Source organism: Sulfurospirillum halorespirans DSM 13726 (genome assembly GCF_001723605.1).
In the GTDB taxonomy this organism is placed as follows: domain Bacteria; phylum Campylobacterota; class Campylobacteria; order Campylobacterales; family Sulfurospirillaceae; genus Sulfurospirillum; species Sulfurospirillum halorespirans.
In genome coordinates, this window is record NZ_CP017111.1 from 1093160 (window position 1) to 1550699 (window position 457540).

Below are 457540 nucleotides of genomic sequence, written 5' to 3' on the forward strand. Positions count from 1 at the left end.
AATATCTGATAAAGAAATATACTATATATTAACATCCGTCAACTATATTGAACAAATTTTTTTAGATTTTCTAAGTTATAAAAATATAAATTTAAGTGATTAGAATTAAATTCTTAACCTTTACATGTAAAGCCAAAAAATGAAGTAATTGCATCAAAAAATAGTCTATACATTTTAATTTCAACCTATTTTAACTATGATTCTACCCATAGAACGCAAAAAGGATTTCCCACGATCTCGAAGGAAGAACAAACCAGAATCACCACTGTTGTTGTCAGAGTTGCGGCGATGCTTCTTGAGTACGGTGCTGAGAGCCGTTTGATAGAGCAACTTTCCTCTCGTTTGGGCATTGCGCTTGGGTGTACGTCCATTGAGATTTCGCTGATTCCCTCTGCTATTGTTTTGACCACACTCATTGGCGACTCTTCGGTTACGACGACGAGACGCGCACATGAACAGCCGATCAATATGTCCATTGTGCATCAAATTGTCGCTATTTGCATTGCGGCGGAGCAAAATCCTCGTAACATTATGATGGTTGAGCGCTCCCTTGCCAACATCCACGCCAATCCTTATCCTGCATGGTTGATTGTGCCCATTATCGGGCTTTCATGTGCGGCGTTTAGCCATTTACAAGGGGCGGACTGGCCGGGATTTTGGATCACATTTTTGGCGGCATCGGTGGGCATGATGGTGCGAAGAGAACTCTCCTCTCGCAAGTACTCTTTACTGATCGTGTTTGCCTTTACCGCGTTTGTCTGCACCCTGATCGGCAGTCTTGCTTTTTACCATGATCTTAGCAGCACGGGGCGCATTGTGCTCTCCTCCAGTGTCTTACTCCTTGTCCCAGGATTTCCTTATATCAACTCCATGCTGGACGCATTTAAGGGCTACATCAGTATGGGTTGGGGGCGCTGGACGCAAGCGACGCTTTTGACACTGATGTCTTCCCTTGGTATTATGCTCGCCATGGGGCTTTTGGACATAAAAGGATGGTAATGATGGAATGGGTGAGTCTTTTATTGGACGCTTTGTGGGCGGCGATTCCTGCTGTGGGATTTGGAATGATTTTCAATGTCCCGCGCTCTGCGCTGCCATTGTGTGCTTTGGGAGGTGCGCTGACGTATGGTCTTCGAGAAGTCTTGTTGCACCACCATTTTTCCATCGAACTCTCAACGTTTATCGCCGCGACAGCCATTGGCATTATCGGTGTATTTTGGTCACGCCGTTATGTGATGCCCAGACCCGTTTACACGGTTCCCTCCATCATTCCGATGATCCCTGGAACGTACGCATATGAGATGATGATAAGCCTTGTGAGCATGAACACGGATGGCGTCACCGATGCGCTGCTTTCAAGTTTCATCGAAAATGGACTGCACGCAGTCAGCATTTTATTTGCGATTGCCTTTGGTTTGGTGTTGCCTTCGATGTATTATACTAAGCGTAAGCAGCCGATTATTTAGGGGTTTGGTGTTTACATGTAAAAGCTAAAAAACGAGATAAACGCAGTCTATTCTGTCACGATAAATCCCCCTTTTTTGCCTCTGTGTTTATGTTATAATTTACAAAACTTCAAAGGAATGGCAATGTCGTATTGGAAATGGGAGCCTGCTTTTTCGGTAGGAATCGCTGTGATTGACGATCAGCATAAACGCATCATTGCATATATTAATGAACTCGGTACGATTTCAATCTATCACGATAAAGAAAAGGTGCGTACGGTGCTTTTAGCATTGATGGATTATACGGTGTCTCATCTTGCCTTTGAAGAGCGTTTGATGGAAGAAGCGGGGTATCCTAAACTGGAAGCCCATAAGCAGATTCATCTCTCTTTTATTGAGCGCATTCATTTCTTTCAAGAACGCTATGAGAACGGTGAAGATATTTCAAAACAGCTGATGACGGAACTTCAAATGTGGCTTATCAATCATATTCAAAACGACGATACAGACTATAAAGAGGTCGTTCAAGCGATGCTTCACAAAAAAGAAGGTCAAATGAACGATGGATGGCTCACAACGTTGATCGATAAATTTTTTAAATAACCACACGTTTAATGTTTACATGTAAGAAAAAACGCTCCTCGTTTTGAAGAGCGTTTTGTGTGTTTATTTATGCGTTAAAACACGAGTAGCGTTGAGGACAGCAATGAGTGCAACGCCCACATCGCCAAAGACGGCTTCCCACATCGTGGCAATTCCCATCGCTCCCATGATCAAAATAATCCCTTTAACACCCAGTGCAAAGATGATATTTTGCCAGACGATGGCGTGGGTTTTATGGGCGATTTTAAGCGCGGTGGCGACTTTACTGATCTCGTCGGTCATGATGACAATGTCAGCCGCTTCAATCGCCGCGTCTGAGCCAACCCCGCCCATCGCGATGCCGATGTCTGCGCGTGCGAGTACGGGTGCATCGTTGATGCCATCTCCCACAAAGACGGTTTTGCCTTTGCCACTTTTGCGCGCCATGATCTCTTCAAGCTTTTCGACTTTTTGATGCGGTAAAAGTTCCGCCTCAACGTGGGTGATGCCTAGCTCAAGAGCGACCTTTTCAGCGGTTGCTTTAGTGTCCCCTGTGAGCATCACGATGTCTTTGATACCCAGCGCATGGAGTGCTAAAATGGCTTGTTTGCTATCCACTTTTGGTGTATCGGCGATGATGAGGTAGCCTGCTAAGACGCCCTCCACCACGACATAAACGACGGTGTCGGGCGTGTCGAGTCGCTCATGAGTGATGGTATGCTCAAGGAGGAGTTTATCGTTGCCTGCCAGAACGGTTTTGCCTTCAATGGTCGCTTTGACACCATAGCCTGCAAGCTCTTCATAGTTGCTCACAACCGCTTCCAACGGCTCTATGTACGCGCGTTTGATGGAGAGTGCGATGGGATGGCTTGAGTGCATCTCAGCTAGTGCGGCAAGGCGCAAGACATCCACTTCACTGTAACCGTGTAGCGCGGTGATAGATGTCACACTGAAAAATCCTTTGGTAAGCGTACCTGTCTTGTCCAAAACAACCGTATCAACACTATTAAGCGCTTCAAGGAAGTTGCCACCTTTGACCAAAATGCCGTTTTTAGACGCACCACCGATGCCTCCAAAAAAGCTCAGCGGAATGGAAACGACCAGTGCGCACGGGCATGAGACAACAAGGAAAACTAAGGATCGTCTAAACCAGTCGCTTAAAAGCGCGTCTTGCATCAAAAGCGGTGGCACAAATGCGAGTAGGGCGGCGGAGATGACGACAATGGGCGTATAGTATTTGGCAAATGTGGTGATAAATTGCTCTGTTTTGGCTTTTTTAGCGCCTGCATTTTGCACAAGGTCTAAGATTTTCGAGACGGTAGATTCAGAAAAAAGTTTAGTCGTTTCGATGATAATCACACCCGTTTTATTGATGGTTCCAGAGAGCACATCGTGTCCTACCGCAACCTCTTTTGGCAACGATTCGCCCGTAAGTGCAGAAGTATCGAGTGTTGAGCGTCCTTCGATGATGATGCCATCCAATGGGATTTTCTCCCCCGGTCTGACGATAATGCGACTGCCCAGTGTAACATCACTTGGGTTTACTTTTTGCTCGCCAATTTCACTTTGCAGGTTCGCAAAATCGGGTCGGATGTCCATCAGTTTCGTGATGGATTTGCGAGAGCGATCTACGGCTAAGTCTTGGAAAAATTCACCGATGCGGAAGAAAAGCATTACCGCAACGCCCTCAGGATACTCGCCGATGCTAAACGCTCCGACGGTGGCAAGTCCCATCAAAAAGTTTTCATCGAAAACATGCCCTTTGAAAAGGTTGGTGACCGCCATGTAGAGAATTTCTCCACCGACGAGGAAAAAGCTGATCAGATAGGTCCAAAACATGAGAGGATTGCTCTCATCCATCACAATAGCGGAGACGAAGAGCACCGCGCCGATGCAAAAGGTGAAGAAATGCCACGATTTGAACATCTCCATCGCGCTAGAATCGCCTAAACCGTGATGGTGTTCATGTTCGTGGTGCGCGTGGGCATCTGGCACAATGGGTTGGCATCTACTGCAACAACTTCCCGTTGTCGCGTCGCATGTTTGGGGTGCGGTCTCATGAAATTGCATACTCAAATCCTCGTGGTTCTAAAATGTGTTCTAAGCCTTGGTTAAAAATAGTTTTAATGTGTTCGTCATCGAGTGAATAAAAGACGACTTTTCCCTCTTTGCGATGCTTGACAAGCCTCGCTTGACGCAAAACACGAAGCTGGTGAGAGATGGCGGATTGGGTCATGTGTAGGAGTTCTGCGATGTCGCAAACACACATCTCTGCTTCAAAAAGCGCTGAGATGATCTTCACGCGCGTCGTGTCGCCAAAGACTTTAAAGAGTTCGGCAAGGTCGTAAAGCTTCTCCTCTTGAGGCATCTTTTTTCTGACCATTTCGATGACATTTTCATGCACAATGTCGCAACTGCAAAATTCATCGCTCATCGGTTCCTCCTCTAAAATGATGTACAAATGCTCATATGAACAATTGCTCATATATTAAAACAACTCAAATTAGAGAAAGCTTAAAATGATAGGCAAACTCAAAAAGTTTTTACATGTAAAGAAAAGGGGAGAGGGCACAAGCTAAAATAAAAGCCCCTAATTTCTTTTTTAACCTAATATATGTTATGTTTTTACTTAAATTAAATAATAATTTAGATTGATAAATAAAGAGGCTTATATGGCTAGAGGATTTCTTGGTACTATTATCAAAGTATCTAAAGCAATAGATGCAGCTAATAAAAGAGCTGCAAGAGAAGCACAAAAACGACATAATCAAGCATTACGAATACAAAAAGCTACTGAAAGAGAGTATTTTTCTGAACTTAAAAAGCAACAACAAGAGAACGACAGACGATTTAAAGAAGAGCAACTATTAGAAAAAAAACTTAGTAAAGCTGAAGAAGTACGCCGAAAAGAACAATTCAATAATCATATACAAAAATCAAAAGAAAATTATAATAATAGATGCGATACCCGCCAATCACTTCGTGAATCCTACATTAGAAAAATACTCAAATAAGGTTTTCAATGACACCAGAATTATTTATATTCCTAGCAGTAGTTATTTTTGGACTCTATCTTATGTATACAAGACACAAAGAGCGTTTAGAGAGAACAAAGAACAATGTTAATTCTTTAGATGAGCTCAGAGATCAAATAAAGATTGCAAAAGATGACTTCAACAATTTAAAAGCTTCAATACAACAAAAAAGAGATGAAAAACTGGACATAGAAAATATTTTATTATCTATTGAAGGGAAAATAAAGATTGCTAAGGAAGAGTTCGATGCTTTAGATTCTAAAACAAAAGAGCTTCAAAAAATACAAAAAGAAGCAGATAAAACAGTTGCTTTACTTGAAAAAGCAAAATTTGAAATTCCAGAAAAACAGCTTCAAATAGATGAGTTATCTAGCGAATTGCATGATCTTCAAAGTAAATTAGATTTGTATTCAAGAGTGGATGAGTTCGTAGAATTTGGACATTTTAAGATGCCTGCTTATTTATACGAAACATCATATCGATTTGCAGAAGAGATAAAAATTGTGAGAGATCAACAGAAAAAAATACTTGATAATGGTGATGCTATTACATGCCCAGCAAAAAATATTGTTACAACTTATAGTAGTCTAAGTGATAGCATACTCAAAAATGCTTCTAAACTCATGCTACGCATCTTTAATATAGAGTGTGATTTTCTTATTGGAAATGTAACTCCTGCAAGTTATACTAGAACACTTGAACGTATAGAAAAATTAGCGAATGATATTGAAAGGCTATCGTTGACTTTAGAATGTGGTTTCAATATAAATTATATAAAACTAAAATTTGATGAATGTACTTTGCAATATCAATATAAACTCAAAAAACAAGAAGAGCAAGAAGAACAAAAAGCCATTAAAGAGCAAATGAGAGAAGAGCAAAAAGCAATACAAGAATATGAAAGAGCTATAAGAGACGCGGAAAAAGAAGAAAAACTTTATGAGAATTTATTAGAAAAAGCTAAATTAGAATTGGCAAAAGCTTCAGAAAGTGAAAAAGCCATTATGAGTGCAAGAGTTGCTCAGCTAGAGGCAGATTTAGCAGAAGCACTTGCAAAAAGTGAACGTGCAAAAAGCATGGCAGAACAAACTAGAAAAGGTTATATCTACGTGATAAGCAATATTGGCTCTTTTGGAGAAGATGTTTACAAAATAGGTATGACTAGACGGCTAGATCCAATGGATCGTGTCAGAGAACTTGGTGATGCTTCTGTACCGTTTCCATTTGATGTTCATGCTATGATATATTATGAAGATGCGCCAAAATTAGAAAATCAACTGCACAAAGAGTTTAATAATAACCGTGTAAATGCTGTAAATTTACGCAAAGAGTTTTTTAGAGTAGAGCTTGATAAAGTAAGAAATACAGTAGAAAAATTAACTAATAATGAAGCTGATTTTAAAATGACAGTTTTGGCTGAACAATATAATGAAACATTGAGACTGCTTAGCTAAGAAGAGATAATTTACTTCAAAGAAGTCTTTAGAAGGTAGTAAAGTAGTAAAAGTGACGAGGCTACTTTACTGAAATTTAGAAATAAATCTTTTACATGTAAAGACAAAGTAGCCTAGTTCTCCACTTTTTCTCTCAGGTATTGACTCTATTATTAAGCCCTAAAATAGGGCTTAATTGAATTACGCTAGAAAACAAGGGGCAGAGCTAAATTTTTAACTTTTACATGTAAAAAATTTAAATAAACTTTTGCACAAAATTGACTGTAAATAGCCTGCTACATTATTCCTAAAAAGTTTTACATGTAAAGAAAAAAGAAGAAAAAAGTTGAAAGATTTGCCTCTTTTGCAAGGAGAATCCAAAAATTGCTCCAATGAAACTAAGTTGGCAATTTTTGGATTGAGTGAAAGGATATTTATGGCTAAACTGTCTTCAATTAACCATAAAGGAGATCAGATGAGTTTTATCAACAATGATCGTTTAGCCACAGCCGATGATGCTGTTTTTAGGATTCTTCACAATGAGTTTGAGAGGCAAGCCACGCATCTTGAGATGATCGCGAGTGAGAATTTTACCTCGCGTGCGGTTATGGAAGCAACGGGAAGCATTTTTACCAATAAATATGCCGAGGGTTATCCACAAAAGCGGTATTACAACGGTTGTGAATGTGCCGATGAGATCGAGCAACTTGCCATTGACAGGCTCTGTGAGATTTTTGGATGCACCTATGCCAATGTTCAACCTCACTCGGGTAGCCAAGCCAATGGTGCGGTGTATGCGGCACTTTTGAATGCAAACGATAAATTATTGGGTATGGATTTACAGCAAGGCGGTCACTTAACGCACGGTGCGAAAGTGAGTTTTTCGGGTAAAAATTATCAATCGTTTAGCTATGGCGTGGATGCAAATGGTTATATTGATTATGCCAAGGTTCTGGAGATTGCGAAGATCGTTAAACCTAAGATGATCGTCTGCGGTGCTTCGGCGTATGCGCGTGAGCTTGATTTTGCTAAGTTTCGAGAGATTGCGGACGCGGTGGGTGCGATCTTATTTGCCGACATCGCGCACATTGCAGGACTTGTTGCCGCGGGTGAGCATAGGAGCCCGTTTCCTTACGCGCATGTGGTGACGTCTACGACGCATAAAACATTGCGTGGTCCTAGAGGCGGTGTTATTATGACAAACGATGAAGCACTGGTAAAGAAGATCAATTCTGCCGTTTTCCCTGCATTGCAAGGCGGTCCATTGTTACATGTAATTGCTGCAAAAGCAGTGGCATTTGGTGAAGTTTTAAAGCCAGAGTGGAAAGAGTATGCGAAACAAGTCAAACGTAATGCCAGCGTTTTGGGCGAGGTTATGCTTGAGAGAGGCTTTGATTTGGTCAGTGGTGGAACCGATAACCATCTGATTTTGGTATCATTACTGAACAAAGATTATTCTGGCGAAGAGGCGAGCACCGCTTTGGAAAATGCAGGTATAACCGTGAATAAAAACAGTGTTCCAGGCGATACCAGAAGTGCGAAATTAACCTCAGGTATTCGCATTGGTTCTGCTGCATTAACGACACTGGGTATGAAAGAAAAAGAGTTTGAGTTGATCGCGCATCGTATTTGTGATGTTTTGAAAAATATTCACGATTTAGCGTTACATGTAAAGATAAAAAAAGAGCTAGTGGTACTTTTGCAAAACTTCCAAGTGTACAAAAGTGCGACGTATTAAATGAAAAAATGACGAAGGAGGGGTGAAATGAGAGAGATGGAAGTGTTGCATACCAATTATCAGCTGATTGAAAAAGCGATCAAGTACATTGATGCACATTTTAAAGAACAGCCCTCCATTGATGTGATTGCCAGCAGTATCGGCATGAGCAAATACCATTTTATCAGGGTCTTTAAAGAGTATGTGGGCGTGACACCCAAACAGTTTTTGCACTCGGTGACGCTCAATTACGCCAAAGAGCATATTAAAGAGTCCAAGTCTATTTTAGATAGTACACTGGACATTGGGCTCTCGAGTGTCAGCAGGCTGCATGAACTCTTTGTCAATTTGATCGGTGTGACACCCAAAGAATGGCGCGAAAAGGGCAGGGATGTCATCATCACGTATGGTTTTGGCATCACGCCGTTTGGTGAAGCACTGATCGCTTACACCGATAAAGGCATCTGCTATTTAGGGTTTATTGACCAAAATAAAGAAGCGATTTTTACACGGTTTAAGGAGCTTTGGGAAAATGCCAATCTGATCCATGATGATCTCAAAGCGCAGACCTATTTGGAAAATATTTTCATCAACAATCAAAAATACAATCTTTTGGTCAAAGGCACCAACCTTCAGATCAATGTCTGGAAAGCACTTCTCAATCTTCCCAATGGAGCCGTGACGACGTACCAAGACATTGCCAATTTCATTGAACAGCCTAAAGCCGTACGAGCCGTTGCCAGTGCCATCGGGAAAAATCACATCGGCTATCTCATTCCGTGTCACCGTGTCATTGCCAAAAGTGGTGCGATGAGTGGGTACAGTTGGGGCATTGAGCGTAAAAAAATCCTGATTGCGTATGAATCCGCTTACAAAGAAAATGTCACGCAGTTTAGAACAGCCAGAGCAGAAGATATATCCGATATATGCGAACTCCATCACCAGTTTTTCCCCCACGAACAGGAGTCTCTATCAAAGGATCAAACTCAAAGGAATACACTGCTGAAGATCATTCAAGATGCAACTGTGGGCGATGTATTCGTTGCATTGTACGAAAATAAAATCATAGGGATGGCAAGTGTTTTCTATACACTCTCGATGGCATGTGGAGGAAAAATGGCGATCGTGGAAGAGGTGATGGTGGATGAACGGTACCACGAGGGTGACATCGAATCCTCTTTTGTGAACCATATTCTTTCTTTGTGCAAAGAAAAAGGATGTCAAAAAATCACCTTGCTTGCAGATAAAAACAACCTGCACTCGCACATCGTGTACGAAAAAATGGGATTTAAAAAATCCACGATTACGCCGTTTCATAAGGACGGGTAACTTCACAGAACACAGGGTTTCTTAAACGTTTTCATACCTACTAAGCCGTAAAATAAGATAAAATTTTACAAAGTATGGACAATGAGAATCACATGATGACGACACTAACCTTACCCAATTATCTTCTTCATAACCCCACATTGTATGAATGTATTTTCGATCACACGTTTATTACCTCCAAATCGGTTCTGTACAAGCAAGGAAAATTATCTGTGCGTATTGGTATGCACATGGTTATTTTACTGTTAGAGGGGCAAAAAATCGTGCATTTACCCAAGGGTGATCTTTTGGTGGATGCCAGTGAAATTATTTATACGGCGCAAGGGAATTATTTTATGACAGAGATTGTTGGTGCCCAGAACCGCTATCAATCTATTTTAATATGTTTTGATGACCAATTTGTTTTGAATTTTATTCAAAAGTATGCTATTTCTTTTGATAAAAAAGAGAGGAGTAACCCCATTGCTATCGTGAAAAAAAGTCCTTTCTTACACTCCTGTGTCGAGACCATTAATGCTTTTTATACGGAGAAACGCGACAACACGCTCTCTCTTATAAAGCTAAAGACGGAAGAGCTTTTTTTGTATTCACTTTGGGCGGATCAAAAAGGTTTTTTAGCCTTTTTAAAATGTATCGTTGAGACAGAATCTTCACGCATCAAATACATTCTCGAATCTAACACCGATGTGATTCAGACTCCTAAAGATATGGGTGATCTTACGCGTCTTAATGAGCGGTTGCTTCGAAAAGAGATGGCAAGGCTGTATCACATGACGCCAAAAAAATGGCTGGATCATGTCAGGCTACAAAAAGCTCAACTACTTCTAAAAAATACAGACGATTCTATCTCACAGATCGCAACAACCTGTGGATACGCAAATGTATCGTGGTTTATTACACAATTTAAAAAACACTATAACGCAACTCCTTTTTTATACCGTCAAGAAAACTTGCATCAATAGCCTTTTTTCTTGTACCTTTCTTTTTTTTCAAGCGTTAAAATGATGCTATTGAATTAAAGGAGATTGTTATGAAATCAGAGCGTTATACCAAAGGTTGGGAAAAACTAAAAGAGGTTGATGGGGAAGCTGGCGAAAAAGTGATAGAGGCACTTAAAGATGTCGCTCCTGATTTGGCGCGTTATACCATAGAGTATCCTTTTGGGGATATTTATTCACGCGAAGGTTTGAGTCTTAGAGATAGAGAAATAGCCACTATCGCCGCTTTGATCGCACTTGGTAATGCCAGTTCTCAGTTAAAAGTGCATATTAAAGCAGGACTCAATGTAGGACTGAGCCAAAAAGAGATTACCGAGATTATTATTCAGATGTCAGTCTATGCGGGTTTTCCTGCGGCGTTGAATGGAGCCTTTGCTGCAAAAGAGGTCTTTGCAGGGGATCAAAAAGATGAAAAATAAAAAAATCATCTTAGCCTCAATGCTCGCTTGCAACGTCTTATGGGCAGAGAGCGACATACTCAAAGTATTTGATGGCGTGAGTACTCCTGTGGGTATGGCGTTTAATCACAACAATGAACTGATCGTTGCCGAATGGTCTGCTAGTAGGGTTAGCGTGTTTGGCAAAGAGGGTCATAAAAGAGTGTTGAGTGATCAAATCAAGAGCCCATCAGGAATCGCAGTGGACAAGGAGGATAACGTGTATGTTGCGTCGTATTCGACCGATACACTCTACAAAATAGAACCCAATGGAAACGTATCGATTATTGCGGATGAATTAGCCACGCCAGCAGGGGTCAGTATCGATCAAAATGGCAATATCATGGTTGCGAGCAAGGCGTCAAACGCCATTATCTTCATCGATCAAAAAGGCACTAAAAGCAACCTTTTTAAAGATTTGCAGACACCTGTGGGAATCGTAGCATTAGAGCATGGTTATGCCATATCCAATATCAACGGTGATGTCTCACTGTATGACAAAGAAAAACGAAAAACGGGTTCATATAAAGGGTTTAAAAGCCCTGCTGTTGGGATCGTGGGAAGTCAAGAGGGTAATGTCTATGCCGTGGATTATGGTGGAAATGACGTGGTCGAGATACAAAAAAATGGTAACGCTAGGGTGCTCGCAAGCTCCCTAAGCTCACCCGTAGGTGTTGCTATCAATCCCCAAGGCGAACTCTTTATCGGCACATGGGGAGATAGCGCGATTTATAAACTAACGATTAAGTAGGGCTTTACATGTAAAGCGTTACGCGGCGAGTTTTAACCGCTCTTTTTTCTCTTCCAGTTCGATAGTTACGCTCTCTTGGTGCAAAAACTTGGAGAGGAGTTTGGTGAGGGTATGTGAAATCCCAAACAGCTCTTCGGCAACACTGGCGACGGCTTGTCCATTGCCACGGTTGGTTACGCTGAGTGCCAAAGTCTCTTGCATTTGTGCTATCAGGGTGTTGACGTTGTTGGACACGGTGTGTGAGAGACTGACGGCTTTGTTGGCAACGCTGAGAGAATGGGTGATCTCTTGTTGCGTGTCGGTTGCAATTTTCCCGAGTGACGCCATGCGCACACTGGTGTCTTCCATCAAACTTGCCACATGGTTGAGCCGTTTGGTGTTGCTACCTACGCCTCCAATGATCTGCTTGACGATCCCATCGATGCTTCCTAAACTCTCTTGGGTTCTCTCCGCCAATTTTCGTACTTCATCCGCAACCACGGCAAAACCGAGCCCATGCTCACCCGCACGTGCCGCTTCAATGGCAGCATTGAGGGCTAAAAGGTTGGTTTGGTCTGCGATCTCATCGATGAGGTTAAAGACATTTTTCATCTCATCCACGCGTTTGGTCAGCTCTATCATTTGTTGATTGACCGCATGTTGCTCTTTTTTGCTCTCTTGCACATCGTTGTGAAGGGCTTCAAGGTCTTGCATAAAATGACCCATAACGCCCATATTTTGCTTGAGCACATCTCTGGTTTGCACGCTCACTCCTTCGGATTCACTGAGCGTTTGTTTCAGTGAAGAGATAGGCTTTTGCATCGTTTCGATGTTGCTCTCTTGCGCATGAATCGTTCCTAAAAGGGTTTGTGAGGTTGTTTGCAAGCTTTGCGCGGAGTGATGAGCATCGTTTGAAATGGTCGCTATGCGTGAAATCGTCTGTGCAACGTTGGTAAAGACGGTGTCAATGGTACGCGTGATGCCATCGAGCTCATCTTTGGTATTTTCACCGACTTTTTTGAGTTTATGACGAAAATCGATATGATGCGGGGCGAAAATTACCTTTTGTAAAAAGGCATAAATCTGCACCGTTTCAAGCACCACCAAGCGAATCATCAACGATAAAAAGAGCAACGTCGCTATAAAAAGCAGCGAAGCGACACAGAGATAAAACGTGTTGTTTTCGTTGGATTGATGCAAGGAGGTAAGCACGAGATGATTGTGCTCTAGTGTGTTTGAATCGCGCGTCAGATTGGTATTGAGATGGGTCAGATTGGTATTGACCTTTGCCATGGTTGTTTCAGTTTTTTGGTTAAACGCTAACGCCTCTTCGATAATTTTTCCTGTAATATCTTCGATCACCAACGCGATGTCTCGCACACCATCTTCACTCGGTTCTCTGCGCATGCGCTCTGCTAAAATGGTAAATTGCCCAGCATAAGGGGCGATGAACGGGTGTTTCCCCGCACTGCTGTTTTGCCACGCGATAAGATCATCCAAAAGTCGTTCGAGTTTTCGTTGTTGGGAAGGTTTGAAATTAAGCGTGGTGAGTTCATTGCGAATATTCCGCAAATTGGCAAGATCGCTGTACCAAATGCCCACTTCTTTGGCTTGATGTTCTAAGGAACTAAACTCTGTGATGGTGCGCGAATTGGCATTCGTTGTCTCTTGAAGGTTGCTTTTGAGGATTTCGCTCTGTTCTATCTGCGCATGAAAAAAGTCTTGATTTTGAAAATAACCAACACCATAAAGGATGCCCATAATCACAAAGGCAACAAACAGTGTCAAAAATCCTAGATAAAAACGATGCGCAATGCTCAGTTGTTTGATAAGGGTACTTACAAATTGCGGCATAAAAGGCTCCACTATAAAAAATTTAGTATGAAGTGTACGATAAGTTGATTGCAAAAGGATTACTAAAGTTTTGGATAAAAAACATGCAAACATTGTAATGATCTTGGAATATTTTAAGCGTATAATGTCACACAGCTTTTTAAGGGGGAATTATGTCATTTAAAGGAAAAATCATCGGAACACTCTGCGTTTTGATGTTTTTAAGTCTCAGTATTTTTAGCTTTATCAGCTATTTTGATACGAAAAAAAACAGCGTTATTCAAACGGAAAATAGTTTAAAAATGGCATCACGTGCGCTGAGCGATTATATTGATGTTTGGCTTACTGGTAAAAAAAGTGGCATCGAAAGCAGTGCGAGGTATCTTACCAACGTTCAGTCCATGGAAAAACCAGAGATCATCGCTATTTTGCAAGAGACTACCAAAACACTCGGAGGGTTTGATACCACCGTTGGGCTGGAAGATGGCAGTGCGATCACCGGCACAGGAACGCCGTTGTCGGCTGGGTATGATCCTCGTGTAAGAGGCTGGTATAAAACCATCAAAGCTTCAGGAAAAGTCGGTGTCACCGATGCTTACATCGATGCAACAACTAATAAATTGATCGTTTCGATTATGGCTCCGATCATGAAAGAGGGCAAATTTTTAGGCGGTGTGATTTTAGATATTGCGCTGGATACACTCACTAAAGCGACCGCCGATGTCAATTTTAATGGCGGCTATGGGATGCTTTTTGATACTGCAGGCATTGTGATCGCTCACCCCAATAAAGAGATGTACGGAAAAGAGCTTTCAAACTTTTTACCTGAACTGACCAATCAAATCAAAGGCAAAAGCGATGGTTTGGTCGAGTATCAGTTCAATAATGAGAGTAAAATTTTTGCGTTTAAAGTTTCCAAAGAGAGCGGCTGGACCCCTGGCATCACCTTCGATAAAGAGGTTGCGTATGCCTTTTTAAAGACCCAAATGAGCGAGTTGTTTTTGGCGGGTATCGTCATGCTTATTATCTCCATTAGCATCATGATCTTCCTCATTAAAGCCTTGTTAAAACCACTTGATAATCTCAACCGTGTTGTCAAAGAGCTTTCCAGTAATGAGGGCGATCTTAGACACCGTCTTGCAACAACCTCCAATGATGAGTTTGCGCAAGTCTCGGGCAATATCAACAAATTCATCGAGAAACTGCATGAGATTGTTAAAAGTTCCAAAATCATCAGCAATGAAAATGCGTCGATCTCCGAAGAGCTTTCACGCACCGCTTCTGAGGTTGTCCGCAATGTGGACAGTGAGTCTCGCATCATGAACACGACCAAAGAAGAGGGAATCGCCTTAGTAAAAAGTCTTGAAACCTCAGTGGTCAAAGCCAAAGGCTCCCAAGAAGCACTGAGTCGTACACAACATGACATCGTCGAAGTCAAAAGCAAAGTTGAACAACTGGAATCCACGATGCAAGCAACCGCGATTAAAGAGCAGAGTTTAGCCCAAAGACTTGATAATGTCAGTCACAATGCTAATGAAGTCAAAGATGTGCTCGGCGTCATTCGTGATATCGCCGATCAAACGAACCTTTTAGCACTTAATGCGGCGATAGAAGCAGCGCGTGCGGGAGAGCACGGACGTGGTTTTGCTGTCGTTGCCGATGAAGTACGAAAACTAGCCGAACGTACCCAAAAAGGATTGGTTGAGATCGATGCGACGATCAATGTCGTCGTACAATCCATCATGGATGCCAATAATGACATCACGCAAAATGTCCAAGAGGTGCAAGCCTTAGCATCCATTACGGCGGATCTTCAAAAGGGGATGAACAATGTGGCGAACATCATTCATTCCACGATTGATGAAAGTCATTACACCGTAAGTGATTTCATCGATACTTCGACTAAAATTAAAAAAATCGTAGATGCGATTGAGCAAATTGATGGTATTTCTAAAGAGAACGTTGGAAGCATCGACAATGTCTCTCAGGCAAGTGAGCATTTGCATGTCATGACGGAAAATCTCAACAACGAACTGGGAAAATTTAAGTCCTAACCGCACGTTTTTCCCTAAATTGCCCATGCTGCGTTACATTGCGTGGGCAATTTAAGCTTTGAGTCTGTAAAATCTTTGTTAAAAAAAAACAGAGAGTATTCATGCTAAACAAAGAACTCCTCAAAGGACTCTATGTCCTCACCGACGCAACCCTAACGCCAGATGAAATCATGCTTGAACAAGTAGAACGTGTTTTAAAAAGCGGTGTTCGCGTTATCCAGTACCGCGACAAATATACGAGCAGTGAAGAGGCTGAGAAGCAGTGTATCAGACTTCAAGCCTTGTGCGATGTGTATGAAGCCATTTTTATCATCGATGATCGCTTGGATATTGCGTATCGCATCCATGCCGATGGTTTACATGTAGGCGAAGATGATGTGAGTTATGAAGAGGCGCGCGCCCTACTAGGGGATGATAAAATCATCGGCGTATCCTGTTATGGCGACATCGAACGCGCGAAAAAATACGCAAATCTAGGAGCCGACTATGTCGCGTTTGGCTCCTTTTTTCCTTCTCCAACCAAACCCCATGCCAAAATCGTAGACCCTGAAATTTTAAAACAAGCTAAAGAGCAACTCAGTGTGCCTATTTGTGCCATCGGGGGCATTACGGAAGAAACTATAGAGCTGCTTTCATGCTACGACATTGCGATGTACTCGCTTATTAGTGCGGTGTATAAAGACGATGCAATCGAGGAAAATTTAGAAAGATTACACGCTAAAATTTAGGAGCGGGCATGGTTTTAGAAAAGTTTGATGTCTCCATCACCAATGCGAGTAAAGGAATGGCGCTGATGCTGATTTTGTGGCATCATCTTTTCTATGAAAAGCCTGAAATGGGCTTTATTGTCTTTCAAACAGCGCTTCTTGCCAAAGTTTGTGTGGGCATTTATGTGGTGCTTAGCGGGTATGGTTTGGCAGAGTCGGTTAAGAAAAAAGGGCTGGAACTTGGCGTTTTTTACAAGCGACGTTTGCTAAAACTGTACATGAATTATTGGTTGATCGCACTTATTTTTGTGCCGATTGGCGTATGGTTTATGGAGCGATCGCTTTCAAGTGTGTATGGCGAGCATGTTTTTCAAGGCTTTATGCTTCAAATGCTAGGCATCCATATGTTCACGTGGGTCGGTTATGGTTATAACGCGACATGGTGGTTTATGAGCCTGATCATCGTGCTGTACGCTATTTTCCCCTTGGTGAATCTCTTAACGAAAAAATACCATCTTTGGTTTTTAGCCTTTTGTGCGTGGCTTCTCTTTTTTCCGATTCCCTTGGTCAATGACTGGATCTTCCCCTTTGCCGTGGGCGTGTACCTTTCGCAAAAAGATGGCTTTATCAAACTGCTCATTTGGCTCGATAAGCAAGGCAAAGCACGCTTTATCACGCTTACGATTTTAACCGTGTGCGTGGCGTGGTACAGGCAAAATGGCTGGCTTTTTGACAGTGTCCGTGCCGATACGTTTTTTGCGATTTTACTGATTCTTTGGACAACGGAACTGGTTGTTTTTTCACCCTTGGCAAAAAAAGCGTTTGAGTTTGTGGGCGTGCATTCGTTTAATATCTTCTTATTTCACACGTTCATTTATTACTATTATTTTCCTGATTTTATCTACAGTTTTCACTATCCTGTGATGATTTTTGCAATACTTTTGGGGGGTTGTTTGGTGGTCTCCGTAGGAATCGAGAGCTTTAAGAAGAAAATTGGATTTGATAAATTGATCTAAAAATAGCTTCCAAACCCACTTGTTTTACGGGTTTGGAAACTTTACATGTAAAGCGTCTAAATCAGTGCTGATTTTTGCACAAACTTTTCACTTAAGTGGTTGAACTCAGCGCTCTCCACCCATGTTTCGGGTGCGCTTACATACTCGACGATATTTTCCAAAAGCACATAATGGGCATGCTCTTCTTCGGCAATGCGTAAAAATGCCTTTTTTTGTTCACCATCTTCAATCATCAACGCTTTTTCAGTGTAGAATTTGTAACTGCTCTCTTCAGAGCGCAAAGCATTTTTGTAGAGATTGACGTGATCTTCGGTAAAACAGGGTACTTGATTTGATTTTTGCATCTTTTCAAAGATGTTTTTGGTGTATTTAAACAGATCGACACTGGGAACCGTTGGAATGGCTCTGTTTTGGTTCATATGTTCAAAAATATGGTAGTGTTTGACCTCTTCTTCAGCGAGCATCGTCCATATAGACTTTAAGCCTGCATCATCGGTTTTCGTCGCGAGCTCTCGGTAGTAGCGCTCACCATCTTTCTCAGCTTTCATTGCATATTCATAAACGTTCATCGTACACCCCTTTTGTGATAGTTTGATAAAGTAAATCTCTACCCATTTTATAAGAAATCTATGATAAAAGTCTGATAAAGAATCAAGCTTAATTCATTATCAGTAATAAAACCATAAAAAAGTGAAAACTAGAACCACCCAAGACGAAAAAATGCCAAATAGCGTGGTTAAGATAGAGCTTTCTCCAGACATAAAAAATAACACCAACGGTGTACGTAACGCCACCTGCGATGAGGAGTGCAAGTGTCAGGGTATCTAGATTGACGATCAGTGTTTTGAACACACCTACCACCATCCATCCCATTAAAATATACAAGATGACGGCAGGGCGATGAAAACGGTGGGGGAAAAAAAGATTGAGGCTGACCCCAATGGCTGCAATCGCCCAAGCAATGCCAAAAAGCACCCATCCCGTAACGCCTTGAATGCCTAGCAAGCTAATCGGTGTGTAGGTTCCTGCAATGAGAATGTAAATGGCACAATGGTCAATTTGTTGTAAAATAGATTTTGTTTTAGGTGCGCAAATAGCGTGGTAAAGGGTAGAGGCTCCATACATAAAAATCAAAGAGAGTCCAAAAACAACAGCACTCGCGATCTTCGCACCATCACCACTTTGCCCTGCAAAAACGCACAAAATGCTCAGTGCACTTACACTCAGTAAGAGCCCAAGTCCATGGATGCTACTGTGCCAAATCTCTTCACTTAAAGAGTAGTCGTGTGATGTTTCGATGGTATCTCCTTTCAAAATTTTTTACAAGAGATAGATTTTATTATACTGCGATTTTGCCGATTTAGGTCTTATACGCTATTTGGGGGCAAAAAGCTATGTACATCGAATCATCATCACTCACATTACAGTCAAATCATGAGGAGCTGGAAAACAGTACAGCTTATAGGCGCACAACCGACACAGACGTGCAGACACTCACGCGTATCAGCGAAGCAGAAACGCTCAAACTTCAAGCAACAGGAAGTGTCACGACACAAGAAGGTGATGTGCTGGATATTACCTTGCAGAGTGCTTTGGCGCGTTATGATCGTTATGAGACATTTACATCCCAGTCTATTGCTTCTTTGATGGATCCTTTGGTGATCAATCTGAGTGGCGGACTCGCCGACGTCGACGCATCGAAAAACTTTTTGTTTGATCTAAACAGCGATGGCTCAGCAGATGAAATGTCGCTGCTGGGGCAAAATAACGGGTTTTTAGCGCTCGATAAAAACGAAAATGGCATCATTGATGATGGCAGTGAACTCTTTGGCACGCAAAGTGGCGATGGGTTTGCGGATTTAGCGCAGTACGATGATGATGGCAATGGTTGGATTGATGAGAACGATAGCATTTTTTCCAAGCTGAAAATTTGGCAAAAAAGTGCCTTGGAAGACAACCTGATCTCCCTAAGCCAAGCCCAAGTGGGAGCGCTTTTGCTGGAGAGTGTGGACTCTTCGTTTAGCTACAAAAAGGGTGCCGATACCAATGCGCTGCTTCAAGAAAGCAGTGTCGTCCTCTTTGAAAATGGCAGAGCAGGGTGGGTGTCGCATGTGGATTTTGCGATCACTTCGACGCAAGAAGAAAGTGCTCAAACAAGCACTCCAAGTCTCTCCGCCAGTACGAGTAGCGTTTTAAGTGCATCGCTTGGGAAAATAAAACAATCTTCCTCCACGGAAGATCTTAACGAAAGTCTGCTCTCTTCGCTTAAAAGTAAACTCAAAGCTTTAAACAGTAAGCTTGGGAAGACACATGATTCAAGTGAAAAAAGTGGCATTATCATGCAAATCCTCAAAATCTCCATGCAAATTGCGCAACTGGGTGGTTAACCTAAAGCTTTAGGCGGTACAATTTTACATCTTTACATGTAAAAGGAGATTGCGATGCTTGAGCTTCAAACCATTGTAATGTTTGTAACCGCTTCAACGCTTTTGGCACTTGCCCCCGGACCTGACATCCTCTTTGTTTTAACCCAATCCATGAGTAAGGGAAGTCGCTCTGGCATCGTCATAGCCTTAGGACTTTGCAGTGGGCTTATTTTTCATACAACCGCCGTTGCTTTGGGTGTTGCGGTCATTTTTCAAACCTCGGCTTTAGCCTTTAGTCTTCTCAAATTCGTGGGAGCTGCGTATCTTTTGTACCTTGCATTTATGGCATTTAAAGACGCCAGTAAGAGTAAACTGGAATCTTCCAAAAGCCGCCTCAGTCTCATTTCACTTTACAAACGTGGCATTTTGATGAACATCACCAACCCAAAAGTGTCCATCTTTTTTCTAGCGTTTTTACCCCAATTCACCAACCCTGAAGTGGGCAATGTCACAGGACAAATTTTCACATTGGGAGCTTTGTTTATGCTCTGTGCTTTTGTCGTTTTTACGCTGATTTCGCTTCTAGCAGGACGTGTGGGCGCATGGTTTTCAAAAACCAAAAACGGCGAGAAAATCCTTAACCGCGTTTCTGGGACCATCTTTGCAGCGTTGGCTGTTAAATTAGCCTTTACATCCAAATAGGGCTTACACGATGAAAAAAAGTCAACTCTTAGCCGTCATTCTTGCGCTCTTTGCAGGAGTGTTACTTATTGAAATCATTTTACAAAATATGCTAGGCTCGTAAAAAATATCATACGTTTGTGTGACATAGTTGTTACGATATAATGAAAAATTTAGAATAATGGAGCATCAATGAAAATAGGTCTATTTATCCCCTGTTTTATGAACGAGTTATACCCTGAAGCCTCCATGGCAACACTCAAAGTGCTAGAGAATTTGGGGTTAGATGTGGAGTATCCGCTGGAACAAACCTGTTGCGGACAAGCCCAAGCTAACACGGGTTGTGCGAAAGAGACCGCCGTTTTAGCAGAGCGCTTCTTAAAAATCTTCAAAGACTATGACTACATCGTAGCCCCTAGTGGAAGCTGTGTGAGCATGGTGCGTCATAACTATGCCCAGTTTTTAGAAGGACGTGAAGGGTTTGAGCGTATGCGTTCACATACTTATGAACTCATCGAGTTTTTGCATGATGTGATCAAACCAACTTCGATGAATGCGACGTTTGCACACAAAGTGGGCATTCACAACAGCTGTCATGCGCACAGAGAACTGGGCTTAGCGAGCATGAGTGAAAAAAATGTACCCGAATTTTCCAAAATCAAAAATTTGCTCGACAAAGTAGGCGGCATCAGTTACTCAGAACTCACCCGCAAAGATGAGTGCTGTGGTTTTGGTGGAACCTTTGCCGTTTCAGAAGAGGCGATGAGCGTAGCGATGGGACGCGCACGACTGCAAGATCATCTCGATGCTGGCAGTGAGTACATCACTGCTGTGGATATGTCCTGTTTGATGCACATGCAAGGCGTGATTGACCGTGAAAAGATGCCCCTTAAAACGATTTATATCGCCCAAATTTTAGCAGGAGACCTCCAATGAGCCACAACCATTCAGAACTTGCCGATAAATTTGCAAGCAACGTAGAGCGTATGAAATGGCACGACAAAGCATTGTGGTTTGTCCGTGTTAAACGCGACACACAAGCCAAAAGTTTAGACGAATGGGAAGAGCTTCGCAACACCGCCGATAAGATCAAATCGCACACGCTCTCTCATTTGGATGAATATCTTGAACAGTTTGAAAAAAATGCTTTGGCACGAGGCATTCGTGTGCATTGGGCGAAAGATGCGAAAGAGCACAACGAGATCGTTTTAGATTTACTCCGTTCTCACAACGCCAAAATGATCGTGAAAAGCAAATCCATGCTCACCGAAGAGTGTCATCTGAATCCTTACTTGGAAGAACACGGCATTGAAGTGGTTGATACCGACCTTGGGGAACGCATCGTACAACTTCGCCAAGAGCCACCTTCACACATCGTTCTTCCTGCGATTCACCTCAAAAAAGAGGACGTTGGAACAACCTTTGAGAAGTTTTTAAACACCCAAAAAGGCAATGCCGATCCAACCTACCTCACACGTGCCGCACGGGCGCATTTGCGTGAAAAATTTGTGAGTGCGGACGCGGCAATGACCGGTGTGAACTTCGCCATCGCTGAAACAGGTGGCATCGTGGTCTGTACCAATGAGGGCAATGCCGATTTGGGTGCTAGTTTGCCAAAGCTTCATATCGCGTGTATGGGCATTGAGAAAATCATCCCTCGCCTCAAAGATCTCAGCATCTTTACGCGCCTTTTGGCACGAAGTGCAACAGGTCAACCTGTGACAACCTACACATCACATTACCATGGTGCCGTGGAAGGTGGCGAGATGCACGTGGTTATCGTGGACAATGGCAGGAGCAAAATCCTTGCCGATAAACGTTACGTCAAATCGCTTCAGTGTATTCGTTGTGGGGCGTGTTTGAACACCTGCCCGATTTACCGCAGAAGCGGTGGGTACAGTTACGGTTACGTCATCCCAGGACCCATTGGTTCAACGCTGGCACCGAGTCGAGATCTGAAAAAATACTACAGCTTGCCATTTGCCTGCTCGCTCTGTTTTTCATGCTCAAATATCTGTCCTGTCAAAGTAGACTTGGCAGAACAGCTCTACTTAAAACGCCAAGACGTGGTGGATGCTGGGTATCTAAGCCCAATAAAACTGAATGCACTGAAAATGGCAACATGGTTGATGTGCCGTCCAAAATTGATGGATTTTGCAGGATTGATGGCACGCAAAATGGTTCCCATTTTGCCTCGCGTACTGCTGTATTCAAAATTCAACCTCTGGGGAAAAAATAGAGAGTTACCGCCATTCCCTAAAAACAGTTTTAAAGAACTTTACAAAGCAAAAAAGGGTATCAAATGAGTTCACGCGAAGCCATTTTAAAAGCAATCAAAGAGGCAAAACCTCATAACAGCGAAAGTGCACTGCCTGAGGTGAATATTCTTCATACGACCTATGAGGATTTGGATACGAAGTTTGCCACAACGCTCGCAGGTGTGGGTGGAAATGCCATTCATTTGGACTCTTTAACAGCAGTTGATAGCTACATTAAAGAGCATTATAAAGAAGCAACGGTCATTGTCTCAACCGTGGAAGGTTTACATGTAAACACGAAAGAGCTAGGTGCAACGGACGATCCGCATACGCTTAAAGATGTGGATTTGGCGATCATCAAAGGCGAATTTGCCGTGGCTGAAAACGGCGCCGTGTGGATCAAAGAGGCAGATGCAAGGCACCGAGCTCTTTATTTTATCACTCAAAAATTGATGATTATCGTCCCAAAAGGCGAAATTGTCCACAGCATGCACGAAGCGTATACGAGGGTGCATTTTGGTGATAAAGACGTCTTTGGTCTTTTCATCAGTGGCCCATCCAAAACCGCTGACATCGAGCAGTCTTTGGTCATCGGAGCGCATGGTGCGACTGAGGCGTGCGTGGTGTTTATTTAATTTTGATACGCTTAAGGGCAAAGCCCCCAGAGTTACGCTAGGCGCTGTGCTGCTGAAGCTTGCCCCTTTGGGGCAGAATGTGTATCGGTATTTGGGCTTTACATGTAAAGCCTAAAGCAATCTCTCTTTGGCTCTAAAACGTGGCAGTTGCGAGACGATAATGCCTCCAAAAATGACAAAGCTTGCCATCATCTCTGTTTGGCTGAGTACTTCACCTAAGAAAATGTAGGCAAGTAGAACCGTGAAAACGGGGATGAGATTGACAAAGACGGAGGCGCGTGAGGCTTCGATGCGACTGAGTGCGAGGTTGAACATGCCGTATCCTCCCAGCGTCACGATGACGCCCAAATAACACAACCATCCGAGCGCTTCCCATGAGAGATTGATCGGCACACCCCATGATTCCCAAACGGCTAATGGAAAGAAGAAGAGCGTTCCGACAAACGCTTGAACAGCGGTCAGGAAGAGGGCGGAGAATCGTTGGCTGAGGTAACGCACCGAGATGGCGTACCATGTTCCGCAGACCATCGCGCAAAATTCTAAGAAATTTCCTAAAAGGGGATTGCTCGCGTGTTCACTGCTTTGTGCGCCAAGGCTCAGCCAAACAGCTCCTGCTACGGCTAAAATGGAGCCTACGACGATGCGTTTGCTCAGGTACTCTTTGAGCACAAAACTTGCCGCGATTGCTGTCATGAGTGGCATCATAGAGGTGATCATGCCTGCTTGGGAGGCGGTGGTGAGTTGCAAGGCTTTGGCTTCAAAAATGAAGTAGAGACAAGGTTCAAAAAACGTCAAGAGTAAGATGTACTTCACATCTCTTTTTGTAAATTCAAGTTTGGAAAATTGCTTGATAAAATAGACAAAACAGAGGCTCGCAATTACCATACGACCGAACATTGCGCTCATGGGTCCAAGGATGCCAAGGACGGCTTTGAGGGCAATAAAAGAGCTTGCCCAGGTGAGCATAGCGATAAGTAAAAATACAATGCCTATCAAATCGATGCGTTCTTGCTTCATTCCGTAATCTCTTTATGAAAAATTGTGTGCCATTGTATCTTTTGTTTGCTAAAACGAGTGGTATAGTGTACAATGAAGCCATGGAACTCTTTAACGTACGCAATCTCATTCTTATCATTCTGCTTATCGTTGGCATCAACTATTACAGGAGCACGCAAGAGATCAATGCTCAAAGCCTCTCGTTGCCGCTTGATACCAAAATCCTTGCCTTTGGCGATAGCCTTACCTACGGTTATGGTGTCACGCGTGATAAAAATTACCCAACGGTTTTAGGCGATCTTTTACATGTAAACGTTATCAATGAAGGGGTGAATGGAGAGCTTAGCGAGCAAGGTCTCGCACGACTCGCCTCTGTTTTAGCACGCCACAAGCCTGACATCTTGGTGTTGTGTCATGGAGGGAATGATATTTTACGCAAAAAAGATTTGACGCAAACCCAAAATAATCTTTCTCAAATGGTTAAAATGGCAAAAGAGAAGGGCGTTTATGTTCTTTTAGTGGGCGTGCCGACCTTTGACATCTTAACGTTTAACGTGCCTTCGTTTTACTATGAAGTCGCGAAAGAAAATGGCATCGAGATAGAAGATAGCAGTCTTAAAAAGATCATGGACGGTGAAAATCTCAAATCCGACCAAGTCCATCCCAATGCTGAAGGCTACGAGCTAATGGCGAAAAACATCGCTAAAATACTCAGCGAAGAGTACCACCCATCAGCGAAATCGTTTTAAAATCCCTTTTAAATACTCCTCTGCCAATGTTACGATCTCCTCATCTGTAAGGGTGATCGGCTCGGTTTGAGAGGGGATGTTATTGAGAAGTACCGCCATTTGGGTACAAGTTTTAAACAGCTCTTCAGGACTCATCGAGATCATTACATGTAAAACATCGTTGGGAAGATTTCTGGGTTCAAGTTGGTGCAGGGCGGTAAGATTGGCTAAAAAAGTTTCGATCGTCGGATGCAAAAGTCTTTCCTTATTTTTTGTGTGCAATTATGCCACATTCTTCGTTGATCTTTCCACTTATTCTTTACATGTAAGCATTTTTTGGCTCGCTTAGCGTTACAATCAAAGCTACTCACCTTAAGGGGCTTGGCATGAGCATGCACGATTTAGAGGCGTTTTTGCGCTCCATTCATCCATTTCAACTGCTTTCAAAAGCCGAGATGGCTAAAGCCATTGGTGCGATGAACATTGCCTACTACAAAAAAGAGACCCTGCTTCTCTCACCTTCAAAACCTGCTGAGTTTTTGTACATCATCATCAAAGGTGAAGTGGGCGAGTTTCATGAAGAGGAGCTCCTTAAAGTCTACAGCAAATCCAACTCGTTTGACGCGGACGCGCTCATCTACGCCAAAAGCGAAAACAGTTTTAAAGTGCTCGAAGAGCTCATCTGTTACGAGCTTAAAAAAGAGGATTTTCTCTCTCTTTTGGACTCCAATAAAACGTTTAAAGCCTACTTCATTCAAGACCTTGCCAATAAAATTCAATCTGCCAAAGCCAAAGAGTACACGACAGAGCTTTCAGGCTTTATGATGGCGCGCGTGCAGGACAGCTATTTGCATGAGCCGACTATCGTTGAGAAGGAGTGTTCCATCATGGAAGCACTGCGCCAAATGGAGGCAAAAAAGAGCAGTTGTATCATCGTACGAAGTGGCGAAGGGTACGAGTATGGCATCGTCACCGACAGTGTCGTGCGCCGCCATGTGCTCTTTAACGAATACGATAAACACGCCGCCATCGGTCCCATAGCGCTTCATCCCATCATCACCATCGAGGCGGATGACTACCTTTTTAACGCGCTTCTCTCTTTTACAAAGCACTCCATCAAACGTATTGTTGTGACGCGCGATGGCGAGATTATCGGCATTTTAGAGCAACTCGACCTTCTCAGCTACTTTGCCAATCACACCTATCTGGTCGCTGTTCAGATTCGCAAAGCGACCACGATTGACGAGCTCAAACAAGCCAGCAGTGATCTCATTAGCATCGTGCACAAGTTACATGTAAAAGGCACAAAGGTTGATTATATTGCAAAATTGATCTCGGAAATTAACGAGAAAATCTATGAAAAACTCTACGCGATGATCGTCCCAGAGGAGCTTGCTACCAAAGCATGTTTGATCGTCATGGGCAGTGAAGGGCGCAAAGAACAGCTGCTCAAAACCGACCAAGACAATGCGCTTATCATCGATGATGCCATGGATGAAAGCCTGTACATTCCTTACATGCAACGCTTCACGGCAACGCTCATCGCCTTTGGTTTTCCGCGCTGTGAGGGAAACATCATGGTTTCAAATCCCTATTGGTGTAAGCATAAAAGCGCTTACCATAAGGAGATCGTGCGGTGGTTTGATGCTCCTAGCATGGAAGATGTGATGAACCTTGCGATCTTTTTTGACGCGATTCCTGTGGCGGGAAATGCGTCGATGTTGCGCAGTCTCAAAGCAGAAGTCTTTGAGTACGTCGAAGAGCAGAGTCCTTTTTTAGCCAACTTTGCCAAAGCTGCAACGGCGTTTGAAACGCCCATCGGCATTTTCACCAATTTGATCGCGCAGAACAATAAAATCGATGTCAAAAAAGGGGGCATTTTCCCCATCGTTCAAGGCATCCGAGCTCTCGCGTTGGAGCATAAAATTGAGCCGACCGACACGGTAACGCGCATCAAAAAGCTTGCCAAACTCGACATCATCGACGCCGATTTTGCAGGTGCTCTCATCGAAGCGCTCGATACCCTGCTGAATTTACGCCTCAAAGAGCGCTTGGCACGTGGCGAAGAAAAAGGACTCGATAACTTCGTGAACATCGAAAATCTCAACCAATTAGAGCTAGAACTGCTCAAAGACAGCTTCAAAATCGTCAATAAATTTAAGAAATTTTTGACGCACCATTTTAAACTCTCGATGGTCATCTAAGATGTTGAGCTCTTTTTTTGCCAAACGAAACGCTAAAAAACTCAAAGACGAGCAGTACCGTTTTTTATTTGAAGAAGCGCCCGAAGATGAAGTCGTGGTGTTCGACACCGAAACGACAGGGCTAAGCCCCAAAAACGACGAGATTCTCTCCATCGGCGCGGTGAAAATCAAAGGCAATAAAATCCTGATGTCCGAAAAGTTTGAGCTCTTCATCAAACCCAGCCGCGAGATCACGGAGAAGAGCATCAAAATCCATCAAATTCGCAATGTCGACTTGCAAAATGGCATCGCCCCACACGAAGCGATTGTCCAGTTTTTGCACTTCATCGGCTCACGCCCACTGGTCGGCTACTACCTTGAGTTTGACATCAAAATGATGAACACCTACGTCAAACCCTGGCTTGGCATCAACCTCCCCAATCCCCAAATCGAAGTGTCAGGACTCTACCACGATAAAAAAATTAAGTTCATTCCCGATGGCGTGATAGACCTGCGTTTTGATGTGATGATGAAAGAGTTGGGCTTGCCAATCTTCGGGAAGCATGACGCGCTGAATGACGCGGTGATGACGGCGATGATGTATATTAAATTGCAGAATGTTGAGAGGGTGTAGAGAAGCTTTTTTGCTTTACATGTAAACGCTATCTACAATTCTATCTTGATAATTTTCTATTATGTTAAATTTGAAAGCCAATTAGCCGTTCTTTGCATTAAATTCTTACATTCACCTGTGTATCCAAATATCAGTGTTTTCAAAAACTGATAGATGAAATAACAAATATAAAGAGCAAGAGCTAAAAGACTTCCTTCAAAAACCCAAATAAAATAAGATGGAAAAGCCAGTAATTTTGCTAAACCATAAACAAAGCTATTAAGGATCATTAAACCAATGAGTAGCCAACATACGAATCGTAATTCACACTTTAAAAATAACCACATTTAAATCCTCCATTTTAAGATTTTTATTTGGCTTTACATGTATATATTGAATTGTAGTTAGTCGTGACTTAAAAGATAATAGACCACGAGAGGAAAACTCCCCTCATGGCAAACGTTTAACGCGCTAAATGCACCGCTTTTATCATGTTAGTCAGTGCAGCTTTAGTCTCACTCCAGCCTCTGGTTTTAAGCCCGCAATCGGGGTTGATCCAGAGTTGCTCTTTGGGGAGCACTTGCAAGAACGCTTTGATCTGCTCGCTCATCTCTTCCACGCTGGGTACGCGCGGCGAATGGATGTCGTAGACGCCTGGTCCTATTTGCGCTTTGTAGTTTGCTTTTTGGAAAACTTTGAGCAGTTTATTGCCACTGCGTGAGGTCTCGATAGTGATGACATCGGCGTCCATTCGCTCTATCGTGTCGATGATGTCGTTGAAGTTGCTGTAACACATGTGTGTGTGAATTTGGGTTTGATCCCATGCGGTACCCACGGAAGCTTTAAAGCTCTCGACCGCCCATTTTTCATACGCTTTGATCTTCTCCGCGCGTAATGGATAACCCTCTTTGAACGCCGCTTCATCGACTTGGATGATCTTGATGTCATGACGTTGAAGCTCATCGACCTCTTCAGCGATGGCGGTGGCGACTTCGTAGGCGACCTCACTTTTAGGAATGTCATCGCGCACAAACGACCAGTTCAGAATCGTCACAGGTCCTGTAAGCATGCCCTTCATTGGCTTGTCGGTTAAACTTTGCGCGTAAACCGTCCAGTCAACGCTGAGGGGTTGTTTGCGACTCACGTGTCCGTATAAAAGCGGTGGCTTAACGCAACGGCTTCCGTAGCTTTGCACCCAACCATTTTGGCTGAATGCAAAACCCTCTAGCAGTTCGCCAAAATACTCAACCATATCGTTACGCTCGAATTCGCCATGTACCAAAACATCCAGCCCTAATTCTTCTTGGAACTCAACGCACTCTTTGATGGACGCTTTCAACGAAGTTTCATAAGCTTCTCGTGTAATCTCACCTTTTTTATAAGCATTGCGAACCGCTCGGGTCTCTTTGGTTTGCGGAAATGAGCCGATGGTGGTGGTCGGGAAAAGTGGCAAATTCAGCGCTTTTTGTTGCAAAGCAAAACGGGTGGCATACGCTGATCTGGTATAGAAAATGCCACTGCTTTTAACCGACGGTGCTTTTTGAGTGCATGCGCTTATCTCAGGTTTTTCTCTTTTCTCCCAAAGCGTGTTGATCTGCTCTAACTCTTCGAGTTTTTCAAGTGCAAAACTCAGGCGACTTTTGACTTCGGGTGCCAATTTTTCTTCAAACTTAGTTGAAAAAGGTACATGTAAAAGCGAGCATGAGGTGGAGAGGATGATGTTTTTTGCATCCACTTTTTCGCTTATTTTCTCTAGCAATGCGTACGTTTTGAAAGCATCGTTTTTCCACACATTGCGTCCATCGATGAGCCCAGCGATAAGCATTTTATCGTTTACATGTAAAAGCGCTTCAAGGTTCTCTTCGCCATAGACAAAATCAAGCCCTATCGCCCAAATAGGGCAATTTCCCAAGATTTCCACTGCTTCATTGGCTCGATCAAAGTACGTTATAACCGCGATCTTAAGATGGCGACTTACCGTTCCTAAACGCTCATACGCGATTCTAAGAAGGCTTAAAAATTTTGGCTCCAATGTTTTGGCAAAGAGTGGTTCATCGAACTGAACGATAATGTTTTCACCCAAACTTGAAATGGCTTGGAGCACTTTAGCGTACGCTTCCACGACATCATCAAAGAAGCCAAACAGATCACTTCCATCAACGGGGTTACAAAGCGCTAAAAAAGTCAATGGTCCAATAAGATTGATCTTAGGATCGATCCCAAGCGCTTTGGCTTCAATGTACTCATCGACGATTTTGGAAATGTCGACTTTGAACGCCATGTGTGCGTGAATCTCAGGAACGATGTAATGGTAATTGGTGTTAAACCACTTGGTCATCTCCATGGCGGAACGTTGCGCATCGCCCCTTGCCATCGCAAAATAGCGTTCGGTTTTATCTTCGATGCCTTGGAAGCGAGGAGGGATGGCGCCAAGCATTACCGCCGTGTCGAGCATTGTGTCGTACAGACTAAAGTCATTGCACGAAATAAAATCAACATGACGCTCTTTTTGGTAGTTCCAATGGCGCTCTCTGAGCGTTTTTGCAACTCTTTTTACCGTTTCAAAATCAGAATTCCCCGCCCAATACGCCTCTAGCGCAAATTTGAGCTCACGTTTTTCCCCAATGCGAGGAAAGCCCGTAACGTAGGTTTGTGACATAGTTATTTTCCTTAGTATCTTTACACCTCAAAAAAGCACTGCTTTTTGAGAAAATTAAGCCAGCTTCAATGCGTGGCAAAGCTCGTTGTTTAATGGTTGAAAGAAAGGAAAAAGTGGCGGATGGATGCCTGTTCGGCGGAAGCTAAAGTAGCGGCAATGGCAGTTGCATTTACGTCTTTTTTTGGCACGTTTGATGGCGGAGTGGGCGCGCTTTGCGAACAGTCGACTGCATTTACAAAGACGAGGGCGATACGTTGAGACAAATCCAAGAAGGGCAGAAGCGAGTGGCGGCGGATCGTCTTCAATCTCTTCAGGAGCGCAGGTATCAGCAAAGAGTCGAGCGGTGTGCAATAGGCGTGCGTGTTGGCGTTTGGTTTTGTATTCGATGGTCGAAGCTTGAATGGAAGCGAGCCTAAAGTAGCCCTTTTTGCCAAAGCCCAGAGGCAGTCTCACGTGATCCACGTCCTTGTACTATGATGGCGGCATTATAGCATAATAGACTTCTTGCATAATCTAATGCAATGGCATTGTTCTCACAAGAGACAATAGCGAGGCACATTTTTGAGTCATAGCTAAAGCTATGGCGATGAAATGTAACGAAGGCTAGTGTTTCTTGTGAGAACAACCCTACGGGCAAGTGTGAAAAGAAAATTCTAACTTCGTTAAAAAATCTCACCTTGCAATAAGCAAGGCTTCAATTTTTTGCCTTGTTATAACTTCTTTTGACACTTGTGCCACTGCATTAGGTTATGCAAGAAGTCTAATAGTTTACATGTAAAAACTATTTACCAAAGTTAGGTAAAATAATACAACGAATTTTTCAAGGAGCATGTCCATGGAAGTGGTAAAAACCGTTGTATTATTGACCTTAATGAGCGTGTTGTTTGTCTGGGTTGGTGGCATGATGGGTGGAACGCAGGGGATGATGATCGCGCTTGTATTGGCAGGTGTGATGAACTTTGTGAGCTATTTTTACTCCGACACATTGGTGCTTCGTCACTACAATGCGGTGCCTGTAACACGTGAAGCTGCCAATGGACTTTACATCATCGTTGAGCGTTTAAGTCAAAAAGCCAATCTGCCTCTGCCTCAAATCTACATCATCCCTGATTCCGTTCCAAATGCCTTTGCAACAGGGCGCAATCCCTCGCATGCGGCCGTTGCCGTTACCGAAGGGCTTTTGCAACTTTTGGACGATGAAGAAGTCGAAGCCGTTTTAGCGCATGAGCTGAGTCACGTGAGACATTACGATATTTTAGTCGGAACCATTGCGGCGACTATCGCAGGCGCCATTGGCGTGATTGCCAATATGATGCAATTTGGCGCGATGTTTGGAGGGAGCAGGGAAAACAGACCCAATCCTATCGTGATGATTGCTCTTGCGATCATCTTACCACTTGCTGCTGCGGTCATTCAGATGGCAATCAGTCGCAACCGTGAATACATGGCAGATGAAGGCTCGGCGCGCTTGACAGCGCATCCTGAGTGGTTGCAAAGTGCGCTTGCAAAGCTTTCAAGCTACAACGCGCAAGGGATGGTGCATGAGGCAACGCCTGAGAGTGCACATATGTTTATCATCAACCCTTTTGCGGGTAAACATATCTCCTTTGCGTCACTTTTTTCGACGCATCCGTCCACGGAAGATCGGATTGCAAGGTTAGAAGAGTTAAAATTCGAGATAAAATAATTTACATGTAAAGGTTGAAAATGAAAAAATCACTGAGTGAAATTCCAAGTACACCGCTTCAAGCAGGCGAGGGTGCGAGTATGCAGATGCTCATCTCTCCAGAAATTGCACCTCATTTTGCGATGCGCAAATTTGTCATTAAAAAAGAGGGACACATGCCCTTTCATACCAATACGGTCGAGCATGAGCAGTATATTTTAAAAGGCAAAGCGCGCGTTCAATTGGGTGACGAGAGTTTTATCGCAGTCAAAGATGACATCATCTTTGTTCCAGCGGGTGTTCCGCATTCATACCAAGTGATCGGCGATGAAGATTATGAATTTTTATGTTTAGTTCCCAATCACGAGGATACGATTGAGATGGTGAAAGCCACACCACGCGTAGAGTGTGGTTGTTAAGTAAGAAGCCTTTTTAAGGCTTCTTACGCACGGCGTAGTTGTCCTAAATAAGCATACCCTTCTTCCCATGACCCAATGTCACTAAAGCTGTTGATATGACCTTTATCGCCGACATTGACCAACGCACTTCCCCATGCTTTGGCTAAGCCTTGCGCATAACTAAGACTCGCGTAAGGATCGTTGGTGCTGGCAATGATGATACTTGGAAAATCAAACAAGCCCATTGGTGTGGTTTCAAATCCTTCGACATTGCTTGGAAAAACGTCTGAGTTTGGATCGGGTGGGGCGACAAGAAGCGCTCCTTTGATGGACGAGTGCATTTTTTGCGCGTCCCAATGGGCGATCACTAAGCATGCAAGGCTGTGCGCAACAAGGACAACCTCTTCGCCTGCTTGGGCGACTTCTTCTTCAAGTTTTTCGATCCACTCTTTGCAAATGGGATGATCCCAATCCCTTTGAATTACACGTTTAAAGTCAGGATTTTCTCTCTCCCAAAACGTTTGCCAATGCTCGTCCCCTGAGCCTTGATACCCTGGTAATATAAGCACAGATGTTGCCATAAATCCCTCATTTGATCAAATTAAAGAACTATTGTAGTCTAGCCTCACTTAATTAAGAGCGAGTAGGCTATGATAATGGCAAAAAATAAGGAGTTTTCATGCGCATTTTTGCTCAACAAACGGCGATGTTACTCGTGGATGTTCAAGAGCGTCTTTTTGGGCATATTGAGGGGCACGATGAACTTGAAAAGCATCTGTTGGTACTGCTTCAAGGGCTTCAAAGCTTAGACATTCCCATTGTCTGCAATCAGCAATACACCAAAGGATTGGGTGAGACGATACAGAGTATTCGCTTACTTTTAGGCGACGTTGAGATTTATGAAAAACGTACCTTTAGCTGTTGCCAAAATCCAGACGTGATGGAAGCGCTTAAAGCCTTACATGTAAAGCGTGTCATCGTCGCAGGCGTGGAGAGCCATGTGTGCATTTTGCAAAGCGTGTTGGATCTGTTAGACGCAGGATTTGAAGTCATCGTCTGTGCCGATGCTCTCGGTTCGCGCAAAGCAAAAGACCATGAACTGGCACTCTTACGAATGACTCAAGAAGGAGCACGTGTTGGCTCAGTGGAATCACTGCTGTTTGAGCTTTTACGCAGTGCCGATCATGCGCAGTTTAAGACGATTAGCAACTTAGTCAAAGCGCTCTAAACGTTTTACATGTAAAGAAGTTTAGGACTTCTTTACATAGTATGAGAGACGATGGTCGGTGTGTTTTGTAAAATAATTATTGTCAGGAATGATGTCCGCATGCCCTAAAAAGAGCTTGCCTTCAGGTTTGAGAAGCGTGGCAAAACGCTCGATGGTTTTGAGGCGAAAATCGTCATCAAAGTAGATCAGCATATTACGTGAAAAGATGATGTCAAATTTCCCTAAAGAGAGAAATTCGTGCTCAAAGATATTGACTTTAGTGAACGAAACAGAGCTGAAATACTCTTTTTTAACACTAAAATAGCGCTCTTCTTGTGTGAAAAATTTCTCTTTCAAGCGTGCTTCTAATTTATGCAAAGAGCGCTCGGAGAAGAGCCCTTTTTGCGCTTTTTCGATCGCTTCAGAGTTGATGTCAATGCCCGTGATGCTAAAATCTCTTGGCTCTCGTTTACGCTCTTGCATCATCATGGAAAGAGAATATACCTCTTCTCCCGAAGCGCAAGGAGCGCAGAGAATCTTGACATTGGGAATGGCAAGGGCAAAATTAACTGCCATGTCGAGTTGTGCCTCTTCACGGTAGAAGTAGGTTTCATTGACCGTCACAAGATCGATCAAATCTTGCCTAAGGCCTTTATCGCTTTGCAACGCTTCAAAGAGTTTACGAAAACTGTAAATCTCTTTGCGTTCGCAAAAAAGGCGAAGTTTGGTTTCGATGACGCTGTTTTTCGCAAACAGATCCACACCAATCTCACGTTTGATGTAATGCAGTAGATCGTGGAGTCCAAAGGTATTGAACTCTTTTGGGGCTGAAACTTCGTGTTTCTGTGCAATTTCAGGCTCTTTTTTCTTGTTAAAAAACCACATCAAGACGCTCCAAAGGTTTTAATAATTTGTACGATTTCATCCAAGGCAAACGAAGTGATATTAGGATTAATCTCCACCGCGCGCTTTGGCATGCCATAAACTATAGCACTTTTTTCACTCTCTGCGATACATTGTGCGCCATGTTTTTGCAATTCGCTCAGTCCATTGGCACCATCGTGCCCAATTCCCGTAAGCAGCACCGCTAAAATCTCAGCGTGACCAATGCACTCAACTGCCGAAGAGAAGAGCGAATCAATGCTTGGATTGTACGGGGTTTCACCCTCATCCATGGGCTCAATGCGCGTGCAATCGGCTTGCTTTAGACGGCAATTTTGAGGACAGATGTAGACATGCGACGCGTGCAAGTTCATTCGCGCATCCACAGCATGGACGGGCAGGTGTAACTCATTTTGAAATTGACTGATAAAGCTTGGAATAAAGGTTGCATTCATGTGTTGCGCAATAATAATTGACCCATTGTACGTTGCAGGAATCACCGATAAAATCTTTTTTAAATGACCAGGGCCTCCGGTGGAGGCTCCGATCAACACAATTTTAGGTTTCATTGATCTCCACGTTTAGTGTCATCAATCATCCAGTAAAGGTTCATACGAACCCCTGCGCCACTGGCACCAAACTGGTTGTATCCCCACGCTTTTTCAATGTAAGCAGGTCCTGCGATGTCAAGATGAAGCCATTTGTCTTTATGTGCTTCTTCGATGAAATTATCTAAAAACAGACCCGCGGTGATAGCGCCACCGTAGCGACTGGAGCTAATGTTGGACATGTCAGCAACCGAGCTTTTGAGAAGCTTTTTAAGGTATTTGTTAAACGGAAGGGAACCACTTAGTTCGCCACTCGCCGTTGAGGCTTTGAGCATCGAGTGTTTTAGCTCACTGCTATGCCCCATAATGCCTGTGGTAAACTCACCCAATGCCACCACGCACGCACCTGTGAGCGTTGCCATATCGACCAAAAGATCGGGGCCAAGCTCTTGGGCATAACATAAGCAATCCGCGAGCACCAAACGTCCCTCAGCATCGGTGTTACGTACTTCGATGGTTTTACCGTTTTTTGCCACTAAAACATCATCGGGTTTATAGGCATTGCCTCCGATCATATTTTCCGTTGCGCCAATGATCGCATGAATTTCATACGGAAGCGCTAAGGTTGCTGCACCTTTTAAGATCGCCATAACCGCAGCAGCGCCACTTTTATCGGCTTTCATCGTGACCATATGTTCACTCGGTTTGAGGCTCAGTCCACCGCTATCATACGTTAATCCTTTGCCCACATAGACCAGACGTTTTTTAGCATTTTCAGGTTTGTAGGTCAGATGAATTAAGCGAGGCGGATGCACGCTTGCACGGTTGACGGCAAGGAACGCATTCATGCCTTGCTCTTTTAAAAAGGTCTCATCCATCACTTTACATGTAACGTTGGGAATCGAGGCCAAGGTTTGTGCAACATCGGCAAGAGCGATGGGTGTCATCTCTTCAGGGGTTGCGTTGACGATGGCTTTGGCAAAGTTGGTCGCTTCTGCAATCGCAGTGGCGACACGAAGCGCCTCAGTCGCTGTTTGCATGGAAACATCCACGCGACTGTAATCTTCCAAGCAGATGATAATTTTTTCGATCGAAGAAGACTCTTTTTTACTTTTGTAGGTATCAAACGTGTAGCTTCCAAGGATAAACCCTTCCACCAACGCTTTGATATTTAAGCCTGGGCAATCGTTCGAATAAGTTCCAATGCAGAGGCTTCTCAGTTTCGTTTTTTTGAGCGCGTCCAACGCTTTCGCCGCGGCGAGACGAATCTCATCGGCATCGAGTGAGTCGCATCCGACGTAGAGTGTTTTACTCTCTGCCACAAAAAGGCTCTCTTCACTCTCTCCTTTAAAGCCTAAAAGTGTTAGAGTCTCTTTATCGCTGATGGACGCGTGGTCTAAATTTTTATCGATAACAAGGACGATTTTGGCGTCGGCTTGTGTTTCACTGATTTTCTGATTGTTGAGGTGTATTTGCATGTTTTTCCTTAAATGTCTTGTCGGTAACTTTGTGAAAATAGTACGAGATTCCTCCACCAATAATAGCTGCTAGTGGAAGCGCAAAATACCAATGCTCTTTTGCCCAGTGAATAACGATGAGAATTTCCTGACCAAAGTACCATGTCGGTACAATGGTGAGGGCTGCCCAAAACCACGCTGAGATGAGATTGATACAGGCGAACATCTTTCCGCTGTAGCGGGTGAGTCCTATGGAGATAGGAATAACGGTGCGAAGACCGTAGAGATAGCGTTGAATAAAGATAATCGGCCAGCCGTATCGTTTGAGTAAAAGATGCGCAAGAGCAAGTTTACGGCGTTGTCCGCGAAGTTTTTTATAGACGAATTTTTTATTGAAACGACCGATGTAAAAATAGACTTGATCGCCTGCAAAACCACCCAGCCCTGCGACGAAAATCGCAAGAAAAAGATTCATATCGCCTGTGTGGGTGAGAAGCCCTGCCATCACCAGACCCATCTCGCCCTCTAACATTCCCCAGAAGAAGAGAATGATATAGCCGTACTCTTTCATCAAATAGAGAAATTTATTCTCCAACCCTTCCACGGGTGCCATGTACAAAACATAGCCTAGAACAGAGAGAATAACGATCATAAAAAGAGCGAAAAGTTTGCCTGAGTGTTTGTTCATAAAGTCACTCATGCCCTTATCCTATGTTCAAAATAGATTTTGCTTGTACCATATCTTTATCCCCACGACCGGAGAGATTAACGATAATAATTTTATTTTTGATCTCATCTTTAGGGATTTTTTTAAGATACGCAATCGCATGCGCACTTTCAAATGCAGGGATAATGCCCTCTTTACGGCTCAACCAAACAAACGCATCGAGTGCTTCTTGATCGGTGATATTATCGTATTTTGCAACACCTAGCTCTTTAAGATACGCATGTTCAGGGCCAATGCCTGGGTAATCCAGACCTGCGGAGATGGAGTGCGCTTCGAGTATTTGCCCATCGTCATCTTGAAGCAGGTAACTCATCTGCCCGTGAAGTACACCGGGGCTTCCTTTGGCAAGTGAACAGCCGTGTTTGTCGGTATCAATGCCATGACCTCCTGCTTCGATGCCCACACACTGAACACCCTCATCGCCTAAGAAGTGGCTAAAAATACCCATAGCATTACTGCCACCACCGATACACGCCACGACCATATCAGGCAGGCGTTTCTCTTTGACCAAAATTTGCGCTTTGGCTTCATAGCCGATGATCGCTTGAAAATCACGCACCATCATAGGATACGGATGTGGCCCTGCAACGGTACCAATGATGTAAAATGTGTCACGCGCATGCGTTACCCAGTAGCGAATCGCTTCGTTCATTGCATCTTTTAAGGTTTTACTGCCACTTTTAACGGCATGTACTTTCGCTCCCAAAAGTTTCATACGAAAGACATTGAGTTCTTGGCGCTCGACATCTTTTTCACCCATAAAAACTTCACATTCAAGACCTAGCAAAGCGGCAACGGTTGCCGTAGCCACGCCGTGTTGCCCTGCACCCGTTTCTGCAATGACACGTTTTTTACCCATCTTTTTAGCAATCAAGCCTTGCACAATCGTGTTGTTGATCTTGTGCGCACCCGTGTGGTTGAGGTCTTCTCGTTTGAGATAGATTTTAGCACCCAACTCTTGGGAGATATTTTTAGCATAATAAAGCGCTGAAGGACGTCCAACATAATCTTTCATGTGATGATCGACTTCGCTCCAGAAATTTTCATTGAAACGAAGGCTCTGATACTCTTTTTCAAGCTCTAAAAGAACAGGCATCAATGTTTCAGGAACATAGCGCCCTCCAAAAATGCCAAAGTGTCCGTTGTGATCAGGGTCAAATTTAGAAGCTCTTGGAATGTACATTAAAACACCTCTAAAACAGAGTAAACGGAGGTTGTTTTTTTGATGTCAAGATCGCCTTGTAAAAACGTAAGGTTGATCACAAAACAGGCTTCAATACACTCAGCACCTGCTTTGTTGATAAGATTGACCGCAGCAGTGGCTGTGCCTCCTGTGGCGATAAGATCATCGATTAAAAGAACTTTGGGTTTTGCTTTTCCCGCACCCGTAAACGCATCAATGTGGATGGAGACAGCATCGACGCCGTATTCGAGTGAGTATTTTTCGCTGATGGTCGTGTAGGGAAGTTTACCGGGTTTTCGAATCGGGACAAAACGTGTTCTAAGACGCGCTGCAAGTGCCGATCCAAAGATAAATCCACGGCTTTCAATGCCTGCAATGTAGTCAATTTCTCTGTTTTCGTAGCGCTCAACCAAATGATCCATCAAAAGATGAAACGCTTTTGCATCGCCTAAAAGCGTGGTAATGTCTTTGAACTTAATGCCCGGTTTTTGAAAATCTTCGATCTCACGAATCGAATTTGAAAGATACGTTTTATCCGCTTCACTTAAATGACTCATAGAAACCCTTTTTCATTTTTAGTATATACGATTTGTAGGCAAAGCCTAAAAAACTTGCCTTATTGAGGCAGAAATAATGTTTACATGTAAACGGAAAAAACAACTCAACCCTAAATTCATTACAAGAGTGCCTCGATCTTTCCTTCGAGCTCTTTAATGTGTTGACGGAGTTTATCGCCTTCCATTCGGTATTGGCTGTTACGGGTACGAAGGGATTTGAGGTCGTTTTTGACCTTTTTGAGCTCATCGCTTAAAATATCAATATTGCCCAAAGAGCGTTGTAACTGGACTTGATATTTGCGGATGACCACTTCGGCATCGTTGAGGGTTTGTTTGACGACAATATTACTACGCTTCTCTTTGCGAAGCAGCGTTTTGAAGTAAAACACCATAATCAACAAATAGACACACGCGGAAAAAAGTACCGTTGCTATAACCCAATCAAGTGCCATGGCTACAGCTCTAACTTTTCAACACGCATCGCATGTCTTCCGCCCTCAAATGAGGTAGCACACCATGCGTTGAGCATCGACTCAATGACACCGAGTCCCACAACACGTTGTCCAAAGCAGAGCACGTTGGCATCGTTGTGCGCGCGTGCCATCTGTGCTGTGTACGCATCATGACACAAGGCGGCTCGAATACCCACATGTTTGTTGGCTGCCAAACTCATACCAATGCCTGAACCACAGATCAAAATACCCTGTGTTTCACTGTTTTTGAGCACTTCAAGACTAAGGGCATGTGCGAAATCAGGGTAATCGACACGTTCTGTGTTAAAAGGTCCAAGATCAATGACTTCGTGCCCCATGCCTTGGAGCATCTCAATGACATCTTGTTTGATGGCAATGCCTGCATGATCGGTTGCAATAAAAAACTTCAAGAAAGTGTCCTTCTGTAAGGGAATAAGGACGATTATATCACAAGCATTATTATAAATTCCAAAAACAGGTCTCTTAGAAAAGACCTGTTAATACAACCATCCAATAACGTAGCGAATAGGCAGAAAAAAGTAGTGTGAAAGCGGTGTGGCAATGAAGAGAATCAAGATCACCATACCATAACGCTCCATGGATTCATACAAGCGAACCAAAGCCGTCCATCCCATAATCAGACCCAAATAAGTAAGGGCGTGAGAACCATCGAGAGGTGGAATCGGGTAGAGGTTGAAAATGCCTAAAACGACATTGTAAATCATGGATTGGATGAGGAAAAAGATGAGAAAGACTTCGATAAAACTATTGGCTTCCCTAAGATCTGGTAAAAAGCTTAAAATGCCTGAGCACACAAGGGCGAGGGTAAAGTTGTAGGCAATGCCTGCAAGTGAGACGTGAATTGCCGCTTTGTACCCACCATTGCGAACAACCGTAGGAATAAAAATCGGCACCGGCTTCGCCCAGCCAAACATAAACGGAGCGCCACTGAAAAAAAGCACCGCAGGCACGATGATGGTTCCTACAAGATCGACATGAACGATGGGGTTAATGCTCAATCGTCCTTGGTTTTTAGCCGTGGTGTCACCATAACGATACGCTACATATCCGTGCATGATCTCATGCCCAATAATTGCGATCATTAGGGCGAGAATCGTTGCTGTGATCTCAATAATTTTAAGCTCTTCCATTAGAAAAAGCTCTCATCGTACTGCATCGTCTCAATAAAACGACCGATGCGGTTCCATCTGATTTTATACTCATCATCCCATGAAAAATAGATAAACCAAGGTTTTCCAACGATGAGTTTGTACGGCACACTGCCCCAAAAACGGCTGTCATTGGAGTGATCGCGGTTATCACCCATCATAAAGTAGTTGTCTTTTTCCACTTTCGTATAAAAAGCGTTAAAGCCATACCCTGAGAGACTTGGAAGCTCTTGCACTTGGGCAGGTTTCATCGCCAACTGATTGGCGCTTAAATGCAGGGTCATTTGTTGAAAAAGATTGATGGCATCATCGTAGTGAATGCCATGAAATTTTTCAATGTAAGGGTTATTGACCCAAAGTTTGCCTGCAATCGTTTTAATTTTTTCCGCAGGATAGTTGGCTTTGATGTATTCATCACCCTCACTAAAATGGATGTAAAGATTTTTCTCTTGGAAAAGAATTTCATCATTTTCTGTGGCAACACATCGTTTGACATAATGCACTTTTTCATCTTTGGGGTAGCGAAACACAACGATGTCACCACGCTGTGGTCGATCACCTTCGATGATGTGTCCATTGCCTTTTAGATCAGGAAAAACAGGGATTTCAAGCCACGGAAGGTGCGGTGTTGCGACGCCATAAGAGAATTTTTTGACAAAGAGATGATCTCCTATGAGCAATGTTTTGATCATCGAACCACTGGGAATCACAAAAGCTTGTGCGACAAAAAAGATGACAAAAAGGACAATAACAATCGTACCCGTCCAGCTGTTGGAGAAGGTATAAAAACGGTTGAGAAATTTTTTCATGAGTTTCCTAAAATTATAAACGCTGAGTAGCAGCTTTAATGGTATTTTCGAGTAGCATCGCAATGGTCATAGGTCCCACACCGCCTGGAACGGGTGTAATGTAAGAGCATTTGGGTGCGACATTTTCATAATCCACATCGCCGACCAATCGTCCTTCTTGCGTTTTATTGATCCCGATGTCAATGACAATCGCACCCTCTTTGACCATATCTGCGGTAATAAGATTTTGCTTGCCCACACCCACGATCACAAGGTCTGCTTTTTGAGTATGCGCTTTGAGATCTTTGGTGAAGATATGGCAGATGTCAACGGTAGCACCTGCATTTAAAAGCAGGTTCATCATCGGTTTTCCGACGATATTACTCGCACCCACGACACAGGCATCTAACCCTTTTGGGTCGATGTTGTAGTGCGCCAAAAGACGCATAACACCCAGTGGCGTGCAAGGAACAAAACTGTCCAGTCCTGCGACTAAACGACCCACATTGAAAGGGTGAAAACCATCGACATCTTTTTTAGGGTCAATCGCCTCGATAATTTTCGTCGTATCCACATGTTTTGGAAGCGGAAGTTGCACCAAAACGCCATCGATGTTTGGGTTATTGTTAATCATCATAATGGTTTCTAAAATCTTCTCTTGCGAAATGGTCGTTGGCATTTTGTGAATGATAGAGTAAACACCCGCAGCATCACACGCTTTTTCTTTCATTTTAACGTACGTTTGACTCGCAGCATCATCACCGACTAAAATCACGGCAAGGCCTGGTGTGATGCCTTTAAGATTGAGTGTATCACTCTTTGTTTTGAGTTCAATTTTGATTTGATCTGACAGTGCTTTTCCATCGAGGATTTGCATCAAAACATCCTTTTAGTTCATTTTTGGTACTATACCTAATTACGAATAAAGAGAGGATAAAGCAGTTTTGACGCGATTTTGGCTTACATGTAACGTGGTACTACTCCTAGCAATAACACCACTGTTTAGCGAAGATTTTATCACCAAAATGGAGTATGCAAAAATGCTCTATTCCAATCCTAGAGGCATTGGCTGTAACAAGTGCCATGGCGAAAAAGGTGAGGGTTCTGTGATCGCGCAATACCAAAACAGAGGCAAAACCATTGTCCTCGAAGCTCCCAATCTTACGACCGTTTCCAAAGAGCGATTTTTCCAAGCGCTCACAAGCCAGCATAAAGTGATGCCAACCTACTTTTTAACATGGCAAGAGATCGACAGTTTGTACTACTTCGTCTCAAGCGAAGTGAAAAAGTAGTTTGTTTAAAAACTTTCAGTAAAATAATAAAAAATGAATTAAGGATGTATAACAATGCACTATGATAAAAGCATTAAAGCGTATGAAAAAGCTCAAAATGTGATCCCTGGTGGTGTTGATTCTCCTGTACGAGCGTTTAAAAGTGTGGGTGGAACACCGTTGTTTATCAAAAAAGGCGAGGGCGCTTATCTGATCGATCTGGACAATAATCGCTATGTCGATTACGTTCAAAGTTGGGGTCCATTGATCTTTGGACATGCCAATAAAACCATCGAAAAAGCGGTCATCAAAGCAGTGAAAAAAGGACTGAGCTTTGGCGCTCCAACCAAAGCCGAAACCAAGCTTGCAAGCCTTATCTGTTCGCTCTTTCCTGAGATGGACAAAGTCCGTTTTGTGAGCAGTGGAACTGAGGCGGTTATGAGTGCGATTCGTCTTGCGCGAGGCTTTACATGTAAAGATGACATTATCAAATTTGAAGGGTGTTACCATGGACACAGCGACTCGCTTTTAGTCCAAGCAGGAAGTGGTGCCGTGACCTTTGGATGTCCTAGTTCTCCAGGTGTGCCTGCGGATCTTACGAAGCATACGTTACTTGCCAAATACAATGACATCAAAAGTGTTAAAGAGTGTTTTAAAAACTCTAAAAATATCGCGTGTATCATCATCGAGCCGATTGCGGGCAATATGGGTTTTGTCCCTGCCGATCCAAAATTTTTGCAAGAGCTCAGAACGCTATGTGACAAACACGGAGCTTTGCTTATTTTTGATGAGGTTATGAGCGGATTTAGAGCAAGCCTTAAAGGGGCGCAAGGCATTTATGAAACCGTGCCAGACTTAGTGACGTTTGGAAAAGTCATCGGTGGCGGTATGCCTGTGGGTGCCTTTGGTGGACGCGCTGAAATTATGGATAACCTCTCCCCTGATGGTCCTGTGTACCAAGCAGGTACACTCAGTGGCAATCCTGTGGCGATGGCGGCAGGACTGGCTTCTTTGGAGCAAATATTCAAAGATGAAACCTTACATGTAAGATTGGAAAAGAAAGCAAAAAGGCTTGTTGAAGGGCTCAAAGATGCGGCAGAAGTATCGGGGATTACGCTTCAAGTGAATGCCATTGGTTCGATGTTTGGCTTCTTCTTTAACGATAAACCTGTGAAAAATTTTGACGATGCGCTGAAGAGCAATACGCAGTGTTTTGCCGCCTTTCATCAAGGTATGCTGAGAGAGGGTTTTTACTTTGCCTGCTCGCAGTTTGAAACAGGCTTTATTTCCGATGCCATGAGCGATGCGATGATCGAAGAGACCATTGAAGCAGCGATTAAAGTTTTTGAAGAGATTGCATGAGCGAAGAGAAAAAACCAAAATACGGCAAACTGATCGAAGGGGCGGAACAGCTCTCTTTGGGTATTTCCATTGTGGTAGCTGTGCTCATCGGTATTGGTGTGGGAATGCTCATGAGCAATTGGTTCAACACACCGTGGCTTTTATGGGTCGGCGTTTCATGGGGTATTGGTGGCGCGATCCTCAATGTCTATAAAGCGTATAAAAAAAATGTGGCGTCACTGGATGAACTCAAAGATGCTGTGCGCTATAAAAAATACCAACAACCTAAAGACGATGATGAAGATGACGACGACAAGTAGGCTTGTGCGCTTTTACCTTTTCGGCGATGTTTTGGTCGTTCTTCTCTCCTTATTTCAAGGCGGCGATTGGCTTTTAAACACGCAAATGGCGTTTGTATGCTCACTACTGATCACATTGGCATCGTTTCGCTCGTACCATACGTTTGTAACACGTCGTGTCGATGCAGGACTGATTCCTGATGATAAATTTGATAAATTCTATGAAGACGATAAAGAAGAGGATGATGATGAGCAAGAGAGCGTTGCACCAAGCGTCGCTAAAGTAGGCTTTAAACAGAGTTTTCACAATCTCGCTTTAAGCTATAAAAGTGCACTTTCGCTGTATCGTATCTTCTCGTATGGCGTGCTGTTTTTAGCAGTACTTTTTTTAATTCGCCACGATACGTTGGACGCAGTGGCATTTTTTGTGGGCTTAAGTGTGGTTCCACTCTCAAGCTTTTTATCTGTTTTGTTTGTAAAAAAGGGTTTTGAATGAAACGAATGAGTAATGAAGAGGCGTTAAAGCTGATCCGTGAGGCAGACCTCAATACGCTAGGAGCGATGGCGTTGAAGCGAAAAATGGAGCTTCATCCTGAAAATATCACCACCTTTGTGGTCGATCGCAACATCAACTACACCAATGTCTGTTGGGTTGATTGTAAATTTTGCGCATTTTACCGCCATCATAAAGAAGATGAAGCCTATGTGCTCTCTTACGAGGAGATCGGTCAAAAGATCGAAGAGTTGATAGAAATCGGAGGAACGCAGATCCTTTTCCAAGGCGGTGTGCATCCAAAGCTCAAAATCGAATGGTATGAGGAGTTGGTCGAATGGATTAGTACCAATTATCCGTCTATTACGATTCATGGATTTTCAGCCATTGAGATTGATTACATCGCTAAAATCTCGAAGATTAGCTACCAAGAGGTGTTGTTACGTCTTCAGAAAAAAGGGCTTTACAGCATCCCAGGAGCAGGAGCTGAAATTTTAAGTGATCGTGTTCGTGACATTATCGCTCCTAAAAAATTAGGGACTGAAGAGTGGCTTGGAGTACACAGAGCCGCACATAAAATCGGTATGCGTTCCACTGCGACGATGATGTTTGGAACGTTGGAAAGCGATGAAGAGATCATTGAGCATTGGGAAAAAATCAGAGAGCTGCAAGATGAAACAGGTGGTTTTAGAGCGTTCATCATGTGGAGTTTTCAAAGCGATCACACGAAGCTCAAAGAAGAACACCCTGAGATCAAAAAGCAGTCCTCGAACCGTTATCTTAGGCTTTTAGCGGTGAGTCGTTTGTACTTGGATAATTTTAAAAATATCCAAAGTTCATGGGTCACGCAAGGCAGTTACATCGGTCAGCTTGCCCTTATGTTTGGCGCGAACGATCTAGGCAGTACGATGATGGAAGAAAATGTGGTCAAAGCTGCAGGGGCGGCGAACCGCATGAATCAAACCGAGATGATCAAACTCATCAAAGACATCGGCTCCATTCCTGCCAAACGCGATACCTCGTACACGGTTTTGGAGCAGTTCGCATGAAAAAAATGTTTTTAGTTACGATAATGATTTTGTTACAAGGAGTATTAGTGGCGCAAGAAGTCAGTCAAATCAATGTAAATGGTGTAGAAATTCCTGTGGTCTTTGAAAAAGATGCCTCACTGCCAATCACTTCAGTACAGCTTGTGGTCAAAAATGCAGGTAGTATGGAAGATGGTGCCAATGAGGGCATCGCGAAGTTCTTAGCGGGCATGTTAGGCGAAGGAACCAAAGAGATGGGAGCAACGGCATTTGCAGAAGAGCTTGAATTTCGAGCGATTTCATTGGGCGCTCACACAGGCATTGAAACGCTTGTATTTGAAGTCTCAGCGCTTAAAGAGCAGTTTCCCTACGCGCTTGGGATGCTTCAAAAACTCCTTAAAAGCCCCAATTTCAGCAAAGGAAGCTTCGATAAAATCAAGCTTTTAACATTGGGAATGCTCTCCAATAAAGAGAGTGATTTTGACTACATCGCCAACCTTAACCTTCAAAAACTCATTTTTGAAAACACGCCGTTTGCGCATGCGTACAGTGGCGATGTAAAAAGCATCAAAGCACTGAAACTCAAAGATGTTGAGACATTTTACAAAGAGCGTATTAATTTAGAGAGCCTGATTATCGTCGCAGGTGGCGACATTGAACTGGATGAACTTAAAAAATTGTTGTTGCCTGTCCTTTCGGAGATTAAGCATGGAAAACGCCGTGATATGGCGTACTTTGATGCCAATAAAAACGCGAAAGAGCTTGTTGTTCACAAAGAGAGTGAGCAGGCGTACATCTATTTTGGAGCACCATTCTACATGAAAAGTGGCGATCCTGAGGCGTACAAAGCGAAAGTGGCGAGCTTCATTTTAGGCGAAAGTGGTTTTGGAAGTCGTTTGATGGAAGAGGTGCGTGTGAAACGAGGATTGGCGTATTCGAGTTACAGCAGAAACAGCATTGGCAAATCCAGCAGTAGTTTTACAGGGCATCTTCAAACGAAAAATGAGAACTTGGAAGAGGCTAAAAAAGTCGTTGCCGCTGAGATCAAGCGTTTTGTGGACGAGGGCGTGAGCGAAGATGAATTGGCACAAGCCAAACGCTTTTTACTAGGAAGTGAACCGCTTCGCAACGAGACCCTTTCGCAACGCCTTTCGCGTGCATTTTTTGAGTACTACAGTGGATTTGAGTTGGGACACTCTAAAAAGCAGTTAGAAAAAATTGAGGCGTTGAGCCTTGAGGATCTTAACAGCTTCATTAAAAAACACGATGAGATCACAGCCCTTAGCTTTTCGGTAGTCACGAAACGTGAAAAACCTTGATCTTGACCCGATCGACAAAGAACGCTTTAAAAAAATAGGGGTAGGAACGCTTTTAGACTTAGCGCTCCTTCTGCCGCATTCGTATGAAAACACCACCCTCTCGCCATCACCGCTTTTGGAACAGATCAACACCTTACATGTAAAGGTGATTTCACTCAAACAAAGCCCCAAAGTCTTTCAAATCGTCTTTGATGTGGAGGCGTGGAATGCGCATCTTGATGGGGTCATTTTTGCCGCAAAACCGTACCATAAAGCACTGTTTAAAGTAGGGAATGAATGTTACATCCACGGAAAAGTCAGTTATAACAATGGGCGTTTGCAGATGGTGCAACCCAAAATCGTCACAGCGATCAACACGCTCATTCCTAAATACAAAACTCCACTTCAAAACAAAACCGTCATAGAGTTAATGACACGCTTTCTTAGCCTTGAAGCACTCTTAAACGAAGGCTTACATGTAAGCGAAGCTCAGACACTTTTAAGCTTGCATCGACCAAACGCCAAAGAGGCAAGTGCGTTCAGCAGCTTTGGTTACTCGGAATCCATCCTAAAAGTGCTCAAATTTGTCGAGATTCATAACTACTTGAAAAAACTCTCAGGCAAAAAAGTGACGTTTCCCTCCTGTGCCAAACTGGATGGTGATGAAGCACCTTTTATCGCTTCGCTTTCCTTTATATTGACCGCCGATCAGCAAAAAGTTATTGGTGAAATCAAGCGTGATTTTTTAAGTGACAATGCCGCAAAGCGCGTCATCATGGGTGATGTAGGCTGTGGTAAAACGATGGTTATTTTAGCGTCTGTGATGATGAGTTACCCTAAAAAAGCCATTTTGATGGCGCCGACGACCGTCCTTGCCAATCAACTTTTTGAAGAAGCGGTGAAGTTTTTACCTTTACATGTAAAGACACTTTTGATCACCCAAGAGGCTGACAGCAAAGAAAATTTGGCTGATTTTGACTTCATCATCGGCACACATGCTTTGTTGTATCGTGAACTTCCAACCTGTGCGCTTGTCATGGTGGATGAACAGCACCGTTTTGGTACGAAACAGCGCGCACTTCTTTCTGCTTTGGTTTCAAAACAGGCGTGGCATCCGCACTATTTGCAGTTTTCTGCCACGCCGATTCCAAGAACGCTCAGCATGATTCAGTCTTCGTTGGTCGATTTATCCTTCATAAAAATGCTCCCTTTTCCCAAAGATATTACGACCAAAGTGATTGCCAAAAAAGATTTTAAAGCGTTGGTGGAGCATTTACGCGCTGAAATTGCCAAAAAACATCAATGCATCATCGTTTATCCACTCGTTGAAGAGAGTGAGATGGTAAATTATCAGTCCATCGATGAAGGGCGTGGCTTTTGGGAAAAGAACTTTGAAAAAGTCTATGTGACGTATGGCAAAGATAAAAACAAAGAAGAGATCCTCAAAACCTTCAAAGAAGAGGGAAATCTGCTCATTTCGACCACGGTTGTTGAAGTGGGCATTTCACTTCCAAATCTCTCGACGATCGTCATCGTAGGCGCAGAACGTCTTGGGCTTGCCAGCTTGCATCAACTTCGTGGGCGCGTGAGTCGCAATGGTCTAAAAGGCTACTGTTTCCTCTACACCAACCTTGCTAAAAGCGAAAGGCTTGAGAAGTTTTCTCAAACACTCGATGGCTTTGAGATCGCTGAGCTAGATTTGGCGTACCGCCAAGGTGGCGATGTGGTGGAAGGGAGTATTCAAAGTGGCAAGAAATTGGTTTGGTTTGATATGGTTGGAGATGAAGAGATTTTAAAAGAGGCAAAAGCTAGAATTGAGGCGTAGGCAAGAAGGTTTTGCCTTCTTGCGTTCTAAAAGATTAATACAACCCGAATCTTCCATCGGTTTTTTTATACATCACGCGGAATTTATCTTCCATATCATGGAAAACGATGAATTGTTTATCACTTGCTTTGAGCTCATTCATCGCATCTTCGACTTCGACAGGTTTGTAGCTATCAAGGCGAATTGGCACGATCTCATCGTCGCTTCCTTCACTGTTCTCTTCGATAACAACGAGTTCTTCAGCTTTGTAATTGGTAATTTTATCATGGTGACGACGTAAGACTTTTTTTGCTCTCTCGATGGCGAGATCAACCGCGGCATAGACATCTTTGTCTTTTTGTTGAATGACAACGGTGTTTTTATGCGCCATGTTAATCGCAAACTCGACATTGAAGCCTTTTTTGCCGTTTTTTTCATCGGCTGAAATCACAGTACGCACAGAGATAATGTCCAAATTGTATTTGCCAAGAGCATCAACGGCTCCATTCACATAAGCCTTAATGGGCTCCGTCAAATCAAATTGTTTACCTACGATACTGGTGTTCATCTTGTCTCCTTTTCCTTCCCTCTTTCAAGGGTTTATAAAGTCAGTATAACAAATAAAACCTTAAATGAAAAGGAGAATTTTGGGCTTGTTTTACGGCTTTTGGATGGTACGGCGATGAAGGCGAATGGGCTCTGTGGAGATGTTATTGTCGGTCACGGTTGAAACAATGGTGTCGATGATGACGGTGACATTGGAGTCCGTTGTACTAATATTAGATTCGCTGAATTTTTGACATTTAGCATTGCCAACGGGTAATCCCGTTCCGATGTAGTGCATGGATATATTGATGTCAAAGATCGCAGTAGCACTAGTGCTAGGAATGTATTGCGCATTGATGGTATTTAAACAATTATCGTTTGTGGCAATGTCATGTGCTGAGATAGCCAGTAAAGCATACTCTGTACTGCTTCGTAGTAAAAGTTCTGCTTGTTCTCTCAAATAAGTATCGCTGGTTTGTTTAACACTCAGTGCCGAAATAGAGAGTGCTAATGCGCTTAATGATGCGATGAGTATCATAAAAATAATGGCGGTAAGAAGAGAAAATCCTTTACGCATCAGTACACAACCTTTTCTTTACAAATGGCAATTCGATCACCTGTTCCTGTTTCATTATTGTCATGTAAACAGAGTTTTAGGCGAATGACGGTGTCATCTTGTTTAAATTGAAAAAGACTCACATGTTCTGCCAGTACAGAATTGCCTATGCCATTACTACCATAATTCTGACCTAGCCATGGCTGATAGTTATAACGAAGCGTTAAATTAAAATCGGTTGAGTTAAAACTACTCGGGACGATAGCATAGGCAGAATGGGCTAAAACATAATGCTCATAAATATCATTGGGAATATCAGCAGCATCAATGGTTAAAATATCATCTGTATTTCGTGTTACTTTAACGGTAGCTGAACCATCTGCATTGTTTGGATTTCCCCAACCAAAGTCAGTAGCATTGTAAGCTGTTTCAAAGATAAGCGCTGCCTCTTTCCCTGCTGTTAAATCAATAGCACTATTGGTTAATGCACTCATCGTAGCAGCAGTAGAAGAGAGATTGCTATCGGGAGTTTTAAGTGTATGGGGTGTTTTATCGGTACTAGCATGGTTCAAATCAATCAGTCCACTCCACCCTGGAGGTGTATCTAAAAGGCTTTCATTGCTGTAGCCAATCCACTCGATAATAGAATAGCTATTGTCACTATTTGCAAGTGCAGTAAAACTTGTATCCGCTTTTCGGGCTATAGTGCTATCTTTAATACGGTACTGCAATCGTTTGGCAATCTGTTCTAAAACAATCTCCGTTTGTGATTCTAATTGATTGATAGTTCGTGAACGTAAGTAATTATTGTAGAGTGAAAGAATGATCTCCGAGCCAATGCTTGCCACAATGCCTAAAACAACGATGACCATCACAAGCTCTATCATTGTAAATGCTTTTTTCTTCATTGCCATGTCTTTTTAATCACTTTACTTTGCCCAATATTGGATGAGAAAGCATACATAAATATGGGTTTTTCAATACCATTGGCCGTTGCTGTTACTTTGATCATTTTTATATTGGTACTATTGGTTGTACTGTTAGAGGGATTGAATGTAAAGGTTATATCCTTACTTGAAGCATAATTTCCATTTGAAAGAGTGTCTTTTATATAGTTAACGGTAGTGTTCAGTTCTACATTGAAAATAAAATCATCGAGTGCTGTTACCGTTTTTATTTCGCTATCTACGTCAAAATCATCAATATCACCCTCTAGTATTGTTGCATTAGCTACACCAAAATTAGCTTTTGTCGTAGAAACATTTAAATCATCCCATAGTCGTCTTCGACCATCGGCTAATACATGCCCTTTGCGTCTTATAGTGCTTGTATTAAAATCAGTGTCAGTATCAGCAGATGTGGGTACATTTAAAACGCGTTCAATATCAGCTGTTGCATCATAGGTATTTTGATCCCATTGGTAAGATAAGATGTAAGAGAGCTTTGTTCTAATAGACAATATAACCTCTTGACGCAAAGCAAAGCTATTGCTATTTTGCACTTGAGTTAAAACAAGGGGCAAGCTCATTACCACAATGCCCATAATGACAATTGCAAAGACAAGTTCTATCATTGACATCGCTTTTTTCATTTTACCAGTTCATCTTTCGGTTGGTACGATTAAGATCATTCGTGTTTGTAAAGGCTCCTGTTGTATGAGAAGTCTCATTCCTCTCAACATTTCCTGCACCTGACCAATTTCCTGCACGTGTAAATTCTACAGTAAAGTCATTGGTGGTAGCTGTATTGCTGTATTGATTGTAACGTAACCATGATGATGGATTCATTTGAATAATATCTGTATAAGGGGCATTGGTATTTGTAAGCCTATGAGTATTATCCATACCCGTACCAGCATTGATGGTACTTACGGTTGCATTTGCAATAGTTGTTGCTTTTGATCCTGTTGTTGCAGAAGTGAAAGCGGTAACATTTCCATCGGCGATTACATGTAAAGGATTTTGGTACCAATAGAGCGATAATGGACTTTGTGTACCTGTAACACCAAGAGCTGTCTTATTGCAATCTTTACAATAAACTTCATAGCGAATCGTTGTATCGATTGGACTTGGAGCGCGATAATCCGTGGAATAGACGCGACCGTAGTAAAAAAGAGAGCTTTGATTAATATCCTTGGTTCCTGTAACAGTATCCTCATCTGTTACATTAATATCGCGAAGATTTAGTTTGAAAGGATTGACTACTTTAGTATTATCCCGATCAAAATTGAGTTTTATCTTCATTGTCCCTGTACCATTATTATCAATTCCAAAAATAGTTTTATCAACGTTACTAATATTTAAATTTGTGTTAATAAGTGAGCTATCTGCTTTAAGAGTATTTGTCTCAAAAAAATTGATTTTAGTCAGCGAATTTGCAGGAGAAATAGCAAGTGCATCATATGAAATATTGTAGTCTGTTATTTTAGCATAACATAGACTATTATAACTAGATGTCGTTGCATTATTTTCTGTTTTTGCCGTTATATTGACATCTAATACTGCTGACATAGTAAAATCACTTGAAAGATAAGTAAAATTAGTATCGTGATTTGATACGGTTCCTATTAAATTAAAATGATGAGGAATAAATTTAAATTGCTTTGTTCCCTTGATAAGACATCCCACAGGTGTACTACTTGTACTATCACTATTTAATGTACAGCCACCAGATACTTGATCTGTACTTGTCCAATCACCGTCTGAAATAGTAAAATTAATATCCATAACATCATTATACGTAAATGTCGATAATGTTGAACGTCCTTCATTAAATGTAAGAGATTCTGTTTGAATAGTATTAACTGGGCACGTTGTCATGGAAGGATTTGCAACTTTTAATACACTGGTATTTAATGTTGCAGTACCAAGTGTTGTATTGTACCCACTTACATTTCCATCAGAAAGTGTTGATGTAGCATTAATATCCAAAGTGTAATTTTTACCTGCCAATAGTTTATTGGGATTAGAATCATTTATATTGATAGAAAATGATTTTGGTCGTATGGCAAATGTATCGGAATAAGATAACATAGACGCATCACTAGGGTTACTGATAATAAACTGCATTTGCTTTGCTGCACTACTTGTAGTAACATCAAAACATGTTATTGAACTAGCTGCAGGTATAGCTAAATTGTGGGCAACTCGTTGATTAAATCCACTGTTATCTGTTAAATTAACATCAACAGTGACAGAAGAGCTAAGAGGTGATGCGCTATTATTAGCACTTGTCCCAGCTAAAACGCAATAGCGTTTGTTTAGTGGTGCAATTTGAGTTTTGAGATTATTATTGAGCCATTTTGTTGACCACGAAGCGGTAGAGCTGTCCTCTGTTACCCTAAATGCACCCGATAATGTTGGAACATAAGCGGAACAATTTCCTCGAACGACCAAATCATCTATTTCATGGGCATTACACCCATCACCTGTTCCTGCAGTGAGTGCAAAGCGGACATAATCAGGCGTTGCAGATTGGTTATAAATCGCTAATTTTGCATCAAATTTATTAATAATAGTTTGGTAACCATTCCCATCGTTAATATCACGCTCAAGTTTAATAAAAAGATGGCTCGTGTCTCTTGCATCAACAGTCATTTGGAATTTGTCACCTGGAAGTTTATCAGGATTTGTAATATCAATTATTGGTGCTATTGTAGGAGAAACTGGATATGCTTCTTGTAAAAAATTGTATCCGGACGTTCCTGAGCCTCCACCCCTAATGACAGCAGCATTAATACGAGAACCTGGTCCTCCAATCCTGCCTTCTGTGGGATTAGAAAAATTTCCAAATTCATCTAATCCAAGCCCTAACCATCCACCTTGAAAACCATTTATGCCAGTTTTTTGTGCGTACCCCATGGATCCACCATATGCTCCAGGTGTTGGACTGGCTCCTATTGACGAGTCATATAAAACAGCAACAATTCCATCAGCACCATAATCTCCTATTCCTTTTGCAGGAGTCGATTCTTCAAAACATCCTCCATAAGCATAGTGTTTAAATTCGATTATAATGAGATTCTCTTTAGATGGAAATTCATAATCTTTTGTTACCGCCGTAGAAATCTTGTATTTACCAGGGGTTAATTTCAAATGTCCTTGGTTGATTTGAGGTGTAAAACCTCCACTACTATACAGTGTTCTCCATTTTGAATCTAGTGTTGTATCAAAATTATCGGAGTAACAAAGAGGTGCGGATGTTTGTTCTAGTATTTGAACAATGGCAGATGCGTTGGTTCCTAACGCAATTGAGCCTGAGGGTTGTGGATTTTTTAGAATAACTGAAAAATTTTCTGTTATCTCAATAGGTTGATCATGGATAATATACATAGGAAGGGAGACACTCGTCTCTCCTGCAGGAATAGTTATTGTTCCACTTTGTGAGATATAATCAGTACCACTGTTTGTCGTCCCTATCGCTGTACCATCTTGTGTTGCAAATTCGACAGTAATGTTATCGTCAACTGCCTTAGAAAGAATAACAGTCATAAGCATTGTGCTAGAAGAGTTAAAAGGAAGGCTTGTATCTTCTGCTGTTTGATAGAGACTTTGCTGAAATTCTATTGTTGGTGGATTGTCATCATTTAGAATAATACCTGTTGCCGTTGTCGTGCTTATAGTCGCGCCAGAAGGGTTGGAAAGTGTAACGTAAAAGGTTTCATCTGATTCAATGGCTGTATCCCCCATAATAGGGATAGAAATGGTCTGTGTTGTTACTCCACCTGAAGTAAACGTCAATGGTTCCGTTTTAGCAGTATAATCGCTTCCTGCCGTTGCCGTACCATTTGAAGTGGTATAGTTGACAGTTGCAGTAGCACTTTGAGACAGTGTTACTGTAAAATTCATATAAGAAGTTCCACTATTGCCTTCGTTTTGTGAAGCATTTGCAATGGAAAGAGTTGGAGGTGTTGGAACAAAACTTAGTCCCAGACTGTAATTTGGTGTTCCATTCCTTCTTTGAATTCGTACATAGACTGTTTGTCCAGCAGTAATACTGAGGCTATTACTATAGCTGGATCCATTATTTAAAACTCTTGTAATTGTACTTAAGCAAGAAACACCTGCTTGAATACGTAAATCAGTATTTGCTGTTGATGTATAATTAATAGTTAATGTGCCAGTTTGTGGAATTGTGAAATAGTAGTAGTCATCATCTCCACTTTGGACTGTGCCTGTTTCTGTGCGACTGTAACTTCCTGTTTGATTGTGCATTTCACTAATAAGTTCTGCTTGAGTACAGTTGTCATTATTTTCCGTATCAGCAAACGCAGTGAAAGGAATGAAAAAAAGAAAAATATAAAAAAGAAATAAGCTGTTTTTCATACATTACCTCTAAAATATCTTTACATGTAAAAGCCAAAAACGCATAAAACGCGTCACGTTCTACTCAGATTTCTCTTTATTCAAAAACAGTGAAATACTCTCCATAAGCCCAAAATCAGGATGTTGATTGGCGTCTAGTACGACTTGTGCTAGGCTTTGGTTGTCGACATTGAAGACGAGTGGGGCGATGAAGTTAATCGTTGAGGTTTCGATTGGTGTGGCGATAATCATAATGTTTAAGATAAGAATGTTCGATTTTTCGTTGATCTCTAGCAGGGTTCTAAAGTATTCGGGGATTTCAAATTCGTAAGGGCGGAGCATAAAAGGGTTAATAAGTGTAAAGGTAGTCGGATCGGATTTTGAGATAAATTTGACGAAAAACTCATCAATTTTTTCCAGTTCTACCTCTTTGATGGTTTCAAATCCAGGGATCGGCGCTTTCACAGAGAAGATCATACTATTCCTTTTTAAAAAACAAATATTTCATCTATTGTATCATTTTGTATGTTAAATAAGGCAAGCGGCGCAAAAGAAATCGACTTCAAAGCGAAAAAATCTCGTTTTATTTTAAGATAACAAAAAAGAAGATACAATAGGTTTTTTTAACACAAAGGATAGAGTGAATGAAGATAGCAAATGTTCTTATTGTGGCGTCATTGGTGGCTTTTATGAGCGGTTGTGCCTCTAAAGATAAAGAGGTTTTCAATATGCCAGCAACCTATTGGTATGAAGAGATCGCAAAAGAGATCAAGAACCAAGATTTGGAAAAAGCAGACTCGCTTTACACCTCATTGGCCAGTGAGCATATCGAATCCCCACTTTTACCTGAAGCGATGACGATGCTAGCCAACGCGCACATTCAAGATGAAGAGTATGTTTTGGCAAATTTTTATCTGGATGAGTACCTCAAACGTTATGGTAGCAAAGCCAATGCGGATCATGTTCGTTACATGAAAATCAAAGCAAATTACGAAGCATTTCCAAACCCAAATCGTAATCAACAGTTGCTGATCGACACCATTACGCAAACCAAAGATTTTATTGCGCGTTATCCAAATTCCAAATTTCGCCCTCTAGCGGAGACGGTTTTGGTGCGTTTGGAGCTGGGTGAGTATCTTTTAGATACGAACATCAAAGATCTTTACGAGAGAGTGGACAAGCCAGAAGCTGCAAAATCGTATGAAGAAAAACTGAACAAATCTTCATTGGGTGGCGCTAAAAGTATAGAACCTGCGATACCATGGTACCGTTCTTGGTTTGAAAAACAGTAGTTCTTAAAACTTTTTATTTACTTCTTTACTATACAATCTAATTATCGCATAAGGGCTTAGCTCTTATGCCCTTACATGTAAACTATTATAAAACACACATAACGGAGATTGAGCGATGAAACTCAGCGACTATACCGCGTTTCCTGCAGACATACCCATTGTCGTAGAAGACAATCTATTTTTATACCCTTTTATGATTTCCCCTCTTTTTTTAACGGATGAAGAGAACATTCGTGCGGCGAACGATGCTCTGGATCACAACTCGTTAGTCATGGTCTGTACCGCCAAAGTTGGCAGTGAACACGGACGCGATTTTAATGCTATTTACCCAGCAGGTGTTATCGGTTCTATCATGCGTAAGGTTGACCTTCCTGATGGACGCGTTAAGATTCTTTTTCAAGGAATGCAAAAAGGAAGAATTTTAAAAGAGCTCACGAGCACGCCACTTCGCGCAACGATAGAGTTGATTCCAACACATCGCTCAGAAGCAATGAAAGTAGACGCAACCTTGGCTGTTTTACGCGAAAAAGTTTCTCTTCTTGGATCACTCGGCGGTCAATTTCCCCCTGATCTTATTAAAACCATTGAAGATAACAGCGACATTCACCGCATCACCGATCTTGTCGCGAGTAGCATGAAACTCAAAAAAGAGCAAGCCTATAAGCTTTTTGTCGAAGAAGATGATGAGACAAGACTTCTCCAACTGATTGATTATGTGATCGAAGAGATTGAGTCAAGTCGTCTTAAAAAAGAGATCAAAACAAAAGTGCATTCACAGATTGAAAAAGTGAATAAAGAGTATTTTTTAAAAGAGCAACTGAAGCAGATTCAAAAAGAGCTAGGAACGGACAACCAACGCGAAGAAGAGATCGAAGAGTACCGTAAAAAGCTCGAAGCGAAAAAAGAGTACATGGAAGAGGATGCGTACAAAGAGATCAAAAAACAGATCGATAAACTTTCGCGCATGCACCCAGATTCTGCGGATGCTAATCTCATTCAAAGCTATCTTGACTGGGTCATTGAGATTCCGTTTGGCAAAGCAGCTAAGAAAAATCTTGACGTCTTAGAGGTTAAATCACAACTCGATAAAGACCATTATTCGCTTGAAAAACCCAAAGAGCGCATCGAAGAGTTTTTTGCCGTGCGTGAATTGCTCGCAAAACGTGGCATTGCTGAAAAAAATGCCAATGGGGCAATCTTATGTTTTGCAGGCCCTCCAGGTGTGGGTAAGACTTCTTTAGCAAACTCGATAGCCAAGGCTTTGAAACGCAAATTAGTGCGTATTGCACTGGGTGGACTCGAAGATGTCAATGAGCTAAGAGGTCACAGACGTACCTACATTGGTGCGATGCCCGGGCGCATTGTGCAAGGTATCATCGAGGCCGAAGAGATGAACCCTGTGGTTGTTTTAGATGAGATCGACAAGGTCGCACGAAGCTTCAGAGGCGATCCAACGGCAGTGCTTTTAGAAGTGCTTGACCCTGAGCAAAATAACAAGTTTAGAGACTATTATCTCAACTTCAACATTGATCTTAGCAAAGTGATTTTCATCGCGACAGCCAATGAAGTAGGCTCGATCCCAGCACCGCTTCGCGATCGTATGGAGTTTATTTTTGTCAATTCCTATACGCCACAAGAGAAGTATGAGATCGCTAAAAAATACCTCATTCCCCAAGAGCTTAAAAAACATGGTTTAAAAAACAATGAGATTAATATCTCTAAGCCTACGTTGCAGCTCATTATCGCGAACTATACCCGTGAATCAGGCGTTAGAAATTTACGTCGAAGAATTGCCGATATTTTGCGAAAAGTAGCCAAACAGCTTTTGACAAATCCAGCAATTGATAAAGTGAGCATTACCAACAGCAATTTAAAAGATTACCTGCCAAAAACCGTCTTTGAAATCGACGAGGTCGATAAAGAGAACAGTGTTGGCATCGTCAATGGGCTTGCGTGGACGAGTGTCGGTGGCGATGTGCTCAAAGTGGAAGCGATTCGTATTCAAGGTAAGGGTGGCATTCAGATCACAGGTTCACTCGGTGATGTGATGAAAGAGTCTGCCAAAATTGCTCTGAGTGTGGTCAAAGTTTTGATCGATAACGGCAAGATTGATGTACCACTTTCCATCATTCCCACCACAGGAATGGATAAAGAAGAGAATGCCAAACAGGTAGAACCTAGCGATGTTTACAGACGTTTTGATCTGCACATTCACGTACCTGAGGGCGCTACTCCTAAAGATGGTCCAAGTGCGGGTGTGACGATGGCAACGGCGATTGCTTCGATTTTGAGTAATAAAAAAGTAAAAAGTGATCTTGCTATGACGGGTGAATTGACCTTAACAGGAAAAGTATTGCCAATTGGGGGATTGAAAGAAAAACTGATAGCAGCGTATAAAGCGAAGATTAAAACTGCACTCATTCCTAAGAAAAACTATGAGAGAGATCTCGATGAGATTCCTGATGAAGTCAAAGAGAAGATGAAAATCATCCCAGTATCTCGTGTGGAAGAAGTGTTGGAGTATGCGTTAGTGAAGTAGAGAAGAAGAAGCTAGATGGGAGACCATCTAGCTTTACATGTAAGACTTATTGTTGAAGTTGTTCGAAAGGCACAGCAACGACTTTTTGAGTGTCGATGATGTAAGGAATAACTGCTGTAGCACGAGCGCGTTTGATCGCTAGTTCTACCATCTCTTGATGTCTTTTGCAGTTACCTGTCAAACGACGTGGCATAATTTTGTATCTCTCGGAGAGAGAATGTCTCAAAATTTTTGCATCTTTATAGTCAATGTATTCTACTTTTGCTTCACAGTATTTGCAGTATTTGCGTGCAAATTTTCTTTTCTCTGCCATTTTTTATCCTTTTATGTGCTAAAACGGTATTTCGTCATCGTTAATATCGATGTCCGGAATCTCATGACCACTGTATTCAGGAGTCGTCTGTTTTGGATAGGCTGCAGGTTTTTGTGCGTTAGCATTGTTGTAGCCAACATTCGGTGTTCCTGTTGGTTCACCATAACTTCCACCCTCAACGCCACCACTCTCTTGTCCACCGCGTGAGTCAATCATCTGGAGTGTTTCAACGGTAATAGAGTGCTTTGAGCGCTTTACACCTTGTTGGTCGGTCCATTGATCGAGCTTTAAACGACCTTCTACCAATACTTTTTTGCCACGGCTAAGGTATTGGTTAGCGATTTCTGCAGTACGTCCAAAAAAAGTGATGTCGATAAAGCAAACCTCTTCGCCTTGGCTTCCATCTTGCTTTTTGAAGCGACGATTGGTCGCAAGTCCAGTGGTACAAACCGCACCACCACTAGGGAGGTAACGAAGCTCGCAGTCACGTGTGAGGTTTCCAAGCATAACGACTCTATTGAACATCATGGCTCCTTAATTAAGCTTCAGTTGTAACAGTTTCTTCTACGATCTCTTTAGATTCGACAACCGCAGGAGCTGGTGCATCACTTTTTTTAGTGATTTTTTCAACTTGTTTGTTCCAAAATCTAAGCTCTTTTTGATTTTCAAATTTAACAGTCATAAAGCGAATAAACTCTTCAGTAATTCTGATAAGTCTCTCAACTTCAGCAATAGCAGGTGTTGGGGAAGTAAAGTAGAATACTACATACGTTCCACGCTCAAATTTATCGATTTGATACGCAAGTTTACGTGTACCCATCTCAAGTGTTGCAGCGATCACTGCACCGTTTTTCTCTAAAATTTCTTTTAGATAGTTTAGTTTTGCTTGTAGTTCTTCTACGGTTAATGTAGGTTTTACTACAACAAGCAACTCATAATGTCGCATCGTTTCTCCTTCTGGATTTCACCCAAATAGTGTGTATTTGAGTAAGGATTTTTAGAATAGGCGTGGATTATACTACAAATAACTTTGAAGTTTTATTAAGCTTGAAAGTAAGTAACTGCTCTTTTCAAGGTTGCCCACTTTTTTCAAGCGGTACTCCGCATCGATGAGTTGGGCGCAAAGCTTCTGATAGGTTGCAAGATCGATCTTAATTGAGTGCTGGGAGCGTTGCGCCGCAAGCTGTGGTGGAAGAGGGTACCCAAGAATGGCTTTGGCATCGAACGCGCCATGCAGTTTAATGTAGGCATGAAATAAAAAGAGTTGTGAAACGTGCGCTTGAATCGCGTTAATAATGCGAATTTCTTCAACGCCATCGCCTTCAACGAGACGTTCAAACTCCTCTTTAATGTCTTTTTTCTCCAATAGTTTCGTGATGAAATGATCCATGGAAACAGAACCGAGTCCATAAACCAAGGTATTAATATCGTTGATGCCAATCTCACGACCGAGCACCAAAAGCTTTTCGCATTCATTGACACACAAGGAAAGATCTTCAGAGTGGATCATGTAGAGATGTTGCAATGCGTAGCGGTCAATGGAGAGTCCAACCGCATTGGCGTGGTTTTGAAGTAACTGCATTGCTTCGTTAAAATCAGCTTTAAAGAGACGGACAAAGGCACCGTCATTTTGTTTTTCAAAAATTTTTGTCAGAGGTGTTGCTTTCTTATCTTCGCCAAAATACTGGTAGATAAAATAGCTTGAATCGTTTTTAGCGCAGAGACTCACAAGGGTTTCAACCTCTTTGGAAGGAATCGTTTTATCGGTTTTAACAATTAAGATATTGCGATCACCAAAGAGCGAAGATTGGGAGAGAAAATTCTTAGCGGATGTGAAGTTGTATTCATCAAAATACATCATTACTTTCTCTTCACTCGCTGCTTGTAACAGTGTGAGAAGTTGGTGGGCAAGGGCGTTATTTTGATAGGCACAGGCACCGTAAAAAAGCGTTGATTTGGGGGCTTTGTTGGCTTTTAAAACGCCTTCAAATTCTCTTTTATACATCAAAACTCCTGGTCACTCTGGCATAAATTCGAGCGGTTGCGATATTGCTCTCGACAATTTTAACTTCAATGCGTTGCAGTAAATGCACATCATTGTCGAGTAAAAAGATGCGCGCACCTTTGAGTTCATCGTCCAGTTTGGCAATCGGATTTTGTTCGGTTTCGACGACAATCGCTTTGAAATTATCGCCTACATGTAAAGCCATATAGCGTGCAAATTTGCGGTCCATATAATCCCACGCCACTTTGTCACTTTCACGTTCCAGCGCACTGATTTGTTCACACAATGGCGCAATGTCTTTGAGTAAAAAGGTCAGCTTTTTTTCGTCATTTGCCATTTTTGCTTTTAAAAGACGGTGCAAGGTGAGGTCACTGTAACGACGAATGGGGGAGGTGAAATGGGTGTAGATGTCAAATCCAAGTCCAAAATGTCCCTTGTTTTCAGGCTCGTAAATCGCCTTTTTTTGGCTTTTGATGATGAGTTTATCGACCTCTTCACGAAGGTCTAATACATCGGCTTTGGCTTGAATGCCTTGAATCATTTTAGGAAGGTCGCTACTCAGTTTAGCATTGATGCCAATCAGTGCGAGGTCATTCAAAAGCATCTCCATGCGCTCGTACGAAGGGCTTTCATGGGTTCTAAAGATACCAAAACCCAGTTTTTTAGCCGCCGCTTTATTGGCTAAGAGCATACAATCTTCAATCAAACCGTGCGAAGGCGTCTCCTCTTCTACGGTGGTGGAGATTAAGTTTTGGTCTGCATCAACTCTCATTCGCACTTCGGAAGAGCGAAACGAAAAGGCATTTTCAAGCCTCATGTCACGTAGTTTTTGTGTCAGTGAATGTAAGGTCAAGAGGTACGCTAAGATTGTTTGATCGGCTGCATCTGCATCGTCGGTTTTTCCTTGCAAGAAAAGATCAATTTTCTCGTAGGTGTAGCGCTTTGTGGAGTGGATGATGCTCTCAAAAAGCTCCTCTTTGATCGGTTTACATGTAAGCGGATCGAGGGTGATTTTGAAGGTGTAAGCAAGGCGGTCGACATTGGGTTTGAGGGAGCAGATATTTTCACTTAATGAGCGTGGAAGCATGGGGATCGATTTATGGGGAAAATAGATCGAAAAGCCGCGCTCAATCGCCTCTTTATCAATCGCTCCCATCGCATAAACGTATTCGCTGACATCGGCAATCGCCACGTAAAGGATGTAGTTTTTGACATCAAAATAGATCGCATCATCAAAATCTTTGGCATCCACGGGATCAATCGTACAAAAAGGTAAATTCGTGAGGTCAACACGATGCGGATAGTACGCCTTATCCACAAAATCGCCATGACTTTTAGCCTCGGTTTCGGCCTCTTTAGTGAAAAATTCTTTTTTATCAAACAGTGCCAAAGAGATTTTCTCATCGACCAAGGGATCATCCAGCACCCCTAAAACCTCTTCGATGGCATTGGTGATATTATCGATCTTTAAAACACTTCCCAATGGAAGTTGCTTGAGCGATTTTTGACTCGCGGTGATCTCAAAGATGGATGCGTTTTTGACATTAACGCCAATGACTTTGCCTTTGCTCATTTTGGTGTAAACGATGCTTTTGGCAAAAGCGCGCTGGGCGATGTAGACAACGACGGCTTTGGCACGTCCGCCTCGTTTATTGGTGACACGCTTGGCAACCACCAAGTCACCTCGCATCGCACCATGCAGTCCTGAAGCTTCGACAATAAGGTCTTTGGAACGTGTTGGCTCTAGCGCGCTTAAATAGCCTGTTCCGCTAAACGAAACGTCCATTTTACCCACGACATGGGAAGGCTCAAGCTCAAAAAGACCATTGTGTGCGACAAGGGCTCGAAGTTGGATCAAGGTTTGAAAATGGGGGAGAAAAGGGGCTGGCACATCAGCTTGTGCTACCCCTTCTTTAAGGCTTGAAAGAAAGTTTTTCACTGTTTAAATTGCTCTACGGTTTGTAAAAATGGCTCAGCATCAAGTCCGTATGATTCTAAAAGCGTGAGTGCGTGTTTGATGGAAGGCTCATCGAGTTGTCCGAAGATATTGATGCTGTTTCTGACCACATTCAGTGCTTCAGAGAACGTACGGATGTGCTCTTGAGCTTCCTGTGGGTCATTGCAAAACTTGATCGATTCGACCAGTTCACTCTCTAAATTCCACTGCTCAAAAATCTTTGCAGTGATCTCTTCGTTGGAAAAACCGACATACTCTTTTTCGAGTACGGAGAGTTCTTGAGGTGTTTTCATCGAATCAAGCGCCGTTTTAAAGGCACTCTCTTTTTGTTGTTCAATGAGCTCGTGCGCGATGATGATTTTGCCAACTTCCATCATAAAAGCAGCAGGTTGAAGCACATCAAGCATTGCTTTGTTGACTTTGGAATACCATTTGAACATGAAGGTGCTTTGAAGCGTGCTGATCTCTAAAAACGTTGTGTTGGAGAGATGATACGGGGAGAGATCGATTTTGATATTTTGTTTGATAGCACTTGAAAGCGCAAAACCACGCACGGTTGCCATGCCAAAAAGCGATACCGCATGGGCGATATTTTTAATCTCTCTGCTAAAGCCGTAAAGAGGAGAATTAGAAGATTTTAAGATATTGGCTGTGAGCATCGGATCGCTTTCAACGACTTTGACAAGATCCGCTAAAGAACTATTTTTATCGACGCAAATACGCTGAATCTTCAAAACCGTATCGTCAAGAGGCGGAAGTGCTTTGATTTTTTTTAAAATATTTTCGTCCATAAAGGGTTCCTATTTCGAGTGATTTGTTTATAGCCAAATTTTATCTCTTGTTGGTTTATAGTTTCCTTTGCCCGTTTACATGTAACGTTTTTAAGTAACGTTGCTGTAAAATACCGACATTTAATATTACATGTAAGGATTGACAAATGGCAATAACCGTCTTTTATGACAAAGATTGTGATTTAAGCATTATTCGCTCAAAAAAAGTAGCGATGATCGGTTTTGGTTCCCAAGGACATGCGCACGCAGAAAACCTTCGTGATAGCGGTGTAGAAGTCGTTGTAGGTCTTAGAAAAGAGGGTAGTTCATGGGCAAAAGCAGAAGCAAAAGGGTTTAAAGTTTTAAGCGTTGGCGAAGCTACCAAATATGCGGATGTTATTATGATCTTATTGCCAGATGAGATGCAAGGCGATGTCTTTGCTGCTGAAATTAAACCAAACCTAAGTGCGGGTAAAGCGATTGCATTTGGACATGGTTTTAACATCCATTACGGTCAAATCGTTACGCCAAAAGGCATTGACTGCATCATGATCGCTCCAAAAGCGCCAGGGCACACCGTACGAAGTGAGTTTGTAAACGGCGGAGGCATTCCCGATCTTATCGCGGTCGATCAAGATGCAACAGGCAATGCAAAAGCATTAGCACTGAGTTATGCTTCAGCCATTGGTGGTGGACGTACAGGAATTATTGAGACAACGTTCAAAGATGAAACGGAGACCGATCTTTTCGGTGAGCAAGCGGTTCTTTGTGGTGGCGCAACAGCCCTTGTAGAAGCGGGTTTCCAAACATTGGTTGAAGCGGGTTATGAGCCTGAGATGGCATACTTTGAGTGTTTGCATGAGCTTAAACTTATTGTTGATTTGATGTACCAAGGCGGTATCGCTGATATGCGTTATTCTATCTCTAACACCGCAGAGTATGGTGATTATGTGAGTGGAAAACGTGTCATTAACGCTGAGTCAAAAGCGGCGATGAAAGAGATTTTGGCTGAAATCCAAGATGGTCGTTTTGCCAAAGATTTTATTTTAGAGCGCAAAGCGGGTTACACGCGCATGAACGCAGAACGTGCTAAAACGGAGAGAAGTTTACTAAATCAAACGGGTGAGAAACTTCGTTCAATGATGCCTTGGATCACTTCTAAAAAAATCATCAACAAAGACAAAAACTAATGGGTATAGTTATTACCGTAACGTCCGGTAAAGGTGGGGTGGGTAAATCCACCACCACTGCTAATCTAGCCGTAGGACTTGCAAATTTAGGCAAAAAAGTGGTTGCGATTGACTTTGACATAGGGCTTAGAAATCTCGACATGATCTTAGGACTTGAAAATCGCATCGTGTATGATGTGGTCGATGTAATGGAAGGTCGTTGTAACCTTGCACAAGCGCTGATCAACGATAAAAAATCCAAATCACTTTACTTCTTACCTGCGAGTCAAACCAAAGATAAAGATATTTTGAATAAAGATAAAGTCAAAGCGTTGATCGAAAACCTCAAAGAGAGTTTTGATTTCGTGATGATTGACTCACCTGCGGGAATTGAGAGCGGGTTTGAACACTCTATTTTCCTAGCAGACCGCGCGTTGATCGTCTCTACGCCTGATGTGAGTTCTGTTCGTGATGCGGATCGTGTGATTGGCATTATTGATGCTAAAAGCGAGCGTGCTAAAAATGGCTTGGAAGTCGAAAAACACATCATCATCAACCGAATCAAACCCGAGATGGTCGATGCAGGCAACATGCTCAGCGTTGACGATGTTTTAAGTATTCTTGCTCTTCCACTGATTGGTATTGTGCCTGATGATGAAGATATTATCACCTCCACTAACACAGGCTCACCGATTGTCAACAAAGATAAATCACTTTCAGCCGAAGCGTACCGCAATATCGCGCGTCGTATTTTAGGCGAAGAGGTCGAATTTTTAGATATTCGTGTGAAGAAAGGACTGATGGCAACCTTGAAAGGAATGTTCAAATGAGTTTCTTTGACACTCTTTTTGGTCGTTCTAAACCTACCGCAGATGTGGCAAAAAATCGTCTGAAAATCATGCTTGCCCATGAGAGAGCCAGTTGTAAATTGCCTTATATGGATGATTTGCGCAATGATCTCATTGCCGTCATTCGCAAGTATACCAAAGTTGAAGATGTAAAAATTACCTCTCAAACGAATCAAAATATTGAGTTATTAGAAGTCGAAGTCATTCTTGGAAAGTAAGTGTATTGATGGTAAAAAAGATTAAAGAAAAACGCCCAAAAAAAGAGACGCCTTCGTTGAATGAGATCAAATCAGCTAAGCTTAAAAAGTACAGCCTTATCTTAATGCTCATTTTAACCCTCAGCATGATTGCTTTTGGAACCTATTTGTATATGACGACCTCGTATCAGCATTACAAAATAGTGCAAAAAGATCAAAAAGCGTCTAGCGATGCGTTAATGCAGAAGATGAAGCAGATGCTTGATGAGGAAAAAGCGCGTCAAGCGACACTGCCACCTCCTCCTTCTCCTGTGGCTGAAACCAATGTCTCAACCGTTGTTGAAAACAATCAAAGCAGTGAAAAACCTCTTGAAAACAATGAGACGCATGTCGTCCAACAGACTCCTGAAGAGGAGAGCAAAGCGCAGGAACGCTCCGAAGTACATGACTATGAGCGCAGTCTCAAAGAGAGTGGCAAACCTGCTCGTCCTCATGACATTGTGCGTAAAAAATATCCCGAAGGTACAACGCCTAGGCTTGCCATTATCATCGATGATGTCTCGTTTCCTTGGCAAACGCGTTCGATAAAAGAGATTCCTTACAAAGTAACGCCTTCGTTTTTTCCACCCACCAAAGGGCATCCTGAAACGGTACGCATGTCACATGAGTTTCCGTTTGCGATGATTCATCTTCCGATGGAGTCGAAAAACTACTCGTCACCTGAACCTGAAACGCTCAATATTGTCGATTCGAGCGAGGTGATCGAAAAGCGCATCAAACGCATCAAAGAGTGGTTCCCTCAAATTATCTATTACAATAACCATACGGGTGGATCGTATACAGCGGATTATAACGCGATGGATCGTTTGGTAAAAGTGCTCAAAGAAAATGGGCTCATTTTTGTCGATAGCCGTACCGTTGGCAACTCGAAAGCGCCTGAAATTACGAAAAAATACGGGATGTTTCTCTACTCGCGTGATGTCTTTTTGGACAATTCACTCGATAAAAACTTGATTCGCATTCAGCTCAAAGAGGCTGTAACGAAGGCTAAGAAATTTGGTTATGCCATTGCCATTGGGCATCCACACAAAAATACCTTAGAGGTTCTTAGGGATTCCAAAGATCTTTTAAACGGTGTGGAAATGGTCTATCTGAAAGATTTGTAATGATTCAAACGATAGACTTTCACGTCCCTGAATTGGAGATGATGAAAGTCTATCCCAATCCTCTTTTCGCTCTGGGCAATCTTGCCCTTCTCAAACGCCCTAAAATCTCCATCGTTGGCACACGCCACCCCATTACGTACACAAAAATTTACACCCAAGAACTGGCTCAAAAACTCTCCAATGCGGGTGTCTGCATCGTGAGCGGAGGTGCGCAAGGGGTTGATGGTATCGCGCACCAAGCAGCAGGCATTTCCAATACCATTATGGTCGCAGGAACGGGGTTAGATATTCGCTACCCTGCTTTACATGTAAAGCTGATTGAAGGTATCGAAAAAGAGGGGTTGGTGCTCAGTCAATTTGAAGCAGGACAGCCTTCAATGAAGTGGAATTTTCCGCTGCGCAACGAATTAGTCGTCGCCCTTGGTGAGGTACTGATTGTTACCCAAGCCGATCTTAAAAGTGGCACGATGCACAGCATCGAATTTGCGCTTAAAATGCAAAAGCCCATTTATGTCCTTCCGCACCGTTTGGGTGAGAGCGAAGGAACGAATTGGCTTTTGAAACAAAACTTAGCGACGCCACTGCATGACGTGGACTCGTTTGTTGCACAGTTTGGGCAGAGTGATCTTACATGTAAGGATGAATTTTTAAATTATTGCTCTACGCAACCGCTCTACCATGAAGCCGTGGAAAAATACGCGGATAAAGTATTTGAATATGAATGTTTAGGTAAAATTAGGGTTGAAAATGGGCGCATCAAGCGCGCGTAAAGGAAGAGCATGGGTTTTGAATGGATTGTGGCTTTTTTAGTGCTAGGATTGGTCGTTGGGTTTATGGCGGGGCTTTTAGGAATTGGCGGAGGTGGCATTATGGTGCCTATGCTGACGTCGATTTTCTTGGCACAAGGCGTTCCTGTGGAGCAAGTGGTGCATATGGCACTTGGAACCTCGATGGCTTCCATCATCTTTACCTCGTTTGCGAGTATGCGCGCACACCATAAAAAAGGTGCGGTGATGTGGAATGTGGTCAAATACATGGCAGGCGGCGTCGTCATTGGAACCTTTGCAGCAACGTTCTTAGCCACCTACATGAAATCCGTGCAATTGGCGATCTTCTTTGCCATCTTTATGGCGTATGTTTCGATTCAAATGGCGATCGATAAAAAACCCAAACCGAGTCGCGAACTCTCCACGCCTCCATCGCTTTTTGGCGCAGGTTCGTTTATCGGCATCATTTCTGCATTGGTCTCCATCGGTGGAGGATCTCTCACTGTGCCCTATCTTGTGTGGCAAAATGTGGATCTTAAACGTGCGATTGCGACCTCTGCGGCGATTGGATTTCCTCTCTCCATCGCAGGAACTGTGGGCTACGTTCTCAATGGCATGCTACACGCTGAAGCAGGGTCTGATATGATGTTAGGGTTTGTCTATCTTCCAGCCGTTGTGCTGATCTCCCTCGTCAGTTACTTTACCGCTCCGTTGGGGGCGAAAATGGCGCATACCCTTCCTGTTGGCAAGCTCAAAAAGATTTTTGCGTTGCTTTTAATGCTTCTAAGCATCAAGATGCTCAGCTCCGTCATTTAGCGTTACATGTAAAAGGGTTAAGATGGCATTGGAAAAAGTCAAAGCTTATTTTAGAACGCAGGGGATGGAAGAGCGCGTCATTGAGTTTCAAGCATCCAGTGCAACGGTTGAACTTGCCGCTATGGCATTGTGTTGTGCGCCTGAGCGTATTGCTAAAAGTCTCTCGTTTTATGCAGAAGAAGGTGCTATACTCATCGTGGTTGCAGGCGATGCAAAAGTGGATAATCAAAAATTTAAAGAGCAGTTTAACCTCAAAGCCAAGATGCTTAAAGCAGAAGATGTTGAGCCCCTTATCGGGCATGGCATCGGGGGCGTGTGCCCTTTTGGGGTTAATGAAAAAGTACATGTTTATCTCGATATTTCGCTCAAACGCTTTGATATGGTCTATCCTGCCGCAGGAAGTTCTAACAGTGCAATTGCATTAGATTTAGAAGCTTTAGAAGTGCATTCCAAAGCCTTGAGCTGGGTGGATGTCTGTAAAAACTGGCAGAATTAGCCTTATATGTAACAAAGGAAAGATAATGCAAAGAAGAGGTTGTTTATGGGCTCTTCTCGTGCCATCATTGCTCTTATGCGCTACGACACGCGATCTTTTTGAAGAGAGCAAACCTGCGATGGTGAGCACCTGTATGGAGCGCGTTGAGATTAATAATAGTCTCACGCCTGTTGATCTGTTTAAATCCAGTGCGATCTGTGTTGAAGAAAAAAAATACGCTGAGGCGGTTGATCTTTATCTGGTCGCTACGGCGTACGGCTATTTTGACAGTGCCCGTGTGATTGATAAAAGTACAAGAGACACGCTAGAATCGCTCAAAACAGAGAATTTTGGCCCCCTTGATGCGAGTAAACGCAACCAATTTGCCGAAGCCTTGCGCGCTAGATTGGACGATATGAAATCCAGCTGTCGATTTTTAGAACAACTAGGAAGTCCCTCATACTACCCCAAATACATGGTTCAAAACGGTGTCACACGCGGCGATGGACTTATCTTAAATTATGATGCGAAAGCATTGTGGCAAGAGACACGGAGCGATTATTTGAGATGCCCGTAAAATAGAATAACAAGGCGATTTTATGTATGCAACGTCTTCATATGATATTTTTTTGAGATTTCACCGTAAATTATGGGATATGCTCTTTGTGGGATTTTTTTGTATAACACTTTCCTATGCTGACACGACAAATAATGATTGGGTGAGAGTGTATGACGGTAAAATTGCAGAAATTTATCTTCAAAGTGACACGACAATGGATTCAACTCCCATTTCTTTAGATAAAGTCATTATTGCTATCAGTGCTGATCCAAAAGAGAAAGAGTATGTTGATAGAAACAGTCCGTTGATTCTTGTAGAATATATGACAGGCAAACGAAGCAAAGCTGGGTGTATTTATACTCCAAATGGATTAGATATCTTCAAAAATTTTGTAGGTTTTGCCTCAGATGAATGTAAAAAAATACAAGGATTAGAAAAGGTTCAAACAGCATTCAATAAATGCAATGAAAAACATTATGATGCTTTTTTTGTGTCATTTGACCTTTCTCAAACACGATGCTTAAATGGACTCGATGGAGACGATGACGTACATCGTGAAAATCTCTCTATTAAACCTTCTCATAAAGATGACTATGTTATTGCAACATGGTCTAGTTTTGATAGTAACTATAAAAAAATCCCATCTTCTGAGTTTAAAAATTATTATAGAGCTGAACGTGGTTTTATTCGTAACTATTATAATACATACCAGAATAAAATTTTTGGGGGAGAAGATTATGGTCAGCCTTTTGGATGCTTTACAAAAGAGGTACCTAAAAACTATGCTTATGACAGTTCATTTTATGTTGAGATGAATGACCCTTATGATCATGTGGCATTATGGCAAAAGCAATATCTCATTAAAACAAAGGGTTTTTATGATAGCGACCTTTGGTGGGCATGGCGAGTGATAGATGAACCCATTAGCATTGGAATAAATCTCAATGATGGAACGGCACTTTTAAAAGGAGTGAGTAGTATTTTAAGAGTGCGCTATGTTGATGGAGAGACAAAAGCACCTGAATCTATCGTAAAAGTTAAAGAACCAAGTGAGATACGAGCTTACTTTAATAAGCATGGCGGATTGCAAAATTGCACAGGAGAAGACATAGCAGCTTGTGGGAGTTGTAGTCTTGATTATGTCCCTAAATACCCAGAAAGCGAAAAATTAACACGAGAAGATTTTTATAAAACGATTATTGAAGCTACTGATAAAATCATTCAAGAATTCTTTGAGCAAGGAGATAAATAATGGCACTCATTTATCTTCCTAATCCTTTACATGTAAAGCACTAAAGATAACGTTTTGCTAGACCACCCAGAGAGGTCTCTTTGTACTTCGTGTTCATATCTTTTCCCGTTTCGACCATCGTTTGGATGATCTCATCGAAGCTTACTTTATGCGCTCCATCGGTGTAGGAGGTGTACTCCGCCGCGTCAATGGCGCGGATCGCCGCAACCGCGTTGCGCTCGATGCAGGGTACTTGCACGTAGCCAGCGATGGGATCGCACGTCATGCCAAGGTGATGCTCTAGCCCCATCTCCGCGGCATAATCAATCTGTTGCAAATTGCCGCCAAAGAGGTACGATGCCATGCCTGCTGCCATCGAACACGCTACGCCTACTTCGCCTTGACAACCTACTTCTGCGCCTGAAATGGAGCCATTAAACTTCACGATATTTCCCAAAAGCCCTGCAACGGCAAGGGCGCGTAGACAATCGGTTTGATCTAAATTGTACAGCTCTTTGAGATAACGAAGCACGGCTGGAACGACGCCACAGGCACCGCACGTCGGTGCAGTCACGACGATGTTGCCCGAAGCGTTCTCTTCGCTCGTGGCAAGGGCATAGGCGAAGATGATCCCATGCGCTCGTTTTTCTTCTTTGCGCGCTTTGGCAAAGAACTTGGAGGCTTTCCTTGGGTATTGGAGGATGCCTGGCAGGACGCCTGATTGTTTTAAGCCTCGATCGATCGTGGTTTGCATACTCGCCCACACTTCGGCAAGATACTCCCAGATCGCTTCACCTTCGTACGTTTCGACGTATTGCCACAGCTCTTTGTGCTCATCATGGCACCACTGCATAATGGCATTAAACGATGTGAGCGGATAGATCGAAGGCTCAGAGATAGGATTTTCACCTGCTTCTTTAAGCGCGCTACCGCCTACACTGTAGACTTCCCACGAGCCTAAAAGTTCTTGTTTATCATTGAAGGCTTCAAACAACATGCCATTGGAGTGAAAGGGTTTTGTGATGTCGGGGCGAAAGAGGATTTCAACACCTACTGAGGCGAGGGCTTGATGCAGGGCGTCGTCGGTTAAGTGACCTTTGCCTGTTGCGGCGAGTGAGCCAAAAAGGGTTACGCGGTATAACGAAGCGTTAGGAAAGCGTTTTTTAAAGATCGTCCCCGCATTAAAAGGTCCCATCGTGTGGCTTGAAGAGGGTCCATGACCTATACAGTAAAATGTTCTAAGTGATTGCATGACACACCTTTTGGCACGAAAAATTGTGGTGGATTATAGCACAGAATACGCTTTACATGTAAAGAGAAAAAGAGCGCTTTAAATCAATCTTGGATAGAATAAATGAATTCCAACAAATGAGTTTTATGTGAAAAAAATGGCAAGTATTGATATTGGGTTAAAGCGTATTGGTGTAGCACTTTGTTTGAGCTTAGGCATCGTATCCCCGCAAGAGGCGATACTGCGTAAAAACCGTGACCAAGCTGCACACGATGTCGATGCTTTTTTAAATGAGTGGAACATCGAGCTTTTGGTTGTGGGGCTTCCCAAAGGTGGCAGTAGCAGTGACGAGATGGAGAGGCGCATCAAACATTTTGTGAGTTTGCTAAAATTTAGCGGCGAAGTTGTCTATCAAGATGAGTATGGTTCTAGCAATGAAGCCAAAGAGATGATGCAAGGCGTTGTGCGTCAAAAGCGCGATGGGCGCATCGACTCGATGGCGGCTAAAGTGATTTTGGAGCGCTACTTGGACGCGTTAAAGGCAAGCCATGGTTGAGCTTGAAGTCGCCGAAATTATCGGTACCATTGCATTTGCGCTGAGTGGTTTTTACGTGGCGGTCAAGGAAAAACTTGATCTTTTGGGCATTTTTATCGCTTCGTTTTTAACGGCACTTGGCGGTGGATTGGTGCGTGATATGCTGTGTGATCGTGCTCCGTACACCTTTACGCATCTCATGCCTTCTATTTTGGTGATTGCTGTGATTCTTTTGAGCACGCTTCTAAAACTTCACCTAAAAGGGGAGATAGAGAAAAAGTTTTATTTTATTATCAGCGATACATTGGGGCTGGTTTCATTTTCGATTTCAGGGGCACTCATTGCTCTGCAAGTGGAGTTTAACTTTTTTGGTGTCGTGCTGATGGCGCTCGTAACCGCCGTGGGTGGTGGTGTCATAAGGGACATCTTGCTCAACCGCGTACCATTGCTTTTGATCAGTGAATTTTACGGCACCGTTTCGCTGTTAGTCGGGGCGATTTTATTTATCTTTGCGCAGTTTGACATCAGCGGCTATTTGCCTGTGATGGTTGTTTTTGCCTTTGGCGTGGCGTTACGGTTGTTGGCGTATTACAAACAGTGGCATTTGCCAAAAATTGGGTAAGGTTTTTTTCGCTATAATGGCGTTTTTTTAGAGGAGTAGATCATGGATTTTGAAACAATGGATAAAGAGTATGTGTTGCAGACGTATGCGCGAAACTATGTCAATTTTAAACACGGCATCAACGCAACCCTTTTTGATGATAAAGGAAGAGATTATATCGATTTTACGAGCGGTATAGGTGTGGTGAGTGTGGGGCATGGCAATCAACGACTTGCCGATGCGATCAGTGATCAAGCACGCCATATTATCCATACATCCAATCTTTACATGATTGAACCCCAAGCGAAGCTCGCTAAAAAAATCTGTGAACTTACAGGCTATGATGTGGGCGTTTTCTTTGGAAACTCAGGCGCTGAAGCGAATGAAGGTGCCATTAAACTCGCACGAAAGTATGGTGAGAAAAAATTTGCCAATAAAAAATACAAAGTCTTAACCCTAGAGCATTCGTTTCATGGACGTACCATAACAACGGTGAAAGCCACAGGTCAAGAGAGTTTTCATAAAACGGCTTTTGCTCCGTACCCAGCGGGATTTTCATACACAAAAGAGATCGCAGATCTTTACAATGCGATTGATGATGAGACGGTTGCTGTCATGATCGAACTCGTGCAAGGCGAGGGTGGCGTTAAGGCGTTTCCTAAAAAAGATATTCAAGATTTGGCAAAATTTTTAAAAGAGAAAGAGATTTTGCTTATCATCGACGAAGTCCAAAGCGGCGTCTTTAGAAGCGGTGAATTTTTAGCCACAAGTCTGTATGAAATTGAGCCAGACATCATCACGCTTGCCAAAGGATTAGCCGGTGGTGTGCCTATTGGCGCGGTGATTAGCAAGCACAAAGACATTTTTGAAGCAGGCGATCACGGCAGTACATTTGGCGGAAATTTCCTCTCCACACGCGCAGGACTCGAAGCACTGGCGATTTTGGAAGAGTACAAACAAAGTGGGATGCTGGATGAAGCGCTCATCTATTTTGATGCAAAACTCAAAGTTACATGTAAAGCGTTTCCGACACTTTTTGAGAGTGTTGAGGGACTTGGTTTGATGCGTGGCATTAAGTGTCAAAGTGGCGATATTTTGGCAAGTGTCATCAAAAAAGCGTTTGAGCAGGGCGTGTTGGTTCTCAAAGCGGGCAAAAATACGCTTCGATTCTTACCTCCACTCACGATCTCAAAAGAGGAGATCGATGAGGGCTTTAAACGTTTAGCGAGTGCGTGTAGCACGCTTTTATAAAAGAGAAACGTGAACTTTAGCGCCTACATGCAAGCGTGGCTTTACGGCGAGCAGGGCTACTACAGCAATGTGCGTACCATCGGAAAAGAGGGTGACTTTTACACCGCTGTGAGTACGAGCATGTTCTTTGGTGGAACGATTGCCAAGCGGCTGATTTCAACGATTGAGAGCGGGTTTTTAAGCCCTGCTTGCAGTGTCGTTGAGATCGGCGCGCACAAAGGCTATTTACTTGCCGATATGATCCAATTTATCTACACCCTCAAACCCGAACTGCTTCAAACCCTAACCTTTGTCATTGTCGAGCCCTTTGCTGCGAATCAAACGATGCAAAAAGCCTACTTTGAAGAGGCGTTTGGCGATGCTATAAAGCTTTTACATGTAAAGAGTTTGGAAGCATTTACATGTAAAGAGGCGTTCTTTGTGGCAAATGAGATTTTTGATGCGTTTTCCTGTGAGCTGATCAAAGACGATCAGATGCTTTTCGTTGAAAATGGAAAAGCTTTTTTTGAAACGATGGATGATTTTACATGTAAAAAAGCCAAAGCGTATGGTATTACCAAAGGGGAACTCTGTTTGGGGTATGAGCCTTTTGCAGAGGCAATGGCGCGATGTTCTGAGCGTTTTGAATTTATCACGTTTGATTATGGCGATAAAGAGGCACGAAATGATTTTTCACTGCGTGTGTATGCCTCTCATCAGGTCTATCCTTTTTTCGCACTGAGCGATTTGGTGGAAGAGAAACTGCGTGAAAAAAGCGATTTTAATGCCTTTTTTGCGCACTCCGACATCACCTATGATGTCAACTTTAGCCATCTTTTTTTAGCATTTGAAAAAAGTGGCATTCGCGTGCATGAACACGCTACGCAGGTAAAAGCCTTGGTCGATTTTGGCTTAGTGGAGCTTTTAAAACTGTTTGCCAAAAACGTTTCGAAAAAGCAGTACGAGCGTGAGATGAATAAAATTAAAACCTTGATCGATCCTTCGTTTATGGGAGAGCGGTTTAAAATGGCATGTTTTCGCAAAGGAGAAGTGGGATGCAGTTGATTATTAACGGTGAAAAAAAAGAGAGTGGGGCAAAGAGCATTCAAGCGCTTTTGGATGAACTGGGAATTGAGAGCAAAGTGATGGCGGCGGCGGTGAATATGAACGTCGTCAAAAAAGAGCTGTGGGAAAGTTACGAACTGAACGAAAATGACAAAGTTGAATTTTTACAGTTTGTCGGTGGTGGCGCTTAGTGGGAGAGTTTTTTGGAGTTTTTTTTGCCTTCAATGACCGCTACTGCAATCGCAAAACCGTTGTCGTGAGTAATGGAAAGCGAGAGATCGGTGATGGCATACGCTTCGATGAGATGCGCTGAGAGCGTGAAAAAAGGTGCATTTTTAGCATCTTTGTAGAGTTTAATATCCATAAAGCCGCACTGTGCACTGATGCCGATGCCAAGCGCTTTGGAAACCGCCTCTTTGGCTGCGTAAAATCCAGCCGCTGTTGCATCACTTTTTGCTAAGAGTATCTCTTCAGGGGATAAAAATTTAACAAGCGCCTTGTCTCCAAAGCGCTTTTTGAGTTTGGTGATTCGCTCAACACTAACGAGGTCTACGCCAATCATTGAACCACGAAGTCGGTAAAGTAAATATTTTTAACTTGTCCATCGGAAAGATTTTCATTGATCTTATCAAGAACCTCTTCTTTGAGCTTATCTTTGCCCTTTAAGGTACTGATCTCTTCAAAGGTTTTAGAAGAGAAGGTACGAATGATGATGTCACGAATCAACGATTTTTTATGATCCATCTCAGGTTGCAGTTTTGCATCACTGAGTTCCAAATCAACAGCAACTTTTAAAAAACGGTTACCGCTTTCGCTAAGTAAGTTTACAACAAATTGCGCCATCGGGTACATTGGACCAATCGTTAAATGATCGGTTGATTTTTTGCTACTGCTTTTTTTCTTCTCAACTTTTGCATCTTGAGAAGAGGGTATTGAGGCTGCTACTTCGTCATCGTTGTTTCCTAAGAGGAAAAATGCCGCTGCACCGCCACCAATGAGAAGAACAACTAAAAGAACAACGACAATGATAAGCACCATATTGCTTTTAGATTTTTTTTCAACTGCTCCATCGCCATCTTCAGGTTTTTTAGCCATTCGTTATCCTTTTACATGTAAATATACTTTGCCTGTATATCGTTTGATTTCGTGAAAAATTTACATCCATTCGATTAATTTCGAAACTTCATCAATATTATAACACTTGAGCCCCTCAATTGTCTCCAAGGGAAGGGACGGAACGACCGCTTTTTCAAACTGTTGCGACTTCGCCTCTTTGAGTCTCAGGTCAAGGTTGAAGATGTCGCGCACATCCCCAATCAATGAGACTTCACCGATAAAAACGGTATCTTTGCTAATCGGTCGGTTACGGTACGAGCTAATGATCGCCGCGATGATAGCAAGATCCGCCGATGTTTCGCTGATTTTGATACCTCCCGCAATGTTGATATAGACATCGTACTGGTTAAAAGGAAGGTCAAGTTTGCGCTCCAACAGAGCTAAAAGCATCGTAAGGCGGTTGAGCTCATAGCCTGTGGCACTGCGCTTAGGGTTGGGATAGCCACTGTCACTGACCAGTGCTTGCACTTCCAAAACGATTGGACGGCTTCCTTCCATCAAAACGGTGATAGCAGAGCCCGCTTGTGCTTTGCCCCGGGTAAAAAACTTCTTGGAGATGTCTTTTGCACTGACTAAACCCGCTTTGGTCATCTCAAAAATGCCCACTTCGCTGGTTGTTCCAAAACGGTTTTTAAATCCACGAAGCAGACGAAGTTCTCGTGAAGAATCCCCTTCAAAATAAAGAACCGTATCGACCATGTGTTCAAGCACGCGAGGCCCTGCGATGGAGCCTTCTTTGGTGATGTGCCCGATGATAAAAATAGCGATATTTTTATCTTTCCCGTAACGCATCAGCTCAAAGGTGATCTCACGCACCTGCGAAACACTTCCGGGAGCCGAAGCCACTTTTTCGCTGTAAATCGTTTGAATGGAGTCGATAATGAGCACTTCAAAAGCGTGCGTTTCGAGCTCTTTAAAAATCGTGTCAAGCCTGATTTCGGAGAGTAAATAAAGATTGGGGTAGTTGCTATCCACGCGGTTCGCACGTAGTTTGATCTGACTTGAAGACTCTTCGCCACTGACGTAGAGAACTTTTTTTCCCTCTTTGGCAAGATTGCCTGCGATCTTTAGCAGTAGGGTCGATTTACCTACCCCTGGGCTTCCACCAATCAGTGTCAAACTTCCTTGAACGATGCCTCCACCAAGCACTAAATCAAGTTCGCGGTCACCCGAGCTGTAACGCTCAACCTGCTCAAAACTGACTTCTGTGATCGGAATGGCACTACTTTGGGTGTGGGTCGTTGGCTTGGAGTTGATCTCTTTAAGGACTTCTATCTGCTTTTCACTGAGTTCAATGTACTCATCCCATGCACCACAATTGGGACATTTTCCAAGCCATTTGGCACTTTGGTGACCACAGGCTTGGCACTCGAAAAGGATCTGTTTTTTAGCCATGAGTTTGCGTGAAAATGGAGTCTAAAATGGTGTCGATGTAATCATCTGAATTAAACGGAATCAGATCATCTTTTCCCTCACCCACGCCCACATAAATGATAGGAAGCTCTAACGCTTTGGCGATGCCAAACAGTGAACCACCTTTTGCGGTACCATCAAGCTTAGTGATGATAATCGCATCGATGCTGATCATCTCATGAAAGGCTTTGGCTTGGTTAATCGCAGACGTACCTTGCGTGCCATCTAAAATGAGAATTTTACGGTGTGGGGCTCCGCTGAGCGCTTTATCGCAGATACGCACGATTTTTTTGAGCTCATTGGCAAGGTTGACTTGGTTGTGCAGGCGTCCTGCGGTATCGATGATGACGTGATCGATTTTTTTAGCTATGGCAGAGCTAATCGTATCGTACGCTACAGCGGAAGGATCGTGCCCTTGTTGGGTGTAGATGATGCCCACATCAATCTTTTCTGCCCAGCTTTTGAGCTGTTCAATCGCTGCGGCTCTAAACGTGTCAGCAGCACCCAAAAGCACGCTTTGGTTCTCTTTTTTGTAGTTGTGCGCGAGCTTGGCAATCGTCGTCGTTTTTCCTGCACCATTCACGCCAATGACGAGTTCTACAAAAGGATTTTGTTCTGTTTGAGCAGATGTTGTGTCGTATTTAAAATAGGCTTTTAGAACACGTTTGACATCGTCACGTACTACGAATTGAGAAGGCGGAAGATAGTAGATGATCTCTTCAACCAGTTCATAAGGAATGTCGGATTCGATTAAGATCTCTTCTAAAAGTGTTTTGTCGATTTTTTCGACTTTTTCAGGCAATATCTCTTTGATCGCACCGAGTGTTTTATCGAGTCCTTTTTTAATAAAGCTAAACATTAGAGCACTTTTTTGATGTCAGCGTCAATCATCTCTTCAGGAATCGCCCCTACGTAATGGGTTGAGTATTTGCCATTCTTGTCATACAAGAACATAAGGGGAATGTTTTTAACACCACCCGCACTTTGTGCCAGTTTAAAGTTTTCAATACTATTGGTGATAATGTAATTAATATTGTTGTATTTGATAAAGCTATTGATCTCTTCATTGGATTTATTCTCTTCTAAAAGAACACTTATGATGACAAAATTGTCTTTATATTTCTCTTGAAGGCTATTCAGATGGGGAATTTCAGCCTTACACGGAGGGCACCATGTGGTAAAAAAGTTGACTAAAACGACTTTATTCTCAAATCCAGCAAAACTAAATCCTTTATCAACTGACGTAACAACAATCTCTTTGCCAGAAACATCTTGCAGTACAATTTTTTCACTTTTAGTCTCTTTATTAGCGTTAGAAGCGTTAGTGTCCGCTTTCTTTTTTTCAGAAGAACACCCATTAAAAAAGAGCATAGAAGATGCGATAAACAGAGCAAACCAAAATTTCATTATGATCCTTTTAATGCAGAGTGTGTATGAAACTCTGCTTGATACGCTTTCTAAGCAAAGCCTAAAAAGCTACGTTAGCCACTGGGGCGCTTAAGCTTGCCTCAAATGAGACAGAGACTTCTTGCAAAACGGCACGAAGTCTATTATAATGGCTATGATTGTATAAAAACATGCCTTAAAGTGACAACAATGCAAAAAATTAAGTTCGAGACCAAGTCGGATTTTCGCTCCTTCGCGCGGGCAAAACTAAACTTCGTTCACAATGCTTATAAACGTGATAAAATCATTGAAAAACAGATTTTGGAGATGGTCTATCGCCTTAAAGCACGCTCTATTTTACTCTATGTCTCATTGCCTATAGAAGCCAGTACACGGGGCGTTATCGCTACATGTAGACGAAGAAAATGTAACGTTTATGTTCCGTTTATGGAAGGTATTAGTTTCAAGATGGTAAAATGGAGATTGCCTTCAAGTAAGAAAACATTTAACATCGAAGAGCCTAAAAACTCGTTTGCTGTTAAACCAAAAATTGATTTTGCGATAGTGCCTGTCATAGGGGTTGATGGGGCATTCAAACGAATTGGTTTTGGTAAAGGGATGTACGATCGTTTTTTTGCATCGCTTGAGCCTAAACCTCCAATAGCATTTGTTCAAAGGGAGTTTTGTATGACACAAAGCCTAATATGCGAACCACATGATATTGCAGCAGATATTTATTTAACCCCCTATAAAACTATTATTCAAAGAGGGACAAATGGTCTTAGAGTCATTAGCGGTCGGCGGCGCTGCATTAGCAAGCGGCGTTGTAGGATTTTTCATCGCCAAAAAGATGGAAGCTGCCAATTATGAAATACATGTTGCCCAAGCAAGGGCCAAAGCCATTGAACACGAAGCGGAACTCATCCTTAGTAGCAGTAACATTAAGGTTAAAGAGGCTGAACTAGAGGCGAAACGCAAATACGAAGATCGTACGATCACGCTTAAAAAAGAGCACTCTGAAAAAATGTTAGAGCTGGATAAAAAAGAGCGTGGCTACAAAGAAGAGCTTCGAAAAATAACCAAAGATCGTGAAGATCTTCAACTCTTTCAAAACAATGCCAATGCGCTTTTTGATGAGGGAGCGCAGCTCAAAGAGGAGTACACCACGAAAGTGAATGAAGCACTTTTAGTGTTGGAACGCTCGTCTGGGCTCACACAAAATGAAGCCAAAGAGATCGTTTTAGCCAAAGTTGAAGAGCAATCTCGCGCCGAGATCGCCCATACGGTGAGACGTCTCGAAGAAGAGGCGAAACAAGATATAAAACGTCGTGTTAACTACATCTTAGCGCAAGCAACGACCCGTTTTGCAGGGGAATTTGCGGCTGAGCGTCTGATTAACGTGGTCAATATTAAAGATGACGAACTCAAAGGGCGCATTATTGGTAAAGAGGGTCGTAATATCAAAACCCTTGAGATGCTTTTAGGCGTTGACATCATCATCGATGATACGCCAAATGCGATCATCTTGAGTAGCTTTAACCTCTACAGACGCGCGATTGCGACCAAAGTGATTGAGCTGTTGGTTCAAGACGGACGTATTCAGCCTGCGCGAATTGAGGGTATTTATGAGAAAGTCAAAGATGAATTTGACCAAAGTTTGACTGAAGAGGGCGAGAATATCGTCATTGATCTAGGTCTTACAAAAGTGCATCCAGAGCTTGTGAAACTGATCGGGCGTCTTAAATTTAGAGCCAGTTACGGTCAAAATGCCCTTGGTCATTCCCTTGAAGTGGCGCATTTGGCAGGTATTATCGCGGCTGAAACGGGTGGCGATGTTCTATTAGCGCGTCGTGCAGGAATTCTTCACGACATCGGTAAAGCCTTGACACATGAGACAGCAGGTAGCCACGTTGATTTGGGTGCTGAGATTTGTCGTCGTTATAAAGAGCACGATGTGGTCATCAATGCTATCTTTGCGCACCACGGACATGAAGAGCCAACTTCGGTTGAATCCGCAGCCGTATGTGCCGCCGATACGCTCTCAGCGGCGCGTCCAGGAGCCAGAAGAGAAGTGCTTGAGAGCTTCTTGAAGCGTGTTCAAGACATTGAAGAGATTGCGAAAAGTAAACCGGGTATTAAACAAGTGTACGCAATCAATGCGGGTCGTGAAATTCGTGTCATTGCCAATGCCAAGTTGATCAATGATGACGAAGCCGTTTTACTTGCCAAAGAGATTGCGCAAGAGATTGAGAGCAAAGTTCAGTATCCTGGTGAGATTAAAGTCAATGTCATCAGGGAAATTCGCGCCATCGACTTCGCACGCTAGAGCTTTTTACATGTAGAGGTGTAAAGCCTCTGCATGACTGCTTTTGAATGGAACACTATGCAAAAACACTACACGTTCAAAACCCTTTTTCACGAAGTCAAACAGTATAAAAAAGAGCTGATTTTAGCCAATGTGGTCGCTTTTTTAGCCGTGCTGGTAAGTACACCAGTACCTCTTTTGATGCCAATGTTGGTGGATGAAGTTTTACTTGGTAAAAAAGGATTTGTGACACATGTTGTTGATGGGTTTTTCGGTTTTCCAAACCCTGCTTATGTTTACATCGTTACTGTCTTAGCCGTTGTTGTGACGCTGAGATTTCTTTTTTTTCTTTTGAACTATCTGCAAACGAAACTCTTTACGATTGTCTCTAAGAACATCGCTTTTAAAATACGCACCAATGTTTTAGGTCATCTCAGTCATGTTGCGATGAACCAATTTGAATTTTTTGGCTCAGGGAAAGCAGCATCATTGCTCGTTACCGATGTTGAAACAATCGATAATTTCTTGGGTGTTTTTGTCAGCCGTCTCATTATCTCTGTACTGACCATTTTGGGTGTGGGGGCAGTTTTGCTGATGATTCATTGGCAATTGGGGTTTTTTATCTTGGTGTTGAACCCAGTGGTCATCCTTTTTACCACCAAACTCGCCAAAAAAGTGGCAAAGCTCAAAAAAGAGCAAAACAAAGCGTTTGAACTTTTCCAAGATACGCTCTCTGAAACGCTTGATATGTTCGTGCAAATTCGTGCAACCAACAAAGAGAGGCTTTTTTTTGATAAAGTCGAAGCGCATGCAGAAGCGATCAAAGAGAGTTCTATTATTTATGGCTATAAAAGTGATGGGGCGAACCGCCTCTCTTTTCTTATCTTTCTCTCAGGTTTTGAGCTTTTTCGAGCGGCGAGTATTTTTGTGGTGGCGTATACGGAGCTAAGCATTGGTTCCATGCTCGCCATTTTTGGGTATTTATGGGTGATGATGGGACCGATTCAAGACATTTTAAACATCCAATACGCATACCATAATGCAGGCAAATCCCTAACCCGTATCAACGAGATTTTAGAGCTCAAAGCAGAAGAGCGAGGCTTACATGTAAAGAATCCTTTTGTGAAAAATAGCACCAATGCGATTGAACTTAAAGGGGTAAGTTTTAGTTATGATGGTGGCAAGCAAATCCTTGAAAGCATTGATCTTACCATTCCAAAAGGGTCAAAAATCGCTATAATAGGCGCAAGTGGAAGTGGCAAAACCACACTGGCGCATCTGCTGGTTGGGCTGTATCCTTTGGATGAGGGCGATATTTTCTTTGATGGCATTTCGGTTAAAGAGATAGGGCTTGATGTGGTGCGTGAACATCTCTTCTTGGTGCTTCAAAACCCACAACTTTTTAATGCAACACTGGCTCAAAACTTAATGATGGATGAAAAAACCGATAAAGCCTTAGTGCATCAAGCACTTCAAATCGCCCAGTTGGAGAGTTTTGTGGATGAGTTGCCTGATGGACTGCAAACCCAAATAGGTAAGCATGGTATTAAGCTCTCAGGTGGGCAACGTCAGCGTCTAAGCATCGCTCGCATGGTGCTCCAAAATCCCAATGTGGTTATTTTAGATGAATCCACGTCGGCGCTGGATGTGCATACGGAGATGAAGCTTTTTGATGCACTTGAAAATTACCTTGTGGGCAAAACGACGATCATCATCGCCCACAGGCTGAGTACGATTAAAAAAGCGGATTTTATCTATGTGATGGATAAAGGACGCATTGTAGAATCAGGTACCCATGAAGCGTTGATGCGCCAAGAGGGCGCATTTTACGAATACGTTATACAAAATAGAAGGAGTAAAGATAATGAAAAAAATATGGTTTAGTCTTATGATAGGTCTTTTAATGACCACAACACTCTTTGCATCAGCAGAAGAAAAATTGCTAGATTCATCCAATGCGCTTAAAAATATGATACGTGATTCTAAAATTAAGATTCCACAAAAGGTGCTTGAGCGTGCCCAAGCCATTGCCATTTTCCCAGGAACGATTGAGATTAGCATGTTTCTAGGCGGTAAAACGGGCAACGGTGTGATGGTTGTGCGCAAAAGTGATGGTTCATGGAGCTATCCGTTCTTTGTCAAACTTGGAGGTGCAGGTCTTGGCTTTCAGCTGGGCGTTGAGAAGAAAGATATTTTGATGGTTTTCCAAAGCAAAGACAGTGTCAAAAAACTGATGAACAACAAAATCACCCTAGGGGCGGATGCTTCCGTTGCAGCAGGTCCTGCGGGAGAGAGTGCGAGTCGAGGAAGTGAAGCTGACTTTAAATCGGAGATCTATACCTATACTAAAACAGAAGGCGCTTTTGTGGGTGTTTCCATTGATGGTTCTGTCATGAACCATGACTATGACCAAAATATTGAGCTGTATGGCAATAACATCACCCCTGAGCAAATTGTAGAATCTGATGGTTTGGTCTCTTCGTATGCGGTTGAGGATTTCCTCAAATCCATACAAAAGCTTACAAACTAAGGATTGGTGTGGAAGATATTTTAAGTTCCCTCTCGACGTATGGATACATCATCCTTTTTCTCTACTCTTTTGGTGGCGGCATGGTCGCCATCATTGCCGCAGGTGTGCTCTGCTATGCTGGTAAGATGGATCTGAGCACGTCCATCGCAGTAGCAGCGTTGGCAAATGTTATTGGTAGCTCTTTTTTATTTTACATGGGACGCTACAACAAAAAAGCATTAATGCCGTACTTCAAAGATCATAAACGCAAATTAGCCCTAAGCCATATTTTGATGAAAAAGTATGGTGACAAGATCATTTTTATTCAGAAATTCATCTATGGGCTGAAAACCTTGGTACCGATGACCATTGGTTTGACCAAGTATCCCCAAACAAAATTTCACATCCTCAACACCCTATCTGCGTGCGTTTGGGCGTTGGTTTTAGGGGTAGGTAGTTACATGGCAGGTGAGCTTTTGATGCGCATTGCCGCCTATTTTTCGGACAATGCCTTTTTAGCACCTTTGATTTTACTCTCCATCATTGGGCTTATCTGGTTTTACTTCCAATCAGCCACAAAAAAGAGGCGTTAAATCGTACTACCACTTCTAAGCGTTCCTATCGCTCTTTGAGATAGGAATGCTTCTCTTAAAATATCTTATTGCTTAAAACAAGCATCTTTTGCTCAAAACGGTTCATAAACTCATTGTAGGCTTTGCGTGAGTGACTGATCGTACAGATTAAACTTTTCATTGAAGGCTCCTCTGTTATAAAATTTTCACTATTGTATACAAAATGAAAAATATGCTACAATAATATTTCAAAATGAAATATTGGAGGACAAAATGCCAAATATTTTAGCAGTTTTACATAAAGTGAAGGATATTCTCTCCCAAGAGTTGGGTGAACGTAAAGTATTTGACAAGGATGTGGCGGAAGCTTTGGGGATCAATCAGCTAACCCTTGCGACGATGAAAAATCGTGCCAAAATTCCCTATAAAGAGATTCTTGAATTTTGTGCGAAACGTAAAATCTCCATTAACTGGCTTTTGTTTGACCAAGTAGTCGAGAGTTTGCAAGCAGAGACCGATAAATTTGCACGTGTGCATTATTTTAGAGATATTTACGCTTCAGCAGGTGGTGGAGCGCTGAATGAAGACGAAGAGGGCGAGATGATGTACCTTGATGAGGAGATCGTTGAAAAGCTCGGAGGACTTGGGATGATTAAGCACATTCAAGCCATCAATGTTTTGGGCGATTCGATGGAGCCAACACTCTTTAGCGGGGATGTGGTGTTCATCAACAAAGAGTATACCAACGCTTTAAAATCAGGTATTTACGTGGTCTCTACGCCTGTGGGATTGTTTATCAAACGCCTTCAACTCCACGCCAATGGCACCGTCGCTTTGGTGTCAGATAACGAAGCGTATGCCCCAGAACTCATCAACGCAGAAGATGTTCAAGTACTTGGCAAAGTGGTTGGAAAGCTCTCTTCTAATATTTAACCCTAGAAGCGCGTAAAGATGCTTACGCGCTCAAACTCTATTTTTGCCTTGACCAATACCCTGCAAGTAAAGCCCCAGAGATGTTGTGCCAAACACTGAAAATGGCTCCTGGAAGTGCGCTCAGCGGTGTGAAATATTTCATAGCGAGTGCGACTGCTAAACCCGAGTTTTGCATGCCTACTTCAATCGCGATTGTTTTGCAAATCGTATGAGAGTACCCAAACCATTTTGCAACATAGTAGCCACTCGCCAATCCTGAGAGATTATGAAGCATGATGCCAAGAACCGTTAAAAAGGCAATATTGGCGATGCGTCCTTGGTTGAGTGCGACAACAATCGCAATAATAAACACAATTGCAATCATTGAAAACGTTGCTAAGTAAGGCTCATAACGTTTAATCGTTGTCTGTAAAAAATAGTTCACAACCACGCCCAAAACAACAGGTGCAAGGACAATTTGTGCGATGCTTAAGAGCATATCTGTCGCAGGAACAGGAACGCTTTGCCCTACATAGAGCAGTGTTAAAAAAGGTGTGGCGACCACGGAAAGCAAGGTTGATGTGAGTGTCATGGTAATGGAAAGTGCGACATCGCCTTTGGCAAGATAGGTCATAACATTTGAAGCCGTGCCTCCTGAAACAGCACCTACAAGAACCATTCCCACCATCAGTTCGGTTGAAAAATAAAATGCTTTTGAGATCAAAAGTGCCGCAAGTGGCATAATGAAAAATTGCAACGCTACGGTTAAAAGAATCGCTTTAGGCGCCTTTAGGACACGTGCAAAATCTTCTAAACGAAGGGTCACACCCATAAAAAACATAATCGCAATCAGCAAGGGTGTAATAGAGCCTTTCATCGGTACGAAAAGCGTTGGCATGTTATACGCTAGCAGTGAAAAAAGAATAGCCCAAAGAGGGAAGAGTGCATTGAGACGATGAATCATAACAATCCTTCTTAAAAAGATGAAGGGATGATTATAACAAAGAAGAGGGGGAATTATGCTAAAGCGGAGCGCAAAAAAGTGTTTACATGTAAAGCGTTACCACTTTACATGTAAGATGAAAATTAAAGTGTTTCTTTGATCTCGATGGTGATCATTGCATCGTTTTGTGCGATGCTATCAAGCACTTTAAAGCTCTCTTTATCCTCTTTTGCGATGGCACCAAAAACGGTGTGAACGCCATCTAAATGAGGACAATCCACAAAGCAGATGAAGAACTGACTTCCACCTGTGTTTGCCCCTGCATGTGCCATTGAAAGAGATCCTCGTTTATGTTTGCTTTTTTGACCTTTGCATTCGCATGCGATGTTCCAACCAGGACCGCCTGTTCCGCGACCGCTTGGACAACCGCCTTGTGCCATAAAGTTTTTGATGACACGGTGGAAAATAAGTCCATCGTAGAATTTGTCATTGGCAAGTGTTGCAAAGTTTGCAACCGCGATAGGAGTCTCTTCAGGATTGAGCTTGATGATAATATCGCCTTTTTCCATCTTGATAATAGCGTATTGAAAAGCAGCCAATTGCTCTTTTGTGTAGTCATAGGTTTTGAGTGCGCTCATTGTTTGAAGCCTTTATGATTAAGTTAGATGTGGATTATAACAAGCGATTCCTATAAGCTCTATTAACTCAGTTTTTTAGCAGGAATGTTGCGGTAAACCAGCACGTTTGAAGGATAGAGTGGATTTTCCAATGGAGGCTCCAAGCGGATGATGCGCTGTAGTATATCGAGTTTGTGGCTCTCTTTCGCAAATTCGACTAAGAGTTTGTCGCCTTTGAAAAAGTGCAAATAAGTAACAAACGATTTTTCCCAATCAATGGCGTTATCCATCTCTTGGTGCGCATCTTTAAAGTGAGCAATGTAGATTTTTTTCATGATATTGGCACTGTTTTGTTTACATGTAACAATACGCACATAAGGCTCAATATGGCTCAAAACGCTCTCATACTCTTTGGCATCAATGAGCGCCATCTGTTCATTAAAAAATCTCTGCTTCATCCCTTCAAGTTCGTTCACAAGCGCGTAGTGACTTTGCAGCTGATAGTGATCTTGCAGTTGCACCGCTTCAAAGAGCAGATTTTTCGCTACGTACTCCTCTAAAAGAAGCAGGGCTTTGGAGACCTCTTTGAGTCTATTGGCTTGGTTTTGGTAGGGTCTAAATGGGTGTAAAAGCTCAGCAAGCAAGGACGCTTGATGGTAGTTTTTTGCTTCAAGCAATTTAAGCGCCTCATTTTGGATACGCTCTCCTATTTGAAGCACTTTTTGGTAGAGTGGTGTGGATTCTAAAAAGGTATTTTGTGCCACGAGACGGAAATAAAAGTGGAAGTTTTTCTCTTTAACCGCTGTTTCTGCCATGGTAAACGTGCCTGAGCGTTTGAGCATATTTTCAATGAGTAGCTTCTTCTCTTCCACCTCTAAAAAAGCATGCAAACTCTCCTTAGCCGCCTCTTTGTTCATCAACGGTTCGCGTGAGAGTAAAATTTGCGCTTGTTGAAGGTTTTTATTCCATAAGGCTTCAACATGTGCAAAGAGAGAACTTTTTCGTAGCTCTGGTTTACGAGCAACCAGATCGTACGCAGGAGCATAGCTCATGCTTCGCACAAAGCGTTGCAGTGCGATGAGATGGGGCAGAAGTGTTTCAAGTTCGCTAAATTCGAGTTTGCATTTGGGATGAAACATAAAAGGTTCCGCTTTTTTTTGCGCTTGTTCAATGTCGCTTCGTGAGAGCAGGTTCATGATGGTCTCTTTCTCTTCTTGCCAGTATTCGTAAATCTTTTTGGTCTCACGGTGCGACATCAAAAAGATGTTTTTTTGAAAAATAAGACACGCCTCTTTGATCTGCTTAAGGGTAATGTGCGCGATAAATTGCTCTTCAAGTTCACGGTGGTTGTAAAAAATAAGCTCACCCGTTTTAAATCCCATAATAAAATACTTTTGCGTTCGGCACAGTACCGTAACGCCATGGTAGGGGAGTTTGACTTGGTAGAGACTATCAAGCGTTTTGACATAGACCGCAAACAGAGTGGACTCACGTGTGCCTATGTAAATAAATTTTTTACTGTGTGAGAGCACCATCGTGGAGGGCCAGATATTTTGATCGAGCTCTCTTTGTTTCGTTACTTCGCCTTTAAAAAGATCAATGGTGATGATTTTGCCATTTCGGGTAATAGCAATAAGTGTTTGCTCATCCACAAAGAGCATCATTTCAACCACAGCATCGATTTTTTGATTAAAAAGCGTGCTAAAACTATTCATTTTATAAACAACCAAGTCGCGTGAAAACGAGGCATATGCTCCAAGATGGTAGGTATCCGAGACGGCTACTGCGGTGATGGCATCAGAAGATGGTGGCAGTTCTGCTTGGATGGTACCATCTTCTGCGCTGATAATGTAACTGCGCCCGCGCTCATTTCCCGTGATCAGATAGGTGTCATTTTCACTAAAAGCGGCTTTGGTGATACTTTCAGTTTGGTTGTAGTGAAACGTTGTGATGGGCACAATTTTAGCGTGTGTGTCGATGACGTGCTCAAGTCCTTGGTCTGCAAAGGCGAGGTAGGCTAGATGTTTCCCTACGGCAAAAGGACGCTTGTAGTAATCAAAAGGGGTGTTTTCATGACGGGTTAACAGAGGGGTGCTTTTAATGATTTTAAGTTCATTGAGATCAATTTTGTGTAAATGGCATTGATGGTCGATGATTTGCAGTGTGGATTCATCCACCACGCATGCGCTAGAGATCGCGCTATGAAACGTTATCTCTCTTGAACTTGGCAACATAACTCAAACTCCTCTTGTTTGACGATGCAGATGAGATAGCGGTTTGGTTCATACGGGCTGATTTTGACCAAAATTTCAAGCATATGCGTGATGGATTTGAGAACGCCTTTAAAGGTAATATCGCCCTCATAGGACCAATTGCCTTTGATCGCTTCGATCGAGTCAAAATATTCCATCTCTTCAAAATCCACCACCTCTTTGAGTGTGAGGGCTTCTTGTGTGAGTTTGAGTAGTAAATGCTCATCACTGTGGTTATTGACAAGTGTTTCAAAGAGTTTATTGTAGGAATGAAATATCATATCATTGCTCATTAGTGCGCACGGGAAGGGAATCTGCTTTAAAAAAGACGCTTCATTAAGGCTCAGTGCCAAAGAGAGATTTTCACTGTTTTGCTGTTCACGCAGCGCGTGCAGTTTCGTCAAGTCTTGACAAATACTGATGAACTCACTGATCTCTCCCTCCGTGTTCACGATAGGTACAACGGTGGTGTAGTGATAAAGCATTCTAAGGTCTTTGGTTTGGTTGATGATAAGTCCTTGCCATGTCTTTTTAGCTAAAATCGTCTGCCAAAGCTCTTCGTACACCGCTTTTGAGGTGGAGGGATGGCTGATAAGATGGTGCGTTTTCCCAATCAGCTCTTCTTTGCTGTACCCTGTTGTTTTACAGAAATTTTCATTGACATCGGTAAAAATGCCGTTTTTATCGGTGAGTGAAACCATGGTTGCTTTATCAAGTGCTTCTTTGTACGCTTTGAGTGTTGCACTTTGTGCACTCAAGGAGTCTGCTTGGAGATGGGTAAAGTGTTTGAGTTTTTCATGGGCAATCTCTAAATCTTGCTTGTACTGCACCAGTGCTTTTTCGTAGTAAATACGCTCCATAATCGTGTATAAAACCTTTAAAATTTGATCACTCTGCAGAGGTTTTGTAATGTAATATTGAATGCCAAGGTTGATCAATTTGATGAGGTATTCGCTCTCATTGTGCGCAGAAGTGACCAAGATAGGCTGTTTGGGATAGCGCTCTTTAATGGCTTCAATCATCTCAATCCCATCCATAATGGGCATGCGAATATCGGTAATGACGAGATGATAGTCGTTTTGTGCGAGCTTTTCGAGTCCCTCTTGACCATTGGGCGCTAGATCGACACGTTTGAAAATATCACTCAGAAAAAGGCTTACCTCTTCACGCAACGCAAGGTCATCTTCGACATACAATACGTTTAACTCTTTACTCCAAGCGATCAGTTGGTCGATCGAATTTTCCATAATCACGCTCCCATGGATTTTATCGTTTCATTATATACTCTAAGCGTTGTATTTGGGTTATATTTTTCGCTATACTTAGTACAATGTGTGGTAACGCGGGCAAATCTACTCATTAAGGAAAGACACAATGCGAGAAACGTTAACGTTACTCCTTGTCGAAGACGACCTCTCTTTAAGCGAAGAGTTAGGCATTTTTTTATCGGATTTTTTTGATACGATCGATTCGTGTGGCTCTGCTGAAGATGCGTATGAAAAATACCTGAAAACTTCGTATGACCTTGTCATTACAGACATCCAACTTCCTCACCAAAATGGTCTTGGCTTGGTTGAAAAGATCAAGAAAAAAAATCCTTCGCAAATGGTTATTGTCATCTCGGCGTACAAAGAGGTTGACTATTTTCTCAAAAGCATCAACCTTGGCATCTACAGTTTTCTCACCAAACCGTTTGACTCACAACTGCTGATTAACACGATGATCAAAGCAACCACGCAGTTAGAACAGCAAAAAGGCAAAATGGATAGTTCACTCGTTATTCTGCATCCGGGCATCTCGTTTGATCTTAAAACCAAAACCTTACATGTAAACCAAATGCCACAAGAATTAACCGCCAAAGAGGAGCTTTTACTGTTTGTTTTGGTGAAAAATGCCAACGCATTTGTTCGTAATGAACAGCTCTCTCAAGAAATATGGCAGAGCGATGAGGTCAATAACTCAACGCTTCGAGCCCTTGTGAAACGCGTGCGAGACAAGCTGGGGTATGATGAGTGCATCATCAACCTCAAACATCGAGGCTATAAACTCTCTACGCATCCTTCATAGGAAGTTGCAGTGGAGCGTTGAAAAAGTAGCCTTGTGAGTAGTCAATTCCCAATTTTTTGACCGTCTCAAACTCTGCTTCGTTGGAGACATACTCTGCAATAACCTGCATTCCGATCTTTTTTGCCATGGACGCGATGGACTCGACAATGTCTTGATTGCGAAGGTTGGTGTCAATGCCTTTGATGAATTGCCCATCGATTTTAAGAAAATCCACACCAACGTTTTCCAAGCGATTAAAATTAGAGCGATCGCTTCCAAAATCATCAAGGGCAAGTAGATAGCCCATCTTCTTGAGCACATGCAAGTTTTGAAGCGGTCCACGGTTAATATCGCTGATGATGATGTCTTCTAAGATCTCAAATGTGACCAAGGCTGGGTCGATGCGGTGGAGTTTTTGTTTGGTCTCTAAAAAGTCGATAAAGGTTTGATTGAGCAGATCTTCATTGGTAATGTTCAGCGAAAAGGCGACGTTTTGACCTGCAAAAATTTTAAACGATTTGTTGATCATGATGCGGGTAAGATTGCTCATCAGTCCGCTGCGTCTGGCAGCTTCAAGAAAATGTGCAGGTGAGATGATCTCGCCATCGTCTTCAATACGCGCTAAACATTCGTACTTGACCACGCTCAAACTTTGGTTATCAACGATGGGTTGAAAGTAGGGCACGACGCGGTCTTCTTCGAGGGCTAGACGAAACTTTTGTATCCAAGAGGTTTCGATTTTGGCACGTTTGAGAAAAACATCTTGGGTGTTGTAGATGTTGTATTGGTTCGGCACACCTCGCATACGCGCTTCACGAAGGGCAATACGTGCATTGGGAAGCAGTGAAGAGGGTGCATTCGCCGTTGCAATGCCGCAGGAGAGCGTAATATAGATAGGTTTTTCTTCGTATTCTCCAATGGGTGTTTCTCTGAAAAAGGCTTGGATTTGGATGGCGACAAATTCGGGATTGATGATTTGTGGATCAAAGATAATGACAAATTCATCGGAATTGTAGCGGTAGAGATGCACCTCTTTGGAGAGGTTGTATTGTAAATATTCGCCGACTTTAAACAGCGCTTCATCGGCAAACTCAGCCCCATAGGTTTGGTTGATAAAGCTGAAATTATCGATGTTGTAGAGCATAATGGTGAGTTGATGATTTTGCGGAAAGTTGTCTAAAAAATTGTAAAGCATGGTCGCATTTTGAAGTTTGGTGACCGTGTCTATGGTCAAAAAGTCATGCACGATTTGAGAATTTTGCGCCAGTTGCTCACTCTGTTCTTCGAGTTTTTGCTCTAATGTGGCTTGGAGTGAAGCTTTCTCAAGGCGCTCTTTGACAAGCGATGCCACTTTGTAGAGTGTTTCGATGAGCTGATCAAAGTCGATTGGTTTTAAGATGTAACCACTCACATTGTTGCGAATGCTCTCTAAAAAATACTCGGTTTCATTGTGCGCCGAAACCACGATAATGGGCTGTTTGGGGTTGATTGATTGAACGTGTTTAATGAGATCCATGCCGTTCATGTGCGGCATATTGAGATCTGTGATGAGAATGTCGTACCCATACGGGTGTTCTTTGTAGATTTTAAGCGCTTCCGCACCATCGCTTGCTTCATCGATTTCACTGAAAAGATCGTGCAACAATGAGACGGTATTTTCACGCAGTATCAGGTCATCTTCAGCATATAAAACACGCAATTTTGAGGTGAGATTGACCAGATCGGTCAGACTAATTTGCACGGTGTTCTCCACGAATCTTAATAATAAATTTAGCGCCATGCAATTGGTTTTCTACATGTAAAGAGCCATGGCAATGCTCTTGTACAATGGTTTTAGACATATACAGTCCAAGTCCCGTGCCATTACGCTCTGCTTTGGTCGAAAAATAGGGGTCAAAAATTTTAGGAAGAATGGCATCGGGGATGCCTCCTGCATTATCCTCTATCTCGATGACAAAAAAGGCGTTATCTTCGTACGCATTGATCCATATAGTACCATTTTCTAGCTTTTTTTCAAGGATGGCATCTTGCGCATTTTTCAAAATATTGATGAGCACTTGCATCATTTGCGTCTCATAGGTGATGAGTGAATTGGAGGACGTATTGTTTACATGTAACGTGATTTGATGCACCGATAAACTCTTTCCAATGAGCCCAAGTGCACGGTCGATAATCCTCTGGAGTGAGCTTTGTTCTTGCTGTTGTTCGGGTCTGAAAAAGTTTTTAAAATCATCAATAGTCGTTGTTAAAAACTGGATATAGGTCTCAATTTTACCAATGGCTCCTAGTAAAAATTCCTCTTGATCGGCTCTTCCTTGTTCGGTTTTAAGATCAAACTTTTTCAGGCTTTGTTTGAGCTTGATGCTAGCCGTCACGGCTGAAATGGAGCCAAGTGGCTGACGCCATTGATGTGCGATCATGCTGATCATCTCCCCCATTTGCGCTAAACGTGATTGATACAGCATCATTTTTTGCGTCTCCATGTGCTCAACCACACCCTCTTTGATCCTCTTATCCATCGAGTCGTACAGCTCTTGGAGCTCTTGACTCATCGCGGTGAAATTGTCCAGAAGCGTGTTGATCTCGACAATGTTGGAGCGATTGATTTTAGTCACTGTGAGTTTGTCTTTAAAGGTTTTGGTCGCTTCAATGAGCTCTTGCAAAGGGTTGAGGATATGGTTTGAAAATGTTTTGGCACGCGCTAAAAGGATGCCAAGAAAAATGAGGTAAAAAAGTACCATAAAGCCTAGTGCAAGGTAGCCGATAACGTTTGTTTTCGCTTTGAGTTGGGTGCTGTTTTTAAGCAAAGAGTCTTTGTCGAGCAAAAGGACAAATCTCCAGCGTGTCTGCGCAATGGTATTTTGCGTGATGATAAAATCACCCTGAGTGTGTTGCAGCTCTAGTATGGCTCTGTTTTCTTGAATCATACGAGAAAGCGCCATTGCAAGAGGGTTTGTGGTGTTGGTGAAAAGATTGAAATCGCGAGGCTTCGTGATGGTCGCTTCAATGGGCGCATCATAGGTGTGTGTTTTGAGCTCTTTAATCCCAAGATGCGCTTCCAAAGCTTCGCTCATCGCAAGAATATTGCCGTGTTCATCGACGAGCATGCTCATGGAGCGGTAAGGCAGTTGAAGCGAAAGCATGGTTTTTATGAGATGTTCTATCGTCACATCAATGCCCACAACGCCTTCTAAAAAATCACCTTTGTACACAGGCGCAATCGCACTGATCATCCATCCAGCCCCTGCTGGGTCTAAGTAAGCATCGGTCCAGACCACATTTTTGTCTGGATTGTGCGCCGCATCGGCAAGGTAGTAAAAATTATACGTGGGAATGGCGATGTCATGGGCGTATTGAGCTAGCGCATTGGGCATGAAAGGGCAGAGCCTGTTCATGGAGTCATAGCTGTTAAAATAGACCTGCGCGATGTTGGCATTGCTCTGCAAGATGGCTGTGTAAAAGGGGTCGAGCGTCTCCGTGGCGATGGCTTTTTCCAAGCGATTTGGGCTCTGTTTTTGCGCGTTTGAGAAAAAAAGTGAACAGCTCTCTGGTGTTTTTTGTGTATTGAAGAGAACGCCAGAGTTTGTTTGTGCGTAAGTGCTATCTTTGGTGTTTACATGTAAAGGGTTAAAGGTGGCAAAAAAGTGCTCATGCTCTTTTTGAAAAAGCCGTGTTAAGCTTGAGAGCGTTTTAAATTCGTTATTGACGATGGTGGCTGAGCGGTTGCTAAGCTCTTTAATATGCACTTTGCTCTCTTCAATCAGCGCCGTTTTCGTGGTTGCATTGACATACGCATTGCTCCAAAAATAAGCCACTAAAAGCATCATTTCTATGAGTAAAAGCGGGAAAATGATGGAGCGTAAGTACTCTTTTTTGACCAAGCGTGCAAGGGTGTTTTGAACCATAGGTTAACCTTCTTGAAGTTTGATGGTAAATTTGGCACCCATTGAAGTATTGGAAGCGAGGATTTCTCCGCCACAATGCTCTTCAATAATTGTTTTTGACATGTAAAGCCCAAGCCCTGTGCCATTTTTTTCCGATTTGGTCGAAAAATAGGGCTCAAAAATGTGAGGCAATACCGATTCAGGAATGCCTCCAGCGTTATCTTCGATGCTGATGATTTGCCAACTGCCTTCATTTTCAATCGTAATCAGAATCTGTGCGCGCTTAATTTCACGCTCTTTGATGACATCTTCTGCATTTTTTAAAATGTTCAAAATGACTTGCGTCACTTCGTTGGCATAGGTAAAAAGCTCGTGGTTTGAGCGCGTTTCAACGTTGATGGTGATGCCGTTGATCTCCAGCGCTTTGCCGATGATCTCCAGTGTTCGGTTCACCAGTTGCGCAAGGGTCACACTCTCTTTTTGTTTATTCGGTTTGAAGAAGTTTCGAAAATCATCGATGGTATGGGTGAGAAACTGCACATACGATTCGATTTTGCTCATCGCTTCGCCTAAAAAAAGCTTGCTCGTTTCAATGCCCTCAGGCGTGGTGTAGTCAAAACGGTTGAGCGAAGTTTTGAGTTTGATGGACGCCGCAACCGCGGAGATGGAGCCTAGAGGTTGGCGCCATTGATGCGCGATCATGCTGATCATCTCTCCCATTTGTGCCAAGCGAGATTGCTGCAAAATGTGCTGATCTTTTTCTCTGTTTTTAAGTACTTCTTCTTCGACGCGACGCTCCAGTGTTTGGTTGATTTCGATGAGTTCGAGATGGTTTTTACACGCATGGACGGCATTTTCCAGTTTGGATTCAAACGAAGCGATGATGGCTTTGATGAGTTCGATTTCTGTCTCAGAAGCTTGAAATATAAGCCCAATCCAATCCTCTCCTACCTTTACATGTAAAAGATGTTTGCCACTGGACTGATCAAAATAAATGGATTGCAGTGGCGCCGCAAAAGAGGGGGTTACAAAGAGCGCTTGATACGCCTTTTTGCCGTTGAGGCAGAGCTGTTTGTACGTGTGTGTTTTGGTGTCATACGTCCAATAAATAGAGGCAAGGGCGCCCATTTTTCGTGAAAAAACCTTTAAAAAATGCTCCATCATCTCTCGAAGTTGAAGCGACGTTCCTATGGCACTGACACATTCAAAGGTGATGAGAAGTTGTTCATTGAGTTGTTGCATCAAAATCTCCTAGGATACCCATTGAATAGAAGGATTATGTGGATGATTCGCTAAGCTGTAAGATACCATAAAGAAGCTGATACACACAATAATGATGACGTTTAGAGAGTGCCGACAACGCAGGTGTTGTTGTAAAACTCAATGCCTTCTTGGTTGGCATTGGCAATTTCACCCAGACTTAAAACGCCCCAAAGAACGGTTTGGGAAGGGTAAACGCTTGCAATCGCCCGTACTTCTTTGGGAAAAGCGGTATCGAGTAAGAAAAAGCGCGAAATACAATCCACCACCAATGCCGACTGGATGGTCTTTTCTTCCATATTGGCACGTGAAATTTCAGCCGCTTCTTTGGCTGCTTCAATGAGCTCTCCTTCTTCGCCTTTGAGAATGGACAAAACAGAATTCACATCGAGTTTCCCCACCAAAACAATGGTATTGCCATCGGTTGTCACAGGTTCTCGTACGAGAAAATCTTTGTTGTAACGCACAATGCCAAGAGGGTAGCGCTGCGAAATTTTGAAAAAGGGTGTGGTGTCAAAACGCAAGTCGCTGTCTTTTTCAACCGCTTCTTTGTAGAGCGTAAATGCGTCTTTGTAGTTGATCTTTTCCAAAACATTGCCTTTGCACGACGTAGCGATAAACGGGCCTAACAGAGGTTTCCACCCATGTTTTACACCTACACCAATGGTATGCGGTGAGGTGATGATAATCGCCGCATTCATGTAAAAACGGTACGTATCAAAAATAACAGGCTCTTGAATGAGATTGGTTTTGCCCGCTCCGCCTCCGATAAGTTTTGTTTTCTCTGGTAAAAGTGAATAAAACTCTTCTAAAAAGTCATCAATTTGCGTTGAAAAACCATCGACAATGGCAAAGATAGCGCTGGTGTTAGGGTCGGTGCGAAGTTGTTGAGGATTGTCCATATCGATGATCTGCATCGAAGACGTTGCGCTAAGTTTTGCGGCAATAATGCCTTGCGCATAGGTTTTGCCTTTAAAAATAACCCTTGGGAAAATAGCACCACTGAACGTCACGCCCTCTTTTTGCAAGATCTCCAAAAAAGGAGTCTCCTCCGCAATCAGCAGGACATACGTGCCTTTTTTTAGCTTTACATGTAAGTCCTCAATGCGCTCAAAAAAAGAGATACATTCAAACATCGCGTGCTCCAAAAGTTTTCTTAGAGGCATTGTATACTCCAAGTGTTATAAACGCGTTGCAAAATCTTTACATGTAAATATTTAGTGCTTTGTTAAAGACGCACACATCGCTTTTGAAGCTTCAATGAGTACCGAAGGTGAAAGGCAGAGTTGTACACCCCGAAGCCCTGCACTGACGTAGATTTTTTCATGTTCGTGAATGCTTTCATCGATAAATGTCGCGTAATGTTTTTTCATAGCAAGTGGTGAACACCCACCGCGAATGTACCCCGTAAGCGCTAAAAGCTCTTTCACCGCCACAAGTTCGCACCGCTTAGCCTGCGCCACCTTCGCCAAAGCTTTCAGATCGATCTCATCAGCCGCAGGAATGCACGCCACCACAATACGCTTAGCATCATCGCGCGCAACCAACGTTTTAAACACACACGAAGCATCCACCCCAAGCGATGCCGCCGCATGTGTCGCACTTAAGTCCTCTTCATCCACCTCGTATGAAGTCATTTCATAAGGCAGTTTTAACGTATCCAAAAACCGCGCCGCATTGGTTTTTTTTAGGCTCATTTTTCCACCTTTTTATAGCTTGTTTTTACGCCCAAAAGGTTGACTTCGATGGTTTTATCGCCTGTAATGTAAAAGATAATCCCTGTGTCTGTTGCCACATCAATAACCTGGATCTTTGTCTCATCGATGTCGTATTTGACCATCGTGGAAATGCCAAGTGCTTGAAATTTATCTTTGGCAAATTCGATGTCGCCTATGGGTAAGAAAACATTTTTGCCTTGCGGACGCCATTTGCCGATGAGTGGATTGGGCGTTTCATGAAGGATTATGGCTAAAATGACGATGCCAAGCACGATCGTTGCGAGAGCTATCATTATTTTTGGATGGTGTTTTGGATTCCAGTCTCGCTCTTGCATACAGTGGCGCATTTTTTTCAAAGCGGATTCTCTTGAAGCGTTGTTCTGAGGCGTTGTTTGCGATGCTTCTTGGGCATTAAGATGGTCGATAAACTGCTCTTCTTCTTCCATTTGACGAAAAAACTCATCTTCATCTGCTTGATTTAAAGGATCTTTGAGAACTCTTTTTTTGTTTTTCAACAGTTTGTCTGGATCCATGTAATCCAGTGTATCATCGGGTTTTATTTCAAAAAATTTCTTAAATTTAGAAAACATCGTCTGCCTTATGTATTAATCTTTGGTCTTAAAAAGTATAGCACTTGAAACTTTTAATGCTGATGAGAGGGGCTAAAATACTTACATGTAAAGCAAAAGCGTAAGTTTTTTTCAAAATGCTATAATGACACACTTGTAACACACTATCCTAAGGTCCTCAATGCTTCCAAATGCGGTAAACCCCAAAAAAACGACCAAGTCTTTAAAACCAAAAACAACGGCTAAAAAAGTAGCGTCAAAAGCACGAAAAACAGATGCCAAGAAAGTTCCAAAACGCCCATCGTTGCTTTTAAATCTTTTGGCGAGTTGTGTGGTACTTCTTTTCATAGGGTTTGGCATAAAATACGTGATAGATCATACGATCAACTACAACCCACTGCTGGGAAAGTGGCGTGCACAAACGGTTTTGGGCATCATGGAGATAGAGTTTGATCGCAGCAGTATCTCCTCTTTTGGCACTAAAAATCCTGTGACATACGATATTTTGGAAGATAAAGTCATCGTCATTGACGATACCATCAAAGTCGGAAATACCTATAAAATTGTCGATGAAAACACCATTTCTACGGAAGCTGGTGGTTTTAAAACCGTGTATAAAAAAGTAAAGTAAGGCAATAAATCAGTTGAAAAACGTAAGGTATAACAATGCATCATAAAGAACATAATACACTTGATCTACTCGAACAATTCACCCACAACACACAAACTTCTAGCAACAAGAGCGACGATAATGAAAATAGGATGTTTAAAGAGTTGGGGCAATTGATGTCAAAATCCGATAAAAAGGGCAGTAATAGCATTTTTGGAATTCCCAATTTCATCTGGTATATCATCATGCTGGGCATGTTTGGCTATCTCATCAAAGAGATATTTTTTCTCAACGAAATCAATGACGTCTCGACCGCTGTGTCCACCATCAATCAAAGTGTCACCAAAGAAATAACCGAAATCCAAAACAGCGCACATAAAGCTTTGGAAAATGCGAATGCTAAAAAAGAGGGACGATAAAATAGATAGAATTTTTATAAAAAGCTATCAATTGTCGTTGTGATTTTTTCAAATGAAATGGATTCACTTGCAAGAGCAAGAGGATGAATCATCCCCGATTGGTCTAAAATTAAGTTTGGAAAGCGTGAAATCCCTATTTTTTTGGTTGTATTAAATTCAACATCAGTGCTTATAATATTAAAAATATCAACAAAAGCATCGTAGGATAGATGATGCGCTTCGCAGATATTTTTGTAAAACTCTATATGGGTAGTATCTCCACCTTGTTCAAAAAACTTTTCTTGAATCGATGTGAAAAAGTGAAGTAATGTATGATCATTGTGATCTTTTTGAAGCAACATTATCCTCGCTGCAGCGACCGCACGACACGCAGGTTCTGTATCATTTTTGACGACAGAAGTCCTAAAGATGCTTTTTTTGAAACTCGTTTGTTTCAAATACCCCATGAGAATTGAAAAAGGAATATTTTTATCAGAGCAATAGTGTTGTATTTTATGCGTGATGGATCTGTTTATCCAGCAAGAAGAGGACAATGGATTTCCTATGAAGACGATTATTGTGTTCTTATGGGTAATGTGTGTGTCATAGCTTGTGCGGGTGCAAGATGTCGTGTTGCGCTCTGTAAACATTGCTACTCCTTGTTTATAAATAATAAAACAATAGTCTATAGTAGCATGAGCCAGAGTGAAAATAAAGTACGAGCAGTCGTATTTCTGTACAAAAATACGGAATTATCTAAAGTTTTATATTAAGTCTGTATTGTTTTAGGCTCATTTTGTAGTATTGTCGAAAAAAGCGAGAACAGGTGGTTTGGGTATTGAAGTTGAGTGTAGATGTTATCTGCTTGATGCTGTAATCTGTATACGTCAGAAGATAAACCATCTCTTTAATGATTCGTACATGTATAAAGTAAAGTGCGCTTTTTTGTGTTGTTACTTTGACCGTTTCACTTAAATGCTTAGAGGTAATATTGAGCATATCGGCATACCCTTTGACACTTTTTTGGGTTATAAAGTGTTTTTCAATGAGTTCTAAATAATGGCTAGTAATCTGCTCAGCTCTTGTATGCGCTTGTACGTTTACGTGTTGGTTGAGTAGTTTGCCACGCTTTAAAATATAGAGCATTTCTAAGATGTAGAGTCTAACCATCTCCTTATAATCGCTATTTTCACTTTTCGTTTCAAGATGAATATGTTCATACAATGTTTTTACTTGTGTGAACATATTGGAAGGAAGCAGTATAGGATTGATACTGTGTTCATGAAAGGTTATAAGGTCTTGAATAGCTTTATTGTCATGTTGATGTGAGAATAGAACGTTTTTATTGAACAGGAGGATATAGTATTCTGATTTTTCAGCATACGTCTCAAACGAAAAGATGGAACCGGGGAGAATTAATTGCAGAGAGCTTTTAGAAATGTCAAATGTATATTGATTAACACTGTTTTTAGCTTTCCCATCAAGGCATAAAAATAATGCAAAAAAATCAAACCGTATCGGAAAACCTTTTTTCCCTTGAATATCATTATGCAACATAACAATATCTTTAGGAGAAAAATTGTCTGCTAGAACATCCATGCCAAATGTAGGATTTTTTTTGTGAAAACCTTCATAGACTTTAAGGACTTGCTCCATTGTTAGTAATGAATGGGTCGAGGTATTCATCTTTTTTATCCAACTCTTTTGATTGAAACTAACATGATTTTAATAGAAAATACTTTAAATGTTTGTATGTTGAAAAAGTTTCTGGAAGTTTAAAGGATGAATGATGCTTTGATTGAAGAAAGAACGGTGGATGGGGATACAACACTCAGAAATTTATAAGTTTGAAGCTAAATCTTCAAACCAAAGCAGTCAAAATTCAGAGGTGGTTTAAGTTTCAATTCGCAACTTTTTTACATTAAAAACTGACGACTTCTGCGCTTCGCTTGACATTCAATAGTAAAGATAGAAAAAATTGTCAAGAACTAATTTAAAAGCCTTTGTTAAATTTATTAAAGATTTGTGAATTTAGATCGAGACTTTATTTGCTTTTTCTTGATAGTAGCGTTAGCAACTTTTTGTAAAAAAGCCTTTTTCCCTTGGAGTTTCAAGTCATTCATAGGCTGATAATCGTTCGTATCAATACTATCTTCTAAGGTTTTAAAAAGAGTTATTTCTTCTTTTGAATAGAGGCTTTTATTTGGCATAGTGAAATCCATGTAAAGTAAAAAAAGAGCTTTGCATGGCTCTAAAATTATTGAATATATTGATTGTAGAAATCTGATGAAGAGATAGTATCAATATCAGAGTTTTGAAAGCCTTTTTTATCATTTGTAATAATAAGCCTTGCTTTCTTTTCCTTTGCACAAAAATACTGAACAGCATCTTCAAAATCTTTAAAATCAGAGTTTATAGCATCTCTTAATATTTTTTCATTTACTGATACAATTGTATATTCATCTAAAAAAGTATTAATATATTCTTTGAGTTTTTTAGGCTCAATTCCTTTTCTAGCAAAATAATGTATATTAACTATTGATATGTCATTGAGAATAATTTCAAAATTTTTTTCACTAAGAAAAAATAGAACACTTTTTGCAATTCCATTGTCTCTATTTAAAATAGAATCTAAAAAAATATTAGTATCAATATAGATTTTTGCATTCATGCTTTTAATTAGCCTTACTACTAAAATATTCTTCTTTAGCTTGGTTAATACCTAAATTCATTTTAGATGGGTCAAGTAAGCTATGAAGTCCTTCCATTGCATTTTTTAGTTTTTGAGCCTTAGTAGTATTTTTAGATTTCGCACTTCTAAGGAGTTCATCTAAATCACTTGAAATTGCTTGATGTTTTCTAAAATTATTTACACTATTTTGTGATATTTCTACTTTGAAATGAAATTTTTTCATTGCTAAATCCAAGAATTCTTGAATTTTACTTTTGTCATCAGAGTCAATGTATATTGTTGTCATAGATAACCCTTTTTATAATATAAACTAAGCTCATTTTAACGAAATTATCACAAAAAGCAAATTTCCTTTTTGAATTACTTGAATCAGTGAAAAATTAATGTTTATAGCTTATTTGTAGTTCTGTATTATAACAACTAATTACTGAAAAATCTGATTTATCAATGTGTATAAAAATTTTGATTTATTGTCTGAATTATTATAAAAAAGTTTCCATCTGAAAAAAAAGGTGATTTTTCAAGGCTTTCAACTGCACGTAAAATAAAACGAGATCTCCTAAAATCTCTTGAACGTGGGTATTTTGTTCGAATTATAAAAGAGTTAGTACCTCAAAAAGTTTTTAAGCAATCAACAATCTATGGCTTTGGAGCATAAAATGCAATTAATTCTTTCCCTATGTTCAGGCATCGGCTTACTAGATCGTGCATTCAAAGAAGCAGGTTTCTGCGTTGTCAGTGAAGGTGACATCATTCTGGGCAATCATCATGATATTCGTTTATTCAAAGGTATAAAAGGGAAAATTTATGGCGTTATCGGTGGAACTCCTTGCCCTGATTTTTCTCCTCTCAAACGTGACCGCCCTGTATTAAAAGATTTATACGGTTATGAAATGCTTTTGGAATTTAAAAGGATAGTTTTAGAGTGTGACCCCTCCTGGTTTCTTTTAGAAAATGTTGCAGGTGTACCTAACGTTAAAATAGACGGATATTCTCATCAACGAATTGACATTAACCAATCTTGGTATGAAAATGTGACTCGGCTGCGTCATATTCAATTCGGTCATAAAGAGAATAAATACTTACAAATTGAAAGAAAAAATGTGACTGATCAATCACAGAAATTAGAATCATGTGCCTTAGCTAATGATAGCCGTTCCTTTAGAGAGCTTTGCAGATTGCAAGGCTTAGAAGATGACTTCGACTTAAAAAGTTTTAACGTGCAAGGTAAAAAACGTGCAGTTGGTAATGGTGTACCTCTTTCAATCGGTCGAGTATTAGCAAAAGCTGTGACTGATCTGGATGAAAAAATCTGTGTATGTGGTTGTGGTCGTATTGTGACCCATCGAGGTGGTTATTATGACTATTCATGCCGTAAACGAGCCCAAAGAAATAAAAATAAATTTGCTGTGACTGATCAACAACAAATAGGTGCATAAATGACACTTCAAAACTTCTATGATGAATTTTTTGAGTTAACTGTACCCATTCAATCCGAAAAGACGGTGTTAACAAAAAGAGCTTTTTTCAAAAATCGAATCTTGCCTTCTTTGGGTGAAATGGAAATGGGAGAGGTTAAATACATTCATATTCAAAAATTTGTCAATGATCTTTTGGGAGTAGGGTTAAAACCAAAAACAGTTAAAAATATCATTAGTGGTCTTTCTACCTTGTATCGTTATGCAGAAAAACATGAGATTGTAATGGCTAATCCTTGCCAGTATGCAGAGCTCCCACAATTCGATAATAAAAGAGATTTTGAATATTCTAAAGAGGTTCAGGTCGAATTCGTTAAATCTGCGTTGACGTATCGTGAACCAATGATGCGAGATATTTTCCTATTTTTGTTCCATGGTCGAAGAAAAGGAGAGGTCTTAAATCTTACTTGGGATATGGTGGACTTTGATCAAAGGCTCTATAAAATCCCTGCAATGATCAACAAGGCACGTAAAAATATGAGCTATAAAATGACTGATATTCTCTATGATCGTCTTATGTTCCATTATCTGCATGAGTGTATTAATCAGAATACACGCTTTCCAAGAGGTTATGTGTTCGTAAATCCTGAAACACGTACAAAATATTCCTATTTGAAAAAAGCATGGGAGCGGTTTTTAGAGTCCAATGATCTTCCCAAAATTAGACTTCATGACATACGCCATCTAATAGGTACGTATTCGATCAATATTTTAGAGTTACCGATTGAAAAAATAAGTCATACTCTTGGTCATACGAACGTAGCAACGACAGAGAAATACGTTACGATAAAACCTGAAACGAGTAAACAAGTGATTGATAAGATCTTTGCGAGTGTTGAAAGTGTTTGAAAAGTTTGATTCGAAGAAAAAAGGGTGGATGGGGATATAGGATTCGAACCTATGAATACCACGACCAAAACGTGGTGCCTTACCGCTTGGCGAATCCCCAAGAAGAACATCATTTTAAAAACTGGTTGCGGGAGCCGGACTTGAACCAGCGACCTTCGGGTTATGAGCCCGACGAGCTACCAACTGCTCTATCCCGCGATATTATAAATCAAAGGGAAGTGAACCCTGATAACTGGAGCGAAACCAGCTTATCTCAGCGCTTGGCGATATTCAACCAAGTCGTTAATTGAGGTGAAATTATAGTCATTTTTAATTTGTTTGTCAAGGGTAATTTACTATAATCATTTAAAATTAGTTTTGGAGCGAAAATGCCTATTCAAAGAGTCAAACAAGCGATAGAAGATATCAAGCATGGCAAGATGGTAATGATGGTCGATGATGAGGACCGAGAAAATGAGGGAGACCTTGTTTACGCCGCAACGTTCTCTACTCCTGAAAAAGTTAACTTTATGGCTTCGGAAGCCAAAGGTTTGATCTGTGTTTCATTAAACGAAGAGATCGCTAAGCGTCTTGAGTTGAATCCGATGGTGAAAAACAACGACTCACAGCATGAAACAGCCTTTACGGTTTCTGTGGATGCGCGTGTCTGTTCTACGGGTATTTCAGCGTATGAGCGTGACATCACGATCAAAATCCTTGCCGATGCGCTCAGCCAACCTTCCGAGCTTGTCAAACCAGGGCATATCTTCCCGCTAATAGCCCGTAAAGGTGGAACGTTGGTTCGCACAGGGCATACAGAGGGTTCGGTTGATCTTTGTCGTTTAGCAGGGCTTCGTGAGGTTTCAGTGATCTGTGAAGTGATGAAAGAAGATGGGCACATGGCGCGTCGCGATGATTTGGATATTTTTTGCAAAAAACATGGCATTAACATCGTCTATATCTCGGACATCGTCGCGTACCGTATGCAGTCTGAGTCCTTGGTGCGTGAAGTGTTTTCATCCAATGTCGAATTTTTTGGAGCGCATACACGCAAGATCGACATGGTTGATCATGAAGGGAACCATCACATCGTTTATGCGTTTGGCGAGATCGGCAAAACCAGTGCAGTGAAGTTTCACCATATTTTACCCGACAACGAGCTTTTGGCGCATGAGAAAAAATACCAAGGCATTTTAAAAGCGATTGAGTATCTTAAAACACACAATGGCGTTTTCATCTTTGTCGACAGCGAATACACCACCAACCCAGAGCTGAGAGAGTTTGGCATTGGGGCGCAGATTCTTCAAAAACTGGGCATTGAAAATATTGATTTGATTTCGATTACGTCACGTAAAGATTATGTAGGGCTTGCCGGTTTTGGGCTCAATATTAACCAAGAAATTATTCTGTAAATCTTTACATGTAAAGGGGTGTGAATGGACTTTTTTCTTCTTTCGTCACTGGTTCTTTTAGCGGTCACTGCGATTATGGTGACCATTTCCAAGCATATGGGACTTGGCTACATCTTGGGATTGCTGATCGCTGGAATTATCGTAGGGCCTCATACACCAGGACCTATTGTGACGAGCGAAGTGGAGTCTATGCGCCATTTTACGGAGTTTGGTGTGGTGCTCTTGCTCTTTGTGATTGGGCTGGAAATGCAACCTGCAAAGCTCTGGTCGATGCGCAAAGAGGTTTTTGGCTTGGGTTCGCTTCAAGTCATTGTCTCTGGTCTTGTGCTTGGATTTTACATGAATTTTTTTGTGGAAAGTTTAGGGGTTGCTATGCTTTTAGGCTTTACCCTAGCACTCTCTTCGACCGCATTTGTTATGCAGATTTTGCAAGAAAAAGGTAAGCTCAACACGGAACACGGTAAAAATGCGTTTGCAATTTTGCTCCTTCAAGACTTAGCGGTTGTTCCTCTTTTGGCGATGCTTCCACTGCTCTCACCCCAACCGCAAACTTCAGAAACTTCTTGGCTTGAGTCGTGCATCAACGTTGTCGCGATGGTGGCACTTTTGATTGTGTTTGGGCGTTACATCATTCCTAAAGCACTGGATAAAGTGGCTAAACAACGCAACAAAGACGCTTTTTTACTGGTAACGATGCTGAGCGTGGTGCTCTCTGCGTACCTCATGGATCATGCAGGGCTTTCGATGGCATTGGGCGCTTTTTTGATGGGCATGTTTCTTTCCACATCACGCTATAGTTTTCAGATCGAATCAAGCCTTGAGCCGTTTAAAGGTATCTTGATGAGTCTTTTCTTCATTGCTGTGGGTATGTCGATAGACTTTAAAGCGATTATGAGCGATCCTTGGGTTTTTAGTGGGCATGTTGTGGCGATTTTAGTGCTGAAAGCTTTGGTTATTTTTGCCTTGATGCTTGCGTTTGGTGCCACGAAAAGTGGTGCGATTAAACTTGCCTTTTTGCTCAACCAAAGTGGTGAGTTTGGCTTTGTTCTCTTTGGTGCGGCAAAGGCGCTTAGCATCATCGACGATCAGCTTTTTGTGATAGGCATCGGCGTTATTTCCATCAGTATGCTTCTCACGCCTGCACTCTACTCGTTTGGGTGTTCACTGGCGAATCGCTTGGCGAAAGTCTCTCAGTTTTCCTACTTTAACACTGAAAATGCGAGTATGGAACAAAAAGTAGTGATCGCAGGTTTTGGAAGTACGGGAAAAGTGATTGCGCGGATGCTTAAAAGCAGTTCGATTCCTTTTATCGTGTTTGACATCAACACACACGAAGTTGCCTTGGGGCGAAAAGAGGGCTTACCCGTCTTTTTTGGCGACATTACCGATCTCAAACTGCTGAGTACCATCAAACTCGATCAAGCTTCGATGATCATTGTCTCCATCGACCATAGTCTCAATGCGATCAAAGTCGTGAAGCACATCAAAGAGAACTATCCGCACATTAAGATTTTGGCACGCGCCCTTGACATCAAAGCAATGGATAAAATGCTTGCCGCTGGTGCGAGTTGGGTCATTGCCGAGACGTTGGAAAGTAGCATTCGCACAGGCTCGGAGGCGCTGAGTCAAATGGGCGTGCCAACCGATGAGATCGCTAGCTTACTTGAGGCGTTTCGCAAAAATGAGTATGAGCTCATTCGTGAGTTGACCAAAGAGTAAAGTGTTACATGTAAATCGTTTCCATGGTATGGGTTTCTGCTTGAAAAAGGAGCTCTTCAATCATTTTTTGAAGAATCATAATCTCCTCCAGTTGGGTCTGTAAAATCGCACGGTATTCGTCATTGGGGCGCTGTTTTCGCAGGGCTACTTCGATCTCACCTCTCATGATGGTGAGAGGTGTTCGCAGTTCATGCGAGGCATTTGTGTTAAACTCTTTGACCCCTCGAAACGCTTTTTCAAGGCGGTCTAACACCTCATTAAACGCAAGGGCAAGATGGTTGATTTCATCATTAAAAGGTCTTTGCTCGATGCGCTTGGAGAGGTCTTTGGGCGTAATCGCTTTGATCTCATGAAGCATGGCTTGAATGGGTTGAAAGTATTTGTGAATCAAAACATAACCTCCCATACTCGAAAAAATCAAAATAAACGGGTTCAGTAACCACAATGTCCCAAGAAAATGCTCGATGGCTTCATGCGCTTCTAGCGTTACATAGGTTCTTTCATGTAATGTGTGTTCCACATTGATATAGAGGGCATAGTTAAACCCTGCTAAAATCAGTGTTTGAATCGCTAAAAACCATAAAAGCAATTTCACTTTAATGCTCAGCATGTTCTCCCTTTGTCAGTTTTAAGATGACCACTTCGCTAGGCGTCCGAAACCGAAAATCAAAGCCCCAACTGCCATACCCCGTCGTCACACATATCTGCGTTTTGTTCTTTACATGTAAGCCTTGAAGGTAGGGCTGAAAAAGCCTCACGATGTACCCAAACGGATAAATTTGCCCACCATGCGTATGACCGCTCAGTTGCAAATCGATAGCAAACGTCTGTGTCAAACGAATATCTTTAGGCTGATGGGCGAGTAAGATGGAAGGAATCTTCGCATCCAGCTCACTAAACAGCTTCTTTGGATCTCGTTTGATGCCAAAATAGCGACTAAACGCATCGCTTAGCCCGACCAGTTGAAGTGCTTCATCACCACGTTTGAGGGTAATGAAACGGTTGTCTAAAAGCGTAAATCCAAGCATCTCAATTTCACGTGCCAACTCTTTACATGTAAACAAAAGATCGTGGTTGCCACTGACAAAATAGACAGGGTGTTTGATGTGACTTAGGCGCTCAAGTTGGGCACGTATGCGTGCAGGATTGGTATCGAACAGATCGCCTGTGAGTGCAACCATGTCGATCTCCAGTTCATTGATTTTATCGACCAACTCTTCAAGCGCATACAAGGGCGTTTTAGCGTTTACATGTAAATCGCTCAGATGCACGATGGTAAAGTTTTCAAAAGAGGAGGGTAGGTTTTTGATGTCAACCCTCAAACTTTTAAAATTCACCCTCGCATACGCTTTTTCAAACAGCATGCTGTTTTTAATTTTTTGCCAAAGCAAGATCATAAGAGATAACGACTTCATCACGCACGCTTAAAAAAAGAAGGGTCGGAGGCTCGATGCCAAATTCACTCATCTTGATGCTAAAGTTTCCTTTGAGTTTAACAAGATCACTTTGATCGGTAATGTCGGCTTTAGTATTGATCTCTTTGGTCTGTTTATTGAGGGTGAGAGCACCGATAAGATGGTAGCCATCTGCCTCTTTACTGACCTCTTTGAGTTTGAAAACCGTGCTTGGATGTTCTTTTACATGTAACGTCTCATACATGCTCTCATCGCGCGATCCATTCTCACTTTTGAGCGTTAAAAGATCGATGGAGATGTCACCTTTGAGGGATTCTACGGCGTCATCCATGGTAAGTTTTGTAACGACATGCGTGCTTTTAGGCGCGATATTGCTATCACCAAATATTTCCGTTTGAGCGCCAATGAAGCCCTCTTTAAAACTAAGCTCTTTGGCATAAGCGGCACCACAAAGTAGGGATGCGGTAAGCAAAGAGAGAGCGATTTTACTAAACATTGTTAATCCTTTTTTGAGAAGTTTGATAGATAAAGCTATAGATTTCTGCGCACAAAAGGACGCAGATAAAGATAACGCCAACATAGGTGTAGCCGCCAAGCGCGCTAAGGAGCCCACCTCCTCCTGCGATCCAACCGGTAAATACCATGATAACACCAAGCAATCTTAAATTGCCAAGCTTTGAGAGTCGTTTGAGAATGACAAAGTTGTAGTACGAGATCACAAACGGATAGATCATACTTAACAGCACCGCTTCACGTGCCGCGTAGAGCATGTAACTGAGCGCAAATAAAAGCACGATGATAAACGAGTGATGCTCCCTTAGCGTGTCACGAAGCAGATAGGCTGAGCCCATTCCTACCAAGTGAAAGACTAAGATGATGTGCCACGTCTCTGCTCTCCAGATGGAGATGTCGCTCGTGCGTGAGAGCGTTTCAAACAGATTGGAATCCAAATACGCCCAAATGGACATCGATAAAACCGCGTAAATGCTTAGTCGCTCAAGCGCAATCTCTTGCTCAAGATCTGGCAAACGGTGGATAAAAAAGCTACATGTAAAGGCAATTAAAGAGAGCGCAATGGCAAGATTGCCCCGTAAAATGGGTTCATACGTAAAGAGTGCCGTCGCAAGTGCGTAGGTTATACCAAGGGCTATGGCAATTTCAGTGTAGCGACCTTTGGTAAATTTAATCAAAAGCGGTGCGCTCATACCCAAACTGACGCCAAGAGCGCCCAAAACCACAAGGTTTAACGAAGGGTAAAAGAGTGAGCAGAGCGCTTGAAGCCCCACAAAAAAGATAATTTTTTTCTGGTCGGTATTGAGCCAGCCAAACGAACGGTACACCAGCAAACTTCCCAGAACACCGCCTAATGGAAGGGTAAAGAAGGCTTGGATGTCAGAGTGAAACACTTCAATAATCCCTGTTTGTGCGATGAGCAAGTAGTAGCAAAACTCACTCGCAACAAAGAGTGTAAAAAGGGCATTAAACATAAAGTCTCCTTTCAAATTTTGATGCAAACATAATATATACAGAGGCAAAAACAAGGTCATACACAGCGATAAGCATCGCTTCAACACCCAACTGGTGTGAAAGATAAAGCGATAAAAACATAGCAGAGACGACGATGCGATTAAACGCGCTTATTTTGGCGAGCATAGGCGCATATAAGGGCTGAAGCAAACCAAAAAGATGCAAAATGCCTGTCGTTGTCATAAACGCAAAGACGATATATTCGTACTTCCCTTCAAAGCCAAATCCTAAAAGTGGGTAGAGCGTCGCGGCAAAGGCAAACAAAAAGATGCCACCCAGTGCATCAGAGAGAAAACCTGTGAGATGATAGAGTCTAAGAGAATCCAGTTTCTCAACATTGAGCCCAAGTTGTGGGTAGAAAAAGCCTGTCGTTACGAGGATAATGAAGAGTCCACAGAGCATTCGAATCGTCCATAAAAGATGAATATCTGCTTGAATAAAGCCCGCTTCCATTAGTCCTGCCATCGAAAGTGCGATAAGCATCAGCGTAAAACCAAGTGTGTAAAAAAAGCTAAATGAAAGCTGGTTAAGTTTTTTAAGGTAAGGCGAAACGACTGCCATCGCCATAAAAAAGATGCCCACACCCATGGCGATATGTGCGTGTGCAACGATCAGGTCATTGCGGTGAAATAACCAGCGAATGGAAGGGATAAACAAGATGTTTCCCTCGATGTCCACAAACAAAAACGAGTAGACCGAGATGGTCAAAAATGGGTTGTTCTTAAAGGTGATGTTAGCATCTCTCAGCCATTTGATAAGCAAAGGCACAAAACAAAGCGTTAGGTACTGAAAAAACCACTCTTGATTGTAGCTAAGATCACCGATAAAAATGCGGTGCGCAACCGAAGCAATGTAGCCAACCAATGGAATAATCCACATTGCGTGATACTTCGCAACAAACGTCTCTTTGGCATGCAGTTTGATAAGAAGGTAAAAAATAGGAATCAGGGTAAAACTCATTCCAAGTGTATTGTCTCCATGAGGACCGACAATGGTTTTCTCCACTTGCCCGATGACAGGGTTCATCAGCACCAAAAGTGCAATGGGTGAGGCGATAACAAGGTATAAAGAGACTTTGATCCACAAGGGAATGACCTTGTACGCTTTGATGTAGTCATAGAGTGCTAAGATGTAAAAAACACCCGAAAAAGCAAGAATGAAGTTGAGCTCATACGCAAAGTCGTAAAAAACGAGTCCACGGTGCACACCTAAAAGAAGGCTGATAGTCATAAAGACCAAAAAGATGCACCAAAGGGTAAAGTAGATTTTGAGCTTTTCAAGCCCTTTTTCACTGTGGACGTTCTCTTTTTCCATCAAAACAAACGGCAAAAATGAGAGCATCAATGGCACAAAACCATAGAGCATCAACGAGACATGCGCACTTCGAGCATTGACCGCTGAGAGTGTGGAAGAGGGTAGAAAGTAGCCCAAAAGGTTGAGCGAATACTCAAATCCAAAGGCTAAGCCAAGCACGAAAAAGAGTGAGCCTATCGCAAAGGCTTTTTGTATAAAACTAGAGAATTTTTCCATCTGTTACCTCGATAATTTTGTCTGTATACGCCGATACATTGCGGTCGTGCGTCGCGATGATAATGGTCGTGCCACTTTGGGAGAGCGATTTGAATAGCTCATAGATATTTTGCGAATTGTGTGAGTCTAAGTTGCCTGTGGGCTCATCGGCGAAGATGATTTTGGGTGCGTTCACAAGAGCCCTCACGATGGCGGCACGTTGACGTTGTCCGCCTGAAATCTCATCAGGGTATTTGTCTTTGATCGCTTCGATACCACATTGCTCAAAAAGCGTGTCGATGTAGGGGCTTTTTTTGTCGATGGCGGCAAGTTTAATGTTTTCCAAAACCGTTAAATACCCGATGAGGTAGTGAAACTGAAAGATAAACCCAATCTCTTTTTGACGAAATGCGTCGATGTCTTTGATCTGTGCGTAGGCTTTGCCCTCAAAGAAGAGTTCGCCAAGGGTAGGACGAAGCAGTGAGGAGAGAATGGAAAGCAGGGTTGATTTACCACCGCCGCTTTCTCCAACAATGGCGATAAATTCACCTTTCTTTGCCGTAAAATCAACGTTGTCTAAAGCAAGATCGTGTTTGTAGTAGTGCGTAATGCCACGTGCTTCGAGTATCATAATGCACCCCTTTGAATGAGGATGATCGGATCGATCTTTGAAGCGCTATACGCTGGAAGCAGTGCGCCTAAAAGCGCCATGAAAAGGGAGAAACCAAAGACAGTAACAATCGTCTCGAAGCTAAGCTCACCGTTCACATAGCCTTGAAACTTCTCAATGTGCGCGATCATAAACAGAAGTGCTTTGGAGAAAAGAAGAGCCGAGATAAAGCCAACGCAGGTGATGACAAATGTCTCACCAACCACCATCGTTATGATGAAATTGGACGACTTACCGATGGCTCTTAAAATGCCAAACTCGCTGCGACGTTCGTTAATCGTGATGCTGATAAGACTCGCAATTCCAAGAAGTCCCATCAAAAACGCCACCGCGCTGATGACATTGGAAGAGGTTTCAATGATCTTAAATTGATTGTAATTGTCCACAAATTCATGCGTGGTTTTTGCTTCAATGTCAGAGCTAAGCGCGTTGATGTGCTCTATCATCGCGTTTGCTTCATCACCTCGCTCCATGCTCACCAGCAAGATGGACGCCTCTTTGTTGAAAATGGCACTCGCATCTTCACGGTTCAAAACCGCTCCACCATCTTCAAAGCCAATACCGTTTTCAAAGATGCCAGAAACGGCGAACGTTTTATTGGAGATCGAGACGGATTTAGGCGCATGCAGACGTGCATTGATGTTTTTACCAAGGATGACTTCACCCTTTTTTGGGTAAGTGCCCTCAGTGAGCGCATAGGTTTTAAAGCGGTTTTCACTTACCCCGTAAATCGCAGCGATGGGAAGTTCGTTAATCGGCGAAGCGCCTAGGATAAGCGCGTAGACCTCTTTCACCCCTGCAATCATTTTGATTTTATCGGCAAGAGACGCGTTGACATCGCTGAAAAAGGTATCGGCGATTTTGGCTTGCGTGACGATAATGTCGCCCTCGGTTTTGAGCATCGTGGAGTACATGCCGATGATGCCGCGTGAAATCGAGGTGATCATAAAGATCGCCATGATCGCAACAGTGATGCTCGTATAAATGAGAAACGTTTTAAAGCGGTTGCGATTCAGCGCTTTAAAGAAAAGTGAAATCAATCGAATTCCTTTTGTGTTATATTTTGATGACAATTTTAAATGATCAAAATGAATGGAGTATGAATTTTCTTTACATGTAAAACATTTAAAAGCTAGTTTGACGTACAATGAGGTACAAATGAGATGAAGGCACGCTATGAAAATTATTGTTTTAGATACCGAAACAACGGGAATGTTAGAGAAAGATCGCATCTGCCAGCTTAGTTTTTTAGTCTTAAATGAGGAGTTTGAGATCGAAGAGGTTTATAACGATCTGAGCATGCCACCCCTTCCTATCTCTTACGAAGCGATGGCGATCCACCACATCACGCCTGAAATGCTTGAAGGTGAGCCCGCGTGCGTGCAAACCAAAGCGTATAAAAGACTGTGTGAGCTGAACGCAGTTTCCAACATCCTCGTTATTCAAAATGCCGCGTTTGACCTTGGAATGCTCGCCAAAGAGGGCTTTACCTCGCAGATGAATCTCATCGACACCTTCCGTGTTTTGCGTGCTCTTTACCCCAACGATGGCTCGTTTAGCTTGCAATTTAAACGCTACCAATGGGGACTCTACAAAGAAGAAGAGGGCATCGCCAAAAAGCTTAACATCACCATCAAAGCACACGACGCACTAGGCGATGTCATCGTACTCAAACACCTCTTTGAGCGACTGTGCGAAGATCATTCTATGCCAAAAATGATCCTGCTCTGCTCCGAGCCCATCATCCTCAGCCACATTCCCTACGGCAAGAACAGAGGCAAAAAGTTCGTCGATATCGCAAAGAGCGACCGCCAAGACCTCCACTATATGCTAAGTTCCAACGGACTCGACGAGGACATGAAAGCCTCCATACTCCACGCGCTAGAGAGCACCAAAGAGAGCGTGACCCTAACCATCGGCTTTGGCAAATACGCAGGCAAAACCCCGCTTGAAGTTTTAGAGCTTGATCGTAACTATCTTGTGTGGATGGTCAATAAGATGGATAATTTGAGTAGCGAACTGAAAGAGGCGATAGAGAAGGTGTTGGTTTCGTATCCGTAGATTTACATGTAAAGATTTTTAGACGTCTAGCTCTCGGATACTCCTCTATTTTGATAAATCTCTGTAGAGAAAAAGTATTAATTGGGTAATCAAGTTTAAAAAATGTTTAGTTATAATTTAATAATAAATAAATATTATGGAATCAAAATGAATAGTATAGAAAGTGTAAAGTTATTTGAAAAGTTAAAAAATAAAGATACACAATTTGCTTCGAAAGTCTTAGAAACCTCAAATCTAATTGAAGAATTAATCAATAAAAAAACTACTATTAACTTTCCAAACTATACAAACCATGACATTAACCACTCTATAAATATTATGAATACAATGTATGAATTGATACAATCTAACATTGATGATTTTAACCAACTAGAACTTGCTTTAATGATTTATGCATCACTTTTTCACGATATTGGAATGTCTCTTGGTGATGACGAAATTTCAAAGATTAAAGATAGTACATCTAAGTATTTATACAGCCAAAGTTTTGAACAAATAAAAAAGAATTCTACCAATGAAGAATTGGCACTTCAAGAGGTAATCCGAACTCAGCATGGAAAGATAGCCAATGATTTGGTTACGAACAAATATAAAGAGTATTTTCTACTTCCAAATACATCAATATCTTTTGCTCAAGATTTAGGTTTGATTTGTCAAAGTCATACAGAAAGGGAACGGTATTTAAGTAAATTACATGTAGATAGTTTAAAAGGAGAGTATTCGTACAACCCTCAATTTATAGCAATACTTTTGCGAGTAGCAGATATACTAGATATTGACTCTACTAGAACACCACTTGAACTTTATAAGAGTATGGACTTAAACGAATATAGTAACGAAGAGTGGTTGAAAAATCTTACTATTGAAAACACAAAAAAGATATTTGTAAAAAATGATTTAAAAATAGTCAGACTTGATGGTAATGTTAAAGATATTAAAGTACACAGAAAACTTTTAAACTATATTGAATGGATTGAAAATGAGTTAAGACTTGCAGTGGAGAAAACAGCAGATATGCAAGAAAAATATAGATTGCATCTCAACACAAAAGTTCAGAACAACATTCAACCTATTGGTTATACTATTCCTGATTTAAAATTAAATATGGACTATAAAGCAGTAACAAAGTTGCTCATGGGTGAGTCTGTATATGGGAGTAAAGCGTTAGGTTTGAGAGAACTTTTGCAAAACTCCATAGATGCATGTATGGTAAAAAAAGAGAAGCTACAGAGTGATTATAAACCTACGATAGAGATAAATATTTTTAAAGATAAAAATCAAGTTATTGTCAAAGATAATGGAATGGGTATGAATGAAAATATCATCAAAAAATATTTTCTCAATGTAGGAAAATCTTACTATAAATCATCAGATTTTTTAAACTATGAACATACTTACAATCCCATTGGAAATTTTGGCATAGGTTTTTTATCTTGTTTTATGCTCTCTTCCCATGTTAAAGTTATGACAAAATATCATGGTGATAAATATATGTATCGTATTGATTTAGAACAGGAGAGTGAGTATATATCTTTTTCACAAGATGAAGATTATACAGTAGAGTCGGGAACACAAATTATACTTAATTATGAATCACTTGTTAAAGCAATGGAGTTTAAAGAAGATGATTTTGAAAGATTATTATTAGATTTTATAACCGATAATATTTTGATTGAAGAGTTTGAAATAAAAATAAATGGTATAACAATAAAACAAAAAAATACTATTAAAACCAGTGAGCACATAATCAATATAAATAAATATGCTAAAAACCTATATGGAAGGGAGTGTTCAAAATTCTGTGTCAGCATCCAGTAGCTCCTAAAATTGTATCATAAATTTAAAGCGTGATTGAGTCTGCCCTCGAAATAAATCGAGAGTTGTGAGAGGGTTAGACTCCAGTTTCGTATAGGCATTGTCCATTTTTTCTCTGCATTTTTAATACCCATAAAAAGAAGTTTGAGTAAACTATCATCATTAGGAAAAGCACCTTTGGTCTTTGTCAATGTTCTAAACTGGCGATGTACCGATTCAATGATATTAGTGGTATAAATAACCCGTCTAATATCTTCAGGATACTGAAAGTACAGTGAGAGATTATCCCATTTGTTACGCCAAGATTGAAACACAATAGGATACTTTTTACCCCATTTTTCTTCTAGTTTATCCAGTTCATTTTCAGCCTCTTCTTTACTGAAAGCTTGATAAACAGATTTGAGTTCACTGGCAAATTGTTTTTGATTGGAAGAACCTATAAATCTGAGGGAATTACGTATTTGATGGACAATGCAGAGTTGTACCTCTGTGTCGGGAAAAACGGAAGTAATCGCTTCAGGGAATCCTTTGAGTCCATCGACTGAGGCAATCAGTATATCTTTAACGCCACGATTTTGCAGATCGGTGAGTACTTGCAACCAAAACTTTGCTCCTTCACTTTCACCTAAGTAAAGCCCTAACACTTCTTTTTTACCATCCGTTTTAACACCAAGAACGGTGTAAAATGCTTTAGAGATATAACGTCCTTCATCTTTGACTTTATAGTGAATGGCATCTAAGAAGATAAAGGGATAGAGTTCTTCCAAGGGACGAACGCGCCACTCTTGTAACATAGGTAGGATTTTATCCGTTACAGCGCTTATGGTGGCTTTAGAGAAGCCGACACCGTATATCTCTTCAATATGGTCTGCTATTTGACTATAACTGTTTCCAAGAGCATACAGTGAGAGTATCTTTTGCTCAATTTGATCCGACATATAGGTCTGATTCTTCTTTACGATTTGGGGCTCAAATGTACCTGCTCGATCTCGGGGGACATCCAGTTCAAAACTGCCTACTTCACTCTTCATTGTTTTAGAGCTAGTACCATTTTTACGGTTTTTTGCTAAATCTTGTGTGAGATGTGATTCTATCTCTGCTTGGAGCGCTGCTTCTGTCAGTTGCTTGATTAGTGGAGCAAGTGCTCCATCTTTTCCACCAAGGGCTTTGCCCTCACGAATCTGTTGTAATATTGCCTCTGTGTCTATCTGAAATTCCATCGTTCAATCCTTTTGTATTTGAAATACTACCAGATTGACACAGATTTTCTAACGCTCCCCTTTTAAACACTTCAACCAAACTGTTCAAAAATGCTTTTACATGTAAATCATTTTCTATCTCAATGCGTTCTTTGACTTCATGAGTAGTGATGCGTAAAGATTCGACACATTCATCGTAAAGTACTAGAGTTTCATTAGGACTTAGCTCACAACTCTCTTTGCCAAAACGGAGTAGAAATGCTTTGCTCCACCATTTTTTACTTCCCAAAAGATGCAAAGCTGGGATGTCTTTTTGGATGTATAGTGTGGTGCAGACGACATCGTACGCAGGTGCAAGCCAGATGTTGTGGATGTTTTCATAGAGCACGCCAAAGTTTTTGAGGTGCGCATCACCATTTTGCACGAGTGTGTTAATGACCATCATCTTGAAAAAGTCTCGTAAAGCCTTTTTCTTGTGTTTGGGCGAGACAAAGGTTTTGATGCTTTTGGCAACATATTCGTAAGAGCCTTCGTATTTTTCATCGGCTTGACGTGCTTGAAGAACACACATATCTTCAAAGCCTAGATAGCTTCCATCGTCTTTGATGTCAAAACGTTTCATGATGAAGAGCTTGTTGTCATCGGAGAGGTAAAACTCAGGGACTTCTATGCCTGCACATTTTACGACTTTCATGCAGTAAAATTCGTTAAGTGCTAAGTGTGGGTACTCATCTCCCCATGACTTGACGATGTACTCTTGTAGTGGTAAAGTTACTTTGTCGCGCACTTTGGCTAAGACTTTGGGCTGTACACCACTGATAGGAGAGCCCAGTGCAAAACGGGTTACAAGTTCATCAAAGAGCATTTCACTTTTAGGATGCAAGAGTGCATCCAAACTGAGGGTTGCTTCTTCTTGCGTGGTTTCAGCTTCGTATGTAAGTCTGCCTCTAATGCTGTGTGCCATGAGCTGAAGCAGTCCGAAGTCATCGGTTTTGGTTATTTTTGAGAAATGTTTTTTGATGATGGAAAGCAGATACCCCTCAGGCAAGTGCATCTCAAAGATTGGGTGGAGTTTGGGGTTCGCATAACTTTTGGATCTCACAGGCATACTAAGCGATACAAAAGCATTTTGATTGTCGGTTGTGTAGTCAAAGATGTATTCGTTATTTTCAAGAAGTATGCTTCCCACTTTTTCAGTAGAAACCTTTACATGTAAACTATCTTTCATCTCTTAACTCCTCAAACGTAGGGAAGGGCGATTTCTCTTTACATGTAAGCTCATAACCTAAGTAGTCAAGTATTTGGAGTATTTTTTTGATGCCAACATCGGAGCTTGTGCCATTTTCAAGGGAGCTGATGGTGGCTCGTGAGATACTAAGATCACGAGAGAGTTGTTCTTGCGACACTTTTTTCTCTTTACGAAGTTGTGCCATGTGCGCTCCAAACTCTTTTAAATCCATAACAATTCCTTGACTAATATTTTAGTCATTTTATAATATTAAGGCATAAATGTCAAATATATTGTGCAAATTGTAAAAAGAGAAATGGAGAAAATTGAAGGAAAGTAGTTTACATGTAAAGCCAAAAGCCAAGCTTTGCACTTTACATGTAAAGCTTATTTTGTCTCTTCACCCTTAGTAGCAGTGACAGGTTTTTTGGCAGGTTTGGCGATGATCTCAACGTAGCATTCGCTCCATTTTGCGCTGTGTGCTTTGTCTATTTCTTCGCCAAGATCGGCTTGGTGAATGGCTTGTGCGTTTTCACTGGTTTCGCCGAATTTGCAGTCAAAATCCCAGAAATGGAATCCTTCAGGTGTTTTTTTAGCGCGTTCACGTTTGATGTATTTTCGGATTTCATGTTTGATGGACTCTACGAGTCGGTCACTATTTTTATTCTCAACTTGGAGGTGAAATATCTTTTTCAAGGCTTGCCTTTTAGGTTTTTATTGATGTGCGATATTGTACTTTATTTCACCTTTGAGCGTCACTTTATTTGAACTCTGCCTTATAGGCTTTCTCCAAAATATTCATAAATGAGGCTGGGTCCATATAGCCTGTGTAGCCTTCGATGATGGTGTGGCGCGATGGCGAGAGGATGGCGTTGGCAGGGACGTATTTTGTGTGCAAATCTTGAGGGAGTGCGGGATCATCTTGGTCGATGGAGACGAAAACGAACTTTTGGTCTATCTGTTTTTTGTAGGTTGCATTGTTGAAAATTTCGCGTTGCATTCGGCGACAATAAGGGCAGTCATCCCGTACAATGTTGACAAGAATCAGCTTTTTTTCGCGAAGTGCTTTGGCACTCTCTTCTTCTAAAAAGCTCGCATGCAGTGCTGACATACCAAGAAATACTACCAAAAAAGCTTTGAGGAGCGTGCGCATGGTGTTTTACCTTTGGAATAATTTTCTAAAACTCTAACACATGTGAATGGTCTTGTTGCTTAAAATAACGCTCTTTAAAGTGTGACTATGCTAAATTACTCCCAATTTTCAATACTAAGGAAGAAGCGATTATGGCAAATCTTCGTGAAATTTACCAACTTGGATCGGATGTGATACGAAGCGTTGCGGAAAAAGTAAGCGATGTTCATGCCGCGGATATTCAAAGTCTGATTGACGATATGATCTTTACATGTAAAGAGTCAAAAGGTGTCGGAATTGCAGCCCCTCAGGTAAATTGCTCTCAAGCGATCATCATCATTGCCTCCTATCCAAACGAGCGCTATCCGCATGCGCCGATGATGGAGCCCACGGCACTCATCAATCCGAAGATCATCTCTCATTCGTCATCGATGCTCAAAGATTGGGAAGGGTGTTTGAGTCTGCCAGGCATCAGAGCACAAGTGCCACGTTACCGTGAAATTGAGGTTTCGTATACCGACAGAGAAGGCAATGAACATACCGTCATGTATCGCGATTTTGTTGCGCGGATTTTTCAGCATGAGCATGACCATCTGGTCGGAAAAGTCTTTTTAGACCGCATAGAGTCGACATTCGATGTTGTGATGGAAAAGGAGTATCAACGCCTAATGAGCGATGAAAAAGGAGAAAGAAGTTGAAAACACGAATCTATTACGACGATACCGATGCAGGTGGTGTGGTGTACCATGCCAATTACCTGAAATTTTGCGAGCGCGCGAGGAGCGATCTTTTTTATGAAAAAGGGAAAAGTCCTGCTGTGAATGGTGGGCATTTTGTGGTGACGCATCTTGAAGCGGATTTTATAAAGTCGGCAAAATTGGGTGATGTGATCGAAGTGAAAACCAAGCTGTTACTCCTGAAAAATGCTTCGCTTATTTTGCAACAAGAGGTATGGAGAGAGGAGGTCAAACTCTTTGCAATGACTTCCACTCTTGCGTATGTTAAAGAGGGGAAGCCATGCAAAATTGATGAAGAGACAAAAGCCTTTTTTAGAGAATTTTTCATTTAATTTCCGCGAATAAACTCATTGCGACCGGGTTGGTAGAGTGAGGTGTTATAGACCACTTGGTTGCCGGTGATGGTTTCTTTGAATGTGCGTTGAATGGTTCCATTGAAAAACTGCTGACACAGATAATCAGCGCCAATGGACGTTGAGTAATTGACCCAGTCATAGACGATGTCATGTCCAAACATCGTGTTGATCTCTTCGAGAGCTGCGGGTGCTTTTTGTATGGAGTTGGCGATGTACATTTGATCACGATCTTCATACTGCGTCAGTGTTAAAAGCAGTGGATTGTAATTGACTTGGGTTGAAAGAAGCATGTAAGGATGAATGTCATTGGAGCGAAGTTGCGATGCAATGAGGCTTGAGGTTACGAGCTGTGTATTGAGATAAAGCGATGCGTTATTGAGGGAGCCATTGCCTTTAAACATCTGCCTAAAATTCGCTTTGGGGCTCTCTACGCGTTTTTCATACACAACGCGATTGCTGTTCTTCTTCACTAAAGCATTGAGTTGGTAACTCAGACCACTGCCATCTTCAAAGGTGCCGACTCTCTCATTGGCTTTTCCTGCCAAAAGGGCGATTTGCTGGTCATAATCAATCCCACCAAAAATAATGTTAGCCCCAGAACTTCGCACATTGGAGCTGTGCAGTGTGGGGATAAAAACAAGGGTATCTGTGACACGACTGGCGATAATATTGGCGCCTTCGGCAGTGACAGGTGCAATGATGTAGTGGTATCCGCCTGCTTGAATGTCAGAAAGCGCTTTGGCGATCGACTCTTCTTTTTCATCGCCTGAGTTAAAGACGTTCAGATCAAAGTAGTAGTTTTTATACAAAAGATAAGAAATAACGGAGTTTACAGAGGTAATCGCATATTTTTTAATGGTTTTTTGAGGTACTAAAACAGCGATCTTAATCATCGTGCTATCATCATTAAGTGGTTTTGGCATTGGTGCTGCGATGACAGGCTCAAAAGGTTGATCGGATGTCGGCTCAACGCTGGTACTCGGTGTGGGTGTCGCCATGGCAAGTGTTGTGGAGCTAATCGTTGAGTCAATCACAATGGGAGCAGAAGGCGGTAAGGTTTCCGATGGGGGTATTTCAGAACCTGGATAGGTTGCGGTGCTTTTTTGATTGATTGCTACGCCTTTTTTTGCGTTGGAAGAGATATTGTACGTTGTTGGTTTGTAGGGTACAGGTGCTTGGTTTGTGGCGGTACAACCTGCAAAAAGAAATAAACTGAGGGTGAGGGGCAACCAAAGTTTCATAACATGCTCCTTATTTTTAACATATCTGCAAAAACCTCTTTTTTGCTACTGGGGTTTCGCAGTAAAAAACTGGGATGGAACGTTGGGATCAATTTGGCTTCACCAAAATTGAGCACCGATCCTCTTATTTTATCAATAGGTGTATCATATTCTCCTGTGAGATGATGAAAACTGGTCGATCCAAGGGCGACAATAATTTTGGGTCGAATGGTTTGGATCTGTTGCATCAGATAAGGTTTGCAACACGCAACTTCTTCGGGTGTCGGAACGCGATTGTCAGGTGTTTTACACTTTAAAATCGTGGTCACATAGACCTCTTCTTTAGGAATCAACAAGACATTTTCGATCATCTTTGCTAGCAGTTCACCACTTTTTCCTGTGAACAGTGTGCCTGTTTCATCTTCACTGACACCAGGACTATCCCCGATGAACATCACCTTGGCGTGCAGATTTCCTGCGCCAAAAATGACATTTTTACGACTTTTAGCAAGGGCACAGAGATGACACCCTGCAACGCTACTTTTAAGCTCTTCTAAGTTGTTCGAGAGGGTGGGCTGTTTGCTCAAAGAGAGTGGTCTATACTCTTGGAAGAATTCAAATCCCATGGCTCGGTACTGGTATAAAAGTTTTAAAAGTCGTATTTTTTCAATTTGAGTCATTCTTATATGGTAGCCAAGCGGGAGTTAAAATATCCTTATTCAACGTCGCAGTACTCTAATGAGGGGATACTAGGCTTTTTCAGGTCATGGTTGTTGGCGATAAAAAGCGTTTTAAGGTGGGTGAGGTTTTGGATGGAGTTTGGAAGGGAACTGAGGAGGTTTTCTTCAACATCGAGCTCATAAAGACTGACCAGATTGCCGATGCACTCTGGAAGCGTGCTAAGGCGGTTGGCACTTAGGTCTAAGGAGGTGAGTTTTGCAAGCGTGCACAGTGCGGCTGGAACCTGTTCAAGTAGGTTGTTTTCCAGTGAGAGAATTTGCAAATCTTCTAATTTGGAGAGATCAAAGTCGATGGAAGAGAGATGATTGGATGCAAGGTTGAGTTTGACCAGCATATCGTGCGCTTCTAGGGAAGGAAGGTTTTTTAAAAGATTGCCCTCCAAGATGAGCGTTTCAAGCTCTTTTATCTCACCGAGTGACTCGGGTAAGGTGGTCAGTTTATTGAACGAAAGATCTAAAAAATAGAGCGATTGCATGGAACCAAAGACTTCAGGTAAACGCTCAAAATAGTTGGTATCTAAGCTTACATGTAAAAGTTTTTTGAGGTTTTTAAACGCTAGATCAAGGTGGCTCAGACGGTTCACGGCAAGGGTCAGTCGGGTGAGATTTGTGAGATCATAAAAGCTTTGAGGAAGCGTGTTAAGTTGATTGCCATTGAGATTTAAAATCACCAAAGAACGAAGCGCTCCAAAATTTTCAGGAAGACTTTCCAACAGGTTATTTTCACACTGTAAATTGCGAAGATTTTTAAGCGAGCAAATGCTTTTTGGAAGCTCTCTTAAGCGGTTACCTGATATTTTAAGTACACTAAGGTTTTGCAATGCTCCGATGCTCTCAGGTAGGCTTTTAAGCTTTTTACGATTCAAATCAAGTGTGGTTAAATTTTCCAGTTTGGAGAGTTCACGAGGAAGCGTATGTTCCAATCCTTGGGACTTAATCCACTGTGCAAAATCGCGAATCTGCTCATTCATCACTCTTTCCTTGCTCAAATCGGCTGTTTTTCTGATCGATCAAAAAGGCAATCTCTTCGTAATCAATTTCACCAAATTCTACCATATTAAACAGTGCCATCAAAGGACGTCTGCAACACGTCTGGTTACATTCAGTGACCAGTTTTTTAGCTTTTTTGTAGGGTAGGGTGGTGGATTTGAAAATATCAATAGCATCTTGAATGGTTTTTTGTCCACATTCACAGATGATTTTTGAGGCATACTCTTGCATAAGTTTATCCCGCTTTTGAAGCGATATAGAGCGCTTTTAGCTCCTTCTTGTTAAGAACTTTTTTACGATTTGTGACCATTTCACGCACTTGGGGAAGCATTTTATTGATGACTTCGTTTTCAGGCTCATAACCCATGGCGCGTAGATGAAAGAGAAGCGTTGAACTGCCTGAATGCTTGCCTATCGGATAACTTCGTGTCATCCCCACACTTTGTGGGGTAAAGGCTTCGTAGGCTTTTTCATGCTTAATCATACCATTGACATGGATGCCAGATTCATGCGAAAAGATGTTTTTACCCACAATTGGCATCGCCGCAGAGATGCTTTGATTTGAGGCTTTTTCGACCAGTTGAACCACATGCTTCAGTGCGTCTGGATTGATGATGCGCTCTTCGCCAAAGAGGTGAGCAAGGCTCATCAACACTTGCTCGAAACTCGCATTACCAGCGCGTTCACCCAGTCCAATGACGGTGGTGTTGACGCTCATAGCGCCCGCTTCGAGTCCACTGATGGCATTCGCCGTTGCCATACCAAAGTCATTGTGCGTATGCATCTCGATCTCTAAAAGGTTAAGGCTCGTGAGGTAGGAGATGTGCTCATAAATTTGATGCGGACGCATGATGCCCACGGTGTCGCAGTAACGAAAACGGTTGGCTCCAACACTTTTACCTAGCTCCATCACCTCTTTTAAAAATCCGAGATCGGCTCTGGAACTATCTTCGCCACCAATGCAGGCAAAAATACCCTCTTGGCGGCTTACATGTAAAACCTCTTCGAGATTTTTTAAGAGCCGTGCTTTGTCGCCTCGAAATTTGGCTTCGATGAGAATGTCCGATACGGGAATAGAGAGATCAACGGCTTTTAAACCACACGAGAGTGAAGCTTCAAGGTCACACATCGTGGCACGATTCCAACTCATAATGCGAAGAGGCAGATCAAGGGCTAATATCTCTTTAATATCGGCTTGCTCTTTCGCCCCCATCGCAGGAATACCCACTTCAAGCTCGTCCGCACCTGCTAGATAAAGTGCGGAAGCAATGGCGATTTTCTCTTCGGTATTAAACGCAACATATGGCGCTTGCTCACCATCTCTGAGTGTGGTATCGTTGATAATCATCGTGTGTTCCTTTGCTTCTTATGAAGCGGTGAAAAAGTGTTTACGCACACCTTTTAGAACAGAAATCTCAATAGGCTCATCCGCAAAACTCTCATCACAGGTAAGATGAATGCTCTCCAACTCTTTTTGTGGGCATTCGCCAATTTTTTGAGTTAAGAGAAGATGGCAATCGGAAAGGGCATTTTTTATCTCTTCGATAGGATACGTTCCATTGCAGTTCTCTTTGCCCATACAGTACGAGTTTTCTACTTTACGGTGCATGATAAATTTGATCGCTTTATCGCCCGCTTCGTAGATCAAAAATTCTTTAGCACTGCCGAAGTGGTCATTAATCAGTCCATTTCCCCTCGTTGTCACAGCTACAAGCATTGTGTTTCCATTAGAGCTGAGTTCGTCTTTGTTCGTCGCTTCTTCTTGATTGATTTTGCCGTTCGCTGCTCGAAGCGCTCTTCGCCATGTCTCGATGTTTTCATGGGTTTTCATACGTTGGTTCAGGTCGTAGTGGTGCGCAAGCTCTTCAAAGCTTTTGTCAACAAAGCTCTCTTTGAAAAATTCATCACTGCGATCTTCACCCAAAAGCCCAACAGCGTCGGCGCGGCATTGTCGACAGTGGCGCATCAATTTGACATTGACATCGCATGCTTCTTGTGCCTTCATGAGCTGTTTATGACTCGCACTTGGAACGCCGTCCAGTCCAAATTGGGTTCCGTATTCTGGTTTTGAGATAATCGGCATGACGTTTTGAATGAAAACACCTAGTTCTTTGACTTTTCGCGCGACAAAGGGAAGGTGCTCGTCATTGATGCCAGGGATTAAGACCGAGTTGACTTTGACAAGAATGCCTCGCTCAACCAGCATTTGAATACCAAGAAGTTGTTTTTCAAGCAACAATTTCGCCCCCTCAACTCCACGGTGTTTTTTATGTTCGTAAAAAACCCATGGATAGATTTTAGAGCCGATTTCGCCGCTCTCATCAACAGAGTTCAGTGTCACCGTCACATGCTCAATGTTGTACTTGGCAATCTCATCAATATGTTTATGAATCATCAAACCATTCGTTGAAAGACAAAGTTTGATGTCAGGAGCATATTTTTTAAGCAATGAGAAAGTCTCAAAGGTTTGCTTAGGATTGGCAAGTCCATCGCCGGGTCCTGCGATGCCTACAACGCTGAGTTGTTGGATCAGACCGCCTACATGTAAAACCTTTTTCACCGCCTCTTCAGGGGTGAGTTTATAGCTCGTAACGCCTGGGCGACTCTCGTTGGAGCAGTCGTACTTGCGGTTGCAGTAGTTGCACTGAATGTTACATGCAGGGGCTACTGCCACATGGATACGCGCATAATGTTGGTGGGCATCTTGAGAGTAACATGGGTGGTTGTTAATCTTTTGCATGATGCTGGCATGAAGTTCATTTTGGGTGTTGGTGGATGATGAACAAGAACAACTCATGTGCGATCCTTTAGAATTTCTTTACCCTAAAGTTTGCACAAAGTGTTCCTTAGATTAGATGGACTAGTCTTTGAGTTCCTGATAAATCGTATAAATTTTGTCGATATTTTTGTCAAAAAGGGCAATGAGCGTAGGGTCGAAATGCGTTCCACTGTGCTGTTGCAAGTGTTGATGTGCCGTTTCAAAACTCCATGGCACTTTATACGGACGTGTTGAAATGAGTGCATCAAAAACGTCAGCAATCGCAACAATGCGCCCAAAAATAGAGATATTTTCACCTTTTTTACCGTGAGGATAGCCTGTACCATCCCATTTTTCATGATGTTCCAATGCAATCAGTGCTGCAGCTTTGAGGTACTCGTTCTCCTCATCAAACAACAGATCGTGACCCAATTTAGTATGGGTTTTCATGGTTTCAAACTCTTCAGGTGTGAGTTTGTCTTGTTTGAGTAAGATTTTATCGGCAATACCAATTTTTCCTGCATCGTGCATGGGAGCAGCGAGTTCAATTTTGCTAATCTCATCTCTGCTTAAGCCATACTGCTCCGCTAAAAGCGCACTGTAAAGTCCAACACGTTTGGTATGTTTTGAAGTCTCTTGGTCTTTAAATTCCGCAGCGGAAGCGAGTTTATTGATGATTTTGGTTTGAGTGTCACGCAATCTATCGTACAAAATGGCATTTTCAATCGCAGAAGCCGCATAGTTTGAGATCAGCAGTAAAAGCTCTGCATCCACGTTCGTGAAGATACTCACCTTTTTATTGAGGGCTTGGAAAACGCCAATGATCTGGTCTTGATTGTCTAAGAGAGGAACAGAGAGAATCGTATGTGTCAAATAGCCTGTGGCTTTATCAATCTCGGGGTTAAAGCGGTAATCATTGTAAGCATCCACAACAATTTGTGTCTCTTTGGACAGTGCTGCATAGCCTGCCACACCTCTTTGCGTGCTAAAGTGAATAGGATGGACTTCATGGGCAACTTTTGACCAGAGCTCATCCTTTTCTTTATTGTAGACAAAAATGGAGCAACGATCTGCTTGTAAAATCTCTTTCGCAAAATGTGCCATGGACTCTAACACATCATCTAAACTTTTGGTTTTGTTGATAACTTTACCAAATTCCATTAAAATTGAAAGCTGTTTTTCCGCTGAGTTCATAATTTTCTCTTTGGTCGTAAATGATATGCGCGCATTATAACAAAGTTTTAAAATGATATTTGCAAAATCATGTGCTTTATGTATAATACAAAATAATATAATGCTTGGAGTGTTTCTCAAAATGCAAAAGAAAATTAAAGTTCTCTTAATAGAAGATGACTACGATGCGGCAGGTCAAGTCGCGCAGTATTTAGAGAGTGTAGGGTTTGAAATTGATATTTCTGAAACTGCCATTGATGGGCTTTTAAAGCTTTCTGCACAGCAGTATGATATTTTATTGTTGGACTTAAGCCTTCCTGATTTTAGCGGTTTTGAAGTGATTAAACAGATCAACAACCAAAGCAGTATTCCTATCATTGTCTTAAGCTGTCACTCCAATCTTGAAGCAAAAGTTCAAGCCTTTCGTTTTGGTGTGGATGATTATTTGTGTAAGCCTTTTATGCTTGAAGAGTTGGAAGTTCGCATGTGGGCAATTTTAAAACGCTGTTCGATGATTAAAATGGAATTTAATAAAAACAATCTTGCCATTGATTACAACAACCAAACCATTCTACTCAATCAAAAACCCGTTTCGCTTACAGCAATTGAGTACAAAATCCTTTCTTTCCTCATAGAGAACAAAAATAGGGTGGTTTATCGCAATGTTTTAGCGATTCATCTCTCATCTTTGAGCTCACCGCAATCTTTAAATTACCATATTCAAAATATTCGTAAAAAGCTAGGCGACGACCCAAAGAAGCCACGTTATATTATGACGGAGTATGGAACAGGGTATCGTTTAGTGTTATAAAAGTGTTACATTTCTTAGAATCCTCATAATAAACGAATAATGAACCATATTTTTGAGATATAATCCATCTATTGATCCAAAAAATAAGGCATATGATGGATACATCAGCGATGGAGCGTCTCAAATCTCGTTGTAAAGAGATACGAATTTTATACATTGAAGACGATGAGGTTACGAGAAAATATACGCATTCAATTTTAAGTGAATTTTTTGACTCCATTGATGTTGCTAGTGATGGGCAACATGCGTATGATCTCTTTATTGATGCAGAACTTGCTATTCCAGCCTTAGGGCTCTCGTGTGAGTCTCAATCGAGGCGTTATAATTTGGTGATTACCGACATTAAAATGCCCAAATTTGATGGCATTGCCTTGATTGCTAAAATTCGTAAAATCTGCAAAGAGACGGCGATTATTGTCACATCGGCACACAATGATGTGGAGTATTTGATTGAGACGATTCGTTTGGGCGTGGATGGGTACATCTTAAAACCGATCGAATTTGACCAGTTGTTTGACTCACTTGCCTCAACGGTTGAGACGATTTTACTTAAAGAAGAGCGACGCGCTTATACAAGTTCACTCAAGCAGACCATCGTGCTGCAACAATCGGCTCTTGAAGAGCAACTCCATACGGATGCGTTGACCAAACTCTCCAATAAAAATACACTGGATAGCATTTTAAGTCACATTCAACCTGTTGAAGTTCCCTCTTTGTTTCTGATCAATATCGATCGGTTTAAAAATTACAACAAACTCTATGGTATTGAAGTAGGCAATCAGATTCTCAAAGAGTTTGCTCATCACCTCAAAGAGGTCGCTACATCGATGTGTTACAGTGTTTTTCGTGTCTCTTCCAATGAGTTTGCGATGCTGCATCTTGATACCGAGCTCAATCCTGAAAAAATTTACGAAGATATTAACCAAACACTCGAGCTTCTCAATGGCATCGCGATCAAAGTCGAAGGGCTGAATGAGAAGATTTTGATCCATATCTCTATGGGGGTCACTTTTGATCAAGAAAATCTTTTCAATAAAGCGTTCACCGCGCTTGATTTTGCCAAACAATCGGGAAAATCGTTTGTGGTCTACACCAGCAATTTAGATGAAACAGAATCCCTTGCCAATGATTTTTACTGGCAAGATGTGATTGCCGATACGCTGGATAAAGACAATGTGGTTCCTTTTTTCCAACCCATCTGCAACAAAGAGGGTGAAATTATTAAGTATGAAGCGCTGATTCGCATCAAAACGAAGGATAAATTGGAGCAAGAACAATATGTCTCTCCGTACTATTTTTTAGACATTGCGCGTCGCACCAGGCAGTACGATAGTCTGAGCCATAAGATGATCGAAAAAGTGTTGGAGTTGATGGTAACGCATCCCACCGTTACTTTTTCCATTAACATCAGTTTTCGCGACATGCTCAATAAAGAGATTCGCGACCTTTTACGTTCAAAAATGGAGGCATTTCGCGCTCAAAATCAAGCGATTAATCTTGTCTTTGAAGTGGTTGAGAGTGAAAAAACGACCGATTTGAACACGGTAAAAAACTTTTTAAAATACATCAAATACGAAGAGGCACCCATCGCTATTGATGATTTTGGTACAGGGTATTCTAATTTTTCACATGTCATGCAGCTGGATCCTGCGTACATTAAAATTGATGGTAGCCTGATCCAAGAGATCGATACGAGCGAGAAGACGCGTCTTCTTGTCCAAGGGATTATTTCGTTTGCAAAAGCGTTACATGTAAAGACGATTGCAGAGTACGTGCACAGCCAAACGATCTTTGATCAACTGGTGGAGATGGGAGTTGACGAGTTTCAAGGCTACTACATTGGCGAGCCTTGGTTGGAGCTACCATGTCGTCCTTAACACTCTTTGCAACTGTTTTTCTCATTGGGTTTATCCTTCTTGTGGGTATCTTATGGATTTATCTGCTCTTGCAGCAGAAGCGAAAATTTAAGCAGCTGATCGATTTTGCCATTGAAGGTATGGTCGTCTCCCATAAAGGGTGTGTGATTGAGATTAATGTGCAAGCGTTGAAAATTTTTGGTGGAACCGATAAAGAAGAGATTTTAGGAAGACCGCTGATTGATTTCATCGCTCCTGAGTCAAAAGCGCTGATACAAGAACAGTCAACAAAACGTCATACGGAGATGTATGAGTGCATGCTTTTACGCAAAGATGGCACAGTTTTTCCAGGTTTGGTGCGAGGCTCCATTGTCAAAGGGTTTGGAAAGACGGTACGGATCTCGGCGATCATTGATCTTACCGAGCTTAAAGAGGCGCAGTACGCACTGCAAGCACTCAATGAAAACTTAGAGATGCAAGTCAAAGTCCAAATCGAAAAAAATCGCCAGCAAGAGATGATGCTCTTTCAGCAATCACGTCATGCCCAAATGGGCGAAATGATCAGCATGATTGCGCACCAATGGAGACAACCTCTGAATGTTCTCTCTCTTTTAGCGCAAAACATTGTCTTTAAGTACAAACTTCAAAAATTAGACGAGCGTATTATGGATGAATTTAAAGAGGACTCGATGCGCCAGATTGTGCAGATGTCTAAAACAATTGATGATTTTAGAGACTTTTTTAAACCCGACAAGTCGATCAAAGTATTTGACATAAAGCAGCAACTCTCCAATGCCGTGGAGATGGTCAAACCCATTGTTGCCGCACATGGAATCGAAATTGGCTTTGAAAGCGAAGAGGGGCTGAAAATCGAGAGCTATCCCAATGAATTTGGGCAGTCCATTATTAATATCCTCAACAACGCCAAAGATGTACTTTTAGAGAGTTGCGGAGAGTTTTCCAAACGGATCACAGTTCGTGCAAAACGAGGTGAGGCGGGGAAGATTATGATCACCATCGAAGACAATGGTGGGGGCATCGATGCGTTTGTGATGCCTTACATTTTTGAGCCCTATTTTTCAACCAAAGGGGCAAAACATGGAACAGGACTGGGGCTTTACATGAGCAAAATTATCCTTGAAGAGCACATGCATGGTCACATCAGCGTTGAAAATACCGAGACAGGTGCAAAATTTGAGATTGTATTGCAAGGATTGATGTAATGGATTTAGCGCTACTTAAAAATGTTCGTCCGTTGATTATTGAAGATGAAAAAGATATTTTAGACTCGTTTTTTACACTGTTTGATACGATTTTTGATGAATTTTACACCGCACGCAATGGCGAAGAGGGGCTGTACCGATTTTACAAAAATACCCCCGATGTGATTATTACCGATCTGCAAATGCCTTTTATGGGTGGCTTTCGCATGATGGAGCGCATTCGCATGGAAAATGCAGAGATTCCCATTATTATCACTTCCGCGCACAGTGAAGAAGAACACCTTGCCCGTGCCAAAGCGCTTAGGGTCGATGACTATCTTCGCAAACCTTTCGATATTGATGAACTCTTTGAAAAGATTTATACCTGCTGCATTGTCAAAAATGGCTCAGGCAAGATCAATTTCGACCATTTTACCCTGTAAAATCTCAGCAAACTCTACCCCAAATTCATAGCACGTTTCAAGCTCTGCGACGCTGGGAATCAGTTTGATTTTCAGAGGTGTGAGTGGCGGTACACGAAGTTTTAGCGATTTTAGACGCACCAAGATATGATCGACCGCTTCGCCACTCCATCCGTACGAACCAAAAGCCCCTGCACATTTGCCTTGTTTGTCTAAAAACATAAGACATGAAAGTAAGTCCCATACAGGCTTTGGCGCATCGGCATTGATCGTGGGTGTGCCGATTAAAAAGCCATCGCTCTCTTCCAAAATTGCCATCATATTTTGCTCTTCAATGGAGGCAAGATCGTACATATTGGCAACCACGCCTTCGACACTCTCGCACCCCTCAAAAATAGCTTGCGCCATCTCTTGCGTGTTTTTATAGCTGGTGAGGTAGAAAATAGAGAGAATTTTTTTACCTGCTTTGTACTTTTCGACTTTATGACTCCACTGATGATACGACTCGATGTACTGCTGTGGATTTTCACGCAAAATTGGCCCATGAAGCGGCGCAATCAGTGCTATGTCAAAACGTTCATACAGTTTCAGCGCACTTCTGACATAGCTTTGGAAAGGTCGCATAATGTGGTCGTAGTAGTATTGAAACGCGTAGGAAAAGTCACCTACTTTGTCGTTAAAAAGACGTTTGTCGTAGTAGTGGGCGCCAAAAACATCGCCACTAAAAAGGAGTTTATCTTCATGCACATAACTGCTCATTGTCTCTGGCCAGTGCAGATAGGGTGTCGTCAAAAAGGTAATCGTTTTGTCGCCCAACGTGAGCTGTTTGTTGGTCCAAATGGTTTCAAAAGTGATCTCAACACTGCCTGCAAGCGCTTTGAGCATCGTCGTGGCTTGGGGCGAAATGAGCACTTTGGCATGTGGGGCTCGTCGTATAAGCTCAGGCAGAGCACCAGAATGGTCAGGCTCGATGTGGTGGATAATGACGTATTTGATCTCATCGTACGAACACAAAGCCTCTACATGGTGAAAGAAATCGTCTTGAAACTCTTTTTTAACCGTATCGACGATGATGACACCTTCAGTCGTTTTGATGAGATAGGCGTTATAACTTGAACCATTGGCGGTTTTCATGACAATGTCAAAGGTACGAATATCGGGGTCAAATACACCTATAAAATAGATGTCCTTAGCTAGGGTTATGGGAAGATGCGGCATGGAGAAACCTTTGCATCCAAAGAGGCGGATTGCTGTTTTTTAATGTCAAAAGCGTGGTTAAAAGGGTGTCAATGCGCTCGTTTTCTTTCTCAGACTTCAGCACAAAAATGCCTGATCCCTTGACCATGAGCGATGCGCGAGGTCCGATGTGCGAAGCGCACAGAATGTTAGCATCTTCTAGGCATTCGATTTTGTAGGCGAGTTTATCGCCTTCTTCTGCGTGCTCATTAGGGGATTCGAGTGCTCTTAGAAACACAAAAGAGTCCTCTTTGAGTTCGTAGAGGTAAAAGCATTTACACCAACCAAAATGGTCATTGACATGAAGGTTATCGGTCGATGCAAATGCTATTTTCATCACATTTTCCTTACGCGTTTACAGGGGCATGCGCTTGGCGATCAGCGATAGAGACAGCTTCACGGTAAGGTTTTGGAGAGATCTCAGGAAACATAATGCCGTTTTTCTTGTGTTCACGGATATTGTAAAGACCGCTCTCGTGACCTGCAACATAATACGCATTGTACTCAGGCGTATACGGCAAATCCCAAACGATAGCGCCCTCGGTGGGACAGGCGTCTGCGCATTTTGGTGTCGTACCATCCGAACACTCGATACATTTTTCAGGTTTAACATAGGTTGTGTCACCATTGATCGGTGAATCGCTTGCACTCACGATTGCCGTTGCAGGACACTCGTCGATACAACTGTCGCAATTGATACATACGTCCGTAATTTTTACTGCCATGGTAGATCCTTTTAATGGGAATGGATTAGTAACTCAAAAAAGCCTTGCTGAAAAGTACCCACGATGCAAAATGGGCTTTATCGCACCGTGAGTGTTGAGTAAGGGTTTTTAAAGGTACACGCCTCTATTTATGCAAGAGGTGTTCCATTTGAGAATCTTTTGATTATCTATTGAGATTTGCTCATCCATTAGCCGTTTGAGAACACGATAAGGTAACGGAATGAATTGTGCAAATCTACCATTATGGTAAATAGAAAACTGATCAAGGATTTGTTAAACGAGAGTGCTTGTTCTCATAACAAAACCAAAAAAAGTAGCTGTGATAAACCGAAACCTGGAGCGACGAGCGGAGGGTGTGCGTTTGAGGGAGCGCAAATATCACTTTTTCCTTATGCGGATGCTGTGCATTTGGTGCATGGCCCCGACACTTGTCTTGGCGCTTCGTGGGAGACTCGAGCTACGCTTACAAGCTATGAAGGTGAAAATAACACGCCATTAGGCTACTGCACCAATGTCAGCACGCAAGACATCATCTTTGGTGGTGACAAGAAGCTGGCAGACGCTCTGGCGTACATCGTGGAGCACAAAAATCCTAAGGCGATTTTTGTCTATGAAACCTGTGTCACAGCGATGATTGGGGACAACATAGACTTTACATGTAAAACCGCCGAAGAGTTGTTTCACATTCCTATCGTGCCTGTGCATGCACCTGGTTTTGTGGGCAGTAAAAACTTAGGCTCTCGTCTTGCAGGCGAAGCGGTTTTAGACGCGCTTGTGGGTACACGTGAGCCTGAAAGCATTCATCCTTTTGGCATTAACTTGATCGGTGATTATAACGTGACAGGCGATATGTGGCAGTACAAGCCCATACTTGAACGTATCGGCATCAAAGTCATCTCCTCGCTTTCGGGCGATGGCAGAATCGAGCAGATACAAATGGCGCACACCGCGAAGCTCAATGTCATTGTCTGTGCGAAGTCCCTCGTTACCTTGTGTCGTAAAATGCAAGAGCGCTACAATATCCCTTATGTCAGCGTCTCATTCTACGGTAAACGTGACACTTCCAATGCGATTCGCTCCATCGTGAACGCGTTTGGTGATGCAGAACTCATAGCTAAAGCTGAAGTAATTATCGCCGAAGAAGAGGCGAAATTGGCGGAGCGTTTGAAGCCGTACCATCTGATGCTTAAAGGCAAAAAAGCCATTTTAAATACGGGTGGGAACAAGTCATGGTCGATCGCCTCAGCGCTCCAAGACATCGGCATCGAAGTGGTCGCAACCTGTGTGCAAAAAGCTACGGAAGAAGATGTGGCGATAGCGAGTGAATATGTGCCCATCGTCTTTAAAAACCCAGGCGTTGAACAGCCTAAACTCATTGATGAGCATAAAGTAGACATCTTGCTTGCAGGTGGGCGTAGTCTTTACACGGCGATTAAAAAGCGCATTGCCTTTGTCGATGTCAATCAAGAGAAAAAAGTAAGTTACGGCGCGTACGGCGGGCTTGAAAATTTGGCGAGCGACGTCTGTTCTGCATTGGCAAATCCTGTCTTTAAACTGGTTGGAAAGGCTGCACCATGGGAGTTAGTATGAATTTAAAAGAGCTCAAAACAACGAGCCTAAAACCTTTACATGTAAACCCTCTCAAGCTCTCACAGCCGATGGGCGCGACACTGGCGTTTTTGGGCATTAAAAACTGTATGCCTCTGATGCACGGTGCGCAAGGGTGCGCTTCGTTTACGAAGGTACTTTTTACAAGGCACTTTAACGATCCTATCGCCATTCAAACCACCGCGGTCAATGACATTACCGCTGTCATTGATGGAGGCGACAAGGGCATCTCCGAAGCGGTTGAAAACATCACCAAAAAAGTAACGCCTGATTTGGTCGGACTTTTTACAACGGGTATGACCGAAACCAAAGGCGATGACATCAAAGGTGCGACACTTCTTTTAAAAGAGAAGCAAAAAATGGTCTATGTGCATACACCTGATTTTGAAGGGGGACTGGAGAGCGGTTGGAGTTTGAGTGTGCAAAACATCATCACGCAACTGATCGAGCCAACCACGCACGTACGAAAAGATAAAGTGCTCCTCATTCCCAATGTCAATTTTAGCCCCATCGAAGTGGAAAAACTCAAAGAAGCGTTAGAGCTTTTGGACTTGGTGGTCTTTGCACTCCCCGATCTCAGTGATTCGCTCGATGGTCACTTGGGTGTCAAACAAGGCGCGCTCAGTAGTGGGGGCATTAGCGTTTCGGACATCGAAAAACTAGGCAACGCGGGGGCTGTGATCACCATTGGGCGGTCGGTTAAAAAATGCGGCGAGCTCTTTTATGAGAAATTTCCTCAAAGCACGCATCTGCATTTTGATAGTCTCATAGGACTAGAAGCCACAGATGATTTCTATGCCAAAGTGTTTGAATTTTTACAGTGTAAAAGTGTTCCAAGTGTCGTCAAACGATGGCGCGCGCGTCTGCAAGATGTGCTTTTAGATACCCATTTTACTCTTGGAAAAGCCAAGATTCTCATTGCCGATGAACCTGATAGTGCGTATGCGATGTCTAAAGCGCTCAGAGAAGCAGGAAGTACGTGTGAGGCGTACATCGCGCAACGCAGTGAGATCCAAGAAGCCTTTACATGTAAGATGCAAATCGGCGATTTTGAAGAGGTTGAAAAGCGGTTACCCGAGATGGATATGCTCATCGCCAACTACCACGGTGAACGCTTAGCCCATAAGCATCACAAAGCGCTTCTGATTCGAGGCTTTCCCAATTACGAGCAAGTGGGCATCGGACTTCGTTACAACATTTTGTATGAGGGCAGTTGCGCCTTTTTGTGTGAGGTGAACAATCTTTTAGCCCATCATTAAACGAGTGATGATAGTATTAGCTCATTAAAAAAATGAGGACACGCTATGAATCCCATTGAAACAATTTTGCAAAAGCAAAAAGTGCTCATCATCGACGGTGCGTTTGGCACGGAGTTGGAGCGCAAAGGTTACGATATTAATGACTCCCTTTGGTCGGCTAAATTTCTGATGGAAAAACCTGAAGCGATTGCTGCGGTGCATTTGGATTATTTGAATGCTGGCAGTGATTGCATTACAACGGCGAGTTACCAAGCGAGTTTTGAAGGGTTTATGAAGCGTGGGATGAGCGAGCAAGAAGCCAAAGCACTGATTCAATCTTCGATCACTATTGCGCAAAGCGTGCGCGATACGTTTTGGGAAAACGAGCAAAACCATCTCAAACGACACAAACCTTTGGTCGCCGCTTCGGTAGGACCGTATGGCGCGTATCTTGCCGATGGATCAGAGTTTCGGGGAAATTATGGGCTGAATGCGGAAGCGCTGATGGACTTTCACCGCAAACGCCTCGCTACCCTTATCGAAGCCAAACCTGATCTTTTAGCGTGTGAGACGATTCCATGCTTGATTGAAGCGCAAGCGCTTTGCAGGCTTTTAGAAGCGTTTCCCGAAATGAATGCTTGGGTGAGTTTTAGCGCCAAAGACGGGAAACACATCAACAGCGGAGAGTCCATACGCGAATGCGCGGCATTTCTTGAGACGCAAAAACAGATCGTTGCGATTGGCATCAACTGCACCGCTCCTCAACATATCGAATCACTGATCGACGAGATTAAAGCGGTTTCTTCAAAGCCTATTATCGTCTATCCCAACGGTGGATCGACCTACAACGCGCTGACCAAAACGTGGGACGGACTTTCAAAAAGTTCATCATACGGGAAAATGGCGTATACATGGTACCAAAAAGGGGCGCGCATCATCGGAGGCTGTTGTCAAACGACACCTGAGGACATTGCTCAAATTGCACAGTGGGTGAGAGCTTAGGGCGGAGTGTTTCTTTTCTTTACATGTAAGATTAAAAATGCACCAAAAATGTTTTTTCTGATAACCGTTTACATTTGGCGAGTAGAATGGGTTTACATGTAAACTAATTCAAGGAGCATACCATGGCAGAAACGAAAGTCTATCAGATGTATATCAATGGTGCGTTTATCGCTTCCAAAGAGACGATTCCCGTTATGAATCCTTCGACCAAAGAGGTGATTTCGTATATTCCAAAAGGCAGCGCAAGCGATGTTGATGCGGCCGTGGAATCTGCTCAAATTGCACAGCACTCATGGGAAAAACTCCCTGCGATTGAGCGTGCTGGGTATTTGAAAAAGATTGCGCAAAAGATTAGAGACAATGCTGAAATGCTCGCTCGAACGATCACGGAAGAGCAGGGCAAAGTCTTAGGACTTGCAACGGTTGAGGTGAATTTTACAGCCGATTATATTGATTATATGGCTGAGTGGGCGAGGCGGTATGAGGGTGAGATCATCCAAAGTGATCGTCCTAATGAAAACATCTTTTTATTCAAACTTCCCATCGGTGTGGCAGCAGGCATTTTGCCGTGGAACTTTCCGTTCTTTTTGATCGCACGTAAACTCGCTCCCGCACTCATTACGGGCAATACGATTGTCATCAAACCCAGTTCTGATACGCCCAATAATGCGTTTGAATTTGCAAAATTGGTCGATCAAATCGGACTTCCTAAAGGCGTTTTTAACCTTGTTTCGGGTTCTGGCTCACTAGTCGGGCATGCACTTGCAGGGCATGAAAAAGTGGGCATCGTGAGCTTCACAGGCAGTGTGGACGCGGGTGTGAAAATCATGGAAGCCGCGGCCAAAAATGTCACGAAAGTTTCGTTAGAACTCGGTGGAAAAGCGCCTGCGATTGTGATGGGCGATGCGGACATCAATTTAGCGGTGGAAGCGATCAAAAACTCGCGCGTCATTAACAACGGACAAGTCTGCAACTGCGCTGAGCGGGTTTATGTGCATAAAAGCATTGCGCAAGAGTTTTCCGAAAAAATTACCAAAGCGATGGCGGCAACGACCTATGGCAATCCTTTAACCGAGAAAGCCGATATGGGACCGCTTATCAATGAAGCAGCCATTACGCATGTGCAAGCGTTGGTGGATAGTGCCATCAAAGCAGGGGCAAAGCTCACGACGGGTGGTAAACGCGCCTCTCGCAGTGATGGTTTCTACTACGAACCAACGGTTTTGGTCGATGTTAAACAAGAGATGGGTGTGATTCAAGAGGAGATTTTTGGGCCTGTGCTTCCGATTATGAGCTTTGATACACTGGATGAAGTGATTGGCTTAGCCAATGATTGCCAGTACGGTTTGACCTCGTCGATTTACACGCAAAATCTCGATGTCGCGATGCGTGCGTGCAAAGAGATCAAATTTGGAGAGACCTACATCAATCGTGAGAATTTTGAAGCGATGCAAGGATTTCATGCAGGATGGCGAAAATCTGGCATTGGTGGAGCCGATGGAAAACACGGACTTGAAGAGTTCTTACAAACCAAAGTCGTTTACCTGCAATACAACCTCAATAAGCAATAAATGCTTTTTACATGTAAGGATTTTTCCTTACATGTAAACGCTTTTAGGCTTTAAATTTGAGGAAGTTTGGTCTCTTCAACGTGTGGAGATTGAGACTGCGAAATGCTCAAACAACTCTCTTTATCAATACTTTTAATGTGCACATCCTGTTGTGGAAAGGGAATTTCGATGCCATGCGCGTTGAGCGTGTTGTAGATAATAATTAAAAATCTGGACATGGTTTTACTCGGTGCCAAAATTTCTTCACCGTGAATCCACACTTGCAGTATAAAATCAACACTACTGCTTCCCATGCCCGACATAATGACGTTGGTGAATTTATCGTGTGCCTCGATAATATCGGCATACCCACTGTTGACAACGGCTTCTTTAATCACCGCAATCACGTGCTCAGGCTTATTGCCATAGGCAACACCAAAAGGAATATCAAACCGTTTTATTTTATCGTGCATCGTCCAGTTAATCACATTGTTTTCGATAAAGTTGCGATTGGGAACGATGACGTCGATATTTCCATTGGTATTAAGGGTTGTGGAACGCATACGAATATCGGTGACATGACCATGCACGGTTCCAGAGAGCTCCACAAAATCACCAATTTTAATACTGCGCTCAAACATCAAGATGATGCCTGAAACAAGGTTGGAGACGATATTTTGCAGACCAAAACCGATACCCACAGAAAGGGCACCTGCCACAAGTGCGATCGAAGAGAGGTCGATGCCTAAGACATTTAAGGCGATAAAAAAAGCCGTTAAAAGTATGACGTAGTAGCCAATATTGGCTAAAATCGTACGGGTTGCCAAGTTGATTGATTTGCTATTGTTGGCAATTCGTTTAATGCTGGTTTTATAAAAACCACCCCCAAAACCGCCAATGATAAAAATAAAGAAGGCTAAGATCAGTTTCAATGCTGTGATCGGCGTACCATTCGTTGTAAAAATAGGCTCGGTAAGTATGCCCCATGTGGATTTTAAAATATTTTTGAACTCTTGGGTTGTAGATCCTGCTAAGGTGTCGAGCGTACCAAAATATTTTTTCTCCATCGCATGTAACAGTGACGCCATCGATTCGTTAATACCGTCTGTTTTATCTAAGAGCGCTCCTTCATCAAGGATGCTTTTTTCTAAGGCAAACGCCTTCTCATTTTTGGATTTTAAGGCATTGGAAAACTCTAAAAACAAAGAGGTAATCGTTGCTCTTAATGCTTTTGTGTAGGCTTCTTCTTTTGCCGTGATGGTTGCAGCCGAAACACCTCGATCGAGGTTGTCTCCTAAAAGTTCAAAACGCTCTTTCTTCACTAAAAAATTATCGACGGTGGTGCGTAATTTTAAAGCCTCTTCGCGATTCGTGGCTGTTTTTTTGACCTGATTTTCGGGATCAAAGGGTATGTTTTTCAACGATTCAGTTAACATTTTCTCAATAGAGAGCATCTCTTGTGCTAATGCGTCACTTTGATCTTTAAATTCTTGCAGTGATTTTGTATAGAGCGCATTTTGAAGTTGCAGGGTGCGAATCGAAGTGCTGTTGGCATCCAAACTTTTAATCTCTTTTTCGAGTGTCTTAATTTTCAATGCAATCGAGTTGATTTTTTTATCAAGGGAGACTTTTCTCAGAGCATTGTCATTATAGCGATTAAAGAGATTGCTGTATTCATCAATGTTCTCAGGTGCGTTGAGCGGCGCCTTCGTGATGGTAGCGGGTTGTGTGTTGATCAGCTTATCAAGGAGCACTTTTTGTAAGGCAATTTCATCGTTCGTTATGGGTGAGCTTTTGAGGGTTTTGAGTAAATTAATATAGACAGTTTTGTCTGCATTGACTAAAGAGCTGTTTTGGTCGTCGGCAAATATAAGCGTTGAGAGCAATAATGCGAAAACAATGAACGGTTTAAAGGGATTTAACACCATAAATTAACTCCAAGATTGGATAGAAAAAAACAGGATTTTTCATGGTTATTATACCCGCAAAGGGTTTAAGAAGCATTTTTATTTCGGAGATTTCGTGTCACGCGCTTTACATGTAAGAAAAATCCTTACATGTAAAGCTTTAGCGTGGAGAGGCTCAGGCGGTTGTCGTCCCCGTTGGTGGTGCCATCATCGCTTTTTTCTTACTGCGCTCCATTGATTGAAGCACTAAGTATTGCTCGCCAAATTTGAGCATATTTTCCATCTCATCATCAAACTCAGCGTAATGCCCTTCTTCTTCCAGCACCAGCTCTTCAAAGAGTTTTTTACTGACACTGTCCGCATGCGTGCCACATTCAATTGCAAAGTTGTTATACATCTCAATCGCATCTTCTTCGCTCTTTCGCGCAAACTCAAGCATCGCTTTCACATCGGTGATCTGTTTTACCGCTTCAGAAGCTTTCATCTCGATCGTACCTTTGAGAAACAGCACACGATCGGCAAGACGTTCAATGTGCAGCATCTCCGCAATCGCGGTACGTTTAAATAGGGTTGAAAGCAGGTCATACCCTTGGTCATCACAGTGAAAATGCAAAAACATGTATTGGTGAACCGCTGAGAGTTCATCGGCAATCGCAAGGTTGAGTAGCTCGATACTTTTATCTCGTTTCATAGAACGCTCCTTGGTAATTTATATGTAACAATAGTAGCATAAAATAAGATTTGAAACACTAAGAAAAGAGTTAAAAACCTCAATGGAACACTTCTTGTATAAGGTTTAAAAAAGTGCCTTTTTCGAGTCAATTTTAAAATACAATCGTTTGCCTTCCCCTCTAAAGCCTCTTCATTATTTAAAAAAAAGGTTATTATTATGTCTGAGCAAAATCACACCACACGTTATAACGCCTACATCCCCGAAGTTGTTGCTTACCAAAAATCACTCGATCAACTCTCCGAGAGATGGAATCTTCTCTCATTGTTAGGTCAGATGAGTAATATCGGCATGGACATCTCAGAAACCAGACAAGCATTTAGCAATCTCTCTGAACAGCTTTTACAACGACTCAGCGAAGAGACGGTAAAAAAACTTTCCATAGAGCTTGGGGCTAAAGCGCAAGTGGCGATTGATATTTTAATTCGCAATCTCTTTGAACGTACCGCAGACATAGGCTTTTTGGCAATGGACATGATCATTTGTGATTTTGCAAAGCAAAGCAGTGAAGAGCAAAAAAACGCACTGCCCCAGCTTCAAAACCGTTTTCACGAGTACATTGAAAAGTACAGTGTTTACAGTGATGTGCTGTTGTTTAATCTTGAAGGTGTCTTGATCGCTTCCACCAAAGATGAAAAAATTGGCAACAAGATCGACAGTGCTTTTATCTATGAGGCGATGCACACGTCCCAAGAGTATGTGGAGAGTTTTGGCATTTATCCTAGCATCAGCTCAAAAGAGAGTCTGCTTTACAGTTACCGTGTGTGTGATGAGAGTGGTACACCGCTTGCCGTGCTTTGCCTTGTGTTTAAATTTCAAGATGAGATGCAGGTGATTATCTCCAACTTGATTGAAAATGAGATATGGGCAGATATTTTACTCTTAGATGAAAAAGATCGTACCATTTACAGCAGTAACCCTTTTCATTATGCTCTGGGTGCTCCTCAAAAAACAGCCTTAAAACGTTTTGATATTATCCCTTTTTCAGGCAGTGAATATGTTGCAAAAACCCAAGCCACCAAAGGATACCAAGGCTTTTATGGACTCGGATGGAAAGGGCATGCGCTTATGCCTTTGGCGTTTGCTTTTGGGCAACAACAAGCCCATGTTCCTTTTACGGAAGAGCAGATCAAGATCATCAAACACTCTTCCCTCTTTTCGGAGGAGTTTACCAGCATTCCAACCAAAGCCGAAGCGATCCAAAGACGTCTTGATATGACGATTTGGAATGGTAATGTACAAATTGCCAACCAAAAAAGTGGTGATAACTCTTTTTCAAAATCACTTCTCAATGAGATCTCACGCACAGGGGCACAAACCAAAAAAACCTTTGAAGAGTCCATCGGCAATCTCAATTGGACGGTTGTTGCTTCTTTTATCAACGGGGCTGCATTTAAAGCAAAACTGGCGATTGACATTATGGATCGTAACTTGTATGAGCGTGCCAATGACTGCAGATGGTGGGCTTTGAGCCCTGTATTCATCAAAGCATTTAGCGCTAAATACAAAGATTTTTCAACGATTCGCAAAGAGTTTGGGCATGAAATGACCGAAGTGCTCAGTGCCATCAATGCGCTCTACACCGTTTACAGCAATCTCTTTTTGTTCGACAATCAAGGCAGTGTCATTGCGGTGAGCCAAGAAAAATATGCCCATCTCATCGGCAAACGCATAGGTGCTCATTACATCGCACAAACCTTAGCGCTGAAAAGTTCCAAAGAGTATGTGGTGAGTCCGTTTGAAAAAACAGAGCTTTACGATGGCAAACACACCTACATCTACAGTGCGCCTATTTTTATCGAAGGGGCGAAAGAGGCGCAAGGTGGTATTGGTATTGTGTTTGATGCTGAGACACAGTTTGAGGCGATGCTAAGAGATGTTGTAGGTGCCGATGAACGCTCTTTCGCGCTCTTTATCGAGACGAAAACCAATAATGTGATTGCTTCTACAAACCCTGACATTGGCATGGGTGAGCGATGTATTTTTTGTGATTCGTCTGAAAATATGGTGCTCATTAAGGATGATTATTACATTGTGGGCAAGGCAAAGTCTCAGGGGTATCGTGAGTATAAATGCAGCGATGGCTACAGCAATGATGTCACTGCCATTGTCTGCATTAAGGTTGCCAATAAAGAAGCCTGCGTTGAGCCTGTTGTCAAAAATGGCAAAAAACAGTACCTCTACCCCAAAGTGGGTGCGTCGGAGAAGACAGTTGAGCTTTCAACGTTTTGGATGAATGGCACGCTCTTTGCCATCGAGAGCCAATACATTTACGCCGCACTTGAAGGACAAGATGTCACCCAAGTGATCGGTTGCGATGAAATTTATGTGGGAATGATTACGTGGAATAACAAAACCATCCCTGTAGCATCGCTCGCAAAATACTTTCACCATACGTGTGCGTACAACAAAGAGCTCCATCACATTATTGTGCTTAAAGGCAGTGAAGACAAACCCTTTGGCTTGGTGATCGACATGGTGCAAGACAGCCCCGAAGTACCACAGCGTTGTGTGGATGAAACTTCTCAGGCGATGATGGGGCACCATACGCTTACCAAAGCGATTGTCAAATCAGACGTGGGACAAGAGAAGGCTGAAATGCTCTCGATTCTTGATCCTTTGAAGATCGAACGTTACTTGATTGTGGAGAAAAACGCGCTTTAGAATCAGCATTTTTCCTACGGAACACTTCTTGTAAAGGAATGAACAACGTTTAGGATAGGAGGATACAAAGATGGTCAAGGTTGCGTTTTTTACAAACGATCTCAAGAATATTGATGCCCATTTTGGCTCTGGAGAGCAATTTGCCGTGTATGACGTGAATGCTGAGGGGTTTGCACTCTCAGGAGTCATCCCAACAGGCGAAGAGCGAACCGAGGGTCGCGTTGAGCTGTTACAGAATGAACATGTTGACATTATGTACTGTGTCGAGATTGGACCTGCGGCTGCGGCTAAAGTCGTCAATAGCAAGATATTCCCTATCAAATACAAAGAGGTTGTGAGCATTGAAACAGAACTTTCAAAGCTTCAAACAATGATCGCAACCAATCCTCCACCGTTTATCAAAAAAATCTTAGAAGCAAGAGGATAACGCTATGAATGAGCTTGAAAAGTTGTTCATTGAAACACTCACTTCGCAAATTAGAGCGCTTGACCAGTTTGGTACTTGGGCGAAAAAGAGCGATGAAGAGGTGTTGAGTGATAAATATATTAAAACCAAAGAGCAACTTAAAAACGTTCCCATTATTGCAGATATTGATGAGATGCAGATCAAAGATATTCGTCTGATTTTTCAATCGATTGCATTGGCGTTTGAGCTCAAGCTTGGCATTATGTGCTCAGTCGTTATGGAGATGAGTCACGAAGGTTTTGGGCGCGCTGTGGTCTTGGCCGAAAAAATTGTTATCACCAACAAGTTTTTCAAAGATGCGCATCGTTACAGTTTTAGAACCTATGATGATCTCATTAAAGAGGGTGGCAAAATGTTAAAAGATGCCATCGAAATTTACGAAACTCATAAAAAATAATCAGGATAGAACATGGCAAAGGTTGGTATATTTTACGCAAGTGCGGGCGGCAATACAACATTGGTAGCAGAGGCTTTAAAAGAGGCGTATGAGCTTGAAGATGATGATTGTATTTTGATGGAAGATGATTTTGACAGTGTTGAGCAATTTGATAACTACGATGTGCTTTTCGTTGGCTCTTCAACATGGGGACAAGGCGATGTGCATTTTAGTTGGGTTGACCCACTCTTTGAAATCACATCTGATAACATCAGTTTTGCAGGTAAAAAAGTTGCGTTTTTTGGTGCAGGTGATAGTAAAACGCATGGCGAACATTTTTGTTCAGCTCTTGGTAAATTTAATCAAATTTTTACCAAAGCAGGTGCACAGGTCATCGGTTTTGTGGATAAAGAGGGCTATAACTACACAGCTTCTTTGGCAGAATCAGGCGATAAACTCTGTGGTTTAGCCATCGATAACATCAACGAAAAAGAGAAAACAAGTGAGCGCATTGAGAACTGGATCGAGCAGTTACAAGGCGAGATATAAAGGGTTGTACACACAACCCTTTAGTATATAAACTATTAAGGATAAAGGACATAAAATGAGAACGCTTGAGCAATATTATGAACTGAAAGATGCAGAAGATTTTTTTGAATTTTTTGGTGTTGACTACGACAAACACATTGTGGAAGTCAAGCGTTTTCATATTATGAAAGAGTATGGAACCCTCATTAAAAAAGGGTTTGAAAACTTTAACGGCGATGAGAAATACTTGATGGACTTTTTAAAGTTTGCTTTGATTCGTGTCTATATGGACTATAAACATGGACATGCCCCAAGTGCTGCTGAGGTGTGGGGAATGCTTGAAGATGGTAAAGCCAAAGGCTGTTTGGCATGTACCACTGCAACGGAAGGAGGAAACTGTGCCTGCTAGCGAAGAAGTTGTTTTACACAACAACGTGATGGCAAAACTTTCAGGGAAAGACGAAGCGAAAGCGAAGTTTTTTCTCGGTCAAAAGGTCAAACTTTTAGAAGACGTCAAAAACGATGGTACCTATCCGTATCTCAAAATTGGCGATGTGATGATTAAAAAAGGCTCAGTCGGTTACATTCGTGGCATGGGTGAGTTTTTACAAGTCATTCGTGTGTATGAAGTCCATTTTTTAGATGCTGAAGCGGTTATTGAAGTCATTGGGTGTAGGGAACATGAGCTTGAAGCGATGGAACCTTACCGTGATCTTGAAGCGGAAGAGACAGAATGGATGATCGATCATTATAAAAAGTAGTATGATAATAACAAATCTTAGTAAGGAGGAAAAGTCGTGGCAAAAGTAATTTTTATGCATTTTGATGTAGAAAAAGATGGTATCTATGATGCTAAAATAGGCGAACCCGTTGTTCGTTTGGCAAAAGAGAAGGGGATTCCTATCACGTTTGATAGTAAAGATCACTCTTCATGTTTGGTCAGTGTTGAGAGTATTAGCGAAGAAGAGCCAACAAGTTACATGGAAGACGAAGAGCTTGATGAACTTGTCAAACTTGGTGCAATTTCTCAAGAAGATGCTGATATCTGCCAACAGTTTACCGTAAGCCCAAAAGTACGCATCGCTTCTATGATGATGATTAAGGGCGATGTTTTGATTAAACCATTTAAAAAGTAAAGGATCACGTATGACAACAAGAGTAGAAATTATCAATGACTTTTTAGCAATTAACGTAAAACCGGGCGCAACCATTCAAGATGTCGTCGAAGCGAGTGGTAGTGCACTACCTTTCGGCTGTCGTGATGGTCAATGCGGTACATGTGTGGTTGAAATTGTACAAGGAATGGAGTTCTTATCACCTAAAAATGAGAAAGAATTTAAAGTTCTTAAAGAAGTATGTGCGGGCACATGTTCAGAGAATGCACGCCTTGCCTGTCAGATGAAAATTGACAAACCAAACGGCGTTGTTCGTATTAAATACTAAGATTTTCCCTCGCTTGAACGCTTGTTCAAGGAGCTCTATATCGAGGAGTTTTTCAGAAAACTCTTCTTCTTATGCGTAAAAAATAATCACCCATTATGCCCAAAATGAATCCATTTTTGGGCATAATTTATACATGAGAAGTATCAACCTAGAATTCAAACAGAAGCAGAGTTTAAACCTCTCTTTGAAGCTTTGGCTCCCACTGTTACAACTACCTCTTCAAGAGTTAAGTACGCACCTAGAAACATTGTCGTACGAAAACCCTTTTTTAGAAGTAAAACGCCCTTTTGAGCAAAACCTAGGTTCAAGCCATGGGATCGTTGAAGAGTTGGTACTTGGAAGCGAATCGTTGCATGAAAAAATCATCGAACAAATCGTTCCACCTCTTTTTCCAACACCTATTTCTCAAAAAGTAGCGCATGAAATTCTCTGTGATATCAACGAAGAGGGCTATTTTGATGGCGATATTGAAGCCATTGCCGTGACCTGTGGTGTTTATACCGAGTATGTTGAGCGCATTCGCCAACGCTTCTCCAAGTTAGAGCCTTATGGTATCGGCTCACGTGAGAGCCACGAATCGTTTGTCTTTCAACTCGACGCGCTCAGCGATGACATCGACGATGAACTCTATAACTTAGTCCTTAAGATGATCGATCAGATGGCAAAAGTCGATAAATTCTCCAGACACGGGCGTTTTGAGGAAGCCAAAGCGATCATCAAAAAATTTGCTAATCCTCCAGCGATTGAGTATCAAGCAACACCAAAACAGATTATTCCCGATTTTTACGTCGAAGTGGATGATGACATTCGTTTGCGCATTAACAACGACTATTATCCTGACATTTTGATTACCGATCCTTTTTCAAGCAAGAGTGAGAACATCAAAGAGAAGCTCAAAGAGGCACGCGACATCGTCAACCTTTTGGAACTTCGTAAAACAACGCTTTACAAAATTGTGCTTTTAGTCGTGGAGCGTCAACTCTCCTTTTTTGTGGGAGGCGAGCTAAAACCTCTGAATATGAGCACGCTTGCCGAAGAGCTCTCTTTTGCGGAGTCAACCATTTCACGAGCGATCTCCAACAAATATATTGAGTCTAAACAGGGTATCTTTCCATTGAAATCGTTTTTTACCAATGCCGTCGCGACCAAAGAGCTCTCTTCGTCTGAGATCAAGAATTTTATCAATCAACAGATCGAATACGAAGACAAAAGCGAACCGCTCACGGATGATGATCTTTTGGAGCGCATTGAAAAGCGCTTTAACATCAAGATGGTCAGACGCACCATCACCAAATACCGCAAATTGATGAACGTCGCCTCATCCAAAGAGCGTAAAAAAATTTACAAGGTACAAGCATGACCACCACCATTGAAGAGAGTCTAACAAGCCGCTACAGTCAACTAGAGATGACAAAGCTTGAACGCGAAGTGATGATCTTTTTGCAAGGTTATGCCAAAAATCGCTACTCAAAATACGTCATCGCCCCACACATCGCAGCGATGTCGTTACAGATGAACCACCTCTACGAAGCGATGGGGTTTAAAAACCGCGTTCAGATGGGAAAATACATGAAATGCCACTTCCCAGAACTGGCTGGACTTAAACCTGTCGATAAACTCTGGAAGAAATTCATCTACGATTCCATCGATAGAGTTGCCCCTTTTTGCTTTAGATGTAAAGATCAAAGCAACTGCTTTGCCTGTCAATTAGCAGGATAGATTGCCTTTAAAAGAAGGGTAAAAACAATGATTCGTTTTGCCACAGAGGCTGATTTGGAAGCCATTTTAGCGATTTATAATGATGCGATTTTAACGACAACCGCCGTTTACACCTACAAAGCAAAAGACCTGCAAGAACGTAAAGAGTGGTTTTTAGCCAAGCACGAAAAGGGCTACCCGATTTGGGTATATGAAAAGGAGCATCGTGTGGCAGGTTTTGCAACTTACGGTTCGTTTCGCTACAGCCCTGCGTATAAGTACACCATTGAGCATTCAATCTATGTTCACAAAAATTTCCGAAAGCTGGGCATCGGTTCGATTCTGCTTCAAACTGTCATAAACGACGCCCAAGAAAAAGGATACGCCACCATCGTTGCAGGCATTGATGCTTCAAATGCCAACAGTATTCATCTGCACGAAAAACTAGGCTTTTCCTCCGCGGGCATTGTCAAAAAAGCAGGGTATAAATTTGGTCAATGGCTCGATTTGGCGTTTTATCAATTGATGCTTGATGGCCCTGCAAATCCTACGGAAGAGTGATTTTTGCTTTACATGTAAAGTGAAAATGAACTACTTACGTACGCTATTTGACTTATAACGTACGCCATTGTATAATGCTCTTACTTTAATGAAAGGAGCAAAAATGGTCGTAACACCCTCAAAACTTCGTGAAAATTTGTACAATCTTCTGGACAGTGTCATCGAAAAAGGTGAGCTTCTTGAGATTTCGCGCAAAGGTAAATTGTTGCGCATTGTACCCGAACAGCGTCCTTCTCGCCTCGATAAAATCGTTGCAAAAAACATCACCACCGCAAGCGATGATGAACTCATCAACACACCATGGGAGAGCGAATGGAAGCCCTTTATTTAGACACGCACATTGTCGTGTGGCTAAGGCAAAAGGAGCTTCAAAAATTCTCACCCAAAGCACTTGAAGCCATCGAGCAAGCAGGGCAACTTTTTGTCTCTCCGATGGTTGAACTTGAGCTTAAATTTTTACATGAAATTGGGCGAATCTCAGAAACTCCCTATAACATTTTAGGAGATTTAGGCGCTATGATAGGGCTTAAAATAGACGATCATAGTTTTAGCGAAGTCATCCAAAAAGCAATGCTAATAGACTGGACACGCGACCCATTTGATCGCATTATCGTCGCACATGCCATGAGTCAGGAACGTAAACTTTTAACGAAAGACGAGAAGATTTTGAGCTATTTTCAAGATGCGATTAGGGCATAAAATTATATTTTATAAGGAAATCAAATGGCAATGTGGTTATATCAAATTGATCAGAAAAATTGGAATCCAGCAAGATATCGTTTAGAAATTTGGGAATCTGAACGATGGGTTTGGCATGTGGGTAAAATAGTACACCATGGAGAAGAGATGAATCCAGGTGATACAGTGGTGTTTTTTTGTGCCCCAAGTACTGGAGCGGAGCCAGGTTTTTATGGTTGGGCAATTGTGTTAGAATGGAAAGAAGATAGTCAATATATTTATTTTCGCCCAACATCACCAAGTGATTATCTAAAAATGGTTCCATGGTGGGATACTAATGCGAAGAATATTGCTGATAAAATTAGAGGAAAATTTAAACAAGGTACGCTTTGGTTTATTCCTCAAGATTTAGCAAAAGAAATTAATGAAGGTATTCATCAATGGATAGGCGGAATAGGCACTTTTTAAAAGACTTGAACACAGGGATTGTAAGACAGGCTACTTTTTAGTCTCCTACTCCCACTGTCATAAAAGGATTGTGCGCGATTTTCCACAAATGCCCGTCGGGGTCTTTAAATGGCTAAAAGGGGGATAAGCTACTTTAATCTTCACGCAAATATTTCAAATTGATATATTTTAAAACCTTCCTATAAAAAATTGTTAAAATGTTCAAAAATGCTAAGGTGGCTATATGAAACAAGAACGCATAGTAGATTTGCAGTATCAATTTAACTTAGTTGCGCACAATACAGATGATGAAAATGTTGAGTTTTGGTATGCAAGAGATTTACAAGTTGTATTGGGATATCAAAGTTGGGATAAATTTCAAAATGTTATTGAAAAGGCAATGGTTACTTGTGAAAATAGTGGTATAGAAGTTTTTGACCATTTTCGCCATGTGGGAAAAATGGTCGAGATAGGCTCAAATGCACAACGAGAGATAAAAGACATCGTTTTAACACGGTATGCATGTTATCTTATAGCTCAAAATGGTGATAGTTCAAAAGAACAGATAGCGTTTGCTCAGACCTATTTTGCTTTGCAAACACGAAAACAAGAGTTGATAGAACAACGTATAGAACTTGAAGACAGGCTAAAAGCAAGAAACAAACTCAAAAACAGTGAAACAGAACTCTCCAAACACATCTATGAACGAGGTGTTGACGACAAGGGGTTTGGTCGCATTCGTTCACAAGGTGATAGTGCTTTATTTGGAGGGTATAATACCAAAGATATGAAAGACAAACTTGGCATTTCAAGTGGTAGAGTTTTGGCTGATTTTTTACCCACTGTAACCATTACAGCAAAAAACCTTGCTACTGAGATAACCAACCATAATGTCAAACAAAACAATCTTTATGGCGAAAATCCTATAACCCATGAGCATGTAACCAATAACAAAAATGTCAGAAAACTATTGGTAGAGAGTGGTATCAAACCTGAAGAACTTCCACCATCTCAAGACTTGCAAAAGCTTGAGAGAAAAGTAAAATCGGACGAGAAAAAACTTATAAAAAGCAGTGCTTTGCCTAAAAAAGTTTAAAAATGGACAGACTATTACTCTTCTAGTCCTATTGTAAAAAAAGGATTGTACGCTATCTCCCATAAATGCCCGTCAGGGTCTTTGAAGTAGCCGCTATAGCCTCCCCAAAACACTTTTTGAGGTTGTTTGGTAGAGGTCGCACCTGCTTTGATGGCTTCTTCAAAACAGCGATCAACTTCGGCTTCGCTGCCAAGATTGTGGGCGAGTGTAAAGCTGTGGAAATCGCTTTCGTTAAATGCTACGTTGGCATCTTCTGCCAGTGCTTTTTTCTCGTACAATGCTAACCATGTCCCATTTAAGGTAAAAAAAGCGATCTGCTCATCGTACGGTTCCATGCGTGGGAAACCAAGACCCGTTTGATAAAAAGCGATCGAAGCTTTTAGGTCGGTTACACCTAAACTAATCATGCTGATATAAGGTTTCATTGTCTTCCTTGTACGGTATTTTAAAGAGTACCATCACGTACGTACTCTTTACATGTAAAAAAAAGGTTTTATCTTTGCATTACTGATTTCTAATGTCAAAGATCTCGCTTTTAGATGCGCCAAAGAGTTTAAGATACTCCTCATCACTTAACACGTTTTGATACTCTTTCAACTCTTCATTGAAAAGTTGATTTAACGCGTCAAAATCAAGCTGTGCTGATGGTGATGTTAAAGCTGCTTTATCGCTGCTCGCTCTTTTGATCCTATACTGTTTGTCAATTTTAAAAAGAGTGGCTTTTTGCTCTTGCGAAATATCTCCCAGCTTCTCTTTGATATTAAGCTCAAAAAGTTTTTTGAGGTAATCCTCTTCTGTGGATGAGACCATACCGTTTTTGTTTGATTGTTGCGTATAGTTATGATAGAGCTCAATTCTTGGGTCAATGGATTTTAGAGGACTTTTGAGATTGATCGCATTATTTGCACTCCAAGGCATCTTCTCTTGCACGTTGGTTAAACATTGAGACCACGCGTATCTCTTTTTTCCTTCTTCACACCTCGATGGACTGAGGCTATACCAACACGCGCTGTTTGTATCGAGTCCATACGTGCCATAAACTTTTTCGATGAGCGCATAAAAAGGAACGTTGTGTACGGTTTTTCCTGTGTAGTAGAGCCCTCGATTGGTTGCATTCCAGCAGACACCAACGATGGCATAATAGTGTTCATACGGCCAAATACAAGGCGCTTCCGTCATAATGTAATTAAGCGTCGATAGATCGATACACGCTCCATCTTTATCGCATTTTGTAGTCGTATCGGCTAAGATGTCTCCGCCGCTATCGCCTCCTAAGGCTTTCCATGCGTAGCGTGTTCCATTAGCATCGAAGGCTTCAGGGTAAGTATGATGGGCAATTTTCTGCATCCATTTACCGCCTAAGGCGTAATAGCGCACATCCATCTGGTCTCCCATTTGATGCGGGTTCTCTGCGCTTTCTTTGTGACTCGGATTTTTGAGTGAACAAGCACTCAGCATAAAACCAACCAAAACAATACTCATCATACGATAGGCTCTCATCAAGACCTCCTTTTGAATTAACGGCTTATTTACGGAATGCGCAACACCATGCTATTGCAAAGATCATCGCTTTCAAACTGTGTCATGTCGCCTGCTTTGAGGTTTGGAACGGGAAAGAGTCGCACTGTTAAGGGTTTGTTCAATCTAAACGCCAGTGTTCCTGTGTCCGCGCAAATGGCGGCGATTTTTTCGGCAGATGTATCGCCTTCGATGGGAACGGTATCGAGCCCGATGCCGCAGACTGAGGAGTATTGAAGTAGGGCTCTTAGGTCAAACTCATTGCGTGTTGTGGCATCGGCTAAGCCTTCATCTTCCACCACTGCTAACATGAGCCCTGAAAAACCTATGAGCTCACACCCTTTTTGCGCTTTAAAGACCTTGGTTAACAAAGCAGAAGCCTCAAGTGTTCCTGCCGCACCAAAGAAGGGTACTCCAAGCAGTTTATACACATCGACCATGGAAGCGCAGTTTTTAGAAGGCGCGGCAGAGGTGTCGATGCCTGCAAAGAGCGTTTTAAACGGGTGTTCATACGCGTTGGTAATGTCAAGAATCGTGGAGATGTGATATTGCAACACCTCTTTCATAATGGCGTAAGATTTTTGCATTTTGAGATTATGGTTTTTGTCTGCTCGTAAACTTTGGAGTGCTGCTACGAGCAGATCGGGTGTTTCAAGTCCTAAAGCAAAGCAATTTGCATCACTACTTTTGTGGTACGATGCGGGAAAATAGGGAATTAAGGGTTTGCAATTGTAGTTGATCGTGAAGTTAAAATTGCCTTCGCCACGCGGTGTGATTTTGCCGATCTCAACAACTGCTTGGGCACAACAGAGGGTTAAGTCATGATCTACAATGCCTTGCTCATCAACACCGACATTGACACAGACATTGCAAATGTCACCAAATGCTTTGACCATCTCAGGCAAAAGGGCGATCTCTTCTTGATTCCTCGCCTCACCAATGGCAAAACGAATGCGAATGTTGGGCATCGAAGGACTTTTCAAGACATCAGAGAGGATTTGCATTCCTTTGAAGACCGAGTGAAAGGAGGTTGTATTTAAGTATTCGCCAAAAGGGTTGGTGACGATGCGAATGGACTGAACGCAATAGCCTTGTGCGTTAAATGCGCCTGCCAAATCGCCACCAAACGTCGCTGCTTCACGAATCGTTTTCTCCCATGTGCTTTTATCTTTACTGAGCGTTACAAAGGAAGTAATCGTTCTTATTTTGCACAAATCTCTGTTTTTGAGGCTCTCTTTGAGCATTCTTTTTCCTTGAGCACTTTTGTACAAAATCATAGCCAATTCAGTTTTACATGTAAAGCTACACTGACCTTAACGCATCACGCTTCTTCCACTTTTTTCGGTGGAAAGAAAAGTGCTCGTGGATTACGCTTGGCTTCTTGAAAAAGGAGTTTTACAAAAGAGAAAAAATTACCAAACTCAGCATCTCTGGATTTGAGCGAGACTTTGAGGGCGAGGATGAAGCTGACGCTGAGATTGACCAAGCCTATCATCAAAACAAACACCAAACCTATGAGAAAATCAAGCAAAGAGAGTTCGCCTTGTGCTACGATGTAGCCGAGGTTAGCGGAGGAAAAGGCAACGTGTCTGATGTCGAGTGGAAGCTCAAGCATGTGCCCAACAAACGGGGTCACGCCTAAGAGAATTCCGAAGTAAAAATTGCCCATGATCGCGCCGTGGTTGTTGTGTAAGTAGGTTGCGATTTTTGCTCTAACGGCACCAGAAGTTATTTTCTTTAAAAAAGGAAGGTGCATATACCTGCTTTTTAAGTCCAAATAGTTTGCACGGTTATCGTAATACCCTGCAATCAAACCCGATGTAAAGAGCCAAATGCCTGCAATAGCGGCGTAGAAAAGCCCTGGGAAGGGATTGAAATTTTCTGTATAGTAATGAAGCTCTTGGGGGGAAAGAATCGGGATATGGTTCTGCGCGTAGATAAATCCGATCAAGCATGAAACACCTAACGCAAGCGTAACATTGCCCAGAACTGCTGCAAATTGCGACCTGCTTACTTGCATGAACAATGTGGCGAGTTTATGTTGATCGGCGTGTTTTGTATCGGCAAGGTCCACCGCTTTTGCAAAGGTTGAGGCGGTCATGGCGGGCTGTTTGGTTGCTACGGTAAAGCCTAAAAGATGGATCAGCACAAAGCCAAATCCGTAATTTAAACTGGCCAAAATAGTCTCAACGATGGGAGAAAAACCACTGTGCATGATCGTTATTTTCATGAGCGCCATCAACGCGATCACAATGCCCGCACCACTGGCACTTAAAAACATGCCGATGTACTCTTTAGTGTTATCCGCGATGTAGTGCTCGCCGTGTTCACTGGCATTGTTCGCGATGCTTTTGGCTAAGATTTTGATGTTTTGATTGAGCACTTCGCGCAAAGAATTGCGTGAGCAGTTTTTCTCAACCACTTCTTTAAAGAGCGGTAATAAGGTTTCATAAAAGGTATCTGTCTCAAATTCTTGGATGAGTTGTACACATTTTTGCGTTCTTTGGATGATCTGCTCTAAGCGCTCAAGGTTGTAGGTGAGCGAGACTAAAATGCCTTTATCGAGCGACTGTTTGCGTAGAAAATTGACTTGGTCGAAACATTGAGCAATTAAAACATCGATATGCTGAAAATCAAGCTTTGTCATCTCCGCCTCAGGATCTTCATTTTGAACCGTGAGTGAGAGACTGCTGATCTCTCGTTGCAATGCAATAAATGCAGAGTCTTTGGTCAACAGCGACCTATCCAGTCGAATATAGTGCTCATCAAACTCTTCAGCAGCAATCCAAATCGCCAAAATCTCCGTCGCGTAGACAATCTCATGATAAAGGTACGTTTTTGTCTTTACATGTAAGGTTTCATTGTATAAAAGGATGCTCCAAAACTTTGCCCAGAGTGCATCATCGATGGCATTGACCCACAAAGAATCTTTTTTGTGCGGAAAGAGTATGGCAAATAAAGAGGAAAAATCGCCTTTTTTAGGCGCTTGCGGTAAAAATTTATTGTAAAGACGACTGCTCATCTCCTCTCTAAATCCTTGCTTGGAGAGGATGCCCAAGGAGGTGATATTGCTAGAGATTTTGGAGTGGATGAGCCATTCGTTATATTCATACGAAAGCGTTTCTCTGAACTCTGGAAAGGCTTCAAGGTGGTGGATCATCGCTTCGATATTGGAGGTACTCTCTTCGTTGTTTTTGAAGGATTTTGGGCGAATTTTGTTGATAATCTGTGTGAGTTTTTCAATCGCAGTTTCACTGCTTTCACTCAGCGTTTGTAAAAATTCTTCTAACGTCTGTTTCATGCTACGCTCCTTCGCTTCGTGTTTCGCACGCGAATCACTTGAAGCTTTTTTCATTCTAGCACACAAGGGTAAACCAAACTTCTTGGGTTTACATGTAACGCTAAAACGCTATAATTCTGGCGTAGTCAAATACAAAGGAAGAGCATGATTCAAAAACTACTTTTGATGCTGAGTCTCGTAGGATATTTATACGCAGAAGATGCGAGTATCGCCAAACTCTTTGAAAATGCCCACGTTAAGGGTACGATCGTTATTGAATCACTTGATGGCAAAGAGCAGTATATTTATAACGATGCACGTGCGCGAACACCTTTGCTTCCTGCGTCTACCTTTAAGATTCCCAATACCCTCATCGCCTTGCAAGAAGGTGTCATCACTGCCGATTCAATCATCGTTTGGGATGGCGTACAGCGAAGTATCACAGCATGGAATCAAGACCAAAATCTAAGCTCCGCGTTTAAAACCTCGTGTGTTTGGTGCTATCAACAGTTTGCGCGCACCATTGGGTTTAAAAAATACACGGAGTATCTGCACACAATAGCGTACGGCAATGAAAAAACAGGCGTTGATGTTGAACGTTTTTGGCTCGATGGAGCGCTTCGCATCAGTGCATACGAGCAGATCGCTTTTTTGAAAAAGCTCTACAAAAACGATTTACCCTTTGATCAAAAACATCTGTATCTGCTTAAATCGATCATGATCGATGAACAAGGGGAAAACTACACCTTAAGAGCTAAAACAGGCTGGGCAGTGCCCAAAGGGGCGGAACATCATGGCTGGTACGTGGGGTATGTAAAGAGTTCTCGTGGCGTTTACTTCTTTGCAACCAACCTGCTCACACCATCTTCGGATGAACTGCCTTTGCGCAAACTGCTGACCCTTGAGGCGCTGAAAGCGAAAGGAATTTTAGAGTAAATAACACCTTTACATGTAAAGCGCATGGGAGTTTTTTAGGACGCGATGGTGTGCGTTTCAAAAAACGCTTTGAGTGTGTCATAAGCTAATGGCTTGGCGTAAAAATAGCCCTGAAAACGGTCGCATCCTAAGTTTTTGAGTATCACCTCTTGCTCTTTGGTTTCCACCCCTTCTGCCAAAATATACAAGTCCAAATTTTTACCAATCGTGATGATGTTTTGAACCATTTTTTCAGCAGTGATGTCATTTAAAATCGTATCGACAAAGCTTTTATCGATCTTTAACTCATCAATGGGAAGCTTACGAAGGATGCTTAAAGAGGAGTATCCTGTGCCAAAATCGTCCATCGAAATGTGCAATCCCATGTCATGGATTTTGTTCAAGAGTGGCAAGATGTAGTCAATATCTTCGATAAACAGACTCTCGGTAATCTCCAAACAGAGCGAAACATGCGCTAGCTTAGCACGGTCGATCTCGTAGATCAGTTTTTCAAAGAAATGCGCTTCCATAAACTGTTTGATCGAAATATTCAAAGAGGTTTGAAAGGTGACCCCAAGGGTTATTTGCAACGTTTTCATCTCTTGAAGCGTCGTATGGATGATAAAATGTCCCAGCTCAGGCATCAAACCCGATGCTTCGGCAATGGGGATGAATTTATCCGGAGGCACTAACCCCAACTCCTCGTTTTGCCAACGCACGAGCGCTTCAACGCCGTAAATAGCGCCATTGTTGTCTATTTGCGGTTGATAGACCATATAGATTTCATGTTTGGCGAGCGCTTTACGCAACATCTGCTCCACATTGACACGGTTTAGGTAGCCTTCTTGCATCAACGGCACAAACAGTCGCACACTGTTCTTATACTTTTTCGCCTCGTACATTGCAATATCCGAAGCGCGTAAAAGTGTATCTAACGTATCGCCGTGTTCGGGGTATTTAGCGATGCCCATACTCGCCCCGATGACAAAATTGAACTGTTGGATGTGATAAGGCTGTGAAATTTCGTGCATGATCATTTGGGCATGCGAAAGAAGTTCTTCATCACGGGTCAGATAACTCAAAATGACGAACTCATCACCACCTTGACGAATCACGATGCTCTCTTTGGGGACAACACGCAAAAGGCGTTTTGAAAATTCGATGAGCACTAAATCTCCAAAATGATGACCAAAACTGTCATTGATGTTTTTAAAATGGTCCATATCGAGGTAAAAAAGGCTAAAAGGAGGTGCATCTTCACGCATCCACTCCTGCATGCAGTGTTGGAAGTAGTTTCGATTGGGAAGTTGGGTGAGTGAATCATGCGTCGCTTGGAAAATCAGATCTGAGCGTCGTTTATTTTCAGCATTGGCGATCAGTTTAAAGAGTAAAAAGAGAATGGCATGCACCACGATCAAAATCAGCACATACGTGAGAAAGCTTTGAACAAAATCGTGCACGATCGTTGGATGATTGACCTGTGAGAGTATCCAGAGTTCGTAGCGAGGGTTGTATTTGAGGGCAATTTGGACAAGTGTTCCATCCGCTGAGGAGACTTCATCGTTGTAAATTTCACCTTTTTGCTTGATCTCATCAACCGAAATAGCGTATTTTTGTGTAATGCTTTTCAATGCGTTTTGTAAAAAATTATCTGGAAGAGGTGTCTCATAAAGCGTTTTGGAAATTTCGTGGTTGGAGGATTGGAACTGCACAAATTGGTCATGATCGCGAATGAGTGTAACGCTGTTGTAATCCCCAAGCGAGAGATTTTCCGTGTAAAGTTTAAATGCACCTTCGATGCTAAGCCCTGCTGTCATGACACCGAGGACTTTGCCCGCATCATCAAAAACCGTTTTACGAATCGGAATACCCCAACGTCCACTTCCCGCGATGAAGTAAGTTCTGCCTAGCACCATTTTCGTTTGGCTTAACGTGTAATCAAAGGACTCTCGTGTAATAGGTTCAGCCCTTAGACTAGGGCGTTTTGATTTGTCAAAGTTTGAACTGGTGTGAAGGTAATTTCCCTCCGTATCGGCAAAACCAAAGGCGACAATGGAAGGATTGAGCAGTAGCAATTCATCTAAAATGCGTGGATTACGCTCTTTAACAATTTGATTGCCTAAAATGTTGAGCATCATCTCTTGGGTCAAAAGAAGCGAATGGGTCGCGTTGGAGACGAGTTTGACAAGGTTTGTCTGATCGGTCATGTACTTTTCGTGAACACTGTTCCATTTTGTGTATGAGACAATCCCTAAAAACACAAGGGCGCTGAGTAAGAGGAAGTAAAAAATAGTCCAGATATTTTTTTGAATAATCGCCACAAGAATCTCCTAATGTCACAATGGTTAATCATAACATAATTTTTTTACCATGCCAAAACGATAACAAAAAACGCTCAAAAAGAAGGGGTTTTAGCGTAAATGAGGTATGATTCGCAACGTATATGTGCTTATAAAGGAAAACAAATGAAATTAAAACCAAGTCTCTTTTCACTACTGGCATTAGGTGTGTTGATGGCACCGCTTAGTTTGAGTGCCGAGGTCGATTTTGAGTGGCGCTTGAGCCTCAACAACCGCTACCATGCTGATCCGTACGGATACCGTTATGGACTAGCTGATCGCTTTCGTATGCCAGAATCTCGCGTTATCGTCATCCTTGATAGCGTGCGCGAACCGGCTGATGCGTATATGATCTTTCGCTTAGCGGAACTTTCAGGAAGACCGTATGATTATGTTTTAAGCGTCTACCGCCAAAACCGATACTCAAGTTGGGCAGAAATCGCCTCTTTGGTCGGTATCATCATCTCTTCCAATGATTTTAATACCCTAAGACATCATCATGATTTACGCGATGACTATCGCTACGATAGCAGACGCCAAAATCGTTATGAAGATAAACGTGTGGTGATAAAACGCGAAGAGATTTATATTCCTCAGGTCTACCACGATCAGCAACAAAAGCACCGTGAACCTAACTATAAACCAAACGAGCCACAGCGCCATGACCCACGCGATGATCGCAAAGATGATCATCGAGATGACCATAAAAATAATAACAACCATCCCGATAATAATGATGACAACAGACGCGATGACAGAAGGCATTAATTAACACCTTCTGTTCTTTACATGTAAAGTAGATTATTCTTTACGATTTAAAAAGGTTTCGATCTCTTCAATCGCTTTTTTATTAGAGAGGTTAAACTTAATCTCAATGCGCCTTGATGCCTCTTTATCTTCCAGACCATTTTTAAAGATACGATCACTGTACGAGCGACCGTTTGCACTCAGGTATTTTTGAAGCAACGCGGTGCGTTTTTCATCGAGTGAATAGATAAATGCCATCACCGAATAGGCTCTCTTTTGTGAAAGATCGAGGTTGTGCATGTAACTACCATCCGAATCCGTATGTCCTTCGATGACGATGTGGTCGATGTTTTCTCGTATGGTGTCATCGTTTAATAGGACATCAAGGTAAGGTTGAAGTGTCTCTTTGAGCTGTTTTTGCGCTTCGGGTTTGAGCTCGAATGATCCTACATCAAATAGCACGGAAGAGGGCAGACGAATAGCACCGCTGTTGGGGTCGATGTTGATTTTTTTTCCCAGTTTACTTTTGAGCTCTTGCACCACTTTGATGCGAATACCAGTCAGGTTTTTAATGCGCGATTTGGTGAGGTTCAGATCTTCGACCAACTGCTGATGTGAAGCGGTATTTTCAAGCAATTTGGCACTTAAAAGCGCTAACTCTCCCTCTTTGAGTTTGAGTGTGTTGGTGGTTGTTCCAAGCTCCATTTGGCTGGCGACAAGCTCACCTTTGACTTCATCGCGTGCCAGTTCCGTGTCAAGGAGGAGTTTTTTAAGATTTTCGATCTCTCTATCTGAGAGTTGCAACCTCGCCGTTGCTTCATCCAGACTCGACTCTTTTTGAGAGAGCAGCTCTTTGGCGATCTGCAATGAAGCACTCGTGACATTCATATCCGAGCGAAGCCTTAGGAAATCACGTTGTTTTTGGGAGAGCTCCAATTGCGCGATGTGCAAAACTTTCTTTTGCGCTTCAAGATCATTTTTAATGCCTTTAAGATCGGTTTGCACATACACATACTTGACCACAATCGCCCCAATAAGCAAGATAAACACAAACAATAATCCTGCCATCAAGTCAGCATACGAGACCCAGAAGTTTTGATCTGAACTTCGTGAACGGTTGTATCGCATTATTTTAACGCATCCATTTTCTGGATGATCTCTTCGGTTTCAGCATCGATGATCTTCAAGCTCTCTTTGAGCGACTCAACTTCATCATTTGCGGCGGTGTCACTTTGTTGGGTCTCTTTGAGTGTGCGCAGAAGCTCTTCGTTGGTTTTGAGCATCGCTTCATTGCTGTGCATCAGCTTTACATGTAAAGAGGTGGTGCTCTCATTAAAGAGGCTCAGTTTAGTCAGGATGTCTTCGTGAATTACGGCTAAATCGCGTTGTCTATCTTGCGAGCGTGAAAGCGCTTCCATCCCTTCTTTGATGTGCTCAGCGCCTCGTTTAACTGCCATGGCTTCAAGGGTTAGCATCTCATCGAACAGTCCAAATTTGGTCTCAATGCTTTTACCCAATCGTTCAAAAAAGTCATTAGAGCTTAGGCGTTCAAACATCTTACCGATACGCTCAAAGTTTTGAAGATTTTCTTGTAAGTAAGCTTGTTCGATCTCCTCTTTGGTCCAAAAGAGTGCTGCTGTTGAGTTTTGAATGAGTGCTACGTCTCTATCAAAACGACTGAGTCCTCGTTTTTCAAAAAAGATCCACCACAGTGAGAGCAAAATACCGTAAATGGAGACGTAAAACGCTGTTCCCACACCGCTTAAAAGAAGGCTTATTTCATTTTCCAACGCACCCGCACTTTGCGATGAAAAATCAGGAAGCGTTAACGCGATCGAGATAAACGTTCCCAAAATACCCATCGTTGGGAAAATACTTGCCGCAACAGAGGCATAATTGTCATTGCGAATGCCTTTGGCATAGGTGTCGATGAAATTTTCAAACGAAGCGTTGGACTTCATTTGTCCGCCAATAGGCATCAAGTTTTTTGAGATATATTCGTGAAGTTCTGTTTGAAACTCTTTGGAGTAACGTCTAAACGTGCACACACCAAATTCGCCATTGTGTTTGGCAAAAATAAGGGAAACGATGTAAATAAACCCGATGAGCACGACGCTGTGAATCCCCACTTTAAAATGTAAAATGCCTAAAAAGCCAAGTAAAAAGTAGAGATATGCCACGGTTGGAAGCAAAATAAGCTTCAAATAAACCAAAGCGCAGTTACGTTTTGGAGCCTCTAATGCGGCTAAATTTTGGAATGTTTCGTTCATATTTTCTTGCATAAAAAGCCTTTGTAGAGTATCTATAGTATCTTTGTACATTATAACGCTTCTTTTTATACCGATAGTTAACAAGAAGGCAAAGTGCTGAACATTAACGTGCAATTAATATTAAAAGACTACAATTTTTCATGTCATTTACATCATGGTGAGAGATACAACTCTTCGTATCGCCTCTAATGCCTTTTCCAAAGTCTCATAAGGGTTCATCCATGTCTTCCAAAAAAGATTTTTTAGAACGTCATAGCATCAAGCAGTTGCTCAAAACCACGCTGCACCACAATCTTGAAAACATCACAACGCATTTAAAAGCGTTTTTGCACACCAAAGATCCTGAAAGCCTGCACCAGTACCGTGTTTACATTCGCACAGCGCGCTCCATCTGCTTGGAATTTAACGATTTTATGGATGAAAAACGCCATGAATTACTCGACAAAACCCTCAAAATCCTCCAACAAGAGACCAACGAGATGCGCGATCTGGATGTCTTTTTAGATGCCCTTGAAGCGTACAAACAAAGCGTTGATGAAATGTATTGGGATGATTTTGAGCAACTGAGAGCAAAGCTTTTGGCAGAGAAAGAGGTGGCGTACCAACACTTTGAAGAAAAGTTCACCCCAAAACTTCAAGCGAAAATTTTTGATGAACTTGATGCACTTCAGAGCGATGAGAAGCTCTGCCTTGCTAAATCTGAAGAAAAACTCTTCCGACACATCAAAGAGATCATCGAAAATCGCCTCAAAAAGATCGCTAAAATTTCCAAAAAACTCGACATAGACTCTTCCAATGAACGGTTTCATAAACTCAGACTTCACTATAAAAAACTTCGCTACACCTGCGATGCGTTATCGCTGAAACAGTTTGCTAAAAGTTTTAAACCGATTCAAACCGCTTTTGGCAAAGTGCAAGATAAAAACACCCAAATTGAGCGCATCAAACGCTATAATAGCGCCAACAGTACAGCGCTGCAACAGATTATCGACCTTTTAGAAGAAGAGATCGCACACGATAAGCAGGACTGCATCGAAAAATCAAGCAAGGAAGCCCTCCAAACCATGCACGAAAAATTTGAAAAAATCTTTACATGTAAAGCGTGCTAAGCGTGCCAGAACTAGCTTACATCGCGCATTACCCTGAACATTTGATAGATCAAATTCGCCGTCTTGTTAATGAAGAAAAACTGGGAAAATACTTGCTCTCCAAATACCCAACCACGCACAACTTAACCAGTGATAAAGCTCTTTATACGTATACGATGGAGCTTAAAAGCACGCATTTGCGTAAAAGTGAGCCAATCACCAAAGTGCTGTATGATGGCAAAATAAACGACATCAATGACGCGCTAGGCTTACACCGCATCACGATCAAAAACCACGGCGGACGCCTACGCAGTAAAAGTGAAATCAGAGTCGCAACACTTTTTAAAAGCTCACCCGAGCCCTTTTTAAGGATGATCTGCGTGCATGAACTCGCCCATCTCAAAGAGAGAGAACACAACAAAGCCTTTTACGCCCTGTGCGAAAATATGGAGCCAAACTACCACCAATTAGAGTTTGATGTCAGGCTCTACCTCACGCATTTGGATCTGTTTGGGAAGTTGTATTAGTTTTACATGTAAAAAAGTCCCACATCTTAGTCTATAATAATCAAAATTTTATCTGAGGAAAATTACCTATGTCCGAAACGACCATCCGCCTTGAATCCATGCAACCCAAACACTCCCAATCGTTGATCGAACTGCTCATTTACACGTTTCGAAATCACTTTAAACAGTGCCAAAATTTAAGCAATGAACAGTTAACCCATCTGTTTGAAAAACGTTTAGAATCTTCTTCCAACGAATCATCAACGCACCGAATCATCGCATTGGAGGACGACAAAGTCGTCGGAACATTGTGTCTGAAATGGAAGCCTGAATTGGAACAGGCGAAAGCTAAAAACGTACTTTTTTCAAAAGAGATGGTGCAGGTACTGGGCAAATGGGATTTTTTCAAATTAGCACTCTCATTGCATTTGCTAAAACACGAGCCTGCGCTTTATGAGTGCTACATCGCCGATATTTCGGTGCATCCTGAGCATCAAGAACAAGGTATTGAGCCGCTTCTCATCCAATGGGCATGTGATTTTGCAAAAAAAGATACAAAATTTGACCTTATAACGTTATATCTAATGGACAAAAACAAAGACACCGCACGCTTTTTCGAGAAGTTTTTCTTTAGAACCTGCCTCCAAAAAAAGAGCTTTGCGCGGTCTGTTTTATTTGACGATTATCAATGGAACTATATGACGTTGCCTTTGAAGTAAATTGTAGCAATATTGTGCTACAATTTGAGAAATAAAAAGAAGGAGCAAAAAATGGCACTCGAAGCAACGATTAGAGCCAGATGCGACGCTGAATTGAAACAGTCCGCAGAAGCTATTTTTAAACAATTAGGCATCTCTACGTCTCAAGCGATTAATATGTTCTTAGCCAAAGTTAAAAGCGAAAATGGCATTCCTTTTGAGCTCAAAATCCCCAATGAGAAAACCGCAAAAGCGATGAACGAAGCGCGTTTGGGCATCAATATGGAAACCGTAACACTTGAAGAGCTAAAAACAGAATTTGAAAGTCAAAAAAGTGCTCAGCATTAAGAGGCACAAGCAGTTTACCAAAGATTTTTCGCACGCAAAAATGAGCGAAAAACATTTTGGAAAATTTATTGTTTATATCGCAAAACTCTTGCAAAGTGAACCTTTACCTCCCGAAGCCTTAGATCATGCACTCGAAGGAAATTGGTCTGGGTTTAGAGAGTTTCATATCAGTGGTGATTTGTTGGTTATCTACATGTTTGATGAGCAAACACTCAATCTTATACGTCTTGGTTCGCATTCGGAGTTGTTTAGTTAAAGCTATATTTTACATGTAAAAAAATACCTAAAAGGAACAAAATGGATTTACGCAAAGAAATAGAAAAATTGCTCTATTGGTATATTCCAGCACTATTAATAGCAACTTTTGTAGGTTATTTTGTGACTATACTGGTTAAAAACATGAATGGATTGCCATTGTGGTTAACATCATTATCCGTTGGAATGAGCATGTGTATTAGCCATATACATAATATTGTTGTTGCCATTTGGTTATACTTTTTAGCAAAAAAAATGGATCAAAAGTATATATTATGGGCTTTATTTGGGCTGATTTCTCATGTATTTGCAGTCATCGTTTTTTTGGTTTTACATTTATTAGACAAGCAAAAGACAACTAACATTTAATAATAGTGTGTTGATATAAACTTAGGACACAAATATGACCCCAACCCAACTCCCCATTTACATCATCGACGCTTTCACCGACACACTGTTCAAAGGCAATCAAGCCGCAGTTGTGCCACTGAAGCATTGGCTTCCTGAATCCATGATGCAAAGCATTGCTTCTGAAAACAACCTCTCTGAGACGGCATTTTTTGTTAAAAATTCTGAGGGTATTTTTGAGATTCGTTGGTTTTCACCTTTGAAGGAGATCGACTTTTGTGGGCATGCGACGTTGGCGAGCGCGTATGTGATTTTTAACCATTTTGATCATCCATTTTGCATCACGTTTTGGGCGAAGGCGGTGGGAAAAATTGAGGTCAATGCGCTTGAAAATGGGTTGATTGAGATGAGTTTTCCTAACCGCGAACCTGAGTGTGTGGTGGAGGTTCCAGAAGCTTTACGAACGGGACTTTCCATTGCGCCGCTTGAATTTTACAAGAACCAACAAGCTTATTTCGCTGTGTATAAAGACGAGGACGATGTTAAAAATGTCGTGCCCGATCTTGAAAAACTGACAACATTGGCACCTTTTGATGTGGTAGTGAGCGCTCCAAGTGTAGCGTTCGACTTTGTTTCGCGCTATTTTTGGCCTGCCAATGGTGGCGTGGAAGACCCTGTTACGGGCTCAATTCATGCAGGGCTTGCGCCGTTTTGGTCGAAACGTTTGGGCAAACAAACGCTTGTTGCTCTGCAAGCATCGAAGCGTTCAGGTGTGCTGTACTGCTGTGTTGAAAAAGAGCGTGTTTTTGTTTCGGGTGCGTGTGTGGAGTATTTGCAAGGGACGATTGGGCTTCGTGCGTAAATCGTTACAATTTTTATAAAAGAGCATAAATTTCTCACGATAACGTCATTATTTAGATCAAAATAATCTAAATGATAATAAAATCGATTCACGAGATAAGCAGTATCGCGCCAAAAGTAAGGGGATAAATATGAAAAAGTATTTTGCATTGGGGATATGGTTCATCGTAACACCTCTTTTACTCTTGGCGTCACCCTCTGTGGCGCTTGTCAAGTCGGTTCAAGGTGATGTCAGTGTAACCCATGCTGATCACACCACCGTGAGTTTGAAACAAGGCGATAGAATCTTTGAAAAAGACTCCATTAAAACGGCTTCAAACAGCACCATTGGTCTTGTTTTTGAAGACAATACCTTAATTTCGATCGGTTCCAATGCTGAATTTTTGGTTGATGAGTATCTTTTTGATCCTGCAAATAAAAATGTTAAATTTAAAAGCAATTTGTTCAAAGGGATTCTGGCGTGCAAAACGGGGCTCATTCCTAAGATCAATCCTGACGCGATGGAGATCAAAGCAAAAACGGCGACCATTGGCATTAGAGGAACCTATTTTGTAGCGGAGGCAAAAGAATGAGACGCTTAGCGCTTTTAGGACTCTGTTTGGGAGCCATTTTATTTTCAGGGTGTGCTTCAAAAGATGTTCAAATAACCCTGCTACCTGAGGAAGAAGGCAAAGTAGGCGTCATCTCTGTTGCGGATCGCAAAGGTGATACTCATACGATAAACAAAGCCTATGAAGCCTTAGATGTTTCTCAAAAAGGTGAAATTACATCCAAGCTTGAAACCGAAGAGAGCGTGAAACTAAAGTATGCGGAAGTACTGGGTGCCTTACCGCAAAAACCTCAAAGTTTCCTCTTCTTTTTTAGTTTTGACAGTGCTGTTTTAGAGACAAAACAGCTTGAAGAGTTGAAGGTGGTGGCTCGATTGATTCGTGAAAATAGCATCGTCGAAATCATCAGCATCGGTCATAGCGATAGCGCAGGCGATAAAGAGTATAACAAAACGCTTTCACTCCAAAGAGCTAAAAATGTCGCCGATAAACTGGTGGTCTATGGAGTTCCTAGGTCACTGCTTCAATTGCAATATTATGGCGATGCCAATCCTTTAGAACCGACCACCAACACTAAACCAAATGCGAAAAACAGAAGAGTGGAGATTATTTTAAAGTAGCGACATCTCCACGTCGTTTAACGCTTTACATGTAAACGTTAAAGTTTAATGGTGGGTAACTCTTCGCGTTCGATGGTGGCGCTTAGTTTTTGATAAACACCTAAAGCGACGATCAAAATGGCAGAAACAAACAGCAAAAATGCAGGATAGATCAAAAGTGTCATGCTCTCGGTTCCTGCTTTAAAGATGTAGACCAATCCTTCGATGCTCACAGCAATGGTAATGATGACGATGATTTTGGTAAGGGTTCGTCTAGCTTCCCTTGGATCGCGGAGTTCTTTGTTCATAAAGACCTCTTCTTCGATCATGTACTGCGCCACATCGATGATCGCCGCAGAAATAACGATGGCACCAACGGATTGAAGCATGCGTGGGATAAATTCACCCTTGAGTGGAATACTCGCGATGACTTCATACACCGCCCAGCCCATAATGAGCAAAGACATAATAATCAGCAGCAAAGCGGCAAAAAGATGGATAGAATTGAGTAAAAAGACAAATAATTTTTGCATGAAAATTCCTTAGATGCGAGGTTTCTAGGTTGTTTTCATTATAGGCTTATGATACTTAAACGAAGCGTTCAGAGGGTTTACATGTAAAGCAGAGGCACGTCAAATGCCTCTGAAATAGTCTCACTTAGCCTTTAGTTTTTTTTTCTTCCAAAAACTGCAATAACGCTTCTAAAACAACCTGTGGTTTCTCTTCTGGTACAAAATGCCCGCATTCTTTTACCCCAAAACCTTGTACATCAGAGGCGTATTTTTGCCAGCCTTCCAGCACATTCCAGATGTTTCCCACAACACCATTGGCTCCCCAAAGAACGAGGAGGGGCGTTTGGATGGTGAACGGTCGGTCGCGTGTGTCATGTTCCAAGTCAATGCTTGCGGATGCTCTGTAATCTTCGCTGATCCCATGCACGGTTGCAGGATCGGAGTAGTGGCGAATGTACTCCTGCAACACCTCTTCAGGGAAGTTTTTTTGCGCTTCAGGAGTTGCTTTTTTAAGTAAATTGTTGCGGATAAAATACTCAGGATCAGCTCCTAAAAAGCGCTCAGGAAAGTCGTAGGCTTGGATGTAGAAAAACCAGTGCCAGTACTTCGTCGCAAACTCGCAGTTGGTTTGCTCGTACATGTCTAAGGTTGGAAGAATGTCCATCATTGTACAGGTAAGTACTTTTTCAGGATGATCCAGCATCAAACGATGACACACGCGCGCCCCTCGATCATGCCCTACGATGTGGAATTTTGAAAAACCTAGCGTTTGCATCACGCTCACTTGGTCTTGTGCCATTACCCGTTTGGAGTAGTTGGAGTGGTCACTCAAACCTTTGGGTTTGGAGCTATCGCCATATCCTCGAAGATCGGTGGCGATGACGGTGTACTTTTGCGCAAGGGTAGGGGCGATGTCGCGCCAAATGAGGTAACTCTCAGGATGCCCATGAAGCAGTAAAATCGCTTCCTCTCCACTGCCTCCAATGAGGGTGTTGATCTGAATATTTTCCCCAACATCGATCATTTTTCGCTCAAATCCTTGAAAATAATCCGCAATTGCCATGATGCCACTCCATTATGTAATATGTGATATGTTATCACGTTTGAGAAAAATAGCGTTCGAAATCTTTACATGTAAAGTTAAAAAAGTCTAAATGTGTTTCATTTTAGCAACAAAAAGGTGGCGATGGTCGAGATGGCGATGCCGACGCACACTTCGATCGAGAGCGTGGTTCCTTCAAAAAGGTAGAGCAATACCGCGATGCTCGCGGGGCTTAGATAAACATACGCCATAACTTTTTTTGGACCGATCACAATGGAGGCTTTTTGGTAGAGATACACCGTAAAAAAAGTCGCAACGATGGCAAGATAGAGCAGATAATTCAACGCTTCGATGTTAAGGCGTTCCCACTCCAAGGGGATGTCAAAAAGCATTAAAGCCGTTCCCATCCAGATCGCCCCACCGATGAGCGTCATAAAGACCAGCACGCTCATATCATCCCCCACACGGTGAAGAAATTTGGTACAGATGGAGTAAAGCGCCATACTTAGCACCGCGGCTAAAAAGATCAGTTCACCTTGTCCGAGTGAAAAGTGCAGAAGAAGGTTGATGTCACCTTTAAAAACAACGATCAATGTGCCAATAATGCCGCAAACGTAGATCAACAGCTGCTTTTTGCTGATGCGTTCTTTAAAAAAGAAAATACACAAAATAGCCGTAACAAGCGGCACAAGCGTGTACAGTGTGCCTGTACTGAGAGCGGTGGTATACTCCAACGCTTTAAAAAATGCGATGAAATAGAGCGCGTAAAAAAGGCTGATGATCAGCGTGCGACCAAAGGAGGGAATAATGAGAGAGCGTTTTTTAGCACTTAAAAATACAAAAGGCGCTAGCGCACATGAGGCGATAAGAAAGCGCAGAAGATTAAGCGAAATGGGATGAATGACGCCTGCGAGTTTTTTAGAGATGATGAAAGAACCTGCGACCAAAAATGTGGCGAGAAGCACCATAAGATGCGCTTTAAATGCGTTTGACATGAAAACCTTTTTGAAATTATTGGCGTTATTGTAGCAGATGAGAGATTAGGTGTGCTAAAAAAATATCTTTACATGTAAGGGTTATTTTTCAACCATAATGTACACGTGGGAATGGGTATAATACGCATCATTTATGGTGTAAAGAAGAGGTATTATGGTTGCTCTCATTGCTCTTGGTCTGCTCTCCGCTCTTTTTTTTAGCTCCACGTTTGTGCTCAACCGTTTGATGAGCTTAGAAGGAGGGCATTGGATCTGGTCGGCGTCACTGCGGTATGTTTTTATGATACTTTTTTTACTCATTGTGATTCGTCTTTTTCAAGGCAAAAAACCGCTTCAAGCACTGTTCAAACTTTTTGCAGAACATTGGCTCTTTTGGACGGTGGCTGGGAGCATTGGGTTTGGTTGTTTTTACGCCCTTTTGTGTTTTAGTGCTGATTACGCACCTGCATGGGTGATTGCGGCAACGTGGCAGTTGACCATTATCGCATCGCTCTTTGTTTTGATGCTCTTTGGAAGAACGTTTCCCAAACGTATTTGGATCTTTTCAACAATCATCGTCATCGGTGTGGGGCTGATCAATACTTCGCACATCACAACGTTTCATTTTGCGGAGTTTGCAAAAGGCGCTTTTCCAGTACTCATCGCCGCATTTTGTTACCCCTTTGGCAATCAACTCGTCTGGGAGTCCAAACACGGGCATAAACTTTTCCCCAAGATCGACTCGCCTTTACTGGAAAATGCGTTTAACAAAGTCTTTTTGCTCTCTTTAGGCTCACTCCCATTTTGGATCGTTTTAGTGGCATTTATCAATCCACCGATGCCCTCAATGGGGCAAGTGCTTAATACTTCGCTGGTCGCGCTGCTTTCAGGACTGGTGGCAACCACGCTCTTTTTATTGGCACGACATCAGGCACACAAGTCCAGCGAACTTGCCGCTGTGGATGCGACGCAAGCGAGTGAAGTAATCTTTGCGCTTTTAGGCGAGATGCTCTTTTTAGGCACGGAACTGCCCAATGCACAAGCGTGGGCTGGGATGAGTTTGGTGTTTGTGGGGCTTGGATTTTTTATCTACTTTCAAGAAAAAAAGAGTCTTGTTGATGATTGATTCATTAAAATGAGTTACAATACGGAAAATCGTTAGAAGGATCTTTCCAAAATGAAAACGCTTAAAAAAGCATGGTGGATTATGGTAGTGTTCATAGGCGTATTAGCCTACGCTGAAAGCCCAAAAATGGCGCTTCCGTTTAACATCACGCCTGAGATGTACGCTTCATTTATGGCGCAAAATTTAGCCAACAATCTTCCACAGACCTTCAAGCATAAAGATCTCTCTTTGATCGTCACCAAAGTTTATGCGATGCAAAACAAAGTCTTTTTCCAATCCACTACAACCCAGTACAAACAGGTCTTAGACGAGCTGAACAAATACCACACACTCCCCGATGATCTAAAAAAACAGTGCAAAGACTTTTCTAAAATTGCGATGGTGGACAAGGGCGTTGAGTACTATTTAAGTGTCGAAGAGGGCAGTAAAAAATTTGTGGTCAAATACGACAAAGAGGCGTGCTCTGAGAGTTTTGATCCTGCTCAAAAAATCTTCATTGGTGGGTATAACCGTTACGGAATGGATATGAACGGTGCGAGCAAAAAAGAGAATCTTGCGAAAAAATCCTCCAATTAACTAACGCACGCAGTTACGCCCCGCATCTTTAGCGGCATAGAGCTTTTTATCCGCGTGGATGTAGAGCTCATCGAGGCTTTTAATGTGCTCCGAGAGCATCGCAAGGCCGATACTCACGGTAAAATTGAGCGTTGAGTCTCCATTATAGGCAACATTGAGTTGGCTTAGCTCTTCTTTGAGTTTTTCCATCTTGGCTCTGGCTTGTTCTTCGTTTACATGTAAAAGTAAAAATGCAAACTCTTCTCCACCCAGCCTTCCCACCAAATCTGTTTCTCGCAAGCTATTCAAACAGTGTTTTGCCAGTACTTGCAAGACAGAATCACCCACAGGATGACCAAACGTATCATTGATGTTTTTAAAATGGTCAATATCAAGGATGGCAAAACCGATAGGAGTGTTATAGCGTTTGGCGCGTTTAAGCTCTTTTTCGGCTGATTCTAAGAAAAAACCTCGGTTGTAAAGAGAGGTCAGCGGATCGGTTTGGGCGAGTCTTTGAAGCTCTTTTTCCAGTATTTTGCGTCTTTCTATCTCTTCATTGAGTAATTTTTGCTCTAACAAAAGCGCTTGATGAGAGCGTGAACCATGGTATTCCACCCAACTGCTAATAACGGCTACAACAAGATAGGAGATACCAAAACGTACTTGAAATGGGATATTGTAAACGGTATGAATTTCAGGAACAAAAAGAAAAAGCCCGATAATCATGCCTAAGAGTAAACAGCTCCATAAAAAGCCAAGACGATGTCCAAATAAAAAGATGATGCCAACAGGATAAATATAAGCCCAAAGAATACGAGAGTTTTCTGCATCAGCATGAAACACCATGTAAAGAATCAAAAAAGTGTAGAGAAGATTGGCGCCATGATAGAGCAGATAAGTCTTTTGGATGGTAGGAATGAGGAACAATGAGCCAAGCATATGCCCTGAAAAAAGTATGATTAAAAAGGCTAACGCATAATTATTGACGTAGACATTATAGGCGCCAGAACCAATGGCAACAGGTAACATCAAAAGAGCAATCCACACATAATGGTTGAGTTTAAAAATTTCCTCTTCATTATGAGAACGTGCTTTAGCAACAATGAAATCAACAAGATGTTGAATGTTTTTAGCTAATGTAATCATGGTAGCTCTTTTTTTTAATTCTACATCGCAAGTGTGATAAAAGCGTTGCATTGAAAAAAGAACACAAGAAGAAATTAGGAAATAAAGCGTTATGTTTCAAAGATTCTTAGCTGTCAAGAAAATCTTGCGAAAAAAACCTCCAATTCATTAGCGCACGCAGTTACGCCCTGCATTTTTTGCAAGATAAAGCTTTTCATCGGCTTGAATGTAGAGTTCATCGAGTCGTTTAATGCGTTTGTTCAACATCGCTAAGCCAATGCTGACGGTAAAGTTGAGCGTAAGCCCTCCATCGTAGGGAACACTCAGTTGACTCAGCTCATCTTTGAGTTTTTCCATCTTCGCTCTGGCGTGCTCTTCGTTTACATGTAAGAGGATCAATGCAAACTCTTCACCACCCAAACGTGCGATCAAGTCCGTCTCGCGCAAACTGTGTTTACAATGCTGCGCTAATGCTTGAAGCACGCTATCGCCCACAGGATGACCCAGTGTGTCATTGATGCGTTTAAAATTATCAATATCGAGTACTGCAAAACAAAGCGAAGCGTCATAACGCATAGCACGCTGGAGCTCTTTTTCTGCCAATTCCAAGAAATAGCCACGGTTGTACAGCAAAGTGAGTGTGTCGGTTTGGGCTAGGTGTTGAAGCTCTTTTTCAAGCACGCGACGTCGCTCGATCTCCTCTTTGAGCAGTGCTTGCTCTAAAAAAAGAGCGTAATGCGTCTGCTGAGACTCTTTTTGATACCGCGCACGGTGGTACTCAACCCAACTGCTGATAAATGCAACGATCATATACGTAATGGCAAAACGAATTTGAAACGGAATGCTGTAGACGATATGGATCTGAGGAACAAATAAAAAAAGTCCGATGATCATGCCCAAAAAGAGACAACTGTACAAAAAGCCCAGACGATTGCCAAATAAAAAGATAACACTAATGGGATAAATATAAGTCCAAAGGATGCGGGAATTTTCACTATCAAGATGCGAAACAACGTAAAGCATGAGAATCGCATACAGAAAATTGGCTCCGTGGTACAGTAGGTACGTTTTTTTAATTTTAGAGATAAGAAAAAGCGAGCCGATCGTGTAAGAGGCAAAAAGCATGATCAAAAAAGCCAATATATAATTGGCACTATACGCATTGTAAACACAGGCAAAAAGAGAAACAGGAATCATCAAAAACGCAATCCATACATAATGGTTAAGCCGTGAGAGCTCCTCTTCGTCAAAAGAGGGAGATTTCTCAACAATAAGATCCACAAAATGCTGCATGTTTTTAGCCAGTGAAAGCATGTTGCCTCTTTTTTTCTTATCATTGTACATTATTATCGTGACAAAGGCGTTGTATTTTACATGTAAACATAAAAAGTTACACTATAAAGCATTACTAAGCTTTAAGGGTTTTCAGCCATATTGTTTGAAGAAGCTCTATCGCTTCTTCGATCTCTTTCTCCGATAGCCCTCCAAAGCCCATGCGAATCGCCTCCCATGTCTCACCGTAAAGATCACTCGCACAGTAAAGTTTGATACCTTGTTTGAGAGCATTGGCTTTTAATATTTGCAGATCAATCGTGAGGGTAGGTCGTATCAAAATAGCAAGCCCACCGCCTTCACTGATGATCTCTATCATAGGTCCTAACGTGCTTTTGAGTCGCTCTTTCATCAGGTCGTGTTTCTTTCGGTTCAGGGTGCGGATTTTGCGAAGGTGTCGCTCCCAATGACCCCCTTTTATAAATAGTTCCAAGGTTTTTTGGGTACACAGTGAGACAGGGCAGTGTTGATGGCGCATCTGACATACTTTCGTGTACGCGTTTAAATAGCGATGCGGAAGCACGATGTAGCTCACACGAAGTGCGGGAGAAAGCGACTTGGAAAAGGTTCCAACATAAACAACATTCTCATCATGATCCAGTCCTTGCAGCGAAGGAATAGGGCGGTTTTGGTACCTAAGCTCACTGTCGTAATCATCTTCAATGATAACGCCCTGAACACGTTTTGCCCAATCTAACAACTTCATACGGTTATGAATAGGCATTGTAATCCCTGTTGGGTACTGATGGGAAGGTGTAATGTAAACCAGTTTGGCTTTTGTTGCTTCCAGTTGATTGATGTTTAAGCCGTTGTGATCAACGTCAATGGGAACAATGTCATAACCGTAATCTTCAAAGACCTTTCCCGTAGCAGGATACCCAGGATACTCAATGGCGATTCGTTGAAAGTGCTCTTTAAAGAGTGCGGCAAGACGGTTCATGGAGTCTGTAAATCCACCGCAAACAACGATTTGCGCTGCGTCACAGGTTACACCACGGGATGTGATAAGGTACTGCGCAATTTCGGCTCTAAGCCCTTGTTCGCCTTGAATGTCACCGTACGCCCCAAAATCCAAACTCTCTTTCATCGCTTTGATCAAAAGACGTTGCCACAGTTTCAAAGGGAACGCATCATGCGTCAACCGAGCGGGAAAAAAATCATAACGAATGAGAGGCTTTGTTTCAGAGATATTAAGAGGCGTCGTTAATGTGGGTGTACCATACTCGCGAAACGTGTCGGCAACAAAATAGCCACTTTTGGGAATGCTCTCAATGTATCCTTCCGCATAGAGTTGTTTGTATGCCAGTTCAACGGTATTTTTACTGATGGTGTACTCTGTTGCCACTTTTCGAACCGAGGGAAGTTTTGCTCCTACTGAGAGGGAGTTTAAAATCTCCTCTTTCATGGCATCGTAGAGTTGTATGTAGAGTGGTTTTGTGGCTTCTTTGTCGAGGATATACATAACTGACCCCTAAAATATTTCATTAACTGGCTCTTGTATTGAGTACAGATTGCGATTATAATACCACAATTAAAATTTAAAAAAACGCATTGGAGGCGTAAATGATCTCAGAAAAATTAAAATCGGTGATGCAAAAAGAGGGAGCGGTTGCCATTGTCGCGCAAGGGAAGAACTTCCCCCATGTTGTCAACACATGGCATTCGTACGTGACGCTCAACGACGATTATCTCATACTTCCCGTAGCAGGAATGAACACGATGGAAGAGGCTTTGGCGAACGACAATAGGGTTTTAGTGACAGTTGGAAGCAAAGAGGTAGAGGGCTTGCACGGTGAGGGTGCTGGATTTTTACTCAATGGAAATGCAACGATTGTGTATGAGGGCGATGAATGCGACCACATGAAAGCCAATTTCCCGTGGGCAAGAGCGGTGATGAAAATCGCGATTAAAGATTTTATCCAAACAACGTAGGAGTAATGATGCGAAGAGCTGAATTTGAAGTGAATGATACCAAACGTATCGAGGAATTATTTGCAGAGTGTGAATATGGAACGCTCAGTTTGATGGATGATCTTGTGCCTTATGGCGTGCCTCTCAATTTTGTCTGGTATGAGAAGAGTCTCTGTTTTCATGGCTCCAAGGAAGGGCGTAAAATGGAGCTGATCGCCAAAAATCCAAAGGCGAGTTTTAGCGTGGTGAAGCCACTTTCTCTGATTCCTTCTTACTTTAGCAACACGCGCTCCGCTTCTCCAGCGACGCAATTTTTTATCTCAGCACATGTTACAGGGTTGATTGAAATCGTGAGCAATGCTGATCTGAAATGTTTGATGCTCACCTCACTTATGCAAAAGCTTCAGCCAGAAGGCGGTTACGATGCTATCGAAGCTACCAATCCCATTTATACAAAAATGATAGAACAAACAGGGCTTTTTCGCTTGAACCCAGAATCGATCTCGCTCAAATTTAAAGCAGGTCAAAACCTCACCGATGAGCGTAAAAAAAGCCTAATCGAAAAGTTACATGAACGCGGAAATACCCTTGATCTCCTCACGATAGAGATGATAAATCAGATGCGTTAAAGTCGAAAAGAGGCTTTACATGTAAAGCGCTCTTTATCTGCGTTTACCAGTCATTAACGAAAGAAGATTAACATTCCCAAAATATAATTCATTATTATATTTAGAAACAGTTTAAAGGAAAAACGTGAAATCGTTTGCATTTGGTTTAAGTGTTGCATGTTTAATGGGAGCTAATCTCTTTGCGCAAGAGAATTATATTGAGATTGGTGGTGGCTTTTTAAGTGAAAAAAATAATTTTTCAACAGACTCAAAATCGACCATCTCGAATTATGGGGAATCGGATAGTGATACAAGAGGAATTCCTTATGGTGCGTTTAATTACACCTATCATTACGATAATGCCATTGCGTTTTATCTTGAGAGTCAAAAAGGGGATGTGCGCGTTGGTACCGCTATCGATAACCTGAATTTTGGTTTTGTCATCAAACCTTTTGCAGAAGAAGAGTGGTCCAATCCCTTCCTTCTCAATCAAGACAGAAGCAAAACCGATGTCTCAGAAATGGGTGGTTATGTAGGCTATACGTTCAAGGCAGATGCCTATGAATTGGCACTTGAATATCAAGTCACCACCGTGGATTATGACAATGATGCGCTCTCTTCAACACTTAAAAGAGATGCAACACGTCATATTCTCTCAGCAAAAAACAGTTATAAAAATTATCTTTTTGGTTTGGAGTATGAAAAATACGATGCCGATGGTAAAGCCAGTGCTTACGATAAATACATGTCAGAAGTCGGCTATCAAGATACATTTTTTACAAATCTTTCGTTTTTTACAGCGTTGGGTATTGGTGTAAAAGAGTATGACGCAACCAATCCAATACTGGGTAAAAAGATAGATGCAACGATTGTCAGTGCAACCGTTGCTCTAAAGCTGGACAATCCAATGGATTTTGGTAAGAATACCTATGTATCGCTTGCGCTTAAAGCAACGCAAGAAGATGCCAATCATGACTTCTACGATAAAGAGCAAATTGCTTCTATTGTCAGTGTGGGATATAAATTTTAAGTTAGAGGAGAAGAGGCTTTACATGTAAAGCCTCTGAATTGTTTAGGCATTCGCCTCTTTAAGGGCAGCTTCGACATAAAGTGCGCGAAGTTTTTTAACCATCTCGCCAGGTTTACCTGTGCCGATAGGCTTACCATCGATCTCGATGATCGGAAGAACAAAAACCGTTGCACTTGCCATAAACGCTTCATCCGCGTTCAACGCTTCTTCAATCGTAAAAAGACGCTCTTCGACTTTGATGTTGTTCTCTTTGGTGTATTCCATTAAGAGTTTGCGACGAATACTTGGCAAAATCGCATTGGAAAGTGGACGCGTGATAATCACGCCATCTTTCACGATAAATGCAGCCGAAGAAGTTCCTTCAGTCACAAAACCATCTTCAACCATCCAACCTTCAAAGGCACCTTTTTGGTGGACTTCTTCTTTCGCTAAAACTTGACCTAAAAGTGAGATAGACTTGATGTCACGTCTTTTCCATCTGATGTCCGCACAACTGACAACTTTGATGCCTTTTTCTGCAAGAGGGTGGTGAATAATCTCTTTTTTAAAGGTAAACGCCATAAATGTGGTTGGGGTATTTTCAGGAAAATAAAACTCACGAGGTGCGACACCGCGTGTCACTTGCATGTAAATGCCCCCTTCAACGATCTCATTTTTCGCAATTAACGTATCTAAGATCGTCTCAATCTCCGCTTTGCAAAAAGGCGCTTTGAGCCCAATTTTGCTCATGCTTCCATCAAAACGCTCAAAGAAAGGCTCTTTGTCGATCACTTTGCCATTAATAACAGGAACCACTTCGTAGATACCATCGCCAAAAAGATACCCACGATCAAAAATAGATACTTTCGCATCTTCCTCTTTACAAAAATCTCCGTTTAAAAAAACAATACTGCTCATTACAGACTCCAAAAAAAATAATACGTAATTGTATCAAAAGGTTTCTTAGCCATCTGTGCAATAAGTAGGCAGAAGTTTCTTTATTTACATGTAAAGCGTTGAAAAAGAAGTTTGGGTCATTTTCTATTTTGGTTTTAAAGATTAAAGAGATATTATTTTTGGATGGGTATTGGAGGTTGGTGGCAAAGTAGTTTAGAGTATAAAAAGTTAAAAATCAAGCACTGATCCCTAAATTCCTAAACTCTTCATTGAATAAATAGTTAATATGGAAGAAAATGAATAAAGTTGGTTGTCTCGTTTGCGGTTATCAGGAAATTACTGTTCTCGATGAGTTTAATGAGACTACATTTGAAATTTGTGGTTGTTGTGGATGTGAAGCAGGCTATTCCTACGATCAAAGAACGAGTCAAGAAGATCTTGAAAAGTTGAGGGATTACTGGTCCATTGATAACAACTTTAAATTTTGGAGAGGTGAAGCTCCAAAAAACTGGAATCCAATACGTCAAATGAAGGACTCTGGAATTGATGTATCTAAATATGAAAACTTCTAACAAATCAGAGAAGAAGGGAAAAAGGGACAGGCTACTTTAATGGATAACTCTTTTACATGTAAAGAAAAAGTAGCCTGTCCCCTTTTTCTCTTTATTTTTAAAAAGGATTAAGTTTGTCTAAACCTAAAAAGCAACATTGGGTTCCACGTTTCTATCTTAAAGAGTTTTCAATAGAAGAATCTCAAAGTAAAAAAGAAACACAAGTATGGATTTTTTCAAAAAATGAGGGTGATCCTAAAGTTGTAAATATAAAAGATGTTGCTGAAAAAAGATATTTATATTCTCCTAAAGATGAAAATGGGGATAGATCTTGGAAAATGGAAGAAGAACTTGCATCTTTGGAAGGACTTATGAGCCAAATATGGCCTACATTTGCAAATGGATATCTTGACTTAAACAATCAATCTTATAGAAAAATTATTTCATTATTCCTTGCAACATTGTATTTACGACATCCAAAGAGATTACTAGAACAAGAAAGAATGCAAAATTGGTTTATAGATTTTTATGAAAAAAATCTTCCAAAAGATAAAAATGGAAAACCTGTAGCTTGTCAATTTAGCACTCCTAAAGGAGACTTCATACTTGATCCATCGGATTGGAAAAGTTATTCTAATCCAACTCAATACGATAAGGAAAAATTTTTTGTAGATACAATCAAAGAATCATCTATGGATATTGTAGAAGTATTTATGAAAAAACGTTGGTCTGTAATTTTTTCAGAAACTAAACAATTTATTACTACGGACAATCCATTAGTAATATCTAATAGAATTATGGAAGATGATAAAAACTATGGACTAAATTCTAAAGGTACAACTATTACTTTCCCTATTAGTCCTACAAGAGTATTGATAATGGATGATTTGTTTGATGAACCACATTCACAATATTATCCACTAAAAAATGATGGAAGTGATATAAATATATTATTATGGATTGATGCACATCAGTTTATGATTTCACATAGAAATCCAGATGAAGTCAATTACGAAATGATTAAGTATATTGAAAAAAAAGGTGACAGGCTACTTTAATGAAATTAGGAAATTAAATCTTTACATGTAAAGTGAGGAGTAAAAAGGTGACAGGCTACTTTTTACTCTAAAGTTCTTGAATAAATAGTTATGTCTAAAAATTGAATTATAGAGGTATTACATGGAAAAAGTTTTATTCGTATCTTTATCTGATATTCAGTCAAATTCCGAAGTGGAGCTATTCAATTCAAAGGGTTATATTTTTTCCTACTTAAAAACAATGCCGTTTGAACACTTGGAATCTGGAAAGTTACCGAAAGAAGGGGAAAATTTTATTGTGAGCATTCATTATGGTTCTAGGCACTTATATAAGTGCATTAATAGCTATATTGATAAACCATTTGTCGTAGATGGTCATGATGCTGTTGTTTATGCAAAATGGATCAAGCGGGTTGCAAGTAATCATGAAAAGGAGTCGGAGCTAAACTTTTAACTTTTTGTTTGTTGCTTTTTATTGAGAATAGAGGTGTTCAGAATAAAGCTTACATGTAAAATTTTTTTATGGAAGTATTAATAGATATTTCAAAATGACATATCTTCTAACGAAAATAAATTATTTTAGTAGTATAGGTAAAATAAATATTTGAGGTAGAAGCAATGAACAAAGAAACTGAATCAAATATGGTTATCTATAACGACGGTGAGTTGGAACTCAAGAGAAAAAGGTGACAGGCTACTTTAATGAAATTAAGCAATAAAATCTTTACATGTAAAGTGAAAAATTTAAAAAGTAGCCTGTCACCATTTATCTGAATGGCACATGGCTCAAACGCTTTTTTTCAACAAAACTGATGGATTACGTGGCACGAAAATCAAGTGATTAAAGCCCTAAAATAGGGCTTTAACTTATGTTCTAAATTGATTGAGAATGGCGTTGAGTTGTGTGGTGAGTTCATTGAGATGCTCACTCGCCCCTGCGATTTCTTCCACACTTCTGGTATTTTGCGTTGCTAACGTATTGATTTCTTCGATTTTGGAAACGATGGTATCGATTTTTTCACCTGTTTGGATGTAGTCGTTAACCGTTTTTTCATTGAGTTTGGTTGCAACATTCATCATAGAAACAGTGTTATCCAGTTTGCTTTCCACATCCCCCGCGAGCGCGTTTAATTCTTGGATTTGTGCTGAATTAACATTCATTCTCTCTGAGCTGTCCGTGATAGCTTGAACAATGACATTAATGGTTGCGTTGATTTCAACCAAACTTTTTTGGGTGCGCTCTGCTAAGGTGCGTACTTCATCGGCAACGACTGCAAAGCCTCTTCCATGCTCTCCTGCACGTGCAGCTTCGATGGCAGCATTGAGTGCTAGAAGGTTTGTTTGATCAGCAATATCGCTGATGACGGTAAGAACATTTTTAACTTGGTCGGCATCAGAGCTAAGTTGTTGGATTTTTTGTGCTAGTTCTTGCTCTGTTTGCGCGCTCTCTTGAACACGCTGTCCCAGTTTTTGAAGGAACTTACGAGCACTTTGGAGTTCATTATTTGCCTTAACAATCTCTTCTTTTGAAGCTTTTGCTTCATTGACGGAAGAGACAATTTCTTGTTTGGTCTCGCTTGACATGTGTGTGGCTTGAGAAATGATGATTGAAGAGTCTTCCACGCGTTTGCCCACTTGCAGGGTTGTCGCTAAGAGCTCATGCGCAATCGATGCATTTTCAGAACTGGTGTCTTTTGCTAATTTGATGGTTGAGTGAACTTTATCGATAAATTGGTTAATCTCATGGGAAGCATCACCAATTTCATCGTGACATTTAATGGCTAATTTTTTGGTTAAATCACCATCACCCGTTGCCAAATCATGGGCAGTTTCTTTAAGGCTTAAAAGAGGTTTGGCAATAATACTGGTGGTAAGAAAATAGATTGCAATAATAGCCAGTAAAGCAACGATAAAACCAACGACAATTTGCAACGAAGCATTGCTGTAAAGTCGATCGCTCATGTCTTTATCAAGTACCAACGCTTTAGCCAATATAATTTCTCGTGGCACTTGAATCAAAACTGCCCAAGGTTTACCCGTTTGTCCAAGCTTGATTGGCGCAACCGTTTCTATCATGCCACTCTCATTGTTGATACGAACTAACGCCTTACCTGCTTGAATAGCTTCATAAATCTTTTCCCAACCTTTAGGCATCACTTGTTTAAAGTGACCTCCAATCATAGAAGGATTCTCGCTTTGGGCTACCAACAGACCATTGTCAGCAATGATGGACACCTGTCCATGGGCTTCAAACAATGCTTTATCCGCTTTTTCAGCAATTTTTTGAACAAAGTCTAAGTTATAGTCAGCACCGGCAACGCCATAGAATTTACCATTGACATGAATTGGCACAGACATCGTTGCGAGGAATACTTGCTTACCTTGTACGATATAAGGCAAAGGTCCAAGCACACTTTCTTTATTCTGCTCACGTGGGGTAATATACCAGCCTCCTTTAAGAACGCCGTTAGGATGCTTATCGTAGGTGTCGTACTCTACTAAAGGTTGAACAGCAATATTGCCTTTATCATCACGCGTCCAGTAAGGGGTAAAGCGTCCAGTCGTTGGATTATTGCCGTCTTTGTCTACACGGAAGTTGGCATCAGCGCCATCAATGGCATTTGGCTCCCAACAGGAGTATGTACCATTAAAGCTCTTGTTACTTTTCAATACATTGAGAAGCACAGCATTGAGCTGGTCGCGGCCAATGCCCAGCGCTTCTTTACCATCTTTAGGTTTGAGTTTACTCACTTCAAAGGTATTAGCCATCGTACGCGCAGCATCCAAAGCTAACTCTAATTCGGACTGAATGGTACCACTTTGCTCGCCGGCTAAATTTTGCAGTCTCTCCATGTTGAGCTCGGTCAACAAAGAGGAAACTTCCGCGGAAACAACATCTTGTGTGCTTTTAGATGAAAACAACCCGTAACCCACCAATAGAATAACTGCTGAAACCAAGCAAAGCCCAGCTATCAAAACAATCTTAGTTTGAATCGACTTAAATATCATCGTACAACCCCTCTTTGTTATTATTTGTATATAAAAATATACAATTAGTTATTTAAACTATCTTAGATGAAAATTGATTCAAAGTCAATGATATGTATTAGTCCATAGATTATTTTCTAAGATAAAATATAAAAGGGTAAAATGGGGACAGTTTCCACCTTTAACCTCCCTTAGACAGAGAAAAAGGTGACAGGCTACTTTAATGGATAACTCTTTTACATGTAAAGAAAAGAAGCGCTCTCTTTGAAAGACAAAGAGAGCGAGGAGGCTTAGGCTCCTTTAGGAGCGGAGAATGCAGTCAGAGGAAGTGTTTTCCCCGTGTATTTTTCGATATTGACCAATGCGGTATGCGAAATATTTCCATTTGCCAGTTTGGACGTTGGAATATCAATCGTTAAAAGATTTGGACTGCCGTTTTTGCAGATGCTTCCTACCGCACCTGGTTTTTCAGGATCGTACCATACACCCTCATAAATACAAATGACGCCTTCGATCACATCGTCTGTTACGACAGCACCTGTTAAAATTTCGCCTCTTGCATTGAAAACACGCACCGTATCACCGTTTTTGATCTGTTTTTTAGCCGCATCTTTGGGGTTGATATAAATCGGCTCATGATTGGCAACCGCATACGTGTCACGCAAACGTGTTTGATTTTGCTGTGAATGCAGACGATCGTATGGATGCGGGCTTAACATATGAAATTCTGCTGGTTTTTGTTTCATACCCAGCCATTCAATTGGCTCAAACCAGCTTGGATACGCCTTACAATCGTCATAGTTCATTTTTGCGATCGTATCAGAGTAAATCTCAATCATACCTGATGGTGTACCAAGTGGTTGCAAGATCGGATCATCCCTAAAATCTTTAAACTTCACGAAGCTTTCGTTTTCCATGCTACTATTAAAAACAACAGGCTTATTTTCGCTCCAAAATACTTTAAATGGTTTCATATCCGTCACAAGCTGTGGCGTTTTTAAGATCGTATTGTAAGCGACGTTATAATACTCTTCGATCCAATCCATCTCTTTTTTACCATTTTCGGTGTAAGCGTTAAAAAGCTCTTTACCTGCATATGCCAAACATAAATCGCTGAAAATTTGATAATCGTCTTTGGCCTCAAATTGTTTTTCAACTAGCTGTTTCATTGGTGAGATACCGTGTTTAGAGTAATCGCCAATCATTGCAATATCGTTTCTCTCATATTGTGAAGTTGCAGGGAAAACAATATCTGCCATTTTTGCGCTTGGTGTCCAGTAAATCGAATTCATAACGATCGTACGAGGTTTTTTCCACGCTTTGACAAGCTCATTGGTATTTTGATGGTGTGAAAAAGGATTGCCTCCGACCCAATAGATAAAGTCGATGTCGGGATAGGTAATCATCTTTCCGTTATGGTGTATCGTTTTTCCCGGATGTAACAATGCATCAGCAATTCTAGCAACAGGAAACGATGAGGCAGAAACTTTCAATTTCCAACTCTCCCCTGTACTAGCTGCGTCGTTTCCGCTACTTTTCGTGCCGATAAATTTACCGTTTTCGTCAAAATAACCCAAGCTCGCCGCATTAATACCGCCGATTGTTGCACCTTTACGCGTTGGTACACCTGCTCCACTGTAGTGATGTCCTAGTGAAAAACCACCGCCTTGAAGTCCAATTTGACCAAGCATTGATGCTAAGGTAACAAGCATCCAGTGTGGTTGTTCTCCGTGGTGTGCGCGTTGCATACCCCAACCGCTCATCATAAACGTTCGATTCTCAAAAAAGAGTTCAGCTAACTCTTGAATTGTTTTTTCATCGATACCGCAAATACGACTTGCCCATGCCGTCGTTTTATCGATGCCATCAGTTTTTCCTAAAAGATATTCGCTAAATCGATCAAATCCGACCGTATAAGTTTCGAGGAACTCTTTGTCGTATTTCCCTTTTTTATACAGATGATTTGCTATACCGAGCATCATCGCTACATCGGTATTGGGAAGCGGTGAAATCCATCTGGCTTTATCAAAATAGTGAATGGTCTCTGAACGTCTTGGATCGATAATAATCAGTTTTTTACCACTGGCTTTAAGTTTTTCCAGATATGCAAATGCTTGCGCGTCGTCAACTTGCCATGAAATTTTTAACGTGCTGATGGGATTTGCTCCCCAAAGAACAACGACGTTGGAGTGCTCTAAGATCACAGGCCAGCTAGTTTGTTGCTCATAGACACCGATACTACCGATAACATGAGGCATAATAATTTGACTAGCCCCCGTGGAGTAGTCCCCTAAACTGCCCGTAAAGCCACCGCTTAAGTTCATAAAGCGATGCAGTAATATTCTAGAGTTGTGAACGTTCCCGACACTTTTCCAGCCGTAACTTCCCGCAAAAACGCTTGCAGGACCTTTTTGGGTACGTGTTTTTTTGAGTTCGCGTGCAACGAGTTTGATCGCATCTTCATAACTGACGCGTACAAATTCTTCGCTACCTCTGAGGGCTGGTTTTGGATCGTTTGGGTTCTCAAGGTAACTTTTACGCACCATCGGATATTTGACGCGAGATTTATAGATCATATCGGCGGTGTTACCTTGAAGGGAGTTGGGAATTTTACTTGTGTTAAAAAATGGTTTGGAATCAATGACCTTTCCGTCTTTTAACGTTACTTTTAAAACACCCCAGTGTGTTCCTGTAATGACTTCGCCATTTTTGAGCACATCACTAGGTTCTTTCGCAAACAGCGAATAGGTTCCTGACAGTTGCGAAAAAACGGGAACCGTTGCTAGGGTAGCACCGATTTTTAAAAATCCTCTTCGATTGATTGTTTCTTGCATAATGTTCTCCTCTTACTTTTTCATATCGCTGGCATTCTTTTGTAAATACTGAGTCACTAACCACACATCATCTTTCTGAATCGGCGTTCGATCTAACATCGAGCGAAACGTTGATGGCCACTGATTGGCAGTAAAGTGATCGATAGCATTGAGCGTATGGCACATGGAGCAATTGTCCGAATAGAGTTTTGCGGCTTTTTCCATCATCGGCTCAACACTCTTTTCATAATCGCCTTGTGTTGTATACGCTTCCGTGGTAACGATATTCCATTGATCTTTACTTTCCACAATTTTCGTTACAGGTATGATGTTTTTGGCAAAAGCTAAAGAGAAAATACGTGCTTTATCCGTAAAATAAATCACGTTGGGCGTGTTTTTATTTTGATAACCTGTGATCTTAAATTTGATTCTATCGCCCTCTTGCGAAAGAATTTCGATTGCATTGGTTGGTAGGAGTTTTCCCACGACTTTTCCAGATATTGCATCTAAATAGACGGGCTTTTCTTTAACGGAATAAACGACGTCGTTTGCAAAAAGCGCGCATGATGTTAAGACAATGCCCGTGACTTGTTTCCACATAAAATACCTCCACAATAGTTGAAATGTTTTAAAACTAAAGAAGAGTATAAAGGATTAAAAAGTAGATTTAATGGAAAAAAAATGGCAAAAAAATGGCGTTTAAAGTGGTAAATGCAGTTTGATGGAAAAAAGTGCTCCTTTATCGGTGTTTTCAACGTTGACATAGCCTTGCATGTTGTTTTCGATAATTGCTTTGGTCATATAAAGTCCAATTCCTGTGCCTTGTTTGGCGTGTTTGGTCGTAAAATAAGGCTCAAAAATACGCTCAATATTTTCAGGTGCGATACCACCGCCATTATCTTCGATGCGGATAATCGTAAACTGCTTTCCTATTTTGATATTGATACGAATGGAGGGTTCTAAAACACGTCGCTCGATCAAGACATCTTTTGCATTGGATAATATATTTAAAACGGCATGGGCAAATTCGTTGGGATAACCTATAATAAGGCTGTCTTTGGCGGCGTAATCGTAGGCAAGCGTGATATTATGGTATTTGAGTGAAGCATTGATGATGGATATGGCATTATTGCATGCTTCCATGACACTGAAACTTTCTTTGTTTTTAGAGGGTTGAAAGAAGTTTTGAAAGTCATAAATCGTATTAGACATGTGTTCGGTTACATCGCAGCAAGTATGGATGAATTTAAAGAGATCTTCTTGGCTTAACGTATCGTAACGCGCGATGGCCTCGACTTCCATCAAAATGGCGTTAATTTCACTAATAGGTTGGCGCCACTGATGGGCAATATTGCCAAGCATGTTTCCCATAGCGGCAAGTTTAGATTGTTGGACTAAAAGTTTTTCTTGATCGCTTCTTTGCTTGATCTCCTCTTGTATTTTTTGTTCTAAACTGTCAATCATTTCATTCATCACGTCTTTAAGGGCGTTGAGTTCGTGATAGTTTGAACTTAAACTTAAGCGTTGACCAAATTTTCCCTCTTTAAGATTGCTAACGGTTTGTGTCGCTTCTTGAATTAATAATCGGTCTTGGTTGAGCGTCTCTTGTACGCCTGCAACATGTTGGTTGATCGTTTTTGCCATTTTCCCAAGTTCGTCGTTATGATCAAGTTTAATAAAAACCTGTTCGTCCGTTTTGGCCGGATTTTTCAAATAGGTAAAAAACTGTTGCAATCCGTGTTGAACTTTTTCGATTGATTCGACAATTTGTTTGACGATAACCGAGTCAAATAAAAAGCTAATAACGGCAATTAAAAAGAACCCAACAATCAAGTAATAATGGCTTTGAATCACATTTTTTTCGGCATACGTGAAAGTTGATTGAGAGTCTTCCAAACGTTCTTCCTGCAATTCTTTAAGAGAATTAATCAGAGTATAAAAAGCGTCTCTTTCTTCTGAAATTGCATTCATAAACGAGCCTTCGTCGAAACTTTGCAGAGCGTAAGAGCGTGTTGTGAGCAAAAGCTCTTTGTAACGTTTCCATTGTTCGACTATCGGTTCGGGAGCTTGTGCTATCATCGTTTCAAGTTTGTCTAAAATGGGCATAAGTTTTTGATCTGCGCGTTTTTTATAATCATCGTTGGGCGACATTACCAGTGTAAGCATCGTTTCGCGTAATATAAAAAGCGGTTCGATGTAGTTGCTTTGCAGGTTTTGAACTTTTTTGAAATCGGTAAAGACGTGATGAAGGTTCGCAAAGCCTCGCTGATTAATATTCATCGAAAGAAGTGCTAGCGATAAAAGCGACACAAATGCGATAATGCCCAAAATGAGAAATTTAGTACGGATGCTTAGATTATTCATTTGGTAAGACCTTTGTCGGTAAACGGTAACGTAAGCGTTCTTGAGGCAGAGGTTCTGAACGAATCGACCAATGATAGGGTGTGAGTTTCGCTTCCCAAAGGCGCATAATCGCCACGCTTGAGGGCGTAAAATCCACTTCTTTATTGATACCTATAACCATATTGGGAGAAGGAATACTTAACATGTAAGCTTTTTCATACACATGTTGCAAAATTTTATCCATTAAAGGTAAAAAACGAGGATCGCTGTTTTCGAGCGTAAAAAGTGTTTGCATGTAAGTATCAAGTGTGTCGTCTTTGTCTATTGAGCACCATTGGTTCGGTGTATAAAGAGTAAACAGACTTGACCAAGGATGTCCATACCAATCTTCATTTCCCCATAATAACAAATCCCAATCGTATTGGTGTTCGCGATTAGTTAAGAGTTGCCTAAAAACGTATTTTTCGTCACTCGTAACATCGTAGCTTAAAGTGACACCGAAGCGTTTAAGCTGATACTCGATCCCTTTACAGATTGATAAAAAGCGATCTTGCGTTACGACTTTGAGATGGACACCGTTTAAAATGTTCGTGATCTCCTCGTCACTCATTCGAGTGGGTGGATGCTGGATATACGCTTGAGAAAGCGCTTTAGCGGCATACATATTTGCCGAAATTGGAAAGGGTGAAAGAACACCTTCTCCTTTATACGAAAATTTGACGAGATTTTCTTGATTTAAGGCTTCGTTGAGAGCTTGACGTATGCGAAGATCGTGCAAGGGCGTTTTGGGGTTCATGAGGTTCATATGAAAACTGAGCGTCGTTGTTGAGGGACGTGTGTAAAGTTTTGCATATTTTGAATTAACGATTTCAGTTTTTTTATTCAGTGGGATAAAGGCAATATCAATTTTGCCTTCGTTATTGCTCAATGCATCGATAACACTATCAATAGGCATACGTGTGTGAATCGTTAACGTTTGAATATACGGTTGGGATTTTTCAAAATAGTAAGGATTGGCTTTTAAAACGACGGTATCGCTTTGGGACAAGCCGGTTGCATGGCCTTGTGTTAAAATATAAGGGCCCGCTCCAAAAGGTCCGACGATCGCTGTATTTTCGGCGGTGATGCTTTTTGACCATTGATGGTGAGTGTAATACTCTTTGGTATAAAAATTGATGCGTGCTAAATCGTGAAAGAGCATGCCGTAGGGCGCATTCAGATGGATACGAATGCTGTATTCGTCTAACTTTTCAACGGATTTGAGTTTACGGTGAATATCGGTATAGGTAAATGCACCCTGTAAAAAATGTTGAAAATTCTCAACGACAGCATCGGCATTTAAGGGTGTACCGTCTTGAAATTTAACGTCGTTACGTAGCCAAAAATCATAGGTAAGCTCATCTCGTTTTTCATGTTTATAGGCAATAAAATACTCCCAACCACGCTTGGAATCATCCAGTCTAACCAGCGTTCCGTTGATTAAACGCATAATATACGCGTAAGGTAACGAGGGAATATAGACATGTAAATGTGAATTTGGATCGCGATACGTAAGGCTCGTCTTTGCTGCATCGTCCATTTCGTATGGTTCGGCGGTGTGCATGTAAGAAGGTATCAGTCCTAAAGCAAAGCACAAAAGGCTTTTGACGAACATGCTATTCAAGCTTGTATCCAATCCCCGAGAGGTTGGCAATAATGTCTTTGGGGAGCTTGTTTCGCAGGTTTCTCACAATCGAACGAATTGCATCGTCAGTCATAACCGCATTGCCCCAAACGTAGCTTTGAAATTCTTCATAGGTCACAATACGGTGTTTATTATGAAATAAAAGTTCCAAAAATGAAATCTCTTTTTTGGTGAGTGTAATACTTTTTGATTGATACGTCAAAATTTTCTGATTCCAATCGTAGTAATACCCTTGAGGTAAATCGTGGCAATCGCTACATTTGTCTAATTTCGCACAACATTCTTGTAAAATCGCTAGCATCTTTTCAAAGCGTATTGGTTTAATAACGTAATGTTCGATGTGCATATTAATCAATGGTAGTAGATACTCTTGGCTCGTATATGCCGTTAAAACAACAATGCAGGAGTCAATCTCTTTTTTGCGAATCGTCGTAATTAACTCCACACCGTTCATGATTGGCATTTCAAGATCGGTCATAATAATATCGGGAGAAAACGTTTTGAGTATTTCTAATGCCTCTTGTCCATTAGAGGCTTCTTTGATCTCATGGACAATATAGCCTAGAGCGTTGGCGATATGCTTCCGTATGTTCTCTTCATCTTCAACAAATAGAATATTTAAATGTCTCAGCGGATTTTGTATCATTAAAAACCTTTATTCTAAGAATGAGATTATATACCATTCAACATATAAGTGTTCTAGCGTTTCCAATATGACAAAAAAAAATGGCGAAAAAATGGCAAAAGCGAATAAAACAGGGTTAAGAGCGGTGTAAGGACGCTTTGGTAACGCAAAAGTAAAAGAGGAAAAATCTTTGAATGCTTTCTCGTTGTATTATGGATAATGGCATATAATGGGCAATATAATGGGGACAGGCTACTTTATTTAAATTAAGCAATAAATCTTTGGCAAAGAGTTAAAATTCAGCCCTGACCCCTAAAGTTATAGATTTAGTAAGAAACAGACTGTTTCATAATATAATGTTCATTTTAACATCATCCTATCTTCGGAGAAAATATGAAGAATTTAATTGTCCGTCTTAATCCATCGACATTACCGAATGCTGGCGAAATGGGATACTCACAAATATCAATAGTTGAGCCAGGGCGTATGGCTTATATATCTGGTCAAGTTGCGTGGCGGCCAGATGGTCAGACTGTACCTAAAGGGTTAGCAGAACAAATGAGTATTGTCTCGCTCAACGCGAAGGCTGCATTAGATGCTGTTGGCGCTACGCCGCATGATGTTGTGATTGCACGTATTTATGTGGTCAACCTTACGCCCGAACGATTGGAAGAACTCATGCCATCGTTTCTAGCAACTTTTGAAGGGGCTCAACCTTGTGTTACTGGAGTTGGTGTCGCGACGCTGGCAGCGCCAGACCTTCAAGTTGAAATGGAGCTAGTTGTCAGGCTACCTAATTAACTATTGGATTCTGGTCTTGAATTTTAGATGTCGGGGCTAAACTTTCAACTTTTTGTCAATTTATGAGACTAAAGGTCTTGAGAATAAAGACGAAAATGGGGCTTGTCCTCTTTTCTCTCTTTAGTCTTAATGGTTTTATTGAAGTAAAAAAAGAAGCTACTTAAAATTCAATAGGTAGACTAGCCTCTCTCCTCTATCTGTAGAAATTGTTGTTTCGTATTTGAGCCCAAGTTTTTCTATACATTTTATAGATGCAAAGTTTTCATGATAAACTGTTGCAATAGCTCTGTTTTTTAACAAAGAATTTTTGATTGATTCTATTTGGGCTTTACCAATTTCACTTGCATATCCTAGTCCCCAAAATTTTTTTGCCAAGATAAAACCGAATTCATAGTCATCTTCTTGCAAATAAGAACAAGGCAGAACACCTGCTAAACCTATTATTTCTTTTGTAGTATTGTTTTCTAAAACTTTTAAGCCTATCTGCTTTACATACTCATATATGTTTTGCTCTGAAATAGTATCTTTTCCAAAAGTATATTTGATAACATCTTTATCACTAAAAATCAGTTCATATAAGGTTTTGCTATCTTCTTGGTTTAATGCTCTTAGTCTTAATCTTTCTGTTCTCATGTAGCTTCTTTGTATATTTTTTGACAAGGTATTTTATAAAAAAATATCTTAACCTCTGAGCATAACCCCTAAAAAAATGGCGACAACTCCCAAGACAATATTGATAGGCAGTAAAATTGTAGGGAGCAGTTGCATTTTTGCTTTGGCACCTGCCAAATCACCACGGTTAAAGAGTGTTTGTGCTTGCTTGCGTTGGATGTACATATACATATAATTAAGACTCATAACAGTCCAAATCGCTTCTTTAAGATAAATAAATCCACCTGCATAGCCAGCTCCTTGGATGATGAGAAGGGCGCAGAGGATGCTCATGACAATAAAAGGCATCACAAGATTGAACAGTCTTCCGACGATGCGCAAGTTAGTTCCAAGCCTTATTTTGGGTTCGTCAATTGTCTGGATCACAGGGTGTACAGCAAATTTAATCGCAATCATCCCTCCTACCCACACAACCGCCGAAAGAATGTGTAAAAAGATAATGATCGTTTTATAGTCTTCAAAAAATGTTTGCATACTCTCTCCTTTCCATATTATAGCAATGGATTATACCCTCCTACCCACCTTTGAATATTGACATTTTACATGTAGATATTTCGCTTTATATTTTTTATTTTTTCAAGCGTATTTTTTTCTACGGAACACAATATGCAAAAGTGTCTGGTGAAATATAAACTCACAAAGGAGAACAAAATGGCTGAACTCAGACAAATTGCTTTTTACGGCAAAGGCGGAATTGGTAAATCAACCACTTCACAAAATACACTTGCGGCAATGGCGCACTACTTCGGTAAAAAAATTCTTATCGTTGGATGTGATCCAAAAGCTGATTCAACACGTCTTATCTTGCATGAAAAAGCACAATGTACCATTATGCAACTAGCTTCAGAGGCAGGTACAGTTGAAGACCTAGAGCTTGAAGATGTATGTAAACCAGGTGCTGCTGAGTTTGATCCTGCAAATACAGATATTACAGAAGGTTTTATCATGTGTGCAGAGTCAGGTGGACCAGAGCCAGGAGTTGGTTGTGCAGGACGTGGTGTTATTACAGCGATTAACTTCCTTGAAGAAGAGGGTGCTTATGACCAAGATTTAGATTTCGTTTCTTACGACGTACTTGGTGACGTTGTTTGTGGTGGATTTGCGATGCCAATTCGTGAAGGTAAAGCACAAGAGATCTACATCGTTATGTCAGGTGAGATGATGGCTATGTATGCTGCGAACAACATCTCTAAAGGTATTTTGAAATACGCAAACACTGGTGGTGTTAGACTTGCTGGTCTTATTTGTAATGCACGTATGACAGACCGTGAATACGATCTTTCAAAACATCTTGCTGAGCAAATCGGAACACAACTCATTCACTTCGTACCTCGTTCTAACCACGTTCAACGTGCAGAACTTCGTCGTATGACCGTTGTTGAGTTTGCAGATAAAACAGACCAAGCATTTGAGTACAAAGAGCTTGCTCGTAAAATCATTGCAAATGATCTTAAAGTGATCCCTAAACCGTTAGAGATGGATGATCTTGAGGCATTGTTGATGGAGTTTGGTTTGGAAGAAGAAGTCGAAGCAGACGCTATCGGCAAAAAAGCAACAGCGTAATTAAACCGAAAATATCTGCCAACATCGTTGGCAAGCTTTAGCGCCCCAGTGGCAAACGTAGTCAAAAGAGCTTTGCCCTTTTGACGTTATAAAAAAATAAAAAGAGGAGCACACCATGTTTATTTGCGGATACCACTTCCCAGCATCTTTGGGAAATAAAATTAGTCATGAGCAAGTCGTAGAGAGAATCACAGCAGAAGTTGGCGATCTTTCAGATGTCAGTTACGCAGTCCTTACAAGTGAAAACCGTGATGGTATCAAACAAGAAGACCTTAGAGTTGAAAAAGGATCATTCCTTTTCGCAGCATTGGCTGATTACTATAAAAAATCAGACATTGAAGGCGAATACAAAATGATTTTTTACACCAACAAGTATCAAATGAGTGAAGTTTCAAAAGCCGTCGATGGTGGCGCAACAGCAGCCGTTTGCAGAAAACTCGACGATATGCTTCTCTACAGGGTCAAAGTCGCTTAAGCGTACTTTTTAAATATAAAGGAAAAGAGCATGACAACAGAAACACTACTAAGCCAACAAGAAGCCGCGATCGCGGAAGTACTTGCTGCTTACCCTGAAAAGGCGAAAAAAAGTAGAGAAAAACACCTTGGCGTTGATATGCCTGAAGGTGTCAAAGGTGCTTGTGATGCAACCAAGAGCAACAAACAGACCGTTCCAGGTGTCATGAGCCAAAGAGGTTGTGCTTATGCTGGAAGTAAGGGTGTTGTTTGGGGTCCTGTGAAAGATATGATTCATATCTCTCACGGACCGGTTGGTTGTGGTCAATATAGCCGTGCTGGTAGAAGAAACTATTACATCGGAACAACAGGTGTTGATACCTATGTAACTATGAACTTCACAACAGATTACAATGAAAAAGACATCGTTTTCGGTGGCGATAAAAAGCTTAAAGCTGCACTGGCTGAAATTGACGCGCTTTTTCCACTTAACAACGGTATCTCAATTCAGAGTGAATGCCCAATCGGGTTGATTGGTGATGATATCCAAGCGGTAGCTAAAGGCTACAAAAAAGAGTCTGGCAAGCCTACCGTTGCGGTTTCTTGCGAAGGTTTCCGTGGTGTTTCACAAAGTCTCGGTCACCATATCGCGAACGATATGATTCGTGATGAGGTTTTACCTGATAATTCGTATAAAAAAGATTTTGAATCAACTCCGTATGATGTTGCAATTATCGGCGACTATAACATCGGTGGTGATGCGTGGAGTTCAAGAATTTTACTTGAAGAGATGGGTCTTCGTGTTATCGCTCAATGGAGTGGTGATGCAACCTATAAAGAGTTAACAATCGCTCCAAAAGCGAAAATCAACCTTCTACACTGCTACCGAAGTATGAACTACGTTGTTCGTCACATGGAGCAAGAATTTGGTGTGCCTTGGATGGAATATAACTTCTTTGGTCCAAGCAAAACAACAGAGAGCTTACGCAAAATTGCGGCGTTCTTTGATGAGAGCATTCAAGCTAAAACCGAAGCGGTTATCGCTAAATACACTGCAATGACAGACGCTGTTGTTGCTAAATACCGCCCGAAATTAGAAGGCAAAACCGTAATGCTTTACGTCGGTGGCTTACGCCCTCGTCACGTTATCGGTGCTTACGAAGATTTGGGAATGAAAATTATTGGAACGGGTTATGAGTTCGGACATGGTGATGACTACAAACGTACCAAAGATGAGCTTAATAGCACAACCTTGATCTATGACGATACCAACGAGTACGAATTAGAGCAATTTGTCAAAAGACTTAAACCGGATTTAGTAGCGAGCGGTGTTAAAGAGAAGTACGTTTTCCAAAAAATGGGATTACCATTTAGACAAATGCACTCTTGGGATTATAGTGGTCCGTATCATGGATACGATGCCTTTGCAATTTTTGCAAAAGACATGGATTTGGCGTTGAACTCCCCAGTATGGGCTCACACCAAAGCACCATGGGAATCTAAATAAGGAGAGCACAATGCAAGACGTAGAAAACATAGTAAATGGGCAGAAGCTCTTTTTAAAACCAGAGTATCAAGAAGTTTTCAAAAACAAAAAGCAATTTGAAAGTAACACAGGTTCAACGAACCCTGAAAAAGTAATCGAAATTGCTAAGTGGACAACCACATGGGAATACCGTGAGAAAAACTTAGCACGTGAGCACATCACGATCAACCCAGCTAAAGCGTGTCAACCTTTGGGCGCTGTTATGGCGGCTCTTGGTTTTGAAAACACGATGCCTTACGTTCATGGTAGTCACGGTTGTGTGGCGTACTTTAGAAGCTACTTTACACGTCACTTTAAAGAGCCAACACCGTGTGTGTCTGACTCTATGAGCGAGAGTGCAGCGGTATTTGGTGGTCTTTCAAATATGAAAGAGGGTTTACGTAACTGTAAAGCGCTTTACAAACCAGACATGATCGCGGTTTCTACCACATGTATGGCAGAAGTTATCGGTGATGACTTGAACGCTTTTGTTATCGGTGCTCGCAAAGATGCTGAAGGTGAACTTGATAGTACACCAATCCCAGCGGCACACACACCTTCATTTGTTGGTAGCCACATCACCGGTTATGACAATATGATGAACGCGATTCTTCAAGAGCTTAACATGGTTGAAGAGGGCGTTGAAGTTGAAAAAGATGCTGAGCGCATCAACATCATTCCTGGTTTTGAGTCATACCTTGGAAGCTTGAAAGAAGTGAAAAAAATCGCTTCTATGTTCAGCGACAAGATCGTAATGATCGGTGATCATGAAGATCAGTGGAACACACCAGCGGGTGAGTACAAACTCTTCTCTGGCGGTACACCACTCTCTGTTGCAAAAACAGCAAGAGGCGCAGGTACGACGATCTCTCTTCAAAAGTACTCTACACAGGCTACTGCGAAGATGATCAAAGGTGATTGGAAACAAAACTACGTTACATGTAATCCAATTGGCTTAGGTGGCACCGATGAGTTTGTTATGAAACTAAGCGAGCTTACAGGCAAACCAGTTCCTGCAGAGCTTACAAAACTTCGTGGTCAACTTGTAGATGCGATGCAAGACAGCTATCCGTATATGCACGGTAAAAAGTTCGCAATCTGGGGAGATCCTGACTTCTTGTTAGGTGTTGTCTCTTTCTTGGTTGAAATGGGAGCGATTCCTGTACACGTTCTTTGCCACAATGCCCCACGTAAAAACTGGGAAAAAGAGATGCAAGCGATTCTTGACAAATGTACGTTCAAAGAAGAGTGTCACATCTGGGGTGGTAAAGACTTATGGCATTTAAGAAGCCTTCTCTTTACAGAGCCAGTTGATTTCATGATCGGTAACGTTTATGGTAAAGAGCTTTATAGAGATACCAAAATTCCTTTGATCAGAATTGGCTTCCCAATTTTTGACAGACACCATCTACACCGATACTCTATCAGCGGATACGAAGGTGCGCTAAATCTTTTAACATGGATTACCAACTCCGTCTTAGACGCGTTGGATGAAGAGACAAAAGAGATCGCAAAAACCGACTATTTCTTCGACTGCGTTAGATAGTTCCTATGAAGTTGAGGGCTTCGGCTCTCTTCTTTTTTTTATTTTCCACCTTTACCTCCACCTCCTTTTCCATTACCGCTACTACCTCCTTTGCCATTGCATGCGCCAGTAGAACTGTTTGCATTGGAGTTTCTGCCTGTCAGTGCATTGATCTGTTGCGTTTGCACATCTTCGCTTTTTTCAGCATTCAGATCAGCCATCAATTGCTCTCGTTTGGCTTCATTTTCAATTCTTGCACGCTCTTTAATCGCTTGAATATAACGCTGACGGAACTGCCTAGGAGCTGAGATCATGTGTGTGGTGAGCTCTTCAATACTCTTACTCGTCTGTATCTCTTGTTCAACATCCTTTTCATCAAAAGCATAAAGGTGAACCATAAGCAAAATGGCAAATGTTGCGTATTTCATGCTTTCTCCTCGGGTACGAAAAGCAGGGTGATCGATGTGCCAGTCTCTGGATGACTTTCAAGGGTGATCTGAATGGCTAAAGTATCGCACAATGTTTTAACGATATTCAGTCCAAGTCCAAGCCCTTTTTCACTCTCTTTATAGTACCGCTCATAGACACGTTTGCAGTTTTTGATGCCAATGCCTGTGTCGCGGATGTTGACGCGATTTCCAACATTGCTTAGTATGATGGAACCGTTTTTACGGTTGTATTTACACGCATTTGAGATGAGATTGTCAAAAATACGCGCAATAGAATCGGGATCGCTGTGGACGATGCACGGCTCTGTTTTAAAGATAAACGTCAGTTTTGGGTAGAGTTTCTGATAGAGTTTTGCCCTTACATGTAAAAGTTTTTCAAGATCAACTTCGCTTTTTTTAGGGATAAATCCTTGGTGTAAACTTTCTAAATTACGGTGCAGTGAAGCGATGGTTTTTGCGGCGAGTTCAATACGCTCTAACGCTTCAGAGGGTGCTGATTGTGCGATAGCTTTTGTATTAAGCAGTATAGACGTGACAGGCGTGTTAAGGTCGTGGATCATGTCTTTTAAAAAGCTTTCCAAAAGATAGAGGGCATGTTTGAGCGGATAGAGCGCGTAAAACGAGTACAAAAGTGAAAAGGCAATGATGGCACACAAAAGAAGGCTTAAGATCACGAGCACTTTGTTAAAAAGCGCATGAAGCTGCGCCTCATAGTGTTGGCTTGGCATAATGACTTTAAACATGGAATTTTTTGCACTTGGAATGGTGAAATACCCACACATACCGCGATCACATGGCTGTAAATTGAGCTCATCGACAGTGCTATCGTAAGGAATGACGTCCATATCAAAGGCATTGTTTTGAAAATCATAGGTAAAAGATCTCATTTCTGAGAAGATTTGCTCTTCCATAATGTGCTTTTGTTCGTTGTAGTAAAAATAGGCAACTAGTGTGGTCAGAAGCATCAGTGTGGCAAAGAAAATACCAAATGTTTTAAAAAAAGCCTCTTTCTCATATTTTTTCAAGACGGTATCCTATACCTTTGACGTTGATGACCTGTAACGAAAAACGCTGTTTGAGTTTGGTGATATGCACGCGCAGTGCAACATCGCTTGGCTTCTCCATCACATCAAAAAAATGCTCTTTGAAGATGGTTTGACCCATGTTTCGCATCAGAAGATCAAAAATTTCTTTCTCCACAAAGCCAAGATCAACCTCTTTCCCCTTGTGGAAAATGCGTTTGTTTAAGAGATCGTAGGCAATGGAGCCGTACGAGAGAACGGGATTTTTTTTAAGTATATGCGCTTTAATGCGCACTAAAAGCTCGTCAAACTCAAAAGGTTTTTTGATGTAATCATCGCAAGCACTATCAAACGCTTTGGTAATCGTTTGAATGTCTTTATACGCACTAATAAAAAAAGCAGGTGTTGTATCGCCACTCTCACGCAGGAGTTTGAGCAGATCAAGACCGTTTAGCAGTGGAACATTGATGTCGAAAAGATAGAGATCAAAACTAGTTTCATACGAATAACTCAGCGCCTCTTCTCCATCATCGGCATGCACAACTTCATACCCTTCACCCATCAGCAAGCTTTTGAGTGTTTCACTTAAGAGGTAGTCATCTTCAAGCAGTAAGATTTTTGACATGGAGTGCTCCTTACTCAAAGAATAGCAAATATCTGTTAATGAAGTGTTAAAGTAAAAAAAATTTATCCTTAATACTTCGCTAACACATTCACCGTATAGTTTCATTATCACTATCTACAAAGGAGCATAGATGAAAAAGAGTCTTTTAGCGTTGGTATTTTTAGGCGTTGTCTCTTTTGCAACAGACTATACCGCAATGAGCGCAACCGAACTCAGTGCCATGAGAGGAACCATTCCTGCCGAAGATAGAACAGCTTTTCAAGCGGCGATGCAGGAAAAAATGCAAACACTGAGTCAAGAAGAGCGTCAAGCGTTAACCCAAGCCCGTACTTCTAGCACAACAGCAGGAAGTATGGGTGCAGGTTCGGGAAGTGGCAACGGCTCAGGAACGGGTGGCTCAGGTGGCAATGGAAAAGGCGGTGGACGAGGAGGGCGGTAAAATACTCCTGTTTTAATACTCGTTTCACGCTAAATGTATATAATTAACTTTTACGTTAGTTATATACATTTTATAGTTTTAAAAAGGCACCCATGCTTAAGGTGATGATAATCGAAGATGAGCCTCTTCAGCCCTTAATCTTAAAAAGATTTTAGAAAAAAAAGCTTTGTTGTTACAGGTCATGTGGGTAATTTTGAAGAGGCACACACGCTTTTTGAACCCAATAAACCCGATATTGTCCTCAGTGACATCAAACTTGAAAATGATGAATCAGGGATAGAAATCGTTAAAAACTTAAAGATGATGAGTGATTTTTGTGTTATATACCTTACCTCTTATGGCGATGATGCGATGATTGAAAAAGCATTAAGCACCAACCCTGCCGCTTATATCACAAAGCCTTTTAAAGAAATTGATTTTAATGCCGAATTGAAACTGGTTGCTACTACTATAAAAAATAAAAATACACATCCTGATTTTTGCTACAACAAAGAGACACGCTCCCTTTTTTACAAAAATGAGCAGATTGTTTTATCCAAACAAACAGTCATCCCACGAGACGAAACTACTGCTTCAACTTGGGTGGATATACTAACCATTCACTTTTATTTCTTTACATGTAAGGCTTTAATTCCTTACATGTAAAAAGAGTGAATACTTTTCTTGAAGGGCAAATCTTCATCGAAGATGATTGATGGACAAGTGATTGAAGTAGCACCAAACACACTATAAGTCAAGATGAATGATATCAATCTAGCAAGAGATAAACCAATTTTTTTAAGTTTTCAATAGAGTATCAAAATGCTTTTTAATATAATCTGCAACGCGAAAGGCATTGGCATAAATCGTCCATGTATAAGGCACACTTCCTCCCGTTGGCATGAAGCTACCGTCGGTTACAAAAAGATTGTGTATGTCATAGCTTTGACAATAACGATTGAGTACATGTTTTTCCGGATCATTTCCAAAACGACATCCTCCTGCTTGAAGATTTTGTGGAGGCAGTGGTGAAATAGCGTAGGTAATATTTTTTGCTCCCATTTTTTCAAGCACCTGTACCGCTTTTTGGGCTAAAAATTCTCCCACTATAACATCTTGAGGATGCGCTCCTATGCGAATATTTGCAACAGGAATACCGTATTTATCCTTGTATGCTTCATCAACAGAGACAAAACAGTTGTCATTGGGCATCCAATCATTAAAGACTTCAAAATTGAGTACCCTTTTTGTTGTTAAGGTTTGAAAAATTTTATCTTGAAGTTTTTTCCCAAAGATCAATGTCCCATCTTCTCTTTTAAGGCTGTTTGCACGTCGTATCGGATTGGCATGTTCAAATAAAAAATCAACAACGCCCCCTTTAAACTCTTGTGTAAAATACCAATCTTTGAGTGCGCGATTGACAAAAAGCCCTGCTTGTAAAAGTGTCTCTTGATTAAAATGGCTTAAATCAAACTCTCCTGAACCGATACCTCCGCCTGAAAATATCATATTTTTTCCAACAGCCCCTGATGAGTTAGCAAGTCCTTTTGGAAATGCCTTGTTTTTTGAATTTAATAATAAGCGAGAACTCTCCACTGCTTGTGCTGCAAGGATAAAAAGCTTAGCATTGACATACTTTTTAGTCCCTTCTTTTGTGAGGTACTGGGCTCTTTTAATGGTGCGTGTGTTATCTGTTTCTAATTTCACAACAAACGCATTGGCGATAATATGCAGATTTCCCGTTGCTAAAGCGGGCTGAATAAGCGCAGCACGTGAACTTCCCTTTGCTCCACTCGAACAGGCATACGAGCCGCAGTAATTGGAGTAATAACAAGGGTTTCGCCCTTCCTTAGGCTCTGAGATAATAGCCCTAGGCGTTTTAAAAGGCGTAAAATGCAAAGCCTTGCAAGCCGTGTCAAAATTTTCAACAATAGGATGTTCCGCTAAAGGAAGGTACGGATATTGCGTGGTACTTCGTGGTTCTTGGTGAGCGTACTCTGTTATCTCGCCTGAGACTCCTACGATTCTCTCTGTGAGTTCATAAAAAGGTTCAAGCTCTTCATACGTAATAGGCCAATCTTCAATATTGGCTCCTTCATAAGCCCCATAAAGAGATTTTAATTTAAAATCATTGGGTTTGAGGCGATGGAAAAATCCACTCATAAAGTTTGAAGAGCCTCCCAAAAGGCTACCATTCCAGAAACTCCAGTTATTTTCATACGAAGGCGTTTTGATCCATTTTTCCTCTTCAAAGCTCTCAATGACATGGTATTCGTCTCTTAATTTTGGTGTAAAAACATCTCGCTTGGTATAGGCTATCTCATCTTTTGAAAAATCTTTTTCACTGTAGATGTCTCCTTTTTCAAGGATCACCACTTTTTTCCCCGCACAAGAGAGTTCATAAGCAATAGGCCCAGCACCTGCGCCGCTTCCTACAATACACACATCATACGTCATATTTTGCTCCCATAGGTACTTTTAGGACGAGGTTCTCCCTTTAGATGTAAAACAGATTTCCATCCTATTTCTTGTGTGTTTCCCCCGTAAATTGGATCACCAAACATTGCTTCAAGCGTGTAATAAATCAGCCGTGAGAGCCATTGCTCCAAATAAGGATCCTCACTTGCTAGCTCTACGATACGGTATTGAGCTTCTGCATTTTCTTGAAAGAAATGAGAAAATTTTTGGTTAAAAATAGAAGCTCCTTTGATCAAAAGTTCCAAATCATTTTGATCAAAATAGTGACTGGCGCTATTGACGATTAAAAAGGAAAGGGCATTGACATTTTTTGCAGAAGGCATCTGCTCTGTTGCAGGAAATAAGACTTCTTGGACACTTTCTATGGTTTTCCACACAGAAGCAGGAACATCTTTAGCATAAGCATCCATGTTTAAAAAAAAAGGTGATGAAGCACTCAGTGCTATAAAGGTACGTCTATTCATAGTGTGCATTCTAACACAGACATGTAAAACTTTTGTGTAATACGACTACATATTCACTACACAAAATGTCACTATACTGTCACTACCAAAACTCAAAAGGAGATCTACAATGCAAGTATTTTCTAAAGTTAAACTTTTCGCAGCACTCTTGATAGCTGCTATGTTCGTAAGCGGTGCTATGGCAGCTGAAAGTAAATGTGGTGGTGAAATGAACGCTACGAAAGATGCGAAAGAGATGAAAAAACCAGCTGACGCTAAATGTGGAGGCGACAAAGCGAGTGATGCTAAAAAACCAGCTGATGCCAAATGTGGTGCTGCTAAATGCGGTGGCGAAAAGAAATAATCTGCAATGCGGTTATTTCTTGTTAACACAATGCAATCAATCGTATTGTTGAGTGTGAGACTTATGTTGGCATATGGATTTTATGAACCATCTGTACGGAAGTGGAGCGATATTCATTCCGTTGCAGAGTGGTTTGAAACACTTAATATTCCTTTTCCTTTACTCAACGCTTACCTTTCAGCAAGCATTGAGAGTGTGGGTGTTGTTTTACTGATTTTAGGCTTATTAACGAGATGGATTTCACTACCATTAAGTGCTGTTATGGTGGTTGCAATTCTAAGCGTTCATTTACACAATGGCTTTAGTGCAACCGATGGAGGTTTTGAAATTCCTCTTTACTATCTGATATTTCTTGGTGTACTATGTGCCTTTGGCGCAGGAAAAATCAGCTTAGATTATTTTCTTTTTGAGAAAAAAAAGCCATCATCGTGTATGCCATAGCTTTGCAAAAGGCTATGGTATAATTGGCTTAAAAGGAAGTGGTCGATGAAAATTTTACTGCTAGAAGATGATCCAATTTTATCTGATATTCTACTTTGTCATCTGAATCGCCATCTTCATCAAACGACTCACTTTAGCGATGGGCAGTCAGCGTCTGATGCACTCAGTACCCAAAAATTTGATCTTTTAATCCTTGATATTAATGTCCCAAAACTCAGTGGTATTGATCTTATTAAAGAAATTCGTACCTATAAAGACACGACACCTGCTATTATCATTACCGCGTTTCAAGATACGGCTCATTTGAAAAAAGGATTTGAAAATGGTTGCGATGATTACATCAAAAAGCCTTTTGATCTTGAAGAGCTTGACTTGCGCATTAAAAACATTCAAAAACGATTTAACCTTATCAATGAACAAGCCATCATTATTGATTCTCATCTTTCTTTAATGGCTTCTAAAAACCGTTTGTATGTCAATGAAATACCTTACACCCTGACGCGTAAAGAGTGCAAAATCTTACTCTATTTAAGTAACCACAAAAGTAAGGTTGTCTCCTCAGAAGAGCTGATGCAAAATTTATGGGACTATGATGAAATGCCTAGCGAAGCGACGATTAGGGTTTACATTAAAAATCTACGCACTATCATTGGAAAAGATAAAATTCAAACCGTTAGAGGGAATGGATATATTTTTGAATAAAGAAGAACAGGGCGCATTATGGCGATTTTTAATCATCTATGTCACTTCTGCACTCTTTCTCATGAGCATTATTGCTATCTTGTACTACAACAATGAAACCAATAAGCTTCATGAAAAACGTTCAATGGAAATTAAAACCGTTGTGATGAGTTACGAAAAAGAGTTGATGCAAGCAGAAATGGATAAAGTGCCGTATCTGTTTCATCCACCCAAAGAATTTTTCACGGTTGCTTTGTTAAAAGAAGATAAACAGACTCTTTTTTCAAGCTTTAAAACTCCGTTGCTTGATTTAAATACAACACCGTATGCTGTTCATCGATTAGCAACTCCTATTAATGGAGTTGCTTACATTGTTGTTGATGAAGAAATGAGCGAACGAGAGATACTCAAACTGAAATTAATTATTTTGTTTACAATGGTTATATCTGCAATCTTTGTGGGTGTTGAAGGCTACTTTTTAAGCCGCTTGTTGCTTAAGCCTGTTCACTTGCGCATTGAAAAGCTCAACCATTTCATTAAAGACAGTTCTCATGAACTAAATACACCCGTTGCCGCTTTAATGATGAGTGTTTCAAACTTGAAGCAAAGCTCGTTTAAAGATGTACGTGTTATCAACCATATTTCCATTAGCACAAAACTCATTTCTCAAATTTACAATAGTCTTAGTTATATTGCGTTTCATGATATTGATGAAGTGTTTGAAGAGTCATTTGATCTTGCCCTCTTAGTCCAAGAGAGTGTTGGATTTTTTAATGAAATAGCTTCCACCAAAGACAATATAATTACAGCACAACTTCAAACAACATTCGTTTACATGGATAAATCACGTATTCAAAAAGTTATCCACAATCTTCTCTCGAATGCTATTAAATACAGTTATCCCAAAACAGCGATTTGCGTTAAGCTTTCAGAACATCTTTTAACCGTTAAAAATGAAGGTGTTGGCATTTGTAAAGAGAATCAAAAGAGCATTTTTAAGCGCTTTGAGAGACGAAGCAATGCGGTGGGAGGCTTTGGTATAGGGTTGGATATTGTGAATTCTGTTTGTAAAATGTATGATATAAAAGTATGGGTTGAATCCATCCCAAATAAAGAGACAAACTTCTTTTTACAATTTCCTTTAACTCAAAAATTGACAAAAAAATAAAGCCTTTTTTTCTTTATTAACAAGATTATTCAATCCGCTCTAAACCCAAACTGTGCTAAGATAATCCTGATATTTTTACCGTTTACATGTAAGAAAAAAGGAAAAATTTTATGGCAAGTAGTGATGATTTAAAACAGACCAATAAGCTCGTTCTTCGTAATTTAGAACTCAAAGATTATACGCAAGTTAAAAAAATCATGGACAGAGTCTATCCTACCCTTGGCGGTTGGACGATCGAGGAATTTACCGCACAACTGACTACGTTTCCTGAAGGGCAAATCTGCATCGAAGATGATGGTAAAGTGATTGCAGCGGCGCAGAGTTTGATCGTGGACTATGACACCTTTGGCGATCGCCATACCTACAACCAAATCACGGGAAATGGACTCATCTCAACGCACGATCCTAAAGGCAATACGCTTTATGGGCTGGACATCTTTGTTGACCCCGATTACCGAGGGCTCCGACTTGGAAGACGGCTTTACGATGCGCGAAAAGAGCTCTGCTACAGGCTCAATCTCAAGCGCATCATCGCAGGCGGACGCATCCCTGGGTATGCTGCACATGCCGATGAGATGACCCCTTCAAAATACATCGATTTGGTGAAAGATAAAGAGCTTAGTGACCATGTTTTAGGCTTTCAACTTGCCAATGACTTTCATGTCAGACGTGTCTTAAAAGGCTACCTCAAAGGTGATGCTGCTTCACGTGAATATGCCACGCTTTTGGAGTGGAGTAATGTCGATTATGAAGAGCCTCACACCAATCCAACGGTGAACCGCGGCATCGTGCGCGTGGGCATTGTTCAGTGGCAGATGCGTAGTGTTAAAAGCGTGGAAGAGTTTTTGGATCAAGTGGAGTTTTTTGTGGATGCGATGGCAGGCTACAACGCGGATTTTGTGCTGTTCCCTGAATTTTTCAACGCACCACTGATGGCATTGCGTTCCGATGAAAACCCTGAAACGGCGATTCGCACCGTCGCCGCCCACACCGACACGTTGGTGGAAAAAATAGGGCAATTTGCCGTGCGTTACAACATCAATATCATCGCTGGCAGTATGCCCGAATACGATGGCAATACGCTCTACAACGCCAGTTATTTGTGCCGTCGTGATGGTACGAAAGATTCACAGAAAAAATTGCACATCACGCCCGATGAAGAGGCGTATTGGGGCATGCACGGAGGCGATAAACTCTGCGTGTTTGAAACCGATGTGGGACGTGTGGGCATTTTGGTCTGTTACGATGTCGAGTACCCCGAACTTCCACGCCTTTTAGCCGATCAAGGCATTGATATTCTCTTTGTACCGTACTGGACGGATACCAAAAACAGCTACTTACGTGTGCGTCGTTGCGCGCAAGCTAGAGCCATTGAAAACGAGTGTTATGTTGCGATTTCAGGCAGTGTTGGAACCCTTCCAAAAGTTGAAAATATGGACATTCAGTACTCCCAATCGGCGGTCTTTAGCCCTTCGGATTTTGCGTTTCCACACGATGCAACGATTGCCGAAGCCACGCCAAATACCGAGATGACCTTGGTCGCCGATCTTGATCTGAGTCTTTTAAAAGAGCTAAGAGAACGAGGCAGCGTGCGCAATCTGCGTTCACGTCGTAATGATTTGTACAGTCTGAAATGGAAAGGCGATAAAGAAGATTTTGTCGTGGTTCAAGGCTAGGTGATACGGCTTTTTTGCGATGGCAGTGTCAATGCTCACACCCATGTGGGCGTTGGTGCGTATCTCATAGTTCCTGAAAATTCTACGCAGGATGAGGCTTTACATGTAAAGCTCAAAATCTTTCCTGAAACCTCTTCCACGAAGCTTGAATTGCAAACACTGTTATGGGCGATGGAAGAGGTATGCGGCATGAGTGATGAGCTTGTGATTTACACCGATTCGCAAAATATCATCACCCTTCCAAGCCGAAAAGAGCGGTTTGAGCGAAGAGGTTATGAGACAAACCACAAGAAGATTCATGAGCACGCTGAGTTGTATCAAGCGTTTTATAGGGTGATGGAGGAAGTGAACTGTTCGTTGGTGAAAGTGAAAGGGCATAAGCTTGAGTGCGATAAAGATGCGATGGATCGCTATTTTACGCTTGTGGATCGTGCCTCGCGTGAAGCGCTTCGCAAAAGTGGTCTGTGAAGGTTTACATGTAAAGAAAATAAGAGAAGGGAATCCTTCTCTTATTGTGTGGTAAAATTATTTGCCGAAGTGTTTTGAAGCGTGGTGTAGGGTAGATTTGGTGGATTGCCAAATGGATTCAACCCCTTTTTTCATCTCGTCAAATTTTTCTTCGCCTGCATCAACAAGTTCCGCAAGTTTTATTTTACCTTCACTCATTTTTTCATCAAGTTGTTTGATCTGTTTGTGCATCTCTATTTGAATATCCGCACTTGCACCGGAGGCTTCTGCTTTAAATTTATCAATTTGAGCTTTTGAGGCGTCAAATTCTGCTTGAATTTTTTGTTCGTAAAGTTTTTTATCACTCATGAGGAATCCTTTTATAATGGGTTTAGAGAACACGTCTACCTTGAATAATTCGAACGAGCACTACGATCAGAGCTATGACCAAGAGAAGGTGTATAAACCCTCCCAAAGTATAGCTCGAAACCAGACCGAGTGCCCACATGATAATCAGTAAAAGAGCAACTGTATAAAGCATGTGAGTCTCCTTGTTTAATTTTTCAATGATGCGTCAATACTCATGGTATTGACAACACCGATAACACCGTCAACATCTTCGACAAGTTTGGTAACCAAGTCTACTTCAGCAGCATTTTGTGCTTTTCCACTTACCATGGCAACACCATCTTTGGTGGTGACACTGGTACGGATCGCACTCGTTGAGCTATGAAGCAACAAGGTCATTTTGACTTGAGCTGTGATGGAAGCGTCATCTATTTTTTCACCCATGGTTTCAGATTTTGAAAGTTTCATATTGTTTATGACACTTTTAACACCTTCCACTTTTTTGGCGTATTGGGTTGTCAGCTCTTTTTTAGCAGAACTTTCAGCCTCGCCTTTTAGGGTAACAACGCCATTTTTAACGCTAACTTCCGTTTTACTTGCACTTACATTGCTGTGAAACACAAGCGCTGTTTGTACTTTCATTCTGATCCATGTATCGGAGTTTTCAGGAAGACGATCTTCACGGATTACAATCTGATTGTCGACACTTTTAACACCAGTAATGGCTTCAGCAGTATTACCTGCCATTGGTTTATGCGCATCATCAAACACTTCGCCGGAGAGCGTAACCACACCCTCTTTTGAAGCAATTTTGATGTGCTCATCTTTTAAATAGGTCTTGAAAACAAAACTCTTTTTAAACGATGACTCAATTTGGTCATCCATATCAGACGCGTACGCTGAGATACTCGTTGAAAGAATAACCGCAACAATCGCTGCTGCTATAAATGAGTATTTCATTGTCGCTGGATGTTTATACACTGAGTGTCTCAATGTTTGATCTTTTCGTCTTTTTTTGGATCAACTTTAACGCCGTCTTTTGCTGGCTCAGTGACTTTAGCAGAATCTTTTTTAGGATCGACGCATGCAGCATCTTTTTTAGGATCGGTATGCGTATTGGTTTTATTTTTGTCGTTAAACATGATATGTCCTTATCTTTTGGTCGGTAGATATTGAAATACACACGTATTCAGTCGATAGTACGGGTATGTAATATGAAGCTATAAAAGTATTTTCATTGTTGAAAAGACTCTTGAACTCTTTCTTACATGTAAACATCTTACAGACCTTTGGTCATTTTTTGGTTATTATCAAACTCTTTACATGTAAAAGAGTTTTGATGGTTTACTCTTGCAGTCTTCGTTTGATCTCTTCGAGGGTTTTTTGGTATTCCACCGAAAAGACGCCACCAATATCAACGGCTTCGAGCGCATACTGTTTTGCTTCACGCAATTTGTTTTCTCGCATTAACGATTGCGCAAGGTTATTTAAAAGCACAGGATCATGTGGTTTAAGCGCAAGAGCGCGTTTATACTCTGCCGTGGCATTAAGATAATCTTGCATCTCCATATACATATTTGCCAACATCACCGAGCCCAAAGTTGAGCTAGGATAGGTTGCCACGTAGTTAATGGCGGAGAGTTTCGCTTGCTCTTTGTAGCCAACATCGTACATGTCGGTAATGGCACGTATCATGGCTGGCTCATTGGAGGCAATAGGTAACAGTGGCGGTTTCAGTGCCACAATCGCCCAACTTCCACCGCGTTGTGAGAACATTTCAAAGTCATCAAAACTCATCCATGTTTGATCTCCCTTAGGTGCGGAGAGAAATACTTTTTTGTCTGCTTTATCAAAACCTGTGACCACCGCGTAGTGCCATGCAGGAAGCGGCGTAAGGCCTAGATTGAACAGAACCAGTACGGGTGTATTGTTAGAAACTTCACTTAAAATGGGTGCGAGCCCAGGATTGAGTGCATAAGGAATGAGTCCGTAGCGTCTAGCAGTCGCTTTCATCTCCATTTGCAAGGAGCCTAAAAGCTCTGGCGTAAAAGTCGTTCCGACAACATCGCCATAGACAAACTCAACATTTTGATGCGTTAGCAGGGTTGCTAAAGATGCAGGACCACAAAAGTAAGCCTCTTGCGGGTAGATGGTTAATGAAAGCTTTTTAGACTCGACAATCGATTTATCCGCAGATAAATAGTCATAATTCTTAGAGACACACCCCGTAAAAAGCAAAAGGGTTGCGCAGAGAAGTAAGCGTTTCATTGCACACTTTTCGTAAAGTTAAACACTTTGGTAAAGCCTAAAATATCGGTAATTAAAAGAACGATAAAGATGAAAACCAAAACACCCAAGATGGCTCCACCTGCACTACCACCCGCAGGCATTGATTCTATTTGTTCGTTGATTTGCGCGATTTCTTCATCGGTTAACGAAGCGATTCTATTTTGAATATTTTCGCTGCTAACACCGAGTTCCGCAAGTTTAGCTTGCACCTCTTGTTTTGCTAAAAAACCATCAATACTAGCACTTGAGTGAGACTCCTGCAACACATCTTGTGCGCTGATAACGCCTGCAAACATCGTGGTACTAAAGAGAGAAAGGGAGAGACTAAAGGCAAGAATCAGTTTTGCAATGTTCATAATGAACTCCTTACATGTAAAGGGATCGATAAGCTTATGACAAGCACAGAAATAACGGTTCGGATTTAAGGTTTGAGCCTTAAACCCGTTTCTTCACACACGATTTATTGTAAATCTTCAAGGTTATTTTTCAGTTATTTTCGTTTGATGTGTCTGGGTAGGGCTTAGAGGTACCCATGCGAGAAAAGAGTCAATACTTTGCTATAGTGAAGTAAATACTAATCCACCACTGTAAAGGATGCACAATGTTAGATCTCGGTGTTATGTCCTGCTGCAATCGTTACACGGTTTTATGCGTCGATGACGAAGAGGAGTTTTTAGCGTATCTCTCTTCCATTCTTGAACGTTATTTTTTAAAGGTCTACTCTGTAGCTTCCGTCAACGAGGCTTATCAAATTATAGAAGAGCAGACGATAGATCTTATTATCACCGATTTGTATATGCCAAAGACCAATGGCATTGATTTTATTAAAAAGATTCGAAGTGAGCGCTCTGCTATCGCAGCTATTTTTTTAACGGCGTGCTTTGAAAAAGATTATTTGCATGCGGCGATTCCTTTGGAGCTCGATGCCTATCTTGTCAAACCTGTCTCGCTCGAAAAGCTTTTTGAAACATTGCAGCGTACCATCGAGCACATTGAAAAACGTTCCTCAAAAACGTACACGATCAAAGGCGGTATTTCGTTTGATTTGTGCGATCAGGTGGCGTATGAAACGGCGAGTCGTAAGCTGATCGATGTGACTCAAAAAGAGCTTGCACTGCTCAGTCTGCTTCTTAAAAACCAGCATACGATTTTAAGCAAAAGTGTCATTGAGAGCTATTTGTGGGAATTTGAATCCGCTGCGGATAGTTCCGTGAAGACATTAATCAACAAACTCAGAAAGAAGATCGGCAGTGACGCTATTATCACGCACAGCACGATTGGATATTCTATCGCTCTTGAGGAGCTTACAGTATGAAAATATACACCTATCGTTTTGTCTCACACGAAGATTTTGCCCTGTTTATCGCCCTTAAAGAGCTCAATCTTGCCCCCAATATTTTTGTGATGTGCTACTCTGGCATCGACGATCAAGCGATCAACCAAGAGATACTTTCTAGCATCAAAACGCTTCTGCCCCAAGCGTCCATCATGGGTTCCACCACCGATGGGGAGATCTTTGAAACCGAGGTGATGGTGCACTCCTTTGTCCTCTCCCTCACGACGTTTGAGAGCACAAACTTGCAGATTGAGCTTTTCCCGTGCGATCAAGACTCTTTCAGATCAGGGCAGATGATCGCCAATGAAGGGGTGAAATTAGGGGCGAAAGTGGCGATTATCGTCGCGGATGGCATTGTCACCAATGGTGATTATTTGATGGATGGTGTGAACTCCATTGCCCCTTCTTTAGTCGTCGCAGGAGGACTTGCGGGAGATAACGGACGGTATGAAGAGAGTTTCATCTTTTGCGACACACAGATTCATTCCAAATCCATCGTGGTGGGCTATCTCATCAGCGACACGCTTGAAGTCTATCACACCAAAAGCTTTAACTGGGCACCCATGGGACCCAAATTTAAGGTCACGCGCGCCGATAAAAATTGTATCTACACGGTCGATGACATCTCGGTATTGGAGCTTTACCGCAAGTATTTAGGCTCCGCATTAGCGCAAAAACTTCCTCTTGGCGGCATCGAATTTCCGTTTGTTTTTTACAAAGAGGGACATCTGATCGGGCGGGCACCTATTCGCCTCAACAATGATGGTTCGGTCGTTTTTGCGGGCAATATCAATGAAGGCGAAATCATTCAGTTTGGCTTTGGCGACATCGATGCCATTTTATCGGACGCGAGAGAAATCATCTCCGATTTAGCCGAATTTGGACCTGAAAAAGTGATGATCTTTTCGTGTATGACACGCAAAAACTTTTTAGGGGAAGATGCACATAACGACTTTGAAGGACTCGCGTCCATAGCACCCACGACGGGATTTTTTACCTATGGAGAGTTCTTTCACGATTCCGATCACAAATGCAATTTTCTGCTCAATGAAACCATGACCGTCTTGGGACTTAAAGAAGCATCTGCAGTTTCCAAAGCCAATATGCAGCAGAAAAAAAACCTTCCTCACAAGAAGATTTCACGTCATCATCGCTACTCTGAGACGTTTGATGCACTTTTGCATATTGGCAGACAAACAGCCTTGGAGCTTGGAGCGCTGAATTCAACGCTCAACACCAAAGTCGAAGAGGCGGTCAAACGTTATCAGGCTTCGGAGGAGCTCATCATTATCCAAGCACGTTCTGCCATTATCGGTGAGATGCTCAGTATGATCGCTCATCAATGGCGCCAACCTCTCTCGATCATCGGGATGGTCATCAACAAAATACGCCTCTCTACCATGAGTAATCCAACCAAAGATGAAGCGCTTATAACCGACATCGACGTCGTGGATCGCAATGTAAGTTACCTCTCCAATACCATTGAAGATTTTAAAAACTTTTTTAAACCTGAGGTGAAAAAAGAGTGGCATACCGCTTCAAAGATTTGTGAGCAACTGCGCTCCCTTGCCGATCCGATTCTTAAAATGTATAAAATTGAGTTAGAGATCACTTTGAATGATGATAAACAGTTTTTTATCTATGGAAGTGAGCTGGTGCAAGTGTTGCTCTCCATCGTCTCAAACGCCAAAGATGCGATCTTTGAGCAACAAAAAGAGAATGGAAAAATCAGCATCGTTTGTGAATACAAACCGCTTAAATCCATCTACCGTTTCACGATTTCGGACAACGGTGGAAGCATCGCTGCAGATATGATTAAGGTGATGTTCGAGCCTTACGTCTCTAGCAAAGGCATTACAGGAACGGGACTGGGGCTTTATATGGCGAAGACGATCATTGAAAAGCATTTTAGAGGAACGATCAGCGGTAAAAATATTGAAGGTGGAGCGTGTATTATTATCGATTTTCCGATAACAACCAAAGAGCCTCTCCTCTTGCTTGAGCCTAAATTACTCGCATAAGAAGCTTTACATGTAAGAAAAAAGAAGAGAGGTTTTCTCTCTTCTTTTGTTTAGGTAAGCGCTTTAAATTTGATCGCAGTATCGGCAAATGCCACGATAATACTATCCCACATAATTTCAAAATTTTTCTTGGCAGATTCAAAACTGTGTCCAGTCATTTTGACCAATTCCGCCAGTTTGATTTTTCCCTCTTCCAGTTTACTTTCAAGCAATTTAACGTGTTTGTTTAATTCGAGTTGCAGATGCGTACGTGCCGCAAACGCTTGGGTACGAAACTGAATCATCCCCGTTTTCCACTCATTGAGTTGGGTCTGTTTTTTTTGTTGGTAAAGTTCTTTATCGTTCATAGGATTTCCTTTTGGGTCTATCGTTGGTTGGCAGATACATGTGAAGTGACACGAAGAGATTAAAATGCACAAACTAAAGAATGCTACTTATCACGTTCACTATACTCTTATTTGCACGATTGTGGTGTCTTTGGCAGTGCAAATGGGTAGATCGCTTCATTCGTTACCAAAGTACCCATTGTGAGGTTTAATCTTTTACATGTAAAAAAGACTTCTCATCGTTTAGACTTTAAATTCGTTGAGCTTCTCTTGGAGTGTCATGCCCCAATGATCAAGCACGGTTGTAATTTCCATAATCTCTTCACTCTTTTGATACGTTGCGTGAAAGATCGTCTCTATTTGAATGGATGCTTCTTTGATGTGCTCTGTCTCCTGTTTAAGATCGACAGATTTAGTCACAATGGCATTGGAAAGTGCTATGTTTTTATCGGCTACATTGACCAGTTGTTCGAGCACAACATTGGCATTGGTTGAGACATCTTGAAGGATGTTAATTTCACTCGCATTGTCTTTCATCTGCTGACTGATAGAGGTGATAGAGCTTACGATGGAGGTAATGGTGGCATTGATCTCTTCAAGGCTTTTTTGTGTCTTTTCTGCCAAAAGTCTGACTTCATCGGCAACGACGGCAAATCCACGACCGTGTTCACCTGCACGCGCTGCTTCAATGGCGGCATTGAGTGCCAATAAATTGGTCTGATCGGCGATATCGTCGATGACAGAGAGGATGTTTTTGGTCTCTTGGGTATCTTTACTGAGCGCATTGAGTTGGGTAACTAAAAGGTTCTCTTTTTGAACACTTTGCACTATTTTTTTGCCTAGATCAATGATGTTTTTTTGCGTATCACTGAGGTAATTGCCAATTTGTTGCATCTCTTCTTTACTCGCATGGGCATTGTGGCTGATGTCATCAAAAACGATTTGCATATTGTTAATATGCTTGGTGCTCTCATCGATGATGATCTTCTCTTTTTGGGTTTGTGCATGGAAAAATGAGACAATCTGCTGTAATTGTGCAGATATTTGGCTGTGGGTTGTTGCATGTGCTTGAAAGCCAAGAATGGCATGTCTAATTTTCTCTTTAAAAAAGACAACAGAGTCAAGCATTTTGGCAGATTCAGCATTGAATCTGGTGTTGATCTTGATCTCTTTGGTAAGATCCATTGAGGCCAACGCTTGGTTGATTTTAACGCTTAAATCCACGCCCCATTTTTTTTCATCAATATCATGCACAATGAGGATAACGGCTATGGCATACTGAACGATTGCTCCTAGTGTAATGGTTGTAAAAAAATAGGCATTGAGTGGAAGGATCAAAAACGCTGCAATGTGGATAACTCTCATTCTAAGAAACAGAGATTTCATTATTTTTCTCCTGTATAAAATAGAATTGGCATTCTACTTCATACAAAAAAATAAAGGATTGATCTGTATCAAAAAATAAGATAAAGTTACTCTCTTTTAGAAAATAACCTCAAAATCTTTACATGTAAAGCTTCTGATCTTCCAAAACACCCAGTTTCCGAGCGATCGCTACAGCGGCAGTTCTGCCATCTAACGCGGCATTGACAACCAAATTTGCGCCTCTCACTACATCGCCACCTGCGAAGATAAAAGGGTGGCTTGTCTCTTTATTCTCATCAACGATCAACGTGTTTGAGCGACCTACGGCGAGGTTGAGCTCATCGTAGAAACTAAAATGTTTTGCTTCAAAACCAAGGGCTAGGATGATGCTATCGGCTGGCAAGGTTTGAACACTGTGCGGTTTGGTTTGCAGGCGCTTGTTCTCATCGGTGTAGGTTTCCATGATTTCAAGTCCCACAACACGATGCTCATCGTCCACCAACGCTTTTTTAGGAAGGGCATTAAAGATAAACTGTACCCCTTCTTCTTTGGCGTTAATGACCTCGCCCCGACTTCCAGGCATACTCTCTTCGCCCCTGCGGTAGACACAGGTCACGCTTTTGGCTTTATGGCGAATAGCGGTACGAAGGGCGTCCATCGCGGAGTCTCCACCACCGATGACGACAACGTGTTTGTTGCGTAAAACTGATTTTTGGAGGGCATGATCGAAAATATTTTTTTGCGTTTGGGTGAGGAGCGTCATGACTTGATGCACACCATTTGCATCTTCATTTTCCATGTCGGCACTGCGACCTTTGGGCACACCAAGCCCCAAAAAGACGGCATCAAACTTCTCTTGAAGCTCGCTGAGGCTCACATCTTTTCCCACTTCGGTGCTCAGATGCACTTTCATGCCCGCCTCTTTCATCCACTCAAAACGTCGTAAGATGACACTTTTGGGCAGTTTAAAGTTGGGAATGCCGTACATCAAAAGTCCGCCGACACGGTTTTCTCGCTCATACAGCTCGACTTCGATGTTGGAGCGAAGCAAAAACGTCGCACAGCTCAGACTCGCAGGGCCACTGCCCACAACGGCGACTTTGAACTTTCGACCTTCCGCTTGTCCGTAATCGGGAATAGCGCCTTGTTCGTATGCTTTTTCATTTAAAAAGACTTCGACATTGCCGATGGAAACCGCGTGGTATTCTGTTTTTTCGAGTGTGCATGAACTTTCACAGAGCCCTTTTTTGGGGCAGACGCGACCCAGAATTTCAGGAAAAGGTGAGCGTGCATTGGAGAGTTCAAACGCGCTTAAATAGTCATGCTCATAGGTTTTTTTAAGCCATCTTGGAATGTTGTTATTGAGCGGACAGCCTGTGCGACAAAACGTAAACTCACTCTCAAGTCCGCGCAAAAGATCAATCGGGCATTGCAGACAACGGCTCGCTTGCGCGTTTGCTTCGCTCTCTTCAAAGTTATGATAGATAGGGTAATAATCCTCAACGCGTTCCTCTGCTGGGCGCTTTCTTGGATAGGCTTTTGCGATTGTTTTATATTCTCTCATGCTATTCCTCTATGATCTCTATACTTTTTACATGTAACTCTTGCCCGCCTATCATGGAAACGTCCTCACTGTGACATTTGGGACAGATAAAATGGTTTTCGCTCACGACACTTTGTTCATGACATGAGGTACACAACAGCACCACTTCGCACAGCTCAACAACGAGCGTCGCATTGTGACAAATGGTCTCTTCTTTAAAGGTATCAAAACACTGTTCCAAAAAATGAACCTCAATGCCGCTAAGTCTTCCCACACGAATTTCAAGACGCTTAATCGCCTTAGCATGGTGCTTTTTCGCCTCTTTTTCACACAAATCAATGAGTGAAGCGACGATGGAATACTCGTGCATAACCCTTAGCCTTTGGCTGCCATAAGCGTTTCAAACGTATCGTAATCGACCAGACGAATCGCATCGGTGGTGCAGACACGCACGCACGAAGGCCCTTGCGGATGGCTAAAGCAGAGATTGCATTTCACCGCAACGCGTCGGTCTTCTTTTTGAATCATGATAATCGCGCCATACGGGCAGACGAGTGAACAGCATCCGCACCCGACACACGCTTCTTCATGCAGTTTGATAAACCCATCCATCCGCTCAATGACGCCATGCGGACAGATAATCGCACAGGGTGCATCTTCGCAGTGCATACACTGAAGTGGTGCCGTTTTGGTTTCCACTTTTACCACACGATTCCGCGAAATCAGCGGCACTTTGGTGGTGTAGGCTTCCTCAAAGGCAATGCCTTGGTAACTGGCGGCACATGCCAACTCACAACTCAAACACCCCACACATTTGGTGCTATCGGCTAAAATAAATCGATGTCTCATCTTAACGCTCGGTACAAGAGATACAAGGATCGATGCTGTTGAAAATCAGTGCAACATCGTCAATGCTATTGTTTGGCATCATCACTTTAAGCGCTTCCCAGTTCATATAGGTCGGCACGCGCCACTTCATCCGCTCAGGCTTTTGACTGCCATTGGTTTTAAGGTAATACACCAGCTCACCACGCGGCGCTTCGGTGCGAGAGATGGCTTCACCTTCTGGAATGAGTGTGCGTGTTGGAAGTACAATATCGCCTTTTGGAAGGGCGTCCAGTGCTTGATGGAGCAGTTTCATGGACTCTAAAATTTCATACAGTCTCACTTTGGCGCGTGAGAGTACATCGCCATCTTTTTGAAGCACGACATCAAAAGAGAGTTTGTCATACGCGGCATACGGAGAGCGTTTTCGCACATCATTGTTCACACCACTCGCACGTGCTACAGGACCTACAACGCCAAGTCTGAGTGCGTCTTCATAGCCCAAAACACCCACACCAGAGAGTCTGGAAATGAGCGTGGCATCGGTTTCAAACAGAGCGATAAATGCTTCGATCTTGCTTCTGTTTTGATCCAGTGTCGTTTTGATGGAAGCGATCAGTTTGGCATCCAGATCAAATTTTACGCCACCAATCGTGTTGGCGCTTAAGTCCATGCGATTGCCCCAAATGGACTCTTTCAGGTCTTGGAAATCTTCACGTGTCTCTAAAAACTGTGTCATCAACGCTTTGTTGTGAATGAGATGGCTGAGCATACCAAGGTTAAAAAGATGGCTTGCGATGCGCTTGATCTCATCGGCAACAACACGAAGGTAAAGAGCTCGTTCAGGAAGGCTGAGTCCTGCGATCTTCTCCACCGCCATGCAGTAGGTAAACGGGTGGTTGTTTGAGCAGAGTGCGCAGACTTTTTCGGTGATGATGAGATTTTGCAAAAAATTTCGTTGAAGCACGATAGACTCGATGCCACGGTGAACAAATCCGTTGATCATGTCAACCGTTTTGATCGTTTTACCATCACGATTGGGTTCGATTTTAAAATAAACGGGCTCTTCAAGTGCCACATCAAACGGTCCTAAAATGACTTTGGTGTTATCCATGAAGGACTCCTTCTTCTGCTTTGACGCGGTTCCACAGTGCTTGGCTGACTTTGCCACTCATGGCTGAGGAAAGCGAATAGTACTCTTTAAGAACATTCTCTTTAATCGCTTCATCAAGAAAAAGGCGTTTGGGATTGGGGTGATTGAGGATAGCAATACCATAAATTTCAGAAAGTTCCCTCTCCGTCCAGTCCGCACTTTTAAACAGTGGTGTGATGGAGGGAACACTTTTGTCGGTGATGTGCAGTTTGACATTGATCATAATGCCATCAAGGTCGAAGTGATAGACCAGTTCATGTGCATCTTCCTTTTGATGCGCGGTGATCATACAGACCCGAGCATTCATGGTTTGAAGGATTTCGGCAAGGCTTAAAAGTAGGGCTTTATCGTCTATTTCGCACCAAAGGCTATCACCTTTCTTATCAAAATGGCACCCCAATTTTAAGGCACCAAGAACGTCATTGAGTTTTACATGTAAAGATTTCATTTAGAGGACTCTTTGTTTGAAAGTATGTTCACGCCTGCATTTTGGGCAGAGTTTAAACAGAGCGGTAATAGGGTTACTCACGTTTTTAAACCCACGTTTAAGCATCGTTAGAGGAACATTTATCATCGGTTCATGACAGTTGGGACACTGCGTATACTCAACCATATTGGCAGTAATGGAAGTGTACTTTTCACTTTGCGGTGTCGCTTCCGCCAGCGTGTTACTTAGCGTGATAGCACCCGTTGGGCAGAAGTAAGTACAGTTGCCGCACACGGTACAGGTGTTATGCCAGATGATGAAGTCGTAGCGTTGGGGCTCAACACACGAGATGTTGATCGCTCCTGCAGGGCAGACAAATACACAGGTTTGGCACAGAACACACTGCTCTTTATCGAACGTGATTTTTCCTTTGTAGGCATTCATGCACTCACCTTCTCTTTCCAAAGCGCACAGGCTTTAATGAGTCCATCGACGATGCTCTGCGGTGAGGGCGGACAGCCAGCGATGTTGACATCGACATTCACAAAGCGATCCAGTGGTCCTTCAATGGAGTAGCTATCACGAAATACGCCACCCGTGATCGGGCAAATTCCCATGGCAACGACCACTTTTTCATCGGGCAATCGTTTGAGCGTGGCTTCTAAAAAAGGTTTAGAACGCGTGGTGATGGAACCCGTGACGATGACAATATTTGCCTCTTCAGGAGTGTTGGTGTAGGTGCAATGAAGCGTGTCAAAGCCAAATTTGGGAACAAGGATGCTTGCCAAAAGCTCGACATCACAGCCATTACAGGAACCTGCGTTGATACGATAAACGTTAATATTATTATCTATCATAAAGAGTCTCTTTAGTTTATAGATTCTTATTAATATTAATTCAATCAGTAAAGATTGTTTTAAAGTTGGTATTGTAACACAATAAACAAAAGATTTGGTCACACAAAAGAAACTTTTTTGAATCTTTACATGTAAAACGGTAAAATAATATATTTACATGTAAAGGATAGAAATGCCAACACGAGAAGAGGCGTTTGCCTTGTTGAAAGCCTATAATGGCGCGGCACTTACAACCCATGGATTAGCCGTTGAGGGAACGATGCGTTATTTTGCACGAAAAGCAGGCGAAGATGAGGAAAAATGGGGAATTGTCGGACTTTTGCACGATCTGGACTATGAAAAATACCCAGAGCTTCACTGCACAAAAACCGCAGAAATTATGCGTGAAAAGGGCTATAGTGAGGAGATTATACGCGCTATCGTCTCTCATGGCTGGGGCATTTGCTCCGATGTCGAACCTCTCAGTCCAATGGAGAAAACCCTTTATGCTGTGGATGAACTTACTGGGCTTATCACCGCGTGTGCGCTGGTCAGACCAAGCAAATCGGTGATGGATTTGGAGCTCTCATCGGCGAAAAAGAAGTTTAAAGACAAAGGTTTTGCCGCAGGGGCAAGCAGGGAAGTCATTTCAAAAGGGGCGGATATGCTGGGTGTGAGTTTGGATGAGCTCATTACCGATGTGATTGCCGCAATGAGAGCGATTGCACCCTCATTGGGACTGGAGCTGAAAAACTAGCGACGTCTTTTAGGAGCGGCGGTGGCTTTTTTCGCAACAGGACGGTAATCGACAATGGTCGTTGTTCCTTTACCAGGATAACGTTTCATTTCAAAGTGTTCGCCAAGCTTCGCAAGGAGCGAGGTGATCTTGCTAGAGCCATAGGTACGCGGGTCAAAGTCGGGAGACTGGCGTTTGATGTACGCACCTGCGGCTGAAACACTTGCCCAACCCTCATCATCTTGGGTCTTTTCCCAGCCTACATGTAAAATTTTTGCAAGCTCTTTAAGCAGGTCATCATTGGAGACTTTGGAAGGTTTTTGCTCAGGCGTGCCTTCGAGTGTTTCGGTGTTGACACTGAGGTTTTCGGTGAAAATAAAGTCATCGCAGGCATTACGAAACGAAATCGGCGTTTTATGCTCGCCAAATCCAAAGACGTAAATCTCCGACTCTTTCAGACGTGAAGCAAGCTTGGTAAAGTCACTATCACTCGATACAAGTGCGAAGGCGTCGAATTTTTGCGTATAGAGTAGATCCATTGCATCGATAATCATCGAAGCATCGGTCGAATTTTTTCCCGTCGTGTACGCAAACTGCTGAATCGGCTGAACCGCTAGCTCATTGAGGCTCTCTTTCCAATTTTTAAGGTAACTGCTCGACCAGTCACCGTAAGCGCGTTTGACAATGATATGTCCGTGTGTTGAGAGTTCGGCTAAGATCAGTTCTAGTTTGCTTTGTTGCGCATTGTCCGCATCTATTAAGACAACGATTCGTTTCTCTTCATCGATATTTTTCATGCTCGTGCCTTTGTAAAGTGGTCTCATGAGAGCATTATAGCCTAGTTATGATGGCTTAACACCTTGTGCGCTCTTCCATAAGTAGCGTGAAAAAAGTGCGATGATGAAAAGAGCAATACATCCCTCAAACAGCAAAGTCTCCGCCGCGCCAAAATAGTGCGAAATCGTACCAATTAAGAGCGCGCCAATGGGTTGCGTGCCAAAAAAAGCCATCGCAAAATAGCTGATGACCCGTCCTCGCATTTCACTTGAAGAGGTGGTTTGAAGAAGCGTGTTGATGATAGTCGTTTGAAGCATCATACCAAATCCTGCAACCGTGCAAAAGAAAAACGCAAAAGTTAACGTGTGTGAAAGGGCAAAACAGACCAACCCAAAACCAAGAAGCACGGTGGCAAGAATCAGTAATTTTCTTAAGTTATTACTGGTTTTAAGCGACGCAAGCAAAAGCGCGCCACTGAGTGCGCCAATGCCTACAAAACTGTTCAAATACCCGTAAATCGTCGCATCTCCCGCCAACGTCTCTTTGGCAATGATCGGAAACAGCGTTGTGTATGGCAATACGAGCAGACTCATCAACGCAAGCAGTAAAACCAGCACACCAAGACTTGGGGTGGCTTTGAGGTAGCGCAGACCATCTTTAAGATCGCTCAAAACTTTTTGCGTGTGAGCTTGGGGGATATACGCAGGCAATTTTAACAGAAGCAACGAGGCGATCACGGCGACAAAACTGAACGCGTTGATCATAAAACAGATGCCCGCTCCAAAGCTTTCAAGGATAAGACCCGCAACAGCAGGCCCAATGAGACGCGCGAGATTGACCATGGAAGAGTTCAGCGCAATCGCATTGCCCACATCCTCTTTTTGGCTCACCATAACATGCATCAAAGACTGACGCGCAGGTACATCAAACGCATTGATGATACCTAATATGACGCTTAAAACAATCAGCTCCACGACCGAATAATCGGTAAAAAAAACGATCAATGTCATAATAATAGCTTGAATCATCGAAGCAATTTGGGTAAACAGAAGCACATTGAAACGATTGTACCGATCGGCGATGGCACCACCTAAAAGGGAGAATAAAAAAGAGGGAAACTGAGAGGCAAACACACTAAGCCCCAAGATAAAAGCAGAGTTCGTCTGCACATAAATCACCCAATAAACAGCCGTTCGCTGCATCCATGTGCCCATAAGCGAAACAGACTGCCCTGCAAAAAAGAGTCGATAATTAAGACTTCGAAAAGCCCTGAAGGTGTTGATGTTCATGGCGAAATTATAGCGGAGTTAAGGTTTGAAATGGTTTTACATGTAAAGAGTAAGAGAAGATTTAAGAGTAATTTTAAACAGAAAGAGATATGCTTTGTATATACAAATTTTAAAGGATTTTCTTGAAATTTGAATGGGATGAAGCAAAAAATAGCGTGCTAAAAAAGACGAGAAATGTCTGTTTTGAAGATGTTTTGGTGGCGATGAGCGAAGATAGACTCTTAGATGTGGTGCCTCATCACAATCAAGAACGCTATGCACATCAAAAACTTTTTATCGTCAAAATTCGTGCGTATGTCTATTATGTACCGTTTGTGGAAGATGATGAGAAAATATTTTTAAAAAACATCATTCCCTCTCGAAAATACCAAAAGTACTATACACAGGAGAAATCAAATGGATAAATTAACCAAAGAAGAGACCAAAATTGTAGAATATGTTGAGTCAGAAGCTGCTTCAAGTGTTGAGAATGTCAAAGATGAAATAGCGCGTTACAAAGCCATTGCTCTGAAGCAAACAACCAAGAAAAAAGCGATCAGCATTCGCCTTTTAGAAAGCGATATAGAAGCCTTAAAAGCCAAAGCCTTGGCACAAGGAATGCCATACCAAACGCTTTTAAGTTCCATCGCGCATCAATATGCTAGTGGAAAAATTGAGTTGAAGAGTTCTTGAAATTTAGAATTCTTCTTCTCTCATGTAACAGAAAGTAAACCCCGCATTCACTCCTTCTCATAATTTTCATAATCTCATACATTCGTCATTCGCCCAAGCTAAAATATTTCTATATTTACATTAAGTATAATAATTTATACTTGATTAAGTTTTATCTTTACATGTAAAGAAGATTAGCTCACATAAAAAGGAGACATACGTATGTTTGAAAATTTTAAAGCGAGGGCTGAAACATCGGGCAATACCGAAGTGAAGCGTTTTGCGACAACGAATGAGGCACTTGGTTTTATTGAATCGTTCCTCGAAACAGAGGAGGTTAAAGATGCGTCAGGCTCTTACGCTGTTTGGGCGGATAGTCCCATCTTGAAGCAATTTGACAACCAAGCGATGGCAGAGAAATTTCCAGGTCTTTATTTTCACGTGACACGGGATTTGGCAAAAGGTGCCAAAGTGGGGATAACCCAGTTAAAATGGGGTTTGGCAGAGACGGGCAGTATGGCACAAGACTCGACCGATGTGGAGCAACGCCTTGCTTCAGCACTTGCGTGGATACATGTAGCGATTCTTCCGACTTCAAAAATCATTGCAGATATTCCTGCATTGATGACCAAAATGCACCCCAAAAATGACAAATACATCACGCTTATCACAGGTGCGAGTAAAACAGCAGATATTGAACGCATGCTTGCCATTGGTGTGCATGGCCCTGAGCGATTGGTGATCGTGTGTGTCGATGATTTAGAGTTAGAAGGAGTAGAGTCATGAAACAAGATATGTCAGCATCCATCCACAAAGCCCTTGAAAATCAAAACCTCGCAGGTATTTTAGACCGATGGAATTATCCCGCAACGAGGGCAAAAGCGTTTGAAGGTGTCGATTTTGAGGCACTGCGTTCGAAAATTGCAGATATTAAAGGTGAAGCAGCCGGTCGTCTTGATGAATTAGCCGAAATGTTTAAGAAAAATGCAGAAGCCAATGGCATTAAAGTGTTTCGTGCTAGCAGTGCTGAAGCAGCAAGGCAATACATTGCCAATCTGTGCAAAGAAAAAGGTGTCAAAAAAATCGTCAAATCCAAATCGATGGCAACCGAAGAGATTCATCTCAACCATTTCCTTGATGAATTTGGCATTCAATCGGACGAAACCGATTTGGGTGAATGGATCTGCCAGCTTGCGCACCAAACGCCTTCCCACATGGTTATGCCAGCACTTCACTTAACCAAAGAGGAGATCTCAGATCTTTTTGCGGAAGAGACACAACAACCTTTAGATAACGACATTCAAAAGCTGGTTAAAGTGGCACGAACGGCGATTCGTGAGAAGTTTTTTGAAGCCGATATGGGCATTTCGGGTGCGAACATCGCCATCGCAGAGACAGGTTCCATCGTCATCTGTACCAACGAGGGCAATGCTCGTCTTGTCACAACGCTTCCAAAAGTGCATGTTGCCTTAGTCGGTCTTGAAAAACTCGTTCCTAACTACACCGATGCAGCGCCTATTTTGGCCGCACTTCCTAGAAATGCAACCAGTCAGCTTCTTACCAGTTACGCATCGTTTATCTCCGCTCCAACGCTCAATGATGATGGGACGATGAAAGAGGTGCATATCGTTTTAATGGACAATAATCGTATAAAGATGGCGGAAGACCCTAAATTTAAAGAAGCGCTTCAGTGCATTCGCTGTGCCGCCTGTTTGAATGTGTGCCCTGTGTATCGTCTGGTTACTGGACATGTCTTTGGTGACATCTACACAGGCGGTATTGGTACGATTTTAACGGCATGGTTTAATGAACTTAAATCCGCTGAAGATATTCAAGCGTTGTGTATCGGATGCGACAAATGTAAAGAGATTTGCGCCGCGAAAATTGACATCCCTGGACTCATTTTAGAAATTCGTCGTCGTGCTGCTACGAAAGAAGGTTTGCCATTTATCTATAAAAGTGCGCTTCAAGTCATCAACAACCGTAAGGTTTTCCACACGATGCTTCGTACCGCTTCTGTGCTTCAAAAGCCATTTGTCAAAGAAGGATTTATCAGACACTTGCCGATGTTCCTCTCTGGTCTTTCGGAGTATCGAAGTTTGCCATCCGTCGCACCTTCTCCGTTTAGGGATATTTTCAAAACCATTAAACAACCCAAATGCACTGAAAAAGCGGCCTTTTATGCAGGATGCGCGCTTGATTTTGTCTATCCAGACGCAGGCGTGGCGATTGTTAAGATTTTAAATAAAGCGGGTATTGAAGTGCTCTTCCCTGAAGCGCAATCATGTTGTGGTATTCCACATTGGGGAAGTGGCTCGTTTGATATGGCTGCAGACGCTGCAGAGCGCAATATCTTGCCTCTTTTAGAGGGCAATCCTGAGTATGTTGTTGTCAGTTGTGCGAGTTGTACGACTGCTTTGAAAAAAGAGTGGGTAAAAATCCTTAAAGAACAACACAGAGAATCCCTCATCCCTCAAGCTAAAAAAGTGGCGGAAAAAACCTATATGTTCACTGAATTGGTCGATAAGCTGATTAAAGAAAAACGTTTGACACCAAAAGAAGGCATGAAACTTCATACGCTCACCTACCATGACTCGTGTCACGCTAAACGCCATGTGGGGATTTCAAAAGAGCCAAGAGATGCGCTTAGTGCTGCAGGCTATGAAATCAAAGAGATGAATGAGTGCGATACATGTTGTGGTATGGGCGGTTCTTACACCCTTAAACAACCTGAGATTTCGATGCAAATGCTCAAACGAAAGCTCGAAAATATCGAAGCAACGGGTGCAGAATTTGTCTCTGCTGAGTGTCCGGGCTGTTTGATTCAATTACGAGGCGGTTTGGATAAGTCAGGCTCCAAAGTCAAGGCGATTCACCCTGCGGAACTCATGGTCGATAAGTTCAAATAAACTGACATGTAAGGAGGTTTTCCTCCTTACATGTAAAGATTTTTATCTTGCGTGCTCTTCTTTGATCTCTTTTGCCGTTGCTTTACGAACCGCTAAAACGGTTGCCGTAAAAATGACATCAATGCCTGCAAGTGGGTGATTGCCATCTAAGGTAACATTGTCTTTGGTGATCTCTTTAATGGTATAGGAGATTTTTTGATCTTCGACCGCTTCGTCTTCATCTTCAATGACTTCGACAAATTGCTCGCCCACATAGATATTATCATCAAATTCACCACGCTCTTCGATGCTTACGAGTGAGTCATCGTATTCGCCAAAGGACTCTTTGGGTGTAAGTTGAACGGTGATGCTATCGCCTACGGTTTTACCCTCGAGCTCTTTTTCGATTTTGTCAAAGATGTCGTTATAACCACCATGAAGGTAAATGAGCGAATCAGCACCTGAATCCAGCAGGTTTTTAGCCGTATCGGTGATGGTGTATTCGAGGGTTACGACAGAATTTTTAGAGATGGTCATTGTGTTTCCTTGTATCTGTTTTTTGGATTTTATCCTCTTTTGGACAAATAATCCCTGAGTCGAGCTATGCCTTCACGCATATGTTCAATGCTTCTGGTGTAAGCAAAGCGGAGGTAATGCGCTGTGCCATTACTTCCAAAGTCGATGCCCGGTGTGGTTGCAACATGGATGTTTTCTAAAAGCTCTTTGGCAAAGGCAAAGCTGTCATTGGAGTACTGTGAGATATTTGCCCAGATGTAAAAAGCCCCCTCAGGTTTCGCATCGATCTCAAAAAGCTGTGAGAGTTCGGTGTACAAGTAGTCACGTCGAGCTTTGAATTCGGTTTTTATTTCAGCAAGGTAGGCTTCATCAAAGGCTTCAAGAGCTCCGTATTGGCTGAGTGTGGGTGCAGAGATAAAAAGATTTTGTGCGACGATTTCGGCATGGCGTACTTTTTCTTTGGGAACGATGACCCAACCTAAGCGCTGACCGGGCATACAGTAGTATTTTGAAAAACCATTAATCACCAAGACGTTTTTGCCAAATTCAAGCGCACTGTGGGCGTTTTCTTCATAGGTTAAACCGTGGTAAAGTTCATCGGAGATGAACGCAATATTTTGCTTTTCACAGTACTCGACGAGTGCTTGGAGATTCTCTTTAGCGTAGATATTTCCCGTAGGATTGGCAGGGGAAGAGATTTGAAGTGCATCTAACTGATGTGGCTTTAAATCCTTTACATGTAATTCAAAATCATCCTCTTTGCCGATGGGCATAAACAGAGATTTGATGTCAAGAAGATGCGCAAAATTTTTGTAACACGGGTAAGAGGGATCGCTCAGTCCTAGCGTTGCGCCACCTTTGAGGGTAAGGGCATACGCAATCAAAAAAGCACCGCTGGTTCCTGGTGTTAAAAAGATTTGGTCGATGTCAATTCTCACATTGTAGGTTGTAGCGTAATGCTGTGCAATTTTTTCACGTAAAGCAATTAAGCCGTGGCTTTGCGTGTAGGAAAATCGGTTTTCATCAATGCTTACATGTAACGCTTTTTTCACTTTGGGAGAGGGTGGAAGATCAGGTTGTCCGATCTCAAAATGGATACTGTCTTCAAACTTTTCAGCCTCTTTGACGATGTCCATAACAATAAAAGAACTCATTTCTTTGCAACGCATACAATTACCTTTGAGTTTTAAAGTGGATAGTATAGCTCATTTGAAAGCAGAAGGAAGCAATGGCTTCCCTTAAGCTATGGTTTGGAGAAACTGAACTTTGAGTTCTTCATAAGGCAGATAACGACCAATCACCACGAGTAACGATTTGCGTTCATCCTCAAAGGGTGAGCCAAAATCAAATCCTACGACTTTGTGTACCCCTTGAACGATCAAGCGACGCTCATCGCTTTCCACGGCAAGGACACCTTTGTAGCGCAGCATATCGTTGCCATACTCCTCAACAAGTGTCTCCATAAATGCACCAATCTTTTTGATGTCAAGCTCACCCGCTTCAAAGACATACGATGTGATGTCATCGCTCCATGATTGGGTCTGTTTTTGCGCACTAAAGCTCTTAAACTGGATGTTTTTTGCATCTTTGGCTTGGTAAAAGCCTTGGTTTACATGTAAAGAATCACTGAGATCAAACGCGCCAATGCCGATCCAAATCTCTTTAGGAAGTTCACCTTGATATGCTTCAAAAATCTCTGCTTTGGCGTTAATCGCATGGATGCGCGAAAGCACCATCTCTTTGTGTGCTTCATCAACACTATCGGCTTTCGTTAAAATGATGCGATCAGCAAAACCAATTTGCGAGGCAGCCACTCGGTGTTCATCGAGTTGTTTAAGAATGTGAATGGCATCTACAAGTGTAATCACCGCATCTAGCATGATGCGCTCACGAATAATTTCATCAACAAAAAAGGCTTGAACAATCGGTGCAGGATCTGCCAGCCCCGTTGTTTCTAAAAGCAGGCGATCGGCCCTAAACGCACCTGAGTCAATTTTGGCAAGCAATTCGTGAAGTGCTTGGGTTAATTCTCCTCTAATGCTACAGCAAACACAGCCATTGCTAAGCTCGACGATTTCGACATCTTCGGTACTTTTTAAAAGAGCACCATCGATATTAACGGCGCCAAATTCATTTTCAATAATCGCAATGCGTTCACCGTGATTGTGTTCTAAAAGATAGTTGATCAGCGTGGTTTTGCCCGATCCTAAAAAACCGGTTAAAAGCGTAACGGGAAGCGGCGTGTGGCTTAGTGTCTCATCAGCAACAGCGGGAGCTGCCATTTTTGCCTCCATAGCGTGCTTCAACACGGTCTCTGTAAAACTCTTCGTATGTCATGGGCGTTTGTTCCGGATGGGTGAGGCGCATGTGTTGAACATACGTGTCATAATCAGGCACACCCACCATCAAACGTGCGGCTTGCCCCAAATATTTCCCCGCTTTCGCAAGATTTTCAAACATTGTTTTCCTTTAAATGGTGAAGAGGTGTTGCCACCTCTTCATGTTTACACCTTAGTGTGCAGTTCCGCGAATGATCGCTTCTGCATTGGCAGGCATTGGAGCATAAGGGACTTCAACGGCAGTTGGTTGATCTGATTTGAGTGCTTTAAGGCATGCTTGAACCGTAAAGCCAATCATTGCAACAACGACGATCATAAATCCAACAATTAAAAAACCATCGAGTTGGTTATTGAAAATAACGCGCTCAACCGCTTCTTGAGATTTGAAAACCGCATTAGGTTTAAAATTACCGCTTGCAAGCAGTGTTTGGAGTTGGTTTGCTTTTGCAAAGAAGCTGATCGCTGGATCAGAACTAAACGCTTTAAGCCAACCTGCGCTCATCGTACAAATAACAAGCCATGTCGCTGGAACGATGGAAACCCACGCAACCGCTTGTTGTTTCATTTTGAAAAGTACCACAGTACATAGCATGAGAGCAATCGCCGCTAGCATTTGGTTCGTAATACCAAAGAGTGGCCATAACGTATTGATACCGCCCAATGGATCGACAACGCCGACATAGAGGAAGTAACCCCATGATGCAACCACGAGTGCCGTAGCCAGTAAGTTGGCAAACAATGAGTTAGTACGTTTAAGATTTGGATTGATGAGTCCTAGTAAATCTTGCAACATAAAGCGAGCGGCACGTGTACCTGCATCAACGGCTGTCAAGATAAAGAGCGCTTCAAACAAAATCGCGAAGTGATACCAAAAAGACATAGACCCAAGTCCGCCAAGTGCGCTATGGATGATGTGTGCCATACCCACAGCAAGGGTTGGTGCACCACCTGCACGGGAGATAATGCTTTTTTCACCCACATCGGCTGCAATTTGAGTCAGAATATCCGGTGTCACCACAAATCCCCAGCTACTGACCGTTGCAGAAGCAGCAGCAGCGATGTCGGCTAAACCTGTTGGGTTTAGTGCACCCATAGGAGAGTTCATTGCAAAGTAAACACCCGGATCAATGATAGACGCAGAAATCAGTGCCATCATCGCAACGAATGATTCCATCAACATACCACCATACCCAATCATACGTGCTTGGGTTTCATTGGCAAGCATCTTAGGTGTGGTACCTGAAGAGATGAGGGCGTGGAAACCAGAAACGGCGCCGCACGCAATGGTAATAAACAAGAATGGGAAGAGTGTTCCTGCCCAAACAGGTCCATGACTGTCAAAAGCGTATTTGGTAACCGCAGGCATTTGCATATGAGGCATCATCACGACAATACCAATAGCAAGACCTACAATAGCGCCAATTTTGAGAAACGTGGAGAGGTAATCACGAGGTGCCAAAAGTAACCATACGGGAAGTACAGATGCTACGAAACCGTAGATGACCAATGCCCATGTAAGTGCAACACCATCAAGATCAAAGTAAGGTGCCCATGTTGGACTCACCGCGACTTGACCTCCTAAGATAATGCCAAAAATAAGCCCAGCAATACCAAAAACAGATGCTTCAAGAATACGACCAGGGCGAATAAAGCGGAGGTAAATTCCCATAATGAATGCAAGTGGAATGGTAAAGCCAACCGTAAACGTTCCCCACGGACTGTGCGTAAGGGCTTTAACAACAACCATAGCAAGAACCGCTAGGATAATGATCATGATCATAAAGCACGCAATGAGTGCAATAACACCAGGAATCGTTCCCATTTCTGTTTTAACAAGATCACCAAGTGATCTACCATCGCGTCTGGTGGAGACAAAAAGAACCATATAATCTTGCACCGCACCGGCGATAACAACACCGATTAAGATCCAAAGCATACTTGGCAAATAACCCATTTGCGCGGCTAAAACAGGACCAACAAGCGGACCTGCTCCTGCGATGGCGGCAAAGTGGTGCCCAAAGAGAATGACTTTGTTGGTTGGGACGTAATCAAGTCCATCATTATGACGAAACGCGGGTGTCATACGTGTGGCATCCACCTTTAGAACCTTATCTGCAATGTAAAGGCTGTAAAAACGGTATCCAATCAAATAGACACATACAGACGCGGTTAATACCCACATAGCATTAATCGATTCACCTCTGTTCAACGCAATGTAACCAAATGCAAAAGCACCTAAAATGGCTACAAATAACCAAGCAATCTTTGAAGATGCGCTGGTATTGCTTCCTGACATAACTTACCTCCGTATAAAATGTGAAACACTAACGTAGAGAACTTTACCATGGAGAAATCGCACAGAACACGAAAATCCCTTAGATGCGTAAAAGCTATCATATATTCTTTTAGTTTTGGATTAAGATTTTTTCATTTTCCAGGGTAAAATAATGGCACCTTAAAGCATGCTTTTTGAATATTTTTTGCTATTATAGCCCTGTAATAGGTGGTTTTTGATAATGAATAACAGACAAAAGCGACGTATCGTGTTCAAAATTACATGTAAAAGTCATGTAATCTTTGAGTATTTTTTTAAGAAAAGTATGTAGTTTTGTAGCACCACGTTCAAAACTCTTTCCAATCGTTGCAGGCGCTATACGGAACGTTTCTTGTATATGAAAGAATGGGTTACACTAAAGTTCATTTTTAAAGAGAGAAAGAATGTGTTTGACATATGCGACAGCAGAAGCGACTTATAATTTTGCTAAACGTTTTGCGCACTATAAAGATTTTTATGCCAGACACAATGGGCTTATCTTTTCAAAGCTTGGGTTCGGAACCTTTAAAAAAGAGCCGTATAAAGAAGAAAATTACATATTTGATTACAAAGAGGCGCTCAAAACGGCCATTAAAAGTGGCGTGAATGTGATCGACACCGCCATCAACTACCGCTATCAACAAAGCGAACGTGAAATCGGGGAAGTGCTTGAAGAACTCTTTGCACGTGATGAAGTCAAACGTGAAGAGCTCATTATCTGTTCTAAAGGGGGCTTTGTTCCGCTTGATTTTCCGTTTCCTGCAAATCCTTATGAGTGGATTAGTGAGCATATTATTCAAAAGGGTTTAGCGACAACGCAAGACATCGAGCTGGATCAGCACTGTATGACACCCGCTTTTTTAAAAGACTCTCTGGATCGCTCACTGTCTAATTTACATGTAGAGTGTTTGGACATCTATTTTTTGCACAATCCTGAAACGCAACTCACACGCATCGGCTATAACCATTTTTTGAAAAAGCTCGAAGAGATTTTTGCTAGTTTTGAAGAGCATGTGCGTGAGGGAAAGATCAAATCGTATGGCATTGCTGTGTGGAACGCTTTTACCTACGAAGAGGGCAATAGCGAGTACATTAACCTCGAAGATGTCTATGATGTCGCTTGCCTCGTGGGCGGATCTAATCATCATTTTAAGTACATCCAACTGCCTTTTAATATCGCTAAAACCAATGCCTACAGTGTGCCAAACCAAAAAATGCGCGATGGCAACTACTACACACCCTTGCAAGTGGCGCACAAACTGGGTCTTGGCGTCATGAGCAGCTCTTCGTTGTTACAGATGCACCTGTTTCAAAAACCGTTTAAGCCTGAAGTTGGGTATCTGCTCGATTCAAAAATGGAGCTTCAAAGCGATGTTCAACTCGCCCTTCAGTTTGTACGCTCGACCAGAGGCATCATCACGTCACTGTTTAGTTCAAGCAAAAGTGAACACGTGAGCAGTAATCTTAGTATTGCTTCTATTCCTGCGACTAACAGTGCTAAATACAACCTTCTTTTCAAAGTGGAGCGATAATATGACATACGACGTGCTCATCATAGGCTCAGGCATCGCAGGTCTGATGGCAGCGATTGAAGCCAAGAGTGAAACCAACAGCGTTGCGATTATTACCAAAAGCAATATCTTTAAATCCAATAGTTCGGTTGCGAGTGGTGGTATCAACGCTGTTTTAGATGAAAAAGATGAGGTCGAGATTCAAAAACACATCGATGATACGATGAAAAGCTCCAAAGATTTGGGCGATAAAAAAGCGATCAGCTACCTGTGCCATCAAGCGCCTTTGATTATGAAAAAATTGGTCGAATACGGTGTTGCGTTTGATCGCGATGTTAATGGGAAGATATTGCAACGCAGTTTTGGAGGCGGAAGTTCCAAACGCACCTGTTTTGTGGGCGATAGCACGGGCTCTGCGATCACACAAGCGCTGATTAAAAAAGCAAAACTGGTCGGCGTTGATTTTTTAGTCAACCACTTTGTGATGGACATTACCAAAATAGATGAGTACATCAGTGGCGTGGTGACGCTTAAAAAACTGGACTCTACGGTCGTTGTTTATCCCACTAAAGCAGTTGTCTTTGCAGGTGGCGGCTACGCAGGTATTTACAGAGGTTTTAGCACCAATGCCCAAGACTGTACGGGGGATCTTTTAAGTGTTGCCCTTCGTGCTGGCATGAGCCTTAAAGATATGGAGTTTGTGCAGTTTCACCCCACGGGATTTGCCAAGACCAGTTATTTGGTCTCCGAAGCGGCGCGGGGTGAGGGTGGATACCTTGTCAACGCGGATGGAGAGCGTTTTGTCAACGAGCTTGGCACGCGCGATGTCCTTGCACGCGCCATTTTTGAGCAGATGCGAAGTGGCAAAAAAGTCTACCTTGATATGCGTCATATCTCCAAAGAGATTTTAGAAACACGCGTTCCTTCTTTGTATAAAAATGCGTACAATCAAGTCGGCATTGACCTCTCCACGGAACTTTTAGAGATCAAACCTGTTGCACACTACAGCATGGGAGGCATCGCTTCTACGATGACTTCCAGTGAAGTTAAAGGTCTGTTTATCTGCGGTGAAAGTGCTGCCCTTGGGGTGCATGGCGCAAACCGATTGGGTGGAAATTCTCTCTTAGAAGGGGCTGTTTTTGGCGAACTTGCGGGTAAAAAAGCCAAAGAGTATGCGTTCAATAAAGAGTTCCTACCGATTGATTACAATGTGGTCATTAGAAATATGGATTTGGTGCAACGCATTTTTGATGGAGATTGCTCCAAAAACTTTAACGCGATGCGTATTTCTGTGGGTAAAATCATGTTTGATAAAGCAGGAATTTTTCGCAATGAAAGCTCTTTGCAAGAAGCATTTGACTATATGAAATACCTCCGCTTGGAGTCCAATACGCTTCACTGCATTGATAAAAGTAAGCACAATAACGTTGAGCTGATTTCGATTTTAGAACTGCGCAATGCGTTGGAACTGAGTGAAGCGATCATCCTCTCTGCGATGCAACGCGCAGAGAGTAGGGGGGCGCATTTTAGGGAGGATTTTGCCTTTACATGTAAAGAGGGAAATCGCCATGTTTTCATTAAAGAGCTCCAAAAAGGGTTCTTTAAAGTGCACTACGAAGAGGGCGGATTGACCAAATGGCTCAAAAAAATTTTAACATAAGGATTGTGTAATGGCTAAAGTAATGCTCAGAGAAGAAAATAACGAGATCTGCTTTTATATCGCAAAAAAAGATATGGAAGAGACGATCACCAAAATAGAGTTTGAGACCGAAGAGATGTGGGGTGGCGAAGTGGAGCTTAGTAACGGTGAAACATGGTGGATACAACCAGGTCCCAAGAAGCTTCCAAAAGAGGAAGTCTGTAAGAAATTGTCAGACTGATTTGGTTAAAATATAAACATAAAATATGAGCATTAACTGCTCATTTTCAACTATAATATTTTAAACAGATAAAGGAGTGCAAATGGTTGCATTTGATGCTAAGTGTGGGGATTGCCTCACCACCAGAGAACTAATGACACTCTATGAGACAGCAATGGTTGTCTCTAACTCACTTGATTTAGTTGCATCGCTTGAAAAAGCATTAATGATTTTAAAAAATAGATTGCATCTTGAAAAATGCGTAATTCACACGCTGGGTGAAGAAAATATTTTAACGATTTACGCCTGTATCGATTTTAGTAAGCACCAAAAAGAGCTTGCCACGTATAAATTGGGTGAGGGCGCGACTGGTTTTGCGGCTGAGAGTAAAGAGCCTGTTGTGATTGAAAATTTACACAACGATATGCTCTTTCTCAATAAATCAGGCAATCGTGACCAAAATGCGATCTCGTATATCGCCGTTCCGATGCTCGTTGATCAAGAAGTGATCGGTGTTTTAGGGGCGAATATTACCAAAACAACGGCGATTGACTTTGAAAGTACGATTCGTGTTTTGACCATTTTAAGCTCTATCTTTGCACAGTCTATTCGCTCACATGACATCAATCTCAAAGAAAAAGAGCGTTTAAAAGAGCTTAAACTCTACTACAAAATGGAGTGGGACTCCAAGGTACACAATTTTGGAGACATCATTGGTGAGAGTCCAAAGATGAAAATGGTCTACAACGTCGTGGAGCGCATTGCGGAGAGCAATGTCACCGTTTTGGTACGAGGTGAGACGGGGACGGGAAAAGAGCTCGTCGCTGCTGCGATTCACAAGCGTTCCAAACGTCGCGAAGAGCCTTTTGTGAAGCTAAACTGTGCCGCCATCACCGATACGCTCATTGAGAGTGAACTTTTTGGGCATGAAAAAGGGGCGTTTACCGATGCGAAAGAGGCACGCAAAGGTCGTTTTGAACTCGCTGATGGTGGAACACTCTTTTTGGATGAAATCGGCGATATTTCAGCCTCTGCGCAGGTGAAATTGCTTCGTGTTTTACAAGAGCGCGAGTTTGAGCGCGTCGGTGGAAGTAAGACCGTTAAAGTCAATGTCCGCCTTGTTGCGGCAACGAACCGAAACCTTGAAGAGATGGTCAAAAATGGTACCTTTAGGGAAGATCTTTACTATCGTTTGAATGTAATACCCATTGATTTGCCGCCGCTTCGTGAGCGTGGTGATGATATTGCGCTTTTGGTCAATTTCTTTTTGCAAAAATCGATGAGCAACCATAAAAAACGTATTGTCATTACCGATGAAGCGATGGAAATTCTGTGCCAATACACATGGCCTGGAAATGTGAGAGAGCTTGAAAATACGGTTGAACGTATTGTGTTAATGGGCAGTGAAGACGGCATTAGTGCCGATGAGATGCTGCTTATGCTTCCCGCTTTTAATCAAAAATTGATGTGTCAGAGAAGGATCATGAGTGAAGAAGAGTGATTTTGAAAAAGAGATTAAAGAGGGTCGTTTAGTTCCATTCCTCGGAATGGGTGTTTTTAAAGAGACGAAAACAGAGGAGGGTGGACAGATTCCCTTTGATAGTGACTCCATGATCTTAGCACTCAATGGCGGTCGTGCGATGTCGCCTCGTTTGATGTATGAGTATTCCAGAGCTGCTATGAGTTTGGAACAACGCAAAGGGAGAGCGTTTATCGAGCAGATGACGAACCATATTTTCACGGCAAAGCCTTACCCCATGCCAGAAGTGTATATGTGGCTTAAGACGTTAATGCCTCGCTATGTGGTTGATCTCAATTTGGATGATTCATTGTTGAAACTTTACGCGGATCAGGATCATTTTCTTATCACGGGTGTAAGCCGTATTATGGCAGGATATGATCGTTTTCTTGTTTACATGTACACCGTTTCGACGGGTGAATATCAGCGTGTGGAAAAAGAGCTTTTAAGTCCAATGTTGCCTATTCTTTTTAAACCACTCGGCTGTACGGTGCCTGAGAAAAGCTTTATCATCAGCGATGCCGATTTTGTCGATTGGTTGACCGAAGCGATGGGTGGGTATGCACTTCCTCCGTTTTTGAAGACGTTTAAAAATGACAAAAGTTATCTCTTCTTAGGGATTGATTTTGATCGCGATACGTATCGTATGGTGGCAAATGAAGTGACCTTAGGATTAAAAGATGGCTATTTGGTCAACGATAAAGAGAAGATCAGCAAAAAAGAGGAGAAGTTTTTGAGTGGTCATAAGATCGAAAAACTTGAAATGTCACTTGCAGATTTTTTAAAAGCTACCGAATAGATTTACCAAAAATAGATGAAGCTTTCCAATCAAATATTGGAAAGCTTCGCTAAAAACCTACTCTTCAACACTCACTTCAACAGGATCACTTTCCCAAACACCGTGTTTTGTACAGTAACTTTGTGCCACAAGGCTCAGCTTTTTACCCGTTGGAACGATGGTAAATGTGACCTCTGCCTGTCCTTTTTTATCTTGTCCACCCAGGGTTCCAGAGATAAAATCAGCGCGCGCTAAAAGTGCATCCCCCGTATAAAGCTGGATATTAGCGATGTAGTGGTCGAAATCATCAGGATGCGTATAAGCATTACCCACTTTTACAGTGACTTTAAACGGCGCATTTTGTTTTGCCGTAGCAGCACAGGTGATAAACGGAGAGTGTCTATCGATATAATCTTTCTTAGCTTCTCTCTCAACGGTGTCAATATCAACATAACGATTGATTTTTGGCATTTTAGAACTCCTTTTTCATATTTTGTGGTGAAATGATATTAAATTTCCACGCAAATATCTCTTAAGAAAGGGATAAAATAAGTCTGATTTAGATTGATTTAAGGAGCAAGCAGTGTTGCTCCTTTATTATGCGGTGATTAAATAAGCGTAATAGCGACTTTGTGTTGCTCAAGCCCAATGCTTTTTTTATTCGTCTCTACAAAAGCTAAGAGAAGCAGTTCGGCAAGGCTTAAGACACTGAGACCTATTTCACGTCCTGCGGTTTTCTCCAGCTCTTTTTGGTAAAAATCAAACAAGATAAAACTTCGTGCATCACTGGTCAGTACAAAATCTGCGGCATTATCGAACATATCAAGCATCGCTTTGGAGGCGAGTTTTTTGGCAAGAAGGGGTGAGGCACTGTAGACTTCAAAACCATCACTCTCATAGGTACTTTCGTGTTTGACCCTTTTAAGTTTGATGAGATCCAGCAGTTGTAACAGTAGCGCTTCTTTTCGGTATTTTTTAGCACGACATGCGTTTGAGCCTAAGAAAAGGGCTGCTTGAAAGTTTGTAAAGGGATTTTTCACCAAACTTGCTAGTTTTTCCACGCCGACTTCTTCAAGCAGCAGTTGTTCTAAAGAGAGAACATTCACTTCTAAATTGAGTGATACATTGTGTTTTTCCAAACGCTGTGCGATCTCAAATTTCAGATTAGCATCGTTTAAAAGTAGCTCTTTGGTGTGCGCATGACAAATGAAAGAGCTCTGCTCAATGCAGACAATATCGCGTTTTTCCGTAGCGGCAAGGGTAAGATTGTACGCATAATGCTCTAAAAATTTAAGACGATCCAGTCCCATAAATTCGCTTCCAAGATCATTTTTTGCCCCTTTGAGCGCGGGCGCATCGATGCCTAAGAGTTCGATCAGTTTTCGAGCAGCCGTGATCATTGGGGCTGTTTTTTCACGCTCGATGAGGGATTCAAAAAGAAAATAGTTTTTCATGGTTTCTCCTTACAAAAGATCGAGGTGGTGTGAAAATTTTTCCACAAGAGGGTTCAAAAAGGGTCGGTGTTTCATCACGTCATTTTTAAGCTCCGTGATCTTCTTCTCAACTTCCGCGCCACAAGGGTAAATTTTCGTGCACAATCTTACATGTAAAAAGATTCCGCTCTGATCGTTTGCAATCACTTCTAAAATCTCACGTTTGCGTTCTGGGTGTTTTTGAATCATATCGTACGCAAAGGCAAACAGGGCATCGCCTTGGTAATTTTCAAGTAAATCCAGCACGCTTGAAGCGTAGTAGTAGATGATGTAGTGCGCATAAAGGGGTCTGTCTTTACCATCCACAAACGCATCCAAAAGATCAAAACGTTGGTAAAAATCGTCCGTATTAATGATCATATCTTTGATGACACGCTTGGTCGAAAGAGGCTCTAGGGTGAGTGATTTTCCAAAGGAGTTGATAAGTCCGTCTATGGAGACATTGCTAAAAAGTGCTTTTCCGTTAATTTTCAAAGCAGCCAAGTCACCTTTTGGGTAGTCAAAACTGACATCTTCGGCTTTGATCTTTAAAAGAAGATCATTAAGCGTTAGACTTCGATCGATGGTTATAAAATGTTTTTTATAATAAGGCAAAAAATCCGTTTTAGCGTCAAATCGAAAGACGCTCAACTCAAGCTTACACTCCATAATTGAGGACTCCTTTTTAGGTATGAGAATCTATTTTAGCGCATCTTTACTTAAGCGTAACTCTCAATTTTAAAGTGATTTAACCCGCATTTTGCGCCCTAATGGCTTCTTAATGCACAACATCTTACAATAGGAAAGTTTAATAAGCGAGGCACCATGTCAAAAGAGGCATTTTTTATCTCAGAATTTTCCAGCAAACGCATTGGCGACGACGGTGCGGTTGTGGGGGATTTTGTCTATTCAAAAGATCTGTTTTGCGAAGGTATTCACTTTAAGCGTTCGTGGATGAGTTTAACGCAGATCGCGCAAAAAAGCATGCTGGTCAATATCTCCGATGCCATTGCGATGAATGCCAAACCCACGTTAGCACTAATTGGGGTTGTGATACCCAAATCGTTTTCGTACGAGCAGCTACGTGAATTGGGTGTGGGGTTTCAAAAAGTAGCACAAATCTACGGTGTTGAGATCATCGGTGGCGATACTACCGCGGGCGAAAAGTTGATGATCTCCATCACCATCATCGCCAAACGCCCTTCCAAAGTGCTCTACCGAAGTGGCGCGAAGCTAGGTGATTTGGTTGCGTATACAGGAACGCTTGGAAAGTCACACAAAGAGCTGACACGGCTGATGCGTGGTGGAACTGTTGGCAAAGATGCGCGGTTTATGAAACCTGATTTAAAAGCGCAGTTTATCTATAAGGCTACGAAGCATTTAAACGCAGGGATGGACATCTCCGATGGACTCTCCAAAGACCTCTCAAGACTGCTCAAAGCCAGTGGCAATTTGGGTTTACATGTAAAGCGTAAAATGCCCAAGAAAACGCTCTGCAGTGGCGAAGAGTACGAGATGCTATTCACCTTTGATTCCCGTAAAAAAAAGGCGATAGAGCGCATTGCTAAGCAGACACGCACAAAAATTACTATTATTGGCAAAGTAGCGCGTAAACGTTATGCTTGTCATTGTAAAGAACACCATTTTTAACCATTTTAAGGACATCTATGATTCGACAATTTTTTCTCACCCATTCGCCCATTAATGCGATGTTTACCAAAAATAGCAGTGACTTTGTGGTCAGTGAAATTCCTCTGTATCCTTTCAGTGGCGAGGGCGAGCATCTCGTTTTACATGTAAGAAAAAAAGATATGACAACATGGGATATGTTGCAGTATTTAAGCGAAGTCACAGGCTGCAAAGTACGTGATTTTGGGTATGCAGGGCTTAAAGACAAAGATGGCATGACGACACAGTACATTTCACTGCATAAAAATTTCGAGCCAAAACTTGCCAATTTTACGCACGATAAGATCAAAATACTCGATACGACCTACCATAACAACAAAATCCGCACAGGGCATCTTAAGGGCAATCGCTTTTTTGTCCGTCTTAAAAAAGTCAACCCAATTGATGCACGAAAACTTCAAGACGGGCTGAAAAAGATCAGCAAAGAGGGTTTCCCCAACTTCTTTGGGTACCAACGTTTTGGCATCGATGGCGATAACTATGTTAAAGGTAAGGCAATTTTAGAGGGGAAGCGCAAAGAGCACAATCATAAAATGAAAGAGTTTTTCATTAATGCTTATCAAAGTTATCTTTTTAACAACTGGCTTTCCAAGCGCATCGAAATCAGCCGTTTGATAGAAGAGTTTAACTTAGCGGATGCAACACGTGCAACGAATTTACCTAAAGAGATGGTCGATAGCCTTAAAAAACAGCCACAATTCTTCAAACTCCTTCACGGAGATGTTTTGCATCATTACCCTGCGGGAAAAGCATTTGTGTGCGAAAATGTGGAAGAAGAGTTACCGCGCTTTTTGGAGCATGGCATTACCATTGCAGGTTGGTTACTGGGTGGTAAAAACATCCGAGCAGAGTATGAAGCAGGTGTGATTGAACAACAGATTTTTGAAGAGTGTGAACCTTTCTTAGACAAACTCAATGGAAGCAGACGTTTTGCGTGGAGCTTTGCAGAAGATGTTGAGGGCGTTTATAAAGAGGAAGAGGCATGGTTTGAAATGCACTTTTCATTGCCTAAAGGCTCGTACGCGACGGTTATTATAGAAGAGCTAATAAAAGTTTCGCTATAATCGATCCTTCAAAAGGTACAGTAGGTGATTGCTTGAGAGTTTCTCTTAAGAGGAAAGTCCGGGCTGCATGTGAGACATGGTTCCGTCTAACGGACGGCTAGGGTAACCTAAGGGATTAGTGCAACAGAGAGTAAACTACCATTTTGTCACTCTTGCGAAAGCGCAAGCATAAGTAAGATGAATTGGTGACGAGCTTTGCTTGTCTCCAAGAAGACAGTTTAATGGAAAAGGTGAAACGGTGGGGTAAGAGCCCACCAGTGCTTTAAGTAATTAAGGCAGCTATGTAAACCCAACCTGCAGCAAGAAGGGATGGTTTTGGTCTCACACACGATAAACCCTTCGCTAGAGGTCTATCGTAAGATAGATCGTAGATAAATAATCACCCACGACAGAACCCGGCTTATCGCTGTACCTTTTGTCCACAAAGCCTAAAAAAAGGATGTTTTTGGAAAATCTTATCTTTTTAGCGCATGTTGTGCTTTTGATGGTTCTTTCTCCTATTCTTTCACGCCTTTTTCGCGTTCCTACTCCTGTTGTTGAAATTTTACTAGGTTCGCTTGCGGTTTGGGTGGGGCTTTTACATGTAGACAACGAAGTCTTTCGAAACCTCGCAAAAATAGGCTTTTTCTACCTTATGTTTCTAGCCGGTCTTGAGATCGACATTCAGCGTTTTTTACACTACCGCGACCGTTTTTTGAAAAAAGCTATTTTATATTTTATCTGCTTGTACAGTATCTCGTTCATTCTCTACATCATCTTTGGACTCTCTCCTGTGTATATTGTCGCGATTCCTATTGTCTCTTTAGGGATGATTATGGCGCTCATTAATCAGCATGGGCGTGAGCACAAGTGGTTAGAGCTTTCATTGATTATTGGTGTTATTGGGGAGCTTATTAGTATAGGGGCTCTCGTTATTTTTGATGGCGCGATTACGCATGGTTTGGGGTGGCAGTTTGCTAAAAGCATTGTTATGCTTATTGCGGTTCTTTTTTCGTCCTATTTTCTCTATCGCTTACTCAAAATCATCTTTTGGTGGTATCCGAATTTAAAACGCATTATTATGCCACATAACGATACAATGCATCAAAGTTTACGTTTTAGTATGGCACTCTTTTTTGTGCTGATTGCCACGATGCAATGGCTTGAAATCGACATGGTTTTGGGCGCTTTCATCGCCGGTATTTTTATCTCAAACTTTTTTGCGCATAAAAAAGAGCTTCCGCATCAGCTTTCGATGTTTGGGTTTGGCTTTTTAGTACCGCTCTTTTTTATCTTTGTTGGCACAACACTTGATCTTAACTTGATCTTTACAACACAAATTCTAATGCATGCACTGTGGATTGTCCTCGCGATGGTGGGGGCTCGCATGGCGAGTTCTTTTGCTGCGTACCATAGCTATCTAGGTTTTCGCGGAACAATTCTTTTCAGTCTGGGAGATTCGATGCCGTTGACCTTTTTGGTTGCTATTGCAACGATTGCAGTCAAAAATGGCGCTATTGGAGGCGAAGAGTATGCTTCATTCATCGTGGCGGCATTGATGGAAGGCATTGTGATTATGACATTGATTCAATTTTTGATGTTTCTTTTTAAACGTGCCGATGGGAAGAGTGAAGAAAAAATATAATTAAGGAGCAACGATGGATTTACATAAAAAGTTAAGCCTTTTCCATTATTTTCACATCATAGCCTTAATTCTTTTCGTGACATTTGCGAGTACCTTCTTTGCCCTGAGTTTCTACAACGCCAAAATAAAGTTTGAAAAAGAGTCACATCGGCTTCAAAAAGAGTATAGCGATTCTAAAAAAAAGATGCTAATCACCGAAGTGGATCGGTTTCTTGAACATATCGAAGAGAAGCGCCAAGAAGCCTATGCGCAGACACAACAATTGGTAAAAACACGCGTTTACGAAGCCTATGAAATAGCCACTAAACTCTACCAGACCTATCATAAAACACACAGTGATGCTCAAATTGCGACGATGATCGTTGATACATTGCGATTATTGCGCTATGAAAACAATAAAGGCTACTACTTTATCACGCACCTTGATGGTACCGAGATTCTTTTTGCAGATCGTCCTGAGCTGGAAGGGCAAAATATGCTCAAAATGGTGAACAGTGAAGGACGGTATATTGTTAAAGGAATGCTGGATGTGATTCAATCGACCAAAGAGGGATTTTACGACTACGCATGGAGTAAACCACTGGAGAGCAAAGATACCTTTAAAAAAATTGCGTATGTTAAACTCTTTGAACCTTTTGACTGGATGATCGGTACGGGGTTTTACCTTGATGATATGGAGAGCAAAGTTCAAGAGAAGATTTTAAACGATGAGAAGCATCTCTTGGCTGAGAAGCAGAGTGGTAATTATCTCTTCATTGGAACGTGGGATGGCGTTTCACTCACTTATCCTGCTAAAAATAAAAACATGTACGCTTTGCAAGATAGCAATGGCAAATTTATTGTTCAAGAGTTGATTGAAAAGGCAAAAAAGGGTGGCGGTTTTGTGGAGTATATGATGCCTCCATTTAAGGGGCAAAAATCACTTTCAAAGATGAGTTATGTGGAATCGATTGATGATTGGAAATGGTATGTGGGTGCCGGAATTTATGTGGATGATCTCAACCATGAGCTTTTTGAATTAAAAATGACCATTGACGAAGAGTTAAAGCGAACACTCTACTCGATTCTTTTTTGGATGCTTGTTTTTAGTGTTGTTATGGGCGGGTTTTATCTTATCATTAGCCGTAAAATTCGGAAGGATTTTGATCTTTTTATCACTTTTTTTGACTCCTTGGTCAATAAAGACCAACTTATCGACACATCAAAAGTCAAATTTAAAGAGTTTGAAGAACTTGCAAACCATGCCAATGTCATGCTGAAAGCCAAAATTTTTAGCAACAAACATTTAGAGCAGTATAAAAAAATCGTCTCAAGTTCGGATGACTTTTTAGCCTTGATCGACCGAAACTACACCTATTTGGCGATCAGCGAAGCGTATCAAAAGTTTTTCAATAAACGTAAAGAGGAGATTCTTGGGCACAGTATGCCTGAGCTTTATGGCGCGCAGTATTTTGTTGAAAACTTAAAACATCTCAGCGATCGCGTCCTCGGTGGTGAGACGTTTGAGCATGAATTTTGGGCACTTGCTTCCTTTGGTAAGCGTTTTTTGCATACCAAATATTTTCCGTATTATGAAAATGAAGATGATCCACTTCCGATGGCGTATGTGGTTTCAGCGCGCGATAATACCGAGAAGAAGGCGAACGAAGAGCGTTTGCTCGCGTCCGAAAAAGAGCTGGAATTTTTAGCTCACAATGATGCCCTTACAGGACTTCCCAATCGTTTGCTTCTCACCGATCGTATCGCGCATGCGATTGAGAACAGTAAACGTCAAGGAGGAATGATCGCTGTCTGTTTTCTTGATCTGGACAATTTTAAAAAAATTAACGACAGCTACGGGCACTCCTATGGCGATGAGATTCTCAAACAACTTGCCCTTAGACTTCAAGGAAGAATTCGCCATTGTGACACGCTCTCTCGCATTGGCGGGGATGAGTTTATTTTGCTGGTGGAAAATATCAAAGAAAAACATGAAATTGAAGTTATCATTGCTAAAATTCAAGCGATTTTTGAAGAGCCATTTATCAATAAATCGCAAAAATTCTTTCTCTCTGCCAGCATTGGGGTGAGTGTCTATCCCGATCACGGCACCGATGGCGAAACACTGATTAAAAATGCAGATACGGCGATGTATAAGGCCAAAGAGGCAGGTAAAAACACCTATACATTTTATACGCTCGATATGACAATAGCGTCGTATGAGCGCATCGGCATGGAAAATGCCCTCAGAGAGGCGATTAAAGAGAAGCAATTTGTGGTCTATTATCAGCCTCAAATCGATCTTAAAACAGGAAAACTCATAGGCCTTGAAGCACTTTTGAGATGGAACCATCCTCTTGAGGGTATCTTGCCTCCTGGAAGATTCATCGCATTTTCGGAAGAGACGCATTTGATCGTTGAAATCGGCGCATGGATACTCAAACAGACCTGCATTGATCTGGTTTCATTGCATCATGAAAGGCTTTTTAATGGTACGATTTCGGTCAATATCTCAGGTGTTCAGATCGAATTTAGTGACTTTTTAAGCACCCTCAAAGAGACGATTGCGGAGACCAAAGTAGATCCTTCGATGCTGGAGATTGAAGTGACCGAATCGTTCATCATGCACGATCCTGAGCGCTGGATTGTCCTTTTAAAAGAGATGCAACATTTAGGCATGAGCATTGCCATCGATGATTTTGGTACCGGTTACTCCTCGCTCAGTTATTTGCGCAAACTGCCGATTAATAAACTGAAAATCGATATGTCCTTTGTCAAAGATATCCCCAAACTTGAAGACGCATGTGCCATTGTCAATTCCATTATTAATTTAGCCCAAAATATGAAAATCACCACGTTGGCGGAGGGCATTGAGCACAAAGACCAAGAAGACTACCTTGCAGAACACGGATGTGAACAAGGTCAAGGGTATTTGTACGCAAAGCCGATGAGTCTAAAAAATCTTAAAACATGGATTCAGAAATTTTAAATCTAACCTCTATTTGGAAGAATACAAGGCTTGAAAAATTCACAAATATCCACTTCCAAAACGGCCGCAATTTTATAAAGATGCTCGATGTTATAATGCTTATTTTCCAAGCCAGCTTCAATTTTTGCAATGGTGCTGACCGACTTGTGTCCAATGGTAAGTGCCAAATCCAACTGTGTAATTTTTTTTAGTTTTCGTATACATTGTACATTGTATGCAATACGTCGATAAAAAGCTTCAATTTCTGTATTCGAAAACTCTTTGTACAGTAACATATATTTCCCTATAGTGAAGTATTATTTAAGTTTATAATGGTTAGAATCATTTTTAAATTCCCTATAGTGAACATTCTAAAAATAAAAACTCCTGGCAAAAATGTAATGATGGATCAAGAGACACTTTATAAGCTTGTTATTGTAGTATTGATTATTGGCATACTTCTATTACTTTATTACTATCAAAAACGTTTATGTGAATTAAAGTTACACAATGGTCAGTTAGAACTGCTAAGTCAGTACGATGATTTGACGCAAATCTATAACAGACGTTATTTTCTAGAGATAGTGCAGTATCATTTTACAAAAATGTATCATCACAAACCTTCTGCTATTATGATGATTGATATTGACCATTTTAAGCAGATTAACGATACCCATGGTCATATTTTAGGCGATGATGTTTTGCAATATGTTGTTAAGTTAATCAGCGAACACTTACGCGAAAGTGATATTTTTGCGCGTTATGGTGGCGACGAGTTTATCGTATTTTTTCCCGCTATTTCACAAAAAGATATTTACAATATTGCACTCAGAATTCAATCAAAACTTTTCGAAGACTCCTCGTATGCTTCTCCGGTAACGCTAAGTATAGGAATATGCCTTTTTAGCACTTCTTTAGCACTTCAAAACGTTATTGAATATGCAGATAATGCTCTTTATGTAGCAAAAAGTAAAGGACGTAACCGAATCGAATTTTATCCATCTTGAAAATCGTTTTAAATCAGAGTATAATTGTCCGCAATAGTTCGTGCTAGGAGGGCTGGTAAACCAGCTGAGATAAAGAATGGTGATTCTTTGATCCTTATACCAAGCGCACCTATCTATCGCATCAATAGCTTGTCAAGCACCAAGTTTCATGAGGCGATACTTTGCAAGTGTAGTCAAACTACACTCAAAAGTATCAACAAAATGAAACGCCGTGTGATTGACAAGCCCTACGGGAACTTTTTTAAAATCATCTTTGGGGCGTTAAAGATACTTGCCTTGCACTTAGCAAGGTTGCGCATCTTTGCCTACCAAACACAATTTTTAAAAAGTTCTATTGACGAGATAGATAGATGCGCTTGGTATCTACCTGATCTGGGTAATGCCAGCGTAGGAAAGCTCAATCAAACCAACACACATCCTCCTTTTTAAGCCCTTCCACGACCTTCATTATCTTTACATGTAAAGCTTACATGTAAACGCAATTCAACTCAATTTTACGAGGAAAACGTATGAAACATTGTTTAACCATAGCAGGCTCAGACAGCTGTGGCGGAGCGGGCATCCAAGCTGACCTTAAAGCCTTTAGCGCCAATGGAACGTATGGTATGAGCGTTATCACCGCGATTACGGCGCAAAATACCCAAGGCGTTTTTGATGTGCAAGACATTAACCCTTCTGTGATACAACATCAAATCGAAGCAATTTTTGATGACATTCGCGTGGATGCGATCAAAATTGGTATGGTCTCTCGTCCTGAAACGATAGAAATCATCGCCACAACCCTTAAAAAATACCCTTTGCCGCCACTCGTCATTGACCCTGTGATGATCTCCAAAAGTGGGTATGACCTGTTGCAACCCGAAGCAAAAAAGGCACTCGTTGAAATGCTTTTACCGATGGCAACGTTGATTACGCCCAATCTTCCCGAAGCCGAAGTCATTGTAGGGTATAAAATTGACACGATTGAACGGATGCAAAAAGCTGCCCTTGATCTGCATAAACTGGGCTGTAAATACGTCCTTGTCAAAGGTGGACATCTAGAAAATGATGCGACCGATGTGCTGTACGATGGCGCGCAGTTTCATCTTTTACACTCCAAACGATTAGAAACGATCAACACGCATGGAACGGGCTGTACGCTCTCTTCTGCCATTGCAGCGAACCTAGCAAAGGGTTTACATGTAAAGAGTGCTGTTGAAGCAGCTAAGGCGTATATCACCGAAGCGATTACTCATGGATTTAAACTGGGGCATGGCGTGGGACCTGTGCACCATTTTTACGCACTTTACACAAAAGCAGGAATGGAATCATGATGGAAGAAAAAACGAGTTTAAGTAGTTTTGGATTGTTCGCACTCTGGTTTGGTGCGGCAGTCTCGATGGCAGAGATTTTTACAGGTGGACTTTTAGCGCCTTTGGGTTTTAGTGAAGGTTTAAAAGCAATTCTTTTGGGTCATCTGATTGGTGGTTTGATTTTGATTTTGGGTGGTTACATCGGAGCCAAAAGCCATCTTCCTGCCATCATGTCCACACGCATCTCGTTTGGGCGTTATGGCTCGTATCTTTTTTCACTTCTCAATGTGCTTCAACTCATCGGTTGGACAGCGGTGATGATCATATCAGGTGGGCGCGCTGCCAATGAGCTTGGGATCAATCTTTTTGAATTTGATAGCATCAACACGTGGGCGATTGCTATTGGTGTCTTGATAGCGTTGTGGATTTGGCTTGGAAAAGTGGGCTTTCAAAAGCTCAATCTCATCGCCGTCAGCCTCCTTTTTGTGCTTACGTTGGTGTTGTGTGGCGTTGTGTTTCAAGAGGGACGCATTTTACATGTAAAGCCTACAGGGGAGATGAGTTTTGGATCAGCTTTAGAGCTTAGCATCATTATGCCGCTTTCGTGGTTGCCGTTGATTTCGGATTATACCCGTTTTGCGAAGAGCAAAAAAGGCGGGCTTATCGGTAGTTTTATGGGTTATCTTATTGGTAGTTCTTTGATGTATGCCATTGGTCTTGCCATCGCGCTGTATGCCAAAGATGCGAGTCTGGGAACGATGATGATGGCACTGCATTTAGGCTTTGTGGCTCTTGGTATCGTGCTACTTTCCACCATCACAACGACCTTTTTAGATGCGTACTCCGCAGGCGTAACCTTTACCAATATTTTCCCACAGATCAATGAGCGAAAGATCGCGTTTGTACTGGCTGTTGTTGGTCTTTTGGTCGCACTGTTTACGCCCATAGAACAGTATGAGAATTTTCTGTATGCGATCGGCTCGGTCTTTGGACCATTGTTTGCGATTGTGCTGAGTGATTATTTCATCTTTAAAAAAGAGCAGATCGAACCTACGTTAGCGTTACATGTAGGCTCACTTATTGTCTGGGCAATTGGTGTTGCGCTTTATTATCAGTTCATTACTCTCGATCTTCCTTTGGGCTCAACGCTTCCGACGATGCTTGCAACAAGCATCCTTTTTATCATTTCAAAAAAGGCAATTTCATCATGGACATTCAAGAGCAACTAAACGAAGTATTTGAAGCTTTACAAAACAAGCGTGCGCTCATTCATCACATTACCAATTATGTCACGGTCAATGACTGCGCTAATGTTGTTTTAGCCATGGGTGCATCGCCGATTATGGCAGATGAACTCAGTGAAGTAGAGGAGATGGTCGGCATTTGCGATGCGCTGGTACTGAACATAGGCACAGCTAACGAGCGCATCATCGCTTCCATGCTCAAAGCGGGCAGAGCAGCAAACGCCAAAGGCATCCCCGTGGTGCTTGATCCTGTCGGCGTGGGTGCAACACCGTTTCGTCGCAAGAGTGTTGCAAAGCTCATGGATACAATCTCTTTTAGTGTGATTCGCGGCAATATGGCAGAGATCAAAACCATTGCAGGGCTTGAAGCCAAAAGCGCAGGCGTTGACTCCTTGGATGAGGAGAGCGATGGCGCTAAAATCGCTTTAACGCTAGCGAAAAAATTGGATTGTGTGATTGCCATTACGGGCAAAATGGACATTGTATCAGATGGCGTGAGTACTTACAGCCTTGACAACGGCGATGTGGCTCTGACGAAACTGACAGGAACAGGGTGCATGAGCAGTTCGCTCATCGGCAGTTTTCTAGGCGCTTCAAACAAAGCTCTAGCAAGTGCTATTGCAGGTATTCTAACTATGTCCATTGCGGGTGAGATAGCCAATAAAAGCCAAGGAATGGGAACATTTCACACATCACTGATCGATGCGATAAGCCAAATGGATGTTCAACGTATGATCAATAGCGCTAAGATTGACTTCATTAAATAATAAAAATTATTATTTAATATAGACTTTAGTTTTGATAGAGTAAGATAACTCATTACCATACAAGGAGTCAATCATGGCAAGAGTTGGAAATTCTATTATTAAAGGTATCGAAGTTCAAGAGATCATTACAACGCTTAATCGTGCATATGCCGATGAGTGGTTGGCGTACTACCAGTATTTTATTGAAGCAAAAGTCGTTAAAGGGTTGATGAAAGATGCTGCCATTGCGGAGCTTGTACAACATGCAGCCGATGAATTGCGACATGCCACGATGATAGCCGATCGTATCATCCAATTGGGCGGTGCTCCACTACTCCATCCAGCGGATTGGCTCAAACAGAGCAACTGTGGTTACGATGCTCCCAATGATTTTGATGTCGTTGCCGTTTTAAATGACTCCATCAAAGGTGAGCAGTGTGCGATTGCAACTTACTCAAGCATTGTCGATCTTACACGCAATAAAGATATCGTTACCTACGATATAATGTCGCAGATTTTGGCGGATGAAGTCATGCACGAAGAGGACCTTCAAAACTTACACGATGACATTACTGAATTTATCAGTGATCTTAAAAAATCAATGAAGTAACAAGGAACAGGTATGATCGATGTCACGTTAGAGCAGTTCATACCTGCTTTTCTTCTCACCCTGTTTGCAGGGCTTAGCACAGGATTTGGCGCACTCATCGCCTTTTTTTCCAAAAATAAAAGCCACACTTTTTTATCGATCGGTCTAGGATTTTCAGCAGGCGTGATGGTCTATGTCTCCTTTGTTGAGATTCTTTATAAATCTAAAATGGCATTTACTACGATCTATGCGAGCCCCATCATTGGAGAGTCTTTTGCGTTGGTCTGTTTTTTTGGAGGCATCGGCATGAGTGCCATCATTGATCGGTTGATTCCTGATGATGTCAACCCGCATGAACCCAAATCCAATAAAGAACTCAGTGTGCTCAAAGAGGGTAACCAACACTCGGTGCTGAAAGATTCAGCGCTCAAACGTACTGGTATTTTTACGGCTCTTGCGATTGGGATTCACAATTTTCCAGAAGGTTTTGCCACATTTATTGCCGCACTTGAAAATGTTCATGTTGGCGTTACCATAGCACTTGCCATCGCGATTCACAATATTCCAGAGGGAATGGCGGTCTCTTTGCCCATCTACCATGCAACAGGAAATCGTAAAAGTGCTTTTTGGTATGCGTTTATCTCAGGTTTGGCAGAACCCGTTGGTGCATTGGTTGGGTTTTTTCTCCTGCTTCCTATTATGGGAGAACTTACACTTGGGGTTACCTTTGGTATTGTCGCAGGCATTATGGTGTACATCTCGTTTGACGAGCTTTTACCCTCCGCTAGAGTGTATGGTAATGCCCATACGACTATTTTAGGCATTGTTCTTGGTATGATGGTGATGGCGGTGAGTTTGGTTGCTTTTAAATTGATCTAATTAGTCAAAAAACTCTTTAACCTCTACTTGCAATACTTTGGCAATTTTATAGAGGTGCTCTAACGAAAAGCGGATATTGCTGTACCCAGCTTCCGCACCTGCTACGAGCGATGTTGATTTGAAGCCTATGAGGTAGGAGAGTTCAAGTTGGCTCAACCCTCTTTTTTTTCGGATTTGCTGAACCTTGCGGGCTATCTTTTGATAGAAGAGTTTGGTCTCTTCAACGCTACACTCGACTGCTGAAATATTAATATCATTAAATTTTTTTCTCATGGTGCTTACTCTATTATGATAGATTTTTAAGAACGATGAAGTCTAGTATTCTTGAAACTTCATTACAATCTATTACCGTAGAGTAGATGTTTTTGAAACGTTTTATCGTATTTATGATAAAGATGTTACATCTTAAACACTCTATTATAATAGATTATCTTTTTTTAATATTTAATTATGTATTATTCATTTAACACCATAATTACGTCTGCTTAAAAAATAAAAAAAGAGTCTGATGTGAATACTTTTTCGATCATTGAGCAAGAAATTGTGGAGATGTTTACAACCATTATTGAGGAAAAAGATGCCTATACTGCGGGTCATTCCAAACGTGTGGCAATGTATAGTACCAAAATTGCTGAAGCGATGGGGTGTAGTGACGATGAACAAAGCAGAGTTTATCAAGCAGGACTGTTACATGATATTGGAAAACTTCTAACGCCAGAATCCATTTTACTTAAACCTCGGAAATTCAATCGTACTGAGTATGCTATCATTAAAAATCATTCTACTGATGGTGAAAAAATGCTCAGTTTTATCTCTGCTTTTAAACCGTATATGCCTCTTGTGCGCCACCATCATGAATATTTTGACGGAACAGGGTATCCAGATGGTCTCAAAGGCGATTGCATCCCTTTTCTCTCACGCATTATTGCGATTGCTGATGCTTTTGATGCAATGACAACGAACCGTATTTACAAGCCACGTAAGAGTATCGCTAGTGCTATTAAAGAGTTGCAAAAGTGCAGTGGAACACAGTTTGATCCTTTGATCGTGGGAATTGCCGTCAAAGTTTTTAGTACCTACCAAGAGCTTGTATTTATTCATCAATTACCTGAAACAGGTGTTCAAGAAGAGCGATTTGCCTATTTTTACAAAGACACATTGACCTCTGCTTACAGCGGAGAGTATCTTAGCTATTTTTTACATAACAATCATACTAGTAAACGCTTTCGGTGTTGCTATTTTATTCAACTCCATCATGTTCACACATACAATCAAAATTTTGGTTGGAAGTTAGGCGATAAACTGCTAAGCGAAGTTGCTCTTCGCTTAAAAATACTCTTTCATACGCCTTTTATATTTCGAATTTTCGGTGATGACTTTGTGGTGCTCAATGCTTTACATGTAGAAATTGATGAAGCGCAAGTCAAAGAGAAAATTAGCGTTGGCTTTAATGGTATTGATGTCAGTATGAAGCATTTTGCCTTAAAAGATTTTAGTTTAGACGCTTGGGAAAATTTTGAAAACTTTCTAACGCACTCACAACCATGCTCCATTGAAGATCATTATAATAAGCATAATTAAAGTATGGATTACACAAAAATCAAATTAACAAAAGGAGTTGAATATGCGTCTATCCAAACAGCTATTAGAGTGAGAATGCTAGAAGTGCAGAAGAGATCGCAAGTGCTGCCGATCATCTCTCAAAGTTGGCGGAAAATCTCAATATCAAACTTGGGCAATTTCAGTAAAAAGTAACCTTTACATGTAAGCATTCTTAGGGATGGCTTACGGTAGAATCTAACCCTATTTATACAAAAAGGAATCGTATGTTTGGACGAGATAAAGCCTTACTTCATGAAGAAAATGTAGGTTTACGCGCTGAAAATGAACGCTTAAAACACGAAGCAACGACTTTACAGGTTCAACTGGAAAAACTCCTACAATCTGAAGAAAACACCCGCAGAACCCTTAGCGAAAACCGCCTGAAAACCGAGCTTATCAACAGTATGTTGAGTGGTTGTGGTAACAGTGTGAAAGAGATTCAGCATGACATCGAACAAAACCTTGAAGCTTCCAAAGAGATCGTGCAGATCAGTGTTTCTACGGTAGAAAGCATCACGAATCTCAATGCGATCTCCAACAACCTGTTAAGCTCACTGTCAAACATCTCACACTCCGCAGTCGAATCACGTCATATGGCGGAAAATCTTCACCATAGTGTCGATGAAATTGCCAGTGTGATCAATCTGATCAAAGATATTTCCGATCAAACGAATCTGCTGGCACTCAATGCCGCGATCGAAGCAGCCAGAGCAGGGGAGCATGGACGTGGTTTTGCGGTCGTTGCAGATGAAGTGCGCAAATTGGCTGAGCGAACGCAAAAAGCGACGGCTGAAGTTGAGATGAACATCAATGTGCTCAAACAAAATGCCAATTTAATGTTTAAACAAAACGAAGAGGTTGAGAGTGTTGCGGTAGAGTCTAACCAACACATTGAAAATTTTAAAGTTGAATTCGATGCGTTGCAACACAGTGCAACCACGATTCAAGATGACTCTCAAAACATCAGTTTTGAAGTCTTTACGGCGTTGGCTAAACTGGATCACGTTCTTTTTAAAGTTGCAGGGTATGGCTCCGTGTTTGATAAAGAGCACAAAGAGCTGAGTGATCATACCAATTGTCGTTTGGGTAAATGGTACGCAGGAGTTGGCAAAGAGAATTTTAGTGCGACATCTGCGTTTAAAGCGTTGGACGAACCGCATAAAATTGTTCATGGTGAGATCAACCAAGCGATCAAATGCGTTAAAGAGGGAACCTGTTTGAACGACATCAGTGTCGTGATAAACCATTTTGTTAAAGCCGAAGAGGCATCGAAAACGCTTTTTGGTTTGCTCAACCAAATGTTAAACGAAAAACAAAAAAACGCGTAGGAAAACTCTTTGAAATTTGAATTTTTAGGAACCGCCGATACGGGTGGCATTCCACTGCATCAGTGTCATTGTGCAATTTGTGAAGCTGCACGTGTTGAAGGGGTGAGCAATCGTTCGACGAGTGCTTATTTAGAGCTAGACGATGGCAGTGTCATTTTGTTTGACGCAGGGTATGATCTTTTGTGTGAAACGTTTAATACGACGAAGATTCGCGCAGTTTTTCTGACCCATTTTCATGCCGATCACTGCTTGGGATTGCTTCGTTTACGAAAGTCAGTGGATTCGATTACATGCTACATTCCTAGCGACGAACACGGGTTTGGCGATCTTTTTCTGCATAAAGATTCCATTGATTACCTCGTGCTTGAACCCTTTTCGTCCATTGAGATTGAGGGCGTTAAAATTGTTGCAGTACCGCTCTTTCACTCAAAGCCAACGCATGGTTACGTGATCTTTACATGTAAAGGTGTTGTGGCGTATTTGACCGATTGTGAGAGCATTCCTGAGCAATCGCTTGCCTATTTGAAAGCACAAAACATCGATTATCTTTTTATAGACGCAGCGTATACACCGTGGTTTGAGTCGAAAAAACATCTGAATTGGGAGAGTGCTGGGGCATATATTGACGAGGTTTCCCCTAAGAAAGGCTATCTGATTCACGCGAGTTGTAAAACCTTACTTCCTTTACATGTAAAAAAAATAAGGCTGAAATACCCTTACATTGAAAAGGGTTTTGCTATCGAGGTGTGAAGATTACTCTTCATCCTCGTCATCTTCAAAAGCCTCTTCACCGTCTTCGTCTTCAAAGTAGATGTTATCTTCGTTGCCATCATAGTTGTAGTCACTTTGATAAATCGGATCGTCTTCCTCTTCATCAAAATCTTCTTCGTCTTCTTCTAAGCCTTCTTCATAGTCCTCTTCGTTCATTAAAATATCTTCAACTTTGTCAAGAAACGCATCGATATCTCCGGTATAGAGATGCTCAAAACGCATCGCCTCGAGGATAAATTCGCTGGAGCAACCGCTCTCTAAAAGAAGTTCTTTCAAGTCACGCATACTATTTCACCTTTGCTTTTTCTGCAATTCTACACTAATTTTGAATGTTTTTCAATTGCGTTTCATACGCTTCAAAAAGCGCGTCATGGTTTACATGTAAGCATTCAAACTGCTCGTAGAGTTTTTCAAGCGACGCTTCATCATTTTTTAACTCTTTGGAGAGGCGTTGCAATTCACCGATGTCATTTCCCGATGAACACGCGATAAGGGCTTCATTTTTGGTTTTCATTGCTTCTTCAAGCTTCATGATGGTTGCTTCACACTGCTCGATCTGTTTTTTAAGCGGGGAGAGTTTAAAGCTTCGTTCTTGGATGAGTTTGGCACGAAGCTTTTTACTCTCATTGTAATCATTGGAAACTACTTTTTTAGGAGCGCTTTCGCTCTCTTCTTCCCAACCGATTTTCTCTAAAAATTCATCGTAATTGCCATCAAAAAACTCGGCTTTGTCATGATGAAAGATGATGAGAGCGTCGGCTAATTCTCGAAGCATCATCTCCGAGTGGGTGACTAAAATGGTGGAGCCCTCAAAGCTTTTGATCGCCTCACACAAGGAGTCGATGGAGTACATATCAAGGTGGTTGGTTGGCTCATCCAAAAACAGAAGGTTCGCAGGTGTCGCGATGATTTTACCCAGCATGACGCGACTGCGCTCACCTCCTGAGAGAATGTTGATCTCTTTTTCTGCCATCTTGCCACTGAACATCATACCACCACAAATGGCACGTACTTTGGTGATGCCTAGCAGTGGGTCAACCTCGTAAATTTCATCCATAACGTTATTTTTAAGATTGAGTCGTTGAATATTTGTTTGTCCAAAGTGTGCAAACGCAGTCTCAGGATGATAGTTCAGGCTTCCGTGTTGCAGTTGTAGTTCGCCTGCTAGAACGTTGAGAAGGGTTGATTTTCCTTTACCATTTTTACCGATGATCGCAAGGCATTTGCCTTTTTCAAGTTTAAATGAGAGGTTTTGAAACAAAGGATGTTCGGGGTCATACCCAAAGCGGACATCGTGAGCATCGAGGACGATTTTGGCAGGTGTTTTTTTGTAGTTAAACGAAAATGAGAGATTGCTTTCTTCTTCAAGATCATCCATTTCGCCCATTTTTTCAAGCTGTTTGGCTTTACTTTGTGCCATGACCGCTTTGGAAGCGCGCGCTTTTTGGCGCGTCACGAAGTCTTCGAGTTCAGCACGCTTCTTGTCCAAATTGGCTTTGGTTTTAAGGTAACGCTCATCGTCCTCTTCGAGTTTGGCATAGTACTTGTGACTGTTTCCCTCAATCATCATCAAGCTTTTACGACGAAGTCCCATTGTGTGCGTGGTAACGGCGTCCATAAAGTCACGATCGTGGGTGATGAGAATGATCTCGCCTTTAAACTCCCTCAAAAAGGTTTGAAGCCAGCGCATTGAGACGATGTCAAGGTAGTTGGTCGGCTCATCGAGAAGAAGTAAGGATGGGTTGGTTGCCAGCAGTTTGACAAGATTGAGACGAATCTGATAGCCTCCCGAAAAACTCATCGGATCTTTGTCTAAATCTTCTTGGGAAAAGCCCAGACCAAAAAGCATCTTCTCGATCTTGTAGACATCAAAGACTTCATCGCCTTGTAACGCAGAAGCACACTCAGCGCGTACGGTTTTATGGGTAAACTCGATATGCTGACGAAGAGCGCCAATCGTATAGTTTTTTGGGATGAGAATATCGCCAGAATCGGCTTCTTCTTCGCCTAAAAGGATTTTAAAAAGGGTGGATTTACCAGAGCCATTGCGTCCGACAAAGCCTATTTTATTGCCTTTCGTGAGCATAAAGCTGATAGGTTCAAAAAGGGTTTGTGCCCCAAAGTGTTTGGAAAGATTAGTGACTTGAATCATCGTGAAAGCTCATTACATGTAAAGATTTTTGCCTTTAAAGAGGCGAGTGGTATTATAAAAAAAGTTTTGCAAGAACTTGATTAAACAAGATAAATAGTTTACCTCAAAGGAGGTAAAACTACTCTATTTTTTTATTAATCGTATTGAGTGTGTCTAAAATAGACTTTTTAGCAGCGTTATCAGGGCCTGAGATGCGCATGGTAAACTCAACGCGTCCATTTTTTTCACGACCTTCTGCCGTGTCATTGCTTGCAAGTGGTTTTGTCTCTCCATAACCTGCGGAGCTTAAGCGATCTTTGGCAATGCCATTGCGAACAAGAACGCGAATGACTGCATTTGCACGAGCCGTTGAAAGTTCTAAATTGTCTTGAAATTTAGAACCACTTGGAAGTGCAGTTGTATCGGTGTACCCTTTGACGATCACTTCAACATTTTTAGGAAGCATCGCGATAATGTCGGAGACACGTTTTAAGAAAAGCATGGAATCACTGTTGATAATTTCAGCAGAACCTTGTGCAAAAAGCATTTTTGTCGGAAGTTTGATGATGGCACCATCGATTTTTTGCTCCAAAGAGCCCTCGCCGATGTTCATTTTTTCAATCATTTGAGCCAATCTTGCAATCTCTTCAAGTTGAGCAGAACTTCCCCCCGCATTGCCTTTGTCTTTATCTTGATCTTTTGACGCTTCTCCTGATTTAACTGCCATATTCATAACAGGGGTTGCCTCTTCAGGCTTAGCACTGTAGTCGTAGATTTTGACGAACTCTTCTTTGAGAGCTTTCATCTTTTCGGTATTGGTTGAAGCAATGGCAAAGAGGGCAATGAAAAGAGCGAGTAAAAGACTGAAAAAGTCAGAGAAAGGTACTGCCCATTTTTCACCGGCTTCACAGACTACTTTTTTACATTTTTTACCCACGGTGTCGTTCCTTATTTATCAAATTGGCTTTTTTTCTCTTCGAGTGGAGAGAGATAATTGAGGAGTTTCATCTCAAGTGTACGAGGATTGTCACCATGTGAAATGCCTAAAATACCTGCTAAAATGACATGTTTTTCTTTAATAATATCTTTGGATTTGCCTTTGAGCTTATGCCCCCAAGGACCTAGAAAGAGGTATGAGCCTGCAATACCAAAAACCGTTGCCGTAAACGCACCACCAATACCCATCGCCATTTCAGCAGGGTTATCCAGTTTTTGAAGTGCCAAAATAAGACCCAAAACCGCACCAATGAGTCCCATAACGGGGCAGGTTTCACCGGCGTGAATCCAATAATGCGCAGAGCCGTGGTAATACTCTTCGGTCTCTTCAATGAGAATTTCTAACGTCTCTTCGATCTCATGGGCTTCAACACCATCGACCGCCATACTCAGACCTTTTTTAAAGAACTCATCTTCCATGATGTTGGCATGTGATTCAAGTGCCAAAATTCCATCGCGTCTTGCGATAATAGCAAAATCAATAATTTGTTTAATACGTGCATGAAAATCAACGGGGGATTTTTTCATAATAACTTTAAACTCTTTGAAAGCACCCTTGACATACTCTTGAGGCGTTGCCGTCATGGCTGCCGCCATCGCAGTTGGAATAACGATAATAAAGGAAGTGATATGCAGAATATGAAGAGGATTTCCACCTTCCATAATATCGCCTACGGAAATGGTGGTAATGGCAATTACCATGCCCAAAATGACGGTTAAGTCCATAAAGTCAGCTCCAAAAATAGTATTCAAACACTTTCAAGCATTATCGGTTAAAACCCGAAAAACTTTACATGTAAACAATAATATAACATTATTCCTTAGACAAGATGGTACTATTCGCTCTCTTAAAGCACAAAAATAGATTTAGTGTATAATTGCAAAAAATGATGTAAAAGGAGGAAAAGTGTAATGAATGATCATAAATGTTGTATCAGTACTTTATTTGAACGATTGAGCGGAAAAGCAGAATCACGGTGTCAGAAAATTGTTGATGTTGCATATCGTCTATTTTTAGATAATGGGTATGAAAAAGTCAGTATGAATGATATTGTCAAAGAAGCTGGTGGTTCACTGGCGACGTTATACAAACATTTTGGAAACAAGGAACAACTTTTAATTTATGTATTAAAAGAAAAAACAGAGAAGCTCTTTGGTGAATGGGAACGTCGTAGTCATTACTATGAAGGCCGAATTGAAGAGTTTTTAAGGGAAACAGGTAAGCTTTTTTTAGATTTAATTATTACAGATGATGCCGTGTTGTTTCATCGCTTAATTGTATCGGTTGGGTATATGAATGATTTAAGATTCAGTGAGCAAGTAATGCAGAATGTAATGTCTCGTCCGACCAATATTATTGCAGAATATTTAGAGAATGAAAAAGCAAAAGGGCATATTGAAGTAGATGATACAGTATTGTGTGCACAACAATTTTTTCATGCTCTTGAAGAACCTTTTATGTTTCCACGAATCTTAGGTGTAGAGACGGATGTTTCAGAGCCAAGACGCCTCAAAGCACTAAATCAAGTCGTTACTATTTTTTGCCGTGGAGTGCTGATAAAATCGTAAATATTGAGTGAAAATATAGCTTGACTTATTTATGTTTTGTGACTATAATTCGCCTACAAAATGTAATGTAATTTACATTACACTAATCAATGGAGTTTAAAAATGACTAAAAACAGAGGGTTTATGACGTATGCCAAATACGCATTAGTAGCGACATTGGGGGCTTTTTTAGTCTCTGGATGCTCAAATGAAACAGATAAAAAAGTTGGAGGAATGCCAGCCATGCCACCTTTACCGGTTGCAACGTATAAAGTGGTCGCAAGTGATGTACCTGTTTCCCTTGAATACCCAGCCAAAGTCAAAAGTATGCAGCAAGTAGGTATCGTTGCACGTGTTAGCGGTGTTTTAGAGAAGAAGCTCTTCACCGAAGGCAGTTTTGTCAAAGCGGGCGATATGCTGTACCAAATCGACTCAGATCGTTATGAAGCATTGATGCAAGAAGCAGTGGCGGATGTGGGTGTTAAAGAAGCGACTCTTAAACAAACGACGCGTGATTGGGATCGAACCAAAGTGTTGTTTGAACAAGACGCTGTTTCTCAAAAAGAGAGAGATTCTGCCCTTTCCGCGTATGAATCAGCAGGTGCTTCACTGAAATCTTCACAGGCAGCACTTAAAAAAGCGACGATTGACTTTAACTATACCAAAGTAAAAGCGACCATTTCAGGTATGACAAGTCTCAATGCCCAAGATATTGGAAGTTATGTAGGATCAAGCAGCGATACGATGACCCTCACAACCATTACGCAAACTGACCCCGTTTATGTTGAATTTTCATTGCCAGACATTGAGCTTTTGAAAAAACGTTATGTGATGGGGCAAGGTAATTGGAATAGTATCGCTCAAGCGAAACTTCCTGTACAACTCTCTACACCCGATGGTACAAAATATGCCAAAATGGGTACATTGGACTTTTTAGACAGTTATGTGGATGGTGAAACCTCTACGATTAAAGCACGTGCAACTTTTTCAAATCCAAACAATATTTTAATACCAGGACTTTTTGTTCGTGTCAATGTTGAGGGTTTAGTCTATAAAGATGCCATTAGCATTCCTCAAAAGGCTCTTTTACAAGAGGCCATTGGCTCATTTGTCTATGTGGCTAAAGAAGGTAAGGCTGAAAAAGTGCCTGTTAAGGCAGGTACGGTTCATAATGATACCTATATCATTGAGAGTGGTTTACATGTAAACGATCTTGTCATTACAAACAATCTGACCAAACTACGTCCAGGGTCTGCCATTGTTGTTGCAGAAGCAAAGGAATAAAGTATGTTTTCTAAATTTTTTATCAATCGACCTATTTTTGCAACCGTTCTCTCGATCGTTGTGATTATTGCGGGTTTGATGGCTATTCGCGGCTTGCCTATTGAAGAGTACCCTGAAGTCACGCCTCCTCAAGTCAGTGTGAAAGCTACTTATGCGGGAGCAAGTGCAGAAACTATCTCTAAAACAGTAGCAGCCCCCCTAGAGCAACAGATCAACGGTGTTGAAGATATGATCTATATGTCTTCCACCGCTTCTTCAACAGGTTCATTGACGATTAATGTCTATTTTAAAATTGGAACCGATGCCGATCAAGCAACGATTAACGTCAATAACCGTGTTCAAGCAGCTTTGAGTAGTCTTCCAAGTGAAGTACAAGCCCAAGGTGTGACGGTACGAAAGCAATCATCAACTATTTTGAAGGTTGTCTCGATTATTTCTCCCAATAACACGTATGATGAAATTTACATGGCAAACTATGCGCTTGTCAACGTTATTGATGAACTCAAACGTCTTGAGGGTGTCGGTGATGCTTCCTTGTTTGGTAATCAAGATTACTCCATGCGTATTTGGATGAAACCCGATCAATTGGCGAAATACAATCTCACCCCAACCGATGTAATTAATGCCATCAGTGAGCAAAATGTGCAGTTTGCGACAGGAAGGTTCAATCAATCTCCTACCAAAACCGCTCAAGCCTATACCTATACGGTTACAACACAAGGACGGTTTGACAAAGTAGAAGAGTTTGAGAATATCATCCTAAAATCGAACAAAGATGGCTCGACCCTTCGCCTTAAAGACGTAGCGCGCTTGGAGCTTGGTGCCGAATCGTATGATGTGACCGCAACGCTCAATGGTCAAACGATGGTACCAATTGGTATCTATTTACAATCAGGTGCCAATGCCTTAGAAACAGCTAAAAAAGTTGATGCGGCAATGGAGAAGCTTTCCAAATCATTCCCTGAAAATATGGCTTACCTAACGCCGTACGATACAACGAAATTTATTCAAATTTCTGTAAATGAAGTGGTGAAAACACTTATTGAAGCGCTACTTTTAGTCGTTATTATTGTTTACATGTTCTTGCAAAATATGCGTGCAACGATTATTCCAATTCTTGCTATTCCTGTTTCCATCATTGGAACCTTTGCGGGTATGTATGCGCTTGGCTACTCCATCAATCTTTTAACGCTTTTTGGGTTGGTGCTTGCCATTGGTATCGTTGTGGATGATGCTATTATTGTTATCGAAAATGTTGAGCGTATCTTGCATTCCGAAGAAGATATTAGCGTTAAAGATGCAACGATTAAAGCAATGCAAGAGGTGACCGCTCCTGTTGTGGCGATTGTTCTTGTATTGTGTGCGGTCTTTATTCCTGTATCGTTTATGGGTGGTTTTACAGGGCAAATGTACCAACAATTTGCGATTACCATTGTTATTTCGGTCATTATTTCAGGTATGGTAGCCTTAACGTTGACTCCCGCTTTGTGCGCCATTTTCCTTAAGAAAAAAGAGTCAAAACCCTTTTGGTTTGTCAAAAAATTTAATGAATTTTTTGATCTCTCAACCAATTGGTTTACCAGTGGTGTCAGTTTAGTGGTACGTCATGGGGTGATTAGTATTATCATCTTTGCAGCACTGATGGGTGTGACCTATGAACTTTTCCAAAAAGTGCCTACAAGTCTTGTTCCAATGGAAGATAAAGGCTTTTTACTTGCAGTAGTTACTCTGCCACCTGCCTCTTCACTCAACCGTACGGAAGCTGTGAATGATGAATTGAGTGCAATTACTACCAAAGTGCCTGAGATCGAATATACCGTTGCTGTTGCAGGATATGACCTTATCAGTGGTGCCGCTAAAACCAATGCATCAACTGCCTTTATCAATCTTAAAGATTGGAATGAACGAAAAGCGCTCAATCAACACTCAGAAGCACTCAGTGGTGCTTTAAACGGTGCTTTTTTGGGCATACCCGATGCAACGACTTTTGCGCTCAATCCTCCTCCGATTATGGGACTTAGTATCTCAGGTGGATTTGAGATGTATTTGCAAGATAAAACGGGTGGGTCTTTAGAAGAGCTTGGTAATATTACCAATCAGATCGTTGCAAAAGCGAGACAAAGACCTGAGCTTACGATGGTAAGAAGTACCTTTGATACGGCTGTACCACAGTATAGAATTACCCTTGATCGTGAAAAAGCTAAAGCACTGGGTGTTTCGATTCAAGATGCTTTTACAACTTTACAATCAACGTTTGGTGCGTACTATGTCAATGACTTTAACCTTTTTGGACGAACCTATCAAGTGAATGTTCAGTCTGAAACAGACTTTAGAGAAAAACCTGAAGATATGCAAAATGTTTTTGTGAAATCAAGTAGTGGAAAATTGATTCCTATGAGTGCGTTAGTAACGTATGAGCGTACCATTGGACCAGATATCGTCGATCGTTTTAACATTTTTACGGCAGCGAAAATTGTAGGTGAACCAAGCCCTGGTTATACGTCTGGTGACGCGATTAAAGCCATTGAAGAGGTGGTCAAAGAGGTTGCACCTGAGGGATTTAGCATAGGATGGGCAGGAACATCGTATCAAGAAAAAGAGATGGAAGGCAGTGGTTCACAAGCCTTTATCTTTGGTCTTGTCTTTATCTTCTTGATTTTAGCTGCGCAGTATGAGAGGTGGCTCATGCCACTCGCGGTCTTAACATCGGTTCCATTTGGCGTATTTGGCGCAATTACAGCGGTTTATTTACGAGGACTTAGCAATGATATCTATTTCCAAATTGGTTTGTTGGTACTCATTGCCTTGTCGGCTAAAAATGCGATTTTGATTGTGGAATTTGCGATGCAAGCTGAGGAGAGAGGCAAATCGATTTTTGATGCAACCCTCGAAGCGGCACGTCTGCGTTTCCGTCCGATTGTTATGACCTCACTTGCCTTTACCATTGGTGTTTTACCGTTGGCTCTAAGCTCAGGTGCGGGTGCAGGAAGCAGACATGCCATTGGTACGGGTGTTGTTGGTGGTATGATTGCCGCAACAACGATTGCGATCTTCTTTATTCCACTCTTTTACAACTGGCTCGCACAGTTAAATGCAAAATTTAGTAAAAAAGGAGAGCGTCATGATGAAGCGTAATCTTTACTCATTTTCTCTCGTCGCTTTAATATTTTCAGGATGTTCACTCTCTCCAGAGCTGAGCATCCCAACAACGCAGTTTCCAGAAGCCTACCGTGCCGATGTGAAAAATGAAACAACGTATGTGGACGCGGCTTGGTGGAGCAATTACCATGACGAAAAGTTGACCGCTTTGATTGAAGAGGCACTTTCTAATAACTATGATCTCCAAACAGCAATGGCAAATATCTCCCTTGCGCGTGCTACGCTCTCTAGCAGTACATCGGATCGTTACCCAAGTCTTGATCTTCAAGGTTCAGGTCAACGTATACGAACTAGCAGTGACACGTTTACCTCTAAAACACACAGCACGTACAATGATTTTTCAGTGAGTGCGGTGCTTAGTTACGAGCTTGATTTGTGGGGAAAATACAAAGAAGCCGAAGCGTCATCTCGTGCCTCATTGATCGCTTCGTACGCGGCGAAAGATACTGTGAAAATTTCCCTTGCATCCAGTGTAGCGGACAGTTATTTTACGCTGATTAGTTTGTACGAACAACTCGATATCACCAATGAAACGATCAAAGCACGTGAAGAGGGGCTCAAACGCAATGAGTTTAAGTACTCTGTTGGTGCCATTTCTAAAGGAACGCTTTTGTCTGAGCGTGCTGAATTGAACAGTGCTCAAATCACCAAAGATGCGTTGGAGCAATCTATTTTAACACAACAAAGTGCGTTAGCCGTTTTGGTAGGAAAATCACCCGAAGCGATTGCAAATTTTAGCAAAGATGGATTGCCTCGCGTGCTACCCGCTGATGTAAAAGTGCCGGCGAATTTGCCCTCTGAGCTTTTAACCAAACGCCCCGATATTAAACAAGCCGAAGAGAATCTCAAAGCGGCCAATGCGAACATTGGTGTAGCACGTGCGGCGTATTTCCCCAGTATTAGCCTCTCAGGTGCTCTTGGGTTTGAGAGCACACAGCTTTCCAATTTGATGAAATCCAAGTCAGCAACGAACAATTTTGGTGGAAGCCTTGCCGCACCACTCTTTAACATGGGTAAAACAAGCTCAAACGTAGAGAGTGCCAAAGCAAATAAAGAGCTTGCCGAGATTTCGTACGCACAAACGGTGCAACAAGCGTTTCAAGATGCGTATGACGCGCTTAACAAACGTCATACACTCACGCAAAAGCTTGAGCATCAACTCGCTTACGAAAAAAACATTGAGCAAGTCTATCTTTTGGCTCAAAAACAGTATGAGAATGGCTATGGCGATTACTTAACGCTTTTAGATGCAAAGCGCAATTTGCTCTCCGCCAAACTCACAACGTCTCAAACGAAACAAGCCCTGATTAGTTCAGGTGTTTCGCTGTACAAATCCCTCGGCGGTGGTTGGGACAAAGAAGTATTTGAACGCCACGCTGACACGCTCTAACTCTTTACATGTAAACGTCCAAAACTTTATCTTTGGGCGTTTACACCTGCTTTACATGTAAGCTTTTTCTACACTTGAAATTCACTCATATACGTACGATACAGCAGTGGAACCCAGCTTTGCTGAAGCTTTGGATTGTATCTACTCTCAACGGCGGCTGCTTTAAAAAAGCTCTTCCATAATGCTTTAAAATTTTCCTCTTCGCTTGAAAAAGTTGGGGCATCAAAAGAGGCGATAGAGCGAATTTCTCGAAGTGTATCGTTTTTCACAAACGCAAGAGCACGCTTGACATCGTGGATGATGAAGGGGATGTTTCCTAAACGTTTGCAAAAGTGCTCACCTAAAAAGGGCACAATGTTAAATTTTGTCTCAATTTTGGCATACAAAGTACCATCTTCCAACTCCTCAAAACGGGTAAAGCCGTACATTTTATGCACCAAACATAAGAGCTCTTTTTCGAGATTTTGGATGTAAAAAAGATTGGCGTTGTTAATGTTACGAAGCTCTTTTTTGTTTTTAAACCCGATGCGAAGATACTCCAAAAGTGCCATCTCATAGTCTCGTGTGTCGCATAAAATAATGTGAAAGATGGTATGTTGTTGCTCTTTGGTGAAGTGTTTGGTAATGGCTTCCAAAACTTTACGCGCTTTTATAATATCTGTAAAAACCTCATGAAAACGCTCAAACAGAAGTGCTTCAGGCATTTTTTTAATAATCTCAGCGACCTCTAGTTTTTCATAATAAACCTCATAGACTAAGCTCAAAAAACCTTCAAAACTACCATCGTACAGCAAGAGCATCACAGCTCTCCTGTGTAGATGGACGTATCGAACAAGGTAGGTTGGATGATGTTACTTTCTTGATGAATCAGAGCTAGTTTGATCTTCTCTTCATAGAGGCTAGAACTTCTGTGAAAATCTTTACCCGCAACGATGAAATAACGTGCTTTTTTGAGCGATATTTTAAGGTTAACAAGGTCTTCAAAGCAAAGCTTCTTAAACCGTCTTGCTTGCAAAATTTTAAGTGCTCCACGGATACCAATGCCAGGAATGCGGACTAAAACTTCTTGGGGCGCGAAGTTGACATCAATGGGAAAAAGATGAAGATTTGAGAGTGCCCAAAAGGTTTTTGGGTCAAACTGGATGTCAAGATTTTGGTTTTCACTCAAAATCTCATCGTACGAAAAACCATAAAAGCGCAATAACCAATCGGCTTGATAAAGCCTGTGTTCCCGAAGCAATGGAGGCTTAGAGAGTTCAGGAACAGGCAGATGTTTATGGTTATTGACCGCAATGTACGCAGAGTAGTAGACTCGTTTTAGCAGCGCTTTATCATAGAGTGCTGAAGAGAGTTTGAGGATCTCAAAATCACTCTCGCTGGTAGCTCCAATAATCATCTGCGTGCTCATGGAAATAGGCTTGGCACTTCGTTGCATGGTGATGCCACGTGCGTGTTTGAGCGGGGAGAGAAGCTTCTCTTTGGTTTTATCGGGTGCGAGTAGGGCAAGGCTTTTAGAACTTGGAAGTTCGATATTGGAGCTGACACGATGTGCTAAAAGGGTTGCTTCTTCGATGAGCTCTTTAGAAGCTCCAGGGATGAGTTTGACGTGAATATAGCCATTGAAGCGGTATTCGTGGCGCAATATGCGCAACGTTTGAAGTAATAAACTCATTGTATGGTCTTCATTTTTAATGATTCCAGAACTTAAAAAGAGCCCTTCAATGTAGTTGCGTTTGTAAAAATTGATGGTAATATCGGCGAGTTCTCGTGGCGTAAACGCCGTTCGAGGAGTGTCATTGCTTACGCGATTAATGCAGTACGCACAGTCGTAAATGCAGACATTGGTAAGCAAGACTTTCAAAAGTGAAACGCACCGTCCGTCACTGGTAAAACTGTGGCAAATACCACTGTTATGCGCACAACCAAGCTCGCCTGTTTTGTAGTTATTCTCGCTGCCACTGGATGAGCATGAGACGTCGTATTTGGCACTGCCTGCTAAGAGGGATAGTTTATCTTCGGTTGTAAGTTTCATGCGAGCATGATAGAATTTTTTTACATGTAAAGGCTGAAATATTTCAAAATGAAATGTAATTAGTTCTGCCTCGTATGAGGCAAGCTTTAGTGCCTTAGCGGCAAGCGTAGTCTCTTGAGCTTTGCCCAAGAGACGTGTTAAAAGTAGGTTACTTAATAAATTCTACGGCTTCGTTAAACGGTACGCGAAGTTGTGTGGATTGTGGGTTGATGCGATAGCCAAAAGGAAGCACCATCGCCACTTGGTATTTGCTCGTATCAAGACCTAAAACCGCTTCGACTTTCTCTTTCTCAAAGCCTTCAATCGGGCAAGAATCTATGCCGATAAATGCAGCCGCGGTCATCATGTTTCCTGCCGCGATGTAGCATTGACGCGCTGTCCACGCATAAACATTGGCGTCTGAACTAAGAGTCTCTTTAAGGTGATTGGCGTACAAATTGATGTAAAAATCTTTTTTCTCTTGGGGCATGTCACGTCGTGCAAAACGTTTCATCGGAATGCCACTCTCGACTTTGACTGCATCAATCGCCGCTAGAATGACAACGAGGTGTGAGCATGTCGTCACTTGGGGTTGATCCCAACAGACAGGGCGAAGTTTGGCTTTGAGCTCTTCATTGGTAATGACCAAAAATTTCCACGGCTCCATGCCAAACGAAGAGGGCGATTTTTGACCGGCTTCTAGGATGAAGTGCATTTGATCATCGCTGATTTTCTTCGTCTCATCAAAAATCTTGCACGCGTGGCGAAAGTCCATCGCTTTGGTAAAGTCGTTTTGCATTCGTAATCCTTTTTTTTAAATAGTAAGACAATTATAGGAATAAATTACTTTAATTTCTCTTACAATACTTTTTGTATGTAATAGTGTTTTATTTTATTAAGAGATTTCTTAACAAAATGACCTTCATTTTTAGCTTAACGCAAAGCGTGTTCGAGTTGTATTATAATCTACCAAAATTACAAGGAGATTTCCAATGGATAAAAAAGAACTTTTTTTAGAAGCAATGAACTTTCGTCACGCATGCAAGCTTTTTACTGAGAAAAGAATACCCACTGAAGAGTTAGAATTTATTTTAGAAGCAGGGCGTTTGAGCCCTAGTTCGTTTGGGGTTGAGCAGTGGAAATTTGTCGTCGTGCAAAATGAAGCGCTCAAAAAAGAGATCGAAAACGTATCATGGAATCAAAAACAGATCTCAACGTGCAGCGATCTTCTCATCATCCTAGCGCGCAAAGATGTGAGAAGTAGCGATGCTTATACGGTCAAACAGCTTAAACGATGGGGTTTAGACGAAAATGCTTTTAAAGGATTTCTTGGTATTTATCACGGTTGGGTTGATGGCAGAGATGACCATACGATTGAGATGTGGAGCGAAAAACAGTGCTACATCGCAGCAGGAAACATGATGACGGCTGCTGCGAGCATCGGTATTGATTCATGTCCGATTGAAGGGTTTGAGTACCAAAAAGTCGATGCACTTTTGGGCATTGATACTTCTGTGTACCAAAGTGCTTTAGTGATTCCTTTTGGGTACCGTGCGGCAGAGCAAAGAGGCAAACATCGCTTGAGTTTTGACGAAGTTGTAGAGTTTAAAAAATAATTCTCATAAAACTTGTTTTATGAAGCTTTAGGGGGTGTCGGGGATTTATCCCTGACCTTAAGCAATGGGTTTTACTCATTGTTTAAGATACCGTTACGCAAACTGCGTAACATAATCTTTAAAAAATAATTCGCGCTAATCCTAGTGTGAATAAAACCAGTGCGACCTCTTTGAGTGCGGGGTCGTACATCAGCGTAAACAGCGCGCTGAGTAGCAGTATTATTCCGAACATAAAGGGTTTTAGGTACTGTTTTAACTCTTTTTTGAGCCACTCTAACTGCGAAAGAGAGAGTTCAACCTTAACCTCGCCATCGCTGATCTGTTTAATAGACGATTTGAGATGGTGAAGTGTCAGTGGAAGTGACTTAAACTCTTTAATCAAGCTCTCCAAAATCCCCCCATCCATGCCGAGCGCTTTGGGAATATTCTCTTGCAAAATGGGCAAAATATCTTTAATGCCGTTAAAATTTTCAATGTACGTTGTCCCCAATCCTTCAATAATCGCACTTACACGTAAAATATAAATGGCTTCTTGTGGCAATTTAAACGGCAGGTCACGGGTGGAACCTAGTACATCTAAGGCAAGTTTTTGCATACTCTCAGAGCTTAGATTTTCATTGCCAAAGATCTCAAACATGCGCTCACTTAAAAGGGCCAATTCACTCACAGGCGCTTCATACGCAACGGTTCCAAGTCGTTTACTCGCACTAATGTAGAGTTCATAATCTTTCTCATTGGCAGCTTTTAGAAGCTCAATGATGGCGATACGGGTCTGATTTGGGATGGATTTCACCATGCCAAAATCAAGTAAAACGAGCTCTCCTTTGGTCGTAATGAGCAGATATTGCCAGGGTGTGGATCAGCGTGGAAATAGCCACGAAGGAGCATTTGCTCGGTGTAAAAGGAGATAAGTTTGCTAATAATTGCTCTAAAATCAATATTTTCTTTTTGCAAACGCTCTTTATCATCAAAGCGAAAACCCTCTTCATAACTCATCACCAGCGCATCTTCACTGCAATACTCCACAAAAGGTGTGGGAAAAAGAATGCCCGAACGCGCGTACACGCTAGAGAATTTTTGAAGATTGTGAAGCTCGGTGGTCATATTAACCTCTTGAAGAATCATCTTTGAAAACTCAACGATGACTGCTTCAATAGAATTTTTCGTGTAGTGTGAAAACAGAGGTCTAAACAGTCGGTTGAAAAACGAGATAATGACAATATCGGCACGGACACGTTTTTCAATGTCCAAACGCCTGATCTTAACAGCAACTTTTACGCCATCAATGCGTGCTTCATGCACTTGTCCAATGGAAGCCGAAGCAAGAGGAATAGGGTCGAAATGCTCAAAAGGCATCGGTGTAAAGGCACGTGCAAGTACCACGTTTAACTGCGCTTCAGACATGGGCGGAAGTTGGTCATGCAGTGATTTGAGTTCATCCAAATACTCCGTGCTAAAAAAATCCGCCCGAGTGGCAAGCACTTGCGCCAGCTTAATAAAACTAGCTCCTAAATTGACAATAGTACGGTGTAAGTTGACAGGAGAGAGCGGTTTTAAAAAGAGAAATCGCTCCTTTTTTTTGAGCAATAAATAAACGCTCAGTAAAAAATAAAAAACATCATAAACCCTTTTGGGGTTGAAAAGACGCCAATAGACTAAGAGAGTTTTGATTTAAGCTCCTCGATGTCGCTTTTGGTGGCAAGACCTAGCTCATTCACCACCTCTTTAATCATCTCTTTCATTTTTGCTTTGACGCGCTCATCTTCCTCTTTGCCTCTTTGGCTAATAGACTCGATGAAACTCTTTGCATCACTGGTACTTATTTTGCCTTTTTCTTCAAGCACCTTGAGCTCTTCTTCGATCTTTTCTTTCAGTACAACCATTCCGCCTAAGCTTACATGTAAAAATTCTTTTAACATAAGATACTCCTTTTGTTTTGAGTATAGTGTAACACGATTTGAGTAATGCTTAGTAAACACATTTAATGGGCTCGCGCAAACTCACTTAAAAACCGTTTTCGCGCACTTTCATGCCCAATGAGAGGCTTTGGATAGCCTGCAATGTCATGGCTCATCAAGTACACCTCTTTGTGTAAAGAGCTTGCTGGAACATCGCTTAAAATTGGAAGATAGCGTTTGATGTAGCGCGCTTCTTTATCAAACTTTAACGACTGAGCATAAGGGTTGAAAATGCGAAAATAAGGTTGCGGATCAATCCCTGTTCCTGCGCACCATTGCCATGAAAGTATATTCGCACTTGCATCATAATCCAAAAGATACTTCGCAAAAAACACCTCACCTTTTTGCCACGGTAACATTAAATGCTTCGTAAAAAAAGAACCAACCACCATGCGAGCACGGTTGTGCATCAACCCTGTTGTCAGCAGTTCCATAACCGCCGCGTCAATGAGTGGATAACCCGTTTCAGCTTTGATGAAACGCTCATACGCATCTTCATCCTTAGAAACGGGCGGTGAATATTTGTAATTTTCCCATTCAAGTTTGGGAAAATGGTAGAGCAAATAAGCGTAAAATTCACGAAAAATAAGTTGTCTAAAAAAAGGCTCTGTGACGTGACTTTGCTTTTTGAGATTCACTAAAAAGCGCACGATTTCTCGAATCGAAAGTGTGCCAAAACGAAGATGCACACTTAAATGTGACGTAGCATCCTCGTCTAAAAAATCACGTTTTTCTGCATACGAATCGACTTTACATGTAAAGATTTCGAGTGCCTTTTGAGGCTCTAAAACGTTTACATGTAAAGGCTCAAACCCCATGCTTTCTAGCTTTACATGTAACGCTGTTTTTGCTCCATCTTGAATGCTCCAAAGCGCGTTATAGTCGAAGTTTGTAAGGCTTTGCTGAGCTCTCGCGTATTCCAATGCGTAAAATTGTGTGTAAAGTGCTTGACAAGCGCGGTAATATGGGGTGAAAACAAGGTAAGGTGAACCATCTTTTTTGAGCACTTCGTTTGGCTCAAAAAGGTAGCAATCATTCAGTGCATGAAAGCTTAGCATCTCAGCGATTTTTGCATCACGCTCTTTGGCATAACTGTCATAATCCACACTGGCATAAACCTCGCTAAACTCTAATGTTTTGAGGTAGGTAAACACTTCCAAAGGTGTGCCGTAAAAGAGCGCAAGATCAAGCCCCATTGCTTTAAGATCGGTTTTGAGTTTAAGCACCTGCTCAAAAATAAAAGAGACTCTTTTATCGTTTTTTTCAAGCGAATTTAAAATGTTCGTATCGAAAATAAAAATGGGCAACACCTCGCCCTCAGTCGCTAAAAGCATCGAGTCGTGAACACGCAGATCGCGCCTAAACCAGAGGATTTTTTTCATACTTATTTGCCTTCTTGGATCATGGAACGAAGGGAGAGGTCTTTGGGGTAGGGGTTCAAAAACTTCTGCCCCAAAAGGTAGGTCGTATTGTACTTTTTAACCAAAAATTCGATGGTGCTCATCACAGAAATGAGCGGAGTGATCTCATCGCGAAACTCTTCGATTTGCATGTGCAGTTCTGCTTTTTCACTGCTGTTCAGCTCTTTTTTGAAAAAGCCAACCATGTGTTGAAGCACATTCACCGTTTTACCAATCGAGCCTTTGTACGCAATCGTTTTTTTAAACAGCGCAAGGTACATTTGTGTAATCTCTTGCAAACTATTTTTCTCATGATTGGCAACGATTTTGCCCAAAAGTCGGTAGTTTCCTTCGTGTTTACTTTGAAGCAGAAACTTGTACGCGGTATGAAAACTCACAAGCTCTTGCATCGTTTTGATGTTTTTTTGAAGTTGCAAGGCATCTTCATACGCAAAGAGTTGCATCACAAAGTTTTCCCGAAGCCAAGGGTCGATCAAACGCGCCTCTTCCTCGATGGGAAAATCTACGAAGTGTTCTTTACATGTAAACGCAAAAAGCCCATCTTTTTTCCCTTCACTCATCTCTTTCATGTAGTACTTGGTACTCCCAAGCCCACAACTGGGTGACTTCGATTTCAAGATAATGCCGCAAATGGCTTCGTTTTGGATTTTGTGTAGTTCCTGCGCTACCGCATCATTCATCGCTTGTGTCACATCATTTTTGGAAAAGACAGTGATGACGTTTTTATGCCTCTCTTCAAGCACAATGCGTATGGTCTCACGCGGTGTTCCAAAGGCTAAATGCTCAGGACAAAACGGAATAAACGAAGCGTATTTGCCAAGCTTGTCGGTAATGAAACGATCTCTTTGACCCGTTTTATCGTAACGAATTGGCTCACCCAGTAAACAGGCGGAAACGGCTATTTTGAGCATGGTGTTCCTTTGAATAGCTTTTTGATAGTATAAAATAAGATTGATTAAAAAGGCACTGATTTTATAACTTTAGTCGTTTTATTGGTATATTTTTTGCTTATATTTTATATAAAATTTACTCTGGGGGGATAATTTATGAGTAGTATTTCATCTGTAACATCATCGCCTTTACTTCAAACCACGAATATTAATGCACTACTCTCCACTTCGTCAACAACGACAACCGATACAATAGCATCGACGTCTACAACTGAGGCAACCATCTCAACACAGTGGGGTTTTAAAGTTGATGAGAATGGCTACTTTGGTGCAGACTTTAACGCTGCTACTGGCATTCCAAGCAATGTAAAAATCAATGAAAAAACACTTGAAATGGTTGCCGATAGTATAGATCTTAGCTCGTCTACAGACCCAATTTCTGCACTTTCCAAAGCATGGAGTAATTTTACAAAGATTGCAGGAAATTCACTGGATCCTGATGGTTCGATGAGTCTGTCACAAATAGACAACATGCCAGTATCGTATGTAACCGATAGCAGTATTTATGGAAATATCGTAAGTGTTCAACAAACGCAAGAACAATATCTTAAGAGTGAAGAAGCTATGAATGTTGTTTCATCACTATCAAACGGACAATTAGACACAGGCACGACTACATTTTTTGGTGTCAATAAAGGTGTGAATAAACTCTCCGACTATCAAGGCGTATTGAGTGAAATAGGAATTACAACTGATGAAGGAAATGCCAATGAAAATGAAATGTCTGTAGGGAATCTTTTTAGTTGGTTTGTTGCAACAGGAAGTGATAGTGGCAGGGTTGAAGCAACGCAAGCTTACTATAGCTTTACGCAAAGTGGACAAAGTTTGGAAGAGTATTCCAAAAGCAATTTTGGTGAAGATTTTTTCAACGAGGCTATGAAAGGCTACGGCACCCTGTCCGATGGGTCATACAATGGTGCGTTAGTTGATCAACTCCTTAAAGAAGTTGATGATCAAGTGACAAAAGATAGAGAAGCGTATAAAAGCATTTTACAAGCGAATGCTACACAATCTACTACACCAACAAACGCATCTGCAAAACAGTATCTGAGCTTCAATGACTCCACCCTTTTAAGTGGTAGTTTGATTAGCGCGGGGTCTTGAAATTAATAATACATGTAAAGCCAAAAGACTTTACATGTAAAAGATTATTTCGCTCGTTTATCCACCACACGCGTAGCTTTTCCCTCACTTCTCTGAAGCGATTTGGGTGCGACGAGTTTGACTTCGACGTTGATGTAGAGGTTATTGAGAAGTGCGTGTTGAAGCTCTTTTTTGAGGTTTCCTAGGTAGCTTACATCATCGCTGATTAAGTGTTCATCGAGTTCCACATCGATTTCAAGTTTATCGAGGTAGCCTTTTTTGTCGGCGATGATTTGGTAGTTGAGTGTGATGCCTTCTTGTTTGGAGAGCACGTGTTCGATTTGCGATGGGAAGACGTTGACGCCGTTGATAAGGAGCATGTCGTCACTTCTGCCGACGATGCTTTCTATCCTGCCAATGGTTCTGCCACAACGGCACGGAATGCGTGTGAGAGAGGTGATGTCACCTGTTCGGTAGCGAATGATCGGCAAGCCTTGTTTGGTCAGCGTCGTGATGACAAGTTCGCCTCGTGTGCCCTCTGGTAGGACTTCACCCGTTTTTGAGTCGATGATCTCAGGGTAGAAATGGTCTTCATGAATATGCAAAAGATTGGAGTGTTTGCAGTTACACGCCACGCCCGGTCCGATGATCTCGGAAAGACCGTATATCTCGTGGTAGTCGATGCCCCAGATGTGCGCTATCTCGTTTTTAAGCCCTTCACTCGTAGGCTCTGCGCCGAAAAATCCCACGCGAAGTTTGAAATCTTTTTGGATGTCATAACCCTCAGCTTTCGCTACTTCTGCCATGTGTAAAGCAAACGAAGGTGTGGCAGTCAGAACCGTTGCGCCAAAGTCTTTTAGAAGTAAAAGCTGGCGAGACGTAAAGCCTGTGGAGCTTGGAATGACGGCGATTTTCATGCGTTCAGCGGCGTTATGAAAGCCAAGACCGCCCGTGAAAAGTCCGTATCCGTGCGAGTTTTGCATGATGTCTTGACACGTCACACCACCCATCGTAAAAGCCCTGCCCATCACTTCTGCCCAGATGTCCATATCGTGCTCTGTGTAGCCCACAACGGTGGGTTTTCCTGTGGTTCCACTTGAGCTGTGTATGCGGACGATTTGGTCCATATCGACCGAGAACATGCCAAAAGGGTAGTTGTCGCGAAGGTCGTGTTTTTTGGTGAAGGGAAGCTTGGCGATGTCCTCAAGGGTTTTAATATCTTGTGGTAAAACGCCATGTTCGTCAAACTTTTTCTTGTAAAACGGCACGAGATGATAGACGCGAAGCAAGGTCTCTTTGAGGTGTTTTAACTGCCACACTTGAAGCTCATCTTTACAAAGGCTTTCGTTTTTACTGAATGTCATTGGTTTTCCCAACCTTTACATGTAAAAATGTTTGGCTTGAACAATCTCAATATTTTGAGCTTGAAGTGCGGCAATCGCGTCGTCAAATCGCTCTTTATCGACACTGAAAATGAAAATACCCGTGCTGGCTTCGTAAAAACTGTAGGTGTAGAGAATGTTAATGCCTGCACGTGAAAGCGCGCTGACGGCTTTGTCAAAACTGCCCACGACATCTTCGATCTTCACACCAAACACGTCGGTGAAACGCACACTAAAACCCTCATCTTCAAGTACGGCTTTGGCTTTTTCAGGATTGTCTACGATGGTGCGAACCAAACCAAAATCGGTTGAATCCGCGAGCAAAATCGACTTGATCGAGATGCCATTTTTGGAAAGCACGTTGGTCAGTACCGAGAGCTCGCCTGCCTTATTTTCTAGAAAAATCGTTAATTGTTTGATGTTGCATTTCATTACAGACTCCTTTTGTCGATGACGCGAACGGCTTTGCCGACACTGCGTTCTATGGTTCGAGGCTCAACGAGTTTGATCTCGGCGTTGATGTAGAGGTTGTTGAGCAGTTCATGTTGGATCTTCTTTTTCAAGGCTTCAAGTTGCCCGATGCTATCCAGCGGCATATCTTCGGTGACTTCAACCATGATTTCCAGTTTATCGAGATAACCTTTTTTATCGGCGATGATTTGGTAGTTCAGCGTAATGCCTTCAATGTTGGAGAGTACGTGTTCCACTTGCGATGGAAAGACATTGACACCGTTCACGATGAGCATATCATCCACACGCCCCATGACGCTTTTCATGCGCACATGCGTTCTGCCGCACTTACATGGGGTTCTATCCAAAGAGGTGATGTCGCCCGTTCGGTAGCGAATGATTGGAAACGCTTGTTTGGTAAGGCTGGTGATAACCAGTTCGCCTTTTTCACCATAAGACAACACTTCCAAGGTTTTGGGGTCGATGATCTCAGGGTAGAAATGATCTTCAAAAACGTGCAGGTCTTTGCTCTCAAAACAGTTAGAGGAAACGCCCGGTCCTATGATCTCAGAAAGACCGTAAATCTCGCAGTAGTGAATGCCCCAAACACGGGCTACTTCTTCTTTCAGCCCAAGACTTGTAGGTTCTGCTCCAAAGATACCGCATTTGAGTTTGAAATCTTTAGCGATGTCATAGCCTTCAGCTACTGCCGCTTCTGCCATATGCAGAGCAAACGAAGGTGTAGAGGTCAAAACGGTTGCTTCAAAGTCTTTCATGAGCATCAGCTGACGTGAGGTAAAACCACCAGAACTAGGCACAACGGTTGCACCGACGGTTTCAGCGCCGTAATGAAGCCCCAGACCGCCTGTGAAAAGACCGTAGCCGTAGGCATTGTGCGATGTATCTTCACTCGTGACGCCTGCCATCGTAAAGACGCGTGCCATCACTTCATTCCATGTATCAAGATCGGCTTTGGTGTACCCGACAACGGTGGGTTTGCCCGTCGTTCCGCTACTGCTGTGAATGCGCACGATCGCATCTTTTTTGACCGCGAAAAGCCCAAAAGGGTAGTTGTCGCGCAGGTCTTGTTTTTTGGTAAACGGCAATTTTGCGATGTCGTCAATGGAGGTAATATCAGCAGGCGTGATGCCCAGTTCTGCAAACTTTTTTTGGTAAAAAGGCACATGCGCATAGACGCGCGCAACGGTGTCTTGAAGCCTTGTGGTTTGAAGTTCGGTCAGTTTATGGCGTGGAAATGTCTCCTCTTTCGACCAGATCATTTCTTTGCCTTTGCATCGTTGATTCCTTGGTGAAGCACGGCGATATTTTTCTCTGCCACTTTCGCGTTCATCGCAGTTATCGCCTCTTCGATCTCTTTACATGTAAAAGGGAAATGTGCATCGAGTGCGAGTGTAACACCGAGCATGTAGACGTTAAGAGCGTCGATAGGGAACTCTTTGGCTTTGGCTTTTTTAAATGCGTCAATGCTATGGGTTTCAAAGTCAACTTTGGGGAAATTTTTCGGCGCATTCATGACAATGACACCTTTGTCTTTGTGAAGGTATTGGATGTTGCGCAACGCTTCATTGCCCTCAAGTGCGATAAGAAGGTCTGCTTGTCCTTCATCAATCGCAGGGGCGTAAAAGTCGCCGATTTTGACGTAACACGAAACGGAACCGCCACGTTGGCTCATACCGTGGTTTTCCGTTCCTAAACATTTTTGTTTAGCAAGCGCTGAGGCGATGCTAAGCACTTTGACCAAAAAGACCGCGCCTTGTCCGCCGATACCTGCGATAACGATTTGATATTTCATGGCTAGTTCTCCTCTTTTTTCACAAACGCATCGGTCGGACAGACCACATCAAGGCACGAGCCGCATCCTGCGCATAAGAACGGATCAATCTCCATCTTGCCTGCATCGTTGTAGTGCATTGGTGGGCATTTGTAGTTGGTGATGCACGAATCACAGGCGACGCATTTGTCTTCATCGACTTCAACAAGCACATTACCAAGGCGACCAACGGCATTCTCTTTATCGAGCACACAAAATTCGCGAACTACTGCAACAACAGGTGCCGTGGCAGTTTTATACGCCTCTTGGAGCGATTTCATAAAGTCAACGGTTTTGTTCAAATCTTGCTCATAGACGTATTCGTGACACGCGATGCCACACCCTTCGATGATGCGTTTGATGTCAATTTGGTTGGGGTTAGTACGCTCGGGCGTGGTTTGTCGACCCGTCATCGCGGTGGTGGAGTTGTCCAAGATGATGAGAACGAATTTATGGTTTTGATACACAGCGTTAATGAGTGGCGCAACACCTGAGTGCATAAACGTACTATCGCCAATGGTCGCTACAACGGTTTTGTCAGGATCGGAGATGCTAAAACCACTCGCCATGGAGATGCTAGCACCCATACACAAAATGGTATCAATTGCTGCTTGATTGAGTCCTAGCGTGTAGCAGCCAATGTCTGACGTGTAGATGGACTTTTTCTTTTTAAAGGTTTTAGTGATGGCATAATGCACATCGCGGTGCGGACAGCCGGGGCACATATTGGGTGGGCGTTTTGGGAGTTCTTTATCGTACTTCTCACTTTGGTACGCATGGTTTGGTTCAATCACACCTGCTTTGGCAAAGGCTGAGAGCACTTTGTCTTTGGAAAATTCATCGATGAGATGCACGTGTTTGGTCAGTTTTCCGTAGAGTTTTGGAGAGCTTAACTGCTCTTCGATACAGGGAAAACTCTCTTCAAAGACGATCACTTTATCATAAGACTCAAAAAGCGCTTCGAGATTTTCTTTTGGAAGCGGGTAGGGCATATCGAGTTTTAAAATGTCCACTTGAATGTTAAGCTCTTCGACTGCTTCTTTCACATAGCCATCTCCCGTTCCACTCGTGAGGCACAGCACGCGTGAACCTTTAAGTGCGTGCGTTTTGGGTTCAATAAGATGTTCCCAGTTCCACAGCTTGATGGCTTCCAAACGCTCGATCTGCTCCAATCCTTGGCGAAATCTTCCAGCAGGAGGCACAGCGCCCCAACGAGGAATATTGCGCTCAAAATTACCTTGGTTTGCCTTTACATGTAAAGTATCATCGACCTCGCAAATTTCTCTGGCATGGCTGACGCGCATAACAGGGCGAAGCATGACAATGGTTTCAAATTGATGGGAGAATTCAATGCCCAGTTTGACCATGTCATATGCTTCTTGCGGCGTTGAAGGATCAAGCACGGGAATGCGTGCGAACTTGGCGAAACTGCGGCTATCTTGCTCGGTTTGCGAAGAGTAAAAGCCCGGATCATCACAGGAGATAAGCAGCATCGCACCTTTTAGCCCGATGTACGAAGCGCTCATCAATGGGTCGCTTGCCACATTAAGACCGACTTGTTTCATAGTCGCGCACGTTCGTTTGCCTGAAATGGCACCTGCGTAGGCGACTTCAAAACCCACTTTTTCATTGGTCGCCCACTGCGCGTAGGCTTCTAATTTAAATTTATCGCGAAATTTTTGAAAATTTCCCAAAATCTCACTCGAAGGTGTACCTGGATAGCCTGAGAGCATATCCACACCTGCATGAATCAGCCCCAAGGCAATCGCTTCATTCCCCATCAAAATCTGTTTCATATCGTTGTGCTCCATCGCTTCTGCATTGTAATTTTAAAGGGTATTGAAACTAAGATTATAAATTACTTATCTAAGATGCTTTGACAAAATCCTTACATGTAAAGTGAGCAAATTTGAAACTAAATGATTTTTTTAGGACGAATTAAGAATAAAACTAACGTTCCGTTAAACTGTTTTATATTACTTTGGGGAACATTTAAAAGGAGATGTGGGCATGGGAACATTTGATTTGGGCGTTGGATCGGCATTTTGGTTGATGAATGCGAGTGCACTTTTATGCGTGGTTTATGGTGTGATCAACTGGAACAAAGACAAAGAAGAGAAGGTCTTAAACACGAAATCTTGGGAAAAAGATGAAGCGCGAATCAATAAGGATTTATGATGAATATGCTTGAAAATATCATCATTATTATTTACCTCGCGGTATTGGGCTATCTCGGTTTTGTAGGCTATAAACAGACAAAAAGCTCGGCAGATTACTTAATCGCAGGAGGCAACACACATCCGTTTGTGATGGCGCTGAGTTATGGAGCTACCTTTATCTCCACAGCGGCGATTGTTGGGTTTGGAGGCGTGGCAGCGTGGCTTGGAAATTCACTGTTATGGCTTACGTTTTGTAACATCTTTATAGGTGTCTTTGTCGCCTTTGTCTTTTTAGGAAATCCAACCCGCAAAATGGGTATTCGGCTTAATGCACACACCTTTCCTGAACTCTTGGGACGACGTTTTAACTCTAAGTTTATTCAGATGTTTGGTGGTGTTTTGATTACCATCTTTATGCCTTTGTACACTTCGGCTGTTTTAATTGGTGGAACAGAGTTCTTGGTTGCTTACTTTAAAGTAGACTATCATCTAGCCCTTTTAGTTATGTCCGTCATTGTGACAGGTTATGTTTTAGCAGGTGGTCTTAAAGGCGTTATGCTGACCGATGCACTTCAAGGTGTCATTATGTTTGTAGCAATGCTCATACTTTTATTCATGGTTTTTGATGCTGTAGGTGGTGTTGATGCAGGTTTTACAAAATTGGAAACCGTGTGGAATGAAACGGTAGCATCGCTTGGGAGTGTCAACATTAAAGAGCTCAAAGCTGGAAGTCCCGATTTTATGATGAAGCTCTCTATGAATTGGGGTTTTCAAGGTTGGAATAAGATGCCACTTTTCCTCTCTGAAGGATGGCTTTTTGTTATTACAACGATTACGATGGGTGTGGGGGTGGGTGTTTTGGCACAACCACAGTTGGTTGTTCGTTTTATGACCGTTAAAAGTAAAAATGAGCTCAATCGCGCCGTTTTAATTGGGGGTGTTTTTATCATTGCAATGACGGGCATCATCTTCATTGTAGGGGCACTTACCAACGTTTGGTATTATGAGTTTAATGAAGGTAAAAATGCACTTCAAAGTGCTGGTGGCATTGGCAAAGTCATTCCTCATTTCATTAATGCGGCAATGCCCAAATGGTTTGCATTTATTTTTCTATTTGCTTTAATTTCGGCTGCCATGAGCACACTCTCAAGTCAATTTCATGCAATGGGAACAGCGATAGGTCGCGATGTTTTTGAGCAAATTGCAGGAAAACACACTCAAAATTCACTGCTGATTACACGTGTGGGTATTGTCGTGATGATTGTCATTTCAGTCTCTTTAGCCTATGTATTTGATAAACAGCCAGCGATTATTGCACGTAGTACGGCTATCTTTTTTGCACTCTGTGCGAGCATCTTTTTACCGACCTATTTTGGTGGACTTTTTTGGAAACGAATGACGAAAAAAGGTGCGATTGCGTCAATGGTCGTGGGTACGGTCATTACCACTTTTTGGCTTTTGTTTGTTCACTTTCAAGAGGCAAAAGAGTTGGGTCTGTGTAAAATGCTTTTCGGCGTGAATTCACTTTTAAGTGGAAAGATCATTTTTGTTGATGCGATGATTGTGGCATTGCCACTCTCCGCTTTAACCGCGGTGGTTGTCTCATTACTCACAAAGCCAGAGAGTTCAACGCTACTGAAAAAGTGTTTTGAGGATTGAAAAGAGGAGGGTAGCTTTACCCTCTGTACTCTCGTTTAGGGGAGGATCCTAAATTTGCGGACATTAAAAAAGCACGTGTTTTTTTATTTTTTTCCATAGAATCACGCGTTTTTGCCTGTTCTTCTTTTATAATTTTGAGTGCTTCTTGTATGAGTGCTTGTGCCTGCTTCGCTTCATTAACATCGGTTATTGTTGGTATCTCTTTGATTAATTTACCCATTTTTTTAGGATTTTTTTCAATGATGGCAATGGTAAAAGCATTACACCATGACATGTTCTGTCTCCTCTTTCCACGCTTCTAAAAGACCGCGTGCAACGTTAATGACTTCATCAAGTTTAGCTGTGTCATTTTTTAAATTAGCATCAGAGAGTAGCTGAAGCTGATACGTATATAGACCACGAAGATAGAATGCAACTGGTCCTCCATCGTAATTAAGTGAATGAATCAGCTCTGCAAAAATAGCTGAAGTTCGATTGATCCAGTAGGTTCTTTTTTCAATATCTTTATCTTCAATCGCTTTTTTAGCTTGAGATGAAAAACGTAAAACTCCCTCATAAAGCATCTTAATCAACTTTTCAGGCGACTCAATAGAAATATTATTTTGTGAATAAGTTGAATAGGCTAAATTAGTATACATGCAAAAATCCTTTAAAATTAATCACTACTACTTTCATCAATCATCATTGAAAGCGTATCAAATGATGTAGTCATTTCGCTAATCATGCTATCGTATGCAGCAAACTTTGTTGCCATAATCTCGTATTTTGTATCCAAACTTTCAACCAATTTTTCTCTTTGCTCTGTCAATGATTCCAATCTGGTATCCAGATATTCAGAATAAACGGTAAGGATACCTTCCGAATCATCCGTATATGTTTCCAAAAGATCTTCAAATTCTGTAAACATTCCATCACGAGTGGTACTATGTCCGTAAATCATTGTCTGCTTAAGCCCTAATGTTGATAACACAGTTGCGTCACCAGTAATTTCAATATCACTACCTGTCGTACTTTTCAAAATGATATTTCCATCACTTCCAACGGTTGCTGTAACCCCTTCAACTCCCGCTTCATTAATAGCTTTTTGTAGAGCAACAGCATTCTCTTCAGCGGTGGATCCTGCATCGGTAGTAAAACGAATGCTCGTATCATTAATATAAAGACCTTTGTATGTAATCGATAACGCTCCTGAAGCAATAGAAGTTCCTGTATAGGTTGTTGTTTCATGCGTGGTGGAACCCATAAAAAAGTCTTGAACATCATCAGGATCGTCTTCAACTTTCTCATCGAAAGTATCTTCATCAAAACTAAGCGTTCCATCTTCAAAGGTAAGACCATAATCGAGAAGACTACGTCCATTTTCATCAAGAGATTGTACCTGTTGTTTGATGCTTGAAAGAAATCCAGTCAGTTGGCTAACACCTTGAAAGACACCTGCGGTTTCTTCTTCAGCATCGTAACTGGTTGCTGAATCTAGATTGGAAACAAGGCTATTGAAGGCAGAGACAAAAGATTCAATTTGTGTTTTAATATCTGTCCAATCTTGCTCAATAGAAACGGATGTTGTATCACCCGTATCCTGGACTTCATTTAAGGTAATAGTGACACCTACTATTAAGTCATCAACCGTATTGGATGAGCGAGTAATGCTAACACCATTGTAGGTAAAACTTGCATCTTGCGCTGTTTGAATGTGGCTATCTGTGTCATCCCATCCTAGGCTGCTAAGAATATTAGTTGAAGTGGGATCGCTCTCATAATTAGTAGATGAAAGGGTAATAGCATAATCTGCACCTGTGTCATCTGATTTGAGAATAAGTTTATAGGGTGTATCTCCACCGGTGTTTAAAATAGAAGCGGTTACATTACCATCGAGTTTATCATTGATCATATCAGCAAGATCTGTTATTGTTGTAGAAGAAGATACTGCAAAAGAGTAGGATGTTCCATTGATCTCGATCGTTAAAGTGTCAGATGCTGTGGTAACGGCACTCGTTTCAGAGCTAAAGCCAGTACTTTGATAAATATCTTGTTGTGCAAGTTGCTCTACATGTAATGTAAAATCTTGAACGTTGGTACCACCATCGGCGGTAACAGTTATTGCCTCATCTGAAACCGTTGTGGTTCGTTGTAAATAATAGGTATCATCTGCTAAAGCGCTTGCTGATGTCTGAAGGGCTGATGCAAGTGTTGTTAACGTTTCTAAATCGGTTTGCTGTGTTGAATTGGTTGCCAAATCTTCATCAATCGGGTCTAATTGTGCCTCTTCATCAACTGCACGTAAGCTATCGATAAGATCATAAGTTAAAACACTATCACTTCCAAGTCCGAGTGAACTTAACGTAGAGGTTGACATGGGTTATCCTTTTTTGTCAAATATCATTCCAACAATCTCTTTCATTTTAGCAGAGAGAGCCATGGCTTCTTCTGTTGGAATCTTGCGAATCATCTCGCCTGTGCTATTTTCGATTACAGTAACGTACATTTTATTGATTTCATCGTTGAAGCCAAAAGAGATATTGGTATCTAAAAGATACATTTGTTCATTAAGTTCCTTTACGGTTTGGCTTAGAACTTGCGCTGTTTCACTTTGACTTTGATTTTGACTTTCTTCGGTTACTTTTTCTGCTACTTGAATCTCTTCTACTTGTCTTGTTGGTGTCTCGCTTGCTACCGTAGGAGTGGTTGCAGTTTCAACGTGCTTGCTGGTTGCGCTAAATATGTCCATAATTGCCCTCCTTAACATTCTCTTTTTGATTCTGTAAACAAGATCGACACATCTTTTTTTTTGTTTAATTGACCCAGTGAATTAAGATTGAGTGTGTTACTATTTCAGGATTACAAGAAGAGGACTAAGATGAAAATAGCGCTAGTATGTCAATCATTGCTGTTAAGTCGTGCACTAAAGAGTTTTTTAGGCGAGAGTGTTGTGGCTTATAAACAGTGCGACTTTGTGATTAGCGATAAAAAAATTGAACTCGATAAACCTGTTTTTTACATCTCTTCCCATGAGGGTAATTTGATAATTCCCTTTTCCAAATCTTCACTTCTTTTAGAATTAGATAAATTTTTTCAACACCTTCGTTTACTCCAAGGCATAGTGGAAGATGAAGGGGTGGTCGCTTCTAAAAGCACCCACCTTCTTGAAGAAAAGATTACCGCATTGACTGAAAAATTTAGAGCAGAACTGATTCAGACGATCCGAGGCTATTATGGCAATTAAGCCCCTTTCTTCAACCATTAGTGCAGGCAAATACAAAGGAAAAAAGATTCTTCTTCCCTCTTTGGAGAGCACGCGAAGCACCAAAGCCATTTTAAAAGGTTCTCTGTTTGACAGCCTTCAATACGACATCGTCGATGAGCTTTTTGTTGAAGTGTTTGGTGGCAGTGGTTCGATGGGGCTTGAGGCACTCAGTCGTGGCGCTAAACACGCCTATTTCATTGAAAAAGACAAAGCAGCGTTTCAAACACTGAAAAGTAACTGTAAAGCAATCGATGAAGAACACACAACGCCTCTTGAGGGTGACAGTTTTATTCTTTTTCCTACACTGCTAGGAAAGCTTACATGTAAAGCGTATTTCTATTTCGATCCACCTTTTTCCATTCGTGAGGGGATGGAAGATGTGTACGAAAACGTGATGGGTTTAATCGCCTCAATTCCCCGTGAAATGGCACATTGGATCGTGATTGAACATATGAGCACCCTTGTCCTTCCAGAAGCCATTGGTTCGTATACGTTAACCAAGCGTAAAAAATTCGGAAACAGTTCGCTCTCCTTTTACATGTAAGAACATGGAACATTAATTGCTTTAAATTGGCAAGAACGCTAAATTTAAAGGGAATTGATGAAGATTGTTAAACTCTCTTTCGTACTGATTTCAGCACTCAGCACACTGTATGCTCAAAGACTTGGCGATATTGCCAATGTCATTGGTGTGAGGGAAAACCAACTCATCGGGTATGGTCTTGTCGTTGGACTTAACGGCACAGGAGATGGCTCATCGTCTGAATTTACGCTACGATCACTCTCAAATCTTTTGCAAACCGTCAACGTTAAAATTGACCCTGCGGATATTAAATCTAAAAATATTGCCGCGGTTGTGGTGACTGCAAAACTTCCAGCCTTTGCAAGGCAGGGTGACAAAGTCGATGTCTCTGTCTCTTCCATTGGCGATGCAAAGTCCTTACAAGGTGGAAATCTGCTTTTAACACCGCTCAAAGGTGTGGATGGAAAAATCTACTCTTTAGCACAAGGTTCACTTACCATTGGTGGTATGAACGGTAAAGAAAAAGGGCAACTCAATCACCCCGCTTCAGCGAACATCTTTAGTGGCGCTTTGGTCGAGCGCGAAATTGAAAATAACCTCCATGACCAAGAATTTGTGGATCTCTCTTTAAAAGAAGCCAATTTTAATACAGCCGTTTCCGTGCAAAATGAACTTAACGCCAAATTTGGTCGAAAAATTGCCGTTGCAACCGATTCACGAACCATTCGTTTGATGAAACCTGATGGTCATTCGACCGTTGAGTTTTTAGCAAAAACACTAGATGTCGATGTCAGGTACGAAAAAGAAGAAAAAATTGTTATCGATGAGCGTACGGGGACGATTGTTTCAGGTGTCAATGTCAGGGTTGATCCTGTTGTGGTCACCCATGGAGACATTACGATCAAAATTGAAGCCGAAGATGTGTTAGCAGATGAGCGAAATGTGGATATTGGCGGTAATGTTAAGATCGCTGGATCGGAAAATCGCATTAAAATCAAACAAGAGAGTATGACGGTTGCGAACATTGCACGTGCACTCAATAAATTAGGAGCTAGGCCTAAAGATATTATCTCTATTTTAGAAAATATCAAGCGCGCAGGCGCCATTACCGCTCCGTTGGAGATCATCTAATGCAAACTGATAGCAGTGTAGCTCTTTTAAATGCGAATTATAATCCAACGCCAACATCCGTAGATAATACGGAGCAAAATGATGCGTTGCTGAAAGAGCAAACCGATAAATTTGAAGCATTTTTCTTAAAACAGATTCTTGATATTGCGCTTAGTAGTGACGAAGAGGGTGGGCTTTATGAGAAAGATGCGGGTGATAAAATTTATAAATCGATGTATAACGATACGATGAGTAATGCTTTGAGTGGTAATTTGGGTTTGAGTGAAATGTTATTTAGCTATTTAAAAGAGGAACGTTAAAGTTTTATCATTTTAGACGATATAGTTGCAAGCGATACTAAATTTAACTGTAAAGGTTCTAAAATGATTTCAACGGTTCAATCGTCCAATGTGGCGTACGTACAACAAAACAGTCTTAAAGAGGATGCCTCAAAAGGTGTCTCAAAAACAGAAAAAAGTGAAGGGGTAGACAAAGTCTCCGCGCTTAAAGCTGGCATCGAAAATGGAACGTATAAATTCGATCTAGCAAAAACGGCTCAAGCAGTCGCGGAAGAGTTGCTCTAAATCCTTACATGTAAAAGGATCAAACGATGTTAACACACTATTTGCAAAACGCGATTAAAGATATTGATAGCCTTATAGAGCAGACTGAAAAAGATATTGTTGCTATCAAAGCTGCACAGCACGGAGATGTTGCTGAACGATCGAAAATTAAAGAAGATCTTATTCACTCTTTTGAGACTAAAAAGTCTCTTTTGGACAATGAACTTTCCAAAATGCTTAAAGAGAGCGGCAAAAAATCACTGGAAGAGTTATTAAACGCTACTCAAAAAGAGCTTCTAGCTCAAATAAAAATAAAGCTCACAGAACTTAGAGTCTGTAATAAACAGTATGCAAAATATGTGGTTACCATTAGTCAATTTTACAACGTGTTACTTGATAGTATCTTTCCAAGGGAGATGGATGGTTATAAAACAGCCAATCATAAACCTGCTTCTTTATTACAAATTAAGGCATAATGATGGGACTTTTTAGCACACTCAACACAGGAACATCTGCCCTAAATGCCGCTCAAGTTGCTGTTTCCATTACCAGTCAAAATATTGCAAATGTGGATAACACATCCTACAGTAGACAACGTGTTAATCTGTCAGCAAGCACTGCTGTCAGTTCAGGTGGTGTCAGTGTTGGTACTGGTGTTACGGTTACTTCTGTTACACGTGTGCATGATGAATATACTTATATGGAACTGAGAAATGCAGCAACTGATGTTGCTTATGATTCGTATAAAACACAAGTATTGGAAGAAGTAGCTCAGTATTTTCCAGACTTGGATGAATCTGGTATTGCAACGGATCTTGAAGAGTATTTCTCTGCTTGGAATGATTTGGCTTCTAATGCAACGGAAGGCTCACAAAAAATTGCTTTGGTTCAATCAGCTTCAACCATGGCAAGTGAGATTCAATCCACGAGAGAAACGTTACGTGATCTTCAAGACTCAGTGAATGATCAGCTGAAAACAGCGGTGGAAGAGATTAACAGTTTAGCAGAACAAATTGCAGATATCAATAAACAAATTAGTGCCGTAGAATCAGAAGAAGGCAATTATGCCAATGACTTAAGAGATGCGCGTGATGAGCTTGAACTTACTTTGGCAAATTTAGTGGATATCTCTGTTTCCAAAGGTGATATAAGTAGTTACACTTCTTCCGTATCATCAGATTTAAGTACTTCTGAGGGGACAGAGTATAGCCTTACTGTTTCAGGATTTACAATTATTGATGGTACGACATACCATCCCTTAACCATTAGCAATACTTCAAATGAGAGCGGTTATTATTCTATTTCCTATGAAACGCAGGATGGTACGGATTATGATTTAACGGAAAAAATTTCTGGTGGAGAAGTGGGGGCGATGCTTGATCTTCGTGGTCGAGTTCTTGATGGTGAGAGCGGGTACCCAACCGATGGCTCAATTCAAGATTATATCGATGAATTAGATACGTTTTCACAAACACTCATTACCGCAACAAACAATATTTATGCACAAAGTGCACAATCGAGTATGCAATCTCCTGTTTTAGATATTGAGGGTGATACTTCATTAAAAAACGCATATGACAACATTGAATCAGGTACCTTTGACGTTATAGTTTACGGTAGTGACGGTGAAGAGATTGCCCGTAAAACAATTTCAATTAGCAACACTACGACAATGACAGATGATACTTTTTCAGAGAGTATTGTTTCTCAAATTAATGCAGAATCTGATGATAATGCAGATAATAATTCATTAAATGATGTGGATGACTATTTTACGGCTATTTTTATGGAAGATGGTACTTTCTCACTTTCTCCAACAAGTACGAACAGTACGTATACAATTGCTATTGAAGATAGTGGTACCAATTTTCCTGGCGCCATTGGTGTCAGTCAGTTCCTCACAGGAAGTGATGCGTCCGATATTAGTGTAGCGACTGAATATCAAAAAGATCCTTCTTCTATGCAAGGCTTTGCTGCACCCATCTCGGGTGATAATACGGTTGCGAATGCTATGGTGCAGTTGCAATACGATACATTGAGTTTTTATAATTCCAATGGAACTGTCTCCAGTGAAACACTTGAAGGCTATTACAGTGCTTTAACGACCAATATTGCTACCGATGCTTCAGCTGCTTCAGCTAGTCTTTCAACCAATGAAACATTGTATAACACCGTCTATACGGAATACCAATCGATTAGTGGTGTGAATGAAGATGAGGAACTAACAAATTTGATCATGTATCAAGCTTCTTATACCGCGGCTTCTAAAATTATTACAACGATTGATGAGATGTTAGAGACCCTTTTAGGCATAAAATCCTAGTGAAACGATTTCCGTTTTTGAGCACCACTCTTTTGGTGCTCATCTTTTTCTTTTGCTTTACCTTCCCCTCTTTTTATGCAGGTTCTGCGTATGAACTAAGCCCCACTGCTATTTTATTACCTCCCAGTTTTGAGCATCTTTTAGGTACCGATAGGCTAGGGCGTGATCTTTTGGCTCGTTTGATGGTGGGTGGTCAAGTCTCTTTGCTGATCGGCATTTTAAGTGCACTGATTTCGAGTATTGTAGGGCTTATGATTGGTATTAGCGCAGGGTTTTTTCAAAAAAGTGTTGATAAACTCATTATCGTTGTGATCGATCTTTTCTTAACCTTTCCTACCTTTTTTCTTCTTTTAGCGTTGATTAGTTATATGAATGCTTCGGTGTGGGTGCTCGTTTTTATTATCTCCATCACTGGTTGGATGGGAATGGCGAGAATGATACGAAGTGAGAGCTTCGCTATCTCTAACGCTCCCTTTATTAAAATTCTTAAACTCTCCAATGTCAATACTTTCAAAATTATCTTTAAATACTTTGCTCCCTTGCTTGCTCCTATCTTTTTTATCAGCTTTACATTTGGGGTGAGTGGGGCGATTTTAGCAGAAAGTGGGCTGAGCTTTTTAGGTATTGGGATTACGCCTCCGCAGATGAGTTGGGGTGTGATTATCAGTGAAGGCAAGGAAGTGATCGATATTGCATGGTGGCTGAGCTTTTTCCCAGGTTTTCTTATCTTTCTCGTCACCTTTTCCTTGATTAATCTCTCTGATTATCTTCAATCTAAAAGTAACGAAAAAGATGTCTTAAATGACCTTTGAAGCTATTGCAAAACTTTTAAATGAAGAGGCAACTAAACGTAACCATGCAGAAGAGATCAGTTTAAATCGTCCTGATCCTTTACTGATTGCTTCACGGCATAACGATGAATTTATCGCCCTTATTTGTGCTCTGTTTGCCTATGGTAATGTTCCTGCTATCATTCAATTTTTAGAGAGCTTGGATTTTTCACTCTTGGATGCGGATGAAAGCATGATTGAGCAGGCATTAGCGCATCACTATTACCGTTTTCAAAATGCCAAAGACATTCAAGCGCTTTTTACAACGCTTGGACGTGTTAAACACGACGTTGGCTCATTCGAGTCAGTTTTTCTCCCTGCGTATCAAAAAAAATCAAATGTGATGGATGGTTTACGCGCATTGATTGCGTTGTTGTACGATATTAATCCTTATCGCTCACGCGGCTATCAGTTTTTATTGGGTACAATACCTCCCATAACCCCAGTATCGCCTTATAAACGATGGCATATGTATCTTAGATGGATGGTGCGTAAAGATCATCTCGATCTTGGACTTTGGAGCGGTGTTGATACCAAAGATTTGCTCGTTCCACTGGATACACACACCTTTGCATTGGGGAAAAAATTGGGCTTGATTCAGCGAAAATCGTATGATTTTAAGGCTGTCTTAGAGTTGAGTCGCGCACTCCAAAAGATTGATCCGAGTGATCCTGTCAAATATGATTTTGCACTCTATCGCTTAGGACAAGAGAAAATTCTTCTTTAAGGTTCACAATGAATGTGAAGTATTGGCTTCCTAGGAGTTTTACGGTTTTGAGGGAGGGCTACTCTGTTACAAAACTATCGTCTGATATTGTAGCAGGCTCTACGGTTGCGATTATCGCCTTACCTTTAGCAATGGCATTTGCCATAGCCAGTGGTGTTAGTCCTGAAAAAGGGCTCTTTACAGCGGTTGTCGCTGGACTTATTATCTCTCTCTTTGGTGGGAGTAGGTATCAGATTGGAGGTCCTACAGGGGCTTTTGTTGTGGTACTCTATGCGGTTATTTTAAAACATGGATACGATGGCTTAGTCATTGCCACATTTATGGCAGGTATCATGCTCTTTTTGATGGGTGTTTTTAAGCTTGGTAACATCATCAAGTACATTCCTTATCCTGTTACGGTGGGTTTTACAACCGGTATCGCACTCATTATTTTCTCTTCGCAGATCAAAGATTTTTTTGGGCTTCCTATTGCCAAAATGCCAGCAGAGTTTGTCGATCAGTGGAAACTTTACTCGACAGAGCTTTTACATGTAAACTATTATGCTATGGCTATTGGTGTGGTGAGTATGATCCTTTTGCTTAAATTGCGCCACCGTTTTCCGCATATTCCTGCACCCATTATTGTCATTATTCTCTCCGCCCTTGCGGTTTATCTTTTTAAACTGCCTGTGGAAACGATTGGTTCAAAATTTGGAGCACTTCCTTCAACTTTGCCATACCCTTCCATGCCTGCGTTTTCATTGGAAAAAGTACGGGTTGTGTTTCCTGATGCGATGACGATTGCCCTTTTGGGAGCTATCGAATCCTTGCTTTCTTGTGTTGTAGCCGATGGTATGACGGGAGATCGTCACCACTCGAATAAAGAGCTTATGGCACAAGGTGTAGCCAATATCGCTTCCGTTCTTTTTGGAGGTATCGCCGCCACTGGTGCGATTGCACGAACGGCTACGAACATTAAAGCGGGTGCTTACAGTCCTGTTTCGGGTGTCATTCATGCCCTCATGTTGCTTGTGTTTATGTTTTTATTTTCAAAACTCATTGTGCTGATTCCCTTAGCGACGCTGGCAGCTATCTTGATCGTTGTGGCATGGAATATGAGTGAGTTTCACCACTTTAAAGCCATTGCCCTTAAGTCTGAGCGCAACGATATGGTCGTGCTTTTAATGACGTTTTTCTTAACCGTCTTGATTGATCTCAACACCGGTGTTCAAACAGGCATTATGCTTGCAGGTCTGCTGTTTATCAAACGTATGATTGACGTGACAGGCATTGTGGATACGAAAAATACGATTGGCATGCCTTTAGATGAAGACGATGAGCCCATGGAAATGGATGATGCGAATGCCATTTCTAAGAAAATTGTTCCAAAAGATGTGGAAGTGTATGAGATCGATGGACCATTCTTTTTTGGTGTTGCCGATCGGCTTAAAAATGTCCTTGGGGAAGTGAGCAGTCCTCCCAAAGTCTTTATACTGCGTATGCGTCATGTTCCTATGATCGATGCAACAGGACTTCATGCCTTAGAGGAGTTTTTTGATCTTTGCCAAAGCAACGGAACGATTCTTGTACTTTCAGGGGTCAATGAGCACATCAAGCTTAAAATTCGCCGTCTTGGTTTTGAGAAAAAAATAGGGTTAGAAAACATTACCGACAATATCGATATGGCACTTTCGCGTGCCCATCGACTTTTAATGAAGGAGTAAAGATGCCTTATGTCAATATCAAAATCACCAAAGAGGGTGCAACAAAAGAGCAAAAAGCTGAGCTTATTGAGGGTGTAACAAACCTCTTAGTGAACGTTTTGGGTAAAAATCCAGCCACAACGGTTGTTACGATCGACGAAGTGGATATGGATAATTGGGGTATAGGTGGGCAACAGGTCAGCGAACTTCGCAAAAAGCCGAAGCCTTAAACTACTATTAAATGATTTATAGATACAATCACGCAAATTATTAACGAAGGAAATGTGTAATGGGCGAAATGTTTACATTTTTAGGTCTTATTAACCACTCCCATGACTTCATCTTTGTATCACACATTGTTTTAGTCGGTGTTATCAGTTTTGTCTTGGCAAAACTTGCAACGTCTAAAATGCAATTGGTACCAAGTGGTGTTCAAAATGTCATGGAAGCGTATCTTGAGAGTGTCGTCTCAATGGGTAAAGATGTCATTGGTGAAGAGTTGGCACGTAAATATCTACCACTGGTTGCAACACTTGGGTTGATGGTGTTTATTGCAAACGTTATCGGTATTATTCCTGGGTTTGAAGCTCCTTCAAGCAACCCAAACATGACATTGGCACTGGCATTGATGGTATTTATCTATTATAACTTTGAAGGTATCCGTGTCAACGGTGTTGTGCATTATTTTGCGCACTTTATGGGACCATTGAAAGTTTTAGCGCCTCTTATGTTCCCAATCGAGATCGTTTCACATCTTTCTCGTATCGTCTCTTTGTCTTTCCGACTTTTCGGTAACATTAAAGGTGATGATCTGTTCTTAGCCGTTGTCTTGATGCTGGCTCCTTGGGTAGCACCACTTCCTGCGTATGCGCTTTTAACATTCTCTGCATGTTTGCAGACGTTTATTTTTATGATCTTAACATACGTTTATCTAGCAGGTGCTGTTTTAATTAGCGAAGAGCACTAAAAAGTACTCTCTTGTTGCAACACCAACAAACGCGTTTTGAAAAACTCCTCAGCTTTTTGCACGGTGCCTCTTGGGCACTTGCATTGGCTGGTGGAGGTTATACCTTCTTACTTTTTCTTCCTTTTGGCACTATCATCGCTTCTCTCATTGCACTTTTCTTCTTTCTGAGTGGCTGTTTTTTTGTTATTATCTTTTCAATGGCACAACTGCAACTGGATAAATTTGAAGAGCTTAAAAAACAGACGCAACTCTTAGAAAAACTTAGCCTCAATGATCAAACGCTATCTCATCACTGATCCCTCTTTTTATACTTCCAACCCAGCAAAAGTCGTTCAAAAACTTTTACATGTAAAGGCAAAGTATCAACCTGATTACATCTGTTTACGCGATAAACAGACCTCAGATTACACCTCGCTCGCCAAAGCCGTTTCAAAGGCTTCCCTTCAAGATGACCGAACTAAACTCTATTTGCATACCGATTTTAAACTCGCACATGACCTTGGCTGTGATGGTGTGCATCTGCCTTCCAATGCTTTACATGTAATAGAAAATGCCAAAGCATTAGGTTTGGAAGTCATCGCAAGCACACATACCCTCAAAGAGATAGAAGAGGCTGAAAAAAGAGGCGCAGATGCGATCACCTTTAGTCCCATTTTTGCAACGCCCAACAAGGGCGAACCGCTTGGTTTAGAGAAGTTAAAAGAAATAAATGATAGAATCCGCGTTAAATGTTTCGCGCTTGGTGGCATCATCAACGCTGATCAGGTGAAAGCTTGTGAAGCGGTTGGAGTGCATGGTTTTGCCTCAATTCGCTTTTTTTTAGATTAATCCAAAGGCTATTTAATGGAATTTGAAGTTGTTATTGGACTTGAGGTTCATGCTCAGTTAAACACAAAAACCAAGATTTTTTGCAGTTGCCCAACCAGTTTTGGCGACGAACCCAATACCAATGTCTGTGAAGTTTGCCTAGGACTTCCTGGCGCTTTGCCTGTTTTAAACAAAGAAGTGGTTAAAAAAGCGATTGCTTTAGGTACCGCTATCAATGCAACAATCAATCAAAAATCTATTTTTAACCGTAAAAACTACTTCTATCCTGATCTTCCAAAGGGGTATCAGACCAGCCAGTTTGAGATCCCTATCGTTGAAGCGGGTGAAATTTATATTGATTTTGAAGATGGCACAACGAAGCGTATTGGTGTGACGCGTGCGCACCTTGAAGAGGATGCGGGTAAAAACATTCATCATGGCAATGTAAGCCATGTGGACTTAAACCGTGCGGGAACACCGCTTCTTGAAATCGTCAGTGAACCGGATATGCGAAGCAGTGAAGAGGCGATTTTATACCTTAAAAAACTCCACGCTATTTTGCGCTACCTCGACATCAGTGACGCCAATATGCAAGAGGGAAGTTTTCGCTGTGATGCCAACGTCTCGATTCGCCCAAAAGGTGAGACTAAACTTTATACCAGAGCGGAGATTAAGAACCTAAACTCGTTTAAATTTATCCAAAAAGCGATTGATTACGAAGTAGAGCGTCAAAGTAATGCGTGGGAAGATGGCGTGTATGAGAAAGAAGTCGTTCAAGAGACACGTCTGTACGATACCGAGAAAAATGAAACGAGAAGTATGAGAGGTAAAGAAGATAGTGCTGAGTATCGCTACTTCCCCGATCCAGACTTACTGCCCGTACTTGTTCCTGATGATATGTTGGCGGAGTGTATCCAAATTCCTGAACTCCCCGATCAAAAACGTGATCGTTTCTTAAAAGAGTACGGCATCAAAGAATATGATGCCAATGTGATTACATCCAGTGTTGAAATGGCTCAGTTTTACGAGACGATGATAAGCGAGGGTGCCGGGGCAAAGAATGCTGTAACATGGCTCACCGTTGAGCTTCTTGCACGCTTAAGTCATGGTATGACTCTGATGACTTCGCCTGTGGACGCGGTTAAACTCGCCTCTATTGTCAAACGCATTGAAGATGGAACGATCAGTGGAAAAGCTGCGAAAGAGGTGCTGGATTATTTGATGGAAAATAACAGCAATGTTGATGAAGCCATTGAAAAACTAGGACTCAAACAAGTGAGTGATGATGGCGCTATTTTAGCAATCATCGATGCGATCATCAGTGCCAATGCCGATAAAGTCGCAGAGTATCGAGGCGGTAAAGATAAACTCTTTGGTTTCTTTGTGGGGCAAACAATGAAAGAGAGTAAAGGTGCTGCTAATCCTTCTAAAGTGAATGAACTTTTAAAATCCAGATTGGATGCGTAAGTGGGCAAGAGCGTGAGTATAGCTGTCATTGGAGCGGGAAAATGGGGGCAAGCACTTCAGTTTGCGCTCTCTTTCACGCTTACATGTAAGATCACCTCACGTCATATAAAACCTATTGAAAATTTTGTCAGCCTTGAAGAGGCCTTGAAATGCGAATACCTTATCTTCGCTCTTCCTGCTCAAGTCGTTCGTGGTTGGCTAGAAGCACATTTTACATTTCGTGGGCAAAAAATTCTGGTTGCTGCCAAAGGCATCGAACAGGGCAGTGGTTCTTTTTTAAATGAGATTTTTGCACACTATGTTCCAGAAGATCATCTCAGTTTTTTATCGGGCCCTTCGTTTGCAAGCGAGGTGATGCAAGGACTTCCTACCGCGGTTGTTATTAACTCCAGTAATGAAACACTTTCCAAAGAGTTTGCCGCTTTTTTCCCTTCGTTTATTAAAACCTATACGTCAAAAGATGTCATTGGTGCGGAAGTATGTGGTGCGTATAAAAACGTACTGGCGATTGCCAGTGGAATTTGTGATGGACTTAAACTTGGCAACAACGCACGTGCGAGTTTGATTGCACGTGGATTGGTTGAAATGCGCCGTTTTGGAAAATATTTTGGTGCGCACGATGAGACGTTTTTAGGGCTCAGTGGAGCGGGAGATCTTTTTTTAACCGCTTCGAGTACGCTCTCGCGTAACTACCGTGTTGGGCTTTTCTTGGCTGAGGGTAAAAAACTTGAAACTATTTTAGAAGAACTTGGCGAAGTGGCGGAGGGCGTTTTTACCTCTGAAGCGATTTTTGAACTCTCGGCAAAACATATGATTTATACACCCATTGCTCATGAAATAGCACTTATTTTAAAGGGAAAAGAGCCGCGCATCAGCGTGAAAGACCTCTTGTCAGATTGATGATGCTAAAATTTTTCTTCTCTTGCTTACTGCTTTCTTCGCTTTTGCACGCCAAAACACCTCCATTGGAAGATATGATTGCTCAGATGATTATCATCGGCTTTGATGGCACCAAAGAGGGTGACAAGTGGGTTGAACAGATTGCTAAAGACATTAAACGTGAAAAAATTGGTGGGGTTTTTATCACCGAAAAAAATGTTCAAAACCCAGCACAGCTTAGAAAACTCAATGATTATTTAAAAGCACAAGCACCCAAAGCACTTCCGTTGATCGTGGCAGTTGAACATGAAGGCGGAAACAGTCTGTTTGAGGCTAAAAAAGGTTTTAGCGAAGTTCCCTCTGCGCATGAGCTTTTTCAAAACAAAGATATTGCTGAGACAGAAGCACTGTATCAAAAACTCAGCTCAGATCTTGCTCAAAGTGGTGTTAATGTCAATTTTGCGCCCGTACTTGATCTTCAACCTAAATTTGATGTGCTTGATAGCTCCAAACTGCAACGCAGTTACGCCGCGTATGAAGAGATTGTCACGACCTATGCGATGCTCTTTATCAATGCGCTTAAAGCTGAAGGCGTGATGCCCGTTGTCAAGTATTTCCCCACCTCGGGTGCCAATCTTTGGAATAACTTCTCCAGCGAAGAAGATGTCACAAAAACATGGCGTTTTGAGCAGTTAAAACCCTATTATGATCTGATCGCTTTTGGTAAAATGGACGCCGTTTTGATCTCCCATGTCATGCACCAAGAGCTCGATCCCAAAAATCCAACGCTCTTTTCAAAATTAGTCATTCAAGGCTTGCTAAGAGATAAAATGCACTTTGAAGGCGTCGTTTTTGCCGATAATTTACGCACCAATTCGATTGCGAGTAGTATTGATTTTAAACACCGTGTGATTCGTAGCATCGATGCTGGGGCTGATATATTGGTCTTTACAAACTATTTTGCCGAGAGTGCGAGTATGACCTTTACCGTTAATAAAATTATTAAAGAAGCGATTCAAAGTGGGGAGCTGAGCTCTGAGCGTATTGCTCTCTCCTATGAGCGAATTGTGCGTTTTAAACAAAAATTATCCAAAAGAGGAAGCCATGTTAATTAAGAATGCTTTGGTGTCAACACAAGAGGGCGTTTTACGTCACGATGTCCTGATCAAAGAGGGTAAAATCGTTGCTATTGGCAAAGCGCTTGATGCAGCCGCGAATGATGAAGTGATCAATGCTGATGGGCTTTATTTGCTTCCCGGTCTCATTGATCTTAACGTGCGCTTTTCCAACAGTTGTCTCAATCAAGAATACATCGATAAACTCTCCAACAGCTGTCTCAAAGGCGGCGTTACAACGGCTGTCGTGATGTCTGATTTTAGCCCACGCCTTGAGAGTGCAACACTTTTGGAATTGGTGAAATTTAAGATCGATCAAGCCAAGGTTAATCTGCACATGAGTGCTCCTTTGGCGGATGAAAAAGAAGATCAGCTCCATAACATTGCCACTTTGTTAAACAATGGTGCCGCAGCTATTTTAGCCGATTCGCATCGCAATGCCAACCTTTTAAGACGCGGTATGCAGTACGCAACGATGAAAAAAAGACCGCTTTTTGTACAGTGTTATGAGCCAAATTTGGATGATAATGGACTGATGAACGATGGTGTGATTGCTTCTAAATTAGGACTCTCTGGTATCTCTAAGATCTCTGAAACAGCGGAAGTCGCCAAAGTAGCTGAGATGGCACATTCTTACGGTGCAAGAGTTGTTTTAAAATCGCTCTCAACCAAACGCTCTTTAGACATCGCCAAATCGCATAAAGCCCTTAAATCAGACCTTTACACAGAAGTTTCGATTCATCATCTCTCCAAAAATGACACCAGTTGTGATGGCTTTAACACTTACGCAAAATTGATGCCACCGCTTCGAGAAGAAGAGGAGCGCAAAGCCCTTATTCAAGCACTCAAAGAGGGCTTGGTAGATATTTTAACCTCCGCACATTCTCCTAAATCCATTTTATACAAAGATGTGGCGTTTGAAGATGCCGCTTTTGGGATAGGCTCGATTGAAGAGTTCTTAACACTTGCCCATACATTTTTAATTAAAAATGGCGTGATTGATTTTAGGGAACTTATTCGCATCTGTTGCGTGAATCCTGCGCATATTTTGGGGCTCTCTTCCAAAGGGGCTATCGAAGTGGGGTACGATGCTGATTTGGTCTTATTTGACCCCAAAGAGAGCTATGAAGTGAGCAACAAACACTCGCTCTATTACGGTGAGACGTTGTATGGTAAAGTCAAAAAAGTGGTTGTCGCTGGAAAGCTACTTTTGAATTAAGAACGAATGTTACGCACTTCTTCAAAAGAGCGTAACATTTTACCTTTTATTTCTCATAAAACTTGTTTTATGAAGCTTTAGGAGGTGTCGGGGATGTATCCCTGACCTTTAAACAATGGGTTTTACCCATTGTTTAAGATACCGTTACGCAAACAGCGTAACATCAGTTAGTAAAAGACCCGTGAAAGGTAAAGTCCGCACGCTGGAATCAGTGTTGTGGACACTTTCATTTTACGATCGCGTTGTGCGATAAGATCATTGTACTCAAGCACGCCATCGCACGCTTTAAGTAAACTGCCGCACATCATCCGTATCTGAGAGCGTAAAAAAGCATCGCCTAAAAAGTAGATAACAATCAGATGTTTGTAACGGTAGGCTCCTGCTTTAAAGATGGTACGCTCATCTTTGGTCTTTCCCCCACCCAATTTTTTAAAATACTCAAAGTTATGAAATCCGACAAAAACCTGCGCATATTCGTTCAATTTTATAACATCGAGTGGCTTTACATGTAAAGCATAATGGGATAAAAACGGCTGATACGCTCCATCGTAAAGCACATAACGGTAGAGCCTCTTTTTTGCATCAAAACGTGCATGAAACGAGTCATCAACAGGGGTTATGCGCTGAATAAAAATATGTGGCGCTAAAAAAGCATTGAGCTGGGTTTGAAGTTTTGCAAGGTCACTCCAAAAGGGTGGAAGGTCTACATGTAAAACTTGATGGGTTGCATGCACACCCGTATCGGTGCGTCCACTGCCCACAACGGTGGTCTCAATGTTGATATGACGCAAAGCCCGTGTCAGAGCACCTGCAACACTTTGGCAGGTTTTGGTCTCATTTTTTTGAATTTGGAAGCCAATGAAAGCGCTTCCGTCGTAACTTAGAGTGATTTTAACACGCATGAGTATTTAGAACATAGCGCGAATGCGTTTTTGGTAAATTTTATAGGTACTTAAAAACATAATCAAAAATACAACAAGGGGCGCGCTTTGCGGATGCCATGTGGATAAAAGCGTTGCAAGGACAAGGTAAAATGAGATTGCTACGAACATCTCAAAGTAGATCCCACCTTTGTTGTAGCGGTACGTGACAATCCCAATACTGAGTGCTGCCAACGTTGAGGCAAGCGGGAAAAGGGAGATGAGCAGTAAAAAAGAGAGGTCGTAGGCTCGTTTATGATCGGTAAAAACACCGTTCCAATACTCAATAATACTCTGCAATTTCCCCACAATCGTTTTAGGCTGAGAGTTGATGTGCATACGTTCAAAGTCAACTTGCTGAATACCCTCTTTGGTAAATTCAAAAATTTTGCCTTGATCAAGATTGAGTCTTAGAACACCTTTTTCATTGTCGATGATCGCATTGGTAGCTACAATGAGTTTTTCATCATCCTTTTGCGTGGCAGCTTGGTAGAGCGTTACGCCTTTGTAGCGTCTGTCATTATCGCTGTGTTCGATGTAGACGAGCCAATCAGAGAATCGTTGACCAAACTCATTGGCTTTGATATTAAATTTGGCTTCGGCTTTTTTGTACTCTATAAAGTTTGAGTTGAGTTGTTTGGAGATCGGAATCAGCAATAAAACATCTAAAATCAAGATAAAAGAGAGCAGGGCGGAGAGTCCTAAAAAGAGCTGTGCAATTTTTTTGGGATCGTATCCAAGCGTAAAAAGTACGATGGTTTCGTTCTCTTTGGAGAGGTTAAAGAGTGTGATACACAAGGCAACAAAAAAGGTAATGGGTAAGGTATACACAAGTGTTTTGGGCAGAAGATAGATGTAGAGCGTTCCTAATTCCCAAAAGTTCATCTTAATAATGGCGGTCAGTGCCGTTATTTTAATAAAAAATACCACGGATGTGATAAAAAAAAGGATAAAAAAGAGCGAACTAAAAAGCTCACTGAAATGTTTTAAAAGATAACGACTGACTCTATTCATAAGATAAATTCCATTACATGTAAAATTGGTAGATCAAAAAACCACGTGAGCAAAAGCCCTAAGGCTAGAAACGGAATAAAGGGAAGTTCATACCCACGTTTACGCACGATCATAAACGCAACCAAGGCAATCAGTGCGCTGAGATAGATAGCCACAAGCCCCAGTTTGATGCCAAGCACCGCACCGATAATACCTGCGATAATAATATCCGCTTCGCCCATCACCTCTTTTTTAGCCAGCGCTGAGATACCAAAGCGTAAAAACGTAAATGCTCCCATCAGCAAAAGCCCGTTTTGAAGCGATTGCAAAGGATCTTGCGTGCAAAAAGAGAGGATGAGTGTGGGTAAACTGAGCGCATCTGGAACAGCTTTATACCGCAAATCAATAATGCTCAGAGCAAGCAAAAGCGCAAAAACAGAACCCATTAAAAGCGCTTGTGTAAGACTCTGCAAACGGTAAAAACAGAGACCATAAAGCAGCGCAGTGCCAAGCTCAACGAGTGGGTATTGCACCGAAATGGGCTCGTTGCAAAAAGCGCATTTTCCTCTTAAAAAGAGCCATGAAAAAAGAGGAATATTGTGGTACCATCTCAAAGGATGCAGGCATGTCGGACAGTGCGATGCGGGAAGATTGATGCTTTGATGACGAGGCATGCGCACAATCGCAACGTTTAAAAACGATCCTATGCACAGACCAAAAAGCATGATGAAAACAGCTTCAAAACCCATCGACTAACCCTTCACGTCTAATGCCACGTCGCCCAGATCAAAAAGAGGTTTGAGCTCTTTTTGCAGGCTAAGGTGTGTAATCATACCCAATTTAGGGCTCTCTTTTTGTAAATAGTAGACACTTTTCTCATACATCGCCGCAATTTCAACGCTTGAATCTTGAATGATGCCATACATTGGTCCTAAATGCTCATAAGCAATGTAAAACAGGAGCGATCCATCTTCTCTTTTTTGAAACTGCACCATCACTTTTTTACCTTCGTGAATCAAAGGAAGATGAATGATGGCTTTGGAGAGGGCTAAGAGCATATACGCATAAAGGGTGAAGAGCTCTTTAGGAATCTCACTGCTCAGCTGTTTCACTAAGAAAGCCCTAAATTCGTTGTAGCTAAAGCTGTTTCCGTCCAGTATCTGCTCCAATCCCATGGGTAAAAAATAAGCGTCATTTTCAAAGAGTTTGGGTTGTTGGTAGAGGTTTGAAATGGTTAAAATGCCGCCTTTGCCCTCAGCAAAATTTGCCCAGTATTTTTCACCCTCTTTGAGATTTTTACTGCTTTTGGTTGTGAGCTCTTTGCGTCCCACTTTGAGGCAGTAGCGACCACCATCAATTTGGCGTATGACTTCAATGCTCACCGGTAAATTGGCATTAAAATTGACACTCGAACTACTGGTGCGTCCGATGTCTGAGCCAATGCCTGCTAACTTTTGAAGGGTTGAAATCATAGGTGTGAACACTGCTCCACGATCTGTTCAGCGATCTCAAATTTACCTGCAAGAGCAAATTTTTGAATATGCGAAGCGGTGATAAAATGAACCTCATTTTTACTGCTTCCAAAGCTGTTTTGCTCTTTAAGCACATTGAGACACACAGCGTCCAACCCTTTTTTCTCTAGCATCGCACCTGCATTGGCAAGTGCTTTACTCTCATCCATCTCTGCTTTAAACCCAACCATTTTAAATCCTCGTTTGGGAAGTGATGTGAGCACATCGATGTTGCGTTTGAGCTCTAGGGTGTACGTCTCACCCAGCTCCTCTTTTTTGAGCTTGCCTTCGTGGGTTTTGATGGGCACATAATCGCTCACCGCGGCTGCCATCAAAAGATAGGGCGTTTTCTCGTTTTTGGTGACATACTGCATCTGCGAAAGAAGGGCGGCTTGAAGCTCTGCCGTACTCTTTACATGTAAAGTATTGATGGCGTTGATCTGAGGGGTTTCGCCACTGCTAATTAGCGTTACATTGGCACCTCTGAGGTAAAACGCAAGCGCAAGCGCAGAGGCTTGTTTTCCACTGGAAAAGTTGGTCAGGCACCTGACATCATCGATCTTTTCCATCGTACCGCCACCTGTGATAACGACTTCGCGCTCACTCCAAAAGGCTTCTTTAAGCAGCAACCGTGCGCAGTGGTAGAAAATCTGCTCAACGTCTGCAAGGGCACCCACACCTTCATCATTGCACGCTAAGAGTTTGGATTGCGGTGCGATGATCTCGTAGCCGAGCGCTTCAAGCTTTAAAAGGCTCTCTTGAGTGATGGCATTGAGCATCATATTGGTATTGGCTGAAGGCGCTAGTACAATGGTTTTGGTAAAAGCAATGGCGGTTTGGGTTAAGAGATTGTCCGCAATGCCATGGCTGAGTTTATTGATCGTATTGACCGAAGCAGGAGCGATGACAAAAATATCTGCCCATTTGCCCGTGTGAATGTGGCTCAGCCCTTCGCTCCAGCTTTCCGTGTCACCATGTAAAACCTTATTTTGACTGATCGCCTCAAAGGTGAGCGGTGTTATAAAACGCTTCGCATCTTCGCTCATCAGCACTTTGACTTCCGCGCCCGCTTTAATGAAGAGTCGAATCAACTCCAACGCTTTGTAAATTGCAATGCTACCTGTGACCCCTAAAAGGATTTTTTTCCCTGCAAGTTGATTATTTCGCATCTTTTTTCCCGAAGAATTTGTAGAAGAAACCCTCTATGATTTTAAGGGGTTCTCGGTTGATTGCTAGTGCACCTTTGGGGATGTCCTTAGTGACCGTTGTACCCGAAGCGATAAGCACATCATCGCCAATCGTAACAGGTGCGATCAGTTGAGAGTCACTGCCCACAAAGACGTTTTTGCCGATGATCGTTTGGTATTTGCCTTTGCCATCATAATTACATGTAATGGTTCCACAGCCAATGTTGGTTCCCTCATCAATGATCGCATCGCCCAAATAACTGAGATGCCCTGCTTTAACGCCTTTAAGCGTTGATTTTTTGATCTCAACAAAGTTCCCAATGTGCGTATCTTCGATAAGTGAATCAGGTCGCACGCGTGCCATTGGTCCTATGTCAGAGTTTTTAATCACACTTTTTTCAATGACCGAATGCGCTTTAATGTGCGCATTTTCAAGCACCGTGCCTTTAAGCAAGGTTACCCCATTTTCAAGTTTGCATTCGCCACTCATCTGAACATCCGCTTCAATGTAGATGGTCTGAGGTAGGCGCATACTCACCCCTTGTTCCATAAAACGACGCTTGATGCGCTCTTGCATCAGTGCTTCGGCTTGCGAGAGATGGTACTTGGAATTAACACCCATAAACGTCGCTTCATCGACAAAAAGCGCTTTGACACTTTTGTTCTCTGCGTTGGCTAGTGCGATCAAATCGGTGATGTAGTACTCTTTTTGACTATTGTGGTTGGAAAGTTTTGGAAGTGTCTCGTTTAAAAAGTCGGTTTTAAAGAGGTAAACGCCTGCATTGACCGCCGTGACCTGCTTCTCTTCCGCGCTTGCATCTTTCTCTTCAACGATTTTCTGAACGTTTAACTGTGCATCCAGAATGACGCGACCGTAGCCAAAAGGCTCTTTACATGTAAACGCACTCATCACAACGTCGGCATCTAAATGTGTAAAATTTTGCATAGTTTCCGCTTCAAGCAGAGGCATATCGCCATTGAGTACTAAGAGTCGCTCGTATTTTGGGCTCACCCCACGGATCGCACCACCCGTTCCTGGGAAGTTTTGATGATCTTGAATGATGTAATTAATGTTGGAAAAGTAGCGGTTCATACGCTCTTGCACAAGGTCTGCTTGGTGGTATAAAATGACGTGAATGTCGTCGCTAATCTTTTGAGATTCTTTGATGATGTGGTAAAGCATTTCAAAACCGCTGATCTCGTGAAGAACTTTGGGAAGGGTAGATTTCATGCGTGTGCCTAAGCCTGCCGCCATAATTGCAATCGAAATATTCATAAAGTGTGTTCCTAACAATCAGATGAAATCTATTTTAACGAAAAGTTGTTTAAAGATTAAATGGTTTTTAACGCAAAACCAACTAAAATCATAGAATACATTCAAAGGAATCGGGTTGAAAAAAATTACAAAGGTGCTCTTTTTATTGATGGTGTTGATGTCACCGCTCGCGTTTGGTGCCGACACGATCCCTACCGTTAACCTCTCTTTAAGTGCGCCCGATACACCCCAACAGCTCGTGACTAGCCTAAACCTGGTTCTTGTTTTAACGATTTTGACCCTCGCACCTTCACTGGTGTTTATGATGACCAGTTTTTTACGTCTTCTCATCGTTTTTTCATTCCTGCGACAAGCACTTGGAACGCAACAGATGCCACCGTCTCAAGTCATGGTCTCTTTGGCGATGATCTTGACCTTTTTCATTATGGAACCCGTGATGAAAGAGTCGTACGACGTGGCGGTCAAACCTTATTTAGAAGAAAAAATGGGCTATCAAGAGGCGTTTGAGAAAGGTGCTGCGCCGTTTAAAGCCTTTATGATTCGCAATACCCGTGAGAAAGATTTAGCCCTTTTCTTTCGGATTCGTAACCTTGAAAACCCTAAAAACATCGAAGATGTACCTTTAACAGTAGCGATGCCTGCGTTTATGATCAGTGAGCTTAAAACTGCTTTTGAGATCGGCTTTTTGCTCTATCTGCCTTTTCTCGTTGTCGACATGGTGGTGAGTTCCGTTTTGATGGCGATGGGTATGATGATGTTGCCACCGGCTATGATCTCGTTGCCGTTTAAACTGCTCATTTTTGTACTGGTCGATGGGTGGAACTTGTTGGTGCAACGACTTGTGGAGAGCTTCCATTAGCGCGCAATACCTCACACAAAACGATCTTTTTCTTGAGATTCACCATCCGCTTTTTGATGCGATCCTCCTTAAACAAGGTGCGCAACTGATTCACTTTCAACCCAAAGGTGGTGAGCCTTTTTTTTGGAGTGCTAAGCGTTCAACGTTTCAAAAAGGTAAAGCGTTTCGTGGCGGCATTCCGCTATGCTGGCCGTGGTTTGGCAAAATGGGAACACCGTCGCATGGATTTGCGCGCATTGTTGAGTGGGAAATGGCGCAATATAGTGAAAATGAAGAGGGCGTTCAGCTGATTTTTGAACTACACGATGACGCGTTTACGAGGTCGTTATGGCCTTATGCGTTTCGTGCACGGCTTGAGATGCACTTGAACCGCGCTGTTGAACTGTGTTTACATGTAAACGCTGAAAAAGCGAGTACGGCGGCACTTCACACGTACCTTACGTGTCAAAACATTCATGACGTGACGGTGATGGGCTTGGGTAGCGCCTACAACGATGCGTTGCAAGGTGGCATGGCATGTGAAACCAAAGAGCCGGTTTTACATGTAAACCATTCCATCGATAGAATTTACACCATGTCCGAAGCGACTACGTTACTTCGCGAAAAGGATCGAACGCTGAGTATCACGCATAAAAATCACAGCGATGTGGTGGTTTGGAATCCTTGGCGTGAGGGCGAAAGTAGTTTTGCTGATATGAACGAGAATGATTACACGCAAATGCTCTGCATAGAAAGTGCTCGCATTTCCAAGTCTTTGGCGTGTGAAGATCGTTTACATGTAAAGATTGCGTCGCTTTAAACGCTTTACATGTAAACTTGGTTTCACGCCTTTTTAGAGAGTTTTGGTTCGCACACGGTTCCCTCCGTAAAGGCGCCACATACGGTGACATAATCAATACCCCAATCAAACATTTCATTGAGTACAGGGCGTAATTTTTCGCCGATGGGGGTGAGTGAATAGACCACTTTGGGTGGAATTTCAGGAAAAACCTGACGCGCGATAATGCCTTTTTCTTCGAGCTCTCGCAGTTTCACAGTGAGCGTCTTTTGGGTAATCTCACACACCTCTTCAAAAAGCTCTTTGTAGCGTTTTTCACCTGAGAGCAGATGCCAAATAATGCCCAATTTCCATTTATCGTTAAAAATATCTTGTGCGATGGCGATAGAGCACGTGTACTCTTTTCCATTAACTAAATACATGGGGCGTACCTTTTTTTGGAGGAATTATAGCATAAATACAAAAATATATCATTACATGCTAAAAGTATCGTAAGGATATATTAAGCGTGCGAACATTATAATTTTCCAACAAAAAATATAAAAGGAAACGAATGAAAAATGTACTGATCATCAACGGGCATCAAAAATACCCTGTGGTCGCTGAGGGAAAACTCACACAGTTTTACATTGACACCGCCACGGAGTTTTTTCACAAAGCAGGTTATGCCATCAAACACAGTGAGGTTGAGGGCGATTATGACGTTAAAGAAGAGGTTGAAAAGTTTGCGTGGGCCGATATTATCCTCTTTCAATTCCCAACCTACTGGATGGGCGTGCCTTGGCTGGCTAAAAAATACATCGATGAGATTTTTTCCACAGGTCAAGGAACCGTCACCTATGAGAACGATGGCAGAACGAGGAGTGACGCAACAAAACGTTATGGAAGTGGTGGCTTGATGCAAGGGAAATCGTACATGCTCTCCATCACCTACAACTGCCCAACATCAGAATTTAATGACAAAGAGGGCTTTTTTAGTGGACTGAGCCTTGATGAAGCCAATGTCGCCACGCATAAAACCTTTCAATTTTGTGGTGCAGAACCGCTCGAAACCTTCTCCGTGCATGACATTTTCAAAGGCGATTTGGATTTGGAAAAAGAGAAAGTACGCTTTATAGCTCATTTAGAGAAGCATTTTTCTTAATAAAGTCCTTCTAAAAATCTATCAAATAGCTTTACATGTAATCTTACATGTAAAGCTCAAACCCTTTTTGTTGCTTTAAGATACTCTCAAAGAGTTTTTGTGTCTCTTGGAGCGTTTTTTCATTTTGATTTTCGACTTTGGCTAAGATTTTATCAAGGCTTGTCAAAAGCGAGTCATTGATGTAATTTTGCGTGTTTTCATCACTTGTTTGAGGAAGTGCTGCGTTGACTTCATACGCGGTGTTGGTCAAACTTGCAAGGTTGGTGTTGCTCGCACTCTCTTGGACGTTTTTGAGGTACTCGTCCATCATCGGCTGAATGGTTTCCATCGCCGCGTCAATCTCTTTTTGATCATTGGCGTCGATGCCATTACCTTCGTAATGAAAATTATAGCCATACGCGTGTGCAAGTGTGAATGTTGTACTTTGTGAGTTACCATCACTCTCTTGTGAAATCTCTGCGTAGCGCGCATCATACATGCTCAGATCGATAACATCGCCACTACTGGTTTGCAGTGAAAAACCAAAGCTATTATAATTGTAATTATTGGCTCTGACGGTTTCCATAAAGTTGCCCCCTTATTTAAACATACGAGTAAGATCGGCACCTTGTAAAATTTTTTAAATCGTAATCAAACAATCCAGCTTGTTTTGCACCGATTCAATTTTTTGGTGCATGCCATCTTCACGGTTAGCTCTTATGTCAAATTTTAAACACGCATACACACGCCCGCACGCTTCAAGCAGTGCATAAGCCTCTTCGACCAGTTTCAGCGCTTCGCTCATCGTAGGTGTCTCAACCACCGTACTCATGGGGGTCAGTTTATAGCTGTAGCCACTTTTATGAACCATCTCGACAATGCGCGCTACATCCGCACTTATACTGCCTTCACCTTCAAGAGGAAACATACTAAATTCCATTAAAACGCTCATTCTTTCTCCTTTACATGTAAACTACGAGAGTGCATAATAAGCACCACAAAATGTTCCAATCGTCAGCACGAGATAGCCACCAACATACGAGGCAATGCGGCGTGTACCCAGTAGAAAAACAATGATACTTTTAAGCAATGAATTGGCGATGATCGCAAGGGTAATAGCGTTTAATGCGGTTGTTGTATCCAGTCCATTGTTGGACAAAGAGGCAAGGGAAAGTGCTATCGCATCGGTGTCCGTTAGACCTGAAATAAAGGAGATAATATAAACACCCAATTCACCAAAGGAAGTGTTTGCAAATTTGACTAAAGCGATGACAGCGCCAAATAAAACGCCTAAAATAAGCGCTTCAGAGAGTTGAAAGGGATTTTTAAACACGGTCTCTTGGATGATTTTCTCTTTTTCGGTGGTAACGTAGAGAAACCCAAGATAGAGATACCCCACACCAGAGGCGATCAAAACAGGGTACAAAATCTTATAAGCCAGCGCGGCATTGATGATCAAAAGTTCGATATAAATGCGAAAAAGCATGATGGAGCAGGCAAGTCCTATACCAATCGCTAGGTTTTTAGAAAGTGAAGGATTCTCTTTGGAGCGTCTTGCAAGGCTTAAGGCTACGGCGGTTGAGGAGACAATGCCTCCTAACAAACCTGCCAACCCGATGCCATGCTTGGCACCCACAAGGCGTACGGCGATGTAGCCTAAAAAAGAGATGCCTGCAACCAAAACGACCATCAGCCAGATATTGTAAAGATTGAAATAACCCCAAGGATCAAGCGGTTCATCGGGGAAAAGCGGCAAAATAACAAAGCTCATCATCAAAAAAAGAATCATAGCACTCAGATCTCGCTTCTCAATCACTTTTTCATAGGTCTGTATCTTCTCTTTAAGATTGAGGATAAAAAGGACACTCATAGCAACAAAAACAGCCAGTGCCATCTTCTCATAAGCAAGCAAGGCACCTAGGAAAAAAACCACCAGCGCTGAAAACTCTGTGGTCATGCCGTTTTCTGTAGGTGTTCGATTGAGAATATACGCACCCATCAGAAGAGCGCCTAAAACACATGTAGAAGCAATAAGCAGATAAGGAACAGACGCATTAAGCCACGCAGAGAGATAGCCAATGAGTGCGATGAGCGCAAAGGTGCGTGCCCCTCCAAAGTCTTTCTGACGGTTGGCATACAAAAGGTTCATTTCACGTTGCAACCCAATGAGTAGTCCAAGAACAATAGCGATAATGATGTTTTGAAAAACAAGCGTATCCATTGTCGACCTCTTTGGGATTATTTTACCTAAATTTGGCTAGATCAGCTGTCTAATCCACTGTAGTATTTGCGCTCTTTAGCCACAACGATCTCTTTTTGACGCTCTTTTTTCTGCATATCTTTCTCCACAAAAAGCGGTTTTCGCGTCACAGGATGAAGCCCTGTGTAGTACATGAGTGTGGCATACGTTGAAGGAGTTGGTGTAAAGATTTGCGCTTGTTCAGGATTGATTTTTAACACATTGCTTGCAAATTGTTTAAGCGAGTGCATGTGTTTTTCCTCACACCCAGGATGTGCGGCGATAAGGTAGTAGGTTAAAAACTGTTTTTTTCCTGACTCACGAGAAAGCCGATCGAAGAGCGCTTTAAACTCAACCAACGACTCTTTCCCTGGTTTTCCCATAAGCGCTAAGATCTCATCATCAATATGTTCAGGAGCGATCTTCATCTGCCCACTGAGATGATGCTCCACGATCTCTTTAAGATACTCATAGCCATAGGCTTTATCTTCGCTGATAAGATCATACCGAATACCCGAAGCGACAAATGCTTTTTTAATGCCTGGAAGAGAGCGTACTTTTCGAAGTAGATCAAGCTGTTTTTTGTGCGTTGGTTTCAGCGCCTTACAAAGCTTTGGAAACATACAGCTTTTATCTTCGCAGGTTCCTTTGGTCACTTTCTTGTGGCACTCATAGCCGTACATATTTGCTGTGGGCCCTCCAAGATCGGAGATAATGCCTTTAAAATCTTTGTAGGTCGTAAAGTGTTTTGCCTCTTTAAGAATGGAGTTTTCACTTCGACTTCGGATGGTTCTGCCTTGATGCACGCTGATCGCGCAAAAACTGCATTCGCCATAACAGCCTTGGTGCGTTGAGATGGAAAATTTGATCGTTTCAAGCGCTTTAACCGCACCCTCTTTTTTGTGGTACGGATGCACATCACGCATAAAGGGAAGCGCACTTACTTCATCCATCTCTTCGGTCGTAAGATACAGCGCAGGTGGATTTTGGATGAGGTAACGCGAATCGACTTTTTGACAGAGCCCTTTGGCAGAAATCGGGTCATTATTGTGGTAGAAAATGTCAAACATATCCATAAATTTAAGCTTATCATCCAAGCACTCTTGATGGCTTGGAAGGCTCAAAAACGCCTCGTTCGGCTCTTTGGAAATGTAACACAACCCTTTTACATGTAAAGGCGCAATTCCCTTTTTTAGAGCATCGGCAAACTCGACAATGCTATGATCTGACATGCCATAAAGAAGGTAATCGGCTTTGGCATCAAACAAAATGGGTTTGCGAAGTTTATTGCTCCAAAAATCATAGTGCGTGACACGTCTGAGGCTTGCTTCAATGCCGCCGAGCATAATCGGCACAGTCTCTTTAAAGTGCTGGCGGATGAGGTTGGTGTAGACCAAACTGGCACGATCAGGGCGTTTGTTATTCACGCCTCCTGGCGTGTAGTCATCGCTGTTGCGAAACCGTTTGGTCGCGGTGTAGTTGGACACCATCGAGTCCACACTGCCACCACTGACACCCCAAAAAAGCTTTGGCTCTCCCAAACGGGCAATGTCATCTTTACATGTAACATCAGGTTGTCCGATGATGCCGACTTTATACCCTGCTTTTTCCAACACGCGACCTACAACCGAAACGCCCATATAGGGACTGTCGATATAGGCATCGGAGGTGATCAGAATGATGTCGAGTTGAGTCCAACCTCGCTCCATCATCTCTTCGTGTGTGGTGGGTAAAAACATGCTTTTCCTCTGTCGTTAATATAGGTATTAATATACCACAACGCCTCTATGTTTTGGCTTTTTTAAGATTGTTCGTAGTAATATCACAGCAATTATCATTTGGAGGATACGTTTGAAAAATTCACTCTATTTTAATATTAAAGTAGAAGAGGGCATCTTTGAAAAAATCATTGCGGAACAGGACACCATTGGCTACTATGCCTTGCCCGATCAAGAGATTACCGATCTTGTAAATTACCTAGAAGAGTTTAAATCTAAAAATGATTACGATGCGATCAAAGATATCGCCATTATCGGCATTGGTGGAAGTTCTTTAGGGCCTAAAGCGATTTTTAGAGCACTTCAAGGTATTCGCGATTTTGACAAACGATTGCACCTTTTTGAGAGTACCGATCCTGCTTCGATTCGCTCCACGCTCAATAAACTGGACATCAAAAACACCCACTTTTTTGTTATCAGTAAATCAGGCTCAACCATCGAGACCATTTCAGTTTACAAATACATTCTCTCTTTACTCAAAGCCAAAGAGATTTCACTCGATTATCGCTTCACCTTTGTGACCGACAATGGCTCAAAACTCGAAGCTCATGCTAAAACCTTTAACTCATTTATCTTGCACATTCCTATCAATGTCGGCGGACGTTTTTCCGTTTTAAGTGCCGCAGGACTGGCGCCTTTGCTTTTGGTCGGTGTGGACATTCAACGCTTACTCGATGGTGCCAAAGCAATTAAAAAAAGCTTCTTTGAAGATGGTTACATCAAAGAGACATTGCTTAAAAAAGCAACCTACTACGCTAAAAACTCAATGCACTACAACATCAACACTCTTTTTGCATACTCGGAGAGTTTGGACAGTTTTACCGACTGGTACGTGCAACTTTGGGGCGAGAGTTTGGGTAAAAAACAGAGACACAGTAGCTTTAACGTGGGATTAACACCGGTTGGTTTGATTGGACCAAAAGATCAACACTCCTTCTTGCAACTTATCGTTGAAGGGTTACGCGATAAAAGTGTGACGGTGCTTAAAATCGAAAATTTTGATGACAAAATTAAGATTCCTGCCATTACGCTCAAAGAGCTTGAGAACTTGGATTTGATGAATGGCATTGCGTTTTGTGACCTTATTAACATGCAAGCCGATTCAACGATTGAAGCACTGTTGGATAAAAAAGATATTCCAATCGACACGATTACCCTACAACATATTGATGAAGAGAACATCGGAAAGTTGATTTTTTACTATGAGCTTTTAACCTCACTGGTCGGTCAAATGATGAATGTCAATACGTATGATCAACCCGGTGTTGAGAGTGGTAAGAAAATTCTTGAGGGTAAATTGATCGAAGAGAAGAAGAGTTTTCCTAAAAAAGGAAAATAGTGTACGTCCCGTGTAAACGCCAAAAGGCGTTTACACTTAATCTGTCGTAAAAACCATCGCTTGTTCGTATAGCGCCGATCCCATTTTCCCCCACATTGAAAAAAGGTGCATCTCTCTTTCTGATAGATTAAAAATATGTGCAATTTTATCCATCGTTTTGTGCTCATAAATGCCAAATTTATCATCAATATGGACCAAAACCATTAACGCGAGAATGGTGATTTTTCGGCTTTGTATCGATCTAAAGGTCTCCAATGTCTCTTCTAAATTAAAAGATTCTAAATTAATTTCCATATTTTCAATGCCCATCTCTGTGCAATATTCATCGACCAATTCGCGCTCTTTTAGCCCGTATTCCCCATCGAGTTTCGCAACATACTGTGCGAGTTGTAAAAAAGCAAATTTCTCTTCAGTTTTCAGTTTCATAAGTAACAATTCGTACTCCTTTGAGATTAAATCATAGAAATTATAGTCAAACATTTTAAACGAATATTAATAAAGATGGTAAAATAAGCAAAACGACACTTTGGAAGGATCACACACGTGGATAAAAAACTACGTAAAAGCGAAAAAATTTTAGATGCGGCGTTAATGCTCTTTTCAACACGAGGTTTTTATGCCACGACGATTCCTGACATCGCCAAAGCAATGGGGATGAGTGTGGGAAATATGTATAACTATTTTTCCTCCAAAGAGATGCTTGCCAAAGAGATTATCAAATACTCGTCCGATATTTTAGGCGCTGAGATCCGTCATGTGAACGAAGAAGAGGGAAATTCGAAAGAGAAGATTCGAAAGATTGTGGCGCTCTATTTTGAGATGGCTTCTTCAAAACCACAACACATCAACTACTTTTTACGTGTCTATCTCGCCAATAGGGAAGTCTTCAAAGAGGGATGCGAAGGGATGCTGTGTGTCTCATCGTTTGTCACCGAATTGATGATCTTTTTTGAAGAGGGAGTGGCGTGCGGAGAACTTCGCAATCAAGACTTCTTCTCTGCATTTGGGCTGTTTATGGGCTATTTGGGTGGGTTTGTTTTTTTAAGTGGGGAAGGTGTTTTGGAAAAAGATCTTAACCATTATGTCGATGAGATTGCGCTCAATATCTACAACGCGCTCAAACACTAATGTCTCAAAAATCCACCATCATCTGGCTTCAAGGTCTTACATGTAATGGCAACAGCCACTCCTTTTTTAACTACCCACAGATGCCAAGTTTTGCCGCTTCCTTTGAGATGCTGTATCATCCACTTTTATGCGGCGCAGAGGATTTTCTAAGCTTTTTAAAGAGCGATACGAAGTTTGATTTTTTGATATTAGAGGGTGCTTTGAGCCATGATGAGAGGCTCATCGAGCGTTTTGGTCTTCCTTTTTATGAAATCCTTGATGTTCTCGCCACTCGTGCTAAGCATATCATCTGTGCAGGCAGTTGCGCTAGTTTTGGCGGTGTTTTTAGACTGCGTGATCCGCAAAAGATTACAGGCGCACTCTTTAGTGGTAAAGAAAAAGGCGGTTATTGGCTGGAGAAAAACAATGTCATAAACATCTCAGGCTGTCCCGTGCATCCGCGCTGGCTGGTGGAAACACTTTTAGCGTTGCATGTGGGTGAAAAAGTACTTCTAGATGCCTTTTTGCGCCCCAAAGAGGTCTTCTCTTATCTTGCCCATCATGGGTGTTTGCGCAATGAATATTTTGAATGGAAGGTCGATAGCAAACAACTTGGCGAGAGAGAAGGGTGCTTGTTTTACGAACACGGCTGTTTAGGGCCTATGAGCCATGCCAATTGCAATAAGATTTTATGGAATGGAGTGAGCTCCAAAACAAGGGCAGGCTCGCCCTGCTTAGGATGTACAGAGTTTGACTTTCCAAGAATTGCGTTGTATGAAACCCAAAAAAATATGTCCTTGCCTCAAACGCCTTTTGGCATCTCAAAGCGTGCATATTACAGCCTTGCAGGTGTGGCAAAAAGTTTTAAAATTGAGAGACTTGAAAAGAAGCTGATTGATGAAGATAACTAAAGAGATTATACAGCGCATCGAAGGCGAAGCGACCTTGGAGCTGGAGTGGGAAGAGCAGAAGATAAGCTTTGCTCGCATTAAATTTTTTAATTACCGTGGCATTGAAGAGATTTTGCAAAAGCGTCCTATTTTAGACGCGCTGGCTTTAACGCCTAGGGTCTGTGGTATCTGCTCGCATTCGCATGCCATTGCCTCCGTACACGCCATCGAAGCGTGTTATAAAAATGCAGGTGAGCTTTTACATGTAAGCCAAAAAGCCAAAGATATTCGTGAAATTGCTCTCAATGCTGAGAAGATTCATAATCACATTAAGTGGTATTTTTTCACCATTTTGCCTGAACTGAGAAGAATCTCCGATCCAACCTATCATGGCAACGCTTTTAAAGAGAAGCAGTGGTTCCATGCACAAAATGCGATTATGGAGACGCTTAAAATGAGCGCTCATTTTACAGGGCAATGGCCGCATGGCTCGTTTGTGATGGCAGGAGGTGTGACGTGTGATCCCCTTAAAAGCGATCTTCTCAGTGCACTTGGCTGTTTAGATGCTGTGATTGCTTTTTGTGAAGAGCATTTTTATGGCATGCGTTTAGAAGAGTTGTTGGGATTTGATTCTGCCTTGCAGGTGATGTCGGCACCTTCAGCGCTCTCTCACGGTATTGATGAGATGCTCAAACATGGTTTTGATCGTTTGGGACGTAGTTTTGATCGCTTTTTAGCCTTGGGTGAGTCTTACATGTACGAAGGAAGTCTTAAAGCATCCAAAACAACCGTCCTCAGTGCGGATGTTAAATATGTGCATGAGAGTTTGGAACACACCTTTTTTGAAGACAAGCACAAAGGCTATACCTACTCGAAAAGTGCCATGTACAAAAAGAGTTATTGGGAAGTGGGTCCCATGGCACGTTTAATGGTCGCAAAAGAGCCGTTGATGCGTGATTTTCACCGCAGGTTTAAAGATGCAGCACTTACTCGTGTGGTGGCACGCGCCGTTGAATGTGCCCATTTGCTCTGGCGTACAAAAGATCTTTTAGAGCATTTAACCCTCAAAGAGCCCTCTTTTATTCCACCCAAAAAAGAGATTCACACTTTAAGTGGCGAGGGAATGGGCGTGGTTGAAGCGCCACGTGGATCACTCATCCATCATGTAAAAGTGCATCAAGGGATGATTCAATCGTATGATATTATCACGCCAACGGTTTGGAATTTAGGCAACGGTGACACAGAAAATCCATCCACGGCACAAAAAGCACTTATTGGTCTACATTCGTTTACCAAAGCCGACTTTATCCTCAAAAGTTTTGACGTTTGTTCGGTCTGTACCACCCAATAGCAAGATGGTTTGATGTGTGACAATTTAGCCATTTTTAATACAATACACTTTTTATCTTCTTTTTTTGTTACCTTTCTACTCCGTTGATTTAAAATCTCCTGAATAATGTGCCTTCCTAGCATAATATGAAATATTTTTTGATTTAATACTAAATGAATACTCATTCAGGTAAACAAAATTTGTCTGTTTCCTGAATAATGCCTTAACTTTTTGATCTTGGAAAATTTACACAGGAGAGATTTATGGAACACGCTAAACTGTACGAAAGGCTTGCTGATAGACTTAGCAATCTTGAGAAGTTCCCCCGTATTAAGGAGGAAAAATCTATTGCGGCACTGATGGAAGAACATGGTATCAGCCGTAGAGATTTTATGAAGTGGGCAGCAGGCGTTACTGCTATGTTGTCATTACCTTCAACATTTACACCATTGATGGCACAAGCGGCTGAGTTGACGGATCGTTTACCCGTTATTTGGTTGCATATGGCTGAGTGTACGGGCTGTAGTGAGAGTTTGCTCAGAACGGATGCTCCTACTATTGATAGTTTGATCTTTGATCACATTTCCCTTGAGTACCATGAGACCTTAATGGTCGCCTGTGGATGGCAAGCAGAGCACAATTTAGAGAGTGCGATTGAAAAATACAAGGGTAAATACATTTTAATGGTTGAAGGTGGCATTCCTGCGGGCAGTAGTGAATTCTTCTTAACCGTTGGACCTCATGGTCAAACAGGACAAGCGAGCGCTAAAAAAGCTTCTGAATCAGCGGCGGCTATTTTTGCCATTGGTTCTTGTTCAAGTTTTGGTGGTATCCAAGCGGCTCATCCAAACCCAACCAATGCACAACCTTTAAGTAAAATTACCAATAAACCTGTTATTAACGTTCCAGGGTGTCCTCCAAGTGAGAAAAACATCGTCGGTAACGTGCTTCATTACATTCTTTTTGGCACACTTCCAGCACTCGATGCGTATAACCGTCCAAAATGGGCTTACGGTCTTAGAATCCATGATCTTTGCGAAAGACGTGGTCACTTTGACGCGGGCGAATTCGTTCAAGAGTTTGGTGATGCAGGTGCTAAAAAAGGCTTCTGTCTTTATAAAGTGGGTTGTAAAGGTCCTTATACCTTTAACAACTGTTCACGTGAGAGATTTAACCAACACACTTCTTGGCCCGTTCAAGCAGGACACGGCTGTATCGGTTGTTCAGAACCTGGATTTTGGGATAATATGGGGCCATTTGAAGAACCTCTTGGCGATAAACTTTATCATACTGTTTACGGTGATGGCGCGGATAAAACTGCCGATAAAGTTGGCGTGGCGCTTTTAACTGCGACTGCGGTAGGTATTGCGGCTCATGCGGCGATTGCTGCGGTTAAGGGCAGTGGAAAAACTGAAGAATAAGAGAAGGATAAGTAAATGAGTAAAAGAATCGTAGTCGATCCAATAACCAGAATCGAAGGGCATTTAAGGGTTGAAGTTATCGTTGATGATAACAATGTTGTAACAGAAGCGTACTCTTCTTCAACACTTTGGAGAGGTATTGAAACCATTTTAAAAGGTAGAGATCCAAGAGATGCTGGTTTTATGACCCAAAGAATTTGTGGTGTTTGTACCTACTCACACTATAAAGCAGGCATTATGGCGGTTGAAGATGCTCTAGGTATCGAGCCTCCACTTAACGCAAAACTCACACGTACCTTAATGAACAATGCACTTTTCTTACACGATCACGTGGTACACTTCTATCATCTTCATGGACTTGACTGGGTTGATGTGGTCTCAGCACTTAAAGCCGATCCGCACAAAGCAGCTGCCGAGTCATTTAAGTACACCAATGCACCTATTGCCTGTGGTGCGGATGATCTTGTGGCAACGCAAACACGCGTGGCGGAATTTGTTAAAAAAGGTCACCTTGGACCGTTCGCAAATGCGTACTGGGGACATGCAACTTATAAATTAACACCTGAGCAAAACTTGATCGCGGTTTCTCACTACCTTAAAGCGCTAGAGCTTCAAAGAACCGTAGCCCAAATGATGGCGATTTTTGGTGCAAAACAACCTCACCCACAAAGCTTAACCGTTGGTGGTGTGACATGTATTATGGACCTTCAAACCCCTTCACGTTTAGGTGAGTACATGACAAAATTCAAAGAGATTGCTGATTTTGTGAATCGTGCGTATTATCCTGATCTTGTTATGGCAGGCAAAGCGTATGCTAACGAGCCAAGTGTGACAGGCGGTCTTGGTGTTGCAAACCTTTGGACGCATCAAGAGTTCCAAATCAATGCGAAAGAGTTCTTGTTTGAGAGCGGTGTGATGATGGGCGAAGATGTGGTCAATTTAATCACAGGCAAACCTTTCAAAGTTCAAACACTCGATGAGAGCAAAATCACCGAAGAAGCAACACGTTCATGGTATAAAGACAATGCCGCTTACCATCCGTATGAGGGTCGTCAAGAGCCTAACTATACAGGCTTTAAAGATGCTCAAACGATTAATGATAAAGGTGTTTTGGCTCCGACTAAAGTTATCGATGAAAATGGTAAATACACATGGATTAAAGCACCTCGTTATGATGGTAAACCACTCCAAGTAGGACCATTGGCAAACATTGTTATCAACTATGCGCTTGGTAACAAACGTGTTAAAGTCGTTGTGGATAAATTCCTTGCCGATACAGGTCTTCCAATCACTGCCGTTGCATCAACCTTGGGTCGTACAGCATGTCGTATGCTTGAAGCCAAAGTGATTGCAGACAATGGTATGGAAGCGTTTACCTCATTGATTCAAAACCTTAAAGTTGATGATTCTACATGTACAAGTTACAAGATTGATAAAAACAAAGAGTACAAAGGTCGCTACATTGGTCATGTGCCTCGTGGTGTTCTGAGTCACTGGGTTAAAATCAAAAATGGTGTGATTGAAAACTACCAAGCCGTCGTCCCTAGTACGTGGAATGCAAGTCCAAAAGATGCTAAAGGTGTTAGAGGATCGTATGAAGAGTGCCTTATTGGTCTTAAAATTACGGATCTTTCTCAACCACTTGAAATCGTAAGGATTATCCACTCTTATGATCCATGTCTTGCATGTGCAGTACACGTCATGGATACCAAAGGGAATGAGATGAGCAGTTATAAGGTCAATGTTAACGGTGCGTCTTGCTAAAGAGAAAGGGAGTCTAAGATGAAAAGAGATATAGAATTTGAGTTCTCAGCAGGGCTTCGTTGGACGCACTGGCTTAGAGCAATTGCTATTTTTGTATTAACGGTGACAGGGTTTTATTTAACCTATGTGTTCATTGCACCTGAAGCATCAGATGAGCCTATCCTCTTCTTAAATGCAAAATTCAGAATGTGGCATGAAATCGCAGGATTTTTACTCATCGCCATTACGCTATTTAAAACATACCTCTTTTTTGCTGATCGTATCAGTTCAAAAGAGAGGGTATCGTTTTTAGATTTTGTCAGTCCAAAAGTGTGGTTTGGGCAGCTTAAATATTACCTTTTTATGGGGGAACATCCTCAGTTAAGAGGTGTGTATAATCCGTTGCAGTTTATTGCATACGTAGGTCTGTATACCATGATTTTTATCATTAGCATCACAGGTCTTATTTTGTATGTACATTCGTATCAAGCAGGCGGTATTGGGGGCTTTTTATATGACTATATGCGCCCCATTGAAGCAATGCTTGGCGGACTTTCAATGGTTCGAGAGATTCACCATATCGTTATGTGGGGTATCTTGATCTTCTTACCAATTCACATCTATATGGCGATCTTTAACTCCATCATGGGAAAAGAAGGTTCCATGGATGCGATTATTAGTGGTTACAAATTTCATAAACAACACCCAAAACACTAAGCGAGTCTTGGCTTGAAAGTGTTGATTTTAGGCATTGGCAATGTGATGTTCTCCGACGAAGGCGTCGGAGTTCATCTATGCCGCCTTGTTGAACAAAAGTATCAGTTTTCTTCGCCTGAGCACACAATCACATTTGTTGATGGTGGCACCCTCGCACAAAGATTAATCCCCGTTATTGCTGAATATGAATACCTTGTCGTTCTTGATTGTGTGGATGCACAAGATGGGAAGATCGGTGATGTCTACTTTTTCGATTTTGAAAATGTTCCCAACACGATCACATGGCAAGGAAGTGCACATGAAGTTGAGATGCTTCAAACGCTCACGATGATGGATCTCGTTGGAGATCGCCCTACCACAAAAATCGTTGGTATTATCCCCGAAGTCGTGGATGATACAACACTGGAACTCACGCCTGCTGTTTTAAAAGGAAGTGTCGTGATGGAGAGTGTTTTACTGAAACATCTGGTAGAATTAGGCTTTACCTATGAGCAAATGAACAATATTGACATCCAAAGTGTAGCCAACCTGTCGTGTCTGGAGAATCGATGATCTTAGCCTTTGAATTTAACTATGTCTCGCATAATGGAATTTTAGAAAATTTACTGAAAGAGATCGCAAGTGATTGTGCAATTTTGCATAAAATTATTCGTAAAGAATCGATTGTAACGCTTTGTGTTGAAGCCGATGAGACAACGTTGGGCACGTTTGCCGACACGCTCTCCGCCTCACTACCTCTGTCCATTTTCTTTAAATCTTCCAGTGTTGAAGTCGTGGATGCAATGCCAAATGAGGCAGAAGTTTTACCTTCTTTATCCTACAACGCTGAGTTTACACCTAAAAATTTAGCGTCAGTTGATTCACCAAGTTCGCCACACTATCTCTCACCGATTTTGGGTGAAAAAGAGTTACATGTAAGCCTTTTTCATGACGAGAAAGAGCTTTTACATGTAAACACATCGGCAGGCTATGAAACGCTTTATAGCAACGTTGCTGAACTGATTTCAAGCGGTGAAAATGTGTCGATTCAAACCAAAAATGGCTCGTTTGTCTTTGGTAAAATTGAAAACAGCACTGAGTGTAAAGCGTTTGAAGTGGTCGCGACTGATTTATCGGTTGTTGAGCGTATGGTTGTGTGCAGGGAAAATGAGATAAAAGCCTTGGCTTCATTAGAGCGCCCTGCTATTCGATTTAAAGTCAATGCCCTTTTTGCACAAAAAGGAATTATTACGCAATCTCGCGTCACCTTACGCCTTGCCGATGATCTTTTTCTGTATCAGCTTTCTAAGCATCTGTTTGCAAAAGGCATTCAGTTCCTTTTCAAAGCATCATCGTGCAAAGCAACGTACCGTGTGAGCGTGAGTGTTACCCAAAATGCGCTAGAGCCACTTCTTATCAGCGTGCTTGAAAATGGTGCGATTCTTATTCTTAAGGGAAGTGACTATGCTTCCACGGCACTTAAAACGAGTTTGAAAAAATTTGAAGAACCTTCACATGCTGCGTTTGCATCTATTATGCAAGAGCATCAACTTTTCGATGCGACATCAAGCTGTTTTTACTTCAGCACTCTTCACAATGATCGCATGATGCACTACTCCAAAGAGCATGGTATGCTCAATCTTGTGGAGATTTTACTGCCTATTTCTTTTACAGAACTCTTTGCTGAAGTCGAGCGAAGCAGCGAAAGTGCAGAGCGTTTGGTGGCACATTATAAAGAGCAATTTCCTGAAATTTACGCCAAAGCGGTTGCAATTAAAATGCCCAGCGATACACCTAAAAGTGTCTATTCGCTGTGGAAAATGATGGCAATAGCCTTAGGTTTAAGCGATGATTTTGAGCGCGCAGGTGAGCAACTTTTGGAAAATGCAGAAGATTTTGGTGGACTTAAAGGGCCACGCATTGACTACTTTTTGCAAAAAGAGGACGCCCTTAGCTCCGATCTTGATTACGTCAGAATGCTTCGCAGCGGTATGAGCTTTAAACTTGCAGGAACCGATAATACGACGCTCAGTTTTGGGTATATGGAGAGTCTTTCGTATTTTATCTCTGATCTTGCCGATGCGCATAAGGAAAATTTGATGAGCACGAAGATAGCGTTGTGTGGTTCACTTTTTGGCTATAAACGTTTTTCTGAGATGATCATTAAAAATCTCAAACCCAATCATACGATCTGCTTCAATAAAGAGTTGCCGATTGACCAGTAAATCACGTCTGATTTATCGTATAGAAGGTATCGTCCAAGGGGTTGGATTTCGCCCCTTTGTCTATACGTTAGCCTCGCGTTACGCTCTTAGCGGGTTTGTGTTGAACAACTCTTTGGGTGTTGTTATCGAGATCGAAGGATTTGAAGAAAGCCTCGAAGCGTTTGAACAGGCTTTGTTTAAAGAACTCCCACTTCTCGCACGCATCGATGTTTGGACAAAAGAAATCCTTACATGTAAAGACGATACCACGTTTGAAATCCACCACAGCGATGAAGCGAGCACAAAATCCTCACTGGTTCTGCCCGATATGTCGATTTGCGAAGAGTGCCTCAAAGAGTTGCACGACCCAACCAATCGACGCTACCATTATTTTTTCACCAACTGCACCAATTGCGGCCCTCGTTATTCCATTATCAAAACCGTGCCATATGATCGTCCTTACACTTCAATGGAACCTTTTGCAATGTGTGACGCGTGCAATGAGGAATACACCAACCCACTAAACCGTCGTTATCACGCGCAGCCCATTAGTTGTCCAAAATGTGGTCCCACACTCTCATTGCGTTCGATACAAGGTGAACTGTTGGGCGTCAATGAAGAAGCGATTCAAAAACTAGCCGAGCTGATTAACACAGGGCATATCGTCGCGATGAAAGGTATGGGTGGTTTTCATCTGATGTGCGATGCAACCAATGACACAGTGATTGAACGTCTGAGAGAACGAAAACACAGACCTTCCAAACCGTTTGCCGTGATGTTTAGAAACCTTGATGCGATCAAAGAAGTGTGTACTTTAAGCCCACAAGAAGAGGAGGGCATCGGCTCACTGCTTCGTCCGATTGTGCTTGTAAAGCATCAACCTACCACCTCCAAAATTAGTCCACGGATTGCGCCACGCATCGATCGCCTCGGTGTTTTTTTGCCGTACACACCTTTACATGTAATCCTTTTTGAGTACCTCAAAAATCCCATCGTCGCGACCAGCGCCAATCGTTCTGGGGAACCCATTATCAGCGACGCTTCTCTTTTGGTGGAGAAATTAAGCGACGTAGTGGAGTATTATTTAGATTACAATCGTGAGATCGTCAATTCCAGTGATGACAGCGTTTTGCAATACTTGGGCGATCAAACCCTCATTATGCGCGTATCGAGGGGTATGGCACCGCAGAGTTTTCGCGTGAATTCAAAAGATGAGCGCAAGATTTTAGCCGTAGGCGCGCATCAAAAAAATGCGATCGCGATTTACCACCACCATCAAATCATTATTAGCCCCTACATCGGCGATTTGGATAACATCGCTTCGATTGAACTTTTTGAAACAATGATAGAAAATTTTGCCCGTTTTTATGACTTTACACCCGATCTTATTGTGGGTGATCTGCACCCAAATTACGCCTCAACCCAGTGGGCAAAGAAGCAGAAAATTCCTTTTGTGCAAGTCCAACACCATTATGCACATATTCTTTCAACGATGTTCGAGCATCATCTCAGTGAACCCGTCCTTGGTATTGCGTGGGATGGTACGGGTTATGGGGATGATGGCACCATTTGGGGTGGCGAGTTTTTGGTATGTGATCAAAAAAACTATGAGCGTGTCGTCTCGTTTGAGCCTTTTTTACTCTTGGGAGGGGACGCGAGCATCAAAGAGATCAGACGTATTTTAGCCTCTTTGTTGTGGGATGTTTTAGGCGATGATGCTGATGTGCATCTATTGGATTATTTCGATGAAAAATCACTCAAACGTCTTAAACAGGTTTATACCAAAAAGATCAATGCCCCACGCTGTTCATCTGTGGGAAGACTCTTTGATGCCGTGGCTGTTTTGTGCGGAATGGAGGGCAATGTGAGTTACGATGGTGAGAGTGGGTTACTTCTTGAAGCACTCTACGATCCTTTGATTACGGAGTTCTATGAGGTTGAAATCGACGCTAAAATAGTCCATTATAAGCCCATGTTTGCACAAATGCTCAGAGACCGCGAACCTCGCTTAATCGCTTCTAAATTTTTAAATACACTGGTAAACATCCTCTGTGAGGTACATTCGCGCTACCCATACCCCGTGGTACTAGGCGGTGGGGTGTTTCAAAATCGCACACTTATGGAGCAAATTCTTCAAAATGTCACACAAAATCTCTATTTTCCGCTACAATTAGCAATCAATGATGGCGGAATTTGTGTTGGACAGCTCTCTAAATCCCTTTTAAAATAATATTAATATTTTTACATTTTAATATTTAAAGATTAGTAAGATTAGAATGCAGATGAAGTCTATTAAGAAAGGATATACCATGGATAAAATTATTCGTTTTAGTGTTTCATTACCCGAAAAATTGCTAGAAGAACTTGATAAAAAAGTCGATGCACAAGGGTATGCCTCACGCAGTGAATTTACCAGAGATCTCATTCGTGAAAAAATCGTTAAGGACGATTGGCAAGACGATAACAGCGATGTCATCGGCGTTTTGACAATGATTTACACCCATCATCAAAATGAGCTTGTTCAGAAGATTTTAGAGATTCAACACGATGCAAAAGTGAATATTATGTGTAACACACACGTACACGTCAGTCACGAAAACTGTTTAGAAACCGTGATGGTGACGGGAAAAGTTTCTGAAGTCAAAGACTTTGCACAAAAAATTGCAGGGCTTAAAGGGGTTAAATTCTCCAAACTTGTAGAGGCATCCATCCCTGCTTCTTAAGCTTTTTTAACGAGCGTGAGTAAACGTTTTGTTTACTCACGTATCTTTACATGTAAAGCATTCACCTACAAAATACTAATACAATTCCACTTTATAATTCAAACGAACGATGCGAGGAGACCCTGCCGCAAGGCGTGTTCCACCTGCCGCCCAATACTCTTTATCGGTGACATTATCGACATTGATTTGCCAGATGTTTTTCTTGCCGTACAACTTGGTGACATAGCGTCCACCGACGCTGAAAATGGTCACATCATCCAACCACGCTTGGTTTAGGTCATTCACAGGACGACGACCGGTATAGTAAGCCCCTCCGTTAATCGAAAGCCCAGCAACACTGCTTAGGTCATAGCTTAGAAACAGACTCCCTGTACGACGTGCCGCATTTTCAGGTAATTTGCCGTTCAGTGCCGTTGCATCACCACTCATATCTTCAAAACGAGGGTCTAACCATTGTGTGGAAGCAAGCCAGCTCAGTTGCTCTGTCAGTTTTCCCTGAAGCGAGAGCTCAACGCCACTGTAGCGTTTATGCCCACCTGCGACATAATAGTTTGCCGCGTCAGTGTAGTACCCAGGACTTTCTATATCAAACACCGCCGCTGATACCAGTGTTCCCGTTGGCATCAGCCAATGCGCGCCTAACTCGTACTGCTTGCTAATGCCTGGATTTAGACGTTCAGCTTCATTTTCGCTTCCTGTTGGTGCCGCTTCGCCTTCTTCCAACCCCTCTGAATACGAAGCATACAGCGATACGCTATCCAAAAGTTTATAGACAAGGGCTACCATCGGTGTAGTTTCACTTGCCTCATAGCGCGTTACATCTTGATCGCTCTCGTACTTGGAGTGACGCAATCCTCCGATAACCTGCCACTGCGGATTCAGTGTGACACGATCCATTGTATAAAAACCAGTATCTTTCGTGGTATACGAAACGCCCGTTGTCTGTGTGAAAACCGTTGAGGTTATCGTATGAGGCGTATAGAGATTTTGAGCAAGTGTCGAAGAGCTGCTGCTTGAAATAGGGTCTTGATTTTTCTCAGTGTAACTGGTACCAAAGGTGATGTCATGTTGAATATCCCACGAAGTAAGCACACCATAGAGTTCTGCGCGCAACAAATCAGAAGTGTATTCGTACTCTTGGTGGTTGACCTTGAGCGTTCCTGCACCCGTATTGAGCGTGGTTGCTTGCGGGTTAGAAAAGGTAAAGGTAGCAAGATTGCGTTCGCGTTCCGTCTTCGCTCGTCCTGCTTCAAGTCCAAGGCTCCACATATCACTGAGCGCATAATCGGATCTGAGTAAAACATTGGTCGTTTCCGTTTCAAACTTTGTAGAATCCGGCCCTACTAAGCTTTTTGGATCAACCGTGTGCGGTAAAGTAATGACGCCATTAACCGCTTTTGGAAGAGCAATGCCCACTTGTTCTGTTACTTTACGACGATCATGTTCGACATCGGCTTTGATGGTTAAGCGATCACTCACTTGCCAATCAAGCGCCATAGAGACGAAGCTACGATTTCCATTGTCCACATCATCCAGATACGATCCCAACGTTCCTCCTGCGGCATTGACACGCACACCGACTTGTTTTTCTTCTCCAAAACGTTCACTTACATCCGCGGACGCCACGGCTGAGCCGTAATTGTCCATCATTAAACCAACAGTTGCCATAGGCTCGTTTGTTGGGCGTTTGGTGACGTAATTAATAATGCCAGCAGGAGAAGTAAACCCATAATAGAGTGCTGATGCACCTTTAAGCACTTCAACGCGCTCTTTATCTTCAAGTGGAACTTGGCTAAAGTTCATGAGCGGCAAAGAGCCATTGAGTCGATAATTGGTACGGTTTTGAACTTCAATGCCCCGAATAACCAATTGATCCCACGTCTCGCCACCGTTTTGCTGTTTGGTGACACCTGCGGTATTGCGAAGCGCATCATACGTGCCCGTAGCCGCTTGCAAATCCAATGCCTCTTTGGTGATGACATTCACAGTTGAGGGCACATCCATAATGTTGGCTCCTCGAAACGAACCCGCTTCAACCGTCTCGGGTCGAAGTCCCTCTGCACGTATATCTTCAATGGTAATGCTTGAGAGAACCGATGTTTCCTCTTTTACAGATTCTGCTAGTGCATTGGCTGTTATTAAACTCAATAACAGGCTTAGTAGTGCATGTTTTTTTATGCAAACACTTTTCATACCGTTCCTTTTTCAATACATAAATATGCAATTTTTTTAACGCTAATTAATCAAAATTTTCGGGAAGATTGCAATTAATTGAGAATCATTATATTTATTTATCGTTTAAAGTTCACTAGGGATGTGACGTAAAAAAGAATATTTTTATCTGTTTAAAAGGTTTTTAACACGAAAGGAGTCAAAATTTGAAGATAAAATTCTTTACATGTAAAGAGTCTAACGCAGTACTTTCCACGCTAAAAGAGCGATGATACCAAGAACCATCCAATGTGCACTCAAAAGCATACAGGCAAAGATAATTGTTAAAAAAAGTGCTGTATACCGAATGGTTTTCGTTGTTGCGAGTTTGTACGCGGCAAGAAGTGCGATTGTTGCATTGGCGATAAAAAAACCATCTGCCAAGGCGACTAAGTCTTGCGTTGTAAAGACGTTTAAAGTGACTAAGCCTAAAACAATGGCATTGATGGAGCACAAAAAAAGTGTTGCACCGACGGGTGCTCCATTTTCAAGTCGTCTGTTCAAAAGACCCAGTATTCCTGTAGCCTCAGCGGCCAGTCCACAGATGAGCCTTGAAACGCCACCCACAAAGAGTAAAACCGTGCTTAAACACAGAAGCATTGCTAAAATACCCATAACAAACGCACTGGCTGTTCCAAATAGAGGATAGATAAGCGCCGTGATAGTGTTCGTGCGATCAAGTGAAGCACATTGGATGGCGCAGACGACTAAAAGGTAGATGAGTGAGATAATGACAGCGCTGATCTTCACCGCTTTAGGAATCGTTCGCTTCGGATCATTCACTTCGTTAGAGTAGTTGCCCACGACTTCCCAGCCCACAATCGCCCAAAAAGCAAGCAGTAACGCCCGTGAAATCAGGCTCATATCAAACGGTGAATCCACCGAAAAAGTGGTTTCATGCCCTACCAAAATAGCAATGCTCCCAAGACTTAAAATAATGCCGATGATCGTCGTGACGATTAAAGAGAGCGTTCCCAAAAAATGAACAGGCCGCAAAAGGGCAAAAAGCGTGAACAGTAACATCGAAAATGCAAGTATGTTAACATCTCCGCCAAGAAGAGGTTGAAGAAAATGAGCGCCTATGAGATAAACAGCAACGGGCCCAAAAAAAACGGCACTGATCAGATAATACGACGTCAGAAATTTGAGTTTGGTGCTAAAGGCTTCTTGTACCGCATTTGTCACCCCTTCATCGCCTGGAAATTTGATGCTTAAATTCCCAAGAACAAGCGCAAATGTAAATCCAAGCGCTAAGATGATTAACCACACAAGAATGGAAAGATTGCCCGTGAGATCATAAACAATGGGCGGCAAAAGAATGATACCTGAGCCTAAAATAGGCCCTATCATCAAACCAGTGAGTGTTACGGTATTGAGCTGTTTTTTCATGGGATTCGCTTTAAAAATAGTAAAAAAAGAGTGTAGTACGCTAGAGCTTTAAGTCCGCTTTTTAGGTGCTAGATGGGACTTTAACTGTTTACATGTAAAGAAAAAAGAGACTATTTTTCACGAATCATCTTTTCCAAAATCAGCCTCTGCTCTTCTTCGTTATAATTAAATTTAAACTCGGCTTCTTTGAGATAATAGATAAAATTCTCTTTTTTAATCCCTTTGAAATGATCCATCCATCCTTCTAAAAAATACCAAAAATCGACTAAGGCGTTGTCAAAACTCTCGTAATGTGCCACTTTGTGCTGGTTGAGATAGCGTGCATAGGTCTCTTTTTCGATGGAATCTTCTTCTAAATTTTTAAGATGGGCGAATTGATCGGGGAGCAGAAGCGTGTGAATGCGTTTGTCGTATAACATGCCTAAAATGCCGATAGCATCGAAGAGATACGTTGGTTTCCCTCGTTTACATGTAGGCAGGAAATAGTACTCATCGTATTGGGAAAACGTATCTGTTTGCTCTGTGTAGAGGGCTTCGGAGTGTGATATGAGCAAAAGGCGCAATTTTTGGTAGGTTTTAGTGACGGTTAGATAATTGAGCCCTAAACGTTTGGCACATTCATGGGCACTGTGATTGGCGATAAAAGAGGCGATGATGTCTCTTTTTTTGTCCTGTTTTGCATGGCTAAAGGTGCGTTTACATGTAACGCAGCGATACTGTGTGGAAGAGGCTTTGTAGAGTTTAGTGTGTCCACAAAAAATGCACGATTTTTCTTCTGTTTTCATAGACATATTTTTCCTAAAAATAACTAAGAAACTTCTTTTTTTAGCTCCCATTTAAAGAGTTGCTCTATAATAGATCAAAAATATACCCAAGGATTTCAAAATGTGTAAAGATTGCGGTTGTTCAATCACTCCTACTCAATGGTCTGCGCATGCGCACGAGCACACTCACGATGGTCATACGCATAGCCATTCACACGATCATGACGATCATACAGAGCACACGCATCCTCATGCGCATGACCACGATCATCACGAGCACAAACATCACGATGAGATTCATGCCAATCCTCAGTTAAACGATAAAAAAACCATCGCGGTCATCACCAAAATTTTAGATGCCAATGACAAGCAAGCAGGGCATAATCGCGCTCACTTTGAGGAGCATGGTGTTTTGGCGATCAATCTTATGAGCAGCCCAGGCAGTGGAAAAACCACGCTTTTGGAAGCGACAATCGATACCAAACAGATCAAACTTGCGGTCATTGAGGGCGATCTTGAGACTAATCAAGATGCCGATCGTATCATTGCCAAAGGCGCACTTGCGCATCAAATCACCACAGGTCAAGCGTGCCATTTGGATGCGTTTATGGTGCATGAGGGGCTTCATCATTTACCAATCGAAGGGCTTGATGTTGTCTTTATTGAAAATGTGGGTAATCTTGTCTGTCCAGCTAGCTACGATGTTGGAAGCCACCTCAATGTCGTGTTGCTCTCCGTCCCTGAAGGCGATGACAAACCAGCCAAATACCCTGTGATGTTCCGAAGTGCCGACCTCTTTTTAATCACCAAATGCGATCTGTTACCTCATTTTGATTTTAGCGTTGAAAAAGCGATTCGTGAAGCGCGCAAACTTAACCCAAAAGTCGATGTCATTGAGATAGACAGCAAGTCTGGCAAAGGAATTGATCAGTGGATTAATTACCTTAAAATGAAAAAAGCATTGAGATAACCATGTGCCTATCCATTCCTTCCAAAGTCATTGAAATTGACGAAAATAATTATGCAACAGTCGATACCATGGGTGTTAAGCGCAAAGTCACGCTTGATTTGATCGCTGAAGAGGTTAACATTGGTGATTACGTGTTGATTCATGTGGGATTTGCGATGAATAAAATCAGCAAAGAGCATGCGGAAGATAGCATTGCCGCGTACAACGAGATCGCTGAAGCGATGAAAAACGGTGAGATTAGCGAAGATGAGGGAAACAATAACTATGTCTGAGGTCGATCTCATCGAGGGATTTCGCGACCCTGAGCATATGAAAGCCTTGGCGGCACTGATCAAAAAAGAGTGTCGCTCCAAGATCAACATTATGGAAGTGTGTGGCGGACATACGCATACCATTATGAAGTTTGGGCTTTCTCAAATTTTGCCAGAGCTCATCGAATTTGTCCACGGTCCTGGATGTCCTGTGTGTATTATGCCCAAAGAGCGCATTGATCATGCGATTGCTTTGGCGTCGATGCCTAATACGATTTTAGCAACGCTTGGCGATATGATACGCGTTCCAGGAAGTAAAACCTCTTTGCAAAAACTTCGGGCGGAAGGCAAAGATATTCGTTCGTTGTATTCGCCTTTAGATGTCATCAAAATTGCTCAAGAAAATCCCGATAAAAACGTGGTCTTTTTTGCCATTGGTTTTGAAACGACAACACCGATGAGTGCTGTTTTGATGCAACACGCCATTGAAAATAAACTGACCAATGTCTTCTTTCACATCAACCATGTCACCGTGCCTGAAGCGGTTGAGGCGATTATGAGTAGTGGAGACGCTCTCATCGATGCCTTCTTGGGACCTTCACACGTGAGTGTTATTACAGGGTATAAAATTTATGAGCCGATTGCTGAAAAGTACCACACACCGATTGTCGTCGCTGGCTTTGAACCGACCGATGTCATGGAGTCCGTTTTGCGCATTGTGCGCCAAGTCAACGAGGGTCAAAGTGTTGTTGACAATGAGTACGCCAGAGCCGTTTCGCGTGAGGGCAATCTCAAAGCGCAAGAATTGGTCAACACCTATTTTGAAAAACGAAGCCATTTTCGATGGCGTGGCATTGGTGATATTCCAAACAGTGCGCTTAAACTTAAAGCGGAATATGCGGCTTATGATGCTGAAATTGTATTTGATGATGTGCTTCCTAAAACGGAGTTGAACGACCATAAAATGTGTATTTGTGGCGACATCCTCAAAGGTCGTGCTAAACCGTTTGATTGTAAAGTCTTTGGCAAAGCCTGTACCCCAACCAATCCGATGGGATCGTGCATGGTCTCAAGCGAAGGGGCGTGTTCAGCCTACTTCAAATATGGAAAATTGAACCTCAAAGGAGCCAGAGCGTGAGCAAAAAGATACTTCTCTCTCACGGAGGTGGCGGTGAAGAGACCCAAAACCTTATTAAAGAACTTTTTTTTAAACATTTTGACAATGAAATTTTACTGCGCATGGAAGATGCCGCAAGTCTGGTGATGGGTAGCACTAAAATCGCTTTTACCACCGACTCGTTTGTGGTTTCGCCGCTTTTTTTTAAAGGTGGGAACATCGGAAAGCTCGCCATTGCTGGAACCGTAAATGATCTTTCGATGATGGGCGCAAAACCCAAATACTTGACCTGTTCGTTTATGATCGAAGAGGGTTTTGAGTACGCAAAGCTGGAAGAGATCGTCATCAGTATGCGTGATGAGATGGCAAAAAGTGGCGTTAAAATCGTCGCAGGCGATACGAAAGTGGTACCTCGTGGTGGCGTTGATGGGCTGTTTATCAACACCGCTGGCATTGGTGAGATTCAGTACGAGGGCATTTCAGCGCATAACTTAACGGAGGGTGATGTCATCATTGTCTCCAATGAAGTGGGCAATCACGGTGCGTGTATTTTAGCGACACGCGAAGAGATTGAGTTGGAGAGCGACCTTCAAACCGATTGTGCCAGTTTATGGAAGCCCGTGGAAGCGCTCATTAACGCAGGTGTGAAGATTCATGCGCTGCGTGATGCAACCCGTGGAGGGCTGAGTGCTGTTTTGAATGAATGGGCGGAGACATCCAAGGTGTGCATTGAAGTGGACGAGGCGAAAATCCCTGTGGCGCAAGAAGTCAAAGGGGTATGTGAGCTTTTAGGATTTGAGCCTTATGAGTTTGCTAATGAGGGAACGATGGTCATTTGCTTGCCTCAAAGCGAAGCGCAAAAAGCACTTGAGGTGCTTCAAACATTCCCTGAAACCGCCAAATGTGCATTTATCGGAAAAGTTACCACTGCCTTTACATGTAAAGTTATTTTACACACGCCATGGGGCTCGGAGCGCTTTTTAGAACCGCCCAAAGGTGAGTTACTTCCAAGGATCTGTTGATGCACGAATTTTCGATCGTTACGGCACTGTTAGAGATGTGTGAAAAAAATGCCAAAGAAAACAATGCCACTAAAATCACCAAAGTGGAGATCAAAATCGGTAAGCTCAGCGGCGTTGAGCCCTATCTTTTGGAAACCGCGTTTGATACGTTTAAAGAAGATGGGATTTGCGCTGGGTGTGAATTTGTCGTTCATCTGCAAGAGATTGTGGTGCATTGCGAAAGCTGTCACACCGAAGCAACACTTACACAAAATGAGTTTGTTTGCCCTACATGTAACAGTACGGATCTTCGCGTGATTGATGGTGAAGAGATGTACCTGATGCGTCTTGAAATGGAGTAAAGAGAGGCTAAGAGTCTGTAATGTATAATCAGTGATTACATTAACTTTATTAAGGATGCTAATGCTAAACGAGTTACGACGTGCAACCCTTGAAGACTTACCCGAGATCATCAAGATCTACAACGAGGCAATCAAAGATGGCATCTCCACGGCAGATAGTAAAATCGTCAGTGTTGAGGATAAACTAGAGTGGTTTCACGCCCACGACGCATCGCGTCCTATTTTGGTCAAAGAGTATCACGGGCGTATCATTGCGTGGATCAGTTTACAACCCTTTTATGCCAACCTTTTAGCGTATGCCAACAGTGCTCGTATCAATATTTACATCGATAAAAACTTCCAAGGTAAAAAATTGGGGCAACAGTTTTTAAGTGAGGCGATTGAGCAAGCCAAAAGCTATGAGATCAAAACGCTTTTAGCGTTGATCTTCTCAGAAAATGCGCCAAGTCTAAAGCTATTTAAGAAATTGGGCTTTAAAGAGTGGGGCAATCTGAACCGTGTTGCGACGATTGAGGGCGTGGATAAAGACCTGCTGATTTTAGGTCTTCGCATTGGAGCGTAAGTGAGCACAAAAGCGTCGATTATTTTTGATATGGATGGCACACTCATTGATTCGAGTGCTGCCATGACGAACAGTGTCAATTACGTGCGACATAGTTTAGGACTGGAACCCATTGGGCAAAAATATTTAGAGTATCATCTCAACCAACCCGATCAGCATCTGCCGAAGATTTTTTACAATACCGAGGCGTATGACCCCGATCATCGCGCGTTGTTTAAAGAGCATTATATGCAAAATTCTCCCTCGATGATAGCGCTCTATCCCGATGTTGTGACGATGTTGCAGCTACTTTTTCAAAAGGCACATTTAGCCATTGCGACCAATGCGAGTGATTTTTTTGCGCGTCATATGTTGGAGAAAATGGGCATTTTGGACTATTTTTCTGCGATTGTGGGTGCCAATAATGTTGCTGAGCCCAAACCAAGCCCTTTAATGGTTCGCCATCTCATGCAACTTTTAGAGAGTGAGCCTTCCAAAACGATTTTAGTCGGTGATAGCATCAAAGATGAAGGTGCGGCACAGAATGCGGGCATTGCGTTTATCTTCGCTGGATGGGGTTATGGTACGAGTGAAACAGCAGAGCAAAGAGCTGGGAATATCCATGAACTTTTAGCGCTACTCAATAGGTTTATTTAAAAATCTCAAACGGCGCTTCTAGGGTTCGTTTGATAATGTTCATCGGCGTCTTGAGGGTGTCTAAAATGAGATGCGTCTCAATCTTTGGATCACTCACTGAGCCTGTGACATCGACATTGGTCGCAATCCGCTTATCTTCCCCTAAAATAATGCCACCCACGATCGGAATCATATCAATCGCGTTACTAAAGCTTTTGAGCGTCTTAATTTGGAGTTGAAGATTGAGAGTGTCTTTCGCCAAATCCACTCGCCCTTTGCCTAAAATGTCGGCACTTTTACCTCTGAGTTGAAGATCTGTAATGTTCATCGCCTCTTTGGTTTGGTTAAATTCCACATAGCCATTGTCCACAAAATAGCCCTCTTGATTAAAGCTAGGGTCACTAAAGACAAGCAGCGAAGGGATGGTGTTGATCGTTGCCATCAGGTTATTGAAAAATTTTAGATCTTTGATGTAGGTTTGGTGCATAATGAACGTGCCTTTCATCGTGTCCGCATCGGTACCATCAATGTTGAGTGAAAAATCGCCTTTATGAAAGTAGCGTTTGTTAAACAGCGCATTGATCATATCAGCATCAAGCGCAGTTCCATTGATACCAAGATTGCCCTTGCGTGTTTCATATTCAAATGTCGATTTGCCTCGCTTGGAAGTGAGGTGAAGCTTGTCTTTGAACAGATTCATCGTATAGCGCTCGCTCAGAAGTGTTTTGTTACTTTCCATGTCAATAAAAGAGGAGTTTTCGCCAAAAAGAGTCACTTTAATGGGCATATCCAAAGGCGCATCATTGTGAGGCATTGAGATGTTAAGATCTTTTACATGTAAGGTTATCTCTTTGTCAAAATGAAGCGAAAGTTTGGTGTTTGTAGTACTTGCATCGAGTGTTTTGGTATTGGTCGTGAGAGCTATATCAAAATTGCGCACAGGTTCACGATTGTCTAAAAATGGGGTGGTAACGTTTTGCAGATTGATCTTTGCATCAAAATCTTCAAACGTTTTGGTTTGCACACTCACCGCCCCTTCGCTAAGGTTGGCATCGTGCATAAACGGTGAAAAAGGAGCGATTTTAGTAAGGTTGCTAAAGAGAAATTGGTTATTCTCTTTGGAAAATAACAGTGTGGCATCAAGGCTGGGAAGCGTCATTTTAGTGATGTTGTTTTCAATGGCAAACGAGGCATTAAGATCAGGAAGATTGGCGATTTGTAGAAGTTGCGTACCGCTAAAATCAAGCAACAAGGCATTAATGTCGACCAATCCATCAAAGCGATTCTTCCTTGCATCAAAGAGTCCTGTGGCGTTAATATCAAACAGGTTTTTATAACGCAGATTTGTATTTTCAAGGGTGATTTTAAAATTATCAAGCCGAATCTCACCATAATTGGTGGACATAGGAACACCGCTGAGCGTAAAGTCACTTGGGGAGAGTTTAAAGGTTCCTGAGGCATTGAGGTCGTACGGTAAAAAACGAATGTCAAGTTTGATATGTGCATCCGTTTTACCCGAAGTTTGGGTAATGGGCACATCGATTTTAAACGCATGCAAAATGTTATGTATGGGCGCATCAAGCTTGGATGTAGCGTTTAGATCAACAACGATTCCCGTACCTTTGTTGATCAAATTATAGATAAACACATCGGCTTTTTCAATGGGGCGTTTTTCATAGGTGGGCTCATGAATGTCAAACAGGAGTTTATCCTCTTTAAATTCGATGCCGATCTCTTTAACAAACCCTGGTGTCACATTGGGTGCAAAAGTGACGGTTGCATTTTTCACCGTTGCTGCCGCGTGGAGTTGCATTGGATAATAATCAAACGTTTTTAGATCGAACTTGCCTTCAATGAAGTGGAGAAGATACGATTCGCCGACGATGTTTTTATCGATCCAGTCTTTGGCTATCGGGTCTAGCTCAACCTGTGTGACCACAAAATCCATCAGATCTTTAAGCTCTTTATTGGTAAAAGGTTCGCTTTGGAGATGATAGGTTAAAAGGGTCTCTTTAAGGTCCAAAAGGGCAATGCCTTTGAGCCCAAATGTCTCAAAATTGCCTTCAAACGTATGGTTTTTGGTCTTAAAATCCATACGCGCTTTTCCGTTTACATGTAAAGCATAATCTTTCAAAAATGCCTCTTGAATCTCAACCTCGATATTCCACTTCTCAATGGGTGTAATGATCAGATTGACACTTAAATGTTTGCTGTCAAATTTAAAGGTGCTCTCTTCGTAATGCAAGGAGAGCGTTTCATTGGCATAATGGATCAGCTCAATGCTGATTTTGCTAAAAAATTGGTTCAAATACGGGAAGTTTTTAATAAGTTCTGCAATCTCTTCAATCGACGTGTCCGTCTGTGTCTCTTTTTGAATATCAAGAGTTTGGATACTAACAATCAATTTTTTATCTAGTTTAATATATAATTGATCAATTTTTATCGTCGGTAAGCTTATTTTATCGATCGAAATGCCATTTATTAGGGTTGCCATTAATGCTACGAAAAAAAGAACCATGAACAGTAAAAATATCCAGATCTTCCTAATCGTATGTGATGTTGCTTTCATAATCATCTATTCACTTCTCTTTCACTTGAGCAGACCCATGGTTTCAAGCTCGGTTGCGTTTGTGCCACAAGGCTCAATAAGCCAAATTATATCATATATGGTTGATAAAAATTTTGACCTCCACGAGAAGGTCGATAAATATATGCTCTGGATGATTGGCAAGCCTCAATCGGGTTGGGTGAACATCAACCAAAGCCCACTGACACGTGGTGACTTCCTCTACAAGCTATCACACGCAAAGGCACCGCTTAAGGTGATTACCTATATTCCCGGTGAAACCAAAGAGCTTCTGTTTGTTCAGATCGCTTTGGCATTTGATCTCTCTTACGAAAAACTGATGCAAGAGTATGCCCTTGCCACACCGTATGTGGATGGATTTATCGTGCCTGAGACGTATTATATTCCTGTGGGGATTAGCGAAAAGCATTTGGTGCATTTTTTACTCGCGCATGCTAAAAAGTACCACAAAGATGTGTTTGAGAAGATCTTTGGCGAATTTAATGAAACAAAGTGGCAAAAATTTATCGTGATTGCTTCGATCATTCAAAAAGAGGCGGCCAATACGGATGAGATGGCTCTGGTCTCCTCAGTGATCTACAATCGTTTGAAAAAAGATATGAAGCTTCAGATGGATGGCACGCTCAATTACGGACAGTATTCGCATCTGAAAATTACCCCTCAGCGCATTCGCGAAGACACGTCACCCTATAACACGTACATGTACAAAGGGCTACCGCCCAATCCCGTGTGCAGTGTGAGTAAAGAGGCGATATTTGCCGCTATTTTTCCAAAAACAACCAATTATCTCTATTTTGTTAAAAATAAGAACGGAACGCATACGTTTTCCCAAAATTATGAGACGCATTTGGAAAATATAAAAAATTAATAACCTTTATTTAATAAAGCGAAATAAAGAAACTAACTGGTAGCATTAACAAAATCTAGTCTATCAAAAAAAGGGGTAATTATGGTTCAACAAACAAGTAAAATCATCTATACGAAAGTCGATGAAGCTCCCGCTCTTGCAACATACTCTTTATTGCCAATCGTTCAAGCCTTTACCGCAAGTTCTAACATCGAAATGGAAATCAGAGATATCTCGCTATCGGGTCGTATTTTGGCGAATTTCCCTGAAAATCTTACCGCTGAGCAAAAAGTCAATGATGATCTGACCTATTTGGGTGAGCTTGCCAATCAGCCAGAGGCGAATATTATCAAACTTCCAAACATTAGCGCTTCGTTACCACAACTTCAAGCCGCAATCAAAGAGCTTCAAGATAAGGGCTATAATATTCCAAATTATCCTGAGAACCCTACAAATGAAGCTGAAAAAGAGATCAAAACACGTTATGCCAAAGTCTTGGGAAGTGCGGTAAATCCAGTGCTTCGTGAAGGAAACTCGGACAGACGTGCTCCTTTGTGTGTCAAAGAGTACGCCCGCAAAAATCCACACCGAATGGGAAAATGGACGAGTGATTCTGCATCACACGTTGCCTATATGAACGAGGGCGATTTTTACGGCAATGAAAAGGCTGTCATGGTGCCAGAAGCGACCACCGTTCGCATTGAACTTCTTGGAAAAGATGGTACAACGACGGTTTTAAAAGAAAAACTTGCACTCTTAAAAGATGAAATCATCGATGGTACCTATATGAGCAGTAAAAAACTCTCCGCCTTCTTTGAAGCACAAATGCAAGAGGCTCAAAAAAGTGGTATTTTACTCTCGTTACACCTCAAAGCGACGATGATGAAAGTGAGCGATCCGATTATGTTTGGATACGCGCTCAAAGTCTTTTTTAAAGATGTTTTTGAAAAATATGCCACGCTCTTTGCTGAGATTGGTGTCAATGCCAACAATGGTTTGGGCGATCTTTACACGAAAATTGCCACACTCCCTGAAGCGCAAAAAGCAGCCATTGAAGCCGACATTATGAACACCTATCCTAAACGTCCTAAACTTGCGATGGTCAATTCTGACAAAGGCATCACCAATTTACATGTACCCAGCGACGTGATTATTGATGCGTCTATGCCAGCGTGTATCAGAGAATCAGGCAAAATGTGGGGCGAAGATGGCGCACTTCATGATACGAAGGCGTTGATTCCTGATCGCTGTTATGCACGTATTTATGAAGAGACGATGAATTTTTGTAAGAAAAATGGCGCCCTTGATCCTAAAACAATGGGTTCGGTTCCTAATGTAGGTTTAATGGCACAAAAAGCCGAAGAGTACGGCTCACACGATAAAACATTCCAGTGTGCGACCGATGGCGTTGTGCGCATTGTTGAGATTGCAAGTGGTAACGTTTTGATGGAACACAGCGTTGAAAAAGGCGACATTTACCGTGCATGCCAAGCCAAAGATGCCCCGATTCGTGACTGGGTTAAACTGGCAGTCAATCGTGCACGTTTAAGCCATACACCTGCGATTTTCTGGCTTGATCCTGCGCGTGGTCATGATGCTCAGATGATTCAAAAAGTCGAAAAATACCTCAAAGAGTACGATATTTCTGATCTTGATATTAAAATCATGACACCAGAAGAGGCGATCCGTGAATCCTTAGCGCGCATTGTTAAAGGCTTAGACACGATTGCGGTTACAGGTAACGTTTTACGTGATTACCTCACCGATCTTTTCCCTATTTTAGAAGTGGGAACATCGGCTAAAATGCTCTCGATTGTGCCTTTGATGAACGGCGGTGGATTGTTTGAAACAGGTGCGGGTGGTTCTGCGCCGAAACACGTGCAACAATTTGTCGAGGAAAATCACTTGCGTTGGGATTCTTTAGGTGAATTTATGGCACTCACTGCTTCACTTGAGCATCTTGATAACGTTGTTGGGAACAAAAAAGCTTCTGTTTTAGCCAAAACACTCGACGCCGCAACGGGAAAATTCTTGGATAATAACAAATCTCCCTCCTCAAAAGTAGGTGAATTAGACAACCGTGGAAGCCATTTTTATTTGGCAATGTACTGGGCAGAAGCTTTGGCAGCACAAAGTGAAGATCAATCACTCTCTGCGCAGTTTAAGCCACTGTTTGAAACACTCAAAGCCAATGAGCAAAAAATTGTTGCAGAGCTTGCGGCCGTTCAAGGCAAAGCAGTGGATATGGGCGGATACTATATCCCTAGTTTTGAAAAAACAAACCAAGCCATGCGCCCAAGCGCGACATTTAATAAAGCGCTGGACGCGCTCAAAGCATAGTTTTTTGATTTACATGTAAAGAAGGAGTCTCTTTGTCACAAGGGAAAAAAGTTTCGATTATTGGTGCAGGAAATGTCGGTGCAACGGTCTGCTATTGGCTTGCGATGCGCAAACATTGTCGTGAAATTGTGATGATAGACCGTTATGAGGGTCTTGCCCAAGGCAAGGCTCTCGACATCCTCCAAGCGACCAGCCCTGAGGGCAGTCATACGCAAATTTCAAGCTCTTCGGATTATCAATCGATTGCCAATAGTAACATTGTTGTTATCACAGCAGGAAGTCCTAGAAAACCTGGTATGAGCCGAGACGATCTTTTGATGATTAATGCGAACATCACTCAAGAGATCATTGAAAAAATCACACAGTATGCCCCCGATGCCATCATTATTATTGTCTCCAATCCACTGGATGCTATGACCTATGTTGCACTCAAAGTTGGGCATTATTCACGCAATCGTGTCATTGGTATGGCAGGGATTTTAGACAGTTCCAGAATGGAAACCTTTATCTCTCAAAAACTTGGATTTGGCTATGGACAGGTGACAGCAAGTGTGATGGGTGGACATGGCGATGACATGGTTCCACTGCCTCGTTACTCTTCCGTTAATGGCGTAGCGCTTACCGATTTACTCACCGATGTGGAAATTGAAGAAATTATTGAAAAAACACGCCATGGTGGAGCTGAGATTGTGAGCTATATGGGAACATCTGGGTATTATGCGCCTGCAAATTCAACTGTCAAAATGATCGAAGCTATTTTGAGTGACTCTCGCTCTATTTTCCCGTGTGCTGTTTTGCTAGAAGGAGAGTACGGCTACCATGACACCGTGAACGGTGTGCCCGTTGTTTTGGGCGCTAATGGTGTGGAACAAATCGTTGAATTACCCCTCAATGAACATGAGAAAAAGCAATTTTCAAAGAGTGTCGAATCGGTCAATAAATTATTAGAAACATTGCATAAAAGTGAGTTTTTTACCGCCAAGAAGTCTCCTGTAACTTAAATTAGAGACAAAAAAAAGATATAGTTAAGATTTTTATTGATTATGATGTTAACTTAACTATAGAGTCTTGGCATTGAAAGTTTAATTTAAGTTAATGCAGGGAGGTTTTATGAATATTCATGAGTATCAAGCCAAAGAGATCTTTAAGAGATACAATGTTCCCACACCCAGTGGCTATGTCGCCTTTAGCGTTGAAGAGGCTGTTGAAAACGCAAAGAAACTTGGTGGTTCTATCTGGGTTGTAAAAGCACAAATTCACGCAGGTGGACGCGGTCTTGGTGGTGGTGTAAAACTCGCCCGAAGCTTAGATGAAGTCAAAACACTTGCACATGAAATTCTTGGTATGACCTTAGTCACACACCAAACTGGACCTGCGGGCAAACTGGTTCAGAAAGTCTATATCGAAGAGGGTGCTGACATCGCTGATGAGCTTTACCTTGGTATTGTTCTAGACCGTGCTCGTGAAATGCCAGTGATCATGGCATCACGTGAAGGCGGTATGGAGATCGAAAAAGTTGCAGCTACGTCTCCTGAAAAGATTATTAAAGTTGCGGTTGATCCTTTTATTGGATTTCAAGCGTTTCATGGTCGTGAGTTAGCGTACGGTCTTGGTCTTGAAAAAGAAGAGATCAGCAGTTTTATTAAATTTGCAGCAGCACTCTATAAAGTCTACATGGAAAACGATGCTGAGATGATCGAAATCAACCCTTTGGTCAAAACCAAAAGCGGTGCTTTTATAGCCCTTGATGGTAAAATGGGCTTTGATGATAACGCCCTTTTCCGTCACCCAGAGATCGAAGCGATGCGCGATGAGAGTGAAGAAAACCCGATAGAGCGTGAAGCTTCAGGGTATGGTTTGAGCTACGTCAAACTCGATGGCAATGTTGGCTGTATGGTCAATGGCGCAGGTCTTGCGATGGGTACGATGGATACGATTAACTATGTCGGTGGAAATCCTGCAAACTTCTTAGACGTGGGCGGCGGAGCCAATGCTCAAACCGTTGCTAAAGGCTTTGAGATTATCCTCAAAGATCCAAACGTCAAATCAATCTTTGTCAATATTTTTGGTGGAATCGTACGATGTGATCGTATCGCCAATGGCATCTTAGAAGCGACAAAGCTTGTGGATGTGCATGTTCCTGTCATCGTTAGATTGGATGGAACGAACGCCAAAGAGGCCGCTGAAATTTTGAAAAATGCAAATATTAAAAATATTATTACGGCAAGTGATCTTAACGATGGTGCGATTAAAGCCGTCGCTGCTGCTAAAGGAAACTAATTATGAGCATATTGATTGACAAAAATACAAAAGTAATCGTTCAAGGTTTTACGGGCAAAGAGGGTAGTTTTCATGCGGAACAATGTTTAGCATACGGTACGAAAATAGTCGGTGGTGTGACTCCAGGTAAAGGTGGCACAGAGCATTTAGGGCAACCCGTGTTTAATACCGTTCGTGAAGCCGTCGTAGCAACGGGTGCAACGGTGAGCATGGTATTTGTTCCACCTGCCTTTGTAGGCGATGCTGTGTTAGAAGCAGCCGATGCAGGCATTGAACTAGCAGTGATTATCACCGAAGGTTCTCCCGTACGTGACATGCAAAGAGCTAAAGCGTACGCCGTTAAAAAAGGGATGAAAACCATTGGACCAAACTGCCCAGGTATTATCACTGCAGAAGAGTGTAAAATCGGCATCATGCCAGGCTCCATCTTTAAAAAAGGGAACATTGGACTGATCAGTAAATCAGGCACATTGACCTATGAAGGTGCAAACCAAGTGTGCAATGAAGGCTTTGGTATTACGACAGCCGTTGGTATTGGTGGCGATCCTATCATTGGGCTTTCCTACATTCAACTCCTTTCCATGTTTGAAGCAGACCCTGAGACTGAAGCGATCGTCATGATCGGTGAAATCGGAGGCGACCTTGAAATTCAAGCTGCCAAATACATTAAAGAGCACATCAAAAAACCTGTTGTTGCCTTTATCGCAGGTCAAAGTGCGCCCAAAGGTAAACGTATGGGCCATGCCGGTGCGATTGTGAGTGGAAGTGCAGGAACAGCAGCGGAGAAGATGGAAGCGCTGAGCAATGCAGGCGTACACGTTGTCAAATCTCCTGCTGAAATTGGAAAAAAGATAGCGGAAGTTTTAAAAAAATAATAATACTTAAGTGAGCTAGATGGTGCGCTATTGTACAATCTAGCCACTCTTAAAAGATAATTGCAACGAAAAGATTTAGGATAAGGAGAGAGAAGAATGGGTTTAATTACCGCTCCAAGTAATACACCAGTATGGGTTAATGTCTCTAGGTGTAAAGCTTGTGATATTTGTGTAAGTATGTGTCCAGCAGGTGTTTTAGCAATGGTTCAAGCACCCAATTCGACACTGGGTTCGATGATAGAGGTTGTTGTTCCAGACGCCTGTATTGGATGTCGGGATTGTGAATTACATTGTCCTGATTTTGCTATTTACGTAGCGGATAAAAGCGAATTTAAGTTTGCAAAACTTTCTGAAACCTCAAAAGAGAGAGCCGAGAAAGTCAAACAAAATAAATTTAGAAAACTGAGCGAATAAGGATCATTGATGGCAAGAGAAGTAATATCAAGCGGCAATGCCTTAGTAGCAAAAGCGGCAGTAGAATGTGGATGTAAATTTTTTGGAGGCTATCCTATTACGCCTTCGAGTGAAATTGCAGAGGATTTAAGCAAACTTCTTCCACGTGTGGGTGGAAAGTTTATTCAAATGGAAGATGAAATCGCAGGTATCTGTGTCGCCCTTGGCGCTTCTATGAGTGGAACAAAGTCGATGACAGCCTCATCAGGTCCTGGTATTTCACTTAAAGCGGAGCAAATTGGTTACAGCTTCATCACCGAAGTTCCTTTGGTGATCGTTAACGTTATGCGTGGTGGTCCTTCAACGGGTCTTCCAACACGTGTTTCTCAAGCAGACATTGGTCAAGCAAAGTACCCAACACACGGTGATTTTGCCTCTATTTCACTCTGCCCAGGCAGTCTTGAAGAAGCCTACACTGAGACGATTAGAGCATTTAATATCGCTGAAAAATACATGACTCCCGTTTTTGTTCTTTTAGATGAAACGCTAGGACACATGCACGGAAAAGCGATGCTTCCTGACCTTGCGGAGGTTGAGAAAAGCGTGGTCAAACGTGCTGAATTTACAGGCGATCCAAAAGACTACAAACCTTACGCAGCAGGCCCAACAGAACCAGCCGTACTCAATCCTTTCTTCAAAGGGTATCACTACCACGTCACAGGTTTGCACCATGGTGAAATGGGCTTTCCAACAGAAGATGGCGCGATTTGTGAGTACAACATTGAGCGTTTGGTCAATAAAATCAATACCAAATCAGAAGATCTTGTCCATTACGAAGAGTTTATGCTGGATGATGCTGATGTCTGTATTATTGCCTATGGCAGTATCAGTCGTGGTGCTAAAGAAGCGGTCATGAAACTTCGAAATGATGGCATCAAAGCAGGTCTGTTTAGACCAATTACGCTCTGGCCAAGTCCTGTTGCTAAACTTCAAGAGATCGGTAAGAAATTTAAGAAGATCATGGTAACAGAGCTCAATATGGGACAATACTTAGAAGAGATTCAACGCGTTATGAAACGAGATGATTTTGCGACACTGCACAAAGCAAACGGTCGTCCAATCGCTCCACTTGAAATGGTTGCTAAAGTTAAGGAGATGATCTAATGGCATTTAATTACGATAAATATCTACGTGTAGATAAAATGCCAACCTTATGGTGTTGGGGTTGTGGTGATGGTGTTATTTTAAAATCCGTTATTCGTGCTATCGATAAAATGGGTTGGGATATGAACGATGTCTGCATCGTTTCAGGTATTGGGTGTAGCGGGCGTTTTAGCTCTTACATCGACTGTAACACAGTTCATACAACGCATGGTCGTGCCATTGCGTATGCAACAGGCATCAAGCTTGCAAACCCTGAAAAACATGTCATTGTTGTCACAGGTGATGGCGATGGTCTGGCAATTGGTGGTAATCACACGATTCATGGTTGTCGACGAAATATCGATCTAAATCATATTTTGATCAACAACTTCATCTATGGTTTGACCAACTCTCAAACCAGTCCAACAACACCGCAAGGGTTTTGGACAGCAACAGCAAACTACGGTAACGTCGATCCAACCTTTGATGCAGCCAAATTGGCTGACGCGGCAGGCGCAACCTTTGTTGCGCGTGAGTCTGTACTTGATCCACAAAAATTGGAGAAGATATTTGTTGCAGGCTTTACGCATAAAGGGTACTCTTTCTTTGATGTGTTCTCAAACTGTCATATCAACCTTGGACGTAAAAATAAAATGGGCGAAGCGGTACAGAATCTTGAGTGGATTGAAAACCGTATTGTAGGTAAAAATAAGTTTGAACTTTTAAGTGCTGAAGAGCGTGTGGATAAATTCCCAACAGGCATCCTCAAACAAGAAGAGGGCAAACTCGAATACTGTGAAGCGTATGACAAAGTCATTTACGCCGCACAAAATAAAACAACCGTTGTGCTATAAGGAGCCCCTGATGAGAAGACAATTACGTTTCGTAGGTGTGGGTGGTCAGGGTGTTATCTTGGCGGGTGAAATTTTAGCGGTTGCGAAGATTAAAGAGGGTGGGTACGGCGTTAAAGCATCTACTTATACCTCTCAAGTACGTGGTGGACCAACAAAAGTTGATATTTTACTCGATGAGAGCGAAATCCTTTTTCCTTATGCTAATGAGGGTGAAATCGAGTTTATGATCGCTACAGCACAAGTGAGTTTCAATCACTTCAAAAATGGTGTCAAACCAGGTGGAATCATCGTTGTTGAGCCAAACTTGGTAACCGTCAACGAAGAAGATCGCAAAAAATGGAAAATCATTGAAATTCCTATTATCACGATTGCCAAAGAAGAGGTTGGCAATGTTATCACCCAATCTGTTGTCGCACTTGCCATTACGGTCGAGATGACACAAGTACTAGCGCACGACTTGGTACGCGAAGTTATGCTCTCTAAAGTTCCTGAAAAAGTTCATGTCGCCAATAATAAAGCGTATGAACTGGGTGTCAAATACGCCAAAGAAGCACTCGCTACACTTTAAAACTTCAAGCTCTTCGGAATCAAATCCGAAGGGCTTACTGCTTTAAATGTAAAACTATTTTAGAAAAATAACCACACGAGTAAAACTACTCCAAAACCAAGATTGAACCAGCTTACGCCATTTTCAAAGAGATAGATAAGCAGTTCGTAGTTGTAGCTCTCAAGCGTTGTTGGGTGCATCGCCAAGCCGTTTTGGGCAAAATTGACAATGTCATTGGAGTAGAAATAAGCGATAATCTCAGGAGCGATAAAAAAGAGTATGACGCCTACAATGCCCCAGAGTGTTTTTTTGGGTTTCATATCCATGAGGGCTTTTTTTGTGGCTGGGTGGCGTGCGATTTTTTGGAGTTTTTCTTTCAAAGGAAACCTTGTGATGTGGAGCGGGTGACGAGAATCGGACTCGCTACTTTCAGCTTGGGAAGCTAACACTCTACCAATGAGTTACACCCGCATTTTCAAGCAGGCATTATAGCATAGGAAACGCTTAAGAGGAGTATAATTCAGTCAAAAATCCAAAGGAGTTGTGATGGCGCATACCTTACATATAAACAAAGCATTGAAGCAACAGCAAAATGAGATGGACGATTTTACGATCTATTCGATGCTTTCTCTTTCCGATAAAAATAAAGCCAATCAAACCATTTTTCGCAAAATCGCCAAAGAAGAGCAAGGGCACTACACGTATTTGAAAACCTACACGCATCAAGAGCTTCAACCTCGCCGTTATGTCGTTTTGTTCTATCTTTTCCTTTCAAAAATTGTGGGCATCTCATTTACGCTCAAGTTTTTAGAGGGACGCGAGGAGGGTGCGAAGGCATTTTACAAAGAGCTTATACTCACCGATCCCAAAGCACAAGAGATTTATGAGCAAGAGATTCACCATGAAATTGAACTGATCGATATGTTGCATGACAAAAAGTTATTCTATGCCGGTGCGATTGTTTTGGGGATGAACGATGCGTTGGTAGAGCTTACTGGAACACTCAGTGGTATCGCATTAGCGTTTGATAAAAGCGTGGTGGTAGGTGTTACGGGGCTTATTATGGGCATCGCCGCTTCACTTTCAATGGCAGGATCTGCTTATTTGGAGTCCAAGGAAAATGTCGGTGATGATGTCAACCCTTTGACCTATTCGCTGTACACAGGCGTTTCGTATATTTTAACAACCGCGATTTTAGTGGCACCTTTTTTCATCTTTGAGAAAATCTCTATTGCTATCGTTTGGATGTTTGGTTCCGCACTTGTGGCAATTTTTCTCTATAATTTTTACATCTGCGTCGCCAAAGATTTGTCGTTTTGGAAACGGGTGCGTGAGATGTCTTACATCACCTTTGGGGTTGCACTTATCTCGTTTGGCATCGGTTATGTGGTCAAACATTACTTTGGGATTGAGATCTAAAAAAGCTAGATTAGGTTTTACATGTAATTTTAAAAGTGCTATTTTTTTCAATTATCTCTGCTCTATAATGATTAAAATGAAATCAAGGAGTCATTATGGAGTACAGAGTTGAAAAGGACACAATGGGCGAGATTAAGGTTCCTAATGAGCGTTACTGGGGAGCTCAGACTGAGCGTAGTTTGGAGAACTTTAAGATCGGTACCGAGAAGATGCCCAAAGAGCTTATCCGCGCTTTTGCACTGTTGAAACGCTCTTTATCCACGGTCAATCAAAAGCTAAACAAACTCGATGCCAAAAAAGCAGGAGCGATTATCCAAGCGTGCGATGAGATTCTTGCAGGTAAGTTTGATGGTGAATTTCCCCTCGCCATCTGGCAAACGGGCAGTGGCACACAGACCAATATGAACCTCAATGAAGTCATCGCCAACCGCGCTACGGAAATACTCGGAGGTGATTTTAGAAAAGAAAAACTGATTCACCCCAATGATCATGTCAATATGTCTCAAAGCTCGAACGACACCTTCCCCACAGCGATGCACATCGCCAGTGTCATCGAGATCGAAGAGCAACTGCTTCCTTCCTTAGAAAAGCTCAAAGAGACACTCGAAGCTAAAGAGAAAGAGTTTGCAGGCATCATCAAAATCGGTCGCACTCATCTTCAAGATGCAACGCCACTCACACTTGGGCAAGAGTTTAGCGGGTACCGCAGTATGTTGGAGCACTCTTCTTCACACATTCTCTTAGCGCTTCAATCCTTGCGCGAGCTTGCCATCGGTGGAACGGCTGTGGGAACGGGCATCAACGCGCATCCAAAACTGAGTGAATTTGTCAGTGAAGAGCTTACGAAACTGACAGGCAAAACCTTTGTCTCTTCTCCCAATAAATTTCACGCTTTAACCTCCCATGATGCGCTTGTGTTTGCGAGTGGTGCGAACAAAGGACTAGCGGCAAACTTGATGAAAATCGCCAATGACATCAGGTGGCTCGCATCAGGTCCAAGGTGTGGCATTGGCGAGCTCAATATCCCTGAAAATGAGCCAGGAAGTTCTATCATGCCCGGTAAAGTCAACCCAACCCAAGCCGAAGCGGTCACGATGGTTGCATGCCAAGTGTTTGGTGCCGATACGGCGATTGCATTTGGGGCAAGCCAAGGTAACTTTGAGCTCAACGTCTTTAAACCCGTCATTATCCTCAACTTTTTGCAACAAGTCAGACTGCTAGGCGATGTGATGGAGTCGTTTCGGATTCATTGTGTGGAAGGCATTGAAGCCAACAGTGAGAAGATCGCATCCAACCTTCAAAATTCGTTGATGCTGGTAACCGCGCTCAATCCGTACATCGGCTATGAAAATGCAGCAAAAGTCGCCAAACTCGCGCACAAAGAGCATTTAAGCCTCAAAGAAGCGTGCATCAAACTCGCGCTGTTAACCTCTGAAGAGTTTGATCGTTACGTAATCCCCTCAGAGATGATTCACCCCAAAGCGTAAAAATGAGACATGTAGCGATCAAAATGCGATCGCTACGCTTTACATGTAACACTTTTGTGACGCATGGTATGGCTTTTGCATAAACTCCTTAAAATCTTCAAGGAGTCCTCTTGGAAACAATCGTTAAAGGTATCAGTAAACCCTTACAGAAAAATGAGCGAAAAATGGGCTCTGAAGCGCCTGCTATCAGCCTTACCATGCAAAGTGGTGAGAGCAAAGTCATCGGTATGTTGGCAACCAAAGTGCAAGTGATGATCACCTTGCCGTATCACGATTCGCTAAGCCCCGCACTTTTTGAGATCACTCAAAAATACCACGAACAAGCGTTTATCTATTTTATCGGTCCACAGCCGTTAGATCAATCAATCAATCCTGCCTGTACTTCGGTTGATTTTGAAGAACTTGCCAAGAAATTTGGCGTCTACATCAATGAAACACTCTGCGCAAAATCTCTCTTCATCATCAACAAAGACGGGCAATTTGTCTACAAAGAGATCACGAGCGATGTTGAAGATGCGTTTGATCTTGAGATGTTTGAGACGAAGCTTCATGAAGCGATCCATTTTAAGAAAAAAGGGCATGTGCACGAGAATTGGATGGGCGCATGAGTGAGCAAACCTTGCTTTGGCTCGCTTCCAATAGCTACAATGCAAATGATTTCAATTTCGTTGGGAAGTACGGAAACTCAGCGCTGATGAAAGCGGTGCGCGAAGGCAATGTGGCTGTGACTACGGAACTCATTGAAGCAGGTGTGGATCTGGAGCTTAGAAATATCGATGGCAATACGGCGATTTGGAACGCCTGTTTTGGTGGGGATTTTACCTGTGTGGAGCTTTTGGTCAAAGCTGGCATTGAGCTTAACAGCCAAAATGACAATGGCGTAACGGCGTTGATGTTTTGTGCTAGTTCAGGAAAAGAGGCGATGACGAGGCTTTTATTGGACTTTCATGCTGATACAAGCATCGCTAATTTGGATGATTTTAAAGCGATCGATCTTGCGAGTACGCCCACTATTTACAAGATGCTCAAAGCAAGCATCTCGTAAACAGAGCGTTACATGTAAAAGTTAGCGTAGAAAGTTTTTAATGCCTGTAAAGATGAGTTGCGCCGAAAGTGCTGAGAGCACAAGCCCTGTAACTTTACTAAAAACGATCAGTCCTGTTCGCCCGATCAGTCGTTCGATGTGTCCAGAGAGATAGAGCAACACGCCAATGCTGAATATTGCCCCTAGCAGTGCGCTTGAACCAAGCACCAAGTCTTCAATACCCTCCATATCGGCACCCATAACCATCAGCGCACCCACGGTTCCAGGTCCCACGGTGACGGGAATTGCCAAAGGGACAACGGCATGTTTGAGGATGTCAGCTTTACATGTAGGCTCAGCATTGACATCTTTTTGCACCAAATCAACAGCGGTGAGAAACAAAAGTGCACCCGCACCAATGCGAAACGCATCCAGCGTTATGCCAAAAAGTTCAAAAATGTATTTGCCAAAAAAGAGAATAATCATACAGCTGATCGCAATCGCCAAGGTTACTTTGATCGCAAGGCGTCTTTTGTCACTTTCACTGATCCCTTTGGTCATCGACAAAAAGATGGTCGTGACAAAAAAAGGCGTCATAATAAAAAAGAATTTGACATAAATCGCAAAAAAAGCAGAGAGGTGAATCATGGTGTCTCCTTAAAAAGAGTTGGCATTATAGCACTTTTTCAGTTGCGCTTTGGCAGAATGGAGGCATGAAAAAAGAGATCCTTTACCTAACCGAATATTTAGCCAAAAGTGATAGCGAGCAAGCCAAAGCTTTTTACGAACTCTTGGTGCAAACCCTCGTCACTTTCGAGCTTTATACGCCTACCAAATTTACGCAAGCGCAGATTAGCGCGCTGATGGCACGTCAAGGCTTTGGTGCACCTTCTTCTTATGATGTGGGCGTTAAAGCACTTGATGCTGCATTGGAGCAAACGCTTCCAATTCCACTGCAAGAGGCAAAAAAAAGCCTTTTTATGACCCTTCTCACGGTCAATTTTCCCAAGAAAAAAAGCTTCTTATCGGTCTCGTTAGAGCTCTTTCTCTCTCAACTTGAACCTGTGGAAAAGAGCATTTATGAGAACCTTTTAGCCTACGTTTCAGGGCTCAATCGCGCCCTTGCACTCTTTTTTGTTTTGGGCAAAGAGGAGGCTTCTATTTTTACCCCAGAGCGTTTAGTTGCGTTTGGAGACGCTTTACATGTAAAGCTTGTGGAGCTTGTTTTTAATGAAGAAGAGAAAGCACTTTTAAGTCAAGGACTCAAAGAGTTATTGGGCGTTTACCTGAGCCTTTATGGAAAATATCTTTACATATAAAGCTAAAACGGTCAATTTTAGTCTTTCGTTTACGTTATAATTGTCATTATAAATTATAAAGGTTTTGAGAATGAAAAAAGATGAAAAAGAGCTCAGTTGTGCTGAGTGTGGGACGCTAAATTGCCATAAACATGAGAGCCGTTACCCTAAGTTTTGTCTCACCACAAATGTCGATGATGCAATGCTTGAAGAGTCTCTTGAGTGCTACCAAGAAGAGGGAATTGATCGTAAAATTGCTATGGCTGCGGCTGAGATCGAAGGCAAATACTATGGACAGTTAACACGTGTAGAAGAGATACTTGCCTTTGCTGGGCGTATTGGTGCGAAAAAAATTGGTATTGCTTCGTGTGTGGGACTCGCAGCTGAGTCTAAAATTTTTGCTGAGATTCTCAAAGTCAACGGCTTTGATGTTTTTATGGCAATCTGTAAAGTAGGTTCACGCGATAAGTGCGAAATAGGACTTAAAGAAGAGCAAAAAATCCGCCCTAATACCTTTGAGCCGATGTGCAATCCTGTGCTTCAAGCCAAGTATTTAAACAAAGCTAAGACGGATCTCAATGTCATTATGGGTTTGTGTGTTGGGCATGATTCATTGTTTATCAAATACGCCAAAGCGACGACAACGTATCTGGTTGTCAAAGATCGTGTTTTAGGGCACAATCCCATCGCAGCACTGCATTTAACCCAGACCTATTATAAAAAACTTCTAATACCTAGAGAACTCTAATAATGTTTTCACAGGGAGAAAAGTGTTTTACATGTAAAGAGTGAAGCCCTAAAATAGGGCTTTTATTGGAGGATTATTTAAATAAAATAGAACCTAAACGAATCATATTTGACCCACACGCAATCGCGAGTTCAAAATCATCACTCATTCCCATAGAGCAGTATTTTGCACCCTGATTTTGGAGTGATTCAAAAATTTTATGCGTCGTTTCAAAACTTTTTTGAATGATGGCCCTCTCTTCGCTATGCGCACCAATACTCATGACGCCTTTAAGCTGAAGATGTTTACATGTAAGCGCGATTTGCTCATACACTTCGAGCGCCTCTTCAGGCATAACACCCGCTTTTTGCTCTTCATAGGCACTGTTGATTTGAAGCAAAACGTTCATCGTTTTATGCTTTACATGTAAACGTTTATCGATCTCTTGCGCGAGTTCTAAGGAGCTTAGCGAGTGCATTAATGAAGGCTCTAAGTCGATGAGCTGATTGATCTTATTGGTTTGTAAACGCCCGATAAAATGCCATTCGAGTGGAAGATGTTCGAGGGCATGAACTTTATCACTCATGTCTTGGATTTTATTTTCTCCAAAACAGCGTTGCCCTGCGTTGTACATCGCTTCGATCATCGAAGGATCAGCACTTTTACTCGCAGCAACAATCTTCACAATCAGGTGTTGATCGACACTCAAACGCGCTTTTTCAACGCGTGTGAGAATTTCATCCAGTGTGGTTACAAAATTTTTAGTTTCCATTGGTTAGCCTGTAAATATCATTAAAAATGCTCAACGCCATCAGGCTTAAAAGCAACATCCAACCAGCGGTGGTCATACTGGTAAGAACCCGCTCGCTCGGTGCTCGTTTGGTGATAAGCTCGTACAGATTGAACATAATGTGTCCGCCATCAAGGGCAGGAATTGGCAGAAGATTGAGCACGCCAAGGTTGACTGAAATAAGCGCTGTGAGTGCAAAAAGTGCGACAAGACCTGCGGCACTCGCTTCGGACGTGACTTGAACAATGGAGATGATGCCGCCTAACTCTTTGGGAGAGACAACGCCTTCGATCAATTTTTGAAGACTGGTCAAAATGAGTGTGGTTGATTTAACCGTCTGTTGCCACGCAAAGCTTGGAAGTTCGCTGCTACCATAGACCACTTCCATCGTTTTTCCACTCGGTGCAATGCCGATCATCTTTTTCTGTTTGGTCTCGCCAAACATATTTTGGTATTCGTTGATTTTTGGGGTTAAAAGAAGGGTTTGGACACTGCCTAAACGCTCGATTTTGACTTCGAGTTTGCCCGTGCTCTCTTGAATCAGCTGGCTGACTTCATCCCACGCCTCAATGAGTGTGCCGTTGATCATCACAATGCGGTCATTTTCTTGAAGACCTGCTTCAAGTGCGGGTGAGCTTGGGCTAATTTGACCAATAATCGGAGCAAATTTGGTTACACCCATAGAGCCAATGGCGATGAAAAGCAAAAAGGCGAGTAAGAAATTCGCAAAAGGTCCTGCAAAAAGGATGATGATGCGCTTCCATGGCGCTTTGGTCGTGTAGCTATCGGCATCATAACTGATTTTGGTCGGATCACGATCGTCTTGTCCTTTCATCTGCACGTAACCACCCAGAGGAATGAGCGAGAGGCAATATTCCGTCTTTCCAACCACTTTTGTGAAGACTTTTTTGCCAAATCCGATGCTAAAAACTTCGACATGCACGCCAAAAAAACGTGCCGCTAAATAGTGACCCAATTCGTGGAAAAAAATGAGAAAGGAAAGAACCAGAATGGAGGTAAGTGTTCCCATTAATGGGTTCCTTTTTTGGTATAGCCGATGATGTATTCATAGCCAGAGTAAAGTGTCAGTGCCACAGCTGCCCACAAAAGTAGGTCTGCAAAAGGCCAGTTCATCATTAAAAAACCAATGGCGATCATCTGAAGAACGGTTTTGACTTTGCCTGCCATACTCGCAGCAATGTCTTTGCCTTCGCCCATCGCAGCTACACGAAGTCCTGTGATGAAAAATTCACGCGTGAGGATGAGAAAAATCGCCCAAGGGTTGGCTCGATCAATCATCATGAGCCCTAAAAAAGCGGCTAAGGTGAGCATTTTATCTGCCAATGGATCTAAAATAGCACCGAGCTGTGTTTTTTGATTCCAGTTGCGTGCGATGTAGCCGTCAAAAAAGTCCGTCGCACTCGCTATCACGAAAATGAGTGTCGCAAAGTAGTCTATCCAGCTTACATGTAAACCTGAAAAGAGACTCAAATCGCGATTGACTAAAAAAATAAACATAAGGGGCGCTAAGGCGATTCGCATGCTTGCAAGTGCGTTAGGTAGGTTCATCATTTAAACGTCGTTCCACCATCAATGAGCATGGTATGCCCTGTGATCCACGAAGCTTTTTCCGAGCAAAGGAATAGACACGCCCCTGCAAGGTCTTGTGGTTGTCCCATACGTCCTAAAGGAGAGAGTTTTGCGGTAACATCACGTACCTCTTCGTAGTTAGTAAACGCTCGCAACGCATCGGTTTCGATGGGACCGCCGCTGACCGCATTGACACGAATGCCTTTACAGCCAAGTTCTGCCGCGGCGTAACGTACCATCGTCTCAACCGCCGCTTTGGCGGTACCATGACCTGCATAGTTTTCGATGTAGACAAGATTGCCTGTAGAGGAGAGAGAGATGATGCTACCACCACCGACTTTTTCCATACGTTTGGCGGATTCTTGCGCTCCCACAACAAAAGCGTTAACGGTTGCGGTAAAAATGTTGTTGATACCACGGGGTTTGAGTTTCATAAACTTTGTGTATCCACCTACCACTGGGCGACCCGAGATGATGGCATTGGAGATAAAATAATCCACACGATCAAAATCTTTATCGATCTCTAAAAAGAGGTCTTTATAGGTCTCTGGTTCTAAGATATTAAGGGCGTAGGCTCTAGCTTTAATGCCATAGTTTGCCTCCAAATCTTTGACTTGCTCCATTGCAATCTCTTCATTGGAATTATACGTAAATGCAACATTCACACCCGCTCTGGCAAATTCATACACAATAGCTTGTCCGATACCTCTGGTACCGCCACTTATGACAAGTGTTTTTCCCTTCATTAAAATCCTTTGATGGTATATTTTTTGAGTGTATTTTCAATACGCTTCATGTTCTCATTACTCGGTGCGCACAGTGGTAAGCGGTACTCTAAGCTCTCCAATAATCCTGCAATGTACATCGCAGCTTTAATAGGAATAGGGTTACTCTCACAAAAAAGTGTTTTATTGATCTCATAGAGTGAATCATTGATCGCTTTTGCCCCATGAAAATCACCTTTGAGCGCTAAATGCGTGAGCTCTGCAATTTGGTCAGGTAAGATGTTAGACGTAACCGAAATAACGCCCGATCCACCGTTGGATAAAATAGGGTAGTTAATCGCATCTTCACCGCTAAAAACGGAAAGTTTGGGTTGGTGTGCGAGCAAATCAACACAACGATCAATTGAACCTGTTGCCTCTTTTACCCCGTAAATATTGGGGCAGGCTTCAAAAAGTCTAAAGATGGTATCTGGCAACAAATCGCACCCCGTACGTCCTGGGACATTGTACAACAGTACAGGAATATCTACAGAACCCGAAATGGCTTTGTAGTGCTGAAACAGCCCTTCTTGCGTTGGTTTGTTATAGTACGGTGTGACGGAGAGAATGCCGTGTGCGCCATGTGCTTGGGCAAACTTTGCCAATCCAATCGCTTCATGCGTTGCATTGCTTCCCGCCCCTGCGAGCACTTTAACATCGCTGTGTGAACAGACATCGACCGCTATTTCGATACAGCGACGGTGTTCGTCATGATCCAGTGTTGCACTCTCCCCCGTCGTTCCTACAGGAACAACAACGTCGATGCCATTTTTAATCTGTCTTTCTATAAGTTTTGCGTATTGAACTTCATCGAGTTTTCCATTTTTAAACGGAGTGATAAGCGCGGTCATCGCTCCTTGTAACGCCTGTTGCATGTTAGTAATCCTTTCTTAATATAACGGTCGTGGATGATTGTGGAACCAAATAGGTCGTGACAGCTTTGATAATATCCTCTTTTTTCAGTGCATTGATGCCTTCTTCATAGGTTAATAATGGGGAGATGTTCCCCTTGGCATAATACGAGCCAAACAACGTTGCAAGCTCGCTTGAACTCTCTAAATTGTGTATGAAATCGGCTCGTGTGTTGATCTTGATCTTTTCAATATCGCGATCACTCACATCGCCTTTTTTAAGGCTTTCAATGATGTTTAAAATCTCTACTTCAACGCTCTCCGCTTTCACACCAGGGTTACAAACGGCTAAAAATAAGAAGACAGAGGGGTCTTTGGCTTCCATCGCGTAGCCATAGATTTGATTGACCAGTTTTTTCTCATCGACCAAAATTCGGTGAAGTTTACTGCTCTTTCCACTGCTTAGAAGTTCGCTTAAAGCAGATAATGCAACTTGATCTTTGTGTGCGAAGTTAGGGATTTTGTAGGCAATCGCCACCATTTCCACTTCGCTCTCTTTTTTAATGAGCAGGCGTTTTGCGCCATCTTGCTGTGGCTCGACTTGATGATGCGCTGCTGGAACAGAAGTCGCGTTTTTGATCTCGCCAAAGTATTTGGTAACGTTACTAAATACCTCTTCAGGCTCAATGTCACCTGCTACAACAACGATAGCATTTGAGGGTTGATAATACTTAGCGTGAAAACTACGAATATCTTCAATGCTCCAACTTTTAATGTCATTAATAAACCCAATCGGTGTCCAGTGATACGGATGATAGGTAAATGCGTTGTTGAAAAGTCTGAAGTAGAGATACCCAATCGGAGAGTTATCGGTTCTCCAAAGGCGCTCTTCAAGTACCACATTGCGCTCTGGTTGAAACTCTTCATCGGAGAGTTTAAGATTTTGCATCAGTTCTGCGAAAAGCTCTAAGGATTTTGGCAAGTTCTTGGAGGAACTTTTAATGTAGTAGTGTGTAAAATCAAACCCTGTAGAGGCGTTATTCACCCCACCAAATCCTTTGACGATTTCGTCAAATTCACCCGTTTTGAGGTTTTTGGTGGATTTGAAATTGAGATGCTCTAGCATGTGAGCAATGCCACTTTTCCCCATAATTTCATTGCCACTGCCGACTTTGTAAAAAATATCTGTTGTGATGACATCACTTTTGTTGTGCATGGGAATGACAACGATTTGTAGACCATTCTCCAAGGTTTTGGTCAAGTGCTCAGGAAGTGAATTAGCCATCAATGCTCCTAAAAATATTAAAAATAGTAGTACCTTTTTCATCTGTTATCATCTCCTGTCGCTTCCTATAACTTCGTTAATATGCGTAAATCCATCTTGGTCCATACGCTCTAAAATGCCTAAATTGATCGCTCGATTGAGCGAAGGTCCTTTGAAAATGAAGGCTGAATAGACTTGGATCAAACTCGCCCCCGCTTTAAGCCTTCGGTACGCTTCATCGGCTGAGTCGATACCACCGACGGAAATAAGGGTCGTTTTACCGTAAAACTCTTTAGCAAGGGCTTCAAACATCGCAAAACTTTTCTCACACAACACTTTACCACTAATGCCACCAAAATCTTTGGCGTTGGGAAGCAAGGAGTAGTCAATCGTTGTGTTCGTTGCCACGATGCCAGAAGCGCCATTTTCAAGCGCGGTTGAGCTTACATGTAAAGCATCATCCATCGCAAGATCGGGCGCAATTTTAAGTAAAACAGGTTTACATGTAAGCTCTTTTGCCATCACAAAAAGATCTTTAATAAACTGCTCATTTTGCAAATCTCTAAGGCCTGGTGTATTGGGAGAAGAGATATTGATGACCAAATAATCACTCAAATCTTTAAAACGCTTAATCAATTTTTCGTAATCTTTGAGTGCATTTTCAGCCGTTGTCGTTTTATTTTTTCCAATGTTCGCCCCCAACGGTGTTGCAAAAGGGTAGAGGGTTTCGAGACGTTTACCCACTTTATACATGCCTTCATTGTTAAAACCCATCGCATTTTGGATGGACTCTTGCTCAACATAGCGAAACAATCGTGGTTTGGCATTGCCACTTTGTGGCTCAGGCGTAATCGTGCCATACTCAATATGCCCAAATCCAAGGGCTGTGAGCATTTTAATCATCGTTGCATTTTTATCAAATCCCGCGCCAAGACCGAGTGGATTGAAAAACGTTTTGCCAAAAAGATGCTGTTCAAGGCGTTTGTCGTGGATAAAAAAGCGCTCTGCTAAAGGTGTAAGGATAAAAGGTGTTAAATTAGCACCCTGTTTAAAGAAAAATTCTGCGATATGGTGTGCATTCTCTGGCGAGAAGTTAAACATACATTTTTTCATCAAACCAAAATAATCAACCATCTTCGATTTCCTTCAATATTAAGTACGCGATTATACCCCATTAAAGATAAAAGATGGTTGATTTTTGGGCAGTTTTAGTGTTGCAGACCTTTTAGATTGAGGTACTCTTTCGAGCTGTTTAAGAGCTCTTCGTCGCTGCCTATGGCAGAAATTTTACCGTGCTTGAGCAGGACGATTTTGTCGGCTTTTTTAATCGTGCTCAAACGGTGCGCGATCACAAAGGTAATCTTGTCTTTAATCAGATATTCAATTGCTTCGGTGATTTTTTGCTCACTGTGTGAATCAAGTGCTGAAGTGGCTTCATCCAAAATAAGCACTTGCGGATTGGTGTAAATGGCACGTGCAATGGCGATGCGCTGGCGTTGACCGCCTGAAAGATTGGTGCCAAATTCATCCAAATGGGTATGAATTCCCAGCGGCAGATTTTGTACAAACTCGTACGCATTGGCTTTTTGAAGCGCATCAATGACGTTGGCTTCATTAACCTCTTTGCCATACGCCACGTTCGCTGCAATGGTGTCGTGAAAAATGTAAACGCGCTGTGTGACCATCGCAATATTATGACGAAGATTGTGCAAATTGAAGGATTTAAGATCCATGCCATTGATGGTGATAGATCCCTTGCTGGGGTCGTAAAAGCGCATCAGCATATTCATAAGTGAACTCTTTCCTCCACCACTATCGCCAATAAGCGCGATCATTTCACCTGATTTTGTCTCAAGTGTTACCTCATTTAAAGCCTGTTTTTCGCCGTACGAGAGCGAAACATTCTCAAAGGTGATGGTCTCAATTTTGGAAGGAATTTCTTCTTTCCCATCGGTAATAGAAGGGATTTGATCCAACAAGAAGAAAATGCGCTCGCTTGCCACAATAGCATCTTGCATCTTATTGTAAAGGCCTGAGATCTTTTTGATAGGGGTGTAGAGCATAAAAAGAGCCGTTAAAAAAGAGAAAAAGGAGCCCACACTCATCGTGCCATCGATGACTTCATTGCCACCAACGATAATGACAACCGCAACACCAATGGAGCCTAGTGTCTCCATAATGGGGCTGACGAGTTCATTGACTTTAACCGATTTCATTGTAAGTTTAAAATAGCGTTCATTGTCTTTTTTAAAGAGCGAATGTTCGTAGCCTTGGGCATTATTGGCTTGAATGATTTCAATATTGTTGAAAATTTCACTCAGTTTTGCGGTAATGTCAGAGACTTTTTCTTGAGAAGCGCGTGAAACTTTTTTCATGCGTTTTGAAAGTTTGCTGAGCGGATAAATAGCCAACGGCATGATAATCAACGCATAAAAAGCAAGCTCAGGGCTTTGATAAATGACAACGCCCACAAGCCCAAAAATAGTCAATGTCTCGCGTAAAAATTCAGGAATAAGATTGGAAACAACGGTTCTAACACGCTCAACATCATTGGTATTACGACTGATAAGCTCGCCCGTTCGGTACTCATGAAAAAACGTGAGGTCGAGTTTTAAAAGATTTTCTAAAATGTTTTCACGAAAACGTTTGATAATATCTTGCCCAATATACGCCGTAAAGTAAGCTTGCATGTAACGCCCCGCCTCTTTGGTCGCGTAGACGGCGATGATCGCATAGGGTAAGAGTTGCAGCATCTCTTTATCTTTGGCGATGAAAATTTCATCCAAAAGAGGCTTCACCAAATACGCCGAATACGCCGTTCCACCACTGGAAAGCACCATGCCTAAAATGGCTAAAAGAAAGTAGGGAATATAGTCTTTAAAAAAAGGAAAAAACCGTGCGAGAACACCTTTAATACTGAGCATTTAGTTGACCTTTTCCCATTGTGTTCCTTGTGCTGTGTCCATGAGTTGAATCGCTTTGGCTTCCAAAAGCGTGCGAATCTCATCCGCTTTAGCAAAATCTTTCGCTTTTTTAGCAACAGTGCGTTGTTCGATCAATGCCTCAATCTCCGCTTTTTCGGCCTCACTCACTCCAATTTGAAAATACATGTAAGGATTGTAAAGTCCAATGCCAAGGAGGGATTCTATCCACTGTAAATTGGCATGGGTTGTGGCTTTGAGCACTTTGTCTTTGGGATTGGCATCAAGCGTTTCATTGGCTGAGGAGATCATCTCATCCAAACTTGCTAAGGCTTTTGAGATGTTGAGATCATCGCTCAAAGATTCAAGCATTGCCTCTTTAAAACTCATCGAAACCTCACTTGGCGTGCTTTCAAAGACTCGTTTTTTGAGACGATACAGTTTATCAAGACGTTTTTTTGTGTTGAGAAGATCCTCTTCTGCAAAGTTAAAATTAGCCCTGTAGTGCGTTGCAAGCAGGTAAAAACGAAGCACTTCGCCGCTGTAAATCGCTAAGGCATCTTTGAGAAAGAAGCTATTGCCAAGAGATTTGCTCATCTTCTCGCCGCTAATCGTTACAAAGCCATTGTGCATCCAGTATTTTGCCAACTCTTGATCGCTTTTGCACCTCGTTTGCGCCGCTTCATTTTCATGGTGAGGAAAGAGAAGATCTGCGCCTCCAGCGTGAATATCGATCTGAAAATCACCACTGCTAGCAAGGTGTTTTTCGATCATTGCCGAACATTCAATGTGCCAGCCAGGACGTCCCACACCAAATGGAGCAGGGTAGCTTGGTTCATTGGCTTTGGAGAATTTCCACAGTGCAAAATCTTTTTGGTCTTTTTTCTCCTCTTTTTGTTCTACCCGTGATTGGGAGGCATCATCTTCAAGGATTCTGTGGCTTAAGGAGAGGTACTTAGCATCTTTTGCCGTATCAAAATAGATACCATCACTTGTTGCATACGCGACTTCTTTATCCAGCATTGAGGTGACAAACAAAATGATCTCCGCAACGCTCTCCGTCGCCTTTGGCTCAATGTCGGCATCGTTTACATGTAAAGCGTGCATCTCGTTTTTATAGCGCTCAATGTAAAAGGAGGTGATCTCTTCGAGTGATTTACCACTCTCTTTCATTTTATGAATAATTTTATCATCAATGTCGGTGAAGTTTTTAACAAACGTGACGGTATATCCTAGTGCTGTAAACACACGACGCAAAAGATCAAATGCAATCGCACTTCTAGCATGTCCTAAGTGCGCATCATCATAGACCGTTGGACCGCAGACATAGATTTTAACTTCGTTTTCTTTAAGGGGGATAAACGGTACTTTTTTCTTCTGTACCGAATCATATATAAGCATGAATAAGTTCCTTTGCATAGCGTAAAATGCCCCATTCCACAAGAAGGAGCGCTACTAATATAAGTGTTTTTTTACTATACAGTATAGCAAAAAACTTCGCTAGCCCAAACGAGCGAAGGGTAAAAAAGAGCAAAATAAACGCCGACAAGGAGCCAGCAAGTGCTAGTCCTGCCGCGCCCATGGGCTTGATCAGCGAAAATGAGAAGATAAGATTGGCGGCAAGTGCATACATCGCGATGATGGCCGCCTCTTTTTGGCGCATTCTCGCATACAGCCACAATGAAAAAAGTTTAGAAAGCCCAAAAGGGATCAGTCCGATCATGTACATCCCAAGCACAAACCCTGTATTGGCGGTGTCTTGCTTTGAAAATGAGCCATGCTCAAAGAGTAACCAAACGATTTCATCGCTGAGCATAAAGCCTCCCAGCGTAGAGGTCGTGAGTAAAAACGCTAACAGCCAAAAACCTTGAGAAAGAAGGTTGAAAGCCTCTTCTTCTTTGTCTGCTTTGAGTAATCGGGTCATTCTAGGAAAAAGACCCGTCGTAAGCGCAATCGCAAAAAGAGCCAACGGGAGTTGAAAAATACGGTTCCCATAGTAAAGATAGCTGATACTGCCTGTCACGAGAAAACTTGCTAATGTTGTGTCGACAAATGAGACAATTTGCGGTGTTGAATTTCCAATAACCGAGTGCCAAAAGGAGAGGTTAAAGCTTTTACGACTCTCTTCTAATGCCGCATCTTTTTTGTGGCGGTACTTAAACCCAAGGGCTAAAAATTTGAAAAAGCGATCTCTTTTAAGTGCCAAAAGATGCGCGATGACTTGCAAAAGTCCACCGACTAAAACACCATAACTTAAAGCATACACAATCGTTTTACGGTCATAATTTTGAAATAAAAGCAGTGCTGTGATCATTCCAATGTTCAGCAGTGCGGTGGAAAAAGCAGTGACTGCGAAATGGTGTTTGTATTGGAGCAGTGAGCCAAAAAGCGTGACACAAAAGATAAGTGGCAGGTAATAAAAGTTAATCGCAACAAACGGGGCGGAGAGTGCTACGGTTTCATCATCAAAACCAAAGGCAATCATTTTGGCAAAAAATTCACTAAAAATTGTGACGATTAATGAGAAGATAATGAGGAAAAGTAAAAATCGTGAGAAAATGGTATAGGTAAAAAGTGCCTTGCGCGGTGATTTGATAAAACTGGGAATAAAACTTTGTGTAAACGCACCTTCAGCGAAAATACGACGAAAAAGATTGGGAAATTTAAAGGCAACAAAGAAAATGTCGCTGTAAATATTAGCCCCTAAAATAGAAGCACTCAGCATATCTCGAATAAATCCAAAGATACGTGAGACCAGTGTTCCGATACTGTTTGTGAAAAATGATTTTATAAGCATTTAGAATTTTATCTAAATAACGTTTAAACGAAATTTTTATCTATTTTTCGCTAAGATAAGCAACATTTATATCACATTTGTCGATATTTAATTCAGAGCATTATTAGGGCTCATACAAAAACTGAGGTACATAACATTGGGGCTATTTGACAAAATCAAGGGAACTCATACCGACGAGGCGAAGCAAAACGATGGTGGAACCTCTGAATTTAAATCCATTGTTATTGACACCACAAATGTCATCAAAGAAGTAAAAAATGTTGCTATTGCGAATCATCTGAAAGTAACGGATCTTACTTTCACACTGCTTCGCACGACCACTTACTACAGTGATGAAAAGAGCGAAAATAATGAAATGAATGAGGATGAGCTCAAACTCTTGCACGATGATGGTTTCTTACTCAATCCCAATCTTAAACTCACGCAGCACTATCGCATTGAGATTTATAAAATTGACGATCAAGAGGACGATCATACACCACTTCCTGATATAACACTGAGCGGTAATAAAAGCCTTACTAAGATTATTGCGATGGTTGCGAAAAGCAATGATGTGCGATTTACCCCGAAACTTGAAGAGAAGATGATTGAAGATATTCAGATCAAAAAGATCAAAGCGGGTATTTTGGTAGGCATTCGTGACCAAAACATGCACAAAGAGGTCAAAAAAATTGTCGCAAATATTCGCGTTAATGGCATTATTGATCAAAATCAGACCTTTGTTGTGTGTCAAGGTGTGGATGAAATCCCTTGTGTGAATGACGATCTGATCTTTCATTATAAAAAGAAAATTAATGCGAAAAGCAGCGATGGAAAAGTGGACTATTCCAAGCGAGGATTTGTTTTAGCCGTAGATAAAGATGAGTGCATTATTGAGTACATTAAACCGCAAGTTGGTATGCCTGGGCGTAATTGCAGGGGTGCTTTTATTCCTGTAAAAGAGCCTCGAAAAGCCAATGATGCTCCTATTTTGATCACCCCTAATTTGACGAAAAAAGAGAGCGAAACGAGCATCAAATACATTGCCAACCGTGGTGGTTATGTCAATTTTGACAAAGGTACCTACGATATTCAAGATCAGATGGAGATTAACGAGATTAGCTTTAAATCCACGGGATCTATCGATGCAAGTTTGGGCTCAAACATCAAGATCAACATCAAAGAAAAAGACATTCTTAAAGATGCCATTGGTGCGGGAATGAGTGTGGAAACTACTGAAGTGCATGTGGACGGTAACATCGGAAGTGGCGCTAAAATTAAAGCAAAAATCGCTGAAATTGGTGGGCAAACCCATCAAAGCTCTTACATTGAAGCCGATAAAATCATCATCGCAGTTCACCGTGGCGAAGCCAATGGTATTGATGTTGAAATTGACCGTTTAGAAGGCGGCAAAGTGGTTGGCGATACTGTACATGTAAAACATATGATCGGCGGTGAAATAATCGCCAAGATTGTCAAAATCGACAATCTTATGTCGAACGCCAAAATAACGGCTTCGGAAATTTTAGAAGTGACGGAGCTTAAGGGAACCAATAACAAATTTATCATTGATCCAAGCGTGACCAAAGAGTTTAATGAGCTCATTGAGTCGATCAATAAAAAGATCGAAAAGCTTGAAGAAGAGCTCAAAGCTTTTCCAAGGCAGTTAAGTTCTAAAAAAGAGTTTATTGATAAAAATAAACCGATGGCAGAGATGGTCAAAGAGAAGATTATGGAGCTTAAGCGAACCGGCGTTGAGCCTCCTATGACACTTTTTGCCAAGATCAAGGATTTTCAAGAAAAAGTGATTGATTACAACACCTTTTTGCAAACGTTTAAAGATAAAAAAGAGGAGTTGCAAGAGTACCGAGAAGAGCTCAATCGCGTTCAAAATAAGGTCTTCTCTGCCAAAATCATCAACCATTCGGCGTGGAAAGAGTTTAACGAAGTGCGCTTTAGACTGATTTATCCGCCAAAAGATGTGACCTACAATCCTAAGGAGCGCGAAATCGCACGTGAAATTACGCTCAAAGATATGGGAACCGGTGAACACAGAGTGATGCGCTCAACGGAGTACAGCAACAAATGATAGTAGGAATTGAAGGACACGTCGTTAAAAAAGAGGTGACGTTTGTTCATATTAAAACCGCTTCAGGACTGACTTATAAAGTCTTTGTCTCCTTGGTCTGCATTGGAAAGATTACCACCGATGTGATAGCGTTACATGTAAGCCAAATTATCCGCGAAGATCAGCACAGTTTGTACGGATTTATCGATGAAAATGAGAAAAAAGTGTTTGATACATTGATTAAACTCAATGGCATTGGCCCTTCAACGGCTTTGGCGGTTTGCTCTACACTCAGTCCTGATGATTTTGCGCAAGCCTTGGTGAGTCAAAATGTGCAAGCCTTTCAAAAGGTTCCAGGCATTGGCCCTAAAAGTGCCAAGCGCATCTTAGTGGAACTCAGTGATTTTTCATTGCAATTAAACTATGATGATCACAGCTCTGGAAGCATGATCGAAGCCTCTTTGGCACTTGAAAGCCTTGGATTTAAGAAAGAGATGATTAAAAAAGTCCTGAGCACCTGTCAGGGAGTTGATACCCAAACACTGATCAAAGAAGCTCTTAGAAAGCTTAGTTAACAAAGGAAGAAAATGACTGTAGCCGTTTTATTTGGCGCCCAAAGTTTTGAACATGAGATTAGCGTGGTGAGTGCCATCGCGCTTAAAAAAGTCCTAAAATGCGACATTGTTTATATTTTTTGTGATTATGAACGTAATTTTTACCTGATCCCGACCGATAAAATTACCTCCAAACGCTTTAGCAGTGGTGAGTACAAAAAAGACAAAGCGCTTCTCCTTAAGCAAGGTGGTTTTTACGCTAAAAAGATGCTGGGAGAAGAGAAAATTACGTTTGATGTGATGATCAACCTTGTGCATGGACGAGATGGCGAAGATGGAAAACTAAGTTCACTGCTTGATTTTTTTGGTGTGCCTTACATTGGTCCACGCACAGAGGGGAGTTGCATCAGTTACAACAAACTGTTTACGAAACTCTACGCACAAGAAGTGGGTGTGAATGTGCTCGATTACCAAGCGCTTCGTAAAGGTAGCAATGAGCTGATTCGTGTTCCGTATCCTTTGATCATCAAGCCGCTTCGTCTTGGAAGTTCCATTGGGATTGGCATTGTGAAAGAGAAAAAAGAGCTTGAGTATGCACTCGATGTCGCCTTTGAATTTGATGACACGGTTTTAATAGAGCCTTTTATTAGCGGTGTCAAAGAGTACAATCTTGCAGGGTGCAAGACCGACGCATTTCAATTTTCGATCATTGAAGAGCCCCAAAAAGAGGAATTTTTAGACTTTGATAAAAAGTATTTGGACTTTTCACGCACCAAAAGAGTTAATGAAGCCACGCTTGATGCCCAAGAAGAAGCCAGCATTAAAGAGGCGTTTGAGAGGCTTTACGATCCACTCTTTTTAGGTGCACTCATTCGTTGTGACTTCTTTGTTGTTGAGGGCAAAGTTTATTTGAATGAGATTAACCCCATTCCTGGAAGCATGGCAAATTACCTTTTTGATGATTTTGATGGCGTGATGAAAGCGCTTTCAAACTACTTACCCAAAGATATTACGATGAGCAAAGAGTACCGCTATATTAACTCAATTCAAGCCGCTAAAGGGAAGTAACAGTGTTGTTTATGTAAGATATTACATAAAATTTTGCACAAAGGTATGTAATGACCTACGCTAAAAACGAGATAATGACAGCAACCGATATGGTGCGCAACTTTAGCTCCGTCTTAGGAAGCCTCAGTAAAGGGGAAAACAAACGTATCGTCATCGTGAAAAATAACCGTTTTGAAGCGGTAATGATTACGGTGGACGAATACGAAAAAATGAGCGAAGCGGTTCATATTTTGGAAAAAATCTACGCTAGCACGAAAAAGAAGAGTGATGGCTAAGAGAGAGATTGTATTTCAAAATAGCACGTATGCGCTCTCCTACGAGCTACTCAACCAACATCAACCTCAAACGATTCTGTTTCTACATGGCTGGGGAAGCAGTAAAGAGATCATGAAGCAAGCGTTTGGCAAGTGCTTTCCTGCGTACCAGCATCTCTATCTTGATCTTCCTGGATTTGGAGCTTCTTCCATTAATGATGTCATTGAAACAGGAACTTACGCAGACATTGTTCAGGTTTTCTTGAAGGCTTTACATGTAAAACCTCTCATCGTTTTTGGACACTCTTTTGGGGGAAAAGTTGCCACATTACTTCAGCCAGAGGTGTTGGTGCTACTCTCCAGTGCTGGCATACTTGCGCCAAAATCCCTGAAAATCAGAGCAAAAATAGCACTTTTTAAACTGCTCAAACCCTTCGCTCCACGCTCGTTCTACCGCTTTTTTGCGACCAAAGATGTGGAGGGCATGAGTAACGTGATGTATGAAATTCTCAAATGCGTTGTCAACGAAGACTTGAGCGCGCAATTTCTTACATGTAAAGCCAAAAGCTTTCTGTTTTGGGGAAAAGAGGACACCGCAACTCCTCTTTCAAGTGGCGAAAAGATGCACGCGCTTATCAAGGGAAGTCACTTTTATGCGATGGAAGGCGATCATTTCTTTTTTATCAAACAGGCAAAACAGATTGAAAAAACACTGGGAGAGTTTGGATGGTGAATACCTATCTGCTTAATGTCACAGGGCATGTTCAAGGCGTAGGGTATCGTCGTTTTGTGCTCAGTGTAGCAAAGGCTTTGGACTACGTTGGTTATGTGAAAAATCTTGCAGATGGCAGCGTTGAAGTGGTCATCAACACTGAATTTGAAGAAGAGTTGGAGTTTTTTATCAGCAAGCTTTACGATGGAACACTGTTTTCAGCGGTTCACGACGTTACATGTAAAAAGATCGAAATGATGATCTTTGATGATTTTGAAAAGAGATAAGGGTTATGGATCAAATGGTTTTAAGTGTGGTACATCTATGTTTTATTTTAGGAATCGGGTTTTATTTTATCACCGCAATGCAGTGGTACAGCTATAGGCTTGAACGCATTTTCTTCCACTACAACCGTTACGACTGGCATCTTTACTTCTTTGCGCTTCCATTAATGGGTTATTATTTTTTAGAAGGCATTTTTCTCTACGCGTTTGTTGCACTCTTTTTAGCACTGCTGTTTGTTTGGCAAAAAAAGATGGACAAAAAATTGGTCTGGACGGCACGCGTCAAACGCTTTTTCCTCTTTTTAGTGTTAGCAACCTTGTTTCAAGATCTGTTATGTTTAATGCTTGCCTCATGTTTCAAACTGGGCATCATCATTCCTTTGGCGGTGGCTCAATGTGCAAGTATGGTGTACGAAAAGATCCTTTTTGAAGGGTTTAAAAAAGAGGCACAGCACAGATTGATGAACAATCCAAAGCTCAAAGTGGTTGCCATTACTGCCAGTTACGGAAAAACGAGCATTAAAAACTTTCTGGCACAGATTTTAAGCAGCCAACTCAAGGTCTACAAAACGCCTCGCAGTGTCAATACTCTTGGAGGCATCATCAAAGACATTAATGAATCACTACCCGATGTATGCGATGTTTACATCGTTGAAGCAGGAGCACGTATGCGAGGTGACATTGATGAGATCGCGCGACTGGTTCATCCGCATATCGCCGTGGTAGGGTGCATTGGAGAACAGCATATTGAGTACTTTAAAACGCTTGAAAACATCCGCAATACCAAAATGGAGATGATCAACTCAACGCGACTTGAGAAGGCTTTTGTGCATGAGAGTGCCAACATTAAACCAACCTCGATGATCCTCTCATTTGGCTCTGAGTTGAGCGATATTGAAGCCTCATTGCAAGGGCTCAGCTTTTCTATGATGCTTGATGGCGTTAAAGAGCACTTTACATGTAAGCTTTTGGGTGCGTTTAATGCTATCAATATTGCCGCAGCGATTCACGTTGCACGCGCGTTGGGGCTGGAACTTCCTGTGATTAAAGAAGCGGTTGCAAATCTGCAAGGCGTGGAGCATCGTCTGCAAAAAATTGAGGCAGGTGGAAAGCTTATTATTGATGATAGTTACAATGGTAATTTAGAAGGCATGCTGAGTTCATACGATCTTGTTGCAACGCATGTGGGGCGCAAAGTGATCATCACGCCAGGTATTGTTGAAAGCAGTGAAGAGGCCAATGCCGCTCTAGCGCAAAAAATAGACGCTGTTTTTGATCTGGTGATCCTCACAGGCAAGGCTAATGTTGAGATCTTAGATTTACATGTAAAAAAAGCGCAGAAGATTATACTCAGTGATAAATCAAAACTCCAAGAGACCTTGGCGGAACAAACGCACGCGGGAGATGTGATACTTTTTTCGAATGATGCTCCAAATTTTATCTAAAAATCCTATTTTATTATACGAATGTTATACGATCTAAAGTATGATAGGGGATAATTTAAAAGGAGTGAGATGAAAACGAAGAGTTTATATATCTCATCGCTTGCGCCAGCAGCGGGCAGTCTGATCGTAGCGATGGGTATTATGGAGCTGTTAAAAAGCCGTCTTGGGAGAGTTGCTTTTTTTCGCCCTGTCATTTTAGATGGCAGTGGAGCCGATAAAGATATTAACTTTATGTTAGAGTATTATGCACTGGGTATGGAGTATAAAGATGCCTATGGTTATACGGTACATGAAGTTGAAAGCTTAATTGCAGAAAATAAGTTCAATCACGTTTTAGAAAACCTTATTGATAAACTCAAAATCTTGGAAAGCCAGTATGATTTTGTTCTCATCGAAGGGCTCAATCAGTCTAACTTTTCACAAGCACTTGATTTTGACATCAATCTCTCCATTGCTAAAAATCTCAGTAGCCCTTTTATTGGTGTCCTCAAAGGCAAAAATAAGAGCGTCAAAGAGGTGATGGATGAGATTTTGATTGAAGCAGAGGCGATTAAAGGTGCAGGCTGTCAACACTTTGCAACCTTTGTCAATCGTTTAGGCGAAGACGAAGCTGAAGAGCTCAAAGCGCTTTCAAAACAAGATGCTTTACAATGCGCACCGCTCTATTTTTTACCCGAAGTTCCAGAACTCGACACTCCAACCGTCGCTGAAATCAAAAAAGCGCTTGGCTGTATGCACATTTACGGTGAAGAAAAAGATCTCAGACGTGTGGTCAAACAGAGCAAAATTGCAGCGATGAAACTCGATAATTTCTTAGAATACATCGAAGATGGCGACTTGGTTATCACTTCAGGTGATCGCTCTGACATTATTGTCGGCTGCTTGAGTACGGTTTTTTCTAACAATTACCCGAACATCTCAGGTATTTTACTGACCGCTGGTATGATGCCTCACAAATCCATCAACAAGCTTGTTGCAGGATTTAAAGATCTCTCTATTCCTATCTTAAGTGTGGAAGATGGCACCTTTAATACAGCAGTCAATGTTGCGAAAGTTCCTGCAACCATTACACCGCAAAGTGTACGAAAAATCGCGTTGGCTATGGGACTTTTCTCTTCCAATGTCAATATCACAGAGATTGAAAAGTGTATCGACACCGAATCAGCCACAAGTGCTATTACTCCGATTATGTTTGAGTATGCACTTTTTGAGCGTGCGAGAAGAGATCGTAAAAAAATTGTCTTGCCTGAGAGCAATGATGAGCGCATTTTGCGTGCAACAGAGATTTTGTTGCGTCGTGATGTTGCTGATATTATTCTTTTAGGCGTTGAAGAAGAGGTTCGCCAAAAAAGTGCAAGTCTTGGACTAGACATTAGCAAAGCGACCATCATCGATCCGTTGAATTCTCCGCTTATGGATGAGTTTGTGACGTCGTTTTACGAGATGCGAAAAGCCAAAGGGCTTGCGCTTGATGTGGCACGCGATAGCATGATGATGAAAAATTACTTTGGAACGATGATGGTCTATCTTGGACATGCCGATGGTATGGTTTCAGGCGCTATTCACACGACACAAGAGACGATTCGACCTGCGCTTCAGATCATCAAAACTAAGCCAGGTATCTCCATTGTTTCGAGCCTTTTCTTTATGTGTTTGGATACACGTGTGTTGGTTTATGGCGATTGTGCCGTCAATCAAGACCCTAATGCAGAGGAGCTTGCGCAAATTGCTATCTCCTCTGCCGATACGGCAAAAATGTTTGGTATTGAGCCAAAAATCGCGATGCTTTCTTACTCTACGGGTGATTCAGGCAAGGGTGAAGAGGTTGAAAAAGTGCGTCTTGCAACGAAGATTGTCAAAGAGACACGTCCTGATTTATTGGTCGAAGGTCCGATTCAATACGACGCTGCCATTGATCCAAGTGTTGCTAAAACCAAACTGCCAAACAGTCAGGTCGCTGGTAAAGCAACGATCTTTATCTTCCCCGATCTTAATACAGGCAATAACACCTACAAAGCGGTTCAAAGAAGCTCCGGTGCGGTTGCCATTGGTCCCGTTTTACAAGGCCTTAGAAAACCAGTTAATGACTTAAGTCGTGGATGTTTAGTCCCTGATATTGTCAATACCGTTGCCATTACAGCCATTCAAGCACAAACCAATGATGGAGATATTAAGTGAAAATTTTAGTCTTAAATGCGGGTAGTTCTTCTGTTAAATATCAACTCTTTAATATGGCAAATAATGCCGTTCTCGCCAGTGGTATGATTGAGCAAATCGGCGAAAAAGAGTCGATGGCTAAAATTAAGTACAAAGATGCGGATGATGTTGAGCATAAACGAGAGCAAAAATGTGCCATTCCTGATCATGATGAAGCACTCAAATGGATGAGTCAAGCGTTGATTCATTCGGGTGTGATTAAAGATCTCAATGATCTTGATGGCATCGGGCACCGTGTTGTTCAAGGAGGCGCTTCGTTTCAAGAACCTGCGATGGTCAATGAGTATGTTATGTCGGAGATTGAGCGTCTGATTCCTCTAGGACCCTTGCACAATCCTGGACATTTAGCAGGAATGAGAGTCGCGGTGCACCAAAGCCCCAATGTGCCTCAAGTGGCCATTTTTGACACTGCTTTTCATTCAACATTGCCAAAATACGCTTACATGTACGCGATTCCTTACAAATATTATGATGATTTACGCATTCGTCGTTATGGTTTTCATGGAACATCGCATCGCTACATTGTGAAAGAAGCCGCCAAATACCTGAAGCAAGATGTCAATACCCTCAATGCCATTACGCTTCACTTAGGCAACGGTGCGAGTGTTGCTGCCATTGAAAATGGTAAAAGTGTGGACACTTCTATGGGCTTAACACCGCTTGAAGGACTCATTATGGGAACACGCAGTGGCGATATTGACCCTGCTATTTTGTTCTATTTGGCACGAAAGCGTGGGCTGACACTTGATGATCTTGATAAAATGCTCAATAAAGAGAGTGGTTTAAAAGGGATATGCGGAAGCAACGACATGCGAGAAATTACGCAAATGGCAGAAGAGGGCGATGAAAAAGCTCAGCTTGCGCGCGATATGTTTAACTACCGTCTGAAAAAGTACATTGGCTCTTACAGCGCGGTACTTGGGCGTGTCGATTGCATCGTTTTTACAGGCGGAATTGGTGAAAATGACAGTGGGGTTCGCCTCAAGTCGTGTGAAAATTTAGAAAATTTTGGCATTAAGATTGATCCACTGCTCAATGAAATGCGCTCAAGCGATATTCTGCAAATTAGCGCACCAGATAGCAAGGTCAAAGTATTAGTTATCCCTACAAACGAAGAGTTGGAAATCGCAATGGAAACGATGGAGATGATCGAAAAACATCACTAAAATTAGTGTTTACATGTAAAGAAAAATCTTTACATGTAAACCTTCTTTATTAACAGAGTTTTTAAAGCTTTGCTTTAAAAGCGTGATAAGCGTTCTAATAGAATTCTAAATTAAAAGTTCTTTGGCAATAGCGTTGATGCGTTTACCATCTGCCACGCCTTCGCATTCTGCAAGCACACCTGCCATAATCTTTCCAATCTCTTTCAGGCTCGTAGCACCACTGGATTGAATATGTTTTTGAACGATGATTTTAAGTGCTTCATCATCCAATTGTTGTGGCAAATACGATTTTAAAATAGCCGCTTCTGCCATCTCTTTATCGTAAAGATCCATTCGGTCTGCTTCTTTAAAGGCGGTTGAGGCGTCATCGCGTTGTTTGAGTGATTTTTGGATGATTTTCATGATGTCCGCATCACTCAGCTCTTTGCGCTCATCGACTTCGATTTGTTTGAGTGCACTCATCAAAAAACGGATCACATCACGTTTAAAATTGTCTTTGGTTTTCATTGCCTCTTTGAGATCATCTTGGAGTTTTGTTTTGAGTTGTGACATCTTTTTTCCTTAGAAACTTAATTTGCTTTAGAGGCGTACATTTTATAGTATAATGGTAAAAAATAGAATAAAATGGAGTTGTATGAGAGTTCTTACATGTAGCTTTGTAGCTGTTTTGGCCTTAGCGGGTTGCTCTGCACATCCTGCGAGTCCTCAAATTAGCATGAAAGCGCCTGTTTATGTCGATGAAATTCCTTCGCGCGTGAATGAAAATGTGACCCCTAACCCTGGTAGTCTTTTTGGTCAAGGGGATAATCCTCTCTTTGCCGATCTTAAAGCAATGCACGTCAATGATGTCGTAACCGTGACGATTACAGAGAATACAGCCCAAAGTTCTACAGGGAAAAAAACACTTGAAAAAGAGAACTCAAGCAATTTGGGTGCGGGCATCACAACTGCCGCTGGAGGTGTGGCTGGTAATGCAGCGAGACAACTCAATAAAGTGGGCAATATTGGCTTTACTGCAGGCTCAAGTAACTCTTTTACGGGATCAGGAACAAACACCCGAAATGAGAGTTTTTCCACGACGATTTCAGCACGTATCATTAAAATTTTAAATAATGGCAATTATTTTATTGAAGGGAGTCGTGAGTTATTGATCAACGGCGAGAAACAGATGATTCAAGTGAGCGGTGTGATTCGCCCGTATGATATTGATCAGTACAATAACATTGATTCTAAATATATTGCTGAAGCGAAGATTCTCTACAAAACAGAAGGCGATATTGATCAAACGAACACAAAGCCATGGGGTACCAAATTTATGGAAACCATTTGGCCATTTTAATGTATTTATGACAAAGGACAGTGATTGGAAAACGTTAACGCACCTAAATTTATCGAACGAGATAAAATTTTTAAAGCTAAAGATATTATTGTAGCCCTCAAGTATTTTGGCGTCAGTTTTGATAAACTCAAAACCGCTACCCCCGAGCGTGCTAGAGCTATTGTGATTGGCTACAAAGCATGGCGATTAGGGCTGAATGAGACACAACTACGCTCCGTGATTGAGCGCAAAATTGATGATAAAGAGATTATCGATCTTTTAGGGTATAAAGAGAAAAAGAGTATTCGTAGTTGGAGCATTTATACGAAAGTAAAAGAGGATGATTACCGCATCAAAGTAGAGCGTTTATGGTGTAAAAAACTGGGTGCTTTATGTTTGATCGCCAAAATAGGGCAAAAAGAGCTCATTACCTTAGCCAATGAAACGTTTAAAGACCAACTGGATTGTACGATTCCTAAAGAGTTTTAAGCGCTACCCTTGCCTTACATGTAAGGCAAGGGTTTTGATTACGATTTAACCGCTTTTGCCATATCCCACATTGGCATAAAAATACCAAGTGCCATTAATAGAACCATCGCTGCAATAAATCCAAGCAAAATAGGCTCAATATAACTTGCTATATTGTCGATAATTTGGCTAAAGCGTGACTTGAAATATTGTGTCACTTTTTCCAGCATTTTATCAAGCGTACCACTTTGCTCACCTGCTTGAATCATCTGAATTAACATTCCCTCAAAAAGCCCTGTATCACGAAACGATTCGGTTAGCGAGATACCACGCTGAACGGAAACTTTGACAGCCGAGAGTCTTTTTTTAAGATGGGTGTTATCCAGCGTTAACAAGGCTGTATCCAACGCATCAGCAATGGGAATACCTGCACGAATAAGCTCTGTGAAGACAAGGCAAAAACGACTCAGAGTGGCATAAAAGATGATGTTACCAATAAGATAAAGCTTGAGAATATATTGATCATACTTTTTTTTGAACTCTTCGTTGTGCACTAGGAGATATTTAAAGAGAACAATGGTAATAAAAATCGCCGCAAGAAGGTAGAGACCATAATTATTAATCAGATTTTCCATAAAAAGAAGGATCTTTGTAGGCAGGGGAAGTTCCGCCTTGAGCTTTGAGAAAATATCTTTAAATTTGGGAACGACATAAACCATTAAAATTGAAAAAGCAATGGCAATGGCAATAACGACGGTAATGGGATAACGCATCGCTTTTTTAAATTTTTGTCTATTCTCTTCTATCTCTTCCAAAATTTCTGCGAGTTTTTCCAAAGATTCTGCCATGTTACCGGTACTTTCACCCAGCTCAACAAGAGCCAGTGTCACATCGCCAACCTCTTCACGGTAATTCATTAAGGCTTGTGTGAGGCTAAGACCCGAGTTGAGATCGTCATTGACACTGTTAAAGATCTCTTTGAGTGATTTGTCAACCGTGGCATTGGCAACTTCTTTGACGCTATCGTGAATAGAAATCCCTGCATTGGTCATAACGCTGAGTTGTCTGATTGCGGCAATGAGGTTTGGCATCTTGATTTTTTTACGAAAAAGCGCGCCTAAAAACTGCGTTTTTAATTCACTAAGTTGGTCTTCAAGGGGTGCTGAAGTCTCTTTAACATTTAAAATAACACCAGGAATTTTAACTTTTGCAATGGCAATAGCATCGCTACGGTTCGGTGACTTAACAACAGTTTTAGTTTTTTGACCTTTAAATAGGTAATTCACTTCAAAATATTTCATCCTTTGGCCACCCTTGCAATCTCATCCAGTGAGGTAATGCCATTGGCTGCACGCGTAATACCATCTTGATACATATCAAAAAATCCCTCTTTGATGGCCTGCTCTTTAATTTCGCTCTTGGAAGCACCTTGGGCGATCATACTGGAAATTTTCTCACTAATGGGTAGAATTTCTGAGATCATTTCACGTCCCAGATAGCCTGTTTGAGAGCACTTTTCGCATCCATTATGTTTATAAAATTGATACTCGTCAGGAAGCAGTGCTTTGATCTCATCATAGGCCGTTTTAGGAAGGGTGTATTTTGTTTTACAGTAAGGGCAGAGTTTGCGCACCAATCTTTGAGCTTCAATAGCAATGAGTGAACCACTGATCAAATAAGGCTCAATGCCCATATCCACCACCCTCGTAACGGCACTAATGGCATCATTTGTATGGAGTGTTGAAAAGACCAAGTGACCTGTAAGGGCTGCTTGAACAGCAATGCGTAAGGTTTCAGTATCGCGTACCTCACCAATCATAATAATATCAGGATCTTGTCGTAAAATAGAACGCAGGGCCGAAGCAAAGGTAAGGTTGGCTTTTTCATTCACTTGGACTTGTTGTGTTAAGTTAAGCTGGTACTCCACAGGATCTTCAACGGTAATAATCTTACTTTGCACGCTTTTAATCGCATTAAGCGCGGCATAAAGCGTGGTCGTTTTACCACTTCCTGTAGGACCCGTTACAAAGATAATACCATAAGGAGTTCGCATCGCTTGCGCAAATTTGGCATAGGTTGCAGGCTGCATGCCCAAATCTTCAATCTTAATCATCACCTTGGATTTATCCAAAATACGAATAACAATCGACTCTCCATTGATGGTAGGAAGGGCTGAAATCCTAAAGTCATACTCGCGCCCAAGGATCGTAGCAGAAAAGCGACCATCTTGCGGTTTACGCTTCTCGGCAATATCCATGTTTGAGAGTAGTTTCATGCGTGATGCAAGGGGAGGGTAAATATCTTTGTCAAAAATGAACGTTTCTGTAAGCATTCCATCAATTCGGCTACGGACAATACAGTTATTCTCCGTAGGCTCAATGTGAATATCACTTGCACGGGCTAGAATCGACGTTTTAAGAATGATTTCAATCAGTTTTAAAATACCTGAAGACTCTTGAGGATTTTCAGCAGCACTGGAGGTGATCTCTTTGCGAATCTCGCCAATCAAGCCTTTAATGCTCTCGCCAAGCTCCATTTTAATGAGGTATTTATCAATTTGTGAAGGCTCAGCGATGATGACTTTGAGTAGTTTTCGTGGGAAAATTCGTTGAACACCCTCTTGGGCATTAATATCCAGAGGATCTTTGAGCGCTACAAAAATATTGATCTCATCTTCGCGAATTGGCAATGCTTTGTATTTTTTGAGCTGTGCAAAAGGGAGTTTAGAGGCGAGCCGATAGTCAATGTCAATCGAGTCAAGATCAAGATACTCATAGTTAAGATTTTTAGCTAAAGCGTGTAAGAATTTTTCACTGTCAATGGCAAAATTGGCATTCACATCTTCTAAATTCAAATACCCTTTTTTAAAAAACTCTATCACTAAAATAAGCAGATCTTCTTTGGTGAAAAAGTTGTTCTCTAAAAGAATTTCACCTAAAACCTTATGACTGTTTTGTTTTGTCTCTTCTTTGATTTTGGCAGCACTGTTTTCATCGATAATACGGTTATGAATAAGATAGGTTAAGAGGGTTGTTGTAATATCGTTCATTGTCTCTGCCATAGTTGATAAATTTTGGCTATTGTACCATTTCTCATACAAAGAAACCAACTCATTTTAATCAATGACTTCTCCTACGGCGATTTGGTTTAGCAGACTTTGCGCCGCTTGCGATTTATTATTTTTCAAATAGGCTTTAAGCGCTAGTGCTGCATCTTCTTTATGCCCCAATTTGATTTTGGATTTTGCAAACCAAATCCAGCTTTTTTCATTTTCAGAATCAACATTATTGGCAATCAATGCCCATTTATTGCTTTCATTATAGTTTTTAGCAAGGTAGTACTCTTCCGCAAGCATCAATGCAAAGGTAATGCTATGCGTTTTTTCAAATTTTTCTTTGAGATACTGGATGGAGTTAACCTCATGGGTTTCAATTTTAATAACCCCTTTTTGCTTAGGTTCTTCCAAAAGAGGTGGGGGCAGTAGCATTGTATCGATCTTTTCTTCTTTGCTACGATAAAAACTCTCATCATTAATGGTGTTAGGTGTTTTTCGTGTAAGAATTCTGTTTTCAAGTTCTTCTTCTTGAATTCCAAAAGCGCTCTTTTTCTCTACGGGTTCAGGCAGGTAGGATGACTTTTTATCAGAACTATTTTTTCCAATGATGGGTAGCTGAAGCGTAAGTGTTTCATCTGCTTTTTGCTCGTTATTGGATGTGGAAGGCATGTATTTTGCTGTGCTGTTATTGGCTTCAACGACAGTAGTTGTTGAAAGATTATTGTCCATAGCTGTAATTTCATTTTTCATCAGTGTCGCGGTTGCCGACTCTTTTTCTTTGGAATTGAAAACATCTAACACTAAAGGGTAAAAGAAGAGTCCGACCAGTACAAAAAGAAATACGGATGAGCCGATAATGAGATAATGCAAACGCTGCTTAAGTCGGTACTGAAAAACTTTTTTTTCAAGTTCAACAATTTCTACGGTACTAAGCATGGATCATCCCTAGACTAATGCCAGCCATTTCAAGGTATTTTACATGTAAAGCATTACTCTTAACAACAGAGGGTTTATGCTCATCATAATACTCTAAAATTTCAAAAAGTTTATAGAGAAGTTTGTTGATCGTTCTCAAATTTCCACCAGTAAGTTTTGCAATTAATTTATAGTGTTTATCTCTAAAAAGATTCAAAAATTCAAAACGATTATGAAACAGGAGTTTTTTTTCGATATAGGTTTTAATCTCATTTTGTGATGCATTGTCTATCTCAATCGTCTCCCAAATGCGCGTTTGGAAGTAATCTTTTGCGAGTAAATCCTCTTTTTCTGTTTTATGAACCGTAAACAAAAATTTAAATAAACGAGAATCCGCCATCAGACGAATTTTCTCGATTAAATCGGTTGGATAAAGCTGCGCCTCATCAATTAATACCGTAATGGCTTGATCCGTAGACGTAATATGTTTACTAAGCAATGCTAAAAATTCATTGTAATTGGAAAACTCAGGAGATGTTCTTCCAAAAATATGTTCATAAAGCGCTTTAATGAAGACTTTCTCTTCGAAAAAAGGACGTGGGAAAAAAATAATACGTTTTTTTGGCTTTAAGTCATTGTAAATTTTTTGGAGCAAAAACGTTTTACCTGTGCCTGGTTTTCCATAAAACAAGATCAGCTTTAAAGGCTTATCTAAGGTTTGCACCAATTTGTCATAGGTTATTGCCGATTTGTCCAAATTCACATAATCAAAGATTTCACCATCCACAAAGATAGTTTTAAGATCGCTGTATTGGTTATTCATATATTCTTTGACTGTATCCAAGATCTTTAAGCGTTGCTTTATCGCTTCCTTTTACCCCTATGATGCGCGGTGTAATGACAAAAACAAGCTCATTGGTTGCGATGGTATCCGCAGAGTGTTTAAAGGCTTCCCCTAAGAGAGGAATGCTGCTTAGCAGTGGTACGCTGCTCTCTTCTTTCCCTTTGGTTGAGGCAATCAGTCCTCCGAGGATGATAGTACTGCCATCTTTCACTTTAACAACGGTGGAGAGTTTTTTCTCTTGGGTATCTGGGGCAATCTCTCTAGGATTGGTTTGCTGAGAATCATCATCAGAATATTTAAAATTACTGACAGAAGGATTGATACGTAAAATAATCTCATTGTCTTCTGAAATTTCAGGGGTGATGTTAAGAAGCACGCCAATAAAAATAGAGTAGTTGGTGTAGGTTGTCGCTATACTTGAACTCGTTTCAGTAGAGCTTGTTTCTTCAGGGATTCGGTAATTGATATTATCACCAACCGTAATCAATGCTTGCTGATTATTCATCGTTAAAACTTTTGGACTTGAAATCACTTTGGTATCGCCACTTGATCCTAGAAAATCAATTACACCTGACACTGAGAAAAGGGCATCATTAACAACGGTTAAACTATTGAGATTACTTGATGCATTAGCCGTACCTGTACTTGAAGAGTTGTATAAAGTATTTGGGTTACTTGTTGACAAAGCCCCTTGATTACTATTATTGAAAATAGAGTTACTACCAAAGCTTAAAGAAAATTGACTCCAATCTACACCTGTTTTATTGCTGCTACTGAGTGCAACGGAAATGATAGAGACATCAATAAGCACTTGTCTATGAAGCCTATCTTTGAGAAGATCGATATAATCAGAAACGCGGTCTAACTGCTTTTTAGTTGCTGTTACGGTAATCATACCTGCATTTGCGTTGATAATAGGTGATGATGCTTTGTAATTCTCTCCTCCTGTATTCAAGACAGAGGTAAGTTCTATGGAGATTGTTTTCCAAAAATCAAATGATTCATTGGATGAGATTGAGTTTTGACTTTGAGTTGTTGTGTTTTTGGTTCCACTGCCTGTTGCTTCGACAGGGGTTGCATCTACAGAGGCGTTAATAACGGCTTTTCCCTCACGAATGGAGGAGATATAATCTACTTTAAAAGATTTAGTACTAAGAGCAGAAATTTTTAAATAATTTTTATCATAAACATAAAAAAGATCATTATCCTGAATAATAAGTTGAAAAACTTCATCGAGAGAGAGATTTTTAATATTAACACCATTGAGATTTTTTGCAAGGGCTTTTTCTGCTTCGGTATCTTTAACAACAATGCTAAAATCACACACTTCTCCAAGTTCGGCAAGTAGCTCGGCTCCTGTGGCTTTGTTATTCGTTTTGATATTAAACGTGCGATATTCACATGGCTTACTTTTTTCTGCAGCGTGAACGGGCGAAAGAGCGATCGCTAATATCGCTGCTATTGCAATAATGTTATTTGGAAAATATGTTAACATTGCTCTCATCTTTTGTCCTTATTACAAGTTCTTTTTTTTCAATTTCATTTTGGAGAATAACACTATTGTGCGTGATTTTTGCCAGCTTGTAGGCACCTACCGTTTCATTTCTTTTATACCATGTGCCACTAATTTTTGCTTTTTGATCAAAGGTCGCTTCTAACGTATAAACCATGAGTTGCGCCGTTTCATTGCCATCGCTCTTTTGTTGATCGGTCGTGATACTAATAAATGGATTTTCAAGCTTGTCTAGCATAATGACATCAGCGCCCACCCTGCGCTCAGCAATACGTTCAAAAATTTTGTCATACTCTTTGACTTCACTTCCTAAAGACAAAGCCTCTTTTGCGTTTATCATAGTGATGTAAAAACATAATCCTATCACTGTTTTTAGTAATGTTTTCAATATTTCATCCCCCAAACAGCAATATTAAATTGTCCATCAATATTTTTCTGACCAGTGACATTCAGTTCATAAATATCAACAACCAATTCACTCTCTTCAATAGCATTCATAAATTTCATGGTATTGGCAAATGAGCCACTAAAATCAACTTTGAGGGTTAAAATTTGTTCAATTTTCTGAATACTGGGTTCATTGATTTTGTTTTCAATGACTTTAATACGCACAGCATATTTTTGTGCTAATTGTGCAATAGAGTGTAAAAAATTTGCCCAATTTTCATCATTGAAAAGAAGATAAGAGAGCTCTTTAAGCTTACCGTCAACATAGGCATTGGTAAACGTTGTTTTTTCTAAAAGAAGTTTTGCATTTTCAATATCTGACTTGACTTTTCTGATTAAAAAAGTTGAATCTCCATCGCGTGAAACAGAGGTAAGATATGCTTGTTCATCGTGAAGCTTTTTTTCAACCTCTTTAGCATTGCGCATGGTTTGATTGAGCATTTTTTCGGTAATAGGAAAGAGATAGCTGTAAAATAAAAAGCCAATCAGAGTAAAAACCATAGCAAAAACAAGATATGTCTCACTACTTTTTTTGCCTTGAAAATAGAGATCAATCTTATCCATAAGCGTATCAATACTATTCATCGTTCAATCCTATAGAGATTTTACTGGTATAGAGTTTGATTTTATCATCTTGAATAATTTTATCGGTTGTGATCCTGTATTTTTTTAACGCTGTCAAATCTTGAATAAATTCCGTAATCCTTTTTTCACTTTGATTACGAACGAAAAAGTTGAGTTGTTTTTGCTTAAATTCTATGGCTTCAACTTTGCAGCCATTTTGGTTTGAAAGTTGGAAGATTTCTAAAAGCATTAACGCTTTCATTGGGTACGAGATCTTTTTATTATAGATTTCACTTAAGAGTTTTTTTCTAAATTCAAACTTAGTGGTCTCATTGTTAACCAAAGTATCCACTTTCTCTTTTTCAGCTTTGAGCTTGGCTAACTCTTGTCTAATTGCAGATGTTTTTTGAAAAATCTCATTGTATTCACTTGTCTCTTTTACTGCTTTGAGGCTTAGAAAAGAGTGGTATGCAAATTGATATGCAGGGTAAGCAAGACTTAAGATAATACTCGCAGCCATGATGCCTAAAAGTTTACCAGAGGCTCTGTATTTAAGAGGTGGAGGTCTTTTGTAGATTGAAAAATTGAGATTATCGTCTTGATTTTCCATATAAAGCTGAGCACTCAGCATCATTAAAATATGAATTTGATCGATGTACCACTCTTTCGAGTTAATAGCGATGCTAAAATTGAACTCAAAAGATTCTAATCCAAGGTAACTTTTACCATACTCTTCAATGCCTGAAAATGCACCAATTTCAGATCCTAGATAGATACGATCAATAAAATCGATGTTATAAGAGCGTTTTGTAAAGACTAAAACATCGCTAATGTATAAGAAAATTTCTCCAAAAAGTTGCATTAAACTTTGTTGGTATTGGTTATTGGTTGCTCTAAGCCCTTCGTTGGTTAAGAGTTTGTAAAAATCTTCTTCATCGATGCGCTCACCGATGAGTTCACAAAATTTTTCGTTGATCTCTTTGAGTGAGTAGTGCAGTGATTTCGAGTAGATATATTCACCGCCTTTATAGATGGTTAAAAAGGCATCTGCTTTTTGAAAATAGACAAAACAGTGTGTTCCCTCAGCTTCAATAAAATTTTTACGGTAAAGCGCTTTAATTAAAAAAGGTGCAGCGGTAACATAATCAATATAGCGTGTTTTTTCTTTAATAGGTGTGAGTTTGGAATGAATAAGGGTTGCATCAATAATAAAGATATTAAAAGAGCGATTTTTAGCATCTTTGGATTCTGTCTCAATATAACTAATAACGTATTCAATCGCTGAATCAAGGGCTAATTCATCGTAAACTTTGATCTCTATGGCATCTTTGAGGTCACTATCGGGAATATTGCGGCTAACATCTATCGTAGCACTAATAACATCGCGCGCTTGAAGATAGGAGATAAAAAAAGCATTTTTATCACTTTTTTCGAGCTTATTAAGTTTAATTTCATTTTTAGAGTAAGAATAAGAAACAAGCGACAAAGGGTCTATAGATACAATTTCTGAGCTAGAACGTTTATCCTCAGGTGCGGCCATTTTTTAAACCCCTTTTATTCTAAAAATTGTCATTATTTCACTGATCATCATACAGTGACTTTATTGCATTATGGTGACAGACTTTATTCTACTATATAACCAATTTTCTTCAACATTTCTTTATCTTGGCTCCAACCTTGCTTAACAACCACAACAAGTTTCAAAAAGACACGTTTTTGTGACAGAGATTCAATGAGCAAACGTGCGCTGGAACCGATTCTCTTGATGGTTTGACCCTCTTTGCCGATTACAATACCTTTTTGACTTTTTTTGTCAACAATAATAGTAGCATAAATATTATCGATTGTCTCTTTTTCATCCACTTTATCGATGATAACATCCGCAAAATAGGGGATTTCGTCACTGGTATTTTCAAAAATAGCTTCACGAATCAGTTCTTTATAAATGTCGCGCGCACGCTCTGTTGTGAGGATTTCAGGATCATAAAGATAGGGATGTTCTGGCATAAATTTGGAGATCGCTTCTAAAAGATAGGATTGTGAGATTCCTTTTTTAATCGAAACAGGAATAAGGGCTACAAATTTATCTTGATACGCTTGGTACTCCGTGATCTTATCAAAAAGAGCTGTTTGGGATATGCTATCGGTTTTAGTGAGTAAGACCATGTGTGGAATATTAGCTTTATTGAGCGCTGAAAAATCAATATAATTTTGAATACTATCGCTTGCAGGGGCAAGAAAAAGAATAAGATCGCAATCGCCCATTGCTTTCATAGCTTCTTCGAGCATAAATTGGTTAAGAAGCCTCTCTTGTTCATGAATACCGGGTGTGTCAATAAAAATAATTTGGGTATTTTCATGCATTGCAATGATGTTGAGGCGCTTCCTCGTTGCATTGGCTTTATGTGAAACCATCGCGAGTTTTTCGCCGACAAGCCAGTTGAGTAGGGAACTTTTACCCGCATTGGGTCTACCAATAACGGCAACGTACCCTGTTTTAGTTTTTTCGTTCATTTTGCTTCTTTAATTATAAAATATAGCGGCTGCTATCTTCACTCTCGACGATGGCATCAAGCTTTTCATGTACAAGTTCTTTGCTTACATGTAAGGTTTCACCTGCGTGTTCATCGGCGGTGTAACTGATGTCTTCTAGGACTTTTTCGATAATCGTATGAAGCCTTCTCGCTCCTATATCTTCAGTCTTTTCATTGGTGATTTGAGCGATTTTTGCAATCGACGCAATGGCATCATCCTCAAAAATAAGCTCTACACCTTCCGTTTTTAAAAGGGCTTGGTATTGACGTAAAAGGGAGTTTTTGGGTTGTGTCAAAATTTTGTAGAGAATCTCTTCTGTGAGTGAGCTGAGTTCCACGCGCAGTGGAAAACGACCTTGAAGTTCTGGAATGAGGTCGCTTGGTTTACTCACATGAAATGCACCTGCTGAGATAAAAAGAATGTGATCGGTTTTAATGCTTCCGTATTTGGTATTGACATCACTGCCTTCCACAATCGGCAAAAGATCACGTTGAACGCCTTCTTTGCTTGGATCACTACGGTGTGATTGTGAAGCGCTCACAGCAATCTTATCGATCTCATCAATGAAAATAATGCCGCCATTTTGAGCTCTCTCTCTGGCTTCACTTTTAACGGCTTCCATGTCCAAAAGTTTTTCGCTCGCTTCGATTTTCAGTGCTTCTTTGGCGTCTTTGACTTTCATCTCTTTTTTGATGTTATTTTGACCTGAACCTAAAATCTTGATAAAAGACTCTTGCACTTTGATCATTTCAGGAGGAAGCGAAGAATCGCCCAAATCACTGCTGTTTTGAGAAATTTCCACTTCAATTTTCAGATCATCCAGTTCACCATCACGAAGCCTTTGGCGCATCTTCTCAGAACTTTTTTCATAATCCGCTTTTTTCTCTTCGCTCACACCTTTTGGAAGAGGAGGAAGCAGTTTCTCGATGATCGTTTTTTCTACATGTAAGGCTATATCGTCTTGGTTTTTCTCTTTGTGTTCAGCTTTAACAAGGTTAATAGACGCCATCATCAAATCGCGTACCATCGACTCAACATCACGTCCAACAAAGCCCACTTCCGTGTATTTACTCGCTTCCACTTTCACAAAGGGTAATGAGAGCATTTTTGCCATACGGCGCGCAATTTCTGTTTTTCCCACACCGGTTGAGCCGATCATCAAGATGTTCTTGGGCATCACCTCTTCTGCCATTTCACCTTCAAGCTGGAGTCTTCTGTAACGATTGCGAAGGGCGATGGCGATGGCTTTTTTAGCATTAAACTGTCCGATGATATACTCATCCAAATAGGCAACGGTTTGTTTGGGTGTTAAATTCATGCTTCTGTACTCTCTAAAACAAACGTTTTAATGTTGTCGTTGGTGTAAATACACAGTTCACTGGCAATTTTAAGGCTCTCTTTCACCAGTGTCTCTTCATCCAAATTGGCGTGACGATCAAGTGCGCGTGCAGCTGAAATGGCGTAGTTTCCGCCACTCCCAATCGCTGCAATTTTACCATCTTCGGGTTCAACGACATCACCCGTGCCGCTGAGAATGTAAATATGCTCGCATGTGAGTACAATCATCATCGCTTCAAGACGTCTGAGCATCTTATCTTTGCGCCATTCTTTAGAAAATTCAATGACTGATTTGTACAAATCGCCTTTTTTCTGCTCTAAAATACCCTCAAACATATCAAAAAGGTTAAACGCATCAGCAGTGCTTCCTGCAAAACCTGCTAAGATTTTTCCGTTGTAGAGTTTGCGAATTTTCGTGGCATTACTTTTAAGCACGGTATTGCCAAAAGTGACTTGCCCGTCACCGCCAATAACCGCTTTTTTGTCGCCGCGACACGCAAGGATGGTGGTTGCTTCAAACATAAAATTTATTCTCCAAGAATAATAAGCGCCAATGTGGCGTGAATACCGTGTCCTAACTTAATACTTACATCAAAATTACCCGTAGTTTTGATTGCATGTTCAAGCTCAACGGTTTTTTTATCGATTTCGATTTTGTGTTGCTCTTTAAGTTCATGCGCAATTTCCTCTTTAGTCACTGCACCAAAAAGACTTCCATTCGCGCCAAGTTTACGTTTGACTGTAAGTTTTAATTCACCCAATTTTTTCTCTATCGCTTTAAGATTGGCGATTTCTTCCGCTTCTGCAGCTGCTTTTTTGCGTTGGTCTGATTCGTATTTTCGCATCACTTCATTGGTCGCCAAAAGCGCAAAGCCTTTACCAATGAGGAAGTTTTGACCGTAACCGTCTTTAACCTCTTTGATTTCGCCTTTTTTACCCAAATCTTTAACATCTTTAATCAATAAAACTTTCATATAAAATCCTTTAGTTTTCTATTTCATCGTTTTTGGAAGTGGGGCATTTTTCAGCTTTTCACCGTGAAATGCATCAATGCCACCACTGAGTTGGGCGATATTGGAAAAGCCCATTCTACGTAAAATAAATAGCATTTGCGTTGTGCGCCCACCGATATGACAGTAAAAAATCAAAAGCTTACCGGAGAGCTTTTTCAGCTCATCCATGTGTTGATGAATGGTCGACGTTGGTAAAAGCATGTCTGTGCCTTTGATGCTTGACTCAGAATACTCATACATCTCTCTGATGTCAATCAGCACAAAATCAAGTCTCTTTTGAGCTCTTAGATTTAGCATTACATGTAACTCTTCGCCACTGACTTCGCAGCTTTTTGTTACTGTTTGAACTAAATTCATCATTGCTTCTTCACTCCATTCATCGTTAATTGGCTCATCCACTGAGATTAAGCTTTGCCTTGCTTTTTTCTATTTTTACCGCTAATGATAAAGCGTAATGCATTCAGCTTAATAAAGCCTTCGGCATCTTTTTGGTTGTACACTTCATCTTCTTCAAACGTACAGAATGCTTCATTGAAAAGATTATTGGTTTTAGAATCTCTTCCGATAACCGAAACATTGCCTTTGTAGAGTTTAAGTTTAACCGTGCCGTTAACACCCTCTTGCGATTTATCAATAGCTGCTTGCATCATTTCACGTTCAGGTGAGAACCAAAAACCATTGTAAATCGTTTTTGCATAGCGAGGCATAATCTCATCTTTAAAGTGCGCCGCTTCACGATCCAGCGTAATGCTCTCAATCGCTCTGTGAGCACGAAGCATAATCGTACCACCAGGCGTTTCATAGCAACCTCTACTTTTCATACCTACAAAACGGTTTTCAACAATGTCTGTGCGACCAATACCGTGTTTGCAACCGAGTTCATTCAGTTTAGTAAGCATCGTAGCAGGGCTAAGTTTAACACCATTCAATGCGACTGGATCACCTTTTTCATAGGTAATTTCAATGACTTCGGATTGATCAGGCGCTTTTTCAGGACTTACGGTCCATCTCCACATATCCTCTTCTGGTTCAGCCGCTGGATTTTCAAGCACAAGTCCCTCGTAAGAGATGTGAAGCAAGTTTGCATCCATAGAGTAGGGTGATTTACCTGGCTTTTTCTCAATGCTGATACCATTTTTTTCTGCATACGCTAGTAATTTTTCACGAGAGTTCAAATCCCATTCGCGCCAAGGCGCGATGATAACAAGGTCTGAATTCATGCTCAAATATCCCATCTCAAAACGGACTTGATCATTTCCTTTACCCGTTGCACCATGACTTACGCCATCGGCTCCGACCATCGCAGCGATCTCTGCTTGACGTTTTGCAATGAGTGGTCTAGCAATAGAGGTTCCAAGAAGATACTCACCTTCATAAATGGCGTTAGCTCTAAACATTGGGAATACATAATCTTTAACAAATTCTTCTTTTAAATCTTCAATAAAAATATTTTCTGGCTTAATGCCTAAAGAGATGGCTTTTTTGCGCGCTGGCTCTAACTCTTCACCTTGACCAATGTCCGCTGTGAACGTGACTACTTCACATTTGTACTCATCTTGGAGCCATTTTAAAATAATACTGGTATCAAGTCCACCTGAATAGGCTAAAACTACTTTTTTAACATCTTTTTTCATAATACGAATCCTCACAGAATTTATAGAATTGCGTGATGGTAGCGCAAGTTTGTAAAAACTTTGCTTATGCTTTAGGCAGGATTTTACATGTAAAGTCAAAAAAGCAAGTTTAAATATTCTTTTGATAGAATGGGCGTTAAATCCTAAGGATGGGGTATGAGAGTCGATAAATTTTTAAACAGCGTAAATATTACCAAGCGTCGCGCCATATCAGAAGATATGTGCAAAAATGGCGTTGTTTGCATTAATGGCACGGTTGCAAAGCCTGCAAAAGATGTCAAAGTCGGTGATATTATTACGATTAATTATCTTGAAAAAGCAGTGAAATACGAAGTTTTGCAAATTCCTGAAGCCAAAACCATTCCAAAAACGAAACAAAACGAATACGTAAGGGAAGCGTAATGAATTACCAAGAGGCCTATGCACAGTTTAATGCGCTCTTTGAAAATGAACTCAGTTCTGAAGCAGCAGTGCAATTTTTAGTTGAACTCTACGAGCGAGGTGAGAGTTTTGAGGAGATCGCAGCTGCGGCAAATGTGATGCGTGAACACAGCGTCAAGCTCGATATTCCAGCGCATTTAAAAGCCGAACTGATTGACATTGTAGGCACAGGTGGCGATAAAAGCGGAACGTTTAACATCTCCACAACGACTTCCATTGTTTTAGCCGCTCTTGGGTGCAAAGTCGCCAAACATGGTAGTGGCTCAGCCACTTCACTCTCTGGTAGTGCGGATGTGCTTAAAGCGTTAGGACTCAACCTTAGTTTAACACCTGAAAAACAGATCAAAATGCTTGAAGAGTGTGGTTTCGTTTTTATGTTTGCGATGAATCATCACCCTTGCATGAAACACATCATGCCAATTCGAAAAAGTCTCTCACATCGTACGATTTTTAATATGTTAGGACCTCTTGCCAATCCTGCCGGGGCTCAAAAACAGATGATTGGTGTGTTTCATGTGGATTACATTGATCGTTTTAGTAAAGCATTACGAGAGCTTGGGACAACGAAAAGTATGGTCGTAAGCTCTTTAGATGGACTGGATGAAGTGAGCATCACCGCTCCTACACGTTACACGATGATTGAAAATAAAGTCATCACCGAAGGTGAAATCAACCCTGAAGATTATGGCTTTACATTGGCTCCGCTTGAAGCGATCAAAGGTGGGGAGAGTGTTCAAAATGCCGAGATTACCCGCGCCATTTTACGTGGTGATGAAAAAGGCGCCAAACGCGATGTCGTCCTTTTAAATGGCGCATGCGCTTTGATGATTGATGGAAAAGCCAGAGATATGCAAGAAGGCATAGCGCTCATGAAAGAGGCCATTGAGAGTAAAAAAGCGTGGGATAAGCTGGGCGAAATTATTAAGCTCTCCTATCTCATATGAGTCAACGCTATGAGAAAGTGTGCGATTTAGCGCACTTAAATGCTTTTGCCACAGAGATAAAAGATGAGCTTGGAAACGCTGGCGTACTTCTTCTTCGCGGCAATCTTGCCAGTGGGAAGACCGCTTTTGTCAAAGCATTTGCTCTAGCTTTAGGCATTAAAGAAGCGATTTCATCACCCACTTTTTCGATTTTGCATGAGTATAAGGGAAAATTGTTTCACTATGATATTTACCAATGCGGGAGCAACGGTTTTTTGCAAAGTGGTTTGATCGAAAAATTAGATACTGAGGGTTACCATCTCATCGAGTGGGGCGACGCTGAGTTCGAAAAATTACTGCACCATTTTGGGATAGGATACAGTACAATTGATATCGAAATACTGGATTTAAAACGCAATTATAAGGTTCACATCAATGCATACGCTTAACGTTCAAGAATTACAAAAAACGATTAAAAAAACGCAGATTATCAAAGGGGTTTCGCTTGATGTCAAAAGTGGCGAAGTCGTAGGACTTTTAGGCCCCAATGGTGCGGGTAAAACAACGATGTTTTATATGATCTGTGGGCTTATTCCACCGACTTCTGGAACGGTCTATTTTGACAATCATGATGTGACCAAAATACCTTTACATGTAAGAGCAAAACTGGGCATTGGCTATCTTCCTCAAGAATCAAGTATCTTTAAAGATTTGAGTGTAGAAGAGAATATTATGCTTGCTGCTGAGATTGTCTATCCGAACAAAGAAGACGCTATGAAGCGTGTGGAAGAGCTATTAAATCTGCTCAACATCGAGCCGATTCGCAAACGCAATGGCGTAAGCCTGAGCGGTGGCGAGAGACGTCGTTGTGAAATCGCACGTTCCCTTGTCTTGCAACCTAAATTTCTTTTACTGGATGAGCCTTTCGCGGGAGTCGATCCTATCGCAGTCTCCGATATTCAAGGCATTGTGCAAGAGCTTGCAAAACTTGGTATTGGTGTTTTGATTACCGACCATAATGTGCGCGAAACACTTGCTATTTGCGATAGGGCGTATGTGCTCAAAGATGGCGCACTTTTAGCCAGTGGAAGCAGCGATGAAGTTGCTCAAAACAAACTGGTCAAAACCTACTATCTTGGCGAAGATTTCAGGTTTTAACCCACAAGGAGATTGTTTTTGAAACTTAGGGTTTCGGGTACACAAACCACCAAACAAAAGTTCTCCTCAACGCTTCGAGGTTGGCTTCCCATACTCCAAGCCAATCTGGATAGTTTGGTGGAGACACTGGAACCGTTTGTGCAAGAAAATCCCTTTATCAGTGTCAAGTCAGGCTCCGAAACACCCGATAAACGTTTTGAAAAGAAAAACTTTTTCGCAGAAGTGGCTAAAACATCGGTTTCCGATACGATTGAAGCGCTCACCTTAGATAAAAAATCACTCTTTCAAGCCCTTAATGAACAGATCAATCCACCGCTTTTTCCTACTGAAAAATCCCAACGAATTGCCTATGAAATTATCGAAAATATCAACTCTGAGGGGTATTTTGAAGCAGAATCTTTAGCTGAAATTGCCAAAAAACTGGATGTCAAAGTGGATGAAGTGGAAAAGATACGGCAACGTTTTGCATATCTTGAACCTTTGGGCATTGGCGCACTTGATGTGAAAGAGACGTTTTTATTTCAGCTTCAAGACCTCTCTTTAGACAATGAACTCTATGCGATGACAGAAAAGCTCATCATTAACTTTGAAAATATCGAATCTTTTGGCAAAGAGCCTCTTTTTCACGAGGCGCTAAATATCATCAAACGCTTTCGTAATCCTCCCGCGATTGACTTTTTGGAAGATGAAAAAGAGGTCATTCCCGATATTTTTATCTATGATTTAGCTGGTGCCATTGAAGTGCGGATCAATGATGCCTATTATCCTGAAGTGATTTTGGATACCGAAGGGCTGGATGTTGACCATAGTTTTGTCTCTCAAAAAATCAAAGATGCCAAAGATCTTATTGACGCCCTTGAAATGCGCAAAGCAACGCTGTATAAAATCGGTTTGATGATCGTGGAGTATCAGTATGACTTTTTCTTTGGGAAAGCGATAAAGCCTATGAAACTCAAAGATTTAGCCGATGATTTGGGGCGCAATCCTTCAACCATTTCACGCGCCATTGCAGGTAAATACCTTTCGTGTTCCCGTGGCGTCATCCCTATGAAACAGTTTTTTGCCACAGCAGTGGAGGAAGACATCTCTAACAGTGCAATTAAGGAGTATATGATTGAGTTGGTAAAAAGTGAGAGCAAGCTCAAGCCACTCAGTGATATTAAACTCTTGGAGTTGATCGAGGGAAAATTTAACATTAAAATGGTGCGACGAACGATTACAAAATACCGCCAGCAGTTTAATATCGCCAGTTCATCCGAGCGTAAAAAACTCTACACGCTCAAATTTTAAGCGATTTTAGCATCCACATGTCTGAAGTGCATTTTGAGCATTTCATAGGCATTTTGAATCTCTTGAAACTTCGCCACATACTTTACATGTAAATCCCCATCGTAAAGCCCACAACTGTCTGGATGGTACTTTTTAACCAAGGTTAGATAATTTTTTCGAATCATCTCAAAAGAGTCTTCCACCCGACATCCTAGAATACCAAAATACTCTTCAAGCAAGGAGAAAAGGGCATTATGACGACTTCGTTTGGCGCGTTTTGCCACAAAACTTCTCTTATAGGCTAAAAACTCTTCCATCGCATAGGAAAACTCTACAAAGCAACCAAAGAGCTCTTTTTGCTCCAGTAGTTTTTCCAAAAGATGTACTGTCACATCAGAGTTTGGATAAAGCGTAATCGTGCCATTTTTTGGGCGAATTCTGACCAAATGGTCTTTAAAATAACTTTTGAGATACGAAGCAAAAAGGGTGTTGTGGGAACCTAGATGAAACACAACCGCATAACTGTCCTCAATCACGAGGTTAATACTCATTTTTTGAAGCACTTGATTTGATTTTAAAAGAGAGATTTTGATGGTTTTATCGATGGCATTTTCGATGATATGAGCGTGTTCTGCATTGCCCGTTTTACGCAGATAGATTTTACCAATCAGTTTTAGAAAATAACGACGTTGCACCAACTCGTCTTGTTCTTTGAAGATAATCATTTTCTCTTTGCGACCGATCTTTTTTTGAAAATTTTTATCGGCAATATTTTGCAAATAGTAAAAGGTTTTTGAATCTTCTTGAATCGTAAGCGCAAGCATATCATGAGAGAGTGAAAGGTGCATCTATCCATCCTTTTGTGTCAAGTTATGACACTTAAAGCAAAAAAGATTCCAAGTTTAAACTATTAGACCCAAATGGCATCTTCATTCAAATCTGGATTGCCTTGGAGTATCTGATACGGCTGATACGAAGCCTTGTATTTGAGGCTTTGGCAATTCTCTACGTAGTAGCCAAGATAGATCCAATCGAGGTCATACTCTTTGGCTAAAATGATCTGCTCGTAAATGGAAAGTCGTCCTAAAGAGAGTTTTTCATAATCGGGATCGTAATAAAAATAGATCGAAGAGATGCCATCATCAAGAAAATCGATGAGATCGACACCGATGAGTTTATCATCTTGAAAATAGAGCACTTCTTTGCCAAAATTTTGTGCACCACTCACATAGAGTTCATGGTAACTTTGCGGTTTGAGGTAGTAGTATTGCCAGCCACGTTTTTCTTCCATGTGGCGATGATATTTGTCGTAAAGCTCTAAGTGTTCGGTGCTAATGGTAGGCGATTGAATCACATAGCGAATCCCCTCAGCCTTTTTAAAAGCACGTTTGAACGAGCGTGAAAATTGATAGTTTTTGATGTTAATGCGAAGACTCAAACAAGCCTTACAGTTTTGGCATTGCGGCCTGGAATAATAATGCCCAAAACGTCTCCAACCCCGTTCTATCAACGCTTGATTGAGCTCCATTGTTGCATTATCAATGTATTTGTATTCCATGCGCGTTTTGCACCCATCAAGGTAGGAGCATTTTGTCTCTAATGTGGAAAATTCGATAATACGTGAGAAGGGCGTCGTCATGGGTTAATGTAGTTTTCTAACTCCAGAATTTTGCATAAATTTTTCAAATTGTACGTGCAATTTCTTCTCTTTTTCCTCTTTTTGCTCGACAATGAGTTGTTCTTTAGTATTTTTCTCTTCTTGATTCATTTTGTCTTTGAGGGATTTTAGATCTTCAAATAGATTGCCTTGCATTGCATGCCTTTACATGTAAAGATAAATAGGGTCAGATTATAGCAAAATTTCATACAAAGAGGCTTTGAATAAGAGTATTTGCATGTCTTAGAAAATTTGGAAACTAAAAAGAGGTGGTACCTGAGGCCGGACTAAAATATATGCTTCAACTACAGTAATATCAGTCTTTAATTATTTTAATGTGGACAAGTACTGTCAAAAGTACTGTTATTTTAAAGTGTTTCAACTATCAGCTTATGCGTGATCTAGTTTTTAGGATGGGAACATAATTGTTATATTATTTTAATAGTAAAATACAAAAATCACTTCATTCAGTTAAAACAATATAATCTGCGATTCGTTTTATAACCCCAAATTAAATACTTTTTCTGAACCAATACTCATTTAACTATAAAATATTTTAATTAATAAAAAAAATTGAAGTATTTAAAACTTATCTACAATTTCCCTACAACTTAAATGTATATTTACCATGAAAATATATAAATTTAGATTAATAATGATGAAAAATAGTTAGAAGGAGGATTATATAAGTTCGGTTAGTTATTGTTTTGTTGACTTACTGTTTGTAGTTTGCTCTCTTTAATTTTAGTGTTTTACTATTGATTAAGAGTATTGGTGACGTCTTTTTGTTTTGCTGTATGTTACCAATTGTTAAAAAACGAACAAGTAACTTTTTTTATGGATCTGTGGTAGTTACAATTATCATAGGTCTTCATGTTAGCGTTAATAAATATTTATTAGCAAATAAATACAAAAATCAAGGTGCTAGCCCTATTACTTTCAGATATATATCAAAGTAAAGGTTAATTTAAGATTCAAATGAGATTTTAATTAGAATATGTTTTTATACTAGTTGAAACAAAACTATTTTTAGGAGGAGTTTATATGAAATTAGCAAAGTTAAGTTTGGCGACATTGATCGCTATGAGTTCAGTTGTGTATGGCGCGGATACACTGGAAGATGCATTTAAAAATGGTAAGGTTAACGGGGAAATTAGAGCATTTTATTTTGGTCGTGATTATGATGCTGCTGCACATGGTGGTCCTGGAGCAACAGATTCTTCGTTAATGGCTTTTGGTCTAAGACTAAGCTATGAGGACGGCTGAATTAAAAGGATTTAGAGTAGGATTAGGTTTTCAAGGACAAAGTACTCCATGGGCTGATACTGATACGAAGCTGGACCATATGTTACCATGGGATTTAGGTGCATCAGGTGCTATTTTATCTGAAGCATACCTTTCTTACACTATGAATAAAACAGTCGTTAAAGTTGGTCGTCAGTACTTTGATAAGCCACTTATGAGCAGCGATAATCATGACGTAATAAAACAAGCAATTGAAGGTGTTACAATTGTTAGCAATGACATTCCTGATACAACACTTTATGCAGCGTATGCATGGAGAATGTCTTGGATGAAGGATAATGGGGTTAATAATGATTTTGCAAATTTTGGCAAGTTTGGCCTTTTGTATAATGTTATTCCTGGTGCTGAAGGTGGCGACTATGCTTATGTGGTGGGTGCGATCAATAAATCACTTCCAGATACAACATTGACATTGGCTTATGGTGAGGAAGATAAATCTCATTCTCTTTTTTTAGCACAAGCTGATTATATGCCAAAGATTAATGATAGCGTAACGTTAGTCACAGGTCTTCAGTTCTGGAATACAGAATTAGATGAAAGAAGTGTGGCTTGGGCAGATTCAACGGTTTACTCAGCCAAACTTGGTCTTAATGTTGGACCTGTTGGGGCTTATGTAGCGTATGCTAAGATTAATGATGGACGTGGCGCTTGGGGCGTTGGTATGACAGATGATCGCCCAAGACTGTATACTTCAACACTTACAGATGCTGGACAATTTGAAGCGTCAACTCAGTATGCTGTTGATGTACATGCATTTGTTCCTCAAATCGCAACCGTTCTTGGCGTGCGTTATGTCAATATTGATTTAGATGAAAAAGGTGCAGCATCATCACAGGTTGGTATTGGAAAGATTGATCAAACAGGTTTCTATGCTATACACAACTTCAGCGGTTCACTCAAAGGTCTCTACTGTATGGGCTTTTATGAAATTGCAAATAATAGTAATGATGCATATAGCAGAGATGAAATCCGTTTTAGAGTTGGTTACGAATTTTAATAGCAATATATTTTTTCTAACGAAACAAGTATAGATCTCCTTGTAATAAAATGGGTTTTGCATGTAAGTATGCAACGCCCATTTTTTATTTACATGTAAAGCTTTAAATGTATGGCTTTACATGTAACTAAAAATACATGCTCAAGGATTACAGATATGAAATTGCAACAGAAGATTACACTTTCTATTGTGTTAGGATTGGTCACTGGATTTGTTGTTTTTTTAGTCATTAACCATTCGATGATGAAAGAAACGACAAGTTCAGAAATTTATGAAAAGCTTAAAGATAAGTCATTTGGGTTGACTCAAAACATACAAAATTGGTTTGAATCAAAGCAACAAATCGCAAGTGCGTTAGCAGATGTTGCGCAAAAGATTGAAGATAGATCCCCTGAAAATTTACGAAGCTATTTGAATCTTGTCAATAAATCTGCGAAGATAGATGCTTCTATGGTTTACTATAAAGGTATGCCACTTCGTCATACCGATCCTAACTGGGCACCTTCTCCTGAGCAAGAAGAAGCCAATATGCCATATCAAATGATGCTCTCCAAAAAATTTAAAGAACAAGCGATCAGTCCTATTATTAAAAGTCCTATCGATAAAGTGACTGATTTGTTGGTTATTGTCTCTCCTTTTAATGGTGACAGTGAAGTGACCTTGGTTGTTGAGATTAAAGATATTAATGAAAAAGTACGTGAGAGTAAGTTTGAAGGTGGTTATGCTGCGTTGATAGGGGCTGATCACAAAATTATTGTTGATCCAAATGTAAAGATGCAAGGGAAGTCACTTTCTGAAAATGCTCCTGAATTAAAGTGGCTGGAAGAGGAAATTTTTTCTAAAAAATCAGGTTTAGCTGACTATAAAATGGCGGGGAAAGAATGGATAGCAGTATTTGATACCGTTGAAGCTACCGGCTGGAAAGTTGTCGTGACCGTAGACAAAGAAATTGCTTTTTCTAATCTAAATGCGCAAACTCAAAAATTACTCTTTATTAGTTTTGGCTTTTTCTTGTTAGGTTTGATTGGAATTTATGCTCTTTTAAAATGGCAGTTTAAACCACTGCACGCATTGCAGACGATGGTGAAAGATTTGTCATCAGGAGAAGGGGATCTCACTCAGCGTTTGAAAGTGCAAAGCAAGGATGAGTTAGCGGATATTGCTACTTCAGTAAACCTTTTTATTGAAAAGATTCAAATTTTACTTACCAACTCAAAAGAAAGTAGCAGTGAAAATGCATCGATTGCGCATGAACTTTCTACCACCTCTTTATCGGTAGGGAAACGCTCAGAAGAAGAGAGTTTAATCGTTTCCGCTTCCGTTACAGAGGGGCGCAATGTTTTGCAAGAAGTACAAAACGCTGTGAGTATTATCAAACATAACAGTGAACAATTAGATTTGGCAAATGTAAATTTTAAAACTATTCAAAAAGAGATGGATACAGTCAATTCAATACTACAAGTGGGTTCGAAAAAAGAAATAGAATTAGCAAAAAAACTTCAAGTTACTTCTGAGAATACAGAAGAAATAAAATAGACTTCTTTCATAACCCATCAAATAATCCTAAAACCACGATCAAAATTAATCAAAGCACAGATCAAATTAAAGCGTAATCCAAATCGTTTTCTGCGGTTACGATACTTTTCTCCAAGCATTTTAAAAGTCTTTATTTTTGCATTAATATGTTCAACGACAATGCGTAGGGATGCTTTTGCTTTATTGATAATTTTATCCTCCATACTAAGTGGATGTAGCTTGCTTTTTTTCTTTGGAATATCCGTATTAGGATGCAAAGATGTTATACCAAGATAACCCGTGTCTACAGATACTTTTGTCTCTTTTTTGATAGGTAACCGAGATGTTTTAAAGAGTTTGAAATCATGCATTGTGCGTGTACTGATTGCGGTACAAATGATACGACAATTCACATCAATCACAATTTGTCCTTTGGCAGTATGACGCTTTTTCTTCCCACTGTAGCAACGCCATTGTCTTTTTTTGGGCGTTGCACTGGGCATTCAGTCGCATCAATGACAATATATTCAAGTTCAATTCCTCCCTCTTGATGCAATGCTTTTTTACCAGGTAATGAAAACTTCCCTGAATGTATCAGTACCGTTTCTACCTCTTTTATAATCCTTGATGCTGTTGGTTCACTAATCTCATAATCAAATGCCATATGTGCCAAACTACGATATTCTCTATAGTATTCCAACATCAACAAAAGTTGCGTTTCTGGCAAAAGACGATTTGGTCTTCCACCTTGTTGTTTCTTCTTCTCATGATACTCACTATAGACTTCTAGCATCACCTCAAAAGTCTCTTTTTTTACACCTACCAACCGTTTAAATTCCGCTGGTCTTATCTGTTTTAATCGTTCATATGTTTTCATCACCCTTTAAAGCAATTTTTAGACCTTTTGGGGGTTATGAAAGAAGTCTAATATGTCCTAACCGTTATCGCTGATATTGCGGATCAAACCAACTTGCTTGCACTTAATGCCGCCATTGAAGCTGCACGAGCTGGAGAGCACGGACGAGGTTTTGCTGTGGTCGCTGATGAAGTTAGAAAATTAGCAGAACGCACTCAAAAAAGTTTGAGTGAAATTAATACCACCATTAATGTTGTTGTTCAATCAATTGCTGATGCAAGTGGAGAGATGGATTTTAACTCTAAAGAGATATTTAAACTTGCAGAGTTATCCTCAGAGCTCAAAACTATTGTAGGTGATAATGCAAAAATACTTGAATCTACAATTGCGAACAATCGTCAAAGTGTTCAAGACTTTGTACACGTCAATGAATCAGTCGATACTATGATTAAAAAAATACAAGAAGTAGATACTATTGCAAGTGCTAATGCTAGAAGTATTGAAGAGGTAGCAAGTGCTAGTGATCACCTCTCTTCGATGACTAATAAACTCGATAATGAACTTAAAAAGTTTAAAGTTTAAGCATGTCAGATATGTCTTCATTTTTGTGTCAAGACTGTATTGTTGATTTTAAGCAAGATGTGATGAATATGCTAATTCACACCATAGAACTAAAAGATATCTATACATCAGGCCATTCAGAGCAAGTGGCTCGTTATTGTTGTTCAATTGGTAATGCTCTTAACTTAGGGTTAAAGGATACAATTCTTTTATACCAATCTGCTTTTATGCATGACATAGGAAAAATTCTTATTGATCCTAAAATTTTGCAAAAAAATGATTATTTGACGAAAGAAGAATATGAGAGTGTTAAAAAACATTCTACTTTTGGAGCTCAAATGCTTCAAAATATCAATTTATTTCAAGAGCATGCTCAAATCGTTAAACATCATCATGAAAGATGGGATGGAACAGGCTATCCAGATGGTCTTACAAATAAAAAGATACCATTTTTTTCCAGAATCATTGCGATAGTTGATGCTTTTGATGCTATGACATCTATGCGAAATTATAAAAATAAATGCACATTTGATGAAGCTCTTAATGAGTTGGATCGTTGCAGTGGAACGCAGTTTGATCCGGAACTTGTTTCAATTTCCGTGAAAGTCCTCAGTGCATTTATTAACAACAACGCATTCAATAAAAAAATATGTTAAAGTTTAATAATGACATATAATAAAGTTTGATGAATAAAGGAAGACTATGTTAGATGAAATAAGAACAATTACCATCAAAGAATTAAAAGAAGAGATCAAAGAAAATCTAGAATATGCTCATCCCGAAAAAAATGAAAGTGTAGCTGCTGCCAATGCCTTTGGTGTACACTATGGATTTAAACCCTATGTAAATGATATTTTTTTTGCAACAGAAGATGAAGCGGTTGCCTATACGTTTAACACAGAAACAATCTATCAAAACATTAAAGAGCTTAATGATAGTGCAAAAGTTATTGAAAGTTATGATGATACAGAAGATACCTTGTGCTATGCTATTTTTAATGATATTGATAAAATTGCTCTTAAACAAGTCTTTTTTAGCCCCAAATCACAAAATGAAATTACAATCAAATTTCTCTTTGAAGAAGAGCAACTTTGTGTCTCTGATGAGAGTTCTCTAATGTTTACATGTAAACTAATGGATAGCGGTGAGACTGTATGGAACGAGGAAGAAAGTATTGAATTAATGTTCGAAAAAGAAGGGATTTTATACCCTGAGAATATTCGTAAGTTAGTAGAGGGCTTGTGGCTTTCTTGGAGAAACTATGAAAGAACTCTTGAAGAACTTGAAAAAGATCTAAATGCTTTAGTAGCATGGATTAATGCAATGACAAAAACAAAGCCCAATTTTATAGAATAAGTTGAAAGTTTTTATAATTCATGAGAAAGGAAAGCTAAATGAAGTTGGAAAAAAAGATTATCCTTTCTATTATGGGAGGTATGCTCTTAGGATTTACGGCATTTCTTAGTATCAACTATTCTATGATGTATGAAACAACCAGTACAGAAATCTATGATAAACTTAAAGGTAAATCTGCTGATTTAACACGAGATATTGAAGAATGGTTGGGAGATAAGCAGCGAACAGCTCTTGCTTTGGCTCGGCGTGCACAGAATCTTCAAGATAGATCACCTGCTAATGTACGAAACTATCTCTACCTCGTCAATCAATCTGCCAATATTGATGCTTCTATGGTTTACTACAAAGGTCAAACCCTCATTCATACAGAACCTGACTGGGCACTTACTCCACAAGAGGAAGAAGCCAATATGCCTTATCAAACGATGTTGGCTAATGGTTTTAATCCTACAATCAGTAAAGTTTTTAAAAGCCCTATTAATAAAATTGATAATATGGTTGCGGCGATTGCTCCTTTTAATGGAGATAGTGTGGCAACGTTGGTTGTTGAGATTAAAGATGTGGAAGAAAAAGTTTCTTCGAGTAACTTGGATGGAGGTTTTGCAGCACTTATCGATGTAGACCGAAGACTTCTTGTTGATCCAAATCCTAATTTTATCGGTAAGAAAATTTCTGAATTTAATCCAGAACTTGGCTGGATGGAAGAAAAAATATTTGCACTAAAGTCAGGATATATTGAATACCTTGTAAAGGGGAAAGTTTATTTGGCTTTTTTTGATACGATTGAATCTACAGGATGGAAAGTGGTACTCACGTTAAAAAAAGAAACTGCTTTTGCAAATTTGACGGTGCAAACAAAGAAGTTGATCTTGATTAGTGTAATCTTTTTTATTCTAGGTGCTATATTTATTGTTATCATTAATATTTTACATGAATATTGGAGACGCGAAATTGAGCTGAAACGAGATGAATATGAGTTTATTTTAGCACATCGTTCTCGCATCAGTGAGATAGGTGAACTCATCTCTGGGATTAATCATCAATTGCATCAACCTTTGAATTCTTTAAGTCTTTTATCCTCTTCAATGCTTTCCAAATCAAAAAATAAAACACTGACTTCTGAAGTTTTAGAAGAGAACCTTATCATGTCTCAAAAAGCTATTGCGCTTATGTCTACGACTATTGGGATGTTTCGAAACTTTTATAGGTTTGATGGAAATGCCACTACTTTTTGCTTAAAACAGTGTATAGACGGGGTTTTACAAGTTCTTTATATTGATTTTTCTCGTCACAATATCAGTGTTGAGATTGACTGTGATAGATGTGACATGTTAAACATTACTTCTGTAGATAACTTCATTCAACAAGTATTACTGGTTCTGCTTCAAAATGCAAAAGAAGCATTACTGATGACGAATGACAGAATAGATAATAAAATACAAATCCATGTTTCTCTTGATGGTGAATTAGTCAACGTTGATATTGCAGATTGGGGAGAGGGAATTAGTAAAGCGATTGAAGAAAAACTTTTTGACAATATTAAAAGTTCTAAAAAAACTTTAGGCAGTGGTATTGGGCTTTATTTTGCAAGAAAATTAGCCAGAGAAAAACTCAAAGGTGATCTTGTATTGGTGCAATCTTCAATGCCAACAATATTTAGATTTTCTTTTAAAAATTATTTATCTCCAAAGGAGCAAAACGATGCATCTGCAAACGCTTAATTTACTTAATGATATCTGTGTACTTATAGTCGAAGATGATGAGATTGCAAGAACGACGATTAAACAAGATATTAAGCCCTATTGCAAAGCTTGCTATGAAGCGGCAGATGGACTAAGTGGATTGCAAAGTTTTAAAGAACATCATATTGATGTTATTATCACGGATATTCATATGCCTGGTATTAATGGACTGGATATGATTAAAGAGATATTAAAACTCAAATCCGAACAATTGTTTATCGTTATGACTTCTTATGATAATGATAAAAACTTGATTGAGAGTATGAAAGAGGGAGCGTGTAGTTTTTTGCGTAAGCCTTTAGATATAGAAGAGTTACAAACAGCTCTTATAATGAGTTTAGGAAGAATCAAATATACGACAAAAATTCTTAGTGAAAGTGTTTATATTGATTACCAAAAAGAGATTATATATATAGATAATCAACCTGTTTTTCTCTCACATACAAGCAATAAAATATTTTGGTTATTGTCTTACAATATAGGTCGTTTGGTTTCTTATAATATGATAGAAGATTACATTTACGATGGCGAATCTGTTAATAAAAATATCTTACACAATGCTATCCTGAGAATTAAAAAACAACTTCACTCTATTGATATTGAAAACATCCCAAGTGAAGGATATATTTTAAAAGTTAAAACATTGTAATTAGTTTTAGCGAGTCAAATTAACTATCAAAAAATTTATTTCTGAAGCAAATGATTAAATGTACAGGACAGAATAGTGTTTTTGTTTGTGTACAAGGATATTTTATAAAGTAAAACTACTTCATTACATGGTTTACATGTAAGCATTTTCTATCTTCAACACCTCCTTTAATTTTAAGTTTTTTTTAATTTTCAGATGAGTTCTCTGATAGTGTATTGCTTTATACTTAAACTTAGAAATTAAAAAGAAAGGTTGTAACGTGAAAAGAGTTTTTCCAATACTTGGCATCTTTCTTTTTTCCATTGTGTTACTGTGTATCTCTGTACAGGCTGTTGACAATGCTATGTCACCTACTACTACAGCCAAAGAGGCTACACCTGTGATAGAAGTAAGCAAGGAATTAAGAGACCAATACCCAATCAAATCGCACCATGCGAAGTTATCCATAGATTGTATTCACTGTCATGATGACCAAGGACGTGTTCCTGCTAAATTTGAATACATTGGGGATAAAGGGTGTCTTAGCTGTCATGGAAGTAAAGAAAAAATGGCCAAACGAACAGGATTTATGGATATGTTCCATACCAATCCTCATAATTCCTATCATGATGGCCCAACATTATCATGTGATGAGTGTCATAAAGAACATGAACCTTCACAAAATAGATGTATGGAGTGTCACGAAAAAGAGGTTCCTAATTGGATGAAGAAGGTAATGCCATGATAAAAAATATTTTTACGTCTATTAAAAAGAAAATTCCACTTCTTTTAGTTGTAGGAATTGTTGTAGGCTTTATCGTTTCTTATACATCCTATGAAGCAATATCAAGAACAGGAACGCCTCAGTTTTGTGTTGTTTGTCATGAAATGGCGCCGATGAGAGCATCATATGATAACGATGTTCATGGTGGCAACGGTAAAACAGGCATAAGAGTCAATTGTGTTGATTGCCATCTTCCTCATAATAATCTTGTCAATTATGTTTTTACAAAAGCAAAAAATGGAATGTCTGAAGTAGGTACTCATTTTTTTGGAAATCCAGATGCTATAGACTGGCAACAAAAGAGAGAAGAGCGAGCTAAATTTGTTTATGATGATGGATGTATTAAGTGTCATAGCAATTATGCAACAAATGAAAAAATAAGTCCAAAAGCTCGACAAATGCATGAGCATTATAATGGACTTCTTGGTACAAATAAAGAATTGGGTTGTGCAAGTTGTCATGCAGAGATAGGACATAACGGACTTAATAATATGTTAAATATTTATAAGCCAGAACACGCTCTTTATGAAAAAGGCTCTGCAAAAGAAAAAATTAAAATAAATGAAAAATTATACGGAAAAGGAAGTTCTAATTAACAAAGTATCCCCTAAAACAAAAATAAAAAACAGAACAGAATAAGGTGCTCGCAAGAGTCAATACATACGAAAAATCAAAAAAGGAAAAAAGATGACAAATCAATCAAGACGAAATTTTTTTAAGACCAGTGCAATTGGTACAGGAGTTGTGGCATTAGGTGCAACAGGAATTGGTTCAAGTTTGAGTGCTGCAGAAAAAGGTCCAGATTTAGATAAAGCAGCTGCGCAACCTTTTATCACTGAAAGAGGAATTGCTCCTTCAAAAAATCCTGCATATCCAAATACTTTACCAAAAGTTGATGCAAGCCAAGTTAAAGAGACTGTTGAAGCTGATATTATCGTCATTGGAGCTGGTTTTGCAGGTATGTGTGCAGCTATTTCTGCTGTAGAAGTTGGTGCAAAAGTAATTGTGTTGGAAAAATATAAAAGACCAGGTGCCCGTGGTGGCCATATTACTGCATTTGGTTCAGATTTTCAAGATAAACACGGAATCACTAAAGATATTCATCCAAGACAAATCGCGAAAGAACTTGAACGATGGGGACAAGGACGTGTTGATGAAGACTTACTAAGACTCTTTATTGAAAAAAGTGGCGCATGTATGGATTGGCTCGATAACACATTGAAAACAAAAGGCTTTCAAAATGGTCAATGGTTTGAAGGTTGTAAAGATCCATTCTATTATGAACACCCAGTAACACATATGTTTAGAGATAAAAATGGCGTACCTGGTAACGCACCTGTGGTTGATGCTCTTGTTGAAATTGCAAAAGAGAAAGGCGTAGATGTAGTTTTTGAAGCGAGAGCACTTAAACTTGTTAAAGATGGTAATAAAGTTACAGCAGTTATTGCTAAAACCAAAAAAGGTTATGTTCAATATGCAGCTAAAAAAGCTGTTATTATAGCATCAGGCGATTATGCTTCAAATCATGATATGGTTTCTTACTACTCTCAAACATCATCACTTGCAGATGCTCAAATTTATTTTCCAAGTAAATCCAATACCGGTGATGGTCATATGATTGCTATGGATATTGGTGGTGCTATGCAAAGAGATGCAAACCATGCTGCAGTTATTCACTTAGAAGCAGGTGCAAAAAGTTATAACTTTTTACATGTAAACGCATATGGTAAACGTTTTAAAAATGAAGATATCAATACACAATCAATGAGTTGTGGTAAATTGTATCAAAAAGATGGCATTGCTTGGTCTGTTTATGATGCAAACGGTCTTAGCTATGCAGAAGAGATGATGAAGAAAAAAATTGGTGGTGGTTTATTCTTTGGCCAACAAGATAAAATTGTAGGCGTTAAAGAATGGAGCATGGACGATGAAAAACATATGCTTGAAAAACATATTTCTGAGGGAAAAGTTGTTGTTGCTAACACTCTCGAAGAACTTGCAGATAAAATGGGTGTTCCAAGAGCAGAATTTGTTAAAACTGTTAAAAGATACAATGAAATTGTCAAGGTTAAGAATGATACAGATTTTGGTAAAAGATCTGAATGTCTTTATCCTGTTGAAAAGGCACCTTTTTATGCTGGTAAGCTTTTGGCAACATTACTTACAATGTGTGGCGGTCTTAGTACGGATGATAGAATGCTTGTTCTTGATAAAGATGATAAAGCATTTGATAACCTCTATGTTGCTGGTGCTGCACAAGGTAACTTCTTTGCAGGCGATTACCCAACAATCTGTCCAGGTATTGGTCATGGACGTTGTATGACATTCGGACGCCTTACTGGTCTAGTTGCTGCAGGTAAGAGTGTTAATGATGTTAAAACAAAAATGACACTATAAGTTACATTTTTGAGATAGGTCTGCTTGTAATAAGCAGACCTTGTATGTACCCTTGCGAGGTTATATACAAGGTCTTTTATCTTATATCTCTACATAGCAATAGATAAAACGTTATTAAAGGATATGGAATGAACATTAAAATCTCAAATATTGCTAATCTTCCATCCAAATTTGGAAATTTAAAAATCCAATCTTTTCAAGAAGGTATTAAAGAGCATTTAGTGATTTTCAAAGAACCTCTTGGGCAGATTCCATTGGTTAGAATTCATAGTGAATGTTTAACAGGGGATGCACTTGGCTCTTTAAAATGCGATTGTGGTGAACAGCTTGAGTTTGCATTGCAGAATATCTCATCACTTGGTGGAATGATCATTTACTTACGTCAAGAAGGACGCAATATTGGTTTGTTTAATAAAGTAAATGCCTATGCGCTACAAGATCAAGGGTTCGATACTATTGAAGCAAATCATCAGTTGGGTTTTAAAAGTGATGAACGTAGTTATGAAGTGGTAGAAACTATTTTAGAGCATTTTAAAATTGATAAAATTCGTTTGCTTACGAATAACCCTAAAAAAATGAGTTGTTTAAAAAACATTATGATTATTGAAAGATGGCCAATTATTATACCTTCAAATAATCATAACGTTGATTATTTGAAAACTAAAAAAGAAATGATGGGTCATTTACTTTAAAGGAAAAACATGAATGCAATATTAAGCGATCAAAAAACATTCCAGGCTATTATCCGCGTTAATCAAGCGATTGAGGATATTAGACAAGGCAAGATGGTTGTTATGGTAGATGATGAAGATAGAGAAAATGAAGGTGATTTAGTTTATGCTGCTTCTTTTTCTACACCACAAAAAGTTAATTTTATGGCAAGTCATGCAAAAGGGCTTATCTGTGTTGCTATTTCAAAAAAGATAGCAAATAGATTGCAATTAGAGCCTATGGTCAAAAAAAATGATTCATCATATGAAACCGCTTTTACAATTACAGTCGATGCAAGAACAGCAGCAACGGGTATATCTGCAGGTGAGCGTGATATGACCATAAAAATTTTAGCAGATGGTGGATCGCATGAATCAGAACTCGTTCGTCCCGGCCATATTTTTCCATTGATTGCTAAAGAGGGTGGTGCATTAGTAAGAATAGGTCATACTGAGGGTTCTGTAGATTTATGTCGTTTAGCAGGACAGGGTGACTCTGCCGTTATTTGTGAAATCATGAAAGAAGATGGAACAATGGCTAGACGTCCTGATCTGGATATCTTTTGTGCGAAGCATGAATTAAATATTGTCTATATTTCTGATATTGTAGAGTATCGCATGATGAATGAATCACTTATTCGTGTTATTGCCGAATCAACAACGCAATTTTTAGGCAAAGATGCCAGACGTTATGACTTTGTGGATCATAATGATAACCATCATATAGCCTATGCGTTTGGAAATATTAAAAATAGATCAGCAGTAAAATTTCATAGTATTATGCCTGATAATGAACTTTTAGCTGATACAAAAAAATATAATAGCTTAATTCAAGCCATACACTATCTGCAAAAAAGTGGTGGAGTATTGATTTTTATGGATAATGGAACACAAGATATGTCTAAAATTCGTGAATACGGTATAGGTGCGCAAATAATTAAACATCTAGGTATAGAAAATATAGAACTTTTAAGTGATAGTAAGAATAAAGAGTTTGTTGGCATTAGTGGGTTTGGCCTTAGCGTCATTAAAAGTACGAATGTTAATGAAACTGTTGCTTAAAATAACAAGTATTTATTGTCAATGAAAATAAAGAGTAAAAAAGGTATCAGTGTAATGGGTTTCTATCTTGTAGCGTATGGTTTAAGTTGTGTTGTGTTGGGAATGATGATTGGCACATGCATTCAATTCTCTAAAATTAATAAATGAGTCTGCAATGGATTATATCAGTATATCCATTTTGTTAAAATGTATGATATGAAGGATAATAATGAATATTGTAGAAGGTAAATTGTCCCTAAATGGTGACGAAAAAGTTGCTATTATTAATGCACGCTTTAACCATATCATCACAGATCGTTTGGTAGAAGGAGCGCGGGATGCCTATTTGAGACATGGTGGCAAAGATGAAAATTTAGATCTTGTTTTGGTACCGGGTGCATTTGAAATTCCAATGGCACTTAATCGTCTTTTGGCTTGTAGTAAATACGATGCAGTATGTTGTTTAGGTGCAGTAATACGTGGTTCAACGCCACATTTTGACTATGTGTCTGCAGAAGTGACCAAAGGTGTGGCCAATGTAGCACTTCAATTTGCTAAACCAGTCGCTTTTGGTGTCCTGACAGTGGATAGCATTGAACAAGCAATTGAACGAGCAGGTAGTAAAGCAGGTAATAAAGGTTTTGAAGCAATGGTTACTGTCATTGAACTATTAAGTCTATACTCTGCATTAAAGAATTAAGAAAAAGTTATAGATGTAGATATTGATAGAATTGATGGTGTTTTTTTGAGCATCGAGATAGATAGAAATACTACTGAATATTATTTAATGATTAAAGAATTAGTAGAAAAATTATTATTATCTACAAACAACCTATAATTATTTTCTATACTTACATTTATAATAATTAAATATTTTAAAAATAAGGATAGAATATGGCACACATAGCACTTTGCGTCTATGAAAATATGAGTGATTCTGTTAAAAAACATGCGGATAAGAAATTGGAAAAAACGGGTAGCTTGGGTGAGATATTTCAGCTACTTGCATTAAATGAAGACGTTTATTTTGCTACAGATACTATGGTTTCCAAGTTTCTCTTGAAAGAAACATTACTCCCTTATGTCACCAAACAAAGAATTGCAATATTAGTATCATTGGATAATGGGTGTAAAATGTGTGCAGGTGTACACAAGCAACTTGCACGGGCTTTAGGTGTGAGTGAGGTTGAAATTGAAGAAATAGCATTAGGTATTGATGCCCTAAGTTGTAGTGAAGCTGAAAAAAGGTTACTTCATTTTTGTATTCGTGCCTCAAAAAAAGATAACTATAAAATCATGAAAGAAGATATAGAAGTTATCAAGGCGTTTGGATACAGTGAAAAAGAGATCTTTGAAGCGGTTTGTATTGTTGGATATTTTAATTATATCAATACCTTATCTAATACATTTGGTCTTGGAAGCGAATAAAACATAAAATATTAGGGACGACTTTTTATCTTACTTTTTTTTTAAAAGCGTTCCTTTAACACAAATTATTGTCTGATATATTGACAAAATCTTTATAAAATCTCCAAAAATATAAAAAAAGAAAAGTATTTACTTATTACTTCGTAAATATTATTAACTTTCATTATTTTAAAATTAAAATCTATATCTTTCCTATAACAAAGCTATAACTTTTGTATATCATTCTTAAAATGTGAAATTAATTCATAAACACATTAAAAAATAAATAACTGTACTTGGGGTTATTTATAAAAGGTTACAAGAAGGTTTGAATACCACTGTGTAAGTTGTTACTCTTGGTATTTTTTAAGGAGGAAGTATGGAAAAGAAAAAAAAGCCTGAACTCTCAAGAAGAGATTTTGGTAAGTTGATTATCGGAGCTGGAGCTGCAGCAACGATAGCTCCATTTGGTGTACCAGGTGCAAATGCAGCTGAAAAAGAGAAAAATGCAGCTGAAATTCGTCAACAATTTGCAATGACTGCAGGTTCTCCCATCATAGTTAACGACAAATTGGAAAGATATGCTCAAGTACGAACAGCGTTTACTCATCCAACCTCAATGTTTAAACCAAACTACAAAGGTGAAGTGAAACATTGGTTTTTATCATCATGTGATGAGAAAGTACGTCAGATTGAAAATGGTGAAAATGGTCCTAAGATGAAAGCTAAAAATGTAGGAGAAGCTAGAGCAGGTCGTGCACTTGAAGCTGCTGGATGGACCTTAGATAATAACTTTGGAGGTTCTTTTGGAAGTTATTATCCAAATAGATTTTCTATGTTATGGTCTGGTGAGACTATGCTTAACACCCAAATGTGGGCAACAGTAGGGTTAGATAGAAGACCTCCAGATACAACTGATCCTGTGGAACTTACAAATTATGTAAAATTTGCTGCACGTATGGCAGGTGCTGATTTGGTAGGTGTTGCAAGATTAAATCGTAACTGGGTTTATTCTGGGGCAGTAACTATACCAGATGAACAATCTTGGCATAAAGAGATTGAAAAGCCAATCGTTTTCAAAGATGTTCCACTACCAATAGAAACTGATGATGAATTAATTATCCCTAATACTTGTGAAAATGTTATCGTTGCAGGTATCGCTATGAACCGCGAAATGTTGCAAACAGCTCCTACCAGTATGGCATGTGCAACAGTAGCATTTTGTTATTCACGTATGTGTGTGTTCGATATGTGGTTATGCCAGTTTATTCGTTATATGGGTTACTATGCAATTCCATGCTGTAATACTGTTGGACAATCAGTTGCCTTTGCTGTTGAAGCAGGTTTAGGACAAGCTAGTCGTATGGGTGCTTTTATTACTCCTGAGTTTGGACCAAACGTAAGACTTACAAAAGTCTTTACAAATATGCCTTTAGTTCCAGATAAGCCTATCGACTTTGGAGTAACAGAATTTTGTGAAACATGTAAAAAATGTGCACGTGAGTGTCCTTCAAAAGCAATTACTGAAGGTCCAAGAACTTTTGAAGGACGAAGTATTCATAATCAATCAGGTAAATTACAGTGGCAAAATGACCATAGTAAATGCTTAGATTATTGGCCGGAATCTGGTGGAAATTGTGGTACGTGTTTTGCTGTATGCCCGTTTACTAAAGGTAATATCTGGATTCATGATGGCGTTGAATGGCTTATTGATAACACAAGATTCTTAGACCCATTAATGCTTGGTATGGATGATGCATTGGGCTATGGTGCAAAACGAAATATTACAGAAATTTGGGATGGAAAGATTAATACATATGGTCTAGACGCAGACCATTTTAGAGACACTGTAAGCTTTAGAAAGGATAGGGTTAAAAAATCATGAAATTATTAAATATTTTAAATTATAAAGCGCTTGGTTTGAGTTTACTTTATTTGGCATTGATTTTGGTTACTTTCCAAATTTCAATGGGAAGTTATGGAGAGGATGAGCCACAAGCTGGTAGTATATTAATGGTTGCTGGATTGATTTTTTCGATCATCGGCGTTTTTCTTTTAATGAAGTTCAAGCCAACATATATTTTATGGGAAAAGCTTAAGCGTTAATTTCTAAATCTATGCATAAAGTAGGGTTTACATCATTACATGTAAACCCTACTTTTCTCTTTTTCTAAGTCATAAATATGCTTAAATATACAGCACGTTTAGCTTGACATTCCCATTATTTTGGAGTGACTCCAAAGCGCTGATGAAGTGGCTGACTTGATTATGACATTTATGCAGGGATTACGAGTTCAATCACGAAATCAATACTCTGGTGATGCAATCAAGCGAGCCATAAAAACATTTTTGGCTTTGATAAAGTCAATGGAAAAGAAAAAAAGTATATTTTTAGGTTTGTAATTGATATAAGAAAACGTTATAACTTTTTTTTCAGTTTTAAGAGAGATGACTTGGTAAATAACTCTCTTTTGAGCTAGATCGCCAATTATCTCTCTTGTTTTAAAAAGTTAGAGTCGTAATGCGCTCTTCTTTCTCTTTTTCATAATAAGCTTCTACGCACTCTTTATACGCTGTTAAAAATAACATGCTGCATCGTGATTCTTTAGAATCGTCATCTTTGATTTGTTTCAAAATATTACCAGCTAAAATGTAAGTCTCTGAAAGCGTAGCATTAAAAGCAGAATCTAAATAAAGCGAAGCTTGTGCAAGCAGTGATGGGCAACCTTTGATTTCAAAACCACATCTGACAGTCTTATCATCTTCAATTTGCATAGTAAGGACAACTTTACCTTTTCCATCGGGGTGAAGGCATGTCGCTTTGGCATTGTAATTATCTAATAGTCCATAAAAACGAGGGTTTTTCATATGGTCTTCTAATTGGCTTATGAGCCCTGTGTAGTCAAAATCATCACGCATAGTGTTTATTCCTTTAGTTATAAATTTTAATTATGGCAAAAAAGTATAGGACGTTTATAGGTAAAATATAAGTTAATTAGACGAAAAAACCTATTATCTCATACTGCGCATTCCTAATGTCTAGAAGTATTTTCATACAAATATAGCATATTAATTAACATGGCTAAGATCAATGATAAATTTTGCGCCTTTTTTAGAATTCTTTACATGTAAAGAACCACCGATGTTTTTTTCTATGATAATTTTTGCCATATAAAGCCCCAAACCAGTGCCATTTTTTTCTTTTTTAGTGCTAAAGTATGGGTCAAATATCTTCTCAATGATCTCAAGATCAATTCCTTCTGCATTATCTTCTATGAATATTTCTTTGTTTTTGATAGTAATCCATATCTGTTTGTCTTCTTTGGTTTTCAAGGCATCTTTGGCGTTGCTCATGAGAATGGTTAAGACTTGAATGAGTTCATTTTTACATCCAATGATAGTACTTTCATCGCTCTTTACATGTAAAGAAATTTGTTCTTGTTTAAAAGGTGTTCGGAGTAATACCATGGCACTCTCAACGGCGCTTTTAAGGAGAAAAACACGCTCCTCTTTTTTTGTAGAAAAGAAATTTAAAAAATCATTGATAGTATTTGACATGTATTTTATCTGTGTATTGGCTTCATGGACCTTTGTTTTCAATTTTTCATGTGAAAGCATTTGAAGTTCACTGGTCATTTCAATGTTGGCCAAAGTTGTTGAGACATTGTTAAGAGGTTGTCGCCATTGGTGAGCGATACTTGCAATCATCTCGCCCATTGCAGCAAGGCGTGATTTGGCTAAAAGCTCTTTTTGAAAAGAGAGTTTTTCATAAAAGAGTTTACTCAACCTGATATAAATAGAAAAGCACAGTAAAATTGCAGCAATAGTATTGGTGACCTGCATATTGTTGATGTAGGTGCCCTTGTTTAAGTAGGTATCAAAGAATTTGATATCAAATGAAGAAAAATAGAAGATAAATGGGTAGTAGATAAAGGCTGAGCTGATGATGTATAAAACGGAGACTGTGAAATCTTTTTTGAGGTTGACAATACCAACCATGAAAAAAAAGGGTAGAATTAATGCTGCTATAATGTAGCTGTAGTGGTCAAAGATAAAATTGTAGATATTTAATATTAAAGAGAAGAGAAGGCTTATATTGATAAATTTATCAACCCAAAGATAATTATTTTCTGTTTCAAAAAAGTATTTAGTAAAGAGTAGAAAAGTGATAATGTGAAGGGCAGGGAAGAAGATATTAAAAAGGACAATGATATTTTTATTGGAAAAGTTTAACCACTCTAATAAGACGACAATATCAGGAGAACAGTAGAGTGTTGGGGGTAAAAGTACCAAGCAATAGTATCCCAAACTTTTTTCTTTGATAGAAAAAAATACGATTAAGTTAAAGAAAAATATACTAATTAAAATTCCGAAAAAGAATCCATTGTCAAAATAAGACTTATCTGTTGAAATAACACTAAAGGTTTTTTCTTGATTAACTATTTTTATGGATTTAAAGACATCATACCCTTTTTTTTCATTAGATTTTACATATAGGGTTAAAGTTTCATTGGGGCTAATGATAAAATTATCAAATACAAACCCAGTGCGATCTTGGTCATAAAGTGAAGAATGTTTTAGTATTTGATTATGTTTAACATAATAAAGATCCAATTTGGCGTTGTACCAAAAGAAGATAATGCTTTTTTCAAGTTGTTGAACATTATTATTGGACATAGGTATTTTTATCCAAAAATTTCTGTTATCTAAATTTCGCATATCAGAGTATTGTAGATTTACTTTCGAAAAACTAGGATTATTAATAGCTTCATCAATAGATATATCTTTTTTAAGGAGATACGTTGATGGATTTTCTAAATTAATATAAGGCAAAGCACAAGCAGGAGAAAGTATTAATAAATAAACAATCAAAAAAGAGCGTAGTAGTTTCATTTATAGAGTTTCAATTTATAACCAAGTCTTGCTACATTAATAATAGTCTCTGGAGGCAAATGTTTTCGGATATCTCGTACTAACGAACGAATAGCGGCACTACTCATACCTTCTTCCCAGATATTATTTTCAAACTCTTGATAACTAACAATTTCATTAACACGTTTTAGTAAATATTCTAAAAAAGTGATTTCACTTCTTCTCAAAATTACATCTTTCTCATTGACAAAAAGAGCACGTTTAATAGTGTCATAATAAACTATATCAGAAAAATAAATTTTTTCATTTTTATTGTTTTTAAGATTAGCAACACATTTTTTAAGAGCATTTTTGAGATCAATCGCGGTGACAGGTTTTAGGATATAAGCTGCTAGATTAAGTTCAACGGCTTTTAAAAAATACTCAGTGTCTGTATAAGCAGTAGCAATGACAAGAGGTATTTTTTGGTTAAATTCACGAATTTGTTCACACACTTCAAGTCCATTAAAGTAGGGCATTTCGATGTCAAAAATAGCAATATCAATAGTATTGTTTTGAAAGATTTGAAGAGCTTCTTTCCCATCTTTGGCTAAATATACTTTTTTGCAAAAAAGAGAAAGTATTTCTCCTATGTTTTCACGAGTTTGTTCTTCATCATCTGCATAGAGTATTGTATAAGAAGCGAGCATGTTAAATCCCTGAAATTTTATGAATAATGTACGTATTATAAAAAAAGAAATATAGAACTTGTAGATAAAAAATATTTTCCTTCTATTTTAGTTATACAACGGTTGCATAAGTTTTAAATACAATTTTCATAATAAGTCAGATGTTAAATGGTTGTACTTGGGATCATTTAATTAAAGGTTACAAGAAGGTTTAAAATCATTATCATGATTGTATGGTAGATGATTTTTTAAGGAGTAAATATGGAAAAGAAAAAACCTGAACTTTCACGTAGAGATTTTGGAAAGATAGTTGCTGGCGTTGGTGTTGCGGTTACTATTGCACCATTTGGGGGCACAGATGCTCATGCAAAAGAAAAAGCATCGCAAGAGATTCGTCATCAATTCGCGATGCCAGATGGGGTATCTCCTATCAAAATCAATGAAAAGTATGAAAGATTTAATGAGGGGCATGTGGCATTTTATCATCCCTCTTCAGTGATGATTCCAAACTTCAAAGGAGAAACTAAGTTTTGGGTGTTTTCTATGATGGACCAAAAGCAAAATTTGATTAATACAGCACAACATGCACCTGGCGTTAAAGCTCCAAGTGTTGCTGAGGCAAGATCTGCTAGAGCATGGGAATCAGCTGCGTGGACACTGAATGAAATGCTAGGATATGGAAAGCCAAATAGAAAGATGCATTTATGGGATAATTTTAAAGCAGCAAAGGATTGGCCACATATCTATAACAAAGCACCAGATGAAAAAGATCCTGCCATATTAACAAATCAGATTAAATACGTTACAAGATTAGCAGGGGCTGACTTAGTGGGTATTGCAAGATTGAACCGAAATTGGATCTTTAAAGAGGCTTTTACTACAGTATCAGATAAGCCTGAGGATGATAATAACTTTATCACAAAGCCAATTAACTTTAAAGATATTGAAAAACCAACGGAAACAGAAGATGAATACATTATTCCAAATAGCTTTGCCAATGTTATCGTTTCTGCTTTTGCGATGAACCGTGATATGATGCAGTGTTTGGCTACTTCTATGGCACATGCAGCTGCGGCACTTTGTTACTCTCGTATGGTGGCGCATGATATGTGGATTTGTCAGTTTATTCGTAACCAAGGCTACTATGCAATACCAAGCTGTAATGGTGTTGGACAATCAGTTGCCTTTGCTGTTGAAGCAGGTTTAGGACAAGCTAGTCGTATGGGAACTATCATCACCCCTGAGTATGGACCAATGGTTCGTCTTTCTAAGATCTTTACCAATATGCCTCTTATTCCCGATAAACCAATTGATTTTGGTGTTACAGAGTTTTGTGAAACATGTAAAAAATGTGCAAGAGACTGTCCTTCCAAGGCAATCTCAGAAGGGCCACAATCCTATGAAGCACGAGATATTCATAATGCAAATGGCCGCTACCAATGGCACAATGACCATAAAAAATGTTTACAGTATTGGGTTGAATCGGGCGGAGACTGTGGCATATGTGTAGCTGTTTGCCCCTTTACAAAAGGCAATATTTGGATTCATGATGGCGTTGAATGGTTGATTGATAAAACAAGATTCCTTGATCCTGTAATGCTAGGTATGGATGATGCACTGGGTTATGGTAAAACACGAAATGTAGAAGAAGTATGGAAAGGTAAAATCAATACCTATGGTTTAGATACATCTCACTTTAAAGATACGGAGACAACAGGAAAGGATAGGGTAAAAAAATCATGAAATTATTAAATATTTTAAATTATAAAGCAATTGGTTTGAGTTTACTTTATTTGGCATTGATTTTGGTTACTTTCCAAATTTCAATGGGAAGTTATGGAGAAGATGAGCCACAAGCTGGTAGTATATTAATGGTTGCTGGATTGATTTTTTCGATCATCGGTGTTTTTCTTGCAATGAAGTTTAAGCCAAACTATATTTTATGGGATAAACTTGAGCGTTAATCTTTGAATTGATTATTAAATAAAAGGTACAAAGTCTACCATTTTTTGGAAGTAATGTACCTTTTTTGTTTTGTATTTCTGTTAAAGCGATATTTTTGGGAGTAATGGCGATAGTACTATTTTAAAAAACAAGAGACTATGGAAGTTTTAAGATAAACTCGGCTCCTCTTTTATTGTTTGCAACTTGAATACTCCCTTTTATATTATTTTCCATAATGATTTTTGCTGTGTAGAGTCCAAGTCCTGTTCCATTCTTTTCAAGTTTTGTTGAAAAATAAGGCTCAAAAATTCGATGAATAATTTTGCTATCAATTCCCCCTGCATTATCGCTAATGGATATCTCATTTTTACTTGTTTTAAAATAAATCTTTCGATCTTCTTCAGGATTATCTTTGAGTGCATCTTTTGCATTCGTTAAGATGGTGATAATGACTTGTATAAGTTCATTTTTATATGTATTGATTTCAAACATTGCATCGCACTGTGTGTAAATTTGAATATGATTGCTTTCAAAGGATGTGCGCATAAAAGAGAGTGAATCATCAATGATTTCTTTACATGAAAAAGTAGATTTTTGCTTTTTCTGAGAAAAAAAGTTCATGAAATCTTCTATGGTATTGGTCATATGACGAATCTGCAAATGCATCTCATTGAGTTTGTCTTGTAAGGTTTTTGGTGAGAGTTTATCAAGCTGGCTGTGCATGTCTATATTGACAACGATAGAGGAAAGATGACTCAGTGGTTGCCTCCATTGATGGGCAATATTGGCAATCATTTCTCCCATCGCACTAAAGCGTGAGCGTACAAGTATCTCTTTTTCAAATTGCCTTTTTTCTTCTAAGATCGAGAGTAGCTTTATATAGGTTACAATGCTTAGGCATAAAGAGCATAGTGTGCTGGTGACTTGAAGGTAATTGTTCATATTTTGTACACCATCAAAATTGAATATTCTAATAAAGGACTCCATAAATAGAGGGTAGATTAATAAAATCATCGCGATAGAATAAAGGGAAGCTTGCAGTTTGTCTTGTTTTAACATAATGAGACCAATTAAAATAAAACCTGGTAATAATATACCTGGATAAAAAATAATCAAAGATCCATTTGAAAAGATGAACTGTATAATTACCATTAGTATACAAGAGAGCATGTAAAAATTTAAAATGCTATTAATCGTGGCATGCTTATATTTGAGATCAAAAAACTCTTTGGTGAAAAGGGTAAGTGTCATCAAAATACTAAAAGGATTAGCCACTTTCATAATGTTATAGAGTATTGACTTTTCAAGGTATGGACTCAGTGCTGAGTAAAAGCTCCAGTGTAAGTTTGAGGTAATGAAGATAATGGACATTACAAACAAGACATAATAAAAGTAGCTTTTTAAGGATGTCATAAAGTACATAAATAAACTTGCAAAAAGAATGGTAAGTAAAATACCAAATAAAAGACCATGTTTATAAACGCTCTCATAGTTACTAATTTCTGATATAAGTTGTTCAGTATTGATGATATAAGCAGCAGAAAAATCATCCACTAATGGGTGATCATTGACTTTGATATAGATGGTACTTTCTTCATTAGGTCCTATAATGAAAGAGTAGTAAGAAATACCATTGTTTATGCCATCACTTACAGACTTAGTTTCGATGATTTTATTGTCTTTGCTATAGTAAACTTGGAGGTTGATATTCTTCCAGTAAAAAAGAAGTGTTTTATCTAGCTCTTTATTGAGTGTGTTTTTGAGAGGTATTTTTAACCAATAGTTCTTTGTAAATTGCTTTCTTAAAAAAACGGAAAGGTTATTGTTTTTGATGAAATCGCTATGCTTGAGAGCATCTTCTATAAAGATATTTTCATTTAAAAGATACGTATTTCGATGTAATAAGAGTTTCTCTTCATTTAAAGTAATTACGCCACTAAATAAAGAGAGTGTCAAAAGAAAAAAAAGAAAGAAGAACTTCATTTTTGAAGAACCAGCTTGTATCCAACTTTTGGAATATTTTGAATGCTCTCTTTGGTTAGGTGCTTTCTTAGATCTTTGACAAGGGTTCGAATAGCTGGACCACTCATCCCTTCTTCCCAAATATTATACTCAAATTCACTATAGTTGATAACTCTATTAGGATTTTTCAACATATATTCAAGAAATTGCATTTCAATATTCGTTAATCTGACTTCACTATTATTGATATACAGTGTTCGTTCACCTACATTATAATATGCGCTCTGATTGATGTGAATTTCGCTATTTTTAGAATAACTTAATTGCTCTTCACATTTTTTAAGTGCTTTTTTCAAATCAGAAGTTTCTATTGGTTTTAAAATATAAGAGGTTAGATTTAATTCAACTGCTTTTAAAAAATATGCCGTGTCTGTATAAGCTGTAGCCATGACAATCGGGATATTTTTATTGCTTTTTCTGATTTTTTCGGCCACTTCTAAGCCATTAAGATAGGGCATCTCAATATCGAGTACCATGATATCTGGAGACTCATTTTGATACAATTCATATGCCTTTTCCCCATCTTGTGCTAGAAGTACATCATCAAAAAGAAGAGAAAGAATTTCTCCAATATTTTTACGAATTCCTGCATCATCTTCTGCATAAAGTACTTTATAGTTTTTAAACATGTGTGAACCTATCCTATAGTTTATAACTATGATTCTATCAGATATTTTGTTAAAAATTAACTTAAAAGAGTAAAAATTATCTATTTAATAGTTACCCTATATTTCACCTATAAGTTACCTATAAATATTCATAAAATTCAAGGTTCTCTCTTTATTGCACACAAAGTTACTACAAGTTTTATGTACTATGGAGTTTTAGTGTTGAATGTTGATTGTATTAATACAAAAATAAAGGAACGACATGTTTAGACAAGTAGTATCGTTGACGTTATTGGTTTCATTGCTGGCAGTTGGGAGCTCTGGTATTTTGATGATTATACTGAATAGTTTTGAGTTTCAGTTTCAGATGCATCCTGTTCATAAGATTTTTGGAGTCTTGATGGTTTTATCCGGTAGTCTACACCTGTATCTTAACTTCGGTTCAGTAAAAAAATACTTGAATATAAAAAAGATGGCACTTTTTACAGGAGTATTGAGCATAATAATGGTTTTACTTTATGGTGTAGGTATTAATAAACCATTAAACATAGAAAAAATAAAGCAGATGGAAAATATTGCAAAAACATTAGAAGAGTAAACAAAATTTCCTCAGAACTGGGTTAAAACTTCTCTGAATATCTACACATAATGAAGGACTTTATGATAAAAGTCCTTCTTCTATCTTATTTGATTTTATGACTACAAAGAGATAAAACTTTATGTTGTATTAAAAAAAAAGGTAAAATTTTTTATTCATCTATTTTCTCCGCACAACTTATCTATTTTTTTTTCTTATCATTACATAGCAATAAAAATAAGTAATGATAAGAGAGTCTTAGTGCTAGGACAATCTTTAAGAGAGAAAAAGATGAATTTTAATCGAAGAAAATTTTTAATTTACAGCGCAGAAGCAGGAGCGATGTTCGGTCTTGTTGGAGCTGTTCCGTTAATGTCAGGAGAACATCACTACTTACGACCTCCAGGCGCCATTAAAGACGATACTTTTTATAAAGCATGTATTAAATGTGGTGCTTGTGTTTCAGCATGCCCCACTAAAGCGGTGACACTTATTGATCTTTGTTGGGATGTTAAAAATATCGGCACACCTATAATTGATATCAAAAATGGTGGCTGTATTGCTTGGGGAAAAGAGTGTCTTTTATGTGTTAAAGCTTGTCCAACAGATGTTTTGAGTGTAGTTAAAGATTTAAAAGAAGAAAAGCTTGGTCTTGCCATTATAAAAGAAGAAGAGTGTGTGAATTGTATGGTTTGTTTTTTACATTGCCCCATTGAGGGAGTAGTACTCTTTCCAAATCCAGAAGTTCCTGATAAACCTTATACTAAAGAACGTGATATACCTACAAAAATAAAACTCAAAGATTCCCCGTTAAAGCCTTATATTGTTAAAGATAAATGCATTGGGTGTGGATTGTGTGCTCATTATTGTCCTCCACGGTGCATTGATATGATTCCTATAGCAGACGTAAAAAAGGTAGCAAAAAATGAATCAAATTAATAAAGTTATTAATGTAAAAAAATTACAAATCATTAGAAAAAGTGTACATAACTTTTCTATGCTAAGCATTATACTAGGTGCATTTGGCATCATAACTGTTGCCGGAACATGTTATGTAAGTATTGGTTATTTTAGGCTTATTTGTCCAGTTGGTTTTATAGAGCTCTCTCTAGCAACACACACTATTAATACAAAACTTATCGTACCTTTTTTAACAATTTCAGTTCTTCTTTTTTTAGCGGGAAGATCGTTTTGTTCTTGGGGTTGTCCTACGTCTTATATGGGCGGAATTATACGTAAAATGACATCTAATGAGACCTATAAAAAATACACTAAAGTAAAAAATAAAGTGCAAAAGTATGTACCGCAACCTGGTATGGATGATATCTTTGTCATGATGATAGGTACATTAATAGGAATATTTGTATTTCAGTATCCACTACCTTGCACAATTTGTCCATTAGGAATCATTTCACGGGCTCTTATTGAAACAGTCAATCATTCTACAATTACGCATTTTCACATTGCACTACGTTATGACACTTTATTGTTAATAATTCCTATCGTATCTATGTTTTTATTTGTAAGAGGTTGGTCACAAGTTTGCCCTGTCGGTTCATTGAAAGGGCTTATGTCAACGTATAACAAGACAATCGTTCCTTCAACAACAGAAGCATGTGTCAACTGTAAGTTATGTGAACAAGTATGTCCTGTTAATATTGGACATCGTAGAGGGCTTCCTGATATGAGTATTTGTATCAAATGTATGCTATGTGCAGAATATTGTCCGCAACATGCCATAGACATTGTTGCTTTATACGAGCATAAAAAAACAAAATTTAAAGAAGTAAAAGATGTGAATGTACTGAATACATCCATTGAAACAATGAATAAAACAGCTTAATTAACTTTACAAAAGGGATTATAAAATGGGCGTAACCAATGGTTACAAGAAAAAGTATATAAGTTTGGCGGCTATTCTCACTTGTGCCGTTAGAACAATATTTTTTTCTGAAGAGGTTAAAGTGAATAATATTGAAACTATATCGGTTCTTTCCTTTTTGAGAAGAGATGATTATGTGTGTTATTGAAGATACTTTTAATATCACAAGCGCTCTATCTCACGTTGCATTAATACAATGTCTTAAATTGTTTAACTAAAGAGGTTATCTCTTTGATTAAACTCAAGAAAAAAGGATAAAGAATGAATACCGCATTAATAGCTTTTTTTGCGTATATCGTCGATAAATTTGTTGGTGAATTTACAGTTATAACGCATCCAGTCATTTTTATTGGGCGTTATATAAGTTGGTTTGAAAAAAAATTTTATAAAAATACTTTTCAACGAGGCTTAGTGCTTGCTGTGAGTACATTAGGACTTACATACGTAGCTATTTGGCTGTTAGAAACTCTTTTATCTTCTCTTCCACATGGTATTTCAATATTTATTTCAATCGTGATTGCTTCGATGTTTTTGGCGCATCATATGCTCTATCATTCTGTTTTGGACGTCATCAATTCTTCTGTTCCAAAAGAAAAAATAAAGTATTTAGTCAGTCGTGACACTGAAGATATGGATGACCACGAAATCTACAAGGCATGTATAGAAACGTATACTGAAAATATTAATGATGGGGTTATAGCACCTTTATTTTATCTTCTTCTTTTTGGACTAAAGGGGCTTATTATTTTTAAAGCGATTAGCACATTAGACTCCATGGTGGGTTATAAAAATGAACGTTACTCTCATTTTGGAACTGCAGGAGCAAGGTTGGATGATATTGTAGGATGGATTCCTGCTCGTATTAGTGCATTACTTATTTATTTAGCTGCTAAAGGATCGTACAGCTTTAATACGTTAAAAAAGTATGCTTCAGGGCATGAAAGTCCTAATTCAGGCTGGCCCATTGCAGCAGCTGGATTGGCATTTCATTTAAAACTTGGTGGTCCTACACGCTATTTTGGTGCAATCAAAAATAAGCCTTATCTTGGGGATGGTTCCCTTCCCTTAACACAGCAAGACGTATGTAATGTACTCACGCTGCATTCAAAGATTGACTATATTGTATTGGGAAGTATGGCAGCAATGATTACATTTCTATGGTTGATACAATGAATGCACGTAACACTCAATTTACGAAAGCGTTTCATGCGTTAAAACAGAATGCGGGAAGTCATAGTCCAAGTATGGAAGACTTGAAAAAAATGTTCCCAACATTGGAAATCAAGATCGATGCATGCTATTTGTCAAATCCTTATGCTTCTGAGCTAGTACTTGATTATATTGACCGTGAATTAATTCAAACCAATGCCTATAAAAAGGTACTGACACACTACCCATCACAGCAACGTTCTTTGCAAAAAGTTATGGCGGAGTCTTTACATGTAAAGCCTGAAAATATATTTATCGGGAATGGTGCCACTGAAATTATTCAGATGCTTCTACAACAAGAAGAGGTTCAAAAAGTTGCCTTAATGATTCCTACTTTTTCATCGTATTATGAGTTTGTGGGCAAAGGGTGTGAAGTTGTTTATTTTCCATTGAATGAACGTGATGATTATAGCTTTGATGCGGATAAATACTGCCAATTTATTGAAAATGAACAACCCGATACCGTTGTGTTGATTAATCCAAATAATCCAAATGGTGCCTATCTTTCTTTAGAAAAGATGCACATTTTATTGAAACGCTTAGCCTTTGTGCCGCGCATTATTATTGATGAAAGTTTTATTCATTTTGCCTATGAAGACGAGGCATTGACATGTCTTAGCTCAACTGTTTTATTTGATATGTATCCTAATGTCATCATTGTTAAAAGTCTCTCTAAAGATTTTGGCATAGCAGGGGTTCGCCTTGGGTATGCCTTGATGGATTCACGTAAGATTGATGCACTTTTAGAGCATGGATTTTTATGGAATATCAATGGTATTGGTGAGTATTGTCTTCGACTTTTTGTAAGGGAAGATTTTTTAAAGCGCTATGAAGAAGCTAGAAAGCAGTATATCAAAGAGATGTGCAGATTTAAAGAAGCGCTTTTAGGGATAGAAAATGTGTATGTCTATCCTTCGATGGCTAACTTTGTGATGCTCAAACTTCCGTCTAGAATAAAAGCAAGTTTTGTGATTAGTGCACTCCTTGTTGAGTATGGAATTTATGTTCGCACCATGGCAGATAAAATTGGTGTTGAGGGCGAATGTATTCGTATTGCAGGAAGAACGCGTGAAGAGAATAACTGCATCGTTATGGCGCTCAAAAGCATACTAAAGGATAGTAAGTGATTACATTTATCACCGGTGGTGGACGTAGCGGGAAAAGTCTGTTTGCAGAAGATAGGGCTAAACGCTATAAAAATAAATGCTACGTAGCAACCGCCATTGCTTTTGATGACGAAATGAAATACCGCGTTAAAAAACATTTAGAGCAGCGTGGAAGTGATTGGGTTACTATTGAACAATACGAAGGTATCGCAAAAGCTTTACATGTAAAGGCAAAAGATGCACAGGTTGTCTTGGTAGATTGTTTAACAAATTTGGTCAGCAATATGATGATTATGAACCGCGATGTGGATTGGGAAACGCTCAGTGATGAAGCAGTTTATGAAATTGAACAAGAGATATTAGAAGAAGTGAATGCATTGGTGCTGTTTGGGCATGAGTTTGCTGGTGAAATGATTATCGTGTCCAATGAAGTAGGTATGGGACTCATTCCTGAATATCCCTTAGGACGTCGCTTTAGAGATATTGCAGGACGAATGAATCAGCACGTAGCACGTGCAAGTGATGAAGCATACTTGGTAGTCGCAGGATTACCGATGAAATTAAAATAGAGACACTAATGAAACATAAAAATTTAATGGTTTACGGTACAGGTTCGGATGTTGGTAAGAGCGTTATTGTGGCAGGATTATGCCGTATTCTTAAGCAAGATGGTGTGCGAGTTTGCCCTTTTAAATCTCAAAATATGGCCTTAAATTCTTATATCACCAAAGATGGAAAAGAGATGGGACGTGCCCAAGTGGTGCAAGCAGAAGCCGCAGGGCTGGAGCCTGATGTGATGATGAATCCTATATTGCTGAAACCTTCAACAGACCGCAAGGCACAAGTCATCTTGCATGGAAAAGCTTTACGCAATATGGATGCTCGAGAGTATTTCACCAATCGTGGTGCTATGAAAATAGAGGTTATGAAGGCTTATAACAAGATACGCGAAAACTATGATGTATCTATTATCGAAGGAGCTGGAAGTCCTGCTGAGATTAATTTGAAAGTAGATGACTTGGTCAATACCGGTATGGCAGAAATGGCTGATGCGCCAGCTGTTTTGGTTGCAGACATTGATAAAGGAGGCGTTTTTGCCTCAATATATGGAACGATAAAACTTTTGGAAAAACATGAAAGTGCTCGTATCAAAGGGGTTATTATCAATAAGTTTCGTGGTGATGTAACCTTACTTGAACCAGGGCTTCGTATGATTGAAGAAAAAATCAATATTCCTGTTCTTGGCGTTATCCCTTATATACAACTGGGTATTGAAGAAGAAGATGGTTTTGGTGATAGGCATTTAGAAAAAAAAGCACGTGGGGCAATTGATATCGCCGTTATTGTACCTAAGCGCATTTCAAATTTTACCGACATGGATGCCCTTTTGAGACACAGTGATGTAACCGTGCGTTATGTTCGAAAAGTACATGAGATTGAAAATCCAGATGTTATTATCTTGCCAGGGTCAAAAAACACTATCGAGGATATGCTGGATCTTCAACAAAGAGGCATGGCCGAAGCGGTGATTAAACATGCAAAAAATGGGGTGATTATCTTTGGTATTTGTGGTGGATTTCAGATGTTAGGTCAAAAAATTCAAGATGAATTTGGAATTGAATCTTCCATTCAAGAAATAACCGGACTGGGTCTTTTAGATATCGAAACAACGATGTTAAAAGAAAAGACAACGACGCAATTTGAAGGCTTACTCAGTTGTAATACAGGTTTTCTTCAAGGAATGACTAAATGCCGTATCAAAGGATATGAAATCCATCAAGGCATCACGTATGGCAATGAAGCCAATTTATTTGAAGGTACTGAGGCATTACTCGGGGCAATACGGGACAATGTTATAGGAACCTATATCCATGGGGTGTTTGATAATTCTGACTTTACCACTGAATTTTTAAATCGTATTCGTGAGAAAAAAGGCATTACAAAAGTCGATGAAGTCTTTGACTATGACGCTTATAAACAAGGTGAGTACGACAAGTTGGCTTTATTGTTACGTGAAAATCTAGATATGAGAGCTATTTACAACATTATAGGAGTTGAATGATGCATCTATTAGAAGAGACTTTACTTGCTATAACCGGAGTAAATGAAGAAAACCAAAAAAACCAAAAAGAATATATTGCGACATTATTGAAGACGCCTGATGGGCTTGGTAAATTAGAAAAGATGAATATTCAACTGAGTGGAATAGAAAAAGAGTACCGCGTTAAGAAAAAAGCAGTCGTCGTGATGGCTGCAGATAATGGTGTTGAAGAAGAGGGCGTGAGTGCTTCTAAGCGTGTGATAACACAATATGTCGTTGAAGCGATGGTTGCGGGGGAAGCGTCTATTAGTTCACTGTGCAAATCATTGGGCAGTGAACTTTTTGTGATTGATCTTGGCATTGATTCGACACGTGTTTTCAAAGGGGCAATTACGCATAAAATTATGCCTACAGGGACATATAACATTCGAAAAGGCCCAGCAATGAGCCGTGAACAGGCCATTGAAGCTATTGAAGTTGGTATTGATATCGTTCGTGAACTCGTAGAAAAAGATTACAACCTTTTTGCTGTGGGTGAAATGGGTATTGGCAATACAACAACTAGTAGTGCCTGCTTAAAAGCCTTAACGAATCTTCCGTTAGTTGAACTTGTGGGATATGGCAGTGGTATTGATGAGCGAACATTAGGATTGAAAATAGCCGTTGTAGAGGATGCCGTTCGTATCAATAAGCCTGATGTGAATGACCCTATCGACATCATCCAAAAATTGGGTGGTCTTGATATCGCCGCCATGACGGGGGTCTATTTGGGTGCGGCTAGGTATAAAGTACCTATTGTTTTAGATGGCCTTATCTCAGGCGTTTCTGCCTTGCTTGCATACCGCATGAACGCGCATGCAAGAGATTACATGATTCCTTCTCACATCAGTGAAGAGCCTGGTGCAAAGTGGATAATGGAAGCACTTTGCTTTAATCCGATGCTTCATATGAACATGAAACTTGGTGAAGGTAGTGGTGCGGTACTCGTGTTTCCTTTGGTTGAAGCGGCTAGTAATCTAACACGCGATATTCGTGTCTACCCAGAGGTATAAGATGAGCTATAAATTTGTACAAAATAAAGCGTGTGAGTATTTTCCTTGTCATAAGATAGAAGAGGACACTACCTTTAATTGTCTTTTTTGCTATTGCCCTTTGTATGCTTTGGGTGAGCAGTGTGGCGGAAAATTTACCTATACAAAAAATGGAATCAAAAGTTGTGTGGAATGTGATGTTGTTCATCATAAAGATACGGGCTATGAATACGTCCAAGCGAAAATGCATTACATCATAAAACTGGCAGTACAGAAATGAACGGGATACTGTTATTAATTCAATTTATGACACGCCTTCCTGTATTTAGTAAAACAACCTATGACCCTATTGCGATTGGGCGTGCTATAAAGTTTTTTCCCTTCGTTGGTTTGCTTATCGGTTTAATTTTATGTGCGGTGTTTATGGTCATCAATCCTTTGATTGACAATAAATTAATTGTTGCCTTAATCATTGTTGTAGTTGAGATTTTACTCACGGGAGGGCTTCATCTTGATGGTTTATCGGACAGTTTTGATGGCTTGTTTAGTTACAGAGATAAAGAGCGCATCTTAGAGATTATGAAAGACTCTTGTATCGGGGTCAATGGGGCGTTAGCGCTTATTGTCTATGTGGTTGCCAAAATTTTATTTCTGAGTGAACTTGGCTGGGAATATATCGTTTTTATACCTGTCGTGGCACGTTTAAATACTGTTCTTCATGCAGGCTTAGGAAGGTATGCAAGAGAAGAAGGCATGGGAAAAAGTATTGTGGATGAAACGAGTATCCAAGGCGTATTTTTTGCCATTTTGAGTGTCTTAGTCATAGGCTTTATCCTCCTAGGTTTAGATGCGCTTTGGCTTGTTGTGGGTGCTTTGAGTTTTGGTTTTATGAGCCTTTATTATATTCAAAAGCGCATTGATGGCATCACAGGTGACACGATGGGAGCAGTATTAGAATTAACATCTTTAGTTGTGTTATTTATAGGAGTACTTTTATGAAAACAGAAATTTACCTTCTTCGCCATGGAGAGACAGGATTAAATAGGCAAAAAGTTTATTTTGGCCATTTAGATGCTGCTATGAATGAGTTAGGCAAAGAATGTATTGCGCATGTGGCAAATAACTTTTTTGGGCCATTAGATGTGATTATTTCTAGTGATTTGGAGCGTTGTGCCGAGTCAGCAAGAATATTTAGTCGCTCAAAAAAGATTAAGGTCACCTATGATCAGCGTTTACGTGAATTGGACTTTGGTGTCTTTGAAGGACGAACCTATGCGTCATTAATGGAAGAGTTTCCCAAAGAAGCTGAGCAGTTTTTTAGTGGCGATTATGATTTTGTGATACCCAAAGGTGAAAGTGTCAAAATGCTTTTTGAACGCACATATGAAGCGTTTGAAGAAATCATAGCAAACCATGCTGGTAAGCATATTCTTATCTCAACACATGGTGGCGCGATAAGGGCAATTCTTTCTCGCTACCTTGCAGGCAATAAAAAAGCTTACTGGAAGTTTGCCGTTGAACATGCTTCTTTGACAAAGCTCGTCCATGAAGATGGCTTTGTGTACCTGGAATACCTAGGAAGAGGAGAGAAAATTCAACAATTAGCCGTGAGTACAAAGATGAAAAAAGGAGCATGAAATGAAAAAAACTATAATGCTGATCTCTATGATGATGATAGTGTTTATATTTAATGGGTTTACGCTGTTTCAAAACAAAGACAAAAAAGCGATTCTTTTTGTTAATTTTGGAACGACATATAATGATACAAGAGTCGCTACAATTGATACGTTGCAGAAAAAAATAGCAGATACCTATAAAGACTATGATGTTAGATTGGCGTATACATCAAGACAAATCATTCGAAAACTCAGTGAGCGTGATGGTATTCGAATCGATACGCCCGAAGAGGCTCTTAAAAAGTTAAAAGCTGATGGATACGGTACGGTTATCGTTCAAGCAACGCATATCATTAATGGTGAGGAAGCGGATTATCTTAAACGCGAAGTTGCCTCCCTAAAAGATGATTTCTATGTCATTAAATTAGGTCATCCACTTTTGACGCATATTAAAGATTATGAGTTGACAATGAAGGCGCTTCAGTTGCAATATTCTGAATTAAAGGCAGATGAGGCTGTTGTGCTTATTGGACATGGTACACATCATCCTTCTACCTCTGCGTATGCCATGATTGATTATTTCTTCCAAGACGCATCTCAAAATGTCTATTTTGGAACCGTGGAAGGGTTTCCCTCTTATGACAATGTTCTCACAAGACTTAAGAAAAATGGTATTAGAACAGTAACTTTGATGCCGTTTCTATTTGTAGCAGGCGATCATGCAAACAATGATATTGCCGGTGACGAAGAAGATTCTTGGAAAAGTATGCTTTTAAAAGAGGGTTTTAACGTCAATGTTTATCTTCATGGCTTAGGTGAAAACGAAGCGATTCAACAGATTTTTATTGAGCATATTGAACATGCAATTACGAATAAAGAAATAGATATGAAACGAAAGAAAGCAGGTTATGCACTTGGCAAGTAAAACACATTTTCTATCATCCGACACCAAATTTTTAGTTTGGACGCTTGGTGGAATTTTATTAACGCTTAGTGGCGTGATTGCATTTGCCGGAATGGGATATATCGATATCCCCTTCTTTGATGTCTGTAAAATCATGATAGGCAGTAAAGAAAATGTAATAGGTTCTACGGAGTGGTTTGTCGTGCATGATATACGATTGCCACGTATTTTAACAGCGATTTTAACCGGCGTTGCATTAAGTTTAAGTGGGCTTGTCTTTCAAGGGGTTCTCCTTAACCCTTTGGCAGACCCTTATACTTTAGGTATCTCCTCAGGTGCATCATTTGGTGCCGCATTAGCGTTGTTATTAGGATTGAGTGGCGTGATGATTCAAGGAAGTGCTTTTTTCTTTGCGATAATCAGCCTTGGAATTGTGTTGCGTTTGGCAACGTTTGAAGGGCGCATCATTCCTGTATCGTTGATTCTATCCGGTGTTATCATTGGAGCTTTTTTCTCCGCAGGGCTTAGTTTTTCAAAATACCTAGCAGGGGATGAAATAGCGTCTATTTTCTTTTGGTTATTAGGTAGTTTTCAAGGTAAAACATGGATGGAAGTGATGATTCTTTTGGCTGTTGTTTCCTTTGGCTCTATGGTGATTTACTTTTATGCCGAGGAAATCAATATTTTGTCATTGGGAGAGAAAAATGCTAGCTCAATGGGCGTAGATACACACCGTGTACGTCTTATTTTACTCGTTGTTGCCTCATTGATGTCCTCAGTGACCGTATCTATTTGTGGGATTATCGGTTTTGTGGGATTGATAATCCCTCATATGATGCGATTTTTAGTGGGAACGGACAACAAAAAACTCATCATTGTTTGTTCTTTGTGGGGCGGAATTCTTCTCTCAATGGCTGATAATGTTTCTCGTGCGTTACTTCCACATGAAGTCCCTATTGGGATACTCACAGCGCTTTTAGGTGCACCATTCTTTGCCATAGTTTTTAGAAATAAGATGCGAGGGAAAAAGAGATGAGTGCTTTACATGTAAAGAATCTTGGCTATAAAAGTGGGTCTACTTCTATCTTAGAAAACATCAACTTGAGCCTTGAGGTGGGAAAATTCTATGGAATTTTGGGGCCTAATGGCAGTGGTAAAACAACACTATTGGATTGTTTGGCTGGTTTAGTACCAAAATCACATGGTGAGATTGAAATATTTAATGTGCCTTGTCATACCTATTCTCGTAAAGAGTTCGCCCAACAAATAGCACTTGTTCCTCAAAATTTTGATATTTCCTTTCCCTATAAGGTTCAGGAAATCTTAGAAATGGGACGTTATCCCTTTAAAAAAAGAATGCATGGGCTTTCAGCAAAAGAGTATGCCTTAATTGATCAGATTAAGGATGTTTTTGAATTGAACTTTTTGGTAGATAAAGAGGTTACAAACCTCAGTGGTGGAGAAAAGCAACGCGTGGCTTTCGCTAAAGCATTAATTCAAGATACGCCTATTTTATTTCTGGATGAATCAACATCAAACATGGATCCTTATTTTGCACATTTTGTTTTAAAAGAGGTGCAAAAACGAACGAAGAATGAACAAAAAACAGTTCTTGCGGTCTTTCACGATATGAATCTTGCCTCACGTTATTGTGACGAGATCATCATGCTTAAAGATGGAGGACTTTTAGAAATGGGTACTACAAAAAAAGTATTAACACCGATCAATATCAAAAGACTTTTTGGTATCGAAAGTATTGCCGTTCATGATAACGACAAGAGCTATATTATTCCAGTTTAAGGAGCGAAAATGAAAATATTATGGTTAGTGGCTTTGCTGATATCAAGCCATCTTTATGCGCTAGAAATTGAAGATCAGAATGGAAACAAAATTATTTTTGACAAACCTTTTAAACGTGTTATCTCTTTATATCCTGCACATACAGATCTTATCGATGATTTAGGAGCAGGAGCATTATTAATAGGTGTTTCTATTGATTTAGATAATCCTGATAAATTCAAAGATATACCTACGTACTCCTATTATGATAATGCAGAAAAGTTCATTAGTGCAAAGCCTGATCTTATCTTGATTCGACCAATGATTGCCAATAAATTCAAAGGTATGATAGACCTTTTAAAATCACGAGGAATTGAAGTTGTTTCACTCCAACCTTCAACCTACCAAGAGTTACCAACGTATTGGAATAAGATTGGAAAATTAGTAGGAAAAGAAGAAGCTTCCACTCGATATGTAGAATCTTTTGAGAATGAAGTTGCAAAGATTAAAGCTAAGGTAGCTTCCATTCCTAGTGAAAATAAAAAAGGACTTTTCTTTGAAACGCGTCATAAAGATTTTTTGACAACCAGTCCTGGAAGTATGCCTTATACAATCATTGAGATTTTAGGTGTAAAAAATATTGCGAAAGATGCTAAATCAATCAGAAATGGTTCCACTGTTGCGCCCTATGAGATTGAAAAAATTCTTTCTCATGCGCAGGATATTGATGTTTATATCGCACAGAATGGAGCGATGAACCGTGTTAGTGAAGAAGATATTTATAATACACCTGGTTTTAAAGCAATTAATGCCATCAAAAATAAACACGTCTATTTAATTCCTGAAGAGATCGTTTCAAGGCCCACAAAAAAATTGCTTGACGGAATGTGGGCACTCGGTCAGATTATCTATCCCAATTATTTTAAAGAAAGGATTTAACCATGTCGTATGAAAGACGGCCAATGAGTATTGAACAAAAGAGTTTTGAGATTATTACCCAAGAGATGGGAAGTGCTATTGATGCCTTTGATGCTACGTTGCAACCTGTTGTTAAACGTGTCATTCATACCACGGCTGATTTTGAGTATACCGATCTTTTAGATTTTTCTGATGATGCAGTCCAGAGTACGTTTGATGCCCTCAAAAGTGGATGTAAAATCTATTGTGATACCAATATGATTGTTAATGGCCTCAGTAAAGTTGCCTTAGGGAAATTTTCTTGCAAACCGTACTGCCTTGTGAGTGATGAAGATGTCAGTAAAGAAGCTAAAGAACGTGGTGTTACAAGATCAATTGTAGGCATGGAACATGCGGCAAAAGATCCAGAAACTAAAATATTTTTAATCGGCAATGCCCCAACAGCACTTTATACTCTATTGGAGATGATTAAATCAGGTGATTGTGCAAAACCTTCCCTTATCGTCGCTGTACCTGTTGGATTTGTGGGAGCGGCTGAATCTAAAGAAGAAGTTCTAAAATATGATGTTCCTTATATTCGAGTAAGAGGTAGAAAAGGTGGAAGTACGGTTGCCGTTGCTATTTTACACGGTCTTATCTACCAAATTTTTCAAAGAGAAGGCATCTAAAAAATGCAAAAGTATGTGATTCATGAGGGAAAGAAGCTTCGATACGGTTTTACGACTGGCTCATCCGCTGCAGCTGCTACAAAAGCGGCATGTATGTTATTAATGAATGCGCCTTTAAAAAAAACCGTTGCAATCACTTTACCAACAAATGAAATATTACACATACCTATTTATACGGCAAAGAAAGAAAAAGAGTTGGCAATTGTTACTGTTATTAAAGATGGTGGTGATGATGCAGATGTGACGAGTGGACTAGAAATAGGAGCACGCGTCTCTTTTTCTGAGGAGAGAGGCATTCATATCAAAGGAGGCGAGGGTGTTGGTGTGGCAACTAAAAAAGGCTTACCTATTGGTGTAGGCGAACCCGCTATCAATCCAGTCCCTCAAGTGATGATTAAACAAAGCGTGATTGAGGTGATAGATATTTTAAAGCAAGGGATTGAAGTAGAAATTTTTGTTCCAAAAGGTGAAGAGATTGCCAAGCGAACGCTTAATTATAAATTAGGAATTCACGGGGGTATTTCCATATTGGGATCAACTGGTATCGTTAAACCTATGTCTGAAGAAGCATATAAAGACTCTTTGTCTATTGAGTTAAAAGCAATGTACCAACAGCAAGATACCGATACCTTTGTCTTTACCTTTGGTAATTATGGACGCAAATTTGCCACAAACAATCTTGGATTAGTGGATGAAAATATCATCATTATCAGTAATTTTGTAGGATTTATGTTGGAGAAGGCCTGTGAGTTTGGTATCAAAAAAATACTGTTTGTTGGCAATATCGGAAAGATTGTCAAAGTAGCTGGAGGTATATTTCATACCCATAGTCGCGTATCGGATGCAAGGCTTGAAATTATGGCGGCAAATGCAATAAAAGCAGGAGAAAAACTTGATGTTATTCAAAAAATACTCAAAGCCAATACCACAGATGAAGCAGTGGAAATGTTAAACAGAAAAGATACGTTTGACATAATGGCACAAGAAATACGAGAAAAGTGCGAAACTCATGTGAGACGTAGTGGATATGAGTTAGAGGTGGCTGCATTGATTTATTCAAGTGAACAGGGAGAATTAGCGCGAACGGATAATTTTTATGTTGGAAATCATACCAATGCTTAAGATTCATATACTTGGAATGGGTCCTGGAAGTATAGATTTTATTGCACCTTATGTGCTGACATGTATAAAGGACGCAGACATACTTATTGGTGGAAAAAGACATTTTCAAGAGATAGAAGTGGAAGCATCAGGAAAAGTCTGTCAATACATAAGTAGTGATTTATTAGGACTTGTGGATTACATCAAAACAAACAGAAATAAAAAAATTGCGGTATTGGTCTCTGGTGACCCAGGATTTTATAGTTTTTTAGTGTATTTAAAAAAGCATTTTAGCAATGAGGAGTTAGTGGTAATACCAGGACTTTCTTCTATGCAGTATATGTTTTGCAAGATTGGGTTACCTTGGCAAGACGCTGTGATTAAAAGTCTTCATGGTAAAACGTTTGATTTTATTGAAGCTTTAAATGATTCTGGACTTGTAGGGGTGCTAACGGATAGTGCTTTTACACCTCAATTGATCGCAAAAGAGTTAGTAACTCACGGACTAGGAAACGTATTAGTATATGTAGGAGAAGAACTTTCTTATGCGGAAGAAAAAATAACAACGATGATAGCAACGCAAATGGCTAATAATGAACGAAATTTTGGCATGAATGTTGTGGTTATTGAAAGGACTGAAAATGTTTCATATAAAAGATAGTGAATTTATTAGGGGCAATGTGCCTATGACAAAAGATGAAGCACGTGTTGTTTGTATATCAAAACTTGAACTTGATAGCAATAGTGTCTTGATTGATGTGGGTGCAGGAACAGGTAGTGTCGGTATAGAGGCTAGTAGGTATTTAAGCTCTGGTAAAGTCATTGGTATAGAAGTTAATGAAGAAGCCAATGCTTTGATAGAAGCAAATCTAAAAAAATTTGACATAACGAATTACGAGTTATACAAAGGTTATGCTCCACAAGAACTACCAACTATTGCCTTCGATGCCATGTTTATTGGTGGCTCTAAAGGGAAACTTGGTGATATATTTCAGTATTTTGATGATCATGCCAAAGTAGGCGCTAGGTTGGTTATTAATGCCATTGTCCTTGAAACTTTTACTAAAACACTTAGTTTGATGAAAGAGTATGGCTTTCATGACATTGAGGTTGTTTCATTAAATATCTCAAAAAATAGATTACTTGGTCAATATAACATGATGATGGCTGAGAATCCTATATTTATTTTAAGTGCGAAAAAAGGAGAAAAAAATGTCTAAATTAATAGGAATTGGTGTAGGAGTTGGCGATCCTGAAATGTTAACCATCAAAGCAGTGAATGCTTTAAGAGAAGCAGATGCGGTCATCTTACCAAGGGCTAATACGAAAACGTATAGTACGGCTTTTGAAATTGCAAAGCAGTATATGAAAGATGATATTGAAAAAATCTATGCAGATTTTACAACGGTTGATGATGATAAGCTTAGAGAAGAAGATAGATTACTGTATGCCAAGGTAGTCAATGATTGTATTAAAGCTGGAAAAACAGTAGCGTTTATCACCATTGGTGATCCTATGACGTTTAGTACTTTTGTTTATGTCATGGAACTTTTAGAAAAAGATGTAGAAGTCCAAACTATACCAGGGATAACATCATTTGCTTCCATTGCTGCACGTCTGAATACTCCACTTGTTATGGGTGATGAAACACTCAAAATAGTACCTATTTCAAAAGATACAGATATTGTAAAAGAGATTAATAGCTCTGATAACGTTGTTTTTATGAAAGTTACACGTAACCTTGAACGACTCAAAGATGCTTTTAAAAAAACAGGCAACATGGATAATGTCGTACTTGTTTCTAATTGTGGAAAAGCGGATGAAAAAGTAATTTATGATCTTGAAAATATAACGCGTGAGGATATCTCTTACTTCTCAACCATTCTCCTTAAAAAAGGAGGGCTGAGTTATGTCTAAAGTTTATTTTATAGGAGCAGGGCCGGGTGATCCTGAACTTATTACTATCAAAGGTCAGCGCCTTGTAAGGGAAGCAGATATCATCATATATGCGGGCTCGCTTGTTCCTATAGAAGTTATTGCATGTCATAAGGAGGGAGCAGAAATTTATAACAGTGCCAGTATGGATTTGGATGAAGTGATGGATATTACTATTGCAGGTGTTAAAGAAGGAAAAAGTGTTGCAAGAGTTCATACAGGAGATCCTTCTATCTATGGGGCTCATCGTGAACAAATGGACATTTTGGAGAGTCATGGTATAGATTTTGATGTCATACCAGGTGTTAGCTCATTTTTAGCATCAGCAGCAGCCCTTAAAAAAGAGTTCACGCTTCCAGATGTATCGCAAACGGTTATTTGCACACGATTAGAAGGTCGCACTCCCGTTCCAGAAGCAGAATCCTTAGATAAATTAGCCTCTCATCAAGCTTCTATGGCTATCTTTTTATCCGTTCAAATGATTGATAAAGTAGTGGAAAAACTTGTGCTTCATTACCCGCCTAATACTCCAGTAGCAATTATTCAGCGTGCTAGTTGGCCGGATCAAAAAATTGTTGAGGGAACGCTTGAGACTATTGAAGAAAAAGTCAAAGAAGCCAATATCACTAAAACAGCGCAAATTCTTGTGGGATGGTTTATGGGAAATGAGTACTCTAAATCTAGGCTATATGACAAGTATTTTACCCATGAATACCGAGAAGGTATGGCACGCTCATGAAAAAAGAACTTGCCATTATTAGCGTAAGTAAGCAAGGATTAGAGAAAGCAAATTCTTTACATGTAAAGAACGCAGACATTTATGCCTTGCCAAAATACAGTGATGGCAAGTGCATAGAGATGATAGAGGGTTTTACACTTACAGTAGAGCGAATTTTTTCTCAATACAAAACGCTTTTGTTTATCATGGCTAGCGGGATTGTGGTTCGTACCATTGCGCCACTTCTTAAAGGTAAAGATATAGACCCCGCTATTTTGGTGATGGACGAACAAGGTATCTTTGTAAACTCTTTGCTTAGTGGCCATTTAGGTGGAGCAAACGAGATGGCAGAAATCATTGCCAAAGCATGTGATGCAATTCCTGTGATATCAACAGCCTCTGATGTCAGTCATAAAATAGCCGTTGATACGATTGCTATGAAATTAAATGCAAAAATAGATTCTTTGAAAAAAGCAAAGAATGTGACTGCTTTGATACTTAATGGGCAGAGAGTAGCGCTATGTTTACCTGAGAATATAGTCGTTGAGAATAAAAATATATCAGGGGTTATTGTGGTGTCAAATAAGTTACATGTAGAGATGAGTCAAATTATTCCACAAAATATCATAGTGGGTATTGGGTGCAAAAAAGATATCCCAAAAGAGGCGATTATTGAAGCTGTCAAAAAAGAGTTTAAAAAATTAAACCTTAGAGAAGATTCGATTAAACATTTTGCGACAGGATGGGTAAAAGCAGAAGAAAAAGGTCTGCTTGAAGCCGTTAACTATTTTGAGCGAGAGCTAAAAATAATAGAAAAAGAAGAAATAAGAGCAGTACAAGATAAATTTTGTGGATCAGATTTTGTAGAAAAAACCATTGGTGTACGCTCCATCTCAGCACCTAGTGCCTATGTAAGTTCTAGTAAAAAAGGAGTGTTTTTGTTAGAAAAAAATAAAAATTGCGGAATTACCATTTCGATTTATGAAGAGGAAGTTGGAAATGAAAAATAATATTTATGTTGTAGGTATCGGGCCAGGCTCATTGGAACATTTGAGTTTTAGAGCATATCATGTTTTAAAAGAGGTAAATGTCATCATTGGGCATAAAACCTATGTCAATTTAGTAAAAGAGTATTTTCCTGAGAAAGTGTTCATTAAATCAGGAATGAAAAGAGAAGTGGAGCGTTGCCTCGAGACTTTGGAAATAGCCAAGAGTGGTAAAAGTGTCGCCCTTATCTCTAGTGGTGATGCCGGAGTTTACGGCATGGCGGGCATTATGCTAGAAATTGCTCTTGATAATGGCTTTAATGTAGAAATTATCCCAGGGATTACCTCTGCCAATGCCTCCGCTTCAGTCGTAGGTGCACCCATTATGCATGATCATGCGACGATTAGTTTGAGTGATTTATTGACGGATTGGGAGCTCATCAAAAAGCGTGTTGATTTGGCATCACAAGGAGATTTTGTGATCTCTTTTTACAATCCTAAAAGTAAAAGTCGTCTAACTCAAATTGCTGAAGCAAGAGAAATTATGCTGAAGCATAAAAATAAAGATACGGTTGTTGCCATTGTGCGAAACACGGGACGAGAGGGCGAAAATCACGTTCTTACATCATTGGAAAATATGTTAGAGCATGAAATTGACATGTTTACGACGGTAATCGTTGGAAACTCAAAGACGTTTATCAAAGAAAACAAAATGATCACTCCTCGTGGGTATCACTACTAAAACAGGAAAAAAGATGAAAACAGGAAAAGTATATATCGCAGGTGCAGGTTGTGGAGATTTTGAATTGATGACATTAAAACTCAAGATGTTGATTGAAGAAGCAGAGTGTATTATTTATGATCGTCTTGTTAATAAGGAAATTCTTGCGTTAGCACCCAAAAGTGCCGAACTTATTTATTATGGTAAAGATAATTGCGAAGGCGGCCTTATCCAAGAAAAAATTAATGCAACATTAATCGAAAAAGCCAAAGAGGGCAAGAATGTTTTACGCCTTAAAGGAGGACACCCTTTTGTCTTTGGACGAGGTGGGGAAGAGGCCTTGGACTTAGTAGATGCAGGCATAGAATTTGAAATTATTCCAGGTGTTACTTCTGCTATTTCAGTACCCGCTTATGCAGGCATTCCTATAAGCCATAGAGGTATCAATACATCATTTCATGTTTTTACAGGACATAGTAAAGATGATGGAGAAAAAATTGACTTTGAAACAGTATCCAAGCTGAGTGGCACTTTAGTTTTTTTAATGGGTATTAAAAATATAGAGATGATCACTTCAAATCTTGTAAATTTTGGAAAAATATCATCCACACCTGTTGCAGTAATTGAAAATGGATCGACATGTCATCAACGAACGGTTGTCGGAAACCTAGAAACTATTTCAAAGATTGTTGAAGAAAATCATATTCAGTCACCTTCTATCATTATTATAGGTGATGTAGTAAATTTACGCGAAAAACTTGCTTGGTTTGAGCATAAAGCATTGCACGGGCATAAGGTTCTGGTAACATCAGAAAAAACCCAAGCAAAAGTGACTTCACGGTTGGTCCGAAGTTTAGGTGGAGAGAGTGTAGAATGTCCTTTTTTTACATTAGATAAAAAATCGTTTACTATTCCAAGACTTATTAATTTTGATACTGTGCTCTTTACAAGCCCTCAAAGTTTACATGCTTTTTTTGAAAAAATAGAAGATATACGCCAGTTACTTCATTTGCGTATTGGTGTGGCCGGCGAAAAAACTAAAGAAGCATTAAACACGTATAAATTACAAGCCAATATTTATTCGAACAGCTATCGCACACAAGAGTTGCTTAATCTCTTAACTGAAAAAGAAGAGAAAGTACTTTTAGTCAGATCTACCTCAATTTCAGCAGAACTTGCTGTATATTCTCAATCTATTACTGAACTTGAGACCTATTATGTTGATAAAGTTTTGCGAAGTGATGAAGAAGTAATTGCTTATATCAATGATGTCGATATTATCGCTTTTCCTAATGCATGTACGGTTAAAACATTAATAGATAGTGTAGGGCGTGAAATATTAGCCACCAAATTAATTATTGCTTCAAATGAAAATACAGCATTAAAAATCAAGTCTTATGGTTTACATGTAAACGCTTTTGGCAATGGTGAAATCACAGAAGAAACATTTAAAACATGCATGGAAACAGAGCATTGTATCAAAGGGAAAAAAGATGGTGTGGTTAATCGGAGGAACAAAGGATTCACGCATTCTGCTCGAGCAGCTAGTTGAATATCACGACCAGTTTATCGTGAGCATTACTACGAGTTATGGAAAAAAACTTTTAGAAAATTATAACGTTAAAATTATTGATAAACGTCTCAGTAAAGAAGAAAAAAAAGTATTGATAGAAAATGAATGTATAACTTTAATTCTTGATACGAGCCATCCTTATGCGGAAGGAATTTCGCATAGTGCTATGGAAATAGCAAAAGAGTGTGGTGTTGAGTATTTACGCTTTGAGCGCAAAAATCTTGAATATGAGGGTGCTAAACATTTTGAGGATATTACGTCATTGGTAGACTATATTAATCTTACATGTAAAGGTGAAAAAGTGCTGAGTACGTTAGGCATAAAAAACTTGGAAGACCTTCAAAAAATCAAGGATCAAGAAAACCTTTTTATTCGTCTTTTACCCGTCGTTATATCAATACAAAAAGCAGAAACTTTGGGTTTTTTAGCCAAAAATATTATCGCGATACAAGGACCTTTTAGTAAAGAGTTTAATACTGCAATAATTAAAAACTATGGGATACAATATCTTATAACAAAAGAGAGTGGTGATGAAGGAGGAGAGATGGAAAAAGTTTTAGCGTGCAAGGAAGAGGGAGTTCAACTTTTAGTACTAAAACGTCCTTTTATCAATTATCTAAAGACATGGGACTCTCTTCAAGAGATTGTTGACGAATTAAAGTGTAGATTGAGTTTATGATGCGCTATATTTGGAGCTATTATCAAAATCACTTATCATTGTTTTATACAACGGTGGCCAGTACTTTTCTTTTAGCTTTTTTGGATATTTTATTTCCTTATATTGTACAATTAATGATATCTGAGGATTTCATTGCTTCCAATGGAATGAAGATGACATTGATGTTTTTACTTTTGGGTGGGATTATTATTTTACGCTCACTTGCCGTATGGGTACGGAACTATTGGGGAAGCTTGCTTGGGATAAATGTTGAATTCGATATGCGCAATGATTTGTTTAAGCATATCAATACGCTTTCCTTTTCGTATTTTGATAACACCAAGACGGGTTCATTAATGTCTCGAGTGGTGAGTGATATCGCTGAAGTTTCCAAAGTTGTTACGGAGATTCCTAGAGATTTATTGCTTATTCCTATTACGTTAATTGGGGCCATTGGTGTGATGCTTAGCCTTAATTTAAAACTGGGAATGGTTGTACTGTTATTGATGCCTGTTTTGATTTTCTTTACATACTATAAAAACACCAAGTTACGACATGCGTATATGTCCTCAAAGCGTAAAATTGCACATCTAAACGCTCAGTTAACAGATAGCTTTGAAGGCATTCGTGTCGTTCAAGCGTTTAGCAACGAAGCCCATGAGATGCATAAGTTTAAGCAGAGCAATCAAGCCTATAAAGAGATGACAGCCAAAGCGTTTAAGGCATTGGCAGACTTGCGAAGTATCAGTAACTTTTTCTCGGGAGCCTTGCAAGTTATCATTATCGCTTATGGTATTTACCTTGTGCAGTACGAACACATGTCTATAGGTGTACTATTTGCCTTTGTCCTTTATATCGATCGTTTTATGCGCCCCATTCGAAATTTTATCTCATTGACAGAGGTTTATCAAAAAGGTTTAGTTGGCATGGATAGGTTTCAAGAGTTGATGCAAATAAAGAGCACTGTGCGAGATGATGCAAAAGAAGAGATGGAATCCGTTAAAGGGCATATCGCCTTTAATAATGTAAATTTTACATATGAAGAACAAGGGGAAGGTATTTTAAAAGATATCAATTTTACTATCACTCCTCAAGAGCATATTGCATTAGTGGGAGGTACGGGTAGTGGTAAAAGCACCTTGTGTGCGTTGATTATGCGTTTTTATGAGCCTCAAATTGGCTCCATAAAGATTGATGGTAAGGATATCAAAGAGGTGTCTGTTAAGTCATTAAGAAGGCAAATCGGCATTGTACAACAAGATGTTTTTTTATTTAATGGAACTATCAAAGAAAATATTTTATACGGACGTTTAGAAGCAAGCGAAGAAGAGGTCATAGCAGCCGCTAAAAAAGCAAATATTCATGAATTTGTGATGGGATTAGCAGAGGGGTATGAGAGTGTTGTTGGGGAGCGTGGGATAAAACTTTCAGGTGGTCAAAAACAGCAACTTTCTATTGCCCGTATCTTTTTAAAAGATCCGGCTATTTTGATTTTAGATGAAGCAACCTCTGCCCTTGATAATATCACAGAACATTATGTGCAAAAATCACTTGATGCCTTGGCTCAAAATAGAACGGTTATTACCATCGCTCATCGATTAAGTTCAGTGAAAAATGCATCAAAGATTTTGGTCATGAAGAATGGAAGGATTGCAGAAGAGGGGACACATAAAGAATTACTTTCTTTTAATGGGGTATATCAAACACTGCATGACTTACAGTTTCGGGAAGGAAAAGAGCGTTAATGAAAAAAGCAATTTGTATTGGTGCAACGAAATCTAATGATGGTAAAACACTTCTAACAACGGCACTCTTGCACCATTTCAAGAAAGATGTATCAGCGTTTAAATGTGGACCAGATTATATCGATCCACAGTTTCATGATGCCATTACAGGAGGCCATAGCGTCAATCTTGATGGTTATTTGATGAATGAAGAACAACTTCGATGGACATTTGAGCATTATCATCACAACTCTTTCGCAGTTATCGAAGGTGTCATGGGTTTTTACGATGGCATGGATAAGGGTGCTAGTGCGTACGATGTGGCAAAATCTTTACACGTTCCAAGTGTCATTGTCGTGGATGCCAGTGGAAGCTATATCACTATTGCCGCGGTCATCAAAGGATTGTTAACCTTTAGAGACGATCATACCATCAAAGGAGTGATTTTAAATAAAGTTAGTTCATCCATGCATTTTTCACTTTTAGAAAAAGTAATAGAAGAAGAATTGCCTCACATCGCCGTTCTTGGTTGGATAAAAAAAGACCTCATTACTTTAGAATCAACGCATCTAGGGCTTGATCTCGAACATTTGGATAGGGAGCTTTTAGCACTCGTTTCAAAAGAAGTTTTAGAACATATCGATTTGGAGCTTCTGATGAGTTTAGCTACGTTTGAGCCTTTACATGTAAAGATTTATCCATTTGAAAAAATACCAAAAATACCACAAAAATTAGCCATCGTTCATGATGCAAATTTCTCTTTTTTATACCATGATAATGTAAATTTTTTAAAAGAGGTCTTTGATGAGGTTGTGATGGTATCTGCTGTGAATGACGAAAAATGTGAAGCAGATGTTTTATATATCCCTGGAGGGTATGTCGAAACCAAAGAAGCGTATAAACGCATCGAAAATTCTCACACCTTTAAACACAGTGTGCTAGAGCATGCAAAAAACAAGCCAATTTATGGTGAGTGTGCAGGACTTATTTTTCTTGGAAAAAAGATTGATGAAAAACCAATGCTTGGGCTTTTAGATGTTGAGTTTAGTTTGCAAAAACGTTTTAAACGCATGGGGTATTATGATGCTGATTTTGATGGCATAAACACCAAAGGTCATGCTTTTCATTATAGTAGCCCCCATGATTTAGCAAACGGATATTTTCCTCTAGTTAAAAGAGATAACGGAGAGAATGGCGTATGGAAAAAAGATAAAGTATTTGGAACTTATTTACATACTTTTTTTAGAACGAATCCCCATTTGATCAAACAATATTTTAGTTAATATTTTTTAAAGTAAAGTGGCATTATGAATAATAAAGATGAAAAAATTTGTCCATTGTGTGGAGAACGTAATGCTTGTCAGGTTGGAACTTCAAATCAATGCTGGTGCCATACTATTAAAGTGCCACAGGATTTATTAGACAAAATACCGCAAGAGAAAAAAGGTAAAGCTTGTATTTGTTATTTGTGTATTAAAGAATATTTACAACATCAAAAAATAAAATAGTAGACTAGGACTAAAAATGACATACATGCCTCTTTTATTTTCTCTGGAAGGAAAAAAAGTTTTGTTGATAGGTGCTGGTGCTATTGGACAACGAAAATTGGAAAAACTTTTGAATTATACTAGCTCAATTACTATTATGACAAAAGAGTGTTCTCACTCAATGAAAAAAATCATACATGAAAACAAGCTAATATTAATTACTAAAAGTTATGAACCAAATGATGTAAAAGACTATGATATTATCATAGCCACTATCGATAATCTTGATCTTCAAAAAAGCATCTATCAAGAGGCTAAGAAGTACTCAAAGCTCTATAACTGTGTTGATTTCCCAGAATATTGTGATTTCATGTTTCCTTCTATTGTACAAAAAGGAGATTTACAAATAGCGTTTTCAACAGGAGGGTATTCTCCTGGATTAGCAAAAGCGTTACGTGCGTTATTTGAGAGGATTATTCCTGATGCTGTAATTCCATTTTTAGAGGAAATGAAAGTGTTACGAAAAATGCATCCGAAAGGAGAAAATAGGCAAAAAATTTTTCATGATAAAGTTAATGTATTTGTAAAACAGCACTTTATAATGCCTACTAATGGAGAAGATTTAAATGGCAAGACCCGTTAAATACGATTTAATAAAAATACTTGATGATGCAATGGAACTTTTTTGGGAAAAAGGGTTTGAAAATGTATCAATTGTAGACTTGATTCTACATACAGGTATCAATCGAAGTACAATGTACTTTTTATTTTCAGATAAAGAGGCGTTATTTAAAGAAGCACTCCATCACTATTATGCAAAAAGAGCTTCAATGATGATAGGAATATTGCAAACGAATACCGGTAAAAAAGGTGTAGAACTATTTTTAGGTAAGTTCATTTTTCGTGAAGAATTTAGAGCTTGTCTTTTTAGCATCTGTATGGGAAAAGGCGACTTTATGCGAGAAGAAGTATTTGATGTTCCAAAGAAGTTTTTTTTAGATTTAAGACAGCAACTTGAAAAAAATTTAATGGATGCCTCTGCAAATGGTGAATTTAATGGTAATGCAAAAGCAATAGCACTTACCATCGTAACTATAGTTCATGGCTTTAGCATTCATGGTAAATATAACCACCAAAAAGAAGATGGCGAATTAATTATACAAACCATACTAGCACTGCTCAAATAATCACACAACTCCTAACTAAGTTTAAATTATCTTAAATAGTATTTTGGAACAAATATTCCAGAATACGTGATTATCTACTTTTACTCCACAAGTTACCTATATATTTTCATTATAATCTTCAAATATAACAAAGAAGGAAGAACAAATGAAAGTTTTAGGAGTATCCGGCTCACCGATTAAAAATAGTAATAGTGATCGTGCTTTGCAAGCTGTGCTCGACGCAATTGGATTGGAATCAGAATTTATTAAATTATCAGACTATACCGTTGGACCATGCAACGCCTGTTTGGGATGCGTGACAACGAATCGTTGCGTTATAAAGGATGATGGAAATACATTGTGCGATAAAGTTAAAGAAGCGGATGTTCTAGTGGTATCAGGATTTACTCCCTATTCAACATTAGATTCAAGAACAAAAGCCTTTATGGAGCGGCTCTACCCTTTGCGCCACAACAATGGATATTTGGCCGGTAAACTCGGTGCTGCTGTTATTACTTCGTGCGTAACTGCACCAAGTGAAATGTTGCCTCCTGCTGCACAATTGGGTGCAAATGCTATTCATTATTTTATGATGGAAGAAGGAATGAACTTTGTAGGATCACTTCTAGTCCACGGTAATGTCCCTTGTGTTAAGTGTGGGAATGGCGATGTATGTCAAATGTCTGGATTTAAAATGCTCTATGGTGCTGAGGCTACGGTTGATTCTGTGGGTATTCATGCGTTTGAAAATCAACTAGAAATCATACAACAAGCAAAAGATTTGGGAAAAAAACTACGAGAATCATTAGTATTTTAAAGGATTATATATGGATAACATTACATTTTTAAAGAGAGGATTTTTTGAAAGAGTTTCAGGAAAACCTGCAACACATGAGCCTAAAGATAGTAGTTGTTGGGGATATTTAGATGGGAAAATTTGTATTGACCTAAATAAGGCTGATGAATTAAAAATACGTGGTGGTGCAGTTCGTCTTGAAGGGAAAAGCCTTCCTTTAAGAGTGTTGGTAATACAGAGTAAAAGTGGAGAATACAAAGCATATCAAAATAAATGTACACATATGGGAAGGCGGTTAGATTTAGTGCCTGGTACGGATACAGTGCAATGCTGTAGCTTGAATAAAGCGACCTTTGATCTTTATGGAAATAAACTTTATGGTCCTGTTTCAAAATCTATCAAGTGTTATACTGTGATAAAGGAGGATGACAATCTTATAATTTCAATTTAAAATCATTACTTTAGGCGTAGGTGGACGGTGTATAAAACTTGTCTCAAAATGATAAAAAAATTAAAAAAGGAAAATAGTATGATCACAATACCAGATAATGTAGCAACTTTGCTCAATGACGACGGAGCATCAAAAGTTTTAACAACAGTAGCTGAAGACGGTGTACCACACTCTATTGTTGTAGGCAGCATCATGGCGCCAGATAGTCAAACAATTTGTGCAGCTGAAATATTGATGAAAAAAACTGCTAAAAATCTAGAGACCAATAAAAACATCGCAGTTTTATGTCTTAAAGGAACAGAGTCTTATCTTGTAAACGCTACTGTCGTTGAAAGACAAACTGAGGGCGAGTTATTTGAGAGCGTAGCTGCGCAAATGAAAAAAGCAGGATTACCAATGAGTGCTTTATGGATATTTAAACCAACAGCTATATTTGATCAAAGTGCCGGAGAAAATGCTGGTACACAAATCGCATAATCAATACAATAAATTTTAGAGGATGTATACTATGAGTTCATTTCAAATTGATTTTTTAGGTATGTCAATTATGAATAATACACCTGGTCACTTTTTTCTTTCAGGGATAATGATAGGTTTATTCGTTTGGGCAACATTTTTTGCAAATGAAGAGCAAAAAGTAAAAGCAGTAAAAATAATGAAAGTTTGGTTTGCTTTGGTCTTGTTATCTGGATGTTACGTGTGGACGCTTGTTCCTTTTAGCATTCCATTACTCATCAAAAGCGTTGGTGGAATATTCTTGTTTTGGTTTATGCTACAAATTGTTAAAGATCCAACAAGTAAACCATTTTGGGGTCTTGCTGTGCTTACAACAATTGTCGGTCTAGGGTTAGCATTCACTGTTATTTAAAGCACAGAAAATTTATAATAAAAGAGTTTCCCTATAATTTTATATTGAAGCTATAAACCTTTCATCTTTTCATAAACGAAGAGTGAGACTATCGATTTAAAATAGATAGTCTCTTTAAATAATCTTAAGGTATTGTCTTTTGTCATACGAATAGCAATATTAAACGTATTATTAAAAACATATGCTTAATTTAGGATTTAGTGTAAATTTATCATTTATAAAATTGAACTTCGTCTGCTATTTGGTTCTTTTTTTACGTGTTTGTCGTGAGTTTTAGCCCTTTTTTCATTTAAAATTTTCATCATTTCCTCATGAAAAATAAAGTGATCTTTGTTGGCTTTATTTTTGAGGCGCTCTTCAATCAAAGGGGGCAAGCTCTTTAGCCTCTTCTTTGTCATAACACTCTTGTAATATCTTATACTCCGCATAAGGCAGTAAAACACATTGAGGAATTTCTTTTTCATCGGTGATAATCACACTTTGAATTTTATACGAAGCCACTTTGTCTAAGATTGTCCATAGATGTCGTTCAAACTTGACACGGGTGGTGGTGAGAAACATAACATAATCCAGTAATGCCTTTTCTTCCTGACGGCGTTGTGCACGCTGTTTGGATTCCTCTTTTTCAATCTTGTATAACCAGTAGGCTACAGCCATCATAAATAGGCATATAATCGCTTTCCCTAGTGTTGTTTCACCCATTATTTCTTCTCCTTTATTTGCCTTAAATAATAGACCCATAGAGCCAACGCGGTTACGAATATCATTGTTGGTGTTATTTCCATTATATTTCTCCTATTTTCTCCATGCCGAAAAAAGCCATCGAGTGCTTTTACGTATCGTTTGTATCAGCTGCATCTGTTGAAGGATGCGTTTTGCGGTGAAATAATCCCATAAGAGCCAAGCAAGTACCATGACCACCAAAGCAGCATAGATTGAAACAAAGCAGAGCATGTATAAGGCAACTGCATAGATTCCTGCTACAAGAGTGGCAAAAGGGTATTTAAACACCTTCACATCCCAAATCCTAACAGCCCAATACCATCCTAACCAATAAGCAGGTATCAGGATTATCATTACAAGTATGAGTCCTAGAATAAGTGCGATACCACCTCCTGCTTCTTCATTGTTAATACACCACTGTGGTCCATAATTATCGGACATAGCTTTTTCTCCTTCTTAAAATAAACGATCCAGCCATTTCTTCACCCAAGGATGATGACCAAATAGCACAAGCCCTAAAGCAACTATGCCTAAGAACACACAATAGAGTAAAAAGACAACCATCTCTGTTTTCATCCCTGGTTCATAGAGCACGTAAGAGCCCAAAAACAAGAACAGTGCTAGTGCACTGTTGTTAAACATTAAGACTCCTCTTTTAGTGCTTGAATGGGATGGCTATCAGCAGCCACTAAACGCCTAAACTCTTTAAGCGCACTCTGTAGCATTAAGTCCTCTTTAGCTTCTCTTTGTTCATGATAGTTAGAGGAGATAAAAAGTATCCAGAAAATAAAGAGAGCTGGCCACACTAGCGCAAGGGTAGGGAAATCAAAGCAGCTCATATCTTTTTCTCCTCTTTAAGACTTTCATAAAGTTTTCGGGCTATGGTTTTAGCCAATAGAACATCTTCAATATGTGCTTGCCTTCTCTCTAAGCGGTGTAATATCCCGTATACAATAGCGCCAATACTGATTCCCACGATAATGGTGATTAGAAACGGTGTGTTAACACAGATGAGATGGTTTAAATCCATCATGCTTTCTCCTTTTTTTAGGCATAGTTTTATCCTTGTTTTTTTTCTAAAAACCTGTTTTTTTAGACAGAACTAGGGTAGGGTGGTTTTTACATAATGCTCAAATGGTTAGGAAATATTCCCTTAAAGAATAAGGGCTAAGAAGGCAGTGATCCACGAGGGAGATGCGAAAAGAAAAAAGCTTGGTATCTAAAAAGCACCATGGTTTTACAAATGAACTTGATGGTTAAACACATGGTCTTTTACTCCTTTTTTCTTTTTTTACACATCATATTATAATCCTAAAATAATGCAAAGTCAAGCGGGTAAATGCCGATAGAATAGGGCTTAGATGCATTGTTGAGCGCTTTGATTTTTGAATAATTTTAGCTATAATGGCGCACGCACGCACTCCTGCTAAGAGAAATTTAAGCTCTTTTTTCATTTTTTCAAAAGGGTATCATTTAAATTCTCTTGTTTTTTATCACCTAAATCGTAAGAGGGTGTTATAACACTATGATAAAGCCCATGGCTTTTTACCCAATCGTATAAACACTTTTCACAAATATCCATGTTGAGTCTACTTATATCTTCCAATAAGGCACCGTCATACCCAAAGGTATGCTCACTGTGTATCAACTCTTTATGCAAGCTATTACTTTCATAATGTTCACCACAGACATCACACCGTATTTGGTTTAAGACATCCACTTCTTGTAACTCTTTTTTAAAATAATGCATGAGCTCTTCTTGCTACAGAGCATGCACAAGATGCACAATAAACTCAACACTAATGACAAACAGTGCATAATGATGCTCTCTAGTAATCAGTTTTCGCTCGTTTATTTTTTGTTTCATGTTCGTATTCTCCTTGTGTTTTAGTACAGTAATTATAAAATAAATTCGAAAAAAATACAAGAGCCTAAATATTTAAATAAATACAAAGAATAATTATAATATAATTATATAAGCATAAAAAGCACTAAAAGTCAAGCAAGGAAAACCATGGAGCGAGAAAAACTCAATACACTTTTTAAACACGCAGGCCTCAGTAAAAAAGAGTTTGCTCAAAAGCTATCAATGAATTACCAAAGTGTTAACCAATGGGAATCTACCCAAAACGCTCCTTTATGGGTATGGTCTTGGTTAGAGAACTATGCTAAAGCGAGAAAGTTTGATGAAATGATGGCATTAGGGAAAAGTATGGAGGAGGGTAAGCGATAGATTTCTTTATTGCTCGTCGTCTGTCAATAATACTATTAAAGCTTTTTATAGAACACAAAATCCCATATTAATGCAAAATGCTTTGATGCTTTAAAAGCTGAAGCGAATAGTTATAAAGAATATTCATTTATAGTAAAAACATTATTGAAAAACAAAGAAATTCTATAACAAAACCTAGCAGTGAACGCATGGCGTCACTGAAGTAAAACATTAAATGATAAAACTACTATCACATCATAAAAAATCATAACTCTCCTTATGTTGTATTAACTACACTCTGCGGTTGTAGTGACCGAAAACTCAGTTGAATATAGTCTGCACTTTTATAGCATTGCATCGTGCTTGATAGAAGCTTTCTATCCCCTTTGAGAGCGAAGGTTGGCGCGTTATGTAACGTAATGTACATAAATGATACGCGTGTAGGCTATGCGCGTAACACCTAATAGCTAATTTGTAGCTATATAACAAGAATAGTAAAATAATAAGATAGTGAAAGTATAGCATGTAAATAAGTCTCTCTTTGCCTTTTTACCGTTTTGGTATAGAAATAAAAATGCGTTTATAAAGATAATAAATGCTTATTGGCGGGCTTTAAAACAAAAAAAATACAATCACAATTTATAATTATTCAATACTAAAATTCAATTATTTTTTCAACGTTTTATATCGATTGAACATGCTATTACAAAAATATTATTAAATATATCAGTAAGAAGACTAAGTACTATATCTTAAAACAAACAATGCAAAAGTAAAATAAAAATTACAAAATTCAATTTGGAGTATTTTAAATTTGCAAGTAAAAAAAGTTTTTTGACTTTATAATAACTATCAATATGACATTGAGTATCTTAATAATACAATGTAAGTAAATATATTTATCAGGAATAGGTACAGTGAACTTTGTACGAGTGCCGATGAACTTCAAGGCAGAATGGATGCAAGTGAGTATAAAAATTATATATTTACTTTACTATTTTAAAATATTCACAGATAAAAAAAGATGATGCAAGCAGTTTAATAGAAGTGCCAGAAAGTGCAAGTTTTATGATATGGAAAAGCTTGTAGTTGACAAGATCAACAAAATCATCTCAGCTCTTGCAGAAGCAAATAACTTAAAATGTGTCATCGATAAAGCTGATTTTAATGACAAAACTAAGCTTGGCGATTGCAAGAACTCTATCAAAATATTTAACAATCTTGAGCTTGATGGCAACACCGCAGAAGGCAATGATATACTTGGTAATACGCTACTTTGCAACAGAATGTGGCAAAAGTAAAAGACAGTTTTATAGACCATCTGAAGTCTCCAATATTATATCGCAAATTATCGTCATAAAGAAAAATACCACTCAAAATCAAACGATTTATAAAACAAAACATGTGGAAGTGTGTCGCTCTTTTTAAAAGCCTTTTCTAATTCTTTTAAATTTAAGTTTATTTTAACATTCCTATGAGACATTGGTTAGTTCTTTTATCTAAAATACTATTGATAAAATTTATTTAAAGGAACTTACCATGAAAAAGACGCTTAGTCTGCTTGTTAGTAGTGTTGCGCTATTGGCTGTAACAGGAGGTGCATTAAACGCATCTGAACAAATTGCAAAATATGACAATTTAAATCATGTTGTCAACCCGGATGGCAAAAAGGCATATGTCTTAAACTATGTTGAAACAGCGGATGGAAAGCCTGATAAAAAACTAACAATTAATATTCCAGAACTTCCCTACAAAGCCAGCTTCAATTTATGTCCAAATGTTGAAGAAGCAGATAAATGCAAAGGGTCTGTCTTTGTTAGAAAAAATGACGCTGAATTTTTAGTAGACTACAATGTAGTATTTTTAGACAGCATGAAAGACAAAAAACCAGCTATAACACAAATTGAGAGTACAGAGGTCCCAATGGCTCTAAATGTCAAAAGCGATGAAGAGGAATTGTTTCTTTACCAAACATTGAGCGTTCACAACCGTTATTGGATGTTAAAAAACAAATAAAACCTTGTGAAGAAGTGGGTTTTAACAAGAAAGAGCCTGCTTCTTTTTAAAACATTGCTCTTACCTTTCTATTTTTCTATTTTAACATCGTTTTTAAGCCATAAAACTTAATCAAAAGTGCCGTCCCTCTTTTTGAAGACTTAATATATCAATACATTCAGATTATGATTGTGTACTTGAAGATGAAATACTCACGCTTGAGAGTTACAGATTTATTATGCGTTTAAACTTTAAAGCTTGAAATTTTGAATCAATGGATAAACAACTCATCAGAAACTATTTCATCATTAGCGGCAAAAGAGCGATTGATTAGCAAAAAGTGTATTAAAAAGAAAAAAATACTCTTAAATTTTGAGCTTGCAAAACAGCCTATTGAGTGTATAAAATATATCATCGTTCATGAGATGATTCATCTACTTGAGCGATACCACAATGATAATTTTAAATCTTTGATGGATAAATATATGCCAAATTGGATTGAGAGAAAAAAACTCCTTGAATATTATCCTCTTTGTTGCTGTTGATTGAAATAATTATACTGGAGTTTTTACCCTAAATAATGCTCTGAGATATTAGCTCTTTCATGTTTCATGGCCCAAGAAACCTCCTGAAGAGCTTGTACGTAAGAAAGCCCACCAATAACTTGAATTTTAAAAAATCGCTCTTGTGCGTAATTCCATCGTAATCCATGAGTCGCATCATATTTTTGCCCTGTCTGATTTGCTGCTTTTTTAAGAGCTAATCGATACTTATTTTTATTAATAATGAATTTTGAGTGTTGTATAAGATAAGCTTTTAGCTCTTGATAAGTTTCAACTTTAACCGATAAGTTCCCTGGCTTTCCTCCTTTCTCAACATCAAATATTCTTCCTTTTTGCATAGCCTCATATGTGTCGTATTCGTAGCCTTGCAGTTGAGGCACGCTAGAGTATGTATCATCTACTCTTGCATACTCAATAGTGTCACTTAGCGTATTATCTTTTAACTTATGCGTTTGCACTCTCATATATTCATCAATACGTAAGACCCCTTCTAATCTAGCCCCTGATTCATATTGAATTTTTGCAGCAAGTTTGTACAAAGGATCTTCAATAGCATTAATAAGTGCTTTGGGGTTTTCATAAATGCGTGAAAAGTTAGGATCAGCACTGGTCTCTATCACGAGTTTGTGTTTTCTTGCATCATTAAGGATGGTTTGGCGAATGCTAAAATCGTATACATAGTGCGTATTCGTTGCATATCTTTGTTGTTCTTCAATAAATTTCTCATGAAGCATTGTTAATGCATGTTCAAGCTTACCAATTGCGCAACTAATGGTTTCAAGATATTGTTCACTTACTCCTTGAAATACCTTTTTCATCATAAAGCCCATGATATACTCTGGGGTAAGCTTTTGAAGATCTTTAATGCCATAGTTGTCTTTTACATAATTACCTAATTGATTCCATATCTCTCTATATGTTTGAATCGTCCTAGTATTGGCTAGCTCTCCAGTTTGTTTTTGAAGAGCCTTGGATAGTCCTGGATGAAAAATGACTTCTGAGAGTAGTCCTGTTTGGTATTCAATTTTACTTCTCATTCGTACACCTTAGGTGTTTTGAGTTTAAATGATTTTTCACTGTAAAAACATTCGACACTTTCATTGAGTGCTTCTTCAACGATTGTCCCACTATGTAAATAGTAATGCAATTGTCTTACCAAAATACGACATTCAACTTTACATAATGTTTCAGCTAAGATAAAATTCTTTGCTTTCCTATCAAACACTTCGATACAAATATTGGTTGGCTTTTTAGGGTGCAAATAGAGCTTGATTCCATTCGCTCTTTCATAATTAAATATGGCATAGTTCTTTTGACTCATAAGCTGGGAATGGATAAATGCCAGTAGAATCTCTTGAAAATGAATAATGAAGATACGATTCACCAAAGGTGTTGTTCTCCAATAAAGTGTATCTATTTCGTAATAGGGATGACTTTTTTGTAACACATACCCACTCTCAATTTTTCCATTTTTCCCAGCACTGGTTGGGATAATCTTATTTTCTGGGATTTCTATTCTATCTGTAGC

The 457540-nt window shown here is 40.9% G+C and carries 491 protein-coding genes, 3 tRNA genes, 1 other RNA gene and 4 pseudogenes (2 of these 499 cut by a window edge); 283 read left to right on the plus strand and 216 right to left on the minus strand.

Translation table 11 applies throughout. The annotated features are described in order from the left end of the window. The 4 genes from SHALO_RS05330 to SHALO_RS05345 all read left to right on the plus strand — a co-directional run. Window positions 1-103: the 3' portion of a hypothetical protein gene (locus tag SHALO_RS05330; protein WP_069477684.1), read on the plus strand. 419 nt of this gene lie to the left of the window's left edge; the window shows 103 of its 522 coding nt (coding positions 420-522); its start codon lies beyond the left edge, outside the window; its stop codon occupies window positions 101-103. A gap of 185 nt (window positions 104-288) precedes the next feature. Continuing rightward, the gene (locus tag SHALO_RS05335; RefSeq protein ID WP_238585292.1) at window positions 289-999 is read left to right on the plus strand and encodes a threonine/serine exporter family protein; all 711 of its coding nucleotides are present in this window, start codon (window positions 289-291) and stop codon (window positions 997-999) included. Continuing rightward, entirely contained in the window at window positions 999-1466 is a 468-nt protein-coding gene (locus SHALO_RS05340; RefSeq protein WP_238585293.1) for a threonine/serine exporter family protein, read from the plus strand. The genes SHALO_RS05335 and SHALO_RS05340 overlap by 1 nt, the downstream gene beginning before the upstream one ends. A 123-nt stretch (window positions 1467-1589) precedes the next feature. Continuing rightward, the gene (locus tag SHALO_RS05345; RefSeq protein ID WP_069477687.1) at window positions 1590-2048 is read left to right on the plus strand and encodes a bacteriohemerythrin; all 459 of its coding nucleotides are present in this window, start codon (window positions 1590-1592) and stop codon (window positions 2046-2048) included. A 63-nt stretch (window positions 2049-2111) separates the two neighbouring features. Here SHALO_RS05345 and SHALO_RS05350 read toward each other — a convergent pair whose 3' ends face one another. Together SHALO_RS05350 and SHALO_RS05355 are read right to left on the minus strand one after the other, a co-directional pair. Then, window positions 2112-4097, minus strand: coding sequence for a heavy metal translocating P-type ATPase (locus SHALO_RS05350; protein WP_069477688.1), 1986 nt, complete (start codon window positions 4095-4097; stop codon window positions 2112-2114). Continuing rightward, the gene (locus SHALO_RS05355; protein ID WP_069477689.1) at window positions 4084-4461 is read right to left on the minus strand and encodes an ArsR/SmtB family transcription factor; all 378 of its coding nucleotides are present in this window, start codon (window positions 4459-4461) and stop codon (window positions 4084-4086) included. The genes SHALO_RS05350 and SHALO_RS05355 overlap by 14 nt, the downstream gene beginning before the upstream one ends. Window positions 4462-4699: 238 nt before the next feature. Between SHALO_RS05355 and SHALO_RS05360 the strand changes: the two genes are divergently transcribed. From SHALO_RS05360 to SHALO_RS05390, 7 genes are all read left to right on the plus strand, one after another. Continuing rightward, window positions 4700-5041 carry a hypothetical protein gene (locus SHALO_RS05360; RefSeq protein ID WP_069477690.1) on the plus strand — a complete coding sequence of 114 codons (342 nt, stop codon included), beginning with the start codon at window positions 4700-4702 and terminating at the stop codon, window positions 5039-5041. 8 nt (window positions 5042-5049) lie between these two features. After that, on the plus strand, window positions 5050-6516 hold the full coding sequence (locus tag SHALO_RS05365; protein ID WP_069477691.1) for an SNIPE associated domain-containing protein: 1467 nt from the start codon (window positions 5050-5052) through the stop codon (window positions 6514-6516). A 454-nt stretch (window positions 6517-6970) separates the two neighbouring features. Further along, window positions 6971-8233, plus strand: a complete 1263-nt coding sequence (locus SHALO_RS05370; protein WP_069477692.1) for a serine hydroxymethyltransferase — start codon at window positions 6971-6973, stop codon at window positions 8231-8233. Window positions 8234-8260: 27 nt separating this feature from the next. After that, window positions 8261-9541 (plus strand): GNAT family N-acetyltransferase, encoded by a 1281-nt coding sequence (locus tag SHALO_RS15205; protein WP_084010746.1) that lies wholly within the window; start codon window positions 8261-8263, stop codon window positions 9539-9541. Window positions 9542-9633: 92 nt separating this feature from the next. Then, a complete protein-coding gene (locus tag SHALO_RS05380) occupies window positions 9634-10503 on the plus strand; it encodes a helix-turn-helix domain-containing protein (RefSeq protein ID WP_069477693.1) in 870 nt (289 codons plus the stop codon). Between the two features lie 68 nt (window positions 10504-10571). Then, window positions 10572-10958 (plus strand): carboxymuconolactone decarboxylase family protein, encoded by a 387-nt coding sequence (locus SHALO_RS05385; protein WP_069477694.1) that lies wholly within the window; start codon window positions 10572-10574, stop codon window positions 10956-10958. After that, window positions 10948-11727 (plus strand): SBBP repeat-containing protein, encoded by a 780-nt coding sequence (locus tag SHALO_RS05390; protein ID WP_069477695.1) that lies wholly within the window; start codon window positions 10948-10950, stop codon window positions 11725-11727. Before SHALO_RS05385 ends, SHALO_RS05390 begins: the two co-directional genes overlap by 11 nt. 18 nt (window positions 11728-11745) lie before the next feature. On the opposite strand, the gene SHALO_RS15625 is transcribed toward SHALO_RS05390, so the two are convergent. After that, window positions 11746-13560: a methyl-accepting chemotaxis protein gene (locus SHALO_RS15625; protein WP_069477696.1), complete on the minus strand. Its 1815-nt coding sequence runs from the start codon at window positions 13558-13560 to the stop codon at window positions 11746-11748. 152 nt (window positions 13561-13712) lie between these two features. Here SHALO_RS15625 and SHALO_RS05400 point away from each other — a divergent pair, with 152 nt between their 5' ends. The 3 genes from SHALO_RS05400 to SHALO_RS05410 all read left to right on the plus strand — a co-directional run bounded on the left by SHALO_RS05400 (window position 13713) and on the right by SHALO_RS05410 (window position 17316). Further along, a complete protein-coding gene (locus SHALO_RS05400) occupies window positions 13713-15593 on the plus strand; it encodes a methyl-accepting chemotaxis protein (RefSeq protein ID WP_069477697.1) in 1881 nt (626 codons plus the stop codon). A gap of 101 nt (window positions 15594-15694) precedes the next feature. Beyond that, entirely contained in the window at window positions 15695-16321 is a 627-nt protein-coding gene (thiE, locus tag SHALO_RS05405; protein WP_069477698.1) for a thiamine phosphate synthase, read from the plus strand. Between the two features lie 8 nt (window positions 16322-16329). After that, complete coding sequence (locus tag SHALO_RS05410) at window positions 16330-17316, plus strand: acyltransferase family protein (RefSeq protein ID WP_069477699.1); 987 nt, start codon at window positions 16330-16332, stop codon at window positions 17314-17316. 56 nt (window positions 17317-17372) lie between these two features. On the opposite strand, the gene SHALO_RS05415 is transcribed toward SHALO_RS05410, so the two are convergent. Both SHALO_RS05415 and trhA read right to left on the minus strand, forming a co-directional pair. Then, complete coding sequence (locus SHALO_RS05415; RefSeq protein WP_069477700.1) at window positions 17373-17885, minus strand: ferritin-like domain-containing protein; 513 nt, start codon at window positions 17883-17885, stop codon at window positions 17373-17375. A gap of 88 nt (window positions 17886-17973) precedes the next feature. Beyond that, complete coding sequence (gene trhA, locus SHALO_RS05420) at window positions 17974-18630, minus strand: PAQR family membrane homeostasis protein TrhA (protein ID WP_238585294.1); 657 nt, start codon at window positions 18628-18630, stop codon at window positions 17974-17976. A gap of 80 nt (window positions 18631-18710) precedes the next feature. Here trhA and SHALO_RS05425 point away from each other — a divergent pair, with 80 nt between their 5' ends. From SHALO_RS05425 to SHALO_RS05445, 5 genes are all read left to right on the plus strand, one after another. Then, window positions 18711-19703, plus strand: a complete 993-nt coding sequence (locus SHALO_RS05425; protein ID WP_069477702.1) for a hypothetical protein — start codon at window positions 18711-18713, stop codon at window positions 19701-19703. Window positions 19704-19757: 54 nt separating this feature from the next. After that, window positions 19758-20384 (plus strand): LysE family translocator, encoded by a 627-nt coding sequence (locus SHALO_RS05430; protein WP_025344188.1) that lies wholly within the window; start codon window positions 19758-19760, stop codon window positions 20382-20384. Window positions 20385-20555: 171 nt separating this feature from the next. Further along, entirely contained in the window at window positions 20556-21299 is a 744-nt protein-coding gene (locus SHALO_RS05435) for a (Fe-S)-binding protein (protein WP_025344189.1), read from the plus strand. Beyond that, on the plus strand, window positions 21296-22669 hold the full coding sequence (locus tag SHALO_RS05440) for a lactate utilization protein B (RefSeq protein WP_069477703.1): 1374 nt from the start codon (window positions 21296-21298) through the stop codon (window positions 22667-22669). Before SHALO_RS05435 ends, SHALO_RS05440 begins: the two co-directional genes overlap by 4 nt. Beyond that, entirely contained in the window at window positions 22666-23256 is a 591-nt protein-coding gene (locus tag SHALO_RS05445) for a LutC/YkgG family protein (protein ID WP_069477704.1), read from the plus strand. The genes SHALO_RS05440 and SHALO_RS05445 overlap by 4 nt, the downstream gene beginning before the upstream one ends. Window positions 23257-23367: 111 nt before the next feature. Here the strand turns inward: SHALO_RS05445 and SHALO_RS05450 are convergent, their stop codons facing one another. Then, entirely contained in the window at window positions 23368-24273 is a 906-nt protein-coding gene (locus SHALO_RS05450) for a DMT family transporter (RefSeq protein WP_069477705.1), read from the minus strand. 80 nt (window positions 24274-24353) lie between these two features. Between SHALO_RS05450 and SHALO_RS05455 the strand changes: the two genes are divergently transcribed. Continuing rightward, the gene (locus SHALO_RS05455) at window positions 24354-25001 is read left to right on the plus strand and encodes an arylesterase (protein WP_069479338.1); all 648 of its coding nucleotides are present in this window, start codon (window positions 24354-24356) and stop codon (window positions 24999-25001) included. On the opposite strand, the gene SHALO_RS05460 is transcribed toward SHALO_RS05455, so the two are convergent. Then, window positions 24984-25235 (minus strand): hypothetical protein, encoded by a 252-nt coding sequence (locus SHALO_RS05460; RefSeq protein WP_069477706.1) that lies wholly within the window; start codon window positions 25233-25235, stop codon window positions 24984-24986. The two genes, SHALO_RS05455 and SHALO_RS05460, sit on opposite strands and share 18 nt — an antisense overlap. 131 nt (window positions 25236-25366) lie before the next feature. On the opposite strand from SHALO_RS05460, the gene SHALO_RS05465 reads away from it, so the two are divergent. Both SHALO_RS05465 and SHALO_RS05470 read left to right on the plus strand, forming a co-directional pair. Continuing rightward, complete coding sequence (locus SHALO_RS05465) at window positions 25367-27184, plus strand: putative nucleotidyltransferase substrate binding domain-containing protein (protein WP_069477707.1); 1818 nt, start codon at window positions 25367-25369, stop codon at window positions 27182-27184. A 1-nt stretch (window position 27185) separates the two neighbouring features. Continuing rightward, entirely contained in the window at window positions 27186-27797 is a 612-nt protein-coding gene (locus SHALO_RS05470; protein WP_069477708.1) for a 3'-5' exonuclease, read from the plus strand. Between the two features lie 442 nt (window positions 27798-28239). Here the strand turns inward: SHALO_RS05470 and metE are convergent, their stop codons facing one another. Next, entirely contained in the window at window positions 28240-30435 is a 2196-nt protein-coding gene (gene metE / locus SHALO_RS05480) for a 5-methyltetrahydropteroyltriglutamate--homocysteine S-methyltransferase (RefSeq protein ID WP_069477710.1), read from the minus strand. A gap of 54 nt (window positions 30436-30489) precedes the next feature. Beyond that, window positions 30490-30888, minus strand: coding sequence for a hypothetical protein (locus tag SHALO_RS05485; protein WP_069477711.1), 399 nt, complete (start codon window positions 30886-30888; stop codon window positions 30490-30492). A 382-nt stretch (window positions 30889-31270) separates the two neighbouring features. Between SHALO_RS05485 and htpX the strand changes: the two genes are divergently transcribed. Then, window positions 31271-32122: a zinc metalloprotease HtpX gene (gene htpX / locus SHALO_RS05490; protein WP_069477712.1), complete on the plus strand. Its 852-nt coding sequence runs from the start codon at window positions 31271-31273 to the stop codon at window positions 32120-32122. A gap of 20 nt (window positions 32123-32142) precedes the next feature. Beyond that, window positions 32143-32520, plus strand: a complete 378-nt coding sequence (locus tag SHALO_RS05495) for a cupin domain-containing protein (protein ID WP_145923236.1) — start codon at window positions 32143-32145, stop codon at window positions 32518-32520. A gap of 23 nt (window positions 32521-32543) precedes the next feature. Here SHALO_RS05495 and SHALO_RS05500 read toward each other — a convergent pair whose 3' ends face one another. Then, window positions 32544-33080, minus strand: coding sequence for an RBBP9/YdeN family alpha/beta hydrolase (locus SHALO_RS05500; RefSeq protein WP_037957897.1), 537 nt, complete (start codon window positions 33078-33080; stop codon window positions 32544-32546). A 98-nt stretch (window positions 33081-33178) separates the two neighbouring features. Between SHALO_RS05500 and SHALO_RS05505 the strand changes: the two genes are divergently transcribed. Continuing rightward, entirely contained in the window at window positions 33179-33727 is a 549-nt protein-coding gene (locus SHALO_RS05505; RefSeq protein ID WP_069477714.1) for an isochorismatase family protein, read from the plus strand. 21 nt (window positions 33728-33748) lie between these two features. Here the strand turns inward: SHALO_RS05505 and SHALO_RS05510 are convergent, their stop codons facing one another. From SHALO_RS05510 to folD, 11 genes are all read right to left on the minus strand, one after another. Next, on the minus strand, window positions 33749-34591 hold the full coding sequence (locus tag SHALO_RS05510; protein ID WP_025344207.1) for a CheR family methyltransferase: 843 nt from the start codon (window positions 34589-34591) through the stop codon (window positions 33749-33751). Then, window positions 34591-35157 carry a CheB methylesterase domain-containing protein gene (locus SHALO_RS05515; protein WP_069477715.1) on the minus strand — a complete coding sequence of 189 codons (567 nt, stop codon included), beginning with the start codon at window positions 35155-35157 and terminating at the stop codon, window positions 34591-34593. Before SHALO_RS05515 ends, SHALO_RS05510 begins: the two co-directional genes overlap by 1 nt. Beyond that, entirely contained in the window at window positions 35154-36614 is a 1461-nt protein-coding gene (locus tag SHALO_RS05520) for a leucyl aminopeptidase (RefSeq protein ID WP_069477716.1), read from the minus strand. Before SHALO_RS05520 ends, SHALO_RS05515 begins: the two co-directional genes overlap by 4 nt. Beyond that, window positions 36580-37293 carry a DedA family protein gene (locus SHALO_RS05525; protein ID WP_069477717.1) on the minus strand — a complete coding sequence of 238 codons (714 nt, stop codon included), beginning with the start codon at window positions 37291-37293 and terminating at the stop codon, window positions 36580-36582. Before SHALO_RS05525 ends, SHALO_RS05520 begins: the two co-directional genes overlap by 35 nt. A 4-nt stretch (window positions 37294-37297) precedes the next feature. Continuing rightward, entirely contained in the window at window positions 37298-38503 is a 1206-nt protein-coding gene (gene trpB / locus SHALO_RS05530) for a tryptophan synthase subunit beta (RefSeq protein ID WP_069477718.1), read from the minus strand. Then, the gene (locus SHALO_RS05535; protein ID WP_069477719.1) at window positions 38503-39060 is read right to left on the minus strand and encodes an adenine phosphoribosyltransferase; all 558 of its coding nucleotides are present in this window, start codon (window positions 39058-39060) and stop codon (window positions 38503-38505) included. Before SHALO_RS05535 ends, trpB begins: the two co-directional genes overlap by 1 nt. 119 nt (window positions 39061-39179) lie before the next feature. Further along, entirely contained in the window at window positions 39180-39512 is a 333-nt protein-coding gene (locus SHALO_RS05540; protein ID WP_025344213.1) for a membrane protein, read from the minus strand. Window positions 39513-39514: 2 nt separating this feature from the next. Beyond that, a complete protein-coding gene (rpiB, locus tag SHALO_RS05545; RefSeq protein ID WP_069477720.1) occupies window positions 39515-39943 on the minus strand; it encodes a ribose 5-phosphate isomerase B in 429 nt (142 codons plus the stop codon). Between the two features lie 87 nt (window positions 39944-40030). Further along, window positions 40031-40684 (minus strand): site-2 protease family protein, encoded by a 654-nt coding sequence (locus SHALO_RS05550; protein WP_069477721.1) that lies wholly within the window; start codon window positions 40682-40684, stop codon window positions 40031-40033. Then, the gene (lepB, locus tag SHALO_RS05555; RefSeq protein ID WP_069477722.1) at window positions 40684-41511 is read right to left on the minus strand and encodes a signal peptidase I; all 828 of its coding nucleotides are present in this window, start codon (window positions 41509-41511) and stop codon (window positions 40684-40686) included. The genes SHALO_RS05550 and lepB overlap by 1 nt, the downstream gene beginning before the upstream one ends. Window positions 41512-41524: 13 nt before the next feature. After that, complete coding sequence (folD, locus tag SHALO_RS05560) at window positions 41525-42367, minus strand: bifunctional methylenetetrahydrofolate dehydrogenase/methenyltetrahydrofolate cyclohydrolase FolD (protein WP_069477723.1); 843 nt, start codon at window positions 42365-42367, stop codon at window positions 41525-41527. Window positions 42368-42434: 67 nt separating this feature from the next. Here folD and SHALO_RS05565 point away from each other — a divergent pair, with 67 nt between their 5' ends. From SHALO_RS05565 to recG, 7 genes are read left to right on the plus strand one after another with little or no spacing between them, the layout of a single operon-like run. After that, window positions 42435-42782, plus strand: coding sequence for a c-type cytochrome (locus SHALO_RS05565; RefSeq protein ID WP_238585295.1), 348 nt, complete (start codon window positions 42435-42437; stop codon window positions 42780-42782). A 54-nt stretch (window positions 42783-42836) separates the two neighbouring features. Next, window positions 42837-44123 (plus strand): glutamate-1-semialdehyde 2,1-aminomutase, encoded by a 1287-nt coding sequence (gene hemL / locus SHALO_RS05570; RefSeq protein ID WP_069477724.1) that lies wholly within the window; start codon window positions 42837-42839, stop codon window positions 44121-44123. Continuing rightward, window positions 44120-44422, plus strand: a complete 303-nt coding sequence (locus SHALO_RS05575; RefSeq protein WP_069477725.1) for an AtpZ/AtpI family protein — start codon at window positions 44120-44122, stop codon at window positions 44420-44422. The genes hemL and SHALO_RS05575 overlap by 4 nt, the downstream gene beginning before the upstream one ends. Next, on the plus strand, window positions 44406-44897 hold the full coding sequence (locus SHALO_RS05580; protein ID WP_238585296.1) for a hypothetical protein: 492 nt from the start codon (window positions 44406-44408) through the stop codon (window positions 44895-44897). Before SHALO_RS05575 ends, SHALO_RS05580 begins: the two co-directional genes overlap by 17 nt. Beyond that, on the plus strand, window positions 44894-45943 hold the full coding sequence (locus SHALO_RS05585) for a dehypoxanthine futalosine cyclase (protein ID WP_069477727.1): 1050 nt from the start codon (window positions 44894-44896) through the stop codon (window positions 45941-45943). Before SHALO_RS05580 ends, SHALO_RS05585 begins: the two co-directional genes overlap by 4 nt. A 47-nt stretch (window positions 45944-45990) precedes the next feature. Further along, window positions 45991-47241 (plus strand): M16 family metallopeptidase, encoded by a 1251-nt coding sequence (locus SHALO_RS05590; protein ID WP_238585297.1) that lies wholly within the window; start codon window positions 45991-45993, stop codon window positions 47239-47241. Then, window positions 47228-49045 carry an ATP-dependent DNA helicase RecG gene (gene recG / locus SHALO_RS05595; RefSeq protein WP_069477729.1) on the plus strand — a complete coding sequence of 606 codons (1818 nt, stop codon included), beginning with the start codon at window positions 47228-47230 and terminating at the stop codon, window positions 49043-49045. The genes SHALO_RS05590 and recG overlap by 14 nt, the downstream gene beginning before the upstream one ends. Before the next feature lie 34 nt (window positions 49046-49079). Here the strand turns inward: recG and hpf are convergent, their stop codons facing one another. The 6 genes from hpf to fliW all read right to left on the minus strand — a co-directional run bounded on the left by hpf (window position 49080) and on the right by fliW (window position 55906). Further along, entirely contained in the window at window positions 49080-49592 is a 513-nt protein-coding gene (gene hpf, locus SHALO_RS05600) for a ribosome hibernation-promoting factor, HPF/YfiA family (protein WP_069477730.1), read from the minus strand. A gap of 90 nt (window positions 49593-49682) precedes the next feature. Beyond that, window positions 49683-50147 carry a hypothetical protein gene (locus tag SHALO_RS05605; RefSeq protein ID WP_069477731.1) on the minus strand — a complete coding sequence of 155 codons (465 nt, stop codon included), beginning with the start codon at window positions 50145-50147 and terminating at the stop codon, window positions 49683-49685. Further along, window positions 50147-51034 (minus strand): type II secretion system protein, encoded by an 888-nt coding sequence (locus tag SHALO_RS05610; RefSeq protein WP_069477732.1) that lies wholly within the window; start codon window positions 51032-51034, stop codon window positions 50147-50149. The genes SHALO_RS05605 and SHALO_RS05610 overlap by 1 nt, the downstream gene beginning before the upstream one ends. Next, window positions 51031-51717 (minus strand): type II secretion system protein, encoded by a 687-nt coding sequence (locus SHALO_RS05615; RefSeq protein ID WP_069477733.1) that lies wholly within the window; start codon window positions 51715-51717, stop codon window positions 51031-51033. Before SHALO_RS05615 ends, SHALO_RS05610 begins: the two co-directional genes overlap by 4 nt. Window position 51718: 1 nt before the next feature. Further along, window positions 51719-55450 (minus strand): Calx-beta domain-containing protein, encoded by a 3732-nt coding sequence (locus tag SHALO_RS05620; RefSeq protein WP_069477734.1) that lies wholly within the window; start codon window positions 55448-55450, stop codon window positions 51719-51721. Between the two features lie 60 nt (window positions 55451-55510). Then, window positions 55511-55906 (minus strand): flagellar assembly protein FliW, encoded by a 396-nt coding sequence (fliW, locus tag SHALO_RS05625; RefSeq protein WP_025344250.1) that lies wholly within the window; start codon window positions 55904-55906, stop codon window positions 55511-55513. A 167-nt stretch (window positions 55907-56073) separates the two neighbouring features. Between fliW and SHALO_RS05630 the strand changes: the two genes are divergently transcribed. Beyond that, complete coding sequence (locus SHALO_RS05630) at window positions 56074-56721, plus strand: outer membrane protein assembly factor BamD (protein ID WP_069477735.1); 648 nt, start codon at window positions 56074-56076, stop codon at window positions 56719-56721. Between the two features lie 115 nt (window positions 56722-56836). Further along, window positions 56837-59260, plus strand: a complete 2424-nt coding sequence (lon, locus tag SHALO_RS05635) for an endopeptidase La (RefSeq protein WP_069477736.1) — start codon at window positions 56837-56839, stop codon at window positions 59258-59260. Between the two features lie 46 nt (window positions 59261-59306). On the opposite strand, the gene rpsR is transcribed toward lon, so the two are convergent. The 6 genes from rpsR to SHALO_RS05665 all read right to left on the minus strand — a co-directional run bounded on the left by rpsR (window position 59307) and on the right by SHALO_RS05665 (window position 64326). Continuing rightward, window positions 59307-59573, minus strand: coding sequence for a 30S ribosomal protein S18 (rpsR, locus tag SHALO_RS05640; protein WP_012856656.1), 267 nt, complete (start codon window positions 59571-59573; stop codon window positions 59307-59309). Between the two features lie 18 nt (window positions 59574-59591). Beyond that, window positions 59592-60098, minus strand: coding sequence for a single-stranded DNA-binding protein (locus tag SHALO_RS05645; protein ID WP_025344253.1), 507 nt, complete (start codon window positions 60096-60098; stop codon window positions 59592-59594). A gap of 13 nt (window positions 60099-60111) precedes the next feature. Continuing rightward, entirely contained in the window at window positions 60112-60519 is a 408-nt protein-coding gene (gene rpsF / locus SHALO_RS05650) for a 30S ribosomal protein S6 (RefSeq protein ID WP_025344254.1), read from the minus strand. Between the two features lie 72 nt (window positions 60520-60591). After that, window positions 60592-61578, minus strand: coding sequence for a DNA polymerase III subunit delta (gene holA / locus SHALO_RS05655; RefSeq protein ID WP_069477737.1), 987 nt, complete (start codon window positions 61576-61578; stop codon window positions 60592-60594). Continuing rightward, window positions 61571-63517 carry an RNB domain-containing ribonuclease gene (locus tag SHALO_RS05660; RefSeq protein WP_069477738.1) on the minus strand — a complete coding sequence of 649 codons (1947 nt, stop codon included), beginning with the start codon at window positions 63515-63517 and terminating at the stop codon, window positions 61571-61573. Before SHALO_RS05660 ends, holA begins: the two co-directional genes overlap by 8 nt. Beyond that, window positions 63514-64326: an HDOD domain-containing protein gene (locus SHALO_RS05665; RefSeq protein ID WP_069477739.1), complete on the minus strand. Its 813-nt coding sequence runs from the start codon at window positions 64324-64326 to the stop codon at window positions 63514-63516. The genes SHALO_RS05660 and SHALO_RS05665 overlap by 4 nt, the downstream gene beginning before the upstream one ends. Window positions 64327-64472: 146 nt before the next feature. On the opposite strand from SHALO_RS05665, the gene ilvC reads away from it, so the two are divergent. The 9 genes from ilvC to SHALO_RS05710 are packed head-to-tail and all read left to right on the plus strand — an operon-like array spanning window position 64473 to window position 71554. After that, entirely contained in the window at window positions 64473-65495 is a 1023-nt protein-coding gene (gene ilvC, locus SHALO_RS05670; protein ID WP_069477740.1) for a ketol-acid reductoisomerase, read from the plus strand. Further along, the gene (minD, locus tag SHALO_RS05675; RefSeq protein ID WP_069477741.1) at window positions 65495-66304 is read left to right on the plus strand and encodes a septum site-determining protein MinD; all 810 of its coding nucleotides are present in this window, start codon (window positions 65495-65497) and stop codon (window positions 66302-66304) included. Before ilvC ends, minD begins: the two co-directional genes overlap by 1 nt. Beyond that, window positions 66301-66540: a cell division topological specificity factor MinE gene (gene minE / locus SHALO_RS05680; RefSeq protein WP_025344260.1), complete on the plus strand. Its 240-nt coding sequence runs from the start codon at window positions 66301-66303 to the stop codon at window positions 66538-66540. The genes minD and minE overlap by 4 nt, the downstream gene beginning before the upstream one ends. An 8-nt stretch (window positions 66541-66548) precedes the next feature. Further along, a complete protein-coding gene (locus SHALO_RS05685; protein ID WP_069477742.1) occupies window positions 66549-67685 on the plus strand; it encodes a divergent polysaccharide deacetylase family protein in 1137 nt (378 codons plus the stop codon). After that, window positions 67685-68455: a DNA-processing protein DprA gene (locus tag SHALO_RS05690; RefSeq protein ID WP_069477743.1), complete on the plus strand. Its 771-nt coding sequence runs from the start codon at window positions 67685-67687 to the stop codon at window positions 68453-68455. Before SHALO_RS05685 ends, SHALO_RS05690 begins: the two co-directional genes overlap by 1 nt. A 9-nt stretch (window positions 68456-68464) precedes the next feature. After that, entirely contained in the window at window positions 68465-69268 is an 804-nt protein-coding gene (locus SHALO_RS05695) for a sulfite exporter TauE/SafE family protein (protein ID WP_069477744.1), read from the plus strand. A gap of 22 nt (window positions 69269-69290) precedes the next feature. After that, window positions 69291-69764 carry a YbaK/EbsC family protein gene (locus SHALO_RS05700; RefSeq protein ID WP_025344264.1) on the plus strand — a complete coding sequence of 158 codons (474 nt, stop codon included), beginning with the start codon at window positions 69291-69293 and terminating at the stop codon, window positions 69762-69764. A 25-nt stretch (window positions 69765-69789) separates the two neighbouring features. After that, window positions 69790-70320 (plus strand): hypothetical protein, encoded by a 531-nt coding sequence (locus SHALO_RS05705; protein ID WP_025344265.1) that lies wholly within the window; start codon window positions 69790-69792, stop codon window positions 70318-70320. Window positions 70321-70342: 22 nt separating this feature from the next. Further along, on the plus strand, window positions 70343-71554 hold the full coding sequence (locus tag SHALO_RS05710; RefSeq protein WP_069477745.1) for a hypothetical protein: 1212 nt from the start codon (window positions 70343-70345) through the stop codon (window positions 71552-71554). Between the two features lie 40 nt (window positions 71555-71594). Here the strand turns inward: SHALO_RS05710 and SHALO_RS05715 are convergent, their stop codons facing one another. Continuing rightward, a complete protein-coding gene (locus tag SHALO_RS05715) occupies window positions 71595-72785 on the minus strand; it encodes an L-serine ammonia-lyase (RefSeq protein WP_069477746.1) in 1191 nt (396 codons plus the stop codon). Between the two features lie 136 nt (window positions 72786-72921). Here SHALO_RS05715 and ruvX point away from each other — a divergent pair, with 136 nt between their 5' ends. Genes ruvX through thiS form a run of 5 tightly spaced genes read left to right on the plus strand, consistent with a single transcriptional unit; the run spans window position 72922 to window position 76386 of the window. Continuing rightward, window positions 72922-73320 (plus strand): Holliday junction resolvase RuvX, encoded by a 399-nt coding sequence (ruvX, locus tag SHALO_RS05720; protein ID WP_069479340.1) that lies wholly within the window; start codon window positions 72922-72924, stop codon window positions 73318-73320. Continuing rightward, window positions 73313-73921 (plus strand): trimeric intracellular cation channel family protein, encoded by a 609-nt coding sequence (locus SHALO_RS05725; RefSeq protein WP_069477747.1) that lies wholly within the window; start codon window positions 73313-73315, stop codon window positions 73919-73921. Before ruvX ends, SHALO_RS05725 begins: the two co-directional genes overlap by 8 nt. Window positions 73922-73963: 42 nt before the next feature. Beyond that, window positions 73964-75151, plus strand: coding sequence for an aspartate aminotransferase family protein (locus SHALO_RS05730; protein WP_174543303.1), 1188 nt, complete (start codon window positions 73964-73966; stop codon window positions 75149-75151). 9 nt (window positions 75152-75160) lie between these two features. Next, window positions 75161-76195 carry an SAM-dependent methyltransferase gene (locus tag SHALO_RS05735; protein WP_069477749.1) on the plus strand — a complete coding sequence of 345 codons (1035 nt, stop codon included), beginning with the start codon at window positions 75161-75163 and terminating at the stop codon, window positions 76193-76195. Continuing rightward, window positions 76186-76386 (plus strand): sulfur carrier protein ThiS, encoded by a 201-nt coding sequence (thiS, locus tag SHALO_RS05740; RefSeq protein ID WP_069477750.1) that lies wholly within the window; start codon window positions 76186-76188, stop codon window positions 76384-76386. Before SHALO_RS05735 ends, thiS begins: the two co-directional genes overlap by 10 nt. Here thiS and acpS read toward each other — a convergent pair. Genes acpS through SHALO_RS05765 form a run of 5 tightly spaced genes read right to left on the minus strand, consistent with a single transcriptional unit; the run spans window position 76383 to window position 80131 of the window. Further along, window positions 76383-76757 (minus strand): holo-ACP synthase, encoded by a 375-nt coding sequence (gene acpS, locus SHALO_RS05745; protein WP_069477751.1) that lies wholly within the window; start codon window positions 76755-76757, stop codon window positions 76383-76385. The two genes, thiS and acpS, sit on opposite strands and share 4 nt — an antisense overlap. Then, a complete protein-coding gene (fliL, locus tag SHALO_RS05750; RefSeq protein ID WP_069477752.1) occupies window positions 76754-77290 on the minus strand; it encodes a flagellar basal body-associated protein FliL in 537 nt (178 codons plus the stop codon). Before fliL ends, acpS begins: the two co-directional genes overlap by 4 nt. Window positions 77291-77350: 60 nt before the next feature. Then, window positions 77351-78706 (minus strand): DNA repair protein RadA, encoded by a 1356-nt coding sequence (gene radA / locus SHALO_RS05755; RefSeq protein ID WP_069477753.1) that lies wholly within the window; start codon window positions 78704-78706, stop codon window positions 77351-77353. Further along, window positions 78699-79583, minus strand: coding sequence for a signal recognition particle-docking protein FtsY (ftsY, locus tag SHALO_RS05760; RefSeq protein WP_069477754.1), 885 nt, complete (start codon window positions 79581-79583; stop codon window positions 78699-78701). Before ftsY ends, radA begins: the two co-directional genes overlap by 8 nt. Then, complete coding sequence (locus SHALO_RS05765; RefSeq protein ID WP_069477755.1) at window positions 79583-80131, minus strand: TlpA family protein disulfide reductase; 549 nt, start codon at window positions 80129-80131, stop codon at window positions 79583-79585. The genes ftsY and SHALO_RS05765 overlap by 1 nt, the downstream gene beginning before the upstream one ends. Window positions 80132-80320: 189 nt before the next feature. Here SHALO_RS05765 and SHALO_RS05770 point away from each other — a divergent pair, with 189 nt between their 5' ends. The 6 genes from SHALO_RS05770 to SHALO_RS05795 all read left to right on the plus strand — a co-directional run bounded on the left by SHALO_RS05770 (window position 80321) and on the right by SHALO_RS05795 (window position 86429). Continuing rightward, window positions 80321-80980 (plus strand): 5-formyltetrahydrofolate cyclo-ligase, encoded by a 660-nt coding sequence (locus tag SHALO_RS05770; protein WP_238585298.1) that lies wholly within the window; start codon window positions 80321-80323, stop codon window positions 80978-80980. Continuing rightward, a complete protein-coding gene (gene rny, locus SHALO_RS05775; RefSeq protein ID WP_069477756.1) occupies window positions 80886-82436 on the plus strand; it encodes a ribonuclease Y in 1551 nt (516 codons plus the stop codon). The genes SHALO_RS05770 and rny overlap by 95 nt, the downstream gene beginning before the upstream one ends. A 57-nt stretch (window positions 82437-82493) precedes the next feature. Next, on the plus strand, window positions 82494-84299 hold the full coding sequence (locus SHALO_RS05780) for an ABC transporter ATP-binding protein (RefSeq protein WP_069477757.1): 1806 nt from the start codon (window positions 82494-82496) through the stop codon (window positions 84297-84299). Continuing rightward, window positions 84280-84945, plus strand: coding sequence for a lipid-binding SYLF domain-containing protein (locus tag SHALO_RS05785; RefSeq protein WP_069477758.1), 666 nt, complete (start codon window positions 84280-84282; stop codon window positions 84943-84945). The genes SHALO_RS05780 and SHALO_RS05785 overlap by 20 nt, the downstream gene beginning before the upstream one ends. An 8-nt stretch (window positions 84946-84953) precedes the next feature. Further along, window positions 84954-85517 (plus strand): DedA family protein, encoded by a 564-nt coding sequence (locus SHALO_RS05790; RefSeq protein ID WP_069477759.1) that lies wholly within the window; start codon window positions 84954-84956, stop codon window positions 85515-85517. Between the two features lie 252 nt (window positions 85518-85769). After that, window positions 85770-86429: a LexA family transcriptional regulator gene (locus tag SHALO_RS05795; protein WP_069477760.1), complete on the plus strand. Its 660-nt coding sequence runs from the start codon at window positions 85770-85772 to the stop codon at window positions 86427-86429. Window positions 86430-86466: 37 nt separating this feature from the next. Here SHALO_RS05795 and SHALO_RS05800 read toward each other — a convergent pair whose 3' ends face one another. The 4 genes from SHALO_RS05800 to SHALO_RS05815 all read right to left on the minus strand — a co-directional run bounded on the left by SHALO_RS05800 (window position 86467) and on the right by SHALO_RS05815 (window position 91467). Further along, a complete protein-coding gene (locus tag SHALO_RS05800) occupies window positions 86467-87372 on the minus strand; it encodes a bile acid:sodium symporter family protein (RefSeq protein WP_069477761.1) in 906 nt (301 codons plus the stop codon). A gap of 122 nt (window positions 87373-87494) precedes the next feature. Next, the gene (locus SHALO_RS05805; RefSeq protein ID WP_069477762.1) at window positions 87495-87989 is read right to left on the minus strand and encodes a peptidylprolyl isomerase; all 495 of its coding nucleotides are present in this window, start codon (window positions 87987-87989) and stop codon (window positions 87495-87497) included. Window positions 87990-88051: 62 nt separating this feature from the next. Next, the gene (locus tag SHALO_RS05810; protein WP_069477763.1) at window positions 88052-90202 is read right to left on the minus strand and encodes a WD40 repeat domain-containing protein; all 2151 of its coding nucleotides are present in this window, start codon (window positions 90200-90202) and stop codon (window positions 88052-88054) included. Then, window positions 90178-91467 carry a response regulator gene (locus SHALO_RS05815; protein ID WP_069477764.1) on the minus strand — a complete coding sequence of 430 codons (1290 nt, stop codon included), beginning with the start codon at window positions 91465-91467 and terminating at the stop codon, window positions 90178-90180. Before SHALO_RS05815 ends, SHALO_RS05810 begins: the two co-directional genes overlap by 25 nt. A 127-nt stretch (window positions 91468-91594) precedes the next feature. On the opposite strand from SHALO_RS05815, the gene SHALO_RS05820 reads away from it, so the two are divergent. Then, window positions 91595-92287, plus strand: coding sequence for a response regulator transcription factor (locus tag SHALO_RS05820; RefSeq protein ID WP_069477765.1), 693 nt, complete (start codon window positions 91595-91597; stop codon window positions 92285-92287). Here the strand turns inward: SHALO_RS05820 and SHALO_RS05825 are convergent. From SHALO_RS05825 to SHALO_RS05850, 6 genes are all read right to left on the minus strand, one after another. Next, window positions 92271-94007, minus strand: coding sequence for an EAL domain-containing protein (locus SHALO_RS05825; protein ID WP_238585299.1), 1737 nt, complete (start codon window positions 94005-94007; stop codon window positions 92271-92273). The genes SHALO_RS05820 and SHALO_RS05825 overlap by 17 nt on opposite strands. Next, on the minus strand, window positions 93997-96171 hold the full coding sequence (locus tag SHALO_RS05830) for a sensor histidine kinase (RefSeq protein ID WP_069477766.1): 2175 nt from the start codon (window positions 96169-96171) through the stop codon (window positions 93997-93999). The genes SHALO_RS05825 and SHALO_RS05830 overlap by 11 nt, the downstream gene beginning before the upstream one ends. 3 nt (window positions 96172-96174) lie before the next feature. After that, a complete protein-coding gene (locus SHALO_RS05835; RefSeq protein WP_069477767.1) occupies window positions 96175-97392 on the minus strand; it encodes a sensor histidine kinase in 1218 nt (405 codons plus the stop codon). Between the two features lie 101 nt (window positions 97393-97493). Continuing rightward, window positions 97494-98576, minus strand: a complete 1083-nt coding sequence (locus SHALO_RS05840) for an FIST signal transduction protein (RefSeq protein ID WP_084010754.1) — start codon at window positions 98574-98576, stop codon at window positions 97494-97496. A 51-nt stretch (window positions 98577-98627) separates the two neighbouring features. Further along, window positions 98628-99107, minus strand: a complete 480-nt coding sequence (gene ybaK, locus SHALO_RS05845) for a Cys-tRNA(Pro) deacylase (RefSeq protein ID WP_069477768.1) — start codon at window positions 99105-99107, stop codon at window positions 98628-98630. Beyond that, the gene (locus SHALO_RS05850) at window positions 99104-99718 is read right to left on the minus strand and encodes a hypothetical protein (protein WP_069477769.1); all 615 of its coding nucleotides are present in this window, start codon (window positions 99716-99718) and stop codon (window positions 99104-99106) included. Before SHALO_RS05850 ends, ybaK begins: the two co-directional genes overlap by 4 nt. Before the next feature lie 160 nt (window positions 99719-99878). Here SHALO_RS05850 and SHALO_RS05855 point away from each other — a divergent pair, with 160 nt between their 5' ends. Further along, on the plus strand, window positions 99879-100328 hold the full coding sequence (locus SHALO_RS05855; RefSeq protein ID WP_069477770.1) for a hypothetical protein: 450 nt from the start codon (window positions 99879-99881) through the stop codon (window positions 100326-100328). A gap of 35 nt (window positions 100329-100363) precedes the next feature. Continuing rightward, window positions 100364-100726 carry a hypothetical protein gene (locus SHALO_RS05860; RefSeq protein WP_069477771.1) on the plus strand — a complete coding sequence of 121 codons (363 nt, stop codon included), beginning with the start codon at window positions 100364-100366 and terminating at the stop codon, window positions 100724-100726. Window positions 100727-100740: 14 nt separating this feature from the next. Here SHALO_RS05860 and SHALO_RS05865 read toward each other — a convergent pair whose 3' ends face one another. The 5 genes from SHALO_RS05865 to SHALO_RS05885 all read right to left on the minus strand — a co-directional run bounded on the left by SHALO_RS05865 (window position 100741) and on the right by SHALO_RS05885 (window position 103683). Next, window positions 100741-101355, minus strand: coding sequence for a hypothetical protein (locus tag SHALO_RS05865; protein WP_069477772.1), 615 nt, complete (start codon window positions 101353-101355; stop codon window positions 100741-100743). A gap of 106 nt (window positions 101356-101461) precedes the next feature. Continuing rightward, complete coding sequence (locus SHALO_RS05870) at window positions 101462-102391, minus strand: helix-turn-helix domain-containing protein (RefSeq protein WP_084010756.1); 930 nt, start codon at window positions 102389-102391, stop codon at window positions 101462-101464. A gap of 329 nt (window positions 102392-102720) precedes the next feature. After that, entirely contained in the window at window positions 102721-102915 is a 195-nt protein-coding gene (locus SHALO_RS05875; RefSeq protein WP_069477774.1) for a hypothetical protein, read from the minus strand. A 47-nt stretch (window positions 102916-102962) separates the two neighbouring features. Beyond that, on the minus strand, window positions 102963-103376 hold the full coding sequence (locus SHALO_RS05880; protein WP_069477775.1) for a type II toxin-antitoxin system VapC family toxin: 414 nt from the start codon (window positions 103374-103376) through the stop codon (window positions 102963-102965). Between the two features lie 4 nt (window positions 103377-103380). Then, the gene (locus SHALO_RS05885) at window positions 103381-103683 is read right to left on the minus strand and encodes a hypothetical protein (RefSeq protein ID WP_069477776.1); all 303 of its coding nucleotides are present in this window, start codon (window positions 103681-103683) and stop codon (window positions 103381-103383) included. A gap of 373 nt (window positions 103684-104056) precedes the next feature. Here SHALO_RS05885 and SHALO_RS05890 point away from each other — a divergent pair, with 373 nt between their 5' ends. Beyond that, entirely contained in the window at window positions 104057-104836 is a 780-nt protein-coding gene (locus tag SHALO_RS05890) for a DNA cytosine methyltransferase (protein ID WP_069477777.1), read from the plus strand. Continuing rightward, window positions 104837-105724: a tyrosine-type recombinase/integrase gene (locus tag SHALO_RS05895; protein WP_069477778.1), complete on the plus strand. Its 888-nt coding sequence runs from the start codon at window positions 104837-104839 to the stop codon at window positions 105722-105724. It abuts the gene before it with no gap. A 25-nt stretch (window positions 105725-105749) separates the two neighbouring features. Here SHALO_RS05895 and SHALO_RS05900 read toward each other — a convergent pair. Beyond that, a tRNA-Gln gene (locus tag SHALO_RS05900) sits at window positions 105750-105824 on the minus strand. A 22-nt stretch (window positions 105825-105846) separates the two neighbouring features. Beyond that, window positions 105847-105922, minus strand: a tRNA-Met gene (locus SHALO_RS05905). Between the two features lie 170 nt (window positions 105923-106092). Between SHALO_RS05905 and SHALO_RS05910 the strand changes: the two genes are divergently transcribed. Beyond that, window positions 106093-107115 (plus strand): bifunctional 3,4-dihydroxy-2-butanone 4-phosphate synthase/GTP cyclohydrolase II, encoded by a 1023-nt coding sequence (locus tag SHALO_RS05910; protein ID WP_069477779.1) that lies wholly within the window; start codon window positions 106093-106095, stop codon window positions 107113-107115. A 24-nt stretch (window positions 107116-107139) separates the two neighbouring features. Continuing rightward, window positions 107140-108834, plus strand: coding sequence for a monovalent cation:proton antiporter-2 (CPA2) family protein (locus tag SHALO_RS05915; protein ID WP_069477780.1), 1695 nt, complete (start codon window positions 107140-107142; stop codon window positions 108832-108834). A 4-nt stretch (window positions 108835-108838) separates the two neighbouring features. Here the strand turns inward: SHALO_RS05915 and SHALO_RS05920 are convergent, their stop codons facing one another. Genes SHALO_RS05920 through SHALO_RS05950 form a run of 7 tightly spaced genes read right to left on the minus strand, consistent with a single transcriptional unit; the run spans window position 108839 to window position 114995 of the window. Then, window positions 108839-109444: a histidine kinase dimerization/phospho-acceptor domain-containing protein gene (locus SHALO_RS05920; protein ID WP_069477781.1), complete on the minus strand. Its 606-nt coding sequence runs from the start codon at window positions 109442-109444 to the stop codon at window positions 108839-108841. Further along, on the minus strand, window positions 109431-110249 hold the full coding sequence (locus tag SHALO_RS05925) for a metallophosphoesterase (protein ID WP_084010760.1): 819 nt from the start codon (window positions 110247-110249) through the stop codon (window positions 109431-109433). The genes SHALO_RS05920 and SHALO_RS05925 overlap by 14 nt, the downstream gene beginning before the upstream one ends. Next, window positions 110206-110745, minus strand: a complete 540-nt coding sequence (locus SHALO_RS05930) for a YceI family protein (protein WP_069477782.1) — start codon at window positions 110743-110745, stop codon at window positions 110206-110208. Before SHALO_RS05930 ends, SHALO_RS05925 begins: the two co-directional genes overlap by 44 nt. After that, window positions 110738-111736: a hypothetical protein gene (locus tag SHALO_RS05935; RefSeq protein WP_025344334.1), complete on the minus strand. Its 999-nt coding sequence runs from the start codon at window positions 111734-111736 to the stop codon at window positions 110738-110740. The genes SHALO_RS05930 and SHALO_RS05935 overlap by 8 nt, the downstream gene beginning before the upstream one ends. Next, the gene (locus tag SHALO_RS05940; RefSeq protein ID WP_069477783.1) at window positions 111729-113306 is read right to left on the minus strand and encodes a cbb3-type cytochrome c oxidase subunit I; all 1578 of its coding nucleotides are present in this window, start codon (window positions 113304-113306) and stop codon (window positions 111729-111731) included. Before SHALO_RS05940 ends, SHALO_RS05935 begins: the two co-directional genes overlap by 8 nt. Then, a complete protein-coding gene (locus SHALO_RS05945) occupies window positions 113290-113916 on the minus strand; it encodes an ABC transporter ATP-binding protein (protein ID WP_238585300.1) in 627 nt (208 codons plus the stop codon). Before SHALO_RS05945 ends, SHALO_RS05940 begins: the two co-directional genes overlap by 17 nt. After that, a complete protein-coding gene (locus tag SHALO_RS05950) occupies window positions 113913-114995 on the minus strand; it encodes an ABC transporter permease (RefSeq protein WP_069477784.1) in 1083 nt (360 codons plus the stop codon). The genes SHALO_RS05945 and SHALO_RS05950 overlap by 4 nt, the downstream gene beginning before the upstream one ends. Window positions 114996-115131: 136 nt before the next feature. On the opposite strand from SHALO_RS05950, the gene SHALO_RS05955 reads away from it, so the two are divergent. Beyond that, a complete protein-coding gene (locus tag SHALO_RS05955; RefSeq protein WP_069477785.1) occupies window positions 115132-116016 on the plus strand; it encodes a 3'-5' exonuclease in 885 nt (294 codons plus the stop codon). A 147-nt stretch (window positions 116017-116163) separates the two neighbouring features. Then, entirely contained in the window at window positions 116164-117834 is a 1671-nt protein-coding gene (locus SHALO_RS05960; protein WP_069477786.1) for an HD domain-containing protein, read from the plus strand. A gap of 14 nt (window positions 117835-117848) precedes the next feature. On the opposite strand, the gene SHALO_RS05965 is transcribed toward SHALO_RS05960, so the two are convergent. The 5 genes from SHALO_RS05965 to SHALO_RS05985 all read right to left on the minus strand — a co-directional run bounded on the left by SHALO_RS05965 (window position 117849) and on the right by SHALO_RS05985 (window position 121411). Further along, complete coding sequence (locus tag SHALO_RS05965) at window positions 117849-119051, minus strand: IS256 family transposase (RefSeq protein ID WP_069477787.1); 1203 nt, start codon at window positions 119049-119051, stop codon at window positions 117849-117851. After that, window positions 119005-120258, minus strand: coding sequence for a type II toxin-antitoxin system HipA family toxin (locus SHALO_RS05970; RefSeq protein ID WP_084010766.1), 1254 nt, complete (start codon window positions 120256-120258; stop codon window positions 119005-119007). Before SHALO_RS05970 ends, SHALO_RS05965 begins: the two co-directional genes overlap by 47 nt. Beyond that, window positions 120248-120490, minus strand: a complete 243-nt coding sequence (locus SHALO_RS05975; protein WP_069477788.1) for a helix-turn-helix domain-containing protein — start codon at window positions 120488-120490, stop codon at window positions 120248-120250. The genes SHALO_RS05970 and SHALO_RS05975 overlap by 11 nt, the downstream gene beginning before the upstream one ends. A 155-nt stretch (window positions 120491-120645) precedes the next feature. Continuing rightward, a complete protein-coding gene (locus SHALO_RS05980) occupies window positions 120646-120954 on the minus strand; it encodes a DUF6172 family protein (protein ID WP_069477789.1) in 309 nt (102 codons plus the stop codon). Between the two features lie 64 nt (window positions 120955-121018). Then, window positions 121019-121411 carry a thioredoxin family protein gene (locus tag SHALO_RS05985; protein WP_069477790.1) on the minus strand — a complete coding sequence of 131 codons (393 nt, stop codon included), beginning with the start codon at window positions 121409-121411 and terminating at the stop codon, window positions 121019-121021. 131 nt (window positions 121412-121542) lie between these two features. Here SHALO_RS05985 and def point away from each other — a divergent pair, with 131 nt between their 5' ends. Together def and SHALO_RS05995 are read left to right on the plus strand one after the other, a co-directional pair. Beyond that, window positions 121543-122088 (plus strand): peptide deformylase, encoded by a 546-nt coding sequence (def, locus tag SHALO_RS05990; protein ID WP_069477791.1) that lies wholly within the window; start codon window positions 121543-121545, stop codon window positions 122086-122088. Beyond that, window positions 122085-122459, plus strand: coding sequence for a YbgC/FadM family acyl-CoA thioesterase (locus SHALO_RS05995; RefSeq protein ID WP_069477792.1), 375 nt, complete (start codon window positions 122085-122087; stop codon window positions 122457-122459). Before def ends, SHALO_RS05995 begins: the two co-directional genes overlap by 4 nt. Here the strand turns inward: SHALO_RS05995 and SHALO_RS06000 are convergent. The 7 genes from SHALO_RS06000 to SHALO_RS06030 form a co-directional block, all read right to left on the minus strand. Beyond that, on the minus strand, window positions 122456-123724 hold the full coding sequence (locus SHALO_RS06000; RefSeq protein ID WP_069477793.1) for a hypothetical protein: 1269 nt from the start codon (window positions 123722-123724) through the stop codon (window positions 122456-122458). The two genes, SHALO_RS05995 and SHALO_RS06000, sit on opposite strands and share 4 nt — an antisense overlap. Then, the gene (locus tag SHALO_RS06005; protein WP_069477794.1) at window positions 123721-124383 is read right to left on the minus strand and encodes a uracil-DNA glycosylase; all 663 of its coding nucleotides are present in this window, start codon (window positions 124381-124383) and stop codon (window positions 123721-123723) included. Before SHALO_RS06005 ends, SHALO_RS06000 begins: the two co-directional genes overlap by 4 nt. Window positions 124384-124418: 35 nt before the next feature. Continuing rightward, window positions 124419-125414 (minus strand): leucine-rich repeat domain-containing protein, encoded by a 996-nt coding sequence (locus SHALO_RS06010; RefSeq protein WP_069477795.1) that lies wholly within the window; start codon window positions 125412-125414, stop codon window positions 124419-124421. Continuing rightward, entirely contained in the window at window positions 125407-125664 is a 258-nt protein-coding gene (locus tag SHALO_RS06015; protein WP_069477796.1) for a hypothetical protein, read from the minus strand. The genes SHALO_RS06010 and SHALO_RS06015 overlap by 8 nt, the downstream gene beginning before the upstream one ends. 4 nt (window positions 125665-125668) lie before the next feature. Next, on the minus strand, window positions 125669-126781 hold the full coding sequence (gene nifV, locus SHALO_RS06020) for a homocitrate synthase (RefSeq protein WP_069477797.1): 1113 nt from the start codon (window positions 126779-126781) through the stop codon (window positions 125669-125671). 18 nt (window positions 126782-126799) lie between these two features. Next, on the minus strand, window positions 126800-128230 hold the full coding sequence (nifB, locus tag SHALO_RS06025; RefSeq protein WP_069477798.1) for a nitrogenase cofactor biosynthesis protein NifB: 1431 nt from the start codon (window positions 128228-128230) through the stop codon (window positions 126800-126802). A gap of 63 nt (window positions 128231-128293) precedes the next feature. Continuing rightward, complete coding sequence (locus tag SHALO_RS06030) at window positions 128294-129385, minus strand: HD-GYP domain-containing protein (RefSeq protein ID WP_069477799.1); 1092 nt, start codon at window positions 129383-129385, stop codon at window positions 128294-128296. A gap of 121 nt (window positions 129386-129506) precedes the next feature. Here SHALO_RS06030 and SHALO_RS06035 point away from each other — a divergent pair, with 121 nt between their 5' ends. The 4 genes from SHALO_RS06035 to SHALO_RS06050 all read left to right on the plus strand — a co-directional run bounded on the left by SHALO_RS06035 (window position 129507) and on the right by SHALO_RS06050 (window position 133676). After that, complete coding sequence (locus SHALO_RS06035) at window positions 129507-130175, plus strand: response regulator transcription factor (protein ID WP_025344359.1); 669 nt, start codon at window positions 129507-129509, stop codon at window positions 130173-130175. Window positions 130176-130267: 92 nt separating this feature from the next. Then, entirely contained in the window at window positions 130268-132052 is a 1785-nt protein-coding gene (locus SHALO_RS06040; protein ID WP_238585301.1) for an EAL domain-containing protein, read from the plus strand. Further along, window positions 132040-133254: a sensor histidine kinase gene (locus SHALO_RS06045; RefSeq protein ID WP_069477801.1), complete on the plus strand. Its 1215-nt coding sequence runs from the start codon at window positions 132040-132042 to the stop codon at window positions 133252-133254. The genes SHALO_RS06040 and SHALO_RS06045 overlap by 13 nt, the downstream gene beginning before the upstream one ends. Then, window positions 133254-133676, plus strand: a complete 423-nt coding sequence (locus tag SHALO_RS06050; RefSeq protein ID WP_069477802.1) for a response regulator — start codon at window positions 133254-133256, stop codon at window positions 133674-133676. The genes SHALO_RS06045 and SHALO_RS06050 overlap by 1 nt, the downstream gene beginning before the upstream one ends. Here SHALO_RS06050 and SHALO_RS06055 read toward each other — a convergent pair. Genes SHALO_RS06055 through SHALO_RS06065 form a run of 3 tightly spaced genes read right to left on the minus strand, consistent with a single transcriptional unit; the run spans window position 133641 to window position 135616 of the window. Continuing rightward, the gene (locus SHALO_RS06055) at window positions 133641-134873 is read right to left on the minus strand and encodes an FprA family A-type flavoprotein (protein ID WP_069477803.1); all 1233 of its coding nucleotides are present in this window, start codon (window positions 134871-134873) and stop codon (window positions 133641-133643) included. The genes SHALO_RS06050 and SHALO_RS06055 overlap by 36 nt on opposite strands. Continuing rightward, window positions 134845-135228 (minus strand): NifB/NifX family molybdenum-iron cluster-binding protein, encoded by a 384-nt coding sequence (locus SHALO_RS06060; protein WP_069477804.1) that lies wholly within the window; start codon window positions 135226-135228, stop codon window positions 134845-134847. Before SHALO_RS06060 ends, SHALO_RS06055 begins: the two co-directional genes overlap by 29 nt. A gap of 10 nt (window positions 135229-135238) precedes the next feature. Next, window positions 135239-135616 carry a 4Fe-4S dicluster domain-containing protein gene (locus tag SHALO_RS06065; RefSeq protein ID WP_069477805.1) on the minus strand — a complete coding sequence of 126 codons (378 nt, stop codon included), beginning with the start codon at window positions 135614-135616 and terminating at the stop codon, window positions 135239-135241. A 270-nt stretch (window positions 135617-135886) separates the two neighbouring features. Between SHALO_RS06065 and SHALO_RS06070 the strand changes: the two genes are divergently transcribed. The 4 genes from SHALO_RS06070 (at window position 135887) to aldA (ending at window position 141035) form a co-directional block, all read left to right on the plus strand. Beyond that, window positions 135887-137206: a nitrogenase component 1 gene (locus tag SHALO_RS06070; RefSeq protein WP_238585302.1), complete on the plus strand. Its 1320-nt coding sequence runs from the start codon at window positions 135887-135889 to the stop codon at window positions 137204-137206. Then, window positions 137191-138483 carry a nitrogenase iron-molybdenum cofactor biosynthesis protein NifN gene (gene nifN / locus SHALO_RS06075; RefSeq protein ID WP_069477806.1) on the plus strand — a complete coding sequence of 431 codons (1293 nt, stop codon included), beginning with the start codon at window positions 137191-137193 and terminating at the stop codon, window positions 138481-138483. Before SHALO_RS06070 ends, nifN begins: the two co-directional genes overlap by 16 nt. A gap of 45 nt (window positions 138484-138528) precedes the next feature. Continuing rightward, window positions 138529-139464 carry a homocysteine S-methyltransferase gene (mmuM, locus tag SHALO_RS06080; RefSeq protein ID WP_069477807.1) on the plus strand — a complete coding sequence of 312 codons (936 nt, stop codon included), beginning with the start codon at window positions 138529-138531 and terminating at the stop codon, window positions 139462-139464. Between the two features lie 122 nt (window positions 139465-139586). Continuing rightward, the gene (gene aldA, locus SHALO_RS06085) at window positions 139587-141035 is read left to right on the plus strand and encodes an aldehyde dehydrogenase (protein ID WP_069477808.1); all 1449 of its coding nucleotides are present in this window, start codon (window positions 139587-139589) and stop codon (window positions 141033-141035) included. Window positions 141036-141085: 50 nt separating this feature from the next. Here the strand turns inward: aldA and SHALO_RS06090 are convergent, their stop codons facing one another. Beyond that, window positions 141086-142942 (minus strand): mechanosensitive ion channel family protein, encoded by a 1857-nt coding sequence (locus SHALO_RS06090; protein ID WP_069477809.1) that lies wholly within the window; start codon window positions 142940-142942, stop codon window positions 141086-141088. 154 nt (window positions 142943-143096) lie between these two features. Next, window positions 143097-143612 (minus strand): ferritin-like domain-containing protein, encoded by a 516-nt coding sequence (locus tag SHALO_RS06095; protein ID WP_069477810.1) that lies wholly within the window; start codon window positions 143610-143612, stop codon window positions 143097-143099. A gap of 198 nt (window positions 143613-143810) precedes the next feature. Between SHALO_RS06095 and SHALO_RS06100 the strand changes: the two genes are divergently transcribed. The 15 genes from SHALO_RS06100 to dinD all read left to right on the plus strand — a co-directional run bounded on the left by SHALO_RS06100 (window position 143811) and on the right by dinD (window position 153608). Next, window positions 143811-146315 carry a chemotaxis protein CheW gene (locus SHALO_RS06100; RefSeq protein ID WP_069477811.1) on the plus strand — a complete coding sequence of 835 codons (2505 nt, stop codon included), beginning with the start codon at window positions 143811-143813 and terminating at the stop codon, window positions 146313-146315. Window positions 146316-146385: 70 nt separating this feature from the next. Further along, window positions 146386-146742: a NifB/NifX family molybdenum-iron cluster-binding protein gene (locus SHALO_RS06105; RefSeq protein ID WP_025344374.1), complete on the plus strand. Its 357-nt coding sequence runs from the start codon at window positions 146386-146388 to the stop codon at window positions 146740-146742. Window positions 146743-146746: 4 nt separating this feature from the next. Beyond that, complete coding sequence (locus SHALO_RS06110; RefSeq protein WP_025344375.1) at window positions 146747-147178, plus strand: NifX-associated nitrogen fixation protein; 432 nt, start codon at window positions 146747-146749, stop codon at window positions 147176-147178. A gap of 12 nt (window positions 147179-147190) precedes the next feature. Next, entirely contained in the window at window positions 147191-147706 is a 516-nt protein-coding gene (locus tag SHALO_RS06115; RefSeq protein ID WP_069477812.1) for a flavodoxin, read from the plus strand. A 55-nt stretch (window positions 147707-147761) separates the two neighbouring features. Further along, complete coding sequence (locus SHALO_RS06120; protein ID WP_025344376.1) at window positions 147762-148094, plus strand: nitrogenase-stabilizing/protective protein NifW; 333 nt, start codon at window positions 147762-147764, stop codon at window positions 148092-148094. Next, entirely contained in the window at window positions 148084-148446 is a 363-nt protein-coding gene (locus SHALO_RS06125) for a nitrogen fixation protein NifZ (protein WP_238585303.1), read from the plus strand. The genes SHALO_RS06120 and SHALO_RS06125 overlap by 11 nt, the downstream gene beginning before the upstream one ends. Window positions 148447-148482: 36 nt before the next feature. Beyond that, a complete protein-coding gene (locus tag SHALO_RS06130; RefSeq protein WP_069477813.1) occupies window positions 148483-148821 on the plus strand; it encodes a hypothetical protein in 339 nt (112 codons plus the stop codon). Window positions 148822-148831: 10 nt separating this feature from the next. After that, window positions 148832-149128 (plus strand): 2Fe-2S iron-sulfur cluster-binding protein, encoded by a 297-nt coding sequence (locus SHALO_RS06135; protein WP_069477814.1) that lies wholly within the window; start codon window positions 148832-148834, stop codon window positions 149126-149128. 133 nt (window positions 149129-149261) lie between these two features. After that, entirely contained in the window at window positions 149262-150488 is a 1227-nt protein-coding gene (rpoN, locus tag SHALO_RS06140) for an RNA polymerase factor sigma-54 (protein ID WP_025344380.1), read from the plus strand. Next, window positions 150485-150847: a nitrogen fixation protein NifQ gene (locus tag SHALO_RS06145; protein WP_168156746.1), complete on the plus strand. Its 363-nt coding sequence runs from the start codon at window positions 150485-150487 to the stop codon at window positions 150845-150847. The genes rpoN and SHALO_RS06145 overlap by 4 nt, the downstream gene beginning before the upstream one ends. Window positions 150848-150874: 27 nt before the next feature. Beyond that, window positions 150875-151387, plus strand: a complete 513-nt coding sequence (locus SHALO_RS06150; protein WP_069477815.1) for a GNAT family N-acetyltransferase — start codon at window positions 150875-150877, stop codon at window positions 151385-151387. A 103-nt stretch (window positions 151388-151490) separates the two neighbouring features. Further along, the gene (locus SHALO_RS06155; protein ID WP_069477816.1) at window positions 151491-151718 is read left to right on the plus strand and encodes a hypothetical protein; all 228 of its coding nucleotides are present in this window, start codon (window positions 151491-151493) and stop codon (window positions 151716-151718) included. Further along, window positions 151700-152086, plus strand: a complete 387-nt coding sequence (locus SHALO_RS06160; protein ID WP_069477817.1) for a type II toxin-antitoxin system VapC family toxin — start codon at window positions 151700-151702, stop codon at window positions 152084-152086. The genes SHALO_RS06155 and SHALO_RS06160 overlap by 19 nt, the downstream gene beginning before the upstream one ends. Before the next feature lie 24 nt (window positions 152087-152110). Next, a complete protein-coding gene (locus SHALO_RS06165) occupies window positions 152111-152533 on the plus strand; it encodes a hypothetical protein (protein WP_069477818.1) in 423 nt (140 codons plus the stop codon). Window positions 152534-152756: 223 nt separating this feature from the next. After that, on the plus strand, window positions 152757-153608 hold the full coding sequence (gene dinD, locus SHALO_RS06170) for a DNA damage-inducible protein D (protein ID WP_069477819.1): 852 nt from the start codon (window positions 152757-152759) through the stop codon (window positions 153606-153608). Window positions 153609-153622: 14 nt separating this feature from the next. Here the strand turns inward: dinD and SHALO_RS06175 are convergent, their stop codons facing one another. From SHALO_RS06175 to SHALO_RS06190, 4 genes are all read right to left on the minus strand, one after another. Next, window positions 153623-154033, minus strand: a complete 411-nt coding sequence (locus SHALO_RS06175) for a VOC family protein (RefSeq protein WP_069477820.1) — start codon at window positions 154031-154033, stop codon at window positions 153623-153625. Between the two features lie 79 nt (window positions 154034-154112). Continuing rightward, window positions 154113-155108 carry a hypothetical protein gene (locus tag SHALO_RS06180; RefSeq protein ID WP_069477821.1) on the minus strand — a complete coding sequence of 332 codons (996 nt, stop codon included), beginning with the start codon at window positions 155106-155108 and terminating at the stop codon, window positions 154113-154115. Between the two features lie 29 nt (window positions 155109-155137). Continuing rightward, window positions 155138-156370, minus strand: a complete 1233-nt coding sequence (locus tag SHALO_RS06185) for a DUF711 family protein (protein ID WP_069477822.1) — start codon at window positions 156368-156370, stop codon at window positions 155138-155140. Between the two features lie 77 nt (window positions 156371-156447). Beyond that, complete coding sequence (locus SHALO_RS06190; protein ID WP_069477823.1) at window positions 156448-158427, minus strand: site-specific recombinase; 1980 nt, start codon at window positions 158425-158427, stop codon at window positions 156448-156450. 144 nt (window positions 158428-158571) lie between these two features. On the opposite strand from SHALO_RS06190, the gene blaOXA reads away from it, so the two are divergent. After that, window positions 158572-159342: a class D beta-lactamase gene (blaOXA, locus tag SHALO_RS06195; RefSeq protein ID WP_069477824.1), complete on the plus strand. Its 771-nt coding sequence runs from the start codon at window positions 158572-158574 to the stop codon at window positions 159340-159342. Window positions 159343-159377: 35 nt separating this feature from the next. On the opposite strand, the gene SHALO_RS06200 is transcribed toward blaOXA, so the two are convergent. Next, window positions 159378-161642: a bifunctional diguanylate cyclase/phosphodiesterase gene (locus SHALO_RS06200; RefSeq protein ID WP_069477825.1), complete on the minus strand. Its 2265-nt coding sequence runs from the start codon at window positions 161640-161642 to the stop codon at window positions 159378-159380. Between the two features lie 144 nt (window positions 161643-161786). On the opposite strand from SHALO_RS06200, the gene SHALO_RS06205 reads away from it, so the two are divergent. Continuing rightward, complete coding sequence (locus SHALO_RS06205) at window positions 161787-162428, plus strand: hypothetical protein (RefSeq protein ID WP_069477826.1); 642 nt, start codon at window positions 161787-161789, stop codon at window positions 162426-162428. A gap of 33 nt (window positions 162429-162461) precedes the next feature. On the opposite strand, the gene SHALO_RS06210 is transcribed toward SHALO_RS06205, so the two are convergent. Further along, entirely contained in the window at window positions 162462-163535 is a 1074-nt protein-coding gene (locus SHALO_RS06210) for an OmpA family protein (RefSeq protein WP_069477827.1), read from the minus strand. After that, window positions 163535-164689: a MotA/TolQ/ExbB proton channel family protein gene (locus SHALO_RS06215; RefSeq protein ID WP_069477828.1), complete on the minus strand. Its 1155-nt coding sequence runs from the start codon at window positions 164687-164689 to the stop codon at window positions 163535-163537. The genes SHALO_RS06210 and SHALO_RS06215 overlap by 1 nt, the downstream gene beginning before the upstream one ends. Window positions 164690-164898: 209 nt before the next feature. On the opposite strand from SHALO_RS06215, the gene SHALO_RS06220 reads away from it, so the two are divergent. The 9 genes from SHALO_RS06220 to SHALO_RS06260 all read left to right on the plus strand — a co-directional run bounded on the left by SHALO_RS06220 (window position 164899) and on the right by SHALO_RS06260 (window position 169949). After that, window positions 164899-165786, plus strand: a complete 888-nt coding sequence (locus SHALO_RS06220; RefSeq protein ID WP_069477829.1) for a CHAD domain-containing protein — start codon at window positions 164899-164901, stop codon at window positions 165784-165786. A gap of 2 nt (window positions 165787-165788) precedes the next feature. Beyond that, complete coding sequence (locus SHALO_RS06225; protein WP_069477830.1) at window positions 165789-166292, plus strand: M48 metallopeptidase family protein; 504 nt, start codon at window positions 165789-165791, stop codon at window positions 166290-166292. 68 nt (window positions 166293-166360) lie between these two features. Next, entirely contained in the window at window positions 166361-166990 is a 630-nt protein-coding gene (locus SHALO_RS06230; RefSeq protein WP_069477831.1) for a GNAT family N-acetyltransferase, read from the plus strand. A gap of 51 nt (window positions 166991-167041) precedes the next feature. Next, the gene (locus SHALO_RS06235; protein ID WP_069477832.1) at window positions 167042-167317 is read left to right on the plus strand and encodes a type II toxin-antitoxin system RelB/DinJ family antitoxin; all 276 of its coding nucleotides are present in this window, start codon (window positions 167042-167044) and stop codon (window positions 167315-167317) included. Beyond that, window positions 167289-167573: a type II toxin-antitoxin system YafQ family toxin gene (locus SHALO_RS06240; RefSeq protein WP_238585304.1), complete on the plus strand. Its 285-nt coding sequence runs from the start codon at window positions 167289-167291 to the stop codon at window positions 167571-167573. Before SHALO_RS06235 ends, SHALO_RS06240 begins: the two co-directional genes overlap by 29 nt. Window positions 167574-167614: 41 nt before the next feature. Continuing rightward, complete coding sequence (locus SHALO_RS06245; protein WP_069477833.1) at window positions 167615-167941, plus strand: hypothetical protein; 327 nt, start codon at window positions 167615-167617, stop codon at window positions 167939-167941. 34 nt (window positions 167942-167975) lie between these two features. Next, the gene (locus SHALO_RS06250) at window positions 167976-168782 is read left to right on the plus strand and encodes a PhzF family phenazine biosynthesis protein (RefSeq protein ID WP_069477834.1); all 807 of its coding nucleotides are present in this window, start codon (window positions 167976-167978) and stop codon (window positions 168780-168782) included. Window positions 168783-168912: 130 nt separating this feature from the next. After that, the gene (locus SHALO_RS06255) at window positions 168913-169353 is read left to right on the plus strand and encodes a FecR family protein (RefSeq protein ID WP_069477835.1); all 441 of its coding nucleotides are present in this window, start codon (window positions 168913-168915) and stop codon (window positions 169351-169353) included. Then, entirely contained in the window at window positions 169350-169949 is a 600-nt protein-coding gene (locus tag SHALO_RS06260) for an OmpA family protein (RefSeq protein ID WP_069477836.1), read from the plus strand. Before SHALO_RS06255 ends, SHALO_RS06260 begins: the two co-directional genes overlap by 4 nt. A gap of 38 nt (window positions 169950-169987) precedes the next feature. On the opposite strand, the gene SHALO_RS06265 is transcribed toward SHALO_RS06260, so the two are convergent. From SHALO_RS06265 to SHALO_RS06275, 3 genes are all read right to left on the minus strand, one after another. Continuing rightward, complete coding sequence (locus SHALO_RS06265) at window positions 169988-170461, minus strand: hypothetical protein (protein WP_069477837.1); 474 nt, start codon at window positions 170459-170461, stop codon at window positions 169988-169990. A gap of 124 nt (window positions 170462-170585) precedes the next feature. After that, window positions 170586-171503: an alpha/beta fold hydrolase gene (locus SHALO_RS06270; protein ID WP_069477838.1), complete on the minus strand. Its 918-nt coding sequence runs from the start codon at window positions 171501-171503 to the stop codon at window positions 170586-170588. A gap of 98 nt (window positions 171504-171601) precedes the next feature. Beyond that, window positions 171602-172477, minus strand: a complete 876-nt coding sequence (locus SHALO_RS06275; protein ID WP_069477839.1) for a DMT family transporter — start codon at window positions 172475-172477, stop codon at window positions 171602-171604. 154 nt (window positions 172478-172631) lie between these two features. On the opposite strand from SHALO_RS06275, the gene SHALO_RS06280 reads away from it, so the two are divergent. Together SHALO_RS06280 and SHALO_RS06285 are read left to right on the plus strand one after the other, a co-directional pair. After that, a complete protein-coding gene (locus SHALO_RS06280; protein WP_069477840.1) occupies window positions 172632-173582 on the plus strand; it encodes a DMT family transporter in 951 nt (316 codons plus the stop codon). A 51-nt stretch (window positions 173583-173633) separates the two neighbouring features. Beyond that, on the plus strand, window positions 173634-174158 hold the full coding sequence (locus SHALO_RS06285) for a hypothetical protein (protein WP_069477841.1): 525 nt from the start codon (window positions 173634-173636) through the stop codon (window positions 174156-174158). Here SHALO_RS06285 and SHALO_RS06290 read toward each other — a convergent pair whose 3' ends face one another. The 3 genes from SHALO_RS06290 to pdxR all read right to left on the minus strand — a co-directional run bounded on the left by SHALO_RS06290 (window position 174159) and on the right by pdxR (window position 178056). Next, window positions 174159-175283 carry a GGDEF domain-containing protein gene (locus SHALO_RS06290; protein WP_069477842.1) on the minus strand — a complete coding sequence of 375 codons (1125 nt, stop codon included), beginning with the start codon at window positions 175281-175283 and terminating at the stop codon, window positions 174159-174161. A gap of 147 nt (window positions 175284-175430) precedes the next feature. Further along, window positions 175431-176576 carry a GGDEF domain-containing protein gene (locus tag SHALO_RS06295; RefSeq protein ID WP_069477843.1) on the minus strand — a complete coding sequence of 382 codons (1146 nt, stop codon included), beginning with the start codon at window positions 176574-176576 and terminating at the stop codon, window positions 175431-175433. Between the two features lie 94 nt (window positions 176577-176670). Continuing rightward, entirely contained in the window at window positions 176671-178056 is a 1386-nt protein-coding gene (pdxR, locus tag SHALO_RS06300; RefSeq protein WP_069477844.1) for a MocR-like pyridoxine biosynthesis transcription factor PdxR, read from the minus strand. Between the two features lie 101 nt (window positions 178057-178157). Here pdxR and SHALO_RS06305 point away from each other — a divergent pair, with 101 nt between their 5' ends. The 3 genes from SHALO_RS06305 to SHALO_RS06315 all read left to right on the plus strand — a co-directional run bounded on the left by SHALO_RS06305 (window position 178158) and on the right by SHALO_RS06315 (window position 180143). Next, window positions 178158-178526, plus strand: coding sequence for a pyridoxamine 5'-phosphate oxidase family protein (locus tag SHALO_RS06305; RefSeq protein WP_069477845.1), 369 nt, complete (start codon window positions 178158-178160; stop codon window positions 178524-178526). A 5-nt stretch (window positions 178527-178531) separates the two neighbouring features. After that, on the plus strand, window positions 178532-179134 hold the full coding sequence (locus SHALO_RS06310) for a pyridoxamine 5'-phosphate oxidase family protein (protein WP_084010776.1): 603 nt from the start codon (window positions 178532-178534) through the stop codon (window positions 179132-179134). Between the two features lie 124 nt (window positions 179135-179258). Then, window positions 179259-180143, plus strand: coding sequence for a DUF2860 family protein (locus SHALO_RS06315; RefSeq protein ID WP_069477847.1), 885 nt, complete (start codon window positions 179259-179261; stop codon window positions 180141-180143). Window positions 180144-180185: 42 nt separating this feature from the next. On the opposite strand, the gene SHALO_RS06320 is transcribed toward SHALO_RS06315, so the two are convergent. After that, complete coding sequence (locus SHALO_RS06320; protein ID WP_069477848.1) at window positions 180186-181040, minus strand: D-amino-acid transaminase; 855 nt, start codon at window positions 181038-181040, stop codon at window positions 180186-180188. 275 nt (window positions 181041-181315) lie between these two features. Here SHALO_RS06320 and SHALO_RS06325 point away from each other — a divergent pair, with 275 nt between their 5' ends. From SHALO_RS06325 to SHALO_RS06335, 3 genes are all read left to right on the plus strand, one after another. Then, entirely contained in the window at window positions 181316-181591 is a 276-nt protein-coding gene (locus SHALO_RS06325) for a hypothetical protein (protein ID WP_069477849.1), read from the plus strand. A gap of 113 nt (window positions 181592-181704) precedes the next feature. Then, the gene (locus SHALO_RS06330; RefSeq protein ID WP_069477850.1) at window positions 181705-182628 is read left to right on the plus strand and encodes a DUF4238 domain-containing protein; all 924 of its coding nucleotides are present in this window, start codon (window positions 181705-181707) and stop codon (window positions 182626-182628) included. 121 nt (window positions 182629-182749) lie between these two features. Next, window positions 182750-183061 carry a hypothetical protein gene (locus tag SHALO_RS06335; RefSeq protein ID WP_069477851.1) on the plus strand — a complete coding sequence of 104 codons (312 nt, stop codon included), beginning with the start codon at window positions 182750-182752 and terminating at the stop codon, window positions 183059-183061. Window positions 183062-183474: 413 nt separating this feature from the next. Here the strand turns inward: SHALO_RS06335 and SHALO_RS06340 are convergent, their stop codons facing one another. The 6 genes from SHALO_RS06340 to SHALO_RS06365 all read right to left on the minus strand — a co-directional run bounded on the left by SHALO_RS06340 (window position 183475) and on the right by SHALO_RS06365 (window position 193081). Next, complete coding sequence (locus SHALO_RS06340) at window positions 183475-185616, minus strand: methyl-accepting chemotaxis protein (RefSeq protein WP_069477852.1); 2142 nt, start codon at window positions 185614-185616, stop codon at window positions 183475-183477. Between the two features lie 269 nt (window positions 185617-185885). Then, on the minus strand, window positions 185886-188429 hold the full coding sequence (locus tag SHALO_RS06345) for a molybdopterin guanine dinucleotide-containing S/N-oxide reductase (RefSeq protein ID WP_069477853.1): 2544 nt from the start codon (window positions 188427-188429) through the stop codon (window positions 185886-185888). A gap of 12 nt (window positions 188430-188441) precedes the next feature. Then, window positions 188442-189008, minus strand: a complete 567-nt coding sequence (locus tag SHALO_RS06350) for a hypothetical protein (RefSeq protein ID WP_069477854.1) — start codon at window positions 189006-189008, stop codon at window positions 188442-188444. A gap of 99 nt (window positions 189009-189107) precedes the next feature. After that, entirely contained in the window at window positions 189108-190772 is a 1665-nt protein-coding gene (locus tag SHALO_RS06355; protein ID WP_069477855.1) for a sensor histidine kinase, read from the minus strand. Then, on the minus strand, window positions 190765-192405 hold the full coding sequence (locus SHALO_RS06360) for an ABC transporter substrate-binding protein (RefSeq protein ID WP_069479350.1): 1641 nt from the start codon (window positions 192403-192405) through the stop codon (window positions 190765-190767). Before SHALO_RS06360 ends, SHALO_RS06355 begins: the two co-directional genes overlap by 8 nt. A gap of 1 nt (window position 192406) precedes the next feature. Beyond that, a complete protein-coding gene (locus tag SHALO_RS06365) occupies window positions 192407-193081 on the minus strand; it encodes a response regulator transcription factor (RefSeq protein WP_069477856.1) in 675 nt (224 codons plus the stop codon). Between the two features lie 372 nt (window positions 193082-193453). Here SHALO_RS06365 and SHALO_RS06370 point away from each other — a divergent pair, with 372 nt between their 5' ends. Then, on the plus strand, window positions 193454-193861 hold the full coding sequence (locus SHALO_RS06370; RefSeq protein WP_069477857.1) for a RidA family protein: 408 nt from the start codon (window positions 193454-193456) through the stop codon (window positions 193859-193861). 156 nt (window positions 193862-194017) lie between these two features. Here SHALO_RS06370 and SHALO_RS06375 read toward each other — a convergent pair whose 3' ends face one another. Together SHALO_RS06375 and SHALO_RS06380 are read right to left on the minus strand one after the other, a co-directional pair. Then, window positions 194018-194494, minus strand: coding sequence for a GNAT family N-acetyltransferase (locus SHALO_RS06375; RefSeq protein WP_069477858.1), 477 nt, complete (start codon window positions 194492-194494; stop codon window positions 194018-194020). Between the two features lie 48 nt (window positions 194495-194542). After that, window positions 194543-195007: a hypothetical protein gene (locus SHALO_RS06380; RefSeq protein ID WP_069477859.1), complete on the minus strand. Its 465-nt coding sequence runs from the start codon at window positions 195005-195007 to the stop codon at window positions 194543-194545. 177 nt (window positions 195008-195184) lie between these two features. Between SHALO_RS06380 and nifH the strand changes: the two genes are divergently transcribed. The 4 genes from nifH to nifK all read left to right on the plus strand — a co-directional run bounded on the left by nifH (window position 195185) and on the right by nifK (window position 199620). Continuing rightward, window positions 195185-196096: a nitrogenase iron protein gene (gene nifH, locus SHALO_RS06385; protein WP_025344427.1), complete on the plus strand. Its 912-nt coding sequence runs from the start codon at window positions 195185-195187 to the stop codon at window positions 196094-196096. Between the two features lie 115 nt (window positions 196097-196211). Then, entirely contained in the window at window positions 196212-196571 is a 360-nt protein-coding gene (locus SHALO_RS06390; RefSeq protein ID WP_069477860.1) for a hypothetical protein, read from the plus strand. Window positions 196572-196601: 30 nt separating this feature from the next. Then, a complete protein-coding gene (nifD, locus tag SHALO_RS06395; protein ID WP_069477861.1) occupies window positions 196602-198056 on the plus strand; it encodes a nitrogenase molybdenum-iron protein alpha chain in 1455 nt (484 codons plus the stop codon). Between the two features lie 10 nt (window positions 198057-198066). Beyond that, window positions 198067-199620 (plus strand): nitrogenase molybdenum-iron protein subunit beta, encoded by a 1554-nt coding sequence (gene nifK, locus SHALO_RS06400; protein WP_069477862.1) that lies wholly within the window; start codon window positions 198067-198069, stop codon window positions 199618-199620. Between the two features lie 38 nt (window positions 199621-199658). On the opposite strand, the gene SHALO_RS06405 is transcribed toward nifK, so the two are convergent. Genes SHALO_RS06405 through SHALO_RS06415 form a run of 3 tightly spaced genes read right to left on the minus strand, consistent with a single transcriptional unit; the run spans window position 199659 to window position 201695 of the window. Then, window positions 199659-200027, minus strand: coding sequence for a hypothetical protein (locus tag SHALO_RS06405; protein ID WP_069477863.1), 369 nt, complete (start codon window positions 200025-200027; stop codon window positions 199659-199661). Beyond that, complete coding sequence (locus tag SHALO_RS06410; protein ID WP_069477864.1) at window positions 200024-201073, minus strand: sensor histidine kinase; 1050 nt, start codon at window positions 201071-201073, stop codon at window positions 200024-200026. Before SHALO_RS06410 ends, SHALO_RS06405 begins: the two co-directional genes overlap by 4 nt. Next, the gene (locus SHALO_RS06415) at window positions 201060-201695 is read right to left on the minus strand and encodes a response regulator transcription factor (protein ID WP_069477865.1); all 636 of its coding nucleotides are present in this window, start codon (window positions 201693-201695) and stop codon (window positions 201060-201062) included. Before SHALO_RS06415 ends, SHALO_RS06410 begins: the two co-directional genes overlap by 14 nt. A 130-nt stretch (window positions 201696-201825) precedes the next feature. Between SHALO_RS06415 and SHALO_RS06420 the strand changes: the two genes are divergently transcribed. After that, complete coding sequence (locus SHALO_RS06420; RefSeq protein WP_069477866.1) at window positions 201826-202134, plus strand: hypothetical protein; 309 nt, start codon at window positions 201826-201828, stop codon at window positions 202132-202134. A 183-nt stretch (window positions 202135-202317) separates the two neighbouring features. Further along, entirely contained in the window at window positions 202318-202779 is a 462-nt protein-coding gene (locus tag SHALO_RS06425) for a response regulator (protein WP_069477867.1), read from the plus strand. Window positions 202780-202911: 132 nt separating this feature from the next. Here the strand turns inward: SHALO_RS06425 and SHALO_RS06430 are convergent, their stop codons facing one another. Together SHALO_RS06430 and SHALO_RS06435 are read right to left on the minus strand one after the other, a co-directional pair. After that, window positions 202912-204570: a GMC family oxidoreductase gene (locus SHALO_RS06430; RefSeq protein ID WP_069477868.1), complete on the minus strand. Its 1659-nt coding sequence runs from the start codon at window positions 204568-204570 to the stop codon at window positions 202912-202914. Further along, window positions 204567-205055 carry a gluconate 2-dehydrogenase subunit 3 family protein gene (locus SHALO_RS06435; protein WP_069477869.1) on the minus strand — a complete coding sequence of 163 codons (489 nt, stop codon included), beginning with the start codon at window positions 205053-205055 and terminating at the stop codon, window positions 204567-204569. Before SHALO_RS06435 ends, SHALO_RS06430 begins: the two co-directional genes overlap by 4 nt. Window positions 205056-205164: 109 nt before the next feature. On the opposite strand from SHALO_RS06435, the gene SHALO_RS06440 reads away from it, so the two are divergent. The 6 genes from SHALO_RS06440 to SHALO_RS06465 all read left to right on the plus strand — a co-directional run bounded on the left by SHALO_RS06440 (window position 205165) and on the right by SHALO_RS06465 (window position 209832). Next, window positions 205165-205398: a hypothetical protein gene (locus SHALO_RS06440; protein WP_069477870.1), complete on the plus strand. Its 234-nt coding sequence runs from the start codon at window positions 205165-205167 to the stop codon at window positions 205396-205398. 63 nt (window positions 205399-205461) lie between these two features. Continuing rightward, a complete protein-coding gene (locus tag SHALO_RS06445) occupies window positions 205462-205839 on the plus strand; it encodes an HvfX family Cu-binding RiPP maturation protein (RefSeq protein ID WP_238585305.1) in 378 nt (125 codons plus the stop codon). A 45-nt stretch (window positions 205840-205884) separates the two neighbouring features. Then, the gene (locus SHALO_RS06450) at window positions 205885-206541 is read left to right on the plus strand and encodes a response regulator transcription factor (RefSeq protein WP_069477872.1); all 657 of its coding nucleotides are present in this window, start codon (window positions 205885-205887) and stop codon (window positions 206539-206541) included. After that, window positions 206534-207688 carry a sensor histidine kinase gene (locus tag SHALO_RS06455; RefSeq protein ID WP_069477873.1) on the plus strand — a complete coding sequence of 385 codons (1155 nt, stop codon included), beginning with the start codon at window positions 206534-206536 and terminating at the stop codon, window positions 207686-207688. Before SHALO_RS06450 ends, SHALO_RS06455 begins: the two co-directional genes overlap by 8 nt. A gap of 110 nt (window positions 207689-207798) precedes the next feature. Continuing rightward, complete coding sequence (locus SHALO_RS06460) at window positions 207799-209364, plus strand: bifunctional GNAT family N-acetyltransferase/carbon-nitrogen hydrolase family protein (RefSeq protein WP_069477874.1); 1566 nt, start codon at window positions 207799-207801, stop codon at window positions 209362-209364. Continuing rightward, on the plus strand, window positions 209365-209832 hold the full coding sequence (locus tag SHALO_RS06465; RefSeq protein ID WP_069477875.1) for a ribonuclease HI: 468 nt from the start codon (window positions 209365-209367) through the stop codon (window positions 209830-209832). Between the two features lie 57 nt (window positions 209833-209889). On the opposite strand, the gene SHALO_RS06470 is transcribed toward SHALO_RS06465, so the two are convergent. From SHALO_RS06470 to SHALO_RS06485, 6 genes are all read right to left on the minus strand, one after another. Further along, a complete protein-coding gene (locus SHALO_RS06470) occupies window positions 209890-210180 on the minus strand; it encodes a sll1863 family stress response protein (protein ID WP_069477876.1) in 291 nt (96 codons plus the stop codon). 22 nt (window positions 210181-210202) lie between these two features. Further along, window positions 210203-210352 (minus strand): lmo0937 family membrane protein, encoded by a 150-nt coding sequence (locus SHALO_RS15265; RefSeq protein ID WP_145923237.1) that lies wholly within the window; start codon window positions 210350-210352, stop codon window positions 210203-210205. Window positions 210353-210366: 14 nt separating this feature from the next. Then, entirely contained in the window at window positions 210367-211152 is a 786-nt protein-coding gene (locus tag SHALO_RS06475; RefSeq protein WP_202968814.1) for a BON domain-containing protein, read from the minus strand. After that, window positions 211149-211301 carry a hypothetical protein gene (locus SHALO_RS15340; RefSeq protein WP_158513717.1) on the minus strand — a complete coding sequence of 51 codons (153 nt, stop codon included), beginning with the start codon at window positions 211299-211301 and terminating at the stop codon, window positions 211149-211151. Before SHALO_RS15340 ends, SHALO_RS06475 begins: the two co-directional genes overlap by 4 nt. Before the next feature lie 202 nt (window positions 211302-211503). Next, the gene (locus SHALO_RS06480) at window positions 211504-212427 is read right to left on the minus strand and encodes a PA2778 family cysteine peptidase (protein ID WP_069477877.1); all 924 of its coding nucleotides are present in this window, start codon (window positions 212425-212427) and stop codon (window positions 211504-211506) included. Next, the gene (locus tag SHALO_RS06485) at window positions 212424-212804 is read right to left on the minus strand and encodes a PA2779 family protein (RefSeq protein ID WP_069477878.1); all 381 of its coding nucleotides are present in this window, start codon (window positions 212802-212804) and stop codon (window positions 212424-212426) included. Before SHALO_RS06485 ends, SHALO_RS06480 begins: the two co-directional genes overlap by 4 nt. Window positions 212805-213049: 245 nt before the next feature. Here SHALO_RS06485 and SHALO_RS06490 point away from each other — a divergent pair, with 245 nt between their 5' ends. Next, window positions 213050-213763 carry a response regulator transcription factor gene (locus tag SHALO_RS06490; RefSeq protein ID WP_069477879.1) on the plus strand — a complete coding sequence of 238 codons (714 nt, stop codon included), beginning with the start codon at window positions 213050-213052 and terminating at the stop codon, window positions 213761-213763. Next, complete coding sequence (locus SHALO_RS06495; RefSeq protein WP_069477880.1) at window positions 213760-215805, plus strand: FIST N-terminal domain-containing protein; 2046 nt, start codon at window positions 213760-213762, stop codon at window positions 215803-215805. The genes SHALO_RS06490 and SHALO_RS06495 overlap by 4 nt, the downstream gene beginning before the upstream one ends. 50 nt (window positions 215806-215855) lie before the next feature. On the opposite strand, the gene SHALO_RS06500 is transcribed toward SHALO_RS06495, so the two are convergent. The 9 genes and pseudogenes from SHALO_RS06500 to SHALO_RS06540 all read right to left on the minus strand — a co-directional run bounded on the left by SHALO_RS06500 (window position 215856) and on the right by SHALO_RS06540 (window position 222301). Then, window positions 215856-216152: a sll1863 family stress response protein gene (locus SHALO_RS06500; protein WP_069477881.1), complete on the minus strand. Its 297-nt coding sequence runs from the start codon at window positions 216150-216152 to the stop codon at window positions 215856-215858. A gap of 222 nt (window positions 216153-216374) precedes the next feature. Beyond that, window positions 216375-216914, minus strand: a pseudogene (locus tag SHALO_RS15715) (methyl-accepting chemotaxis protein); the annotation flags it as partial. A 721-nt stretch (window positions 216915-217635) separates the two neighbouring features. After that, entirely contained in the window at window positions 217636-219060 is a 1425-nt protein-coding gene (locus SHALO_RS06510; protein ID WP_069477883.1) for a glutamate synthase subunit beta, read from the minus strand. A gap of 1 nt (window position 219061) precedes the next feature. Next, the gene (gene hypA, locus SHALO_RS06515; protein ID WP_069477884.1) at window positions 219062-219409 is read right to left on the minus strand and encodes a hydrogenase maturation nickel metallochaperone HypA; all 348 of its coding nucleotides are present in this window, start codon (window positions 219407-219409) and stop codon (window positions 219062-219064) included. Between the two features lie 5 nt (window positions 219410-219414). Next, window positions 219415-219888, minus strand: a complete 474-nt coding sequence (locus SHALO_RS06520; protein WP_069477885.1) for a 4Fe-4S dicluster domain-containing protein — start codon at window positions 219886-219888, stop codon at window positions 219415-219417. A 1-nt stretch (window position 219889) separates the two neighbouring features. Next, on the minus strand, window positions 219890-220978 hold the full coding sequence (locus SHALO_RS06525; protein ID WP_069477886.1) for a hydrogenase large subunit: 1089 nt from the start codon (window positions 220976-220978) through the stop codon (window positions 219890-219892). Further along, window positions 220971-221465, minus strand: a complete 495-nt coding sequence (locus SHALO_RS06530; protein WP_069477887.1) for an NADH-quinone oxidoreductase subunit C — start codon at window positions 221463-221465, stop codon at window positions 220971-220973. Before SHALO_RS06530 ends, SHALO_RS06525 begins: the two co-directional genes overlap by 8 nt. Further along, on the minus strand, window positions 221466-221888 hold the full coding sequence (locus tag SHALO_RS06535; RefSeq protein WP_069477888.1) for a 4Fe-4S dicluster domain-containing protein: 423 nt from the start codon (window positions 221886-221888) through the stop codon (window positions 221466-221468). Further along, the gene (locus SHALO_RS06540) at window positions 221885-222301 is read right to left on the minus strand and encodes an NADH-quinone oxidoreductase subunit B family protein (RefSeq protein WP_069477889.1); all 417 of its coding nucleotides are present in this window, start codon (window positions 222299-222301) and stop codon (window positions 221885-221887) included. The genes SHALO_RS06535 and SHALO_RS06540 overlap by 4 nt, the downstream gene beginning before the upstream one ends. Window positions 222302-222473: 172 nt before the next feature. On the opposite strand from SHALO_RS06540, the gene SHALO_RS06545 reads away from it, so the two are divergent. Then, window positions 222474-223037: an HDIG domain-containing metalloprotein gene (locus SHALO_RS06545; protein WP_069477890.1), complete on the plus strand. Its 564-nt coding sequence runs from the start codon at window positions 222474-222476 to the stop codon at window positions 223035-223037. On the opposite strand, the gene SHALO_RS06550 is transcribed toward SHALO_RS06545, so the two are convergent. Both SHALO_RS06550 and SHALO_RS06555 read right to left on the minus strand, forming a co-directional pair. Continuing rightward, window positions 223034-223813 carry an NYN domain-containing protein gene (locus SHALO_RS06550; protein ID WP_069479352.1) on the minus strand — a complete coding sequence of 260 codons (780 nt, stop codon included), beginning with the start codon at window positions 223811-223813 and terminating at the stop codon, window positions 223034-223036. The two genes, SHALO_RS06545 and SHALO_RS06550, sit on opposite strands and share 4 nt — an antisense overlap. A 45-nt stretch (window positions 223814-223858) precedes the next feature. Further along, the gene (locus SHALO_RS06555; RefSeq protein WP_069477891.1) at window positions 223859-225082 is read right to left on the minus strand and encodes an MFS transporter; all 1224 of its coding nucleotides are present in this window, start codon (window positions 225080-225082) and stop codon (window positions 223859-223861) included. 122 nt (window positions 225083-225204) lie between these two features. Here SHALO_RS06555 and SHALO_RS06560 point away from each other — a divergent pair, with 122 nt between their 5' ends. The 4 genes from SHALO_RS06560 to ldhH all read left to right on the plus strand — a co-directional run bounded on the left by SHALO_RS06560 (window position 225205) and on the right by ldhH (window position 228642). Continuing rightward, window positions 225205-225486, plus strand: coding sequence for a BrnT family toxin (locus SHALO_RS06560; protein ID WP_069477892.1), 282 nt, complete (start codon window positions 225205-225207; stop codon window positions 225484-225486). Continuing rightward, the gene (locus SHALO_RS06565; protein WP_069477893.1) at window positions 225479-225754 is read left to right on the plus strand and encodes a hypothetical protein; all 276 of its coding nucleotides are present in this window, start codon (window positions 225479-225481) and stop codon (window positions 225752-225754) included. Before SHALO_RS06560 ends, SHALO_RS06565 begins: the two co-directional genes overlap by 8 nt. 201 nt (window positions 225755-225955) lie before the next feature. Continuing rightward, window positions 225956-226519: a LutC/YkgG family protein gene (locus tag SHALO_RS06570; RefSeq protein ID WP_069477894.1), complete on the plus strand. Its 564-nt coding sequence runs from the start codon at window positions 225956-225958 to the stop codon at window positions 226517-226519. Further along, window positions 226516-228642: an L-lactate dehydrogenase (quinone) large subunit LdhH gene (gene ldhH / locus SHALO_RS06575; RefSeq protein ID WP_069477895.1), complete on the plus strand. Its 2127-nt coding sequence runs from the start codon at window positions 226516-226518 to the stop codon at window positions 228640-228642. Before SHALO_RS06570 ends, ldhH begins: the two co-directional genes overlap by 4 nt. Window positions 228643-228684: 42 nt before the next feature. On the opposite strand, the gene SHALO_RS06580 is transcribed toward ldhH, so the two are convergent. From SHALO_RS06580 to cstA, 5 genes are all read right to left on the minus strand, one after another. Beyond that, complete coding sequence (locus SHALO_RS06580; protein ID WP_069477896.1) at window positions 228685-229158, minus strand: FKBP-type peptidyl-prolyl cis-trans isomerase; 474 nt, start codon at window positions 229156-229158, stop codon at window positions 228685-228687. A gap of 29 nt (window positions 229159-229187) precedes the next feature. After that, entirely contained in the window at window positions 229188-230306 is a 1119-nt protein-coding gene (locus SHALO_RS06585) for a pyridoxal phosphate-dependent aminotransferase (RefSeq protein WP_069477897.1), read from the minus strand. A 69-nt stretch (window positions 230307-230375) separates the two neighbouring features. Next, window positions 230376-231419 (minus strand): CobW family GTP-binding protein, encoded by a 1044-nt coding sequence (locus SHALO_RS06590; protein ID WP_145923238.1) that lies wholly within the window; start codon window positions 231417-231419, stop codon window positions 230376-230378. Further along, window positions 231397-231597 carry a YbdD/YjiX family protein gene (locus SHALO_RS06595; protein WP_069477899.1) on the minus strand — a complete coding sequence of 67 codons (201 nt, stop codon included), beginning with the start codon at window positions 231595-231597 and terminating at the stop codon, window positions 231397-231399. Before SHALO_RS06595 ends, SHALO_RS06590 begins: the two co-directional genes overlap by 23 nt. 51 nt (window positions 231598-231648) lie before the next feature. After that, window positions 231649-233772, minus strand: a complete 2124-nt coding sequence (gene cstA, locus SHALO_RS06600) for a pyruvate/proton symporter CstA (protein ID WP_069477900.1) — start codon at window positions 233770-233772, stop codon at window positions 231649-231651. 422 nt (window positions 233773-234194) lie between these two features. Between cstA and SHALO_RS06605 the strand changes: the two genes are divergently transcribed. The 5 genes from SHALO_RS06605 (at window position 234195) to SHALO_RS06625 (ending at window position 239478) form a co-directional block, all read left to right on the plus strand. Continuing rightward, the gene (locus SHALO_RS06605) at window positions 234195-235322 is read left to right on the plus strand and encodes an aldo/keto reductase (RefSeq protein ID WP_238585306.1); all 1128 of its coding nucleotides are present in this window, start codon (window positions 234195-234197) and stop codon (window positions 235320-235322) included. A 1-nt stretch (window position 235323) separates the two neighbouring features. Further along, window positions 235324-236961, plus strand: a complete 1638-nt coding sequence (locus SHALO_RS06610; protein WP_069477901.1) for an L-aspartate oxidase — start codon at window positions 235324-235326, stop codon at window positions 236959-236961. Between the two features lie 10 nt (window positions 236962-236971). Then, entirely contained in the window at window positions 236972-237181 is a 210-nt protein-coding gene (nifT, locus tag SHALO_RS06615; protein ID WP_069477902.1) for a putative nitrogen fixation protein NifT, read from the plus strand. Between the two features lie 82 nt (window positions 237182-237263). Continuing rightward, window positions 237264-238661, plus strand: coding sequence for a sigma 54-interacting transcriptional regulator (locus tag SHALO_RS06620; protein ID WP_025344470.1), 1398 nt, complete (start codon window positions 237264-237266; stop codon window positions 238659-238661). Further along, entirely contained in the window at window positions 238648-239478 is an 831-nt protein-coding gene (locus SHALO_RS06625; RefSeq protein ID WP_069477903.1) for an SIR2 family protein, read from the plus strand. Before SHALO_RS06620 ends, SHALO_RS06625 begins: the two co-directional genes overlap by 14 nt. 57 nt (window positions 239479-239535) lie before the next feature. Here SHALO_RS06625 and SHALO_RS06630 read toward each other — a convergent pair whose 3' ends face one another. The 3 genes from SHALO_RS06630 to SHALO_RS06640 form a co-directional block, all read right to left on the minus strand. Further along, entirely contained in the window at window positions 239536-239928 is a 393-nt protein-coding gene (locus SHALO_RS06630; protein ID WP_069477904.1) for a class II SORL domain-containing protein, read from the minus strand. A gap of 137 nt (window positions 239929-240065) precedes the next feature. Continuing rightward, window positions 240066-240911: an HdrB C-terminal domain-containing protein gene (locus tag SHALO_RS06635; protein WP_069477905.1), complete on the minus strand. Its 846-nt coding sequence runs from the start codon at window positions 240909-240911 to the stop codon at window positions 240066-240068. Window positions 240912-240920: 9 nt separating this feature from the next. Next, a complete protein-coding gene (locus tag SHALO_RS06640; RefSeq protein WP_069477906.1) occupies window positions 240921-241598 on the minus strand; it encodes a DUF5644 domain-containing protein in 678 nt (225 codons plus the stop codon). Window positions 241599-241754: 156 nt separating this feature from the next. On the opposite strand from SHALO_RS06640, the gene SHALO_RS06645 reads away from it, so the two are divergent. The 5 genes from SHALO_RS06645 to SHALO_RS06665 all read left to right on the plus strand — a co-directional run bounded on the left by SHALO_RS06645 (window position 241755) and on the right by SHALO_RS06665 (window position 248274). Then, window positions 241755-242579, plus strand: coding sequence for a thiamine-phosphate kinase (locus tag SHALO_RS06645; RefSeq protein WP_069477907.1), 825 nt, complete (start codon window positions 241755-241757; stop codon window positions 242577-242579). Between the two features lie 17 nt (window positions 242580-242596). Beyond that, window positions 242597-243682 carry a tRNA pseudouridine(13) synthase TruD gene (gene truD / locus SHALO_RS06650; RefSeq protein ID WP_069477908.1) on the plus strand — a complete coding sequence of 362 codons (1086 nt, stop codon included), beginning with the start codon at window positions 242597-242599 and terminating at the stop codon, window positions 243680-243682. A 12-nt stretch (window positions 243683-243694) separates the two neighbouring features. Further along, an RNA gene (gene rnpB, locus SHALO_RS06655) (RNase P RNA component class A) lies at window positions 243695-244101 on the plus strand. A gap of 26 nt (window positions 244102-244127) precedes the next feature. Further along, window positions 244128-245306, plus strand: a complete 1179-nt coding sequence (locus tag SHALO_RS06660) for a cation:proton antiporter (RefSeq protein ID WP_084010786.1) — start codon at window positions 244128-244130, stop codon at window positions 245304-245306. 13 nt (window positions 245307-245319) lie between these two features. Then, window positions 245320-248274, plus strand: a complete 2955-nt coding sequence (locus SHALO_RS06665; protein WP_069477909.1) for a cache domain-containing protein — start codon at window positions 245320-245322, stop codon at window positions 248272-248274. A 2-nt stretch (window positions 248275-248276) separates the two neighbouring features. Here the strand turns inward: SHALO_RS06665 and SHALO_RS06670 are convergent, their stop codons facing one another. Then, window positions 248277-248549, minus strand: coding sequence for a helix-turn-helix domain-containing protein (locus tag SHALO_RS06670; protein WP_069477910.1), 273 nt, complete (start codon window positions 248547-248549; stop codon window positions 248277-248279). A gap of 36 nt (window positions 248550-248585) precedes the next feature. Here SHALO_RS06670 and SHALO_RS06675 point away from each other — a divergent pair, with 36 nt between their 5' ends. From SHALO_RS06675 to zupT, 7 genes are all read left to right on the plus strand, one after another. Then, window positions 248586-249260 carry a GGDEF domain-containing protein gene (locus SHALO_RS06675; protein WP_084010788.1) on the plus strand — a complete coding sequence of 225 codons (675 nt, stop codon included), beginning with the start codon at window positions 248586-248588 and terminating at the stop codon, window positions 249258-249260. A 201-nt stretch (window positions 249261-249461) separates the two neighbouring features. After that, window positions 249462-249689: a hypothetical protein gene (locus tag SHALO_RS06680; RefSeq protein WP_145923239.1), complete on the plus strand. Its 228-nt coding sequence runs from the start codon at window positions 249462-249464 to the stop codon at window positions 249687-249689. An 80-nt stretch (window positions 249690-249769) separates the two neighbouring features. Then, on the plus strand, window positions 249770-250573 hold the full coding sequence (gene thiD / locus SHALO_RS06685; protein ID WP_069477913.1) for a bifunctional hydroxymethylpyrimidine kinase/phosphomethylpyrimidine kinase: 804 nt from the start codon (window positions 249770-249772) through the stop codon (window positions 250571-250573). Next, window positions 250570-251781, plus strand: coding sequence for a putative hydroxymethylpyrimidine transporter CytX (gene cytX, locus SHALO_RS06690; RefSeq protein WP_069477914.1), 1212 nt, complete (start codon window positions 250570-250572; stop codon window positions 251779-251781). Before thiD ends, cytX begins: the two co-directional genes overlap by 4 nt. Then, the gene (thiM, locus tag SHALO_RS06695; protein ID WP_069477915.1) at window positions 251760-252563 is read left to right on the plus strand and encodes a hydroxyethylthiazole kinase; all 804 of its coding nucleotides are present in this window, start codon (window positions 251760-251762) and stop codon (window positions 252561-252563) included. The genes cytX and thiM overlap by 22 nt, the downstream gene beginning before the upstream one ends. Before the next feature lie 73 nt (window positions 252564-252636). Then, complete coding sequence (locus SHALO_RS06700; protein WP_069477916.1) at window positions 252637-253152, plus strand: ferritin-like domain-containing protein; 516 nt, start codon at window positions 252637-252639, stop codon at window positions 253150-253152. 15 nt (window positions 253153-253167) lie between these two features. Further along, window positions 253168-254010 carry a zinc transporter ZupT gene (zupT, locus tag SHALO_RS06705; protein WP_069479355.1) on the plus strand — a complete coding sequence of 281 codons (843 nt, stop codon included), beginning with the start codon at window positions 253168-253170 and terminating at the stop codon, window positions 254008-254010. Here the strand turns inward: zupT and SHALO_RS06710 are convergent, their stop codons facing one another. Further along, window positions 254011-254283 carry a helix-turn-helix domain-containing protein gene (locus SHALO_RS06710; RefSeq protein WP_025344487.1) on the minus strand — a complete coding sequence of 91 codons (273 nt, stop codon included), beginning with the start codon at window positions 254281-254283 and terminating at the stop codon, window positions 254011-254013. A gap of 237 nt (window positions 254284-254520) precedes the next feature. Here SHALO_RS06710 and SHALO_RS06715 point away from each other — a divergent pair, with 237 nt between their 5' ends. The 4 genes and pseudogenes from SHALO_RS06715 (at window position 254521) to SHALO_RS06725 (ending at window position 257690) form a co-directional block, all read left to right on the plus strand. Further along, entirely contained in the window at window positions 254521-255591 is a 1071-nt protein-coding gene (locus SHALO_RS06715) for a bifunctional diguanylate cyclase/phosphohydrolase (protein WP_069477917.1), read from the plus strand. Window positions 255592-256259: 668 nt separating this feature from the next. Further along, window positions 256260-256523 (plus strand): annotated as a pseudogene (locus SHALO_RS15720) (methyl-accepting chemotaxis protein); the annotation flags it as partial. Window positions 256524-256646: 123 nt separating this feature from the next. Next, window positions 256647-256940, plus strand: coding sequence for a CZB domain-containing protein (locus SHALO_RS15725; RefSeq protein WP_238585319.1), 294 nt, complete (start codon window positions 256647-256649; stop codon window positions 256938-256940). 9 nt (window positions 256941-256949) lie between these two features. After that, window positions 256950-257690 carry an MBL fold metallo-hydrolase gene (locus tag SHALO_RS06725; protein ID WP_069477919.1) on the plus strand — a complete coding sequence of 247 codons (741 nt, stop codon included), beginning with the start codon at window positions 256950-256952 and terminating at the stop codon, window positions 257688-257690. A 3-nt stretch (window positions 257691-257693) separates the two neighbouring features. Here SHALO_RS06725 and SHALO_RS06730 read toward each other — a convergent pair whose 3' ends face one another. From SHALO_RS06730 to motA, 4 genes are all read right to left on the minus strand, one after another. Next, window positions 257694-257996, minus strand: a complete 303-nt coding sequence (locus SHALO_RS06730) for a hypothetical protein (protein WP_084010790.1) — start codon at window positions 257994-257996, stop codon at window positions 257694-257696. A gap of 34 nt (window positions 257997-258030) precedes the next feature. Beyond that, window positions 258031-259863 carry an ABC-F family ATP-binding cassette domain-containing protein gene (locus tag SHALO_RS06735; RefSeq protein WP_069477920.1) on the minus strand — a complete coding sequence of 611 codons (1833 nt, stop codon included), beginning with the start codon at window positions 259861-259863 and terminating at the stop codon, window positions 258031-258033. A gap of 118 nt (window positions 259864-259981) precedes the next feature. Next, complete coding sequence (motB, locus tag SHALO_RS06740; RefSeq protein WP_069477921.1) at window positions 259982-260779, minus strand: flagellar motor protein MotB; 798 nt, start codon at window positions 260777-260779, stop codon at window positions 259982-259984. Window positions 260780-260790: 11 nt separating this feature from the next. Next, window positions 260791-261564, minus strand: coding sequence for a flagellar motor stator protein MotA (gene motA / locus SHALO_RS06745; RefSeq protein ID WP_069477922.1), 774 nt, complete (start codon window positions 261562-261564; stop codon window positions 260791-260793). 186 nt (window positions 261565-261750) lie between these two features. On the opposite strand from motA, the gene SHALO_RS06750 reads away from it, so the two are divergent. From SHALO_RS06750 to SHALO_RS06765, 4 genes are all read left to right on the plus strand, one after another. Further along, complete coding sequence (locus SHALO_RS06750) at window positions 261751-262407, plus strand: TetR/AcrR family transcriptional regulator (RefSeq protein ID WP_069477923.1); 657 nt, start codon at window positions 261751-261753, stop codon at window positions 262405-262407. Window positions 262408-262509: 102 nt separating this feature from the next. Then, complete coding sequence (locus SHALO_RS06755) at window positions 262510-263670, plus strand: efflux RND transporter periplasmic adaptor subunit (RefSeq protein ID WP_069477924.1); 1161 nt, start codon at window positions 262510-262512, stop codon at window positions 263668-263670. Window positions 263671-263673: 3 nt separating this feature from the next. Next, complete coding sequence (locus SHALO_RS06760; RefSeq protein WP_069477925.1) at window positions 263674-266805, plus strand: efflux RND transporter permease subunit; 3132 nt, start codon at window positions 263674-263676, stop codon at window positions 266803-266805. Beyond that, the gene (locus tag SHALO_RS06765; protein ID WP_238585307.1) at window positions 266792-268219 is read left to right on the plus strand and encodes an efflux transporter outer membrane subunit; all 1428 of its coding nucleotides are present in this window, start codon (window positions 266792-266794) and stop codon (window positions 268217-268219) included. The genes SHALO_RS06760 and SHALO_RS06765 overlap by 14 nt, the downstream gene beginning before the upstream one ends. Window positions 268220-268287: 68 nt before the next feature. Here SHALO_RS06765 and SHALO_RS06770 read toward each other — a convergent pair whose 3' ends face one another. The 3 genes from SHALO_RS06770 to SHALO_RS06780 all read right to left on the minus strand — a co-directional run bounded on the left by SHALO_RS06770 (window position 268288) and on the right by SHALO_RS06780 (window position 271029). Continuing rightward, entirely contained in the window at window positions 268288-269019 is a 732-nt protein-coding gene (locus tag SHALO_RS06770; protein WP_069477926.1) for a TIGR03915 family putative DNA repair protein, read from the minus strand. Further along, window positions 269019-270251, minus strand: a complete 1233-nt coding sequence (locus tag SHALO_RS06775) for a putative DNA modification/repair radical SAM protein (protein ID WP_069479358.1) — start codon at window positions 270249-270251, stop codon at window positions 269019-269021. Before SHALO_RS06775 ends, SHALO_RS06770 begins: the two co-directional genes overlap by 1 nt. A gap of 148 nt (window positions 270252-270399) precedes the next feature. After that, window positions 270400-271029 (minus strand): NAD(P)H-dependent oxidoreductase, encoded by a 630-nt coding sequence (locus SHALO_RS06780; RefSeq protein ID WP_069477927.1) that lies wholly within the window; start codon window positions 271027-271029, stop codon window positions 270400-270402. Window positions 271030-271222: 193 nt separating this feature from the next. On the opposite strand from SHALO_RS06780, the gene SHALO_RS06785 reads away from it, so the two are divergent. Further along, on the plus strand, window positions 271223-271846 hold the full coding sequence (locus SHALO_RS06785; protein ID WP_069477928.1) for an NAD(P)H-dependent oxidoreductase: 624 nt from the start codon (window positions 271223-271225) through the stop codon (window positions 271844-271846). Between the two features lie 118 nt (window positions 271847-271964). On the opposite strand, the pseudogene SHALO_RS06790 reads toward SHALO_RS06785, so the two are convergent. From SHALO_RS06790 to SHALO_RS06805, 4 genes and pseudogenes are all read right to left on the minus strand, one after another. Further along, window positions 271965-273289, minus strand: a pseudogene (locus SHALO_RS06790) (ABC1 kinase family protein). Between the two features lie 212 nt (window positions 273290-273501). Continuing rightward, the gene (locus SHALO_RS06795) at window positions 273502-273765 is read right to left on the minus strand and encodes a hypothetical protein (RefSeq protein WP_069477929.1); all 264 of its coding nucleotides are present in this window, start codon (window positions 273763-273765) and stop codon (window positions 273502-273504) included. 62 nt (window positions 273766-273827) lie between these two features. Beyond that, on the minus strand, window positions 273828-275186 hold the full coding sequence (locus SHALO_RS06800; protein ID WP_069477930.1) for a cryptochrome/photolyase family protein: 1359 nt from the start codon (window positions 275184-275186) through the stop codon (window positions 273828-273830). A 2-nt stretch (window positions 275187-275188) separates the two neighbouring features. Then, complete coding sequence (locus SHALO_RS06805) at window positions 275189-276136, minus strand: YbgA family protein (RefSeq protein WP_069477931.1); 948 nt, start codon at window positions 276134-276136, stop codon at window positions 275189-275191. A gap of 135 nt (window positions 276137-276271) precedes the next feature. On the opposite strand from SHALO_RS06805, the gene SHALO_RS06810 reads away from it, so the two are divergent. Further along, window positions 276272-277279, plus strand: coding sequence for a hypothetical protein (locus SHALO_RS06810; protein ID WP_069477932.1), 1008 nt, complete (start codon window positions 276272-276274; stop codon window positions 277277-277279). A 44-nt stretch (window positions 277280-277323) separates the two neighbouring features. Here the strand turns inward: SHALO_RS06810 and SHALO_RS06815 are convergent, their stop codons facing one another. From SHALO_RS06815 to SHALO_RS06835, 5 genes are read right to left on the minus strand one after another with little or no spacing between them, the layout of a single operon-like run. Beyond that, the gene (locus SHALO_RS06815) at window positions 277324-278622 is read right to left on the minus strand and encodes a phenylacetate--CoA ligase family protein (RefSeq protein WP_069477933.1); all 1299 of its coding nucleotides are present in this window, start codon (window positions 278620-278622) and stop codon (window positions 277324-277326) included. A 15-nt stretch (window positions 278623-278637) separates the two neighbouring features. Next, window positions 278638-279072 carry a hypothetical protein gene (locus SHALO_RS06820; RefSeq protein WP_025344512.1) on the minus strand — a complete coding sequence of 145 codons (435 nt, stop codon included), beginning with the start codon at window positions 279070-279072 and terminating at the stop codon, window positions 278638-278640. Then, the gene (locus SHALO_RS06825; protein ID WP_145923241.1) at window positions 279072-280370 is read right to left on the minus strand and encodes a phenylacetate--CoA ligase family protein; all 1299 of its coding nucleotides are present in this window, start codon (window positions 280368-280370) and stop codon (window positions 279072-279074) included. Before SHALO_RS06825 ends, SHALO_RS06820 begins: the two co-directional genes overlap by 1 nt. Beyond that, window positions 280367-280903: a 2-oxoacid:acceptor oxidoreductase family protein gene (locus SHALO_RS06830; protein ID WP_069477934.1), complete on the minus strand. Its 537-nt coding sequence runs from the start codon at window positions 280901-280903 to the stop codon at window positions 280367-280369. The genes SHALO_RS06825 and SHALO_RS06830 overlap by 4 nt, the downstream gene beginning before the upstream one ends. A gap of 2 nt (window positions 280904-280905) precedes the next feature. Then, window positions 280906-282717 (minus strand): thiamine pyrophosphate-dependent enzyme, encoded by a 1812-nt coding sequence (locus SHALO_RS06835; protein ID WP_069477935.1) that lies wholly within the window; start codon window positions 282715-282717, stop codon window positions 280906-280908. A 214-nt stretch (window positions 282718-282931) separates the two neighbouring features. On the opposite strand from SHALO_RS06835, the gene SHALO_RS15370 reads away from it, so the two are divergent. Continuing rightward, entirely contained in the window at window positions 282932-283099 is a 168-nt protein-coding gene (locus tag SHALO_RS15370; RefSeq protein WP_168156747.1) for a symporter small accessory protein, read from the plus strand. Then, on the plus strand, window positions 283096-284739 hold the full coding sequence (locus tag SHALO_RS06840) for a sodium:solute symporter family protein (protein WP_238585308.1): 1644 nt from the start codon (window positions 283096-283098) through the stop codon (window positions 284737-284739). The genes SHALO_RS15370 and SHALO_RS06840 overlap by 4 nt, the downstream gene beginning before the upstream one ends. A gap of 16 nt (window positions 284740-284755) precedes the next feature. Here SHALO_RS06840 and SHALO_RS06845 read toward each other — a convergent pair whose 3' ends face one another. The 4 genes from SHALO_RS06845 to SHALO_RS06860 are packed head-to-tail and all read right to left on the minus strand — an operon-like array spanning window position 284756 to window position 287467. Then, window positions 284756-285013 carry a hypothetical protein gene (locus SHALO_RS06845; RefSeq protein ID WP_069477937.1) on the minus strand — a complete coding sequence of 86 codons (258 nt, stop codon included), beginning with the start codon at window positions 285011-285013 and terminating at the stop codon, window positions 284756-284758. Then, window positions 285000-285377, minus strand: coding sequence for a flagellar export chaperone FliS (gene fliS, locus SHALO_RS06850; RefSeq protein ID WP_069477938.1), 378 nt, complete (start codon window positions 285375-285377; stop codon window positions 285000-285002). Before fliS ends, SHALO_RS06845 begins: the two co-directional genes overlap by 14 nt. A 17-nt stretch (window positions 285378-285394) precedes the next feature. Continuing rightward, entirely contained in the window at window positions 285395-287095 is a 1701-nt protein-coding gene (gene fliD, locus SHALO_RS06855; RefSeq protein WP_069477939.1) for a flagellar filament capping protein FliD, read from the minus strand. Window positions 287096-287098: 3 nt separating this feature from the next. Further along, window positions 287099-287467 (minus strand): flagellar protein FlaG, encoded by a 369-nt coding sequence (locus SHALO_RS06860; protein ID WP_069477940.1) that lies wholly within the window; start codon window positions 287465-287467, stop codon window positions 287099-287101. 129 nt (window positions 287468-287596) lie between these two features. Between SHALO_RS06860 and SHALO_RS06865 the strand changes: the two genes are divergently transcribed. From SHALO_RS06865 to SHALO_RS06950, 18 genes are all read left to right on the plus strand, one after another. Next, complete coding sequence (locus SHALO_RS06865; protein WP_069477941.1) at window positions 287597-287962, plus strand: hypothetical protein; 366 nt, start codon at window positions 287597-287599, stop codon at window positions 287960-287962. Continuing rightward, a complete protein-coding gene (gene rsmD, locus SHALO_RS06870) occupies window positions 287952-288527 on the plus strand; it encodes a 16S rRNA (guanine(966)-N(2))-methyltransferase RsmD (RefSeq protein WP_069477942.1) in 576 nt (191 codons plus the stop codon). Before SHALO_RS06865 ends, rsmD begins: the two co-directional genes overlap by 11 nt. A gap of 57 nt (window positions 288528-288584) precedes the next feature. Next, window positions 288585-289637, plus strand: a complete 1053-nt coding sequence (locus SHALO_RS06875) for a flagellar basal body P-ring protein FlgI (RefSeq protein ID WP_084010792.1) — start codon at window positions 288585-288587, stop codon at window positions 289635-289637. Beyond that, complete coding sequence (locus SHALO_RS06880) at window positions 289637-289936, plus strand: rod-binding protein (protein ID WP_069477944.1); 300 nt, start codon at window positions 289637-289639, stop codon at window positions 289934-289936. Before SHALO_RS06875 ends, SHALO_RS06880 begins: the two co-directional genes overlap by 1 nt. 63 nt (window positions 289937-289999) lie before the next feature. Further along, window positions 290000-290200 carry a flagellar biosynthesis anti-sigma factor FlgM gene (locus tag SHALO_RS06885; protein WP_025344525.1) on the plus strand — a complete coding sequence of 67 codons (201 nt, stop codon included), beginning with the start codon at window positions 290000-290002 and terminating at the stop codon, window positions 290198-290200. Window positions 290201-290226: 26 nt separating this feature from the next. After that, entirely contained in the window at window positions 290227-290655 is a 429-nt protein-coding gene (locus SHALO_RS06890) for a hypothetical protein (protein WP_069477945.1), read from the plus strand. Then, window positions 290655-292502: a flagellar hook-associated protein FlgK gene (flgK, locus tag SHALO_RS06895; RefSeq protein WP_238585309.1), complete on the plus strand. Its 1848-nt coding sequence runs from the start codon at window positions 290655-290657 to the stop codon at window positions 292500-292502. Before SHALO_RS06890 ends, flgK begins: the two co-directional genes overlap by 1 nt. Continuing rightward, complete coding sequence (locus tag SHALO_RS06900; RefSeq protein ID WP_084010794.1) at window positions 292502-293314, plus strand: ABC transporter permease; 813 nt, start codon at window positions 292502-292504, stop codon at window positions 293312-293314. The genes flgK and SHALO_RS06900 overlap by 1 nt, the downstream gene beginning before the upstream one ends. Beyond that, window positions 293304-294059, plus strand: a complete 756-nt coding sequence (locus SHALO_RS06905; RefSeq protein WP_069477948.1) for a TIGR02757 family protein — start codon at window positions 293304-293306, stop codon at window positions 294057-294059. The genes SHALO_RS06900 and SHALO_RS06905 overlap by 11 nt, the downstream gene beginning before the upstream one ends. 8 nt (window positions 294060-294067) lie before the next feature. Further along, the gene (locus tag SHALO_RS06910) at window positions 294068-295762 is read left to right on the plus strand and encodes a SulP family inorganic anion transporter (protein WP_084010796.1); all 1695 of its coding nucleotides are present in this window, start codon (window positions 294068-294070) and stop codon (window positions 295760-295762) included. 2 nt (window positions 295763-295764) lie between these two features. Next, window positions 295765-295971, plus strand: a complete 207-nt coding sequence (locus SHALO_RS06915; protein ID WP_069477949.1) for a 2-hydroxymuconate tautomerase family protein — start codon at window positions 295765-295767, stop codon at window positions 295969-295971. 59 nt (window positions 295972-296030) lie between these two features. Next, window positions 296031-296708, plus strand: coding sequence for a F0F1 ATP synthase subunit A (locus SHALO_RS06920; protein ID WP_069477950.1), 678 nt, complete (start codon window positions 296031-296033; stop codon window positions 296706-296708). An 11-nt stretch (window positions 296709-296719) separates the two neighbouring features. Further along, window positions 296720-297004: a hypothetical protein gene (locus tag SHALO_RS06925; protein WP_069477951.1), complete on the plus strand. Its 285-nt coding sequence runs from the start codon at window positions 296720-296722 to the stop codon at window positions 297002-297004. After that, on the plus strand, window positions 296979-297536 hold the full coding sequence (locus SHALO_RS06930; RefSeq protein ID WP_084010798.1) for a thiamine phosphate synthase: 558 nt from the start codon (window positions 296979-296981) through the stop codon (window positions 297534-297536). The genes SHALO_RS06925 and SHALO_RS06930 overlap by 26 nt, the downstream gene beginning before the upstream one ends. Before the next feature lie 15 nt (window positions 297537-297551). Continuing rightward, window positions 297552-298982 carry an Asp-tRNA(Asn)/Glu-tRNA(Gln) amidotransferase subunit GatB gene (gene gatB / locus SHALO_RS06935; protein WP_069477952.1) on the plus strand — a complete coding sequence of 477 codons (1431 nt, stop codon included), beginning with the start codon at window positions 297552-297554 and terminating at the stop codon, window positions 298980-298982. A gap of 12 nt (window positions 298983-298994) precedes the next feature. Then, window positions 298995-299882, plus strand: a complete 888-nt coding sequence (locus tag SHALO_RS06940; protein ID WP_084011023.1) for an NAD(P)H-dependent glycerol-3-phosphate dehydrogenase — start codon at window positions 298995-298997, stop codon at window positions 299880-299882. Beyond that, window positions 299882-300976, plus strand: a complete 1095-nt coding sequence (locus SHALO_RS06945) for a glycoside hydrolase family 3 N-terminal domain-containing protein (RefSeq protein ID WP_238585310.1) — start codon at window positions 299882-299884, stop codon at window positions 300974-300976. The genes SHALO_RS06940 and SHALO_RS06945 overlap by 1 nt, the downstream gene beginning before the upstream one ends. Next, window positions 300966-302195: an amidohydrolase family protein gene (locus tag SHALO_RS06950; RefSeq protein WP_069477954.1), complete on the plus strand. Its 1230-nt coding sequence runs from the start codon at window positions 300966-300968 to the stop codon at window positions 302193-302195. Before SHALO_RS06945 ends, SHALO_RS06950 begins: the two co-directional genes overlap by 11 nt. A gap of 167 nt (window positions 302196-302362) precedes the next feature. Here the strand turns inward: SHALO_RS06950 and truA are convergent, their stop codons facing one another. The 6 genes from truA to glmU are packed head-to-tail and all read right to left on the minus strand — an operon-like array spanning window position 302363 to window position 308082. Then, window positions 302363-303097, minus strand: coding sequence for a tRNA pseudouridine(38-40) synthase TruA (gene truA / locus SHALO_RS06955; protein WP_069477955.1), 735 nt, complete (start codon window positions 303095-303097; stop codon window positions 302363-302365). Between the two features lie 6 nt (window positions 303098-303103). Next, window positions 303104-304129 carry an LptF/LptG family permease gene (locus tag SHALO_RS06960; RefSeq protein WP_069477956.1) on the minus strand — a complete coding sequence of 342 codons (1026 nt, stop codon included), beginning with the start codon at window positions 304127-304129 and terminating at the stop codon, window positions 303104-303106. Beyond that, the gene (locus tag SHALO_RS06965) at window positions 304126-304857 is read right to left on the minus strand and encodes a prepilin peptidase (protein ID WP_069477957.1); all 732 of its coding nucleotides are present in this window, start codon (window positions 304855-304857) and stop codon (window positions 304126-304128) included. The genes SHALO_RS06960 and SHALO_RS06965 overlap by 4 nt, the downstream gene beginning before the upstream one ends. Window positions 304858-304860: 3 nt before the next feature. After that, window positions 304861-305592, minus strand: a complete 732-nt coding sequence (locus tag SHALO_RS06970) for a hypothetical protein (RefSeq protein WP_238585311.1) — start codon at window positions 305590-305592, stop codon at window positions 304861-304863. Then, the gene (gene coaBC / locus SHALO_RS06975; RefSeq protein WP_069477959.1) at window positions 305577-306788 is read right to left on the minus strand and encodes a bifunctional phosphopantothenoylcysteine decarboxylase/phosphopantothenate--cysteine ligase CoaBC; all 1212 of its coding nucleotides are present in this window, start codon (window positions 306786-306788) and stop codon (window positions 305577-305579) included. The genes SHALO_RS06970 and coaBC overlap by 16 nt, the downstream gene beginning before the upstream one ends. After that, on the minus strand, window positions 306778-308082 hold the full coding sequence (gene glmU / locus SHALO_RS06980; RefSeq protein ID WP_069477960.1) for a bifunctional UDP-N-acetylglucosamine diphosphorylase/glucosamine-1-phosphate N-acetyltransferase GlmU: 1305 nt from the start codon (window positions 308080-308082) through the stop codon (window positions 306778-306780). Before glmU ends, coaBC begins: the two co-directional genes overlap by 11 nt. Window positions 308083-308230: 148 nt before the next feature. Here glmU and fliP point away from each other — a divergent pair, with 148 nt between their 5' ends. Both fliP and SHALO_RS06990 read left to right on the plus strand, forming a co-directional pair. Beyond that, window positions 308231-308941 (plus strand): flagellar type III secretion system pore protein FliP, encoded by a 711-nt coding sequence (gene fliP, locus SHALO_RS06985; RefSeq protein WP_145923279.1) that lies wholly within the window; start codon window positions 308231-308233, stop codon window positions 308939-308941. After that, window positions 308883-309740, plus strand: coding sequence for a D-hexose-6-phosphate mutarotase (locus tag SHALO_RS06990; protein WP_145923242.1), 858 nt, complete (start codon window positions 308883-308885; stop codon window positions 309738-309740). The genes fliP and SHALO_RS06990 overlap by 59 nt, the downstream gene beginning before the upstream one ends. Before the next feature lie 23 nt (window positions 309741-309763). Here the strand turns inward: SHALO_RS06990 and SHALO_RS06995 are convergent, their stop codons facing one another. Beyond that, window positions 309764-310141 carry a winged helix-turn-helix transcriptional regulator gene (locus SHALO_RS06995; RefSeq protein ID WP_069477963.1) on the minus strand — a complete coding sequence of 126 codons (378 nt, stop codon included), beginning with the start codon at window positions 310139-310141 and terminating at the stop codon, window positions 309764-309766. A gap of 131 nt (window positions 310142-310272) precedes the next feature. Between SHALO_RS06995 and SHALO_RS07000 the strand changes: the two genes are divergently transcribed. After that, window positions 310273-310863: an NAD(P)H-dependent oxidoreductase gene (locus SHALO_RS07000; RefSeq protein WP_069477964.1), complete on the plus strand. Its 591-nt coding sequence runs from the start codon at window positions 310273-310275 to the stop codon at window positions 310861-310863. 43 nt (window positions 310864-310906) lie between these two features. Here SHALO_RS07000 and SHALO_RS07005 read toward each other — a convergent pair whose 3' ends face one another. From SHALO_RS07005 to SHALO_RS07020, 4 genes are read right to left on the minus strand one after another with little or no spacing between them, the layout of a single operon-like run. After that, window positions 310907-311428: a diacylglycerol kinase gene (locus SHALO_RS07005; RefSeq protein WP_069477965.1), complete on the minus strand. Its 522-nt coding sequence runs from the start codon at window positions 311426-311428 to the stop codon at window positions 310907-310909. Between the two features lie 54 nt (window positions 311429-311482). Then, window positions 311483-311794, minus strand: a complete 312-nt coding sequence (locus SHALO_RS07010) for a thiamine-binding protein (RefSeq protein WP_069477966.1) — start codon at window positions 311792-311794, stop codon at window positions 311483-311485. 21 nt (window positions 311795-311815) lie between these two features. Further along, on the minus strand, window positions 311816-313063 hold the full coding sequence (locus SHALO_RS07015) for an MgtC/SapB family protein (protein WP_069477967.1): 1248 nt from the start codon (window positions 313061-313063) through the stop codon (window positions 311816-311818). 41 nt (window positions 313064-313104) lie between these two features. After that, window positions 313105-314820 (minus strand): YgiQ family radical SAM protein, encoded by a 1716-nt coding sequence (locus tag SHALO_RS07020; RefSeq protein ID WP_084010802.1) that lies wholly within the window; start codon window positions 314818-314820, stop codon window positions 313105-313107. Between the two features lie 112 nt (window positions 314821-314932). Between SHALO_RS07020 and SHALO_RS07025 the strand changes: the two genes are divergently transcribed. Then, the gene (locus tag SHALO_RS07025; protein ID WP_069477968.1) at window positions 314933-316198 is read left to right on the plus strand and encodes a glucose-6-phosphate isomerase; all 1266 of its coding nucleotides are present in this window, start codon (window positions 314933-314935) and stop codon (window positions 316196-316198) included. A 36-nt stretch (window positions 316199-316234) separates the two neighbouring features. Here SHALO_RS07025 and SHALO_RS07030 read toward each other — a convergent pair whose 3' ends face one another. Then, window positions 316235-316624, minus strand: a complete 390-nt coding sequence (locus tag SHALO_RS07030; RefSeq protein ID WP_238585320.1) for a TerB family tellurite resistance protein — start codon at window positions 316622-316624, stop codon at window positions 316235-316237. A gap of 117 nt (window positions 316625-316741) precedes the next feature. Between SHALO_RS07030 and SHALO_RS07035 the strand changes: the two genes are divergently transcribed. From SHALO_RS07035 to nikR, 10 genes are all read left to right on the plus strand, one after another. Then, window positions 316742-317326: a TetR/AcrR family transcriptional regulator gene (locus SHALO_RS07035; protein WP_338011920.1), complete on the plus strand. Its 585-nt coding sequence runs from the start codon at window positions 316742-316744 to the stop codon at window positions 317324-317326. Beyond that, the gene (locus tag SHALO_RS07040; RefSeq protein ID WP_084010804.1) at window positions 317326-318216 is read left to right on the plus strand and encodes an NADH-quinone oxidoreductase subunit B family protein; all 891 of its coding nucleotides are present in this window, start codon (window positions 317326-317328) and stop codon (window positions 318214-318216) included. The genes SHALO_RS07035 and SHALO_RS07040 overlap by 1 nt, the downstream gene beginning before the upstream one ends. After that, the gene (locus tag SHALO_RS07045; protein WP_069477970.1) at window positions 318203-319546 is read left to right on the plus strand and encodes a nickel-dependent hydrogenase large subunit; all 1344 of its coding nucleotides are present in this window, start codon (window positions 318203-318205) and stop codon (window positions 319544-319546) included. Before SHALO_RS07040 ends, SHALO_RS07045 begins: the two co-directional genes overlap by 14 nt. A 242-nt stretch (window positions 319547-319788) precedes the next feature. Further along, entirely contained in the window at window positions 319789-320946 is a 1158-nt protein-coding gene (locus SHALO_RS07050) for a hydrogenase small subunit (protein WP_069477971.1), read from the plus strand. Between the two features lie 15 nt (window positions 320947-320961). Beyond that, window positions 320962-322710, plus strand: coding sequence for a nickel-dependent hydrogenase large subunit (locus tag SHALO_RS07055; protein WP_069477972.1), 1749 nt, complete (start codon window positions 320962-320964; stop codon window positions 322708-322710). Between the two features lie 18 nt (window positions 322711-322728). Then, window positions 322729-323406, plus strand: a complete 678-nt coding sequence (gene cybH / locus SHALO_RS07060) for a Ni/Fe-hydrogenase, b-type cytochrome subunit (RefSeq protein WP_069477973.1) — start codon at window positions 322729-322731, stop codon at window positions 323404-323406. Between the two features lie 12 nt (window positions 323407-323418). After that, window positions 323419-323958: a HyaD/HybD family hydrogenase maturation endopeptidase gene (locus tag SHALO_RS07065; protein WP_069477974.1), complete on the plus strand. Its 540-nt coding sequence runs from the start codon at window positions 323419-323421 to the stop codon at window positions 323956-323958. Then, a complete protein-coding gene (locus SHALO_RS07070; protein WP_069477975.1) occupies window positions 323955-325610 on the plus strand; it encodes a hypothetical protein in 1656 nt (551 codons plus the stop codon). Before SHALO_RS07065 ends, SHALO_RS07070 begins: the two co-directional genes overlap by 4 nt. Further along, window positions 325600-327819, plus strand: a complete 2220-nt coding sequence (gene hypF, locus SHALO_RS07075) for a carbamoyltransferase HypF (RefSeq protein WP_084010805.1) — start codon at window positions 325600-325602, stop codon at window positions 327817-327819. The genes SHALO_RS07070 and hypF overlap by 11 nt, the downstream gene beginning before the upstream one ends. Before the next feature lie 79 nt (window positions 327820-327898). Beyond that, window positions 327899-328312: a nickel-responsive transcriptional regulator NikR gene (nikR, locus tag SHALO_RS07080; protein ID WP_025344565.1), complete on the plus strand. Its 414-nt coding sequence runs from the start codon at window positions 327899-327901 to the stop codon at window positions 328310-328312. 75 nt (window positions 328313-328387) lie between these two features. Here nikR and SHALO_RS07085 read toward each other — a convergent pair whose 3' ends face one another. From SHALO_RS07085 to SHALO_RS07095, 3 genes are all read right to left on the minus strand, one after another. After that, window positions 328388-330460 (minus strand): TonB-dependent siderophore receptor, encoded by a 2073-nt coding sequence (locus SHALO_RS07085; protein WP_238585312.1) that lies wholly within the window; start codon window positions 330458-330460, stop codon window positions 328388-328390. A 261-nt stretch (window positions 330461-330721) separates the two neighbouring features. After that, a complete protein-coding gene (locus SHALO_RS07090) occupies window positions 330722-331912 on the minus strand; it encodes an APC family permease (RefSeq protein ID WP_069477977.1) in 1191 nt (396 codons plus the stop codon). 110 nt (window positions 331913-332022) lie between these two features. After that, entirely contained in the window at window positions 332023-332697 is a 675-nt protein-coding gene (locus SHALO_RS07095; RefSeq protein ID WP_069479367.1) for a hypothetical protein, read from the minus strand. 100 nt (window positions 332698-332797) lie between these two features. Between SHALO_RS07095 and hypB the strand changes: the two genes are divergently transcribed. The 7 genes from hypB (at window position 332798) to SHALO_RS07130 (ending at window position 337575) form a co-directional block, all read left to right on the plus strand. Beyond that, the gene (gene hypB, locus SHALO_RS07100) at window positions 332798-333646 is read left to right on the plus strand and encodes a hydrogenase nickel incorporation protein HypB (protein ID WP_069477978.1); all 849 of its coding nucleotides are present in this window, start codon (window positions 332798-332800) and stop codon (window positions 333644-333646) included. Between the two features lie 2 nt (window positions 333647-333648). After that, window positions 333649-333918, plus strand: a complete 270-nt coding sequence (locus SHALO_RS07105) for a HypC/HybG/HupF family hydrogenase formation chaperone (RefSeq protein ID WP_069477979.1) — start codon at window positions 333649-333651, stop codon at window positions 333916-333918. Continuing rightward, on the plus strand, window positions 333911-335035 hold the full coding sequence (hypD, locus tag SHALO_RS07110) for a hydrogenase formation protein HypD (protein ID WP_069477980.1): 1125 nt from the start codon (window positions 333911-333913) through the stop codon (window positions 335033-335035). The genes SHALO_RS07105 and hypD overlap by 8 nt, the downstream gene beginning before the upstream one ends. Continuing rightward, window positions 335032-336036, plus strand: coding sequence for a hydrogenase expression/formation protein HypE (hypE, locus tag SHALO_RS07115; RefSeq protein WP_069477981.1), 1005 nt, complete (start codon window positions 335032-335034; stop codon window positions 336034-336036). Before hypD ends, hypE begins: the two co-directional genes overlap by 4 nt. Further along, window positions 336036-336377 (plus strand): hydrogenase maturation nickel metallochaperone HypA, encoded by a 342-nt coding sequence (gene hypA / locus SHALO_RS07120; protein ID WP_069477982.1) that lies wholly within the window; start codon window positions 336036-336038, stop codon window positions 336375-336377. The genes hypE and hypA (SHALO_RS07120) overlap by 1 nt, the downstream gene beginning before the upstream one ends. Window positions 336378-336438: 61 nt before the next feature. Beyond that, entirely contained in the window at window positions 336439-336939 is a 501-nt protein-coding gene (locus tag SHALO_RS07125) for a GNAT family N-acetyltransferase (protein ID WP_025344574.1), read from the plus strand. Continuing rightward, a complete protein-coding gene (locus SHALO_RS07130) occupies window positions 336940-337575 on the plus strand; it encodes an HAD family hydrolase (protein WP_145923244.1) in 636 nt (211 codons plus the stop codon). On the opposite strand, the gene SHALO_RS07135 is transcribed toward SHALO_RS07130, so the two are convergent. Beyond that, window positions 337568-340129, minus strand: coding sequence for a YhdP family protein (locus SHALO_RS07135; RefSeq protein ID WP_069477983.1), 2562 nt, complete (start codon window positions 340127-340129; stop codon window positions 337568-337570). The genes SHALO_RS07130 and SHALO_RS07135 overlap by 8 nt on opposite strands. Between SHALO_RS07135 and mltG the strand changes: the two genes are divergently transcribed. The 9 genes from mltG (at window position 340020) to SHALO_RS07180 (ending at window position 349441) form a co-directional block, all read left to right on the plus strand. Then, window positions 340020-341009, plus strand: coding sequence for an endolytic transglycosylase MltG (mltG, locus tag SHALO_RS07140; RefSeq protein WP_407701813.1), 990 nt, complete (start codon window positions 340020-340022; stop codon window positions 341007-341009). The genes SHALO_RS07135 and mltG overlap by 110 nt on opposite strands. A gap of 81 nt (window positions 341010-341090) precedes the next feature. Next, the gene (locus SHALO_RS07145; protein ID WP_069477984.1) at window positions 341091-343328 is read left to right on the plus strand and encodes an NADP-dependent isocitrate dehydrogenase; all 2238 of its coding nucleotides are present in this window, start codon (window positions 341091-341093) and stop codon (window positions 343326-343328) included. Between the two features lie 32 nt (window positions 343329-343360). Beyond that, the gene (gene mdh, locus SHALO_RS07150; RefSeq protein WP_069477985.1) at window positions 343361-344329 is read left to right on the plus strand and encodes a malate dehydrogenase; all 969 of its coding nucleotides are present in this window, start codon (window positions 343361-343363) and stop codon (window positions 344327-344329) included. A gap of 109 nt (window positions 344330-344438) precedes the next feature. Continuing rightward, window positions 344439-345608, plus strand: coding sequence for an ADP-forming succinate--CoA ligase subunit beta (gene sucC, locus SHALO_RS07155; protein ID WP_069477986.1), 1170 nt, complete (start codon window positions 344439-344441; stop codon window positions 345606-345608). A gap of 2 nt (window positions 345609-345610) precedes the next feature. Then, complete coding sequence (sucD, locus tag SHALO_RS07160; RefSeq protein WP_069477987.1) at window positions 345611-346483, plus strand: succinate--CoA ligase subunit alpha; 873 nt, start codon at window positions 345611-345613, stop codon at window positions 346481-346483. Window positions 346484-346579: 96 nt separating this feature from the next. After that, window positions 346580-346897 (plus strand): 4Fe-4S dicluster domain-containing protein, encoded by a 318-nt coding sequence (locus SHALO_RS07165; RefSeq protein ID WP_025344588.1) that lies wholly within the window; start codon window positions 346580-346582, stop codon window positions 346895-346897. A gap of 9 nt (window positions 346898-346906) precedes the next feature. Next, complete coding sequence (locus SHALO_RS07170) at window positions 346907-348040, plus strand: 2-oxoglutarate synthase subunit alpha (RefSeq protein WP_069477988.1); 1134 nt, start codon at window positions 346907-346909, stop codon at window positions 348038-348040. After that, on the plus strand, window positions 348040-348873 hold the full coding sequence (locus tag SHALO_RS07175; protein ID WP_069477989.1) for a 2-oxoglutarate ferredoxin oxidoreductase subunit beta: 834 nt from the start codon (window positions 348040-348042) through the stop codon (window positions 348871-348873). Before SHALO_RS07170 ends, SHALO_RS07175 begins: the two co-directional genes overlap by 1 nt. A 10-nt stretch (window positions 348874-348883) precedes the next feature. Beyond that, a complete protein-coding gene (locus tag SHALO_RS07180) occupies window positions 348884-349441 on the plus strand; it encodes a 2-oxoacid:acceptor oxidoreductase family protein (protein WP_025344591.1) in 558 nt (185 codons plus the stop codon). A 59-nt stretch (window positions 349442-349500) separates the two neighbouring features. Here SHALO_RS07180 and SHALO_RS07185 read toward each other — a convergent pair whose 3' ends face one another. After that, entirely contained in the window at window positions 349501-349800 is a 300-nt protein-coding gene (locus tag SHALO_RS07185; RefSeq protein WP_069477990.1) for a hypothetical protein, read from the minus strand. Between the two features lie 16 nt (window positions 349801-349816). Continuing rightward, window positions 349817-349891, minus strand: a tRNA-Gly gene (locus SHALO_RS07190). Window positions 349892-349966: 75 nt separating this feature from the next. Between SHALO_RS07190 and SHALO_RS07195 the strand changes: the two genes are divergently transcribed. The 4 genes from SHALO_RS07195 (at window position 349967) to SHALO_RS07210 (ending at window position 353371) form a co-directional block, all read left to right on the plus strand. Next, window positions 349967-350839, plus strand: a complete 873-nt coding sequence (locus SHALO_RS07195) for a VIT1/CCC1 transporter family protein (RefSeq protein WP_069477991.1) — start codon at window positions 349967-349969, stop codon at window positions 350837-350839. 95 nt (window positions 350840-350934) lie between these two features. Next, entirely contained in the window at window positions 350935-352326 is a 1392-nt protein-coding gene (gene fumC / locus SHALO_RS07200; RefSeq protein WP_069477992.1) for a class II fumarate hydratase, read from the plus strand. A 110-nt stretch (window positions 352327-352436) separates the two neighbouring features. Beyond that, complete coding sequence (locus SHALO_RS07205; RefSeq protein WP_084010806.1) at window positions 352437-352934, plus strand: thioredoxin domain-containing protein; 498 nt, start codon at window positions 352437-352439, stop codon at window positions 352932-352934. Then, window positions 352931-353371, plus strand: coding sequence for an ankyrin repeat domain-containing protein (locus tag SHALO_RS07210; RefSeq protein WP_069477993.1), 441 nt, complete (start codon window positions 352931-352933; stop codon window positions 353369-353371). Before SHALO_RS07205 ends, SHALO_RS07210 begins: the two co-directional genes overlap by 4 nt. Window positions 353372-353392: 21 nt before the next feature. Here the strand turns inward: SHALO_RS07210 and SHALO_RS07215 are convergent, their stop codons facing one another. Continuing rightward, window positions 353393-353998 (minus strand): MarC family protein, encoded by a 606-nt coding sequence (locus SHALO_RS07215; protein ID WP_069477994.1) that lies wholly within the window; start codon window positions 353996-353998, stop codon window positions 353393-353395. Between the two features lie 65 nt (window positions 353999-354063). Here SHALO_RS07215 and SHALO_RS07220 point away from each other — a divergent pair, with 65 nt between their 5' ends. Then, on the plus strand, window positions 354064-354669 hold the full coding sequence (locus SHALO_RS07220) for a serpin family protein (protein WP_069477995.1): 606 nt from the start codon (window positions 354064-354066) through the stop codon (window positions 354667-354669). Between the two features lie 70 nt (window positions 354670-354739). Then, a complete protein-coding gene (locus SHALO_RS07225) occupies window positions 354740-355396 on the plus strand; it encodes a DUF1847 domain-containing protein (RefSeq protein ID WP_069477996.1) in 657 nt (218 codons plus the stop codon). A gap of 73 nt (window positions 355397-355469) precedes the next feature. On the opposite strand, the gene SHALO_RS07230 is transcribed toward SHALO_RS07225, so the two are convergent. The 10 genes from SHALO_RS07230 to murJ all read right to left on the minus strand — a co-directional run bounded on the left by SHALO_RS07230 (window position 355470) and on the right by murJ (window position 366352). Beyond that, entirely contained in the window at window positions 355470-356147 is a 678-nt protein-coding gene (locus tag SHALO_RS07230; RefSeq protein WP_069477997.1) for a YggS family pyridoxal phosphate-dependent enzyme, read from the minus strand. Next, window positions 356137-357195 (minus strand): RIP metalloprotease RseP, encoded by a 1059-nt coding sequence (gene rseP / locus SHALO_RS07235; RefSeq protein ID WP_069477998.1) that lies wholly within the window; start codon window positions 357193-357195, stop codon window positions 356137-356139. The genes SHALO_RS07230 and rseP overlap by 11 nt, the downstream gene beginning before the upstream one ends. Beyond that, a complete protein-coding gene (gene pgsA / locus SHALO_RS07240; protein WP_069477999.1) occupies window positions 357195-357737 on the minus strand; it encodes a CDP-diacylglycerol--glycerol-3-phosphate 3-phosphatidyltransferase in 543 nt (180 codons plus the stop codon). Before pgsA ends, rseP begins: the two co-directional genes overlap by 1 nt. After that, window positions 357734-358501 carry an enoyl-ACP reductase gene (locus tag SHALO_RS07245; RefSeq protein ID WP_069478000.1) on the minus strand — a complete coding sequence of 256 codons (768 nt, stop codon included), beginning with the start codon at window positions 358499-358501 and terminating at the stop codon, window positions 357734-357736. The genes pgsA and SHALO_RS07245 overlap by 4 nt, the downstream gene beginning before the upstream one ends. After that, window positions 358501-359394, minus strand: coding sequence for a 4-hydroxy-tetrahydrodipicolinate synthase (gene dapA / locus SHALO_RS07250; protein WP_069478001.1), 894 nt, complete (start codon window positions 359392-359394; stop codon window positions 358501-358503). Before dapA ends, SHALO_RS07245 begins: the two co-directional genes overlap by 1 nt. Window position 359395: 1 nt before the next feature. Further along, window positions 359396-360655 (minus strand): M16 family metallopeptidase, encoded by a 1260-nt coding sequence (locus SHALO_RS07255; RefSeq protein ID WP_069478002.1) that lies wholly within the window; start codon window positions 360653-360655, stop codon window positions 359396-359398. 48 nt (window positions 360656-360703) lie between these two features. Next, window positions 360704-361768, minus strand: coding sequence for a quinone-dependent dihydroorotate dehydrogenase (locus tag SHALO_RS07260; RefSeq protein ID WP_069478003.1), 1065 nt, complete (start codon window positions 361766-361768; stop codon window positions 360704-360706). A 74-nt stretch (window positions 361769-361842) separates the two neighbouring features. Next, window positions 361843-363558: an ABC transporter ATP-binding protein gene (locus SHALO_RS07265; RefSeq protein WP_069478004.1), complete on the minus strand. Its 1716-nt coding sequence runs from the start codon at window positions 363556-363558 to the stop codon at window positions 361843-361845. Continuing rightward, on the minus strand, window positions 363559-364956 hold the full coding sequence (gene cysS / locus SHALO_RS07270) for a cysteine--tRNA ligase (RefSeq protein WP_084010808.1): 1398 nt from the start codon (window positions 364954-364956) through the stop codon (window positions 363559-363561). Next, the gene (gene murJ, locus SHALO_RS07275) at window positions 364943-366352 is read right to left on the minus strand and encodes a murein biosynthesis integral membrane protein MurJ (protein ID WP_069478006.1); all 1410 of its coding nucleotides are present in this window, start codon (window positions 366350-366352) and stop codon (window positions 364943-364945) included. Before murJ ends, cysS begins: the two co-directional genes overlap by 14 nt. A 136-nt stretch (window positions 366353-366488) precedes the next feature. Here murJ and SHALO_RS07280 point away from each other — a divergent pair, with 136 nt between their 5' ends. From SHALO_RS07280 to SHALO_RS07320, 9 genes are all read left to right on the plus strand, one after another. Beyond that, window positions 366489-368420: a flagellar assembly protein A gene (locus SHALO_RS07280; RefSeq protein WP_084010809.1), complete on the plus strand. Its 1932-nt coding sequence runs from the start codon at window positions 366489-366491 to the stop codon at window positions 368418-368420. Next, window positions 368417-368974, plus strand: coding sequence for a Holliday junction branch migration protein RuvA (ruvA, locus tag SHALO_RS07285; RefSeq protein ID WP_025344612.1), 558 nt, complete (start codon window positions 368417-368419; stop codon window positions 368972-368974). The genes SHALO_RS07280 and ruvA overlap by 4 nt, the downstream gene beginning before the upstream one ends. Window positions 368975-368986: 12 nt before the next feature. Beyond that, window positions 368987-370021: a D-alanine--D-alanine ligase gene (locus SHALO_RS07290; RefSeq protein ID WP_069478007.1), complete on the plus strand. Its 1035-nt coding sequence runs from the start codon at window positions 368987-368989 to the stop codon at window positions 370019-370021. A 50-nt stretch (window positions 370022-370071) separates the two neighbouring features. Continuing rightward, a complete protein-coding gene (locus SHALO_RS07295) occupies window positions 370072-370296 on the plus strand; it encodes a type II toxin-antitoxin system Phd/YefM family antitoxin (protein ID WP_037955545.1) in 225 nt (74 codons plus the stop codon). Further along, window positions 370289-371008 carry an alpha/beta fold hydrolase gene (locus tag SHALO_RS07300; protein WP_069478008.1) on the plus strand — a complete coding sequence of 240 codons (720 nt, stop codon included), beginning with the start codon at window positions 370289-370291 and terminating at the stop codon, window positions 371006-371008. Before SHALO_RS07295 ends, SHALO_RS07300 begins: the two co-directional genes overlap by 8 nt. Continuing rightward, complete coding sequence (locus SHALO_RS07305) at window positions 371002-371274, plus strand: acylphosphatase (RefSeq protein WP_069478009.1); 273 nt, start codon at window positions 371002-371004, stop codon at window positions 371272-371274. Before SHALO_RS07300 ends, SHALO_RS07305 begins: the two co-directional genes overlap by 7 nt. Window positions 371275-371279: 5 nt before the next feature. Further along, window positions 371280-372716: a Mur ligase family protein gene (locus SHALO_RS07310; RefSeq protein WP_069478010.1), complete on the plus strand. Its 1437-nt coding sequence runs from the start codon at window positions 371280-371282 to the stop codon at window positions 372714-372716. Window positions 372717-372785: 69 nt separating this feature from the next. After that, window positions 372786-374894, plus strand: coding sequence for a phosphate acetyltransferase (gene pta, locus SHALO_RS07315; protein ID WP_025344618.1), 2109 nt, complete (start codon window positions 372786-372788; stop codon window positions 374892-374894). After that, entirely contained in the window at window positions 374891-376099 is a 1209-nt protein-coding gene (locus tag SHALO_RS07320) for an acetate/propionate family kinase (protein ID WP_069478011.1), read from the plus strand. Before pta ends, SHALO_RS07320 begins: the two co-directional genes overlap by 4 nt. 105 nt (window positions 376100-376204) lie before the next feature. Here the strand turns inward: SHALO_RS07320 and SHALO_RS07325 are convergent, their stop codons facing one another. Continuing rightward, on the minus strand, window positions 376205-376651 hold the full coding sequence (locus SHALO_RS07325) for a GatB/YqeY domain-containing protein (protein WP_025344620.1): 447 nt from the start codon (window positions 376649-376651) through the stop codon (window positions 376205-376207). Between the two features lie 82 nt (window positions 376652-376733). On the opposite strand from SHALO_RS07325, the gene flgH reads away from it, so the two are divergent. Both flgH and SHALO_RS07335 read left to right on the plus strand, forming a co-directional pair. Beyond that, on the plus strand, window positions 376734-377438 hold the full coding sequence (gene flgH, locus SHALO_RS07330) for a flagellar basal body L-ring protein FlgH (RefSeq protein WP_069478012.1): 705 nt from the start codon (window positions 376734-376736) through the stop codon (window positions 377436-377438). A 24-nt stretch (window positions 377439-377462) separates the two neighbouring features. Continuing rightward, window positions 377463-377906 carry a hypothetical protein gene (locus SHALO_RS07335; RefSeq protein ID WP_069478013.1) on the plus strand — a complete coding sequence of 148 codons (444 nt, stop codon included), beginning with the start codon at window positions 377463-377465 and terminating at the stop codon, window positions 377904-377906. Between the two features lie 38 nt (window positions 377907-377944). Here the strand turns inward: SHALO_RS07335 and SHALO_RS07340 are convergent, their stop codons facing one another. The 14 genes from SHALO_RS07340 to SHALO_RS07405 all read right to left on the minus strand — a co-directional run bounded on the left by SHALO_RS07340 (window position 377945) and on the right by SHALO_RS07405 (window position 391743). Further along, window positions 377945-379186 carry a type II secretion system F family protein gene (locus SHALO_RS07340; protein ID WP_069478014.1) on the minus strand — a complete coding sequence of 414 codons (1242 nt, stop codon included), beginning with the start codon at window positions 379184-379186 and terminating at the stop codon, window positions 377945-377947. Further along, on the minus strand, window positions 379183-380934 hold the full coding sequence (locus SHALO_RS07345) for a GspE/PulE family protein (protein ID WP_069478015.1): 1752 nt from the start codon (window positions 380932-380934) through the stop codon (window positions 379183-379185). The genes SHALO_RS07340 and SHALO_RS07345 overlap by 4 nt, the downstream gene beginning before the upstream one ends. Window positions 380935-381000: 66 nt before the next feature. Next, on the minus strand, window positions 381001-381876 hold the full coding sequence (locus SHALO_RS07350) for a hypothetical protein (RefSeq protein ID WP_025344625.1): 876 nt from the start codon (window positions 381874-381876) through the stop codon (window positions 381001-381003). Then, window positions 381869-382678: an ATP-binding protein gene (locus tag SHALO_RS07355; RefSeq protein WP_025344626.1), complete on the minus strand. Its 810-nt coding sequence runs from the start codon at window positions 382676-382678 to the stop codon at window positions 381869-381871. Before SHALO_RS07355 ends, SHALO_RS07350 begins: the two co-directional genes overlap by 8 nt. Continuing rightward, the gene (gene mshL / locus SHALO_RS07360) at window positions 382671-384194 is read right to left on the minus strand and encodes a pilus (MSHA type) biogenesis protein MshL (protein ID WP_069478016.1); all 1524 of its coding nucleotides are present in this window, start codon (window positions 384192-384194) and stop codon (window positions 382671-382673) included. The genes SHALO_RS07355 and mshL overlap by 8 nt, the downstream gene beginning before the upstream one ends. Continuing rightward, complete coding sequence (locus SHALO_RS07365; RefSeq protein WP_069478017.1) at window positions 384172-384600, minus strand: hypothetical protein; 429 nt, start codon at window positions 384598-384600, stop codon at window positions 384172-384174. The genes mshL and SHALO_RS07365 overlap by 23 nt, the downstream gene beginning before the upstream one ends. After that, window positions 384597-385244 carry a hypothetical protein gene (locus tag SHALO_RS07370; RefSeq protein ID WP_069478018.1) on the minus strand — a complete coding sequence of 216 codons (648 nt, stop codon included), beginning with the start codon at window positions 385242-385244 and terminating at the stop codon, window positions 384597-384599. The genes SHALO_RS07365 and SHALO_RS07370 overlap by 4 nt, the downstream gene beginning before the upstream one ends. Then, on the minus strand, window positions 385237-386763 hold the full coding sequence (locus tag SHALO_RS07375) for a hypothetical protein (RefSeq protein ID WP_069478019.1): 1527 nt from the start codon (window positions 386761-386763) through the stop codon (window positions 385237-385239). The genes SHALO_RS07370 and SHALO_RS07375 overlap by 8 nt, the downstream gene beginning before the upstream one ends. Before the next feature lie 83 nt (window positions 386764-386846). Next, on the minus strand, window positions 386847-387737 hold the full coding sequence (era, locus tag SHALO_RS07380; protein ID WP_069478020.1) for a GTPase Era: 891 nt from the start codon (window positions 387735-387737) through the stop codon (window positions 386847-386849). Between the two features lie 13 nt (window positions 387738-387750). After that, window positions 387751-389076 (minus strand): HslU--HslV peptidase ATPase subunit, encoded by a 1326-nt coding sequence (gene hslU, locus SHALO_RS07385; RefSeq protein ID WP_069478021.1) that lies wholly within the window; start codon window positions 389074-389076, stop codon window positions 387751-387753. Beyond that, entirely contained in the window at window positions 389073-389618 is a 546-nt protein-coding gene (gene hslV / locus SHALO_RS07390; protein WP_069478022.1) for an ATP-dependent protease subunit HslV, read from the minus strand. Before hslV ends, hslU begins: the two co-directional genes overlap by 4 nt. Before the next feature lie 5 nt (window positions 389619-389623). Beyond that, window positions 389624-390070, minus strand: coding sequence for a 50S ribosomal protein L9 (rplI, locus tag SHALO_RS07395; protein ID WP_025344634.1), 447 nt, complete (start codon window positions 390068-390070; stop codon window positions 389624-389626). Between the two features lie 18 nt (window positions 390071-390088). Next, window positions 390089-390508, minus strand: coding sequence for a rhodanese-like domain-containing protein (locus SHALO_RS07400; protein WP_069478023.1), 420 nt, complete (start codon window positions 390506-390508; stop codon window positions 390089-390091). A gap of 5 nt (window positions 390509-390513) precedes the next feature. Next, a complete protein-coding gene (locus SHALO_RS07405) occupies window positions 390514-391743 on the minus strand; it encodes an argininosuccinate synthase (RefSeq protein WP_069478024.1) in 1230 nt (409 codons plus the stop codon). A gap of 156 nt (window positions 391744-391899) precedes the next feature. Between SHALO_RS07405 and SHALO_RS07410 the strand changes: the two genes are divergently transcribed. Genes SHALO_RS07410 through SHALO_RS07430 form a run of 5 tightly spaced genes read left to right on the plus strand, consistent with a single transcriptional unit; the run spans window position 391900 to window position 395555 of the window. After that, window positions 391900-392145 (plus strand): RNA-binding S4 domain-containing protein, encoded by a 246-nt coding sequence (locus tag SHALO_RS07410; protein WP_069478025.1) that lies wholly within the window; start codon window positions 391900-391902, stop codon window positions 392143-392145. After that, on the plus strand, window positions 392145-393128 hold the full coding sequence (gene trpD, locus SHALO_RS07415) for an anthranilate phosphoribosyltransferase (RefSeq protein ID WP_069478026.1): 984 nt from the start codon (window positions 392145-392147) through the stop codon (window positions 393126-393128). The genes SHALO_RS07410 and trpD overlap by 1 nt, the downstream gene beginning before the upstream one ends. Continuing rightward, entirely contained in the window at window positions 393125-393556 is a 432-nt protein-coding gene (gene tsaE, locus SHALO_RS07420; protein WP_069478027.1) for a tRNA (adenosine(37)-N6)-threonylcarbamoyltransferase complex ATPase subunit type 1 TsaE, read from the plus strand. The genes trpD and tsaE overlap by 4 nt, the downstream gene beginning before the upstream one ends. Then, window positions 393543-394265 (plus strand): LPS export ABC transporter ATP-binding protein, encoded by a 723-nt coding sequence (lptB, locus tag SHALO_RS07425; protein ID WP_069478028.1) that lies wholly within the window; start codon window positions 393543-393545, stop codon window positions 394263-394265. Before tsaE ends, lptB begins: the two co-directional genes overlap by 14 nt. Before the next feature lie 18 nt (window positions 394266-394283). Continuing rightward, window positions 394284-395555 (plus strand): RNA polymerase factor sigma-54, encoded by a 1272-nt coding sequence (locus SHALO_RS07430; RefSeq protein WP_069478029.1) that lies wholly within the window; start codon window positions 394284-394286, stop codon window positions 395553-395555. Here the strand turns inward: SHALO_RS07430 and SHALO_RS07435 are convergent. The 3 genes from SHALO_RS07435 to SHALO_RS15375 form a co-directional block, all read right to left on the minus strand. Continuing rightward, window positions 395552-396382 carry an adenylosuccinate lyase gene (locus SHALO_RS07435; protein ID WP_069478030.1) on the minus strand — a complete coding sequence of 277 codons (831 nt, stop codon included), beginning with the start codon at window positions 396380-396382 and terminating at the stop codon, window positions 395552-395554. The genes SHALO_RS07430 and SHALO_RS07435 overlap by 4 nt on opposite strands. 62 nt (window positions 396383-396444) lie before the next feature. Further along, window positions 396445-397173 (minus strand): arginyltransferase, encoded by a 729-nt coding sequence (locus SHALO_RS07440; protein WP_069478031.1) that lies wholly within the window; start codon window positions 397171-397173, stop codon window positions 396445-396447. Window positions 397174-397176: 3 nt separating this feature from the next. Continuing rightward, complete coding sequence (locus tag SHALO_RS15375; RefSeq protein ID WP_168156748.1) at window positions 397177-397347, minus strand: hypothetical protein; 171 nt, start codon at window positions 397345-397347, stop codon at window positions 397177-397179. Window positions 397348-398235: 888 nt separating this feature from the next. On the opposite strand from SHALO_RS15375, the gene SHALO_RS07445 reads away from it, so the two are divergent. From SHALO_RS07445 to SHALO_RS07455, 3 genes are all read left to right on the plus strand, one after another. Continuing rightward, entirely contained in the window at window positions 398236-398457 is a 222-nt protein-coding gene (locus SHALO_RS07445) for a hypothetical protein (protein WP_025344651.1), read from the plus strand. Beyond that, a complete protein-coding gene (locus SHALO_RS07450; protein WP_084010810.1) occupies window positions 398444-399493 on the plus strand; it encodes an OprD family outer membrane porin in 1050 nt (349 codons plus the stop codon). The genes SHALO_RS07445 and SHALO_RS07450 overlap by 14 nt, the downstream gene beginning before the upstream one ends. A gap of 156 nt (window positions 399494-399649) precedes the next feature. Then, the gene (locus SHALO_RS07455) at window positions 399650-401029 is read left to right on the plus strand and encodes a methyl-accepting chemotaxis protein (RefSeq protein WP_069478032.1); all 1380 of its coding nucleotides are present in this window, start codon (window positions 399650-399652) and stop codon (window positions 401027-401029) included. A gap of 17 nt (window positions 401030-401046) precedes the next feature. Here SHALO_RS07455 and SHALO_RS15730 read toward each other — a convergent pair whose 3' ends face one another. Continuing rightward, window positions 401047-401511, minus strand: a complete 465-nt coding sequence (locus tag SHALO_RS15730) for a transposase family protein (RefSeq protein ID WP_084010640.1) — start codon at window positions 401509-401511, stop codon at window positions 401047-401049. Then, window positions 401427-401885, minus strand: coding sequence for a transposase family protein (locus SHALO_RS15735; RefSeq protein ID WP_069477036.1), 459 nt, complete (start codon window positions 401883-401885; stop codon window positions 401427-401429). The genes SHALO_RS15730 and SHALO_RS15735 overlap by 85 nt, the downstream gene beginning before the upstream one ends. Window positions 401886-401939: 54 nt before the next feature. Between SHALO_RS15735 and SHALO_RS15740 the strand changes: the two are divergent. The 14 genes and pseudogenes from SHALO_RS15740 to SHALO_RS07535 form a co-directional block, all read left to right on the plus strand. Then, a pseudogene (locus SHALO_RS15740) lies at window positions 401940-402144 on the plus strand (methyl-accepting chemotaxis protein); the annotation flags it as partial. Between the two features lie 304 nt (window positions 402145-402448). Beyond that, on the plus strand, window positions 402449-403081 hold the full coding sequence (locus SHALO_RS07475; protein WP_025344654.1) for an HD-GYP domain-containing protein: 633 nt from the start codon (window positions 402449-402451) through the stop codon (window positions 403079-403081). Window positions 403082-403127: 46 nt separating this feature from the next. Continuing rightward, window positions 403128-403781 carry a hypothetical protein gene (locus tag SHALO_RS07480; protein ID WP_025344655.1) on the plus strand — a complete coding sequence of 218 codons (654 nt, stop codon included), beginning with the start codon at window positions 403128-403130 and terminating at the stop codon, window positions 403779-403781. Window positions 403782-403819: 38 nt separating this feature from the next. Beyond that, window positions 403820-405502 (plus strand): ATP-binding protein, encoded by a 1683-nt coding sequence (locus SHALO_RS07485; RefSeq protein ID WP_025344656.1) that lies wholly within the window; start codon window positions 403820-403822, stop codon window positions 405500-405502. Beyond that, on the plus strand, window positions 405483-406172 hold the full coding sequence (locus SHALO_RS07490) for a response regulator transcription factor (RefSeq protein WP_025344657.1): 690 nt from the start codon (window positions 405483-405485) through the stop codon (window positions 406170-406172). The genes SHALO_RS07485 and SHALO_RS07490 overlap by 20 nt, the downstream gene beginning before the upstream one ends. A 259-nt stretch (window positions 406173-406431) precedes the next feature. Beyond that, window positions 406432-406896 carry a cytochrome c3 family protein gene (locus tag SHALO_RS07495; protein ID WP_025344658.1) on the plus strand — a complete coding sequence of 155 codons (465 nt, stop codon included), beginning with the start codon at window positions 406432-406434 and terminating at the stop codon, window positions 406894-406896. After that, window positions 406872-407531: a cytochrome c3 family protein gene (locus SHALO_RS07500; RefSeq protein WP_223809794.1), complete on the plus strand. Its 660-nt coding sequence runs from the start codon at window positions 406872-406874 to the stop codon at window positions 407529-407531. The genes SHALO_RS07495 and SHALO_RS07500 overlap by 25 nt, the downstream gene beginning before the upstream one ends. Before the next feature lie 91 nt (window positions 407532-407622). Further along, window positions 407623-409332 carry an FAD-dependent oxidoreductase gene (locus SHALO_RS07505; protein ID WP_025344660.1) on the plus strand — a complete coding sequence of 570 codons (1710 nt, stop codon included), beginning with the start codon at window positions 407623-407625 and terminating at the stop codon, window positions 409330-409332. A 128-nt stretch (window positions 409333-409460) separates the two neighbouring features. Then, window positions 409461-410024 (plus strand): GTP cyclohydrolase II, encoded by a 564-nt coding sequence (gene ribA, locus SHALO_RS07510; protein WP_025344661.1) that lies wholly within the window; start codon window positions 409461-409463, stop codon window positions 410022-410024. Window positions 410025-410033: 9 nt separating this feature from the next. Further along, complete coding sequence (locus SHALO_RS07515; protein WP_025344662.1) at window positions 410034-411104, plus strand: bifunctional 3,4-dihydroxy-2-butanone 4-phosphate synthase/GTP cyclohydrolase II; 1071 nt, start codon at window positions 410034-410036, stop codon at window positions 411102-411104. A 208-nt stretch (window positions 411105-411312) separates the two neighbouring features. Further along, entirely contained in the window at window positions 411313-411783 is a 471-nt protein-coding gene (gene ribH, locus SHALO_RS07520; RefSeq protein ID WP_025344663.1) for a 6,7-dimethyl-8-ribityllumazine synthase, read from the plus strand. 194 nt (window positions 411784-411977) lie between these two features. Continuing rightward, window positions 411978-412511 carry a carboxymuconolactone decarboxylase family protein gene (locus SHALO_RS07525; protein WP_025344664.1) on the plus strand — a complete coding sequence of 178 codons (534 nt, stop codon included), beginning with the start codon at window positions 411978-411980 and terminating at the stop codon, window positions 412509-412511. Window positions 412512-412869: 358 nt separating this feature from the next. Continuing rightward, window positions 412870-414375, plus strand: a complete 1506-nt coding sequence (locus tag SHALO_RS07530; RefSeq protein WP_069478034.1) for a reductive dehalogenase — start codon at window positions 412870-412872, stop codon at window positions 414373-414375. Further along, window positions 414372-414596, plus strand: a complete 225-nt coding sequence (locus SHALO_RS07535; protein ID WP_025344666.1) for a hypothetical protein — start codon at window positions 414372-414374, stop codon at window positions 414594-414596. Before SHALO_RS07530 ends, SHALO_RS07535 begins: the two co-directional genes overlap by 4 nt. A 396-nt stretch (window positions 414597-414992) precedes the next feature. Here the strand turns inward: SHALO_RS07535 and SHALO_RS07540 are convergent, their stop codons facing one another. The 3 genes from SHALO_RS07540 to SHALO_RS07550 form a co-directional block, all read right to left on the minus strand. Beyond that, on the minus strand, window positions 414993-415409 hold the full coding sequence (locus SHALO_RS07540; protein ID WP_025344667.1) for an iron-sulfur cluster assembly scaffold protein: 417 nt from the start codon (window positions 415407-415409) through the stop codon (window positions 414993-414995). Window positions 415410-415559: 150 nt separating this feature from the next. Beyond that, complete coding sequence (locus tag SHALO_RS07545) at window positions 415560-417383, minus strand: sensor histidine kinase (protein ID WP_025344668.1); 1824 nt, start codon at window positions 417381-417383, stop codon at window positions 415560-415562. Beyond that, window positions 417380-418051 (minus strand): response regulator transcription factor, encoded by a 672-nt coding sequence (locus SHALO_RS07550; protein WP_025344669.1) that lies wholly within the window; start codon window positions 418049-418051, stop codon window positions 417380-417382. Before SHALO_RS07550 ends, SHALO_RS07545 begins: the two co-directional genes overlap by 4 nt. 240 nt (window positions 418052-418291) lie before the next feature. On the opposite strand from SHALO_RS07550, the gene SHALO_RS07555 reads away from it, so the two are divergent. Together SHALO_RS07555 and SHALO_RS07560 are read left to right on the plus strand one after the other, a co-directional pair. Beyond that, entirely contained in the window at window positions 418292-419773 is a 1482-nt protein-coding gene (locus tag SHALO_RS07555; protein ID WP_025344670.1) for a reductive dehalogenase, read from the plus strand. Then, window positions 419770-419994, plus strand: coding sequence for a hypothetical protein (locus SHALO_RS07560; RefSeq protein WP_025344671.1), 225 nt, complete (start codon window positions 419770-419772; stop codon window positions 419992-419994). The genes SHALO_RS07555 and SHALO_RS07560 overlap by 4 nt, the downstream gene beginning before the upstream one ends. A 136-nt stretch (window positions 419995-420130) precedes the next feature. On the opposite strand, the gene SHALO_RS07565 is transcribed toward SHALO_RS07560, so the two are convergent. After that, window positions 420131-421957, minus strand: a complete 1827-nt coding sequence (locus SHALO_RS07565) for a sensor histidine kinase (RefSeq protein ID WP_069478036.1) — start codon at window positions 421955-421957, stop codon at window positions 420131-420133. Continuing rightward, window positions 421954-422625, minus strand: coding sequence for a response regulator transcription factor (locus SHALO_RS07570; RefSeq protein WP_069478037.1), 672 nt, complete (start codon window positions 422623-422625; stop codon window positions 421954-421956). The genes SHALO_RS07565 and SHALO_RS07570 overlap by 4 nt, the downstream gene beginning before the upstream one ends. A gap of 241 nt (window positions 422626-422866) precedes the next feature. Here SHALO_RS07570 and SHALO_RS07575 point away from each other — a divergent pair, with 241 nt between their 5' ends. From SHALO_RS07575 to SHALO_RS07740, 34 genes are all read left to right on the plus strand, one after another. After that, entirely contained in the window at window positions 422867-423202 is a 336-nt protein-coding gene (locus tag SHALO_RS07575; protein WP_025344674.1) for a DUF4405 domain-containing protein, read from the plus strand. Window positions 423203-423442: 240 nt separating this feature from the next. Next, a complete protein-coding gene (locus SHALO_RS07580) occupies window positions 423443-424120 on the plus strand; it encodes a 4Fe-4S dicluster domain-containing protein (protein WP_145923245.1) in 678 nt (225 codons plus the stop codon). Further along, entirely contained in the window at window positions 424107-425024 is a 918-nt protein-coding gene (locus SHALO_RS07585; protein ID WP_069478038.1) for a 4Fe-4S binding protein, read from the plus strand. Before SHALO_RS07580 ends, SHALO_RS07585 begins: the two co-directional genes overlap by 14 nt. A gap of 300 nt (window positions 425025-425324) precedes the next feature. After that, window positions 425325-426236 carry an adenosylcobinamide-phosphate synthase CbiB gene (cbiB, locus tag SHALO_RS07590; protein ID WP_025344677.1) on the plus strand — a complete coding sequence of 304 codons (912 nt, stop codon included), beginning with the start codon at window positions 425325-425327 and terminating at the stop codon, window positions 426234-426236. Then, window positions 426221-427399 (plus strand): norcobamide biosynthesis serine-O-phosphate decarboxylase, encoded by a 1179-nt coding sequence (locus tag SHALO_RS07595; RefSeq protein WP_025344678.1) that lies wholly within the window; start codon window positions 426221-426223, stop codon window positions 427397-427399. The genes cbiB and SHALO_RS07595 overlap by 16 nt, the downstream gene beginning before the upstream one ends. Further along, window positions 427396-427947, plus strand: coding sequence for a bifunctional adenosylcobinamide kinase/adenosylcobinamide-phosphate guanylyltransferase (gene cobU, locus SHALO_RS07600; RefSeq protein WP_038533193.1), 552 nt, complete (start codon window positions 427396-427398; stop codon window positions 427945-427947). The genes SHALO_RS07595 and cobU overlap by 4 nt, the downstream gene beginning before the upstream one ends. A gap of 8 nt (window positions 427948-427955) precedes the next feature. After that, window positions 427956-429440 carry a cobyric acid synthase gene (locus SHALO_RS07605; protein WP_025344680.1) on the plus strand — a complete coding sequence of 495 codons (1485 nt, stop codon included), beginning with the start codon at window positions 427956-427958 and terminating at the stop codon, window positions 429438-429440. Beyond that, a complete protein-coding gene (gene cobT / locus SHALO_RS07610; protein ID WP_167748976.1) occupies window positions 429437-430471 on the plus strand; it encodes a nicotinate-nucleotide--dimethylbenzimidazole phosphoribosyltransferase in 1035 nt (344 codons plus the stop codon). Before SHALO_RS07605 ends, cobT begins: the two co-directional genes overlap by 4 nt. Window position 430472: 1 nt before the next feature. Next, window positions 430473-430730 carry a cysteine-rich small domain-containing protein gene (locus tag SHALO_RS07615; protein ID WP_025344682.1) on the plus strand — a complete coding sequence of 86 codons (258 nt, stop codon included), beginning with the start codon at window positions 430473-430475 and terminating at the stop codon, window positions 430728-430730. Further along, window positions 430727-431449: an adenosylcobinamide-GDP ribazoletransferase gene (gene cobS, locus SHALO_RS07620; protein ID WP_025344683.1), complete on the plus strand. Its 723-nt coding sequence runs from the start codon at window positions 430727-430729 to the stop codon at window positions 431447-431449. Before SHALO_RS07615 ends, cobS begins: the two co-directional genes overlap by 4 nt. Then, entirely contained in the window at window positions 431446-432087 is a 642-nt protein-coding gene (locus tag SHALO_RS07625; RefSeq protein ID WP_025344684.1) for a histidine phosphatase family protein, read from the plus strand. The genes cobS and SHALO_RS07625 overlap by 4 nt, the downstream gene beginning before the upstream one ends. Before the next feature lies 1 nt (window position 432088). Further along, window positions 432089-432991, plus strand: a complete 903-nt coding sequence (locus SHALO_RS07630; protein WP_025344685.1) for a sirohydrochlorin cobaltochelatase — start codon at window positions 432089-432091, stop codon at window positions 432989-432991. Further along, complete coding sequence (locus SHALO_RS07635; RefSeq protein WP_202819543.1) at window positions 432981-434006, plus strand: FecCD family ABC transporter permease; 1026 nt, start codon at window positions 432981-432983, stop codon at window positions 434004-434006. Before SHALO_RS07630 ends, SHALO_RS07635 begins: the two co-directional genes overlap by 11 nt. Further along, window positions 434003-434770, plus strand: a complete 768-nt coding sequence (locus SHALO_RS07640; RefSeq protein ID WP_025344687.1) for an ABC transporter ATP-binding protein — start codon at window positions 434003-434005, stop codon at window positions 434768-434770. The genes SHALO_RS07635 and SHALO_RS07640 overlap by 4 nt, the downstream gene beginning before the upstream one ends. Before the next feature lie 9 nt (window positions 434771-434779). Continuing rightward, on the plus strand, window positions 434780-435688 hold the full coding sequence (locus SHALO_RS07645; protein ID WP_025344688.1) for an ABC transporter substrate-binding protein: 909 nt from the start codon (window positions 434780-434782) through the stop codon (window positions 435686-435688). 2 nt (window positions 435689-435690) lie between these two features. Beyond that, complete coding sequence (locus SHALO_RS07650) at window positions 435691-436335, plus strand: precorrin-8X methylmutase (protein WP_025344689.1); 645 nt, start codon at window positions 435691-435693, stop codon at window positions 436333-436335. 3 nt (window positions 436336-436338) lie between these two features. Then, complete coding sequence (gene cbiD, locus SHALO_RS07655) at window positions 436339-437457, plus strand: cobalt-precorrin-5B (C(1))-methyltransferase CbiD (RefSeq protein WP_069478039.1); 1119 nt, start codon at window positions 436339-436341, stop codon at window positions 437455-437457. Further along, entirely contained in the window at window positions 437432-438097 is a 666-nt protein-coding gene (gene cbiE, locus SHALO_RS07660; protein ID WP_202819544.1) for a precorrin-6y C5,15-methyltransferase (decarboxylating) subunit CbiE, read from the plus strand. The genes cbiD and cbiE overlap by 26 nt, the downstream gene beginning before the upstream one ends. Continuing rightward, window positions 438078-438656 carry a precorrin-6Y C5,15-methyltransferase (decarboxylating) subunit CbiT gene (gene cbiT, locus SHALO_RS07665; protein WP_025344692.1) on the plus strand — a complete coding sequence of 193 codons (579 nt, stop codon included), beginning with the start codon at window positions 438078-438080 and terminating at the stop codon, window positions 438654-438656. Before cbiE ends, cbiT begins: the two co-directional genes overlap by 20 nt. After that, complete coding sequence (gene cobI, locus SHALO_RS07670) at window positions 438649-439353, plus strand: precorrin-2 C(20)-methyltransferase (protein WP_025344693.1); 705 nt, start codon at window positions 438649-438651, stop codon at window positions 439351-439353. Before cbiT ends, cobI begins: the two co-directional genes overlap by 8 nt. Next, window positions 439346-440110, plus strand: a complete 765-nt coding sequence (gene cobM / locus SHALO_RS07675; protein ID WP_025344694.1) for a precorrin-4 C(11)-methyltransferase — start codon at window positions 439346-439348, stop codon at window positions 440108-440110. Before cobI ends, cobM begins: the two co-directional genes overlap by 8 nt. Further along, entirely contained in the window at window positions 440107-441099 is a 993-nt protein-coding gene (gene cbiG, locus SHALO_RS07680; protein ID WP_025344695.1) for a cobalt-precorrin 5A hydrolase, read from the plus strand. Before cobM ends, cbiG begins: the two co-directional genes overlap by 4 nt. Next, a complete protein-coding gene (gene cobJ / locus SHALO_RS07685; protein ID WP_025344696.1) occupies window positions 441089-441817 on the plus strand; it encodes a precorrin-3B C(17)-methyltransferase in 729 nt (242 codons plus the stop codon). Before cbiG ends, cobJ begins: the two co-directional genes overlap by 11 nt. Before the next feature lie 13 nt (window positions 441818-441830). After that, window positions 441831-443348, plus strand: a complete 1518-nt coding sequence (cobA, locus tag SHALO_RS15675; RefSeq protein ID WP_025344697.1) for a uroporphyrinogen-III C-methyltransferase — start codon at window positions 441831-441833, stop codon at window positions 443346-443348. Further along, window positions 443290-444048 (plus strand): precorrin-6A reductase, encoded by a 759-nt coding sequence (cobK, locus tag SHALO_RS07695; RefSeq protein WP_025344698.1) that lies wholly within the window; start codon window positions 443290-443292, stop codon window positions 444046-444048. The genes cobA and cobK overlap by 59 nt, the downstream gene beginning before the upstream one ends. After that, a complete protein-coding gene (locus tag SHALO_RS07700) occupies window positions 444045-445772 on the plus strand; it encodes an ABC transporter ATP-binding protein (RefSeq protein WP_025344699.1) in 1728 nt (575 codons plus the stop codon). Before cobK ends, SHALO_RS07700 begins: the two co-directional genes overlap by 4 nt. Continuing rightward, window positions 445772-447034 (plus strand): cobyrinic acid a,c-diamide synthase CobB, encoded by a 1263-nt coding sequence (locus tag SHALO_RS07705; protein ID WP_025344700.1) that lies wholly within the window; start codon window positions 445772-445774, stop codon window positions 447032-447034. Before SHALO_RS07700 ends, SHALO_RS07705 begins: the two co-directional genes overlap by 1 nt. Before the next feature lie 24 nt (window positions 447035-447058). Beyond that, window positions 447059-447259: a cysteine-rich CWC family protein gene (locus SHALO_RS07710; RefSeq protein WP_025344701.1), complete on the plus strand. Its 201-nt coding sequence runs from the start codon at window positions 447059-447061 to the stop codon at window positions 447257-447259. A gap of 16 nt (window positions 447260-447275) precedes the next feature. Beyond that, window positions 447276-447881, plus strand: a complete 606-nt coding sequence (locus SHALO_RS07715; RefSeq protein ID WP_025344702.1) for a precorrin-2 dehydrogenase/sirohydrochlorin ferrochelatase family protein — start codon at window positions 447276-447278, stop codon at window positions 447879-447881. Further along, window positions 447865-448425, plus strand: a complete 561-nt coding sequence (locus SHALO_RS07720) for a TetR/AcrR family transcriptional regulator (RefSeq protein WP_069478040.1) — start codon at window positions 447865-447867, stop codon at window positions 448423-448425. Before SHALO_RS07715 ends, SHALO_RS07720 begins: the two co-directional genes overlap by 17 nt. Before the next feature lie 145 nt (window positions 448426-448570). Further along, on the plus strand, window positions 448571-449221 hold the full coding sequence (locus SHALO_RS07725) for a flavodoxin family protein (RefSeq protein ID WP_025344707.1): 651 nt from the start codon (window positions 448571-448573) through the stop codon (window positions 449219-449221). A gap of 10 nt (window positions 449222-449231) precedes the next feature. After that, window positions 449232-449651, plus strand: a complete 420-nt coding sequence (locus SHALO_RS07730; protein ID WP_025344708.1) for a Rieske (2Fe-2S) protein — start codon at window positions 449232-449234, stop codon at window positions 449649-449651. Between the two features lie 78 nt (window positions 449652-449729). Then, complete coding sequence (locus SHALO_RS07735; RefSeq protein WP_069478041.1) at window positions 449730-450128, plus strand: pyridoxamine 5'-phosphate oxidase family protein; 399 nt, start codon at window positions 449730-449732, stop codon at window positions 450126-450128. Between the two features lie 31 nt (window positions 450129-450159). Next, window positions 450160-450519 carry a hypothetical protein gene (locus tag SHALO_RS07740; RefSeq protein ID WP_025344710.1) on the plus strand — a complete coding sequence of 120 codons (360 nt, stop codon included), beginning with the start codon at window positions 450160-450162 and terminating at the stop codon, window positions 450517-450519. Between the two features lie 357 nt (window positions 450520-450876). On the opposite strand, the gene SHALO_RS07745 is transcribed toward SHALO_RS07740, so the two are convergent. From SHALO_RS07745 to SHALO_RS07770, 6 genes are all read right to left on the minus strand, one after another. Further along, window positions 450877-451221 (minus strand): hypothetical protein, encoded by a 345-nt coding sequence (locus SHALO_RS07745; RefSeq protein WP_025344711.1) that lies wholly within the window; start codon window positions 451219-451221, stop codon window positions 450877-450879. 93 nt (window positions 451222-451314) lie between these two features. Beyond that, entirely contained in the window at window positions 451315-451683 is a 369-nt protein-coding gene (locus SHALO_RS07750) for a hypothetical protein (RefSeq protein WP_025344712.1), read from the minus strand. Between the two features lie 15 nt (window positions 451684-451698). Further along, on the minus strand, window positions 451699-451884 hold the full coding sequence (locus SHALO_RS07755) for a hypothetical protein (protein ID WP_025344713.1): 186 nt from the start codon (window positions 451882-451884) through the stop codon (window positions 451699-451701). Continuing rightward, window positions 451884-452081 carry a hypothetical protein gene (locus tag SHALO_RS07760; protein WP_025344714.1) on the minus strand — a complete coding sequence of 66 codons (198 nt, stop codon included), beginning with the start codon at window positions 452079-452081 and terminating at the stop codon, window positions 451884-451886. Before SHALO_RS07760 ends, SHALO_RS07755 begins: the two co-directional genes overlap by 1 nt. Next, the gene (locus tag SHALO_RS07765) at window positions 452078-452275 is read right to left on the minus strand and encodes a hypothetical protein (RefSeq protein WP_025344715.1); all 198 of its coding nucleotides are present in this window, start codon (window positions 452273-452275) and stop codon (window positions 452078-452080) included. Before SHALO_RS07765 ends, SHALO_RS07760 begins: the two co-directional genes overlap by 4 nt. Window positions 452276-452692: 417 nt before the next feature. Continuing rightward, window positions 452693-452992: a hypothetical protein gene (locus tag SHALO_RS07770; protein ID WP_025344716.1), complete on the minus strand. Its 300-nt coding sequence runs from the start codon at window positions 452990-452992 to the stop codon at window positions 452693-452695. Between the two features lie 264 nt (window positions 452993-453256). Between SHALO_RS07770 and SHALO_RS07775 the strand changes: the two genes are divergently transcribed. The 4 genes from SHALO_RS07775 (at window position 453257) to SHALO_RS07790 (ending at window position 455994) form a co-directional block, all read left to right on the plus strand. Then, window positions 453257-453475 (plus strand): helix-turn-helix domain-containing protein, encoded by a 219-nt coding sequence (locus SHALO_RS07775; protein ID WP_025344717.1) that lies wholly within the window; start codon window positions 453257-453259, stop codon window positions 453473-453475. 1052 nt (window positions 453476-454527) lie between these two features. Continuing rightward, complete coding sequence (locus SHALO_RS15355; protein ID WP_025344718.1) at window positions 454528-454755, plus strand: hypothetical protein; 228 nt, start codon at window positions 454528-454530, stop codon at window positions 454753-454755. A 238-nt stretch (window positions 454756-454993) separates the two neighbouring features. Continuing rightward, window positions 454994-455470, plus strand: a complete 477-nt coding sequence (locus SHALO_RS07785; protein ID WP_025344719.1) for a hypothetical protein — start codon at window positions 454994-454996, stop codon at window positions 455468-455470. A 245-nt stretch (window positions 455471-455715) separates the two neighbouring features. Continuing rightward, complete coding sequence (locus SHALO_RS07790) at window positions 455716-455994, plus strand: M48 metallopeptidase family protein (RefSeq protein WP_202819545.1); 279 nt, start codon at window positions 455716-455718, stop codon at window positions 455992-455994. 23 nt (window positions 455995-456017) lie between these two features. On the opposite strand, the gene SHALO_RS07795 is transcribed toward SHALO_RS07790, so the two are convergent. Then, complete coding sequence (locus SHALO_RS07795) at window positions 456018-457049, minus strand: hypothetical protein (RefSeq protein ID WP_025344720.1); 1032 nt, start codon at window positions 457047-457049, stop codon at window positions 456018-456020. Continuing rightward, window positions 457046-457540, minus strand: partial view of a hypothetical protein gene (locus SHALO_RS07800; protein ID WP_069478043.1) — the 3' portion only. The gene runs 42 nt beyond the window's last position; the window shows 495 of its 537 coding nt (coding positions 43-537); its start codon lies beyond the right edge, outside the window; it ends in the stop codon at window positions 457046-457048. The genes SHALO_RS07795 and SHALO_RS07800 overlap by 4 nt, the downstream gene beginning before the upstream one ends.

Bases quoted from the DNA above. Each gene is read 5' to 3' on its own strand.
- SHALO_RS05335 (WP_238585292.1), top strand. From the start codon at position 289: ATGCTTCTTGAGTACGGTGCTGAGAGCCGTTTGATAGAGCAACTTTCC.
- SHALO_RS05340 (WP_238585293.1), top strand. From the start codon at position 999: ATGATGGAATGGGTGAGTCTTTTATTGGACGCTTTGTGGGCGGCGATT.
- SHALO_RS05345 (WP_069477687.1), top strand. From the start codon at position 1,590: ATGTCGTATTGGAAATGGGAGCCTGCTTTTTCGGTAGGAATCGCTGTG.
- SHALO_RS05350 (WP_069477688.1), bottom strand. From the start codon at position 4,097: ATGCAATTTCATGAGACCGCACCCCAAACATGCGACGCGACAACGGGA.
- SHALO_RS05355 (WP_069477689.1), bottom strand. From the start codon at position 4,461: ATGAGCGATGAATTTTGCAGTTGCGACATTGTGCATGAAAATGTCATC.
- SHALO_RS05360 (WP_069477690.1), top strand. From the start codon at position 4,700: ATGGCTAGAGGATTTCTTGGTACTATTATCAAAGTATCTAAAGCAATA.
- SHALO_RS05365 (WP_069477691.1), top strand. From the start codon at position 5,050: ATGACACCAGAATTATTTATATTCCTAGCAGTAGTTATTTTTGGACTC.
- SHALO_RS05370 (WP_069477692.1), top strand. From the start codon at position 6,971: ATGAGTTTTATCAACAATGATCGTTTAGCCACAGCCGATGATGCTGTT.
- SHALO_RS15205 (WP_084010746.1), top strand. From the start codon at position 8,261: ATGAGAGAGATGGAAGTGTTGCATACCAATTATCAGCTGATTGAAAAA.
- SHALO_RS05380 (WP_069477693.1), top strand. From the start codon at position 9,634: ATGATGACGACACTAACCTTACCCAATTATCTTCTTCATAACCCCACA.
- SHALO_RS05385 (WP_069477694.1), top strand. From the start codon at position 10,572: ATGAAATCAGAGCGTTATACCAAAGGTTGGGAAAAACTAAAAGAGGTT.
- SHALO_RS05390 (WP_069477695.1), top strand. From the start codon at position 10,948: ATGAAAAATAAAAAAATCATCTTAGCCTCAATGCTCGCTTGCAACGTC.
- SHALO_RS15625 (WP_069477696.1), bottom strand. From the start codon at position 13,560: ATGCCGCAATTTGTAAGTACCCTTATCAAACAACTGAGCATTGCGCAT.
- SHALO_RS05400 (WP_069477697.1), top strand. From the start codon at position 13,713: ATGTCATTTAAAGGAAAAATCATCGGAACACTCTGCGTTTTGATGTTT.
- thiE (WP_069477698.1), top strand. From the start codon at position 15,695: ATGCTAAACAAAGAACTCCTCAAAGGACTCTATGTCCTCACCGACGCA.
- SHALO_RS05410 (WP_069477699.1), top strand. From the start codon at position 16,330: ATGGTTTTAGAAAAGTTTGATGTCTCCATCACCAATGCGAGTAAAGGA.
- SHALO_RS05415 (WP_069477700.1), bottom strand. From the start codon at position 17,885: ATGAACGTTTATGAATATGCAATGAAAGCTGAGAAAGATGGTGAGCGC.
- SHALO_RS05425 (WP_069477702.1), top strand. From the start codon at position 18,711: ATGTACATCGAATCATCATCACTCACATTACAGTCAAATCATGAGGAG.
- SHALO_RS05430 (WP_025344188.1), top strand. From the start codon at position 19,758: ATGCTTGAGCTTCAAACCATTGTAATGTTTGTAACCGCTTCAACGCTT.
- SHALO_RS05435 (WP_025344189.1), top strand. From the start codon at position 20,556: ATGAAAATAGGTCTATTTATCCCCTGTTTTATGAACGAGTTATACCCT.
- SHALO_RS05440 (WP_069477703.1), top strand. From the start codon at position 21,296: ATGAGCCACAACCATTCAGAACTTGCCGATAAATTTGCAAGCAACGTA.
- SHALO_RS05445 (WP_069477704.1), top strand. From the start codon at position 22,666: ATGAGTTCACGCGAAGCCATTTTAAAAGCAATCAAAGAGGCAAAACCT.
- SHALO_RS05450 (WP_069477705.1), bottom strand. From the start codon at position 24,273: ATGAAGCAAGAACGCATCGATTTGATAGGCATTGTATTTTTACTTATC.
- SHALO_RS05455 (WP_069479338.1), top strand. From the start codon at position 24,354: ATGGAACTCTTTAACGTACGCAATCTCATTCTTATCATTCTGCTTATC.
- SHALO_RS05465 (WP_069477707.1), top strand. From the start codon at position 25,367: ATGAGCATGCACGATTTAGAGGCGTTTTTGCGCTCCATTCATCCATTT.
- SHALO_RS05470 (WP_069477708.1), top strand. From the start codon at position 27,186: ATGTTGAGCTCTTTTTTTGCCAAACGAAACGCTAAAAAACTCAAAGAC.
- metE (WP_069477710.1), bottom strand. From the start codon at position 30,435: ATGTCACAAACCTACGTTACGGGCTTTCCTCGCATTGGGGAAAAACGT.
- htpX (WP_069477712.1), top strand. From the start codon at position 31,271: ATGGAAGTGGTAAAAACCGTTGTATTATTGACCTTAATGAGCGTGTTG.
- SHALO_RS05495 (WP_145923236.1), top strand. From the start codon at position 32,143: ATGAAAAAATCACTGAGTGAAATTCCAAGTACACCGCTTCAAGCAGGC.
- SHALO_RS05500 (WP_037957897.1), bottom strand. From the start codon at position 33,080: ATGGCAACATCTGTGCTTATATTACCAGGGTATCAAGGCTCAGGGGAC.
- SHALO_RS05505 (WP_069477714.1), top strand. From the start codon at position 33,179: ATGCGCATTTTTGCTCAACAAACGGCGATGTTACTCGTGGATGTTCAA.
- SHALO_RS05510 (WP_025344207.1), bottom strand. From the start codon at position 34,591: ATGTGGTTTTTTAACAAGAAAAAAGAGCCTGAAATTGCACAGAAACAC.
- SHALO_RS05515 (WP_069477715.1), bottom strand. From the start codon at position 35,157: ATGAAACCTAAAATTGTGTTGATCGGAGCCTCCACCGGAGGCCCTGGT.
- SHALO_RS05520 (WP_069477716.1), bottom strand. From the start codon at position 36,614: ATGCAAATACACCTCAACAATCAGAAAATCAGTGAAACACAAGCCGAC.
- SHALO_RS05525 (WP_069477717.1), bottom strand. From the start codon at position 37,293: ATGAGTGACTTTATGAACAAACACTCAGGCAAACTTTTCGCTCTTTTT.
- trpB (WP_069477718.1), bottom strand. From the start codon at position 38,503: ATGTACATTCCAAGAGCTTCTAAATTTGACCCTGATCACAACGGACAC.
- SHALO_RS05535 (WP_069477719.1), bottom strand. From the start codon at position 39,060: ATGAGTCATTTAAGTGAAGCGGATAAAACGTATCTTTCAAATTCGATT.
- SHALO_RS05540 (WP_025344213.1), bottom strand. From the start codon at position 39,512: ATGGCACTTGATTGGGTTATAGCAACGGTACTTTTTTCCGCGTGTGTC.
- SHALO_RS05550 (WP_069477721.1), bottom strand. From the start codon at position 40,684: ATGGAAGAGCTTAAAATTATTGAGATCACAGCAACGATTCTCGCCCTA.
- lepB (WP_069477722.1), bottom strand. From the start codon at position 41,511: ATGAAAAAATTTCTCAACCGTTTTTATACCTTCTCCAACAGCTGGACG.
- folD (WP_069477723.1), bottom strand. From the start codon at position 42,367: ATGCAAATCCTCGATGGAAAAGCACTGTCAGATCAAATCAAAATTGAA.
- hemL (WP_069477724.1), top strand. From the start codon at position 42,837: ATGCACTATGATAAAAGCATTAAAGCGTATGAAAAAGCTCAAAATGTG.
- SHALO_RS05575 (WP_069477725.1), top strand. From the start codon at position 44,120: ATGAGCGAAGAGAAAAAACCAAAATACGGCAAACTGATCGAAGGGGCG.
- SHALO_RS05580 (WP_238585296.1), top strand. From the start codon at position 44,406: ATGACGACGACAAGTAGGCTTGTGCGCTTTTACCTTTTCGGCGATGTT.
- SHALO_RS05585 (WP_069477727.1), top strand. From the start codon at position 44,894: ATGAAACGAATGAGTAATGAAGAGGCGTTAAAGCTGATCCGTGAGGCA.
- hpf (WP_069477730.1), bottom strand. From the start codon at position 49,592: ATGAACACCAGTATCGTAGGTAAACAATTTGATTTGACGGAGCCCATT.
- SHALO_RS05605 (WP_069477731.1), bottom strand. From the start codon at position 50,147: ATGCGTAAAGGATTTTCTCTTCTTACCGCCATTATTTTTATGATACTC.
- SHALO_RS05610 (WP_069477732.1), bottom strand. From the start codon at position 51,034: ATGAAGAAAAAAGCATTTACAATGATAGAGCTTGTGATGGTCATCGTT.
- SHALO_RS05615 (WP_069477733.1), bottom strand. From the start codon at position 51,717: ATGAAAAAAGCGATGTCAATGATAGAACTTGTCTTTGCAATTGTCATT.
- SHALO_RS05620 (WP_069477734.1), bottom strand. From the start codon at position 55,450: ATGAAAAACAGCTTATTTCTTTTTTATATTTTTCTTTTTTTCATTCCT.
- fliW (WP_025344250.1), bottom strand. From the start codon at position 55,906: ATGATCTTCTCTGTGAAAGCGCCGATCCCTGGATTTGAAACCATCAAA.
- SHALO_RS05630 (WP_069477735.1), top strand. From the start codon at position 56,074: ATGAAGATAGCAAATGTTCTTATTGTGGCGTCATTGGTGGCTTTTATG.
- lon (WP_069477736.1), top strand. From the start codon at position 56,837: ATGAAACTCAGCGACTATACCGCGTTTCCTGCAGACATACCCATTGTC.
- rpsR (WP_012856656.1), bottom strand. From the start codon at position 59,573: ATGGCAGAGAAAAGAAAATTTGCACGCAAATACTGCAAATACTGTGAA.
- SHALO_RS05645 (WP_025344253.1), bottom strand. From the start codon at position 60,098: ATGTTCAATAGAGTCGTTATGCTTGGAAACCTCACACGTGACTGCGAG.
- rpsF (WP_025344254.1), bottom strand. From the start codon at position 60,519: ATGCGACATTATGAGTTGCTTGTTGTAGTAAAACCTACATTAACCGTA.
- holA (WP_069477737.1), bottom strand. From the start codon at position 61,578: ATGTATAAAAGAGAATTTGAAGGCGTTTTAAAAGCCAACAAAGCCCCC.
- SHALO_RS05665 (WP_069477739.1), bottom strand. From the start codon at position 64,326: ATGGACGAAAATATTTTAAAAAAAATCAAAGCACTTCCGCCTCTTGAC.
- ilvC (WP_069477740.1), top strand. From the start codon at position 64,473: ATGGCAATAACCGTCTTTTATGACAAAGATTGTGATTTAAGCATTATT.
- minD (WP_069477741.1), top strand. From the start codon at position 65,495: ATGGGTATAGTTATTACCGTAACGTCCGGTAAAGGTGGGGTGGGTAAA.
- minE (WP_025344260.1), top strand. From the start codon at position 66,301: ATGAGTTTCTTTGACACTCTTTTTGGTCGTTCTAAACCTACCGCAGAT.
- SHALO_RS05685 (WP_069477742.1), top strand. From the start codon at position 66,549: ATGGTAAAAAAGATTAAAGAAAAACGCCCAAAAAAAGAGACGCCTTCG.
- SHALO_RS05690 (WP_069477743.1), top strand. From the start codon at position 67,685: ATGATTCAAACGATAGACTTTCACGTCCCTGAATTGGAGATGATGAAA.
- SHALO_RS05695 (WP_069477744.1), top strand. From the start codon at position 68,465: ATGGGTTTTGAATGGATTGTGGCTTTTTTAGTGCTAGGATTGGTCGTT.
- SHALO_RS05700 (WP_025344264.1), top strand. From the start codon at position 69,291: ATGGCATTGGAAAAAGTCAAAGCTTATTTTAGAACGCAGGGGATGGAA.
- SHALO_RS05705 (WP_025344265.1), top strand. From the start codon at position 69,790: ATGCAAAGAAGAGGTTGTTTATGGGCTCTTCTCGTGCCATCATTGCTC.
- SHALO_RS05710 (WP_069477745.1), top strand. From the start codon at position 70,343: ATGTATGCAACGTCTTCATATGATATTTTTTTGAGATTTCACCGTAAA.
- SHALO_RS05715 (WP_069477746.1), bottom strand. From the start codon at position 72,785: ATGCAATCACTTAGAACATTTTACTGTATAGGTCATGGACCCTCTTCA.
- ruvX (WP_069479340.1), top strand. From the start codon at position 72,922: ATGGCAAGTATTGATATTGGGTTAAAGCGTATTGGTGTAGCACTTTGT.
- SHALO_RS05725 (WP_069477747.1), top strand. From the start codon at position 73,313: ATGGTTGAGCTTGAAGTCGCCGAAATTATCGGTACCATTGCATTTGCG.
- SHALO_RS05730 (WP_174543303.1), top strand. From the start codon at position 73,964: ATGGATTTTGAAACAATGGATAAAGAGTATGTGTTGCAGACGTATGCG.
- thiS (WP_069477750.1), top strand. From the start codon at position 76,186: ATGCAGTTGATTATTAACGGTGAAAAAAAAGAGAGTGGGGCAAAGAGC.
- acpS (WP_069477751.1), bottom strand. From the start codon at position 76,757: ATGATTGGCGTAGACCTCGTTAGTGTTGAGCGAATCACCAAACTCAAA.
- fliL (WP_069477752.1), bottom strand. From the start codon at position 77,290: ATGGCTAAAAAACCTGAAGATGGCGATGGAGCAGTTGAAAAAAAATCT.
- radA (WP_069477753.1), bottom strand. From the start codon at position 78,706: ATGGCTAAAAAACAGATCCTTTTCGAGTGCCAAGCCTGTGGTCACCAA.
- ftsY (WP_069477754.1), bottom strand. From the start codon at position 79,583: ATGTTTAGCTTTATTAAAAAAGGACTCGATAAAACACTCGGTGCGATC.
- SHALO_RS05765 (WP_069477755.1), bottom strand. From the start codon at position 80,131: ATGAAATTTTGGTTTGCTCTGTTTATCGCATCTTCTATGCTCTTTTTT.
- SHALO_RS05770 (WP_238585298.1), top strand. From the start codon at position 80,321: ATGCAAAAAATTAAGTTCGAGACCAAGTCGGATTTTCGCTCCTTCGCG.
- rny (WP_069477756.1), top strand. From the start codon at position 80,886: ATGGTCTTAGAGTCATTAGCGGTCGGCGGCGCTGCATTAGCAAGCGGC.
- SHALO_RS05780 (WP_069477757.1), top strand. From the start codon at position 82,494: ATGCAAAAACACTACACGTTCAAAACCCTTTTTCACGAAGTCAAACAG.
- SHALO_RS05785 (WP_069477758.1), top strand. From the start codon at position 84,280: ATGAAAAAAATATGGTTTAGTCTTATGATAGGTCTTTTAATGACCACA.
- SHALO_RS05795 (WP_069477760.1), top strand. From the start codon at position 85,770: ATGCCAAATATTTTAGCAGTTTTACATAAAGTGAAGGATATTCTCTCC.
- SHALO_RS05800 (WP_069477761.1), bottom strand. From the start codon at position 87,372: ATGATTCATCGTCTCAATGCACTCTTCCCTCTTTGGGCTATTCTTTTT.
- SHALO_RS05805 (WP_069477762.1), bottom strand. From the start codon at position 87,989: ATGAGCGCACTCAAAACCTATGACTACACAAAAGAGCAATTGGCTGCT.
- SHALO_RS05810 (WP_069477763.1), bottom strand. From the start codon at position 90,202: ATGTTGCCAAGTTCAAGAGAGATAACGTTTCATAGCGCGATCTCTAGC.
- SHALO_RS05815 (WP_069477764.1), bottom strand. From the start codon at position 91,467: ATGGAAAATTCGATCGACCAACTGATCGCTTGGAGTAAAGAGTTAAAC.
- SHALO_RS05820 (WP_069477765.1), top strand. From the start codon at position 91,595: ATGCGAGAAACGTTAACGTTACTCCTTGTCGAAGACGACCTCTCTTTA.
- SHALO_RS05830 (WP_069477766.1), bottom strand. From the start codon at position 96,171: ATGGTTCAAAACACCCTTGCACGCTTGGTCAAAAAAGAGTACTTACGC.
- SHALO_RS05835 (WP_069477767.1), bottom strand. From the start codon at position 97,392: ATGCAACAACTCAATGAACAACTTCTCATCACCTTTGAATGTGTCAGT.
- SHALO_RS05840 (WP_084010754.1), bottom strand. From the start codon at position 98,576: ATGCCTCTAAGAAAACTTTTGGAGCACGCGATGTTTGAATGTATCTCT.
- ybaK (WP_069477768.1), bottom strand. From the start codon at position 99,107: ATGAGCCTAAAAAAAACCAATGCGGCGCGGTTTTTGGATACGTTAAAA.
- SHALO_RS05850 (WP_069477769.1), bottom strand. From the start codon at position 99,718: ATGTTTTCTAAATTTAAGAAATTTTTTGAAATAAAACCCGATGATACA.
- SHALO_RS05855 (WP_069477770.1), top strand. From the start codon at position 99,879: ATGCTTCCAAATGCGGTAAACCCCAAAAAAACGACCAAGTCTTTAAAA.
- SHALO_RS05860 (WP_069477771.1), top strand. From the start codon at position 100,364: ATGCATCATAAAGAACATAATACACTTGATCTACTCGAACAATTCACC.
- SHALO_RS05865 (WP_069477772.1), bottom strand. From the start codon at position 101,355: ATGTTTACAGAGCGCAACACGACATCTTGCACCCGCACAAGCTATGAC.
- SHALO_RS05870 (WP_084010756.1), bottom strand. From the start codon at position 102,391: ATGAATACCTCGACCCATTCATTACTAACAATGGAGCAAGTCCTTAAA.
- SHALO_RS05875 (WP_069477774.1), bottom strand. From the start codon at position 102,915: ATGCCAAATAAAAGCCTCTATTCAAAAGAAGAAATAACTCTTTTTAAA.
- SHALO_RS05880 (WP_069477775.1), bottom strand. From the start codon at position 103,376: ATGAATGCAAAAATCTATATTGATACTAATATTTTTTTAGATTCTATT.
- SHALO_RS05885 (WP_069477776.1), bottom strand. From the start codon at position 103,683: ATGACAACAATATACATTGACTCTGATGACAAAAGTAAAATTCAAGAA.
- SHALO_RS05890 (WP_069477777.1), top strand. From the start codon at position 104,057: ATGCAATTAATTCTTTCCCTATGTTCAGGCATCGGCTTACTAGATCGT.
- SHALO_RS05895 (WP_069477778.1), top strand. From the start codon at position 104,837: ATGACACTTCAAAACTTCTATGATGAATTTTTTGAGTTAACTGTACCC.
- SHALO_RS05910 (WP_069477779.1), top strand. From the start codon at position 106,093: ATGCCTATTCAAAGAGTCAAACAAGCGATAGAAGATATCAAGCATGGC.
- SHALO_RS05915 (WP_069477780.1), top strand. From the start codon at position 107,140: ATGGACTTTTTTCTTCTTTCGTCACTGGTTCTTTTAGCGGTCACTGCG.
- SHALO_RS05920 (WP_069477781.1), bottom strand. From the start codon at position 109,444: ATGCTGAGCATTAAAGTGAAATTGCTTTTATGGTTTTTAGCGATTCAA.
- SHALO_RS05925 (WP_084010760.1), bottom strand. From the start codon at position 110,249: ATGAAGTCGTTATCTCTTATGATCTTGCTTTGGCAAAAAATTAAAAAC.
- SHALO_RS05930 (WP_069477782.1), bottom strand. From the start codon at position 110,745: ATGTTTAGTAAAATCGCTCTCTCTTTGCTTACCGCATCCCTACTTTGT.
- SHALO_RS05935 (WP_025344334.1), bottom strand. From the start codon at position 111,736: ATGTTTAATGCCCTTTTTACACTCTTTGTTGCGAGTGAGTTTTGCTAC.
- SHALO_RS05940 (WP_069477783.1), bottom strand. From the start codon at position 113,306: ATGGAAAAATTCTCTAGTTTTATACAAAAAGCCTTTGCGATAGGCTCA.
- SHALO_RS05945 (WP_238585300.1), bottom strand. From the start codon at position 113,916: ATGATACTCGAAGCACGTGGCATTACGCACTACTACAAACACGATCTT.
- SHALO_RS05955 (WP_069477785.1), top strand. From the start codon at position 115,132: ATGAAAATTATTGTTTTAGATACCGAAACAACGGGAATGTTAGAGAAA.
- SHALO_RS05960 (WP_069477786.1), top strand. From the start codon at position 116,164: ATGAATAGTATAGAAAGTGTAAAGTTATTTGAAAAGTTAAAAAATAAA.
- SHALO_RS05965 (WP_069477787.1), bottom strand. From the start codon at position 119,051: ATGGAATTTCAGATAGACACAGAGGCAATATTACAACAGATTCGTGAG.
- SHALO_RS05970 (WP_084010766.1), bottom strand. From the start codon at position 120,258: ATGAAAGATAGTTTACATGTAAAGGTTTCTACTGAAAAAGTGGGAAGC.
- SHALO_RS05975 (WP_069477788.1), bottom strand. From the start codon at position 120,490: ATGGATTTAAAAGAGTTTGGAGCGCACATGGCACAACTTCGTAAAGAG.
- SHALO_RS05985 (WP_069477790.1), bottom strand. From the start codon at position 121,411: ATGCGCACGCTCCTCAAAGCTTTTTTGGTAGTATTTCTTGGTATGTCA.
- def (WP_069477791.1), top strand. From the start codon at position 121,543: ATGGCAAATCTTCGTGAAATTTACCAACTTGGATCGGATGTGATACGA.
- SHALO_RS06000 (WP_069477793.1), bottom strand. From the start codon at position 123,724: ATGAAACTTTGGTTGCCCCTCACCCTCAGTTTATTTCTTTTTGCAGGT.
- SHALO_RS06005 (WP_069477794.1), bottom strand. From the start codon at position 124,383: ATGACTCAAATTGAAAAAATACGACTTTTAAAACTTTTATACCAGTAC.
- SHALO_RS06010 (WP_069477795.1), bottom strand. From the start codon at position 125,414: ATGAATGAGCAGATTCGCGATTTTGCACAGTGGATTAAGTCCCAAGGA.
- SHALO_RS06015 (WP_069477796.1), bottom strand. From the start codon at position 125,664: ATGCAAGAGTATGCCTCAAAAATCATCTGTGAATGTGGACAAAAAACC.
- nifV (WP_069477797.1), bottom strand. From the start codon at position 126,781: ATGATTATCAACGATACCACACTCAGAGATGGTGAGCAAGCGCCATAT.
- nifB (WP_069477798.1), bottom strand. From the start codon at position 128,230: ATGAGTTGTTCTTGTTCATCATCCACCAACACCCAAAATGAACTTCAT.
- SHALO_RS06030 (WP_069477799.1), bottom strand. From the start codon at position 129,385: ATGAACTCAGCGGAAAAACAGCTTTCAATTTTAATGGAATTTGGTAAA.
- SHALO_RS06035 (WP_025344359.1), top strand. From the start codon at position 129,507: ATGCAAAAGAAAATTAAAGTTCTCTTAATAGAAGATGACTACGATGCG.
- SHALO_RS06040 (WP_238585301.1), top strand. From the start codon at position 130,268: ATGATGGATACATCAGCGATGGAGCGTCTCAAATCTCGTTGTAAAGAG.
- SHALO_RS06045 (WP_069477801.1), top strand. From the start codon at position 132,040: ATGTCGTCCTTAACACTCTTTGCAACTGTTTTTCTCATTGGGTTTATC.
- SHALO_RS06050 (WP_069477802.1), top strand. From the start codon at position 133,254: ATGGATTTAGCGCTACTTAAAAATGTTCGTCCGTTGATTATTGAAGAT.
- SHALO_RS06055 (WP_069477803.1), bottom strand. From the start codon at position 134,873: ATGCCGCATCTTCCCATAACCCTAGCTAAGGACATCTATTTTATAGGT.
- SHALO_RS06060 (WP_069477804.1), bottom strand. From the start codon at position 135,228: ATGAAAATAGCATTTGCATCGACCGATAACCTTCATGTCAATGACCAT.
- SHALO_RS06065 (WP_069477805.1), bottom strand. From the start codon at position 135,616: ATGGCAGTAAAAATTACGGACGTATGTATCAATTGCGACAGTTGTATC.
- nifN (WP_069477806.1), top strand. From the start codon at position 137,191: ATGGGAGTTAGTATGAATTTAAAAGAGCTCAAAACAACGAGCCTAAAA.
- mmuM (WP_069477807.1), top strand. From the start codon at position 138,529: ATGAATCCCATTGAAACAATTTTGCAAAAGCAAAAAGTGCTCATCATC.
- aldA (WP_069477808.1), top strand. From the start codon at position 139,587: ATGGCAGAAACGAAAGTCTATCAGATGTATATCAATGGTGCGTTTATC.
- SHALO_RS06090 (WP_069477809.1), bottom strand. From the start codon at position 142,942: ATGGTGTTAAATCCCTTTAAACCGTTCATTGTTTTCGCATTATTGCTC.
- SHALO_RS06095 (WP_069477810.1), bottom strand. From the start codon at position 143,612: ATGAAACGAGATAAAAGTATCGAGCTACTCAACCTTGCGATTGCCGAT.
- SHALO_RS06100 (WP_069477811.1), top strand. From the start codon at position 143,811: ATGTCTGAGCAAAATCACACCACACGTTATAACGCCTACATCCCCGAA.
- SHALO_RS06105 (WP_025344374.1), top strand. From the start codon at position 146,386: ATGGTCAAGGTTGCGTTTTTTACAAACGATCTCAAGAATATTGATGCC.
- SHALO_RS06110 (WP_025344375.1), top strand. From the start codon at position 146,747: ATGAATGAGCTTGAAAAGTTGTTCATTGAAACACTCACTTCGCAAATT.
- SHALO_RS06115 (WP_069477812.1), top strand. From the start codon at position 147,191: ATGGCAAAGGTTGGTATATTTTACGCAAGTGCGGGCGGCAATACAACA.
- SHALO_RS06120 (WP_025344376.1), top strand. From the start codon at position 147,762: ATGAGAACGCTTGAGCAATATTATGAACTGAAAGATGCAGAAGATTTT.
- SHALO_RS06135 (WP_069477814.1), top strand. From the start codon at position 148,832: ATGACAACAAGAGTAGAAATTATCAATGACTTTTTAGCAATTAACGTA.
- rpoN (WP_025344380.1), top strand. From the start codon at position 149,262: ATGAGAAGTATCAACCTAGAATTCAAACAGAAGCAGAGTTTAAACCTC.
- SHALO_RS06145 (WP_168156746.1), top strand. From the start codon at position 150,485: ATGACCACCACCATTGAAGAGAGTCTAACAAGCCGCTACAGTCAACTA.
- SHALO_RS06150 (WP_069477815.1), top strand. From the start codon at position 150,875: ATGATTCGTTTTGCCACAGAGGCTGATTTGGAAGCCATTTTAGCGATT.
- SHALO_RS06155 (WP_069477816.1), top strand. From the start codon at position 151,491: ATGGTCGTAACACCCTCAAAACTTCGTGAAAATTTGTACAATCTTCTG.
- SHALO_RS06160 (WP_069477817.1), top strand. From the start codon at position 151,700: ATGGAAGCCCTTTATTTAGACACGCACATTGTCGTGTGGCTAAGGCAA.
- SHALO_RS06165 (WP_069477818.1), top strand. From the start codon at position 152,111: ATGGCAATGTGGTTATATCAAATTGATCAGAAAAATTGGAATCCAGCA.
- dinD (WP_069477819.1), top strand. From the start codon at position 152,757: ATGAAACAAGAACGCATAGTAGATTTGCAGTATCAATTTAACTTAGTT.
- SHALO_RS06175 (WP_069477820.1), bottom strand. From the start codon at position 154,033: ATGAAACCTTATATCAGCATGATTAGTTTAGGTGTAACCGACCTAAAA.
- SHALO_RS06180 (WP_069477821.1), bottom strand. From the start codon at position 155,108: ATGAGAGCCTATCGTATGATGAGTATTGTTTTGGTTGGTTTTATGCTG.
- SHALO_RS06185 (WP_069477822.1), bottom strand. From the start codon at position 156,370: ATGCTCAAAGAGAGCCTCAAAAACAGAGATTTGTGCAAAATAAGAACG.
- SHALO_RS06190 (WP_069477823.1), bottom strand. From the start codon at position 158,427: ATGAAACAGACGTTAGAAGAATTTTTACAAACGCTGAGTGAAAGCAGT.
- blaOXA (WP_069477824.1), top strand. From the start codon at position 158,572: ATGATTCAAAAACTACTTTTGATGCTGAGTCTCGTAGGATATTTATAC.
- SHALO_RS06205 (WP_069477826.1), top strand. From the start codon at position 161,787: ATGAAATTAAAACCAAGTCTCTTTTCACTACTGGCATTAGGTGTGTTG.
- SHALO_RS06210 (WP_069477827.1), bottom strand. From the start codon at position 163,535: ATGCGATACAACCGTTCACGAAGTTCAGATCAAAACTTCTGGGTCTCG.
- SHALO_RS06215 (WP_069477828.1), bottom strand. From the start codon at position 164,689: ATGCAAGAAAATATGAACGAAACATTCCAAAATTTAGCCGCATTAGAG.
- SHALO_RS06220 (WP_069477829.1), top strand. From the start codon at position 164,899: ATGTCTTCCAAAAAAGATTTTTTAGAACGTCATAGCATCAAGCAGTTG.
- SHALO_RS06230 (WP_069477831.1), top strand. From the start codon at position 166,361: ATGTCCGAAACGACCATCCGCCTTGAATCCATGCAACCCAAACACTCC.
- SHALO_RS06235 (WP_069477832.1), top strand. From the start codon at position 167,042: ATGGCACTCGAAGCAACGATTAGAGCCAGATGCGACGCTGAATTGAAA.
- SHALO_RS06245 (WP_069477833.1), top strand. From the start codon at position 167,615: ATGGATTTACGCAAAGAAATAGAAAAATTGCTCTATTGGTATATTCCA.
- SHALO_RS06250 (WP_069477834.1), top strand. From the start codon at position 167,976: ATGACCCCAACCCAACTCCCCATTTACATCATCGACGCTTTCACCGAC.
- SHALO_RS06255 (WP_069477835.1), top strand. From the start codon at position 168,913: ATGAAAAAGTATTTTGCATTGGGGATATGGTTCATCGTAACACCTCTT.
- SHALO_RS06260 (WP_069477836.1), top strand. From the start codon at position 169,350: ATGAGACGCTTAGCGCTTTTAGGACTCTGTTTGGGAGCCATTTTATTT.
- SHALO_RS06265 (WP_069477837.1), bottom strand. From the start codon at position 170,461: ATGCAAAAATTATTTGTCTTTTTACTCAATTCTATCCATCTTTTTGCC.
- SHALO_RS06270 (WP_069477838.1), bottom strand. From the start codon at position 171,503: ATGGCAATTGCGGATTATTTTCAAGGATTTGAGCGAAAAATGATCGAT.
- SHALO_RS06275 (WP_069477839.1), bottom strand. From the start codon at position 172,477: ATGTCAAACGCATTTAAAGCGCATCTTATGGTGCTTCTCGCCACATTT.
- SHALO_RS06280 (WP_069477840.1), top strand. From the start codon at position 172,632: ATGGTTGCTCTCATTGCTCTTGGTCTGCTCTCCGCTCTTTTTTTTAGC.
- SHALO_RS06285 (WP_069477841.1), top strand. From the start codon at position 173,634: ATGAAAACGCTTAAAAAAGCATGGTGGATTATGGTAGTGTTCATAGGC.
- SHALO_RS06290 (WP_069477842.1), bottom strand. From the start codon at position 175,283: ATGATTACATTAGCTAAAAACATTCAACATCTTGTTGATTTCATTGTT.
- SHALO_RS06295 (WP_069477843.1), bottom strand. From the start codon at position 176,576: ATGCTTTCACTGGCTAAAAACATGCAGCATTTTGTGGATCTTATTGTT.
- pdxR (WP_069477844.1), bottom strand. From the start codon at position 178,056: ATGTATATCCTCGACAAAGAAGCCACAAAACCACTCTACATACAACTC.
- SHALO_RS06305 (WP_069477845.1), top strand. From the start codon at position 178,158: ATGATCTCAGAAAAATTAAAATCGGTGATGCAAAAAGAGGGAGCGGTT.
- SHALO_RS06310 (WP_084010776.1), top strand. From the start codon at position 178,532: ATGATGCGAAGAGCTGAATTTGAAGTGAATGATACCAAACGTATCGAG.
- SHALO_RS06320 (WP_069477848.1), bottom strand. From the start codon at position 181,040: ATGAGCAGTATTGTTTTTTTAAACGGAGATTTTTGTAAAGAGGAAGAT.
- SHALO_RS06325 (WP_069477849.1), top strand. From the start codon at position 181,316: ATGAATAAAGTTGGTTGTCTCGTTTGCGGTTATCAGGAAATTACTGTT.
- SHALO_RS06335 (WP_069477851.1), top strand. From the start codon at position 182,750: ATGGAAAAAGTTTTATTCGTATCTTTATCTGATATTCAGTCAAATTCC.
- SHALO_RS06340 (WP_069477852.1), bottom strand. From the start codon at position 185,616: ATGATATTTAAGTCGATTCAAACTAAGATTGTTTTGATAGCTGGGCTT.
- SHALO_RS06345 (WP_069477853.1), bottom strand. From the start codon at position 188,429: ATGCAAGAAACAATCAATCGAAGAGGATTTTTAAAAATCGGTGCTACC.
- SHALO_RS06350 (WP_069477854.1), bottom strand. From the start codon at position 189,008: ATGTGGAAACAAGTCACGGGCATTGTCTTAACATCATGCGCGCTTTTT.
- SHALO_RS06355 (WP_069477855.1), bottom strand. From the start codon at position 190,772: ATGAATAATCTAAGCATCCGTACTAAATTTCTCATTTTGGGCATTATC.
- SHALO_RS06360 (WP_069479350.1), bottom strand. From the start codon at position 192,405: ATGTTCGTCAAAAGCCTTTTGTGCTTTGCTTTAGGACTGATACCTTCT.
- SHALO_RS06365 (WP_069477856.1), bottom strand. From the start codon at position 193,081: ATGATACAAAATCCGCTGAGACATTTAAATATTCTATTTGTTGAAGAT.
- SHALO_RS06370 (WP_069477857.1), top strand. From the start codon at position 193,454: ATGAAGAATTTAATTGTCCGTCTTAATCCATCGACATTACCGAATGCT.
- SHALO_RS06375 (WP_069477858.1), bottom strand. From the start codon at position 194,494: ATGAGAACAGAAAGATTAAGACTAAGAGCATTAAACCAAGAAGATAGC.
- SHALO_RS06380 (WP_069477859.1), bottom strand. From the start codon at position 195,007: ATGCAAACATTTTTTGAAGACTATAAAACGATCATTATCTTTTTACAC.
- nifH (WP_025344427.1), top strand. From the start codon at position 195,185: ATGGCTGAACTCAGACAAATTGCTTTTTACGGCAAAGGCGGAATTGGT.
- SHALO_RS06390 (WP_069477860.1), top strand. From the start codon at position 196,212: ATGTTTATTTGCGGATACCACTTCCCAGCATCTTTGGGAAATAAAATT.
- nifD (WP_069477861.1), top strand. From the start codon at position 196,602: ATGACAACAGAAACACTACTAAGCCAACAAGAAGCCGCGATCGCGGAA.
- nifK (WP_069477862.1), top strand. From the start codon at position 198,067: ATGCAAGACGTAGAAAACATAGTAAATGGGCAGAAGCTCTTTTTAAAA.
- SHALO_RS06405 (WP_069477863.1), bottom strand. From the start codon at position 200,027: ATGAAATACGCAACATTTGCCATTTTGCTTATGGTTCACCTTTATGCT.
- SHALO_RS06415 (WP_069477865.1), bottom strand. From the start codon at position 201,695: ATGTCAAAAATCTTACTGCTTGAAGATGACTACCTCTTAAGTGAAACA.
- SHALO_RS06420 (WP_069477866.1), top strand. From the start codon at position 201,826: ATGAAAAAGAGTCTTTTAGCGTTGGTATTTTTAGGCGTTGTCTCTTTT.
- SHALO_RS06430 (WP_069477868.1), bottom strand. From the start codon at position 204,570: ATGACGTATGATGTGTGTATTGTAGGAAGCGGCGCAGGTGCTGGGCCT.
- SHALO_RS06435 (WP_069477869.1), bottom strand. From the start codon at position 205,055: ATGAATAGACGTACCTTTATAGCACTGAGTGCTTCATCACCTTTTTTT.
- SHALO_RS06440 (WP_069477870.1), top strand. From the start codon at position 205,165: ATGCAAGTATTTTCTAAAGTTAAACTTTTCGCAGCACTCTTGATAGCT.
- SHALO_RS06445 (WP_238585305.1), top strand. From the start codon at position 205,462: ATGTTGGCATATGGATTTTATGAACCATCTGTACGGAAGTGGAGCGAT.
- SHALO_RS06450 (WP_069477872.1), top strand. From the start codon at position 205,885: ATGAAAATTTTACTGCTAGAAGATGATCCAATTTTATCTGATATTCTA.
- SHALO_RS06460 (WP_069477874.1), top strand. From the start codon at position 207,799: ATGGCAAGTAGTGATGATTTAAAACAGACCAATAAGCTCGTTCTTCGT.
- SHALO_RS06470 (WP_069477876.1), bottom strand. From the start codon at position 210,180: ATGAGTGATAAAAAACTTTACGAACAAAAAATTCAAGCAGAATTTGAC.
- SHALO_RS15265 (WP_145923237.1), bottom strand. From the start codon at position 210,352: ATGCTTTATACAGTTGCTCTTTTACTGATTATCATGTGGGCACTCGGT.
- SHALO_RS15340 (WP_158513717.1), bottom strand. From the start codon at position 211,301: ATGTTTAACGACAAAAATAAAACCAATACGCATACCGATCCTAAAAAA.
- SHALO_RS06480 (WP_069477877.1), bottom strand. From the start codon at position 212,427: ATGAAACGCTTACTTCTCTGCGCAACCCTTTTGCTTTTTACGGGGTGT.
- SHALO_RS06485 (WP_069477878.1), bottom strand. From the start codon at position 212,804: ATGAACATTGCAAAACTGATTCTTGCCTTTAGTCTCTCCCTTTCTCTC.
- SHALO_RS06490 (WP_069477879.1), top strand. From the start codon at position 213,050: ATGTTAGATCTCGGTGTTATGTCCTGCTGCAATCGTTACACGGTTTTA.
- SHALO_RS06495 (WP_069477880.1), top strand. From the start codon at position 213,760: ATGAAAATATACACCTATCGTTTTGTCTCACACGAAGATTTTGCCCTG.
- SHALO_RS06500 (WP_069477881.1), bottom strand. From the start codon at position 216,152: ATGAACGATAAAGAACTTTACCAACAAAAAAAACAGACCCAACTCAAT.
- SHALO_RS06510 (WP_069477883.1), bottom strand. From the start codon at position 219,060: ATGAGAGAATATAAAACAATCGCAAAAGCCTATCCAAGAAAGCGCCCA.
- hypA (WP_069477884.1), bottom strand. From the start codon at position 219,409: ATGCACGAGTATTCCATCGTCGCTTCACTCATTGATTTGTGTGAAAAA.
- SHALO_RS06520 (WP_069477885.1), bottom strand. From the start codon at position 219,888: ATGAGACATCGATTTATTTTAGCCGATAGCACCAAATGTGTGGGGTGT.
- SHALO_RS06525 (WP_069477886.1), bottom strand. From the start codon at position 220,978: ATGGATAACACCAAAGTCATTTTAGGACCGTTTGATGTGGCACTTGAA.
- SHALO_RS06530 (WP_069477887.1), bottom strand. From the start codon at position 221,465: ATGAAATCTTTACATGTAAAACTCAATGACGTTCTTGGTGCCTTAAAA.
- SHALO_RS06535 (WP_069477888.1), bottom strand. From the start codon at position 221,888: ATGAATGCCTACAAAGGAAAAATCACGTTCGATAAAGAGCAGTGTGTT.
- SHALO_RS06540 (WP_069477889.1), bottom strand. From the start codon at position 222,301: ATGATAGATAATAATATTAACGTTTATCGTATCAACGCAGGTTCCTGT.
- SHALO_RS06545 (WP_069477890.1), top strand. From the start codon at position 222,474: ATGCCAACACGAGAAGAGGCGTTTGCCTTGTTGAAAGCCTATAATGGC.
- SHALO_RS06550 (WP_069479352.1), bottom strand. From the start codon at position 223,813: ATGAAAAATATCGATGAAGAGAAACGAATCGTTGTCTTAATAGATGCG.
- SHALO_RS06555 (WP_069477891.1), bottom strand. From the start codon at position 225,082: ATGAACATCAACACCTTCAGGGCTTTTCGAAGTCTTAATTATCGACTC.
- SHALO_RS06565 (WP_069477893.1), top strand. From the start codon at position 225,479: ATGGATAAATTAACCAAAGAAGAGACCAAAATTGTAGAATATGTTGAG.
- SHALO_RS06570 (WP_069477894.1), top strand. From the start codon at position 225,956: ATGTTTGAAAATTTTAAAGCGAGGGCTGAAACATCGGGCAATACCGAA.
- ldhH (WP_069477895.1), top strand. From the start codon at position 226,516: ATGAAACAAGATATGTCAGCATCCATCCACAAAGCCCTTGAAAATCAA.
- SHALO_RS06580 (WP_069477896.1), bottom strand. From the start codon at position 229,158: ATGACCATCTCTAAAAATTCTGTCGTAACCCTCGAATACACCATCACC.
- SHALO_RS06585 (WP_069477897.1), bottom strand. From the start codon at position 230,306: ATGCGTTGCAAAGAAATGAGTTCTTTTATTGTTATGGACATCGTCAAA.
- SHALO_RS06590 (WP_145923238.1), bottom strand. From the start codon at position 231,419: ATGGCAGCTCCCGCTGTTGCTGATGAGACACTAAGCCACACGCCGCTT.
- SHALO_RS06595 (WP_069477899.1), bottom strand. From the start codon at position 231,597: ATGTTTGAAAATCTTGCGAAAGCGGGGAAATATTTGGGGCAAGCCGCA.
- cstA (WP_069477900.1), bottom strand. From the start codon at position 233,772: ATGTCAGGAAGCAATACCAGCGCATCTTCAAAGATTGCTTGGTTATTT.
- SHALO_RS06605 (WP_238585306.1), top strand. From the start codon at position 234,195: ATGTGTTTGACATATGCGACAGCAGAAGCGACTTATAATTTTGCTAAA.
- SHALO_RS06610 (WP_069477901.1), top strand. From the start codon at position 235,324: ATGACATACGACGTGCTCATCATAGGCTCAGGCATCGCAGGTCTGATG.
- nifT (WP_069477902.1), top strand. From the start codon at position 236,972: ATGGCTAAAGTAATGCTCAGAGAAGAAAATAACGAGATCTGCTTTTAT.
- SHALO_RS06620 (WP_025344470.1), top strand. From the start codon at position 237,264: ATGGTTGCATTTGATGCTAAGTGTGGGGATTGCCTCACCACCAGAGAA.
- SHALO_RS06630 (WP_069477904.1), bottom strand. From the start codon at position 239,928: ATGCCAAAAATCAATCGTTATGTTGATATTGACACCGTTGAGAGAGAA.
- SHALO_RS06635 (WP_069477905.1), bottom strand. From the start codon at position 240,911: ATGAAAAACTATTTTCTTTTTGAATCCCTCATCGAGCGTGAAAAAACA.
- SHALO_RS06640 (WP_069477906.1), bottom strand. From the start codon at position 241,598: ATGGAGTGTAAGCTTGAGTTGAGCGTCTTTCGATTTGACGCTAAAACG.
- SHALO_RS06645 (WP_069477907.1), top strand. From the start codon at position 241,755: ATGTCAAAAGAGGCATTTTTTATCTCAGAATTTTCCAGCAAACGCATT.
- truD (WP_069477908.1), top strand. From the start codon at position 242,597: ATGATTCGACAATTTTTTCTCACCCATTCGCCCATTAATGCGATGTTT.
- SHALO_RS06665 (WP_069477909.1), top strand. From the start codon at position 245,320: ATGGATTTACATAAAAAGTTAAGCCTTTTCCATTATTTTCACATCATA.
- SHALO_RS06670 (WP_069477910.1), bottom strand. From the start codon at position 248,549: ATGTTACTGTACAAAGAGTTTTCGAATACAGAAATTGAAGCTTTTTAT.
- SHALO_RS06675 (WP_084010788.1), top strand. From the start codon at position 248,586: ATGGTTAGAATCATTTTTAAATTCCCTATAGTGAACATTCTAAAAATA.
- SHALO_RS06680 (WP_145923239.1), top strand. From the start codon at position 249,462: ATGAAACGCCGTGTGATTGACAAGCCCTACGGGAACTTTTTTAAAATC.
- thiD (WP_069477913.1), top strand. From the start codon at position 249,770: ATGAAACATTGTTTAACCATAGCAGGCTCAGACAGCTGTGGCGGAGCG.
- cytX (WP_069477914.1), top strand. From the start codon at position 250,570: ATGATGGAAGAAAAAACGAGTTTAAGTAGTTTTGGATTGTTCGCACTC.
- thiM (WP_069477915.1), top strand. From the start codon at position 251,760: ATGGACATTCAAGAGCAACTAAACGAAGTATTTGAAGCTTTACAAAAC.
- SHALO_RS06700 (WP_069477916.1), top strand. From the start codon at position 252,637: ATGGCAAGAGTTGGAAATTCTATTATTAAAGGTATCGAAGTTCAAGAG.
- SHALO_RS06710 (WP_025344487.1), bottom strand. From the start codon at position 254,283: ATGAGAAAAAAATTTAATGATATTAATATTTCAGCAGTCGAGTGTAGC.
- SHALO_RS06730 (WP_084010790.1), bottom strand. From the start codon at position 257,996: ATGCGTGACTTGAAAGAACTTCTTTTAGAGAGCGGTTGCTCCAGCGAA.
- SHALO_RS06735 (WP_069477920.1), bottom strand. From the start codon at position 259,863: ATGATTCAAGTCACTAATCTTTCCAAACACTTTGGGGCACAAACCCTT.
- motA (WP_069477922.1), bottom strand. From the start codon at position 261,564: ATGGACTTAACCGTCATTTTGGGCATGGTAATTGCCATTACCACCATT.
- SHALO_RS06750 (WP_069477923.1), top strand. From the start codon at position 261,751: ATGAATGATCATAAATGTTGTATCAGTACTTTATTTGAACGATTGAGC.
- SHALO_RS06755 (WP_069477924.1), top strand. From the start codon at position 262,510: ATGACTAAAAACAGAGGGTTTATGACGTATGCCAAATACGCATTAGTA.
- SHALO_RS06760 (WP_069477925.1), top strand. From the start codon at position 263,674: ATGTTTTCTAAATTTTTTATCAATCGACCTATTTTTGCAACCGTTCTC.
- SHALO_RS06765 (WP_238585307.1), top strand. From the start codon at position 266,792: ATGATGAAGCGTAATCTTTACTCATTTTCTCTCGTCGCTTTAATATTT.
- SHALO_RS06770 (WP_069477926.1), bottom strand. From the start codon at position 269,019: ATGCTCTTGCTGTACGATGGTAGTTTTGAAGGTTTTTTGAGCTTAGTC.
- SHALO_RS06775 (WP_069479358.1), bottom strand. From the start codon at position 270,251: ATGAAACTTACAACCGAAGATAAACTATCCCTCTTAGCAGGCAGTGCC.
- SHALO_RS06780 (WP_069477927.1), bottom strand. From the start codon at position 271,029: ATGCAAAACGACTTTACCAAAGCGATGGACTTTCGCCACGCGTGCAAG.
- SHALO_RS06785 (WP_069477928.1), top strand. From the start codon at position 271,223: ATGGATAAAAAAGAACTTTTTTTAGAAGCAATGAACTTTCGTCACGCA.
- SHALO_RS06795 (WP_069477929.1), bottom strand. From the start codon at position 273,765: ATGTTAAAAGAATTTTTACATGTAAGCTTAGGCGGAATGGTTGTACTG.
- SHALO_RS06800 (WP_069477930.1), bottom strand. From the start codon at position 275,186: ATGAAAAAAATCCTCTGGTTTAGGCGCGATCTGCGTGTTCACGACTCG.
- SHALO_RS06805 (WP_069477931.1), bottom strand. From the start codon at position 276,136: ATGCTCAAAATAGCCGTTTCCGCCTGTTTACTGGGTGAGCCAATTCGT.
- SHALO_RS06810 (WP_069477932.1), top strand. From the start codon at position 276,272: ATGAGTAGTATTTCATCTGTAACATCATCGCCTTTACTTCAAACCACG.
- SHALO_RS06815 (WP_069477933.1), bottom strand. From the start codon at position 278,622: ATGACATTCAGTAAAAACGAAAGCCTTTGTAAAGATGAGCTTCAAGTG.
- SHALO_RS06820 (WP_025344512.1), bottom strand. From the start codon at position 279,072: ATGAAATGCAACATCAAACAATTAACGATTTTTCTAGAAAATAAGGCA.
- SHALO_RS06825 (WP_145923241.1), bottom strand. From the start codon at position 280,370: ATGATCTGGTCGAAAGAGGAGACATTTCCACGCCATAAACTGACCGAA.
- SHALO_RS06830 (WP_069477934.1), bottom strand. From the start codon at position 280,903: ATGAAATATCAAATCGTTATCGCAGGTATCGGCGGACAAGGCGCGGTC.
- SHALO_RS06835 (WP_069477935.1), bottom strand. From the start codon at position 282,717: ATGAAACAGATTTTGATGGGGAATGAAGCGATTGCCTTGGGGCTGATT.
- SHALO_RS15370 (WP_168156747.1), top strand. From the start codon at position 282,932: ATGGGAACATTTGATTTGGGCGTTGGATCGGCATTTTGGTTGATGAAT.
- SHALO_RS06840 (WP_238585308.1), top strand. From the start codon at position 283,096: ATGATGAATATGCTTGAAAATATCATCATTATTATTTACCTCGCGGTA.
- SHALO_RS06845 (WP_069477937.1), bottom strand. From the start codon at position 285,013: ATGTCATGGTGTAATGCTTTTACCATTGCCATCATTGAAAAAAATCCT.
- fliS (WP_069477938.1), bottom strand. From the start codon at position 285,377: ATGTATACTAATTTAGCCTATTCAACTTATTCACAAAATAATATTTCT.
- fliD (WP_069477939.1), bottom strand. From the start codon at position 287,095: ATGTCAACCTCTACGTTAAGTTCACTCGGACTTGGAAGTGATAGTGTT.
- SHALO_RS06860 (WP_069477940.1), bottom strand. From the start codon at position 287,467: ATGGACATATTTAGCGCAACCAGCAAGCACGTTGAAACTGCAACCACT.
- SHALO_RS06865 (WP_069477941.1), top strand. From the start codon at position 287,597: ATGAAAATAGCGCTAGTATGTCAATCATTGCTGTTAAGTCGTGCACTA.
- rsmD (WP_069477942.1), top strand. From the start codon at position 287,952: ATGGCAATTAAGCCCCTTTCTTCAACCATTAGTGCAGGCAAATACAAA.
- SHALO_RS06875 (WP_084010792.1), top strand. From the start codon at position 288,585: ATGAAGATTGTTAAACTCTCTTTCGTACTGATTTCAGCACTCAGCACA.
- SHALO_RS06880 (WP_069477944.1), top strand. From the start codon at position 289,637: ATGCAAACTGATAGCAGTGTAGCTCTTTTAAATGCGAATTATAATCCA.
- SHALO_RS06885 (WP_025344525.1), top strand. From the start codon at position 290,000: ATGATTTCAACGGTTCAATCGTCCAATGTGGCGTACGTACAACAAAAC.
- SHALO_RS06890 (WP_069477945.1), top strand. From the start codon at position 290,227: ATGTTAACACACTATTTGCAAAACGCGATTAAAGATATTGATAGCCTT.
- flgK (WP_238585309.1), top strand. From the start codon at position 290,655: ATGATGGGACTTTTTAGCACACTCAACACAGGAACATCTGCCCTAAAT.
- SHALO_RS06905 (WP_069477948.1), top strand. From the start codon at position 293,304: ATGACCTTTGAAGCTATTGCAAAACTTTTAAATGAAGAGGCAACTAAA.
- SHALO_RS06910 (WP_084010796.1), top strand. From the start codon at position 294,068: ATGAATGTGAAGTATTGGCTTCCTAGGAGTTTTACGGTTTTGAGGGAG.
- SHALO_RS06915 (WP_069477949.1), top strand. From the start codon at position 295,765: ATGCCTTATGTCAATATCAAAATCACCAAAGAGGGTGCAACAAAAGAG.
- SHALO_RS06920 (WP_069477950.1), top strand. From the start codon at position 296,031: ATGGGCGAAATGTTTACATTTTTAGGTCTTATTAACCACTCCCATGAC.
- SHALO_RS06930 (WP_084010798.1), top strand. From the start codon at position 296,979: ATGATCAAACGCTATCTCATCACTGATCCCTCTTTTTATACTTCCAAC.
- gatB (WP_069477952.1), top strand. From the start codon at position 297,552: ATGGAATTTGAAGTTGTTATTGGACTTGAGGTTCATGCTCAGTTAAAC.
- SHALO_RS06945 (WP_238585310.1), top strand. From the start codon at position 299,882: ATGATGCTAAAATTTTTCTTCTCTTGCTTACTGCTTTCTTCGCTTTTG.
- SHALO_RS06950 (WP_069477954.1), top strand. From the start codon at position 300,966: ATGTTAATTAAGAATGCTTTGGTGTCAACACAAGAGGGCGTTTTACGT.
- truA (WP_069477955.1), bottom strand. From the start codon at position 303,097: ATGCGTGTTAAAATCACTCTAAGTTACGACGGAAGCGCTTTCATTGGC.
- SHALO_RS06960 (WP_069477956.1), bottom strand. From the start codon at position 304,129: ATGAATAGAGTCAGTCGTTATCTTTTAAAACATTTCAGTGAGCTTTTT.
- SHALO_RS06965 (WP_069477957.1), bottom strand. From the start codon at position 304,857: ATGGGTTTTGAAGCTGTTTTCATCATGCTTTTTGGTCTGTGCATAGGA.
- coaBC (WP_069477959.1), bottom strand. From the start codon at position 306,788: ATGCGAAATAATCAACTTGCAGGGAAAAAAATCCTTTTAGGGGTCACA.
- glmU (WP_069477960.1), bottom strand. From the start codon at position 308,082: ATGAATATTTCGATTGCAATTATGGCGGCAGGCTTAGGCACACGCATG.
- fliP (WP_145923279.1), top strand. From the start codon at position 308,231: ATGGTGTTGATGTCACCGCTCGCGTTTGGTGCCGACACGATCCCTACC.
- SHALO_RS06995 (WP_069477963.1), bottom strand. From the start codon at position 310,141: ATGTATTTAGTTAATGGAAAAGAGTACACGTGCTCTATCGCCATCGCA.
- SHALO_RS07000 (WP_069477964.1), top strand. From the start codon at position 310,273: ATGAAAAATGTACTGATCATCAACGGGCATCAAAAATACCCTGTGGTC.
- SHALO_RS07005 (WP_069477965.1), bottom strand. From the start codon at position 311,428: ATGGAAACCGTCAGAGCCAATAATTACAATTATAATAGCTTTGGTTTT.
- SHALO_RS07010 (WP_069477966.1), bottom strand. From the start codon at position 311,794: ATGAGCGTTTTAATGGAATTTAGTATGTTTCCTCTTGAAGGTGAAGGC.
- SHALO_RS07015 (WP_069477967.1), bottom strand. From the start codon at position 313,063: ATGGATACGCTTGTTTTTCAAAACATCATTATCGCTATTGTTCTTGGA.
- SHALO_RS07020 (WP_084010802.1), bottom strand. From the start codon at position 314,820: ATGTTTTTACCCACCACACACGAAGAGATGATGGAGCGAGGTTGGACT.
- SHALO_RS07030 (WP_238585320.1), bottom strand. From the start codon at position 316,624: ATGAAACTGAAAACTGAAGAGAAATTTGCTTTTTTACAACTCGCACAG.
- SHALO_RS07040 (WP_084010804.1), top strand. From the start codon at position 317,326: ATGTCTCAAAAATCCACCATCATCTGGCTTCAAGGTCTTACATGTAAT.
- SHALO_RS07045 (WP_069477970.1), top strand. From the start codon at position 318,203: ATGAAGATAACTAAAGAGATTATACAGCGCATCGAAGGCGAAGCGACC.
- SHALO_RS07050 (WP_069477971.1), top strand. From the start codon at position 319,789: ATGGAACACGCTAAACTGTACGAAAGGCTTGCTGATAGACTTAGCAAT.
- SHALO_RS07055 (WP_069477972.1), top strand. From the start codon at position 320,962: ATGAGTAAAAGAATCGTAGTCGATCCAATAACCAGAATCGAAGGGCAT.
- cybH (WP_069477973.1), top strand. From the start codon at position 322,729: ATGAAAAGAGATATAGAATTTGAGTTCTCAGCAGGGCTTCGTTGGACG.
- SHALO_RS07070 (WP_069477975.1), top strand. From the start codon at position 323,955: ATGATCTTAGCCTTTGAATTTAACTATGTCTCGCATAATGGAATTTTA.
- nikR (WP_025344565.1), top strand. From the start codon at position 327,899: ATGGATAAAATTATTCGTTTTAGTGTTTCATTACCCGAAAAATTGCTA.
- SHALO_RS07090 (WP_069477977.1), bottom strand. From the start codon at position 331,912: ATGAAAAAACAGCTCAATACCGTAACACTCACTGGTTTGATGATAGGG.
- SHALO_RS07095 (WP_069479367.1), bottom strand. From the start codon at position 332,697: ATGAAAACAGAAGAAAAATCGTGCATTTTTTGTGGACACACTAAACTC.
- hypB (WP_069477978.1), top strand. From the start codon at position 332,798: ATGTGTAAAGATTGCGGTTGTTCAATCACTCCTACTCAATGGTCTGCG.
- SHALO_RS07105 (WP_069477979.1), top strand. From the start codon at position 333,649: ATGTGCCTATCCATTCCTTCCAAAGTCATTGAAATTGACGAAAATAAT.
- hypD (WP_069477980.1), top strand. From the start codon at position 333,911: ATGTCTGAGGTCGATCTCATCGAGGGATTTCGCGACCCTGAGCATATG.
- hypA (WP_069477982.1), top strand. From the start codon at position 336,036: ATGCACGAATTTTCGATCGTTACGGCACTGTTAGAGATGTGTGAAAAA.
- SHALO_RS07125 (WP_025344574.1), top strand. From the start codon at position 336,439: ATGCTAAACGAGTTACGACGTGCAACCCTTGAAGACTTACCCGAGATC.
- SHALO_RS07135 (WP_069477983.1), bottom strand. From the start codon at position 340,129: ATGATTATGAAAGCAACATCACATACGATTAGGAAGATCTGGATATTT.
- SHALO_RS07145 (WP_069477984.1), top strand. From the start codon at position 341,091: ATGGTTCAACAAACAAGTAAAATCATCTATACGAAAGTCGATGAAGCT.
- sucC (WP_069477986.1), top strand. From the start codon at position 344,439: ATGAATATTCATGAGTATCAAGCCAAAGAGATCTTTAAGAGATACAAT.
- sucD (WP_069477987.1), top strand. From the start codon at position 345,611: ATGAGCATATTGATTGACAAAAATACAAAAGTAATCGTTCAAGGTTTT.
- SHALO_RS07165 (WP_025344588.1), top strand. From the start codon at position 346,580: ATGGGTTTAATTACCGCTCCAAGTAATACACCAGTATGGGTTAATGTC.
- SHALO_RS07170 (WP_069477988.1), top strand. From the start codon at position 346,907: ATGGCAAGAGAAGTAATATCAAGCGGCAATGCCTTAGTAGCAAAAGCG.
- SHALO_RS07175 (WP_069477989.1), top strand. From the start codon at position 348,040: ATGGCATTTAATTACGATAAATATCTACGTGTAGATAAAATGCCAACC.
- SHALO_RS07180 (WP_025344591.1), top strand. From the start codon at position 348,884: ATGAGAAGACAATTACGTTTCGTAGGTGTGGGTGGTCAGGGTGTTATC.
- SHALO_RS07195 (WP_069477991.1), top strand. From the start codon at position 349,967: ATGGCGCATACCTTACATATAAACAAAGCATTGAAGCAACAGCAAAAT.
- fumC (WP_069477992.1), top strand. From the start codon at position 350,935: ATGGAGTACAGAGTTGAAAAGGACACAATGGGCGAGATTAAGGTTCCT.
- SHALO_RS07210 (WP_069477993.1), top strand. From the start codon at position 352,931: ATGAGTGAGCAAACCTTGCTTTGGCTCGCTTCCAATAGCTACAATGCA.
- SHALO_RS07215 (WP_069477994.1), bottom strand. From the start codon at position 353,998: ATGATTCACCTCTCTGCTTTTTTTGCGATTTATGTCAAATTCTTTTTT.
- SHALO_RS07220 (WP_069477995.1), top strand. From the start codon at position 354,064: ATGAAAAAAGAGATCCTTTACCTAACCGAATATTTAGCCAAAAGTGAT.
- SHALO_RS07225 (WP_069477996.1), top strand. From the start codon at position 354,740: ATGAAAAAAGATGAAAAAGAGCTCAGTTGTGCTGAGTGTGGGACGCTA.
- SHALO_RS07230 (WP_069477997.1), bottom strand. From the start codon at position 356,147: ATGGAAACTAAAAATTTTGTAACCACACTGGATGAAATTCTCACACGC.
- rseP (WP_069477998.1), bottom strand. From the start codon at position 357,195: ATGGGAACACTTACCTCCATTCTGGTTCTTTCCTTTCTCATTTTTTTC.
- pgsA (WP_069477999.1), bottom strand. From the start codon at position 357,737: ATGATGAACCTACCTAACGCACTTGCAAGCATGCGAATCGCCTTAGCG.
- SHALO_RS07245 (WP_069478000.1), bottom strand. From the start codon at position 358,501: ATGAAGGGAAAAACACTTGTCATAAGTGGCGGTACCAGAGGTATCGGA.
- dapA (WP_069478001.1), bottom strand. From the start codon at position 359,394: ATGCAACAGGCGTTACAAGGAGCGATGACCGCGCTTATCACTCCGTTT.
- SHALO_RS07255 (WP_069478002.1), bottom strand. From the start codon at position 360,655: ATGGCTAATTCACTTCCTGAGCACTTGACCAAAACCTTGGAGAATGGT.
- SHALO_RS07260 (WP_069478003.1), bottom strand. From the start codon at position 361,768: ATGGTTGATTATTTTGGTTTGATGAAAAAATGTATGTTTAACTTCTCG.
- SHALO_RS07265 (WP_069478004.1), bottom strand. From the start codon at position 363,558: ATGCTCAGTATTAAAGGTGTTCTCGCACGGTTTTTTCCTTTTTTTAAA.
- cysS (WP_084010808.1), bottom strand. From the start codon at position 364,956: ATGCTTATATATGATTCGGTACAGAAGAAAAAAGTACCGTTTATCCCC.
- murJ (WP_069478006.1), bottom strand. From the start codon at position 366,352: ATGCTTATAAAATCATTTTTCACAAACAGTATCGGAACACTGGTCTCA.
- ruvA (WP_025344612.1), top strand. From the start codon at position 368,417: ATGATAGTAGGAATTGAAGGACACGTCGTTAAAAAAGAGGTGACGTTT.
- SHALO_RS07290 (WP_069478007.1), top strand. From the start codon at position 368,987: ATGACTGTAGCCGTTTTATTTGGCGCCCAAAGTTTTGAACATGAGATT.
- SHALO_RS07295 (WP_037955545.1), top strand. From the start codon at position 370,072: ATGACCTACGCTAAAAACGAGATAATGACAGCAACCGATATGGTGCGC.
- SHALO_RS07300 (WP_069478008.1), top strand. From the start codon at position 370,289: ATGGCTAAGAGAGAGATTGTATTTCAAAATAGCACGTATGCGCTCTCC.
- SHALO_RS07305 (WP_069478009.1), top strand. From the start codon at position 371,002: ATGGTGAATACCTATCTGCTTAATGTCACAGGGCATGTTCAAGGCGTA.
- SHALO_RS07310 (WP_069478010.1), top strand. From the start codon at position 371,280: ATGGATCAAATGGTTTTAAGTGTGGTACATCTATGTTTTATTTTAGGA.
- pta (WP_025344618.1), top strand. From the start codon at position 372,786: ATGAAAACGAAGAGTTTATATATCTCATCGCTTGCGCCAGCAGCGGGC.
- SHALO_RS07325 (WP_025344620.1), bottom strand. From the start codon at position 376,651: ATGTCACAACTCAAAACAAAACTCCAAGATGATCTCAAAGAGGCAATG.
- flgH (WP_069478012.1), top strand. From the start codon at position 376,734: ATGAGAGTTCTTACATGTAGCTTTGTAGCTGTTTTGGCCTTAGCGGGT.
- SHALO_RS07340 (WP_069478014.1), bottom strand. From the start codon at position 379,186: ATGAAATATTTTGAAGTGAATTACCTATTTAAAGGTCAAAAAACTAAA.
- SHALO_RS07345 (WP_069478015.1), bottom strand. From the start codon at position 380,934: ATGAACGATATTACAACAACCCTCTTAACCTATCTTATTCATAACCGT.
- SHALO_RS07350 (WP_025344625.1), bottom strand. From the start codon at position 381,876: ATGCTTAGTACCGTAGAAATTGTTGAACTTGAAAAAAAAGTTTTTCAG.
- SHALO_RS07355 (WP_025344626.1), bottom strand. From the start codon at position 382,678: ATGAATAACCAATACAGCGATCTTAAAACTATCTTTGTGGATGGTGAA.
- mshL (WP_069478016.1), bottom strand. From the start codon at position 384,194: ATGTTAACATATTTTCCAAATAACATTATTGCAATAGCAGCGATATTA.
- SHALO_RS07370 (WP_069478018.1), bottom strand. From the start codon at position 385,244: ATGAATAGTATTGATACGCTTATGGATAAGATTGATCTCTATTTTCAA.
- SHALO_RS07375 (WP_069478019.1), bottom strand. From the start codon at position 386,763: ATGGCCGCACCTGAGGATAAACGTTCTAGCTCAGAAATTGTATCTATA.
- era (WP_069478020.1), bottom strand. From the start codon at position 387,737: ATGAACGAAAAAACTAAAACAGGGTACGTTGCCGTTATTGGTAGACCC.
- hslU (WP_069478021.1), bottom strand. From the start codon at position 389,076: ATGAATTTAACACCCAAACAAACCGTTGCCTATTTGGATGAGTATATC.
- hslV (WP_069478022.1), bottom strand. From the start codon at position 389,618: ATGTTTGAAGCAACCACCATCCTTGCGTGTCGCGGCGACAAAAAAGCG.
- rplI (WP_025344634.1), bottom strand. From the start codon at position 390,070: ATGAAAGTTTTATTGATTAAAGATGTTAAAGATTTGGGTAAAAAAGGC.
- SHALO_RS07405 (WP_069478024.1), bottom strand. From the start codon at position 391,743: ATGAAAAAAGATGTTAAAAAAGTAGTTTTAGCCTATTCAGGTGGACTT.
- SHALO_RS07410 (WP_069478025.1), top strand. From the start codon at position 391,900: ATGAGAGTCGATAAATTTTTAAACAGCGTAAATATTACCAAGCGTCGC.
- trpD (WP_069478026.1), top strand. From the start codon at position 392,145: ATGAATTACCAAGAGGCCTATGCACAGTTTAATGCGCTCTTTGAAAAT.
- tsaE (WP_069478027.1), top strand. From the start codon at position 393,125: ATGAGTCAACGCTATGAGAAAGTGTGCGATTTAGCGCACTTAAATGCT.
- lptB (WP_069478028.1), top strand. From the start codon at position 393,543: ATGCATACGCTTAACGTTCAAGAATTACAAAAAACGATTAAAAAAACG.
- SHALO_RS07435 (WP_069478030.1), bottom strand. From the start codon at position 396,382: ATGCACCTTTCACTCTCTCATGATATGCTTGCGCTTACGATTCAAGAA.
- SHALO_RS07440 (WP_069478031.1), bottom strand. From the start codon at position 397,173: ATGACGACGCCCTTCTCACGTATTATCGAATTTTCCACATTAGAGACA.
- SHALO_RS15375 (WP_168156748.1), bottom strand. From the start codon at position 397,347: ATGCAAGGCAATCTATTTGAAGATCTAAAATCCCTCAAAGACAAAATG.
- SHALO_RS07445 (WP_025344651.1), top strand. From the start codon at position 398,236: ATGAAATTAGCAAAGTTAAGTTTGGCGACATTGATCGCTATGAGTTCA.
- SHALO_RS07450 (WP_084010810.1), top strand. From the start codon at position 398,444: ATGAGGACGGCTGAATTAAAAGGATTTAGAGTAGGATTAGGTTTTCAA.
- SHALO_RS07455 (WP_069478032.1), top strand. From the start codon at position 399,650: ATGAAATTGCAACAGAAGATTACACTTTCTATTGTGTTAGGATTGGTC.
- SHALO_RS15730 (WP_084010640.1), bottom strand. From the start codon at position 401,511: ATGCCCAGTGCAACGCCCAAAAAAAGACAATGGCGTTGCTACAGTGGG.
- SHALO_RS15735 (WP_069477036.1), bottom strand. From the start codon at position 401,885: ATGAAAACATATGAACGATTAAAACAGATAAGACCAGCGGAATTTAAA.
- SHALO_RS07475 (WP_025344654.1), top strand. From the start codon at position 402,449: ATGTCAGATATGTCTTCATTTTTGTGTCAAGACTGTATTGTTGATTTT.
- SHALO_RS07480 (WP_025344655.1), top strand. From the start codon at position 403,128: ATGTTAGATGAAATAAGAACAATTACCATCAAAGAATTAAAAGAAGAG.
- SHALO_RS07485 (WP_025344656.1), top strand. From the start codon at position 403,820: ATGAAGTTGGAAAAAAAGATTATCCTTTCTATTATGGGAGGTATGCTC.
- SHALO_RS07490 (WP_025344657.1), top strand. From the start codon at position 405,483: ATGCATCTGCAAACGCTTAATTTACTTAATGATATCTGTGTACTTATA.
- SHALO_RS07505 (WP_025344660.1), top strand. From the start codon at position 407,623: ATGACAAATCAATCAAGACGAAATTTTTTTAAGACCAGTGCAATTGGT.
- ribA (WP_025344661.1), top strand. From the start codon at position 409,461: ATGAACATTAAAATCTCAAATATTGCTAATCTTCCATCCAAATTTGGA.
- SHALO_RS07515 (WP_025344662.1), top strand. From the start codon at position 410,034: ATGAATGCAATATTAAGCGATCAAAAAACATTCCAGGCTATTATCCGC.
- ribH (WP_025344663.1), top strand. From the start codon at position 411,313: ATGAATATTGTAGAAGGTAAATTGTCCCTAAATGGTGACGAAAAAGTT.
- SHALO_RS07525 (WP_025344664.1), top strand. From the start codon at position 411,978: ATGGCACACATAGCACTTTGCGTCTATGAAAATATGAGTGATTCTGTT.
- SHALO_RS07530 (WP_069478034.1), top strand. From the start codon at position 412,870: ATGGAAAAGAAAAAAAAGCCTGAACTCTCAAGAAGAGATTTTGGTAAG.
- SHALO_RS07535 (WP_025344666.1), top strand. From the start codon at position 414,372: ATGAAATTATTAAATATTTTAAATTATAAAGCGCTTGGTTTGAGTTTA.
- SHALO_RS07540 (WP_025344667.1), bottom strand. From the start codon at position 415,409: ATGCGTGATGATTTTGACTACACAGGGCTCATAAGCCAATTAGAAGAC.
- SHALO_RS07545 (WP_025344668.1), bottom strand. From the start codon at position 417,383: ATGAAACTACTACGCTCTTTTTTGATTGTTTATTTATTAATACTTTCT.
- SHALO_RS07550 (WP_025344669.1), bottom strand. From the start codon at position 418,051: ATGCTCGCTTCTTATACAATACTCTATGCAGATGATGAAGAACAAACT.
- SHALO_RS07555 (WP_025344670.1), top strand. From the start codon at position 418,292: ATGGAAAAGAAAAAACCTGAACTTTCACGTAGAGATTTTGGAAAGATA.
- SHALO_RS07560 (WP_025344671.1), top strand. From the start codon at position 419,770: ATGAAATTATTAAATATTTTAAATTATAAAGCAATTGGTTTGAGTTTA.
- SHALO_RS07565 (WP_069478036.1), bottom strand. From the start codon at position 421,957: ATGAAGTTCTTCTTTCTTTTTTTTCTTTTGACACTCTCTTTATTTAGT.
- SHALO_RS07570 (WP_069478037.1), bottom strand. From the start codon at position 422,625: ATGTTTAAAAACTATAAAGTACTTTATGCAGAAGATGATGCAGGAATT.
- SHALO_RS07575 (WP_025344674.1), top strand. From the start codon at position 422,867: ATGTTTAGACAAGTAGTATCGTTGACGTTATTGGTTTCATTGCTGGCA.
- SHALO_RS07585 (WP_069478038.1), top strand. From the start codon at position 424,107: ATGAATCAAATTAATAAAGTTATTAATGTAAAAAAATTACAAATCATT.
- cbiB (WP_025344677.1), top strand. From the start codon at position 425,325: ATGAATACCGCATTAATAGCTTTTTTTGCGTATATCGTCGATAAATTT.
- SHALO_RS07595 (WP_025344678.1), top strand. From the start codon at position 426,221: ATGGTTGATACAATGAATGCACGTAACACTCAATTTACGAAAGCGTTT.
- SHALO_RS07605 (WP_025344680.1), top strand. From the start codon at position 427,956: ATGAAACATAAAAATTTAATGGTTTACGGTACAGGTTCGGATGTTGGT.
- cobT (WP_167748976.1), top strand. From the start codon at position 429,437: ATGATGCATCTATTAGAAGAGACTTTACTTGCTATAACCGGAGTAAAT.
- SHALO_RS07615 (WP_025344682.1), top strand. From the start codon at position 430,473: ATGAGCTATAAATTTGTACAAAATAAAGCGTGTGAGTATTTTCCTTGT.
- cobS (WP_025344683.1), top strand. From the start codon at position 430,727: ATGAACGGGATACTGTTATTAATTCAATTTATGACACGCCTTCCTGTA.
- SHALO_RS07625 (WP_025344684.1), top strand. From the start codon at position 431,446: ATGAAAACAGAAATTTACCTTCTTCGCCATGGAGAGACAGGATTAAAT.
- SHALO_RS07630 (WP_025344685.1), top strand. From the start codon at position 432,089: ATGAAAAAAACTATAATGCTGATCTCTATGATGATGATAGTGTTTATA.
- SHALO_RS07640 (WP_025344687.1), top strand. From the start codon at position 434,003: ATGAGTGCTTTACATGTAAAGAATCTTGGCTATAAAAGTGGGTCTACT.
- SHALO_RS07645 (WP_025344688.1), top strand. From the start codon at position 434,780: ATGAAAATATTATGGTTAGTGGCTTTGCTGATATCAAGCCATCTTTAT.
- SHALO_RS07650 (WP_025344689.1), top strand. From the start codon at position 435,691: ATGTCGTATGAAAGACGGCCAATGAGTATTGAACAAAAGAGTTTTGAG.
- cbiD (WP_069478039.1), top strand. From the start codon at position 436,339: ATGCAAAAGTATGTGATTCATGAGGGAAAGAAGCTTCGATACGGTTTT.
- cbiE (WP_202819544.1), top strand. From the start codon at position 437,432: ATGTTGGAAATCATACCAATGCTTAAGATTCATATACTTGGAATGGGT.
- cbiT (WP_025344692.1), top strand. From the start codon at position 438,078: ATGTTTCATATAAAAGATAGTGAATTTATTAGGGGCAATGTGCCTATG.
- cobI (WP_025344693.1), top strand. From the start codon at position 438,649: ATGTCTAAATTAATAGGAATTGGTGTAGGAGTTGGCGATCCTGAAATG.
- cobM (WP_025344694.1), top strand. From the start codon at position 439,346: ATGTCTAAAGTTTATTTTATAGGAGCAGGGCCGGGTGATCCTGAACTT.
- cbiG (WP_025344695.1), top strand. From the start codon at position 440,107: ATGAAAAAAGAACTTGCCATTATTAGCGTAAGTAAGCAAGGATTAGAG.
- cobJ (WP_025344696.1), top strand. From the start codon at position 441,089: ATGAAAAATAATATTTATGTTGTAGGTATCGGGCCAGGCTCATTGGAA.
- cobA (WP_025344697.1), top strand. From the start codon at position 441,831: ATGAAAACAGGAAAAGTATATATCGCAGGTGCAGGTTGTGGAGATTTT.
- cobK (WP_025344698.1), top strand. From the start codon at position 443,290: ATGGTGTGGTTAATCGGAGGAACAAAGGATTCACGCATTCTGCTCGAG.
- SHALO_RS07700 (WP_025344699.1), top strand. From the start codon at position 444,045: ATGATGCGCTATATTTGGAGCTATTATCAAAATCACTTATCATTGTTT.
- SHALO_RS07705 (WP_025344700.1), top strand. From the start codon at position 445,772: ATGAAAAAAGCAATTTGTATTGGTGCAACGAAATCTAATGATGGTAAA.
- SHALO_RS07710 (WP_025344701.1), top strand. From the start codon at position 447,059: ATGAATAATAAAGATGAAAAAATTTGTCCATTGTGTGGAGAACGTAAT.
- SHALO_RS07715 (WP_025344702.1), top strand. From the start codon at position 447,276: ATGACATACATGCCTCTTTTATTTTCTCTGGAAGGAAAAAAAGTTTTG.
- SHALO_RS07720 (WP_069478040.1), top strand. From the start codon at position 447,865: ATGGCAAGACCCGTTAAATACGATTTAATAAAAATACTTGATGATGCA.
- SHALO_RS07725 (WP_025344707.1), top strand. From the start codon at position 448,571: ATGAAAGTTTTAGGAGTATCCGGCTCACCGATTAAAAATAGTAATAGT.
- SHALO_RS07730 (WP_025344708.1), top strand. From the start codon at position 449,232: ATGGATAACATTACATTTTTAAAGAGAGGATTTTTTGAAAGAGTTTCA.
- SHALO_RS07735 (WP_069478041.1), top strand. From the start codon at position 449,730: ATGATCACAATACCAGATAATGTAGCAACTTTGCTCAATGACGACGGA.
- SHALO_RS07740 (WP_025344710.1), top strand. From the start codon at position 450,160: ATGAGTTCATTTCAAATTGATTTTTTAGGTATGTCAATTATGAATAAT.
- SHALO_RS07745 (WP_025344711.1), bottom strand. From the start codon at position 451,221: ATGGGTGAAACAACACTAGGGAAAGCGATTATATGCCTATTTATGATG.
- SHALO_RS07750 (WP_025344712.1), bottom strand. From the start codon at position 451,683: ATGTCCGATAATTATGGACCACAGTGGTGTATTAACAATGAAGAAGCA.
- SHALO_RS07755 (WP_025344713.1), bottom strand. From the start codon at position 451,884: ATGTTTAACAACAGTGCACTAGCACTGTTCTTGTTTTTGGGCTCTTAC.
- SHALO_RS07760 (WP_025344714.1), bottom strand. From the start codon at position 452,081: ATGAGCTGCTTTGATTTCCCTACCCTTGCGCTAGTGTGGCCAGCTCTC.
- SHALO_RS07765 (WP_025344715.1), bottom strand. From the start codon at position 452,275: ATGATGGATTTAAACCATCTCATCTGTGTTAACACACCGTTTCTAATC.
- SHALO_RS07770 (WP_025344716.1), bottom strand. From the start codon at position 452,992: ATGCATTATTTTAAAAAAGAGTTACAAGAAGTGGATGTCTTAAACCAA.
- SHALO_RS07775 (WP_025344717.1), top strand. From the start codon at position 453,257: ATGGAGCGAGAAAAACTCAATACACTTTTTAAACACGCAGGCCTCAGT.
- SHALO_RS15355 (WP_025344718.1), top strand. From the start codon at position 454,528: ATGGAAAAGCTTGTAGTTGACAAGATCAACAAAATCATCTCAGCTCTT.
- SHALO_RS07785 (WP_025344719.1), top strand. From the start codon at position 454,994: ATGAAAAAGACGCTTAGTCTGCTTGTTAGTAGTGTTGCGCTATTGGCT.
- SHALO_RS07795 (WP_025344720.1), bottom strand. From the start codon at position 457,049: ATGAGAAGTAAAATTGAATACCAAACAGGACTACTCTCAGAAGTCATT.